This window comes from Thioalkalivibrio sp. ALE28 (genome assembly GCF_000377425.1).
GTDB lineage: Bacteria > Pseudomonadota > Gammaproteobacteria > Ectothiorhodospirales > Ectothiorhodospiraceae > Thioalkalivibrio.
Map to the genome: position 1 here is coordinate 57,672 of NZ_KB898094.1, position 328,674 is coordinate 386,345.

Here is a 328,674-nt window from a genome sequence, read left to right on the forward strand (position 1 = left end):
ACCAAGACCGAGATCTCCGACGTCTCCGGCCGCGGGGTCGGGATGGACGTGGTCAAGACCAAGATCTCGCAGCTCAACGGCACCATCGAGATCGACTCCGAGGTGGGCGTGGGCACCACGCTGCGGGTCAAGCTGCCCCTGACGCTGGCGATCCTGCCCGCGCTGATGGTGATCCTGGATGGCCGGCGCTTCGCCATCCCGCTGGCGTCGGTATCCGAGATCCTGGATCTGGACCTGACGAAGACGCACTACGTGGATGACCAGGAGGTCATCATCGTGCGCAAGCAGGCTCTGCCGATTCATTACCTCAAGCGCTGGCTGAAGCCGGGCCACGAGCCCGAGCCGCGCAAGAACGCCCATGTAGTCGTGGTGCATACCGCCGATCGCAAGGTAGGTCTGGTGGTGGATGACCTGGTCGGTCAGGAAGAGGTGGTCATCAAGCCCCTTGGGCAGAATCTGCAGGGCGTGAAGGGCCTGGCGGGCGCCACGATTACCGGGGATGGCGGGATCGCGTTGATCCTGGATGTCTCGGATCTGGTGACCATCCTGATGCGGCAACTGCAGATGTCCGGCCGTCCCCGCCGCGCATCGCGCACGAGCGAGGGCTGAGGATGCCGATCAGGGTTCTGGTCGTCGACGACTCGGGGTTCTTTCGTCGACGCATTGCGGAGATTCTGGATTCCGACTCGGGCATCGAGGTGGTCGGCTCGGCCGAGAACGGCGAGCAGGCGATCGCAAAGGTGCGCGAGCTCGACCCCGATGTCGTGACCATGGATATCGAGATGCCAGTCATGGACGGCATCACCGCGGTACGCAAGATCATGGCCGAGAGTCCGCGGCCGATCCTGATGTTCTCCAGCCTGACCACCGAAGGCGCCCAGGCCACCCTGGACGCGCTGGAGGCCGGGGCGGTGGACTTCCTCCCCAAGCGGTTCAGCGACATGGCGGGCGACGAGGACAGCGCCCGCATGCTGCTGCGTCGCCGGGTGCGTTCGCTGTCGCGCAGCCGCGCGCGCTCGGCCAGCGCGCCGGGCACCAGCACACCGGCCCGCGAGTCGCGGCCGACCGCGCGGCGGGAAGAGGCCGACCGTCAGGCCGCAGACGCTGCCAAGCAACAGCCGCCGGTCGCGCGCACCCGGCCGCCAACACCCCTGCGGCAACTGCGGGCGGTCCTGATCGGGACTTCCACGGGGGGGCCGGTCGCCCTGCAGGAGGTGCTGAAACCGCTACCGGCCAGTTTCCCGTTGCCGATTGTGCTGGTGCAGCACATGCCGGCCAGCTTCACGCCGGCCTTTGCCGACCGGCTGAACGCGATGTGCAACATCGAGGTGCGCCAGGCGAAGGACGGCGATGCCCTGAAGCCGGGCGTGGCCCTGCTGGCCCCCGGGGGCATGCAGCTGACTCTGGAACGGGGCAGCCAGACCCATGTGCGCATCGCGGAGAGCCCGCTGGGCACAATCTACAAGCCAAGCGTGGACGCCGCATTCAGCTCCGCCGTGGATGCGCTGCGCGGACAGGTCCTCGCGGTCGTGCTGACCGGGATGGGCGCGGACGGGCGCGAGGGTGCGCGGGCGCTGAAAGGGGCCGGGGCGCAGGTCTGGTCGCAGGACGCGGCGACGTGCGTGGTCTACGGGATGCCGGCGGCGGTGGCAGAGGCCGGTTTGTCCGATCACGTCTATCCGCTGCCCGAGATCGGTCCCGCGCTGGTCAAGGGGTTCTGCTGACATGGATATCCTGAGCCTCATCGGGGTGACGCTGGGGCTGGTGGCCGTGCTCGGAGGCAGCATTGCCAAGGGCAGCGGCCTGGGCGCACTGTGGAATGCTGCGGCGTTCGTGATCGTGGTGCTGGGGACGCTGGGGGCGACCCTGGTGCAGGCGCGCCTGACGGTGTTCATGCACGGGATGCGGATCCTGCCGTGGGCCTTCAAGCCGCCGAAGATCGACAACCGGGCCATGGTCGAGCAGATCGTGGAATGGTCGCATGTGGCGCGCAAGGAAGGCCTGCTCGGGCTGGAGACCCTCGCCGACGAGGAGAGCGACGGCTTCGCTCGCAAGGGGCTGCAACTGCTGGTCGACGGCAGCGAGCCGCAGACCATCCGCCAGATCCTCGAGGCCGACCTCGACAACCGCGAGCACTTCGACATGCAGGGTGCGAAGGTGTTCGAGAGCATGGGCATCTATGCGCCGACCCTGGGTATCGTGGGGGCGGTCATGGGCCTGATGGCGGTGATGCAGAACCTGGCGGATCCAAGCAAGCTGGGGGCGGGGATCGCGGCGGCCTTCGTGGCGACCATCTACGGGATCGCCTCGGCCAACCTGCTGTTCCTTCCGCTGGCCAACAAGTTAAAGTCGATTATTCAGAACCGCTCGCAACACCAGCAAATGCTGATGGAAGGTCTGATCGCGATCGCCGAGGGCGAGAACCCGCGAAATATCGAAAGCAAGCTGAGTGGCTTCATCCACGAGTGAGGTCACCATGGCGCGACGCAAGCGGGCGGAGGAACATCAGAATCACGAAGCATGGGCCATTCCTTACGGGGACCTGGTCACTCTGTTACTTGCGTTCTTCGTCGTGATGTACGCGATCTCGTCGGTGGATGATGGCAAGTATCGCGTGCTGTCGGAGTCCCTGGTGGATGCCTTCCGGGCGCCGATGCAGGCGGAGCCCATACAGGTGGGGGATCCCACCGTGGCACGCGAGCGCTCCCCGCAGGATCTGCGCGCACTGGTGCCGATCGAGGTCCAGCCGGGGCTGGTGGAGGACGGTCCGCAGCCCATCGACATGGCCTTGAGCGGGATGCTGGACGACAGCCCCGACGACGCCGGCATGCAGGCCTTTCTCGACGAACTGGCGGAGACCGCCCGCGAGATCGAGCAGGCCATGGCGCAGTGGATCGACCAGGGCGACCTGCGCGTGACCCGGGAGGCCTACTGGCTGGAGATCGAGATCACCAGCCGCCTGCTGTTCCCTTCCGGGTCGGCGACGCTGAACCCGGAGGCCGATGCGTTGTTGCAGGAAGTGGGGGGTATCCTGGCCCCGCGGGTGTCGCGCGTCCACGTGGAGGGGCACACCGACAACGTCCCCATCCAGACGGCGGTCTATCCTTCCAACTGGGAGCTCTCGTCCGGACGCGCCGCGGCCGTCGTCAGCGTGTTCGAGGAGACGGGTGTGGACCCCGAGAATCTGGTGGCCCTGGGGTATGGCGAACACCGACCGGTGGCCAGCAACGAAACGGCGGAGGGCCGTGCCGAGAATCGGCGCGTGTCCATCGTGGTCTTGCCCGGGGCGCGGCCACGCGCCGAGGGGGCGCAGGAACCGGAGCGCCTGCGCGAGGATCTTCCGCCCGCGCCGCTCCCGACGGATGGAGACACACCATGAAGGTCTGGGCGGTGGCAAACCAGAAGGGCGGGGTGGGCAAGACTACGACCACCGTAACGCTGGGCGGCCTGCTCTCCGGTCCGGAGCAGCGTGTGCTGCTGGTGGATGTGGATCCGCATGGTTCGCTGACGGCCTATTTCGGCCACGATCCGGAAACCGCCACGCGCGGGGTGTACGAGCTGTTCAGCCAGTGCGCCGAAGGGACCGACCCGGATCCTAACGGGTTGATCCGCGAGACCCGCTTCCCGGGGCTGGATTTGCTGACCGCGAGCACCGCCCTGGCCACCCTGGACCGCCAGCTGGGGACGCGCAGCGGCATGGGCCTGGTGCTGAGGCATGCGCTGGAGAAGGTCTCCGACCAGTATGACTACGTGCTGCTGGATTGCCCGCCGATGCTGGGTGTGCTGATGGTGAATGCGCTGGCGGCCTGCGACGAGCTGCTGGTGCCCGTACAGACGGAATTCCTCGCCCTTAAGGGGCTTGAACGGATGATCAATACCCTGAAAATGGTACAGAAGTCGCGCAAGGCCGAGCTGCAGTACCGGATCATCCCCACGCTTTTCGATCGCCGGACACGCGCCGCGCACGAGGCCCTGGCCGAGCTGCGCCGGCTGTACGGGGACGACGTGTGGCCCGGGGTGATCCCGGTGGACACGAAGTTTCGCGATGCCTCCAGCGCGGGTCAGCCGCTTTGCTTCATGATCCCCGATGCGCGCGGCGTGCTCGCATACTCGGACCTGCTGGAGGCGATCGGCGGGCAGCTGTCCGAACCCCATGAACGGAGGCGGCGCGGATGAAGCGATCCACAGTCGACAACCTGGCTCTGAAGGCGGAACCAGAGGCGCTGGACGACTATTTCGGCAGCCTGCTCGACGAACCGGAACCGGTGCGGACGCTGTTGCGCCCGGACCTGCTGGAGCCGCCCGCACCGGTGGCGGAAGCCGTTCCGGAGGTCGACACTTCGACGTCGGTTGGGGAGCTGGAGGTAGCGCCTGCCGCGACACCGCCCGCACCGCCCGACGATCCGGCGGAGCGGGACTACCCGCGCCCCGAGGAGTCGTTCTCCGCCCTGGTGATCGAGGCCGGCAACCTGACGCTACTGGCGCCGCTCCACGCGCTGGGCGGTGTGGCCCCGCTGGACAGCCTGGAGGTGCGACCGACCCCGAATCACTCCGTCTGGTACCTTGGGCTGGCCGATACCAAACAGGGCCGGGTGCAGCTGATCGACCTGGCCGCGGTGGTGACGCCGGAGGACCGCGAATACGAGCCGGATACCGCCCGCCAGGTCGTGTTCCTGGCCGGCTCCCGCTTCGCCCTGGCCTGCCGGGCGATCCACGGGACCCGCGTGATCCAGCCGGACTCGCTGCGCTGGCGCAGCCACCGGCGGCGCCTGCCGTGGCTGGCCGGGGTGGAGCGCGAGAAGATGGCGACGCTGCTGGATCTCGAGGCCCTGGACCGGACCCTCGACGAGGGCGGCTGGGACTGATGCACCCCGCGCGGCACTCAAGCCTCGCGGCGAGCGGCCGATAACCCGGTCAGGAAGACACCACAGGGCGAAACCCGCCTGCACGGAACATCGAGGACGACATGAGCAGCGCACAAGACGTAGAAGCCATGGCCAAGGCCGACACCGCTCCGTATGTGACCTTCAGCCTCGCGGAGGAAACCTACGCGATCGATGTCCTGCAGGTTCAGGAGGTCCTCAAGGTCACCGAGATTGCGCCGGTTCCCGGCGTTCCGGATTACATCCTCGGGATCATCAACCTGCGCGGCAATGTCGTGACCGTGATCGACGCGCGGCGGCGCATGGGGCTGGACGATCGCGAATCCGACGAGGCCTCGCGGATCGTGATCATCGACGTGGACAACCAGAACGTCGGGATCCTGGTGGACTCGGTATCCGAGGTCGTGCGGATCGCCCCGGATGCGGTCGAGCCGGCGCCGGAGGTCGGCAACGATGACAGCAGCCGTTTCATCCAGGGGGTCACCAGCACCGAGGAGGGGCTGACCATCCTGGTGGACCTGAACAAGCTGCTGTCCGACGAGGAGTGGGCGCAACTGCGCGAACTGTAGCGCGGGCGTCGGGTCCAACTCCCTGAACAAGCGGGCCATTGGGCGCAAGCCGGGAGGTGAGCCATGGTCGACGAGTTTCAGCCGGATCGCACGGTCCGGCCCGTGCATACCACCGTTCCCGGTCGCCGTCTGAGCGACGATCACGACCGCGACCCGGTCTTTCGGCCCGCGGTGCGTCCGACCCAGCAGCGCCCGCCACGCAAGGAGGAACGCGGCAAGCGGCGGGGTCTGATCGACGATTACGCCTGAGACGTCCGTCCGCGCGCGCCGCTGCGAGAAATCCGCAAACCCGGGCTGATCGCGCTCCGGCAATCGCGCTGCGCTGGTCAGGCGCCCACGATTCACGCGACAATCACCGGGCCCGGTATTCAGGAGAGTGCGCGCAATGGGAGAGGGAATGGTGATCTGGCTGGTCGCGCTGATCGCGCTGCTGGCGACCATCGTGGCCGCATTTTCCGTGGGGCTGGTGATCCTGCTGCGGCGCCAGCTCGCCGCCCTGCGCCAGGACTATCAGCGCCAAGCCACCTCGGTGATGGCGTTGCAGGGGGCCATGAAGGCCCTGTCTGAGGGTGTGGCCACCCATGGCCAGGCCCAGGCCTCCGTGCAGCGGGCCCTGGAACGCCTGCATGACCAGCACAGCGAGTTGCGGGCCCGCGAAGGGGACAGCGGTGCCTACGAGCAGGCCATTCGTCTGATCCAGCAGGGCTTGGGGCGCGAAGAGGTGCGCCGGCGCTGCGGGCTCACATCCACCGAACTCGACCTGCTCTTCAGCCTGCATGGGACCGGCACGGCGGAACCCTCGGGGTCTTCCGGGCGTTCATGATCCCGGCTCGGGTCCGTCGCCGGAGCGTCCCCGGCTGCGCGATGCATCCCGATAGCCACCGGCGCGGTCATCGGGGGTAATGCCCGCCAGGAGAAAGACGAAGGCGAGAATCTCCGCCACCGCCACGTACAGTTCCTCCGGGATCTCGCTCCCGACGGGGATCTGCGCCAGCGCCTCGCTCAGCGCCGGGTCCTGATGCAGCGGGATGCCGTGCTCCTCGGCGATCCGCAGGATGGCCTCGGCGGTGGCTCCCGATCCACTGGCCGTGATCTTCGGCGCCCGGCGCCGATCCCATTCCAGCGCAACCGCCCGCTCGGGCGCCCCGTCGCGCCCGGCCTTTCGCTCTCCGGTGTCCCCGCGTGCCACCGTTCAGGCCTGCTCGTCGAGCATACGGTGGGTGCCCGGCGGCCGCGGCTCGGGGTCCACCTCGCCCTGGCGGACCGACAGCCCGGTGACCGTCAATTCGCGCTCGTCCAGACGTTCGCGCAGCCGGGGCAGTTCCTGCCGCAGGCGCGCGACCGTCTCGGGCTCGCTTGCGGTGAAGTGCACGTTGACCCCTGCTGTGCGGGCGCCCGCTGCCGCGCGCATCGGTCCCAGGTCCCCGATATCCAGGGTCAGCACGATCGACCAGGGAGGATCCGGCTCCTCGTCAGTGGGCGACTCGCGCTGGATCTCGCCGAAGACGCCGTGGACGGCCTGCTCGCTGCGTAGCGGCAGCTCGAAGAACCAGCGGCTGTTCCCGGGTTCGTCGCTGGCGAAGGACTGCAGCGACTGGAGCTGCAGGGAGGTGACGCGCTTCAGCAAGCCTTCCAGCAGCCCCGTCAGGGCTGGCAGGGCGGGTGCGTTCGCAGGCGTCGCGGGGGCCGGCGGGGCCGCCGCGGGGCGGGCTTCGCCTCCCTGGCGGAGCTGATCGGCCGCGCGCAGCAACTGGGCCTTGAGATCGGCGGCCAGGGGATGGGCCGAGCCCTGGCCCCGGGCCGCGAGCCCCAGCATGGCCTCCATCCAGAGCCCGGATTGCTGAACCTGCTGGCGCAGGCTTTCCGGCTGTGACAGCTGTGCCGGCGTCGGGAGGAGATCGACAAGACGCTGGAGCGCCGGCGGTAGCGGCGCCATCGCACCGGTGGCCTGCGTTGGCGCTTCGCCGCGTGGAGCTCCGCCGGCGGGTGGTAGCAGCGCCTGCAGGGTAGGGCCCAATGGACGCGCCCCGGGGAGGTGCTGGCGGAGTTCCTGTCCCAGCCACTGTTGAGCGGGATTGGCCGACGGGCCAAGCCCGGCGGGTCGCGGGCCGGCGCGGTCCAGCGTCAGGGGTAGCAGACGCACCTCCAGGCGCGGCTCGGTCCGGGTGATCTCGGCGAGCATCACCGGCGGGCCCGAGCCACCCGCGGGTCGATTCACCAGTGCATCGGGCAGGGCGCCGGCCAGTTGTGCCGTCACCAGCGCAGGGCTCGCCGTAGGTCGCGCTGCCGCTCCGGCTGTCCCCGCGGTGTTCGCACCGGCGGTATTCGCACTGGGTCCCAGACGCAGGCGCACGCTGCGATCCGGGAGGACATCCAGCACCCGAACCTCGATACGGGCCCCAACCTGGAGGCTTGTGGCTTCACGACTCCCGGCACCCCCAGTCAGAGTGCCGGGGGATGTCCAGCCGGGGATTCGCGGGCCGCCAAAGTCGACCATGACCACTTCCTGAGTTTAAAGGCTCAGCATCGCACACCGCGGGGCCGGGCATGAAACGAATCCGCCGGCGCATTCCGGTTTGGTATCCTGCGTGTTTTGATGATCGGGATGACGATGGAGATGGCGAAGATACGTGTACTGATGGTGTGTCTGGGCAACATCTGCCGTTCGCCCATGGCGCACGGGGTGTTCGCGGCGCGCATCCGCGAACACGGGCTGGAACACGCGATCGAGGTGGACTCGGCCGGGACCGCGGGCTATCACGTGGGTGCCAAGCCCGATCGCCGCGCAAGCCAGGAGGCGCGTTCGCGCGGCTACGACCTGGATGATCTGCGCGCACGCCAGCTGGAGCCGGAGGACTTCCTCGAGTTCGACTACATCCTGACCATGGACGACGCGAACTACCGCAACGCCGAGGCGATTCGTCCGCCCGAGGCGCGGGCCGAGTTGCTGCGGTTTCTGGACTTTGCCCCGCAGTTCGATGAACACGAAGTCCCGGATCCGTACTACGGCGGAGACGAGGGCTTCGTGCACGTCATGGATCTGGTGGAGGCGGCCGCCGACGGGCTTCTGGCCCACATCCGCGAGCGTCACACGCTGAAGGCCTCCTGAGCCGACCCCGGGACCGTAACGCCTGATCGCGATGATGGGAACGGGTCCGGGGATAGCGGAGCCGGACCCACAAAGAAAGGGCCCGCCGAAAGGCGGGCCCTTTTCGATTGGAACCGGCTGGTTCCGTTCAGTCGTTGCCCTTGCGCTCCGTGTCGCCGGCCGTGGTGTCGGCCGGTTCCGGGGCAGGCTTGGGCGTCGAGACGCGTTCGGCCTTTGCCTCGTCGGGCTTCGACGGGGCAGGGGCAGAGGATGCGGCGGCTTCGTCGCCGGACCCTTCCGGGGTCGGTTTCGAGCGCGCGCTCTTCGCCGTGGCCGGTGCCTCGGTCGGCTCCTTCGGCGTGGCTTCGCCCGGGTCCGGGGTCGCTTCGCCGGCTCCCGTCTTCGCGGCACCACGCGGCCGACGCTTGGCCGGGGCCGGGCTGTCGGCCTCCGGTTTCGGTACCGCCTCGGCACTGGGGGCGGGCGCGTTTTCCGACTTTTCCGGTTTCGCTACGCCCTGGCTCTCGCTGGAGGCCGGGCTCACATCCCCGGTCGGGTCGGCATCGGCGCCGGGCTTGCGGCCGCGTCCACCGCGGGTACGACCCTTGGCGGACGGCGCATCCGGCGCACTTTCATCGCTGTCCGCTTTCGCCGGCGCTCGCTCCGGTGCAGCGTCCGGCGAGGCGGGGGTCGATTCGGTTTGCGGCTGCCGACCGCCCCCTGACGTGGCGTCCTGGGGCTTCCCGGAGGCCGGGGCGGAATCGGCAGGCGTGGACGCGTCCCGACCGGACTCGGTGGCGTCTGCATCCCCCGACGCGCTCTGGGCGCCATCGCCTCCGGTATCGCCGGCATTGTCACCGGAGCGGCCACGGCCACCGCGACGACGGCCTCCACGGCGGGAGCGGCGGGACCGCGTACGCCCCTTGCTGCCGTCGTCCTCGTCGGATTTCTCGGGACCCTTGCCCGCGGGAGGACCGCCGGTGTCGCCGGTCGCGGCTTCGTCCTGATCTCGCGCAGGCGGCTTCTCCGCCGGCTTGCCGTTGCCCTTCTTGTCACCGGCGGTCTTGTCAGCAGCCTGGCCCTCGGGGCCCCGGCTCTCGGCCGCGGGTTTGGTCGCATCGCGGCCCGGACCCTTGTCGGCCTCGCTGTCCTTCTTGCCGCCGCGCCGCGAGCGACCCTTGCCGCCATCACCCTTGTCGGCCCTGGCGTTATCGGACTTGGCGCCATCGGCCTTGTCGGGGCCGCCCTTGCGCGCATTGCTGCTGTCGCCGCGCTTGTCGCCGGACTTGCGGCTGCCGCTGTCGGCCTTTTTCCGGGAGCCGCCGCGCGCGCCGCCACCCTTGCCGCCACGGTCGCGGCCGCCTTCCTTGCGACGACCTTCCGATTGTTCCTGGTCCTGGTCGGATGCAGGCGCGGCATTGGGGAACAGCGAGGACCAGATACGGGCAAAGAATCCCGGCTGTGTGACCGGCTCGGACGGTTCGGGGCCCATGGGTGCGGCTTCGCTGACGGGGGCGGGCCCGGTCATCTTGACACCCTGGACCAGCGGCTTCTCGACCTTGCTGCGGCGTTCCTGATGCGGATCGCTGTCGTCCTCGACGATCTCCACGAGTTCGTGCGAGCCGCGGTCGCTGATGGTCTCCTCACGCTCGTCGCCGCGCACGCGACGGACATCGAAACGCGGGGTGAGGTACTGCGGGTTGGGGATGATGCTGATGTCGACCTGGTGGCGACCCTCGATGTCGGTGATCGACTCGCGTTTCTCGTTCAGCAGGAAGGTGCCCACGTCGACGGGAACCTGGGCCATCACGAGCCCGGTCCGGTCCTTCATGGCCTCTTCCTCGATCAGCCGCAGGATCGACAGCGCCAGGGATTCCACGCTGCGGATCTGGCCGTGGCCCTCGCAGCGCGGGCAGGTGTTCTGGCTGGATTCCCCAAGGGAGGAGCGCAGCCGCTGGCGCGACATCTCCAGCAGTCCGAAGCGGCTTATGCGCCCGACCTGAACCCGGGCGCGATCCATCTCCAGCGCCTCGCGCAGGCGGTTCTCGACCTCGCGCTGGTGCTTGTTGGCGTTCATGTCGATGAAATCGATCACGATCAGACCGCCCAGATCGCGGATGCGCAGCTGGCGCGCGACCTCTTCGGCCGCCTCCAGATTGGTGTGGAAGGCGGTCTCCTCGATGTCGCCGCCCTTGGTGGAACGGGCGGAGTTGACGTCGATGGAGATCAGGGCCTCGGTGTGATCGATCACCAGGGCACCGCCGGAGGGCAGGGTGACCTCGCGGTCGAACGCGCTCTCGATCTGGCTCTCGATCTGATAGCGGTTGAACAGCGGGACCGGGTCATCGTAGCGCTTGAGCTTGCGCAGGCTGTTCGGCATCACCAGGCGGACAAAGTCTTCCGCCTGCTGGTAGACGCCGTTGTCATCGATGATGACCTCGCCCACGTCGTTGCGCATGTGGTCGCGCAGGGCGCGGATGATGACGTTGCTTTCCTGATGGATCAGTGCCGGGGCCTTGGCCTTGTCCGCGGCCTCGGTCACGGCGGCCCACAGGGCGGTCATGTAGTCGAGGTCCCATTGCAGCTCCTCGGTGCTGCGCCCGACGCCGGCGGTACGGGCGATTACGCCCATGCCTTCCGGCATGTTGAGCCCGGAGAGGGCATCGCGCAGGGAGGCGCGATCCTCGCCTTCGATGCGGCGGGAGACGCCCCCCGCCTTCGGGTTGTTGGGCATCAGGACCAGGTAGCGGCCCGCGAGGCTGATGTAGGTCGTCAGGGCGGCGCCCTTGTTGCCGCGCTCTTCCTTCTCGACCTGGACCAGCAGTTCCGTGCCTTCCTTCAGGAATTCGCGGATCGGCTTGTCACTGTCGGCGGGGGCGCCAGCGGCGGTATGGGCAATCTCCTTGAACGGGAGGAAGCCGTGGCGATCAGCACCAAAGTTGACGAACGCGGCCTCCAGGCTCGGTTCGACTCGGGTGATCTTGGCCTTGTAGATATTGGCCTTCTTGCGCTCTCGCGAGGGCAGTTCGATATCCAGGTCGTACAGCCGCTGGCCGTCGACCATGGCGACACGCAGCTCTTCCGGCTGCGTGGCATTGATCAGGATGCGTTTCATGCAATGGACTCGGTAGGGCGTCCTGGCGTCCGGCGGGGAACCGCGGGACCCCGGGTGCGGCGATCGAGCGGCGGCACGGCAACGCTTGCGCACGCGTGCTCGCAGCGGCGGCGCGTAGCGAAAGCCAGCGCGCCAGCCAGGTGTTCACCAGCAACCACGGGATCAGTCGCCTGCTGGAGGCGGAGCCGGGGAGACAGGACTGGGTTAGAAGAAATAGCGTCACAGTGTCGCTTTGCGGCGATGGCCCTTCGACCGGGAGCTGTCGAAAGCTCGTGGGTCGAAGTGGCGGGTGATTCGAGGCGCGCTGCCGGCAACTCGCAGCAACGTACCGTGCGCCAATGTAGGGCATAACCCCCCGTATGGGCAAGTTTTTTCGGCCGCGGGAACGCCGCGTGCAGTAGCCCGGGAAGCGCCGCTCCGGTAGCATCCCGCGCCATGAATGCAAGGCGTGAACCCTCCGGCCCGCGCAGCTTCCGGGTCACCGAGCGTGGTGACGGGCAGCGGCTCGACAACTTTCTGCTCCGCGAACTCAAGGGCGTGCCCAAGGGGCTGATCTATCGCCTGGTACGCCAGGGCGCCGTGCGCGTCGACGGCCGCCGGGCCAAGGCCCACAAACGCCTGGCGGCGGGCAACGAGGTTCGCGTGCCGGATCTCGACCGGCCGGAAGCGGCCGCCTCGGAGATCCCGCCGAAGGTGCTGGATCGACTGCGGCGGGCCATCATCCACGAGGATGACGACCTGCTGGTACTGGACAAGCCCTCGGGCCTCGCCGTGCACGGCGGCAGCGGGCTGGCCTTCGGCATTATCGAGGCGATGCGCCAGTTGCGGCCGGATACGGAGCTCGAGCTGGGCCACCGCCTCGACCGCGAGACCAGCGGGTGCCTGTTGCTGGCGAAGAACCGCCCCGCGCTGCAGGACTTCCACGCCGCACTCCGCGAGGGCCGGGTGGAGAAGCGCTACCTGGCGTTGCTGGTGGGCCCGTTCCCGGGTGGCCAGCCCATCGAGTGTGATGCCCCGATCGCCAGCGGCCGGCAGGATGACGGCCGGCGCCGGATGCGCGCCGGCGGGGAGGCCGGGGATGACGGGCCACGGGCTCGTGCCGCCCGGAGTGTCTTTCAGCCGCTGGAAGTGCATGGCGCGTACCAGCTGGCGGAGGTGCGGATCGGGACGGGGCGCACGCACCAGATTCGCGTGCACGGCCAGGCGATTGGCCACCCGGTGGCGGGCGACCACGACTACGGCCTGCCGGATGCCAACCGCCACCTCCGCAAGCAGGGCCTGAAACGGCTGTTCCTGCATGCCCAGGCGCTGGCCTATCAGTCGGCGGACGGCGAGCGGCATGTGTTCTCCGCACCGCTACCGGACGAGCTGTGCGAGGTGCTGGCGCACCTGGATGCCGGCGCTGGGGACGACGCATGAGCATCCCGCTCCTGCCGCCCGGCGACGCGGACCTGCGTCTGATCGTATTCGACTGGGACGGGACCCTGATGGACTCGCCGCGCCGCATCGTCCACTGCCTGCAACGGGCAGCGGTCGCGACCGGCGCCCCGGAGCGCGACGAGGCCAGCCTGCGCAATATCATCGGGCTCGGGGTGCAGGCGGCGGTGCAGGAGCTGTACCCGGGCGCGGACGAGGCATTCGTTCACCAGTTCACCGCCGCCTACCGCGCCTGTTACCTGGAGGCTGAAGATGCCCCGGAGACCCCGCTGTTCGCCGGCGTGCCCGAGCTCCTGAACTGGCTGGATGCGCGCGAGGTACTGCTGGGTGTGGCCACCAGCAAGTCACGCCGCGGCCTGGACCAGGCGCTGGAGGCAACCGGTCTGGCGGGCTACTTTGTGGCGACCGCCACCGGCGACGAACACCCGTCCAAGCCGAACCCGGCCATGCTCCGCTGCGTGATGGAGCGGGCGGGTGTGGAACCGGGGCGCACGCGCATGGTCGGTGATAGCGTTTATGATCTGGAAATGGCACGCCATGCCGGTGTGCCCGCGGTGGGGATAACCCACGGCGTACATCCGCCACAGAGACTGCAGGGCGCGGAGCCGCTGGCCCTGCTGCCGAACCTGGCAGCGCTGCTGGAGGCTTTCCGGCAGGCCGAGCGTACAACCTGAACAAGGAACCACGATGGGCTGGGCAAACGAGAACAAACCGGGCTGGGAACGCGAGACCCTGGAGAAGCTGGTCCAGGCACAGGTGATCGAGCAGCGTCGGGCCCGGCGCTGGGGCATCTTCTTCAAGCTGCTGTTCTTCTTTTACCTGGTCGCGCTGCTGATCCTGGTGCGCGGCGGCGACATGGGCCTTGCCGGCCTGTTCGAGACCGAGCGCGAGCCCTCCGAACACGTGGCGGTGGTGGAGGTCGAGGGTCTGATCGCCTCCAGCGCGGCGGCCAATGCCGAGGATATCGCCAAGGTCCTGAACGAGGCGTTCGAGGCCAAAGGTACCCAGGCGGTGATGCTGCGCATCAACAGCGGGGGCGGCAGCCCGGTGCAGGCCGCGAACGTGCACGACGAGATCCTGCGGCTGAAGGAGAAGCACCCGGATATCCCGGTGTATGCGGTCATCGGGGACGTGGGGGCCTCGGCCGCCTATTACATCGCCGTGGCCGCGGACGAGATCTATGCCAGCCAGGCCAGTATGGTCGGCTCCATCGGGGTCCGCATGGACAGCTTTGGACTGGTGGACCTGATCGACAACATCGGGGTGGAGCGCCGCCTGTTCACCGCGGGCGAGAACAAGGGGTTCCTGGACCCCTTCCTGCCGCTGGACGAGGGCCATGTGAACCACCTTGACGGCGTACTGCAGGGCGTGCACCAGCAGTTCGTGGACGTGGTGCGCACCGGGCGCGGCGATCGCCTCGTGGAGCGGGACGACCTGTTCAATGGCCTGATCTGGACCGGGGACCGGTCGGTGGAGCTGGGCCTGATCGACGGGCTGGGCACTGACCGGAGCGTGGCCCGGGACGTGATCGGCGTGGAGAAGCTGGTGGTGTTCAAGCCGCGCCGCAGCCCGCTGCAGTTGTTGTTCGAGGACCTCGGCATGGCCGCCTTCCAGCAGTGGATGACCTGGGAATCCACGCCGCAGTGGCGCTGACCGGCCTCGGGCGCGTCAGGTCTCGTCGATGCGGGTGACGCGGGCGATCATGCCGATCACCGGGTGATCCAGGTAGAACAGGTCATCGCCGGAGTTCATGCGCTGGCTGCCGCGCACGGTGATTGCGCGTGGGGGGCGGTCATCCAGTGGCTCCTCGACGTGGTAGATGAGGTCGGTCTCCAGGTGGAGGAAGCGTCCCACCCAGATGCGCAGGCGGCCCTCCAGCTCGAAGCGCTCCTCGACGGCTTCGGCCAGCGGGCGGGGTGACAGGCCGCTCGCATCCCCGAGGGCATCGTGCACCCCCAGGCGCCGCCCCTGCTGGACCCGCAGCCAGGGGGCCGACGCATGGTCGCGCCCGGTCTGGTCCCAGGCGAGGCGGGCGATGATACGCCCGGCGCCGGAATCCTCCACGCGCCGCACCACCCGCTGCAGTTCGAAGCCGCGGCGCGAATCCCGGTAGTTCCGCCCACCCAGCTCCGATTCGCCGAACAGCGGCTCGCGCGGAGCCGCGAGCTCCATCTGCAGTCGCCGGCTTTCCTCTGTGCGGTGCTCGAAGATCACCAGTTCGATGCGGTACCGGCGCCCGGCCTGGGCGATTACCGGGCCACTCAGGCCGACCACGGGCAGGGCGGCCAGTCCGGTCAGGATCCGGCGACGCAGGGGATTCGGGGCGAGGAAGGTGTTCTTGGGCATTCAGGCGGCCTGCTGTTCGGGGCTGATGGTATCCAGTAGACGCAGAACGGCCTGCGCCCGGGCCTCCAGTGTCTCCATTGGAGCGAAGAAGCGGAAGGCCTTCTGGCCGTCCAGTTTGTACGCCTGCGGATCGGATTGCACCAGCTGGATCAGGGCCGCGATGTCCAGATTGGGACTCGGCCCAAAGACCAGGCGGCCCCCGGCCGGTCCCAGTTCCAGCTTGCGGATGCCGAGCGGCGTCAGGCGCAGTCGCAGTCGCGCGGCCTCGAAAAGTGCCTTGGCCGGGTCGGGGAGCAGGCCGAAGCGGTCCACCAGTTCGACCTCCAGCTCGCGCAGGGCGTCGGCAGAGGCGGCGCTGCTGATCCGCTTGTAGAGGATCAGCCGAGTATGCACGTCGGGTACGTAGTCGTCGGGGAGCAGGGCCGGCAGGCCCAGCTCGACCTCGGTGCCGGTGGCCTCGGGCCCCTCCAGCTCCGGGATCTTGCCGGAGCGCAGGGCGTTCACCGCGCGGTTGAGCAGGTCGTTGTACATCGAGAAGCCGACCTCGTGGATCTGCCCGCTCTGTTCATCGCCCAGCAGTTCGCCGGCGCCGCGGATCTCCAGGTCGTGGCTGGCGAGGGTGAAACCGACGCCCAGGTCTTCCAGCGAGGCGATGGCCTCCAGGCGCTTCTTCGCGTCGGCGGTCATGGCCTTTTCCGGTGGCGTGATCAGGTAGGCATAGGCGCGGTGGTGCGAACGGCCGACGCGCCCGCGCAGCTGGTGCATCTGCGCCAGGCCCAGCTTGTCGGCACGGTTCATCACGATGGTATTGGCGGTGGGGACGTCGATCCCGGTTTCGATGATCGTGGTGCAGACCAGAATGTTGTAGCGCCGGTGATAGAAGTCGAGCATCACCTGTTCCAGCTCGCGTTCGCGCATCTGGCCGTGCGCGATTCCTACCCGCGCACCGGGCAGCAGCTCCTGCACGCGCTGGGCGGTGCGCTCGATGGTGTTCACCTCGTTGTGCAGGAAGTACACCTGGCCGCCACGGCGGATCTCGCGCAGGCAGGCCTCCTGGATAATGGCGTCGTTCCATTCGTTGACAAAGGTCTTGATCGCCAGGCGCTCGCGCGGCGGGGTGGTGATCACCGACAGGTCGCGCAGGCCGGCCAGGGCCATGTTCAGGGTGCGCGGGATCGGGGTCGCGGTCAGGGTGAGCATGTCCACTTCGGCGCGCAGCTTCTTCAGCGCCTCCTTGTGGCGAACGCCGAAGCGCTGTTCCTCGTCAACGATCACCAGGCCCAGGTTGGAGAAGTCGAGGTTGGCCTGCAGCAGTTTGTGGGTGCCGATCACGATGTCGACCTTGCCGTCCTTCAGGCCTTCCAGCACCGCCGCCTGCTGCTTGGCGCTGCGAAAGCGCGACAGGGACTCGATGCGGACCGGCCAGTCGGCGAAACGGTCGGTGAAATTCTGGTGATGCTGCTGGGCGAGCAGGGTGGTGGGGACCAGCACCACCACCTGCTTCTTGTTCTGCACCGCGACGAACGCGGCGCGCATCGCCACCTCGGTCTTGCCGAAGCCGACATCGCCACAGATCACGCGATCCATGGGCCGGGTATCGGCCATGTCCGCGAGGACTGCGTCGATCGCCTGTTGCTGGTCCAGGGTCTCCTCGAACGGGAATCCCGCGGCGAAGCCGTGATATTCGGGGGTGTCGGTGGCGAAGACGGTGCCCTGTTTCGCCGCGCGCCGGGCGTGGATGTCCAGCAGTTCCGCGGCCACGTCACGCGCCTTTTCCGCGGCCTTGCGGCGCGCCTTGTCCCATTGTTCGCTGCCGAGCCGATGCAGTGGGGCGTGCTCGGCATCGGCACCGGTGTAGCGGCTGATCAGATGCAGCGAGGAGACCGGCACGTAGAGCTTGGCGCCATCGGCGTATTCCAGGGTCAGGAACTCGGAGGGCTGGCCGTTGAAGTCGAGGGTCTGCAGCCCGAGGTAGCGGCCCACGCCCTGTTCCTCATGCACCACCGGCGCACCGATGGTGAGGTCGCTGAGGTTCTGCACCACCGCATCCGCGTCCCGGGTGCTGCGGTTGCGGCCGCGGGTCTGGCGGGCCCGTTCGCCGAGCAGCGCGGCCTCGGGGGCGACCGCGACGCCATCGGGCAGGACGAAACCCTCCCCGAGGGCGGCGACGGTGACGTGCAGGCCCGCCCCGGCATCGAGGAAGGCGTCCCAGTTCTCCACTGGATGGTGCGGGACGGCCTGTTCCCGCAGCAGGGTTAGCAGGGCCTCGCGCCGCCCGGCCGATTCCGCGGTGAGCAGGACTCGCTGCTGCCCCTCGATGAACGCCTTCAGCCGCTGGGCCGGGTCTTCACGGCCTTGCTGCATCCCCAGTTCCGGGAGCGGGTCGCAGGTGAACGCGATCTCGGCGCCACGGTCCGCGGGAAGTGGTGCGGCCGGGTGGCCCATGGCCACGCCGGAGTGCACGCGCAGGGCGTTCCCGAGCTGGTCGATATCCAGGTAAAGCCGCTCCGGCGGCAGCAGCGGGCGATCGTACTGGTGGCTCAACTGCTCGAAGCGATCGCGGATCTCCTGCGCAAACTCCTCCGCGGCGCCGGCGATATTGCCGAGCTGCACCACCTGGGCCTCGGGGCAGTAGTCGAACACCGTGTCCATGCCCTCGAAGAACAGTGGCAGGTAGGCCTCGATACCCGGCGGGACCAGCCCCTCGCTGATGTCGCGGTAGATCGGGTGCCGGGTGGGGTCGCCGGCGAACTGAGCCCGGTAGCGTGTCCGGAATTCGCGGATGGCCGTATCGTTCAGCGGGAACTCGTGGCTGGGGAGGATCTCCAGGCGCTCGACCTTTTCGGTGGAGCGCTGCGATTCCGGATCGAACTGGCGCAGGGAGTCGATCTCGTCATCCAGGAACTCGATACGCACGGGCTCGTCGGCACCCATCGGGAACAGGTCCAGGATCTCCCCGCGGGCCGCGAACTCGCCATGGCTGATGACTTGCTGCACCGCGTTGTAACCGGCCTCGGCGAGATTCTCGCGCAGCGTCATGCGATCCAGCCGCTGGCCGGTCTGCAGGGAGAGCCCCTGACTGGTCAGCCAGTCGCGCGGCGGGAGACGCTGCATCAGGGTGGAGACCGGCATCAGCACAATGCCGCGTTCCAGACCGGGCAGGTGGTACAGCGTGCGCAGGCGTTCCGAAATGATGTCCTCGTGCGGGGAGAACACATCGAACGGCAGGGTTTCCCAGTCCGGCAGGCGCAGCAGCGGAAGGTCGCGGTCGCCGGCGAAGAACTCCCATTCTTCCTGCCAGCGGTCGGCGGCCTCGTTGGATTCCGTGATGACCAGCAGCGGGCGATCGAACGCCGCAGCATTGCGGGAGAGGGCGAGGGTCGCCGCCGTGGCGTTGAGTCCCGACCAGGTCTCGAAACCGGAGCCGGGGAGGCGGCCGGGCTGAAGCGGATTGCGCCGTTTTTCGGACATGGGCCTGCGGATCGGGGCTGCGGAAAGGGTCGCGATTATACGGATTCCGCCGCACGGGTGCGCGAGGTCCTTGTGTCGGTCAAGGGCGATTCACAGGAAGCCTGAAAGGCAAGAAGGGTTTCAGGGTGAAGAAATCATGAGGACGCCGTTGCGTGACACGGCGCCTGTCGTGCCCCTGCGGCCGCTCAAATCATCCCCCTTCCAATCTTCCCTTCTTCCTGTAAACGCTTTTGTTTACGTTCAGGGGAATCAGTCGGGGTCGATGTAGCGCTTGAGGATGGGGGCGTAGGCGTCGATGCGGCGGTCGCGGAGGAAGGGCCATTGGCGGCGCACAGCCTCGGTGCGGATACGATCCAGCTCGACAGCGAGGATCTCCGGCGCGTCCTCGCCGGCGCGGGCCAGGAATTCGCCTTGCGGACCGGCGACGAAGCTCGTGCCCCAGAAGGTTGCGCCGGGCGAATGCCCCGAGGGGTCGGGCTCGTGGCCGGTGCGATTGCAGGCGATCACCGGGAGGTTGTTGGCCACCGCGTGGCCGCGCTGGACAGTGATCCAGGCCTCCTGCTGGCGGCGCTGTTCCTCGGGGGTGTCCTGCGGGTCCCAGCCGATCGCGGTCGGGTAGATCAGCAGCTCGGCGCCGGACAGCGCCATGATACGCGCGGCCTCGGGATACCACTGGTCCCAGCAGACCAGGACGCCAAGCCGGCCGACCGAGGTATCGATGGGCACAAAGCCGGTATCGCCCGGCGTGAAGTAGTACTTCTCGTAGTAACCCGGGTCGTCGGGGATGTGCATCTTGCGGTAGGTGCCGACCTGGCGGCCGTCGGTTTCGAAGACCACGGCGGTGTTGTGATAGAGCCCCGGGGCGCGCCGCTCGAACAGGGAGCCGACGAGGACCACGCCGTGCTCTCGCGCGACCGCCGCCAGGCGTTCGCTGCTGGGACCGGGGATCGGTTCGGCCGCATCGAAGGTGGCGAGATCCTCGGTCTGGCAGAAATAGGGGCCGGTATGCAGTTCGGCCAGGACCACCAGGCGGGCGCCGTTCGCCGCGGCCGTAGCCACGGCCGCAGCGGTGGCGTCGAGGTTGGCCTCGACGCTGCCGGCGTCCTGGTGCTGGATCAGGGCAACGGACAGGGTGTCACGGGACATGATGGGGACTCGGGCTGGCGGTTATTCCTGCGGGATGCCGAGGGCGGCCGCGGGATACTGCATGGTCAGGCAGTGAAGGCTGCCACCCTGACGGATGATGGGGCGGCAGTCGATTTCCACGATCTCGCGTCCCGGAAAGGCCTCGGCGAGCCGGTCCCGGGCGACGGCATCCGCGGCATCGTCATACACCGGCAGCAGGACCGCTCCGTTCAGGATCAGGAAATTCGCATAGGTCGCGGCCAGTCGCCGGCCATCCTCGAAGATCGGGGCGGGCCAGGGCAGAGGGATCAGGCGGTAGGGTCCGCCGGACGGCTGGCGCAGGGCCCGTAGCTCCTGTTCCATTGCCTGCAGTTCCGGGTAGTGCGGATCCTGCGGGTCGTCGCACTGGACATAGGCGATGGTGTGCTGCGCACAGAAGCGCGCCAGCGTGTCGATATGGGCGTCGGTGTCGTCGCCCTCCAGCTGGCCGTGTTCCAGCCAGAGCACGCGCCGGGCCCCCAGCCATCGGGCCAGGCTTTGCTCGATGCCTGCGCGATCCAGCTGCGGGTTCCGGGTGGCGGACAGCAGACAGCGCGCGGTGGTCAGCAGGGTGCCGGCGCCGTCCGATTCGATGGAGCCTCCCTCCAGGACCAGGCCGGTCGGCTCCGGCACGCAGCTCCCGAAGACGCCCTGGCTCGCGAGGGCCCGGGTGATGCCGTCGTCGAGGTCCGCGGGATACTTGCCCCCCCAGCCGTTGAAGGTGAAGTCCAGCAGGCGCGGCTGGTCGCCATCGAATACGGTGATCGCGCCATGATCGCGCGCCCAGGTGTCATTGCTGGGGGCCAGCGCGAACCACAGGCGATCCGGACGGATCGCGGTCTCGGTAAGAAAGCCGGAGATCTCCTCGATGTGTTCGGGGTCGCGCGCGACGATGATGACCGGCTCGAACTGGCTGATGCTCGCCGCGATCAGCGCGAACACCGGATGCACCTGTTCCAGGGCCGGGGCCCAGTCGGTGTCATCATGCGGCCAGGTGAGCTGGATCGCGCCCTGGGGCTCCCATTCGGCCGGGAGCCGGCGTTGCGTGACTGCCGGGGCGGTTTCCCCGGTGCTCATGGACGATCGGCGCTGGATCCGTTGCGCACGGCACTGTGCAGGACGTATTCGCCCTCGAAGACCACGGAGAAGTCGGCGTAGTCCCAGCGCGTAATCGGCGGATCGCCCACCGTGGCATGGCGTCGCTCGGGCTCGCCGTGCTGGCGGATTACCGCGGCCTGGGTCTGGCCACGGGTGGGAACCCCTTCGCGTTCCTTCACGGTGAATCCACCATCGGGACTGCGCAGGATGTCGGCCGATGCAGTCGCCATGGCCCCGGCAAACAATGCCAGGACGAGGGCGCTGGCGACGGTGCGCACAGTGGTCTTCGGGGTGGGGTTAGAGGCGTTGCATTTCCCTGGCATGGCCGACTCTCCGTTTGCTGGACAGTCCCATGGTAGCGTCTAGCGTGACGCCATGCCTCCCCTCCCTCAACGCAGGTCCGCCGGGCTATAGGCGCGAACGGGTATCTCTGGCATGATTTCGCGATGTTTCGCCCCCTGACCCTCGCCATCGGCCTGCGCTACACGCGCGCGAAGCGGCGCAATCACTTCATCTCGTTCATCTCGGTGGTGTCCATCATCGGGCTGGCCCTGGGTGTGATGGCGTTGATTACGGTGCTGTCGGTGATGAACGGGTTCGAACGCGAGTTGCGCGACCGCATCCTGGGCATGGCCTCGCATGCCACGATCCGCGAGGCCAATGGCGGGCTGCGGGACTGGGAACGCCTGCAGCGCGAGGCCCCGGAGATCGACGAGCGCGTGGTCGCGGCCGCGCCATATGTCCAGGGCGAGGCCATGCTGAGTGCGCGCGGGAATATCTCCGGGGCACTGATCCGGGGCGTGGAGCCCGAGGCAGAGGAGCGCGTCGCGCGCATTGCCGAGCACATGCTGCAAGGCGAGCTGGGCAGCCTGGAGGGCGGGCGTTACCGGGTGGTGCTCGGGCGGGAACTGGCGGCCGAACTGCGCGTCCGGGTCGGCGACTCGATCATCCTGATGGCGCCTCAGGCCTCGGTCTCGCCGGCCGGCGTGATGCCGCGCATGCGCCGCTTCGAGGTCTCCGGCCTGTTCGAGGTGGGGATGTACGAGTACGACCGCGGGACAGCGTTCATCCACCTGGAAGACGCCCAGGCGGTGTTCCAGATGGGCGAACAGGTGACCGGGCTGCGGCTGCGCCTGACCGACATGATGGAAGCGGGTGTGGTAGCCCGCGACGTGGCGGCCCAGCTGGACGGGCTTTTTCGGGTGTCCGACTGGACACGCCAGCACGCCAACCTGTTCCGCGCGATCCAGATGGAAAAGATGGTGATGTTCATCATCCTGTCGCTGATCGTCGCGGTCGCGGCCTTCAACATCGTCTCGACCCTGATCATGCTGGTCACCGACAAGCAGGGAGACATTGCCATTCTGCGTACGCTCGGGCTGTCGCCGGCGGGGATCATGGTGATCTTCATGGTCCAGGGGGTGGTGATCGGGGCGATCGGGATCCTGCTGGGCACCATCGCCGGGGTGTCGCTGGCCGCGAACATCGACGTGGTGGTCCCCTTCATCGAGCGGGTCTCCGGCATCGAGTTCCTGTCCGCCGAGGTGTACTACATCAGCGACCTGCCCTCGGAGCTCAAGCTTGCGGATGTGCTCCGGGTCGGGGTGCTCGGCTTCCTGCTGACCGTGGTGGCCACACTGTTCCCGGCCTGGCGTGCCGCCCGCACCCAGCCGGCGGAGGCGCTGCGCTATGACTGATCACGCCACCCCGGTCCTCGAGGCGGTCGGTCTGGAGCGCCGTTTCCGCGACGGCAAGCTGGACGTGGCCGTTCTCAGCGGGGTGGACTTTGCCCTGCAGCCCGGCGACCAGACGGCGATCATCGGGGCCTCCGGGAGCGGCAAGAGCACCTTGCTGCACCTGCTGGGCGGGCTGGACCGCCCGACGGCGGGGTCCGTGCGCCTGCTGGGAACGGACTGGACCCGCATGAGCGAGGCCCGACGTGGCCACCTGCGCAACCAGCACCTCGGCTTCGTCTACCAGTTTCACCACCTGCTGCCCGAGCTGACCGCGGCGGAGAACGTGGCCCTGCCACTGCTCATCCGCGGGGTCTCCAACCGCAAGGCCCGGGCCGAGGCACGCCACTGGCTGGGCCAGGTGGACCTGGAACCCCGCCTGGAACACAAACCCGCGGAGCTCTCCGGTGGCGAACGCCAGCGGGTCGCAATCGCCCGGGCGCTGGTGACGCGCCCCTCGGCCATCCTGGCGGACGAACCCACCGGCAACCTGGATCAGGAACGGGCGGCGCAGGTGTTCGAGTTGCTGCGCGCGATGAACCGTTCCACCGGGACCGCTCTGGCCCTGGTGACCCACGACATCACCCTGGCGCGCGAGCTTGATCGCTCGGTCCAACTGGTCAAGGGCCATCTGGAGCTGGAACCGTTCGACGGTCAGCTCGCCACGCACGAATAGACCGCGTGTCTCTCTCGCTTCAGGCGCCCCGGTCATCCGGCGGGCGGCCATCCCGCCGCGCGGCCGCCTGGCGTTCCGCCATTTCCTTGCGCAGCCGTCGCAGGTAACGCCGGCTGCGCACGCGCTGGACGACGTTCAGCCGCCACAGGAAACGCACCAGCAAGTAGCCCGAGAGGCCGGCTGCCGCGCCGAGCAGGACGCTGCCCAGGAGCAGGGGCTGCCAGATCGTCAGCAGCTCCGTGGAGAACCACTCCCAGCTCCAGTCCAGATGGATGTCGCGGCGCGGTTCGTCGAGTAGCTTGCGCCCGATCGTGTAGGCCAGATACAACATGGGCGGCATGGTGACCGGGTTGGAGATCCAGACCAGGATCACCGAGATCGGCAGATTGACGCGGACCAGCACGGCCACGGCGGCCGCGATCAGCATCTGCATGGGCAGTGGCAGGAAGGCCACGAAGAGCCCGACGGCAAACGCACCAGCCACGGAGCGGCGGTTCAGATGCCACAAATCCGGCGAACCCAGGCGCGGCCCCAGCGGGGCGAGCGCCTTGTGCCCGCGCATGTGTTCCATGCCGGGAAACATCTTCTTGATGATGTGTCTTGCCATGTACCGGGCTGCCGATGGTCCGTCGTGCGTGGGTGCGCCGCCGCGCACCTGCCGTGCATTCTCGCCGCTATTGTACGTGCGGGACCATGGTCGGCGGGGCAAGCCACATCCGGTCCGGCCATGGCGCCTGGTCAACGGGGCCTTTTGTGACCGGCTTTGCCCTCGGGCTGATCGCGGCGGCGTGGGGCCTTCACCGGCTGCCCGAGCCGGTTCCTTTGATGCCCGGACCCATACTGGCCCTGTTCCTGGCCGCCGCGGGCGCCAGCGCCGGCCTGCGGCGCCTCGGCTATGCGGGTCTCTGGCCCTGGACGCTGGCGCTGGGTGCGCTGCTCGCCTGGGGGCTGGTCCAGCAGAACGCCGACATCTGGCTGGAACATGCGCTGCCTCCCGCCCTGGCCGGGGAGGAGGCCACCGTGTTCGCCACGATCATCAGTCTGCCGGAACATGGCGAACGTCGCAGCCGTTTCCGGATACGAGTGGCCGCGACCCGATCGGGACCGGAAGCGTTTCGGGCGCGCGAACTGCTGGTTTCGACGTACCCCGCGCGCCCCGAGCTCGAGGCGGGATCGCATGGCTACATGACCCTGCGCCTGCGGCCGGCCCGGGGGCCGGCGAATCCGGGTGGGTTCGATCGTGCCGGCTGGTACTACCGCGAGGGCCTGCATGGATCCGCGACACTGCTCGACTTCGAGGCGTTAGAGGACGCCCGGGCACCCCGGATTCAGGACGCCCGCTGGCGGGCCGGGTTGCATCGCATGCGCGGTGCGCTGCGCGAGCGCCTGGAACAGGCGGCCCCGGGCCTGCGCCACCCCGGCCTCGTGCAGGCCCTCGTCATCGGCGACCGGCAGGGCATGACCGACGAGGAGTGGCAGGCCTTCCTCCGGACCGGGACCAACCACCTGATGGCGATCTCGGGCCTGCATGTCGGCCTCGTCGCCGGGTTTGTCGGATTGCTCGCGGGGATTGCCTGGTCTGGTCTCGTCCCGGTGCAGGCGCGGATACGCAAGCCGGCCTTCATGGCGCTGGCAGGCCTCGCCGGGGCTGCGCTCTATGCCGCGCTGGCCGGCTTCAGCATTCCGACCCAGCGCGCGCTGATCATGCTGGCGGCTTTTATGGCCGCGCTGTTGTGGCGGCGCGAGGCGTTTGCCTGGCGCGGACTGATCCTGGCGGCCATCGCGGTGGTGCTGTGGCGGCCGACCAGTGTGCTGGCCCCGGGCTTCTGGTTTTCCTTCGGCGCCGTGGCGGTGATTCTTCTGCTGTTGCAGGGCCGTTCGGGCCGTCCGGGCTGGCGCGCGGCCGGCAGCATTCAGGTGATGCTCGCGCTGGCCATGCTTCCCCTCAGCCTGGCCTGGTTCCAGCTGGGGTCCTGGGTGGCGCCCGTCGCCAATCTGGTGGCGGTGCCGGTGATCAGCCTGCTGGTGCTGCCCTTGTTGCTGGTCGGGGCCGGTCTGGCGGCATTGTGGGCACCGCTCGGCCAGCCGTTCCTGCATCTCGGCGACGCGATTCTGATGCTGCTGGTCGGGCTACTGGACGGCCTTTCGCACGTGCCCGTGCTGGTGGACGAGCGGCGGGTGCCGCTGGCGGCCAGCCTCCTGGGCGGGGTCGCGGTGCTGGTCGCCTTGCTGCCGCGCCTGCGCCTCGCCGCTCCGTGGGTGGTGCTGGCCGGAATCGCCCTGGCCCTGCCCATGCGTCCGCAGATCGATGCGGGCAGCGTACGGGCGCTGCTGCTGGATGTAGGGAACGGGCAGTCGCTCTTGCTGCAGACCCGCCACCATGCGTTGTTATGGGATGCCGGCCCCGGGCGCGCCGGGGGCTACAGCGCGGGGGATCAGATCGTGATTCCGAGCCTGCGTGCGGAGGGGGTACGCCGCCTGGACCGCATGATCCTGAGCCACGAGCATGCCGCGCATTCCGGCGGGGCCGCCGCCGTACGCGCGACGCTACCTGTGGGCGAGGTCCTGCGGCGCCGCCCGCAAGGACCCGGGGAACGGCCCTGCGCGGCAGGCGAGGTCTGGGAATGGGATGGCGTCGATTTCGAGATTCTCCATCCACCCGCCGGCTGGGACGGGAGCGCCTCGGCCTCCTGCGTGCTGGCGGTCGAGACGGCTGGGGGTGTTCGGCTGATACTGACCGGCGGGCTCGGCGGCCTGGGCGAGGCCGTGCTGATGCAGGAGGGGGCGGAACAGCGAAGCAGCGACCTGCTGGTCGTGCCCCGCGGGGCCGGCGCCGACAGCCTGAGCCGCGGCTGGCTGCAGGACGCCCGCCCCGGCATGGCCTGGGCCAGCACCGATGCGCAGGGCAGGGGGCTGGCCGGCGCGGCACGCCAGCGCCTGGACAGGGCCTGCGTCCCGCTGCAGGAGACCGGCCGCCAGGGGGCCCTGCGGCTTGAGGCGGACACGGAACTGAAGGTCGGGCCCGGCCACCGGGCGGGTTCCCGGCGGCTGTGGCGGCCCGCGCCAGACGCCGGAGCGCCCCTGCCGCCAAGCTGTCCGCGCGGGCCCGAAACCGCAGGCGGGCTGGTAGAATGACGGGATGAACCGTGAACACTCCGACACCATTCGCCCGATTCGCTTTCACCAGGGCGAACTTCAGTTGCTCGACCAGCGTCGGCTGCCGGGCGAGAACCTCTGGCAGCGTTACCGGGATGCGCCGGCCGTGGCGGCCGCGATCCGCGACATGGTGGTGCGCGGGGCGCCGGCGATCGGGATTACCGCGGGCTTCGGGGTGGTACTGGCCTGCCAGCGGGCGATCGGGCAGGACGACTGGCGTGCGAGCATTGCGGCGGATATCGAGACCCTGCGCGCGGCGCGTCCCACGGCGGTGAACCTGTTCTGGGCGCTGGATCGCATGCAGGCGCTGGTGGACGCGAGCCCGTCCGCGGAGGCAGCGGTCGCGGCGACACAGGTCGAGGCGGAGTGGATGCTCGAGTCGGACATCGCCGGCAACCGGCGGCTGGGCGCGCTCGGCGCGAGGCTAATCGAGCCGGGGCAGGGGGTGCTGACCCACTGCAACACGGGCTCGCTGGCCACCGGGGGCTACGGCACGGCCCTCGGCGTGATCCGCGCCGCCTGGGATGCCGGACGGATCGAGGAGGTCTTCGCCGACGAGACCCGGCCCTGGCTGCAAGGGAGCCGCCTGACCGCCTGGGAGCTGGTACATGACGGGATCCCCGTACAGGTGCTGTGCGAAGGCGCCGCGGCCAGCCTGTTGCGCTCGGGCCGCGTCGGCTGGGTGATTGTCGGGGCGGACCGGATCGCCGCCAATGGCGACACCGCAAACAAGATCGGGACCTACGGCCTGGCCCTCCTGGCGCGTGCCCACGGGGTCCGGTTCATGGTGGCCGCGCCGGTCGCGACCATCGACTTCGAGATGCCGGACGGGACCGGTATCCCCATCGAGCAGCGCGGCGAGGACGAGGTGCTGGCGCTGGCGGGTCAGCGCGTGGCGGCCGAAGGCGCCCGAGGCTACAACCCGGCCTTCGACGTGACCCCGGCGGAGCTGATCGATGCCATCGTCACCGAACGCGGGGTCGTGGAGGCGCCGACGGCGGAGCGGCTCGCGGCGCTGCGCGAGCCCACGGCCCCGGAGACGCTCGCATCCGCTCACTGACGAGCGCTCAAACGCGCCCCCGGTGGACGGTCTTCGGGCCTGAGAGGCCCGGAGAACCGTTTTGAGGCGCGAAAAGCCGAGCCCCAGTGGTTACCCCTGTGGTATGATCGCGAGCTTGTTCAGACGGACGGCGTAACCCTCGATGGCTGAATTTGCCAAGGAAATCTTCCCGGTCAATCTCGAAGACGAGATGCAGCAGTCCTACCTCGATTACGCAATGAGCGTAATCGTGGGCCGGGCCCTCCCCGATGTCCGTGACGGCCTCAAGCCGGTCCATCGCCGCGTGCTCTACGCGATGCGCGAGCTGGGCAACGACTACAACAAGCCCTACAAGAAGTCGGCGCGTGTGGTCGGTGACGTGATCGGTAAGTACCACCCGCATGGCGATTCCGCCGTTTACGACGCCATCGTGCGCATGGCGCAGCCGTTCTCGATGCGCTACATGCTGGCCGACGGGCAGGGCAACTTCGGCTCCATCGACGGCGACTCCCCGGCGGCCATGCGGTACACCGAGGTGCGCATGGCGCGCATCGCGTCGGAACTGCTGGCCGACATCGACAAGGAAACCGTCGACTTCATCGACAACTACGACGGCTCCGAGAGCGAGCCGGCGGTGCTGCCGAGCAAGTTCCCCAACCTGCTGGTCAACGGCTCCGCCGGGATCGCGGTGGGGATGGCGACCAACATCCCGCCGCACAATCTGGGCGAGGTGATCAACGCCTGTGTGGCCCTGATCGACGATCCCGAGATCTCCATCGATGGTCTGATGGAACACCTGCCGGGCCCGGACTTCCCGACGGCCGGCATCATCAACGGCATCGAGGGCGTTCGCGAGGCCTACCGTACCGGTCGCGGCCGGGTCCTGATCCGGGCACGCTCGCATGTCGAGCCGCTGGAGGGTGGCCAGCGCGAGGCGATTGTGGTTACCGAGCTGCCCTACCAGGTGAACAAGGCACGCCTGACCGAGAAGATCGCGGAGCTGGTGAAGGAGAAGCGCATCGAGGGCATCTCCGAGCTGCGCGACGAGTCGGACAAGGACGGCATGCGTCTGGTCATCGAGCTCAAGCGTGGCGAGATGGCCGAGGTGGTCCTGAACCACCTGTACATGCACACCCAGATGCAGAACGTCTTCGGCATCAACATCGTCGCCCTGGTCGACGGACAGCCGAAGGTGCTGGACCTGCGTCAGGTGCTGGAGGCGTTCCTGCGGCATCGTCGCGAGGTGGTCACCCGGCGCACGATCTTCGATCTGCGCAAGGCCCGGGAGCGCGCCCATATTCTGGAAGGCCTGGCGATCGCGCTGGCCAACATCGATCCCGTGATCGAGCTGATCCGTGCCGCCCCCAACCCGGCCGAGGCCAAGGCCGGCCTGCTGGCCCGCGGCTGGCCGCTGGGCGTGGTCAGTGACATGCTGGACCGCGCCGGGGCCAGCGCCTCGCGGCCGGAGGACCTGGCGCCGGAATACGGCGTGGGCGACGACGGCTATCGCCTGTCCGAGGCCCAGGCACAGGCGATCCTGGACCTGCGCCTGCACCGCCTGACCGGGCTGGAACAGGACAAGATCCTGGACGAGTATCGCGAGCTGCTGGAGCTGATCGATGATCTGCTGGACATCCTCGGCTCGGGCGACCGCCTGCAACTGGAGATCCGCAACGAGCTGCTGGCCGTGGCCGAACAGTTCGGCGACGAGCGCCGCAGCGAGATCCGCGAACGTCAGGCGAACCTGACGCTGGAGGATCTGATCGGCGAGGAGGACGTGGTCGTCACGCTCTCGCACGCCGGCTACGTGAAGTATCAGCCGGTGGCGGACTACCGCGCCCAGCGTCGAGGCGGCCGCGGCAAGGCGGCGACCAGCTTCAAGGAAGAGGACTTCATCGACCGTCTGGTGGTGGCCAACACCCACGACACGATCCTGTGCTTCTCCAGCCGGGGCCGGGTGTACTGGCTGAAGGTCTACGAGCTGCCGCAGGGCTCGCGCGCCTCGCGCGGCAAGCCGATCGTGAACCTGCTGCCGCTGGAGTCCGACGAACGCATCAACGCGATCCTGCCGGTGCGCGAATACGACCCGGACCACTATGTGTTCATGGTCACCGCGCAGGGGACAGTCAAGAAGACACCGCTGACGGATTTCTCGCGCCGCCGGGCCTCCGGCATCATCGCCGTGGATCTGCGCGAGGGCGACCACCTGGTGGACGTCTCCCTGACCGACGGCACCCTCGACGTGATGCTGGTGACCACGGCCGGCAAGGCCGTGCGCTTCCACGAGAGCGATGTGCGCGCCATGGGGCGTACCGCCTGTGGCGTGCGCGGGGTGCGTATGGAAGGCGATCACCGGGTGATTGCCCTGCTGAATGTAGACGAGGGATCGGCGCTGCTGGCGACCGAGCATGGCTACGGCAAACGCACCCGCTTCGACGAGTTCCCGGTCCACCGCCGTGGCGGCCAGGGCGTGATCGCGATCCAGACCGAGGGGCGCAACGGCCCGCTGGTCGGGGCTTCGCGGGTCCTGGACGATGACGAGGTGATGCTGATCACCAACGGCGGGACCCTGGTGCGCACGCCGGTGGATCAAATTCCGCTGATCGGGCGCAATACGCAGGGCGTGCGGCTGATTCGGCTTGACGAAGGCGAGAACCTGGTCGAGCTGGCCCGTGTGGCCCAGCTGCAGGGCGAGGCCGGCGACGAAGAATCCGACGAGATGGAAACCGGGGCGGACCCGGAGACGGGTCCCGAATCCAGCGACGATGGAGAACAGGCATGACGCGAGTGATGAACTTCAGCGCGGGGCCGGCGGCCCTGCCGCAGGCGGTACTCGAGCGGGCGCGTGACGAGCTGCTGGACTTCCGCGGGTCCGGGATGTCGGTGATGGAGATGAGTCACCGCGGCAAGCCGTTCATGGCCGTGGCCGAGAAGGCCGAGCAGGACCTGCGCAAGCTGATGAACATCCCCGAGAACTATTCGGTCCTGTTCCTGCAGGGCGGGGCGACCGGACAGTTCGCGGCCATCCCGCTGAACCTGGCCAATGGCCAGAGCACCGACTACATCGATACCGGGGCCTGGTCCGGCAAGGCGATCAAGGAGGCCCAGAAATACGGGCCGGTGAACATCGTGGCGAGTTCGCAGGCAAGCGGCTACGACTCGATCCCGGATCGTGCCTCCTGGAACCTGGACCCCAATGCCGCCTACGTGCACTACACGCCGAACGAGACCATCGGCGGCGTGGAGTTTCCCGATATCCCGGATGTGGGTGACGTGCCGCTGGTCGCGGACATGTCCTCGACCATCCTGTCGCGCCCGATCGATGTCTCGAAGTTTGGCGTGATCTATGCCGGGGCGCAGAAGAATATCGGCCCGGCCGGCCTGACCGTGGTGATCGTGCGCAACGACCTGCTGGAACGCGAGCGCCAGGCACCCGTGCCGGCGGTGCTGGACTGGGCCCTGCAGGCGAAGAATGACTCGATGTACAACACCCCGCCGACCTTTGGCTGGTACCTGGCCGGGCTGGTATTCGAGTGGCTGCTGGAGCAGGGCGGCCTGGAGACGATGGCCGAGATCAACCAGCGCAAGGCGGCCAAGCTGTACCAGTACATCGACAATTCCGCCTTCTACCGGAACCCGGTGGAGCCCGCGGCCCGCTCCTGGATGAACGTGCCGTTCATCCTCGCGGACGACGCCCTGGACGGGTCCTTCCTGAACGAGGCCGATGCGGCCGGCCTGTCCTCGCTGAAGGGCCACCGGTCGGTGGGCGGCATGCGCGCCAGCATCTACAACGCCGTTCCGGAGAGCGCCGTGGATGCGCTGATCGAGTTCATGGCGGACTTCGAGAACCGCCACGCCTGATCCCGTCGAATCGCTGTTGCCGGGGACGCTACCGGACGAGGAGGTCGTGATGTACCGGATTCAGACCTACAACAACATCGCCGTGCGCGGGCTGGATCGTTTCCCGCGTGACCATTACGAGGTCGCCTCGGATATCAATCAGCCGGACGCGCTGATGCTGCGCTCCTTCGATCTGCATTCGGTGGAGATCCCGGATTCGGTCCTGGCGGTGGGGCGCGCCGGGAGCGGGGTCAACAATATCCCGGTGGCGGCCCTGTCCGAGCGCGGCGTGGCCGTGTTCAACGCCCCCGGCGCGAATGCCAATGCGGTGAAGGAACTGGTCATCGCCGGGCTGTTGCTGGGTGCCCGCAACCTGCTGCCGGCGGCTGGCTACGTGCAGGAACTGGACCCCTCGAAGGAAGACTTCATGTCCGCGGTGGAGCAGGGCAAGAAGAAGTTCACCGGCTTCGAACTGCCGGGCCGGCGTCTGGCCGTGCTGGGCTTGGGGGCGATCGGGGTCGGCGTGGCCAATGCCGCTCGTGCGCTGGGCATGGAAGTGGTCGGTTTCGACCCCAAGGTCACGGTGGAAAACGCCTGGCGCCTGGATTCCGGCATCGAGCGGGCGCGCTCGGTAGAGGCGGCTATGGAAGGGGCCGACGCCGTCACCGTACACGTGCCGCTGACCGAGAATACCGCCAATCTGGTGAACGCAAAGACGCTGGCCGGCATGAACCCCGGGGCGATGGTGCTCAACCTGGCCCGCGAGGGGATCGTGGATGACGCCGCGGTGCGCGAAGGGCTGGACGCGGATCGACTGCATGCCTACATCACGGACTTTCCGGTACAGGGCATGGTGGGCCACCCGCGGGTGATTACCCTGCCACATCTGGGCGCCTCGACGACCGAATCCGAGGAGAACTGCGCGGTCATGATCGCCGACCAGCTACGGGACTACCTGGAGAACGGCAACGTGGTGAACTCCGTGAACCTGCCGACCCTGGTGCTGGACCGCAAGGGGGATACCCGCATCGCGATCATCAACCGGAACCTGCCGGACCGGGTCGGCCGCATCTCGCACACGCTGGGCGAATCGAATATCAACATCCTGCACCTGATGAATGACTCCCGTGGCGATCTGGCCTACACCCTGATGGACGTGGACGGCCACCCCGACGCGGAGACCCTGGACGCCCTGCACCGGATCGACGGCGTGCTGCGGGCCCGGGTGCTGTAGGCGATGGCCGGGGATCCGCATTCGTCGCCATCCGCCGAGGACCGCGAAGATCTCGCGGCCCTGCGCGCGCGTATCGACGCGCTGGATGCCGAGCTCCTGGAGCGGTTGAGCGAGCGCGCCCGCTGCGCCGAGGCGGTGGCGCGGGTCAAGCGCAGCCAGGAGAGCGACCCGGTGTTCTACCGTCCGGAGCGCGAGGCCGAGATCCTCCGGCGGGTGCGCAAACGGAATCCCGGCCCGCTGTCCGACGAGGCCATCACGCGGCTGTTCCGCGAGATCATGTCCGAGTGCCTGGCGCTCGAGCATCCGCTCCATGTCGCCTATCTCGGACCGGTGGGGACCTTCACTCACCTGGCGGCGCGCAAGCACTTCGGCCATGCCGTCGAGACCCAGCCGCTGGCCTCGATCGATGCGGTGTTCGGCGCGGTGGAGACCGGGCGCGCGCAGTTCGGCGTGGTTCCCATCGAGAACAGCTCCGAGGGGGTCGTCACCCACACCGTGGACTGCTTCATGGATTCCTCCCTCCAGATCTGTGGCGAGGTCGTGACCCCGATCCACCACCACCTGCTGTCCCGGGCCGAGGATCTCGGGCAGGTGCGGCGGGTCCTCGCGCATGCGCAGGCGCTGGCGCAATGCCGCCAGTGGCTGGATAGCGAACTGCCCCATGCCGAGCGCGAGGCGGTCTCCAGCAACGCCCGGGCGGCCGAGATCGCGGCGCAGGATCCCACCGCGGCGGCGCTGGCCAGCCAGGCGGCTGCCGAACACTACGACGTCCCGGTGCGGGCCCCGCATGTGGAGGATCGCGCCGACAACACGACGCGTTTCCTGATCATCGGCTCGGGGACCACGCAACCCAGCGGGGCGGACCGTACATCGGTGATGCTGAGTACCGCCAACCGGCCGGGGTCGCTGTATTCGCTGCTCAAGCCGATCGCGGAGGCCGGCATCAGCCTGACCCGGATCGAGTCGCGCCCCTCGCGCTGCACGCCGTGGAACTACGTGTTCTTCCTCGATCTGGTCGGGCACCAGCAGGACCCGTTGATCCGCGACTGCCTGGAGCAGCTGCGCGCCAGTGCCGATACCGTCAAGGTCCTGGGGAGCTATCCCCAGGCCGCCACCTGACACGCCCACCCGCTATCCCCGAGGTTTCCCGCATGGCATCCAACCCTTCCGTATCCGCTGCGGCCGGCCCGGACTTTGATCCCGTGGCCCTGGCAGTCGCCGGGGTCCAGGGCCTCAGCCCGTATCAGCCCGGCAAGCCCGTCGCCGCACTGGAGCGCGAACTGGGTATTCGCCAGGCGATCAAGCTGGCCTCCAACGAGAACCCCCTGGGCCCGTCGCCGCTTGCGGTGGAGGCGGGCCGCGCGGCGCTGGCCGAGGCCCATGTCTATCCCGACGGGAACGGCTTCGAGCTGAAGGCTCGACTGGCCAAGCGCCATGGCGTCGCCCCGGAACAGATCACGCTCGGAAACGGCTCCAACGAGGTGCTGGAGCTGGTCGCGCGCACCTGGCTGGCACCGGGCCGGGCAGCCGTGTTCTCCGCGCATGCGTTTGCGGTTTACCCGCTGGTTACCCAGGCGGTCGATGCCGAGGCACGGGTCGCGCCCGCGCTGGGGGCCGACCATCCGGAGCAGCCCTTCGGGCATGATCTCGAGGCCATGCGGGCACGGGTGGATGGCGACGTGCGCGTGGTGTTCGTGGCCAATCCGAACAATCCCACCGGGACCTGGCTGGAGGGTTCGGCGCTGGAGGCCTTCGTGGCGGCGATACCGGCGACCACCGTGGTGGTCGTGGACGAGGCCTATTTCGAATACGTCGAGGCAGCCGGGTATCCGGACACTACGCAGTGGCTGGATCGCTACCCAAACCTGATCGTGACCCGGACCTTCTCCAAGATCCAGGGCCTGGCCGGACTGCGCCTGGGGTACGCGGTCAGTTCCCCGGCGGTCGCCGACCTGCTCAACCGAGTCCGACAGCCGTTCAATGTCAACGCCATTGCCCAGGCCGCGGGCCTTGCGGCGCTGGACGATACCGCGCATGTGGAGAGATCGGTGGCCGTCAACCGCGACGGGTTGCGGCAGGTGACAGCGGCCCTGCGGGATAAGGGGCTGCGTGTGATTCCGTCGGTGGGGAACTTCGTGACCTTTGACACCGGGCGTGATCCGGCCCCGGTATACGAAGGCCTGCTGCGCGAGGGCGTCATCACGCGGCCGGTGGAGAATTACGGCCTGCCCGGTCACCTGCGGGTCACCCTCTCGACCCGGGAAGACAACGACCGCTTCCTCGCGGCACTCGACAAGGTCCTGGCGTGATCGAACGGCTGGTCATCTTTGGCGTCGGCCTGATCGGCGGCTCGCTGGCGCTGGCCCTGCGCGAGGCCGGCGCGGTACGCGAGGTGGTCGGCTGCTCGCGCAATGCCGACAACCTGCGCGAGGCCAAGCGGCTGGGCGTGATCGACCGCTGGACCACGGACGTCGCCGCGGCCGCAGAGGGCGCCGACCTGGGCGTGCTCGCCGTGCCATTGGGCGCGATGGAGCCGCTCGCCCGAGACCTGGCGGCCGCCTGGCCCGAGGACAGCCCGCTGACCGACGTGGGCAGCAGCAAGCAGGCGGTGATCGATGCGGTGGGCGCCGGCTTCGGTGCGGTCCCGCGCGCCTTCGTGCCCGGCCACCCGATCGCCGGGACCGAGAAAAGCGGGGTAGGGGCCGCCTTCCCCAGTCTGTTCCGCGATCGCCTGGTGATCCTGACGCCGGCCGATGCCACCAACCCGCTGGCCACGGACCGCGTGGCGGCCATGTGGCAGGCCGCCGGCGCGCGGGTCGAATACATGACCCCGGCGCATCATGACCGGGTCCTGGCCGCGACCAGCCACCTGCCGCATGTGCTGGCGTTCACGCTGGTCTCGTCGCTGGCGAACATGAGCGAACGCGACGAGATCTTTCACTACGCCGCCGGCGGGTTTCGCGACTTCACGCGCATTGCCTCCAGTGACCCGGTGGTCTGGCGCGATATCTGCCTGGCCAACCGCGACGCCATCCTCGAGGTCATCGGGCAATACCAGAACGACCTCGAGACGCTGCGCGGCGCGATCGAACGCGGCGATGCCGCCACCATCGAACAAAGCTTTGAACATGCCAAGGAAACCCGCGATCGCCTCTGCGACCCCGCGGATGCACAACTGGATACCTGAAACCCCATGAATACCTTTACCGTACAGCCCGGAGGCCAGCTTGCGGGCCACGCCCGCGTGCCGGGCGACAAATCGATTTCCCACCGCGCCATCATGCTCGGGGCGCTGGCCGAGGGCGAGACCCATGTGACCGGCTTTCTCGAAGGGGCGGATTGCATTGCCACGCTGGAGGCCTTCCGCGCAATGGGCGTGGCCATCGAGCGCACCGGACCGGGCTGCGTGCGCATCCAGGGCGCCGGCCTGCGCGGGCTGCAGGCCCCGCCGACTGCGCTGGACATGGGCAACTCGGGGACCGCGATGCGGCTGCTGTGCGGGGTCCTCGCCGGGCAGGCCTTCGACAGTGAACTGGTCGGCGATCGCTCCCTCTCCGGGCGTCCGATGCGCCGGGTGACCAACCCGCTGGCCCGCATGGGGGCCAGGATCGAGACCAGCGATGCCGGGACGCCCCCCTTGCGGGTGCACGGCGGCGCCTCCCTGCGGGGTACCGACCATGTGCTCGAGGTCGCCAGCGCCCAGGTCAAATCCGCCCTGCTACTGGCAGGCCTGTGGGCAGATGGCAAGACCTGCGTGACCGAGCCGGCACCCACGCGGGATCACACCGAACGCATGCTGGCCGGCTTCGGTTACGCAGTCGAACGCGACGGGCCTCGGGCCTGCGTCGAGGGGGGTGGCCGGCTGGTCGCGAGTCCGGTCGATGTGCCGGCGGATATCTCCTCGGCCGCCTTTTTCCTGGTCGGGGCCTCGATCGCGGCCGGTTCGCGCATGCGCCTGGAGCATGTCGGCATCAATCCGACCCGCACCGGTGTGATCGATATCCTGCGCCTGATGGGCGCCGAGATCCGCATCCTCAACGAACGCGAGGCAGGCGGCGAGCCGGTGGCGGATCTGGAGGTCGAGGCCGCCCCGCTCAAGGGGATCCAGATTCCGGAGCACCTGGTGCCGCTGGCGATCGACGAATTCCCCGCGATCTTCGTCGCCGCGGCCTGCGCCGAGGGCGAGACCGTACTGACCGGCGCCGAGGAGCTGCGGGTCAAGGAGAGCGACCGTATCCAGGTGATGGCCGACGGCCTCGCCGCGCTCGGGGTCGACTGCGCCGTGCAGCCGGATGGTATCCGGATCCAGGGCGGCGATGGCTTCACCGGTGGCGAGATCAACAGCCACGGCGATCACCGCATCGCCATGTCGTTCGCGATGGCGGGCCTGCGGGCCACTGCGCCCATCCGGATCCACGATTGCGCGAACGTGGGTACATCCTTCCCCGGCTTTGTGGCGCTTGCACGCGAGGCCGGGCTGCAGCTGGAGGCCGCATGAGTTCGGAAATTCCGGTACTGACCATCGACGGCCCGGGCGGGGCCGGCAAGGGCACGGTCTGCATGCGCGTGGCCGCCGCCATGGGCTGGCATCTGCTGGACAGCGGCGCGCTGTACCGTCTGTTGGGGCTGGCGGCACGCCAGCACGGGGTCGAGCTGACCGACGAGGCCGCGCTCGCTCGACTGGCCGCCGGTCTCGACGTCGACTTCGAGGTGAATCGAGACGCGACGGCGGTGACGACCCTGCTGGAGGGGGCGCCGGTCGATCAGCTGCTGCGCACCGAACAGGCCGGCAGCGATGCCTCCCGGGTGGCCGCCATCCCGGCCGTGCGCGAGGCCCTGCTGGAGCGCCAGCGCGGCTTCGCCAAGCCCCCCGGGCTGGTCGCGGACGGGCGCGATATGGGGACCGTGGTCTTCCCCGCGGCGGACCTGAAGATCTTTCTCACGGCCTCTGCCGGGGAAAGGGCGCGCCGGCGTTACATGCAGTTGAAGGAACAAGGACTTAGTGCTAATCTCTCCGCCCTTCAGGACGAGATGGAGGCCCGCGACCGTCGCGACCGCGAACGCAGCGTGGCCCCCCTCAAGCCCGCCGAAGATGCCTGGGAACTGGATACCACGGACCTCGACATCGTTGGCGTGGTGGACATGATCCTGGAGCGCCTCCGGGACGTACTCCCGGAACAAAGCCCCCGCCCCGCGGAATAAGCCGTCGGAAGCGGGATTATCAACGTCTAGAACTGGTTGCAGGAAGTTTCTGCAAGCATTTGTTAAACCACAGGTTCACAAATCCATGAGTGAAAGTTTCGCGCAACTGCTCGAAGAGAGCATGGCCTACACCCAGATGCAGCCGGGTGCCATCCTCAGTGCCACCGTCATTGAGGTCACCCCGGACGTCGTCGTGGTGAACGCCGGCCTGAAGTCCGAGGGGGTCATCCCCACCGAGCAGTTCATGAACGACGAGGGTGAGCTCGAGGTCAAGGTCGGCGATGTCGTCGAAGTGGCCCTAGAGACCCCGGAAGACGGTTTCGGCGAGACGCGCATGTCGCGCGAAAAGGCCAAGCGGGCCAAGGCCTGGGACCGTCTCGAAGGTGCGATGGAAGAAGAGCAGTACGTCACCGGCAAGATCTCCGGCAAGGTCAAGGGCGGTTACACCGTCGAGCTGGGCGATATCCGGGCGTTCCTGCCGGGTTCACTCGTGGATGTCCGTCCGGTGCGCGATACCGCGTACCTGGAAGGCAAGGAGCTGGAGTTCAAGCTCATCAAGCTGGATCGCCGCCGTAACAACGTGGTCGTGTCGCGCCGCGCCGTGGTCGAGCAGGAATACAGCGCCGAGCGCGAGGAACTGCTGAAGAACCTGCAGGAAGGCGCGCAGGTCAAGGGCATCGTCAAGAACCTGACCGATTACGGTGCGTTCCTGGATCTGGGCGGCATCGACGGCCTGCTGCACATCACCGACATGGCCTGGAAGCGCGTCAAGCATCCGTCCGACGTGGTCGAGATCGGCCAGGAAGTCGAGGTCAAGGTGCTGAAGTTCGACCGCGAGCGCATGCGTGTGTCGCTGGGCCTGAAGCAGCTGGGCGAGGATCCGTGGGAGAACATCACCCGCCGCTACCCGACCGGCACCCGCATCTTCGGCAAGGTCACCAACATCACCGACTACGGCTGCTTCGTCGAGATCGAAGACGGCGTGGAAGGCCTGGTGCACGTGTCCGAGATGGACTGGACCAACAAGAACGTCAACCCGGGCAAGATGGTCGCGATCGGCGACGAGGTCGAGGTGATGATCCTGGACCTGGACGAAGAACGCCGCCGCATCTCGCTGGGCATGAAGCAGTGCCAGTCGAATCCGTGGGACGACTTCGCGGCCAACCACAACCGCGGCGAGAAGGTCAGCGGCCAGATCAAGTCGATCACCGATTTCGGCGTGTTTGTCGGCCTGGAAGGCGGCATCGACGGCCTGATCCACCTGTCCGATCTGTCCTGGCACGAAGCGGGCGAAGAAGCCATTCGCAACTTCAAGAAGGGTGACGAAGTCGAGGCCGTGGTCCTGTCCGTGGATCCCGAGCGCGAGCGTATCTCCCTGGGCCTGAAGCAGCTGGATCGCGATCCGTTCGCCAACTTCGTGGCCGAGCACAGCAAGGGCAGCATTGTCTCCGGCACGGTCAAGGAAGTGGACGCCAAGGCAGCCGTGGTCGAACTGGCTGACGGCATCGACGGCATCCTGCGCGCGGCCGATATCTCCCAGGACCGCGTGGAAGACGCCAGCACCGTGCTGAAGGTGGGCGATACGGTCGAGGCCAAGTTCATGGGCGTCGACAAGAAGACCCGCGCCATCAGCCTGTCGATCAAGGCCAAGGACCGGGCGGAAGAAGCCGAGATGGTCTCCGACTACGGCAGTAATGCCGGCGGCGGTACCACGCTGGGCGATCTGCTGAAGGAACAGATGGACAAGAACGACTAAGTCCGTTCCGTCGTGGCCCGCGGTGCCAAGGGGTGCCGTGGGCCATTTTGTACCGGGAAACCGGATTTCCTTCCTGTCTGTGACGAGTGCCAGATGACCAAATCGGAATTGATCGAGAACCTCGCCCGGAAGTCACCTCATCTGCCAGCCAGGGACGTGGAGATGTCCGTCAAGGCATTGCTCGAACGCATGAGCCACGCGCTGGCGAACGGGCAACGGGTGGAGATTCGCGGCTTTGGCAGCTTTTCGCTGCACTTCCGGCCACCCCGACTGGGCCGGAACCCCAAGACCGGTGAAGGCGTTGCCTTGCCCGGCAAGCATGTCCCTCATTTCAAGCCCGGCAAGGAATTGCGCGAACGGGTAAACGATTCTGTAGCCGAAAACGGCTAGACCGTCCATGGACGAGCGGCGGCGACAGAAGATTCGCAACACCGTGGCGTTTGTCGCGCTGATCCTGATCTCGTCCGCGGTCGGTATTCTTGTTGTTCTGAACGAAGCCCTGGTGACCCTGGTGTTGCCGGGTCTCGAGATCGAGGCCCCCCTGGTGGTGTTCCTCGGGTTGGCCGCCTTGTTTGGAGTGATCCTGGCCTCGCTGGTGCTCTGGCTGCGCCTGCGCCGGCTGCGGCAGAAGATCGCCGACCTGCGCGAGCAGAACCATGCCCTCAAGGTCGAGGTCGAGCAGCTGCGTACCGCACCCATGCGGGATTTCTACTAGCCGCATCGCCATGCGGTCTTCCATACCTTTTGCTTCGCTGTCCGTACCCGGGGAGCGTACTCGCCGATGATCAATGACTGGTTCTGGTTGCTGCTCCCGCTCGCCGCGGCAAGTGGTTGGTGGCTGGCACGCTATGGCGTGCCGGAAGACCAGGAAGAGCGCGAGCCGTCACTGGATCGTTACCTCGAGGGCGTACGCCACCTGCTGGATGATCGCACCGATGATGCGCTGCAGGCCTTCATCGAGATGGTGGAGGTCGATCACGAGACTTTCGAGACGCATGTAATCCTCGGGCGGCTGTTCCGGCGCCGGGGCGAGGTGGATCGCGCCATTCGCATCCACCAGAACCTGGTGGCGCGCCCGACGCTGCCGGCGGCCCAGCGGGCCCAGGCCCTTTGCGAGCTCGGCGAGGACTTCCTGCTGGCGGGAGTGCTGGACCGGGCCGAGGCCGTCTTTCGCGAACTCGCGGACTCGCCGCACCAGGCCGTGCCGGCCCTGGAGGGCCTGCGCCAGGTCTACGAAACCCAGCGGGAATGGGAGCGGGCGATCGAGGTGGGCGACCGGCTGAAGGCGCATGGGGTCGCCCATGAACAGCTGCGGATCGCCCACTACCACTGCGAACTGGCGCGGATCGCGCTGGACCAGGACGACCACGAGGAGGCGAGGGCGCGCGCGAAACAGGCCGAGGAACTGGTTCCCGGTCTGTCGCGGGCTCTGCTGATCCAGTCGGAGATTGCGGCGCGCGCCGGCGAGATCCGCGAGGCGATCCGTTTCGGGCGGGATGCCGTGGCGCGCACCCCGCAACTGGCGCCTCTCCTGGTGCCCCGGATCGAGCGCCTGCATCAGGAACTGCCCGGCGAGAACCGTCTGGGGCAGCTGGAGGAACTCCTGGACGACCTGGCCCGAAGTCGCGGGATCACCATGGCGCGGATTGCCCTGATGCGGCTGTACCGGCGCACGGGACGGCTGGACGCCGCGCTTTCCGAACTGGGGCAGATCCTGGCGCAACGCCCGGTCCCGACCTCGGGCCTGCTGGAGGCGGTTCGCTGGATGAAGATCCTGCCGGCGGTGCAGCAATACAGCACGGAATTCTCGGCGTTCGAGAAGGCCCTGGCCGACCAGCTTGGCAGCCAACACTTGTACCAATGCGGGAACTGCGGCTACCAGGGACGGGCGCATGTATGGCAGTGCCCGAGCTGCCGGCGCTGGGATACCCTGCGCGGGCTTGATTTCGATATCGACCAGACGACGGAAGCCGCCGAGGAGGCGTTGATCCGCGAAGGGAGCCACCACCCATGACCCGACCCACGACAGTGACCCCGGAACCCGCCACGCGCCTGATCGTCGCCCTCGACTTTGCAGAGGCCGATGCGGCGCTGGCATTCGCCCGACAGCTCGACCCGGCGCAGTGCGCCCTGAAGGTCGGCTTCGAACTGTTCGTGGTCGCCGGTCCGGCGCTGCTGCAAAGGCTCCACGACCTCGGCTTTCGGGTGTTTCTGGACCTGAAGTTTCACGACATCCCGAATACCGTGGCGGCTGCCTGCCGGGCCGCGGCGCGTACCGGCGTGTGGCTGATCAACGTACATGCCAGCGGCGGCCTGGAGATGATGCGGGCCGCACACGAAGCGGTACGCGAAACCAACGACACCACGGCGCTGCTGGCCGTCACGGTGCTGACCTCCAGCGACGCCGGCACCCTGCGTGAGATCGGCGTGAGTCGCGAGCCGGCCGATCAGGTGGGCTTGCTGGGGGAACTGGCGATACAAAAGGCGGGGCTGGAGGGCCTGGTGTGCTCGGCGCAGGAGGCCGCCATGCTGCGGCGCCGGCTGGGCGAGCGGCCACTCCTGGTAACACCGGGGATCCGGCTGGAAGACACGGGAGGCGATGACCAGAAGCGTGTCATGACCCCCGAGCGGGCCCTGGAGGCGGGCGCCAGCGCGATCGTGGTCGGCCGGCCGATCACCCGCGCCCCCGACCCGGCCGCGGCGATGGAGGCCTTCGTCACAAGCCTGAACATGCCGAATGACGCCGTGGAATGAGGGGGTTTTCCGGCGGGGCTGTTCTCGCTAGGATGCCCGGGTAGTCTCGGGTTGAAGGTTGGAATCCGGGTCTACCACGCGGTGCACGGATGCACCGATCGTTCAACGAAGATAAGGAGCGTTTTCATGAACAAGCTGTTCCAATGCGCGAAGTGCTGGGCCCTGGCGGGCCTCTGTGTCCTGCCACTGGTCATGGTGACCGCATCGGGTGGCCAGCCGGTCAACCTGAACGGGGCATCGGCCGACGAGCTGGCCGCACTGGAGAACGTGGGACCGGTCAAGGCGCAAGCCATTGTGGAGCACCGCGAGGCACACGGTGACTTCGCCTCGGTCCAGGCCCTGACCGAGGTGTCCGGGATTGGCGAGCGCACCGTGGAGATGAACCTCGAGCGCATCGTCGTCGAGTAGCGAGACGGGTGGCGGCATGGGCCGCCACTCACTACCGGCCCCCGGTCGACGGGTCCGAAAGGATGCGTTGGCCGGGGGTTTGCTGTGAAGTCACCAGGAGAAGGAATGAGCCAGAATCACGCCCCGATTCGTACCGCCGTGTTCCCGGTTGCCGGGATGGGTACGCGCTTTCTGCCGGCGACCAAGGCAAACCCGAAAGAGATGCTTCCGGTCGTGGACAAGCCGTTGATCCAGTACGCGGCGGAGGAGGCCGTTGCCGCCGGCATCGAGACCCTGGTGTTCGTGACCGGGCGAAACAAGCGATCCATTCCGGATCACTTCGACAAGGCCTACGAACTCGAACACGAGCTGGAAGAGCGGGGCAAGACCGAACTGCTCGAGCAGGTTCGGAACATCGTTCCCCCCAATGTGACCTGCGTCTATGTGCGTCAGTCCGACGCACTCGGTCTCGGACATGCGGTGGCCTGCGCGCATCCGATCGTCCGCAACGAACCCTTCGCGGTAATCCTGGCCGATGACCTGATCGAATCGGCCAACGGCGGGGCGACGCGGCAGATGGTCGAGCAGTACGCCGAGCACGGCTGCAGCGTGCTGGGGGTGGAGGAGGTGCCGCCCGATCGCACCCACCAGTACGGCATCATCGACCCGGTGCAGACCGGCCCGCGCAGCTGGGACGTCAAGGGCATCGTGGAAAAGCCCGACCCCGACCATGCGCCGTCCAGTGTCGCGGTGGTCGGGCGCTATGTCCTGACCCCGAAGATCTTCGAAATGCTGGCGACCCAGAAGCCGGGGGCGGGCGGCGAGATCCAGCTGACGGACGCGATCGCACGCCTGCTCGAACTGGAACGGGTGACGGCCTTCAACTTCGAGGGGCGTCGCTTCGACTGTGGGTCGAAGCTGGGTTACCTGGAGGCCACGGTGGAGTTTGCACTCAACCATCCGGAACTGAAGGACGACTTCGCCGCATACCTCCGGGCCCGCTCGGCGGGCTGATCGAGTCCGTCACAACCCGGGCCGCTACCACCAGAAACGGCGCTGGCGCGGCCGGATGGGCAGGCGGCCGCGCCAGTACTGGATCAGCAAGAAGCCGAAGGCCATGCCGCCCAGGTGGGCGAAGTGGGCGATGCCGGCGAGGGTGCCCGAGATGCCCAGGTACAGTTCCAGCGCCCCGTAGCCGATGACGAAATACTTCGCCTTGATCGGAATCGGCAGGAAGATCAGGAACAGGCGCTGGTTGGGGAACATCATCCCGAACGCCAGCAGAACCCCGAATACGCCCCCCGACGCGCCGATGGTCGGATAGATCATGTCGCCGTTGCCGTAGGCGGTCACGAACAGCTGCACCAGCCCGGCCCCGATCACGCAGACCAGGAAATACACGGCGAAAGTGCGCGAGCCCCAGGCATTCTCGATCTGCACCCCCAGCATCCACACGGCAAACAGGTTCACGAACAGATGAATCGGGCCGCCGTGGAGGAAGCCGTAGCTCACCAGCTGCCACAACTGGAAGTCCGGCACCCGCATCCACGAGCCATCCTGGTGGACGGTGGCCGGGGTCCCGACGGGCCAGAGCCCGAAATGGTTGACGAGCCAGTCCCCCAGCCAGGGCATCGCGAGAAACAGAGCGACGTTGGTGATCAGCAGGAAGCCGATCACCGGCGGCAGCATGCTGAAATCGGGGTGCCGCGGATCCGGATGCGTCATGGGCGCGGGCGGGCGTCAGGTGCCGCTGAAGTCGTCGGTCACGGCGCCCCGGCTCGCCGAACCCACCAGCCGGGCATACTTGCCCAGCACCCCGCGATCAAAGCGCGGGGCGGGGGTCGTCCAGCGGGCGCGCCGACGCTCCAGTTCGGTGTCATCGACCTGCAGGGCCAGGCGGTTCTCGCTGGCATCAATCTCGATGATGTCGCCGTCCTGGACCAGCGCGATCGTGCCGCCGACGGCGGCCTCCGGCGCGACATGGCCAACCACCATCCCGTAGGTGCCGCCGGAGAAGCGACCATCGGTAATCAGGCCGACCGCATCGCCCAGACCAGCCCCGATAATGGCTGCGGTGGGGGCCAGCATCTCGCGCATGCCGGGCCCGCCGCGCGGGCCCTCGTAGCGGATGACCAGGATATCCCCCGCCTGGATCCGTCCGGCCAGGATCGCGTCCAGGCATTCTTCCTCGGAATCAAAGCAGCGCGCGGGGCCCGAGATCGCGGTCCGCTTGAGACCAGTGATCTTGGCCACGGCGCCCTCGGCGGCCAGATTCCCCTTGAGGATGGCCAGGTGCCCGTGTGGATACAGCGGCCGGTCGAGGGGGCGAATGATGTCCTGGTCCTCCGGGGGAGTCGCGGGAATATCGCGCAGGGTCTCGGCCAGCGTCGCGCCGGTGATGGTCAGGCAGTCGCCGTGCAACCACCCGGCATCCAGCAGCATCTTCATCACCTGGGGTGTCCCGCCCACTGCATGGAACTGGGTGGTGACATAGCGCCCGGAAGGCTTCAGATCGCACAGGACCGGGACCTTGCGGCGAACCCGCTCGACATCGTCGATGTCCAGCGGCACATCCGCCGCGTGCGCGATCGCCAGCAGATGGAGTACGGCATTGGTGGAACCGCCCAGCGCCATGACCACGGCGAGGGCATTCTCGAAGGCCTCGCGGGTCAGAATGTCGCGTGGCCGGCGGTTGGCGTGGATTGCGTCCAGCAGGACCTCCGCCGAACGCGCCGCGGAATCGCCCTTTTCCGGGTCCTCCGCCGCCTGGGTGGAGGAGCCGGGCAGGCTCATCCCCATGGCCTCGAAGGCGCTGGACATGGTGTTGGCGGTAAACATGCCGCCACAGGAACCGGCGCCGGGGCAGGCGTTCTTTTCCACGCCCAGCAGATCCTCGTCGGATAGCTTGCCAGCCCCATGCTGGCCCACGGCCTCGAAGGCACTGACAATGGTCAGGTCCTGATCCTTGTAGTGCCCCGGCTTGATCGTGCCACCGTAGACGAAGATCCCGGGCACATTGAGCCGGGCCAGCGCGATCATCGCTCCGGGCATGTTCTTGTCGCAGCCACCGGTGGCCAGGATGCCGTCCAGGCTCTGGCCATTGACGACCGTCTCGATGGCATCCGCGATGACCTCGCGCGAGACCAGGGAGTACTTCATCCCGGGGGTGCCCATCGAGATGCCGTCGGAGATGGTGATTGTGCCGAAGGTCTGGGGCATGCCCCCGGCCTGACGCACCGCCTGCTCGGCTCGGGCGGCGAGGGCGCCGATCCCCATATTGCAGGGGGTGATGGTGCTGTGGGCATTGGCGATCCCCACGATCGGGCGCCGGAAATCGTCATCTCCGAAACCGACCGCGCGCAGCATCGCGCGATTCGGCGTCCGGCGCGGGCCTTCGGTGACGACGCGACTGCGCCGGTTGTCCTGTGCCATATGCGTCCCTGTCGTATTGGGTTGAACGGGGTGGCCCCAAGAAGCGGCGGCCGCGATCAATGGGCGCCGGGGTCCCCGTGGCGCGAATAGCGTCCATTCATGAACCGGTCAAAGAACTGCCCGAGGGCCGGATGCTCGATCTGCTCCCCGCGCGGATCCGGTTCCAGGTGGCGTTCGGCCACGTAGGTGCTGTGCGAATAGCCATCCACCAGTACGTGATACCACGGCTGATCCTTCGGCGGACGACTCCTGGCCACCGTCTCGTACCATTCATCGGAACCGGCGTATACCGGGTCCACATCGACGATCACACCGCGGTAATCGAACTTGGTATGGTGAACCAGTTCACCGACGGTAAAGCGTGTGCGTGTGGTCATGATCCCCTCTGTACTGCGTCGGTGCGCCTTTTCTATTGTGGACCGCCACCGGCGTTGCATGTTCAGGGCACGCCGCGCCGGTTTACCTGTTTGCAGCTCCTGACACGCCCTCACGGAACCGCCATGAATCGTAACCCGACCGGCCTGAGTCCACGTTTCCACAACGAAGTCCCGCAGGGCGATGATCGCGAGCGCCGCGTCTGTGACCATTGTGGCTTCGTGGACTACGAGAACCCGCGAATCATCGTCGGGAGCGTGGCCATATGGGAGGATCGCGTCCTGCTATGTCGCCGGGCGATCGAGCCCCGCCGTGGTTACTGGACCCTGCCGGCCGGTTTCATGGAAAAGGGCGAGAGCCCGGGTGAGGGCGCCCGCCGCGAGGCCTGGGAGGAGGCCCGCGCGGAGCTGGAAGTCGATCAGTTGCTGGGGGTGTACAGCGTGCCGCACGTCGGGCATGTGCAGATGATCTACCGGGCGCGCCTGCTGAACGACACGATCGCCCCCGGCCCGGAGTCCGAAGAGGTGAAGCTGTTCCCGTTCGACGCCTTGCCGCCGCTGGAAGAACGTGCGTTCCCGTCCGTGAGCTGGGCGCTGCGTCATTACCTGGAAACCCGCGAGCGGATCGACTTCGCCCCGCGCTCGGCGCCGTTGCCGGAGGCGGACGAAGCGGTGCCGGGGCTCTGAACCATTCTGGCGACTATTGTGGCGCGTCGCGCTGCGGCCCGTAGTGGCGGAACTTCTCCAGCACCCGGTCCATCTCCGCGTCATCCAGCAGCGTGGGCCCGCCGATCTGCAGACTCAGGACATACTGGCGCGCCAGCAGCTCGACTTCCTCGGTGAGCCACAGGGCCCGCTCAAGGTCCGGCCCGGTGGCGATCATGCCGTGGTTGGCGAGTAGACAGGCAGTACGGTCCTCGAGGGCCTCAACCGCCAGGCGCGAAAGCGCCTCCGTACCGAAGGTCGCATACGGCGCGCAGCGAATGGAGCTCCCGCCCGCCGCCGCGATCATGTAGTGCAGGGCAGGGATGTCGCGTCCCTGGATGGCCACCACGCTGGCGTACACGGAGTGCACGTGGACAACCGCGCCCAGCTCCGGGCGGGCCTGCAGGATCGCGCGGTGGAAGTGCCACTCGCTGGAGGGCTTGCGCTGCGGGTCCCAGCGCCCGGCGGCATCCACGTACACCAGGTCTTCCGGACGCAGGGCCTCGTAGGGCACACCGGATGGCGTGATCAGCATACCATCGCCCAGGCGCACACTGATGTTGCCCGACGTGCCCTGATTGAGGCCGCGGCGGTTGGTCTCCAGGCCGGCGTGGATGACGGCCTCGCGCAAGGCGGTCGCGTCGGCGGGTGGGAGGCTGTATTCGTGCATGTGGGTACCAGACGACTGGGTGCCGGGCGATTGTAACGGGCCTCCGGGAACCCCGCGCGCGGAGCAGGGTCAATGGGGCAGGTCTGGCGAGTTTTCGCGGGACCCTTCGCCCCGTGGCAAGGCGGCCGGCGGGTCGTCTACAGTTCTCGGTTAGCGTTCAGGCTTCGGCTCGCCCGCCACGGGCGAGATTCTTTTCGTTACAGGGAGGAAGCACCATGAAGAATGCCGCACGTCTTGTCACCGCTTCGGCCGTGGCCGCCGCACTGACCCTCGGGTTGAGCGCTGGCAGCACTGTCCACGCCTTTGACGAACACGAGGCGACCATCGACTACCGTCAGGGCGTGATGCGCGCGATCGGCGGGAACGTCGGGGCCATCGCCGCCGTGGTCGTGGATGGAGCCGATTTCGGGGACAACCTCGAGATGCACACCAGCCAGCTGGTGGCGCTCAGTCAGGATATCCCCAGCCTGTTCCCCGAGGGCAGCGACTTCCCGGATACCGATGCCAAGGAAGAGATCTGGGATGACTGGGAGCGCTTCGAGGAACTCTCCAACGACACCCGCGAGGCCGCCGAGGCGCTCCATGCCGCCGTGGAGGCGGGCAACGAAGACGAATACGCCATTCGCTTCCGCAACCTCGGGCAGTCCTGTCAGGCCTGCCACGACGACTTCCGCCGCGACTGATCGGTGGCAATGGCGGGTACCAAACGAGGGCCGACAGCCTGGCTGCCGGCCCTCTGTCTTGCCGGCCTGATCGGGTCCGCCCCCATACTGGCGGACACCTCGATCGGTGAGCTGGAGCCCGAGGCGGACGCGGAGGATCGCATCGCCTATGGCGAGTACGTCCTGCGGGCCGGGGGCTGTGTCACCTGCCACACGGCGGAAGACGGCGAATTTCTGGCCGGCGGGCGCCCCATCGAGAGCCCCTTTGGCGTGTTCTACGGTCCCAACATCACGCCGGATCCGGAACACGGCATCGGCGGATGGTCCGAGGACGACTTCAAGCGCGCGCTCCAGCAGGGCCGCGGGCCGGACGGGCGGCATTACTATCCCGCGTTTCCGTTTACCTCCTACACCCGCATGAAGGACGAGGACATCGAGGCCTTGTGGGCCTTCCTGCAGGCCGAGGTCGAGCCTGTGGCGCGGGAGAACACGCCGCACGACCTGGTCTGGTACGCGCGGTTCCGGCCGTCCCTGATGGGCTGGAAGTGGCTGCATTTCGAGCCGGGGGCCTTCGAACCCGACCCGGACGAATCGGAGCAGTGGAACCGCGGCGCCTACCTGACCCTGGCCCTCGGCCACTGCATGGAGTGCCACACCCCGCGCACTCGGACCGGCGGTCTCGACCTGGAGCGTCTGGGCGCCGGGGCCCGCCTGCCGGACGGGGATGTCGCCTCGAACATCACCCCGGATCGCGAGACCGGCATCGGACGCTGGGGCGAACGCCATATCGCCCGCTACCTGGAGATGGGCCTGACCCGCGACGGCGACTTTGCCGGCGGCGCCATGGCCGACGTGATCGACCACGGCACCGCTCATCTGACCGACGAAGACCGCCGCGCGATTGCCGTCTACCTGCAGTCGCTGGAGCCCCTCGAGCACGAGCCGGAGTAGGGTAACGGGACCGTAACCCCCCAAACGAAAAAAGCCAGGTCATGGTGACCTGGCTTTTTCTTTGTCTGGCTCCCCGGGACGGGCTCGAACCGCCGACCTAGTGATTAACAGTCACCCGCTCTACCGACTGAGCTACCGGGGAATTGGGCGCAAATCCTAATCGGGCGGGGCGGGGGCGTCAAGGAAAATCTGGCCGCCCGACGCGTTTCGCCGCCGTACCCGGCGTCAGTGGTGGCGCGCCACGAACTCGCGCAGGCGCTCCAGGGCCTTGTCGAGCTGGTCCACGCTGGTGGCGAACGAGACACGCACATGTCCCGGCGCGCCGAAGGCGCTCCCCGGAACCAGGGCCACGCCCACCTCGTCCAGCAGCTGCTTGGTCAGGGCGACGTCGGTGTCGATATCGGCTGCCGCCATCAGGCCGGTGACGCGAGGGAAGCAGTAGAAGGTGCCGTCCGGCATGAGGCAGTCGATCCCGTCGATGGCATTGAGGCCGTCCACGACGTGGCGAGCGCGCTCGGCGAAGGCCGAACACATGGCCACCACGCAGCCCTGGTCGCCGTTGAGTGCGGCCTCGGCGCCGGCCTGGGCAATGGAGGTCGGATTGGAGGTGCTTTGCGACTGGATCTTCTTCATCGCCGCGATCAGGTTCTTCGGACCACCGGCGTAGCCGATGCGCCAGCCGGTCATCGCATAGGCCTTGGATACGCCATTCAGCACCACGGTGCGCTCGAGCAGATCCGGGGCGACGTTGACGATGTTCACGAACGGGGCCGAGCCAAACCGGATATGTTCGTACATGTCATCCGTGGCAATGACCACACGGGGGTGGCGCCGCAGCACCTCGGCCAGTTCGGTCAACTCGGCGGCCGAATACGCCGCGCCCGTGGGATTGGACGGGCTGTTCAGGAACACCAGGCGGGTGTTCGGGGTGATCGCGGCCTCCAGCTGTTCCCCGGTGATGCGGAAGCCGGCATCCTGCTGGGCGCTGACGATCACCGGGCGCGCCCCGGCCAGCAGGGCGATATCCGGGTAGGACACCCAGTAGGGGGCGGGGATCACGACCTCGTCCCCGGGATTCAGCAGGGCCTGGCAGAGATTGAAGATGCTCTGCTTGCCACCGGAGGACACCAGGATCTGGTCAGGGGTGAACGTCAGGCCGTTGTCGCGATCGAATTTGCGGATGATGGCCGCCTTGAGGCTGGCCGTACCGTCCACCGGAGTGTACTTGGTTTCTCCGCGGGCAAGCGCGTCCACCGCCGCCTGCTTGATATGCTCGGGGGTATCGAAATCCGGTTCTCCGGCCCCCAGCCCGACGATGTCCCGCCCCTCCGCGCGAAGCTGAGCGGCCAGCGCGCTGACGGCCAGAGTAGGGGAGGGCTGGATGCGCTGGACGCGGTCGGAAAGCTCGATATCCAAGGGGTAGGCCTCTGTGTGATCGGGTCGATGGGCCGCGCGAGCGGTCGGGGCGAAATGATACTGAAATCAGGCGCGGAGGATAAGGTGCAGCCAGGCGAAGGCGAACAATTCAAGGTCGTATCGGAGTATCAGCCGGCGGGCGATCAGCCGACGGCGATCCGCGCGCTGACCGAGGGGCTGGAGGCCGGCCTCGCGCACCAGGTGCTGCTCGGCGTAACCGGATCGGGCAAGACCTTCACCATCGCCAACGTGATCGAGCAGGTACAGCGCCCCACCATCATCCTGGCACCCAACAAGACGCTTGCGGCGCAGTTGTACGGGGAATTCAAGGAGTTCTTCCCGCACAACACGGTGGAGTACTTCGTTTCCTACTACGACTACTACCAGCCGGAGGCCTACGTCCCGTCGTCGGACACCTACATCGAGAAGGACGCCTCGATCAACGATCACATCGAGCAGATGCGCCTGTCCGCCACCCGTGCGCTGCTGGAGCGGCGCGACGCAATCATCGTGGCCTCGGTGTCGGCCATCTACGGCCTGGGCGACCCGCGCAAGTATCTGTCGATGGTGCTGCACGTCGAGCGCGGCGACCGGATCGACCAGCGCGACCTGCTGCGGCGTCTGGCGGAACTGCAGTACACCCGCAACGACACCGAACTGCGGCGCGCCACCTACCGCGTACGCGGCGAGGTGATCGACATCCACCCGGCAGAATCCGACAGCGAGGCGGTGCGCATCGAGCTGTTCGACGACGAGGTGGAGCGGCTGTCGTACTTCGACCCGCTCACCGGCGAACAGCTGCGCACGGTGCCGCGTCTGACGATCTACCCCAAGACGCACTACGTAACCCCGCGCGAGACCCTGCTGGAGGCCGTGGACCACATCCGCGACGAACTCAAGGAGCGCCTGGAATTCCTGCGCAAGGAGGATCGTCTGGTCGAGGCTCAGCGTCTGGAACAGCGCACGCTGTTCGACCTGGAGATGATCCTGGAGATCGGGTACTGCAACGGGATCGAAAACTATTCGCGCTACCTCTCCGGACGCGCCCCGGGCGAGCCGCCGCCGACCTTTTTCGACTACCTGCCGAAGGATGCGTTGCTAGTCATCGACGAATCCCATGTCTCGGTGCCCCAGGTCGGCGGGATGTACAAGGGCGACCGCTCGCGCAAGGAGACCCTGGTGGAATACGGCTTCCGCCTGCCATCGGCCCTGGACAACCGTCCGCTGCGCTTCGAGGAGTTCGAGGACCTGATGCCGCAGACCATCTACGTCTCGGCCACCCCGGGTCCGTACGAGCGCGAACATGCCGGGGCGATTGTCGACCAGGTGGTCCGCCCGACCGGGCTGCTGGACCCGGAACTGGAGGTCCGTCAGGCCGGTACGCAGGTGGACGACGTCCTCTCGGAGGTGCGCGATCGCGTCGAACGCGACGAACGGGTGCTGATCACCACCCTGACCAAGCGCATGGCCGAGGACCTGACGGATTACCTCACCGAACACGGCGTGCGCGTGCGCTATCTGCACTCGGATATCGACACGGTGGAACGCATGGAGATCATCCGCGACCTGCGACTGGGGGAGTTCGACGTCCTGGTCGGGATCAACCTGCTGCGCGAGGGGCTGGATATGCCCGAGGTCTCCCTGGTGGCGATCCTGGACGCGGACAAGGAGGGCTTCCTGCGCTCCGACCGCTCGCTGATCCAGACCATTGGCCGCGCCGCGCGCAACGTGAACGGCAAGGCCATCCTTTACGCCGACAAGATCACCGGCTCCATGCAACGTGCGATCGACGAGACCGAGCGCCGCCGGGCCAAGCAGATCGAGCACAATGAGGCCCACGGGATCACCCCCCAGGGCATCCGCAAGAACATCGCGGACATCCTCGAGGCGCGCAACGCCACGCCCGGTTCCGGCGGCCGCCGCGGGCGGAAGGTCGCGGAGGAGGGCGCTGATTATCTGGGGGCGCCGGAGAACGCGGCGAAGGAGATCGAGCGCCTCGAACAGGAGATGTTCGCAAAAGCACGCGACCTCGAATTCGAGGAGGCGGCCCGCATCCGCGATCGCATCGAGAAGCTCAAGGCACTCGCCTTTCTCCCCGAAGCCTCGCTATCCTGAAAAGATGGCTCCCGCGGGAGCGCCGATTCGAGCCTTGAGTGATGCCCCAGAACGACCCCTTGCCCCTGGGTCCGGTGATGCTCGACGTCACCGGAATCGAACTCACCCCGGAAGATCGCGAACGCCTGCGACATCCCGCCACCGGCGGGGTGATCCTGTTTGCCCGCAATGCCGGCACGCCGACGCAGATCCAGGCGCTGGTCGCCGCGATCCGCGCCGAGCGCCCCGGCATCCTGATCGCCGTGGATCAGGAAGGCGGGCGCGTGCAGCGCCTGCGCGAGGGCTTCACCGCGATCCCGCCCATGCGCCAGCTGGGCCACGTCTACGACTACGACCGCAACAAGGCCTGTGAACTGGCGCATGCGACCGGCGAGCTGCTCGCGCGGGAACTGCGCGCACTGGATATCGATTTCAGTTTCACGCCCGTCCTCGACCGCGATCTGGAGATCAGTGACGTCATCGGCGACCGGGCGTTTCATTACGACCCGGACGTGATCGCACGCCTCGCCGGCGAACTGATCCGGGGCCTGGCTGCCGCCGGCATGGCCGCGGTCGGCAAGCACTTCCCGGGGCACGGTGCCGTGAAGGCGGATTCCCATGTCGCGCTGCCGGTGGATGATCGCCCCCTGTCCGAAATCGAGAATCAGGATCTCGAGGCCTTCCGGCCCGTGCTTGGAGATCTCGAGGGGATCATGCCGGCGCACGTCCTGTACCCTCAGGTCGACGGCTATCCCGCCGGATTCTCGCGTGTCTGGCTGCAGGACATCCTCCGCCGCGAGCTGCGCTATCGCGGCGCCATCCTCAGCGATGACCTGGCCATGGCGGGCGCCGAGGGGATCGGCGACCCCGCGGAACGGGCGGCCGCCGCACGCGCCGCCGGCTGCGACATGGTGCTGATCTGCAACGAGCCGAAACAGGCCGACCGGATCCTGGAGGCCCAGGTGGATCAGCCCCTGTCCGCCGAATCGGCGCGCCGCCTGGAACGCCTGCGCGCACGGCCCGTCGATGCCGATCCAAACCGCCTCCCGGCGCTTCGCGCGCAGCTCGATCGCTGGCTCCGCGCAAGCCAGCTCGCCACCGCCTGAACCGGGCGGCGCATTGGCGCCCGCGCGTCGAGGCGCCTATAATGCGCCACCGGTCTGCGATTGAGCAGCTAGTAATATTCACACTCACCACTGAAGTTGGAGATCCAAAATGGCCGACAAGCTCCTGATCGTCATGGTCAACACCGACCCGAGCAACGCTTCCGAACTGGGTGCCCCGTTCTTCCAGGCCACTGTCGCCGCCGCGATGGAATACGACGTTGAAGTCGTGATGACCGGTCGTGCCGGCGAACTCGCCAAGAAGGGCGTGGCCGAAAACCTGTTCGTGCAGGAAGGCTCCAGCAAGAGCGTCTACGACTTCATGAAGGATGCCCACGAGGCCGGCGTCGTGATGAAGGTCTGCACCCCGACCCTGGATCTGTGGGGCAACGACCTGATCCCGGAAATCGAGGAAACCGTGGGCGGCGCCTACGTGATCTCCGAAGCGATGGACGACGACACGGTGACCTTCACCTACTAAGGTCCTCGACCTTCGTCTGCCAGCCGGCCGGCCCTTGTGCCGGCCGGTTGCGTTTCCGGGGTCCGGAATTTGCGAGCTTGCCTCGCTCCGGATGCTCGGACATGATTTCCCGCACCGACACCCCCAGGACATGCCATGAGCCCGGAACAGGCGCGAGCCACGCTGCGTGATGCCGACTGTCTCTTCAGCCGTGACGCCGTCGAGACCGCGATCGACCGTCTGGCCGAACGCACGGCGGTCGCGCTGAAGGACCGCAATCCGCTGGTGATGGGCGTGATGAACGGGGGTGTGGTGCTGATGGGCGGGCTGCTGACGCGCTGGTCGTTCCCGATGCAGGTCGACTACCTGCATGCCACGCGGTATCGCGGCGGCACCCGCGGCGGCGACCAGCTGCACTGGCTTGCGCGTCCCCAGGCGGCCCTGCAGGACCGTACCGTCGTGATCGTCGACGACATCCTCGACGGCGGCATTACGCTGGAAGGCATCAAGACCTTCTGCGAAGAGCAGGGCGCTCGGCAGGTCATCTCCATCGTCCTGGTCGACAAGCACAACCCCGACCGGGATCCGGCGATCACCGTCGACTACGCGGCCCTGGAGGCGCCCAACCGCTACCTGTTCGGGTACGGTATGGACTACCAGGACTACCTGCGCAACGCGCCCGGCATCTTCGCCGTGGCCGACCACCAGGGAAGCACTGATTAATGTCCGCACCCCGCATCGCCGTCATCGGCGGCACCGGTCTGACCCGACTGAAAGACCTGCAGATCACCCGACGCCAGGTGATGCACACGCCCTATGGGGAGCCCTCCGGCCCGCTGGTTTTTGGCCGGCTGAACGACATCGAGATCGTGTTCCTCCCGCGCCACGGGGCGCGCCACACCATCCCGCCACACCAGGTGAACTACCGGGCCAATATCTGGGCACTGCACAACGTCGGTATCGACAACGTGGTCGCCGTCGCCGCGGTCGGCGGGATCACCGAGGAGATGAAGCCGGGGGTGGTCGCGATCCCGGACCAGATCATCGACTACACCTGGTCACGCGCGAACACGTTTTTCGAAGGCGGTGACCTGGAAGAGGTCACCCATATCGACATGACCTGGCCGTACAACGAGGCGGTTCGCCAGACCCTGATCCGGGCGATCGACGAGCTCGGGATCGAGGCGGTGGAGGACGGGACCTACGGCGCGACTCAGGGGCCACGCCTGGAGACGGCCGCGGAGATCGACCGACTGGAACGCGACGGCTGCGACCTGGTCGGCATGACCGGCATGCCCGAGGCGGCCCTGGCGCGCGAAGTGGGCCTCAACTATGCCTGCTGCGCCGTGATCGCCAACTGGGCCGCCGGCCGGGCCGAGGGCGAGATCACCATGGACGACATCGCGGCCAATCTGGATGTGGGCATGACGCGGGTCAAACAGATCCTGACCCACGTGATCAGCAGTCTTTCCTGAGAACCGCCGGAGCCCGGCCAAGGCCGGATTCGGGCATGGACACGCAAGAGAGGGGCAAGACCGGGGGAGATACCGGCGACTGACCTGAAACCCGCCAACCGTCGCTCACCTCGGATTTAACATAATATGTATTATGCGTCGTTTCCGTTGGAGCAGCGGCGTGCCGGAATGGTCTCGACGCCTGGGTATCCCGCGTCGCGGCATGCGAATCGCCCGACACCCAAAACCGCGGACCCGATGCAGCGCTCCGTTCAGGCGCTCACCGCCTTTTCGATGCCCTCGGTCATCACCTCGACCAGAAAGTCGACCTGATCCTCGGTGATCACGTACGGCGGCATCAGATAGCTCACGTTCCCCAGCGGTCGCAGCAAGGCGCCCCGGGTCAGGCCATGGCGATAGATGTGCAGGCCGCGGCGCTCCTGCCATGGGTATGGCGTCCGCTGTTGCTTGTCCTGCGCCAGTTCCACCGCCGCAATCATGCCGTGCTGGCGGACATCGGCGACGTGTGGATGATCTTTCAAGGGTTCAAGCCGTTTCTGGATATGGGATGCAAGCTCCCGGTTTCTCTCGAGAACGGGATCCGATTGAAAGATATCCAGGGTGGCCAGTGCCGCCCTGCACGCCAGCGGATTCCCGGTGTAGGAATGGGAGTGCAGGAACATGTTGAGCTTTTCGTAATCGTCGTAGAACGCCTGGTAGATCGAGTCCGTGGTGAGCACCGCGGCCATGGGCAGATAACCAGCGGTCAGCCCCTTCGACAGGCACAGGAAATCGGGCGTGATCGGCCCCTGTTCGCAGGCGAACAGCGTGCCGGTGCGCCCGAAGCCCACGGCGATCTCGTCGGCGATCAGGTGCACGCCGTGACGGTCACAGGCCTCGCGCAGTAGCCGCAGGTATTCCGGGTCGTACATGCGCATGTGGCCCGCGCACTGGACCAGGGGTTCGACGATGACCGCGGCGACCTCATCGGCATGCGCCGCAAGCGCCTGTTCCATGTGCACGAACTGGCGGCGCGCCACGTCGGCGCAGGTTTCGCCGTCCTCGCGGTCGAAACAGTCCGGGGCCGGCACCGTGATCACATCCAGCATCAGGGGTTCGTAAGTGGCGCTGTAGAGCGGCACATCGCTCACCGAAAGCGCGCCCAGAGTCTCGCCGTGGTAGCTGTTCGACAGCCGAATGAAGCGGGTCTTTTGCGGGCGATCGACGTTGCGCCAGTAGTGAAAACTCATCTTCAGGGCGACTTCCACCCCGGCACTGCCGTTGTCCGCCAGGAACACCCGCTCCAGCCCGTCGGGGGTGATGTCGATCAGGCGTTCGCACAGCTCCACGACCGGTTCGTGGGTGCAGCCCGCGAGGATCACATGCTCCAGCCGGTCCAGCTGATCCTTGACCGCATCGCCGATACGCGGATTGGCGTGGCCAAAGAGGTTGACCCACCAGGAGCTGATCGCGTCCAGGTAGCGGTTGCCGTCGAAATCGTAGAGCCAGACACCCTCCCCGCGCTGGATCGGGAGCAGCGGGAGGGTGCCCTCCTCGCCGTAATCCTTCATCTGGGTGCAGGGATGCCAGAGGGCGCGCAGGTCGCGTTGCTTCAGGGTGTTGTTGTCCATGGAGCGTATTGTGCCAAAGCCGCTCGCATAGAAGGCGGTTACTGACCGGATTCGGCCTTCATCGCGGCCCGTTCGTCCTCGAAGAAGAAGCGCTCCTCGCCAAAGGCCGGCTCCAGCTGATCCAGCCAGGTGGCCTGGTCGTCATAACGCGCGAAGAAGGGCCGCTGTACCCAGTCGGGATTGCGCGCCTGAATAAACCGCAGCACGAATACCTTCTCGCCCTGGATCTCCGCCACGCCCTGGATCTCGACCTTGCCGGGTTCCGCGCTCATCGAGGGGCCCCGGGCGGTGCGACCCAGTCCGGAAACCTGCTGCATGGCCTCGCGATAGATCTCCCAGGCCCGGGCCAGTGGCACCTCGAAATAGCGTCGGGCGCCGGTGTCGCGCTCGACGAACATGTAGTACGGGATGATCCCCAGGCGGACCTCTTCTCGCCACAGATCCGCCCATGCGGATGCATCATCGTTGATGTGCCGCAGCAACGGGCCCTGGGCACGGATCTCGGCACCGGTATCCCGGACGCGGCGGATCGCCTCGCGCGCGATCGGGGTACGCAGCTCGTGGGGATGGTTGTAATGCGCCATCAGCGCCACGTGCTTCCCCGCCTCCGCGAGTCGCTCCAGGAGATGCAGGAGCTCGTCCGCGTCACTGTCCGTGACGAAGCGATAGGGCCAGAACGTTAGGGCCTTGGTGCCGATGCGAATGGTCTGGACATGGGCCAGATCCGACTCCAGCAATCCTTCCAGGTAGGCCTTCAGGTGCTTGGTTTTCATCACCAGCGGGTCGCCGCCCGTCATCAGCAGGTCGCTGATCTCCGTGTGGCTGCGCAGGTAGTCGTGCAGCAATCCGGCATCGGTACTGGCGATCCGCAGTTCCTTGTCTCCGACAAACTGGGCCCAGCGAAAGCAGAAGGTACAATAGCTGTGGCAGGTCTGCCCCTGTCCGGGGAAGAACAGGACCGTCTCGCGGTACTTGTGCTGCAGCCCGTTGATCACTTCGCCCGCCTCCTCGCTTGGGCGATTGAGCTCCATCTGCCCGGCGGGATGCGGGTTCAACGCCTGGCGCAACTCGCGTGCCAGCGCCTGGATCTCGTCACGCCCCGCCCCCCTTCGGTGCAGCTGTGCCATGCGCTCGAAGGCCTCGGGAGCGAGCATGTCCCGTTGCGGAAAGGTCAGCTGGAACATGGGATCGTCGGGGACGCGGTCCCAGTCGATCAGCTCCTCGATCACGTACTCGTTGACCCGGAACGGCAGCACGCTGGCGACCACGCGCATTTCGAACCGCATGGCCTCCGGCAGCGCCGCGACCGCCGGAATACGGTCAAGCGAACGGTCATTGAAGACCCGGAATTCGCGCGGCTCGACCGCCCCGAGCTCGGGGTCCTGATAGAACTGGACAACGGAATTCATCCGTCCCTCCTGTACTGGCAAGGTGCAAAACGGCGCAGCGCCTGCGGGAGGCCGGAAGGCGCGGTGGACGAGGCCATGCGGCCGCTGCGAGGGCCCGTTCACCAAACCCGATGACATGGATTGAGGCGCAGACCCGGGGTATTCAGGGAGCCCGCAAATTAACAACTTGCCCGGGGAATCACAACAAGCGCCTGACACGCGGCACCGGTCACGGCGGCTCTGGCGCGCGCTCGGTGTTCTACGGGCCGCCCGACTGGGTTACCCTTCGGGCCCGGCCCAGGAGGATCGCATGCACCCGGAATTTCCGCAGGAAGGGATTATCCATCTCAACCATGCCGCCGTCGGCCCATGGCCGCGACGCACCGAGGAGGCGGTCTGCCAGTTCGCCCATACGAACGTCGTCCATGGTTCGCGCGACTACCTCCAGTGGCTGCGGCATGTCGATGCAACCCGGGCGCTCGCCCGCACGCTGATCGGCGCCCCGTCGGCCGAGGATATCGCCTTCGTCAAGAACACCTCGGAGGCGCTGTCGATGGTGGCCTTCGGCCTCGACTGGTGCCCGGGCGACAACGTCGTGTTCCCGGCCCACGAGTTTCCGTCCAACCGCGTGGTCTGGCTGGCCGCGGCCGAGCGCTTCGGCATCGAGGCCCGCGAGGTGCCGGTTGGTCCGGAGCCGGAACGCGATCTTCTGGCCGCCTGCGACGGGCATACGCGCCTGGTCGCCACCAGTGCGGTACGCTACGACTCCGGGATGCGCATCGACATCCAGGCGCTGGGCGCTGAACTGCGCGCGCGCAGCATCCTGTTCTGCGTCGACGCGATCCAGCACCTGGGCGCCCTGCCCTTTGATGCGCCCGGTTGTCATGCCGATTTCGTGATGGCGGATGCGCACAAGTGGATGCTGGCGCCGGAGGGGATCGGGGTGTTCTACGTGAACCCGGAGGCGCGCGAGCAGCTGACGCTGCAGGAATACGGCTGGAACATGCTGGCGCATGCCGGTGACTTCTCCAACCCCGGCATCGAACCAGCCACCAGCGCCCGGCGGTTTGAGCCGGGCAGCCCGAATATGCTGGGGATTCACGCCCTGCACGCCAGCCTGTCGCTGCTGCTGGAGACCGGGCTCGAGACCATCGACCACGAAATCCGCGAGCACTGGCTGCACCTGGAGGACGGGTTGCGCAGCCAGGGATGCCGCATCCTGACACCGCGCGGCCGGCGCGCCGGCATCCTCACCTTCCGGCCACCGGTGGACGATCTGGATGCGCTGTATGCCCGGCTTCAGGGGTACGGGGTGCTGTGTGCCCTGCGCGGCGGCGGGATCCGCTTTGCACCCCACTTCTATCTGACGCGGGAGCAGATCGACCGCGCGCTGGAGTGCCTGGCCGAGGCCATCCGCGAGAACGCGGCTGCAGGCGTACGCTGAGGGTGGCGGATGCGGGTCGACAAGGGGACCCGGACGCGGCGAGCTGCGGCGGGTGACGGGCTCGAACGGCAAGCCCGCCCGAACACCCTGGCCTTTGCCCGGCGGCTAGAACGTGTGGGTCTTGCGGTCCGAGTTCAGCATACCGCCCAGGTGCTCCTCGATGCGGCGATGAGTCACGCCCTTGTCGGACTTGTTGAACTGCACGCCGATGCCGCGCAGGCGGTTGCCCTGCGCCCGTGGCGGGGTGATCCAGACTACCGTGCAGGGCGTCGGCAGGCGGTCCGAATCCTCCAGCAGTGACAGCAGCAGGAAGACTTGATCCCCGAGCTTGTAAGCCTTGTCGGTCGGGATGAACAGCCCGCCATTGGTCACGAACGGCATGTACGCCGCATACAGCGCGGGTTTTTCCTTGATTGCCAAGGTGAGCATGCCCTGCCCGGCCATAGACCCTCCCGTGTGACCTGATTACGTGCTGGGCCAAGGAGTATCGCCCATCGATGCGATCGCGCGCCACCCCGTTGCCGCTCGCGGCGTGAGTTATGCAGCTACTTCGCCTGGAAATTCAGGGCGATATCCTCCATGCGCAGCTGCGGGTTCAGCTGACGGCTCGCCTGGCGTTGCCAGACCAGCGCCCGCGCGGACAGCTCGGCCAGGCGTCGCGCGCCGGCACGCCGGGCAAAGCCCTCCAGAAGATCGCGCGGGAATTGCCGGCCAAAGGCATCCGGCTCGCCGTTGACCGCCAGACGCTGGGCCGACACCAGCAGGGCCTGGATCCGCGGAATCAGGGATTCCGGCAGGCTGCGCTGCAGGGTAGCCGCCATTGCGTGCACGCTGGCGCCACGCAACAACGCGGTCAGGGCCTCGCGGTCCTGTTCCCAGCGACCCATGCGTTCGGGGTCGGTCAGGATCTCGCGGGCGGCCAGCGGTCGCCCGAGGCTGGCTGCATAGGCCTCGTCCACCGCTGCCGGATTATCCGAGAACCCGCGCAGCCAGGCCGTCGCGTCCGCCGGGGCCGGATTGGCGATCTCGATGGTCTGACAGCGGCTGCGGATCGTCGCCGGCAGACGCGCGGGCTGCGCCGCCTCGAGGATCAGCATCGCCCCGGTCGGCGGTTCTTCCAGGGTCTTGAGCAAGGCATTTGCGGCATTCGCGTTCAGGGCGTCGGCCGGGCGGATGATCACGGAGCGCAGATCCCCCGACCCGGACAGCGACAGGAAGTCGATCGCCTCGCGGGCCGCGGCGATCAGGATCTCCTTCCCGGCCTCCTCCGGTTCCAGGGCCATCACCTCCGGGTGCACACCGGTACTGAAGCTGCGGCAGGCGTTACACTCGCCGCAGGCCGCTTCCTCGCCGCTGGCGCGCTGGCACAACAGTGCCTGAACCAGCGCGGTGGTCAGCAGGGCCTTGCCCACCCCGGTCGCGCCGTGGATCAGCAGACCGGTGGGCAGGCGGCCGTCACGTCCGCGCCGGACCAGTCCGCTCCACGGCGCCTGCAGCCAGGGCGGCAGCGCCTCCCGGGTGTCGGTTCCCTCCATCCTTCAGCCGCCCCCCAGCGCGTGCAGCGGCAGGCGCTCCCGCACGCCCGCCAGGATCCGCTCGGCCACGGTGTCCGGATCCGCCGCTCCATCCACCACCAGGTATCGGTCGGGGGCCTTTGCCGCGCGCTGGCGATACGCCTCGCGCGCGCGCTCGAAGAAGTCCAGCGCCTCTCGCTCGATCCGGTCACGGCGCCCCCGCTGCACCGCCCGTTCCAGTCCGGTCTCGGGGGCAATATCCAGCAGGATCACCAGATCCGGCCGCAGCTCGCCCTGCAACCAGTCTTCCAGACGGGCCACTCGGTGGTCGCCCAGGCCCCTCCCCGCGCCCTGGTAAGCGAAGGAGGCGTCGGTAAAGCGGTCGCTGAGCACCCAGTCGCCCGCGTCCAGGGCTGGCCGGATGATCTCGGCCAGATGCTGGGCCCGCGCCGCGAACATCAGCAACAATTCCGCCTCCGGGCACATCCCGGGCAGATCCGGATCCAGCAGCAACCCGCGCAGGCGCTCGCCCAGCGCGGTTCCGCCCGGCTCGCGCGTGACGCGCAGGCTGTGGCCGGCGGCGCGCAATCGAGCCTCCAGCCGCTCGATCTGGGTGGTCTTGCCCGAGCCCTCGATACCCTCAAGCACCAGAAAACGACCAGGATGGGGTGAGCGATCCATGCGCAGGGGCTCCCGTTAGCGGTTGCGGATGCCGTAGCGGCTGCCGTCCCCGCCCAGCTGGTAGCGGATCACGGCCTCGCGGTGTTCGCGATAGGTCTGGGAGAAATGATGGCTGCCATCGCCGCGCGAAACAAAGAACAGGTCGTCGGTATCCGCCGGCCGCGCGGCGGCCTCCAGGGCGGCCCGCCCCGGCAGCGCGATCGGCGTCGGGGGCAACCCCGCGCGCGTGTAGGTGTTGTAGGGGTGGTCACGATCCAGCTCGGCCCGCGTCAGCCGCTGCACGCCCGGTTCCTGCACGTACAGCAGGGTCGGGTCGGTCTGCAGTCGCATGCCGCGCTTCAGCCGATTCACGAATACGCCCGCTACCCGGTCCCGCTCGTCCCCACGCCCGGTCTCGCGCTCGATGATCGAGGCCAGGATCAGCAGCTCATAGGGGGAATCCACCGGGTGGTCCTCGATACGGCCTTCCCAGGCCCGCTCCAGGTGCAGGCGCATGGCCTGATGGGCGCGCTCCAGCACCGTCAGGGCCTCGGTGCCGGAGCCGAAGAAATAGGTATCCGGAAGAAACCAGCCTTCCGGATGATCCAGGTCCGACAAGCCCAGGGTCTCGAGGAGGTTGTGAACCCCGACCGACTCCGGCGGACCGACCAGCTCCGGATGTTCGCGCAGCGCGCTCAGTGCCTGGCGGATGGTCCAGCCCTCGGGAAAGGTCAGGCGATGCTGGATGACCTCGCCCCGGGCCATCGCGTGCAGCAGATCGCGCGGCGTCATCCCCGGGGTCACTGCGTACTCGCCGGCCTGTAGCCGCGGCGCAAGCCCCTGGCGCCGCCCGTAGACCTCCGCCACCCAGGCGGACTCGATCCAGCCGCGCTCAGCAAACGAACGGCTGACCGAGCGCAGCCCCTGACCCGATTCAAGCTGGTAGCGTTCCGAGGCGTCCAGCGCCAGGGGCGTGTCCAGTTGTGCCCGGTAGTGTTCGCCCAACCACCAGGCGGTGCCCAGGGCAAGCGCGACCACCAGAGCCAGGACGGCGAGACTAATGCGCTTCATGCAACGCGATTCCCATGCGGTAGAGCGGATCATCCTGCCACGCGCGCCCCGGATTGTCCGCTTCAGCCAGCACCGCCGGGGTCATCCCGAGACGTGCATTCGTTATGTAGATACCGTCGGCCTGCCTGATCCGTTCGGTCTCCGGATATTCCTCGACCACGGAGAATCCAAACCCTGCCGCATGATCGAGGATCCAGGCCCGCCGGGTCCCGGCAATCCCGGCCTGGTCGAGCGGGGGCGTCAGCAGCTGCTGCCCCTCGCGCACCCAGAGATTGCCCTGGGTGGCGCTGATCACCCGCCCCAGTGCATCGCAAACGATCGCTTCCTCCCAGCCAGTTTCCCAGTGGCTGCGTACCATCACCTGTTCCAGGCGGCTGGTGTGCTTGAGCCCCGCGAGCGCCGGGTTCACCCCAACGGGGACGGCCGACCAGCCCAGAACCAGGGGGCTCCGGTCGCCGGGTGGCGTGGCGTCCAGCGCGGGCCCGGCACTGACGATCCGCGTGGGTGCCGGATGGGCGGGTGGCGCGTACCCTCGGGGCCCTCCGCCACGCGTAATCGTCACCCGCACCAGGCATTCGGGCCCGTGCGCCACCCGTGCCACTTCCTCGAGAATCTGCCCTTCCTCGGGCTCCGGGAAGCCCAGCTGGCGCAGGCCCCGCCACAGCCGATCCCGGTGGTACGCCCACAATTGCGGCTGGCTCGAACGCACGCGCAGGGTCTCGAACAGCCCATCCCCGAGCAGCAGCCCGCGATCACCCACCGAGACGTTCTCGTCCGGTTCCCCGTTCACCAGGATCACGAAAGCGCCTCGTTGTGCACGCCCAGCGCCTCCAGAAGACCCCTTGCCTTGTGCCGGGTCTCCTCGAGCTCGCGCTCCGGGTCCGAGTCAGCCACGATGCCGGCACCGGCGCGGAAGCGCAGCTCGTTCCCGTGCGCAACGAGCGTACGGATCAGGATGTTGGTATCCATGCGCCCGTGCCGGCTAACGTAGCCACAGGCGCCGGTATAGGCGCCACGCGGCGCGTACTGCTCCAGTTCCTGGATGATCTGCATGCTGCGAATCTTCGGGCACCCGGTGATGGTGCCCCCGGGGAAGACCGCCCGCAGGACATCAGCGGCCGTGGTCCCGGGGCGCAGGCGCCCGACGATGCTCGAGACAATGTGGTGCACCCGGCGATAGCTCTCGATGGTCATCAGCTCCGCGACCCGCACGCTGCCAATCTCGGCCACCCGCCCGACATCGTTGCGTTCCAGGTCCACCAGCATCACATGTTCGGCCCGCTCTTTAAGATTAAAGTTCAACTCACTGAAAAGACGCCGATCCTTATCGGCGTCCGCATCCCGTCTGCGGGTCCCCGCGATCGGCCGGGTCTCGATTTCGCCCCGCTCTACCGACACCAGGCGTTCCGGCGAGGAGCTGATCACGTGGGCCCCCGGCAACTGCAGCCAGGCGGCAAACGGGGCCGCATTCGCCTGACGCAGGCGCATATACAGCACCGCCGGATCCAGCGGTGCGGCCGCCGTGGCCTGCCATTCCCGCGACAGATTGACCTGGAAGGTGTCGCCGGCCCGAATGTACTCGAGGCCGCGAAGAACCGCCTCGCGGTACCGGGCCGGATCCTCCTCCTGCAACGAAAGATCGGGCAACGGGCTGCACGCCGCGTCCGCATCCTCCTGTACTGCCTCCAGGTCCCGCTCGACCTGCGCCCGGCGCTCGGCATCGTCCGTTTCGTCCACGAACCATGTCCGGCCCGCGTGGTAATCATGGATCAGGGCCGCGGGAAAATAGGTCAGCAGCGCGTCCGGCAGCCAGGGATCCGACCGGCATTCACCCAGCGCCGGCTCCAGGCCCCAGGACAGCTCGTATCCCGCGTAGAGGAACCACCCTCCGAGGAACGGGAGATGGGCATGGGGCGTGTCGTCCGGGGCCAGCTCCGGTACCCCGGACAGGTCCTGGTCCAGCGCCTGCAGGATATCCTCGCCCGCCGCGGTCGAAAGGGTTCGACCGGGAAAGGCAAACAGGATGGAGAAGCGTGCCGGGGCCTGCCCGATGAGGGCCGACTCCAGCAGGTGCGGGTAGCGTTCGGGGAATCGCCGCGCCAGGGCCGCGAAATCGACCCCGGCGGCCAGTGGATGGACCGCCATGGCGGCGCCGCAGCGTCAGATGCTGCGGAACACCAGCGTGCCGTTGGTGCCGCCGAACCCGAAGGAGTTGGACAGGCCGACCTTGGTGCTCATCTCGCGCGCTTCGTTGGCCACATAGTCCAGATCGCAGCCCTCGCTCGGGTTTTCCAGGTTGATGGTCGGCGGCGACACCTGATCGCGCAGGGCCAGCGCCGTGAAAACGCCCTCGATCCCGCCGGCGGCCCCCAGCAGGTGGCCGGTCATCGACTTGGTGGAGTTCACCAGAAGCTTGTAGGCATGGTCGCCGAAGGCCTTCTTCAGCCCCTGGGTCTCCGCCAGGTCGCCCGCCGGCGTCGAGGTCCCGTGCGCATTGATATACCCGACCTCTTCCGGATTCACGCCGGCATCCTTGAGCGCCCGGTGCATGCACTTGGCGGCGCCGGAGCCATCCTGGATGGGCTGCGTCATGTGGTGGGCATCCGCGTTCCAGGCGAACCCCGCGACCTCGCAGTAGATGTTCGCCCCGCGAGCCTTCGCATGCTCGTACTCTTCCAGCATCATCACGCCAGCGCCATCGCTAAGCACGAAGCCGTCACGATCCTGGTCCCAGGGGCGGGACGCGCGTTCCGGATCGTCGTTGCGGGTGGACAGCGCGCGAGCCGCGGCAAAGCCGCCGATGCCCAGCGGCGTGGTCGCCATCTCGGCCCCGCCGGCCACCATCGCATCGGCGTCGCCGTAGGCGATCATGCGCGCCGCGTCGCCGATGTTGTGGGTGCCGGTGGCACAGGCCGAGACGATGGAGATGTTCGGGCCCTGCAGGTTGCGCATGATGGACAGATTGCCAGCCACCATGTTGATGATCGCACTGGGCACGAAGAATGGCGAGATCTTGCGCGCCCCGCCCTTCAGGTATGCCCCGTAGGAACGTTCGATATACGGCAGACCGCCGATGCCGGAGCCGATCGCGACCCCGATGCGTTCGGCGTTCTCCTCGGTCACCTCCAGTCCGGAGTCGTCCAGGGCCTGAAGCCCCGCGGCCAGCCCGTAGAGGACGAAGGTGTCCATCTTTTTCTGATCTTTCGTCGGGACGTAATCATTGGCCTCGAAATCCCGAACGGCGCCGGAGATCTTCACCGGCATGTCCGAGGCATCGAAGACATCGATGGGGGAAATGCCGCTCTTGCCGGCCTTGATGTTGCTCCAGGCCTTGTCGATAGTGGATCCGACCGGGGAAACAATCCCCAGCCCGGTAATCACGACACGTCGCTTAGCCAATGATGTTCTCCTCGAAAGACTGAAATACGCGTTCAGCGAAACGACGAAGGGCCGCCCTGCGCGCAGGAAGGCCCGTTCGCGTCGTCCTGACCGGCGCCCGGAGGCGTCGGATCAGTCCTTCATGTGCTCGTTGATATAGTCGATCGCCTGCTGCACGGTGGTGATCTTTTCCGCCTGCTCGTCGGGGATCTCGGTCTCGAATTCTTCTTCGAGCGCCATCACCAGTTCCACCGTGTCCAGCGAGTCCGCACCCAGGTCGTCAACGAAAGCGGCGGCGTTGGTCACGTCCTCTTCCTTGACTCCCAGTTGCTCGACAACGATCTTCTTGACGCGTTCTTCAATGCTACTCATGGTTCAGAAATCCCCTTCGGTGTGAGGCGGCTTCGTTGAAAGGTCCGCCATTCTAGAGAAAAGCCCCGCCGCGATCTAGCGATCCGTGCAGCGAGCCATGCGGGCGGCACGCGGCCTGCCCGCCGTGATCAATGCATGAACATCCCGCCGTTCACGTGCAGGGTCTCGCCGGTGATGTAACCGGCCTCCTCGGACGCGAGGAAACCCACCGCCGCGGCGATCTCCTCCGGCGCGCCGAGGCGCCCCAGCGGGATCTGGCCCAGCAGGGCCGCTTTCGTGTCATCGCCCAGCTCGCGGGTCATGTCGGTATCGATGAACCCGGGGGCGACCGTGTTCACCGTGATACTGCGGCTGCCGACCTCGCGCGCCAGCGACCGGGCAAACCCGGCCAGGCCCGCCTTGGCCGCCGCATAGTTGGTCTGTCCCGCGTTGCCGGTGGAGCCGACCACCGACCCGATCAGGATGATACGGCCGCGGCGCAGCTTCATCATGCCCTTCAGCAGGCGCTGGGTCAGGCGCACGGCGGCGGAGAGGTTGGTGTCGATGATCGCATCCCACTCCTCGTCCTTCATGCGCATGAAAAGGTTGTCGCGGGTAATGCCGGCGTTGTTCACCAGCACCTCGATCGGGCCTTCCTGCGCCTGGATCGCCTGCAGGCCGGCGGCGACGGAATCGGCGTCGGTGACGTCCATGGCGATGCCGCGGCCGCCCCATTCCTTCAGGGCCTCGGTGATCCGCTCGGCGCCGGCGTCACTGGTGGCGGTGCCTACCACCTGCAGGCCCTGCTCGGCCAGACGCCGGGCGATGGCGGCGCCAATGCCGCGGCTGGCGCCGGTTACCAGGGCTACACGTTTGCTGTCAGACATGGTTGTGCCTTTGCTTCATGTGAGAGGGAGTCGCGAACCGCGGCGGCGCGAGCGCGCTCAGGATGCGTCCGACCCCAGGCGTTCCAGGGTGGCGTTCAGCGTGTCGCGATCGGCGACATCGAACAATTCCAGATCGCGGTCGATGCGCTTAGCCAGTCCGGTCAGCACGCGCCCGGGCCCGCACTCGACCTGCACCGCCACGCCCTGCTCGCGCAGACCGCGAATGTTCTCGACCCAGCGCACGGGCCGGTACAGCTGCGCGGCCAGGTTGTCCTTGATGGTCTCCGCCGAATCCGCCGGCGCGGCCGTCACATTCTGCCAGACCGGGATGCTCGGCGAGCTGAAGCGGGTGCTGTCCAGCGCGGCCTGCAGGCGCTCGGCCGCCGGCTGCATCAGGGCGCAGTGCGAGGGAACCGAGACCGGAAGCTTCAGGGCGCGCTTGGCGCCGGCGTCCTTCGCCGCCCCCACCGCACGGTCCACCGCCGCGGCATTACCCGCGATGACCACCTGGCCCGGGGCGTTCAGATTGACCGCCTCCAGCACCTCGCCACCCGCATGCTCGCTGCAAAGGGCCTGCACCGCGGCATCGTCGAGCCCGAGGATCGCGGCCATCGCGCCCTCGCCTTCCGGGACCGCCGCCTGCATCGCCCGGGCGCGTTCCGCGACCAGCCGTACCGCATCGGGGAAGCGCAGCACGCCCGCGGCCACCAGGGCGCTGTACTCGCCGAGACTGTGACCGGCAACCGCCTGCGGGCGCGCGGTGGTCTGCTCGCTCAGCAGTCGCCAGGCGGCAACCCCCGCGGCCAGCATCACCGGCTGGGTCCATTCGGTCTGGTTCAGCTGCTCGACCGGGCCGTGTTGGCACAGGCTCCAGAGATCGGCGTCGAGGCAGTCCGACGCCTCCTGAAAGGTGTCACGGACAATGGCATGGTCGTCGCCCAGATCGGCCAGCATGCCGGTGGACTGGGACCCCTGGCCGGGAAAAACGGCTGCCCAAGAAGTTGTCATTCGCAATGGTCTCGCGCGTGAAAGCGCGCGTAGTGTAGGCGGTCAGGGAAATCGCGGCAAACGCGGCGGCCGGCTCGTTCCACACGCGCGCCGCGGCCCTCGCCCCGTCGATCCACGCCGTGGACCGGCCCTGCGAGGCGCGCCATGACTTGTGTTCCGCTGGTGCATCCGGATAATGTCGCCACCTTGATTCAATACGAGAGGAACTGTATGGCGAAGGAAGACGAAATCGAGCTGGAGGGTACCGTCGTCGAGACGCTCCCGAACACCACCTTCCGGGTGGAGCTCGAAAATGGGCACACGATCACGGCGCACATCTCCGGCAAGATGCGCAAGCATTACATCCGGATCCTGCGCGGCGACAAGGTGATCGTGCAGATGACGCCCTATGACCTGACCAAGGGTCGCATCGTCTACCGCAACAAGTAAGTTCGCCTCTCCAACGAAGAAGCCCCGGCAGGACCGGGGCTTCTTCATTTGCGGGCCCTTGCGCGGGCCCGGTTATGCCAGCACGCCGCATCAGGACGACACGGCCGTCTCCTGGATATCCAGCTCCAGCCCGGACTCGCCCAGTCGGACCACCACCTCGCCGCCGTGCGCCAGACGGCCGAACAGCAGCTCGTCGGCCAGCGGCTTCTTGATGTGCTCCTGCAGGGTGCGGGCCATCGGTCGCGCACCCATCTTGACGTCGTAGCCATGCTCGGCCAGCCAGGCCCGGGCGTCCGGCTCCACCGTCAGGTGGACCTTCTTCTCGTCGAGCTGGGCCTGCAGCTGAGTCAGGAACTTGTCGACCACATTGAGGATGGTCGCCTCGTCCAGCGGCCCGAACTGGATGGTCGCATCCAGCCGGTTGCGGAACTCCGGCGTAAAGGTCCGCTTGATCGCCTCCATCGCATCGCTGGAGTGGTCCTGCTGGGTAAAGCCCACCGACGGGCGGCTGGCCTGCTCGGCACCGGCGTTGGTGGTCATCACCAGGATCACATTGCGGAAGTCCACCTCGCGTCCGTTGGCATCCGTCAGCGTGCCGTGGTCCATGACCTGCAGGAGCACATTGAAGACGTCCGGGTGAGCCTTCTCGATCTCGTCCAGCAGCAGCACGGAATGCGGATGCTTCAGGATGGCGTCAGTGAGCAGCCCGCCCTCGTCATACCCCACATAGCCGGGCGGTGCCCCGATCAGGCGGGAGACCGTGTGGCGCTCCATATACTCGGACATGTCGAACCGCGCCAGGTGGATGCCCATCTGCTGCGCCAGCTGACGGGTGACCTCGGTCTTGCCGACCCCCGTCGGCCCGGCAAACAGGAACGAGCCGATCGGCTTGTCCATGTCGCCCAGACCGGAGCGTGCCATCTTGATGGCTGTCGCCAGGGTGCCGATCGCCTCGTCCTGGCCAAACACGGTCATCTTCAGGTTGCGGTCGAGGTTGCGCAGGGTCTCCTTGTCGGAGCTGGAAACCGACTTCGGCGGGATGCGCGCGATCTTCGCCACGATACTCTCGATATCCTGCACACCGATGGTCTTCTTGCGCTGGCTGGCCGGCTGCAGCTGGCGGCTGGCCCCGGCCTCGTCGATCAGGTCGATCGCCTTGTCCGGCAGGAAGCGGTCGGTGATGTAACGGTCGGCCAGCTCCGCCGCCGCCCGCAGCGCCGGCTTGGTAAACCGTACGTTGTGGTGCAGCTCGAAGCGGGATTTCAGACCGCGCAGGATCTGCTCGGTCTCGTCGACCGTCGGCTCGGGCACCTCGATCTTCTGGAAACGCCGCGCCAGGGCGCGATCCTTCTCGAAGATGCCGCGGTATTCCTGGTAGGTCGTGGAACCGATGCACTTCAGCTCGCCCGAGGCGAGCATCGGCTTGATCAGGTTGGAGGCATCCATCACCCCGCCGGAGGCCGCGCCGGCCCCGATGATGGTGTGAATCTCGTCGATGAACAGCACCGCCCCCGGCTCCTTCTTGAGCTGGGCCAGAACGCCCTTCAGGCGCTTCTCGAAGTCGCCGCGGTATTTGGTCCCCGCGACCAGCGCCCCCAGGTCCAGGGCATAGACGGTCGCGGATTCGATCGCCTCGGGCACCTGCTCGTCGACGATGCGCCGCGCCAGACCCTCGGCAATGGCGGTCTTGCCGACCCCGGCCTCACCGACCAGCAACGGGTTGTTCTTCCGCCGGCGGCAGAGGATCTGGATGGTGCGTTCGATCTCGTGATCGCGCCCGATCAGCGGGTCGATCTCGTCCTTGCGCGCCTTGTCGTTGAGGTTGGTGGCATAGAGCTGCAGCGCGTTGGTCTTTTCCTCGCGCTCGCCCTCCACCGGCTCGGCCTGGGACTCGTTCGAGTTCGGCTGCGCCCCGAGTTCGTCCTCACCCACCTTGGAGATCCCGTGCGAGATGAAGTTGACGACATCCAGGCGCGAGATGTTCTGCTGCCCCAGCACGTACAGCGCCTGGCTGTCCTGTTCGCCGAACAGGGCCACCAGGACGTTGGCGCCGGAGACCTCCTTGCGTCCGCTGGACTGCACATGAAACACGGCCCGCTGCAGCACGCGCTGGAAGCCCAGCGTCGGCTGCGTCTCGCGCGAATCGTTCGGCGGGATGCGCGGCGTGTTCTCGTCGATATAGGCCTCCAGCTCGTCGCGGATGCGATCGAGATCGCCCCCGCAGGCCCGCAGCACCGTGGCCGCGCTGGGATTCTGCGCCAGCGCCATCAGCAGATGCTCAACGGTCACGAACTCGTGACGTTTTTCGCGGGCCTCCTTGAAGACCATGTTCAGGCTGAATTCGAGTTCCTTGTCGAGCATGGGAGTCAGGCCTCCTCCATCGAGCAAAGCAGTGGGTGCTGATGGCTGCGGGCGTAGTCGTTCACCTGCGCCACCTTGGTCTCGGCCACATCCCGGGTAAAGATGCCGCATACTCCCTTGCCGCGCGTGTGCACGTGCAGCATCACCCGGGTGGCCTTTTCGCGATCCATGCTGAAGAAGGTCTCCAGTACCTCGATCACGAACTCCATGGGCGTGAAATCGTCGTTGAGCAGGACCACCTTGTACTGTCGCGGTGGCTTGAGCTCCGGCCTCGATTCTTCGACCGTTACCGAGTCGTCTCGATCGGGGTTTTGGGGCTTGTCATCACTCATCGGTCGAACTCGCGCCTTCAGCGGTTACTCGTTTGGGTCGTCTCCATCCTCGAATGGTTCCGGGCCGAGGCCAAGTGCCCTTACGGACACTCCGACCACCGACCCGTCCCGTCACATGTGCTTGATCATCGCCTCGCCAAAGGCCGAGCAGGCAATCGGCTCGACGTTATCCATCAGCCGCGCGAAGTCGTAGGTCACCTCGCCGGCGCTGATCGCGCCGCCCATGCCCTTGACCACCAGGTCCGCCGCCTCGGGCCAGCCCAGATGCCGCAGCATCATCTCGGCAGACAGGATCAGCGAGCCGGGGTTCACCTTGTCCTGGCCGGCATACTTCGGCGCCGTGCCGTGGGTGGCCTCGAACATCGCGGTGGTGTCGGACAGGTTCGCACCCGGAGCGATGCCGATGCCACCCACCTGCGCGGCCAGCGCATCCGAGATGTAGTCGCCGTTCAGATTCAGCGTGGCGATCACCGAGTAGTCCTCCGGGCGCAGCAGGATCTGCTGCAGGAAGGCATCCGCGATCACGTCCTTGATCACGATGTCGCGGCCGGTCTTCGGGTTCTTGAAGGTCTGCCACGGGCCGCCGTCCAGGTCCTTCGCACCGAACTCCTCGCGGGCCAGCTCGTAGCCCCAGGCCTTGAAGGAGCCCTCGGTGAATTTCATGATGTTGCCCTTGTGCACCAGCGTCACCGACGGGCGGTCGTTGTCGATCGCGTACTCGATCGCCTTGCGCACCAGGCGCTTGGTGCCCTCGCTGGAAACCGGCTTCACGCCGATGCCGGCGGTATCCGGGAAGCGGATCTGGGTCACGCCCATCTCGTTTTGCAGGAAGTCGATGACCTTCTTCGCCTCCGGCGTGCCGGACTCGAACTCGATACCGGCGTAGATGTCCTCCGAGTTCTCGCGGAAGATCACCATATCGGTCTTCTCCGGCGCCTTCAGCGGGCTCGGGGTGCCGTCGTAGTAGCGCACCGGGCGCAGGCACACGTACAGATCCAGCTTCTGGCGCAGCGCCACGTTCAGGGACCGGAAACCGCCACCAACCGGCGTAGTCAGCGGGCCCTTGATGGACACGCGGTAATCCTTCACCGCCTCCAGGGTCTCGTCCGGAAGGCCCGAATCATCGTCGTAGACCCTGGTCGCCTTCTCGCCGGCATAAACCTCCATCCACTCGATCGCCTTCTTCCCGCCGTAGGCCTTCTCCACGGCCGCATCGGTCACCCGGCGCATCACCGGGGTGATATCGACCCCGATGCCGTCACCCTCGATATAGGGGATCACCGGATGATCCGGCACCTGCAGCTTCCCCTGCTCGTCGACGGTGATGCGTTCGCCCTTCTCCGGGACCTGAATGTGCTGATAGGCCATGCCAACTCCTTGTACGGAAATCGAGATCAATGGATCGGTCAATCGGGTATGCCTCGATTATACATGCCGAAGCGCCATCTCCGGGGGCCCGGAGCGAGTGAAATCGACGTTCCGTCATGGTCGTGTGCGCCACTGCCTGCGTTATCATCCGCCGCATGACCGAACGCCTCCCCTGTCACATCACCGTGGCCGCCGTGATCGAGCGCGAAGGCCGGTTCCTGTTTGTCGAGGAGACCGACGGCGGGCGCCGGGTCCTGAACCAGCCGGCCGGGCACCTGGACGCCCGCGAAGACCTGATCGAGGCGGTAATACGCGAGGTCCGCGAGGAGACCTCCCTCGCGTTCACCCCCGAGGCCACCCTCGGCTGCGATCTCCTGGAACTGGCCAGCGGCGCCGTCATCCTGCGCACCAGCTTCTGTGGCTCGACCACGCCCCTGCCCTCGCCCGGCCCGCGAGACCCGGCGATCCATGCCCTGCACTGGCTGACACCCGAGGCGGCCGAACGCGACTGGCCCCTGCGCAGCCCCCTGGTGATGCGCAGCATCCATCGCTACCAGGCTGGCCCGCGTCTCCCGCTCGCGGCGGTCGGCGGGCTGGTTCGGGCGGTCACGCCATGAGCGGCGGCGAGCGCGTCATCATCGGCCTCTCCGGGGGCGTCGACTCCGCCGTCGCCGCCAGCCGCCTGCTGGAGGCCGGCTATCGCGTCGAAGGCCTGTTCATGAAGAACTGGGAGGATGACGACGACGCCGAATACTGCGCCGCCGAGGCCGACTACGCGATGGCCCGCGAGGTCGCGGATTGTCTCGAGATCCCCCTGCACAAGGCGAACTTCGCCGAGGACTACCGCCAGCGGGTGTTCGCCCAGTTCCTCCACGAATACGAGGCCGGGCGCACCCCCAACCCGGACATCCTCTGCAACCGCGAGATCAAGTTCCGTTCCTTCCTCGACCACGCGCGCGAGCTGGGCGCCCGCTGGATCGCCACCGGTCACTACGCGCGGGTCCGCCATCATGCGGACTTCAGCGAGCTGTGCATGGCGGCCGACTCGAACAAGGACCAGACCTACTTCCTGCATACCCTGACTCAGGAGCAGTTACGCCCGGCCCTGTTCCCGCTGGGGGATATCCCGAAGGACCAGGTCCGGGAGCGGGCCCGCGAACTGGGTCTGCCGAACCACGCCCGCAAGGACTCCACGGGGATCTGCTTTATTGGCGAGCGGCGCTTCCGCGACTTTCTCGCGCAGTACCTGAACGCCGCCGAGGGCGAGATGCGCACCCCGGAGGGTCAGGTCGTCGGCCGCCACCAGGGCCTGATGTTCTACACCCTCGGCCAGCGCCAGGGTCTCGGCATTGGCGGGGTCGACGGTTTCGCCGAGGCCCCGTGGTATGTGGTCGACAAGGATCTCGAGCACAACGCCCTGGTCGTCGCCCAGGAGCCGCAGCATCCGCGACTGATGAGCCCGACGCTTGTCACCGAGCCGGTCCACTGGATCCACGACGTGCCTGCCCCGGACGAGCCGCTCCGGGCCCGCCTGCGCCACCGCCAGCCCCTGCAGGACTGCCGCATCGAGGCGCTTGCGCCGACGGGCGCCACAGTGGTGTTCGACAGCCCGCAGCGCGCCGCCACCCCCGGGCAGTCCATCGCCTTCTACCGCGGTGATGTCTGCCTGGGCGGCGCGGTGATCGCGACCCGGACCACGCTGGACCACCACGCAGGCGCCATTCAATCCGCGTCTCCCTGAGTGAGTCCGCCGGGTCACTTCCGGTATAGTGAGCCCTGCCTGGCGCCCCGCCCTCGACCCACCAAGGAATGAACTGGCTTGGACCGCTCCGATCACAACCGCACGCTGGCGCTTGCCGCCCTCTTCCAGTGCGCCAGCCTGGTCAAGGATCTGGCCTGGCGCGGCAGCTGCGACGAATACGAGTTCGAGGTCCTGATCGGCAGCCTGTTTGCCTTCGATGCCGAGACACCGGAGGCGGTCTACCGCGAAGCCGTCAGCCTGAAGAGCGGCCTGGAACGCATCGAGAGCCAGCTGCAAAACGGCAGCAAGCCGCCGGACATGGAGATCACCCGCTACGCGATCGGCTTGATCTTCCTCGAGCGCAAGCTGCAAAAACGCGACGATATGCTGCAGACGCTGACCGACGGTCTGCAGGGCGCGCAACGCCAGATCGACTACTTTCACATCACCCACGAGAGCGTGATCGCGCGGCTCGCCGAGATCTACAAGGAGACCATCTCCGAACTCGGCCCGCGCATCATCGTGCAGGGGGAACAGAACAACCTCTCCAACCCGGAGACCGCCGCGCGCATTCGTGCGTTGCTGCTGGCCGGAATCCGGGCCGCGGTCCTCTGGCGCCAGGCCGGCGGATCGCGCTGGAAACTGCTTTTTGGCCGCAAGCGGCTGATTCGCGAAGCGAACCACATCCTCAATCGACTCAATACCTGAACGCGGAAGACGCATCATGAGCCACGCCGACCCGAAGAACACCCAGACCCTGTCCGCTGGCGGCCTCGACTGCCGTTACGTGCCGATCACCGATGACGCCCGCGCGAAGGGTCTGCCCTTTGCCCTCAAGGTGCTGCTGGAAAACCTGCTGCGCTTCGAGGACGAACGCACCGTCCGGCGTGCCGACATCGAGGCCCTGCTGGACTGGGACCCGAAGGCCGAGCCGGCCCAGGAGATCGCCTTCCGACCGGCCCGCGTGCTGCTGCAGGACTTCACCGGCGTGCCGGCGGTGGTCGACCTCGCCGCGATGCGCGACGCGATGGAGGCCCTCGGCGGCGATCCGAAAAAGATCACCCCGCTGCAGCCGGCGGAGCTGGTGATCGACCACTCGGTCCAGGTGGATGCCCACGGCAACGCCAACGCGATGAACCTGAACGCGGAGCTGGAATACTCCCGCAACCGCGAGCGCTACAGCTTCCTCAAGTGGGGCCAGCAGGCCTTTGATACCTTCAAGGTGGTGCCACCGGACACCGGCATCGTCCACCAGGTGAACCTCGAATACCTGGCCCGTACGGTGTTCGTGGACGACCAAGCCGAGGGGGGCTGCATGGCCTACCCGGATACCCTGGTCGGCACCGATTCCCACACCACCATGATCAACGGCCTCGGCGTACTCGGCTGGGGCGTGGGCGGCATCGAGGCCGAGGCCGCGATGCTCGGCCAGCCGATCTCCATGCTGATCCCGCAGGTGGTGGGCTTCCGCCTGACCGGCAAGCTGGCCGAGGGCGCCACCGCGACCGACCTGGTGCTGGTGATCGTCGAGATGCTGCGCAAGAAGGGCGTGGTCGGGAAGTTCGTCGAGTTCTTTGGCGACGGCCTCGCCGATCTGCCCCTCGCCGACCGCGCGACCATTGCCAACATGGCACCGGAATACGGCGCCACCTGCGGCATCTTCCCGATCGACGACGAGACCCTGAACTACCTGCGCCTGACCGGGCGTGACGCCGGCCATATCGAATTCATCGAGGCCTATGCCAAGGCCCAGGGGCTGTGGCGTGACGACAGCGCCCCGATCGCCCGCTACAGCGACATGCTGGAGCTGGACCTGTCCACGGTCGAACCCAGCCTCGCCGGGCCCAAGCGCCCGCAGGACCGCATCCCGCTGAGCCAGGCCGGCGCCACCATCAGCCGCCATCTGGACACCATGCTGAAGGAGCGCGAGAGCGGCGCCGACGAACCGGCCGAGGCCGAGCGCTTCGCGGCCGAGGGCGGGCATACCGCCGTGGGCGTGGAACACCAGGCGGAGGAACCCCATCACACCGCCATCGAGATGGACGGCGAGACCTTCACGCTGGATCACGGCGACATCGTGATCGCGGCCATCACCTCCTGCACCAACACCTCCAACCCGTCGGTGATGCTGGGTGCCGGCCTGGTCGCGCGCAAGGCGCGCGAGGCGGGGCTGCAGGTCAAGCCCTGGGTGAAGACCTCGCTGGCCCCCGGCTCGCGCGTGGTCACCGACTACCTGGAGAAGTCCGGCCTGCTGACCGATCTGGAGGCCCTTGGCTTTCACGTGGTCGGCTATGGCTGCACCACCTGCATCGGCAACTCGGGCCCGCTGCCCGAGCCGATCTCCGAGGCCATCATCAAGGACGACCTGATCGTCAGCTCGGTGCTCTCCGGCAACCGCAACTTCGAGGGGCGCATCCATTCCGAGGTGCAGATGAACTTCCTCGCCTCGCCGCCCCTGGTGGTCGCCTACGCCCTGGCCGGGCGCAGCAATATCGACCTGTACAACGATCCCATCGGCGAGAACGCCGAGGGCGCGCCGGTCTACCTGAAGGACATCTGGCCGACCACCGACGAGGTGCGCGAGGCCGTCGCCAGCCACGTCGGCGCCGGCAGCTTTACCAGTGCCTACGGGGATCTCTACTCCGGCGAGGAGCGCTGGCGCAACCTGGAGGCCCCCAAGGGCGAGCGTTTCGAGTGGCAGGAGGACTCCACCTACGTCCGCAATCCGCCCTACTTCAAGGGCATGGGCATGACCCCGATGCCCTGGCACGACATCCAGGGTGCGCGCGTGCTGGCCCTGCTGGGCGACTCGGTCACCACCGACCACATCTCCCCGGCCGGATCGATCGCCAAGGACAGCCCCGCCGGGAAGTACCTGGAATCCAAGGGCGTAAAGCCCGCGGACTTCAATTCCTATGGCTCGCGGCGCGGCAACCACGAGGTGATGATGCGCGGCACCTTCGCCAACGTGCGCCTGCGCAACCTGCTGGCCCCGGGCACCCAGGGCGGCGTCACCCAGCACCTGCCGGATGGCGAGCAGATGTCCATCTACGACGCCGCCATGCGCTACCAGGAAGAGGACACCCCGCTGATCGTGATCGCCGGTCAGGAATACGGGACCGGCTCCTCGCGCGACTGGGCCGCCAAGGGGACCCTGCTACTGGGAGTCAAGGCGGTGATCGTCGAGAGCTTCGAGCGCATCCACCGCTCCAACCTGGTGGGCATGGGTGTCCTCCCACTGCAGTTCCTGCCCGGCGAGAACGCGGCCAGCCACGGACTGACCGGGCGCGAGACCTATAGCATCACCGGCGTGGAGAACGGCGAGGCCCGCGAGGCGACGGTGACCGCGGTGGACGACGACGGTCAGCGCACCACCTTCACCGTGCGTGTACGCCTGGATACCCCGCAGGAGGTGGACTACTTCCGCCACGGCGGCATCCTGCCCTACGTGTTGCGCCAGCTCGCGGGTTCCGCATAAGGTCTCGGCATGGGACGACGGATCTCCACGGAGGCAATACAGTCCGGTCAGACACTGGCGACCGCCGTGCATGACCGCTCCGGCCGTCTCCTGATCCCCGCCGGCATGGTGCTGCAGGACAAGCAGATCCGCGTGCTGCTGTCCTGGGGTATCAGCACGGTCGAGGTGGTCGAGGACGAGCAGGCAGCGGCCAATGATGGTCAGGACGAGCCTGTGGAGCTCCCGCCAGAAACCCGGCCCACGCCGGAGATGGAGGAACAGGCCGATACCATCCTGTCCGAGCGCTTCCGCCACTGTGACGTGAACGCCCACCCCATGGACGGGTTCCACCAGCTCGCCCGTGAGCAGTTGCTGGATGAGCTGATGCGCCGCGGGCACCGGTCCCGGGGTGCATGATGACCGTCGCCGAGTTCCTCGAGCAGGACGACTCGCTGTGCAGCTTTTCCGGCAGTTACAACACGATCTTCACCCGTCTTAGCGATCCCACGGCCAACGTCGCCGGGATCACCGAGGCAGTGGAGCTGGACCCGACCATCGCCGCGAAGACGCTGCGCATGGCGAACTCCTCGCTGTACGGCTTTCCCGAGCCCATCGACACCCTGCACCGCGCGGTCTCCATCATCGGCCTGCAGCAGATGCGCCAGATCGTGCTGTCGACAATCGTCATTGAGCATTTCCGTGGATTGCCGGTCATCGGCGTCGACATGGAGTCGTTCTGGCGCCACAGCATCGCGGTCGGCGTGCTCAGTCGCTCCATCGCACGGTTCCGCCGCGAGGCCAACATCGAACGGCTGTACCTCTACGGCATCATGCACGATCTGGGGCGGCTGCTGCTGTTCCTGCGCCTGGGCACCCGCACCGAGGAGCTGATCAACATCCGCGAACGCGAGCAGTGCCTGCTGTTCGAGGCCGAACGCGAGCTGCTCGGCTTCGATCATGCCGCCATCGGCTCCGCCCTGCTGGAGGAATGGGGCATGACCCCGGCCCAGGTGGAGGCCACGCGCTACCACCATGCCCCGGAGGAGGCACGCGCCTTCCCGGTGGAAACCGCGATCGTGCACGTCGCCGACAGCATCGCGAATTCGCTGCGCCTGGGATCGTCCGGCGAGCGCTTCGTGCCCCCGGTAAGCCCCGAGACCTTCGACCGGATCGGCCTGGAGATGCCGGTCTACGAAGACATCATCGGCCACGCCCGCAAGCATCTGGACCAGATGCAGGCGATCCTCCTCGACTGAGCCCGTATGCAGGCAAAGGACGCTGTTGCATGAGCCCATCGTATCGCACGCCCGAGGAGGTCAATGCCCTCCATGAGCGCATCCGCTTCCTCGAGGAGGCCCTGGAGGCCAACGCCTACGCGATGGACGTGCTCGCCTCGACCACGGCGATCTTTGGCGATACCGACCGCAACCGCAGCCCCGAGCTGATCATCCAGAACAGCATCGAGTCCATTCGTCGGCTTCTGCCGGCACAGGACATGGCGGTCTACGTGCTGGACAACGACTGCTCCTTCAATCTCGCCTACCAGGAGCGCCCGGAGGAGCTGGAGCCGGACCTCGCGGACACCGTGGAACAGCTGATCCGCGACGGGCAGTTCTCCTGGGCGCTGCATCAGAATCACCCGGTCTGCCTCCCCTCGCCGGTCGACGGCGAGAGCGTCATGCTCCACGTGATCTCCACGCGCACCCGGATTCGGGGGATGTTCGTCGCCCGCTTCCGCCAGTCGGAGCTGCAGCGGTACGAGATGATCCTGTCGACCCTGACCATGGTGCTCTTCAATACCGCCTATGCCCTCGAGAGCGCCGACCTGTTCCAGATGATGGATCGGCGCCAGAAGGCCCTGCAGCGGATCACCGAGCGCCAGTCGCGCGAACTGCTGCACCACATGTCGCACGACTCGCTGACCAACCTGCCCAATCGCATGCTGTTCAGCGACCGCCTGTCACAGGCCATGGAGCGCCATGCCGGCGCCGCCGGTCACGTGGCGCTGATCCTGCTGGACCTCGACAATTTCAAGCGCACCAATGACTCCCTCGGCCATCGGGCCGGCGACGAGCTGATCCGCAAGGTCGCGCAGGACCTCTCCGAACTGCTGGACCATGCGCGCGAGCGTTCCGGTCGCCACCTGCGCACCACCCTGTCGCGCCTGGGCGGCGACGAGTTCGGCATCCTCGTGGAGGACAGCCAGGGGCTGGAGGGTATCGTCCGCCTGGTCACCGACGTCGTCCGCAAGACGGCAACCGAGCGCCAGATCTTCGATCAGCCGGTGGTCAGCAGCGTGTCCTGTGGTATCGCGGTGTACCCCTACGACGGCGAGGACGCGGACACCCTGCTGGGCAACGCGGATGCCGCGATGTACGAGGCCAAGCAGCGCGGGCGCAACGGGTTCCGCTTCTATACCCAGGACCTCAACGCCCGCACCTTCCGTCACTTCGAGCTGGAAAACGAGCTGGGCCAGGCCATTGCCAATGAGCAACTGGTGCTGCACTACCAGCCCAAGGTGGAGCTCGCGACCGGCCGGGTCATCGGCGCCGAGGCCCTGATCCGCTGGCAGCACCCGAAGCTGGGCCTGCTGCCGCCCGGCCACTTCATCGAACTGGCCGAGGACATGACCCTGATCGAGGAGATCGGGGAATGGGTGCTGCGTCAGGTCTGCCGCGACCTGCAATCCCTGCGCATGGGGGAGGACGAGCTCCCGCGGGTCGCGATCAATGTCTCCGCCCGCCAGCTGCGCCAGCCGGATCTGGCCGGCGGCTTCCATCGCATCATCCGCGAGGCCGGCATCCCCACCCGCTGCATCGAACTGGAGCTCACCGAGACCAGCATCATGGATGACCCCAAGGGTGCCGCGCGCGTCTTCCAGCGCCTGCGCCAGGTTGGCATGTCCCTGGCCGTCGACGACTTCGGCACCGGCAACGCCTCGCTGATGCAGCTCAAGCAGTTGCCGGCCGATACCCTGAAGATCGACCGCTCCTTCGTGAAGGATCTCGACCACGGCGAGGAGCATGCGCAGATCGTGCGCGCGATCGTGCTGATGGCCCGCACCCTGGGGCTCGACGTGATCGCCGAAGGCGTGGAGACCGAGCGCCAGGCGCAGATCCTGCAGGACCTCGACTGCCACACGGCCCAGGGCTACTTCTACTCGCACCCCGTCCCGTTTGCCGACTTCCGCGGGCTGCTCCAGCCAGGCGTGGCGCTCCCGCTCGCGACCGCCTGACGCCTCGTCCTCCTGCGCCCCGCGACGCTTCTATTCTGACGGGCCGGTCAGGTTCGCGGGGTCCAGGAGGGCCTGCAGGCGCTCGCGCGGGATGTCAGTGTGTTCTGCCGCCACCTCGACGATGGGCCGCCCGGTCGCGTAGGCCTCCTTGGCGATACGCGCACCGGCCTCGTAGCCAATCTCCGCGTTCAGGGCCGTCACCAGGATGGGGTTGCGGTCCAGGGCGGCGCGCACGACCGCCTCGTTCACGGTGAAACCCGCGATGGCGCGGTCCGCCAGATGCCCGGCCGCACGCGCCAGCAGGCCCGTCTGATTCAGCAGATTGTCGGCGATCATCGGCAATCCCACGTTCAACTGGAAATTGCCGCCCTGCCCGGCGGCCGCGATCGCCGCATCCAGACCGATCACCTGCTGCGCGGCCATGATGACGCCCTCCGGGATCACCGGATTCACCTTGCCCGGCATGATCGAGCTGCCCGGTTGCAGGGCCGGCAGCGCGATCTCGCCCAGCCCCGCCAGCGGACCGGAGTTCATCCAGCGCAGGTCGTTGGCGATCTTGATCAGGCTGGTGGCCGTGGTGCGCAGCTGCCCCGACAGTTCCACCGCCGTGTCCTGGCTGGCGAGCCCCGCGAACCCGTTGGATTCGCGCTCGAAGGCAATGCCAGTGCGTTCCGCCAGGCGCTGTGCCACACGCTCGCCGAACGCAGCCGGGGCATTGATCCCCGTACCCACCGCGGTGCCACCGATCGCCAGCCGGTTTACCCGGTCGCGGGTCGCGCGCAGGCGTTCGACATCCAGCTCCAGCTGCGTGCGCCAGCCAGACAACTCCTGGCTCATGCGCACCGGCATCGCGTCCATCAGGTGGGTGCGCCCGGTCTTCACGATCGCGGTCAGTTCGCCCTCGCGCCGCGCGATGGTGGCGATCAGGTGACGCAGCGCCGGGATCAGTTCCTGTTCCAGCTGGGTCGATGCCGCCACGTGCAACGCGGTCGGGATCACGTCGTTCGAGCTCTGGGAACGGTTCACGTGGTCATTGGGGTGGATCGGCAGGGCCTCGCTGGAGGCCAGGCGCGCGATCACCTCGTTCATGTTCATGTTGGTACTGGTGCCCGATCCGGTCTGGTAGACATCCACCGGGAAGGCATCCGCATGTTCGCCACTGGCGATGGTCTCGGCGGCCGCGACAATGACCCCGGCCACCTCCGCCGGCAGCTGCTCCAGCGCCTGATTGGCTTCGGCACAGGCCGCCTTGGTTTGCGCCAGGGCACGAATGAAGGCCGCCGGGAGGGGGCGTCCGGCGATCTGGAAGTTGTCCACCGCACGCTGGGTCTGGGCGCCCCACAGGGCCTGCTCCGGGACCGCCACCGGTCCGAGACTGTCCTGTTCCTGACGCATTGCGGGCTTCGACATGCCGTTCTCCTGGTTGGGTCCGCGCGGGTAGCCGGGGTCTCCCCGGCGCGATGCTGTATTGCAACTGAACGCCTTAGTATACTGCGCCGCCTGACTCGAACCCGACCCCGGAATGCCCATGTCCCCGAGCCCCCTGACTGCGATCAGCCCTGTCGACGGCCGCTACGCGCGCCATACCCGCGACCTGGCGCCCTACTTCTCCGAACAGGGCCTGATGCAGGCCCGCGTGCGCGTGGAGATCGCCTGGCTCAAGGCCCTGGCCGCCGAGCCGGCTATCCCCGAGGTGCCGGCCTTGACCGACGCGGCGGGTGCCTTCCTCGATGAGATCGCCTTCGGCTTCGACGAGGTCGCGGGCGCCCGGGTGAAGGAGATCGAGGCGACCACCAACCACGACGTGAAGGCGATCGAGTACTACATCAAGGAACAGATGGCGGACCGCGCCGACCTGCAGAGCCAGATCGAGTTCGTGCACTTCGCCTGCACCTCCGAGGACATCAACAACCTCGCCTACGGCGTGATGGTCCGCGAGGCCCGCGACCAGGTGATGCTGCCGGCCCTGGACAGCGTGCTCGCCCCCCTGCGCACGCTTGCCGAACGCTTCGCCGAACAACCGATGCTCGCGCGCACCCACGGCCAGCCGGCCTCCCCCACCACCATGGGCAAGGAACTGGCCAACGTGGTCGCGCGTCTGGAGCGCCAGCGCGACGAGATCGCCGCCGTCGCCTGCCGCGGCAAGATCAACGGCGCGGTCGGCAACTTCAATGCCCACAGCGTGGCCTACCCGGAGGTCGACTGGCCGGCCCTGTCGCGGCGAATGATCGAGGGCCTGGGGCTGGAACCGAATACCCACACCACCCAGATCGAGCCGCATGACTTCCTCGCCGAGCTGTTCCATGCCTTCATGCGCGCGAACACCATCCTGCTGGATGCGGCGCGCGACATCTGGGGCTATATCTCGCTGGGCTACTTCAAGCAGAACGTTGTGGCCGGCGAAGTCGGCTCCTCGACCATGCCGCACAAGGTCAACCCGATCGACTTCGAGAACGCCGAGGGCAACCTCGGCCTGGCCAATGCCCTGTTCGATCATCTCGCGGGCAAGCTGCCGGTGTCGCGCTTCCAGCGCGATCTGACCGACTCCACCGTGCTGCGCAACATCGGCCTGGCGTTCGCCTGGTCGCTGATCGCCTACAAGGCCTTCGATCGCGGCCTCGGGAAGCTGGAGATCGAGCCCGGCCGCCTGGCGGAAGACCTGGACCAGAACTGGGAGGTCCTGGGCGAGGCGGTCCAGACCGTGATGCGTCGCTACGGCATCGAGTCGCCCTACGAGAAGCTCAAGGAACTGACCCGCGGGCAGCGCATTACGCCCGAGGCCCTGGCGGCCTTCATCGACGGCCTCGAGATCCCGGAAGAGGCCCGCGCGCGCCTGCGCGAGCTGACGCCGGGCACCTACACCGGCATCGCCGAGAAACTCGCGCGCGACCTCTGATCCCGCACGGCATGGCGGCCCCGGATCCGAACCAACCGCTGGTCCTGCTTGGCGGGCTCACGCCTGCCGAGTTTCTGCGCGACTACTGGCAGCAACGCCCGCTGCTCGTGCGCAATGCGGTCCCGGGTTTCGAGAATCCCATCGAGCCCGACGATCTGGCCGGCCTGGCGACCGATCCGGATGCCGCCAGCCGCATCGTCCGCGGGCATGTCGACCGCCAGGACTGGGACGTGGAGTACGGCCCCTTCGACGCCGAGCACCTGGGGCAGCTGCCCGCGCAAGACTGGACCCTGCTGGTCACCGACGTGGAACGCTTCTGGCCCGGCGGGTCGGACTTCCTCGCCCGTTTCGACTTTATCCCGCGCTGGCGCCGGGACGACCTGATGATCTCCTATGCCCCGCCCGGGGGCTCCGTCGGGCCGCATGTGGATCAATACGACGTGTTCCTGTTCCAGGCGGCAGGACGCCGCCGCTGGCAGATCCAGGACCCACCGGGATCGCTGGATTGCCACGACGACCTGCCGCTCGCCATCCTGCGCGAGTTCCACCCGAGCGAGACCTGGGAGCTGGGCCCCGGCGACCTGCTCTATCTGCCGCCCGGTCTGCCGCATTACGGCCTGTCGCTGGATGCGCAGTGCATGACCTGGTCGGTCGGTTTTCGCGCCCCGACCATCCTCGACGTCCTGACCGGCTTCCTCGAGGAGCGCGCGAACGTGATCGGCGACCAGGCGCGTTTCGAGGATCCGGGGCGTCACCCGGCTGCCTGCCCCGCCGAACTCCCCGCCGCGGATCGCAGGGAACTGCGCGAGGCCCTGCGCGCGCTGCTCGCCGCGGAGGACCAGGACCTGGACGCCTATCTCGGCCGATTCCTGACCCGCCCCGCCGGGAACATCGAGCTCGCTCCGGAAGACCCCGGGATCGCGGCCCGCGCCGGGGCCGCGGAACGCTTCGTCCTCCACCCCGGTATCCGCCGCGCGTGGTTCCAGGGCCCCGACGGCCCGGTCCTGTGCGTCGGTGGCAATGACTATCCCGCACAGCGCGTCACGCCCGAGATCCTGGAGACGTTCTGCCGCGCGGAGACGCTCAGCGTCGCGGAATGGGAGGAGGCGATCCCCGCGATCCGCCAGATCCTGGCGGACGGGCTCGAGGCGGGCTGGATCGCCCCGGAGACGCCCGCCGAGTAGCCGCCTGTACGGTGGTGAGGCGTCAGGCCGCCCGGGGCAGACAGGCCCGGGCGGCGCGCTCGATCAGCTCCGGGCCGGCGCCGGGCTGATGGGCCCCCTCGGTCAGGACACGCCGCCACTGACGGGCCCCGGGCTCCCCGTGGAACAGTCCCAGAATGTGCCGGGTCAGGCGAGCCAGCGGCACGCCATCTCGCCGCATCCCCTCGGCCAGCTCCAGGAGCCCCTCCAGCACCCCCTCGCGTGTCGGATCCTGTTCCGCACCGAAATACACCCGGTCCACCAGGGACAGGCTCCAGGGCTCGTGGTAGGCCTTGCGTCCGAACATCACGCCATCCACCTGCTCCAGATGGGCCCGGGCACCCGATACATCGTCGAGCCCGCCGTTCAATACGATGGTCAGATGCGGAAACTCCGCCTTCAGGCGGTACACGCGGGCGTAGTCCAGCGGCGGGACATCGCGGTTGTCCTTGGGGCTCAACCCCTGCAGCCAGGCCTTGCGCGCGTGCACCACGAACACCCGGCAGCCGGCCGCGGCGACCTGCTCCACGAAGGCATGCAGATCGGCCTCGGAGTCCTGGTCGTCGATGCCGATCCGGTGCTTGACGGTTACCGGGACCTCCACCGCGTCGCGCATCGCCGCCACACAGTCGGCCACCAGCCCCGGATCCGCCATCAGGCAGGCGCCGAACGCCCCGGACTGGACGCGGTCGGAGGGACAACCCACATTCAGGTTAACCTCATCGAAACCGCGCGCAGCGGCGATGCGTGCCGCCTGCGCCAGCGTGGCCGGGTCCGACCCGCCCAGCTGCAGCGCGATCGGGTGTTCCTCCGCGGCAAAGCCAAGCAGGCGGTCGCGATCGCCATGGATCACCGCGTTGGCATGCACCATCTCGGTATACAACAATGCCCGTCGGGTCAGCAGCCGATGGAACCGGCGACACCAGGTGTCCGTCCAGTCCATCATCGGTGCGACCGAGAACCGCGGGTCGGGAAAGTGGCCCGCGTCACCCATCCGCGAAGCCCCCGTGCCGCGCAGGCCGCCTCGCAAAGCCATAAAGGATTGCCGTCATGTCGGAAAGCGAAGTCCCTGAAACCTTTCTTGATAGTGTCTCACACATGGTCGACCGGGCCATGGCCTACCTCGAACTCCCCGAGGGGGCGCGCGAGGCCCTGAAGTCCTGCGACTCGGTGATTCAGGTCAGCTTTCCGATCCGCTTTCGCGACCGCATCGAGGTGTTCAAGGGCTGGCGCGCGGTGCACTCCGCGCATCGCCTGCCATCCAAGGGCGGTCTGCGCTTCTCCCCGACCATGGATCAGCAGCACGCCGAGGCCCTGGCGGCCTTGATGACCTACAAATGCGCCATCGTGGACATCCCCTTCGGGGGTTCCAAGGGCGGGCTTCGGATCGATCCGCAGAAATACGACGAGTGGGAGATGGAGCGCATCACCCGACGCTTCGCCCACGAACTGATCCAGCGTGACTACATCAGCCCCGCGCAAAACGTGCCGGCCCCCGATGTGGGGACCTCCCAGCGCGAGATGGCCTGGATCATGGAGACCTACCGCGAACGGCATCCGGAAGATCTCGATCATGCCGCCTCGGTGACCGGAAAACCCGTCGAACTGGGGGGCATCGTCGGGCGTCTCGAGGCCACCGGACGCGGTGTGCAGTACGCGCTACAGGCGTTCTTTCGCGAGGGCTTGGCCGCCCGCGAGGCCGGGTTCGAGGGTGGCCTGAGCGAACAGCGCATCATCATTCAGGGCTTCGGCAACGTCGGCTACTATGCCGCGCGCTTCCTGCAGCAGGACGATCACGTGAAGATCGTCGGCGTCATCAAGAGCGATGGCGGCGTGTACTGCGAAGACGGTATCGACGTCGAGGCGCTGCACGACTACGTCCGCCGCAGCGGCACCATGGAGGGCTTTGCCGGCGTCGAGTTCGAGCGCGACGGCAACCGCATCCTGGAACGCGAATGCGACATCCTGATCCCGGCGGCGCTGGAAGGCGCGATCCATCGCGGCAACGCCGACCGCATCCAGGCCCGGCTGATCGCCGAGGCCGCCAACGGGCCCTGCACCTGGGAGGCCGACCAGGCACTGCGGGCCCGCGGGATCACGATCCTGCCGGACGTCTACGTCAATGCCGGGGGTGTCGTCGTGTCCTACTTCGAATGGGTGCGCAACCTGTCGCACATGCGCTTCGGGCGCCTGGAGCGGCGCTACGACCAGTCCCAGGGCCAGCACATCGTGACGGCCATCGAGATGATGACCAACGAGAGCATCCCGGAATGGATTCGCGACGCGGTGGTTCGCGGTGCCGAGGAGATCGATCTGGTTCGTTCCGGCCTCGAGGACACCATGCGCGAGGCGTTCCGGGAGATGCACGAGGTCCGCGAGGTGGAAAGCAACGGCGAGGTACTCGACTACCGCACCGCCGCCTATCTGATCGCCCTGCGCAAGATCATCCGCGCCCGCAGCGACCTCAAGCTCATCTGACCCACACGCTCCGCGAACGCAGGGGATCCGGGGAATTCCCTCCCCTGCCCACGCCCCTAACCCGCCGGCCCGTACCGCGACTCCAGCGCGGCGAACAGGGCACGCAGGCCCATCGCCTCGCCGCCCTTGGGTCGGCCCGGGCGGGCCCGATCGTTGAAGGCCATGATGTCGAAGTGCAGCCAGGTCGTGTCCTCGGGGACGAATTCCTTCAGGAACAGCCCCGCAGTGATCGCACCGGCGTAACCGCCGCTGGAACTGTTCACGATGTCGGCCACGTCGCTGTCCAGCATGTAGCGATACGGCGTGTGCAGGGGCAACTGGCACATCGGATCGTCCCATTCCCGTGCCGGCTCGACCAGCGCCCGGGCCCAGCCTTCGTCCTCGGTGAAACAGGCGCTGATCTCGGTCCCCACGGCCACGCGCGCGGCACCGGTCAGCGTGGCGAAATCCACCAGCAGGTCGGGGTGGAACGATCCCGCCCGATCCAGCAGGTCGGCCAGCACCAGGCGCCCCTCGGCATCGGTGTTGTCGATCTCGATGCGCTTGCCGTTGCGCGCGGTCAGGACGTCGCCCGGGCGGAACGCCCCGGCACCAATGGCATTCTCGACCGCGCCGATCAGCACGGTCAGGCGCACCGGCAACGCCTGCGCCATGATCAGGCGGGCCAGACCCAGCGCGATGGCCGCCCCGCCCATGTCCTTTTTCATCTGACGCATGGAATTCCCGGGCTTCAGGTTCAGCCCGCCCGAATCGAAGCACACGCCCTTGCCCACCAGCACCAGCGACGGGGCATCCGGCGGCCCCCAGGTCAGCTCGATCACCCGCGCGCCGTGGTCACTGGCCGCACCCACCGCGTGGATGCAGGGGAAGTCCTGTTCCAGCTTGTCGCTGTCACTCACGACATGCAGGCTGCAACCGAAGGCCTCGGCCAGATCCCGGGCCTGCAGGGCCAGGTTGGCCGGCATCATGTCGGCGGCGGGGGTGTTGATCAGGTCGCGGGTCAGGCCGATCGATTCGACAAAGGCCTGAACCCGGGCCGGGTCGGCGTCTTCCGGCCAGACCAGCCGTGGCGTGCGTTCCTGCGGTTCGCGGTAGCGGTCAAAGCGGTAGCGCCCCAGGCCCCAGCCGATGGCGGCGAGGTTCTGGACGTCGGCGTTGAGAAAGTCCGTCTCCAGACGATAGTCGCCGCTGCCCAGTGTCTCCGCCGCCGCGGCCAGCATCCAGATCGGCGTCTCGGCGTCGAACCCGGCCAGAACTGCCGCCAGCCCGCCGTCCGCGTCGGGAATACGCAGGATCGCGCCCGGCTCCGCCTCGAAGCCGGAGGCCTCGACCCACTTGCGCCAGCTCTCCGGCGCGGCCTCCAGGCGGACCGGGAGTGACTCGCGGCTGACCGGGATCAGCGGGACAGCGGTTTCGGACGACGCAACAAAGACAGAATCCACGCGGCTTTCCTCGAAATCGATCCAAAACGGCCATAATACGCATCTTGTCGATCCCCCGGGATCGTACCCACTCAGCCGGTGCGCGGTTCCGTGTGCCGGGGCCCTACAGGATGTGACGATGACGCCAGCGCTGGAGATTCGCGGGCTCAAGAAGACCTACAAGAACGGATTCGAGGCCCTCAAGGGGATCGACCTCGAGGTGGCGCCCGGCAGCTTCTTTGCCCTGCTGGGCCCCAACGGGGCCGGCAAGTCCACCACCATCGGGATCATCACCTCGCTGATCAACAAGACCGCGGGCACGGTCAAGGTCTTCGGCCACGACCTGGACACCGACCTGCAGGCGGTCAAGCGCTCCATCGGGCTGGTCCCGCAGGAGTTCAACTTCAACAACTTCGAGCCGATCGGCGAGATCGTCGTCAACCAGGCGGGCTACTACGGCATCCCCCGGCGCGAGGCCTGGGAGCGCTGCGAGCACTACCTGAACGAGCTGGGCCTGTGGGAAAAGCGCAAGGACATGGCGCGTACGCTGTCCGGGGGCATGAAGCGCCGGCTGATGATTGCGCGCGCCCTCGTGCACGAACCGCGGCTGCTGATCCTGGACGAACCCACCGCCGGCGTCGATATCGAACTGCGCCGCTCCATGTGGGACTTCCTGACCCGCATCAACACCGACGGACGCAGCATCATCCTGACCACGCACTATCTCGAGGAGGCGGAGACGCTCTGCCGCAACATCGCGATCATCGATGACGGCGGCATCATCGAGAACACCACGATGAAGCAGCTCCTCGCCAAGCTCGAGACGGAGACCATGGTCCTGGATCTCAGCGAACCGCCCCCGGGCCTCCCCGAGGATGCGCCGGTGGCCCTGCGCCAGGTCGACGAGCTCACGCTGGAGGCCGACATCCGCCGCGGCCAGCACCTGAACGATCTGTTCCGGGTCCTGGATCAGGCCGGAATCCGCGTTCAGAGCATGCGCAACAAGGCCAACCGCCTGGAGGAACTGTTCATCCGCATGACCCGCAACGGCCAGAGCCCCAGTCACCTCACGCCGGGTGCCAGCGGCGCCAGCGAGCAGCCGGAGAACCAGGCATGAGTAGTACCCACCTGCGTCACTACTGGACCGCCTTCCGCACCATCGTCACCAAGGAGGTGCTGCGCTTCGCCCGCATCTGGGTGCAGACGGTGCTGCCGCCGGTGATCACCACGGCCCTGTACTTCATCATCTTCGGTGGCCTGATCGGCGAGCGCATCGGCGACATGGAAGGCTATCGCTACATGGACTTCATCGTGCCCGGCCTGATCATGCTGGCCGTGATCACCAACAGCTATTCCAATGTGGTTTCGTCCTTCTTCGGTTCCAAGTTCCAGCGCCATATCGAGGAGTTGCTGGTCTCGCCGATCCCCAACAGCGTGATCATCCTCGGCTTCGTCTTCGGCGGCGTGGCCCGCGGCCTGGCGGTGGGTGTGGCCGTCCTGCTGGTGTCGCTGTTCTTCAGCCCGCTCAGCGTGCACAACGCCCTGGTCATGCTCGTCATCGTGCTGATGACGTCGATCCTGTTCGCCCTGGCCGGGCTGATCAATGGTGTCTTTGCCCGTACCTTCGACGATATCGCGATCGTCCCGACCTTCGTGCTCACGCCGCTGACGTACCTGGGCGGGGTGTTCTACTCGATCAGCCTGCTGCCGGAGTTCTGGCAGGGCGTGTCGATGCTCAACCCCATCCTGTACATGGTGGACGCCTTCCGCTACGGCAGTCTCGGCCACAGCGACTTCCCCGTGGCCATGTCCTTCGCCATCATCGCGGGCTTCATCGCCGTCCTTTACTCCGTGGCACTGATCCTGCTCAATCGCGGCGTCGGTATCCGATCCTGACGCCCAGCCCCGGCGAAACCGCCGGAAAGCGGCTTCCGACGGTGTTTATTGCCCGAAAAAACGTGGTATAAAGCGGAAACTCTCCGGGGCAAGGGCCATATGGGTTACAACAGAAAGACATCGCATTTCTTTCTGGCGGGCACCGCCGGACTCGCCATCCTGGTGGGTACCAGCCTCCTGCTCGCCTCCCAGCCCGCCGAGACCTCCCAGCCGCTCCAGATCGGTGCCGGCAACCCGCTCCCCGTCGCCAAGCTGTCCCTCGCACGCCCGGACCACCCGGCCGGAGGCGCGTCGATCAGCCCGGCACCGTCGGCGTCGTTCGATGCGGGCGCGCAGACCGTCGCGTTTGCCACCGACATACTGGACGACCCGAGCAGCGGCTACCACGACGACCCCATCGACCCGGACGCGGAGGCGCCCACCTCCTACGAAACCTTCGACCTCGACGGTGAGGGCGATACCGCCGCCGAGGCGGACGCGGCCGAGGACGAATGGCACAGCCATACGCTGAAGGATGGCGAGCGCCTGACCGGACTCTGGGAACGCGAATGGGAGCTTCCCCTCGCGACGCTCTATCGCCTGCTGGATGACGAGGAGAACGCCTCCATTCTGAACCGTGTGCGTCCCGGCCAGGAGATCGAGTGGCAGGTGGACGACGAGGGCTATCTGACCCGCATGCGCCTGTGGACCTCCCGCGCCAGCGGGCACGAGTGGATCCGCGAGGCCGAGGGCTGGGATTTCGAACGCGGCGAGGTCGAGAATGGCCGCGAGGTCAGCCACCTGATCATCAGCGCCGAGATCGACGGGAACATCGCGTCCGCGCTGAGCGAACGCGCGGATATCTCCCCGGGGGCGGCCAACGCCCTGGCCGTACTGCTCGACCGCTACCTGCCCGTGCGTACCCATGCCCGTACCGGTGACCAGTTCACCCTGCTGGTGGAACAGGAGACGCTGGTCGGCGACGACACCCCGCACAACCTCCGCCTGCTCGCCTTCGACTATGAAGGCGAACGCATCGAGATCCGCGCCGCCCGCAACGTCAACGGCCGGTTCTACACGCCCGAGGGCGAGAGCCTGCTGCCGCCGTTCGACCGCCGCCCGTTTGCAGGCAATTACCGCATCAGTTCCAGTTTCAACCCCCGCCGCCGCCATCCGGTCACCGGCCGCGTGGCCCCCCACCACGGTACGGACTTCGCCATGCCCGTGGGCACACCCATCCTCGCGCCGGCCGACGGCCGCGTGACCCGCGTGGAGAATCACCCCTACGCCGGGCGTTTCATCGTCATCGAGCACGGCCAGGGATACTCCACGCGCTACCTGCATCTGCAGCGACAGCTGGTACGCCCCGGGCAGACCGTGGAGCGCGGTGACCGTATCGCCCTGTCCGGCAACACCGGCCGCAGCACCGGGCCCCACCTGCATTACGAGATCCACGTGAACAACCGGCCGCAGAACCCGATGCGCGTGGAGCTCCCGGAGAGCGATGCCCTGGAAGGCGACGAACTCGACCGCTTCAAGTCCATCAGCCAGACACTGCTGGCCCAGCTGGACAACGGGGTGCGCAACCAGCAGGTCGCCTTCACCTCGTTCGAAGAGCTGACCCGTTGAGGGATTGATCCGAGGGTCCCGGCGGTGGGCGCCTCGCGTTCATCGCCGGGGTCCTGATTGCGTGGTGGCCTCCTCTCCCTTGTCTCCCCTGCTCGACTGGGCGCGTCTTGACTGGCGCGACGGCATGCCCTTTGCTGTCGACTACGGCGACGGCTATTTTGGATCGCGCCAGCCGCGCGCAGAAGCGCAAGAGGTCTTCCTCGAGGCCAACAGCCTGCCGGAGCGGTTCTCCGGCTGCCGCCACTTCGCGATCGGTGAAACCGGCTTCGGCACCGGGCTGAACCTGCTGCTGGCGCTGGAGCAATGGCGCCGGCACGCCCCGTCGGATGCCTTCCTCTCACTGCTCAGCCTGGAGGCACACCCCCTTTCGCCGGAGGACCTCGCCACCCTGCACCAACACCTCGGGCTCGACGATGCCGACAGCCGCGCCCTGCGCGCGCAGTACCCGCCCCCGGTACCGGGACTGCACCGGATCGAATTCCCCGGGGCGCGCGCCACCCTGACCCTGGGCCTGGGCGACGCCGCGCCAATGCTTGCGGGCGTGCGCGGCCGGATCGATGCCTGGTTCCTGGACGGCTTCGCGCCGCGCAGCAATCCCGCGTTGTGGAACACCGGCGTTTTTCGCCAGATCGCCCGGCTGTCCGCGCCCGGCGCCACGTTCGGCACCTACACCGCCGCGGGCCAGGTCCGGCGCGATCTGGAGGGTGTCGGATTTACGGTCCGGCGCGTCCCGGGCCACGGACGCAAGCGCGAGCGCCTGACCGGGGCCTTCCACGCGCCGTCCGCCGAACCGGCGACGCCGGCACCGCAGGCGCCCCGCCACGTGGCCGTCGTCGGGGCCGGACTGGCCGGGCTGTCCAGCGCGCACGCGCTGGAACGTCGCGGCATCCGCACCACTCTGTTCGACCCCGCCGGGGTCGCCGGCGGTGCGTCCGGCAACCCGGCCGCCGTGCTGCTGCCCAACCTGCACCCGCGCGATGCCGACCTGAACCGCCTGGCCCTGGCCGGGATGCGCAGGACCCGGACCCTGATCAACGAACTGGAGGCCCATACGGGGGAAGTATTGCGGCTGGCCTCCGGCGTCGCCTTCCACGGCATCAGCGCCCACGGGAAGAAACGGGTGACCCGTCTGCTCAAGGCCGGCAGCGAAGCGACCGGGGTGCTCTTTGATCCGGCGGGCCCGGGATGCACCGACGCCCCGCATCTGTACTACCCCGAGGGCCTGGCGGTGGATATGGCCGCTCTTTGTCGTGCCCTTGCCGGCACCCTGCCGGCGCCCCGCGCAGAGGCTGTCACGCACATCCACCTGACTCCCGGCCAAGACGCAGTGCAACTGGAGACGGAGTACGGCCGGGAGTCATTCGATGCCGTCGTGCTGGCCAATGGCGCCGGTCAGGGGGCGCCCCTGAGCCCCGAACACGGGGCGGTCTCGACGGTCACCGGCCAGATGACCCGAGTGGCGGCCACCCTGCCCGACTGGGGCGGGTTCGTCGCCACCGGACAGGGCTACTGCATCCCGTCCCCCGACCAAACAGCATGGATCGGCGCGACCTACCGGCGCACGCAAGGCCCCGGCATCCGTCAGGCCGACACGCTCCTGGCTACGGACGACGCGGCGAACCTTCGCCACCTGGCCTGGGTGCCCGGCCTGGACGATCCCGCCACCCAGGTCCTGGACCACTGGGCCGGCGAACGGGCGGTGGTCCGCGATCGCCTGCCCCTGGTCGGGCCCAGCCGAATGGACGCGCGCGGCCGCGTCCAGCTCAACCTCGCGCATGGCTCACGCGGCCTGCTGTACGCACCCCTGGCCGCCGAGTGGCTGGTCGACCATTGGCTGGGCCTCATCGAACCTCTGGAGACCACTACCGCCGCGCGGCTGGACCCCGCCCGACACGCGGGTCAGGCCCCGGGAGCCTCCGACGAGGCGTAGGCCACATCGTTGCGGCCCGCCGCCTTCACCCGGTACATCGCATGATCCGCGGCCATCATCAGGTCGGCGAGCCGCTGTCCGTCACCCGGATAGAAGGCGACGCCGATGCTGCATGACAGGCTCACCTCCACGGTATCCATATGCCCGGGGTGCAGCTCAAAGGGCTCACGGAAGGCCTCTTGCAGCCGCTCGACCAGCCGCGTTGCCTCCTCCGCGTGGTGCAGCGGGGCACTCAATACGATGAACTCGTCCCCGCCCAGGCGAACCAGCAGGTCATCCGTGCGCAGGCTGCCGGCCAGACGCCTGGCGAGCAGCCGCAGCAACTCGTCGCCCACCGCGTGGCCATACTGATCGTTCACCGGCTTGAAGCGATCCAGGTCGATGAACAGCAGCGCCAGCTGACCCTCCTTGCGGTCGGCCCGGGCTGCCAGGCGGGGAAACGCGCGGTCCAGCGCGGCCCGGTTCGCGGTGCCGGTCAGCGGGTCCTCCCACGCGAGCGCCTGCATGCGCTCCTCCAGCTGCTTGCGCTCGGTCACGTCCAGGGCATGCCAGACCACGGCCGCGGAACCCTCGAACGGCGTGTGAATCGGACGGACCCGCGCCTCGTACCAACGCGTCTCGTCCGCTGCCACCCCCGGCTCGCCCGCATGGAACGCACTGGCCTGCAGGCGGTATTGAATCTCCTGCATCGCCCCTTCGTGCAGGGCCCTTTGCACGATATCGGAGAACCGCTCCGCCACCTCGGGGGGTAACAACTCGGCCAGGGTATGCCCCACGGCCGTGGTGTGCGGGTCGCGGCCATGGCGCGCCTCGCCGAACACCCGCCGCACCAGCCCGGACGTATCGATCACCAGGGCATCGCCGGGCATGGCCTCGAACAGGGCGTCCTGGAGGTCCCGCGCCTCGCTCAGGGCATTGAACAGCATGCGATTCTCGTGCACGTCGACGAAGCTCAGCAGACAGGCCCGTTGCCCGTCCCAGTCGATCGGCACCCAGCGCAACAGATGAAAACGCTGATCCCCGTCCGCGGCCTTCACACGGATCTCGCGCCCCCGGGGCTCCTCCGGCACCGCGGCGCGGGTGAAATCGAGATCGGGGGGCAGACGCGGACGATCCGCCGGATGGATCACATCCAGTGTGGCCAGGGCCTGCCCGGGGTTCGGCGACACCCCGGTCATGCGCGCGAAGGCCGGGTTGGCCCACAGAACGCGTCGCCCGGCCACGACCAGCGTCGCGTCCTCCAGGCGGTTGACCAGGGCCTGGTAGCGGCTCAGGGCCTCGCGGCGCTGCCGCATCCCCTGGCCAATGCGGAAGGTATATCCGCTGACCGCCATCAGGCCGACTGCGCCCAGGACCCACCAGGCGGCGGGGCGGGCCGTGGCGGACGGGCTGGGGACCGGCTTTGCCAGCAGCCGCCACTGCCCCCCGGCAAACGTCACATCGAGCTGCAATGGCGCCGATTCCACATCGAGCGCCTGCGGGTTGTAGAACACCTCGCCCTCAGCACCGGTCCCGTCGCGGCCGCGCAGGGCCAGCTTCAGGCGCTCCGAGCCGGGTACCAACCCGGCCTGCCGCAGCAGGGTGTCGAAATCGAGCGCGATGCTCGACAGGCTCCACGGGTTGGCGGAACCCGACACGTCCTCGTCCTCAGCTTCGGTCAGGACCGGCGCCCGCACCAGCAGCCCGCGGCCGCCCTGGGCCAGCGGCCAGGGACCGGCCACCACGGTCTCTCGGCTCTCCAGGACGCGATGGAAGGACGCGGACTGCTGGGGATGCTCGGCCAGGTTGAGCCCAATCGCGCCCTCGTTGCCGGCCCGTGGGTAAACCAGCTCGAGAATCTCGCCGCGTGCCAGCGTCAGCGACCGGATCAGCTCGGGTTGCCCCCGGTAAAGCCGTTCCGCGGCGCGGGCGAACTCCTCCTCGTTCAACTCCGGATGGACGTAGGCGTAGGCCGCCAACCCGATGGTGGCGTGCACCGACGCATTCAGCACGCTCTCCAGGCGGGAGCGCAGGCTGTTCGCCTCGGTCGCGAGCGACTGCTCATAACGCTCGGCCATCTGCTGCTTCCAGCCCTGATCGATGGCCAGAAAAAGCAGGGCGAACAGCAGCGCCGCGAACAGCGCGGCCACCATCGGGCCCCGCACATACGGTTCGGTGGTGCGGGCCCGCGACGACGAAGCGCTGTCACGGGCGGCGTTTTGGGCGTCGGAAGCTTCCGTGGTGTCCGGTGGTGGGCTCATGCCGGGTCTTTTGCGGGCGCACAGGGTTCTACTATGCGCGATCGCGGGACGAACCGAAACGGCTCCGGAAATGCACCGCTGACGTCCCACTCACACCGGAGACCCGGCACCCCGCATGGAGCGGCCGATCGCGCCCGAACGCGTGCGGGTTGGCCGCCGTACCGGCGACTACCGCCCTCTCGGCACCGTGGCCAAGGGGCCCGCCGAGCGGAACGATCTGGAATTGGTGGGGACGGAGGGAATCGAACCGGCACGGCCTTGCAGCCAGCGGATTTCAAGACCACGACGCGCACGCCTGGACCGATCCAGACGACCTATTCAGTTTCGCGAGTGAGTACGAGAATGTGCGCACATCCATGTGCGGCTGGGGAAATGGTGCCGGGAGCGGGAATCGAACCCGCACGGCCTTTCGGCCTCGGCATTTTAAGTGCCGTGTGTCTACCTAATTCCACCATCCCGGCGTGCTACATAAGTGCTCCATAGCGAGCCGGAGCGTATCGCATAGAATTGTTTTTTCTAACTGTTTTCAAGGAACCCATCGGACTTTTAGGTCCGATGGGTCTACCAGTTCCGCCACGCCCCCGGAGCCGCCGCATCATACCGTGCGTGCCACGATGCCGCACCCGAACCCGGCGGGGCCTACTCCGCTTCCGCGGCCGGCATCTCCGCGACTGGCAACGGCACGTGCAGGGACGCCGCGATCGCCCGGAGGAGCTCGACCTCGGCGATCACCGTCTGCCCGCCATGGGTGATGGTGGCGAGCATTGCCGTGACCAGCCTTTGCTTGTTGGCCGGACGCAGTGCGTCCAGCGCCTCCAGGGCGCGATCGAGCTCATCCGCCCAGGCCGCCGCGTCGGCAGCGGCCTCCAGGGCCGTATCCATCACGTCTTTCGCCGGATCTGCGATGCCCAGGGCGACATGGCCCGCCCGCAGCGCCTCGCGCGCCCCCTCGGAGTCCTCCGGATGACCGTGATGGGCGAGCACGGCCAGCACACTTCGCGCATGGCGTTCGTGGCGTTCCAGGCGATCCCGTCCACCCGGGCGGGCGCGTGCGGGCTGATCGAGGTCGCGCAGCTGGCGCCGCAGGAGCCGGCCGGTGGCGTATTCGAAGGCCGACACCCGGCCGTCGGCCCGGACCAGTTCGTCGATCAGCGCCTCCAGCGCCTGGCGCTCCTCCGACGGACGGTGGCGCACGGCCGGGAAGCTCATCTCCAGCAGCGGGATGCGCAGGTCCGGCCGCAGGTGCGGCGCAGCGTCCAGCAAGGTACGCACACGCGACTCGCTCTCTCCGCCCCGCTTCGCGGCGATCCGCAGCAACTGGTGATCCCGCACCTCGGGGTCGGCGCTGATCAGTAGATAGAGCAGCACCTCCACGGCCCAGGCATCGGAATGCGCGGCGCGCTCCAGTGGTCCCGGCATCGCCGCGACCAACAGTCCGGCGCCCAGGATCTGTGCCAGGCCCGGATCCCCGATGTTCTCCATCAGGCGTTCCGGATTCAGCAGCATATTGCCCGACTCGCGCGGCTGTTCGCGCTCGCGCGCCTCCGCCTCGGCCTGCGCCTCCTGTTCCCTGCGACGGGTTTGCGCATCCCGCTCCATCTGTTCGCGGATGGTCTCCAGTTCTTCCGGCTGGAACCCGGGCTCGATGGCCTGGATGCGCCGCACCAGCGGCGGATGGGTCGCGAACATCTGGCCCAGGGCGCCGGAGGCGAACAGCATGTGCCCCACCTCCTCGGTATCGGCGCGCAACGCAGTGTGTCCGGCCCCGATCTTCTTCAGGGCACCGGCAATGCCGGACGGCTGACGCGTGAACTGCACCGCCGAGGCATCGGCCAGGTACTCCCGCTGGCGCGAGACCGAGGCGCGAATCCAGCGCCCGAAAAACAGCCCGATATATCCCACCACCATCAACGCCAGACCCGCCGCAACAATGCCCCCGGCGTTGCGGTTGTTGCGCGACAGGCGCATGGCCAGCAGCACGCGCTGCCCGATGAGCGCCATCACCAGGATCCCGAACAACATCCCCATCAGGCGGATATTCAGGCGCATATCGCCGTTCAGGACATGCCCGAACTCGTGCGCCACCACCCCCTGCAGTTCGTCGCGATCCAGCTGTTCCAGGGCCCCGCGCGTGACGGCAATGGCCGCGTCGTCCGGCGAGTACCCCGCGGCAAACGCGTTGATACCGGCCTCCTGCTCCAGCACATAGACCTCCGGCACAGGCACGCCGGAGGCAATCGCGATCTCCTCGACCACATTCATCAGGCGCCGCCGCAACGGGTCGCGGGTATCGCCGTCCACCCGGGTGCCACCCAGCTCGCGGGCCACGGCCCCGCCGCCATCGCGCAGCCCCAGGGTGCGATAGAGGCTGCCGACCCCGATCAGCCCGATCGTCAGCACGCTGGTCCAGACCATCACCTCGACGTTGCGCGCCAGAAATTCCCGGGTCAGCCAGGGTTCCCCCGCCGCCACCGGCTCGGCCTGCCCGAAAAGCACGAGCACAATGGCATTCATTACCAGCACAATCGCCAGCACCGCGAGTCCGAACAGGAACAGCAACCAGCGGGTGCGTCGCTGGGCCCGGTCCTGATGCTCGAAGAAGTTCATATCGCCCGGGCCGTCAGGAGAAGTTCACCTGCACCGCCTCGCGCTTCTGCGGATCCTCGATCTCCAGAAGCTGCGCCGGACGGAAGCCCAGATTGTTGGCAATCAGGCTGTTCGGGAACATCTCGCGCAGGATGTTGTACTGCATGACCGCGTCATTGAAGGCCTGACGGGCATAGGCCACTCGGTTCTCGGTACTGGTGAGCTCCTCCGACAGCTGCATCATGTTCTGGTTGGCCTTCAGATCCGGATAGGCCTCCGACAGCGCAAACAGCCGCCCGAGGGCGCCGGACAGCCCCTGCTCCGAACTGGACAGCTTGCGCACGGCCTCCGCGTTGGTCGGGTCGCCGGCCACCTCCTGCAGGCTCTGCTGGGCCTGATTCCGGGCCTGGATGACCGCCTCCAGGGTATCCCGCTCGTGGCTCATGTAGCGCTCGGCGACCTTCACCAGATTGGGGATCAGGTCGTAGCGCCGGGTCAGCTGCACATCGATCTGGGCAAACGCGTTCTTGTACCGGTTGCGCGACGTGACCAGCCGGTTGTACGTCCATACCCCCCAGACCACCAGCAGGACCAGAATCGCCAGCACCACCCACTTCGTATCCATCGTGCAAAGCTCCTTTGCGGTTTACCCGGCCGAGTGTACGCGGCGGACGGGTCCCCCGCGAGAGGATTCTCGGGCGCAGACGGCAACCGCCGCCGTGCTTTATCCTTGCGCCAGGCCATCCTCGGAACCTCGCATGAATCTCTCCACCCTGCTCGGCATCCTCGGCAGCCTGCTGGTGTTCGGCAGTGTCATCGCGTTCTCCTCCCAGGACCTCGACGCCTTCCTGAACCTGCCGGGACTGGGGATCGTGGTGGGCGGCACCATTGCGGCCACCCTGATGAGCTACCCCTTCCACGAGGTCATGCGCGTCTTCCGCGCCGGGGCCAACGCGATCCGCGAGGAACGCTACGACGCCAGCCAGGACCTCGAGGAGATCGTGCAGGTCTCGCGCTACTGGTTCTCCCAGAACCTGCAGCGCATCCAGGACCGCCTGGACCAGATCCGCAACCCATTCCTGCGCACCGGCATCCAGCTGGTCATCGACGACACCCCGATGGACGACGTCTCCGACCTGCTGAACTGGCGCATGGCCCGCCTGCGCGCCCGCGAACAGGCCGACGCCCAGATGTTCCGGACCATGGCCACCTATGCCCCGGCCTTTGGCATGCTCGGCACCCTGATCGGGCTGATCAACCTGCTCCTGACGACCGAGAGCGACGATTTTACCGTGATCGCGGTCAACCTCGGCATCGCGCTGATCACCACCTTCTACGGCATCCTCCTGGCCAACCTGGTGTTTCGCCCCATCGCCATCAAGCTGGAGCGACGGACCGAGGAACGCGTGGTCCTCATGACCATGGTGCTGGAAGGCATCATGCTCATGCGCAAGGGCCGTTCGCCCGGATACATCCGCGAGACCCTGCGCTCGTTCATGGAGAACCACAGCGACGAAATCCGCCAGGCCGCCCCCACCAACGGGGACGAAGAACCCGCCGCGGACCCACGGGACCCGGACCCGTCGAACGAGCGTCGCTGAACCATGCCCGGCCCCGCCTACTCCACCTCGGAGCGCGCCGCGCTGCAGGCCGAAATGGACGCCCACGCGGCGACCCGCCCGGAACAGGCATTTCTCGCCTCCTACCCCGGCGAACGCCAGCGCGACGACGAACACGCCTGGATCCTCACCTACCTCGACGTGCTGACCCTGGTCATCGTCGTCTTCGTCATCCTGCTGACCTTCATGGACCCGCGCGACGACGATCCCCGCGCGGTGTCCGCCAGCCCCGTCGCGCTGGCCCATCCCGACCGCAGCGCGCTGGTCGAGCCCCTGGTCCACCCCACGCTGCTCGGTCTTGCCGACCTCGACGACAGCGTCGCCGAGGACCCGGCGCCCCCCGAAACGTCCGCCGAAACAACCGGAACCGGCGCCGATGCCGATCAACTGCGGGATCGGGCCCCGGAGGGGGTCGATATCGTCGAGCAACCCGGGCGTCTGGAACTGCGCATCCGCGACGAGATCCTGTTCGGCACCGCCCAGGCCGATCTGCGTTCGGACGGCGCAACGCTCCTGGAAGGACTGCTGACCATCCTGGCGGACCACCGGGGCCTCATTACCGTAGAGGGGCATACCGACAACGTCCCCATCGCGACCGAGCGCTTCCCCTCCAACTGGGAACTGTCCGCGGCGCGCGCCAGCAGCGTCGTGCGGCACCTGGTCGCGCAGGGGCTGGAGCCCTCGCGGCTGCGCGCGGTCGGGCGCGCCGACACACTGCCAGTGGCCGGCAACGAGACACCGGGTGGGCGCGCCGAGAATCGTCGCGTGTCACTGATCCTGGAGGCCGAAGCGAACTGATACCCGACGCCCCACCCGCATTCCGCGAGCCCGCAGGGCCACTTGACGCCCGCGCGACCCCCATAGAAGATGCGCAACACTTGCACTTTAAGGAGGCTGGTGTGCGTACCGGACGCGGGTCCCTGCTGGGCGACTTCCTCGACACCACCAATCACTGGGACAAGCTCATTGCCCTGATGGGAGGGATGATCGGCCTTTATCTGTCACTGGAGGTCGCCGCCTCGGTAACCGACAACGGCATCAACGGTCTGATCCTCGCCTCCCTCGGGGCCACCGCCGTACTGCTGTTCGCCGCGCCGCATGCCGCCCTCTCGCAACCCTGGAACGTGCTCGGTGGCCATGGCGTTGCCGCCATCGTAGGGATACTTGTACGCGACCTGCTGCCCCACCCCCTGCTGGCCGCCGCCGTCGCCGTGGGCCTCGCCATCTGGCTGATGCACTACCTGCGCTGCCTGCATCCCCCTGGCGGCGCCACGGCGCTCTATGCGGTCGTGGGCGGCGACTCGGTCACGGCCCTGGGACCGTGGTTCCTGCTGCACCCTGTGCTGACCAGTGTCGGGGTCATGCTGATGGTGGCCGTCATCATCAACTACCCGTTCCCCTGGCGCCGCTATCCCGCGAGCCTGACCCCGTCCCCCGAAAGCCCGGAACAAAGCCCGCTGGCGGCCCTGGAGCGGGCCGGTCTCGGCCGCGAGGATCTCGAGCACGCCATGCGCGAGATGAACCTGTATCTGGATCTGACCGAGGACGATCTGGCACGCCTGTACCTGCTGGCCCGCCGCCATCACCAGCACCCCGACCCGATCACCCCAGAGGCCATCCAGCCCGGGGCCTGCTTCAGCAACGGCGGAACAGACGCCGACTGGGCGGTTCGCCGCGTGCTCCGGCGCGACGGGGCGCAGGTGATCTACCGCCACCTGGCGGGCCCCGAGGCCCCGGGTGAAGACCGCGCCAATCTGGACGACTTCCTCGCCTGGGCCCATCACCGGCTGGAGCCGGAATACGGCCCGGACGAGTAAGTGCGTTTGGGCCTCTACCTACCCGGCGCTTATACTCTCGCGCCAGGCGTAAGTCGGGTTAGGGTGATCGTCACGAGCGTGGCGGGATCGCGAAGCCCAGTCCGACAGGTTGCCAGGTCTCCGTAGCTCAGCTGGACAGAGCAGCCCCCTCCTAAGGGGCAGGTCGCAGGTTCGAATCCTGCCGGGGACACCATTTCTCTCGCAGGCCGTCGGGATTCCCCCTAGCGCCGCGACCGCAACGGTCGTAAGGTAGGCCAATGGCCATGCTGACGACCGAACAGTCCAGCCGCATGATCGATCGCCTCGCCCCGCTGATCGGGATCCAGGGCGAAGTGGATGGCTGCATGGTGGAACTGGTCGAGGTCCTCGACGAAGGCCCGCGCGGGCTGCCCGGCGTGGCCCTGATGAGCATGGGCTCCCGGCGCAGCATCCAGGCCAACCAGTACGGCAATCCGCTCTGCCGGCACTCGGAGGTCCGCACCCTTTCCCTGCTGTCCGAGGTCGAGCGCGACCTGCATCCCGTCCTGCGGCAACTGCTTCCGGACAACGTTGTGGCGGAGTTGCGGGCGCTGCTGGCCGACTGAGGCGAATCGCGGGCTTTACCCGGCCGCGCGGTCACCGCGTGGCGGCTTGCGCGCCTCGGCCTCCTCCACCATGGGTTCCAGGCGTGGCCACACGGCATCCAGCAGGTGCGGCTGCGCCGCCTCGCTGGGGTGAATGCCGTCATCCATCAGCATTCCGTCCTCCAGCAGCACGTCCTCGAGAAAGAATGGCTCGAAGGCCAGATTCCGCGCGGCCGCCAGGTCGGCAAAGACCGCCTCGAAGCGTTCGGTGTAGCGCCGCCCGTAGTTGGGCGGGATGCGAATGCCCAGCAGCAGGGTCTCGCCCCCTGCGGCGTCGATCGCGTCCACCATCGCCTCCAGGTTCTCCCGCATGGCCGACGGTGCCAGGCCCCGCAGGCCGTCATTACCCCCGAGGGCCAGGATCACCAGGGCCGGGTCCATCCGCTCCAGTACCTCTGGCAGCCGCGCCCGGCCGCCGGCTGTCGTGTCACCGCTGATGGAGACGTTTTCCACCACCCATTCCCGCTCGCGCTCGGCCAGGCGCTCTTCCAGAAGGGCCGGCCACCCGGCAGACTCCGGCATGCCATAGGCCGCACTCAACGAATCCCCGAACACCAGGATTCGCAGCGGCTCGGCTGAGCGATTTTCGTCTTCCGGGGAATTCCCGGGCGCAACGGGACTCCATAGCAACGCGATCAAGCCCATCACGACCAACGGAATACGCAACATGGATGCATCCTCGTCTTATGTACTGGAGGCCCGGGACATCGAACAGCGGATCAACGGACCCAGCGGGCCGCTGGACATCCTGCGCGGCATATCGCTGGCGGTCCAGGCCGGCGAGACGGTCGCGGTCCTCGGCGCCTCCGGATCGGGCAAGTCCACCCTGCTCGGGCTCCTTGCAGGTCTGGACGCCCCGAGCGCGGGAGAAGTTCGCCTGCTGGGCCGGACCATCAGCGAACTGGACGAGGATGGCCGCGCCGCGTTGCGCGCCGGCCGGGTCGGGTTCGTGTTCCAGTCCTTCCAGTTGCTCCCGGCGCTGACGGCCCTGGAGAACGCCCTGCTGCCACTGGAGCTGAACCCGGCCCATGCCGGCGAAGATCAGGCCACCCTGAACCGCTGGGCCAGCCAGGCCCTGGAGCGCGTGGGCCTTGGCGAACGCGCCGCGCATTACCCGCACCAGCTTTCGGGGGGCGAGCAGCAACGGGTGGCCATTGCCCGCGCCATTGTCGACCACCCGGCGGTCCTGTTCGCCGACGAGCCTACCGGGAATCTCGACGGCAAGACCGGGCAGCGCATCATCGAACTGCTGTTCGGCCTGGCCCGGCATCCCGACGGCGACGGGCCCGCCACCGCACTGGTGCTGGTGACCCATGATCCGGAACTGGCGGCGCAGTGCGACCGCATCATCTCCATTCAGGATGGCGTGTTGGCATGACGGCAAGCCACATCCATACCCGGGGTCAGGGCCGCAATCCCCTGCGCGCGCTGCTGCGCGGCACCTGGCGGGAATGGCGCTCCGCCGAACTGCGGGTACTGGCCGCGGCGCTGGTCGTCGCGGTCGCCGCGGTCGCCGCCGTCGGCTTCTTTACCGATCGCGTGGATCGCGGGATGGCCCAGCAGGCCACCGCCCTCCTCGGCGGTGATCTTGCGGTGGTCAGTGACAACCCGCTGCCGGCGGGCTGGCCCGACGAAGCCGCGAACCGCGGGCTGGACACGGCGCGCACCGCCTCGTTGCCCAGCGTGGTCTTCGGCAAGGACGACCAGTCGCGCCTGGCGGCCCTGCGCGCGGTCGAGCCCAGCTGGCCGTTGAAAGGCGAGGCCCGCACCCGCTCGGGACCGGACGGCGAGGAACAACCGCGCGAACGCGGGCCGCAACCCGGTACTGCCTGGCTGGAATCCACCCTGCTCGAGGCCCTGGGGCTTCAGGTGGGCGACCGGGTCGAGGTCGGCGACCTGGATCTGGAGGTCACCGGCATCCTCACGCACGAACCCGACCGTGGCAGCAACCTGCTGGACATCGCGCCGCGTCTGATGCTCGCCTTCGACGACCTGGACGCCAGTGGACTGATCGGCCCCGGCAGCCGGGTGCGCTACGAGTTCTTTGCTGCCGGACCGAGTGCGGAGGTTGCCGCCTTCCGCGCCTGGCTGGGGGACGAACTGGAGGCCGGGGAACGCCTCCTGGGCCTGGACGATGCGAACCCGGAGCTGCGCACGGCCATCGAGCGCGCCGAGCGCTTCCTCGGGCTCGCTTCGCTGATGGCGGTGCTACTGGCCGGGGCCGCGATTGCCGTGGCGGCCCATCACTTCGCCCAGCGCCGCGCCGATCCGGCGGCCGTGATGCGCGCCCTGGGCGCCAGCGGCCGCCGGGTCCTGCTGACCTACTTCGGCCGGGTGGTGCTGGTCGCCCTGCTGGCCAGCGCTGTCGGGCTCGCCATCGGCTTCGCCGCGCAGTTCGTCCTCGCGTCCCTGCTCGGCGGCTGGCTTGACGGGGATCTCCCTCCTCCGGGGGCGCGGCCACTGGTCGCCGGCCTGGGCGTGGGACTGATTACCGCCGTTGGCTTCGCCCTCCCCGCGCTGTTGCGCATTGGCCAGGTCTCGCCGCTGCGCGTCCTGCGCCGCGATCTGGGCCTGCCGCCCACCTCGGTATGGCTCTCCGGCGCCCTCGCACTGCTCGCCTTCGGCGGCCTACTCTACTGGCAGGCCGCCGACCCGCAACTCGCCGCCTGGGTCCTGATCGGCACCGCGGTGGCCATCGCGTTGCTGGCCGTCCTCGGGATGGGGCTGGTGCTCGCCCTGAGGCCTCTGCGCAACCGCGGCGGCATGGCCCTGCGCTTCGGGCTGGCCAACCTGTCCCGGCGCGGCGGCCTCAGCGCGGTGCAACTGGTGGCCTTCAGTGTCGGGATCCTGGCCCTGCTGCTGCTGGCGATCGTGCGCGTCGACCTGCTGGAGGCCTGGGATGCCAGCATCCCGGAGGACGCCCCCAACCAGTTCTTCATCAACATCCAGCCGGGCCAGGAGCAGGCCTTCGCCGACCGGGTCGAGGCGGCCGGCCTCGAACGCCCGCAACTCGACCCGATGATCCGCGGCCGCCTGATCGAGATCAACGACGAACGCGTTCATCCGCAGGATTTTGACGATGATCGCGACCGAAGACTGGTGGATCGCGAATTCAACCTGTCGTATGCGCACACCCCGCCGGCGCATAATCGCATCGTCGACGGACACTGGTTCGGCGAGGCCGGGCAGGATCCCGACCGGGGCTGGTCGGTGGAGGCCGGACTCATGGAACGCTTCGACCTGGCACTGGGCGACTACCTGACGTTCCGGGTCGGGGGGCAGCCCATCCGCAGTCCGATCACCAGCGTCCGCGAGGTCGACTGGGACAGCTTCCAGGTGAATTTCTTCGTCATCGGCCCGCCTCCGCTGCTGGACCAGCAGCCCCGGACCTTCATCACGGCCATGCACGTGCCCGAAGACCAGCGCAGCGCCCAGAACCAGTGGTTGCGGGAGTTCCCCGCCGTATCGGCCATCGACGTCAGCGCCATCCTCGCGCAGGTCCGCGATGTGATGGACCAGGCCACGCGGGCGGTCGAATACGTCTTCCTGTTCACCCTGATCGCCGGGCTGACCGTGCTCTACGCCGCGGTCCAGGCCACCCGCGACGTCCGACGACGGGAGGCCGCCCTGCTGCGCACCCTCGGGGCACGTCGCGACCACATTCGCAACGGCTTGCTGGCGGAGTTCGGGACCCTGGGCCTGCTGGCCGGGCTGCTCGCGGCCGTGATCGCCACGGCAGTGGGCGCCCTGCTCGCCTGGCAGGTTTTCGAGTTCGACTACAGCGTCAATCCCCTGACCTTCGTCTACGGGATCGGGGGCGGTACGCTGGGGATCGCCCTGGCCGGCTGGCTGGGGACGCGCCGGGTGCTGGACCAGGCCCCGCTGGCGGTGCTGCGCGGCCCGGAATAAGCCGAGCCGGGGTACTCGCGTGCCCCGATCAGTGGCCGTACATGATGTCCACGTCGAGGAAACCGAACAGGACCAGTAGCGCCAGCGCCCAGAGGTAGAAGGAGAAGACCTTCAGGTTGGCGCGGTACAGGAAGAACAGCACCATCTTCAGCGACACGATCCCGACCAGCGCGGATACCACAAAGCCCACCGCCAGGGCCGTCCAGTTCAGGTCGCCAAGGCCGTTGCCGTTGAGGACGTCCAGCGACTGCACGGCGGTCGCCGCCAGGATCGTGGGGATCGCGAGGAAAAAGCTGTACTCCGCCGCCCAGCGCCGCTTGAGCCCGGTGAACAGCGCGAAGACGATCGTCATTCCGCTGCGCGAGAGCCCGGGAATCAGCGCGAAACCCTGCGCCACGCCGATGATCGCCGCGATCTTCGGGCTCAACTGGCGCAGGCCCAGCGGGCGCCGCTGCAACCGGTCCGTCCACCACAGCAGCACGCCGGTGAGGCTGAGCGTCCCGGCGATCAGCGTCGGGTGGGCAAACACCTGCTCGAACCCGGCCTTCAGGGTAAAACCCACGACGGCGGTCGCGAACACCGACAACCCGCACAGCAGCGCCAGGCGCAGGAACAGCATCTCGCGCCCCGCGGAGCCCCGGGCGGAGGCCCACTGCCAGCTCTCGCGGGCGATCCCGCCACTCAGCCGCAGCAGGCTCTTGCGGAAGACAAAGACGATCGATACCAGCGTGCCGACGTGCACCACCAGATCGAACAGGATCATCTCCGGGCTTTCCGGGGGCGGCAGTGGCTCACCCTGACGAATCAGCCAGTGCTGGGTCAGAACCAAGTGGGCGGTCGAGCTGACCGGAAGAAACATGAAGATGCCCTGCACGATCCCGAGCAGGGTGGCGACCCAGACTGTCATGACAGGTGCGACTCCGTGATCCCGAGGCGGGCCGCAGTATACGCAAACCACCCACCAGGCGTCGGTACCGGCGTCGCACCGCCGGCAAAAGCCCGGCCAGGAGCCAGTCGGATTTGGGTGATCGTCGCGAGCGTGGCGGGAGAGCGAGCCCATTTTTTCGGTCTCTCGAGGCGCATAGTGGGCACTATGTAACGAGAGAGAGCGGAAAAAGGGGCCGTTCTCCTGCGCGCGCAGCAGATCAGTCCCAAATCCAACTGGCTCCTAGACTCGGAACTGCGTCGTCAGACCTCGCAACTGCTCGATGCGCGCCACCAGGGCATCGGTCTCGCTGGCGGTGGCCTCGGCATTGGCCGCTGTCACCTGGGCCCCCTGACTGACCTCCGTGAGGGTGCCATCGACCTCGCGCGCGACCTCCGCCTGCTGTGACACGGCACCGGAGATCTCGTTGTTGAGATGCCGGATCCGCTCGACCGCCGAGCGGATCGACTGCAGGGCCTCGCCGGCACCGGCGGCCTCGTCCACGCCGGTCTCGCCCTTCTCCCGACTGCGCTCCATCGCCCCGGCCGCCGAGCGCGCACCCGCCTGCAGCCGCTCGATCATGGCCTGGATCTCGGTCGTGGACTCCTGCGTCCGGGTCGCGAGCGTCCGGACCTCGTCGGCGACCACGGCAAACCCCCGACCCTGCTCGCCCGCGCGGGCCGCCTCGATGGCCGCATTCAGTGCCAGCAGGTTGGTCTGCTCGGCGATCCCGCGTATCACATCGAGAACCGACCCGATCTGGTCCGACTCGGCCTGAAGACGCGCCACCTGTTCGTTGGCGGTGCCGATCTCGCTCGCCAGCTCGCGCATGGTGCGCACGGTTGTGTCGACCACGCCGGAGCCGGTCCGGGTCTCGGTCTCGGCCTGGTCGGCCGCCTCGGAGGCCGTGCGCGCGTTACGGGCGATCTCCTCGGCGGAGGCCGTCATCTGGTTCATGGCTGTCGCCACCTGGCCCAGCCGCGCCTGTTGCTGCTGCACCTCCTGGTTGGTCTCCTCCGCCACGCGGTGCAGGGTGCCAACCGACTCCCCCAGCTCCCGGGCATGCTCCACCATCTCCGAGACCATGCGCTGCAGACGCTCGATGAAGGCGTTGAACAGGCGGGCCAGGCGGTCGATGCCGTCGTTGCGCGGGGCCTCGATGCGCTGGCGCAGATCCCCCTCACCCTCCGAGACCGCACGGAAGCGCCCGGCCAGTCCAGCCAGGCGGCGACGGATCATGAACACGAACAGGAAGTACACCACCACGATCACGCCAATCGCCACGCCCAGCATCATCGCGTTGACCTGCCAGGCCGCGACATCCAGCAGCCGGTCCACCGCAGCGGCCACTTCGGCCTCCAGGGCCGGCGTGGTCGCGTGCTCCTGCATGACCTGCTCCAGGGTGGCCTCCATCCCGCCCTTCAGCGTGGCCGTATGCCAGAACACCGCCGCGGCGGCGATCAGGAAGAACACCCCAACGATCGCACTCAATGCGAGCGAGAAACGTCCCGCCAGCGAAAGGCGACTCAGCCACCCACTCTCCTGCTCCATTGCTGCCCCCTGATGCCGGTACACTCCGGCTTTTGTTATCGCTGTAACGACCCACCGGCCCGAAGCTGTAGGCCGATGTGCACCTGTGCTTCACGCGAACGCAACGCATGCGCTTGTGACGCAGGTCCGGACCGATTAAGGTTCTCTGAAATATACGTTCAAGCATATCCTCGATCACCGCGAACCGACGAAACCCTCCTATGCAGCTCACCCGCTATACCGATTTTTCCCTTCGCGTCCTGATGTACCTCACCGTGCAGCCGCGCGAGCAGCGCGTAACCGTCAGCGACATCTCCGAGCAGTTCGCCATCCCCCGCAACCACCTGGTCAAGATCGTGCACCAGCTCGGCCAGAAGGGCTACATCATCACCCGGCGCGGCAAGGGGGGCGGGATCTCGCTCGCCTGCGAACCCGCGGAGATCAACGTCGGCAGCGTAATCCGCGACATGGAGCCGAACCTGAACGTGGTGGACTGCGAGAACCCCGTCTGCCCGATCCTGCCCGCCTGCCAGTTGCGCGGTGTTCTCAACGACGCACGCGACGCCTTCCTCGCCGTGCTCGACCGCTACACCATTGCCGATGTGACCCAGGCGCCCGACTACCTCTACGAGCTCCTGCATCCCGGCAAGAGCGCCTGAACGCCGGTATCCTTCGGCCATGGAACGGCCCGACCCGGCACCCCGAAAACGAACCGCCCTGCAAGCGCACACCGGCGCCCGCTGGCTGGCCGTGGCCCTGCCGTGCCTGCTGGCGCTCGCGAGCGCCGACGCACGCCAGGCCTGTCCCGATCCCGGGACCACACCCACCCCCCTCGCCGAACTGCGCGCGGGGACCCTCCCCGAAGGAACGGAGGTGGTCGCGGAAGGCACCGTAACCGGCGTCTTCATGGACACGGACCAGCTGGGGGGCTTCTACCTGCAACAGGACTCGGGCGCCGCGGCCACGGGCCTGTTCGTCTACGCCCCACGAAGGGACCCGGTCGCGGCCGGGCAGCGCCTGCAGGTGCACGGCGCCTTCACCCGCCATCGAGGCCGCCCCCAACTCTCGCAACTGGACGCGGTGGTGACCTGCGCCGACGGCGAACCGCCCGCCCCCGTCGACCTGCGCCTGCCCGACGCGGCCGACCGGCTGGGCGACTTTATCGACCAGCCGGTCCGTTTCCCGCAGCGCCTGACGGTCACGGACAACCGGGACCTCGGCCGCTACGGAAGCATGACGCTGGCCGCCGACGGGCGCCTGACGCACCCGGGCCAGACCGCCCCCGCGGACAGCCCGTGGCGCCAGGACAGGGATCGGCGGATCGAACTGGACGACGGGAGCTATCGCGCGAACCCCGACCCGATCCCGTACCTCGACGACCAGGGGACCCGCCGCGCGGGAAGCTCGGTGGAAGGCCTCACCGGCATCCTCACCCACGCCTTCGGCGCGTACCGGATCCACCCTACCGAGCCCGTTGACTGGACCGGCGGCCAGCGTCCCGACCCGGTGCCAACCGCGGATGCGGGTGACCTGCGCATTGCCACCGCGAACATGGAGAATGACTTCGTCACGCTGGGCGAGCGTGGTGCGCAGACCCCGGCCGAGCGCCAACGCCAGACCGCCAAGCTGGATGCCCTGCTGCAGGGCCTGGATGCGGACCTGCTGGGCGCGGTCGAACTGGAAAATGCCGCGTCCGCGCGCGAGACCCTGGTGGCGCGCCTGAACGCCCGCCCCGGGAAGCGTGGCGAATATGCGGCCATCGTTCACCCGGCACCGGGGGACGACGCGATCAAGGTCGGCCTGCTCTACCGGCCGGAACGGCTGCGTTTGGTCGACACGGCCGCCGACCGCGATTCCGTCCACCACCGCCCCCCGCTGCTGGGCTGGTTCGAAGCGGGCGGTACCGGCGAACATCTCGGTGCCGTGGTCGTACACTTCAAGGCCAAGAGCGGCTGCCCCGACAGCGGCGATATCGACCGTGGCCAGGGCTGCTGGAACCAGCGCCGTACCGCGCAGGCCGAACGCCTCGTCGCCTGGATACGCGAACAGCAAAGCGGCGAGTTCACGGATGCCCCGGTCGTGGTCCTGGGCGATCTCAACGCCTATGCCGCCGAGGACCCCCTGCACGTCCTCCATGCCGCAGGAAAACACGATCTCGTGCACGACGACCCGAGTACCGCCCATACCTACGTCTTTCGCGGCCAGGCCGGGCAGCTGGACTACCTGCTGGGGCCCGACACGCTGCGTGAACGGGTCCGGGACGGCGCCACCTGGGCGGTCAACGCCGACGAACCGGAATTCCTCGGATTTGATGGCCGCGCCCCCGCCGACGGGCCCTGGCGCGCCTCGGACCACGACCCGGTCTGGGCCGACCTGCGCCTGGACTAGGAGCCTCCCCTCAGTCGCGGGTGTCCGGTTCCGCCGGCGTGGCGGCCTCCGCCTCGGCAGCAGACAGGTTGTCGACGATCCGTACCGGCAACGGCCCGCCCAGGCTGCCCAGGGTCCTCTGCGGGAACGGGATTTCGATACCGGCCTCGTCCAGTGCCGCCTTCACCCCCTCGTGCATGGAGTTACGCAGGTCCAGGAATTTCTCCCGCCGCGCCCAGACCGAGAGCTGGATCTTCAGCGCGGAGTCGCCGTACTCGAGGAAGATGAACAACGGCTTGGGCTCCTCCAGACAGACCGGGTTGCCCTCGGCGACCCCCATCAGCACGTCGCGCAACTGCTTGAGATCGGTGTGATAGGCGACCCCGATCTGCATGTCGAGCCGACGGATCGGGAACCGACTGAGGTTGGTCAGCTGGGACTTCACCAGGCTCTCGTTGGGCACCCGGACCATCAGGTTGTCGAAGGTCCGCAGCTTCACTGAGAGCGGATCGATGGACAGTACCTCGCCGGTGGCATCCCCCACCTTGATCACATCCCCGACAGAGAACGGCCGCTCACCGATCAGGAACAACCCGGAGATCAGGTTGGAGGCGGAGGTCTGCGAGGCAAAGCCCAGCGCCACCGTGAGGATCCCGGCCGCACCCAGCAGCACGGTCAGATCGAAGCCCAGCTCGCGCAGGGCCGAGGCCAGCACCAGGAGGACGATCACATAGAAGCTGATACGCCGGGTCAGCATCACCTGCTGGGCATCGAGCTTGTCTTCCAGCACCCGCGCCAGCCCGCGCGACACCAGACGCGCGACCAGCAGACCCACCAGCAGATAAACCGCCGCGCGGACGGCCGCGAGGAACGCCTCGCTGGTGACGAAGGCCTGCGCGGCCTGTAGCCATTCGTTCATCGTGTGCGTCGCCCCCTACTGAAACAGGGCGCTGAACGCCCGCACCATCAAATGCCGTCCGCCGGCCTCGCGGGGCTCGGCGATACGCTGCGCCCCCGTCGCGGCCCCGGGCGGCCCCGGGTCGATCTTCATCGCCGCCATGTCACGGTCCTCCTCGCGCTCCATGCGCACAGCCGGGGTCCACAGCCGATGGTGGCGATCGGCATACACCGGCAGTCGCGGCACCGGCAGGTTCACGCGCTCCAGGAACAGGGCATCGTCCGCCTTGTTGGCGATGGTCAGCGGCGTCACCACACGATGCGGCCGTTCCGGCACATCCGCCAGGTCCAGGCGCGCCTGGGTCCGGGTCGCGTAGCACAGCTCGCCATTCACGGTATTGGGGCCGAACCAGGTATCGGAAGGCGTATACACCGGGAATTCCTGCACCCGCGCCGCCCCCAGGTGCAGCTGCACCCAGGCCGGCGAACTGAGGTACAGGGTGACCTGCCCGTGGGCCGGCACGTAGAACGGATTCTGCGGGCGGCTCACCATCGGACGATCGGCCAGGGCCACGCGCAGCTCCGGCTCGGCATCGGGCGGGGCCCCCGCAAACCGCAGCAGGTCCTTGGCACTAGCGGGAATGGGTTCACTGCAGGGGACGTCGATCGCCAGGGTCGCGTCCGCCGCGTCACGCGGGCGCTCCAGCACCATCTGCCATTCCTGCCCCCCGTGCAGGAGCCACAGGTCCAGCGGACCGATGGACCAGCGACCGTGCGCGCCCGAGGCCAGCGGCCGCCGCCCCCACCAGGTCGCGGGATCGGTTCGCGTTGTCGAGGTCTCCGCCATCATCCCGTCCTTGCCATGCACAGCCTCACTGTAAACCAGAAACGGACGCCCGGGAGCCGGCGCCGCGCGTTCCCCGCTCAGAAAAGGTCCAGCTGCCCCTCCTCGCGTCTCTGCTGCGGGCGCGCTGGCGGCACGAACTGGCTGCAGTCCAGTTCTACCAAGCGGCCACCCAGGCCCGCCCGCCTCCGGGCCAGCCGGAAGCGCTGGCGCAGCAGCTCGGCATACGCCCCCGCCCCGCGCATGCGGTGCCCGAAGGTCGAGTCGTACAACCTGCCGCCATGCGCCTCGCGCAGGCGCTGCAGCACATGGTCCGCCTTGAGCGGATGGTGATGGCGCAACCAGTCCTCGAACAGCGGCGCCACCTCGCGTGGTAGACGCAACAGCACATATCCGGCGGCCACCGCCCCGGCGGTCGCACCCGCCTCCAGCAAAGACTCCACCTCGCCATCCGTCAGCACCGGGATCAGGGGTGCCACCAGAAGGCTCACGGGCACACCCGCCGCGCTCAACCGCTTGATAGTCTGAAAACGCCGTTGCGGAGCCGCGGCGCGCGGCTCCAGGTGCCGCGACAGGTTGCGGTCCAGCGTCGTCACCGATACGGCGACCTGGACCAGCCCGCGCTCGGCCATCGGGCCCAGCAGATCCAGATCGCGCTCCACCAGGGCCGACTTGGTCACGATCGACACCGGATGCCCGGTCTCCGCCAGGACCTCCAGCAGCTGCCGCGTAATCCGCCAATCCCGTTCCACGGGCTGATAGGCATCGGTGTTGATACCCAGCGCAAGTGGCGTCACACGGTGGGACGGGCGGGCCAGCTCGCGCCGCAGGCATTCGGCCGCGCCCACCTTGGCAAACAGCCGGCTCTCGAAGTCGAGGCCAGGGGACAACCCGACGTAGGCATGCGCCGGGCGGGCGAAGCAGTAGGCACAGCCGTGTTCACAGCCCCGATACGGGTTCAGCGAAAGCTCGAAGGGCACATCCGGCGACTGGTTCCACGACAGCACGCGGCGTGGATGCTCGACGGTCACCTCCGTACGCAGGGGCGGCGGCGCCTCGCCATCGCCTTCCCAGCCATCATCGAAGGGTTCTCTCTGGGTGGCCTCGAAGCGGGCATGCGGGTCCAGAGTCGCCCCGCGCCCTCGTGAAAGCCCCCTCGTGGGACCGCAGCGCTCGGTCATCGGGTCAGCCCGTCCATGCGCTCGCACAGCTGGCGAAAATAGCCGGACTCGGACAACATCGCCCGGCCTTCGCCGCTCTGGTTCAGCCGGTCCAGCAGGAGCCGCAGGCGCCGCGCGGCGTGCTGCCGAGAGGCCTCGTCATCCGCCGCCTGCAGCAGGGCCTCCGCCGATGCGATCGCGCCCCGGATCCGCACCGCCTCCGGCACATAGCCGGCATTCTTCAGCACGCGATAGGCCATGCGCAGCTCTTCCGGCACCGCGCGGTCATCGTCCAGCTCCAGCGGCCGGCCAGCCCCCGGGAGGTCGTCGAACGCCCCGCGACGCGCCGCATCCGCCAGTTTCGCCTCGATTTGTGCCTCATTAAGCAGCATCGCTCGCCCCGTCAACCGCATCCGTTATGCCGGCCGAACCCGCCCTGTTGAGGACCGAACGGGTTTACCGTAAGGTCCGCCGCACCCGCACAACACGACCAGCGCACGGACCCCGATGGCAGCCACTTCGCGAGACAACCCGTCGGCGTCCGCCGTGCGTTCCCTCGCGCCGGCCCGCGAGGCCCTGCGCGCGGACCCGCGGTTCGACACCTACCTGACTCGGCAGATCCCGGTGCTGGTGGCATTATCGCTGCTGCCCGGGCTCGGGTATATCCTGCTGGGCGCCCTGCACGATGCGCTTGTCGCGGCCGCCTCCTGGTACGCAGTCATGTTTGCCGCCTCGCTCTGGGGAGTCCAGCTTTTCTGGCGGTACCACCGATCGCCGCTGTCACCGGAGCAGCGCAGCCGCTGGCGCCTGCGGCTGACGCTCTTTCTTTATCTCTACCTGGCGCTGTGGACCTGGATCTTTCTGGTCTTCGTGCGCCTCGACGCCCAGAACCTGCACTACATCGCCATCTTCACGCAGATCGGCGCCACCACGGTCGTCGCGGCCCTGCTCTACCCGGCCCCGTGGGTCTTCCGCCCGTTGATCCCGGCCATGATGGTGCCGCTGGCCGGCTACTTCCTGCTGATCGGTGACTGGTATGGCTACGTGCTGGCCGCCTTCTCCGCGACCCTGGCCCTGGTGCTGTACTACGCCGCCAGCAGCAGCTTCGGGCTTCTGCGCGACAGCCTGTATCAGGCCTCGCACGACGCCCTCACCGGGCTCAACAACCGCGCCGCCTTCATCGAGCACCTCGAGCAGAGCCTCGAGGTGCTGCAGCATCATCGCCAGCATTCGTTTCTGCTGCTGATCGACCTGGATCATTTCAAGACGGTCAACGACCTTCTGGGCCACGACATCGGCGACGAGTTGCTGAAGTCCGTGACCCGCGACTTCGCCAACACCCTGCCGCCGGGCCACCATCTCGCCCGTCTGGGCGGCGACGAGTTCGTGATCGTCGCCCCCGGAAAGGAAGACCGGCATACCTGCGAACGGGCGGCCCGGCGCCTGGCGCACTCGCTGCTGCGGGTGGTCAAGACGCCCTACATCATCCGCAATCATCATCTGCATGTCAGTGCCAGTATTGGCATCCGCCTGATCGAGCCGCACGCGGGGATCGACTCGCACCAGCTGGTCCGCGAGGCCGACATCGCCATGTACGAGGTGAAGGACCGCGGGCGCGACGGCGTGGTGGTGTTCAGCGACGAACTGTCGCGGGCGGTGGAACGGCACCTGCAGATCGAGCGCTGCCTGCATTTCGCGCTGCAGAACCGGGAGATCGAGGTGCTCTTCCAGCCGCAGCTCGACCGCGACGGCCGCATCCGCAGCGCCGAAAGCCTGATCCGCTGGAACAGCGCCGAACTGGGCCCGGTTTCCCCCGCGGAATTCATCCCGATCGCCGAGCAGACCGGCTTCATCAGCGAACTGGGCGACACCGTGATCGCTCGGGCCTTCCAGACCCTGCGCGACTGGGATCGCGCCGGCTTCCACCTGGAACAGCTCGCGATCAACATCAGCCCGCGCCAGCTGGTGCACCTGAATTTCGTGCAGCGCATGCAGGAGCTGATCGCGCGCCACCTGGGCCGTGAACACGCGCATCGCATCACACTGGAGATTACCGAACACGTCGTCGCCGAGGATACCGACCGCGTCGTGTACATCATGCAGGCCCTGCGCGACATGGGCCTGCGTTTCTCGATGGACGACTTCGGCACCGGGTTCTCGTCACTGAGCTACCTGAAGCGCCTGCCCTTCGACGAACTCAAGATCGATCGCAGCTTCGTGCGCCAGGTCGACCACGACCCCGGTGATCAGGCGATGGTGCGGACCATCTGCGACATCGCCCGGCAGTTCGAGCTGGAAGTCGTCGCGGAGGGGGTCGAGACCGAGGCCCAGTACCAGTGGCTGGCCACGCACGGGAACCTGCGCTTCCAGGGCTACCTGTTCGCCCGCCCCATGGAGGCCGGCGCCTTTCTCGACTATTGCCAGGGAATCCCGGCACCGAGCCGTGCGGTGGCGCCGTCGACCGGAGGGTAGCGGCCCGGGATCAGGCGCCGCCGGTCGCGGCCGGCACCACCCAGAGCGTGAGCGACAGCAGGATCGCCGTCAGGCTTACCCCGATGATCGGCAGCATCATCACCCCGGCCAGCGCCTCGCGCCGAAACAGGCGCACGGCCATCCCGCCCAGCGTCAGCGTCCACCCGATCGCGACAAAGAACGCCAGGGCGTTGAGCTCCGCGCGCCACAGCAGGATGAGCGCCACCGGCAGCCCGAGATTCAGGATCACGACCCCCATCTCCTGGCTCCCCGCCGCCCGTCCGGCGGACAGGGCATAGGCGTACGCGGCCCAGACCATCAGCAGGCCGAAGCCGAGCGCACCCGCCGCGGGCGAACTGAGCGGGGCCCGCAGGATGGCCGCCCCGGCCGGTTCCAGCCCGACCCCCAGCGCAATGATCAGCAGCGCCACCCCCAGGCTGATGGCCAGCCAGAACCACAGGGTTCCGCGTTGCACATTCGGTTCCGTCATATCCTGGTCCTCGTCCTGTCGGTGGCTGCCTGACCTGCTGACCGCGCGCGTCCTTCAGGGTTCGCGTTGTCCGATCGCACCCTGGATACAGCCCGGCCCCTGATTACCGGGCCAGCTGCCAGGCAATGGTCTCGCCCGCGCGCAGCGGTACACCCGGGTCATGCCCGAAGAGTACTGCCTCGGGCACGGTCCAGGGTGAGCGTTCCAGCGTCAGGGTGTCGGTGTTGCGCGGCAGTTTGTAGAAATCGGGCCCGAAATGGCTGGCGAATCCCTCCAGACGATCCAGCGCATCCGCGGCGGCAAAGGCCTCCGCATACAGCTCGATGGCCGCATGCGCGGAATAGATTCCCGCGCAGCCACAGGCCGACTCCTTCGCGTGGCGCGGATGCGGCGCGCTGTCCGTGCCCAGGAAAAAGCGCGGATGGCCGCTGGTCGCGGCCTCCACCAGTGCCTTGCGATGGCGCTCGCGCTTGAGGATCGGCAGGCAGAAGTGATGCGGGCGCATCCCGCCGGCAAACAGCGCATTGCGGTTGTAGAGCAGATGCTGGGGCGTGATGGTGGACGCGACATTGGCCGGCCCGTCCTGGATGAACTGCACGGCCGACTCGGTCGTGATGTGTTCCAGCACCACCCGCAGCTCCGGAAAGTCGCGGATCAAGGGCTCCAGGTGGCGCTCGATGAACACCGCCTCGCGATCGAAGATGTCCACGTCCGGATCCGTCACCTCGCCGTGGATCAACAGCGGCAGGTCCACCCGCTGCATGGCCTCGAACACCGGGTAGCAGCGGCGGATATCCGTCACGCCACTGGCCGCGTTGGTCGTGGCGCCGGCCGGGTACAGCTTCACCCCGTGCACAAAGCCGGAGGCCTTTGCCGCGTCGATCATGCCCGGGGTCGTGCCCTCGGTCAGATAGAGCGTCATCAGGGGCTCGAAATCGGCCTCCTCCGGCAACGCCGCCAGGATGCGGTCGCGGTACTCCGCCGCAGCCTCCAGCGTGGTCACCGGCGGCTTCAGGTTGGGCATGATGATCGCGCGCCGGAAGCGGCGCGCGGTATCCGGCAGCACCGACGCCAGCACATCGCCATCCCGCAGGTGCAGGTGCCAGTCGTCCGGTCGGGTCAGGGTCAGGCGGTTCATCCGTAGTTCCCTTCGCAGGGGCCCGCACCGTACGGGCCCGTCACAGTCATCAGTTATCAGGATAGCGCGGAGCGCAAGTCGGTCTCGGACCAGCCCTCCACCAGTAACGTCTTGTTACGCGAGTTCGCGCCTGCCACCACCCGCACAGCCGACTTCGGGCATGGCAGTTTCGCTGCCAGCAGCTCGATCACGGCCGCATTGGCGCGGCCCTTCTCCGGCGGCGCCTGGACCTGCAGCTTGAGGGTCTCCCCCATCCAGCCGGCCACCGCGTTGCGCTTGCTGCCCGGGGCGACCTTCACCTTCAGCCGCGCCATGCGAAACACTGAGCCATGTATACGCTCTACTCGGCGGGCCGCGTCGCCATGTAGGCACTGAACACGCCCAACTGCACATCCCGCTGCACGTCCTCGAACCCGACCGCGCGCAGGGTGTCCTGGATCTCTTCCGGCGGCACGCACTGGTCGATGGTGTCCCAGAAATAGCGCATCAACAGGTGGCCGTCGGGATCGCGGGTCAACACCTTGCCGACGAACGGCACGAAGTCCCGGAAATAGAAACGCGCCAGCGCGAACTGGCGCCGGGTCCGTGGCCGCGAGACCTCCAGGATGGTGCAGCGACCGCCCGGCTTGAGCACGCGGAAATACTCGCTGAACAGTTCATGCAGATCCCGCACATGGCGCAGCCCGTAACCCATGTACAGGCGGTCGAACTGGCGGTCCGGCAGCGGCATCTGCTCGCCGAGGCTCTGGACGAAGGTCGCGTCCATCTTGGTGCGGGCGATGTCCATCATGCCACGGCTCGGATCCACGCAGGTCAGATGGTCGTCGCCCACCACCTTCCGGATCTCCTGCGCGACCGGCCCCGTCCCGGTCGCCACATCCAGGACGTTCATCCCGGCCTTCAGGCCGGACTTCTTCAGCACGAAGCGGCGATAGGCCTGCCCCGTCCCGAAAAAACCGACCCGCAGGATGCGGTCATAGTACGGGGCCGTCCGGTCGAACAGGTCGTCGACGTAGGCGCGGCGGCTGCCCTCGTCCCCGTAGTAGTCCTTCAGGACCGGGTGCGGCTTCTTGGTCGTTGGCTGCATTGCGTATTCTCCCAGGCAGGGGACCAGGGGCCGACCAGACACTGCGGCCGACCCGATCCGGCGTCAGTTCATCATGGCATTGCGAGCGCCTCGCACAGGCGCTCCGAGCACTGTCCCTCGATCTCCACCAGCAATTCCTCGCGACAGATGTCGCCATGCAGCAGAAGCCAGGGGATGTGGTGACCCAGGCGCGCCCGCAGGTGGTTCTCCACGGCGGGCGCATCCTCGGCGTGGCGCAGATAGACCTTGAGCAGCGAGAGCGCCTGCGGCGTTTCCGCTCGCACCGGGTGGTGGGTGGAGGCCTGCTCCAGCAAAGCCCCGATATTGCGCAGGCTCTCGTCAATCTGCGCCTCGAGATCCCCCACATGGCGGCTTTCATGGCCCACGATGCTGGCCGTGCCCGAAATGAACAGCTCGGCGGCCTGCGGGCCCGGCTGCCAGAGGCTGGCGCGGGCAAACGAGGGGCTGCGCGGCCCGTACTGCCGGGGGTAGCGGTAGGCACTGACCTGGCGCGGATTCTCGATGCGCGCCGCGGCCTCGCGCGTCGCAATGAAGTAGATCAGCAGGCCGTCGGAGTGCGTGCCGATCGCCGTGGCCGCCGGCAGGATGCGCTCGTACTCCGGCAAGGCCTCGAAGACCTGCGCCCGCCCGCTGCAGAACCCGCGATAGCGCTCCTGCCCGTCGACCGGATCATTGATGGCCGGGAGGTAGTTCCAGACCCGCACCAGGTGGTCAAAGCCCAGCGCCCGACAACCGGAGAGGATCTCGCGGTAGGCGCGTTCCGTCAGCGGTTCCGGGTCCGCGCGGGCATCCAGCGGCGCATGCCAGCAGCCCACCAGGCAGTCGCGGCCGCGCAGGTAGATCAGCGAGCCGTCTGCCCCTGTCTCCCCGCGTACGCCGTCCGGCAGCGACCAGCACTCCACCCAGTCCGTATCGCGGCCCAGCGGCTCCAGCCCCACGTGGATCTCCAGGCGTCCGGGCTTGCGCTCGACACCACTTGTGCCACCAAAACGAATCACCACGGACGCCGAGGCGCCGTCCGGATCCTGTGCTCGACGGTAGGTGACCGTCAGCGGGGCTTTGTCAGCGGATTCCATCATTCAGTGGGAGCGGGAGGCGCATCGCCTCTCCATCGGCATCCATTCCGGCCAGAACAGCGGCGCAGTCTACCAATCTCCCGCGCTGGAGACACGGTCTCCTGGCGGGCCGGGGCCCGCCAGAATGTCGCTGGGCTTCCGTCAGGGCTCGTCAAGCTCGATACCCGCCTCGGTCAGAAATGCCCGCAGGCCTTCGAGGTAGGCATCCCCGGTGGCCAGAAAGGCCTCGTTATGGCCGCCTTCCATTTCCAGCAGTCGAGCCTGCCCGGCGGCCGCGTACAGCCGTTCGGTGTGGGCAAACGGCACGATCTCGTCGTCCACGCTGTGGGCCAGCAGCAGCGGCGCGGTGATGGCCTCGATGCGGCTCAGGGTGTCGTATTCGTGGCGCAACAGGGCCCGCACCGGCAGCCACGGATAGTGGCGCGCTCCGAGATCCGCGGCCGAGGTAAAGGCCGATTCCAGGATCACCGCGCCCGGCTCCACCCCGGTGGCCAGATCCGCCGCCACCGCCGCCCCCAGGGAACGCCCGAACACCACGACCGAGTCGGGGGCGATCGAGCGCGCTTCCGTCAGGTACTCCCAGGCGGCGCGGGCATCCGCGTAGGTGCCCGCCTCGTCCGGGCGGCCCGCGCTGCGGCCATAGCCGCGGTAGTCGATGATCAGGACGGCAAGCCCCAGTTCATGGAAGAGCTGCAGGGAGTGCAGTCGATGGCTGATATTGCCGGCATTGCCATGCAGAAACAGCAAGACCGGCGACTCCTCGCCCTGCGGCGACGGCACGAACCAGCCATGCAGCCGCACCCCGTCGGCAGTCACCAATTCGACGTCTTCGTAGTCCAGTCCAATGCGTTCCGGCGTGCCGGTCAGGTTGCTGGAAGGCATGTAGACCAGACGGTCCTGGGTCACGAAGATCAACCCGGTCATCAGGGCGTATCCGAGCCCTGCGAGCACCAGGATCTTGAACAGATTGGCCATATCCCGATCCTGACCGTCCAGTCGCCCCTGTGCAAGGCAAACACCGAGTGTGTGAAGCGCTCTCGCCCGTGCGCCCGGACCGGTACAATGCCCGCGAACGATCTGGCTGAAACGACCCTACCCCATGCGCCATTCGCTGCTTACCAATACGGATCTGCAGGGCCTCGACCGCGATGCGCTGCTGCGCCACTTCGCGGGCAGCCAGCCGCTGGACGATTCCACCGGCCAGCAACTGGCCGAGGCACTGGACCTGGCGCTGGAGGCGGTCGAGGCCGCCGGGCTCGAATCCCACCCGCTGGACGTGGCCGAGATCCTGCGCCACCTCAACGTGGACCGCCAGACGCTGATCGCAACCCTGCTGGTACCCGTCTATCTGGCCTCCCGGATCACCCCGGCCCGGATCGAAACGGACTTTAGTGCGGCTATCGCGCGTCTCACCACCAACGTCGCGGCCCTGGTGCGGCGCCGTTTCGAGGCGCCGGCGGGCCGGCCGGAACAGGCCGAGCGCCTGCGCCGCATGCTGATGGCGATGGTCGACGACGTGCGTGCCGTGCTGATCAAACTGGCGTTCCGCGTGCAGCACCTGCGCCTGCTGGTACGCGAGCCGGATGACAGCGCCCGAGCCCTCGCGCAGGAGACCCTGGACGTCATCGCGCCCCTGGCCAACCGCCTGGGCGTCGGCCAGCTCAAGTGGGAGATGGAAGACCTCGCCCTGCGCATCCTGGAACCGGAGACCTATCGCGAGATCGCCAGAGGCCTGGAAGAAAACCGCACGGAAAGAGAGACCTATGTAGAAGCATTTGCGCAGGCTCTTAAGGACCGCTTGCGCGCCGAAGGCATCGAGGCACGGGTCTTCGGGCGGCCCAAGCACATCTACAGCATCTGGAAGAAGATGCAGCGCAAGCGGACCTCGCTGTCCGAGTTGTACGATCTGCGCGCCACCCGCGTGATCGTCGACCAGCTGGCCACCTGCTACACCGTACTTGGCATCGTCCACAACGACTGGCGCCACCTGCCCAGCGAATTCGACGACTACATCGCCAACCCCAAGGACAACGGCTACCAGTCACTGCACACGGCCGTGGTCGGGCCGGAGGGCAAGGTCGTGGAGGTGCAGATCCGCACCCGCGAGATGGACGACTTCGCCGAGCTGGGGGTCGCCGCCCACTGGCGCTACAAGGAGGGCGGGCGCGAAGACCAGGCCCTCAACCGCGCCATCAACAGCCTGCGCCAGCTGCTGGAGGCCGCCGACAACAACGACCAGAACCTGCTCGACGAGATCCAGAGCGAGCCCCTGCACCAGCGCGTGTTCGTGCTTACCCCTCAGGGTGAGGTACTGGACCTGTCCCTGGGCGCAACCCCGCTGGACTTCGCCTACGCCGTCCATACCGAGGTCGGCCACCGCTGCCGGGGCGCCAAGGTGGACGGGCACATCGTCCCGCTCACCTACAGGCTGAAGTCCGGCGAGCGCGTCGAAGTCCTGACCACTCGCGAGGGCGGCCCCAGCCGCGACTGGCTCAACCCCAATCTCGGCTACCTGAACACCGCCCGCGCCCGCTCCAAGGTCCGCACCTGGTTCCGCCAGCAGCACCAGGACGAACACCTGGCCACCGGCAAGCACCTGTTCGATCGCGAATGCCAGCGTCTCGGCTGCGGACAGGACCTCGACCGCGGCGCCCTCGCCGAGGCCATGAAGTACCAGACCTTCGACGAGCTGCTGGTCGCGCTGGGTGCCGGCGACATCACCACGGCCCAGATCGCCGGGCGCATCTCCCAGCAGATGCGCGAGACGCGGGGTCGAGAAAAGCCCGCCGCGCCGCCGGCGCCCCAGCGCCCGCGGCGCCATGACGGCGAGGCAAAAGAGGACGACATCAAGATCCGCGGCGTCGGCGGCCTGCTGACCACCCGGGCGCGCTGCTGCAACCCGCAGCCCGGAGACCCCATCATCGGCTTCATCACCCGCGGTGCCGGCGTCTCCGTCCACCGCAGCGACTGCGTGAACATCCTGCGCATGCCGGAGGAAAAGCGCGGCCGCCTGATCCCGGTCTCCTGGGGCGAAGAACCGGAACGCGAGGCCATCACCCTGGAGGTGGACGCCCATGACCGCCCCGGCCTGCTCGGCGAGGTCGGCAACGCCTTCTCCGAATGCGGCATCAACCTCCTGCGCGTGAACACCCAGACCAACCGCGAGGACCGCAGCGTGCGCATGGAACTGGAAGCCGAATACAGCGACCTCGGCGAACTCAGCAACCTCTTCGACCGCCTCCAGGCCCTCGGCAGCATCCAGACCGTCCGCCGCCTCCCACCCGCGGCCTCCACGTAGACATGTAGGAGCCCAGCCCTCTGGGCGATCCGGGCCTGTCCAGTGCCGAATCGCCCAGAGGGCTGGGCTCCTACAGGACATGCGGAACGGCCTTCGGCCCTAACCCTCGGAACGCCCCCGACCGGTGCGCATGGAATGTCGGCGGGTCGTCTCGTAGGCGCTGGTGCCCTTGCGACCGGATTTCAGTTCGCGGATCTGCTGCGCGACCTCGGTGCGGCGCTGGTCCAGCTCCTGCACCGAGCTTTCGTAGAAGCGGCCAAGCTCCTCGAGCGCGGCGCGCAGTGCCGCCCCGGAGTCATCGCGGAGTGGCACCGGTTCCGGGCCGAAGGCCCGTTCAACCAGGCTGCGCGCCTGCCGATCCAGCTCCTGGAGCTCTTCCCAGTCCTCTTCAGCCACCGCGCGCGCCATGTGGGCGCGGATCGCCTCGACGGCATCTTCGAGCGTGGCTTCCGAACCGGCCCCACTGTTCGAAGTGGCGGGACCGCTCATGGGTAAAGGCCGGACTCAAAAACCGCGCAAAGAGCCATGCAAGGCCTTCCGCTAGCCTGCCCGGCGCTGGTCAGCCGGGATCTCGTCCCAGCCCGCCTTGATCTCGCGCAGCAGCTTGGCCACCTCGTCCAGAGCCGCGGGGTCATTCTGGGCGTTCGCCTCCAGCAGACGACGGCTCATGTATTCGTACAGGGCATCCAGGTTCCCGGCCAGTTCGGCATTGTGCTTGTGGTCCAGCACGGCCCGCAGCGACTCGACGATATCGATCGCCTTGCCGATCTTCTCGCCCTTCAGGCCCACGTTACCCTGCTGCATCGCACCCTTGGCCACGGCAATCCGCTCCAGTGCGCCCTCGAAAAGCATCTGGATCAGCCGGTACGGGTCCGCTACCTGCGCCTCGGCCAGCGCGCCCGACTGCCGGTACTGGTTCACCGCTCGATTCATGCCCGGTCCGTACATGCGTTGCTCTCCGTTATCCGTTCGCCTAGGCGGCGCGACTATCGACGAGAATTGTTCTGGGCCAGCGGCATATTCGCCAGCTGCCCCATCAGGAAATCGCCCGTGCTCTGCATCTGCGCCACGGCGCTGTCCATCCGCGAGAACTGCCCGATCAGGCGTTGTTCCATGCGCTCGAGACGGACCTCGAGGTCCTCGCGCTGCTGCCCAATCCGCTCCAGGTCATTGCGCAGCCCGTCCGTACGCGCATTGATCAAACCTTCCGGCCCAATAAAGCTGTTGGTGACCTCCTGCATCCGGCCACCAACCTCGCGCACGATCTCGGTGACCCGGTCGAAACCGTCCGTCTCCATTGCCCGGTCAAAGCGTGCACCGTCAAACGAGAGCGTCCCATCGCGGTTGGATACGATCCCGAGCTCCGCCAGTGTCTGCGCATTGGCGTCTGGCACTTGGGCCGGGTTCATCAATGCATTACCCAGACGGCTGCGAATCCCTCGTACCGTGCTGTCCCCCGTCAGGACCGATCCCTCTTCCGAGTCCGGATTGAACGAGGTCAGCTCACGGGTCTGGCCAACCAGGGCGTTATACGATTCGACAAAACCCTGCAGGGCCTCGCGCAGCTGGTCCTGGTCTTCGCTCACCGAAACGGTCACCGGCGACGCGGACGTCCCCCGCAGCTCGATGCTCAGGCCCTCGATCGTGTCGTCCAGCGTGTTCGTCGGGCTAGTCACGGTCAGCCCGTTGATCACGGCCACCGCATCGCGGGCCTCTTGCGTGGTTTCCAGGTTGTCGCTGGCCAGGCGGCCGAGACCCTCGTTGGTCGCCGCCGTGTCCCCGTTCACCGCGACCGAGATCGTGTTATCGGCACCCGTCTCCGTCGCGTTCAGGACCAGGCGCGCGCCACTGCCGTCATTCACGATGGAGGCCGTGACACCGCCCCCGGCCTCGTTGATCGCATTGCGCACGTCCCGCAGGGTATCGCCTTCTTCCACGTCGATGGTGATGGCGTTCCCGCCGCCCACGCTGATCTCCAACTGACCGGCACCCACCTCGGCATCCCCGTCGGCGAACTGCCCCGCCGCGGTGGCCACGCTTTGCGCCTGCGCCAGCTGATCCACCTGCAGCGAGAAATTGCCATTCGCCGCCGTGCCGTCGGACGTCACGCTGGCCACACTGGAGTCCGACACCTCTGCGGACTGGGACAACTCGAATCCAGCCAGCTGGCCCAGACTCCCGCCCAACTGCTCCACGCCGTTCGTCAGATTGCCGAATGCCGAGATCTGCGCCTCGATCCGCCCTTCCCGGCGATCGAACCGCTGCTCCTTCGGGACGCGTTCGGCGTTGATCAGGTCGCCCACGATCTGATTCAGATCCAGCCCCGAACCGACACCCAGTGAACTAATGGCCATGGTCTTTCTGCTCCTCGGCGCCCGGCGTCCCGGACCCTTTGCACGTGCGATATATCTATTTACGACAGCCTAGCCCAAAACTTGAGCCCGCCGCAGGAAAACCGCCTCAAAATCGGCATACCGCGCCCCGACTTTATCCCCCGGAAAATCCCGTCATTGCGAGCGAAGCGAAGCAATCTCCAGAACCTGGCACCTAGCCGACACGCACACCTGCCACAATCATCCCCAAGCCCCAGGCCGTAACCCAGGAAACTGCAAAGCAGTTATCCGGGATCTACCACGCCTAGCGAATCCCGCCGCTTGGGATAGCCCCGTCTCCAGAGATACCGGCTCGACGCTCCGCTCCGGCCGGGATGGCATGGAGGGGGTGGTCAAGAAGGGGTAAGCAGCCACGCCCAGACGCCGGAACGAAAAAAGCCGGACCCGTTGCCGGGCCCGGCTTCACAACACATCACGCTTGCAGGTGTAACAACAGCCTTCAGGCCTTGTCCGCCAGCCCCGTGCCGCCGAGCTCCTGCTCGGTCTGGAACTGTTCCACCAGGGCCAGTACGGCCTCCGGCGGGATCTGGCGGATCACCTCTTCGCGTTCTCCGTCCATCACTGTAATCACCGTGCGGCCGCTGCTGTCGTCCACGCTGAACTCCAGCGCCCGCTTCGTGGATTGCAGGTAGGAATTGATCGACTCGACCACCTGGTTGACCTCGTCCATGTCCATGGCCTCGATCGCCGGTCCGGTGGAACCACGAGCCGTTGATTCCGTATTACTGTCCGCACGAACCACGGCCTCCGGCCGCCCTTCGCCACGAACAAGACCCGCGCCGGAACCAGGAGCCTTGGCCCCCTCGCCCCCGCGCGGGTTCACTGCAACCAGCGGTGATGTGATATTGCCGATTCCATCACTCATATCGCTGTCCTCTTCAGAAGGGGAGGATGGCGCCCTCGCCATCCTCCCTCAACCAGAAGCCCGAGTGATCGAGCTTACTGCAGCAGGGCCAGCACGTTCTGCGGAACCGCGTTGGCCTGCGAAAGCACCGAGGTACCCGCCTGCTGCAGCACCTGGGCGCGGGTCAGCTCGGCCGTCTCGGCCGCGAAGTCCGCATCCTGGATCCGCGAACGGGCGGCGGACAGATTCTCCGAGGAGATCTCCAGGTTGGAGATGGTGTTCTCGAAGCGCACCTGAACCGAACCGAGCTCAGCTCGGAGACCATTTACTTGCTGAAGTGCAAGGTCAATTGTCCGAATCGTATCCGTGGCTTCCTGTCGTGTCGCTACGCTAACTCCATTCAGTGTGAAATCCTGACTAGCCACGCCTTCCAGGCCAAGCTCTGTGTCATCGGTTCCCGCGACATCGATATTCGTACCAATTTCCGCTTGGAGCTCGATCCCCCGAGCGAACACATCTGACTCCCCGGAACCGACGCCTGCAATCTCAAGGCCTCCACCGTCAACTACGGAGATTTCGATATCGGCATCTGACTCAAAAACGAGCTCACCGTTATCTACAGAGGCTGTAACACCCGTCTGCGAGGAACGCGCATTGATGCTCTCAGCAATGTCGTCGACGCCATCATCATCAGCAATCGAGATAGATACGCCGTTGATTTCCACCGCGCCAGCTGCCGTCGGCTCAGTGAAACCCAAGTCGTTGGCAGTTTCGACCCCAGAAGTGCGAACCGCCTGCACTCCGGTATCACCGAATTCCTGATTGATGGCGTTCACGACGTCATCAAGGGAGGTGGCCTCAGAAAGGTCAATTTCTACACCGTTGACCGTGATATCAGCCAAGTCACCAGCGCTGATACCATCACCTGCGGTACCGCCAGTAATCGCGTTGAGGGAAACAGCATCACCTTCGATCACTTCCCCACCCAATTGAGAACCACGCGCATCCACACCATCGACGGAGATAGTCTGATTACGATTCGCACCCACTTGGAAGATAAGATCTTCCAGAGATCCGTCCAAAATCCGGGTACCATTGAACTCAGTCGAATTGGCCACTCGATTGATTTCTTGGACCAATTGCTCAACTTCGTTGTTCAGCGCCTGCCGATCCGATGCAGAGTTAGTATCATTCGCAGACTGAACCGCCAGCTCACGAATACGCTGCATTGCATCACCGACAGTACCCAGAGCACCCTCTGCAGTCTGCGCGAAGGAGATCCCGTCATTGGCGTTACGCACGGCCTGGTTCAAGCCGCGGATCTGGGTGGTAAACCGCTCGGCGATGGCCAGACCGGCCGCGTCATCCTTGGCGCTGTTGATACGCAGGCCCGAGGACAGACGCTCCAGGCTCTGAGCCAGCGCGCCCTGGGAGTTGTTCAGGTTGCGCTGCGCGTTCAGGGAAAGAACGTTGGTGTTGATTACTTGGGACATGATCGCTCTCCTGTAGAGTCGTTCGTCACCGCCTCGGGCGGTTCTGGTGAACGGGCCGATCCCCGCTCTCAGGACCCTTAACGACCTGCCCTACAGAACCTTTAGCCCATCGTTGAAATTTTTTTCACCGCGGGTGGCAAATCGTTGCCGCTCGCGCCGCATGCGCCCTCCAACCCGCCACAGCCACGCCATCATCCGCACCACACACCCCGCCGTCACCCCAGCCGCATCGCAGCGGAGAGCCGGGACCTCCAGACGCCGGACCAGCCCCCAACCGACGGGCAGCCCGCACTGCAGAGATCCCAGATAACCGCTGCGCGGTTTGCGGGGTGGCGGTTCTGTGGAAGAAAGTTACGGAAACGGGGACCACGGGCCGGCCACCCCAGGGTGGCGACCACATCCCGTCATTGCGAGGAGCCGCAGGCGACGTGGCAATCGGCTGCATGTGGCAAGCCGTTTGATTCCCGCACACTTGCTCATTCCGAGCGATTGCTTCGTCGCTGCGCTCCTCGCAATGACAGGGGTGTGGTGGATTCGCGGCGGGTTCGCAGGATGACGGTGGTGGTTGGAGGCGAGACGGTTCGGGTATGTGACCCAGGGCCTTGATATACTTGAGCGATGCGCCTGAGCGACGAACAACAGACGGTTATCCGCGAGGAAGTGGCCCGTGCATTCGGGCCGGATGCAAACGTGAAGCTATTCGGCTCGCGCGTGGACGATACCGCGCGCGGTGGCGACATCGACCTCTACATCGAGGCGGACGGCACCCCGGATGACCTGCTGGACCGGGAACTCAACCTGTACGTCGCACTGCAACGCCAGCTGGGCGAACGCCGTGTGGATATCGTCGTACACCCACGCGGCGCGCCGCACCGCCCCATCGATACGCATGCCGACCGCACGGGTGTCGCCCTGTGACCGTCACGACGCCACCGCAGCGGCTCGCGCGGCTGATTAATCTGATGGATCGTGAGGACGAGTACCTGCTCGGCGTTTCAGAGGCTTTGTACACAGGCCCCGGAACTCAACCTTGGCTCCGCACCACCCACGCAACGCGATAGCCCCCACCGCCGGTACCGCTCCTGTAGGAGCCCAGCCCCCTGGGCGATTTCTTTCATCGATGCCAGATGTCCGACCCGATCGCCCAGAGGGCTGGCCTCCTACAAGTGTTGCCCCGACAACGGGGGCTCAGATCAGCCAGGTGGTGCCGATGCGGTGCTCGGGGGTGGCGCCGGGGATCAGGTCCATCAGGGCCCAGCCAAAGATGAGTGTGATGAAGGCGCCGCAGAAGACGGTGGCCACGAACAGGCCGATGCGGTTGCCGCGGCGCAACCCGAGGATGCCGCGCAGCGACCAGTACAGCAGCCACAGCGAATACAGAATCAGCAGCAGTCCGATGCCGTTGCCCCACGGCCAGGGAAAGGCGGCGGCGACCTTGGCGACCCAGGCCGGGAGCAGGCCGATACTGACCGCCAGCATGGCCCGGTCCGGGTCCCCGCGCCCCTGGAAGAGTTCGGCCAGGTAGTGCGCGGACCACGCCAGGCCCAGCACACCGATACTCATGGCGAGCACGCTGTAGACGCCAAACCCCCATACCCCGGGCATCGCCTCCGGCGGCAGCCCGGTGGGGATGAGCTGATACAGCCACTGACTGACGATCACGCTGAGCAGCAGCACCGGGAACGCCAGACGCAGAAAGATCTGCCACCAGGGCGGTGCCGGCTCGATCGCCTGGGCGTCGCGCACGACCGCCAGCGGGTTCACGAGCGAGCGCAGCGTCATGCGAGCCGGATAAAATCTCACGGGAACAGTCATCGGCAAATTATGTGGCAGTTACGTGACCATTCGATGACAGGCTTTCGCTGGTTTCCGAGATGTACCATCTACTCCTGGGCTGGGAGACGCATCAGTGGCTCGGTTGACGATTCGTTTGCCTGACGAAAAGTACGAACGCCTGAAGGCGCTGGCACGCGAACGTGGCACTAGCGTCAATCGGCTCGTGGACGAGATGGCCACGTTGATGATTGCTGAACACGATGCGGAAACTCGTTTCCGAGTGCGCGCCCAGCGTGGTCAGGGCCGGGAACAGGAAGGTCTGGCACTGCTGGACAAGGCGATGGGAGGGCCCTCGCCGGATTGAGGGCTAATAAAGCCCGAGCGCCAGCACGAGGATGACCAGCACGGAGGTCTCCACCAGCTCCAGCGTGGCGCCGGCGGTGTCGCCGGTGAAGCCGCCCAGCCAGTGTTTCAGGAGGCGGGTGGCACCCCACATCAACGCTCCGGCGGCGAGGAGGGCCACGATCACGCCCCACAGTCCGGACACCAGCCCCAGCACCAGTACCAGCAGGGCCGCGACACCGACCGTGCCCTTCGCGGCCCCGCGCGGCAGGTGTTGCGCCATCTCGGCCCCCAACCCCACCGGGTTCACGTAGGGAGTGGTCAGAAACAGCACCGGCGGCACCAGACGCGCCAGCACGATGGCGAGCAGGACGGCCATCCACGCGCCGGCTTCGACCACGGCCACCAGTGCCGTGCCCTTCAGCGCCAGCACCAGGATCATTGCCGCAACGGCCATCGGACCGCAGGCCGGGTCCTTCATGATCCCGCGGGCGCGCTCCGGATGGCGTTGCCCCCCGACCCAGGCATCCACCGTATCTGCCAGCCCGTCCAGGTGCAGGGCGCCCGTCAGGGCCACCCAGAACGTCAGCACCAATGCCGCGACAAGGAGCGTCGGCGCGCCGGGAATGGCGGACAGCCCGATGCCGACGATCACCACGATCAGCCCCAGGATGAGCCCGACCAGCGGATAGGTCAGTACCGAACGCCCCAGATCCTCGGGGCGCGGCTCCAGCGCGGGGGTCGGCAGGCGTGTGAGGAACTGGATGGCCAGCCAGAGGGGCGTCATCACGGGATTCATGAAGGTGTCCGTCCGGTTTCTGGCGCCACAGGTTCGCATCCACAAGGGGGGTGACGACCCGGGATACCCGGGCCTGCCGTAGGAGCGTGCTTGCACGCGAAGCCCCTGCCCGCGCCCGACTGTGGCAGGGGCTTCGCGTGCAAGCACGCTCCCACAAAACCTCCCGCAAGGGCCAGGGGGCGGCCTGTTACCGGGACTAGGTGCATTACGGGACGGAACGTCATCGGTAGGCCTGCCATGGCTCGACAATATGCAGGGACGCGAGCGGGACGTCGATACTCAGGAGTTCTTCCAGCGGCCAGCCCTCGTGCAGGGCGCGGATCAGGCGGATGACACCGCCGTGGGCGATCATGAGGACCTGCTCCCCTTCGTTGGGGGCCAGGTCATTCCAGCCGGCGACCACACGCTCGCGAAACGCTCGAAGCGACTCGCCATTGGGCGGCGCATGATTCAGCGGGTCTTCCCAGAAACGGCCCAGGGCATTGGCCTGCGTCTCCATCAGCGCCGCCGCTGTTCGGCCTTCCCAGTCGCCGAAGTCGAGTTCGGCCAGGCGTTCGTCCACGGCGAGTGGCACGCCTGCCTGCCCGGCGAACGCCTCGGCAGGCCCGAGGCATCGCATCAACGGCGAGCAGACGACGCGATCCCAGTCTGCGTCACGCGCGAGTGTCTCGCGCATTGCGTGCCAGCCTGCTTCCGTCAGCGGGACATCGCTGCCACGCCCACAAAACCCCTGGCCCGTGGTCTCGCCGTGCCGCAGCAGGCCGATGCGTGTGGCGTCCGTGCTCAACTGCCCTCTCCGCTCACACCCGCCTCGGCGAAAGTCGCCATCCCCGAATGCAGCTCGCAGGCCAGGCGCAGCAGGGGCACGGCGGTGGCCGCCCCGCTCCCCTCGCCCAGGCGCATGCCGAGATCGAGCAGTGGCTCGGCTGCCAGCGCCTGCAGCAGTCGCTGGTGGCCCGGCTCCGCCGAACTGTGGGCGTAGAAGAACCACTCCGCGGTGCCCGGGCACAGGCGTTCCGCCATCAGCGCCGCCGAGGTGCTGATGAAGCCGTCCACCAGTACCGGCAACCCGATCTGTGCTGCGGCGATATAGGCGCCGGCCAGGCCCGCGATCTCGAAGCCACCCAGACAACGCAGGCTACCCAGTGCATCGCCGCGCACGTCCACGTGAGTGCTCAACGCCTGTTCGATCACCTCGGCCTTGTGGCGCACGCCATTGGCATCCAGACCCGTGCCGGGCCCGGCCAGATCGGCCGGCGGCAGGTCCAGCAATGAACAGGCAAGTGCGGCGGCCGCCGTGGTATTGCCGATGCCCATCTCGCCACCGATGAACAGTTGCGCCCCGCCTCTTCGGGCGCGCTCGGCGCACTGACGGCCGGCATTCAGCGCGCGTTCCAGCTGCGCTGGCGTCATCGCCGGCTCACGGGCCAGGTTGGCGGTGCCGGGGCCCAGGTTGAGCTGCTGCACGCCGCTGACGGCCGGTGGCTGCGCCACGGTACCCAGGTTAATCACCTCGATGGACGCGCCCAGGTGCCGCGCCAGCACCGAGATCGCCGCGCCGCCGTTCGCGAAGTTCGCGACCATCTGCGCGGTCACCGCCTGGGGGAAACGCGAGATCCCTTCGGCGACCACGCCATGGTCACCGGCGAACACCGCGATGTGCACCTGCTCCAGCGTCGGTTGGCCCACGCCCTGCATGGCGGCCAGGCGTTCGGCGATCGCCTCCAGCTGGCCCAGTGAGCCGGGCGGCTTGGTCAGCTGGGCCTGCCGCTCGGCCGCTGCGCGGCGCGCCTCGGCACTCAGGGGCGCCGGCGGCACCTGCAGCCAGTCACAGTCTTCGGTCACATGTTCTCCCTATTCGATCCGTCTTCGCGGGCAAGCCCGCTCCCACAAACAAACTCGCTCCCACAAAGGCATGTGCGACAGCCCTGTGGGAGCGGGCTTGCCCGCGAACCCTCGTCACCCTGGCTACAGCAAAGCCCGCCCTGGATCACAGAAGTTGACCCTTGAGCACATGCGGGAGGCCGGCGACGGTGAGGACCACGCGGTCCATTCCCGGGGCCAGGCGCTGGTGCAGCCAGCCGGCCTCGTCGGCGAAACGGCGGGACAGTGCATCCATCGGGGTAATGCCCATCCCCGTCTCGTTGGAGACGAACACCAGCGTGCCCGGCAAGCCCGGGATCGTCTCGATCAGGGCCTCGCGCTCGCGTTCGATCCGGGCCTCGTCCTCGGTGCACAGGAGCTGGGTCAGCCACAGGGTCAGGCAATCGACCAGCAGGCACTGGCCCGGGCCAGCGGCCTGTTCCAGTGCCCGCGCCAGCCCCGTGTCGGCCTCGACCAGGCGCCAGTCACCGGGGCGGTCGGCGCGATGACGCTCGATTCGGCGCGCCATCTCGGCGTCGTCGGCCCGTGCCGTGGCGACATAGGTGACCGGCAGGCCGGATTCCGCCGCCAGGCGTTCGGCCAGCCGGCTTTTGCCAGAACGCACGCCACCCAGGACCAGGGTCTTCATGCCACCGGCTCCGTGGATACAGCCCCCAGCAGGGCCAGTACACGCTTCATGTCCAGGTGTTCCTCCAGGGTATCCGCCAGGCGTGCAAGACCGCGTTCGCGCGCCGCGGACAGGTCTTCTCCCTGTCCCGAACCGGGCCGCATACCCGCCCAGTGCAGCAAGGCATCGGCGGCCTCCGAACGGTCGAATACGCCATGCACGTAGGTACCGGCCACGGTGCTGACCTCATTGCACGCGCCATCTGGCCCATGCGCCAGATACAAAAGCGGCCGCTCCAGTCCGGGTCCGGTCGTGATGCCCGCATGAATCTCGTAGCCTTCCACGCCTGCCTCCCGGCCCAGCACACGATCCCCGTGAACACGCTCCAGACGCTTCTCGGGGGCCAGGCGGGTCTCGATATCGAGCCAGCCAAGCCCCGGCGTGGAGCCGGGCCGGCCCTCGACGCCGTCGGGGTCGTGCACGGCGCGCCCCAGCATCTGGAAGCCCCCACAAATGCCCAGCACCTTGCCACCGTAGCGCACATGCCGTTGCAGCGCGGCCTCCCAGCCCTGATCGCGCAGCCAGGCGAGGTCGTCGCGCACCGACTTGGAGCCCGGCAGGATCACCAGATCCGCCGGCTGCAACGACTCGCCGGGCCCGACAAACCGCAGATCCACCGCCGGGTCCAGGCGCAGCGGGTCGAAATCGGTGTGGTTGGAGATACGCGGCAGGGCCGGGACGACCACCTTCAGCGCATCCGTAGCCTTCTCCGGCACTGCCTCGCGCGGCAGGGCGTCCTCGGCATCCAGATAAAGCCCGTGCAGGTACGGGAGCACACCGAGTACCGGCTTGCCGGTCTCCTGCTCCAGCCAGTCCAGACCCGGCTGCAGCAGTCCGACATCACCGCGAAAACGGTTGATCACGAAGCCCTGCACCCGCGCGCGTTCGGTCTCGCTCAACAGCGCCAGCGTGCCCACCAGATGCGCGAACACCCCGCCCCGGTCGATATCCGCGACCAGGATCACCGGGCAGTCCACCGCCTCGGCGAAGCCCATGTTGGCGATATCGCCCGCGCGCAGGTTGATCTCCGCCGGCGAGCCCGCGCCTTCCACCAGCACGTGGTCGTACTGATCGGCCAGGCGCCCGTGCGACGCCAGTACCGCCTCGCGGGCCACCGGCTTGTAGTCGTGATAGGCCCGCGCATCCAGTTCCGCCGCGGGCCGCCCGTGGATGATCACCTGCGCGCCCTGGTCCGAGCTGGGCTTGAGCAGTACGGGATTCATGTCCGTATGCGGTTCCAGGCCGCAGGCGGCGGCCTGCAGGGCCTGGGCCCGGCCAATCTCGCCGCCATCGGCGGTGACGGCGCTGTTCAGCGCCATGTTCTGCGGCTTGAACGGCACCACCGACAGTCCACGGCGGTGCAGCACCCGCGCGAGCCCCGCCACCAGCACGCTCTTGCCGGCATCCGAGGTCGTCCCCTGCACCATCAGCGTCGTGCCCGTCATGCCCGCTGCAGCCCCGCTTCGAGACGCTGCCACTCGGCCGCGTCACCCGGCAGGCCAAACCGAAGACTCCCGGGCGCATCGAATCGACGCACCAGGATGCCCTGCCGGCCCAGATGGTCCTGCCAACCCGCGGGATCATCCACCCGGCACCACTGGAACAGCGCGGTGCCGCCGGTGGGCGCCAGCCCGTGCGCGCGCAGCCGTTCCGCCAGGCGCTGGCCGCGCGCCTGCAGGAGGCTACGTGTCTCGGCCTGCCAGGCGCGGTCGGTCAGCGCCCGGGTAGCAACCCAGCGCGAAGGTCCGGCGAGGCCCCATGGACCCAGACGGGCGGCCAGCTGCGCGCGCATCGCGTCGTCGGCGATCACGAACCCGACCCGCGCGCCCGCCAGCCCGAAGAACTTGCCGAGAGAACGCAGCACCACCAGGCCTTCGCGCGGTGCGTCCTGCGCGAGACTGGCCCCCGGCGTCACATCCATGAAGGCCTCGTCCACGATCAGCCAGCCACCACGCGCGGCCAGTTCCGCATGCCAGGCCAGCAGGTCCGCACGTTCGAAGCACTGACCCGTCGGGTTATTCGGGTTGACCAGCACCAGCACGTCCAGATCGGGCAGCGCGGCGGCGATCGCCTCGCCACTCAGCGGGCGTACCGTGTGCCCGGCCTCGCGCCAGGCCCGGGCGTGCTCGTTGTAGCTGGGTTCGAGGATGCCGACGCGCGCCGTACCCGGGCGCAGCGCCGGCAACAACTGGATCGCCGCCTGCGAGCCCGCGACGGGCAAAAGGGCTGCGGTGCCGTAATAGTCAGCAGCCGCGGCCTCGAGCCCGTCCTCCGGTTCCGGCAGCCGCGCCCAGACCCACTGCGGGACCTCGCCCACGGGATAGCCATGCGGGTTGATGCCGGTGGAAAGATCCAGCCACTCGGTTGCCGGAATGCCGTAGCGCGCAGCCGCCTGGCGCACACCACCCCCGTGCACCTGCACGAGCGCCCGGGATTCGGGCATGGGAGCCTTCTGCGGATCAGAACAGGACAACGACAATCACCCCCATCACGATGAACGCCATCCAGATCGCCAGCGCCCGGTCCACCAGCGCCACCGCCTGGCGAATGCCCGCGGCATCGGCCAGGCGGCCCATGCCCAGGCGCGGGCGCCACTCGCGCTGGCCGCCATAGGGCGCCGGGCCGCCCAGCACCAGGCCCAGCGCACCGGCCCCAGCGGCCATCACCGGCCCGGCATTCGGGCTCTTCCATCCGGCGGCTTGTTCACGCCAGCACTGCAATGCGTCCCGCCCGCGCCCCGCCAGGGCATAGGCCAGGGCCGTCAGACGCGCCGGGATCAGGTTCATGGCGTCATCCAGCCGCGCGGCCGCCCAGCCGAACGTGGCATACCGCTCGTTACGGTACCCCCACATCGCATCCAGGGTGTTGACCAGCCGGTAGGCCACCACGCCCGGTGCCCCGGCGACCAGGAACCAGAAGATCGTGGCAAACAGCGCATCGTTGCCGTTCTCCAGGACCGACTCGATGGTCGCCCCGCTCACCCCGCGCACGTCCAGGGCCTCCGTGTCCCGACTGACCAGCATCCCCACGCCCGTGCGGGCACCGTGCAAATCATCCGTCTCCAGGGCCCGCGCGACCACCTCGGCGTGTTCGTCCAGGCTGCGCCAGCCGATCGCCAGGGTCAGGATCGCCAGCGACAGCAGCCAGCCCCACGCCAGCGACGCCCCCAGAGCGGCCAGCGCCACCCATGGCAGGACCAGCGCCGCGAGCAGCAACGCCCCGCGCAGGCGACTGGGCGCATGCCAGCGGGACTCGGCCCAGGCCGCCAGCCGACCGAACCCGGCCAGCGGGTGGAACCGCCGCGGATCGCCGAACAAGCGATCCAGGATCAGGGCGCCCATCAGGATCAGGAAGGCGCTCATGCGCTGTCGGATCCGGTCCGTTCGTCCGCCCCGTGTCCGGTGCCTGCCGCATCCTGGTCGGCTGCCAGCTCGCCGCGCACGCCCCAGCGATCCTGAAAGACCAGTTCTTCCAGGGGCCGCCGGCGATCCCAGCCCGCGGTCTCCAGCATCGGCCGGTCGTAGAAACGCTCCACATGGCCGAGGCACAGCACCGCGATCGGATAGCCGCCCTCCGGCATGTCCAGCTGCCGCGCCAGCCAGTCCGGATCGAACAGCGAGACCCAGCCCATGCCCAGCCCCTCCGCGCGGGCCGCCAGCCACAGGTTCTGGATCGCGCAGGCCGCCGAGCACAGGTCCATCTCCGGTAGCGTACGGCGCCCCAGCACATAGCGTTCGCGGTCGTCGGTCAGGGCCACGACCAGCAACTCCCCCGCCTCGCGGATCCCTTCCAGCTTCAGGCGGTGCACCTCCGCCGCGCGCTCCCCGCAGGCCTCGGCGGTGCGGGCCTGCTCGTCCGCGGCGTGGGCATGCAGGGCCTCGCGCAGCGCCGGGTCGGTTACCCGCAGGAAGCGCCAGGGCTGCATGTACCCGACGCTGGGGGCGCGGTGGGCGGCCTCCAGCAGCCGGCGCAGCGTAGCGCGATCCACCGGATCCGGGCGGAAATGGCGCATGTCGCGGCGTTCCCCGATCACGCGATAAACCGCCTCGCGCTCGGCCGAGGCGAACGCGTTCGGATGCCCTTCTGTCGGTTTGGGATCTGGGTTCGTCATGCGTTTCCGTCGGGGCGACGGCACGGCGAAACCACGAAGGAACGGGCACCGCAGATAGTGCCCGTGCCCTCGATCGTTGCCCGCCGCACGATCGCAGGATGCGTCATCACCAGGCCGGTCTCCGGGCTTGCGAGCGTCGGCGGGTGCCGATGCCGCAGACGCCTTCCCGTGACCCGTGGGGACACAGTGGCCAAGCCTGCGGTGTGGTTCGCCGCTCACTTACCGTTGCGGGGGCAGCGCCGGATTGGCACCGGCTTCCCGTTTCACCTGCGCATTGCAGGCACCTGATACTAGCCGCCGTATGATACGCGTTCGGCGCGCCCCCGACCAATTTGGGCACCAAACCATCTTGTGCATGCTGCTATGATGAAACGCTTTTGCGGCTTGCGCGCACTACCGCAGACGTCCTCCATTCGACCTCGCAACAGCGCCACAACCACCGGATTTTTATGAATTTCAAGACCCTCGGACACTCCTCCGCCCTGCTCGTCGCGACGTTGCTTTGCACGGCGCCGGCACTGGCCGACCCGGTCTCGGTGACCGACGACGACGGTCACGAGGTCCGGCTGGAACAACCCGCCGAGCGCATCGTCAGCCTCGCCCCGCATATCACCGAGGTCCTGTTCGCCGTCGGGGCTGGCGACAAGCTGGTGGGCGCGACCCAGCACAGTGACTTCCCGCCGGAGGCGGAGATGCTTCCCCGCGTGGGCGGCTACAGCCGCATCGATATGGAGCGCGTCGTGCAGCTCGATCCGGACCTGGTCGTTGCCTGGCGCAGCGGAAACTCGCAATCCCAGATCGAACACCTGCGCGAGCTCGGCTTCCACGTCTACGTGTCGGAGCCCCGCAGCTTCGACGGTGTGTCCGCCAGCATGCGCCGCATGGCACAGCTCGCCGGCACCGAGACGCAGGGCGACGAGGCGGTGCGAAGCTTCGAGGAGGCGATCGACACCCTTCGCCAGGACTACGCCGAGCGCGACCCGGTACGCCTGTTCTATCAGGTGTGGGAACAACCCCTGATGACGGTGAACGACGACCACCTGATCAGCGAGGCGATCCGCCTGTGCGGCGGGGTGAACGTATTCGGCCACCTGGATCGCCTGGTCCCGCGCATGGATCGCGAGGCGGTCATCGAGGCCGATCCGGAGGTTATCATTGGCGGCGGCATGGGCGAGGATCGCCCCGACTGGGTCATCGCCTGGACGCAATGGGAGGACATGACCGCGGTCCAGCGCGACAACCTGTTCTTCATCCCGCCGTCCCTGCTGCAGCGCCATACCCCGCGCATCGCCGAGGGCACCCGCCTGATGTGCGAGGAGCTCGAGCGGGCCCGACTCCGCCGGGTGGACTGACCCCTCGTGACCCGCGCCTTCCTCCTTGCCGCCGCGGTCCTGCTGCCGGCGTCGCTGCTGGCGGTGCTGATCGCGCTGGCCTTCGGCAGTGTCGCGATCGCGCCCGGCGACCTGCTGGCGGTGATGCTCGGCGAGGGCAGCCGCCTGCACGACACGCTGGTGCTGGAGCTGCGCCTGCCGCGCGCCCTGGCGGCCTTTGCCGCAGGCGGGTTGCTGGGTCTGGCCGGCGCGCTGATGCAGGTGCTGCTGCGCAACCCGCTGGCCGATCCCTACGTGCTGGGCCTCTCCGGCGGCGCCTCCGTCGGCGCCCTGCTGGCGATGCTCGCGGGCCTGTCGATGTTTTCCGTCTCCCTGGCCGCGTTCGCCGGTGCCCTGCTGTCCACGGTGATCGTGTTCGGCCTGGCACACGGTACCGGCAGCTGGACCCCCACGCGCCTGCTTCTGACGGGCGTGGTGGTCGCGGCGGGCTGGGGCGCCATGATCAGTTTCCTGCTCGCAGTCAGCCCGACGGCCGAGCTACCGGGCATGCTGTACTGGCTGATGGGCGATGTGTCCCACGCGCGCAACCCCTATCCCGCCTGGATCCTGCTGGTGCTGGTCGTGTTCCTCGCCCTGCCGCTGGGCCGCACGCTGAATGTGCTCGCGCGCGGCCCGATGCAGGCCGCTGCACTCGGCGTGGCGGTTCGCCCGGTGGAATGGAGCATCTATGTCGCCGCCGCGCTGATCACCGCGACCGCAGTCATGCAGGTCGGCGCGGTCGGCTTTGTCGGGCTGATCGTGCCGCACATGCTGCGCCTGGTCTTCGGCAACGACCAGCGCGTGATCCTGCCGGCCTCCGCGCTGGGCGGCGGCATCCTGCTGACGCTGGCCGACACCCTCGCCCGCACCATGATCGCCCCGGAGCAGTTGCCGGTCGGCGTAATCACCGCGATGCTGGGGGTCCCCGTGTTCCTGTTCCTGCTGTACCGGAGCCGCTGATGGCACCCCGTCCACCCATCGCCCCCGCCCACAGCCGGCCGCATGAAGCCCCGGGCCTGGGTGCACGCAGCGTCCACCAGAAGCCGGGCCCGGATACGCTGCTTGCCACCCGCGACCTGGTGATCGACATCCCGGGGCGCGCACCCGGCGCCCCGCTGGAACTGACCGTCGACCCCGGGCAGTGTTGGGGCATCCTGGGCCCCAACGGCGCGGGCAAGAGCACGCTGCTGCAAACGCTCGCCGGCCTGCGGACCGCACGCGCCGGCACCATCGAGGTCCGGGGCCAGGCAATCACCCGCCTGCCCCGCGCGGAACTGGCGCGGCGCATCGGCCTGGTCTTCCAGACCCACCACGACGGCTTCCCCGCGACGGTGCTGGAGACCGCGCTGATCGGTCGGCACCCCTACCTGCGCCCCTGGGACATCGAGACCTCCGAGGATTACGCCCGCGCCCGGGCCGCCCTGGCGGAGATGGACCTCTCCGACCTGGAGCACCGCATGGTGGACACGCTCTCCGGGGGCGAGCGGCAGCGCCTGGCCATCGCCACCGTGCTGACCCAGGACCCCAGCCTGCTCCTGCTGGACGAGCCCACCAGTCAGCTGGACCTGCATCACCAGGTCGCCGTGCTGAACCGCGTGCAGGGCATCGTTGCCCAGGCGCACCGGGCCGCCGTACTGGTCCTGCACGACGTCAACCTGGCCGCGCGCTACTGCGACCATCTGCTCCTGCTGTTCCCCGACGGCCAGGCATGCTGGGGCCCGACCGCCACCATGCTCGTGCCCAGTGCCCTGGAACGCCTCTACAACCAGCGCCTGAGCGTAGGCGAGGTCGACGGCCTGCCCGTGTTCCTGCCGCGCAACGAGTGACCGCCATGGAATTCTTCCGCAACCTGCCCGCGACCCTGGATGCCGAAACCTTGCAGCGGCGGCTGAACGTCCCCGCCCTGCCCGCTCACAGTGATGCCATCGACACGCTGATCCAGGACAACGGTCCCGATGCCGGCGTGGTCTACTGCCTGTGGGGCGAGTTCCGGGTGCACCGCGAGGTCATCAACGGTGGCGTGCGCCTGTCCCTGCCCGACTGCCCCAACGGCCTGGCCTGGACGCTGACCACCGGGCACCCGCCCGACCCGCAGGCCGTCGTCCTGCACCTGACCATCAACCGTCAGGAACACGATCCCGATTTCATCGAGAGCCTGGAGGCGTTTGCCGATTCCTGGGATCTGTCCACCGCCTGACAAAAGGCCCCATGACGGGAAACGATGCAATTTTCTTTTCGTTTCATGGTCGGTATGGTGCAGACCTGTTGCGAAGGAGAACGCCATGAACCCGACACCGCCGGACAGCGTGAAGACCTCCCATCCCACCCAGGACGGGGCCGGGGTGAAGATTCGGCGCATCCATGACTTTCGTGGCGGGCTGGACCCCTTCCTGATGCTGGACGAGCTCAAGGCAAGCGCGCGCGAGGACTACATCGGCGGCTTTCCCGCCCACCCGCATCGCGGCTTCGAGACCCTGACCTATCTGGTCCATGGCGGCCTGACCCATGAGGACTCCATGGGCAACCAGGGCCGCGTGGAGGCCGGCGAGGCCCAGTGGATGAGCGCCGGCCGCGGCGTGATCCACTCCGAGATGCCCCTGCTCGACAGCGAAGGCCTGCACGGTTTCCAGTTGTGGGTGAACCTGCCCGCCCGGCGCAAGATGGACCCGCCGCGTTATCGCGACGTGCACGCCGACGCAATGCGCCACCTGCCGGAAGACGACGATCCGCTGCGCTTCAAGGCCATTGCCGGATCCTGGCAGACCAGTGCCGGGGATACCGAGGGCCCGCTGGCGCAGATTGGCGAAGGCGCCGCGATGGCCGACCTGACGCTGCCCGCCGGCTATCGCCTGTCACTCGCCGTGCAGCTCGAGGACCGCGTGCTGGCCTATGTGTTCGACGGCGAGCTCATCGGCCTGCAAACCGGCCAGATGGGTGTGTGGAGCGGCCAGACCCAGATCCACCTGATCGCCCAGCAGGATGCCCGCGTGCTGCTGTTCAAGGGGCGGCCGCTGGGCGAACCGATCGCGCATTACGGCCCCTTCGTGATGAACACCTCCGACGAGATCGAACAGGCCATCAGCGACTACCAGTCCGGCCAGCTCGCCGCCGAACCGGCCAGCATGGACTGAGCCCCGGGCCCAATCCGGGCCTGGCAGGGGCTTCGCGGACAAGCCCGCTTCCACAGTGATCTGGGCCGGGCTGCCTGTCGAAGCCATCGCTCTACCTGCAGCCCCCTGTGGGAGCCGCCTTGGCGGCGAAGCCCCCGCCCGCGTCGGCGAGGCCCCAGACCATCACCCGCTACGGCGTCGAGTCGCTGTCGTCCTCGCGCGCCCAGCCCATCGTGCGCTTCACGGCCTTCTTCCAGCCGCGGTAGTACTGTTCCCGCGTGGCCGCGTCCATCTGCGGCTCGAACACCCGGTCCAGCCCACCCTTCTGCACCAACTCGTCACGGGTCCAGAAGCCGACCCCCAGCCCCGCGAGCCAGGCGGCCCCCAGCGCGGTCGATTCGGTCACCGCCGGGCGCTCGACCCGCACCCCGAGCATGTCGGCCTGAAACTGCATCATCACGTTGTTGGCCACGGCCCCGCCGTCGACCCGCAGGGCCTTCAGCCCGATCCCGGCGTCCTGCGCCATGGCATCGATCACATCGCGTGTCTGATAGGCCAGCGCATCCAGCGTAGCGCGGGTGATGTGCTCCTTGCGCGTTCCACGGGTCAGGCCGAAGATGGCGCCGCGCGCGTACATGTCCCAGTACGGCGCACCCAGCCCGGCGAACGCGGGCACCACGTAGACCCCGTCGGCGTTCGCCACCTTGCCCGCGTAGTACTCGGAATCCTCGGCCGCGTCGATCAGGTGAAGCTCGTCGCGCAGCCACTGGATCGCGGCCCCGGCGATGAAGATCGAACCCTCCAGCGCGTATTCCACCCGGCCGTCCAGCGACCACGCGAGGGTGGTGAGCAAGCCGGATCGGGACTCCACCGGCGTATCGCCCGTGTTCATCAGCAGAAAACAGCCAGTCCCGTAGGTGTTCTTGGCCATGCCGGGCTCGAAACAGCCCTGGCCGAACAGGGCCGCATGCTGGTCCCCCGCCACGCCGGCGATCGGGACCTCCGCGCCGCCGAACATCTCGGCGCCGGTCACGCCCAGCACGCCACTGGAGTCCACCACCTCGGGCAGCATCGCGCGCGGGACCCCGAACCGCTCCAGCAGCTCGGAATCCCATTCCAGGGTGTGAATGTTGAACAGCTGGGTGCGCGCGGCATTCGTCACATCGGTCACGTGACGTTCCCCGCGGGTGAGGTTCCAGATCAGCCAGCTGTCCACGGTGCCAAAGGCGAGTTCGCCCCGTTCCGCGCGCTCGCGCGCCCCGTCCACGTGATCCAGGAGCCAGCGCAGCTTGCTGGCCGAGAAATAGGCATCCACGACCAGACCGGTACGCTCGCGCAGCAGGCCCTCGAGGCCCTGCGCCTTCAGTCCGTCGCAGAACGCGGCGGTACGCCGGTCCTGCCACACGATCGCATTGGCGATCGGCTCCCCCGTGGCGCGGTCCCATACCACCGTGGTCTCGCGCTGATTGGTGATGCCGATCGCCGCCAGTCGGGAGGGCTTGATGCCGCGCGTCTCCAGTACTTCGCGCGCCACGCCGATCTGGGTACCCCAGATCTCCATCGGGTCGTGTTCCACCCAGCCGGGCTGCGGATAGATCTGGGCGAAATCCTTCTGCGCCACGCCGACGATCGTACCCGCGCGGTCGAACAGGATGGCCCGGCAACTGGTCGTGCCCTGGTCCAGGGCGAGGATGTAGCGCGCGTCGCTCATGAGGGGACTCTCTCTGGCCGATTCAGGCACCGTCCTCGATCAGCTCGATGGCGTTGCCGTCGGGATCCCGTACGAATGCCGCGGGGCGGCCGGAGCGACTGCGTTCCACCGCAAACCCCGCGGCCTCCAGCCGCGCGGCGAAGGTCTCCAGCTCATCCACGCGCAGCGCCAGGTGGCGGTCCTGCCCACACCGTACCGCACGCTCGGTCGGGTCCGGGTTCGGCACCCGCAGCAGGTGCAGGGCCTGGCCGTTGCCGAGGTCGTACCACAGCCCCGGAAATCCGAGTTCGGGCCGCTCCAGCGGCGCCAGCCCAAGGTGGTGCCCGTAGAACTCGCGCGCGGCCTGAACGTCCGCAATGACCAGGCTGGCGTGATGCAGGCCGAGGACTCCCGCATTCCCGCGCCCGGCCCCGGTCATACCCGCAGCATCCCCGAGGCCGGTTCCAGCAGCACGATTGCCTGCGCCGCCACGCCCTCCTTGCGCCCGGTGAACCCGAGATGTTCGGTCGTCGTGGCCTTCACGCTGACGGCCTCGGGCACCAGGCCGGTATCCGCGGCGATATGATCGCGCATGGCGGGGACGTGCGGCGCCAGCTTCGGCGCCTGCGCGATCACGGTGGAGTCAATGTTGACCGGGCGCCAGCCGGCCGCCGCGACGCGCTGGAGGACCTCCCGCAGCAGGGCGCGGCTGTCCGCGCCGCGGAACGCGGGATCGGTATCCGGAAAGTGCTGCCCGATATCGCCCAGCGCAGCGGCGCCGAGCAGGGCATCGCAGACGGCATGGAGCAGCACGTCGCCGTCCGAATGCGCGACGAAGCCACGCTCGAACGGGATATGCACGCCGCCCAGGACCAGGTGATCCCCTTCGCCGAAGGCGTGCACGTCGAAGCCCTGGCCGATGCGCAACCCGCTCATGCGCTGAACCGTCCTTCCAGCCGGCCCTGCTGCATCAGGTAGAGACGGGCAAGCTCCAGATCTTCCGCCCGCGTGATCTTGATATTCATCGCCGAACCCTCGATCAGCCGCGGGGCCTGCCCCAGAAACTCGATCGCGCTGGCCTCGTCAGTCACTGCATGACCCGCATCGCGTGCGCGCGCATTCGCTTCTCGCAGCATCCCCAGCCGGAACATCTGTGGGGTCAGGGCGCGCCAGACCCGCTCCCGGTCCAGCGTCCGCTCCACGCGGCCGCCGCCATCGCTCCACTTGATGGTGTCGTTACTGGGGCTGGCCAGCAACCCGCCCACCGCGTCATCCCGCAACTCACGCAGCAGGCGGTCCACATCCGCCTGCGGCAGACAGGGACGGGCCGCATCATGGACCAGCACCCAGTCGTCCTCGTGCGCCCGGTCGGCCAGGAAATCCAGGCCGTTCTGCACGGAATCCACCCGCTCCGCTCCGCCGGCGGCACGGAACAGCCGCCCGCCCGCCAGCGGCAGATCCAGGGCGTCGGGATCCACGTCGGGTCCCAGCACCAACACCACGCCGCGAATGCGCGGATGCTCGAGGAAGATCGAGAGGGTATGCGACAGGATCGTCCGCGAACCCAGCGTCAGGTACTGCTTGGGACGGTCGGACCCCATGCGCCGGCCAATGCCGGCCGCCGGGATCAGTGCCCAGAAGGCCGGTTCGCGCGCCGCTGCGCCCCCGGTGTCAGCCATCAAAGGGATCCTCGGGTGGCAGGGTGTCGGTGGCCGGCTCGGCCTCCTCGGGCACCCGTGAGTCGGGACCGGGCTCGGTCTGCCCGGCCGATCCGGGGAGCGGCTCGATGTCCAGCGTGGCGGGTTCGTCCTCGCCCACCACGAAGAAGAAGACCTCGTCCTCGCGGATCATCCCCAGGTCGCGCCGCGCCCGTTCTTCCACCGCCTCGGTTCCGCCGCGCAGGTCTCGCACCTCCGCCTCCAGGGCCTGATTGCGCTGCTCCAGTTCGGCGTTCGAGGCCCGCTGGCGCTCGACCTGCTCGCGCAGGTCGCGCACGTCGCGCCAGCTCCCCTCGCCCAGCCACAGGGGCCATTGCAGTGCCAGCAGCACAAGCGCCAGCCCGATCAGCAGGCCGCGCATCACCCGCACTCCATCGACTTGAACCCAAAGAAAAGCCCTCGCCCGCGCACCGCGCCGAGCGCGGGTACAACGGAACGAGGGCTTTTACGAGTGGCCGGCATGCCCGGCATTCTACGAGGCCCGGACGCCCCGGGACAGGAACCGCGCCGCAGGCTGCGGACTGCATCCTCGACACGGCCGCCCCGCAACCGCCTCAGCGCCCGAAGGTGAACGCCGACATACCCGGGTAGCTGGCCCGGCTCCCCAGGTGTTCCTCGATCCGGATCAGCTGGTTGTACTTGGCCACCCGGTCGGAACGCGACAGTGAACCGGTTTTGATCTGGCCGGCTCGCGTGGCAACCGCCAGGTCCGCGATGGTGACGTCCTCGGTCTCGCCCGAGCGGTGCGAGATCACCGCTGTGTAGTTGGCCTTGCGCGCCAGTTCGATCGCTTCCAGCGTCTCGGTGACGGTGCCGATCTGGTTGAGCTTGATCAGGATGGAGTTCGCGATGTCCTTGTCGATGCCTTCCTGCAGGATGCGCGTATTGGTGACGAACAGGTCGTCGCCCACCAGCTGCACGCGCTTGCCCAGGCGCTCGGTCAGGGTCTTCCAGCCATCCCAGTCATCCTCGGCCATCCCGTCCTCGATGGTCAGGATCGGGTACTGGTCCACCCAGTGCGCGAGATAGTCGGAGAATTCGTCCGCCGAGAAGGCCTTGCCCTCGGAGTCCAGGTGGTAGCGGCCGTCGCGGTAGAACTCGGAGCTGGCGCAGTCGAGGCCGATCCAGATGTCCTCGCCCGCCTTGAAGCCGGCATTGTGGATGGCCTCCAGGATCACCTCGATCGCCGCGGAATTGGACGGCAGATCGGGGGCGAAGCCACCCTCGTCGCCCACCGCCGTGGCCAGGCCGCGCTTGGCCAGGACCTTCTTCAGCGCATGGAAGACCTCGGCGCCGTAGCGCACCGCCTCGCGCACCGAGTCCGCGCCCACCGGCAGGATCATGAACTCCTGCATATCCACGCTGTTGTCCGCGTGGGCCCCGCCATTGATGATGTTCATCATCGGCACCGGCAGCAGCGTGGCGTCTTCCCCGCCCAGCGTCTCGAACAGCGGCTGCTCGCGATCGGCCGCGAGGGCATGCGAGGTCGCCATGGAGACGGCCAGCAGGGCGTTCGCCCCCAGGCGCGACTTGTTCTCGGTGCCGTCCAGTTCCAGCATGCGGCGATCCACCGCGGTCTGGTCGAGCTCCATGCCGCGCAGCGCGTCGCGGATCTCGCCGTTCACGTGGCTCACCGCCTTCAGTACGCCCTTGCCCCCGTAGCGCTTCTCGTCATCGCGCAGCTCCAGGGCCTCGCGGGCCCCCGTGGAGGCACCGGACGGGACCGCCGCGCGCCCCATGGCGCCGGAATCCAGGACAACATCGGCCTCGACCGTCGGGTTGCCCCGGGAGTCGATGATCTCGCGGGCGTGAATCTCCGCAATCTGGGACATGCTCTCTCCTTGAAAAGTACCCGCCCGGACGGAGCCGCCCGGGACGCATTATCGAAAAATCGGGGGTCAGCCGAGGCCGTATTCCGCCTCCGCGAACGGCTGCGCCTTGGTCGCGGCGTCCAGCGCCTTCAGCGTCTGCAGCAGCTCGGCCATCTTTGGCAGCGGCCACGCATTGGGCCCATCCGACAGGGCCCTCTCGGGATCCGGGTGGGTCTCCATGAACAGCCCGGAGACCCCGGCCGCCACCGCGGAGCGCGCGAGCACCGGTACGAACTCGCGCTGGCCACCGGAGGACGCGCCCTGCCCACCCGGCTGCTGCACCGAATGGGTCGCGTCGAAGACTACCGGGCAGCCGGTCTGGCGCATCTGGGCCAGGCCGCGCATGTCGGAGATCAGGGTGTTGTAGCCGAACGAAACCCCGCGCTCGCAGACCATGATCTGGTCATTGCCCGCCTCGCGCGCCTTGTCGACGACATTGCCCATGTCCCAGGGTGCGAGGAACTGGCCCTTCTTGATATTCACCGGACGCCCCTGGCGCGCCACATTCTGGATGAAGTTGGTCTGACGGCAGAGGAACGCCGGCGTCTGCAATACATCCACTACGCTGGCGACCTCGTCCAGCGCCGTGTCCTCGTGCACGTCAGTCAGTACCGGCACGCCGATCTCCGATTTCACCTTGTCGAGGATGCGCAGACCCTCGGCCATGCCCAGGCCGCGGAAGCTCCGGGTGGACGACCGGTTGGCCTTGTCGAACGACGACTTGTAGATGAACGGGATGCCCAGGTCATCCGCCATCGCCTTCAGGGCCCCGGCCGTCTCCAGCGCCATGGCCTCGGACTCGATGACGCAGGGTCCGGCAATCAGAAAAAAGGGCCGGTCGAGGCCGACTTCAAAACCACAAAGCTGCATGTCCTGTCCTGTACGGCGGCCGCCACCCTCCGGGCACGGCCGCGAAAAATCGTGTATCGGCGCCCTATTCCGTCAGCGCCGTGGTGGTTTCGGGTTCGCGCGCTTCCTGGTAGTCCCGGGCGGCACGCACAAAACCGGTGAACAGCGGGTGGCCATCGCGCGGCGTGGAGGTGAACTCCGGGTGGAACTGGCAGCCGACAAACCACGGATGCCCCGGGAGTTCCACGGCCTCCACCAGTTCGCCGGATTCCGACACGCCCGAGATGCGCAGCCCGGCCGCCTCCAGCCGTTCGCGGTAGGCGTTGTTGAACTCGAAGCGATGGCGGTGGCGTTCTTCCACCTTTTCGCGACCATAGGCCTCGGCAATGCGCGAACCGGACGACAGCCGCGCACTCTGGGCTCCCAGGCGCATGGTGCCGCCCAGGTCGCTGTCGGCATCGCGCCGCTCGATACGGCCTTCCTGATCCTGCCACTCGGTAATGAGCGCGATCACCGGATGCGGGGTATCGGGCGCGAATTCGGTGCTGTGCGCGCCTTCCAGGCCCGCGACATCGCGCGCGAACTCGATCACCGCGACCTGCATGCCGAGGCAGATCCCGAGATAGGGCACGTCGTGTTCGCGTGCGTAGCGCACCGCGGCGATCTTGCCCTCCACGCCGCGCTCGCCGAAGCCGCCCGGCACCAGGATGGCATCCAGGCCCTCGAGTTCCCGTGCGGCCTCGTTCTCGGCGCCTTCCAGTTTCTCCGAGTCGAGATAGCGGATCCGGACGCGGGTGCCGACCTGTACCCCGGCATGGGTCAGGGCCTCGTTCACGGACTTGTAGGATTCGGTCAGGTCCACGTACTTGCCGATCATGCCGACGGTGATCTCCGACTCCGGGAACTCCATGGCATTGACCACGTGTTTCCAGTCCGAGAGGTCCGCCTGCGGCGCCTCGATATGCAGCTTGCGCAGCACGATCTCGTCGAGCTTCTGCGAATGCAGCCAGAGCGGGATCTTGTAGATGTTGTCCACGTCCACCGCCGAGATGACCGCCTTCTCCTCGACGTTGGTGAACAGCGCGATCTTGCGCCGCTCGCCGTCCGGGATTGCCTGGGTCGAGCGGCACAGCAGGATATCCGGCTGGATCCCGATGGAACGCAGTTCCTTGACCGAGTGCTGGGTTGGCTTGGTCTTGATCTCGCCCGCGGCCTCGATATACGGGACCAGCGTCAGGTGCATGAACAGGGCATTCTCGTGGCCGAGTTCCACGCCCATCTGGCGGATCGCCTCGAGAAACGGCAGGGACTCGATGTCGCCCACGGTGCCGCCAATCTCGATCAGCGCGATGTCGGCATCGCCCGCCCCTTCGTGGATCGAGCGCTTGATCTCGTCGGTGATATGCGGGATCACCTGCACGGTGCCACCGAGGTAGTCCCCGCGGCGTTCCTTGCGGATCACGTTCTCGTAGATCTGGCCGGTGGTGAAGTTGTTGCGCCGCGAGGTACGGATGCGCACGAAGCGCTCGTAATGCCCCAGGTCCAGGTCGGTCTCGGCGCCGTCGTCGGTGACGAAGACCTCGCCGTGCTGAAACGGGCTCATGGTGCCTGGATCGACGTTGATATACGGATCCAGCTTGAGCAGGGTCACCTTGAGCCCGCGGGCCTCGAGGATCGCCCCCAGCGAGGCGGATGCAATACCTTTGCCCAGAGACGAGACCACGCCTCCGGTGATGAAAACAAAACGCGTCATGCGGGAAACCTGGCTGGGAGCTGACAAGCGCCCCGTCCCGGCGCGAACCTGGCACGCGGGGTGGGCGGAAAACGCCTGAAAGAGTACCAGAGCACCCGCCCCTGCTCAATCGGAAGGCGGGGGCAACACCTCGTTTCGGGAACCCCGTGCCAGCGGGCGGAAGGCCACCAGGGTCATGTCGTCGCGCCGGGGTTCTCCGTCGCGATAATCCTCCAGTACACGCACGACAGCGTCGATCTTGGCGGACAAATCGCGGCCACTCTTCTCGGCCAGGACCTGGCGCAGCCGACGGCGCCCGAACAAGCGTGGCGGCTCGCCACCGACATGATCATGCGCACCGTCGGTGATCAGGAAGAATTCGGTTCCCGGCTCCACCGGCACCTCGTGGTCGACCGGCTGCGCGGGCTCCAGGCTGCGGTAGCCGAGCCCCCCGCGCACGCCGCGGATTTCCTCGATCTCGCCACCGCGTTCGATCATCAGGGGCAGCCCGACCCCGGCGAAGGCCAGCATCCGGTCTTCCGGCCGATAGACGCATACCGCGGCCTCAAGCCCGTCATCCGAATCCGAATCCTGACCGTCCTGACGCAGCCGTGAACGCACCAGCCGGTCCATCTCGCGCAGGATCGCGGAGGGTTCCAGCAGACGGTGTTCGTGCAGGATGCGGTCCAGCGCCGACGCCACCACCAGCGTGATGAACGCCCCCGGGACGCCATGCCCGGTACAGTCCGCCACCACCAGGATGCTGTGGCCGTCGATGGCCTCGACCCAGAAATAGTCCCCGCCGACCAGGTGCAGCGGCTCCCAGTAGATCTGCACCTCGTCCAGATGTCCGTCCAGGGCGTGCTTGTCCGGCAGCATCGCGGTCTGGATGCGCCGGGCATAGCGAATGCTCTCCACCACCAGGCGGTTACTGCGCTCCAGTTCCCGGTTGGCCTCGTCCACCTGGGCCATCGCCCGTTCGGTCTCGGCCTTTTCGTCTTCCAGCTGCCGGGTTCGCTCCTCCACACGGCGCTCCAGATCGGCGTTCAGCGCCTTCAGCTCTCCGCGGGCCCCGTCGCGCGCATCCAGCCCCTCCTGGAAGGCGCGCAGCAAGCGGTCCAGCGAGCGCCCCAGGGCCCCCAGCTCGTCATTCTCGTGATGCCCCAGGCGGGGCATGGGCCAATGGGCTGGCTGGTCCGGATCAGTATCCGCCACGGCGCGGGAGATCTTCAGCATCGGACGCAGCATGAGGAAGTAGAACAGCACCACGACGACCAGCGAGACGATCACGGCCTGGGTCACGCTGGTCACGACCCCGGTCTGCAGGCGCGCCACGAAGATCCGCCCCAGGACACCGGGGTCCAGCTCCATGCGCAGCTGCCCCACGCCCTGAACGTTGCCCCGGGTTCCCGGATGCGTTAGTTCAAGCTCGTGTGCCCGCAGGTCGCCAAAAAGCCACTGCGCCCAGTCCCCGGACGCGGCCTCCGCCGCCCGTTCGTCCTCGGCCAGAGTATTGCCAAAATCGTCGAGGATCTCCACCCGCCGGATCTCGTCGAAGACGAGCAGGCCCTGGACCAGCGAGTCGGCCTGATCGGCGCTCAACTGAAAGGCGGCCTCCGCCGCGGGCGGCTCGACCAGACGCTGCAGACGATCGACCTGGGCCTGGGTCTCGGCCCGGAAGGCATTCCAGTCGGAGGCAATGACGTAGGCGCTACTGAGGAGGCTGAGCGCAAGCGCGGCCAGCAGCGTGGCGACCGCCAGCTTGGCAACGAGGCTCCGGTTGCGGCGCCGGGTCTCCGGCATCATCCGTGGTCGCCGTGCGTCTGCACGATGACACGGTTGCGCCCCTCGTTCTTGGCGCGATAAAGCAGGTCGTCGGCGAGCGCGACCAGTTCACCGGCATCCGGCCAGGGATTCGTGGTCACCACCAGCCCGATAGACACCGCCAGGGACAGCGGCTCGTCCTTCCAGTGCAGGCGGGCGTTCTCCACCGCCGAGCGGATCCGTTCGGCCAGGGCCAGGGCGGCCTCGACGTCCAGGTCCGCGGCCACGACGAGGAATTCCTCCCCGCCCATGCGCCCCGCGTATTGTTCCGCCCCCAGTTCGCCGCGCAGGATCTCGGCGAAGCTTTCCAGCGCGAAGTCCCCGGCGGCATGGCCATGGGTATCGTTGAGGGTCTTGAAGTCGTCGAGATCCAGCATCATCACCGCGAGCGAGTGCGACGCGTCTCCCACGCTGTCGGCCATGCCCTCGACACAGTCGATCACACGGCGGCGCGAAAACAGGCCGGTCAGGGCGTCCTCCAGCGCCAGGCGCTCCAGCTCGGCCGTCAGGCGCTCGCGTTCGCGGACCTCGTCGGACAGGGCATTGTTGAGCTGGGCCAGGTGTTCGGCCTGTTCGCGCAGTTGCCGGTTGGCATCCTGGAGATCCGCCTGCATGCGATCGCTCATGCGCATCATGCGCCGCTGCGCGCGGTAGCTCTCGGAATAGGCCTTGGCGAGCACCTTCACCCCGTCGGCCACCGCGTCCAGCGCCTCCAGCATCTGCTCGGAGCGCTCCATGATGGCCTTTTCCTGCTCGAACAGGGAAAAGTCGGCCAGGCCCTCGTCCATCTCCTGCCCGTCGCGGGGCCGGCTGGAGGGTTTCATGGAGTCGTCACGAGAGGGGGCGGTCATGTCAGCGGACACATGCGGTAGTCGGCGTGCTCGAAGTCCTCGGAGAAATCCTCGCCGAACTCCTCCATGGTTTCGTCATCCTCGTGATAGCACCAGTTGATACGGACCTTCAGCCCGGCCTCCGCCCCGTCTTCCAGGATCTGGAACATGTTCATCAGGGCCTTCGCGGTGGACGAATTGAAATAGATCATTTCCACCGTGAATTCCACCTCGTCGCTGGCGCCGTCCTCGATTGCCTGGCGCAGCCCCTGGGTCAGGGGGCCGTAGAAGTTCGCCGCATCTTCCGGATACGACTCCCCCGACAGTCGGTACTGCCCGGCCGCGAAATCGAACTGCACCGCGGGGGTCCGGTCGGTTGCCTCGTGTTCAATGGTCTCGACGACTGCCATCAGATGTAGGCCTTCAGGACAAAATAGGATTGGGCATCGGAAATATGCTGAAAATCGAACTGGATCGGTTCGCTCGCCCGCCGTGCGATCTCGATCAGGCCGATACTGCCGCCCTTGCTGCCCTCGTCCGGCGGCTCGCGCAGTTTTTCCTTGTAGAAGCGGCGCAGCTCGTCGCTGTCCATCGCCGCCAGTTCGCGCAGGCGCGCCGCCAGGGTGTCGGCGTCCTTGCGCCCGATGACATTGCCGCAGATGACGAAGAAGCGGCCGTTCTCCGAGCCGACCGTGATCATCCCGGAGCTCAGCTCGACGGGGGGCTCGTCATCGTGCTCGATGCGTTCGGCCGAATACCGGATGATGTTCTGCACCTGCTCGACAAAGACCGAAAAGACCCGGTTCACGGTCTTCGTGTCGGTGGATTCGAGCCGGATTTTCTGGCGCAGCGCATCCCCCAGGGCCTTCAGGATGCCCTCGGAGATGTAACCGGTGAACGAAAAGATGATGCCGCGCCGGGTCATGTTGCGCTGAAACCCCAGCACCTCTTCGGCAATCAGGGTCGATGACGCCGCCTGCGCCTCGGCTGCCTCACTCATCTCGCTCTCCATTGCTGTTCAGTACGGCCTCGACGATCGCCGCGTAGCGTCCGTCGGCACGCATCGCATCCAGCTCTTCCTGCATGCGGTCCAGCGGCCCGCGCTCGGTCTCCGGGTGGCAGGCGAGCGACATCACCGTATCGTTGAACGCGAACAGGGATTCGAGTTCCCCAATCCCTTCCAGACGCGCGTACCACGGCGCCAGGTGCTCACCGCTCACCCAGACATCGATCCGGTTGGCCGCCAGCTTGCGCGCGTTCAGCCGATCATTGGGGGCGGTATCCACCGGAATCCCCTGACGTTCGACATGCAGGGCCACGGCATCGTCGCGATAGCCGCCCACGCGGTAACGCTCCAGTTCGTCCAGGGACGATGCATTCACGTCCGATCCCTCCAGCACGAATGCATGCCACTGGTTCTCGACCAGAGGCCCGACCCAGGTAAAAAGGTCCTCGCGCTCCTGCGTGCGCGTTGTCGAGAACACGCAGGTACCGGGGACCGACTGGGCCTCGGCATAGGCGCGGCTCCAGGGCAGCAGCCGGATCTCCGCGTCCACTCCGGCGGCCTCCAGGAGCTGATCCATCACGCGGATGGAGATCCCGTCCAGCTCCCCGGATTCGGTCTCGAAATTGAAGGGGGGATAGCTCTCGGTGGTCAGCGTTAACGTGTCGGCTGCCAGCGGCGCCGCCAGAAACGCCGCGGCCGCCAGCAAGGCCGTGCCCGTACGTCGCCCGCACTGTGCCGCGAAACCTGTCACGTGCCGCTCACCCGAAACCCATGAAGACGGCCCAAGAATTGTCCGATTCGGCCGGCTCCGTCAACTCCGCGCGTTAGCTCGGTCCGGCCAGAGGACTGCGACAATTACGCCATCCGCCTGACGCAACAACGGAATCCGCTGACGCGCCCAGGGCGGGATCCCGCGCTCCTGCATCAGCTTCTTCAGCGGGCGGTGGCCGGCCGGCGTCGCGACCCGCTCGCCCCCACGGCGATAGCTAACGGTCAGGGGGGCATCGGGCGCGACGCCGAGCTCCCGCAGGCCCGAACGCGTCAGGCGCCGCCCGTCCGCGAGCCGCAGTTCCGGCTGATCCGCGGGCCAGTCCTGATCAGGCGGAGGCTTCTGCCCTTCGCGCCCCTCCTGCCGCGGCCCGGCCCATAACTGATCGCGGTAGCGGCGCATCCAGCCTTCTTCCCATTCCACCCGCGGGCTGGCGTCGGGATTGTCCGCCACCACCTGACGCAGGAATTCCCCCAGGCGCGCGTGACCCGGCGGCCGCAGCCCCTGCGCCTGCAGCCAGTGCCGCACCAGCCCGCGGGCGGCCGCGCGATCCAGCCTGCGCACGTGCGCGAGGTCCAGGCCACCGGACTCCGGGTCCCATGCCGCCTCCATGTGATCGGCGAAATGCGTGCGCAGCTGACCGGCGACCTCCCGCTGCCAGCCGGCGGCCCGCGCCAGGCCGGTCACACTCCCGAAGCGTTCGCGCAACAGCGGCAGGACCGACTGGCGCAGGAAATTGCGATCAAAGCGCGCATCGCGATTGCTCGGATCGTCGTACCAGTCGAGACCCTCGCGCCGGGCATAGTCGACCAGCGCCTCCCGGGGAAGGTCCAGCAGCGGCCGGCCCAGCCAGGTGGCCCCTTCCCGTCGCAGTGGGCGCATCCCCCGCAACCCGTCGGGTCCACTGCCGCGCAGGGCCGCTAGCAGGAAGGTCTCGGCCTGATCGTCCGCATGCTGCGCGGCGAGGAGGATATCCGTTTCCTCGAGCCCGCCGCGCAATGCCACGTAGCGCGCCTCGCGCGCGGCGGCCTCCAGCCCCGACGGGCGCGGATCAAGGGGTTCCAGCCTGCAGGTCCGGAACGGGCAGTTCAGCGCCCTGGCCACCGCACGGCAATGCTCGGCCTGGCGCCCGGAGTCGGCCCGCAGACCGTGGTCCACGTGCATGGCCTCGAGACCGGGAATGCCCAGACGCACCGCCGCGTGCAGCAGGACGGTGGAGTCCAGGCCGCCACTGAAGGCAATGCGCACCCGCCGACGGGCAGGAGGGGGTTCGAGAAATGCCCGCAGCGCGGTGGCTACGGGATCGGGCGCCGGGGCGCCCCGCTCAGGAAGCGGCTTCTTGGAAGGCACCGTAGTCCATCAGGCGACGATAGCGCCGCTCGAGACGCTTGCCCGGATCCAGTCCCTCGAGGCCGTCCAGGGTCTCCAGGAGCGCGGTACGCAGGCGCGTCGACATCGCCTCCGGGTCGCGATGGGCACCGCCCAGAGGTTCCGGCACGATCCGGTCCACCAGCCCCAGCTCCTTCAGGCGCTCGGAGGTGATTCCCAGCGCCTCGGCCGCTTCCGAGGCCTTCTCCGCGCTCTTCCAGAGGATGGAGGCACAGCCCTCGGGCGAGATGACCGAATACGTCGAATACTGCAGCATCAGCGTGGCGTCCCCGACGCCGATGGCCAGCGCCCCGCCGGATCCACCCTCGCCGATCACCGTGGCGATGATGGGTGTATCCAGGCGCGCCATCACCCGCAGGTTGCGCGCGATGGCCTCGCTCTGCCCGCGCTCTTCCGCACCGACGCCCGGATAGGCGCCGGGGGTATCGATGAAGGTCAGCACCGGCATGCGGAAGCGCTCCGCCATCTCCATCAGACGCAGGGCCTTGCGATACCCCTCCGGCCGCGGCATGCCGAAGTTGCGGTACACCTTGTCCCGCGTCTGGCGCCCCTTCTGATGTCCGATGAGCATCACCGGGCGGCCATCCAGACGCGCCACCCCGCCCACGATCGCCGGGTCGTCGCCAAATGCGCGGTCCCCGTGCAGCTCCTCGAACTCGTCGAACAGATCGGGGATGTAGTCCAGCGTGTAGGGACGCCGCGGATGCCGCGACATCTGCGCGACCTGCCACGGCGTGAGCTTGGCGAAGATGCTCTCGGTCAGCGACCGGCACTTGTCCTCCAGGCGCTGGATCTCTTCCTGGATGTTGACCTCGGCGTCGTCGCCGACATAGCGCAAATCGCCGATCTTCGCCTCCAGTTCGGCAATGGGCTGTTCGAAGTCGAGAAAGTCCGGATTCATGCAGAGTCCCGAAGGCTTGTTGGTGGAGGCCAGCGAAAGACGCGAATTGTAACCAATCGCGGCGCGCGCCGCTCCCCGTGCCGATGCGCAGCGGTCTATCGACCGTACAGCACCTGCGCCTCGCAGTCCGGCCCCAGCGACTGCTGGATGCCGCGCAACAGGCGTTCGTCCGGCCGGATCGTCCAGCCCTCCGGCAGGCTGATATCGGCCTCCAGCCCATCCCGGCGGTAGCACATGTGCACACGGCAGGGCCCCTCGCGATGCGCCTCCATCAGCCCTCGCAGGTGGGCGACCTGTTCCGGCACCACGCCCTCCAGGCACAGGTGCAGCGCCCGCGCCCACTGCGCGCGCGCCTCGTCCAGGCTGTAGACGGCCCGCGCCCGCATGCGGGTACCCCCGGCATAGTCGTCCAGCGTGACGGTGCCTTCCGCGACCAGCAGCGCGTCCGGTTCCAGGCGGTCCTTGTACTGGGTGAAGTCGTCGTTGAACAGCACCACCTCGGCCCGCCCGCTGCGGTCATCCAGGGTAACGATCCCCATGCGCCCGCTCTGCGTGTTGCGCACGCGCACGCCGACAATCAGGCCCGCGATGCGCACGGTCTCCTGCTTACCGCGCCATTTCTGGCCCTGCGTCTCGTCGGGGCGATCCTCCAGTTTGGCCTCCAGGGCCTGCAGGGTGGTCCCGGTCAGGCGCAGCAGCTCCGCCCGATAGCGCTCCACCGGGTGGCCGGTCAGATAGAGCCCCAGGGTGTCCTTCTCGCCCCGCAGGCGTTCGTCATCGTCCATCTCCTCGAGGGTGGCGCTCTCCGGGATAACGGCCGCGGCCGGGTCGCCGAACAGGTCGACTACCCCCAGGCTGGCGTTGCGCTCCGTTTGCTCCGCGGCCGCCACGGCCATGGGGATATCGTTCAGCAGCGTCGCGCGATTCGCGCCCAGACCGTCCATGGCCCCGGCACGCACCAGCGTCTCCAGCGCGCGCTTGTTCAGCTTGCCTAGATCCACCCGCTGACACAGGTCCACCAGCCCGTGGAAGTCGCCGCCCTGCCCGCGCGCCTTCAGCAGCGTATCAATCGCGGACTCGCCCACACCCTTGATCGCCCCCAGGCCGTAGACGACGGTCTGCGCGTCGCGACAGGTAAAGCGGTAGTCGGACTGGTTCACGTCCGGCGGCAGGACTTCCAGCCCCATGTTGCGGCATTCCTCGATCAGCCCGACGACCTTGTCGGTGTTGTCCATGTCCGCGGACAGCACCGCCGCCATGAAGGGCGCCGGATAATGCGCCTTGAGCCACGCCGTCTGGTAGGCGACCAGGGCATACGCCGCCGAGTGCGACTTGTTGAAGCCGTAGCCCGCGAACTTCTCCATCAGATCGAAGATATAGGTCGCGACCCCTTCGTCGACCCCGCGTCCGAGTGCGCCCTCGAGGAAGATCTCGCGCTGCTTGGCCATCTCCTCGGGCTTTTTCTTGCCCATCGCGCGCCGCAGCAGGTCCGCGCCACCCAGGGTGTAGTTGCCCAGCACCTGGGCAATCTGCATCACCTGCTCCTGGTACAGGATGACGCCGTAGGTCGGCTTCAGGATCGGTTCCAGATCCGGATGCGGGTACTCGACCTGGGCACGACCGTGCTTGCGGTCGATGAAGTCGTCCACCATGCCCGACTGCAGCGGCCCCGGCCGGTAGAGCGCCACCAGCGCGATGATCTCCTCGAAGCTGTCGGGCTGCAGACGCTTGATCAGATCCTTCATCCCGCCGGATTCCAGCTGGAACACCGCGGTGGTCTGGTAATCCTTCAGCAGGCGGAAGGTGTCCGGATCATCCAGCGGGATCGCGTCCAGGTCGACCCGCTCCTCGGCATCCATCTTGCGGACGTTCTCGACCGCCCAGTCGATGATGGTGAGCGTGCGCAGGCCGAGGAAGTCGAACTTGACCAGGCCGACCGCCTCGACATCGTCCTTGTCGAAGTGGGTCACCAGCGATCCGCCATCGTCTTCGCAGTACAGCGGCGAAAAATCGGTGAGCGCGGAGGGTGCGATCACCACCCCGCCCGCATGCTTGCCGGCGTTGCGGGTCAGGCCCTCGAGCTTCTGCGCGAGGTCGATGATCGCGCGGACCTCCTCGTCCTCGTCGTACAGCGCCTTCAGGTCCTCGCTCTCGGTCAGGGCCTTTTGCAGGGTCATGCCCAGTTCGAACGGGATCAGCTTGGCGATCCGGTCGACGAAGCCATAGCCATGGCCCAGCACGCGCCCGACATCGCGCACCACGGCCTTCGCGGCCATGGTCCCGTGGGTGATGATCTGCGACACCTTGTCGCGACCGTAGCGTTCGGCGACGTAGTCGATCACGTCGTCGCGCTTCTCCATGCAGAAATCGACATCGAAGTCGGGCATGGAGACGCGTTCGGGATTCAGAAACCGCTCGAAGAGAAGCTCGTAACGCAATGGATCCAGGTCGGTAATACCCAGCGCATAGGCCACCAGCGAGCCGGCGCCCGAGCCACGCCCCGGGCCCACGGGGATGCCGTTGTCCTTGGCCCACTGGATGAAATCCGCCACGATCAGGAAGTACCCGGGGAACCCCATCTGGCAGATCACGTCCAGTTCCCGCTGCAGCCGCGCCTCGTAGTCCTCCTGCGGCGCAAAGCAGAAGCGCTCCAGGCGGGCGGCCAGACCCTTCGCCGAGGTCTCGCGCAGGTGATCCTCCACCGTGTACCCCTCGGGCACCGGGAAGTCCGGCAGCACCGATTCGCCCAGGGTCAGACTGACCGAACAGCGCCGCGCGATCGCGACGCTGTTGGCCAGGGCCTCGGGAATATCCGCGAACCGCTCCGCCATCTCCTCCGGCGAACGCAGGTACTGCGCCTCCGAATAGCGCCGCGGCCGCCGCGGATCATCGAGGGTCACGCCGTCGTGAATGCAGACCCGGGCCTCGTGGGCCTCGAAATCTTCCGGACGCAGGAAGCGGACATCGTTGGTCGCCACCACCGGCAGGTCGAAGGCCTCGGCCGCGGCCAGGGCCTGCTCGATCCAGGCCTCCTCGCCCGGCCGGTCCGAGCGCACCAGCTCGAAATAGAATCGCCCCGGGAAGCGCCGCATCCAGGGTTCCAGATCCTCGGCCAGCAGGGCGCGGGCGGTCCCTGAACCGTTCACGAACAACCCGTCGATGCCCCCCGACAGCGCGATCAGGCCCTCGGCCGCCGCGTCCAGCCAGGCACAGTCCACCCGCGGGATCCCCTTCTCCTGGCCTTCCTGCCAGGCCCGCGAGATCAGCCGCGTCAGGTTGCGGTAGCCGGGATCGTTCTGCGCCAGCAGCGTCATCCGTGCCAGGCTGCCGTCGGCGCGCGCATCGCGTACCAGCACGTCCGCCCCGATAATCGGCTGCACGCCCTGTGCGATCGCGGCGCGGTAGAACTTCACCAGCCCGAACAGGTTGCAATGATCGGTGACCGCGACGGCCGGCATGCCGCCATCGACGACGGCCTTCACCAGCGGCTTCAGCCGCACCAGGCCGTCGACCAGAGAGTACTCCGAATGCACCCGCAGGTGCACGAAGCCGGGATGGGCTTCGCTCATGCCCCGGCCTCCTGCTCCCGCGCGGCGATGGCACGCGCTACGGGCCCGAAGCTGCGCCGGTGCTGGGGACACGGACCCAGGCGCTCCAGGGCCTCGCGATGGGCCACCGTCGGATAGCCCGAGTGCCGGTCAAAGCCGTACTCGGGGTAGTCGCCGTGGAGTTCACGCAACCAGCCGTCGCGGGCCACCTTCGCGATGATCGAGGCTGCACTGATGGCCGCCACCGAACCGTCCCCGCCGACGATGGCCTCGGCCGTCCAGGGCCCCTCGGGGGTAAAGCGCCCGTCGACCAGCAGGTGCGCGGGTGCCAGGGCCAGACCGGCCACGGCTCGCTGCATCGCCAGCAGAGTGGCGCGGTGGATATTCAGTGTGTCGATCTCCGCGGCCTCGGCCCGCCCCAGCGACCACGCCAGCGCGTCCGCGCGGATCTGTACGTCCAGCGCCTCCCGGCGCCGGGCACTCAGCTTTTTGGAGTCGGTCAGGCCGGGACAGGCGTAGTCCTGCGGCAGAATCACGGCCGCCGCGACCACCGGCCCGGCCAGCGGCCCGCGCCCGACCTCGTCCACGCCGGCGACGTGGCGCTGCGCTGCCTCTGTCATGGAGTCTCCACCACGGTGAACTGCGGGCAATCATCCGAACACGACCATGCGCCGCGCCGGGGATCCGTTACAATAGCGCCGAAAATCCTAGCACACCCCCTCCGGATCCGAGCCTACCCATGTCCCAATCCCCGTTACGCTGCGCCGCCATCGGCGTGGGCCACCTCGGCAGATGGCATGCCGCCAAGTACGCTGCGCTGCCGGATACCGAGCTGGTGGCCGTGGTCGACGCCGACCCCGAAACCGCCCAACGCGTGGCGGCCGACAACGACTGCCGCGCGGAGACCGATCATCGCGCCCTGATCGGGCAGGTCGATGCGGTTTCCATCGCCGCCCCCACCACCCTTCACTACGACATCGCCCGCGATTTCCTCGAGGCCGGCTGCCACGTGCTCGTGGAGAAGCCCATCACCGCGACCCTGGAGCAGGCCGAGGCCCTGAACCGGATCGCCGAGAAGCAGGGCGTGGTACTCCAGGTCGGGCATCTGGAACGCTTCAATGCCGCCCTGCGCCGACTGACCGAGAGCCCGCTGCATCCCCGATTCATCGAGTCCCATCGCCTGGCGCCCTACAAGCCTCGCGCCACCGATGTCTCGGTCGTCCTGGACCTGATGATCCACGACATCGACATCATCCTGTCGCTGGTGGACGCGCCGCTGACCGAGATCCGCGCCTCCGGTGCCCGGGTGCTGACCGGCGACATCGACATCGCCAACGCCCGCCTGGAGTTCGCGAACGGCTGCGTCGCCAATGTCACCTCCAGCCGCATCAGCACCAAGTCCGAGCGCCGCATGCGCATCTTCCAGTCGCATGCCTACGCATCCGTCGACTTCCAGAATCGCATCCTGTCGCTGAACCATATCGGTGACCCCGATCCGGAGACCGGCGCCCCGGCCATCCATCGCGAGGAGAGTGTGTTCGACGAGGCCGATGCCCTGCTCGCCGAGATCCAGGCTTTCGTGGCCGCGGTCCGCGGCCAGGGTCCGGTCGTCGTCAGCGGCCGCGACGGCCAGCGCGCGCTGGAGACGGCCAGCCGCATCACCGACCTGGTCTATGAAAACCTGAACATCATGAGCCGGGCCGACGGCCCGCACAGCCACCTCGATGCGAACCCCACAGGAGTCAAGCCGTGATCCCGATGGTCGACCTGCAGCGCCAGTACCAGAGCCTGCGCCCCGAAATCGATGCCGCCCTTCAGGACGTGCTGGCCGGCGCCCGTTTCATCCTGGGCCCCAATGTGCAGACCCTGGAACAGGAACTGGCCGACTACCTCGGCGTCGAGCACGCGATCACCTGCGCGTCGGGCACCGATGCCCTGCATCTGGCCCTGGCCGCGGCCGGGATCGGCCCGGGTGACGAGGTCATCACCACCCCGTTCACCTTCATCGCCACGGCCGAGGCCATCCGCTACGTCGGGGCCGACCCGATCTTTGTGGACATCGACCCGCGCACCTTCAACATCGATCCGGATCAGGTAGAGGCTGCGATCACCGAACGCACCCGGGCGATCCTGCCGGTGCACCTGTTCGGCCAGCCAGCCGACATGCCACGCCTGCAGGCCATCGCCGAGAAGCACAAGGTGATGATCGTGGAGGACTGTGCGCAGTCCTTTGGCGCGACGGTCGACGGCGTGCAGACCGGTGCGGGCAATGCCTTCGGCTGCTTCTCGTTCTTCCCCAGCAAGAACCTCGGGGCCTTCGGCGACGGCGGCCTGGTCACCACCAGCTGCCCGTCGTCCGCCGAGGCCCTGCGCCGTCTGCGCAATCACGGTTCCAGCGAGCGCTACTACCACGACGAGATCGGCTACAACAGCCGGCTGGACGAGATGCAGGCCGCGATCCTTCGGGTGAAGCTGCCGCACATCGATACCTACAACGCGGAGCGCCGCCGGGTCGCCGCGCGCTACCGCGACGGCCTGGCCGGCCTGCCCGTGGAGGTGCCCTTCGAGGACGGTATCGGGACCCACGTCTACCATCAGTACACGCTGCTGACCGATCACCGCGATACCATCATGGAGGCCCTCAAGGCCGCCGAGGTCGCCTGCGCGATCTACTACCCAGTGCCCCTGCACCAGCAGAAGGCCTTCGCCGACCTGAAGAATCGCCCGGAATCGCTGCCCGTCACCGAAGACATCGCCGCGCGCTGCCTGTCGCTGCCCGTGTTCCCGGAACTCGAGGACGCGACCATCGACATGATCTGCGGGAAGATCCGCGAAGCCCTCGCATGACGCCACCCCGCCCCGCGCCGACTGGAGCCCCGCTCCGGCAATGACGCAGCATGTGGTGATCTGCGCCGGCGAAAGCTCGGGAGACGCCCTCGGGGCGGGGCTGGTCCACGAGCTCTCCGCGCTCGAGCCCGGACTGCGCTACTCGGGCATGGGCGGGACACAGATGCGGGCCGCCGGCGTCGACACGCTGATCGACGTCTCCGAGCTCGCGGTGGTCGGCCTGGTCGATGTGCTGGTGAACTACCCGCGCCTGCGCCGGCTGTTCCGGCGCATGAGCCGCCATCTCGAAACCGAGCGTCCGGACCTGCTGGTCCTGGTCGACTACGTGGAGTTCAACCTGCGCCTCGCGGCACATGCCCGCCGCCTCGGGATTCGTGTGCTGTTCTACGTCAGCCCGCAGCTTTGGGCCTGGCGCTCCGGGCGCATCAAGCGCATTCGCCGCTGCGTCGACGCCATGGCGGTCCTGTTCCCGTTCGAGACCGAGGTCTACGAGACCGCCAGCGTACCGGTGCGCTATGTCGGCAACCCGTTGGTGGACCGGGTGCAACCGCCGCAAACACCGATTCGGGAAACGCTGGACCTGCTGCCCGAGACGCGACTGGTCGGCCTGTTGCCCGGCAGCCGGAGCGGCGAACTGAAGCGCCACTGGCCCATGCTCGTAGACACGGTCCGGCGCATCCATGCCGCGCATCCGGATGTACGGTTCGTGGTTTCGATGGCACCCGGGGTAACGACCGATCGCTTGACCGAGCTCGCGGCCTGGGACGACCTGCCCCTGCAGTTCGTGGGAGGTGATACGCAAACCCATTCCCTGATGGCCGGGGCGGATCTCCTGCTGATTGCCTCCGGCACAGCCACGCTCGAGGCCGGACTGCTCCAGGCCCCGATGCTGGTCTTCTACCGGATGGGGGCCGTGAGCCATGCTGTGTTCTCGCGCCTCGTTCGCCTCGAGAACATCGCCCTGGTCAATATCGTCGGGGGCGAGCGCCTGGTACCCGAGTACCTGCAAGAAGATGCCAGCCCCGAGCGCCTCGCGCGGGATGCCATGAGCCTGCTCACACACCCCGAGGAACGGTTGGCCATGCGTGAACGGCTGGCCCGCGTGCGAGAACGCCTGGGGGATGGTGGGGCCGACCGCCGCGTCGCCGAAATGGCGCAGGAACTCCTCCAGCACGGCCATCTGTTGACTAGGGAGACGCTGATTTAATCACAGAGGACACGGAGTGCACGGAGAAGGGAAAGGTCAAAGGCGGTATACAGGAAGCTGGGAAGGCAGGAAGGGGTTACAGGGGTGAGGCGCCGGTGGGCTCGGGGGCATCTGGGAGCTCCTGAGGGAGCGTGGCTGCGAACGTAGCGCGACTATGTTCCGTGAGACGGGGCGCCCTCGCCGTTCGCCACGTCGCTTTGTGACCCAAAATGACGAATGGGTCGCCCCCGGATCACATACCGGTGATGGCCCATTCACTTTGCGGTTACAGCAACGGTCCGCCAGAAAGGCCCGTTTACTGAAACCATCTGAATCGGAATTTCTTCGCCCCTTCCGACCTTCCTGTGAATCGCCTTTGCCCTTCTCCGTGCACTCCGTGTCCTCTGTGGTTCAATGACCGAGGGAGTTGGAGCGCAAAGGTCAGTGGGGGCGGCCGCCGCGCAGGATGCCGCGCCGGCTGCCACGGACAAACCCGATCAGGTTGCGCACCTCGGGGACGTCGGTCTCCTCGAACATCGTGTCGAGGTGGCTCTCGCGGCCGGCCCGGCCGCGCATGCCCTGAATGAATACCCGATGGAGCGCCTGGATGGCCTCGTTGGAAAAGCCATTGCGCTTGAGCCCCACCTTGTTGATCCCGATCAGACGCGCGTAGTTTCCGCTCGCCAGGCAGTACGGCGGCAGGTCGCGGTTCAGGGCGGCCCCCATGCTGGTAAAGGCATAGGTCCCCACCCGGCAGAACTGATGCACCAGGGTGAACCCCCCCAGTGTTGCGTGATCCTGGATCTCCACATGCCCGGCCAGCGAAGTGGCGTTGGAGAAGATGATGCTGTTGCCAATGGTGCAGTCGTGGGCGATGTGCACGTACGCCATGATCAGGTTGTCGTGCCCGATCACCGTTTCGCCCAGCCCCTTCTCGGTGCCCCGGTGCAGCGTCACCGATTCGCGGATCACGTTGCGGTCACCGATCACCAGCCGGGTCGGCTCGCCGCGATAGCTGGTGTCCTGCGGCTCCTCCCCGAGCGAGGAGAACTGGAAGATCCGGTTGTCGCGCCCGATCTCCGTGGGCCCGTTAATCACCACGTGCGGCCCGACCCGGGTCCCGGCGCCGATCTTCACGTTGGCACCGATCACCGAGAACGGTCCGATCTCCACCGAGGAGTCGATCTCGGCACTGGGGTGGACGTCGGCCCGCGGATCAATCACGCCGGAATTTCCTGGCCGGAACACATCAGTTGTGCGGTGGCGCAGACATCCTCGCCGACCTTCGCTACCGCATCGAAGCGCCAGATCCCGCGCACCGTCCGCTTGAGATCGACCCGCAGGTGAAGCTGATCGCCGGGCACCACCTGACGCCGAAAGCGCGCCTCGTCAATGCCGACGAACAGGTAGAGCTGCTGCTTGTCCTGATTCTCGTTGCGCGCCTCTTCCGTCTTGAATGCCAGGAGCCCGGTCGCCTGGGCCAGGGCCTCGAGGATCAGGACCCCCGGCATCACCGGCTTGATCGGGAAATGGCCCTGAAAATACGGCTCGTTGATACTGACATTCTTGATCCCCGTGAGATAGCTGCCCGCCTCCCACTCCAGCACCCGATCCACCATGAGGAACGGGTAGCGATGCGGCAGGTAGCGCATGATTTCCTGGACGTTAAAGTCATCCACGCCGGTGTCCTTTTTCTGATTCTTGAGATGCCGCATACGGACCGCTGCGCGGACGTGCGATACGACGTTCGATCGGTTCTCCGCCCGTACATGGGCCAGAACCGGCTGTTCCCGGGACGGGATCGTCCCCCCTAACGTGCCAGGCGTCGCAGCCGTGCCAGCATGCGATTCCACAGCCGCGCCTCCTGATGCGGCACCCCGGACGCGTAGTGACCCGCCCGGTCGATGGAGCGCGTAACCAGCGTCATCGCGTGGATCGTCACGTGATCCGCAATGGAAAGATGCCCCAGGATCCCGGCGCCGCCCCCGATCGCGCAATGGGCCCCGATACGGGCACTCCCCGCAATGCCCACACAGCCGGCAATGGCAGTATGGTCGCCAATCTCGACGTTATGGGCAACATGAACGAGGTTGTCGATCTTCACACCGGTGCCGATGCGCGTCGCCTGCAACGCCCCGCGATCAATGGTGGTATTGGCCCCGATTTCCACATCCGAACCGATCACGACGCGGCCCAGCTGCTCGATCTTCTCCCAGCCGTTGCCGCCGGCCAATGCGAAGCCGAAGCCGTCGGCGCCGATCACGCAGCCGCTGTGCAGGATGCACCGTTCCCCGACCTCCACCCCATCGAGCAGCGTCGCGCGCGGGTGCAGGAAGGTGCCGGCCCCGATGGTGACGCCCTCACCGACCACACAATGCGCGGACACCACGGCCCCCGCGCCGATCACCGTCCCGGCACCAATCACGGCGCCAACCGCGACGCTTGCATCGGCCGCCACCGAAGCACCGGGATCGACGAACGCACCCGGATGTACGCCCGCGGGCCGCAAGCGGCGGCGGGCACCGAGGCACTGACTCGCACGCGCATAGCCCAGGTAGACATCCTGCAGCACAATCAGGGACCGCCCGGGAATCACAGGCAGGTCCGCGGTTGCAGGCACCAGGATCACCCCCGCGGCACAGTTCTCGATTTCTTCGGCATGCCGGTCGGGGTCGGTGACGAAACTCAGATCCCCGGGTCCGGCTGCGGCCAGCGGGGCCAGCCCCGCAACCCGCCGCTCACCCTCGCCGACGAGCCGCCCGCCCAGGGTTTCCGCCAGCTCGCCGGCGGTATACCCGCCGTCAGTCGCGCTGCATTGCGGCAAGGATGTCGTCCGTAATATCGATGCGATCGCTGGCGTAGAGCACGTTACGCTCGGTGAGGATCAGGTCGATGTCGCGTTCGCGGGCGAGGTCGACAATGGCATCGTTGATACGCCGCTGGAGCTTGGCCAGCTCCTCGTTGCGGCGCACGTTCAGATCCTCGCTGAAGCTCTCCTGGGCCCGCCGGAACTCGCGCGAGCGCTGCGAGAACTCGCGTTCCAGGTCGGCACGTTCCGACGGATTCATCAGGTCCCCGTCGCGCTCCAGCCGGTCCCGCAGGCGCTGCAGCTCCTCGCGTTCCGCCACGAGTTCCGAGTCACGCGGGGAAAATTCGCGCTCCAGTTCGCGCATCGCCTCCTCGGCCTGCGGCGAATCCTCGAGGATCCGGTTCATGGTGACGAAGGCCACGTTCTGCGCGCCCGCCGCCGCCGGCAGCGCCAGCCACCCGCTGACGACCATCATCACGATCACCCACCAGGCTAGCCCGGATCTCATACCGCCTCCCGATGCACTCGCATCGCTTGCATCGACCATCTTCAGAAACTGGCCCCCAGCAGGAACTGGAAGCGCTGCAGATCATCACCCGGCTGGTTGTTGAACGGCTCGGCCACACTGAAGCTCAACGGCCCCACCGGGGAGAACCAGGTGACCGCGACCCCGGCCGATGCGCGCAACTCGCTACTATCGAAATCCGACACCTGATCGAACACGTTCCCGGCATCCACGAAAGTACTCATGCGCACCGCGTCGTTGTCGGCGGCAAACGGCATCGGGAAGAACAGCTCCGCCGACAGCGTGGTCCGGAAGCGACCCCCGTAGGGATCGTCGTTCGAATCACGCGTCGCGGGCTGGCCATCCCGCAGCGGGCGCAGGTCGCCCAGGCGGTTGTCCTCATACCCGCGCACGGAGCGAATGCCGCCGGCGAAGAGGCGTTCGTAGAACGGCACCTCGTCGCCCCCGTAGCCATCCGCATAGGCCAGCCCGGCCGACAGACTGAAGGAATAGCGATCGGACAGCCGGAAGATCTCCTGGCCCGAGTACGTCAGCTTGTAGAACTCGCGGTCACTGCCCGGAATCGCCACTTCCAGTCCGACCCGGTGCCGCCGACCTTCCGAGGCGAAGGTCGTGCTGTCCCGCGTGTCATGGACGTAGCTGGTCTCCAGCTTGTAGAGATTCGCCGAGTCACCGAACTCGTCCAGCTCGTCAATGATCTCGTCCGGTGTGCCGATGCGCGTCGCAGACGCCTCGACCGTCTCGATTTCGATGTTCTCGAAACCGGGCCGGACCTGGATGCGGTCGAATTCCGACAGCGGGATGCCGTAGGTCACGTCGAAGCCAAAGCGATTCGACGAGTACCGCGAGATGTTCGCCTCCTCGGCATCGATCTTCCGGTAAAAGACAGAGAATCCGCGGCTCGCGCCGGACGGCGTGAAGTGCGGATTGGTCACGCTCATCCGGAACAGCTGGTTGACCTTGCTGGTACTGACCTCGGTCGAGAAGCGGTTCCCGGTCCCGAGAAAGTTGTCCTGGGTCAGACTGGCGGTCAGCAACAGGCCCTGGTTCTGCGAGAAGCCGGCCCCCAGGGACAGGGCCCCGGACTGCTGCTCGGTCACGGTGATGTTCAGGTCCACCTCGTCATCCGTACCGGCGACCCGCTCGGTCTCCACGTTCACGCTCTGCACGAACGGCAAGCGCTGGATGCGCACCCGCGAACGCTCAATCAGCGCGCCGTTGTACCAGGCGCTCTCCATCTGGCGCAGTTCGCGGCGATAGACCCGCTCCTCGGTGTTCTGGTTGCCGGTAATGCGGATGTTGCGCACATACACGCGCGGACCCGGGTCAACAAAGAAGGTAATCGCGACCTCACGGTTGTCCTCGTCCACATCGGGGACCGGGTTCACGTTGGCGAAGGCATAACCCTCGCGTGTCAGCCGCTCGCTGATGCGTTCCGCCGACTCGGTGATCTGGCTGCGCGAGAACGGCGCGTCGATATCCACCTCGATCAGGTCTTCCAGCTCCTCGCGCGGGATCACGAACTCGCCAGCCAGATCCACGCCAGTCACCGTGTAGCGCTCGCCCTCGTCCACGTTGATGGTGATGAACAGGTCCTTGCGATCGGGCGTCAGGGTGACCTGCGTGGAGTCGATATCGAACTCCAGGAACCCCTGGTCGAGGTAATGCGAACGCAACTGCTCCAGGTCTCCGGAGAGCTTTTCGCGGGAGTAATTGTCGCGGCGACTGAAGAACGCCCACCAGCGGGGCACCCCGGATTCAAAACCGCGGGTCAGCTCGCGCGTGCTGTAGCTCTCGTTGCCGACCACGTTGACCTGGCGGATCTTCGCCACCGGCCCTTCCGCGATATCGATCTCTACGTCCACGCGGTTGCGCGGCAGCTCGACGATCTCGACGTCAATCTGGACATTGTAGCGGCCACGGGCGAAGTATTGCTGGCGCAGTTCGCTCTCGATACGGTCCAGCATGGTGCGGTTGAACACCCGCCCCGAGCGCAGGCCCGCGGAGTTCAGGGCCTCGCGCAGCCCGTCGTCCGGGATGTCGCGGTTGCCGGAGAAGTTGATCTCGTTGATGGCGGGGCGTTCCGAGACGATCACCACCAGCACGTCACCGCGTCGCGCGATCTCGACGTCGTCAAAGAAACCGGTCTGGAACAGCTCGCGGATCACCTCCGGGCTGCGACTGTCGTCGAAGGTATCGCCCACCTGCACGGGCAGATAGCTGAGCGCGGTGCCGGCGGTGATCCGCTCGAGCCCCTCGATCTCGATGTCCTCGATCTCGTAGGCCTGCCCCCAGGCCGTCCCCGCCAGGCCCAGCAAGCCGATCAGGGCCATTCCTCTCAAGCTGTTTCGCGCCATGCTCTCCGCCAGAAAAAGGCCGCTCGGCAGACCCGTCGAAGACCCTCGATCCGGAGGGGCCCGTCGCCACGCCTAGCCGAACAGTCGTGTCAAATCATTGTACAGGGCCAGTGTCATCAGGCCCGCGATCGCCAGGAGCCCCACCTGCTGTCCGATGATCTGGGTACGCTCCGACACCGGGCTGCCCTTGACCGCCTCGGCGGCGTAATACAGCAGATGTCCGCCATCCAGCATCGGGATCGGCAGCAGGTTGATGATCCCGAGGGAAACACTGACCAGCCCCAGGAAACCCAGGAACGCCGAGACCCCGATCAGCGCCGAGACCCCCGCGAACTCGGCTATGGTAACCGGTCCGCTGATATTTTTAACCGACGCATCCCCGGTGATCATTCGCCACAGGATGCCGAGCGTCAGGACCGAGACATCCCACGTGCGCTGGACACCGGACACAAAGGCCGACACCGGGCCCTGACGCACCAGGACCGCCATCTCCCGCGCCGCCGGCTGATCCGGGTCCACCCCGGCACCGATACGGCCGATGCGCGTGCCCTCATGATCCACAGCCTCCGGCGTCATGCGCAGCTCCAGGGTTCGGCCATCCCGCTCGACCGTCACCTGCAAGTCCGTCTCCGGACGGGCACGCACGCGCTCGACCCAGTCGTTCCAGTCGGTCACGGCGTCGCCATCCACGGCCAGCACGCGATCACCCGGCTCCAGCCCTGCCGCCGCGGCGGGGCTCCCGGCCTCGACCGCGCCGATACGCGGTTCCAGCGCGGGGCGATACGGCTGCAAGCCCAGCTTGTCGAGGAACTGCCCCTCGCCCAGCAGCGCCTGGCGATCGCGCAGATCCACCTCGCGCTCGAACTCGCGACCCTCCACATCCCGCACCAGCAGGGTCACGGCCTCGCCGCGCACGGCATGATCCAGCAGCCGCAGGTTGGCCTGTTCCCAGTCCACGACCGCGCGATCCCCCACCCGCAGGATCTCCTGCCCGCGCTCGAGCCCGGCCTCGGCGGCCGGCGTCTCCGGCGCCACCTCGCCCAGAATCGGCTTGACCCCTCCCACGCCCACCATGAACATCACGGCGTACACCACGATGGCCAGGAGGAAATTCGCCGCGGGTCCCGCCGACACCACGAAGGTACGGGCCCCGAGACCCTTCTGGTTGAAGGCGCGCGGGACCTCCTCCGGCGCGACGGCCCCCTCGCGCTCATCCAGCATCTTCACGTAGCCGCCCAGGGGCAGCGCGGCGATCACGAACTCCGTCCGATCCCGTCCGAAGTAGCGCTTGTACAACGGGCGCCCGAAACCGACCGAAAACCGCAGCACCTTGACACCCATCAGGCGCGCGGCCAGGTAATGTCCATACTCGTGCACGGTCACGAGCACGCCGATGGCCACCGCGAATGCCAGCAGGCTCGTCAGAAAGGTCATGACACCACTTGCCGTGCGTTCGCCACCTGCTCCCCGGCGATCGCGCGTGCCTTCCGGTCAGCGCTCAACACCCGCTCCAGCGAGTCCACCGGCTCGGCCTCGATGGCATCGAGAGTGGCGGCGATCACCACGGGGATCTCGCTGAACGCCAGGCGTTCGGCGAGAAACGCCTCCACCGCCACCTCATTCGCCGCGTTCAGCACCGCCGTCGCCGTCCCCCCGCGCTCCAGGGCCTGATAGGCCAGCCCCAGCGCAGGGAAGCGCGCCGCTTCCGGTTCGGAGAACTCCAGCCGGCCCATGGTCAGAAGGTCCAGGGGCTCGACCCCGGATTCCATGCGCTCGGGCCAGGCCAGGGCATGGGCAATCGGTGTTCGCATATCGGGATTCCCGAGTTGCGCGAGCACAGAGCCGTCGTCATAGGCCACCATCGAGTGCACGATACTCTGCGGATGCAGCACGACCTGGATCGTCGACGGCGGTACCGCAAACAGCCAGCAGGCCTCGATCACCTCCAAGCCCTTGTTCATCATCGTCGCGGAGTCCACCGAGATCTTGCGCCCCATCTCCCAGTTGGGATGAGCACAGGCCTCGTCCGGGGTGATGCCGGCAAAGCTGTCCAGCGGACGATCGCGAAACGGCCCGCCCGACGCGGTCAGCCAGATCCGGCGGGCGCCGTGCGGTGTCACCGGCTCCGCACAGACATACCCGTTCGGCAGGCACTGGAAGATCGCGTTGTGCTCGGAATCGATGGGCAGCAGGCACGCCCCGGAGCGCCGCACGGCATCCATCAGCAAGGCGCCGGACATCACCAGCGCCTCCTTGTTCGCCAGCAACACCCGCTTGCCCGCCTCCGCCGCGGCCAGCGTGGGCAACAGTCCGGCGCCCCCCACGATCGCGGCCATCACCGCATCCACCTGCGGCGCGCGAGCCACCTCGGCCAGGGCCTCCGCGCCCGCGCGCACCTGCGTGCGCGAACCGGACGCCGCCAGGGCCGTGCGCAGGGCATCCGCAGCATCCGCATCGACCATCACCGCGATTTCCGGCGCGTGCCGGAGGCACTGCTCGCGCATGCGTTCCACGTTGCGATGGGCCGTCAGGGCATGGACGCGGAACCGTGCCGGCTGACGCGCCACCACGTCCAGCGTGCTCAGCCCGATACTGCCGGTCGATCCGAGAATGGTGAGCTGCGTCGTCTTCATGAGTACCTGCGCCTGCGCGCGCTATCCCGTCACCGGCGAGGCCGGTATCAGCGCCAGCCACAACAGCCCGGCCAGGAACACCGGGGCGGCTGCAACCATACTGTCGAACCGGTCCAGAATACCCCCGTGACCCGGCAGCAAGGAACCACTGTCCTTGGACCCGGCCTCGCGCTTCAGGATGCTCTCGAACAGGTCCCCGACCACCGACACCAGACCGATCAGTACCGACAGCAGAAGGAAGACCAGCGCGTCCATCGGGGCAAGCCCCCACCCGATCGCCACCACGGTCGCGAAGGCCAGTACCGTGAGCAGGCCGCCGAATAACCCCTCGCGGGTCTTTCCGGGGCTGATATGGGGCGCCAGCGGGTTGCGGCCAAAGGCCTTGCCGGCGAAGTAGGCGCCCGTATCCGCGAGCCCCACCAGCACCACCAGATACACCACCAGCAACGGGGCCAGTGCGTGCAGCCAGACGAGGCCCATTCCGGCCGGCACCAGCGTGAGGATCGCCGCAACCGCAAACAGCGGTCCATGTCGGCCGCGCGCGCCCTCCTCGTGTTCCCGGTAGAACGGCAGCACCAGCAGGATCACCAGCCACCACAGCAGGGCCAGGCCCAGAATCAGGTAGTGCAGCGCCCCTGCAGGGGCAGTTCCAAGCGCCAGCACGGGGGCGCCCACGGCCGCGACCAGCGCGGCGCGGGCACCGTGGCCCACCAGTCCCGCCAGGCCGCCCCATTCCCAGGTGGCCAGCCCGAGCACCAGCACCACCAGGAGCAGCACGGCCCAGTTGGGGCCCCAGGCCACCAGGGCCAGGGCCGGCAGGCCCAGGGCCGACGCCGTCAGGATCCGTTGCCTAAGCACCCGTCGCCTCCCCCGGCGCGGCCGCGTCGCCCGCGGCCGGCACGCGCCCGAAGCGGCGCTGGCGGCTTGCGTACCAGGTCAGCCCTTCCTCCAGCTCCGTATTCGTCACATCCGGCCAGAAGGTCTCGATGAACAGCAGTTCGGCGTAGGCCGCCTGCCACAAGAGGAAATTGCTGACCCGGTGTTCACCCCCGGTGCGGATCAGCAGATCCACGTCCGGCAGGCCGGCCGTACTCAGATATCCGGAGAAGGCGGCTTCGGGGTCCGCTCCGCGGTCGCTGTCGGCCACCCAGCGCCGGGCCGCCTGCAGGATGTCCCAGCGCCCGCCATAGCCCAGCGCCACCACCAGGCACATGCGGTCGTTCCCGGCGGTGGCCTCCTCGGCCTCGGTCATGCGTGCCTGAAGATCGGACGGGAACGTGGCGCGATCCCCGATAAAGCGCAGCACGATACCGCGCTCGACCAGTTCCGGAAGCTCCGCCTCGATGGCGGAGACAAACAGGTCGAACAGGGCCTCGACCTCTTCCCGGGGGCGGCCCCAGTTCTCGCTGCTAAAGGCAAACAGGGTGAGGGTGCCAACGCCCTGTTCGGCAAAGAAGCGCACGGCGTTGCGCGTCGCCTCCAGCCCGGCGCGGTGGCCTTCGGATCGGCTCAGACCGCGCGCCTCGGCCCAGCGGCCGTTGCCATCCATGATGATGGCCACATGCGCGGGAAGCCCATCGCGGGGTTTGGGGATAACCGGCATCGTGCGCGCCGGTCAGACTTCCATCAACTCGGCTTCCTTGTCCGCCAGCATCGCGTCGATCTTGGCGATGTGGTCGTCGGTCAGCTTCTGGACCTGCTCCTGGGCCTTGTGCTCGTCGTCCTCGGACATCTCCTTGTCCTTGACCAGCTGCTTGAAGGCATTGTTGGCGTCACGCCGGATATTGCGCACGGCGACCCGTGCGTGCTCGGCCTCCGCCTTCACCACCTTCACCAGCTCGCGGCGGCGCTCTTCCGTCAGCGCCGGCAGCGGCACCCGGATCACGGTCCCCATGCTCGCCGGGTTCAGCCCCAGATCGGAGGTCATGATGGCCTTCTCGACCTTACCCACCATGTCCTTCTCGTACGGCACCACGGCCAGGGTGCGCGCATCCTCGGCCGTGATGTTCGCGACCTGGTTGATCGGCACTTCCATGCCGTAGTACTCCACGTGCACGTGCTCGAGCAGCGTGGGGTGCGCCCGCCCCGTGCGGATCTTCGACAGTTCGTTGCGCAGCGCTTCCAGGCTCTTGTCCATGCGCTCGCGCGCGTCCTTGATGGTGGCGTCACTCATTGCGGGATCCCTCGACCAGGGTACCCACCGCCTCGCCCATCACGAGCCGCTGCAGGTCGCCCCTGGCAAACATGTTCATTACACGAATCGGCAGGCCGTTGTCGCGGCACATCACCAGGGCCGTGGTATCCATCACGCCCAGGCGCCTTTCCAGCGCATCATCGAACGTCAGGCGTTCAAAGCGTCGGGCATCCTTGCTCTTGACCGGGTCGGCATCGTAGACCCCGTCGACCTTGGTCGCCTTTATCATGATATCGGCGTTGATCTCGATCGCCCGCAGACTGGCCGCGGAGTCCGTCGTAAAGAACGGATTACCGGTCCCGGCCGCGAACACCACGATCCGCCCCTTCTCGAGATGGCGCACCGCACGGCGCCGGATGTAGTCCTCGCAGACCTGGTTGATCCGGATCGCCGACATTACGCGGGAGAAACGCCCGGCCCGCTCGATCGCATCCTGCAGCGCCAGCGCGTTGATCACCGTCGCCAGCATGCCCATGTGATCACCGGTCACCCGGTCCATGCCGCCCTGCGCCAAACCCGCACCGCGGAAGATATTACCGCCACCGATCACGATGCCGACCTCTACCCCCATGCGGGAGAGCTCCGAGACCTCTTCGGCCACCTGCGCCAGGACATCCGGGTCCACCCCGTAGGATTGCTGGCCCATCAGGGCCTCCCCGCTCAACTTCAGAAGGATGCGCCGGTACGCGGGCTGGCTGTCCTGACTCATGGAGTTCCTTATCTCGGGCTCGTTATTCTCGCTTGCCAGTTTTTTCTGGCCCTCTTATCCGGAAACGGCCGCTTCAAGCGGCCGCCCCGGGATCCTGCTGGATCAGGCGCCGCGCGCCTGAGCCATGACCTCTTCGGCGAAGTTCTCGGTCTTCTTCTCGATGCCCTCGCCCACCTCATAGCGGATGAATCCGGACACCGACGCACCCTTGCTCTCCAGCAACTGGCCGACGGTCTGATCGGGGTCCTTCACGAACGGCTGGCCGACCAGGGTAATCTCGCCCAGGTACTTGCGGATCCGGCCCTCGATCATCTTCTCGATGATGTTCTCGGGCTTGCCGGACTCCTCGGCCTGCGCCTTGAAGATCGCGCGCTCCTTGTCGAGCATCTCGGTCGGCACCTGGCTTTCGTCCACGCACACCGGGTGGCTGGCCGCGATATGCATGGCAATGTCCTTAGCCAGCGCCTCGTCTCCGCCGTTCAGGCCGACCAGCACACCGATGCGGGCGCCATGCTGGTAGAAGCCCAGGGCCCCTTCCGCGCTCATTCGTTCGAAGCGACGTACCTGGACGTTCTCGCCCACCTTGGCGATCAGCTGGGTGCGCTGCTCTTCCAGGGTCTGGCCATCCACGGTCTCGGCCATCAGACCCTCGACAGAATCGGCTGCGGTGTTCAGCGCCACCTTGGCGCAGGTGCCGGTGAAGGCACGGAAGTTGTCGTCATTGCCAACGAAGTCGGTTTCGCAGTTGATCTCGACGATCACGGCCTGCGAACCCTCGCAGGCGATCTCGACCCGGCCCTCGGCCGCAACCCGATCCGCCTTCTTGTCGGCCTTGGCCATGCCGGACTTGCGCATGGCTTCCACGGCCGCTTCCAGGTCTCCCCCGGTCTCGGTCAGGGCCTTCTTGCATTCCATCATGCCGGCGCCAGTGCGCTCGCGCAGTTCTTTCACTTGTGCAGCAGTAATCTGCATCGTTGGTGCTCCTGAATCATGCTCGGACCGGCCGCCTCGGGCGGCCGGTCCCGGTTATCAAGCGGGGTTGGCGGGCGACGCGGTGTCGTCGGAACCTTCGGCCGCGGCCGGCTCGGCGAACTCTTCTTCGCTCACGCCACCGGTGCTCACGGCGCCCTTGGCCTCGATGATCGTGTCGGCGATCGCGGCCACGTAGAGCTGGATGGCACGCATCGCGTCATCATTGCCCGGGATCACGTAGTCCACGCCTTCCGGGGAATGGTTGGAATCGACCACTGCCACCACCGGGATGCCGCGCTTCTTCGCCTCGGCCACGGCAATCTTTTCGTAGCCCACGTCGATCACGAACATGGCGTCGGGCATGCGGTTCATGTCCTTGATACCGCCCAGGCTGCGATCCAGCTTTTCCTTCTCGCGGCGACGGCTCAGGGCCTCGCGCTTGTTCAGGACCTGGAAGCTGCCGTCGGCGTCCATCGTCTCGAGATCCTTCAGGCGCTTGATCGACTGCTTGACCGTGTTGAAGTTGGTCAGCATCCCGCCCAGCCAGCGGTGGCTCACGTGCGGCATGCCGCAGCGACGTGCCTCTTCCGCCACCACGTCGCGCGCCGAGCGCTTGGTGCCGACAAACAGGATCTGGCCGCCGTCGGCGGCGAGCTTGCCGAGGAAGTTCAACGCGTCGTTGAACATCGGCAGGGACTTCTCGAGGTTGATGATATGAATCTTGTTGCGTTCCCCGAAGATGTACGGGGCCATCTTGGGATGCCAGTAACGCGTCTGGTGGCCGAAGTGCACGCCGGCCTCCAGCATCTGTCGCATAGTCACGAGGGACATGAGGTTTCTCCTGTAACGGGTTGAGCCTCCACGTATCCCGATCTGAAACCCGAACCGAATCTTCTTTCGCGAGCGGGCACCCGACAGACCGTGCCGATACGTGTGTGGATTAAGGTTCCGAACACCGGCCCCGCAAAGGGCGGCATCCGGCCCCGCCGAATTGCCAGCGAGGCGCGCGCTTTATAGCATAGGACGCTTACCCGAACCAAACGCCGAGCCCCTCCGGGCGCCGCGGCGGGAGCCTCCATGTCCGTTTCCATCAAGACCCCCGAAGAGATCGAACACATGCGCGTCGCCGGCCGCCTGGCCGCCGAAGTCCTCGAGATGGTCGAGCCCCATGTGCAGGCCGGCGTGACCACCGGGGAGCTGGACCGGATCTGCCACGACTACATCGTGAACACCCAGGACGCGATCCCGGCCCCGCTCAACTACCGGGGCTTTCCCAAGTCGATCTGCACCTCGGTGAACCACCAGGTCTGCCACGGCATCCCGGGCGACCGGAAGCTGAAGAACGGCGACATCCTCAACATTGACATCACCGTCATCAAGAACGGCTTTCACGGCGATACCAGCCGCATGTTCGTGATCGGCAAGGCCGGCATCCAGGCCCAGCGGGTGATCGACGTGGCGCGCACCAGCATGTACCTCGGCATCCAGCAGGTCCGCCCCGGGGCCACGCTGGGCGACATCGGACACGCCATCCAGGAATACGCCGAGGCCCGGCGCTGCTCCGTGGTGCGCGAATTCTGCGGTCACGGGATCGGGCGCGGCTTTCACGAGGACCCACAGGTCCTGCACTACGGCAAGCCCGGCACCGGCATGACGCTGGAGGAAGGCATGTGCTTCACCATCGAACCCATGATCAATGCCGGACGCCGGCATACGCGCATCCTCGCCGACGGCTGGACCGCCGTGACCAAGGATCACAGCCCCTCGGCCCAGTGGGAGCACACCATCCTGGTGACCGCGGATGGCTACGAGATCCTGACCCTGCGCAAGGACGAAACCCCGCCCCAGGAGATCGCGGCCTGATCCGGGCTTTTCGCCTCCCTTACCCGCCGATTCGCACCAACAACGCCACGGAGTTGCAATGAATCCTGCGGGCAGCACCCCCGGCGAACTCGATACCCCGGCCTTCACGGCCGACTGGGGCGAGGACTATCAGCGCCTGAGCCGCAACCCGGGGAACATCGCCCTGTTCCGGGACCGCCGCCGCGCCATCCTGGAGCAGCAGTACCAGGGCTTTCGTGACGGCATGCCCATCGCCGAACTGATCCATGGCCATGCCCGGCGCATCGACGAGCTGCTCAAGCTGATCTGGGCGCAGAAGGGCCTGGCCGACGACGACCGGCTGTGCCTGATCGCAGTCGGGGGCTACGGGCGCGGCGAACTGCATCCCGCCTCCGACATCGATATCCAGATCATCCTCGAGGGCGAGCACGACCGTGCCCGCTTCGACCGCATCAGCGATTTCGTCACCTTCCTCTGGGATATCGGCATCGAAGTCGGACACAGCGTGCGCAGCATCGAAGACTGCACCCGCGAGGCGCGCGACGACATCACCGTTGCGACCAACCTGATCGAGGCCCGCTACCTGGCCGGTCATCTGGGTCTGTTCAACGACTTCCGCCAGGCCATCGAACCCGATCGCATCTGGGACTCGCGCAGTTTCTACGCCGCCAAGCTGGCGGAACAGCAGGCCCGGCATCGCCGCTTCGGCGAGACCGCCTACCGCCTGGAGCCAAACGTCAAGGAAGGCCCTGGCGGGCTGCGCGACATCCAGATGATCGGATGGGTCACCAAGCGCCACTACGGCGCCGAGCGCATCGAGGAACTGGTCTCGCTGGGCTTCCTGCGCGAGGGCGAATTCCGCGAGATGATGGAGGGCCAGAACTTCCTCTGGCGCGTGCGCTTCGCCCTGCACATGCTGGCCGGCCGCCGCGAGGACCGCCTGCTGTTCGACCTGCAGCGCCAGCTGGCCAACACCTTCGGCTTCGTCGACCAGAACCACAACCGGGCGGTCGAGCAGTTCATGCAGCGCTACTTCCGCACCATCAACGACCTCGAGCGCCTGAACGAGCTGCTGCTGCAGCACTTCAACGAGGCCATCCTGGACGACCCCGAAAACCTGCAGGAACCGGTGCGCATCCATCAGCGCTTCCAGCTCCGGGGTGGCTATCTCGAGGCCGCGCACGACCAGGTCTTCATGATCTACCCGCCGGCCCTGCTGGAGGTCTTCCGCCTGTTGCAGGAACACCCCGAGATCCAGGGCATACGGGCCTCCACCATCCGCCTGATCCGGGCCCACCGCCACCTGATCGACGGTCACTTCCGGCGCAACCCGGTCTGCCGCGAGCTGTTCATGGACATCCTGCGCGCGCCGCGCGGCATCACCAGCCAGCTCCGCCGGATGAACCGCTATGGCGTGCTGGGCAACTATCTGCCGGCCTTCGGCCGCATCATCGGGCGCATGCAGTATGACCTCTTCCACGCCTACACCGTGGACGAACACACCCTGAACGTGGTGCGCAACGCGCGCCGGCTCGCGCTGCCCGAGTTCGCCCACGAACAACCCCTGGCGCACCGCATCCACGCGAGCCTGGAACGGCCGGAACGCCTGGTCCTGGCCGCGCTGTTTCACGACATCGCCAAGGGTCGCGGCGGCGACCACTCCGAGCTGGGCGCCCACGACGCCCTGCACTTCTGCCAGCAACACGGGCTCTCGGACGCCGATGCCGGGCTGGTCGCCTGGCTGGTGCGCTCGCACCTGCTGATGTCCCTCACGGCCCAGCGCAAGGACATCTCGGACCCCGAGGTGGTCCTCGGCTTCGCACGGGAGGTCGCCACCGGCGAACGCCTGGACTTTCTCTATCTGCTCACGATTGCCGATATCCGCGGCACCAACCCGGAGCTATGGAACAGCTGGAAGGATGCCCTGCTCCAGACCCTCTACCACGCCACGCGCAACGTCCTCGATCGTGGCCTGGACACCCCGCCGGACATGGACGAGCAGATCCGGCAGACGCGCGTCGAGGCGCTCGAGCGGCTACAGCAACAGGGCTTCGATCCGGAACAGGCGCGTCGGCTGTGGGATGAACTCGACGACGAGTATTTCCTCCGCCATTCCGCCGACGAGATCGCCTGGCATGCCCAGGCCCTGCTCCCGCTGGAACCGGACGCGCTCCCGCTGATCCTGGTACGCCCCAAGACCTCGCGCGGCAGCACCGAGATCTTCGTCTATGCCGAGGATCACCCGCAGATCTTCGCCCGCATCACCAGCGCATTGACCCAGCTCGGGCTCGACATCGTGGACGCCCGCATCATCACCACGGCGGGTGGCCGCACCCTGGATACCTTCCTGGTCCTGGAGAGCGGCGGCGGCCAGACCGTCGATGCCGGCTATCGCGCCGACGAGATCCGCCACGCTCTGGAGCACGAACTCGCCCGCCAGGGCCGCACCCCCAACCCCGCCACGCGTCAGCTACCGCGACGCCTCAAGCACTTCGACGTGGACACCCGCATCGAATTCGAGCCGGCGCCCGGGGGCCACGCCACGCGCATGCGCCTGCGGGCCCTGGATCGACCGGGCCTGCTGTCCACCATCGGGCATATCCTTGGCGAGCAGGGTATCGACGTCCGCACCGCCCGCATCGCCACGGCCGGCGAACAGGTCGAAGACAGCTTCCTGCTGAGCCGACCCGGGCGCACCCCGCTGGACGCCGAGGCACAGACCCGACTGCGCGAGGCCCTGCTTCAGGCCCTCTGACGCCGAGGGCAACACTGATTACGTGTTCCCCTTACGATCAGCGCCCGCGCGCCTCCAGCGGCAAGGGGTCCGGCGCCGCCGGCGAGGCCTCGCCCAGCAGGCGCGTTTCAAAGTCCGTCAGCACGCTGAATTCGACCCGTCGGGAGGCGCGGCGGTCCTCCTCGCCCTGTGCATCCAGCACCCGCCGCGAAGATGACAGGCCCACGGCGGCGACCCGCGAGCGAAACCAGTCCGCCTCCTGCAGGGGTTCCAGCTGGTAGGCATATTCCAGCACCGCCCGCGTGCGCCGCTGGCTAAGATCCATGTTGCCGAAATAAGCCTCCAGGGGATCGTCGCTCCCGGCCCACTCACTCGAGGTGTGGCCTTCGATTCGCACCTCCCGGATCACGTCGGCGAACGGGCGCAGCTGTTCGGCATAGCGCGGCATGAAATCCGCCAGAATCGCTTCGAATCGCGGCCGGATGGAGGCCGAACTGCGCTCGAACAGGACCTCCGGCTCACGGAAACGCAGCGTCAGGCTGTCGCGATCCAGCTCCGCGTTCCAGCGCGGCAGATCCTCCCGGAACTCCTCCTCGAGCACCGAATAGATCGCCGCGCGCAGCGCGGCCGCCTCGTTGCGCACCTCCGTGTGCGCGGCACTCTCGCGCTCCACCTGCACCATATGCAGCAGGGCGAGGAACAGAAAGATCATCATCAACGCCGCCATCAGATCCGCCACGGCGAGCCAGTGCGAGCCCTGGTCCGCCTCGCTGCCGGGGCCCTCGGCCCGGCGTCCGCGCCGCGCCATCCACGCAAACATCAGTTACGCCCGCCCGCTGATGCCACCGGCCGGCTCCAGCGCTGCTCGGCCGCGTGTCCGGCCTGAACGGCGTTCTCGATGCTCTCGAGCATCGCCTCCAGGCGGGCATCCATGGCGGGGAAAGCCTCGGTTGCGCGATCGCGCAGGGCGGCGATGCTGCCCAGCAGCGCCTCCAGTTCGACCGTCTCGCGGCGCAGGCTGGAGAGCGTCGACTCCTGATCCTCCACGTGACGCGTGATCTGCAGGGCCTGGCCCGTCATGCGCTCCAGCGTCTGCTCGGTCTGCTCGACCCCGCTGCGCGCCTGATCAAAGGCACGCTGCAGGGTTTCCATCTGCTGACGGTACTGATCCTGCCACTCCAGCAGTCTCGCGACCGAGTCATCCAGGCGGCGGAAGTTCTCCCCGAACTGCTCGCCAAGACGATGGTTGAAATCGTGGATCACCCGCTCCAGCGCCTCGACGAGATGCGTGCTGCTCATTTCGGTGATGCGCTCGGCCATGCCGTCCAGCGCCCCGGTCAATTCCCGGTGCTGCCGCTCCAGCCGGGCATCGAGGCGCTGGTCCAGAGTCCGCACGGCCTCGACCATCGCCAGCGCGGCATCGCGTTGCTGTTCGGCCAGTTGCGCCGGATCTTTGGTGCCGTTTGTCGCCTCGGCGGGAACCTCGCGCTCCGCTAGAGCCGCGGTGGGCGTCAACACCTGCACCATGCGCAGCACCGCCGACAGGAGGATGCCCACGATACTGGTCACAAAGGCCAGCTTGAGCCCCTCCAGCAACGCGGGGATGCTCGCCTCCACACGTCCCGCATCGAAGTCCAGCAGGCCAATCGCCACCCCCAGGAACGTCCCGAGGATCCCGAGCGTGGTCAGCAACGCGGGCGCGGCCCCCTGCAGGGCCTTCGCGCGCCGCAGCGCCGTCGCGCCCAGGGCCACCAGGAACAACGCGAACAACACCAGCGCGAACAGGCCAATCACCGTCAGCGGGCTGAGCCCCTGTAGTGTCGCCAGCAAGGCCTCTGCGATCCTGTCCAATACTCCCATCCTGAATTCTCCTGCCGCACCCCGGGCACGCTTGTGTACTGCCGGTTCAAACAAGCAAGAAAAGCGCCAGTTTCGCCGAAGGCGCGGCAAGGCCGCTTGGACACCCACCAGAACCGACAAGTTATTGACGATTCCCAAGTGCGGCGCCCAACTCGGCACTCAAATCGTCAGCTTGCCGGCACCACGCTCTCCAACGGTTTCCCCGCGGTGACGTTCCGGTCACGCTGGGCTTTACTCAATATTCGGGATGCCGTATGAACTGGGGATGGGCGTAATGACATGACCAGAACACGCACAAACCCCGCACGCCTTGCTGCCGCGAACTGGGTTACGCGGCTGGTCAGTGCGGTGCTCATCCCGGTTCTGCCGATGCTCGGCGGTTTGCCGGCACTGGCAAACGATGCCCAGCCCCGGTCCCTGGGCATCCAGCCCTTTCTCAGCCCCCCAGCCCTCTTCGAGCGGTACGCCCCGTTGCGCGACTGGCTGAGCGAGCAGCTCGAGGTTCCGGTTCGAATCGAATCTGCGCGAACCCGTGACGTCTTCCACCAAAGACTCGCTGCCGAACGCTACGACCTGGTATTCACCTCGCCGCATGTGGTGCCGTTCCTTGAAACGGAGACGCGCTACCAGGCAATCGCGGCCACCCGGGATCGGCTGGCAATCCTGATTGCGGTGCTCCCCGAGTCGCCATTCGACCGTGTCGAGGATCTGGCGAATGCACGCATTGCCGCACCCTTCGAGGAAAGTCTGGCAGCGGCCTATCTGAGTCACGCGCTCTCCAGGCAGTCATGGACAGACGAAGAGTCCCGGCCGATCGTCCGGCACCACCACCATCACAGCGCCGCCGTCACTACCTTCCTGCGCGGCGAAACCGAGGCCCTGGTGCTTGTCACGGATGGTGACCTGGTGGAATCTCTCACCCGTCTGGGTGCTACGACCATGCTGATGTCACTCGGGGATGGGACTCTCGTGCGTGTCATCGAGGCATCACCCACTTTCCCCGGCATGACGCTTCTGGCACGCGACACTGTCGTGGCGAACGCCGGCGATTTGACCCGCTCGCTCATCAGGCTTGAAGACTCCGCCCAGGGGCAGCACCTCCTGCGTGCGATACGCCACCGAGGTTTCGTTGCCGTTCAGGACACCGATTTCCTGCCTTTTCGCCAGGACGCGTTCAAGGATGCGTTTGATTCGTTCGAACCCAAGGCGAAATGAAGTGGGCTCCAGAAACCTGTGGGGCGACATTGCCACGATGGGCATCTACGGAACAGTCCCGTAGAATATGCGCGACAATTTCGGCTTTTGACCAATCATCCCTACTGGCAAGCCCCCGACTCGGAACCCTTCCATGAACCGCTCCGGCCTGGCTCCAACCAGCTTCGGCCCCAGCCTTCTGGTGGCGCCGCGAATATGCGAGCCAAGCCCCGCATGCGCCTGAATTTCGCCTGGCAGATCATCATCGGCACTGTCGCGATCCAGGTCGCGATGGTCGCAGTACTGATGTTCAGTGGCATCTCCCAGGTGCAGCAGAACCAGTCGCAGATGCTGGAGCGCTTTGCCGAGCAGCAGGGGCGCCTCCTGTCCAGCGCGCTGACTCCGGGGCTGGCCTACGCCGATCCGGCGATGCTGCAGGACCTGCTGGACCTGGTCGCGGACGACTCCCACGTGCTCTACGCGGTAGTGCTCGATGCCCAGGACCAGCCCATGGCCTCCGTGGGCATCTCGCCGGAGGCAATCCCCGAATCCGGCGACCGCATTCGCACTGCCCCCGGACAGATCGAGATCCTCCGGGACATCGAACTGGCCGGACAACCCCTGGGCACCCTCGCGGTCGGGTACTCGACGGACGCCATCGATGCCCTGTCCGCCGACCTCCTGCAGCGCAACGTCCTGCTGGCCATGGGGGTTCTGGTACTGTCGATGGTCGCCGCGATTGTGTTCAGTCTGGTGATCACCCGCCGGCTGCGCCTTTTGAATCAGGGCGCGAAGGCCCTGCAGGTCGGCCGCCTGGACCATCGCATCCCGATGCGCTCGAACGACGAATTCGGCGACCTCGCGCGCACCTTCAACGACGTCGCCGCCCATCTCGGCACAACCCAGACCACGCTGGAACAGCAAAACCAGCAACTCAACCGCTCGGTCGCGCGCCTGGAATCCATGCTGGGCGGGGCCAATGCCATCCTGTGGGAGGCCAACCCCGCCACTCACGAATGGGAGTTCGTCGCCGGCGACACCCGCCACCTGCTCGGCTTTCCCGCGCGCAATCTGGGCCGTGGCGAACTGCGGGCCCGCCACATCCATCCAAGCGACCTGCCACGGGTCCAGAACGCCGCCCGCGAGAGCCGCAAGCAGTCGCGCACCGTGGACTACCGCTTCGCCCACCGCGACGGCCAGTGGATCTGGCTGCGCGACATCCTGTCCTGGGCCACGGACGGTGACGGCCGCGAGAGCCTGCGCGGACTGACCCTGGATATCACCGCCCATCGCCGCACCACCGATGCCCTGGCCGAAAGCGAGAATCGCTACCGCGATGTCGTGGACCACATCTCCGAGGTCATCTTCCGGACCGATGCGGACGGACGCTGGACCCTCCTGAATCCCGCCTGGGAACACCTCACCGGCTTCAGCGTGGAGGAGACCCTGGGCCGCCCGATGTGCGACTTCGTGGCCCCGGAGGACACCGAGGACGCCCGCAGCTTCTGCGCCACCCTGCTGGAGGGCGGGTCCCATGCCCAGTCCGAGGAGATCCGCCTGCGCACCCGCGAAGGCGACATCCGCTGGGTCAGCGTCTATGCCAGTGCCCGGTTCAATGAGCGCGGCGAGGTCACGGCGACCTTCGGCACGATGACCGACATCTCCGACCGCAAGCAGGCCGAGGACGAGATCCGCCGTCTCGCCTTCTTCGACGGCCTGACCCATCTGCCCAACCGTACCCTGCTGCACGATCGACTGAGCCAGACGCTCGGGAACACCGAGCGCAGCCATTTGCACGGCGCGCTCCTGTTCATCGACCTCGACAACTTCAAGGACATCAACGACACCCTGGGGCATGCCGTGGGCGACGACCTGCTGCGGCAGGTCGCCGAGCGCATGCAGGACTCGGTCCGCGAGGCCGATACCCTGGCGCGCCTTGGGGGCGACGAGTTCGTGGTCATCCTCAACGACCTCCACCCCGACCCGGCGCGGGCCGCGACCCAGGCGGAAGCCGTGGGACGCAAACTGATCGACCTCCTGCGCGACCCCTTCGAGCTCGCCGGACAGAAACGCCATGTCACCCCGAGCATCGGCGCCACGCTGTTCAGCGGCCGCAGCCTGGGCGTGGAGGAGATCCTGAAACAGGCGGACCTGGCGATGTATCGGGCCAAGAACGCCGGGCGCAACACCGTCCGCTTCTATGACCCCGACCTGCACCGCGCGGTCGAGGCCCGCTTCGAACTCGAGAGCGAGCTGCGCCATGCGCTCGATCAGGACCATTTCAGCGTGCACTACCAGCCGCAGGTGGATGCCTCCGGCGCGGTCATGGGCGCCGAAATCCTGCTGCGCTGGATGCACGAAACCCGTGGCGCGATCTCCCCCGCCGAGTTCATTCCCGTAGCCGAGCAGACCGGCCTGATCGTCCCCATCGGCCGCAAGGTCATGCGCGCGGCCTGCGAGCAACTGGCCGCCTGGCAGCACCAGCCGGCCTTCCGTGACCTGACGCTGTCGGTCAACGTCAGCGCCCGCCAGTTCCGCCACCGCCACTTCGTCCGCGACCTGGCGGCGATCCTGGACGAAACCGGCGCCCCCGGGGAACGCCTGAAACTGGAACTGACCGAAAGCATGTTGCTGGAGAACGTGGAAACGGTCATTGCCCACATCGAGGAACTGCGCACGCTCGGGATCGAATTCTCCCTGGACGACTTCGGCACCGGTTACTCGTCGCTGGCCTACCTCAAGCGCCTGCCGCTGGCCCAACTAAAGATCGATCAATCCTTCGTGCGCGATGTGCTGGATGACCCGAACGATGCCGCGATTGCCCAGATGGTGGTCAATCTGGCCCACACCCTGGACCTCGACGTGATCGCCGAAGGGGTGGAGAACGACGATCAGCGCGCCTTCCTGTTCGGCCTGGGCTGCCGTCATTTCCAGGGCTACCTGTACGGTCACCCCGACACCCTGGCCGTCCTGGAGGCACAGGTCCTCCGCCAGGCGGGAAACCGCCACCCGGCCGCCCACCGATAACCGTTCAATTTAAACGAACGTTAAGGGGCTTTTTTCGGCATTTTCTTTCGTATAAATCGGATCTAGGCTGACGGATATTCGATTCCCGACAAACGGAGGCCCGTCGACCATGAGCACCAAGATCCTGATCCTGTACTACTCCACCTGGGGCCACATCGAGCAGATGGCCGAGGCCGTGGCCCGGGGGGCCCGCGAAGTCCCGGATACCGAGGTTACGATCAAGCGTGTCCCGGAACTGATGCCGGACGAGGTGGCCCGCAACGCCGGCGCCAAGCTTGACCAGGCCGCACCCATCGCGAAGCCGGAGGAACTGGCGGACTACGACGCCATCATCATCGGCACCCCGACCCGCTTCGGCCGCATGGCCGCCCAGATGGCCAACTTCCTCGACCAGACCGGCGCCCTGTGGTTCGGCGACAAGCTGGTCGGCAAGGTCGGCAGCGTGTTCGGCTCCACGGCATCGCAGCATGGCGGCCAGGAGACGACCCTGGTCTCCACCATCGTCAATCTGCTTCACTACGGCATGACCGTGGTTGGTCTACCCTACACCGAGAAGCGCATGCTCGACGTCAGCGAGGTCTGCGGCGGCACGCCCTACGGTGCCACCACGCTGGCCGCCGGCGACGGCTCGCGCCAGCCGAGCGAGAGCGAACTGGGCATGGCCGCCTCCCAGGGCCGGCACGTTGCGGAGGTCGCCCGCGCCCAGCGCCTTGGGCGCGAGGCCGGCTGACCGAACCGGTCCATTTTCCAGGGCCCCCTCGTTCTGGCGGGGGCCCAGCCGAATCGGGCCCGGCGGCATCGCCCCGGGCCCCAACGCGGGCCACTGCCCGCCCTGCTACAAGGAGAGTATCGACATGGACCACACCCTCGACGACAGCGGCAAGCTGATCCTGCGACTGGCCCTCGGCATCATGATCCTGCTGCACGGCATCGCGAAGATCACAGGTGGCATCAGTGGCATCGAAGGCATGCTGGCCGACGCCGGACTCCCGACCATCCTGGCCTACGGGGTGTATATCGGCGAGATCCTGGCGCCGATCCTGGTCATCCTCGGACTCTATGCACGCATCGGCGCCGTACTCATCGCGATCAACATGGTCTTTGCCATCGCTCTGGCGCATGCCCACGAGGTCTTCCAGCTCACCGGCCACGGCGGCTGGGCCCTGGAACTGCAGGGTATGTTCCTGTTCGCGGCCATCGCGCTGGCCCTGACCGGCCCCGGCCGTTTCGCGATCAACCGCCAGTAACCCGTGCCGTCCCCGGGGCGGCGCAACGCCGCCCCTTTCGGGTACCATGCGCGACCCTGTATCCCGCGCAGACCGTGTCCCATGAACCAGACCCAGACGCTGATCCTCGGCGCCCCCCAGATTCTCCCGGTCATCCCCCGCGACACCATCTTGCGGGATCACGCCCTCATCATCCGCGACGGCGTCATCCAGGCGATCGAGCCCACGGAGACCGCCCGCGCCCGATACCCCGATGCGGAGTACCGCGACCATCCCGGGCACGCCCTGATTCCCGGCCTGGTCAATGCCCATACCCACTCGGGGATGAGCCTGCTGCGGGGCATCGGCAGCGACCACACCCTGATGGACTGGCTCAAGCGCTACATCTGGCCGGCCGAAGGCAAGCTGCTCTCGCCCGAGTTCGTGCGCGCCGGCACCCGGCTCTCGGTCGCGGAGATGCTGCGTGGCGGCACCACCTGTTTCAGCGACATGTACCTGTTCGTGGAGGACGCGGCGCGAGTGGTCGACGAGACCGGTATCCGCGCCTCCCTGGGCCTGACCGTGTTCGATTTCCCCACCCCCTGGGCGAGCACGGCCGACGAGTACTTCCAGCGCGGCGCCGACGTGGTGACCGCCTGGGGCCGACACGAACGGATCGCCTTCAATGTGGCCCCGCACGCGCCCTATACCGTTGGCGATGCGAGCCTGGAGCGCGTGGCCGATCGCGCGCGCGAACTCGACGCGCCGATTCACATGCATGTCCACGAGACGGCCAGCGAGGTCGCCGACGCCGTCCGTGACCACGGCGAACGGCCCCTGGCGCGCCTCGCCCGACTCGGCATGCTGGACCAGCCCTTCATCGCTGTGCACATGACCCAGGTGGACGAATCCGACCTGGACCAGCTGCGCGACCGGCCGGTGTCCGTCGCCCACTGCCCGGAATCCAACCTGAAGCTGGCGTCCGGGTTCTGCCCCGTCGCGCGTCTGCAGGAAGCCGGGATCACCGTCGGCCTGGGCACCGATGGCACCGCCTCCAACAACGATCTGGACATGATCGGCGAGATGCGCACCGCCGCCCTGCTGGCCAAGGCCGTCAGCGGCGACGCCGCGGCGCTGCCCGCCGCCTCGGCCCTGGAGATGGCGACCCTCGGCAGCGCCCGCGCCCTGGGGCTGGCCGACCGCATCGGCTCGCTGGAGCCCGGCAAGCAGGCCGACGTGGTCGCGGTGGACCTGCAGGCCCTGGAGCTGCAGCCAGCGCACGACCCCAACGCACAAATCGTGTATGCCGCCACGCGGGATGCCGTACGCGACGTCTACGTGGCCGGACGCCCGTTGCTGCGCGACCGGGAACTGCTTACGCTGAACGTGCAGGACCTCCGCGCCGAAGCCGATGACTGGCGCATCCGGGTGCTGGAAACCCAGCAGCCCACTGCCTGAGCGAGACCGACCCCATGAACCCCCAGTCCCATTCCGAACCGCAATCCCACTCCCGGGCGCACGCAAACGTCGATAGCGCCGAGATCCACAAGTTCACGCACCGGGCCCGCGAATGGTGGGACCCCAACGGCCCCTTCGCCACGCTGCATGCGATCAATCCGCTGCGCCTGGAGTGGATCGACGCCCAGGCCGACCTGACCGGCAAGAAGGTGCTGGACGTCGGCTGCGGTGCCGGCATCCTGTCCGAGGCAATGGCGGTGCGCGGCGCGCACGTCACCGCCCTGGACGCCGGTGCCGAACACCTGGAAGTTGCCCGCGAGCACGCCCACGAAGCGGGGCTGGAGATCCACTACCTGCATACCACCGCCGAGGCCCATGCCGAACACCACGCCGGCGACTACGACGTGGTCACCTGCCTGGAGATGCTGGAACACGTGCCCGACCCCGAAGCGGTCATTGTTGCGCTCGTGAAGCTTGTGCGTCCCGGCGGCTGGCTGTTTCTGTCCACGATCAACCGCACGCCGCGGGCCTTCGCCGAGGCGATCGTCGGGGCCGAATACCTGCTGAACATGCTGCCCGCCGGCACCCACGAGTACGGCCGCTTCATCCGGCCCTCGGAACTGGGCGCCGCGCTGCGCCGCCATGGGTTCGAGGTCACCGCAATGACCGGGCTGACCTATTCGCCGCTCAGCGGTCGCTACCGCCTGGTGGGGCGCACCGACGTGAACTACCTCATGGCCGCCCGCCGGGGCGACGACACCACCGCATGACGCGCGATCTGGGTTCGCTCCTGTTCGACCTCGACGGGACGCTGCTGGATACCGCGCCGGACATGCATGCGGCGCTGGTCACCCTGATGGCCGAATACGACCGCGCGCCACTCCCTTTCCAGGCGGTGCGCAACCATGTCTCCCACGGCTCGCAGGCCCTCGTCGCGCTCGCCTTCCCCGACGCCGATGCCGCCTTCACGGAGCACCTGAAGAAGCGCTACCTGGAGATCTACGCCCGCGACTTGTGCCAGGCCACCACCCTGTTCCCCGGGCTCGCCGAGCTCCTGGACCGCTGCGAGGCCCGGGGCTGGTCCGTCGGCGTGGTCACCAACAAGCCGGGCTGGCTCACCGATCCACTGCTGGAGGCGCTCGGCCTGCGGGCACGCATGGCGGCCGTTGTCAGCGGCGATACCCTGCCCCAGCGCAAGCCTGACCCCGAACCCATGTGGCTGGCGGCGCGGCAAACCGGCCTGCCCCCGGAGCGCCACTGCTACTGGGGCGATGCCGAGCGCGACATCGCGGCCGGACGCGCCGCCGGCATGCCCACCCTGATCGCCAACTGGGGCTACATCGACGCGGACCAGCAGCCGGATCAATGGGGCGCCGACGGCGCCCTGGAGCAACCCGACGATTTCTGGGCCTGGTACAACGGCGCCCCCGCCCCGGAGCGCAGCCTTGCCGGCTGATCACGCCCGCCACCCCGCGGGGGCTGATGGTTGATGGAACCCCGGATCCGCCAGGCCTATCGCCACTGCCGTCAGCGTGCCACGGCGCACTACGAGAACTTCCCTGTGGCCTCCTGGTTGCTGCCCGGCCGCCTGCGCGACCCGGTGGCGGCGATCTACTGCTTTGCCCGCGACGCCGACGACCTGGCCGACGAGGACCCGCGCCCGGTCGAAGAACGCCGCCAGGCACTGCTGGCCATGCAGGAACGCGTGCAGGTCCTGGAGGACCCGGCCGCGGAACACGATCCCGAATGGATCGCCCTGGCGGATGCCCGCGCCCGTTTCCACCTGCCGGCGGCACCGTTCTCCGACCTGATCGATGCCTTCCTGCAGGACCTCGACCAGACGCGCTACGCGACCTTTGGCGAGGTGATGGACTACTGCCGGCGTTCGGCCAACCCGGTCGGGCGGCTGCTGCTGCATCTGAACGGGAACCCGACCGAGGAAATGCTGGGCCATTCCGACGCCATCTGCTCGGCCCTGCAACTGATCAACTTCTACCAGGACCTGCAGCAGGACCTGGAGGAGAACAACCGCATCTACCTGCCGCAGGAGGAGATGGACCAGTACGGCGTCACCGAGGCCATGCTCGCGGCCGGAAAGACCACCTTCCAGCTGCGCAACCTGATGCAGTTCCAGTACGCCCGCGCCGACCGCCTGCTGCGGGCCGGCGCACCCCTGGGCGGGATGCTGCGCGGGCGCCTGGGGCTGGAGATCCGCGCCATCATCAATGGCGGCGCCCGCATCCTCTGGCGCCTGCGCCAGCAGGAGGACGTCTTCGCCCGCCCGCGCCTCCGCACCCGCGACGCCTGGATCATCCTGAGCCACAGCCTGCGCCCGCGTCGGCGCCCCCGAGCCCGCTAAACCACCTTGCTGTACCGCGGCTGGCCTTCGGTCGCCAGATAGGCGTCGAATGCCATGGCCACGTTGCGCAGGAGCAGGCGACCGCGCGGCAGCACATCCAGCCGGCCCTGTTCGATCCGCACCAAGCCGTCGTCCTGCATACCCTCGAGGCGCCCCAGCGCATCCGCGAAGACCTCGCCGAACACGATCCCGTGGCGCGCCTCGATCGCGGCAAACTCGATCCGCGAGTGGCACATCAGCTCGCTGATCACGTCCCGCCGCAGGCGGTCGTCGGCACTCAGTTCCAGCCCCCGAAAGACCGGGAGGCGGCCCGCATCCAGGCGGGCGTAGTAGGCATCCAGCTCGCGCAGGTTCTGGCTGTAGGTCGCGCCGACCTTCCCGATGGCCGTGGGACCCAGCGCCACGAGGTCGTACTCCGCGCGGGTGGAATAGCCCTGGAAGTTGCGCTGCAGCGTCCCGGCTCGCTGCGCCTCGGCCAGCTCGTCGTCCGGCAAGGCAAAGTGATCCATCCCGATGTAGACGTAGCCCGCCGCGGTCAGCCGCTCGATGGTCGTCTCCAGGATCGCGAGCTTTTCCGCCGCATCAGGCAGGTCCGCCTCGCGGATCTGGCGCTGCGTCTTGAACATCTGTGGCAGATGGGCGTAGTTGTAGATCGCCAGGCGTTCCGGGCGCAGTTCGAGGGCACGCTCCAGGGTGCGGGTGTAGGTCTCCACCGTCTGCAGCGGAAGCCCGTAGATCAGGTCGAAGTTGGTGGACTCGAACCCATGGGCCCGGGCCTGCTCGACGGCGCGCGCGGTGACCTCGAAGGGCTGGATGCGGTTGACCGCCCGCTGCACATCCGGATCGAAGTCCTGCACCCCGAGGCTGATGCGGTTGAACCCCAGTTCGCCCAGCAGCGGTATCGTCCCGGGTCGCACCGCGCGCGGGTCGATCTCAATGGAGAATTCGCGCGCGGCACTGGCATCGAGACGGAAGTGGCGCCCGAGCAACGCCATCACCGATCGCAGGTCCTCGTCCCCGAGATAGGTCGGCGTTCCCCCGCCGAAGTGCAACTGCCCCACCGTGCGCTCCGCGTCAAACAGCTCGCCCTGCAGCGCGGCCTCGCGTTCCAGATACGCGAGATAGCGCTGCGCCCGCTGGTAGTTGCCGGTAATGACCTTGTTGCAGGCGCAATAGAAACAGACCGTGTCGCAGAACGGGACATGCACGTAAAGCGACAGCGGACGCGCCGGGTCCGCCCCATTGGTGGCCTGCGCCGCCTCGGCATACGCGCGGTCGTTGAAACCCTCGTGGAACTGGGGTGCCGTGGGATACGACGTGTAGCGAGGTCCGCTCACGTCATAGCGACGCAGGATCTCCGGATCAAATACCAGGCGCTGCTCCATCGGGTCCCCCTCGAGCGTGTACCGCCCATTTTAGGCATCGGATCATCACAGGCTACGACCACGCCCCGGTAGCGGGCTTGATACAGGTCAACAATCCGCCTTCGGGGGCAATCTCCCGCCTCGCGCACTGCCTGTGCTAGCCTTCCCGTCCCTGTTCGACACCCGCCACGCGAGAGCGCATGTCCCCCGACGAGTATTGCGAGGAGAAGGCCGCACAGAGCGGCTCCAGCTTCTACTACGCCTTTCGTTTTCTGGAGCCCGACCGGCGCCGCGCCATCACAGCGCTGTACGCCTTCTGCCGGGAAGTGGACGACATCGTCGACGAGGTCCGCGAGGAGAGCGTCGCCCGGACCAAGCTGGACTGGTGGCGCCAGGAGATCGAACGCCTGTTCGCGGGCGAACCCCGTCATCCTATCTCCCAGGCACTGCAGCCCCACATCGCCGCCTTCGACCTGGGCCGCGAATATTTCGACGAGATCATCGACGGCATGCAGATGGATCTCGACTACGACAGCTACCCGGATTTCACCACCCTTTCGCTGTACTGCTATCGCGTCGCCAGCGTGGTCGGCATCCTCTCCGCCCACATCTTCGGCTACAGCGACCGGCGCACGCTGAAGTACGCCCACGACCTCGGCATGGCCCTGCAGCTCACCAACATCCTGCGCGACGTCCACGAGGACGCCATGCGCGGCCGCGTCTATATCCCGCTCGACGAGCTGCGCAAGCACGAGGTCAAACCCGAGGAGTTCCAGGTCAACATCACCGATGACCGTCATCGCGCCCTGTTCGCGGAACAGGCCGAACGGGCGCGGCGCTACTACGACAGTGCCGAGGAACACCTCCCCGCTGCCGACCGCTATCCCCAGCGCCCGGGCCTGATCATGGCGGCGATCTACCGCACCCTGCTGGACGAGATCGAGGACGACGGCTTCCGTGTTCTGGAACACCGCGTACGTCTGACCCCGATCCGCAAGCTTTGGATCGCCTGGCGCACCGCCCGGCGCCTGAAACGCGAGCATCGCCGCCGCGCGGCCTGACTCCATGGCCTCCAGCCCTCCCGCGAACCCTGTCGCCGTGGTCGGCGCGGGCTGGGCCGGCCTGACCGCAGCCCTCGCCCTGGCTCGCGCCGGACAGCCCGTACACCTGATCGAGGCCGGCCGGATCCCCGGCGGGCGCGCCCGCAGCCTCGAGCTGGACCACACCCCACTGGACAACGGCCAGCACATCCTCGTGGGGGCCTGTCAGCAGACCCTGGAACAGATCCGCGCGGTAGGTATCGACCCCGACTCGGCCTTTCACGCCGTCCCGTTCGGCCTGCGGATGTTCGACCCCGACCGCCGGCCAGCATCCCCGGCCTTCGCGCTCGAGCCCCGCTCGCCCCGGCTGCCGGCCCTGGCCACGGCCCTCTATCGTTCCCTTCCCGGCCACGCCACCGGCATCCGGCTGCGCGCCCTGATCGGCGCGGCGGCCCTGCTGCACCGTCCCCTGCGACACGACCTGCCGGTACTCGACTGGCTGCAGCGCCGCCACCAGCCGGAAGCCCTGATCGAGCGGCTGTGGGACCCCCTGTGCCTGGCGGTGATGAACACTCCGACCCGCCTGGCCTCCGCGCGGATCTTCCAGAACGTGCTGCGACGGGCCCTGAATCACGGGCCGGAGGCCGCCCGCCTGCTGATCCCTGCGCGGCCCCTGGGCGAGGTGTTCCCCGACGCCGCCATCCGCGAGCTTCGGGCCCGGGGTGCGCGCGTGGACCTTGGCCGCCGCATCACGATGATCCAGCGCGACGCGACACGCCCGGATGCCCCTTATCGACTGCACGATCGCCAGGGCGACACCAGCAACGCCCGCGCGCTGATCCTGGCCACCACGCCCACCGCCACCGCCAGCCTGTTGCCAGCGGACGCTCGATGGGGCGCCACGCATCAGGGGCTCAAGGCCATGGGCGCACGCAGCATCTGCACCGTCTACCTGCGCTACCCGCGGCGGTTGACGGACCGGCCCCCTCTCCAGGGGCTGCTCGGCCAGCATGGCCAGTGGCTGATCCCCCGGCACGTCGCGGGCGCCCCGCACTGGCTGGCTGTCGTGATCTCGGCCGCCGACGACCTCGAACCGTTGACGGCGGATGCCCGATGGCGCACCGTCGCCCGCTCGCTGGCACGGACCTTTCCCGAGCTGGGGGAGCCCGCAGCCGGTCACTGCGTCTGCGAGCGCCGCGCGACGGTGGACGCCAGGGTCGATCTGGATCGGCACCGTCCACCGCCCCGCACGCCCTGGCCCGACTGCTACCTGTCAGGGGATTACCTGACCCACGCACTGCCGTCGACGCTCGAAGCGGCCATACAATCTGGACTAGAATCGGCGCACCTGTTCCTGGAGGACCATCCTTGACCGACCTCGATATCCCTCGCCTCCTCGCCTACCGTCCCGAACCGGGCGCCTTTGACCAGCGCGTGATCCTCGTCACCGGCGCCGCCGACGGCATCGGCCGGGCAGTCGCCGAGGCCTGCGCCGCCGCCGGCGCCACGGTGGTCCTGCTGGACAAGGACCTGAAGGGCCTGGAGGCGGTCTACGACCGGATCGAACAGGCCGGCCAGCCCCAGCCCGCGATCTACCCGCTGAATCTCGAGGGGGCTACGGTCAAGGATTACGGCGACCTGGCGGAGAACATCCGTGACTCGCTGGGTCGCCTCGACGGCCTGGTGCTGAACGCCGGCTGGGCCGGGGCCCTGATGCCGATGAAGAGCTACGACCCGGAGCTGTGGTTCAAGGTCATCAACAGCAACCTGCACGGCCCGTTTTTCCTGACCCAGGCTGTGCTGCCCCTGCTGGAGGCCAGCCCGACCGGAAGCCTGGTGGTCTCCACCCAGAACGCGCGCAAAGCCTTCTGGGGGGCCTTCGGGATGGCCAAGGCAGCGCAGGACGCCCTGATCGACATCCTGTCCCATGAGCATCGCAACGAGCCGCGCTTCATCCACGTCAATGGCGTGGACACCGGTCCCGTGCGCACCCGTTTCCGGGCCGGCCACTATCCGGGTGAGAACGCGGAACTGCTGCCCGAACCCGAGGCGGTGGTGGGCCCCTACCTGTACTTCCTGGACCCCGGCGACCGCACCACCACTGGCCTGAACCTCAGCCTGGAAGGCCAGGTACCGACGCCCGACGCGTCGGCCTGAGCCACTGCGCCGTCAGGCGCGCGGCCGCTTGCCGGCCGGGCGCCCCTTCTTGCGGAGCTTCCCGGCACCAGCCCGCGGCTTGCCACCGTGGGGCGCCGGCGAACGGCCGCCCGCCTTGCCCGCCGACGCGGCCCCGGCCTTTGGTTTCGCCCCCGGACGGGCCGCGGCCTCCACCCCGTTGTGCTGGGTCTGGAAGGTCTGGCCACGCTTTTTCAGAGCCTTCCCGCCGCGGGTCATCCGCCCGCCCGTGGATGGGCGCGCCGCGCCCTGCCCCGTCCCGGCCGGCTGCCAGGTCGGCACCAGATGGTGCTTCCCGTTCCCGATCAGATCGGCCCTCCCCATGCGCTGCAGGGCATCGCGCAGCAGCGGCCAGTTGTTCGGGTCGTGGTAGCGCAGAAAGGCCTTGTGCAGGCGGCGGGCGCGGAAGCCCCGGGCGACCGGCACGCGTTCGCTCGCCTTGCGGCGGATGCCACGCAACGGATCCCGGCCCGAGTGCCACATGGCCGTGGCGAGAGCCATCGGGCTGGGCAGGAACGCCTGCACCTGGTCGGCGCGAAAATCATTGCGCTTGAGCCAGAGCGCCAGTTGCAGCATGTCCTGATCGGTGGTCCCCGGGTGCGCGGCAATGAAATACGGGATCAGGTACTGCTCCTTCCCTGCCGCTTTCGAGTATTTCTCGAACATGGCCTTGAACCGGTCATAGGTGCCCATGCCCGGCTTCATCATCCGGGATAATGGGCCCTTTTCCGTATGTTCCGGCGCAATCTTCAGGTAACCACCCACATGGTGGGTGACCAGCTCCTTCACGTACTCCGGGGACTCGATCGCCAGGTCATAGCGCAGCCCCGAGGCGATCAGGATCTTCTTGATCCCCGGTAGCGCGCGCGCCTTGCGGTAGAGACGGATGAGCGGGGCGTGATCGGTATCCAGGTTACTGCAGATACCCGGGTACACACAGGACAGCCGCCGGCAGCTCTGCTCGATCTTCGGGTCCTTGCAGGCCAGGCGGTACATGTTGGCCGTCGGCCCGCCCAGGTCCGAGATCACACCCGTGAACCCGTCCACCTTGTCGCGGATCTCCTCGATCTCGCGCAGCACGCTGTCCTCCGAGCGGCTCTGGATGATCCGCCCCTCGTGTTCGGTGATCGAACAGAAGGTACAGCCACCAAAGCACCCGCGCATGATGTTCACCGAGAAGCGGATCATCTCCCAGGCCGGGATGCGGGCATCACCGTATGCCGGGTGCGGGGCGCGGGCATAGGGCAGGTCGAACACCGCGTCCATCTCGGGGGTGGAAAGCGGGATCGGCGGCGGGTTGAGCCAGACCTCCTTGTCGCCATGGCGCTGCACGATCGCCCGCGCGTTGCCCGGATTGGTCTCCAGATGCAGTACCCGCGAGGCATGGGCATACAGCACCGCATCCCCCTTCACCTGCTCAAACGCAGGGATGCGGATCACCGTCTGGTCGCGCGGCGTGCCCCGCGGGATCTGCCGCTGAAAGCGCACGACCTTCGCGCCCGGTTCGCCCTCTACCGCCGGGCTGTCCTGCCTCTCGGCATCGGCACAGGTCGCGGGCGACACCATCGCGTACGGGTCGGGGTTGGCATCCACCGGACCCGGGGTATCGACCTCGCTGGAATCCAGCTCGACAAAGCCGGCAGGCACCGAATCACGCAGGAGGGCGGTGCCGCGGAGATCCGTGATCTCGCGCGGGTGCTCGCCCGCGGCCACGCGATGCGCGAGCTCCACCAGGGCCCGCTCGGCATTGCCGAACAGCAGGATGTCCGCGCGCGAATCCAGCAGCACGGAGCGGCGCACCTTGTCCTGCCAGTAGTCGTAATGCGCGATCCGGCGCAGGCTGGCCTCGATGCCGCCGGCCACCACCGGCACATCCTTGTACGCCTCGCGGGCCCGCTGGGCGTAGACGATCACCGCCCGGTCGGGGCGCTTGCCGTGCACGTCCCCCGGGGTATAGGCATCGTTGGAGCGCAGCTTCCGCTCCGCGGTGTAGTGATTGACCATCGAGTCCATGTTCCCGGCGGTCACGCCAAAGAACAGGTTGGGTCGCCCCAGGGCGCGGAAGGGCTCGGCCGACGTCCAGTCCGGCTGCGCGAGAATGCCGACCCGGAACCCCTGCGCCTCCAGCAGCCGCCCGATGATCGCCATACCGAAGCTCGGGTGATCGACATAGGCATCGCCGGTGACCAGCACAATGTCACAGCTGTCCCAACCGAGCGCGTCCATCTCCTCGCGCGTGGTCGGCAAGAACGGTGCCGTGCCAAAGCGCTTGGCCCAGTAGGGCTTGCGGGCAAACAGGGTCTCGGGGGCTGCGGACATCACCAGGCTTCTTCCGGCGGGCGCCGGCAACGGGAAAACCCCGCATTACACGCCCGGGAGACACCGAGATCAACAGGGCATGCCCACGGGCGGGGCTTCGTCCTTCAGTCCCCGCCGGGTACGCGCCTGGCGTCAGTAGCGTTCAATGAACAGGTCGATGGCCGGGCTCAGCGCCCCGCGCCAGCGCTGCGCGAGGGATTCGTCCCAGCGCGGGTCCACCTCGCGGGCCGTCTCCACCATGCAGTCCAGCCACACTCCGTACAGCTCCGGCGCGACCGGCACCCGGCCATGGCGGCTGTGCACCTCGGCCATCTTTTCCATGGTCGGCGCCACGAAGGCCTCGCCCTCCGCGTAGCTGATCGCGGTGGAGACCGCCTGCCCCAGGGCCCGCTTCTGCTGCGACCAGTTCGTGGTCGCAAAGGCCTGCGCCACCCGCTCGTCCGCCGCGAGAAAGCGTTCATAGAAGCGATCCACGAAGCTGCCGGCCCGCCGGCAACGCCCGTAGCTCTGGTGCACATCGGAGTAGCTCATCCAGATCCCCCAGTCCCGAAAATGCGCGAGTGTAACGGGATTGCTCCGGCGGTTGCTGATCCAGATCAAGCTCCGGGCAGTACCATCTGCTATCAACTGCCTTCGAGCACACCCGCGTACTGGATACCGGCCAGCCGCGCCAGGTCGCGATCGAACGTGGTCAGGTCATTGGGCCCGAAGTCCTCCAGGCTGGCATGCCCGCAGGCCCGCGCCAGCACCTTCATCAACTCCGTGGAGCCCTCCAGAAACCGACCCAGACGTTCCGCTCCTTCCTGCGGATCCAGCCGGGCGCGCAGGGCGGGATCCTGCGTGGCCACGCCGCTGGGGCACTGATTGGTGTGGCACATCCGCGCGCCCACGCAGCCCACCGCCTGAATCGCCGAATTGGCCAGGGCGATACCGTCGGCCCCCAGCGCGAGGGCCTTCACGAAGTCCGCCGGGGTGCGCAAGCCGCCCGTCACCAGCAGTGTCACGCGACCGGAGACCCCGTTCGCGTCCAGGAATCGACGCGCGCGGGCCAGCGCCGGGATGGTGGGCACGCTGATGTGGTCGCGCAGCAGGGCCGGTGCCGCGCCCGTGCCACCTCCGCGGCCGTCGAGGATCAGGTAATCGGCCCCGGCCTCCAGGGCAAACGCCAGGTCCGCCTCGATGTGGTTGGCCGAGAGCTTGAAGCCCACCGGCACGCCGCCGGTCTTCTCGCGCACCGCGTCGGCAAAGCGACGGAAATCGGCCGGCGTCTGCAGGTCCGCGCTCGCCGCGGGTGAATGGGCATCCTGGCCGGCCTCGATCCCGCGCACCCGCGCGATCTCGTCGCTCACCTTGCTCCCCGGCAGGACACCCCCAACACCGGTCTTCGCCGCCTGCCCGGCCTTGAAGTGAAACGCCTGGACCTTGTCCAGTACCGCTTCGGAATAGCCAAACCCGGCGGGACCCAGCTCGAACAGATAGCGGGAGTTCTCCTCCTGCTCCGCATCCAGCATGCCGCCCTCGCCAGAGCAGATGCCCGTCCCTGCACGCTCGGCCCCGCGCGCCAGGGCGATCTTCGCCTCCCGCGACAGCGCGCCGAAGCTCATATCCGACACCAGTAACGGAATCTTCAGCTCCAGCGGCCGTTTCGCCTCCGGCCCGATCACCAGCGATGTCCCGATCTCGGCCCCCTCGTCCAGCGGCCGCGTGGCCAGTTGTGCCGCCAGCAACTGCATCCCGTCCCAGCTCGGCAGCCGGTCCCGCGGGACCCCCATGGCGACCGTGGTCCCGTGTCGTCCCACACCCTCCAGTCCATCCCGCGCCAGCGCGTGGATCCACTCGACATGCGGCTCCGTCTCACTGTTGCGCGGGCTCGGCGCCCGATCCCCGGGCTCGGCGTCACGTGCTTCGCCCTCGGTGTCAGCATCCGCGGCACTCGCCGGCCCGCCGACTGCATCGGCCTCGAACTGCGCATGGGTCCCGTCACAGTACGGCAGGTTCCCGGACTGCTTGCACTGACACAGGTAGGCCTCGCCATCCTCTTCCGCGGTGAAGACCAGAGGCTCGATGCCCGTCCCCTGGTGCGAACCGTCGCAGAACGGCTGATCCTGCGAACGCCCGCAGCGGCAGAAGGCGTACTCCTCGCCCTTTTTCAGCTCCACACCCCGGGGTTCCACTGCGGCGATAATCGGCTCGGCCATCGTATGCTCCTTGCGTTCTGTGATCGTCCCCCAGTGTGACAGCGAAACCGCGACAAATTTCCGAATCCGGCGCGCCGCCGTATGATGGGCGCCTCTCGCTCAAGCACGAGGCCCCTCATGACGACCGCCGACCACCGCCACACCCGCCGCGACTACACCCGCGCGGAACTGCGTCGCAGCGACCTTCAGGCCAACCCGCTCGGCCTGCTCAACGACTGGCTGGAGGCCGCGCGCGAGGCCGGCAACCCCGACCCGACCGCCATGATCCTCGCCACCGCCGATGCCGATGGCCAGCCGTCCGCACGCACGGTGCTCCTGAAGCATGTGGATGCCGACGGGCTTGCCTGGTACACCGACTCGCGCAGCCGCAAGGGCCAGGACCTCAACGAGAACCCGCGCGCCGCGCTCCTGTTCTACTGGCCGGAAACGGAGCGCCAGATCCGCATCGAGGGACCCGTCGCCGCCCTGCCCGCCGATCTCGCCGACGAGTATTTTCATCAGCGTCCACGCGGCAGCCAGCTCGCCGCCGCCGCCTCCACCCAGAGCCACCCGGTCGCGAACCGCGACGAACTGGAGCAGCGCGTACGCGCGCTGGAACAGCAGTATCCGGATGGCGACATCCCGCGCGACCCCGCCTGGATCGGCTATCGCCTGCAACCGGAGCTGTTCGAGTTCTGGCAGGGGCGCGCCAACCGCCTGCACGACCGGTTCCAGTACCACCGCGTCGGGAGCGACTGGGAAATCACCCGCCTGATGCCATAGGCATCCCCGGCGGCCGCTACCGCTCGCCCGGCCGAATCTGCTAGGATTCGCTCCGCCGTGGCGGCTCGACCCCGCCCGGTTCAGCAAATACGGAGAGGTGCCGGAGCGGTCGAACGGGGCGGTCTCGAAAACCGTTGTACGCGCGAGCGTACCGAGGGTTCGAATCCCTCCCTCTCCGCCAGATCAAAGCAAAGGGGCCCAAGTGGCCCCTTTCGCATGTCTGGCCCCTGAGGTTTCAGGATTCGAACCCGAGGAATCGAAAACGATGGTTCGACTGGCAGCGCGAAGCGATGCCAGAACGTCACCGCAGGTGACGACCCGAAGGGCGAGGCGCACCGCGCCGAGTAATCCCTCCCTCTCCGCCAGATTCAAGCAAGGGGGCCCAAGTGGCCCCTTTTGCATGTTTAGCCCCTGCGATTTCAGGATTCGAAGCCGAGGAATCGAAAACGATGGTTCGACTGGCAGCGCGCAGCGATGCCCGAACGTCACCGCAGGTGATGGTTCAACGCGCCCGGCATGGCAAACCGGGTAACCGTGCCATCCAGGCCGGCGATTCGGCTTCGCCACTTCACAGGCACAAAAAAAGCGGCCCGGTTTCCCGAGGCCGCTTTCCTGTGATCCGAATCTGGTGGGCGGTACTAGGTTCGAACTAGTGACCCCTGCCGTGTGAAGGCAGTGCTCTACCGCTGAGCTAACCGCCCGGAACGCGGACAAGATTAGGGTTCGCGCGCCCGAACGTCAAGCATTACGTGCCGCATTTCCCCGCGATCCTTGGCTCCAGGCGGCGCAGCCGCCGCAGGACGTTGCCGTCAGGCAACGCCCGAAGGGTGAGGCCCACAGGGCCGAATCCATCCCTCCCTCTCGCGGCCGCCAGGCCACGCAGCGCGCCCACCGGTTGTCAGCCCGAGCCCCGTACCAGACAATGCCCGATCTCGGAGAGGTGGCAGAGCGGTTGATTGCACCGGTCTTGAAAACCGGCAGGGGTGAAAGCCCCTCGAGGGTTCGACAAGGCGGCGCAGCAGCCGCAGGACGTTGCCGCCAGGCAACGCCCGAAGGGTGAGGCCCGCAGGGCCGAATCCATCCCTCCCTCTCGTGGCCGCCAGGCCACGTAGCGCGCCCACCGGTTGCCAGCCCGGGCCCCGTACCAGACAATGCCCGACCTCGGAGAGGTGGCAGAGCGGTTGATTGCACCGGTCTTGAAAACCGGCAGGGGTGAAAGCCCCTCGAGGGTTCGAATCCCTCCCTCTCCGCCATTCCCCCCGGCCCCGCCATTCCCCCTCCCCACTCGCCGCACCCTCCCCGCACCCCACACATAGCCCTTCTAACATGTTTCACATAGAACAAGTTAGATAGAAGAAAATGACTGAAGGCACTATAATCGGCGCCGTTTTCCCGCTTACGCCCGCGAACCTCCAGCGGGCCCAGCTCCGGCTGCCAGTTCTGTGACGACGGCCCTGGCACGCCCCGCCCCGGAATACCTTCCGGCGCCCCAGCCCTGGTTTCGGCCGTCGTCGTTTCTCACGAACTGGCCAAGCGAGTGACCCGATGAATCCGATCCTGCTGCGAGTGTTTCCCTTTCTCGGCTGGCGCCCGACCAAGCAAACCCTCAACGCGGATCTCATCGCCGGGATCTCGGTCGCCCTGGTCCTGATCCCGCAGTCCATGGCCTATGCGCAACTGGCGGGGCTCCCGCCGGTCTACGGGCTGTACGCTTCTCTGCTTCCTGTCATGGTGGCCGCCCTGTGGGGCTCTTCGAATCAGCTGGCGACCGGCCCGGTGGCGGTAGTTTCCCTGCTGACAGCCTCGGCACTGATACCGCTGGCGGCCGAAGGGTCTTCCGAATTCATCATGCTCGCCATCGCCCTGGCGTTCATCGTTGGCGTGATCCAGTTGCTGCTGGGGCTGTTCAAGCTGGGGGCGCTGGTCAGCTTCATTTCGCATCCGGTCATCGTCGGATTCACCAATGCGGCCGCGATCATCATCGCCCTGTCTCAGGTGAACAAGATTCTGGGCGTGCCGATCGATACCAGCGGCCATTTCATGCTCGGTCTTTGGGGCGTGCTCATGGAACTGGGCAGCGTGCACTGGCCAACCCTTGCGTTCGGGGTTGGTGCGATCGCCCTGATGGTCGCGATGAAGCGTTTTACGCCCAAGGTCCCCGGCGTGCTGGTCGCGGTGGTCGTGGCAATCCTCGCGAGCTGGGCGATGGGCTATGAACAAAAGGCCGAGACCTCCATCGAGCAGATCGCCCCGGCCGAGGTACTGACGCTTGCCCAGAACATCGAGCGCGAAAGCGCCCGCCTGGCCGACCTGGACGATCAGATCCGACGCCTGGAGGCCGAACTGCAACAACAGGAAGGCGCCGAGGCCGTCCGCCTGCGCCACGAGGCCGACCAGCTGCGCCTGGAGCGCGAGGAACTGCGCCCCGAACTGGCGGCCATGCGCGACGAGATCCGCGACCTCACCCTGCGACGGGTGCCCGGCACCGATGACGAACCCGCCCGCTTCATTGCCGACGAACACCTGACCGACGCCGAACGCGAGCGCGCCGACCGGGCTGCCTGGCGCATCGAGCGTGTGGGCGACGACACCGTGCACCTGAACGGGGGCGGAGCCGTGGTCGGCAATGTGCCTCAGGGCCTTCCCGGCTTCTCGATTCCGGAGATCAGCTTCGGCACGTTCACGACACTCCTGACCACCGCCTTCGTCATTGCCCTGGTGGGCTTTACCGAGGCCATCGCGATTGCCAAGGCCATGGCGGCCCGGACCGGCCAGCGGCTGGACCCCAGCAAGGAACTGATGGGCCAGGGCCTGGCGAATATCGCGGGTGGCTTCACCCAGGGGTACCCGGTCAGCGGCTCGTTCTCCCGCTCGGCCGTGAACCTGAATTCCGGCGCGAAGACCGGACTCTCGTCGGTCTTCACCGCCGTGATCATTGGCCTGGCGCTGCTGTTCCTGACTCCGTTGATCTATCACCTGCCGCAGGCGGTCCTCGCAGCCATTATCATGATGGCGGTGGCCGGCCTGGTGAACTTCAAGGCCATCAAGCACGCATGGGTGGCCAACAAGCACGACGGCGCCGCCGCGATCGTGACCTTCATCGCCACGCTCGCCATGGCCCCGAACCTGGACTACGGCATCCTGACCGGTGCCGGCCTGGCCATCGTGCTCTACCTGTACCGCACCATGCAGCCGCGCGTGTCGGAGCTGGCCCGCTACGAGGACGGCACCCTGCGCGAGGCCCAGCGCTATGGCCTGGAGACCAACGAGAAGGTCGGCATGATGCGCTTCGACGGCTCGCTCTACTTCGCCAACGTGCCGTATTTCGAAGACGCAGTGCTCGACCTCGTGGCACGGCACCCGCAGGCAAAGTACCTGATCGTCGTCGGCAAGGGCATCAACGAGATCGATGCCTCCGGCGAAGAGGTCATCCATCAGCTGGTGCATCGCCTCAAGGCGCGCGGGATCACGCTGGTATTCGCCGGGGTGAAGGCGCAGGTCATGGAGGTGATGCAGCGCACCGGGCTGGACGAGATCATCGGCGAGGACAACATCTTCAAGTCCACCGATCACGCCGTGAAGACGATCTCCGAAAAGGTCGGCGAACCCATCAAGTAGGGGAGGCCAGCGCCCGTTGTCCCACGGCCGGACGGATCTCCCGGACCGGCTGTGGAAACACTGCAACCGGGCGCGCTTGTCGCTACACTGTGGCTCATTCGAATCCATTGAGGAGTTGACCCGTGTCCCGAGACCAGATCGTCCGCTCGAGTCGCAACCCGTCCAGCACTGGCTCCATCAGCGAGACCATCTCCACCAACAAGGTGATCCGGCAGACCTACATGCTGCTGTCGCTCACCCTGGCGTTCAGCGCGGTGACCGCGTTCATCGCCATGGCGGTCAATGCGCCGCCGGTGCACTGGATCATCATGCTCGGCGTGCTGATCGGCGGCCCGTTCGCCATCCACGCCGCCCGCAATTCGGCACTGGGCATCGTCCTGACCTTCGCCTTCACCGGCGTGCTGGGCTTCTTCCTCGGCCCCATCCTGAGCATGTACCTGGGCCTGCCCAACGGCCCGCAGATCGTCGGCAACGCCTTCGCCGCCACGGCCATCGTGTTCGTCACGCTCTCCGGCTACGCCCTCGCCACCAAGAAGGACTTCAGCTTCCTCGGCGGCTTCCTGGTCGTCGGCCTGATCGTGGCCCTGCTGGCCATCGTCGCCAACCTGTTCCTGGCGATCCCGGCACTCTCGCTGGCCATTTCTGCAGCGGTCGTCCTGCTGCTGTCGGCGGCCATCCTGTTCGACACGAGCCGGATGATTCACGACCCCGAGGCCAACTACATCGTGATGACCGTCTCGCTGTACGCCAACCTCTACGTGATGTTCCTGCACCTGCTGAACCTGTTCCACGCCTTCATGGGTGACAACTAAAGGTCCGGCGCCAACCGCAGGAACACGTTCAAGGGCCCCGCATGGCGGGGCCCTTTTCATTGGACACCCTTGTCACAGACTCCCGGGGAATTCGGCCCATGACCCAGCTCCAGCGCGGCGTCTTTCTCGACCTGAACACAGTCGACCGGGACGATCTCGACCTCACCGAACTCCGCACCTGCCTGCCTGACTGGACCTTCCACGACCGCACGCGTCCCGACGAGCGCGCTGAACGCATCGCGGACGCCGAGGTGGTGATCACCAACAAGGTCGAGCTGGATGCCGACCTGCTGGCCGCCGTTCCCCGCCTGCGACTGATCTGCGCCGCCGCGACCGGCTTCAACAATATCGACGTGGCCGCCGCCCGCCGACAGGGCATCGTCGTCAGCAACGCCCGCGACTACGCCACCGACTCCGTGGTGCAGCATGTCTTCGCCCTGCTCCTGACGCTGGTCACCCGCCTGGATGCCTACCGCGCCGATGTCCGCGCCGGTCGCTGGAGTGCCTCGGACCAGTTCTGCCTCCTTGACCACCCCATCGGCACCGTGGCCGGGATGCGTCTCGGGATTATCGGCTGGGGCGTGCTCGGCAGAGCGACCGCCCGGGTCGCCGAGGCCTTCGGCATGGAGGTCCTGGTCGCCGAGAGCCAGGACCCCGCTCGCGAGGCGAACGAAGGTCGCGTACCGCTGGAACGCCTGCTCGGCCAGTGCGACGTCATCAGCCTGCACTGCCCTCTCACGCCCGCGACCCGGCACCTGATCGACGACGCCGCCCTCCAGCGCATGCGCCCCGGCAGCCTGCTGCTGAACACCGCCCGCGGCGGGCTGGTCGAGCCCCACGCGCTGGCCCGCCATCTGCGCAGCGGCCATCTCGGCGGTGCCGGTATCGACGTCCTGGAGCCTGAGCCCCCGCCGCCGGCTCACCCCCTGCTGGCAAACGACCTCCCGAACCTCGTCCTCACACCCCACACCGCCTGGGCCGCCCGTAGCGCCCGACAACGCGTAATTGACGAAGTCACAGCCAATATCCGCGGCTTCGCAAGCGGTGCACCCCGCAACGTGGTGGAATGACACACATGGACACCGAAGCCCTGCAACAGCGAATCGAGGACCTAGAGATCCGCCTGGCCCACCAGGAATACACCCAGGAGGAGCAGGCCCGCATCCAGATGGAACTGCAGCAGGCCAATGCCGACCTGAGCCGGCAGGTCCAGTGGCTGCGCGACCGCCTGCGTGAGCTTGAGGAACGCGGGGGCGGGCCCGAAGGCGCCGAACCACCCCCACCGCACTACTGACCCCATGGTGCTGACCGTACGTGCGGCTCCCGGGCACGACAGCGCTGCCGACACACTGCGCAAGGCCCTCGAGGCGCGCGGCTACCGGCACGGCGGCGAGGCGCGGCTGGTCCTGGAAACGGGCGATCACGGCCTTCAGCTCATCCGCGAGGACGTCCAGCCGGCGCTGCGACTGCACCTCGACTTCGCGGCCGGACGCCAGGGCTATCGACTGGCCCATGCCGGCCATCAGCGCGAAGGCCTGATCCGCGCCTTCGGGAAGCTCCCGCGCGACGGCCACGTACTGGATGCCTCCGCCGGTCTCGGGCGCGACACCCTGCTGCTGGCCGCGCACGGCTTTCGCGTGACCGCCTGGGAACGTCACCCCGTGGTGTATCGCCTGCTGGCCGATGCCCTGGCGCGCGCTGCAACCCACCCGGATCTGGCCCCCGTCATCCAGCGCATCACCCTGCTCGAGGGCGGCGCCGACCCCTCGGCCGTGAGCCCGCCCCCGATGGCCGCGGTCTTCGACCCCATGTTCCCGGAGCGCGCCAAACGCGCCGCGGTCAAGAAGGACATGCAACTGATCCAGGCGCTGATGGCGGATACGGCCGACCCCGACGCCGAACAGACCCTGGCCACCCTGCGCGGCCGCGTGGAGCGCCGCGTGATCGTAAAACGCCCGCTGCACGCCCCGGCACTCGGACCGGACGCGCCACTGGCCAGCGTCAAGGGCAAGAGCGTGCGCTTCGACCTCTATTCAGCCACCGGGCCCGCCGAAGCAACCGCCGCGACCTCCTGATATCGCTCCTCGCTTGTTTCAGGGGCTGCCCAGGATCAGCCGGTCCTCCCCCGCGAACCGGTAGTCCGGGATGGGCAGGTTGCGGCGGGCGTTCTGATCCGCGTAGACCCGCCCGGCCCCGTCATAGCGTCCGCCCCGGCAACGATCGACGAACCCGCCACTCCAGCCATCGGCTTCCTCCGGGTGCACCAGGTCCAGCTCGCAGCCCAGGTCCGTCCCCTCGCCGATCACCACCAGCCATTCGGGGCGGAAGCTGCGCAGCGGCAGGTCCAGCCCGTCCGGCTGCTGGCCCCGGCGCGCCGCCGGGTCCACCAGCTCCTCGTCATCCGCCAGTGCGGCCTGCCAGGCGGCATCACGATGCACCACCAGGACATGCCGGTTCCCGTGGACAAAGCGCCCCGCCTCGCCCGGCGCGATCTCCGCAAGGTCCACCCGAAGGGTGTCGCCGCGGGTATCCACCGACCCGGAAAACGCGTACCGCAGCATAACCCCCACCAGCAGCAAGGCGGCCCCCAGCACCATCAGTTTCATGAGCGCGCGGATCCGCACCCGCGTCAGTGAATCGTTCCCGGTTTGCACCCTGATCTCCGTTTTTCTCGCCCACCGGCGAAAACGCTTTGCCTGAACGCAAGTCACCCCTACACTATGCGGCATGAGAGGACCCAACCGTTCCAACCGCACCTACGTCGGCCTGTACAACGACATGTACGGCGGCATGACCCCCATCGGCAATTTCATCCGTGATGCCTGGGTATTCGGCATCCTCCCGGAAACCGAAACCTGCGACGGCTGGGATGTCTCGCGCATCCAGATGCTGCACGACCAGGTCAATGCCGAATGGGACAAGTACGACCTGCGTATCAGTAATCTCCCGCCGGAACTGCGCGAACGCCATGAACGCATCCACCAGGAAGCGATCGAGCGCGCCCGGGAACACGGCTGGGTCGCCGGACAGGACATCGACAGCGAGATGGGCGACGACGCCTGATGGTCGCCGGCGAGCCCCTGATTCGCCCCCTGATCGTCATCGCCGGCCTGCTGGGCGGCATTGCGGTCGTGCTCGGTGCCTTCGGGGCCCACGCCCTCCAGGAACGCCTCTCGGAGCACGCGCTGGCGACCTGGCACACCGGCGTTCAGTACCATTTCATCCACGCCCTGGCCCTGCTGCTGGTCGCCGCGCTGTGGGCGCATCTGGCCAACGCCTGGGCCGCGGCCAGCGCGGTGGCCTTCGTGATCGGCATCCTCCTGTTCTCGGGCAGCCTGTACGCCCTCGCACTCGGGGCGCCCCGCATCCTCGGGGCCATCGCGCCACTCGGCGGGACGGCCTTTATCCTCGGCTGGGCGGGGTTGGCCATTGCTGCCTGGCGCGGCTGACCTAGGGAGACGCTGATTGAATCGCACGTCCGCGTTGGTGCCCCCTGTTTTCCGAGACAAGGCGCGTCGTGCAGCGGGTAGTGGTTCTACCCGCAAGCGGCGCAACGCAGGATCGGGGAACAGGGGGCTCCAACCCCACAAGCTATTGAAAGCAGGGGCTCGGCCGCTTTTGCGTGGGAACGGCGTTGCGGTTCCCTTGTGCAGAGTGACTGCACGGCAGTCACCGCGCCTTGTTCGCACGCAAAAGCGACTCGAGCGCGGACGTGCGATTCAATCAGCGTCTCCCTATAATCGCGCCCTGCCTGACCCCAACCTTCACCACCGGACCGAGCGCCCCATGAGCCAGACCTCCTTCGCCGTATTCGCCGAGAAAGCCCTGGACGACATCCAGACCCGCCTGAGCGACCAGAGCGCGCTGGACGACCTGGATATCGACCTGATCGACGGCGTGATGACCATCGAATTCGACGACGGCGCCCAGCTCATCCTGAACCGCCAAGAGGCCGCCGAGCAGATCTGGCTGTCCTCCCCCGAGGGTCCGGCCCACTTCGGCTATTCCGAGGAGGAAGGTGCCTGGATCGATGACCGCAACGGCGAAGACCTGCACGCGACCCTGGTGCGCGTGATCGAGCAGAAGCTGGGCGTGCCGGTCGAACTCTGAGGCGCCGCCGCCGGGCGCCCGAACTCGACAGCTCCTAGTCGCCCTTGCCCGACCCCTTGTCCGTATCGTCCTGCCCGGCTGTGGCCCGATCCGTGGGCCGATCAGCGGCGGCGGGCGGCTCGTCTTCCAGCGCGCGCAGGTGCGCCTCGACCTCGGCCAGCACCGGGTGCGGCTTGTCCTGTTCCAGCGCCACGTCGATCGCCCGCAGCGCCTCCACCGCCTGCGGGTCGCCCCGCAGCGGCATGCGTGCCACCCCCAGCGCCAGCATCCGGAACTGGCGGAATACCAGATAGCTGACGGTCGCCACCACCAGGGCACCCCACATGTTGTCCTGGAACCACAGCCACACCGCTATACCGTAGCCCCCGAAGGTCAGCACGAAGATCCCCAGCGCAACGCGGTGGGAACGGGCCACGATGCCTTCCAGCACCTCGCGGTTGCGGATCACGAAATCACGTTCGAAATGCAAGGGGCAGTTTCCTCGGTTCGGGGTGTCGTCAGGGACGCGCCGGCTGCTGCGCCCGCCAGCGTTCGAAGGTCGGGTATTCCTCGTAGCCCCGCGTCAGCACGTAGTCCATCACGTTGCGCAATCGATTCAGGTGAACCACGGAGTCGATGCGGATGATCTCCTCACCCTGTTCGTCGAAGAAGATCAGGGTCGGCGCCCAGTGTATATCCAGCGCCGCTGCCCACTCCTTCGGGTTCGTGCGTTCCCCGCCGGGCGTCAGCACCGGGGTATCGGCATCGTCGGCATCCAGCTGCACCGCATCCATCAGCGCGATGCGTTCCAGCACCTCGTCCTGTTGCAGCGGCTCGGAATGCAGGATATCGCAGGCATGGCAAGCCTCGCGCTCGAAGAACACCACCAGCGGCCGATCCGCAGGGATCCGGCTGCGATCCAGCGCATACGGCGGGTTCGCGAAAAAGTCGCGCTGGTTGATGTCGTCCAGGTCAAATTTCGGCGGCGGGTCGGCCCGGTCCAGGTAGTCGCGGAAGCCCCCCTCCCGGTCGTGGCGGTCAATCACGTACTCCAGCAGCGCGCGAAAACGATACGGCGGGTAGTAGCCACGCATCTGGTGGATGCGCTCGCCCTCCTCGTCGTAGAAGGCAATCGAAGGGGTGAAGTTGAGCCGCTGTTCGGCCGCGTAGCGCCGCTCGATCCAGGTCTCGCCATCGAGATCGGTAACTTCCCGCGTCCCCAGGGCATCAATCGCGACGACATTGAAATGCGCCGACAGATACTCGCGGATGTCGTCCTGCGCGAAATTCTTGTCGAACAGCGCCTCGCAGTAGGGACAGTCGTCCATGCCGAAGTAGACCGCCAGCCCCATCTTGCCCTGCTCGACCGCATCGTCCAGGTCCTCGCGCAGGTCCAGGAAACTCAGTTCGAACCAGTCCGGCGTATGCAGGCCAATCGGCCGCGGCGTGTCGTCGAAGACCAGTCCTTCATCCGCCCCGGCCCCCTCGTCCGCCGGCACGGGCGACGCCACAAGCATCCACGCCAGCATCATCAGCGCGAGACCGGCCAGCAGGCCGGGATGGCAAATTCGGCAAGACGGGCGTTTCACGTGGGCGGTTTTCCAAAAGGGCCTGCTACTCGGACGGCGGCTCCAGCACCGAGGTTCCCCCGAGATACGGACGCAGCTTTTCCGGGATCCGGATGGAGCCATCCGCCTGCTGATGATTCTCCAGCAACGCGACCAGTGCGCGCCCCACCGCGACCCCCGAGCCATTGATGGTGTGAACCAGCTCGGGACGCTCGCCGGCCTTCGGCCGGAAGCGCGCCTGCATACGCCGGGCCTGGAAGGCCTCGAAGTTCGAGCACGACGAGATCTCGCGGTACGCATCCTGCGCCGGCAACCAGACCTCGAGGTCGTAGGTGCGCGCCGCGGCGAAGCCCATGTCACCAGCGCTCAAGAGCATGACGCGATAGGGCAGTTCCAGTGCCTGCAGCACGGCCTCGGCGTGCCCCAGCAGGCTCTCGAGCGCCGCATCGGAGTCTTCGGGCCGAACGATCTGCACCAGCTCCACCTTCTCGAACTGGTGCTGCCGGATCAGGCCGCGCACGTCACGGCCGTAGCTGCCTGCCTCGGAGCGGAAGCACGGGGTATGGGCCACCATCCGCAACGGCAGCTCGTCGGCCTCCAGGATCTGGTCCCGCACCAGGTTGGTCAGCGTGACCTCGGCCGTGGGGATCAGGCGGTAGCGCTGATCACAGTCCACCGAGAACAGATCCGCGTCGAATTTCGGCAACTGGCCGGTGCCCTCCAGCGACTCGGGATTCGCCAGGTAGGGCACATAGGTCTCCTGGTAGCCGTGCGAGCCGGTGTGCAGGTCCAGCATGAACTGGGTCAGCGCCCGGTGCAGCCGGGCCATCTCCCCGCGCATGACCACAAACCGCGACCCGGCAACACGAACGGCCGCCTCGAAATCCAGCCAGCCGCCCGGCAGACCCAGATCCACGTGATCCCGCGGCGTGAAGTCGAAATCCGCCGGCGTACCCTCGCGCCGGATTTCCACGTTGGACTTCTCGTCCAGGCCGTCCGGCACATCCGCCTGCGGCAGGTTGGGGATCCCCATCAACAGCGCGTCCAGTTCCTCCTGCACCCCGTGCAGGTCGGTCTCGCACTGCTTGAGCTCGTCGCCCAGGCGCCCGACCTCGGCCTTCAGCGGTTCGATGTCCTCGCCCCGGGCCTTGGCCTGGCCAATGCCCTTGGAGCGGGTATTGCGCTCGGCCTGCAGCTCCTGGGTGCGCACCTGCAAGGCCTTGCGCCGCGCCTCCAGGGCCTCGAAACGTTCGCGGTCCAGGGTGTACCCCCGACGCTCGAGCGCGGTGGCGGTCGCATCCAGATCCTGACGCAGGCTGCGGATATCAAGCATGACGGCTTTCCAGTACGGGGTTGCGGGAACGACGGGGAAGTCTACGGTCGCGGCCCCGTGGCGTCCACGGGCACCGAGCCCGGAGACGCCCACCCCGCACAGCCCGGCGGCCGCGGCCAGACCGGAAACCCGACCTGTCCACACCACATGCCCGGTTCGCGGAAAAGGCCTACAGTTTATGCGATCACATCGCGTGTACCCAGCAGGTCCCTACCATCGAAGCCATGAGTGCACATCCGTCCATCGACCCGACCGAGACCGCCACGCAGGCACTGGCCACGGTCATCGAGACCCTGGCGAACGCGTTGCCCGCCGACGCCCTGGTCACCGAGACCGCGGAACGCCGCGCCTACGAGTGCGACGGTCTCTCTGCCTACCGCCAGATCCCCGGGGCGGTCGCCCTTCCGCGCACGCGGGAAGAACTCCTGACCTGCCTGCGGGTCTGCCGCGAACACGGGGTGCCGATCATCCCGCGCGGCGCGGGCACGGGGCTGTCCGGCGGCGCACTCCCGAGCGAGACCGGACTGCTGCTCTCCATGGCCCGCTTCAACCGCATTCTCGAGATCGACGCGGACAATCGCTGTGCCGTGGTGCAGCCGGGGGTGCGCAACCTGGCGATCTCCGAAGCCGCCGCACCCCAGGGCCTATACTACGCCCCCGACCCTTCCTCGCAGATCGCCTGCTCCATCGGCGGCAACGTCGCCGAGAACGCGGGGGGCGTGCATTGCCTCAAGTACGGGCTGACCGTGCACAATGTCATCGGGCTGGAGATCGTCACCCTCGACGGCGAGACCATCCGGCTAGGCGGCAAGACCCTGGATACCGCCGGCCTGGACCTCCTCGCCTTCATGGTCGGTTCCGAGGGCATGCTGGGCGTTGTCACCGAGGTCACCGTCCGCCTGCTGCCACGCCCGGAACGCACCCAGGTCCTGCTCGCCAGCTTTGCCGACGTGGAATCGGCCGGGCGTGCCGTGGCCGGGATCATTGCTGCCGGGCTGGTCCCGGCCGGGCTCGAGATGATGGACAACGCCGCCATCCGCGCGGCGGAGGACTTCGTCCATGCCGACTATCCGACCGACGCGGCGGCCATCCTGCTGTGCGAACTCGACGGGACCAATGCCGAGGTCTCGGAGGACATCATGGTCGTGCGCAAGAAACTGCTGGACCTGGGCGCCACCGAGGTGCGCACCGCCCGCGACGATGCCGAGCGTGCCCGCTTCTGGGCCGGGCGCAAGGCGGCGTTCCCCGCCGCCGGCCGCATCTCGCCGGACTACTACTGCATGGACGGCACCATCCCGCGCCACCAGCTCGGTACCGTGCTGGAACGCATCAACGGGCTGTCACAAGAGCACGGCCTGGGGGTGTGCAACGTGTTCCACGCCGGCGACGGCAACCTGCACCCGCTGATCCTGTACGACGCCAATCAGCCCGGACAACTGGAGACCGCGGAGACCTTCGGTCAGCAGATCCTCGAGCTGTGCGTGGAGGTCGGCGGCACCGTCACCGGGGAACACGGCGTCGGTGTGGAAAAGCTGGACGGGATGTGCGTGCAGTTCGCCGCCCCGGAGCTCGAACAGTTTCACCACCTGCGCCGTGCGTTCGACCCGCTGGGCCTGCTCAATCCCGGCAAGGCCGTCCCCACCCTGGCACGCTGTGCCGAGTTCGGGCGCCAGCATGTACACGGCGGCCAGGTGTCGCATCCCGATCTGCCGCGTCTGTAGGATGCCAGCCCCGAACCCACCGCACGCGACCGCTACCATGTCCGACACGACGCTGGCCACCCCGCTGGCCGACGAGTTCTCCGGTGCCGTCGATGCCACCCTGAACGCGCTGCAGGCCCTGGTCCCACTGGACATCTGGATGCTGACGCGAGTCGAGGCCGACGACTGGATCGTCCTGCACACACGCGGGCGGGCCCCACGCTTCCATCCGGGTGCCGCGTTCAGCTGGCAGCACTCCTACTGTGTCCACATGCACGCCGGCGAGGGGCCGAACGTGGCCGCCGATGCGCGCAGCGTGCCCGCCTACGCCAGTGCCCCCATCAATGACATCGCGGCCATCGGCTGCTACGTGGGATTCCCCCTGCACGACGCCGAAGGCCAGCTGTTCGGCACCCTGTGCGGTCTGCACCCCGAGCCCGTGGATCCCGCCATCGAACGCCACGAACCGGTCATCCGCGCCCTGGCCGAATCCCTGAGCCACGTGCTGCGCCTGAGCCAGCGCGCCGAGGTCCTGGACCGCCTGCGCCAGCACACAGCCCTGTCCGTGCACAGCGACCCGCTGACCGGGGTCCTCAATCGGCACGGATGGGAGCTCGCGCTGGAGGCCGAAGAGACCCGATGCCAGCGGCTCGGACAACCCGCCGGGATCATCGCGCTGGATTTCTTTCCGGAGGGCTTGTCCTCCGACGGGGCCGAAGGCCACGACGACACCGAACTGGTGCGGGCGATCCTCGCCCTGCAGGAGCGGGCACACCCCACCGACCGGATCGGACGCCTGGGTGGCGGCCGCTTCGCCCTGCTCGCGAGCGAGATGAAGAACCCGTCGCTCGCGGAACGCGCCCGATCACTGCAACAATATCTGGCGGATCAGGGCATCCCGGCCAGTGTCGGGTACGCAGCACGCGAACCGGGCACCGGCAGCCTCGCAAGCGCCCTGCAAAACGCCGCACGCGGGAAACGCAACGCGCCACAACCCACGTCTCCCTGAACCACCCGTCCCGCCCCAGCGCTCGCTCGACAGGACACACCATGGCCCGGACCTTCGACCCAGCCGACCCTTCGCACACCCCGTTCAATCTCGGGGTCGATCACACCCTGAAGCTGCTCCACCGCCTCGCGCCGCTGGATGTCTGGATGCTGACCCGCATCGAGGACAACGAGCAGATCGTGGTGCGCGCCGACGATCACGGCTACGGGATTGAACCGGGCACCGCCTTTGACTGGGGCAACTCCTTCTGCATCCGCATGCTGGCCGAGCGCGGCCCGCGAATCGCTCCGGACGTGACACAGGTGCCCGCCTACCAGGAAGCACTCGCCGCGCAGACGGATCCACCCGCCATTGGCAGCTACATCGGCTTTCCGGTACACGACCGCGAGTACGGCATGTACGGCGTGCTGTGTGCAATGCATCCCGAGCCCGTCTCCCAGGCGATCGAATCGCGCGCGGGGGAGATCGAGTCCGCGGTTCAGGTGATCGAGGCACTGCTGCGACAACGCCGCCACATCGACGAACTCGAACGCGAAGCGCTGATCCTGGAGGCCTACAACGACAGCCTGACCGGTACCCGCAACCGCCGCGGCTGGCAGATCGCGCTCGATGCCGAGGAACAGCGCTGCCAGGACCACAGCCTTCCGGCGGGCATCATCGCCCTGGATCTCGACCACCTGAAGGCGGTCAACGACCGCGAGGGCCACGACGCCGGTGACCGGATGATCCAGACGGCAGGCCAGGCCCTGCGGGACGCCAGCCGCGAGATCGACGTGGTCGCGCGCCTGGGCGGCGACGAGTTCGGCGTGCTCCTGCCGGAGACCCCGGCGGACTACCTGCCCGAGATCGCCGACCGGCTGCGCGCGGCGCTCCTGGCGGCAGGTGTCGAGGCCTCCATTGGCTACGCCTGCCGCACCGTCAGCGGCTCGCTGGCCGCCGCCCAGAGCAACGCCGACGCCGCCATGTACGCCGACAAGCGCCAGCGCCGCGGCCCATCCGCCCGCTGATCGCCGCAGGCCTGGGAAACACTGATCCATCGGCGGCACCCGCGGTGCACACCGCCTGCACCCCGCAGTCGCGCAAGCGCCGCGCGACGGGTGTCCAGAACCGGCCGCCCGTCCCGCTCCACCCCGCCCGACACCCGCTGCCGCAGGCCCGCCTTTGGTTTACCATTGGGGTCTTCGCATCCGGGCGACCCCAATTCCACGAGGCCGTTTCATGAGCAAAACCGTCACGCTGACCGACAACACCACCGGCAAGAGCATCGAGCTGCCGATCCAGGAGGGCTCGCACGGCCCCAACTGCCTGGATATCCGCGCCCTGTACAAGGAGCTTGGCTACTTCACCTACGACCCGGGCTTCATGTCCACGGCCAGCTGTCGTTCGGACGTCACCTTCATCGACGGCGACGAAGGCACCCTGCTCTATCGCGGCTACCCCATCGAGCAACTCGCCTCCGAGAGCACCTACCTCGAGGTCTGCTACCTGCTGCTGAACGGCGAACTGCCCTCCTCCGACGATCTCCACGACTTCTCGCGCATCATCAAGGAACACTCGATGCTGCACGAGGCGGTGCGCCGCTTCTTCGACGGCTTCCGCCACGATGCGCACCCGATGGCGATCATGGTCGGCGTGGTCGGCGCCCTGTCGGCCTTCTATCACGACAACGTCGACGTCCATAACCCGGAGCACCGCCGCATCGCCGCGCACCGGCTGATCTCCAAGATGCCGACCATCGCCGCCTGGTCGTACAAGTACGCCCACGGCCAGCCATTCATGTACCCGGACAACAACCTGTCCTACACGGCCAACTTCCTGTCGATGATGTTCGGGGTCCCCAGCGAGCCGTACCAGCCGAACCCGGTGTTCGTGCGCGCGCTGGACCTGATCCTGATCCTGCACGCCGACCACGAACAGAACGCCTCGACCTCCACCGTGCGTCTGTCCGGCTCCTCGGAGGCCAACCCGTTCGCGGCCATCTCCGCCGGTATAGCCTCGCTGTGGGGTCCGCTCCACGGCGGTGCGAACGAGAAGGTCATCCGCATGCTCGAGGAGATCGTGAACTCCGACAAGAGCGTCGAGGACTTTGTCGCCCGGGCCAAGGACAAGAACGACTCCTTCCGCCTGATGGGCTTCGGCCATCGCGTCTACAAGAACTACGACCCGCGCGCCAAGATCATCCGCAAGATGTGCCACGAACTGCTCGCGGAAATGGGCGACATGGGCGCCGACAACCAGCCGCTGTTCGACGTGGCCATGGAGCTCGAACGCATCGCGATGGAGGACGACTACTTCATCGAGCGCAAGCTCTACCCGAACGTCGACTTCTATTCCGGCATCATCCTGCGCGCAATGGGCATCCCGCTGAACATGTTCACCGTGATCTTCGCCCTCGCCCGCACCGTCGGCTGGATCTCGCACTGGAACGAGATGATGATGGACCCCGAATCCCGCATCGGCCGTCCGCGCCAGCTTTACACCGGCTACCCCTCCCGCGAATACGTCGCCATCGAGCAGCGCTGAGCCAGAAGACCCGGCAGGCGTACCGATCGGCATGCCCTCCAACCGAAAAAGGGCCAGCCCTCAGGCTGGCCCTTTTTTGTGTGCCGGACATGCCCGGCGGTCAATCAGCGAAAGATGCTCTCGTGCCGGGTTTCCATCATCTGCGGTGCTTCCGGCGGGCACACCGAGTCCGGCTCGATGCGTGCACGCTCGTCGACCAGCCCCAGATCGGCAGCCGTCGGCATATCCCCACGCGAAATCTCCAGATACTCAAGCAACCGGCCAAGGCCGTTCAGCGCCCGTGCCTTCGCGATTTCCATGTCGTGCTGCGCGTTGATATAGGCGCGGCTCGCCTCGAAGTACTCGTTCTCGGTGTCGAGTAGGTCCAGCAGGCTGCGCTGGCCGATACCGAACTGCTGTCGGTATACGGTCCGCACACGGTCCGAGGAATCGCGATGCTGACGGAGGAAACGCAGCTGGCTTTCCAGGGAACGGACGTCGTTGTACGCCACCGATACGGTCTGACGGACGTTACGGCAGACCACTTCCTGTTGGTCACGCGCCTGATTGAACTCCTCCGTGAACTGGCGTACACGCGCCTGATCCGCTCCACCCCGGAAGAGGTTGAACGTCATCATCACCATTGCCGAGGTGTCGTGGACCCGGATGTCCTGCCGCTCCAGAAGATCGTTCTCGTAGGCGTGACGCAATTGCAGGTCGACCCGGGGGTGGAAGGCCGCACGGGCGACGTTGCGTTGCTCCTGCGCCGCCTCCATGTTCCTCAGGGACGCAAACATGGCCGGGTTCATGGTGACCGCCTCGGTCAGTGCCTCCTGCACCGTACCCGGGATGGGCTCTTCGGAGAACGTCCCGACGAGATCCGCCCGGCCATCGGCTGGCATCTGCCCGACCACGCGATAGTAGCGAGCATTGACATCATGCAGGTTCTGTCGCTCGGTCAGAAGATTGGATTCCGCAAGCGCGAGGCGGCCGGCCGCCTGTTCCAGATCCACGCCCCGGCCAACCCCGCGCTCGGTTTGATCGACGATCTGATCGTAGACGTCTTTGTGGGCGTCGTAGTTTTCCTGCGCCAGATCCACCAGCAGCCGCTGACGCTGGACGTCGGCAAACGCCCGAACAGCCTCCAGCGCAATATCCTCGGTCGCCTCCCGCAGCTCGAAGAACCGGACACGCTGGATCTCGCCAAGACGATTCACCTCGCTGGCAGTCTCGAACCCGTCATACAACATCTGCGTCAACGTAATATCCACGCCGCGCGGGTTACGCGAGAAGGTGTCGAAACCGTCGTCACTGTAACGCTGCCGCTGGTAACCCGCGCGCGCGTTGAGATCGATCTCCGGCATGAATCGGCCGCGCGCACCAGTCTGCTCTTCGCCGGCCGCACGAAATGCGTGCCACTGCGACTGGACCTCCGGATTGGACAGTACCGCCTCCATGGCGGCGTCCCGGAGTTCCTCTGGCGGCGCTGCATGCGCAGACACCCCCACCGCCATCGCCACGGCCGCCGTCAGGCCGACGAGAGCCCCCTTGCTGATCACAGTCCCGAATCGCTTCATCGCTCTTGTCCTTTCATTTGGCACGGACACCCCCCAGAACGACCTCTGCCGGGCTTTTTTCTTGCCGGTCAGAAAAGTTCTGGTTATCAAAACTTTTGAATACTAGGGACCACCCCCAGGTGGCACAACTCTCGCTTCCTTCGCCGGCTAACGCTCGCTAAACGGAAAACGAAAAAGAAGTGATATTAAGGATGATTTTCTCTTTGCGAATCTGGCTTTTGCCGTCAGCGTAGCCCATCATCGGGTGTGATGCGTAATCCGCTTTCACCGGAGGGCACGCCCACGTGCTTCTGTCTTGTGCCCGCACCCCCTCACAAGTGACCCGGCTGCTCGGCGTCGTGCTGATGCTGGCGCTGGGCACGTGGACCCTGGGTACTTCCGACGCGGGGCTCGAAGACTTCGCGCAACTGGAGGAGGTCGCCGCCATCCGGTACGGCCCGGAGACCGCGGAGCGGGTCCGTGAATGGCGCGAGTTGCTCGAATCGCTGGCAGACGAAGACGAGCAAACCCAGATCGCACGGGTGAACGAGTTCTTCAACCGTCTATTGCGTTATCAGGACGATCAGGTCACCTGGGGCCAGGAGGACTTCTGGGCGACGCCGCTGGAGGCCATGGACAAGGGTGCCGCCGACTGCGAGGACTACTCGATCGCCAAGTACGTCAGCCTGCGCAAACTGGGCATCCCGGATGAACGTCTGCGGCTCTTTTACGTGCGCGCCCGTATCGGCGGCCCGGGCAGCAACCTGAGCCAGGCCCATATGGTCCTGGGCTACTTCGAAACTCCGCGCGATGAGCCCCTGGTTCTCGACAATCTGATCACCCGTATCGAGCGCGCCGGGGAGCGCGACGATCTGACGCCAATCTTCTCGTTCAACAGTCGGGGCCTCTGGCCCGACGGCGCATCACAATCACAGGCCGACCCGACGGCCCGGCTGTCCCGCTGGCGCCGGGTCCTGGAACAGCTGGCGGAATACGGTCTCGATCTTGAACAACCCATCAACCCGACCCCATAAAGAGGGCGCAGGCATGACGTTGAGAAAACAACTCTGGATCGCAGTGGCCATCATCATGCTGCTCGCGCTGCTGGTGAGCATCGTCGCCAGCACGTTGTCGGCACGCAACTACCTGGCCCAGCAGATCCTGACCAAGAACATCGACAACGCCGCCTCGCTTGCCCTGTCGCTTTCCCAGCTGCCCAAAGACGACACGACCGTCGAACTGCAGATTGCCTCCCAGTTCGATACCGGCCACTACCGCCATATCCGGCTCGAGGATCCCACGGGCGATCTCATGCTGGAACGACGCAATCCCGAAGCGCCGCGGGGTGTCCCGATGTGGTTCATCGACACCCTGGATTTCGATGTCCGCCCCGGGGTGGCACAGGTGTCCGACGGCTGGTCGTCCTTTGGCACGCTGATCGTCGAGAGCCAGACCAATTACGCATACGAAGAACTCTGGGCCGGCACCCTTCGATTGACGGCAATCTTCACGGTGGGGCTCCTGGTCATCGGTTTACTGGGGTCGTTCCTGCTCGGACGACTCATCCAGCCCCTCCGGCAAGTCGTGGACCAGGCCGAAGCGGTCGGTGCACGCCGCTTCATTACCACCCCGGAACCGCGCACATGGGAATTCCGCGCCCTGGTACGTGCCATGAACCAATTGACCGAGCATGTCCGCGCCATGCTCGTTGAAGAGTCGAGACGACTGGAACGCCTGAAGACCCGACTGCAGCACGATGACGTGACGGGCCTGCTGGCTCGGGAGCCCTTTCTCGCCCGCCTGCAGGCCACGCTGGATAACCGACATGCGGGTTCCTCCGGCAGCCTCGTGGTGCTCCGCATCCACGACCTGGCCACGATCAACCAGATCGTCGGCCACCAGAATCTCGATGCGCTGCTCGCGCGAATCGCGAAGGTCGTGGAACAGGCCGTCGCCCATACCGAGTATGGCGCCGCCGGACGGCTCAACGGCTCCGACATCGCGGTCTTTGGTGACAGTATCGCGGACAGTCACCGCTTCGCGCAGTCCCTTCTGGGCGGCGTTCGGGATGCGCTCGGCGACGACGCACCCGACGCCCTGACGCTTCATGTTGCCGCGACCCTCTACCACCCTGAAGACACCACCGGGGAGGTTCTTGCGCGAGCGGATCTCGCGTTGGCACGGGCGGAACTGGAGCCCGGCGATGCAGTCGCCCACGAGCCCCATGCCGCCCTTCCCTATTCGGACCAGCATCAATGGCGGGCGGCCATCACCGACGCGCTAGACCAACACGGGGTCGAGCTGGGCCGGTTTCCGGTGATCGATGCCGACCAACAGCTGATGCATCACGAAGCGCCGATGCGCCTGTTACTCGACGGCGAACGGCGACCCGCGGGCTATTTCATGCCCTGGGCCGTGCGCCTCGATCTGATCCGCCGGCTCGACGACGCCGTCCTGGAAGCGGCCCTGTCTCAGCTGCAATCGCCCGACGAACGCCTGGCCATCAACCTCTCGGTCGACAGCCTGCGTGACACCCACTTCCGTCAGGCCCTCGAGTCCCGGTTGCAACTCGAACCCCAAGCGGCGGGGCGCCTGTGGGTCGAGTTCCCGGCTCGTGGTGCACTCGCACACCCTGCGGAACTTCGCGATCTCTGCCGCATCGCGCGCCTGACGGGGTTCACCGTGGGGCTCGAGCACGCAGGACCGGAAGCCTTTCAGGCGCACGACCTGACCACCTTTGGCCTCCATTATGTCAAACTGCAGGCTTCCCTGGTCCACGGCGTGCATCGCTCCAGCGAGACCCAGGCCCTGATACGCGGGCTTTGCACCCTGGCCCACTCCATCGGGATCCTTGTGATCGCCGAAGGCTGTGACAGCAGCGACGACATCGAACTGCTGATGGACGCCGGCATTGATGCCGTCACGGGGAGCGCCGTCCGGGAACCGACGCGTTAGGGAGACGCCGATTCAATCGCGCCGGATCGCTGGCTTCCGCATCTTCACTCGTGCAGGAGCCAGCTGGCCGCCCTGACCGGGCCAGCGACGGCCCGGTACTCGCCCCGCACGAACCCGCCTTTCTCAGGGATTCCCTTCCGGCACAGAAAAAGGCCCGGGCCGCACCGCGGCGCCGGGCCCTTGATCCCGATGGCAGAGACCGCTACTGATCGATAGAGAGGTGCCCGTTATCGATCAGGGTCTGGATAAAATCGTACGACGAGTCGAAGCCATCCATGCTGATCCCTTCCAGCGTGATGGCGTAATCGGCACCGCCCGCGTCACTCCCCAGCATGCCGCCCGAGCTGATGTGCAGCACGGTATCCTCGCCCTGCGCTTCCGCCATCAGGTACTGGTCGATCGTCTCCTGGCTCGCGCTGGACAGGAGCTCGCCGAGCGTGATCTGGGCACCGGGGTCGTTGCTCTCCAGGCTGAAGCCCTGGATCACGAAGCGCGCCGGATCCTCCATGCTGCCTTCACCACCCTGCGACACGACAAAGATGTCCTGATCCGAATCGACCGTCAGGAAATTCGCACCGAAGGAAAAGGCCTCTTCGCCACCCGCGGGATAGAACTCCGCATCCTCGCCCTGACCCACCTGCACCGAAAGGTCGACTGGCTTCACCGCGAACGCGCTTTCGTCCCCACTGGCTCCAGGACCCGTACTCCCGCCCTGGAATGCAATGAAGGCGAACGTCTCGCCACCAAGCTCCAGGAAGCCATTCTCATCCACATCGCTGGCCAGATCGCGGGCATCACCGATCCGCACACCCTCGGCGTCGTACAGGTGATAGGAACCGCCGTTAATGGCGCCCTGGACCTGGAACACGGCCGTATCGGTCGGGCTGACCAGCGTAAAGAGCAGGGCCTCGCCGAACTCGATCGCGTTGGGGTCATCCGAAGCCCCTTGGTGGTCGATCGCGAAAAAGCCATCCTGATGCGAGACGGCTGCACTCTTCGAACCGGTCTCCTTCAGGTTGTTCGCATTCGCCATCGTCCCCTGAACATCACTGCCGCCAACCGTGTGGGCAGAAGCCATCAGATCCGGCACCAGATCCGGCGGCTCTTCGCCACTCGGCTCGGGCACGGGAGCCACGCCACTACCGGTATCCACGAGATCGTCCATCCCGGACAGGACCACCGTGCCCTCGATCGTTACATTCAGCTGATTGCCATCCACCAGGCCGGCGCGAATCGCTGCGGCCCCGGCCTCGGTCAGGACCACCACCCAGTTGCCCGAGCCGTCCTGGGCCAGCACCAGGTAGGCTGTATCCCCACCCACGATGCTGTAGGCGATCGCCCCGGCCAGTGATGGGTCCAACCCGTCCAGATTCAGGACGTGAGACACATCGAAAACCACGTCACCCGCCGCGGCGTCATTCGCATCTTCGTAGCCGTATCCCGCTGTCACCGACACCGATACTGCAAGGGTCGGGTACGCGACAGGGGGGGGATCCACGGGCGGTGGATCGACAGGCGGCGGTTCGACCGGAGGCTGGTCTACCGATGGATCGGTCGGTGACGTACCGGGCGGAATGCCCGTCTCGATCCCTTCTCCCCCGGGAACCGCTACGGTCTCGCCCAAGGCGTCCGGCCGATCGAAGGCGTTCACCGGGAAGGTGTAGTTAATCGGCTCCATAGGCTCGCTAATGCGCGCGACGCGGACAAACCCGCCCCCTTCGCTCTCACCGCCCTCCAGGCCCGCTGCGGGAGGTGCGATCAGCTCATCCAGCGACTCACCGCGGTCGAGGGCGGCAATCACTTCTTCCGCCGTCGGGATCTCCGGATTATCGGCCCGCCCGCTCTCCGCCAGGGCCTCGCCCATCAGGGCCTGCTGGCCCTCGCCAAGCGAAACGGCGACACCGTCCATCCCTTCCAGTTCCACCGACGCGCCGCGCAGCGGGATCACTTCCTCGCCCGCATACACCGGATCGCCCACGGCAAGCACTCTCGAGTTGCCCTCGGCATCCCGCGCAATCACCGTCCCGGTCAACGCCTGTACGGTGGCCACCACAGCATTCACAGCCATTGTCCCCCTCCTACGCCGATCCTGCAGACCGGCCCATACGAACGCTCTCGCGTCCCGTCTCAATCCAGTTGTTGCGTATCACCCGATTGAGCGACCACAGACACACTCGACCCTATCGCGCCTCGTCTACTTGCCGACGGGCCTAAAGCAGGCCCTCATCGTCTTCCACCAGGGTCAGACGTTGCGCCGAGGCGCGAAGATCCTTGCGCCCCAGCAGCTTCTTCTGTGCGGCCTCCGGCAAATCCGTAAACCGGATCACGCCTTTGTCCGTGAGCACCTCGACCAGGTCCTCCAGCACGCGAATCAGCTCCAGGTCGGAGGCCTGCAACGCCGCCGGCGCTGCCTCCCCACCATCCCCGCCGAGAAACGCCAACATCTCCGGCGCATCCGCTGCCACGAACTCCGTGCAATCGGCATTCGCCTCGCGGCTCACCTGGTCGATCCTGCCTTCCGTATCCCGTCTCACATACATGCGCGGCCCCTCCGGCCGTTTCCGACTCAGCTTCCCAGACTACACCCCCAGACACGAAAAAGCCCCGCCGATTTGCACCGGCGGGGCTTTATCTACGACCGCTTACTGGTCGATCGTCAGCTGCCCGCTATCCAGCATATCCTTGACGATATCGTCGCTGTACTGGACGTCCTTCAACGTGATGACCTGATTGGCATTATCGGTGTCACCATTCAGGCCGCCCTGGGAGTTGACGTAAAGCTTGGTGTCGGCGCCGTCCTGCTCGGCAATGATGTAGTCGGCAATGTTTTCCTCGCTCTCACCCTGAAGAAGATCCTTCAGGTCGAGAACGTTGTCGCCATTTCCAAAGTCGGTCACTACATCATTGGCGGGCGCGTCGCTCGTTCCTTCGTCACCCGCATTCCAGCGGAAAATGTCGTCTCCAGCTCCACCGGTGAGGATGTCGTCGCCACCACCCCCGATGAGGATGTCATCGTCGTCCGTACCGATAATAACGTCACTATCGGAGGAGCCTTCGAATACATTGTTGGGGCTGAAGGTCAGATCAAACGCCCCCGAATCGCTCCCGCCATCACTTCCCAACGGGTCACCGTCACCATCCATTGCTTCGAATTCAAAGGGAATGCTGAATCCGGACCCTTCACCCACGAGGCTACCAAAACCTCCGATACCGAAATTACCGGATCCCGGACCATGCGAGATGTGGATTTCGTCAAATGCGCCTACGCCCGACACTGTCGTGCCCGTTCCGTCTCCAACCAGCTCGCCATCGAGAAACACGCTCCATGCAACGTTCGCACCCGGGCCTTGTTCGCCCCAGGTCTCGAGTTCCAGCGACTGCAGGGTTTCACGGACATCTGTAGTTCCGGCCTGGACGAATTCCGCTTTCAACGTTTCTCCCGAACCGATGCGTGGACCGCTCCCGACACCGAAGGAGTTAGCGGAGAAGTTGACGGAGGTAGGATCCCCCCCGGAGTCCGTAGCAGTAAATCGAATGGCCAGATCGGACCCAGCGCTTTCGATCACTTCTCCCGTATTCCCCCCATTTTGAGGCGCAAAGAACCCTAGATCCTCGGCATTGATTGCATCCAGGTCCTTTTGCAGTGAGACGGTGTACAGTCCAGTCTCAACATCCAGTAATGCCGTGAACACCACGGTATCTTCGCCAATGAAACCCGTTAATGTCCCATCACTGGATTCGAACCATACTTTTTCACCCCCGGACGTCAGGTTCGTGGTTTCGCCTGGTGTCCCTGAATCGACAAGGATGTAGTCTTTGCCGTCGTCATGATCGATGTAGGCTTCGTTTATAGTGAATGAGGTAATCGAAGCGCCATCCACGTCTGCGCCAATTCGCAGCCCGGAGTCACCAGTCAGGGTGGTACCGGCTTCCGTGCTCAGCACGCCAGTGGTTGAATCCTCCACGACCGGAACGTCATCCACAATGGTGACATTGACCGCATCATTCGCGGTACCACCGTTGGTGTCCGTGACCGTGACATTAATAGCATCTTTCTGCAGTTCGTCACGCCCCTGCTCTGGATGGTCGGCTGCATCGGTCAACGTATAGCTATAGGTGACGGTGTAGATTCCGTCATCGTTGCCGGTAAAGCCAGTGATCTCCAGCGTGCCCTTGGAGGTATCGACACTCAGCGGGTTGGCTTCACTCGCGTCATTGAGCTGATCGATATTGAACGTCTGGTTGAAATCGGATCCGGCGAACGTCAGGCTGGCGACGCCCGCGGAAGCCGTAATAGTGAACTGACCGTTCTGCGTCAGCGCATCCTCATCCGGATTCGTACCATTCGCCAGGTTCGCCTCGTCGACCGTCACGTCCGTATCACCAAGCCCTGTGATCTCGGGTCCAGGAACGGGGTCGGAATCCGGCACGGGCACCTCAATCGCCGCCTGCGCATCATCCGTCAGGACGAACGGGTTCACACCACCATCCGCGATGGTCACTGTGCCCTCGACCTCCGCAGCCAGCTCGTTGCCCGATACCTGACCGTTGCGGATCGCCTCAGCACCGGCGTCGGTCAGCACCACATTATTGCCGTCCAGAGCCAGATAACCGCCGCTGTCCTCGTTCAGCGACAGAGCGATCTCGCCCGCCAGGTCGCCGTCGATGCCATCAAGGTCCAGATCGGTCGTGACCTCGAACACCACATCATTCTCGGCCGCCGACTGCGGCCAACCGTCGGTCGTGCCATCCACCAACTCCAGGCCAACCGTCAGCGTCGGTTCCGGTGTCGGTACCTCCTCCAGGCCAGCAACATCCTCGTCCGTTAGCGTGAAGCTATCCACGTCCTGCGTGCCGGTCACCGTCACACTGGCACCCGCCGGGTCAAACTGGCCATTGCGGATCGCCTGGGCACCATCGTCCGTCAAGACGATGGCGTCGCCCGCCTCGTTCAACGCGAAGTAGCCTTCGTCGTTGCCATCGGTGATCTCATAGCTCACCTCTCCGCCCAGATCCGGATCGATTCCGGCGTACTCGGTCGCGCTGCTCAGCGTGAACGCCAGCTGGCCTTCCGCGGCCTGGTCACTGCTCTCCAGTTCCAGCGCCGCCGTCACCGTCACATCCAGACTCGGCTCCGGCATCGGAACCTCGATGCCCGCTTGCGCATCATCCGTCAGGACGAACGGGTTCACACCGTCCTCGGCGATGGTCACCGTGCCCTCGACCGACGCCATCAACCCGTCCAGGCCCACCTGGCCATTACGGATCGCCGCCGCACCGTCGGCTGTCAGCACCACGTTGCTACCTTCAAGCGCCAGATAACCGCCGCTGTCCTCGTTCAGCGACAGAGCGATCTCGCCCGCCAGATCGCCGTCGATGCCATCCAGGTCCAGGTCGGTCGTGACCTCGAACACCACATCGTTCTCGGCCGCCGACTGCGGCCAGTCCTCCGGCGTATCCACCGCCGACATACCCACAGTCAGCTCCGGCTGTGGAGTCGGTACCACCACACCACCTTCGGCGCTGGCTTCGAGCATGAAGGTATTGACGAGGCCTTCACCGATCGTCAGCGAGCCCTCGATGGTCACGTCAAGATCGTTTCCTGAAACCTGTCCGTTCTGGATCGCTCTGGCACCTTCCTCGCTCAGTACGACCGACCACTGGCCCCAGTCATTCTGTGAAAGCTCAAGGTATTCGCTGTCGCCACCAACGATCTCGTACGAGAAATCGCCCAGCGAGGGGTCGATGCCATCAAAGTCAGCCTGAGGGTTGATCCAGAATACCGGCATGCCTGCTTCAACTGCCGACGCGGGGAACCCAAAATCTCCGGCCACGTTATCCGCGCCGACACTGAGTTGCTGCAGATCAGGCTCTTGACCCTCAGGCAGCTGGTCCGCCGGAGGCATATAAAAGACTTCTCCCGGCCAAAGTTCGACATCAAACGTCGGCTGCGGGACCTCCACCGCAACGGCTGAAACTTCCGTCGCCGAAACCGGACCGATTCCCTCGATTTCCACGGTGCCCTGAACTTCGACAGAAAACTCGTTATTGGGTACCTGTCCATTCTGCAAGGCCCATGCGCCCTGCTCGGTCAACACGACGGCTGGATTGCCCTCGGAATCCGTACCAATCGCCAGATAGTCCGAATCGCCCCCAACAATTGCATATCCGATCGGGCCCGCGGCCGTATCCGGCAATCCGTCCAGATCCAACGTGGAATCAAGGCTGAACACCGCCAAACCCGTACCGGGTTGTTCAGAGGGCGACACGTCGGCCTCTTCGACCCGAGCGGACATGACGTCTGGACTTTGGGGACGAATATCCGCTACGACCCGCGAGACCATCTCACTGAGCGGTGTAACGCTGATGACGAGGCTGGGTTCCGGTACCACTTCGTCGGTGGTTGTCCCCGTGTCGTCTGTCGTTGTCCCGATCCCAGTATCCGCGAGCGTCCCTCCATCTTCACCGCCAGCTTCACCGGGGCCGCGCAGGGAATTCGAGTCATAGGCGTAGGTGACCTGGCCTACTTCCTCGGAGCCGCGGGTGACACGGACGAAGCTACCGCCCTCACCGGCGACACCGCCGTCCAGACCGGCGGCCGGGGCCTCGATCAGATCCGTGATGTCTTCTCCCCGATCCAGAGCCGCAATGATCTCCTCAACGGTGGCGTCGGCTACCTCGGCGTCCTGGGATTCGGGTTCGGCGGATTCGGCAAGGTCCGCGGTAATGGTGGCCGATTCGTTGCCGGCCAGCGTCATGGTGGACCCGTCCTCGAAGGCCATTTCGATGAAGGCACCGTCTTCAGCGATCACTTCTTCGCCATGGAAGATTGGGTCGCCCGGCTGCAGGACGCGGGTGTTGCCATCCTCGTCCCGCGCAATGACGGTGCCGACAATGGATTCAACGGTCGCTACGACGACTTCGGACATGACGATCCCCTTGGATACGTTACTAGTTGAAAGTTTTAGCTGGATAGGATCCTAGGGGAGCGGCCGCTGGCGCGACAGCTGTACTGAAGTACAGGTGGGCAGGAGGAACGGCCGTAGGACTCGACCGGGAAAACCAGATGCACTCGTAACGATCTGGGTCTCGATTTCGGGCGAGATGATTGGCCGCATCCACGAATCGAGCGAGTCGAGAGCCGAAGGCGAGCCATCCGTCAGGCGGCGCGGCCCGCAAGATGGTCATGTGGGTCGCGAACCCCATCACCCCCGGACGACGACCAGAAGGATCGCCTGGACCGGATCAGGCCGTGGGCCAGGACTCGCGCAGACGCGTAAGGTGCAGGACGAGCTGAACGCGATCGTCTACGTCGAGCTTCTTGAAGACCGACCCAAGATGCATCTTGACCGTGCGCTCGGTCATGCCGAGCTGGCGTGCGATTTCCTTGTTGTGCGCGCCTGTGGTCACGGCCAGGGCGACCTGGCGTTCGCGCGGGGTCAGCTCCTCGAAGCCCTCGGGCGGCGTTTCCGGATCACGCGGCTGCACGCTGCGCACCGTACGGATCATGCGGGTCATCAAATCGGGGCCCACCCACAGACCGCCCCCGGTGACTGTGGTTGCAATCGTTCGTAGCTGGGCGACGTTCGCCAGGGTGTGGCAGTAACCGTGTGCGCCGGCGTCGAAGGCACGGATCCCTTCTTCGTCGTTCGGGTGGCGGGAGTGCACGATCACGCGGTGCACCCGCGTGCGCTGCCTGACCTGCTGGTCCCAGTCGGCCAGATCCGTCCCCACCCAGCACGCCTCGGCGCCCTCGGGCAGCGCCGCGGGAAACGGCGGCCGGAGCACCTGGGCGTCCGGAAACGCCGCCTCCCAGCGCGGCGACGGCCGCGAATCTTGATCGATCAGGAAGATCTGCATGTCTCTCAGCGCTCCGTAAAGGCCAGATCGCCCGCGCGGAGGATCGGCTTCAGCAGGTACTGCAGGATGGTTCGTCGCCCGGTGATGATGTCCACCTGGGCCACCATCCCGGTCATGATCTGGTGCTCCTCGTCAAAGCCGGTCTCTTCGGTCCGCACGCGGACCTTGTAGAAGGTGTTGCCATCGTCGTCCGTGATCGTGTCCGGGCTGATGTGTTCGACGGTCGCCTCCAGCCCGCCATAGATCGCGAAGTCATACGCCGTGAACTTCACCCGCGCCTGCAGGCCCGGCCGTAGATAGGCGATATCCTGTGGCGATACTCGGGCCTCGATCAGGAGTTCGTCCTCCAACGGGACCACCTCCGCTACCTCGCGTCCCGGGGAGATGACACCGCCCCGAGTGGTCACGAACATCCTCTGCACAATCCCGGTCATCGGGGAGCGCACCTCGGACAGGCGCACACGGTCCTCGAGCCCTTCGGTCCCCTCGGCCAGCTCCTGCAGGCGGCCCAGCGTGTCGGCCAGCTCGGCGCGCCACTGGTTGCGGAAATTGAGCCGCACCTCGCGGATCTTCTCTTCCGCCTCCTCGATGGCGGCATTCAGGCGGGCGATCTGCGCCGTGGCCTGGTCGCGATCCCCACGCGCATTGGACACCTCCCGCTGCAGGCGGAGCACTTCCACCTCCGAAACCGCCCCGCTTTGAACCAGCGGCTCGGTAACGTCCAGTTCCCGGCTGGCCAGTTCCAGTGCCCGCACAGCCTGGGTGCGGCGCGCCCGTACCTCGTTCAACTCCTCCTGGCGCTGGCGCATCTGTTCCTCGGCAATCCGGATGCGCGAGTTCAGCTCCGCCAGGCTTTCTTCATACAGTCGCTGTTCCTGCTCGACGATAGCGGGTGGGCCCTGCTGTAAGTCCGGCGTAACGAGGAAAGGCGTATCCGAAAGTAACGCGATCAGCCGGGCTTGCCGGGCGCGGAGCGAAAATTCGCTCGCGCGCGCTTCGCCCAGATCGGAAAGGAAGCGGGTGGGGTCGATCCGCACCAGGACATCGCCGCGCTCAACGACGTCACCCTCGCGCGCCAGAATCTCCGAGACCACACCCCCATCCATCGATTGCAGCACCTGGAGGTTCTGTGAGGGAATCACGCGCCCATCGCCCCGCGCGACCTCGTCGATCTCCGCCACCGAGGCCCAGTACACTAGCAAGGCCAGGGTCACCAGAATGCCGTACAGCAGCGCACGGGCCCGCAAGGGTTTCTCCTGGATCTGGGTCCAGTCGGCATCCGAAGCCCAGTTCCGGTGGTCCGAGCCCCCCTTGGCCAGCCAGGGCCGAAAGATCCGGTCCACCATGGGCGCGCCAACCTTGCCGGCGCGATCCATCCCGCGCCCGAGGTCTTCGAACCCCTGTCCTTCCTTTCGCTTGCTCACGCCTGCGCCTTCCCAACGCGGCCTTCCCGCAGGGCCTGGACGACCTGGTCCTTCGGCCCATCCGCCACCACGCGGCCCTGATCCAGCACGATGATGCGATCCACCAGTTCGAGCAGCGAGGTGCGATGGGTCACGATCACCGCCGTGCGCCCCTCCATGAATTCGGCCAGGCGACGCTTCATCGCCTGCTCGGTCGAGTTGTCCATGGAGCTGGTGGGTTCGTCCAGCAGAAGCATGTTCGGCTCGTGCAGCACCGCACGCGCCACCCCGACACTCTGTTTCTGACCTCCCGACAGGCGCCCGCCGCGTTCCCCCACCTGCATGTCGATGCCCTGCGGATGGGTGTTGATCAGATCCTCGATACCGGAAATCGCGATCGCCTTGCGGATCGCCTCGTCCGACGCCAGCGGATCACTGGCGACCAGGTTCTCCCGGAGGCTGCCGTAGAAGAGCGTCACCTCCTGCCCCACATACCCGATGGAACGACGCAGCTCTGCCGGGTCGAGCTGACGCACGTCGATGCCGTCGACCATTACCGCGCCGCCAGTCGGCTGGTACAGGCCCATGATCAGCTTGGCCAGTGTGCTCTTGCCGGAGCCCACCCGCCCCAGGATCGCCACATGCTCCCCCGGCTGGATGCGCAGCGAGACGTTGCGCAAGGCCGGGTTGGGCTGCTCGGGGTAGGCAAAGTCCACATTGCGGAACTCGATCGCCCCCTCGAAGCGATCGCGACTGAGGAACGTGGTTTCCGGAGGCCGCTCCACCGGCAGCGTCATGATCTCGTTAAGGGAGCCCAGCGCGGTGGAAGCCTGGTGATATTGCATCAGCAGCCCCGCGGTCTGGCTGATCGGCGCCATGGCCCGGGAGGAAATCAGGTAGGCGGCAATCAGGCCGCCCATCGACAGATCCCCTTCCATCAGCAGGAACACCCCGAGGACGATAATGGCCACCCCGACCGTGTGCTGCGCCCACAGCGCGGTGTGCGTGACGCTCGCCGTGAGCAGGCGATTCTGCGCGCTGGTACGCGCCAGGTGGGCCGTCGAACGCTCCCAGGTCGCCTGGACTCGCCCCTCGGCGCTCAGCGCCTTCAGGGTTTCCGCACCGGCAAGGCTTTCCACCAGCGTGGAGTTGCGCTGCGCAGCGACGCGATAGCTCTCCTCCGCCAGCGCATGCAGCTTGCGGTGGATCGCCGTCGCGTACAGCAACAGCACCAGCGCACCAATCAACACCGGTACCGCTAGCGGCCAGGCAATCAACGCGATGATCGCAATGAACAACAGTGAAAAAGGCAGATCGACAAAGGCGATGATCGTCGCCGAGGAGATGAAGCTGCGCACCGACTCGAACGCGCCGATATTGGACGCGAACGAGCCCACCGAGGCCGGGCGGTTCTCCATGCGCAGGCCCAGCACCCGCTCCATGATGTGCGAGGACAGCTTTACGTCCGCCCGCATCGCGGCCTTGTCGACAAAATGACTGCGCATGGTGCGCAAGACCAGATCGGCGATCAGCACGATCACCACGCCCGCCGCGAACATGAAGAGTGTTTCCGTCGCGTGGTTGGGGACGACGCGATCGTACACGTTCAGCACGAACAGCGGCATCGCCAGGGCAAAAAGGTTGATCATGACCGCCGCCACGAGCACGTCGCGGTAGAGCGGTCGGTTCTCGCGAATCACGCGCCAGAACCAGTGGCCCTTGTCTTCTTTCGAAACGCGCGGCGCCCGCGCATCCATCCGAAACTCGGGACGGACATAAATCGCTCGGCCCAAGTAGCGCGACTTCAGGCGATCGAGCGGAACTTCGATGACTGCGTCACTCACCTCCGGGTCAACCACGTGAGCCACACTCTTGTCCTCGTTCCAGCCCACGAGGACCCACGCTTCGTGGTTATCCAGCAGCAACAAAGCCGGGAGGAGTTCGTCTTTCAGTGCCCGCGCCTCGCGCGTCACCGTTCGCGTGGTCATGCCTGCGCGACGCGCCGCGCGATCCACGAGGGACGGGCTAAGCCGTCCGTCCTCCAATGGGAGGCCCGCACGGGCCGAATCCGCCGTCAGGTTCAGGCCATGGGTTCGCGCGATGAGTATCAGACCGCCCAGAAGGGGATCGGGACGATCGCGGGAATCTAAAACCGGAAGTGGCGCGGTAGCCGCCGACTCTTCGACTGCGGGGCCTGAGTCCGACGCTCGTTCATCGGAATCAGGCCCCGCGGAGTCATCCCGTTCGTCGATGTCTTGGCGGTTGATAGGTATCCCTCGGAAGGCAGCTTCGGTAGGGGGAGATGCGCGCCCGAGCAACCGATGCGGCCTTTACAACGTTAATTACGTCACAACTTTGCCCCGCCCTCACTCGCAGCACAAGGCAGACGCCATCCTTCGCTTCACGACGGATTAACGCGCCTTCGAGCACGAAAGAATCGACGCAGTTGGTCACCGGCCTTTTCGGCCCGAACACCGCATACCACCTCAATTTGGTGGTTGTGAGAGGGATGGTGGATCAGATCCAGCGCGCTCCCTGCGGCGCCGGTTCGCGGGTCGGTCGCGCCATATACCAGGCGGGCTACCCGGCCATGGATCATGGCGCCGGCACACATGCTGCATGGCTCCAGGGTCACGTAGAGGGTGGTGCCCGGCAGCCGATAGTTCTGCAAGCGCTCGCCGGCTTCGCGCAGCGCCCGGATCTCGGCATGCGCCGTCGGGTCGTGCAGCGCGATGGGTGCATTGTGGCAGGCGGCCAGGCAGGTGCCATCGGCGTCCACCAGGACTGCGCCGACCGGGACCTCGCCGGCTGCGGCCGCCCGATCCGCCAGGGACAGGGCGCGCTCCATCCAGTAGTCCGCCGCGCCCGGGGCGTCGGGCGCCGGACCGGTCTCGCCCGGCGCCACGCTACGCGCCACTGGTGGGCCCCGGGGGCGGCTCGTCCAGCGCCGCCTCGATCGCCCGGACCAGCTCCGACGGCTTCTTCTGCGGCGCGAACCGCCGGATCACCCGGCCGTCGCGACCGACCAGGAACTTGGTGAAGTTCCACTTGATGCCCTGTGTGCCCAGGGCCCCCGGCGCCTGTTCCTTGAGGTATCGAAACAGCGGATGGGCCTCGGCACCGTTCACCTCGACCTTCGCGAATACCGGAAACGACACCGCGAAGCGCGTGCCGCAGGCGCGGATCTTCCCGGCGTCCCCCGGTTCCTGACCTCCGAATTGGTTGCACGGAAAACCCAGCACGCGAAACCCCCGTTCACCGTAGCGTTCGGCCAGGGCCTGCAGACCCTCGTACTGCGGCGTGAAACCGCACTCGCTGGCCACATTCACGATCAGCAGGACATCCCCCCGCCAGGCGGCCAGCGGCTGCTCGTCGCCGTCGAGTAGCGGGGCGGAAAAATCGAAGACGTCGGTCATTCGCGCATCCCGTGCCCGGACTCCCGCAGCGCTTCGTCTTCCAGCTCCGCCAGCACGTCGGCAGTGGCTTGTGAGAGTGCGGCCACCAGGCGTGAGGCCGACCGCCGGTCGATCGTGTGGGCCGCCTCCAGGTGCACCAGGCGCGCATGCGTATCCGTGCGCAGCTGGGCCCGCAGTCCGACGCGGCCCGTGCCCTGTACGGCTTCACCGGTGTCCACAGCGCTCAGTGCCTCCAGATTGGCGGCATCCAGATCGCCGTACAACGCCGTGACGAGGACGTGCAACTGCACCGCCGGTCGCCCCTCGGCCCAGGCGTCCGCCGCGTTATCCACCAGTTCGATGGCGGTATCGTTGCGGGTCCACCGTTCCCGCAGCAGCTGCTCGAACTGCTCGGCCGGCCGCAGGAACCACTCGTTGTAGTAGTCCGACTCGTAGCGGTGATCCCCCAGGCGATAGACCAGTCCCTTGCCCGAATAGGCCGGCGCCACGCGCACCGATCCCAGCTCGACCGCCAGGGGCTCGGCGTCTCCGGCCATGCGCGGCGCCGGCTCGGCGGGCAACTCCAGCAGGAACCACGAGCGGTCAACGGCCTCGCGTTCGGGGATCAGCGTGCAGCCGCCCAGTGTCCAGGCGATCAGCAGCAGCAGTGCGGCAACGCTCCATCGGGTCATCCATCTACTCCTTGTCCATGGTGCTGCGGGGCGGCGGGGCACCGAACAGCGCGCCCCCCGGGTTGCGGCGTACGTCATCGGACAGGCTGCGCAGTCCGGCAATCGCGGCCTGCAATTCGTCCAGGGTTTCCAGCAGCTTGGCCTCGCTCACATCCATGCCCCGATCGAGGCGTTCGACCATCGAATCCATCCGGTCGACCAGCCGTCCGACATCCGCCGCTTCGGCCGTCTCGCGCAGTTCCCGCAGCGCGGCCCGCGTCTCGCTGGGCAATGCCTGGGTATCCGGGTGCTCGATCAGGCGCTCGACCGACTCCATCACCCGGGTGGCCGTGCGGGTTGTCGTCTGCAGCTCCTCGATCATTTGATCCGCCTGGTCCGCCAGGCGGGCGGTATCCAGGTCCCGGATCGTGGTCTCCACCGTGACCAGCAGGCTCGTCAGGTTGTCCACCACACCCTCGATGTCCAGCTCGTCGATACGCTTGAGGAGGTTCTCGGCATACTCCAGAAACTGCATGGCGGTACTTGGTGCGGACGGGATGTAGATACCCTCCGGGTCCCAGTCATGTGCCAGTGGCGGATGGGCCTCGGGGTCCGAGAAGTCCGCCTCGAGATAGTTCATACCAGTGATTCCCTGAGCGGCCATGCGGACCCGAAGCCCGGCATCGATCAGGTTTTCGAAGACCTCCACGCGGAACTCGCCCTCCTGCGCACTGGCCGCAAAACGATCCGGGTACAGCCGCGCCCGCACCATCACGTAGCGTTTGCGATCGCGCGGCGGGATATCCGCCTCGTACACCACCGAGGTAAACGTCATGTCGGTCACCTCGCCAATGGTCACCCCGCGGAACTTCACGGGCGCCCCCACCTCCAGGCCCTGGATCGACGCGTCCATGTACGTCTCGATCTGGATCGACGGGCGCAGGAGATTGCCCGCCGTCAGGATCAGGAGCGCCGCGACCAGCGCGGCCAGCCCCCCGAGGATGAACAGCCCCAGCCGGAAATGATGTCGGGCACTCATGCGGGCCTCTCCTCGTCGGAATCCGTCCGCCGCAGGAAACGCTGTACCCACGGGTGGTTCGATGTATCGCGCAGGGTGGCCGGGTCGCCCTCGGCCGCAATCCCCTGACTCTCCTTGTCGAGCATAATCACCCGGTCGGCGATCGCAAAAATACTGGCCAGTTCGTGACTGACGATCACGATCGTCATGTCCAGGGTGCGGGCCAGACGCTGGATTAGCCGGTCCAGATCGGCCGAGGTAATCGGATCGAGCCCGGCCGAGGGCTCGTCCAGGAACAGCACCTCCGGGTCCAGCACCATGGCCCGCGCGATCGCTGCCCGCTTCTGCATCCCCCCGCTGATCTCGGAGGGCATGAAATCGGCAAACGCCCCCAGCCCCACCAATTGCAGACGCGCCCGCGCGATCGCGTCCATCGCCTCGCGCGGCAGATCGGTATGGACCTCCAGCGGCAGGCGCACATTCTCCAGCAAGGTCATCGAGCCGAACAGCGCGCCCATCTGGTACATCACCCCCACGCGCCGCAGGATCGCCTCCCGCTGCGCCTCGTCGGCCTCGGCGATATCCGCGCCGGCCACCCAGATATGCCCGGCCAGCGGCTGGTAGAGCCCGATCATGTGCTTGAGCAGCGTGCTCTTGCCACTGCCGGAGCCGCCCAGGATCACGAAGATCTCGCCCCGACGCACGTCGAAGTTCAGATCACGCATCAGCACCAGATCGTCAAAGCCCATGGTCAGTCCACGGACGCGGATCACCACGTCGCGGTCGTCGTCAGGGTCCGTCGTGTTCGTGTGCGTCTGGTTCATGTGTCAGACCCCGAGATGGTAGAACAGCACGGCAAACACGCCGTCCAGCACCACGATCAGGATGATCGACGTCACCACCGCGCTGGTGGTGGACAGCCCCACCGAGGCCGCCCCGCTCCCGGTCTGCAGCCCGCGCAGGCACCCCACGCCGGCCACCACTAGGCCGAATACCACGGCCTTGACCAGCCCGGAAAACAGATCCGACGGGCTCAATGCGGATGTCACCTGGTTGAAGTACGCCACCCAGGGGATGCCGAAGCCCTGCATCACCACCGCGCCACCAATCAGCCCGATCATGTTGGCGTACAGCGCCAGCAGTGGCGCCACCAGCAAACCGGCCAGCACCTTCGGCAAAACGAGAAAGTGCACCGGATCCAGCCCCATCGTCTTCAGGGCATTGACCTCCTCGTTCACCTTCATGGTCCCGATCTCGGCCGCGAATGCCGCCCCGGAACGGCCGGCGAGCAGGATGGCCATCATCAACGGCCCCAGTTCGCGGAACAGCGAAACCGCCACCAGGTTCGCCACAAAGATCTCGCCGCCGAACTGGCGCATGGCGATCGCCGACTGAAACGCCAGGATCACCCCCAGCAGGAATGCAATCAGCGAGACAATGGGCAATGCCTGAAAGCCCGCGGCCTCCGCCACGCGCAGGGTGTCGCCCCAGCGCACCTGGCGCGGGCGCCGCAGAGAGCTGCCGATGGCCCGGGCCAGCTCGCCCACGAAGGTGAACTGCGAGTGGGCGGCGCGCCCCACGCGGTCGATCCCGTCCAGCAACCCCGGCCACCAGCCACGGCCCCGGGCGGCCCGCGCCGGCTCGACCGTCTCCAGCTCGCGGTATGGCGCCAGCTGGTCCCGGACCATCGACCCCATCCCTTCGAACCGGACCTCGGCCCCTGCCCTCCCGAGGTCCTGCTCCAGCGCATGCAGCAGTGCGGCCCCCGCGCCATCGCAGTATTCGACGCCCTCCATGTCGACGACCACATCCTGCGCCCCCGCCTGCTGCGCCAGATCGCGCACACGCCGCCGCAGTGTGCCCCAGTGACGTTCCACCGCATGCACATCCAGCCGCCCGGTCAGGCGCAGGCGGGGCGCCGGGTCGGCTGTGGCATCATATTCAAACGACTGTCGCCCACCGGCGGCCGTGGAATCCATCGCGCAACTCGCGTAGAACGTGCGGCCATGGTAGCCGCAACACGGCCCCGGGAACCATTCGCCCACCCGGAACATTCCAAGGCCTGTCCGCCATCACCAATCACGAGTCTCGCATGCCATCGGCTCAGGAAGCCCTGCAACAGATTGAACACGCACTCAACGAAGTGCTCCTCGGCAAACCCGAGCCGGTGCGACTGGCCCTGGCCTGTCTGCTGGCCAACGGGCACCTGCTGATCGAGGATCAGCCCGGTGTCGGCAAGACCACTCTGGCCCACGCCCTTGCCCGGGCGATGGCCCTCGACTACCAGCGGGTACAGTTCACCAGCGACCTGCTGCCCGGCGACGTACTGGGCGTCTCCATCTTCGAGCAGGGGAGCGGCGAGTTTCGCTTCCATCCCGGCCCCGTCTTCACCCAGGTGTTCCTGGCGGACGAGATCAACCGTGCGCCCCCCAAGACGCAAAGCGCATTGCTGGAGGCCATGGAGGAGCGCCAGGCCAGTGTCGAGGGCGCGACCCGCGCCTTGCCGGTACCGTTCTTCGTGATCGCCACCCAGAACCCGGAGGAGCAGGTTGGCACGCACCCGCTGCCGGAGTCCCAGCTTGACCGCTTTCTGATGCGCATCCAGCTGGGCTACCCGGATGCCGGAGCCGAACGCGCCCTGCTCGAGCGCAGCGGCCCGGCCCCAACGGCCGCGCCGGTCGCGGAGACCCACCCGACACCCCCGAGCCTGGCGGCCCCGCACCAGCTGCGCGAATGGCAGGACCAGGTGGCTGGCGTCCACGCGGATGCCGCAGTCCTCGATTACCTGCAGGGCCTGTTGAGTGCGAGCCGCGACCGGGCGCGCTTCGCCCACGGACTGTCGCCCCGCGCCGGGCTGGGCCTCCTGCGCGCGGCCCGGGCCCATGCCTTTCTCGACGGCCGCAACTACACCACGCCCGACGACGTCGCCCGTGTACTGCCCTCGGTCGCCGGCCACCGCCTGCGGTCACGCGAGCCGGAGAGCCCCGAACGCACGGTCGCACGCCTGATGGAATGCGTCCCGACTCCATGACCCGTTCCCCCCGCGCGCGAGGCCGCATGGCGCGACTGCGGGACGACGCGATCCGCTGGATCACCCGCCGCCACGCGCACGACGGTCAGGCGGCCCGCCTGGGCCGAGACCGCATCTACATCCTGCCCACGCGGGCCGGCTACACCCTGCTCGGGATCCTCCTGGTGATGCTCCTGGGTTCGATCAACTACTCCAACAACATGGCGTTCCTGCTGACCTTCCTGCTGGTCGGCATCGGCCACAACGCCATGTGGTACACCCACCGCAACCTGCTCGGCCTGCAGGTGGCCACCCTGCCCGTGCCGCCGGTCTTTGCCGGCCAGCCACTCGGTATCCCGCTGCGCCTGAGCGAGACAGACGGGCGCGCCCGCGAGGCTCTGGTGCTGCGTGTCGGCAACCGGGCGACGGGCCCGTTTCCGGTACCGGGCCGGGGCGCCGAAACCGCCCGCCTGGAACTGTCCGGTCAGCCGCGAGGGCTCTACCGTCTGCCGCGCCAGCGGCTCGACACCCGCTACCCGCTGGGCATCCTCGAGGCCTGGACCTGGCTGACGCTGACCCCGGAGATCGTGGTCTATCCGGACCCCATCGACCCGGGCGCCACACTCGGCGGGACCGGAGGAGACGAGGCGCCCGCCTCCACCGGCCACGCGGGGGATGCCCCGGACCAGATTCGCCCCTACCGACCCGGGGACCCGCCCGGACGCATTATCTGGAAGGCCTTTGCCCGCAGCGGAAAACTCCACGTGCGCGAGGCCGCCAGTGGTCAGGGCGATCGCCTGTGGCTGGAGTGGGACGCGATGCCCGCCCCGGATACCGAGACACGCCTGTCCATGCTGTGCCATCAGGTGCTGGCGGCCCATGCCGAGGGTCGTTTCTTCGGCCTGCGCCTGCCCGACCAGACCCTGGAACCGGGCCAGGGTGTCAGCCACCGGGATTCCTGCCTCCGGGCGCTTGCCGGGTTTCGGACCAAGCCCATCGAACTCGACCCGGAGCCCCGCTCATGACACCCGCGCCCACCCCGGCGGACCCGCGGGCCGAGCTGCGCGGCCTGGACCTGGCCCTGGTCGCGTTGCCGGTGGCTGCCCTGCCGCACGTCTGGCATCAGCCCCCGTGGATCACCGCGCTGGTGGTGCTCGCGATCGCCACCCGGGCGTGGCTGCTGGCCACCGGACGCGCTGCCCCCTCGCTGGCCGTCATGAGCGTGCTGGCCGTGATCGCCGGCGGACTGACCTTTGCCCAGTTCGGCACCGTGTTCGGCCAGGAGGCCGGCACCGCCCTGCTGCTCGTCATGATCGCCTTCAAGCTGCTGGAGACCCGCAACCGACGCGACATCGTGATCGCCCTGTTCCTCGGCTATTTTGTGGTCGTCACCACCTATTTCTTCGATCAGTCCATCCTGATCGCCGGCTACTCTCTCCTGGCGACCGCCCTGCTCACCGCCGCGCTGATCCAGGTCCACGCCGGGCGTCCGCTCCCGCGCCAGCAACTGGCGCGACAGGCCGGGACCATGCTGCTGCATGCCCTGCCCTTCATGCTGATCCTGTTCTTCGTCTTCCCGCGCGTGGAAGGTCCGCTCTGGGGAGACCCGCAGCGCGAGGAGAGCGCCCGCACCGGGTTGTCCGGCGAGCTCAATCCCGGTGACATCGCCAGTCTGCTGCAGGACGACTCCACCGCCCTGCGGGTCGAATTCGCCGACGCGGTGCCCCCTCCGCGCGCGCAGTACTGGCGCGCCCTGGTGATGACCGATTTCGACGGTCGGCGCTGGTCCGCCGACGAAAACCGGTCCGTGATCGAGGCCCCCGCACCGGGTGATGACGAGCGTGTTACCCGCTACACCGCCACCCTCGAGCCGACCCGCGCCCGCTATCTACCCGTGCTGGACTACCCCGTCGCCCTGCCAGAGGACGCCGAACTGCGCGCGAACCACCAGGTCCTGCGCGATCGCCGCATCACCAGCCGCATCCAGTACAGCGCCGGGGCGGATCTTGTCACCCCGCCCGGCGCCGGCGAGCCATCACTGGACCCACAGGAACGCGCCCGCGCCCTGCACCTGCCCCCCTCCGCCGCGCCCCGCTCGCGTGCCGAGGTCGCATTGTGGCGCGCGACCCACGGCGACGACGACCGCGCGATCATCCAGGAGGCGCTACGCCGTTTCGCCGGCGAACCCTATCGCTACACCCTCCAGCCCCCGCGCCTGCAGGACGACACCACCGACCAGTTCCTGTTCGAGACCCAGGCCGGCTACTGCGAGCACTACGCCTCCGCATTCGCCGTGCTGATGCGGGCGGCCGGCATCCCCACCCGCGTCGTCACGGGGTATCAGGGGGGTGCCTGGCAAACGCGCGGGGAATACCTGCGCCTGCGCAATGCCGACGCGCATGCCTGGAACGAGGTGTGGCTGGATGGCGAAGGCTGGGTACGCGTGGACCCCACCGCCGCCATCGCGCCCGAGCGGATCGAGCAGGGGCTGACCGGCCTCGCCCGCGACACCGGGGAGGAAATACCGGGCTTTCTCCTGCGCGGAGAGGGACTGTCGTGGCTGCAGCGGGCGCGCTTCGGTCTCGAGGACTGGGGCGATTTCGTGCGCTTTCGCTGGGAGAGCTGGGTGCTGGCGTTCGACCCCGAGCGCCAGCGCGAGCTCTTCGCCCGCCTCGGACTGGATCCGCGGGACTGGCGCTCGGTCCTGATCGCACTGGGCGTCGGATTCGGCAGCCTGGCGCTGATCGCCTTTGTCTGGATCTGGCTGCGCCGACCGCGCCAGCGGCGCTCCCCAGCCGATCGCCTGCTGCAAAGGCTATCCGACCGTATCGCACGGCATGACCGCAGCCTGGCGCGCCAGGCTCACGAACCGGTGGATGCGTGGACCCGGCGCGTCGGCCGGGCGCGTCCGGACCTCGCGCAACCGCTGACAACCTTCGCCCGCGTCTACAACCGCCAGCGCTTCGCGCCGCTGACCCCGGAGCAGCGCAAGGACCAACTTGATCACCTGCGTGACCTGCTGCGACAGGTTCCACGCGGAAAGCCCGCCGCGCCGCCAGCCCGGGAGCACGCATAACCGTCGCGCTCACTCCCAAGGGGGGCGCCAAAAAAACGGGGCCGACCGGTGCAGTTGGACCGGTCAGCCCCGTTGGCCGTTCGCGACCCGTTTCACCGGGTCGCTCCGCGTGGCGCGTTACGCCGCGTCGTTGCGGAAGATGAAGTGGTGCCGTGCACCGCGGCGCTCGTCCTGGCGACGTGCCACCTTCTGCACCTCCGGACGATTGGCGAACTGCGCCAGGGTAATCCCGTCCAGGAAATCGTACAGTTGCTGGCTCAGATCATCCCACAGCTCGTGGGTCAGACAGCGGTCGCCGTCCTGGCAGTCCTTGTGACCCTTGCAACGAGTGACATCCACTGATTCGTCCACCGCGGTAATGATATTCGCGATGCTGATCTGGTCGGCACGCTTGGCCAGGCGATACCCACCGCCCGGGCCACGCACACCTTCCACCAGGTCGGCCTTGCGCAGCTTGGCGAACAGCTGTTCCAGATAGGACAGCGAAATGCCCTGGCACTGCGAGATGTCGGCAAGCGTCACGGGCCCGATCCGGTCGTGAATCGCCAGATCCATCATGGCCGTCACCGCGTAGCGGCCCTTGGTTGAGAGTTTCATGATTTCTGCCTCCGAATAACCTTGAGTATGTGTCCTGCTCGACATCCGTTCGCAGGCTGGCATCCATTCGTATTTCCTGACAACAGCCGTCAGGAATAATTCCCGTCTTAGTTGACACCACTAGTCGGGAATAATTCCCTTATTCTAGCAGGCGAATGAACAAAGATCACGGAATGCTAACGTAGGTATTCAGAACCACCCGGGGCGCGGGAGTTCCCGGCGAGAATGCCGTGGACGAACGTACTTGGGTTGACCGGACGCGGCGGGGTTGCGGAGAGGGGTGCCACGGGCCAGCACAGGACGAGACATGCACGGGCGCGACGCGGCGCGCCGCGAACGCACTACCCGAGGCGAGGAACCTCGGGGCCGTCCAGGATCATGACCAGCGTCCGGTTGGGCAGACGGGGGAACAACTCGATCACTTCGTCGTTGCGCATGCGCACACAGCCTTCCGAGGCCGGCTCGCCAATGCGCCCCTCCTCGTCGGTGCCATGGATGTAGATGTATCGGCGCTGCGAATCGACGTTGCCGCCCCGGTTGATCCCCGGCTCCAGGCCCTCCAGCCAGAGAATGCGCGAGGTGATGTTGTCGCGCGGGCTGCGGGCACCCGGCTCGGTCAGGATATCGGCGATCTGGCCGGTGTTACCCCGGGCCCGGAAGATCGTCCCGCGCGGTGCGTCCTCGCCAAACCGCTCGGCGATCCGATGCAGCCCCAGCGGTGTGGTGTAGGTTCCCTCCTCGAACCCCACCCCGCGCGCGGACGTGGACACGTCGAAGATGTCGGTGACCCGGTCGCCCTCCCAGACGTAAAGGCGTTGCTGGTCCACCCGCACCACCACGACAGGCACATCGCCGGCATCCGGGGCCCGTTCCCGGGCATCCCGCACCACGGGTTCGATCCAGCGGAGACTCGGCACAAGCACCTCGCGTCTACTTCTTGTTGGCGAGATCCAGTACCTCGCCCGCCACCGGCGTGTTCACCAGCCCGTCGCCGCGCAGGGCCGCCAGGTGCTCCAGATAGTCCGGGGGCAGCCCGGTCACGTACTCCCCGGTAAACACCGAACAATCGAACGCCTCGATATTCCGGTTGCCCCGGCGTACGGCCTTTTGCAGATCTTCCAGGTCCTGGTAGATCAGGCGGTCGGCCGCGATCGCCTCGCACACCTGCTCTTCGTCGCGGCCGTGGGCGATCAGTTCCTCGGCCGCCGGCATGTCGATCCCGTACACGTTGGGGTAGCGCACCGGTGGCGCGGCCGAGGCGAAATAGACCTTCTTCGCACCCGCCTCGCGGGCCATCATCACAATCTCGCGCGACGTGGTGCCACGCACGATCGAGTCGTCCACCAGCATCACGTTCTTGCCCCGGAACTCCAGCGAGATCGCGTTCAGCTTCTGGCGCACGGATTTCCGCCGCTTGGTCTGGCCCGGCATGATGAACGTGCGCCCGATGTAGCGGTTCTTGATGAACCCCTCGCGATACTTGATGTTCAGCTCGTGCGCCATCTCCAGCGCAACAGTGCGGCCCGTGTCCGGAATCGGCACGATCACGTCAATGTCATGGTCCGGCCAGATGCGCCGGATCTTCTCGCCGAGAGCGGTGCCCATGCGCATGCGCGCGCGGTGCACGAACACATTGTCGATCACCGAGTCCGGGCGGGCGAAGTACACGTGCTCGAAGATGCAGGGATTCAGACGAGTCTCGGCGGCGCATACCCGCGTGCTGACCTCGCCCTCCGGCGTGATGAACACCGCCTCGCCCGGCGCCAGGTCGCGCTCCAGATCGAAACCCTGGGACTCCAGTGCCGCGCTTTCCGAGGCGACCATCCATTCGCGTCCGCCCTCCTCGGACTCGCGCGAGCCGTAGACAATGGGCCGGATGCCGTGCGGATCGCGAAACGCCAGCAGGCCACGCCCAGCGATCATCGCGACCACCGCATAGGCCCCCTCCGCGCGCTGGTGCACCCGCTCCACCGCATCGAACACCGCATCCGGGGTCAGCCCATTGTCCAGGAAGCGCAGCAGCTCCTGCGCAAAGACATTCAGCAGGATCTCGGAGTCCGAATCCGTATTGATGTGCCGACGATCGGTCGCGAACAGTGCCTGCTTCAGCTCGCGCGCGTTGGTCAGGTTGCCGTTGTGCCCCAGCGTGATCCCGAACGGCGAGTTCACATAAAACGGCTGCGCCTCGGCCGAACTGGACGAGCCCGCGGTCGGATACCGCACATGCCCGATGCCCATGTTCCCGGTCAGGCTCTGCATGTGCTGGTTGTTGAAGACGTCGCGGACCAGCCCGTTGTCCTTGCGCAGGTGCAGGCGGCCGTCATCATCACAGGTCACGATGCCTGCGGCGTCCTGCCCGCGGTGCTGCAGCACCAGAAGGGCATCATAAAGGGGCTGGTTCACCGGGCTGCGCCCGACGATTCCGACAACTCCACACATACGGCTACAGGCTCCAGGTCTACGGCTAGGGAAACACGGAGTAATGGACACGCTCGCGCTCGAGTCGCTTTTGCGTGCGAACAAGGCGCGGTGACTGCCGTGCAGTCATTCTGCACAAGGGAGCCGCAACGCTGTGCGCGCACAAAAGCGGCCGAGCCCCTGCATTGAATGATTTGTGGGGTTGGCACCCCGGGTTCCCCGATCCTGCGTTGCGGCACTTGCCGGTAGAACCACTACCGGCTGCGCACCGCGCCTGGTCTCGGAAAACCTGGGGTGCCAACGCGAGCGTGTCCATTACTCAGTGTTTCCCTGTTTACCGTCGGGGATCACTTCTTCGGCAGGTTCGTCGCTCGCCAGCAGGTCATGGATCTGCTCCTGCCAGCCTTCCGGCAACTGGGCGATCAGCCAGTCCACCACGCGTTCGAACTCGGGGATCAGGCGGCTGTTCTCCCACCAGGGTTCGTCCGGCATCAGCGTCAACGAGGCCAGGAAGACGAGGACCGCCACCAGCAGCACCCCGCGCAGCAGGCCAAAGATCACGCCCAGCGAGCGGTCGGTACCGGTCAGGCCGCTACCCTTGACCAGCCGATTCGCCAGCACACCGAGGATGCCGCCCACGATCAGGACGGCGATAAAGATCAGTGCGAAACCAATGCCCAGGCGCAGCGTCGCGTCGGAGACCGCCTGCGGCAATTGCTCCGCGACCTCCGCCGCATAGCGGATGCCCAGCCACACCCCGATGATCCACGTGGCAAGCGAGAACGACTCGCGCACGAAGCCGCGGAAAAGGCTGATCAGCCCGGATACGACGATCAGGGCGATGATGACGAGGTCGATCCAGTTCACGGGGCCGGCGTCACGTGCTGAAAGGGCGCGTAGTTTACCGCAGCCATCCGTTCCTCGCAGGGACGTCCTGGACTGGCCATCAGGGGTGGGCCACCACGATGCCGGAGAGCTCCAGCTCGTCCTGCAGGCGTTCCCCCAGGCTGACCGCATCCTCGCGCTGCGCCAGAGGTCCAACCTTCACGCGGTAAATGGGACGCCCATCCGCGGTGGAGTCATCGATAAACGCCGGCCAGCCGGCCTCGCGCAGGCGGGCGGCCTGCTCGCGCGCGTTGTCCTCGTCGCGGAAACTCCCGACCTGGACCGCCCAGCCCGCCTGCACCGGCTCGTCCGCTTCCGCCAGGCGGCGCGCGTCCGACGGTTGTGGCTCCGCAGCATCCTCGCGGGCTTCCCCGCCGTTATCCAGGCTGTGCAGTTCCGCCACCGGTCCCTCGCGTTCACCCGTCGGCGCGGCCGGGGCCACCTCCCGACGCGGCGTCGGCCGCTCCGACGGCAGGGCGATGTCCGGTTCGGCAAACGTCGGTGCCGGCGGCACCGGGTCCTCGATCCCGCTCATGTACTCGTAACCGGCCCCGTCGAAAAGCCAGGGCAGAAAGATCACCGCCAGCACGATCAGGATGACCGCGCCCACCAGGCGAAAACGAATGGGATTGTCGCGGGTCATGCGCTCATCCGACGGCGGGGGCTGGAAGACACGGGGATCCGGGAAGCATCACGTTGCAATGACAGTACGCCCGCTGGCGCTGCCGTCGCAAGCCGATGCCAGATGGCGACATGGCCTTCAGACCGCATGCACGGCCTCGCCATCCGGCCAGTCAGGCTCCACCCGACCGGACAACGCCGCCGGGGCCAGCGCCGGCGCGTGTTCCAGGACGGCCGCCACGGTGTGGAAGGATCCGAACACCACCACCCTGCCCCGTGGCCCGGCACGGCGCGCGGCCTCGCTGAGCGCACCATCGACGCCGTCCACGCGACATACCGGCCCCTGCCCGGCCGCTTCCAGCTCGTCGGCGAGCAAGCCAGCCGGCAACGCCCGCGGCAGATCCAGCGGAACCGGGACCCAGGCATCGACAAGGCCTTCCAGCAGGGGCCACATGGCCGTCCGCTCCTTGTCCGCCATCACCGCCACGAGCGCGACCACCGGCCCATCGACCGGGTGTGCCTCCAGCCAGCGCGCCAGTTCCCCGACCGCATGGAGGTTATGGGCCACGTCCAGCAGCCATTCCGGCGTGCCCCGCAGCCGTTGCAGGCGGCCCGGCGCCGAAATCTCCAGCGCCTGGCGGACCACGGCTTCGGTGAGGCCCGCGCCCCGCCCCAGGCTCTCGACCACCGCCAGCGCGGTGGCCGTGTTCAGCAATGCCGCCCCGTCGATCCGGGCGCCCACGCCCGCGAGCCGCCATTCGCGGGACTGCCCCTGCCAGACCCACTGCAGCACCGCCCCGGACCGCGTCAGGGTGAAGTCACGCCCGCTGCGAACGGCCCGCGCCCCCAGGCGGTCGGCATGCGCCAGCACGCTGGCGGGCGGCTCCGGTTCGCCCAGCACCACCGGCCGTCCGGCGCGCATCACGCCGGCCTTCTCGCGCCCGATCGCCTCACGGCTGTCACCCAGCCAGGTCTGATGATCCAGGTCCACCGCGGTGATCGCGGCGACATCGGCATCCCAGATATTGACCGCATCCAGGCGCCCGCCCAGTCCGACCTCCAGCACCTGCACGGTGACCCCGGCATCACGGAACAGCCAGGCCGCCGCCAGCGCGCCAAACTCGAAATAGGTCAGGGAATCATCGCCACGGGCCTGGTCCACGGCCTCGAACGCCCGGCACAGGGCAGTGTCGGAGAGGGGTTCCCCGTCGATGCGGATGCGTTCGTTGTAGCGCAGCAGGTGCGGAGAGGTGAACAGGCCGACCTTCAGCCCCTGGGCCTGCAGCAGGGCCGCGGTGCGCGTGGCGACCGTGCCCTTGCCATTGGTGCCGGCCACGATCACCGTGCGCGGCCCATCGGCATCCCGCAGGCCGAGGCGGTCGGCCACCAGCGCAATACGCTCGAGTGTCAGGTCCATACCCACGGGGTGGAGCTGCTCCTGGAAGGAGAGCCACTCCGCCAGGGTCGCGAAACGCATCGGCCGCCTCAGGAGGAACGCGGCGGGTCGACGCGTTCCACATCCGCCCCGTTCTCGGGGCTGATCACCTCGACGGCCCCCTCGGCATCCTCCTCACCCGCATCGGACCCGGGCGCCGGCCCGTGCGTCAGCATGCCCAGCACCGTCGCCAGACGGCTGCGCATGTCACGGCGGTCCACGATCATGTCGATCGCACCGTGCTCCAACAGGAACTCCGATCGCTGAAAACCTTCCGGCAGGGTCTCGCGCACGGTCTGCTGGATCACGCGCGGTCCGGCAAAGCCGATCAGCGCGTTCGGCTCGGCCACGTTGAGATCGCCCAGCATCGCCAGGCTGGCCGAGACGCCGCCCATGGTCGGATCCGTCATCACCGAGATGAACGGGATGCGCTCTTCCTGCAGGCGCGCCAGCACCGCACTGGTCTTGGCCATCTGCAGCAACGAGAACAGCGCCTCCTGCATACGCGCCCCGCCAGAGGCGCTGAAGCACACCAGCGGGATGCCCTGCTCCAGGGAGCGATTGGCCCCGCGCACGAAGCGCTCGCCCACCGCGGAGCCCATGGAGCCCCCCATGAAGCGGAAATCGAAGGCGGAGGCCACCAGCGGGCGGCCCAGCAACTGCCCCTGCATGACCACCAGGGCGTCACGCTCGCCGGTGGCCTTCTGGGCGGCCACCAGGCGATCCTTGTACTTCTTGGAATCGCGGAATTTCAGCACATCCGAGGATTCGATATCGGCCGCGATCTCCTCGCGGCCCTCGGCATCCAGGAAGGTCTCGAGCCGCCGACGGGCGCTCATCCGGCGGTGATGGCCGCACTTCGGGCAGACGTCGAGATTGCGCTCCACCTCGGGGCGGTACAGCGTCGCGTCACAGCCCTCGCAGCGGACCCACAGGCCCTCCGGGACCCCGCGCTTGGTCGCGTTGTCGGTGCGGATGCGCGAAGGCATCAACTTCTCGAACCAGCTCATGCCGTCTCCCCGTAGTCCGAATCGGCGCCGCGCATTCTACACCGTGGCCGCCGCGCCCGGGGAGCGCGCCGCATCCATGGCACTGCGCATCTCCCGGACGACGGTCGCCGCCGCCCGGGCGAAACCATCGCCGTCTCCGTCGTGCTCCTCGGCCAGGCGCACGATGGCACTGCCCACCACCACGGCATCGGCGACCCGCGCCACCTGTGCGGCGGTCTCGGCATCGCGGATGCCGAAGCCCACTCCCAGCGGCAGCCCGGTGTGCCGTCGCAGACCGTCCAGACGCGCGGACAGGGCCGAGACATCCAGGCTCTGCGAGCCGGTCACGCCCTTCAGAGACACGTAGTACACGAAGCCGCGGGCGGCCCGCGCCACATGGTCGATACGCGTCTCCGAGGTGGTCGGCGCGATCAGGAAGATCGGATCGATCCCGGACTGTTCCAGCAACCCGACCACGTCCTCGCTTTCCTCCGGCGGCAGGTCCACCGTCAGAAGCCCGTCGAGGCCGGCCGCCTGTGCGGTCTCGGCAAAGGCGTCGTAACCCATGCGTTCCACCGGGTTCAGATACCCCATCAGCACCACGGGCGTGGTGGTGTCGGACTTGCGAAACTCGGCCACCATCGCCAGCACGTCGCGCAAGCCGGTGCCGAAGCGCAGCGCGCGTTCGCAGGCCTTCTGGATCACCGGGCCATCGGCCATCGGATCCGAGAACGGCACCCCCAGCTCGATCAGGTCGGCCCCGGCCTCCACCAGCGCGTGCATCAGGGGTACGGTCGCGCCCGGCTCCGGATCGCCAGCCGTAACGTAGGGGATCAACGCGGCGCGGTTCTGTTTGCGCAGTTCGGCAAAGCGCTGCTCGATTCGGCTCATAGCGTAATCCCCTCGCGTTCGGCCACGGTGTTCAGGTCCTTGTCGCCGCGCCCGGACAGATTGATGATGATGCTCTGGTCAGGGCGCATCTCGGGGGCCAGGTCCAGCACATGGGCAATCGCGTGACTGGTCTCCAGCGCCGGGATGATCCCCTCGGTGCGGGTCAGACGGTGGAATCCGGCCAGGGCCTGATCATCGGTCACCGACACGTAATCGACCCGGCCGATGTCCTTGAGCCACGCATGCTCCGGCCCCACGCCCGGGTAGTCGAGCCCCGCTGAGACCGAGTGCGTGCCGATGATCTGGCCGTTCTCGTCCTCCATCAGATAGGTCCGGTTGCCATGCAGCACGCCCGGCTGGCCCGCGCACAATGGCGCGGAATGCCGGCCCGTCTCGACCCCGTCACCGCCGGCCTCGACCCCGATCATCGCCACCGACTCATCGCCCAGGAACGGATGGAACAGCCCGATCGCATTGGATCCCCCGCCCACGCAGGCCACCAGGGTATCCGGCAGCTTGCCGGTCATTGCCAGATGCTGCTCGCGCGCCTCGCGGCCGATCACCGCCTGAAAGTCGCGCACCATCGCCGGGTAGGGGTGTGGACCGGCCACCGTACCGATGATGTAGAAGGTGTCGTCGACGTTGGTCACCCAGTCCCGCATCGCCTCGTTCAGGGCATCCTTCAGCGTGCGCGTGCCGGATTTGACCCCCACCACCTCAGCGCCCAGCAGGCGCATGCGATAGACGTTCTGGGACTGCCGCCGGGTGTCCTCCTCGCCCATGTAGATCACGCATTCCAGCCCCAGACGCGCGGCCACGGTCGCGGTCGCCACCCCGTGCTGACCGGCGCCAGTCTCGGCAATGATCCGCTTCTTGCCCAGCTTCTTCGCCAGCAGCGCCTGCCCGATGGTGTTGTTCACCTTGTGCGCACCGGTGTGGTTCAGGTCCTCGCGCTTCAGGTAGATCTGCGCGCCGCCGAGCTCCCGCGACAGGCGCTCGGCGTGATACAGCGGGTTCGGCCGTCCGACGAACTGCTTCAGGTCGTGGTCCAGTTCCGCCATGAACTCGGGATCCCCGATGTAGCGCTCATACACCTGCTGCAGTTCATCGAGCGCGCCCATCAGCGTCTCGGACACGAAGCGCCCGCCATACGGACCGAAATGCCCGCGGGCATCCGGGAATGCCGCCCAGTCAATCTTGTTCATCAGTCTCCACCTCGCATTGGCGCACGGCCCGCACGAAGGCCCGCATGCGCCGTGCATCCTTGACCCCGGGCGCGGATTCCACCCCGGAACTCACATCGACCCCGTACGGGCGCAGGTGTTCCAGCGCCTCCCGCACCGAGTCTGCATCCAGTCCCCCGGCCAGCAGCCACGGCCGCTCCAGGGCATCGGGCACACGCTGCCAGTCGAAGCGATGCCCCGAGCCGCCGCTGCGCCCGCCACCGTGGCTGTCCAGGAGAAACCCCTGGGCATCGGGATGCGCGTCCATTGCCGAGCGCGGATCGTCCCCGTCCCCCATCGCGATCGCCTTCAGGTAGGGCCGCCCGAAACGCGCGCAGGCCGTCGCGCTCTCGTGCCCGTGAAACTGCAGGCAGTCCAGTCCTGCCATCCGCAGGACCTGTTCCACACGCGCAGGCTCGGGGTCCACGAACAACCCCACCGTGGTCACGAACGGCGGCAGCGCGGCCGCAATCGCCGCCGCCTGCGCCGGCTCCACGGCCCGCCGGCTCGGGGCGTGAAACACCAGCCCGATCGCATCCGCCCCGGCCCGAGCCGCGGCAAGCGCCTGCTCCACCGTGGTGATTCCGCAGATCTTGACCCTGTAGCGCATGCCCGCCATCTCGAAAAACGCAGCCGCAAGCCTACCAGAACCCGAGCGCAGGCCCGGCTTTCCCGTAATCACCCCGCCCCATTCCCCGGAAGGCCATCGACGACCGGTCCGGCGGCCAGCGGCAGCGCAAACTCCGAAGGGTAGTCGACATGCACGAAATAAAGCCCGCCCGCCGGGGCCGTGATACCAGAAGCCCGTCGATCCCGCGCCCCCAGCACCTCCCGGGGCCAGTCCGGATCGGCCCGGCCGTCCCCGACCGCCAGCAGCACACCCGCGATGTTCCGCACCATGTGGTGCAGAAAGGCATTCGCATGAACATCAAGGACCACGTAATGCCCCTGGCGGCGTACCGACAGCGAATGCACGCAACGCACCGGCGATTTCGCCTGGCACGCCGCCGCCCGAAGGCTGCTGAAGTCCTGCTCGCCAACGAAGGCCTGGCCGGCCTGATGCATCCGTTCGGCGTCCAGTGGTCGGCGCCACCAGGACACCCGCCCCGCTTCCAGCGCCGGTCGAATCTCGCGGTTCGCGATCACATAGCGATAGCGCCGCCCGAACGCGCTGAACCGCGCATGGAAGGTCGCGGGCACCGCCTGCGCCCAGGTCACCGCAATCGCGTCCGGGAGGCGGCTGTTGGCCCCGAGAATCCACGCATGGGGCTCGCGCCGGGCCGGCGTATCGAAATGCACCACCTGTGCCGTGGCATGCACCCCCGCATCCGTGCGCCCGGCACAGACCAGTTCCACCGAATGATTCGCCACGAACCCCAGCGCCGCCTCCAGATGCCCCTGGACGCTGGGCCCATCCTTCTGGCGCTGCCAGCCCAGCAGCCCGCGTCCGTCGTATTCCACGCCAAGCGCCCAGCGCTGGGGTGCCATCGCGTCCGCATCGGCCCCGGGCGTCGCGACTCCGCCATGCACGCGTTCTCGCTCGCTATTCAATCCAGCCCCCCAACAAAGCCGCCCAGACCAACATCACGCCCGCCCAGAGCCAGGCCAGGCCCCACCAGGGCACGCCTCCCTCCGCATCTCCCGCGTCTGCCTTCCAGGCCTCCGGTTGCAGCTCCGCCCCCCCCGCCAGCGCCTGGTCCAGCCGCTCAACCAGCCACTCCCGGACCGCCAGCAGCCGTGCGCCGCGGGATCCACGCAGGCCTGCGCGACGCTGCTCGACGGAGGCCTTCTCGTCCTCGAACAAGGCCAGTGCCAGGAACAGCCGCCGAGCGAAACTCTCGCCCCAGCCCCCCAGTACCTGGCGCGGCCCGCCCAGGAGCGCACCAAGCGCGCCCACCAGCGCCGATCGCGAGAACCGCCCCGTCAACCACACGACCAGCACGACCACGAGCATCAGCGCGACAATCCGCCAGCCCGCCTCCTGCAGCCCCTGGAACGCGTCTCCCGTTTGTGCCGGCCACAACCCGTAAAACACGGCAAGCGACAGATAAAACCACTTGAGCCGCAGCATCAGTCGACCCGCGCGCCGCCACTCCACGCCACCCGTCAGCCCCAGCCCGGCGCACAGGCCGGCCACCAGGACGACCACCAGCGGATCCGCCGGCACCAGAGCGGCCGAGGCGGCCACAACACCCAGGATCGCCAACCCGGCGGCTGAAACCTCCCGGGAAGCAGATCGCACGATGTTGGATCGTTCGGCAGGGGTCACACGCCAGCCTCCTCGAAACCAAAAGGCCCCGCCCGGAGCGCCTCCGAGCGGGGCCGTACACTGCAAGCCGGCAGATGCAATCCGTTGCTGGAGGGCCGGCTCTACCCCGAGGATCAGGAGCCCTGGATCTGGCTCCGGATCGCCTCGGCCTCCTGCTTCTGCTCGTCCGTGCCGGAGGCGAGGACCTCGTCGATCAGCTCCTGCGCCCCTTCCGCATCGCCCATATCGGCATAGGCCTGCGCCAGGCTCAGGCGGGTCACGTTTTCGTCGTCTCCGGTCCCTGCCTCATCCCCGGCCGCCGCCGACGGTTCACCCGGAACCTGCAGATCCTCGTCCATCGACAGACCGCTGTCCTCGGTTTCGCCGCTGTCCCCGCCGCTGGCCGGCGCATCCAGATCCGGCAGTTCACTCTCGTCCAGATCAAACGACAGGTCATTCAGGTCGTCACCGGACGCGGCTTCACCGCGATCGGCCTCTGCCGCCGAGGCCAGGTCGTCCTCGAGGTTCTCGTCAATGTCGAACGAGAGGCCCTCATCGTCGCCCGCCGGGGTGCCTTCGGTCGCCTCCGAGGTGTCCGACACCTCGACGTCCGGGAGGTCCAGCCCGGAGAAGTCGATCTCGTTGCTGTCCGCGTCGGCATCGGCAGCGTCCGAATCGTCGCCCGCAACCGCGTCGTCCAGCGAATCCGCCGGAGCATCTCCCGCCGAACCCGCGGAACTCCCGAGACGAGATTCCAGCTCCGAAAGACGATCGCGCATCTCGTCGTCGTCCGGCCCCAGACGCTCGCGCAGGGCATTCGCGGCCTCGCGCGCACCCGCCTCGTCTTCCAGCGCGGCATGGGCCTCGACCAGCTTCAGCCGGTACTGCTTGTTGTCCGGACTGGTTTCGAGCGCCGCGTTCAGCGTCTCGACGGCCTGATCATTCATGCCGTAGGCCAGGCATACATCCACCTCGGCCAGGACGTCGTCCATGCCCGCCGCACCCTCGCTGGTGCTGGCAACCACGACTTCCCCCACCTCTTCCTCCGGTTCGGCCGGCGGATGCGCGGATTCCTCCTGCGTGGTTTCGGTATCGTCGTCGGATCGGGCCGCGGCAGCCCCCATGATGGTCCCGGCCGCGGCGCCGGTCGCCGCACCGGCCATCGCCGAATGCGAACCTTCGGTGTGGTCCACTTCCTTCGCCTCATAGCCGGCCGATTCGACGCCGGACGCCTGAACCTTGCTGTTGTCGGCGCGCGGCTTCAAGCCGGCACCCCGTTCGTCCACCATCACCTCGCGCCGGCCGCCGCGTGCAAAGGCCAGCAGTACCAGCAGCAGCAGGACCACCAGTGCGATCGCCATCATCAGCAACAGCGGGTCATTCATGATGCGCTCGTGCAGCGGTGCGTTCCGCTCCGCATCGGCGCGATCCAGGCGGGTACGCAGCTGTTCGCGCTCGGCGCGAAGCTGGCTCAGCTGCTCCTCGAGTTCGGCCATGTTCTCGCTGGAGATCTCGGCCAGACGACCGCGTTCCCCGAGTTCTTCGCGCAGTTCGGAGAGCTCCTCGCGCATCCCCTCCATCTCGGCGCGCTGGGACAACAGGGCCTCCTGGAGCAGTTCCTCGGAACCCCCCTGCGCCACACCGGCTTCGGCGTCTTCCGGCAGCAGATCGGCCACGATCTCCAGGCGGTCCTCCACCCCTTCGTCGGCGACGGACTCCTCGGCAACCGCCGGATCATCCTCGGCCGCCGCCGTATCGGTGTCAGCGACCGCAGCCGCGTCATCCTCCGCCGCTGCCTCGGACTCTTCGGCCGCGACCGTCTCCTCGTCCTCGACAGCGGCCGCGTCGTCCTCCACCGCTACGTCATCTTCTGCGGCGGCCACGGCGTCATCGGCCGGTGCCGGCTCGGGCTCTTCCCGCGCGGCGCGCGTAGACTCCTGCCACGAGCGGGTCTGGTCGGCCACCTCGGCGCGCGCCGCGGCGGCGCTGCGGGCCTCCAGTTGCTCGCGCGACGGCGTGCGCAGCTCTGCGTCCGCCCGGAGTGCGTTGATATTGTTCCCGATAAAGGCCTGGGGATTGGCATCCAGGAACGCGAGCATGGCCTGCTCGTCGCTGTAACCGGAGATCCCGCTGCGGCGCACGATCGCGTAGAGCGTATCGCCACTGCGAACCTGGAGGGTTTCACCGGCGCGGGGCGTGCGCGGTGCCGCGGCGTCGGCCTGGCTCACAGAAGGTGCCGAGGCCCCGGACGGCATGGTCCCGGGCGGGTCCAGCAGCAGGGAGACCTCTCGCATGGCACGCCCGCCATCCCAGCGCGCCTCCAGCAGAATCCCGACGTACGGTTCGCGCACCGGCCGGCGGGTGGTCAGGATCACGCGATCGCCATCCAGCTGGATGTTCAGGTCACCCGGAACACTCCCGCGGTTGAGACCGGCACGGCGGTACGCATCCTCGGACGCCTGGCGAATGCGGAGGGAGTCCGCGACCCCCGAGGCGCCGCGCAAGGGAATCTCCGCCCGCAAGGGCTGATTCAGGAAGGATTGCAGGTTGACTTCACCAAAGCCCACGGAGCTAGACGACGCCGGGGCCACCAGCAGCAAGAACAAAAACCCAACCAGAAACTTGCGCACGAATTCCCCCTGAAAGTGCCGCGTGGCCTAAACGCCCCTGCCGGTACGGCTGGCGACCCCCTGGCCACGAATGTGCCGGGCCGATGCCCGGCGTTTTCCCGGATTAAATCACAGGTAATCGCGGATCAAAACCTCCGCGATCTGGATTGTGTTCAGCGCGGCCCCCTTGCGCACGTTGTCCGACACCACCCACAGGTCCAGCCCGCGCGGGTGCGAGATGTCCTCGCGGATACGCCCGACGAACACGGCGTCCTTGCCAGAACCCTCAGTCACGGCGGTCGGATAGCCCCCGTCCTCGTGCTTGTCGAGCACCGTGATCCCCGGCGCGGCAGACAGGATCTCGCGCGCCTTCTCCGCGCTGATCTTCTCGCGGGTCTCGATGTGCAGGGCCTCGGAATGGCCGTAGAACACCGGGATGCGCACGGCGGTCGGGTTCACCAGGATGGACTCGTCACCCATGATCTTGCGGGTCTCCCAGACCATCTTCATCTCTTCCTTGGTGTAGCCGTTGTCCTGGAAGACGTCGATGTGCGGCAGCGCGTTGAACGCGATCTGCTTGGGATACACGTTGCACTCAACCGGGCGGCCGTTCAGCAGTGCCGCCGTCTGGTGCGCCAGTTCCTCGATCGCATCCTTGCCGGTGCCGGAGACGGCCTGGTAGGTCGCGACGTTGATGCGCTCGACGCCGACCGCGTCGTGCAGCGGCTTCAGCGCCACCAGCATCTGGATGGTGGAGCAGTTCGGGTTCGCGATGATCCCGTGCTTCTTGTATCCGGAGACGGCCTCAGGGTTGACCTCCGGCACCACCAGCGGGATCTCCGGGTCGTAGCGAAACTGCGAGGTGTTGTCGATCACCACGCAGCCGGCCGCGGCCGCCTTCGGCGCGTATTCCGCGGACACCGAGGCCCCCGGCGAGAACAGCCCGATCTGCACGGTGGAGAAATCGAAGGTGGCCAGATCCTCCACCTCCAGCTCGCGGCGGCCGAAGGCGACCGTCTTGCCGACCGAGCGCGAACTGGCCAGCGCATGCACCCGCCCCAGCGGCAGGTCGCGCTCTGCCAGGATGGAGAGCAGGGTCTCGCCGACGGCGCCGGTTGCGCCCACCACGGCCACGTCAAACTTGCGGTCACTCATCGTTCATTCCCGGTTTAAGTTCTATCTTCAAGATATTGATTATTCGTAATACTCGTAGGATGCGTTGAGCGCAGCGAAACGCATCATTGGCTACAACGCCTAGCTCTCCAGCGCGGCCACCAGGGCATCACCCATCCCCTGGGTGCCCACCAGCGTCATGCCTTCGCCGAAGATGTCCGGCGTGCGCAGGCCCTGATCCAGCACCCGGCCCACGGCCTGCTCGAGACGCTCGGCCAGGTCATTGCGGTTCAGGCTGTGGCGCAGCAGCATCGCGACGGACAGCACGGTCGCCATCGGATTGGCCTTGCCCTGCCCGGCGATATCCGGCGCGGAGCCGTGGATCGGCTCGTACAGACCGACCCCCTCGCTGTTCAGCGAGGCCGAGGGCAGCATGCCGATGGAGCCGGTCAGCATGGCCGCGGCATCGGACAAAATGTCGCCGAACATGTTGCCGGTGACCATCACGTCGAACTGCTTGGGATCGCGCACCAGCTGCATCGCTGCATTGTCCACATACATGTGAGACAGCTCGACCTCGGGGAATTCCTTCCCTACACGCTCGACCACCTCCCTCCACAGCTCGGAGACCTCCAGCACGTTGGCCTTGTCCACCGAGCACAGACGCTTGCCGCGCTTCATCGCGGCCTCGAACCCGACCCGCGCGATGCGTTCGATCTCCGATTCGCTGTAGGCGGCGGTATTGAAGCCGTAGCGCTCGCCGTTGCGCTCCTCGATCCCGCGCGGCTGGCCGAAGTAGATCCCGCCGGTCAGCTCGCGCACGATCAGGATATCCAGCCCGCTGACCACCTCCGGCTTCAGCGTGGAGGCCGAGGCCAGCTGCGGATACAGGATCGCCGGGCGCAGGTTTGCGAACAGGCCCAGGTCAGAACGGATACCCAGCAGGCCACGCTCGGGGCGGAGATCACGTTCCAGCGATTCGTACTGCGGGCCGCCGACCGCGCCCAGCAGGATCGCGTCGGCGCGGCGCGCCGCCTCGCGGGTGGCCTCCGGATAGGGATGCCCGGCCGCATCGTGCGCCGCGCCCCCGATCAGGCCCTGCTCGATCTCCAGATCCAGCCCGCCGATCTCGCCCACACGCTCCAGCACCTTCAGCGCCTCGGCCACGATCTCGGGCCCGATCCCGTCCCCGGGCAATACCAGAATTCGGCTCACAAACCTCTCCTAACCATCAGATCAATCGAATTTCTTCTCTACCTGTAGGAGGCCAGCCCTCTGGCCGATGGGGCGCCAGGACAGGCCCAATCGGCCAGAGGGCTGGCCTCCTACAAGGGGCACCATTCAGCCCTGCGTGTGCTCCGCCATCCACGGCCATTCGCGGCGCTGGCGCTCCTCAAAGGCGCGGATGTCATCGGCGTACTGCAGCGTCAGGGCGATATCATCCAGGCCGTTCAGCAGGCGGTGGCGCCGGTCCTCGTCGAGCGTGAAACGGAACACGGTACCGTCCGGCGCCGTTACGGTCATCTCCTCCAGGTTCACCTCGACCTGCGCGCCCGGGTTCGCCTCGACCTGCTCGAACAGCGCCTGCACCTCGTCCTCGGCCAGCACCACCGGCAACAGGCCGTTCTTGCAGCTGTTGGAGAAGAAGATATCCGCGAACGACGGCGCGATCACCGCGCGAAAACCGAAATCGGTCAGCGCCCATACCGCGTGCTCGCGCGAGGAGCCGCAGCCGAAGTTCTTGCGTGCCAGCAGGATGCTTGCCTGGTCGAACGGCGCCTGGTTGAGCACGAAATCCGGGTTGATACGGCGCTGCGAGCTGTCCATGCCGGGCTCGCCCGGGTCCAGGTAGCGCCAGTCGTCAAAGGCATTGGGCCCGAAGCCCGTACGCTTGACCGATTTCAGGTACTGCTTCGGGATGATCGCGTCGGTGTCGACATTGGATCGATCCAGCGGCGCGACAATCCCCTTGTGTACGGTAAAGGCCTGCATCGCTTACGCCTCCTTCAGTGCCGACGGTTCGACGAAGTGCCCGGCCACGGCGGCCGCGGCGGCCAGCGCCGGGCTGACCAGATGGGTACGCCCGCCCTGCCCCTGACGGCCCTCGAAGTTGCGGTTCGAGGTCGAGGCGCAGCGTTCGCCCGGCTCCAGCCGGTCCGCGTTCATCGCCAGGCACATGGAACACCCCGGCTCGCGCCACTCGAAGCCGGCATCCAGGAAGATCCGGTCCAGCCCTTCCTGCTCCGCCTGCTGCTTCACCAGCCCGGAGCCCGGCACCACCATCGCCAGCTTGATGTTGTCGGCCTTCCTGCGGCCCTTGACCACCTCGGCGGCCGCGCGCAGGTCCTCGATCCGCGAATTCGTGCAGGAGCCAATGAAGACCTTGTCCGGCCGGATCTCGGTCATCGGCGTGTTCGGCTGCAGGTCCATGTACTCCAGCGCGCGCTTCATGCCCTCGGCGCGCACCGGATCGGACTCGGCCGCCGGGTCCGGCACGCGGCCGTCGATCGGCGCGACCATCTCCGGCGAGGTGCCCCAGCTCACCTGCGGGGCGATCTCGGCGGCATCCATCTCCACCACCGCGTCGAATTCGGCATCGGGATCCGAGACCAGCGTGCGCCAGTACTCCGCCGCCTTTTCAAACAGCTCGCCGCTCGGCGCCTGTGGCTTGTTGCGCACATATTCGATGGTCTTCTCGTCCACCGCGACCATGCCCGCGCGGGCCCCGGCCTCGATGGACATGTTGCAGATGCTCATGCGGCCCTCGACCGACAGGCTGCGGATCGCCGAGCCGGCGAACTCGATCGCATAGCCGGTGCCACCGGCGGTACCGATACGGCCGATGATCGCCAGCACCACATCCTTGGCGGTCACGCCCGGGCGCAGCTCGCCCTCCACGCGGATCTGCATGGCCTTGGTCTTCTTCTGCCACAGGCACTGCGTGGCCAGCACATGCTCGACCTCGGAGGTGCCGATGCCGAAGGCCAGCGCGCCCAGCGCGCCGTGGGTGGAGGTATGCGAGTCACCGCAGACGACCGTCATGCCCGGCAGGGTCGCCCCCTGCTCGGGGCCGATCACATGCACGATGCCCTGGCGCACGTCCGCCATCGGGAAGAACTTCAGCCCCAGGCTCGTGACATTGCTCTCCAGCGTCTCCACCTGGGTGCGCGACACCGGATCCTCGATTCCGCGGTCGCGATTGGCAGTGGGCACATTGTGGTCCGGCACCGCCAGCACGGAATCCCCGCGCCAGGGCTTGCGCCCGGCCAGACGCAGACCCTCGAAGGCCTGCGGGCTGGTCACCTCGTGCACCAGGTGGCGGTCGATGTAGAGCAGCGTCGAGCCATCCGGCTCCTCGCGCACCACATGCGCCTCCCACAGCTTGTCATACAGTGTCTTGCCTGCCATTACCTGCTCCCGCGGCCGCGCCGCGATGTTCCAGCCATATTTTCGGTGAGCGGCCGCCAAAGCCCCCTGTAGGAGGCCAGCCCTCTGGCCGATGGGCCGTCGGATCGGCCAGAGGGCTGGCCTCCTACAGACGAGCGGCACCACCGCATTGCCAGTCTGCGGCCGCCCTTACATTCTTTCAAATCCGATTTATTATCTTTATCATTCCATATGGTTATGGATTGGCGATGCGGAGTCGCATCAGTCAGCCGGTCATTATCCCACGGAGGCGATAGATGCGCCCGGAACAGCTAAGCATCGAGTCCCTGCAGGCCTTCGTGGCGGTGGTCGATACCGGCGCCTTCTCCGCCGCGGCCGAGCGGCTGCACCTGACCCAGCCGGCGATCAGCAAGCGCATCCAGTCGCTGGAGGCGACGCTGCAACGCCCCCTGTTCGAGCGTCAGGGGCGCCGCGTGCGGCCCACCGAGGTCGCCGAACGCCTGCTGCCCGAGGCCCGCGAGATCCTGGCCCGCCTGCACGCCATCGAGCAGCAGGTGGCGGACCTCGACCACGTCGTGCGCGGCCGCATCCGCCTCGCCACCTCACACCACATCGCCCTGCACCGCCTGCCCGCCCCGCTGGCCGCTCTGCGCACCCGCTACCCCGGGCTGGAGCTGGAACTCGCGTTCATGGACTCCGAGGCCGGCATCGAGGCCGTCATGCACGGCGACGCCGACCTGACGCTGGCCACCCTGCCCGAGGATCTGCCGAAGGCCGCCGAGGCGCACACCGTCTGGACCGATGAGCTTGTTCCAATGATCGCCCGCGGCCGCGCCCAGGATGCCCCACTCGAGACACTGCAACGGCTGCATGACTGGCCGACGACCCTGCCGCCGGCGGGCTCCACCACCCGCCGCCAGATCGACCAGGCCCTGGCCGCACGGGGCCTGCACCCCGCCGCGGCTCAGGAGAGCCCGTACCTGGAGGTCATCCGCATGATGATCGCCGCCGGCCTCGGCATCGGCTTCCTGCCCCGCACCATGGCCACCGACGACCTGGCCATCCTCGAATGGCCCGCCCCACCCATCACCCGCCACCTCGGCTGGGTCCGCCACGCGGACCGCTACCGCTCCCGGACCCTTGCGGCCGTGATCGAGGGACTACATAACGGAGAGGATCAGGAGCCCCCGGACCTTACCGATCTCCAGGCGTGAGCCTGCTGGGCAGGTCCATTGCATCATGGAGCACACGCAATAGCTCTACACAACGGGGTTTGTCGGACGCGGGCCGGAAAACGAGCACGTGTCGGCCTCTCCGCCCTCCGCGTGCGACATGGAGCGTGCAGATACCCGGACCGATATCCTCGCGGCTGCGCACAGTCGGGATGGCGGTTCCGCCCTGCAATTCCCTGATCGCCGAGGATAGGGTGCCGGCATAGACACGGGCCTGCTGCTCGCCAAAGTGCTCCGCCGTCCACACAACAATCTCCCGCAGATCCTGCTCCGCACGCGCGGCAAGACGGACAGTCCATTGTCCGGATGATTCGTTCACGGGTTATCGCTTCGCGATGGCCTGTTCTGTCAGTTCCTGCAAATGCGCCTCGAGGTCGCGCTCGGTATCCAGTTCGGTGTAGCGGCCTGCCTCCAGGTCCGCGATACCTTCCGCAGTCGCCCGCCGCAAGGCTTCCAGTCGCGCCTCCTGCTCACGCTCGCGAGCCTGTACGAGGCGGAGCCCGTCACGCAGAACCTCGCTGGCATTCTGGTAGCGCCCAGATCGAACCAGCTGCTCCACAAAACCGCTTTGTTCCGGCGTCAGGACAATGTTTCGTGTAGGCATGGTTAACCTCCGTCCATCACTATTGGCAGTTTATGCCAAGACCCACAGGCGATCCAGGCGCCGCCCCGCTGCACGCCCTTTCTCTGCGGGCTGTGCACGCAACAAAACGAGCGCTACACGATTCTCGACAACGGCAACCGAGCCTTGCCGGCATCAGGCGCGCGCCGCCTCGCGGGGGAGCAGGGAGGAGATCATCCAGGTGGCGAAGATGAACAGGGTGGAGGCGATCAGCGCGCCCTCCAGGCCCCAGACCATGAAGATGGCACCGGAGGCGACGGTGCCGACCAGGCGGCCGCCGGCGTTGGCCATGTAGTAGAAGCCGACCTTCATCGCCACCCGGTCGGTCTCCGCATAGTCGAGGATCAGGAAGGAGTGGACGGCGGAGTTGATCGCAAACACCACGCCGAACACGCCCAGCCCGACCATCAGCACCCAGGCCGGGTCCAGCCCCGTCTCCAGGCCGATTACGATGCCGATGGGCAGCAGCATCAGGATGAAGGCCCACAACCGCGCGGTCAGCCCGGTCGGATGCAGCCCGCCACGGCCCAGCAAGCGCGGCACCGAGGCCTGCACGATCCCGTAGCCGATCACCCACAGCGCCAGGAACGCGCCCACCTGCATGTGGTTCCAGCCCAGTGTCGCGCTGAGGAATACCGGCAAGGCGACCACGAACCAGACATCGCGCGCGCCAAACAGGAAGAACCGCGCGGCCGAGAGCACGTTGATCGCGGCGGAGTTGGAGAACATCTGGGTGAATTTCGGCTTGCCGCCGACCCGGCCCAGCCCGCGGGGCAGGCCGACGATGGAGAACAGCATCACCACCGCCAGCATCCCGGCCAGGATCACCAGCGCCATCTGGAACCCGACCGAGTACAGCAGCGCGCCGCCGACGAAGAAGCCCACCCCCTTCAGCGCGTTCTTCGAGCCGGTGAGCACCGCCACCCAGCGAAACAGCCGCCCTTCCCCGTCGCCGGCCACCAGCTTCACCCCGGACTTGGCACTCATCTTGTTCAGGTCCTTGGCGATGCCCGACAGCGCCTGCGCGAACATCACGTAGGCCACGCCCAGCCAGGCCTCGGGCACCGTGAGCATCAGCAGCGCCGCAACCTGCAACAAGGTCCCGCCGATCATCGTCGTGTTCACCCCCAGCCGCGCGGCCAGCCAGCCGCCGGTCAGGTTGGTGATCACCCCGAACAGCTCGTAGAACAGGAACAGGAAGGCGATCTCCAGCGGGCTGTAGCCCAGCTGGTGGAAGAACAGCACGACCAGCATGCGGATCGCGCCGTCGGTGACGGTAAACGCCCAGTAGTTCGCGGTGATGCGCGCGTAGGCGCCCAGGCCCAGGCTGGGCGGTGCGTTCGGCGTTTCGGCCGGGCTGCCCATCCGTCCTACACGCCCTGCTCGGCCACGCGCGCGACCAGTTCGACCAGCCGGTTGGCATAGCCCCATTCGTTGTCGTACCAGGCCAGCACCTTCACCTGCGTACCATCCACCACCATCGTCGACTGCGCATCGACAATGGACGAGCGCGGGTCGGTGCGGAAGTCGCTGGAGACCAGCGGGCGTTCCTCGTAGCCGACGATGCCGTTGAGATCGCCGTTCGCGGCCTCCCGCAGCAGGGCGTTGACCTCTCCCGCGGAGGTCTCGCGCGCCGCCTCGAAGGTGAAGTCTGTCAGCGAGGCATTCATCAGCGGCACGCGCACCGCATGGCCGTTCAGCCGTCCGTTCAGTTCGGGGAAGATGTCACCGATCGCCTTCGCCGAGCCGGTAGTGGTCGGGATCAGGTTCAGCCCGGCCGCACGGGCCCGGCGCAGATTGTCGCGCGGCAGATCCACAGGCGACTGCGTGGCGGTCATGTCGTGTACCGTCAGGATCGTCCCGTGGCGGATCTCCAGGGCCGGGTGCAGCACCTTGACCAGGGGCGCCAGGCAGTTGGTGGTGCAGGAGGCAGCGGTGACCACATGGTGCCGCGCCGGATCGTAGGCCGCATCGTTGACGCCCATCACCACGTTCAGCGCCCGCTCGTCCTTCACCGGAGCCGCGACGACCACACGCCGGGCCCCACGGTCGAAGTGCGGCTGCAGGGTCTCCATGGTGCGGAAGGCGCCGCTGGCATCGATCACGATATCCACACCGGCCTCGGCCCAGGGCACCTGCCCCGGCTCGCCCAGCTGCGTGTGGCGCAGGCTGCGGCCATCGATCTGCAGGGCGTCCGGCTCGGCCTGGATGCCGTGATCCCAGCGCCCATGCACCGAATCGAACTCCAGCAGGTGTCCGGTGACCGTACCGTCCGCCGCGACCTCGTTCAGGTGCACGATCTCGAGATCGTCCCGATCCCAGGCCGCGCGCAGCGCGAGCCGACCGATTCGGCCCATCCCGTTGATGCCAACCCGTACGGCCATGACGCCCTCCCGCGAAAAATCGCGTCAGGATACTCCGCCCACATGACCAACGCATGACACCCGGTGCCTTGAAACGGCTCAACCAACAGCGCACAAATACGCAAAGAGGGTCAAAAGCGATTCACAGGAAGTTTGGAAGACTGGAAGAAGGGCTGGATGGGCAAACAACATTGCACCTCGCCCGGTCCAACCGACAATAACTCTTCCATCCTTCCCTTCTTCCTGTGAATCGCCTTTGACCTTGTTCGTGGTGCCGATCAGTTGAGCCAGACGATGCCGGCGTTGAGGTAGATGGCGAAGCCGACCCACAGCAGGTAGGGCACCAGCAGCGCGCCGGCGATGCGGTCGATGCGCCAGAAGGCGATTAATGTCGCCAGGATCAGCGGCCACAGGATCAGGATCTCGGCGAGCGCCAGATCCGGGCGCTGCAGGCCGAAGAAGAGCACCGACCAGCCCAGGTTCAGGGCGAGTTGCGCCAGGAACAGACCCAGCGCGACCGGCGCCCCGGTCAGGCCCACGCGGCGCCACACATGCCACGCCGCCAGCCCCATCAGCCCGAACAGCACGCTCCAGACCGGGCCGAACACCGCATCCGGCGGGTTCAACGGCGGCCGGGCCAGGGTCGGGTACCAGTCGCCCACCGAAAGACTGGTGGCCCAGCCCCCCAGCCCCGCCACGGCAAACACCAGTACCATCCAGGCCAGCAGCCCGAGCATATCCCCACCGAAAGAGCGCCGTCGCGGACGCGATGCATGGGCCGTATCGCGTGTCATTACAGAATTCTCCTCGAGATTCGCGGTCGCATGGCAGGATGCCCCGAACAAGGCCCGGATTCCGAACCGAATTCATTCAGGATTCAGTGAACCACGCCACACTCCCCCTGACCACCCCGAACAAAAGCGAGCTGCAATGCCCCGCCCCGCCACCCTGATCACCGCGGTTCTCTTCCTCCTGGCCGCCGGCCTGCTGGGCTGGATGCTGCTCGGCCCGGATGACGAGACGGCTCCTTCCGGCCGCCCCGGCGGCGGGGAGACACGGCCGGTGGCCGTGGCGGTGGCCGCCATCGAGACCCGCGACCTGGTCGAGCGCCGGCGCTTCACCGGGAGCATCGAGGGTGCGGACCGTATCGAGATCACTCCCCGTGTCGGCGGCCGGGTCGCCGAGGTCTTCGTCAACCTGGGGGACCGCGTGGAACCGGGCGACCCCTTGCTGCAACTGGACACCGAAGAGTTCGAGCAGGACGTCGCCCAGGCCGCGGCGGAACTGGAAGTGGCCGAGGCCAGCCTGGCGGAGGCCATCGCCAGCCGCGACGCGTCCCGGCGCGAACTGCAGCGCACCCGTGAACTGCGCGATCAGGGGATCGCCTCGCGTTCCGAGCTGGAGGCCGCCGAGACCGAACTGGCCCTGGCGCAGACCCGAGTGGCCCTCGCCGAATCGCAGATCCGGCAGCGACGCTCCGCACTGCGCACCCGCGAGATCCAGCTCGGCTATACCCGCATCGAGGCGGATGCATCCAGCAGCACGCGCTGGGTGGCAGAACGGCATGTGGATCCCGGCACGGTCATCAGCGCCAGCGAGCCGGCGCTGGCGCTGGTCCGGCTCCAGCCGGTCCGGGCGATCCTGGCCGTGACGGAGTCCGACTACGGTCGGCTGTCTCCCGGTAAGGCCACTGAGGTACGCACCGGCGCCTACCCCGACACCGCATTCGCGGGGACCATCGCGCGGATCGCACCGGAGTTCCGCCCCGGCTCGCGCCAGGCGCGGATCGAGGTGGAACTGCCCAACGACGACGTCCGCCTGCGCCCGGGCATGTTCGTCGAGGCCGCGATCACCCTGGGCCAGCGCGACGGCGCGCGGGCCATCCCACGCGACGCGATCATCCAGCGTGAGGCCGGGCCCACCGTATTCAGCGTGGAACGCAGTGGCGAGCGCCCAACGGCCCGGCGCCATCAGGCCATCACCGGTGTCCGTGACGGGAACTGGGTCGAACTGCTGGAACCCGATCTGCCGCCGGGCACCGAGGTCGTGATCCTCGGCCAGCACCTGCTTGCGGACGGTACCCCGCTGCGGCTGAGCGAACCGGGCCGCATCCCCGACCGCGATGACGCGCGCGAGGCACAGACCCCGTGAATCCCGCGCGCCTGACCGTCCACCGCCCCGTGCTGACCAGTATGGTGGCCCTGATCGTGGTCATCCTCGGGCTGACCGCGCTGACGCGCCTGCCGGTGGACCTGCTGCCCGACATCACCTACCCCGTGGTCACCGTGATGACCTCCTACCCCAATGCCGGGGCCGAGGAGGTCGAACAACTGGTCACACGGCCGGTGGAACAGGCAGCGGCCGCGATCACGGGTGCCCAGGAGATCCGTTCCACCTCGGCCGAGGGCAACAGCAACGTCCGCATCAACTTCGCCTGGGGCACGGACATCCGCCAGGCCGTGGACGACCTGCGCGATCGTCTGGCACGCATCGAGGACCGCCTGCCGGATGATGCCGACCGCCCGCTGGTGCGCCAGTTCGACACCCAGGACTCGCCCATCATGCGCCTGGGGGTGGGCTCGCAGCTGGACGCCATCCACCTGCGCACCCTGATCGACAACCGCATCGCCCCGCGCCTGGAGCGCATCCCCGGTGTGGCCGCGGTCGACACCTTCGGCGGGCTGGAGCGCGAGGTCCGCGTGGAGGTGGACCCGGAGCGTCTCGAGGCCATCGACCTGGGCCTGGACGACCTGCGCAACCGCATCCGCGACGCCAACGTGATCACCCCCGGCGGGCCGATCATGGACGGCCGGCGGGAGTACCGCCTGCGCACCCCGGCCGAGTTCCGCTCGGTGGACGAGGTCCGCGACACCATCGTGCAGCGCAGCGAGGATGGCGTGACCCACCTGCACCAGGTCGCGGAGGTACGCGATACCCATCAGCGCGTCACCCGCCGCTTCCGGGTTAACGAGGAAGAAGGCGTCCAGCTCGCGGTGCGCAAGCTGGCCGACGCCAACACGGTCGAGGTCTCCGAGGCGGTGCACGCCGAACTGGTGCGCCTGAACCGCGACTTCCCTCAGATCGACATCCGCGCGGTCACCGACGAGGCGGGGTTCATCCGCAACTCCATTACCAACGTCGGCCAGGCCATCCTCTACGGCAGCGCACTGGCGGTACTGGTGCTGCTCGTGTTCCTGCGCAATATCCGTTACACCCTGGTGGCGGCCACCGCGATCCCGCTGGCCGTGATCGCGACCTTTGGCCTGGTGTACTTCGGGGGCTACTCGCTGAACCTGATGACACTTGGCGGGATCGCGCTAGGGGTGGGGCTGATGGTGGACAACGCCATCGTGGTCATCGAGAGCATCGCCCGCCGACGTGAAGAACACGCCGAGCAGACCGCCGCCGAGGCCGCGATCAGCGGCACCGGACGGGTCGCGCCCGCCATCATCGCCAGCACCCTGACCACGGTCGCGATCTTCCTGCCGCTGTTCTTCGCCGAGGAACTCGCCGGCCAGCTGTTCAAGCCCCTGGCGGCCGTGGTCGCCTTTGCCCTGGCCGGCTCGCTGATCGTTGCCCTCACCCTGGTGCCGATGCTGATGGCCCGCGCTCCGATGCCCAGGCGCGACACCAGCGCCCTCGCGCGCATGGAACATCGCTACCAGGGCCTGCTGCAGCGCACCCTGACCCAGCCGTGGATGGTCATCGGCATCAGCCTGCTGCTGATGATGATCGCCCTCGCCGGCCTGCGCGGCGTGGGCACCGAGTTCCTGCCCGCCACCGACGAGGGCGAGCTGCGCGTGCATGTATCCATGGAACCCGGCACCCCGCTGGAAGAGCTGTACGCCACCATGGCCGGGCTGGAGGCGATCATCCGCGACGAGGTCCCGGAACTGGAAAACCTGGTCTCCAGCTCGGGCGCCTCGGCGTTCCGGGCCTCCTCGCCGGCCTCCGGCAACATGCGCGTAATGGTCGGTTCGCGCGCAAGCCGCAGCCGCTCCTCCGATGCCATCGCCGCCGCGCTGCGCGAGGCGCTGGGCAGCCCGCCCGGGGTCGAGATCCGCGTACGCGCCTCCAGCGGGATCTTCTTCCGTGGCTTCGGCCGTGGCGCGGACGAGGAGAGCCTGTCCATCGAGGTCCGTGGCTTCGAACTGCCCACGATGAACGCGGTGGTCGAGCGGTTCGAGGCCGCGCTGGCCGACATCCCCGGCGTGACCGATACCCGCGTCGGCTCCGACGGCGGTCAGCCCGAGTTCGCCACCCGCATCGACCGCGCCCGCGCCGCCGACCTGGGCGTGGACGTGCGCACCATCGCCCAGACCCTGGAGACCGCGCTGGGCGGCTCCAGCGCCGGGCAGCTGCGCGCCGGGGGCGACGAGACCCGCATCTGGGTCCAGCTGCGCGACGCCGACCAGAGCTCGCTGGACGACCTGCTGAACCTGACGGTGCGCAGCGAGGACGGCGAGCGGGTCGCCCTGCGCAGCCTCGTGTCCTTCGATACCGCGATGGGCCCCGACAGCATCCAGCGCCGCGAGCAGGCGCGCATCAGCACCCTGTTCGTGAATATCGGCGACCGCTCGCTGGGCGAGGTCGCGGCGGACGTGCGTGCCGCCCTGGCGGATATCCCGCTGCCGGAGGAGATCGACTTCTCGGTCACCGGCGATATCGAGGAACAGGAAGCCGCCTTCTCCGAGCTGCTGCTGGGCACTCTGCTGGCCACGCTGCTGGTGTACATGGTCATGGCCAGCCTGTACGAATCCCTGCGCGACCCGCTGATCGTGATGTTCTCCATCCCGCTGGCCCTGATCGGCGTCACCGCGGCGCTGCTGATCACTGACACCACGCTCAACGTGCAGTCGCTGATCGGCATCCTGCTGCTGGTCGGGATCGTGGTGAACAACGCGATCCTGCTGGTGGACCGCATGGCCCGGCGCCACCGCGACGACGGCATGGAGCTGACCGCGGCGATCGTGGCCGCGGCCGGCGAGCGCCTGCGCCCGATCCTGATGACCACGCTGACCACCATCCTCGCGCTGTCGCCGCTGGCGATCGGTATGGGCGACGGCGGCGAGGCCCAGGCCCCGATGGCGCGGGTGGTGATCGGCGGCCTGCTGTCTTCTACCCTGATCACCCTGGTGCTGATCCCGACGCTGTACCTGCTGTTCCACCGCCGGGGCGAACATCCACAACCGGTCTATCGAGTCGCAACGGAACATGCCTAGAAAAACGCTGACCTTCCTCGTCGCGCTCGCCCTGACCCTCCCGGCCCAGGGCGCCGACGCCCAGGACGCCACCGAGGGCCTGCGCCTGTCCCTGCCCGCCGAGGCCCTGCTGGACACCCGCCCGTTCGAGCGCGAGGCGGTGGCGGAGGAGACGCTGTCGCTGGAGGAGGCCGTCGCCCGCGCCCTGGAGAACAACCGCGGCCTGCGCGCCGAGCGCCTGCAAACGGCCATCCAGGGCACCTTCGAGGCCCAGGAGCGCGCGGTGTTCGACCCCGAGCTGTTCGCCGAGCTGGAGATCAGCCGCGACCAGAGCGTGCGCCAGCTGGAACAGATCGGCGAGACCGACACGGTGACAACCACCCGCCGTTTCGGGGAGGCCGGGATCACCCAGGCGCTGCCCACCGGCACCGACCTGACGGTCTCGCTGCGCAGTTCCCGCGCCTCCAGTTCCCGCGTGGACACCCCGCAGTTCACCACCCGCGCGGGGCTCAGCCTGACCCAGGCCCTGCTCCGGGGCGGCCGCATCGAATCGAACCTGGTGCGCCTGCGCCAGGCCAGCCTGGACGTGGAGGCATCGGAATACGAGGTGCGCGGCTTCGTGGAGCAGCTGATCACGGACGTGGAGGGCCGCTACTGGGACCTGGTACTGGCCGACGCACAGATCGCCATCTTCGAGGAGGCCCTGGCGGTCGCCCGCGCCCAGCTGGACCAGACCGAACGCCGCATCCGGGCCGGCGACCGTCCGGAGACCGAGGCCGTATCCGCGCGCGCCGAGGTGGCGCTGCGCCGCCAGGGCCTGATCGACGCGCGGGCCGACCGTGCCCGCGCCCAGGACGCGCTGGCCCGCCTGCTGCAGGCCGACAACGGCGGGCTCTGGGATACCCGGCTAGAGGCCCGTTCGGAGCCGGAGCTGGAGCGCTACGCCCTGGAGCCCCTGGATGCCTACGTGGCGCTGGCCCGCGACCACCGCGCCGACCTCAACGAGACCCGCCTGCGCGTGCAGCGCAACCAGCTGGAAGTCGTGCGCACCCGCAACGGCCTGCTGCCGCGCCTGGACTTCTTCGTGACCCTGGGCCAGTCCGGCTACGCCGACAGCTTCAGCCGCACCTGGCGCGACCGCCAGGGCGACGGCTACGACCTGGCCGCCGGCCTGCGCTTCGAGATGCCCATCGGCAATCGCGCGGCCGAGGCCGAGCACACCCGCGCGCGCCTGACCCGCCAGCAGATCCAGGAGACCCTGGCCAACCTGGAACAGCTGGCCATCGAGGACGTGCGCGCCACCTGGTTCGACGCCGCCCGCGTGCGCGAACAGATCCAGGCGCAGAAGGAGACGGTGGAACTACAGGAAGAACTGCTGCGCGTGGAACAGACCCGCTTTCGGGTCGGGGCCGGGACCGCCCTGGCCGTGGCCCAGGCCCAGCGCGACCTGCTGGAGAGCCGCCTGAACCTGACCGAGACGGTGGTGCGCTTTCGCCAGCTGAGCACCGAACTGCTCAATGCCAGCGGCACCCTGCTGCTGCACCGCGGCATCGACGCCCCGGGTGCCGAACGCGTGGAGATTCGCCTGTAATCCGAATGCTGGAAGGACCGGCGCCCCGCTCAGGACGCCCGCCTATTGTCCCACCGGACGGGCACTGCCATCGGCGTCGATCTCGACGACGAGCATCGCCCCGGCCCCGATGCTGCGCCCGCTGAGCTCCATGATGTTGGCCCGGTGGGTCACGTAGACCGCAGGTCCCTGCGCCTGCCGGTATTCCTCCGCCAGGTGTTCGCGCCACGCCCGCATGCGCCGCTCCCGATGCGGGGCGTTGGTGCGAAACACCGATCCCAGGGCCTCCAGGACCACCGGTTCGCCATAGCCCAGCAGCTCCGCGGTATCGAAATTGCGACACCAGGGACCCGCGAATACCCGGATCGAATCGAGCCCGGCGGCCCGCAGGCGTTCGCCGGTCTCGCGGGCCTGCGCGCGGCCCTCCTCGGATAGATTGCGCTGCGTGGCGCAGTCGTCGACATCAAAGCCCGATGGGTCGCCAATCCCCGGCGCCAGGGCATGACGCATCAGCAGGATGCGCTGCGGCTCCTGCAACTGCGCCACGATCACACGTTCTTCGGCCAGATCGTCCGCCGCCAGCGGCACAGCGAGTGCCAGCACGATCACGGCCCAGACCCCCGGGAATACAGAGCGTTTCATGACGCCGTTTGCCTCGTACGACGACGCCGGCAGGCGTCGGAACAGTAGCGCACCTCGTCCCAGCAGCGCGCCCACTTTCTACGCCAGGCAAACGGCCGACCGCACACGGCGCAGGTCTTTTGCGGCAGATGAGGCTTGGCATGCGCCACGGCGGCCGTTATCCCCCCGGGCGGCAGACCCCGTCGTCGCAGCGGGACCGCCAGCGATAGCGGGCGATCACGTTGTAGACGCGGTCCATCAGCCAGACGACCGGCGGAAGGCGATGCAGCACGCCGCCGAGCCAGCGGTAATACGGCAGATGCCGCCAGACCAGCACGAAGGCCCACGCGCCACTGCGAATGCGGCCCTCGGGACTGACGGCATGCATGCGCTGCATGGCCTGGTCCCAGGTGATGCCCCAGGCGGCGAGCGGCGCCGCATCGGCGTGGATGTCGCGCCAGTCGACCGCGGCAGCGGTATCCAGGCGCTGGTAGTGGCCGATCTCGCGACGGCACAGCGGGCAGCCGCCATCGAAGAACACGATCGGGCGTCCGGGGGCCTTTGGCGGTCGGTTCGCGGCCGGGTCAGGCATGTCCCACCGGCCCGGTCTGCTGGTGCTGCGCCTCGCCCAGCGATTTCAACGCGCGCTCCACCACATCGCGCGCGAGTCCCTGGGTCATCTCGGGGTCGGCCGGGATCATCTCGGTACGCACCGCCAGGGCCATCGCCAGGGCCTGCAGCACATCCCCGTTGCAGGTGTCCCCCAGCACCCCGATCTCGTTATCCAGGGTATCGGTCAACCGGTCCAGCAACTGCTGCACCCGCACCGCCGAACCCGTCTCGGGGTGCAGACGAAACTCGAAGGACACGGCCTCGCCGCTCGGGGTCACATAGCGATAGGGCAATACGTCCATGGCTCTCTCCTTCGCGAACGGTCGGGTTGTCGAGGCGGATTTCGGGGTCGGTCGGGCAGCCCCTCCGCCATTGGGCCACGAAACGGGCAAACAGTTCGACCGGCAGCGGGCCGACACGACCGGATCGCATCGCGAAAACCGCCCCGGCCGGCACGCGCAAGCGTTATCCTTGCGCCTCATGGAGACCCGCATCCGCAACATCGACTTCGCCGGTGCGCCGCGCGCGGCAGGGGTACGGTAATGGCGGCCCGCCGCAAGCGCCGCCCGCTGCGCCGCCTGCTCCTCTGGGTGGCCGGGCTGACCGCATTCCTGCTGGCGCTGGGCATCGGGGTTATGTTCGCGCTGGTGGTGCTGTTCGCTCGCGTCGACCCGCCCTACGGCATGGCCATGGTGGTGGCCACCGACTGGCAGACCGCCTCCAACCGGCGCCCGGACTGGCAGCGTCTGGATGACCTGCCCCGCCACCTGATGCTGGCGGTGATCGCCGCGGAGGACCAGCATTTTCCCAACCATCGCGGCTTTGACTGGGGCTCGGTGCGCCAGGCGCTGGGCGATCATGTGCGCGGCGGGCGACTGCGCGGCGCCAGCACCATCAGCCAGCAGACCGCCAAGAATCTGTTCCTGTGGCACGGCCGGTCCTGGGTGCGCAAGTCGCTGGAGGCCGGGTTCACGCTGGGGATGGAGACCCTGTGGCCGAAACGACGCATCCTCGAGATCTACCTGAACCTGGCGGAATGGGGCCCCGGCATCTACGGCATCGAGAACGCCGCCCAGCATTACTTCGGTGTCTCCGCCACCGAACTGGACCGCCACCAGTCCGCGCGTCTGGCCGCCATCCTGCCCAGCCCCGGGCGCATGAACCCGGTGCAGCCGGGCCCGCAACTGGACCGCCGTATCGCCTGGGTGGAGCAGCAAATGGCCCAGCTCGGGATCGCCTGGCTGGACCCGATGCTGCTGGAGTAAGCCTCGTGCCCGACCGACGCCGAGGTCGGGCACGGAGATCGCCCCGCGCCTTTGGCGCTCGCGATGAGCGTGCTTTCCCCCATCATGGCAAGGCTCCGCCAGGGGCGGCGGCCATCCCCGGACGCACCCCCGGCCCGCATTGTGGCGGGGAACTTCGAGCCTTTAGACTGCTCGCACTAACCGCACGGGCGAACCGCCGCTCAATAGGTCCATCGACATGAACGCCATGAGCGCGGCTCCCATGGATGCCCCCCGAACATTGAGGTTTGCCGTGACCCACCAGCGCTCGCCGTTTCGCTTCTTCTCCCGCCTGCTCGTCCTCGCCGCCCTGCTGTTCTCCGTGCCGCTGGGGGCCGTCTCTGCCCAGGATGCCGGCGCGACGGATTCCGGCAATGACCTGCGGCAGACGCTGATCGACGCGCTGGAAAACGAGGAGGCACGCGAACGCCTGCTGGAAGCCTTGCGCGCCGACAGCGGCGCCAGCGAGAGCGAGACGGCCGAAGATGCCGTCCCGGTGGACACCGGCGAGAGCGAATCCGTCGCGCGCCAGATTGCCCAGCTCACCCAGTCGCTGGCCGAGGGCACCGTGGCCGAGATCCGGGCCCTCAACGACATCGCCGCGGACATCGCCGAACAGGTCCGTGCAATCGAACCGACGGTTTTCGGGATGGCCGTGCTCGATCTGGCGATCATCATTGTATTCACCGTGGTGGTGTTCCTGATCCTGCGCCGCCTGGGTGCCCCGTTGTTTACCGGCATCGACCGCTGGGCCCTGAATGCCGCGGAGCACATGCGCCTGATGCGGGCACTGCCCGCCGTCGTCCTCGCCGCCGCGATCGACTTCCTGATCGTCATCCTCGCCTGGCTGGCCGGCTATGCCCTCGCGCTGTTCGTACTGGGCGAGTCGGGCGAGATGAACACGCGCCACTCGCTGTTCCTGAACGCCTTCCTGCTGATCGAGGTGACCAAAGCGGCGCTGCGCCTGATCTTCGCCACCCGCTACCACGGTCTGCGCCTGCTGCCGATGGCCGGGGACGAGGCCGCCTACTGGAACGCCTGGCTGGCGCGCATCGTGGGCTACATTGGCTACGGCCTCCTGCTGCTGGTGCCGATCGCCAACAACCAGATCTCCTCCGAGGCGGGGCGCTCGCTGGGGCTGATCGTGATGCTGACGGCGTTCCTGTACGCCGCCGTGATCATCCTGCAGAACCGCAGCCGGGTGCATGACCGCCTGATCGCGATGGCCAACCGGGCCGAGTTCGCCTTCACCCGGATCGTGATCTCGCTGCTGGCGAATTTCTGGCACTGGATCGCGCTGCTCTATTTCCTGGCGCTGGCCGTGGTCAGCGTCACGCGCCCGGAAGATGCCCTGCCCTTCATGGCCAAGGCCACCGGTCAGACCTTGCTCGCGGCCTTCGTGGGCGTGTTCGTCGCCAACCTGCTGACGCAGCTGATCGGCCGGCAGATCCGCGTGCCCGACGAGACCCGGGAGAAGTTCCCGTCGCTGGAACTGCGCCTGAACTCGTACATCCCGAAGGCGCTGAAGGTCATGCGCCTGGTGATCCTGCTGATCGTGCTGGCGGTGATCGCGGATGCCTGGGGTGCCTTCAGCCTGACCACCTGGCTCGCCTCCGACACCGGCATGGCGGTACTGGGCACCGCGATCTCGGTCGCCCTGATCCTGCTGGGCGTGCTCGCCATCTGGCTGGTATTCGCCAGCTGGATCGAACACCGCATGAACCCCAACACCGGCGACGGCGGTCCGACGGCCCGCGAGGCCACGCTGCTGACCATCTTCCGCAATGCGGTCGCCATCGTGCTGATCGTGATGACCACCATGATCGTGCTGGCCGAGATCGGCGTGAACATTGGGCCGCTGCTGGCCGGCGCGGGCGTCCTCGGCCTGGCCGTCGGCTTCGGCGCCCAGAAACTGGTCCAGGACGTGATCACCGGGGTCTTCATCCAGCTCGAGAACGCCATCAACGTCGGTGACGTAGTCACCGTCGCCGGAACGACCGGCGTGGTCGAACGCCTGACCATCCGCTCGCTGGGTCTGCGCGACCTGTCCGGGACCTACCACCTGATCCCGTTCTCCTCGGTCGACGCGGTGTCCAACTACATGCGTGAATTCGCCTACCACGTGGGCGAGTACGGCGTCGCCTACCGCGAGGACATCGACGAGGTCATCGTGCGCCTGCGCGAGGCCTTCGAGGAACTCAAGGAAGACCCCGACCAGGGTCCGAACATCCTCGACGAAATGGAGGTGCACGGCGTCACCGCCCTGGCCGACAGCTCGGTCAACGTGCGTATCCGCATCAAGACGCTGCCGGGCACCCAGTTCGGCCTGGGCCGCGCGTTCAACCGCCTGGTCAAGAAGCACTTCGACGCCGCCGGCATCGAGATCCCGTTCCCGCACCAGACCATCTACTTCGGTCAGGAGAAGGACGGGTCGGCCCCCGCAGCCAACCTGCGCATGATCGAGGCCGCGCCGGAGGGCAACGCCGACGACCGGGACTATTCGCGCGACCGCCGCGCCCGCCCGAACCCGAAACACAAGGGCGACTACGACGAGTCCGAGGACTGACGCAACCAGCGGGGCGAACGGCCGGCTGAGGGGCCTGCCGCCACGCGCGGTCATCTCGAGCCGGCTTACCCTTTCCGCCAGGGCGGGATTTGGGTCAATATAGCCGCATGCGACTGTTGATCCTGCTCGCGCCGTTGCTGTTGTTCCTCGCCTGGGCCCCGGGCCTCTGGGTCCGTCACGTCATGAAGAAGTACCACCAGCCGGGGGACCGCTACGACGGCACCGGCGCGGAACTGGCCCGCGATCTGCTGGACCGTCACGGGCTGCACAAGGTCCGGGTGGAGACCACCACGCACGGAGATCACTACGACCCCAACGCCCGCACCGTACGGCTGTCGCCCGAAAACCACGAGGGACACTCCCTCACGGCGGTCACCGTGGCCGCCCACGAGGTCGGACACGCCATCCAGCATGCCGAGGGCTACGCCCCGCTGCGCATGCGCAGCTACCTGGTTTGCGTCGCGGGATACGGACAGCAGATCGGTGCCTGGCTGCTGGTCGCCATTCCCTTTGTCACCCTGCTCGCCCGGCATCCCGCGCCCGCGTTCCTGTTCCTGCTGGCCGGAGTCCTCTCCATGGGGCTCGCCACGCTGGCCCACCTGGTCACCCTCCCCACGGAGTTCGACGCCAGCTTCCGCCGGGCCATGCCGATGCTGCGTGACGGGCGTTACCTGCACCCACCCGACTACCCGCATGCGGAGCGCATCCTGAAGGCCGCCGCCTATACCTACCTCTCGCAATCCCTGATGAGCCTGCTGAATATCGCCTCGTGGTTCCGCTACCTGCGCCGCTGAGCGGCTCCGCTCGGCCTGCCTGCCCGTTGTGCGGCCAGCCGACCCGGCTGTTCCATCACCGCGGTCTCGGCGACCCCTCACCCGGTGACTATCGCCGCTGCCACCACTGCCGCCTGATCCACCTCGACACCGGGTCCTGGCCCGACCAAGAGACGGAACGCGGGTACTACCGCACCCACGAGAATCGGCCGGATGATCCCGGTTACCAGGCGCATCTGCAGCGGCTGATCGAACCGCTGCTCGAGGCCCTGCCGCCACCTGCCCGCGGCCTCGACTGGGGCTGCGGACCCCAACCCGTTCTCGCGGCCCTCCTGCGGGCGGGCGGCTACACCATGGATATATGGGACCCCACCTTTGCACCCGCCTGGCCCGACGCACCCGACTCCGGCTGGGATTTCATCACCTGCACCGAGGTGCTGGAGCACCTGCACAGTCCCCTGCACGCACTGCAAACGCTGCGCACCCACCTGCGCCCGGGCGGCGTTCTTGCCGTAATGACCGAATGGCCGCCCGAGGCGGACGGCTTCCGCCGCTGGCACTATCGCCGCGACCCCACCCACGTCGCGTTCTACGGTCCCGACACCCTGCACTGGATCGCCGACCGGCTGGGTTGCGCCCTCGCGCTGCCCGCGCGCGACATAGCGCTGTTCACGCGCAGCGATCCGCCCTGATCAACCCGAAACCGCGACGGGCATCACACGGATACGCCCGCCACGGGGCCCCGGGGAACTCCTCCATCCGCGGATCGTCTTCGCCAGGTGCCACTCGCCCGATTGGACGCCCCTTGTCGGGCATGAAAGCGCCACGCTTGTTAAGCTGGGGTTAAGTGCGCTTGTCTAGGCTACCGTTACTACTTAAGCAGGAGAGACTCTATGAAGACTCGTTCCCGGTCCGTCGCCGGACTGATCGCCGCGGCCGCCCTTGCGCTGGCCAGCCCGCTCGCCATGGCGCAGGGCATGGGCCAGCAGGGTCAGGGCGGCATGGGCATGCAGGGCGGTCAGGGCGGCAACCCGCAGATGGAGATGCAGCAGCTCCAGCAGACGCTCGCCGAGACCCAGCAGCAGGCCATCCAGAACAATCCGCAGCTGGAACAGAAGGGCGAAGAGCTGGAAAATCTGGTCCTGGACAAGATGGAGTCCGCCGGCTATCAGCCGCGTCGGGACCTGGAAACCCTCGAGTCCGCCGAGGAACGCCTGCGCGATCCGGACCTCAGCGCCGAACAGCGCCAGGAAGTCATCCAGTCCGAAGACGTGCAGCAGGCGCAGATGAACCTGCAGGAGGCCCAGCAGGCGGTCGCTCAGGATGAAGAGATCCGGGAGGCCCAGGAAGCCTTGCGGGAAGACCTGATGGCCGCCATGCGCCAGGAAAACGCCGATATCGACGACGTCATCCAGCGCATGCAGAGCCTGCAGCAGCAGATGCAGCAGCAACAGGGTGGCCAGGGCGGCGGCATGATGCGCTAATCGCGTCACCGTAGACCCGATGAAAAAGCCCGGTCCCCGTCAAGGGGCCGGGCTTTCTTGTGTCGGGCCCATGCCTGCATTGAGGCGCGCGGGCCGAACGGTCCCTCATTCCAGGCGGCCGGTCTCCTGCGCCAGCGCGCGCAGCGCCTCGGTCTGTCCCTCGGGCAGCTGACTCCAGTCAAAGCGCCAGGTCCAGTTGCGTTCGTCCACCGTACCGGGAATGTTCGTGCGCGCCTCCGAACCCAGTTGCAGGGCATCCTGCATCGGCAGAATCGCGAGCTGTGCCGGAGAACGGCAGGCCGCACGGATCAGCGGCCAGGGCATCTCCTCGGCCCCGCCCTCGTCCAGCGTTGCGATCACGTGCTGCTGCAGGGACGGCTCCAGAGAAAGGAACCAGCCCAGCGTGGTGTCGTTGTCGTGGGTGCCGGTATACACCGCGCTCAGTTCGTCATGATTCGCCGGCAGGTACGGGTTGTCCGGCCCACCCTCGAAGGCGAACTGCAGGATGCGCATGCCCGGCAGATCGAAGCGCAGGCGCAGGGCGGTCACCTCCGGCGTGATCACGCCGAGGTCCTCGGCCAGCAACGGCAGCACGCCGAGACGGGTCTGAAGCTGTTCGAAGAAGGCCGCGCCCGGCCCCGGCACCCAGTGCCCCTGCGTGGCATCCGGCTCGCTCGCCGGCACGGCCCAGCTGGCCTCGAAGCCGCGGAAGTGGTCAATGCGCACGGCGTCTACCGTCTCCAGGGTCCAGCGCATCCGCTCCACCCACCAGTCGTAGCCGCGTTCGGCAAGGCGGTCCCAGCGGTAGTGCGGGTTGCCCCAGCGCTGCCCGGTCTCGGAGAAGTAGTCCGGTGGCACGCCGGCCACGGTCAGCGGGTGCCCCGTGTCGTCGAGATCGAATAGATCGCGGTGGGCCCAGACCTCGGCCGAGTCGTGCGCCACGAAGATCGGCATGTCGCCCAGGATCAGGATGTCCCGCGCGCGGGCATGCTCGCGCACGTCCTGCCATTGATCGAACAGCACAAACTGGGCGAAGCGTACCGCCTCCAGCTCCCGGGCCGCATCGACCTCCACAGCCGCCAGGGCATCCGGATCGCGGTCACGCAAGGCGGCCGGCCATTCCCACCAGGGACGGCCGCCTTCACGGGCGCGGATCACCACGAAACGGGCAAAGTCCTCCAGCCACACCGGGCCCTGGGAATCCCGAAAGGCCTGGTAGGCCTGCGCCCAGCCATCGCCGGCCTGCTCCAGCCGCTCCCGCGCTTGTTCCAGCAGTGTGTCGACGGGCAGCGTCGGGTCCGCAAGGCCCGCGAGCGCCGCCAGGCGCTGCGGGTCGATCAGGCGCACATCGCCAGCGAAGGCGGAGATACTGGCATACGGCGAACCGTCCTCCTGCGGCGGGTGCAACGGCAGGATCTGCCACAGGCTGAAGCCAGCATCCCGCGCCCAGTCGAGGAAACGAAAGGCCTCGTCCCCCAGCGTCCCGACCGGACCCAGGCCCGGCAATGACACGGGGTGCAGGAGGACCCCCGCGCGGCGGCGCTGCATCAGGGGGTTGCAGTGTTCTTCGCCCGCCTCCATCCGCTACGGCCCCTCGTACATGGTTACCGGGCACATGGTTACTTGGCACACAGTTACTGGCCCTTGCGCATGGTACCGCCCGCCGCGGGATCACCGCCCCCGACCGAGAGGACCTCGCCCAGCGAGTCGGGCACATCGAGATCCGCCAGCTGGTACAGGCGGGCCAGATGCCGACGGTAGAGCTGTTCGAAGTCGCTGACGGAACCCGCGGGGTTGTATTCCCCGAACCACCAGCACCAGTCGGATCCCTCGCATACCGCGAGCTGCTTGCGCAGCTCCGGCGTATCCAGTGCCGGATGCCGCGCGATGGCCTGGTCCACGGCGGTCCAGGCCTCGATCAGGCGGTCCCAGCCAAGGTTCTTGTCCGGGTCGCCAATCCAGGTGGAAAAGGTCCCGTAGACCCAGGAGCCCGCCACCATGCCCGTGAGTTCGCCGCGATCCGTCCGCGGACCCGTGCGCTGGCAGACGTCCGAGAAGGTGCACAGGTTCAGCCGCGGATTCTCCGCTACCCGCTCGTACAACGCCCGCAGGAAGTAGAAGCCGTTCTCCGGGTAGTACTCCCAGGCGTTCTCGCCATCCAGGATGACCGCCACCACGCCCCCGTCGGGCGAGACGGCGGCAATGTTCTCAAGGTGATGCACGAAGTCCCCGACCGCGTCGTCGGCGTGCCAGTCGGCGTAGCGAAACCCGATCGCATCGGAAAGCCCGTCGTCGCGGAAGAACAGCTCCGTCCGGGCCCCCTTCAGGCAATACGGACGATGCAGCCAGCCCTCCTGCTCCGCCGAACCGGTATGCGACTCGGCGGTCTCCCCGGCCGCCGCCAGGCTGTTGCCGAGTACGGTCTGGCCACTGGCGGTCCAGCAGATGTCGTAGTCATCCAGCAGGCGCACGGTCGCCTCGCTGAGACTGCCCTCCGAAGGCCAGCAGCCGCGTGGCCGGAAGCCGAAGTACTGCTCGAACACCGCCAGGCCGCGTTCGATATGCCAGCGCACCCGGGCCTCGCCGTCCGGGTACGCCGGCGCCTGCGGCAATTCGACATCCGGCATCGCCTCGCGCGCCGACTGCAGGTCCAGCAGCAGCGGCATGATCGGGTGGGCATACGGGGTGAACGAGAGCTCCACACGCCCCTGCTCGGCCAGTTCGCGGTAGCGCGGCAGGATCGCCTTGACCTCGTCGCGGATCAGCTTCAGCAGGCGGCCCCGCACGTCGCGGTTGAAGCCCTGATCCGCCTTCAGCCAGCCCTGCACCTCGGGATAGGCGCGGCGCACGGTCTCCCCCAGCCAGGCCAGGTGATAGCAGGTCGCCAGATCCTGGAAGAAGCGGTTGTCCAGATGCGCCAGCAGCACGGCGTCTTCCAGCGCCTGGCGGGCCAGGGTCGCCAGGCGCTCGAACAGCGGGAACGGCTCGATCATGCGCGGGGCATGCGCGCGCAGGCAGACGCGCAGGATCTCGCGCCGCTGCACCGGATCCACCGGGACGATATCCAGCTGGAGCAGGTCCAGCACCGGGTCGCCGAAGCTCGAGCGATTGCCGATCCCGGCCTCCAGCCGCTCGCCGTAGTCCGCGATCTGCTCCAGCAGGATCGGCGCGAAATTCACCACCGCGCGCGCCTGGGGACAGGCCTCCAGGTGCGCGGCCATGTCGGTGTAGTCCTTCAGCGCGTGCAGGTAGGTCCATGGCAGGACATATTCACCGGCCCCGGAGTCGTAGTACTGCGGCTGGTGCATATGCCAGCACAGCACCACGTCGAGCTGGGGCGGCTGGGTGGCGAGCGCGGTGGTACTGCCGGATTCAGCGGACATGGTGGGTCGCCTGTCCGAGCATCTCCGGCGTCACCACGCGCACCCCGCCCGGGGAGACGAAGTAGTCGCGGGCGTCGGCCTCGTCGTCCACCCCGATCTCGGTCCCGTCCGGGACCTTGCAGCCCTTGTCGATCACCGCATTGCGGATCACACAGTTCTCGCCGACGGTCACACTGGGCAGGATCACCGAGTCCTCCACGCTGGCACAGGCGTTGACCTGCACATTGGAAAACAGCAGGGAGTGGCGCACGGTGCTCCCGGAGATGATGCAGCCCCCGGAGACCATCGAGTCGATTGCCATGCCGCGGCGGTCCTCGTCGTCGAACACGAACTTGGCCGGCGGCAACTGCTCCTGATAGGTCCAGATCGGCCATTCCGAGTCGTACAGGTTCAGCTCCGGCGTCACCCCGATCAGCTCCAGATTCGCCTGCCAGTAGGAGTCGATGGTCCCTACATCGCGCCAGTAGCCCTGGCGCACGCCCTGCTCGTCACGGAACGGATAGGCCATCACCTGGTTTCGCTCGATGATGCCGGGGATGATGTCCTTGCCGAAATCGTGGCTGGAGAAGGTGTCGTCCGCATCCTTGATCAGCTGGTCGAACAGGAACTCGGTGTTGATCACGTAGATCCCCATGGAGGCCAGCGAGTGGGTCTTGCTGCCGGGGATCAGCGCCGGGTCCTCCGGCTTTTCCGCAAACGAGGTAATGCGGCTGGACGCATCCACCCCCATCACGCCGAAGGCCTTCGCCCGCTCCTGCTCCACCTCCAGGCAGCCCACGGTCATGTCTGCGCCGCTCTCCACGTGGAAGGCGATCATCTGGCCGTAGTCCATCTTGTAGATGTGGTCCCCGGCCAGGATCAGCACATAGCGCGGATTGTGCTGCCGGATGATGTCGATGTTCTGGTAGACCGCGTCGGCTGTCCCCGCGTACCAGGAGGTCTCGATGCGCTGCTGCGCCGGCAGCAGCTCGATGAACTCGCCGAATTCCCCGCGCAGGAAGCTCCAGCCCCGCTGCATGTGCTGGATCAGCGAGTGTGCCTTGTACTGCGTCACCACGGCGACCTGACGGATACCCGAGTTGATGCAGTTGGACAGGGGGAAGTCGATGATGCGGAACTTGCCGCCGAAGGGCACGGCCGGCTTGGCGCGCCACAGCGTCAGTTGTTTCAGTCGCGAGCCGCGTCCGCCGGCCAGGATCAGGGCAAGGGTCTCCCGGGGCAGGCGGCTGACGTAACGTTGCGGTTGTGGACTCATGCACCCATCCTTGTCGAGGCAAACACGTCCGCATGTACCCGCTCGCTGGGTCCTCGCTCCCACCCGCGGACAAGGCTCGGTGTGTGCCCTGACCCGCCTCGTGGAACCGCGGTATCCGACAAGCGCGCGTACATCCGTTCGTGTTCTCCAGGGAAACACTGATTAATGTACTCACTCGCGCTCGAGTCGCTTTTGCGTGCGAACAAGGCGCGGTGACTGCCGTGCAGCATTCTGCACAAGGGAACCGCAACGCTGTGCGCGCGCAAAAGCGGCCGAGCCCCTGCTCTCAATAGGTTGTGGGGTTGGCACCCCAGGTTCCCCGATCCTGCGTTGCGCCGCTTGCGGGTAGAACCACTACCCGCTGCACGACGCGCCTTGCCTCGAAAAACCTGGGGTGCCAACGCGAGTGCGTACATTAATCAGTGTTTCCCTAGTATGTTGTACTCACGTGTTCTGCCGACCCGGCCTGAACCGCACTATTCCACGACCCAAACGCGAGCTTGATCCGAGTATGGCAACAGCCCCCGACAAATGCACCCGTTCCGTCGCCGATCCGTTAGCGCGCCTGGCCGAGGCCCGGCTCCATGATCCGCACAGCGTCCTGGGGCGCCATGCGCTGGATCAACAAACCACCTGTTATCGGGCCTGGCTACCGCATGCAACGGAGGCCTCCATCACACTTTGCGACGGGCGCCACATACCCATGGACGCCGCCTCGGGATTCCCCGGGCTGTTCCTGTGGCGTGGGCCGGTGGACGCCCTCCCCGCGCACCCGCAGCTGGACTGGATGCCCGAGGGTGGCACATCCACGTTGCAGGCAATTGACCCCTGGAGCTTTGCCCCGGACATCCCCGAATTCGATCGCCACCTGTTCGCCGAGGGCCGCCACTGGCATGCCCATCGCATGCTGGGCGCCCATCCGATGGCCCGCGACGGCATCCACGGCGTGCGCTTCGCCGTGTGGGCGCCCAACGCCGAACGCGTGTCGGTGGTGGGCGACTTCAACCGCTGGGACGGGCGCTGCCATCCAATGACCGTCCACGCGGGCAGCGGCATCTGGGAGCTGTTCATACCGGGGATGACCGCGGAAACGCTGTACAAGTTCGAGATCCGCAATCGCGAGCACGGCAGCCTGCACCTGAAGACCGACCCGTACGCCCGCGCCTACCAGGTTCGCCCCGAGACCGCCGCCCGCATCCAGGAGGCCAGCACCTATGCCTGGAATGACGAGCACTGGATGCGCAACCGCGATCCGGAGGCCTGGAAGCATCGGCCAATGAGCATCTACGAGGTGCATCTGGGCTCCTGGCAGCGCAGTCCCGAGGGCCACTGGCCCAGCTACCGCGAGCTGGCCGAGCGCCTGGTGCCCTACGCCCGCGACATGGGCTTTACCCATCTCGAATTGCTGCCGGTCACCGAGCACCCGTTCGACGGATCCTGGGGCTACCAGAGCACCGGCTTCTTTGCCCCCACCTCGCGCTTTGGTCAGCCGGACGACTTTCGCCATTTCGTCGACCAGGCCCATCAGGCCGGTCTTGGCGTGATCCTCGACTGGGTCCCCGGCCACTTCCCGCGCGACGAGTTCGCGCTGGCCCGGTTCGATGGCACCGCGCTGTACGAACACGCCGACCCGCGCATCGGCGAGCACCGCGGCTGGGGCACCCTGATCTTCAACTACTCGCGCCCCGAGGTCCGCAACTTCCTGCTCTCCAGCGCCCTGTGCTGGGTCGAGGACTTCCACCTCGACGGCCTGCGCGTGGATGCCGTCGCCTCCATGCTCTATCGCGACTACGACCGCGAAGGCGAGGACTGGCTGCCCAACATCCACGGCGGCAACGAAAACCTGGAGGCCATCGACTTCCTGCGCCACCTGAACGAGACGGTCCAGACCAGTCATCCGGGCGTCGCCATGATCGCCGAGGAATCCACCGCCTGGCCGGGGGTCAGCCGCCCGCCGTCCATGGGCGGGCTGGGCTTCACCATGAAGTGGAACATGGGGTGGATGCACGACACCCTGACCTACTTCGGGATGGACCCGATCTACCGCATGCACCACCACGGCCAGCTCACGTTCGGCCAGCTCTACGCCTATAGCGAGAACTTCGTCCTCCCGTTCTCGCACGACGAGGTGGTACACGGGAAGCGCAGCCTGCGCGGACGCATGCCGGGCAACGAGTGGGAACAGCACGCCAACCTGCGCCTGCTCTACAGCTGGCAGTGGCTCTACCCCGGCAAGAAACTCCTGTTCATGGGCCAGGAATTCGGCCAGGGCCCGGAATGGTCGGAGGATCGCGAACTCGACTGGTACGTGCTGCAGTACCCGCTGCACCAGGGCCTGCAGAACCTGGTGCGGGATCTGAACCGCGCCTACCGCGCCGACCCCGCCCTGCACGCCCGGGAATTCGAACCGGACGGCTTCGACTGGCTGGACTGCGACGATGCCGCGCACTCCACCCTGAGCTTCGTGCGCCGCGACCACCAGGGCCGCCAGGTCGTGGTGGTGCTGAACCTGACGCCGGTGGAGCGCCCGGCCTACCCCGTACCCGCGCCCCACGCCGGGCGCTGGCGGGTCACCCTGAACAGTGACGCCGAGGTCTACGGTGGGGGCTCGCGCGGCCCGGCGGAGGCCTATGCCGAGCCGGTGGAACGCCACGGGCACCCCGCGACACTCTACCTGCATCTGCCGCCACTGGCGGCCCTGTTACTGGAGCCAGCCGGCGACTGACGTCGGGGCGCCTCGGGCCGAAGCCGCTAAGACCGGCTCCTGTTTGCAGGCCCGTGCGGGCCCGGAACTCGCGGCCCCAATGCCGGCCATGGGCTCGGGATCGGGATCGGGCTCATTCCAGGCGATAAAGCCCGCCATCCGAATGGTCCGTCAGCACATAGATGTGCCCCTCCGGTCCCTCGCGGACATCACGAATGCGCCCGATCTTGCCGTGCAGCAGCTCTTCCATGTGCACGACTTCGTCGTCCTCGATCACGATGCGCAGGATCCGTTCGGCACGCAGGCCACCCGCCAGCAGATTGCCTTGCCAGGACTCGAAGCGATCCGCGGTCACCATCGCCAGCCCGGACGGCGCCAGCGTCGGCAGGAACTCGTAGACCGGGTCGATCATATCCGCGTCGTGACGCGCCTCGCCAAAGGGTTCCTCGGACCGATAGTCGCGCCCCCGCGACACCACCGGCCAGCCATAGTTGCCCCCGGCTTCCATACGGTTCAGTTCATCCCCACCCCGGGGCCCGTGGTCCGTCAGCCAGATCGTGCCGTCCGCCGGATCCACCACCAGACCCTGCGAATTGCGCAGGCCATAGGCAAAGATGTGTGGCTGGGCATCATCGCGGTCGACAAACGGGTTGTCCGCCGGGGCCTCGCCATCCTCGGTCAGGCGCAGCAGGGACCCGGTATGTGCAGAAAGGTCCTGGGACGGGTCTTCCTGCCGACGATCGCCGATCGTCATCAACAGGGTGCCATCGGCCTGCCAGGCCAGCCGCGAACCGAAGTGGCCCGGATTGCTGCCGCCCCGGTCCTGACGGAACAGCTCCTCCACCTCGTGCAGGGCCCCGTCCTCCAGACGCCCGCGCCCCAGCGCGGTGTAGGACTGGTCGGAATCCCCGGTGACATAGGTGAAATACACCCGGTGGTTCGCCGCGAAGTCCGGGTGCAGCACAACATCCAGCAAGCCGCCCTGGCCGCGCGCCACGACCTCCGGCACACCCTCGACCGAGCTCACCTCGCCATCGCGCACCTGTTTCAGCGCACCCGTCCGTTCGGTCACCAGATAGCCGCCGTCCGGCAGGAAGGCTACCGACCAGGGATGCTCCAGACCACCGGCTACCCGCACGAGATCGAATTGTTCGTACTCGCTCGAGATGCCTTCCTCGACCACTTCGCCGGCCAGGGCCGAGCCCACCAGCGCCAGCCCCGCGACCAGCGCACCGGTGCGGATGGCGTAGCCTCGTGTCATTGCCTCTCGCATGCCGTACCTCCCGTTATCTGCCATTGCAGAAATGGGACACGACGACCGGGGGATTGTTCACGCGACGGCGTGGTGTGCCGAATCAGGCCTCCGGGCGCAGGTGCGGGAACAGCAGCACGTCACGGATCGACGGGCTGTTCGTCAGCAGCATCACCAGGCGGTCGATGCCGATGCCCTCGCCCGCCGTGGGCGGCAGGCCATACTCCAGGGCGCGGATGTAGTCAGCGTCGTAGTGCATCGCCTCGTCGTCGCCGGCGTCCTTCTCCGCGACCTGGGCCTGGAAGCGTTCGGCCTGGTCCTCGGGGTCGTTGAGCTCGGAGAAGCCGTTGGCGATCTCGCGCCCGCCGACGAACAGCTCGAAGCGATCGGTCACGAACGGGTCGTCGTCGTTGCGCCGCGCCAGCGGCGAGACCTCGGTCGGATAGGCGGTGATGAAGGTCGGGTGGCGCAGCTTGTTCTCGGCGGTGTATTCGAAGATCTCGGTCCACAGCTTGCCGAGCCCAAAGCTCGCCTTGATCGGGATCTCCAGACGCTCGCAGTGGGCGCGCACCTTGTCGATGTCCGCGAGGTCCTCGCTGCTGATCTCCGAATTGTGCTCGAGGATCGCCTCGCGAACCGTCATGCGGGTGAACGGCTGGCCGAAATCGTAGGTCTCGCCCTGGTACTCGATGGTGGTCGTGCCCAGCACGTCCTCGCACAGCCCGCGCAGCAACGTCTCGGTGCGGTCCATCAGCGCATGGTAGTCCACGAACGCCTCGTAGAACTCCAGCATGGTGAACTCGGGGTTGTGCCGGGTGGACAGCCCCTCGTTGCGGAAATTGCGGTTGATCTCGAAGACCTTCTCGAAGCCGCCGACGACCAGACGCTTCAGGTACAGCTCCGGCGCGATGCGCAGGTACAGCGGCATGTCCAGCGCATTGTGGTGCGTGGCGAACGGCCGCGCGGTCGCGCCGCCCGGGATCACCTGCATCATCGGGGTCTCCACCTCGATGAAGTCCTCGCGCTCGAAGTATTCGCGGATGTAGCGCACGATCCGGGTGCGGGTGCGGAACAGCTCGCGGCTGTCCGGGCTGGTGATCAGGTCCACGTAGCGCTGGCGATAGCGCTGTTCCTGATCGGTCAGGCCATGGAACTTCTCCGGCAGCGGGCGCAGGCTCTTGGTCAGCAGACGCAGCTCGTCCAGCTGGACCGTCAGCTCGCCGGTCTTCGTCTTGAACAGCGTACCCTGCCCGCCGACGATATCGCCCAGGTCCCAGTGCTTGAAGGCCGCGTAGACGCCCTCCGGCAGGCTGTCGCGCTGGGCGAACAGCTGGATGTCCCCGGACTGGTCGCGCAGGCGGACAAAGCTCGCCTTGCCCATCACGCGCTTGCCGATCATGCGCCCGGCGACAGTCACGCGGATCCCCTGCCCCTCCAGCGCCTCGCCTTCGGTGTCGTCATGCGCGGCGTGCAGATCGGCCGCCAGGGCATCGCGGCGGAAGTCGTTGGGGAAGGCCGGGCCGGCCTCGCGCAGCTCGTTCAGCTTGGCGCGCCGCTGGGCGATCAGCTTGTTCTCGTCGGTAATCTCGGTCATCGGGAATCCCGGTAAAAGAAAGCGTTACAGCCCGCTCTTCAGGCTGGCTTCAATGAACTGGTCCAGGTCGCCGTCGAGCACGGCCTGGGTGTTGCCGACCTCCACGCCGGTGCGCAGATCCTTGATCCGCGACTGGTCGAGCACGTAGGAGCGGATCTGGCTGCCCCAGCCGATGTCGGACTTGGTGTCCTCCACCGCCTGCTTCTCGGCGTTGCGCTCCTGCAGCTCGCGTTCGTACAGCTTGGCGCGCAACTGATTCATCGCCATCTCGCGGTTCTTGTGCTGCGAACGCCCCGCCTGACAGGCGGTGACCACCCCGGTCGGGACGTGCGTGATGCGGACCGCGGAATCGGTCGTGTTCACGTGCTGCCCGCCGGCGCCGGAGGACCGATAGGTATCCACCCGCAGGTCGGCCGGGTTGATCTCGATCTCGAAGTTCTCGTCGATCTCCGGCGAGGCGAACACGGAGGCGAACGAGGTATGCCGGCGGTTGCCGGAATCGAACGGCGACTTGCGCACCAGACGGTGCACACCGGTCTCGGTGCGCAGCCAGCCGAAGGCGTACTCGCCCTGGATGTGCACGGTGGCACTCTTGATCCCGGCCGTCTCGCCCTCGGAGAGCTCGGTGACCTCGGCCTTGAAGCCCTTGTGCTCGGCCCAGCGCAGGTACATACGCAGCAGCATATTCGCCCAGTCCTGGGCCTCGGTGCCGCCGGAGCCGGCCTGGATGTCGAGGTAGGCGTTGGCCTCGTCCATGTCGCCCGAGAACATGCGGCGGAATTCGAGCCCCTCGACGCGCGCGGTCAGGGCGTCGACATCGGTCTCGACCGACGCCGCCGTCTCCTCGTCGTCATCCGCCTCGGCCATCTCCAGCAGGTCCCGGCTCTCGTCCAGCTGAGTGCCGATCTCGCGGATGTTGATGACCACACCCTCGAGCTGGGCCCGCTCCTTGTTCAGGGCCTGGGCCTGCTCCGGGTCGTTCCAGATGTCGGGGTTTTGCTCCAGCTCCCGCTGGACTTCTTCCAGCCGTTCTTCCTTGGCCGGGTAGTCAAAGATACCCCCTAAGGGCGTCCAGGCGGCCCTTCAGGTCATCGATCCGGGAGTACAGCGCGTTCAGTTCCATGGCAGTTTCCGTCGGGTGTCGTGGCGCGCACGGCACGTTCCATCAGGTGGCGAGAAAAGCCGCGCAGTATAACACCGGCACGCGGCTTCAGGGCCGCCTTGGGCGGCGCCAGAAGGCCAGCGCCTGGCGGCGGTCGAGCCGCAGTACGGGGTGGGTGGACTGCGGGTCCACGAACTCCAGCGCACGCAGTTCCCCGCGGAACACGCCGCGCACCCCGGGCGCGACCACGTCATCGGCGACCGATTCCAGAAGCTCCAGGCGTCGTTCGGGGGACGGCGGCCCCCCCAGCGCGTCGACCACGACCACCGTGTCGCCGGATTCCGTCGGCGTGCAGGCCGGATCCGGGCACCAGTCGATACCGGCGCCCCGTGCCAGCCAGCGGCCGATCGCCCCGCCGCCACAGACGCGGCCCACGCCGCTGGCTCCGCCGGCAAAGCCCGGCGTCCATAGCCACAGCCCATGCACCGCACCACGTCCCTCATGCTCGCGTTCCAGGTTGACGGGGTGCTGGAACCACGCCATCTGCAAGCCGGTCGCCAGGACCTGGAGACGCCGCGCGACATCGCCCTGCAGCGAGTGGGCCACCATGGATCGACCGAGCCCGACAGACGGCGGCGGGCCGGAGGCCTCGCCCTCGGCGTCCATCTGCAGCTCCCACAGGCCGTCTTCGCCCAGGCCCAGGGTGGCGCCGGCCGCCTCCAGTTCCGGCTGCGCGGTCGCCCACAACGCCTCGCGCTCGGCGTCCGCCACGGGCTCCACCGCCGAGGCCACCAGGTCCTTCATCCCGGGCGTCAGCTGGACCGGCTGGGCCAGCCAGGTCCGTGCGCCCTCGCCCTGCGGGCGATAACCCAGCCGTTCGGCGAGCGCCGCCTCCCAGCCCGGCACCGCCCCGGAATCGCCGGTCGCCCGCGCGCGCCCCAGCCAGCGAGCCAGACGCCGCACCGGGCGTGATGGCTCACCCGCGGTGGCCCCCGGTGCCGCCCACAGGCCGGGGAGCAGGTACGTCACCCGCCGGTCGGTCCGGCCTCCCGTCATGAAGCCCCCCCGCAACACGCCGGGGCGAAGAAAAAGGTGGGCAGGAATGCAAGCCTGTACATGGATCGGTGTTTCCTGGGGGACTGTCGGATCTGGATAGTCGCCGCGAGCGTGGCGCAAGCGCGGGCCCGTTGATGCCCGCTGTCTCGAGGCGCAGATCGCGCGTCGGCTAACCAGAGCCGGCGTGAAAAATGGCGCCATTCTACGACGCGCACAGCAGATCCGTCCCCAATCGGACCGACCCCGGGTCCTCGAGCAGTGATCAAGCGGGCATCCTGCCACACCGCCCCGTGCCGAACGCGCAATCCTTCAACTGGTCTATACCAATAGACACAAGCCCGGAAAGTGCCCGCGATGACCGGACCCTTCTACAACCCAGGCCCTTCCGTCGCCAGCGCCCTTCGTGGCGCCGCGCGCGGGCTCCTTGCGGGCGCCGCCCTGCTGGCGCTCGCGCTGCCAGTGGCCGCCGAGGACTATCCGGCCGACTCCAGCATCGACTGGCAAAGCTGGGACAGCGGGCTGTTCGACGAGTCCGAGGCACGCGAACGCCCGATCTTCTTCTATTTCCACGGCCAGTGGTGCACCTGGTGCCGCGACTTCCAGGACGAATCCCTGGAGAACCCGTCGGTGGTGGATGTCATCGACGAGCACTACATCCCCGTCCTCGTCGACCTGGACGAACGCGCCGACCTGTTCCGCCGTTATGGCGGGCGCGGCCTGCCCTTCGTGGTCATCGTGAATCACGAAGACGAGATGCTGACCCGCTTCACCGGCCACGTGAATGCCCGTGACCTCGAGAGCATCCTCCAGGCGCAGCGCGACATGTTCTCGGTCACCGGCCGCGAGATCACACCGGACGACGCGGCGATCGACGGCCTCGAGACCTTCATGGAGATGCTCGACGAGGTCTATGACGAGCGCGCCGACCGCCTGAGCGGCAGCGCCACATTCGGAACGCTCAGCAAGCGCCCGCAACCCTGGACCTACCGCTACCTGCTGGCCAGTGACGACTGGGAGGAACGCATGCCCGGCCTGCTGGACCAGATCGCGGAGGATCTCTACGACGAGGTCGAGGGCGGCTTCTTCTTCTTCCACGATCCCGACCAGCGCGACCCGGTCCTGGCCCTGGAGACCTCCAAGCGCCTGGATCAGAACGCCGCGTTCCTGTGGCTGTTCTCCGAGGCCTACGAGCACATCGGCGACGAACACTACGCGGAGATCGCGCGCGGCATTCGCGACTATCTGCGCGACCACCTGTGGGACGCCCGTCAGCTGCGCTTCGGCAACAGCCAGTACGCCGACCGCGACTACTATCAGCTGGACCCGGAGACCCGCACGCAGACCGATCCACCCCGGGTCGACCGCAACACCTATGCCGACACCTCGGGCCAGGCCATCGCGGCGCTCGCCAACCTGGCGCGGGTACTGGAAGACCGCGACACCCTTGAGTGGGCCCGCGAGGCGCTGGAGGCGCTCGACCGCTATCTGCTCACCCGCAGCGGCTACCTGCACGGCATCACCGCCGGCGGACGGCCGGCGATGGAGGGCTACCTGCCCTCACAGATCTGGCCGGAGATCGCCCGCCAGGAACTGGCGCGCGCCGTGGAGGCACTGGATGGCGAACGTCCGGACCTGCCCGACCCGGTCGCCGCGCTGGATCGACTGGAGCCCTTCTTCGACGCGGAGCTGGGCACGCATGCCGAGCGGATCGGGACGGACCTGGAGCCCTGGTCGGAGACCCGCACCCAGGCCGCGCTCGCCTGGTGGCTGTATCGCCTGCCCGACGACGCGATCGAGGCGTCCCATATTGACCGCGACACCGTGCGTGACCGCCTGCGCATCGAGCCCGGCGCGGATCCCGACGACGTCGCCCTGGGCTTCGACGCCCTGCGCCGGGGCTTCTGACGCCAGGCCGGATCAGCCCTGCTGACGAAAACCCGCAACCTCGTTCTGTAGCTGCTGCGCCAGCCCTTCGAGGGCCTCTACCGCCTGCTGCATCTCGTTGGCCCCGTCGGCGTTGCGCACCGCGATGTCGTTGATGTGGTGGATATTGCGGTTGATCTCCTCCGCCACCTGGCTTTGCTCCTCGGTCGCGCTGGCCACCTGGCGGGTCATGTCGTCGATGGTGGTCACCGAGTCGTGGATGTACTCCAGGGTCTCGCCCGCCTCGCCGGCCTTCTCCACCGACGTCTCGGCGTGCTGCTGGCTCACCTCCATCGCCTGTACCGCGCGGGTCGCTCCGCCCTGCAGGCGCTGGATGATCTCGCGGATCTCCCCGGTCGAGTCGTTGGTTCGCTGAGCCAGATGACGCACCTCGTCGGCCACCACCGCGAAGCCCCGTCCCGCCTCGCCGGCGCGGGCGGCCTCGATCGCCGCATTGAGCGCCAGCAGGTTGGTCTTCTCGGCGATCTCCTCGATCACCTGCAGGATGGTGCCGATGTTGTCGCTGTCACCCTTCAGCTCACTGATCACGTGGCTCGCCTGGCGGATCTCGCCGGCCAGGGTGTTGATCGCGCCCTGCGTGGCCTGCACCACGGTGCGTCCGCCTTCCGCCGCCCGGGTCGCCTGACCGGCACTCTCGGCCGTGCTCTGGGTGTTGTTGGCCACCTCCTGCACAGTGGCGGACATCTGGTTCATCGCGGTGACCACCTGCTCCACGTCGCCGCGCTGCTCGTGGGTCGCCCGGGTCAGTTCGTTGCTGCGACCCTCCAGTTGCCGCGCGGAGGCGGCGATCCCGTCGGCCGCATCCGCCACCTGCCGGATCAGCCCCGAGAGCCGGCCCATCACCGTGTTGAAGGCCTCGCCGGTGCGCCCGATCTCGTCGTCCGTGGTGACCTCCACCCGGTGGCCGAGATCCGCGCGCCCCTCGCCGATCGCCTCCAGCCCCTCGGCCAGGCGCTCCAGAGGCCGCGTCAGCACATTGGCATAGAACCAGCCGATCCCCAGCGCCACCACGAACGCGACCACCCACAGAGCCCACAGCAACCACCACAGCTGCGTCACCAGGGCCTCATCCACCCCCGCGGCAAGATCGCCCTTCATGGTGTGGAACGTCACCCCGCCCATGATCGAAAGCGGCACCGTACTCACCACGATCACCAGGATCACCAGCTTCAGTCGCAGCCCACCCAACGGTCCAATCTTCATCGACACCCTCCTTTGGCTTCGTTAACGACCACCCGCGCCCGGCCTTGAGCCCGCCAGAGTATCGCCCGGCCCATCCCCCGCCGCCCTGATCCAGCTCAACTCCAACGCCTCGCCGCAACTCGAAAACCGTATTCACCACGAAGCACACGAAGGCACGAAGAAGGGCAAGGGCAAAAGCATTTCACAGGACGACGCGAAATTTGGAAGTGTTTACGGGCCCTCGGCAATCACAACACGCTGTGATTAGCCTTGTACTGGGGCCAATCACCTGGCGCACAACACCAGCCCCTTCCTGTCTTCCAGCCTTCCTGTTATCGCTTTTCGCCCTTGACCTGGCCCTTCTTCGTGCCTTCGTGTGCTTCGTGGTGAATAAAGCCCTCCCCGCCAGGCCCGGAACGAAAAAACCCGCGGGCCCGGAGTTCGGGGCCGCGGGTTCGCGGTATGGCGCTGGCGCGTCGGACTAGCGGCTGCGCGCCGCCCGGTTGCCGTTGGAGGACGGGCGGCCGTTGCCGCCGCGACCGCCGCCGGGCTTGCCACCGCGGGCATTGCGCGGGGCGCCATTGCGGGCCCCGCCGCCCGGCTTGCCGCCACGACCGCCGCGGCGGTTGCCGTTGCCGTCATTGGCGGCCGGCTTCGGCGCGGCAAAACCTTCGGTCTCGATGCGGTCGATCGGGCGCTGGATCAGGCGCTCGATGCCCTTCAGCAACTTGATCTCCTCGCCATCCACCAGCGACAGCGCGGCACCGGCGGAGCCGGCACGGCCGGTACGACCGATGCGATGCACGTAATCCTCCGGCACATTCGGCAGCTCGAAGTTGACCACCTGCGGCAGCTGGTCAATGTCCAGGCCGCGCGCGGCGATATCGGTCGCCACCAGCACCGGCACCTGCCCAGACTTGAACTGCTTGAGCGCTTTAGTACGCGCCGCCTGGCTCTTGTTACCGTGGATCGCCTCCGAGCGCACGCCATCCTTGGACAGCTTTTCGGCCAGGCGATTGGCGCCGTGCTTGGTGCGGGTAAACACCAGCACCTGTTCCCAGTTGTTGGTGCGGATCAGGTGGCTCAGCAGTTCGCGCTTCTGGCTGGTCTCGACCAGATGCACACTCTGCTGCACGCTCTCGGCGGCCGTGTTGCGCGGGGCGATGTCGATCTCCGCCGGGCGGGTGAGCAGGCCGTTGGCCAGCGTGCGGATCTCGTCGGAGAAAGTCGCCGAGAACATCAGATTCTGCCGGCTCTTGGGCATCAGCGCGATCAGCTTCTTGATGTCGCGGATAAAGCCCATGTCCAGCATGCGATCGGCCTCGTCGAGGACCAGGATCTCCACACCGGACAGGTCGATGGTCTTCTGGTTGGCGTGATCCAGCAGACGCCCCGGGGTCGCCACCACGATGTCCATGCGGTCGCGCAGGGCCTTGATCTGCGGGTTCATGTTCACGCCACCGAAGATCGTCATCGAGCGCAGCTTCAGGTTGCGCCCGTAGGTCTTCACGGAATCGTGCACCTGGGCGGCCAGCTCGCGGGTCGGGGTCAGCACCAGGCAGCGCGGACGGCCATTGCCGGGCTTGGGCGCATCACTGGTGGAAAGGCGCTGCAGGATCGGCAGGGTAAAGCCGGCGGTCTTGCCGGTGCCGGTCTGGGCCGCGGCCAGCAGGTCGCCGCCCTTCAGGACTTCCGGGATGGCCCGCGCCTGGATCGGAGTCGGGTGCTGGTAGCCGGCGGAATCCAGCGCGCGCAAAAGTGTATCGGCCAACCCGAGGTCGGCAAAGGTCGTATCAGTCATGGAATGCTCCAACGCTACCCGCCACTCGTTCAACAAGAGCACCCATCGGGGGAAACGAAATCAGGGGGATCACTGCGAACCGGAATGGCTCTGGATCAGATGAACGGACGCTGACGGGCGGGGCGTTCGATAGACGCACTATACGCCTTTCGTCAATGAAAAGACACTCCACCCATTACCGCCTGGATATATATTTGTTTTGTGAGGGAATATGGACTAGCTTCCATTCAACAAGAATAACCCGGCGCCCAGGCAGCACCGGTCCGGCCGACGCGACACCAATAACAACGATTCGGCCATCAGGGGAACAACATGAAACGCAACCTGCCCGTGACCGGGAACGAGGTGGATTACCCGGAGAGTGCCAACATCCTTTCCACCACCAACCTCAAGGGGGCCATCACCTACGTCAACCCGGATTTCATCGACATCAGCGGGTTCGATCCGGACGAACTGCTCGACAAAAACCACAACGTGGTCCGCCATCCCGATATGCCGCCGGCGGCGTTCGAGGACCTGTGGAACACCATCCAGGGCGGCCGCTCCTGGATGGGCCTGGTCAAGAACCGCTGCAAGAATGGCGATCACTACTGGGTCAACGCCTATGTGACGCCCGTAACGGAAGACGGGCAAACCGTCGAGTATCAGTCCGTTCGCACCAAGCCGCGGCGCGAACAGGTAGCCAAGGCTGAATCCGTCTACGCGGAACTCCTCCAGGGTCGCAGGCCCCTGGCCCTGCGCCTGCCCCCCATCGGCATCAAGGTCAGGACCGTAGCGGCCCTCGCCGGCGGCGTGCTGGCAGGGCTGATCGCCAGCAGCGTATTGACCGGCCTGCCCTGGTCGAGCGCCCTGATCTTCGCGCTGACCGCGCTAGTGGTGGGCGGCGCCCTGGTATGGATCAGCCTGTCGCCCCTGTGCCGCGCGGTCGCCCACGCCCGCCGCATCGCCAACAACCCGGTCAGCCAGTACATCTATACCGGGCGCACCGACGAGGCCGGCGAGATCGCCTTCGCCCTGCAAATGCTCGAAGCGGAGGCGGGATCCGTCGTCGGGCGCATGGGCGATGCCGCCAACCGCCTGGGTGGCACGGCCGACGCGCTCGTGTCCGCAGTAGGCGACAGCCGCCAGGCCTGCAACCACCAGCAGAACGAGACCGAACAGGTCGCGGGCGCCACCCAGCAGATGGTGAACAGCGTGCAGGAGGTCGCACAGAGCGCACAGCACGCCGCCGACGCGGCGGACCGGACCGACCAGGAGGCCCGCTCGGGAAGCCAGGTAGTGCGCGACAGTTCACGGGCAATCGAGGAGCTGGGACAGCGCATTCGCCAGGGCTCGGGCGTCATGACGGAACTGGACCAGCACAGCCAGGACATCAGCGGCGTACTGGATGTGATCCGCGGGATTGCCGAACAAACCAACCTGCTCGCCCTCAATGCGGCGATCGAGGCGGCCCGCGCCGGCGAACAGGGCCGCGGCTTCGCGGTCGTGGCCGACGAAGTGCGCACCCTGGCCAGTCGAACCCAGGACTCCACCGCCGAGATCCAGCAGATGATCGAGCGGCTTCAAGATCGCGCGCGCGCCGCGGTGGCCACGATGGAACAAAGCCGCGATCAGGCGGAAACCAGCGTGGAGCAGGCCCAGCAGGCCGCCGCGGCACTCGAGAACATCACCTCCGGCGTCAGCCAGATCCACGACATGAGCACCCGTATCGCGGCCGCCGTGGAACAACAAGGCGCGGCCGGGGAAGAGATCCGGCGCGGGGTCGACTCCATCCGTGGCGCGGCCGACACTACCGCCAACCGGGCCGACCAGAGCGATGCCGCCGCCCGCGAGGTCGCGCAACTCGCAACCGGCCTGCAGGGCCTCGCCCGGCAGTTCTGGGCGCGCCACCGCTGAACGCGACCGATCACCATGAACACCCACGCCGAGAAGCTCATGCGCCAGCACACCGTCCCGGCCTCCGGCCTGCTGCTGGCCCTGCTGCTGGTGCCCGTGGTGATCTGGATGCTCGGCATCGATCTCCCGCGGATTGTGCCGGGCCAGCATCTGACGGCGTTCCATACGGGTGCGGAGCTGTTCGCGGTCGTCGTCGCCGTGCTGGTGTTCGCGGTCGGGTATCACGTGATCGACCGGCGGCGGGTGGCGGCCTCCCTGCTGCTCGCCTGTGCCTTCCTGGCGGTCGCGCTCTTCGACTTCCTGCACCTGATGACCTACCCGGCGATGCCGGACTTCATCACCCCCAACTCGACGCAGCAGACGCTGTTCTTCTGGCTCGCCGCGCGGCTGGTCGGGGGCGCGGCCCTGCTGGCCTATGTGGCCTTGCCGATGGTCGCGCGCAGCGATGGCCCGCCGCGCGGGGTCTATCTGGCCGGAAGCCTGCTGCTGGTCGCGGTCCTCGCATGGGTCGGCCTGTGGCATGCCGATATCCTGCCGCCCCTGTTCGACCCGGTCAGCGGCCTCACGCCGTTCAAGCTGGGCCTGGAGGCCATCGTGATCGCCCTGCATCTGGCGACGCTGGCCATCCTGGCCCTGCGCCGCGATCTGCTGCAGCGCCCGGGCATGCCCCTGGTCGCCGCGGCGCTGGTCATCAGCATGGGCAGCGGCATGTTCTTCATGTTCTACGAGGATCTGACCGATACGCCGTTCGTGCTGGGGCATTTGTACAAGCTCGCGGCCTACCTGCTGATCTACCAGGGGCTGTTTCTGGAAAGCGTGCGCTCGCCCCTGGAGCGTCTGCACCAGGCCCACCGCGACATCGAGATGCGCGAGCGGCGCTACCAGCAACTGGTGGAGACGGCCCCCGACGGCGTCCTGGTTACCGATACGGAGGGCCGCATCGTGATGGCCAACCGAAACATCGAGCGCCTGTTCGGCTACCCCCGCCAGCAACTGATCGGCCAGCCGGTGGAGCGCCTGGTCCCCGATCGCCTGCGCGAGCGCCACCGGACCCATCGCCAGACCCAGGCCCGCACCATCAACCGCCGCACCATGGGGCAGGTACCCCATCTGCGCGGCCAGCGTATCGACGGCACCGAGTTCCCGGTGGACATCAGCCTCAACGCCTTCGACGACACCGAAGGCCGGCGGATTACCGCCTTCATCCGCGACATCACCGACCGCCAGCGGCGCGAGGCGCGCATCCAGCATCAGGCCACCCATGACAGTCTGACCGAACTCCCCAACCGCTGGCTGCTGCACGACCGCCTGACGCAGGGCATCGCCCAGGCCGAGCACAACGACCACCCGATCGCGGTGATGCTGCTGGATCTCGACAACTTCAAGATGATCAATGACACCTTCGGCCATGACGAGGGCGACCAGCTGCTGAAGGCCGTGGCCGCCCGACTCCAGGGCGCCCTGGACCAGGAAGCCACCATCGGCCGCTTCGGTGGCGACGAGTTCATGATCCTCCTGACCCACGTGGCGGACGAACAGGCGATCGCTCGGGTCGCCCAGCGCATCCTGGGTATCTTCGACACGCCCTTCCAGACCGAGCACGCCCGCAACCTCGTCTCCAGCGGCAGTCTCGGGATCGCCATGTTCCCGCGCGATGCCCAGGACGATCGCAGCCTGGTGCGTTATGCCGACATGGCCATGTACGAGGCCAAGCACTCCGGCCGCAACACCTGGGCCTTCTTCTCGCAGCACCTGGATGCGCAGGTGCACGAGGAACAGCGCCTGCAGCAGCACCTGCAGCAGGCGCTGGAGAATGCCGAGCTCGAGCTGCACTATCAGCCACTGCTGGAGGTCGCGTCGAACCGCGTGATCGGCGTCGAGGCGCTGGCGCGCTGGACGGATGCCGAACTCGGTCCGGTGGCACCGGCCCGCTTTGTCGCCAGCGCGGAGGCCAACGGCCTGATCCTGCCCCTGGGCGACTGGGTGATCCGCGGGGCCTGTGAACAACTCGCCCAATGGTCACGGTCCGGCGTCGGACTCCGCGTCGCCATCAATATCTCCGCGATGCAGTTCCGCCAGCACGACCTGGTGGAACGCCTGCGTGCGGCCCTCGAGGCGACCGGCGCCCCGCCCGAGCGACTCGAGATCGAGGTAACCGAGACCGTAGCCATGGCGGATGTGGCCCTGACCCACGATCAGCTCCGCGGCCTGAAGGCCCTGGGCATCCGGGTGGCCCTGGACGATTTCGGCACCGGCTATTCCTCGCTCGCCTACCTGAAGTCCCTGCCGATCGACAAACTCAAGATCGACCGCTCCTTCATCGCCGACATCGGCGAGGACCCGGAATCGGAGATGATCCTGCGCTCCATCGTGCACCTCGGCCACAGCCTCGGCCTGACGCTCGTCGCCGAAGGCGTAGAAACGGACGCACAGCGAACCTTCCTGCGGGAAATCGGCTGTGACCTGTACCAGGGCTGGCTGCATTCCCCCGCCATGGGGGTGGAAGCGCTCAAGGAGTGCCTGCAGCGTGAACCGGTATAAACACCCCGAAATCACAACATTCAGCCAATCGCAGGGGCTGTTCGCACCCAGGGCAGCCGTAATCAATCACCGTCAGGTACGTTTGAGCGCGGCGAAACGCTCCACCTCGCCCCTTTTGTGAACACCGGATGCGTTTCGCTACGCTCAACGGCATCCTGCGATCAGGCAACTGGCTGCACCGCATTGCGAGTCAGTAAACAGAAAGGCCGCCCGAAGGCGGCCTTTGCTGCGGCTGTCACGGGAACGCACCGCCAACCTGGCGGTACGCATCGCATCAGTAGCCGGTGCGACCGTGCACGTCCGGCGGCGCCTCACGGGTCAGCATTGCCCAGGTCAGGTGGGCCATCACCTCCGGCGCCACCACCGTATGGCGGTTGCCGGTGTTCTGCATGCCCTCGCGCAGCTCCTGGCGCACCTGCGGCTGGCCGCTCAGGTCAAAGATCACGTCCACCTGGTCGCCACGCGCCACGATATCCGCGACCGACTCCAGCGGGATACCCTTCTCCTCGGCCAGCCGGCGGCCCTCCGTCTCGGCTTTCTCCGAGACCGCGCAAAGCGTCATCCCCGGCAGGCCGGACTCGAGCAACATCTCCAGGAAACGGCCGCCCACCCGGCCAAGCCCCACGACTGCAATGTGAATCGACATAAACACTCCATCCTTTTGGTTTTATTGTTGTCTCCATACACGCACCGCAGGCGCCACCCGCGAAACGTGTCCCCTGACTGTAGGCGATCCGCACCGCGCCTGCACGGCATCCCTCGCCCCGCCCCGCATCCGGCCATTTGGCGCGTATGGCCCCACGCCCTAAAGTGCCCGCAACCCGTCAACGAATGGAGCCACCATGGACAACGTGCACCTGCCGATCCGCGTCGACCGCCGCGAACAGGGCAAGATCATTCAGCGCATCGAACGCCTGGAAGGGGTGGAACTGGAATTCACCGACCTCGATGTCGGCGACTACCTGCTGCCCAACGGCGTCGTGGTCGAGCGCAAGTCCGCCACCGACATGGTGCTGAGCGTGGTCGACAAGACCCTGTGGGAAAACGCCGCCAAGCTGAAGGCCAACCACAGCCAGGTGGTCTATATCGTCGAGGGGGACCTGTACGAACCGCGCTTCCACCAGCAGGCGCTGGATATCCACCGTGCCCTCGCGCACCTGACCATCGCCCTCGGCATTAGCGTGCTGCCCAGCCCGGATGCCGACAACAGCGGCATGCTCATCTACCTGCTGGGCCTGAACGCCCAGATGGAGCCGGACCCGGCCGATCGCCCCACCAAGCCGGACACCCGGCGCAAGGCCGCCGAGTTCATCGTCAGCGGCCTGCCCGGCGTCGAGGCCGACACGGCACGCGACCTGCTGCGCGACCTCGGCAGCGTACGCGACATCATCAACGCCGACGCCGCCACCCTCGCCCAGACCGACGGCCTCGACACCGAACGCGCCGAACGCATCGAATCCGTCGTCACCTACGGCAGCCGCACCACCTGAACGCCCCCAAGCCGCCAACCACACCACCCCCTGTGGGAGCCTGCTTGCAGGCGAAGCCCCTGCCCACGCCCGCCGCCGGCAAGGCCGCCACAGGAAGACACGAAGGCCGGAAGTAAGTGGATGAGTTCGCCCTCGTGCAGGTAACCCTACAGGCTCCGGACCGCCGAACTCACCTCGCCCGCCCACCGCTCCTTGTGCGCCCGCAAAAGCGGCTCGGGCGCGGGCACGCGCGTTCGTCGGTGTCTCACTGGACCAATTGAATGGGACCCGGGTAACGACCCACCTGGGCGTCGCTGGTCAGAAGCGTGTACCCCTCCGTTTCTGCCTGGGCGACCAGAATGCGGTCGAATGGATCCTTGTGAATATCGGGCAAATGGCTGACCGCCAGTGTGTGCTGACCCGTGATCGCCAGCTCCTCGTACCCGTGCTCCAGTAGCTCGCGACGAAGGACATGGGGCTCGACCACGAAATCGCTGCGCCCCAGCCCATTCTTGATCACGATTTCCCACAAGCTCGCCGCACTAAACGCGATTGCGTTATCCGGATTCTGGATGACCTCGCGAGCACTAGCGGGCAACTTTGGGGAACCGGCCGCCGCCCAGAGCAGCAGATGCGTATCAAGAAGCAGGTGCATTCGACTTGTCGCCCTGAAACAGGGCTGCGATCTCCGCCTCGCCCATCCGATCCAGATCGTCCGGAATTTCGAGCTGCCCCTTGAGGAAACCGACCCGGTCCGCAGCGGATTCTGACGAGGCCTCGATACGTGACATACGCGCAATGGGCTTGCCCGCCCGGGCGATCACTACCGGCTCGCCCCGGCTGACCTTCTCCAGCAGCCTGGAGAAGTGTGTCTTTGCCTCATGGATGTTGACCGTCTCGGTCATAATGCCTCCGTCAAGGTTAGTCCGAATGATCAGACTAACTAATCAGGGGCGCACTCGCCATTCCTTGACGGGCACGTCGAACACGAGGAAGTCTCTATGACGCATCATCCAGCCACCGGCGCAAGCCGCCGCTGCGGCGGATCTGGCGTTGACTGGCCGCGGCCAGGGTGCCCGCGCGTGGCTCGAGCAGGCTGAACCAGCGGCTGGCGCGGGTGATCGCGGTATAGACGAGCTCGCGCGTCAGGATGGGGCTGTCGGCCTCCGGCAGCACCAGCGCGACATGCTCGAACTCCGAGCCCTGGGCCTTGTGCACGGTCAGCGCAAAGGCGGTCTCGACGGCCTCCAGCCGGTTGGGCAACACCCAGCGCACGCGATCCCCCGCCGCGAGAAAGGCGACGCGCAACACCGGCGCCGCCGCCTCCGGACACCCATGATCCCCGGTCGCCTCGGGCTCGCCCCGCGCCAGCCAGGCCGGAACGGCCAGGGCAATGCCGATATCACCATTGATCAGCCCCAGGGCATAGTCGTTGCGGGTCACGATCACCGGTCGTCCCTCGAACCATGGCGCATGCCCCTCTGACCCGCCGCCACGGCCGGCATCCACCTCCAGCAGCCCGCGCGCCTGCAGCGCCCCGGCGATACGCCGGTTGAGCGTCTCCAGCCCCCACGGGCCACGCCGCACCGCGCACAGCAGCTGGAAGCGCCCGTGGGCCGCGAGCACGTCCCGCGCCCAGTCCTCCCAGGCCGCCCGCGGCGCGGCCGGGGCCGGGCGGGCCGCACGCAGGCCCTGCAGATACCCGGAATAGCCCACTGCCTCGTTCACGGGCGTATCCGTGCGCCCGTCCACCGCGAGACTCACCAGTGCCGGGTCCTCCGGACCGGCGAGCACGCGCTGCAGGACGGCATCGTCCCCGCCCGCTTCGCTCGACGACTCGCCCGCGTTCACGGCGGCCGCCAGCCGCCCGATCCCGCTGTCCGCGCCGAAGCGATGACTCTCGCGCAGCATCACGATGTGCTGGTCCAGCGCCTGCCCGTGCGCATCCTGCATCGCCGCGGGCATGGCCATCCCGGTCACCGCTTCCAGCCACTGCGCGGTCTCCGGCGTGTAGTGCCCACCGCCGGCGCGGTGACACAGCTCGCCCAGCACCGCGCCGGCCTCCACTGATGCCAACTGGTCGCGATCCCCCAGCAGAATCAGGCGCGCCGTGCGCGGCACCGCGGCGACCAGACTGGCCATCAACTCCAGGTCGATCATCGAGGCCTCGTCCACCACCAGCACGTCCACCGCCAGGGGATTGCGGGCCCCGTGGCGGAAGTGCCGGGTATCCGGCCGCGCGCCCAGCAGCCGGTGTACCGTCACCACCTCCGCCGGCAGGTTTCGCCGCAGCGCATCGCCGTCCGGCAGCGTCTCCAGCCCCAGGCGGTCCAGCGCCCCGCTGACCGAGGCGTTCAGACGGGCCGCCGCCTTGCCGGTGGGCGCGGCCAGGCGAATCCGCAGCGGGTCTTCGGGCCCCTGCAAACCCTGCAGCAGCGCGAGCAACCGCAGCACCGTGGTGGTCTTGCCCGTGCCCGGCCCGCCGGTAATCACGCTGAAGCCGGAACCGGCGGCCAGGGCACAGGCCAGGCGCTGCCAGTCCGGGTCGGCGGTCGCATCGGCCGAAACGCCGAACAGGCGATCCAGCCAGCCATGCGCCGCGTCCACATCCAGCGCGTCCTGCCAGGCGCCCCGGTCTTCAAGCCGCGCGCGGACCGCCTGTCCGATGCGGCGCTCGGCCTCCCAGTAGCGGCGCAGATAGACCTGCCCTCCAGTGAACACCAGCGGCGTCGTGCCCGCCTCGCCCGGTCCGGCCAGGGCACTCCCGTCCAGGGCCTGCGCCACCTGCGCGCCCGACACACCCTGCAGGACCGCCGAGGGCCGCGGCGGTGGCTGCGAACCCGGATCCCCCTCCGGCGGCAAAGCCAGCGTGGCATCGGGCGTCTCCAGCAAGGCCTCCAGCTCCAGACACACATGGCCGCGCCCGACCTGATGGCTGGCCAGCGCCGCCAGCAGCAGGGCCAGCGGCGATGCCTCCGGGGCCTGCTCGTGCAGAAAGCGCACCAGGGCCCGGTCCACGCCGCGCAGCCACCCGGCCGCCTCCCACTCGCCCAGCAGCACCATCAGGGTCTGCACGGACCCCAGCGTCCCGCTATGCGACACCGCGCTCATGCCACCCCCTCCCGGTCGGCGCCGTGCGTCATCCAGCGATCCAGCTGCTCGATCAGCGCACGCGGCGGGCAGTGGTGGAACACCCCGTGGCCCGGCGCATCCACGCCGCGCAGGAACAGGTAGACCCCGCCGCCCATGTGCTGGTCAAAGTCGTAGCCCGGCAGGCGAGCGCCCAGCTGGCGATGCAGTGCCAGCGTGTAGAGCACCAGCTGCAGGTCGTAGCGATGCTCCAGCACCGCCGCGCGCAGGCGCTCGGCGGTGTAGGCCCGAGCCGAGGGCCCCAGCCAGTTGGACTTGTAGTCCGCCACGTAATAGCGCCCGGCGTGCTCGAACACCAGGTCGACGAAGCCCTTCAGCATCCCGTTCAGCGTCACGTCCCCTACCGGCGGGCGCCGCTCGCCCGGCAGGATCTGCGCCCGCACCGCCTGATCCAGATCCCCGGCCCTGAGGCGGCGCGCCGGGTACAGAAACTCCAGCTCCGGCTGATACGTGGCCAAGCCCCCCAGCGAGAACGTCCCGCCCTCCTCCAGCGGGAAGCCGGCCGTCAGCAACTGCTGCATCCAGTCCGTGACCACCGTGGACCACTCGCCCCATCCCCGGCGCTCGCAGCGCGTTTCGATCTCCCGCGCCAGGCGTTCGGGCTGCGCCACCTGCGCGGCGAGGCCCTGCTCCGCCGCCCACTCCAGCAGCCCGTGCAGGAAGGTGCCCGGTCCCGGCCCGCGAGGGAAGGCGTGCAGCCCGCTGGCCGCGCGTGGCCCGGCCTCGGGCTCGAGTTCGGGGAACTCCACGGCCTCGCGACCCGCATCCGCGACGCCCTCGCGCAGCACATCCTCGCGTGCCGAGTCGGGCGCGACCGGTGCCACACCGTCGTCGTGCGCCGCAATCGCGCTGTAGCTGGCCACCCACCAGTGCTCGAAGCGCCGCGCCGGCGCTTGCCGGGCCGGCCCGGTGGTCGGGGCATTGGCGCCGATCTGCACCGCAGCGTCGCGCACTTCCGGCAGCGGGCCCACCCGGATCGCCGGCTCGTCGCCCGCGGCGGTACGCAGTGCCTCCTCCAGCCCGCCGTCCGCAACGCCCTCGGGGCCGGCCAGCAGATACCCGGCTGCGGTCTGGTCGAAATGGTTGGTCTTGCTCCTTCCCGAGACAATCGGTGCAATCCCCAGCCAGCAGGCATGGCGCGCCCGGGTCATGCCCACGTACAACAGGCGCAGGTCCTCGGCCAGGCGTTCGCGCTCCGCCCGCCGGTACACCGCGTCATCCATGTGGAACACCCAGCGCGCCCCGCCCTGCGGCGGATGGTCGCGCCAGGGCACGTCCTTCTTCGCGTCCGTGGGCCGGAAATTGCAGGCAAACGGCAGGAACACCAGCGGATACTCCAGCCCCTTGGACTTGTGCAGCGTCACCACCTTGACCAGGTCCTCGTCGCTCTCCAGGCGCAGGATCTGCTCCTCGCCGGTCTCGCCGTCGCCGTTCCGGTGCTCCATCACATGCCGGATCAGGGCCTGCTCGCCATCCAGCTCCGCGACCGCCTGCTGCAGCAGCTCGCTCAGATGCAGCAGATTGGTCAGCGCGCGCTCGCCCTCCGCCGTGGCACGCAGGCGCCGGGGGACCTCGAAGTCATGCAGCAGCCGCCGCAGCATCGGCAACACCCCGCGGGTCTGCCACAGGCGCCGATAGTCGCGGAACTGTTCCACCCGCGTCTCCCACGCCAGCTCGTCCACCGTCAGCCGGTGCAGCTCGGTCAGCGACTGTCCCAGCGTCGCAGTGGCCAGCGCCGCGCGCAGCAACCGCACGCTGGTGGGCTCGGCACAGGCGCGCAGCCAGCGCAGCAGGTCCCCCGCCTCGTCGCTGGCATACACCGACTCGCGATCCGACAGGTACACGCTGCGCACGCCGCGCCGGCGCAGTTCGGCGCGGATCGCGTCGGCCTCCGCGCGGCCGCGCACCAGCACCGCCATATCACGCGGTCGCACCCCGGTCAGGTCCGCGCCCTTGCGAAAACCGCAGGTCCCGGCGACACCGCCGTTCAGCAGCTCCACCATATGGCTGGCGCAGGCCTGCGCCATGCGCTCGCGGTAGGCGCCCTTGGGCACCGGCTCGCCGGGGTCATGGCACCACAGCGTGACCGCCGGGGCCGCCTCCCCGTGCTGCTCGAAGACCTCCGCGCGGCCATTGGCCGTAACCGGTACGAACGGCAGCGGATTCTCCGCGCCAGTGCGGAACAGGAACGCCCCGTCCGCCCAGCCCTCGGCATGCCCGAACAGCCGGTTCACGCCATCCACCAGGGCCTCGGTGGAGCGGAAGTTGCGCTCCAGGGTGTAGTGGCGCCCGGCGGTGGCCGTACGCGCCGCCAGGTAGGTATGGATATCCGCCCCGCGAAAGCCGTAGATCGACTGCTTGGGATCGCCGATCAGCAGCACGCCGAGATCAAGCGGGTCCTCGTCGATGCAATAGACACGCTGGAAGATCCGGTACTGCACCGGATCGGTGTCCTGGAATTCGTCCACCAGCGCCACCGGGAACTGCGCCCGCAGGGTCGCGGCCAGGTGCTCGCCCCCCGGGCCGTCCAGGGCATCGCGCAGCCGGGTCAGCAGGTCGTGAAAGCCCATCTGCGCGCGCTGGCGCTGGGCCTGACGAAAGCGCGCGTCCACCTGGCGCGCCGCCGCCTGCAACAGGCGCTCGCGGTCATCCACGCAGACCTCGGCGTGATCGTCCAGTCCCGCAAAGGCCGGATGCAGATCCTCCGGCAGCGTCTGACCGCCTTTCAGCCGGTCCTGCATGCCGGCCGCACTGAAACGCAGCAGCGGGGAGTCGCCGGAGACGCCACCGGGCCGCAGCGCGCCCGGATCCGCGGCCCATTCGCGCATCGCCCCCAGCAATTTGTCCGGGTTGCTGTACTTGCCCGGCTGCAGGACCGGGCCGCGCAGCGCGTCAAACTGCTCCTTGATCGCCTCGAAATCCTCGCGCCAAGGGCGCTTCATCGCCTCCAGCCGCGCCAGCTTACCGTCCAGCGCGGCCTCCAGCCCCTCCGGGGTCTCCAGCTCCGCATCCGCCGCATCCGCGGGCAAATGCCCGACCAGTGGCCGGATCTTCTGCAACAGGGTCTCCGGATCGGGCCCGAAGGCATTACGCAGCAGGGCCAGCGGCGCGGGCGGCTGTGGATAGACGAAGCGGCGCCAGTAATCACGCGCCGCCTCGGCCAGCAGCTCCTGCTGGTCGCTTGCCAGGTCCTGGGTGAACAGGCTCCCGCTGTCGAAGGCGTGCTCGCGCAGCATGCGGTAGCACCAACCGTGGATGGTCGACACCGCGGCCTCGTCCATCCACTCCGCCGCCAGTTCCAGCCGGCGTGCCGCGCCCGGCCGTTCCGCCTCGCTGTATTCGCCGCGCAGCTCCCTGTGGATGTCCTGCACGCCCGGCACCGCATCCGGATCCTCCGCGCGGAACACCCGCGCCGCGATCGCCAGGGCGTCGCGGATGCGGCTGCGCAGTTCCTGGGTCGCGGCATCGGTAAAGGTCATCACCAGGATCTGCGGCGGCGTCAGGGCGCTGGTGCCCTCGGGCAGCTCGCCGTGGCCCAGCACCAGGCGCAGATACAGCGCGGCGATGGTGTAGGTCTTGCCGGTGCCGGCGCTGGCCTCGATCAGGCGGCTGCCGTGCAGCGGCAACGTCAGCAGGTCCAGCTTGTGCGCGGTGGCCGTCATTCCGCGACCTCCGACTGGTTCACGACCACAAACACCGGTCGGTACACGCGGTCCCGCCAGAAGCCGAAATCGGGATCGGCCAGCAGGGTCTCGGGATCCGGCCAGGCCCGTGCCAGCGCGGGACTGCGCGACCACTCGCCAGGGCTGTAGTCGTTCCCCCGCAGGGTCTTCAACGCCTCGTCATACGGGTCCTTTTGCCCATCCTCCGCCTCCAGCCAGGCAAAAGCGGCGGCGCAGGCCAGCGGCAGCGGGCGCTCCTGTCCGGCCGCCCAGGCCTCCAGCAGCGTGCCCAGCAGTTCCTCCGCCAGACCCGACTCCAGCCCAGGGAGGGTCAGGCGTGTGTCCAGCGCGACCAGTTCGGAACCCACATCCCCCGCGCCGGCGTTGGCGAGCAGATGCATCACCCACGGCGCCATCAGCTTGTCGTAGCGCCACTTCTTGCCGTTGGCAATACGGCTCGCCGTGTAGTCCAGGCAGACCCGAACCCGACCCTCGCCATCGCCGCGTAGCGCGGGCGGCACCGCCTCCAGGCCCCAGTGCGCGTGTTCCAGGCGCAGCGGACGCCCCGCCTCCAGCCGTTCGGGATACAGCGCAAGGCGCTCGCCGATCCGCTCCAGCAGCCGCGCGGCCTCGTCCACCATCGCACCACGTTCCAGCTCGCCGGCCGCCCCCAGCGGCAGCCAGCCGGCGCGCTGCAGGCGTGCGGATTCGACCTGCAGGATCTCCGGCCAGGCGGCCGCATCCGCGGCGGTTTCCAGCGCGGTCGCCACCAGATTCTGGCGCACCTGCCACTGCTCCAGCCCGCCCAGCCCGAACGGCTCCAGGTCGTCACCGGGGGCCTCTTCTTCGTCGAAGAACACCCCCAGGCGATAACGAAAGAACGCCTCCACCGGGAAGCGCAGAAAGCGCGCAAGGGCCTCCGGCGCCACCGCGCGCGGCTCGCGCTCGGCCTCCAGCAGCAGGATCGGCTCGCAGGCGCCCTCGGCCGGGGCCACATCCGCGGCGTGCACGGCCTCCCATTCCCGGGCATAGGTGAAGTGCCGCTCGTCATCGTCCGCCGGGAAGTTCAGCGGCGAGAAGGGCTGGAGCGGGTGCCAGGTGGTCAGGTGTTCCACCAGGGCCGGTCCCGCCTCGGGCCCGTCAACCCCGGCCAGTCCCCAGCCGGCGGCCAGGTGATCGCGTAACTGCCCAACCAGCACCGAGGGCGGGCGCGGCTCGTTGTCGCGCACATGCCGCCCCACCCAGCTCACATGCAACTGGCGCCGCGCGGAGAGCAGCGCCTCCAGGAACAGATAGCGGTCGTCCTCGCGCCGCGAGCGATCGCCCGGGCGGTAGTCCTGTGCCATCAGATCGAAGTCCATCGGGGTCGGGCTGCGCGGGTAGTCGCCGTCATTCATGCCCAGCAGGCAGACCACCTGGAACGGGATCGCCCGCATCGGCATCAGGGTGCAGAAGTTCACCGAACCCGCCAGAAAGCGCTGCCCCACGCCCGAATCGTCCTGACTGGCCAGCCACTGCTCGCGCACCACGGCCAGCGGCAGCGCCTCCTCCAGACCAGCGGCCGCACAGTCCTCGCGCCACTGCTCCAGGGCCTCGCCCAGACGCTCCAGGGTGAACAGTTCGGCGTCCGTCTCCGGTGCGAAGAACTGTTCCAGCAAGGCGGCAAGCCCCGCCGCCCAGTCCCCCGGGGCATGTGCCCGGCGCAGCCAGCCCCAGGCGTCTTCCAACGCGGAGATCAGGGCCTCCAGCGGGCCCAGCAAGGCGGCGCTCAGCCCACCGATCTCGTCGTAGGGTTCCACCCCCTGCCACGGTCCCTGGTCGCCCAGGGCGTAGCCCAGCAGCATCCGCCGCAGGCCAAAGCGCCAGGTGTTCTGCTCCAGTCCCTCGGGCAGGCCCAGACCGGCGCGCTGCGCCGCATCCAGGCCCCAGCGCACCCCCGCGCCCGCGGCCCAGGCATGCAGCTGCGCCAGGTCCTCCTCGGCAATGCCGAAGCGCCGCCGGACCGCCGGCACATCCAGCAGGTCCAGCAGTTCGCTGACGCCCATCCGGCTCTCCGGCAGGGACAACAACTGCTCCAGCGCGATGAGCACCGGGTCGCGCCCGCGCGGCCCCTGATCCGACAGCGTGTACGGGATGAAACGCGGGTCGTCGGTCTCCGGCTGGCCAAACACCGCCTCGATGTGGGGGGCGTACTGGTCGATATCCGGCACCATCACGATCACGTCGCGCGGGCGCAGCGCGGGATCGTGCGCGAAGTGGTCCAGCAGCCGGTCGTGCAGCAGCTCGACCTCGCGCAGCGGGCTGTGCGCCACATGGAACTGGATGGAGCGGTCCGCGGCCGCAATCGCGGGCCAGGTCTCCCGCGTCTCGGCCAGCGGCCGCAGCGCGCGGATGTCCTCCTGCAACTGGTGCAGCAGGCAGTCCTCCGGCCCGCGCGTGCCGTGCGGCTCGAAGACATCCACCCGCTCCCAATCCAGTGTGCGCAGCACCCGGCCGTAATGTTCGGGGTCATCGTGCTCGTCCAGCAGCCCGATGTAGTCGCGCCCCTGCTTGCCCCAGGCGGCCAGCAGCGGATGCGCGTGGTTGTGCAGCTGGGCCTCGTCCAGGGCCTCCGGCATCCCCGCCTTGCGCGCCTGGCGCCGCCGGGTCGCGCGCAGCAGGTCCTTGTCGGCCACGATGTCGGCCCAGTAGTACTCGCAGGGGTTGTGCACGCAGACCAGCACCTGGCAGAAGCGCGCCAGCCCCTCCAGCGCCTCCAGGATCTGCCCCGGCAGCGAGGAGATCCCGAATACAATGACCCGCCGGGGCAGACCCTCGGGGCGGCGCTCCAGCGTACGCACCGTATCCAGATAGCGCGCGTGTACCGCGGAGCGGCTCACCCCCTCCTGCGCGACACCGATATCCGCCTGCAGCAGCCGCCACAGCTCCGCCTGCCAGCGCTGCCCCGGCGCCAGGTCGCGCGCCTGCCCGCGCGCGTAGCGCAGCACGTCGCGCCCGGCCGCCCAGTCGGTCAGCCAGTCCGCGCGATACACCTGGTACTGATCGAACAGGTCCGCCAGGCGCTCGGCGAGCTGGAAACGCTTGCGCAGGTCGCCGCCCTGGCCCGGGTCGTCGTCCTGCAGGAACTGTCCGAGCGGAGCGAAGGCCTCCTGCCCCAGGCACGTCGGCAGCAGGCGCATCAGCCGCCAGGTCAGCGGGCGCTTGGCATAGGGGGACTCCAGCGGCACGGCATCGGCCCCGAGCACCGCGCGGTAGGCCGACCACACGAAGCGCGACGGCAGCTGCATGTCCAGCGCGGCCGCGATCCCGCAGCCCGGCGGATCGGCATCCGGCGGCGCCGCCAGGGCATGCCGCAGCCACTGCGCCATGCCATTGCTCTGCACCAGAATGGTCTCGTTCTCCAGCGGCGTCAGCGGCGCCCGCCGCATCCACTCCACCGCCAGCGTACGCAGCGACTCCAGGTGGTTGCCGTGCAGTACCACCATCCCGGGTTGCAGTTGACCTGATTTCACGTGATCCCTGTCCTTGCACCGATCGGCCCTACCCTACCACCTGGGCCCGACAATTCCCGCCGCCCGGATCCCCCGAATCGCCTGGCGCGCCTGCCACCACACGCGGGGAGCGGTTATGCTCCCCGATTTTCCGCCAACGAAGGAAGCGTATGGCCATCCTGCAAGCCGCCCTGGGCCTGGTCGCGTTCATCGCGATCGCCTGGGTGCTCAGCGAACACAAGCGACGTTTTCCCTGGCGCGAGGTGCTCGCAGGTGTGACCCTGCAGTTCGCTATCGCCTGGCTGCTGATCGAAGTGCCCGGGACCCAGCGCTTCTTCGTCTGGGCGAACCAGCTGGTGATTGCCCTGACCGATGCCACACGCGCCGGCACGTCCTTCGTGTTCGGCTATCTGGGCGGCGGCGAGGCGCCCTTCGCCGTGGAGGACCCGGCCAGCAGCTTCGTGCTCGCCTTCCAGGCCCTGCCACTGATCCTGGTGCTTTCCGCACTGTCCGCCCTGTTATTTTACTGGCGCATCCTGCCCTGGCTGATCCACGGTGCATCGCGCCTGCTCCAGCGGATCTTCGGCATTGGCGGGGCACTCGGGGTGGGCACGGCGTCCAACGTGTTTCTGTCCATGGTCGAGTCGCCGCTGGTGATCCGGCCCTACCTCAAGCAGATGAACCGCTCCGAACTGTTCGCCCTGATGAGCGTGGGGATGGCCACCCTCGCCGGGACCATGCTGGTCCTGTATGCGACGATCATCGGGACGGTACTGGACGACGCCCTGGGCCACCTGATCGTGGCCTCGCTGATCAGCCTGCCGGCCGCGCTGCTGATCGCCACGGTGATGATCCCGCCCACGGCACCGCCCACCAACGGCCAGCGCATCGAGGGCGAGGAGGGAGCCACCAGTGCCATGGATGCCATCACCCGCGGGACCCTGCGCGGGCTCGAGCTTCTGCTGCAGATTATTGCCCTCCTGATCGTGGTCATCGCCCTGGTCGCGCTGGTCAATACGGTGCTGGGCGCCCTGCCACCGTTCGCGGGCGCGGCGCTCAGCCTGGAGCGCATCCTGGGCTGGGTCTTCGCGCCGCTGGCCTGGCTGATGGGTATCCCGTGGGCCGAGGCCACGGCCGCCGGCTCCCTCCTCGGGATCAAGACGGTGCTCAACGAGATGGTCGCCTTCATGGCCCTGGCGGAACTGGAGGCGCAGGCGCTGTCCGATCGCAGCGAACTGATCCTGATCTACGCCCTGTCGGGCTTCGCCAACCTCGGCAGCCTCGGCATCCTGATCGGCGGGCTGGGAGCCCTGGTACCGGAACGGCGCAGCGAGATCGTCGCCCTGGGACTGCGCGCGATCGTGGCCGGCACGCTGGCCACCCTGATGACCGGGGCGGTGGTCGGGGTGATCCACCCCGCCTGAGGCCTCCGGACGCGGGGAAATCCACACCCCGAGCCGCTGGCTACTTCCGGTCGTCCGCCCCGCCCGGCAGGGCCGAGTTTGCAGCTTCCAGCAGCCGTGCAAACTCGGCCGCCGGCGCGGGGCGGCTGGCGTAGTAGCCCTGGTAGTGGTCGCAGCCCAGTTCGCGCAGAACGGCCAGTTGCTCGGCGGTCTCCACGCCCTCCGCCAGCACGCTCAGTCCAAGGCCATGCCCCAGCCCGACGATGGACCGGGCGATCGAGCGGTCGTCGGCATTGCCCGCGCCCTCTTCTTCGGCCAGGCCATCGACGAAGCTCTTGTCGATCTTCAGCGTATCCACCGGGAAGCGCTTGAGCTGCGCCATGGAGGAATAGCCGGTGCCGAAGTCGTCGATCGCGAAGTGGACCCCGCGCTCGCGCAGGCGCTGCAGGATGCGGCGGGCACGGCTCGGATCCGCCATCAGCGCCGACTCGGTAATTTCCAGCTCCAGCTGATCCGCCGGAAAGTCGAAGTCCTCCAGCAACTGCCCCACCTGCTGGTCGATGGGCACGCGCTGGAACTGCAGCGCCGAGACATTCACCGCCAGCCGCAGAGGCGGGTGCCCGGCGGCGCGCCACTGGTGTCCCTGCTCGATCACCCGGCGCAGTACCCAGCCGCCCAGTTCGACGATCAGCCCGGTCTGCTCCGCCAGCGGGATGAAGCGCCCCGGCGAGATCGGGCCCAGCTCGGGGTCGGTCCAGCGCAGCAGCGCCTCCGCCCCCAGCAGGCGGCCATCCGCGACGTGGTACTGCGGCTGGTAGTGCACCTCCAGCGCATCCTGCTCGATCGCCCGGCGCAGCCGCGCGGACAGGTCGATGCGCTCGCGCGCCGCGCGGGTGAACTCGTCCGAGTAGTAGCGATAGCTGCCGCGCCCGTCCATCTTGGCCTGCGACAGCGCGGTACTGGCCTGCTGCAGGAGGGTATCGGCATCCGCCGCATGCTCCGGGAACACCGCGATGCCCACCGTGGCGGTGACCTCCATCTCCATCCCGTTCCCGAGATCACAGGGGTAGCTCACCTCGCGGATGATGTTCTCCGCGACCAGCGCAGCGTCATCCACGTGGCCCAGGTTCTCCACCAGCACCGCGAACTCGTCGCTGGCCAGGCGCGCCACGGTGTCGGTCCCGCGGCGCCCCACCTGCAGCCGCTCGGCCACCAGGCGCAGCAGGCGATCCCCGGCCGCATGGCCCTGACTGTCGTTGATGTCCTTGAAGCGGTCGATGTCCACGAACAACAGCGCCAGGTGCCCCTGACGCCGCCGCATCAGCGAGATGCCGTGCGTCAGGCGGGCGCGCAGCAGGCGGCGGTTGGGGAGCTCGGTCAGCGGGTCATGGTGGGCGAGGAAGTCGAGCTCCGCCTCGGAGGCCTTGATCCGCGAGATATCCGCGAACACCGACACGTAGTGCGTCAGCCGACCCTGGCTGTCATGCACCGCGGTGATGCTCTGCAGTTCGGGGAAGATCTCGCCGTTCTTGCGCCGGTTCCAGATCTCCCCCTGCCAGTGGCCGTTCACCTGCAGCTCGCGGAACAGGTTCGCGTAGAACGCCTGATCGTGGCGGCCGGACTGGAACATCTTCGGCGTGCGGCCGACCACTTCGTCCTGGGTATATCCCATCAACTGCGTGAAGGCGCGGTTCACCGACAGGATGTGCGCGGTGGCATCGGTGATCACCACCCCCTCGCGGGTGTTTTCGAACACCACCGACGCCAGGCGCTGACGCTCCTCCTGTTCGCGCCGTTCGGTGATGTCCTCGACCGTCGCGACGACGCGGTCCAGCGCACCCTCGGGCGTGCGGCTGCACTTGACGTCGATATCCGCGACCATCACCCGGCCATCGCGCCGCAGCAGGCGTTTCACGACACTGTAGCCGCTGCGTTCGCCGCGCCGCATCTCGGCGTCCAGTTCCGCCTCGCAGCCTCGATCCTCGGGGGTCGCCAGCCGGTTCCAGTCCATCGCCGTCAGTTCGTCCGGGGCATAGCCCAGCATGTCCGCCAGGCAGGCGTTCACGCGCTCCCAGCCCGCGCCACCCGGCCCGGAAATCGCCATGCCAACGAACGGCATGTCGAAGAAGATCCCCAGCATCCGGTCCTGGTCGGCATGCGCCCGCACCAGCGCCAGGTTGCGCCGCAGCCATTGCTGGCGCCACAGCAGCCCGCCGGCCGCCAGCACGACCAGCCAGACCAGCAGCGTGGCCCCGGCCGCCCAGACCGCCTGCTGGCGGGGTGCCAGCTGCACGCCATCGAGATCCCGCTTCAGCACCAGGTCCCAGCCGGCCGGCGCCAGGCCCTGCACACCCGCGAAGAAGCGGCTGTCCGCGTTGTCGAAACGCTCGATCACCACCGCGTCGCGCGGATGGTCCAGGATCCGCTCGCGCAGCCGCGGGAACGCCGCCGGAGCCGGGATGATCACCCCGCCGGCTGCGCTGATCCGGGCAATCGTGGCCCGCTGGTCTCCGCCCCGCACCACGATATGCGCCTGCGCATCCAGCCCGTTGCGGCTCTCCGTCAGCGTCAACAGCGGATGCAGGCTCTCGACCGTGGACGACAGCAACACCAGCCCCACCACCGGATCGTGCGGCCGCGCGCGATCCCGCACCGGCACCGCCCAGCTGATCCGCGGGCGTCCGTCCGGGTCGGCATGCAGGATGGGTTCGCTCGTCTCCGCGCTGCGCCGCACTTCGCGCAGTACGGCATCCATCTGCGATTCATCCAGCGCGCTGCGCCCCAGTTCGATCACCGGCTGCCGATTAGCATCCAGCAGGGCAACACCGTCGTAGTCATAGGCCCGGCGCATCAGCTCCAGGCGATCACGCACCTGCTCCAGCGCCAGCACCGAGCGCCGTTCCAGCGCCGTCACCGCGAACAGATTGAATCCGCGCGCCTCGGCCAGCACCACGGCGTCCCCGGTACGCTCCGCCAGCCAGCGATCAATCACGCCCCCCTTCAGGAACGCCGCGCGTTGCAGGTCCTCGCGGGCCTGCATCTCGGCGGCCGCCACCTGCCACTGCCACGCGCCCAGCCCCACCGCCGCGGTCGACCCGATCACCGCGGCCGCCAGGGCCAACCAGGGCCAGTAGCCGAAGCGCCCGAGTGCCTGACGGGACCCCGCCACCGGTGCCTCCGGGTTCGAGGCCGGCAGCCAGCGCATCGCCGCGTACAGCAATACGCCAGAGACCAGCACAAACCCGATGCCCTTGCCCAGGTTCGCGCGGGTCAATGCGTCGGGCACGTCCGCGCCGGCCCACCACGCCAGCGCCACATCGGACAGGGCAATCCACAACACCCCCACCACGACATAGCCCCCGGCGATCCAGCCGGCCGCGAAGCGACGGGTCCTGCGGCGCGCGTCCGTCATCGACCGCACCCGCCCGCCCATACGGCAGACGCAAAAAGGCGCCGTGCCCCGTTTCCGGTCCGCACGGCGCCCCAAAGGCCTGGTTCAATGGTTGTCACGTCGTCAGTCGACACTGCCAAAGGCATTCGCACCCGCAAAGAGGTCTCTGTCCAAATCCGTTGTCACCGGCATACCGATGTACTGCCCGGCCCGAACAGCATGGGACCCGCCGAAGCGGGCCCCGCTGCATCCGTCGTCCGATCCTCACCGGCCTTTCTACCGGGGTTCAATACCGGACTGTACCGGATTACATTACTCGGCGACGGTCCGCTCGATGATCACCTCGATCTCTTCGGAGGACTTCTCCATCACCTCGGCCACACCTTCCGGCATCATCGGCAGAAAGCCCGGCACGTTCATCCGCGAGATGAACACATCGCCCTGGCTGTCCTGATAGATACTCACGCGGCAGGGCATGAACGCGGACACCGGACGGAAGGCATCCTCCTCCAGGATCTGCGCGCTGTAGCGCCCGCTGCACACATCCAGGATCACCACCGGATCAATCGTGAAACCGCGCTCCGACAGCGTACCGGCCATGTTGTTGCGGTTCAGGATGCTCCAGCCCGCCTCGGACGCCTGCTGTTCAAACGCGGCAAGTGTGGCCGGGAAGGAATGCGGGCTCGGCGTCACCTTTACCATGTCCGGCCGCTCGCCCCCATGACTGCCGGCCTGCACCGCACCGGCAAAGGCCAGCGCAACCAGCATCGCCAGAAGCGCGAGGAACCGCGCACCATGGCGGGTGGTCATCATAGTAGATTGCATCTTGATTTCTCCTTTCCCTACAAGCGGGAATCGTCGTGATGGTCCGCCTCTTCGTTACGTTGGAGACGTCACCTGCACAAACAGACTAGCGACAACGGCCTGCACCCGTATTGATGCAGGTCAACCAGACACGAATCAGACCCGTTCCAGACGGGTCCCACCGGCGCAGCGTCGCCGCAAACGCAAGGAGATCGACATGGAAGCCACACTGAAAAACGGAACGGTCACCCTGAAGATCGACAAGAAGGCCGCCAAGGACATCGCCGAAAACATCACCGAACTCGGCGGCGAAATCAGCAACGGCGCGCGGGCCCTCGGCTCCGTACTGCAGGAAGGCGTCTACGAACTGGAAAACGAATTCCGCCAGCCCCCGCACGCCTTCGACGAGCACGCCCCCAAACAGCCCTCCATCGAGGACTGACGCGCCCGCCACGGCCGCAACAAGCCAAACAAGAATACAAGGAGCACGACATGCACCTGGAAAAAGCCGAGAACGGCGAACTCGTCATCACCATGCCCGAGGCCGAAGCCGCCGACGCCCTGGCCACGCTGAAAAAGCGCGCCGACGAACTCGACGAATGCGAGGACCTCACCGAGGCCCTGGAAAACGCCGGCATCCAGCTCCCCGAACAACCCGACCACATCCGCCACGAATACATGCCCCCGGCGGACCACTAACCCCGCCCCACACTCCTGGGGCGGGCACGCTGTCACACCCCGGGGCGATGATTCGGGCCTATCCAGCACCCCATCGCCGAGAGGCTCGGCCCCTGCAGGCCCGAAAGCCCCGGACAGCGTAGGAGCCCAGCCCCCTGGGCGATCCGACCTGTCCAACACCCCAATCGCCGAGAGGCTCGGCTCCTACGCATCCCGACACCACGGCCCCCGTAGGAGCGTGCTTACACGCGAAGCCCCCGCCAAAGCCGCTCACGGAACACCATTCCGCAGCCCCCCACCGGCTCACAAGCAAGAAGCCCAAATAACCCCATGCCCCAAAAAGAGAAAGAGCCACCCCAGCATCCGTGCCCGGGCGGCTCTTTCAGGGGCATCCCTGTCCCCGCGACAAAAACTAGCACACAAAGTAGAGGATTCCACCCCATCCACGAAAAAAACGCCCAACGGTCGTTTTCGCCCCCTCAGTGGTAGTCCCACTCCCCACCATCGGACCAAATTCGAGCATTACCCGACACCGTCGCATATCCAGCATCCCGGCACCATGCTACAGCCCGCTACTCCCGGCTCCCCCAGATCCCGAATAACCGCAACGCCGTTTCCGCGACAACGCCCCCGATAAGCCCCCTGTAGGAGCGGCCTCGGCCGCGAAGCCCCCGCCAAAGCCCGAAAACCACCCGGTCAGGGCAAACACCAAACCACAACCCTTGCGCCTCTCCAGCCCGGCCCAGCGAAGATGCCGTAAGAACCCAGATCTCTCACGCCGGACCGCACCCAACGCCGGAGCCATTCCGGCGAAACCCCGGATAACCACAACGCGGTTCCCGAGATAACCATCGATGCACACAAATCAGCCCAGCAATGCCTGTGTCTCCGCGTCCAGCGCACTCCAGTGCTGGCGCAACCGCTCGGCCAGGTCCTCCGCCTCCAGCAGCATCACCGGCATCGGCAAGTCCGCTGCACGCTCCCGCGCCGCGGCCGAGAACCCGCCCAGGTTCACGTACATTCCCCGGTCACCGGCGCCGCGTCCGGTGGCAAAGCGCTCCAGCTCGACCAGCCCCGTTTCGACCGTTGAATCATTTGCCACACCCACCACCAGCCGCGGCACATCGTCACCCCCGCCACCGGCCGGAACCGTCACCCGCTCCAGCCACGGCCGGTCTTCGTCCTCCGACGCCTCGACCACCACATACCCCATTCCGCGCAACAGCCCCTGCACCAGCCGCATCCGCTCCGATGCCGCCAGTTGCTCCATCCGCTCAGCCCAGTCATCCATCACCATCTCCCGCATCCACCCCTCGACGCTAAGGGAAAGTCCCCACAGAAGCCAGACCCCCGCCCATCACGCGCCAAACACTGAACCATCCCCCTGTAGGAGCGGCCTCGGCCGCGAAGCCCCCGCCAACGTTCGATAACCACCAACCCCACCTCTTCTATGCCCCGAAGCCCCATCACCCGGCACAGCACCCGCCTCCTGCGCCGATCGGCAGAACCTCGACCGTATCCCGGCAAGACTCGCCCCAGAACACGGAATGGTGTACACTGTACGCTTGGGTGGTACAGACATAAGGACATGTCTCCACGTGCTCCATGCCATTGAATTCATTGAAACCCCAACGTTCACTCGGCAATTCCAGGCGATCGCTACAGATGATGACCTGAAAGAACTCCAGAACACGCTGATCGCCCAACCCGACAAAGGCGACCTGATCCAGGGAACAGGCGGCCTACGGAAAGTCCGCATCGGGTTGGGCCACCAGGGAAAGCGTGGTGGCGGACGCGTCATCTACTTTCTGGCGAGTGCGCAGATCATCTATCTGATTCTGGCCTATCCGAAGAACGTGAAAGACAACCTCACCGCCACCGAAAAAGTGGCCCTGAAAGCACTGACTTCACGGCTAAAAGAGGAAACTCCCCAATGAGCATCTACGACGAACTCCAGAGCTCACTACAGGAAGCCGTCGCCATCAAGCAGGGCAAGAAAGCACCCAGCCGCGCCACACGCCACGAAGTGGCGGACGTGAAGGCCATTCGCGCCCACTTGCACGTTTCGCAAGCCGAATTTGCCAAGGCCATGGGAACGAGCGTCGACACCATCAAGAGCTGGGAAGCCAAACGCCGCAACCCCACCGGACTTGCCGCAAAGGTCCTCGCCACCATCCAGGACAACCCCAGCTTTTACAGCGAAATCGCCGCGCACTGACCCGAGCGAAACGCAAAGAATCTTCGTATCCCCCGTAGGAGGCCAGCCCTCTGGCCGATGGGCTGGCGTGGGTGATCGGCCAGAGGGCTGGCCTCCTACGTCGAATACCGCCCCCGGTGGGGGCGACTCGCCCACGAAGCCCCCAACGCGCTACTACACACACCTGATCAATGCGCCGCCACCCAGTTCTCTACCTGCAGCCCGGATACGCGCTCGAATTCACGTCCGTTATTCGTGACCAGCACGGCCCCAATGGCCCGAGCATGTGCTGCGATCAAAAGGTCGTTTGCACCAATCGGAGTCCCTACGCCCTCTAGCTCGGCACGGATGTCACCGTAATGTTCAGCTGCTTCTTCCGGCCAGTCGCACACCCTCGCGAAAGCCAGAAAGCGCTCCAGTGCGGCCTCGCTGCGTTCCCTCTGATTCGACCGGCGAACCCCGTACCGCAATTCCGCCAGAACGACAGCAGAAAGGCCCACCTCCCCAACTGGGACACCCCGCAGCCGCGCATGCACCTCGGGTGGTCGGCGTTTCATGATGTAGATGCAGATGTTCGTATCCAGCATGTAGCGCATGGCTCACAACGCCTCGCGGTCCTGCGCCACGCGATCCTCGATCGAATCGGGAAAGTCATCCGGAAGGGTCTCTCCAGACCCCTGGAAGTAATCATCCCAGGATCTCGGCTTAGCCCGCAGGATCAACGCATCGCCACGCTTCTCGATAACCACTTCATCCGCATCGAACGCAAAACCCTTGGGCAGCCGAACTGCCTGGCTGCGTCCATTCCGGAACAAACTCGCCGTGCGCCGCTTCATCGCCAACCCCACATCCTTTGCATATGCCTAAAGCATATCCTCCACCCGCTCCCATTCCAAGGCCCCGCTGCCACGCCTGTAGGAGCCCAGCCACCTGGCCGATTGGACGTTGGACACGCCCCATCGGCCAGGAGGCTGGCCTCCTACAACCAATACTACCCCCCTGTGGGAGCGGCCTCGGCCGCGAAGCCCCCGCCAAAGCCCGAAAACCACCAAAGCGACACTGAACTTAACCCCGAATACGATCCCCGGAACCCTTCCCTGTAACGGTCAGCACCAGATACCGAAAATAGTCCCGCAGCGTCAGCGAACCGATCATCGCGGCATCCATCTCCACCAGGCGCTCCGGATCCGACATATCCACCCCGTTCACCTGCGCCAGCCCGGTAATGCCCGGGCGCACCGCAAACACCCCGCGCGCCTCGCGCGCCGCGATCAACTCCACCTGACTTGGCAGGCAGGGCCGCGGCCCCACCAGACTCATCTCGCCGCGCAGCACGTTCCAAAGCTGCGGCAGCTCATCCAGCTTCGTCTTGCGCAGAAAGCCCCCCAGCCGCGTCACCGACGAAGACTCCGCCAGATGCGTCGCCACGGACGCCGTATCCAGCCGCATCGTCCGAAACTTCACCAGCGTAAACACCCGCTGATACCGTCCCACCCGCTCCTGCCGAAACACCGGCGAACGCGACTCCATCCAGCCCAGCACCCACAACACCGCCATCAACGGCGCCGCCACCACCAGCCCCACCAACGCCAGCACCACATCCAGAACCCGAATCAAAACACCTCCTAAATCCCAACCAACAACGCCCCGTAGGAGGTCAGCCCCCTGGCCGATTGGACGTTGGACAGGCCCCATCGGCCAGAGGCTGGCCTCCTACACCGAGTGCCGCCCCTGCGGGCCTGGCCTCAAAGAACCCGCTCCAGCGACTGAATACCCGCTTCCACCGAACGCCGAACGGCGTCATGGATGCCAACCGGGAACCCCGCCGGCAATTCATATTCCACCCGATCCAGTGCGGATGGGGCCTGTAAAACCACAGATGCCAGGACCTCGTGCACCATCGCCGCAGGCAGACGGGCTGAAGCGCCCGTCTCCAGGAAGTGCCGGCCCTGGATGCTATCCACCCGATAGTGGTTGCACCGCCCCACAGCGAGCGCCAGCCGAACCTGCTTGCGCTCGACCTGTCGGCTGGCCACGCTGGGTAAAATCGTCAACACGTCATACAGCGGCGTCAGCCGGTACCCGCCGCCCGGTTGCAGGAACACACTGAAATTCTTGGCGTGCCCATCCGTGGCGCCGATCAGCCAGAACAGGACTTGCGCCTTCAGCACCGTCGCCTGGTCCGCCCCCGGCGTATCACTGCCCCGCAACAGCCCCAGCACATCCACCAGCCCGGGGCCACCTTCGCTCTGATACTTGCGGCTCGGCGGCACGCCCAGTGCCTGGCAGCAGTCTTCCTGCGGCAAGCGCAGCAACCGCCCATCGCGCGCCCAGTGTCGATCAAACCGCTCCACTACCAGCGCCCGCGCGCGCCCAAAGCGCCCGATGTCCGCACGCGCCACCGGCATACCGAACGCCGCCAGCAATCGCAGGCAGTAAAACTCGTTCTCCACACTATCCGACAGATCCAGCCCGTTGGGTAACTGCCCAATAGCGGGCTTCAGGATATGCGTAGTCGGCGTCGAGCCATGCGGCTTGAGCCAGCGACCCTCATGCCAGAGTAGTGCCGTCTTCTCCTGGGCACCAGCAATCGAAATGCGGAAAGCCTCGTCGCTACCCAGACCCAGCGGCGCCTGGGCCAAACCGCCCAGCAGCTGTTCGATGCCCTTATCATCGACCGGCTCCCCACGAATCCCTCCAGCGGGCCCGGATTCCTGCGCATCCGACAGCGAAAACTGCAACGCCCCCACACAGTCATGCCCGATCGCCGCCAGCAGGCTGTAGGCATCGGTGCCGGCCGCGCCCACGCGTTGCGCCACACGCCGCCGCAGGGCATCCGCATCCGGCAACAGGTTCTCGAACACCGCGGCCACGGGCGCACCGTGGTAGGCATCTTCCCGCAACGGAAGCGACAGCGAGACCGGCAGCGCATGCTCCCAGCCCAGCCAGCTGGCGTCATACCGAAACCGGATCGCCCCGGCCGCCGACTTCTCCAGAGACCCCACCAGGCGACCATTCAGCAAGACACGCAGCGGCGGATGGCGGCGCGTGCGCGGCATCAGAAGATTTCTTCAATGGACGCAGTCGACCGCGCACGGGGAGCAATCTGAAACTCCAGATCCAGCGCCGCCAGAACCGCAAGCAACGTCTCCAACCGGGTGGCCGGGTTTCCGTTCTCGATCAGGGAGATCGTCTCCTGACGCAAGCCCGACTTCTCGCCAAGCGCGGCCTGCGTAAGGCCCTGCTTTCGCCGGACCCGGCGCACAATCGTCCCAATCTGCTTAGGTGTTCGCGCAAGCAATGTCATAACGCCCGATTATGCGCCCAACCCGATAACCAATCAATATCGGAATCAACCCATAAAAGTAGTGTGCTGAGTTATGTGCAGAAGCTGGCAGGAGGTGAGCGGCCATGGTATTCGGGTTGGTTAGCGACCACCGGAACCCCTCAAGGAGGGCGAGACCATGACCACTCACAAGAGCCAGGCTACTGCGGATCGCACGTCACTGCGAGCGTTATTGGGGACAGACGAGGAACTGATGCGCACGCTGGTGCGCGAGGCGGTCCAGCAGGTTCTGGAAGCCGAGATGAGCGACCAGCTCCAGGCGGCACCGGGCGAGCGCACCGAGGGCCGCCTGGGCTACCGGGCCGGGTACTACCC

292 protein-coding genes, 7 tRNA genes, 1 other RNA gene and 1 riboswitch (1 of these 301 cut by a window edge) are annotated in these 328,674 nt (G+C 67.4%); of the genes, 133 read left to right on the plus strand and 167 right to left on the minus strand.

Annotated elements, in window-relative coordinates; all coding sequences use genetic code 11:
* The 9 genes from D105_RS0102375 to D105_RS0102415 form a co-directional block, all read left to right on the plus strand.
* Positions 1 to 609 carry the 3' portion of a chemotaxis protein CheA gene (locus D105_RS0102375; RefSeq protein WP_018877365.1) on the plus strand. Its footprint begins 1,509 nt before the window's first position, so the window shows 609 of its 2,118 coding nt (coding positions 1,510-2,118); its start codon lies off the left edge, out of view; its stop codon occupies positions 607 to 609.
* A 2-nt stretch (positions 610 to 611) separates the two neighbouring features.
* The gene (locus D105_RS0102380) at positions 612 to 1,724 is read left to right on the plus strand and encodes a chemotaxis response regulator protein-glutamate methylesterase (RefSeq protein WP_018866265.1); all 1,113 of its coding nucleotides are present in this window, start codon (positions 612 to 614) and stop codon (positions 1,722 to 1,724) included.
* A 1-nt stretch (position 1,725) separates the two neighbouring features.
* Positions 1,726 to 2,469, plus strand: coding sequence for a flagellar motor protein (locus tag D105_RS0102385; RefSeq protein WP_018866266.1), 744 nt, complete (start codon positions 1,726 to 1,728; stop codon positions 2,467 to 2,469).
* A 7-nt stretch (positions 2,470 to 2,476) separates the two neighbouring features.
* Positions 2,477 to 3,379, plus strand: a complete 903-nt coding sequence (motD, locus tag D105_RS0102390; RefSeq protein ID WP_018877366.1) for a flagellar motor protein MotD — start codon at positions 2,477 to 2,479, stop codon at positions 3,377 to 3,379.
* Positions 3,376 to 4,176 (plus strand): ParA family protein, encoded by an 801-nt coding sequence (locus tag D105_RS0102395; RefSeq protein ID WP_018877367.1) that lies wholly within the window; start codon positions 3,376 to 3,378, stop codon positions 4,174 to 4,176. Before motD ends, D105_RS0102395 begins: the two co-directional genes overlap by 4 nt.
* Positions 4,173 to 4,865, plus strand: a complete 693-nt coding sequence (locus D105_RS0102400; protein WP_018877368.1) for a chemotaxis protein CheW — start codon at positions 4,173 to 4,175, stop codon at positions 4,863 to 4,865. Before D105_RS0102395 ends, D105_RS0102400 begins: the two co-directional genes overlap by 4 nt.
* 128 nt (positions 4,866 to 4,993) lie before the next feature.
* Complete coding sequence (locus tag D105_RS0102405; protein ID WP_018866270.1) at positions 4,994 to 5,452, plus strand: chemotaxis protein CheW; 459 nt, start codon at positions 4,994 to 4,996, stop codon at positions 5,450 to 5,452.
* Between the two features lie 63 nt (positions 5,453 to 5,515).
* Positions 5,516 to 5,701: a hypothetical protein gene (locus D105_RS0102410; protein ID WP_018866271.1), complete on the plus strand. Its 186-nt coding sequence runs from the start codon at positions 5,516 to 5,518 to the stop codon at positions 5,699 to 5,701.
* A 148-nt stretch (positions 5,702 to 5,849) separates the two neighbouring features.
* Positions 5,850 to 6,275 carry a DUF2802 domain-containing protein gene (locus tag D105_RS0102415; RefSeq protein WP_018877369.1) on the plus strand — a complete coding sequence of 142 codons (426 nt, stop codon included), beginning with the start codon at positions 5,850 to 5,852 and terminating at the stop codon, positions 6,273 to 6,275.
* Here the strand turns inward: D105_RS0102415 and D105_RS0102420 are convergent.
* Entirely contained in the window at positions 6,270 to 6,641 is a 372-nt protein-coding gene (locus D105_RS0102420) for an EscU/YscU/HrcU family type III secretion system export apparatus switch protein (RefSeq protein WP_018877370.1), read from the minus strand. The two genes, D105_RS0102415 and D105_RS0102420, sit on opposite strands and share 6 nt — an antisense overlap.
* 3 nt (positions 6,642 to 6,644) lie before the next feature.
* Positions 6,645 to 7,709, minus strand: coding sequence for a flagellar hook-length control protein FliK (locus D105_RS0102425; RefSeq protein ID WP_018877371.1), 1,065 nt, complete (start codon positions 7,707 to 7,709; stop codon positions 6,645 to 6,647).
* 360 nt (positions 7,710 to 8,069) lie between these two features.
* Here D105_RS0102425 and D105_RS0102430 point away from each other — a divergent pair, with 360 nt between their 5' ends.
* Positions 8,070 to 8,561, plus strand: coding sequence for a low molecular weight protein-tyrosine-phosphatase (locus D105_RS0102430; protein ID WP_026279202.1), 492 nt, complete (start codon positions 8,070 to 8,072; stop codon positions 8,559 to 8,561).
* 127 nt (positions 8,562 to 8,688) lie between these two features.
* Here D105_RS0102430 and D105_RS0102435 read toward each other — a convergent pair whose 3' ends face one another.
* The gene (locus tag D105_RS0102435) at positions 8,689 to 11,655 is read right to left on the minus strand and encodes an Rne/Rng family ribonuclease (protein ID WP_018877372.1); all 2,967 of its coding nucleotides are present in this window, start codon (positions 11,653 to 11,655) and stop codon (positions 8,689 to 8,691) included.
* Positions 11,656 to 12,090: 435 nt separating this feature from the next.
* Here D105_RS0102435 and D105_RS0102440 point away from each other — a divergent pair, with 435 nt between their 5' ends.
* From D105_RS0102440 to D105_RS0102450, 3 genes are read left to right on the plus strand one after another with little or no spacing between them, the layout of a single operon-like run.
* The gene (locus tag D105_RS0102440) at positions 12,091 to 13,074 is read left to right on the plus strand and encodes an RluA family pseudouridine synthase (RefSeq protein WP_018877373.1); all 984 of its coding nucleotides are present in this window, start codon (positions 12,091 to 12,093) and stop codon (positions 13,072 to 13,074) included.
* Positions 13,071 to 13,766, plus strand: coding sequence for an HAD family hydrolase (locus tag D105_RS0102445; RefSeq protein WP_018877374.1), 696 nt, complete (start codon positions 13,071 to 13,073; stop codon positions 13,764 to 13,766). Before D105_RS0102440 ends, D105_RS0102445 begins: the two co-directional genes overlap by 4 nt.
* 13 nt (positions 13,767 to 13,779) lie before the next feature.
* On the plus strand, positions 13,780 to 14,745 hold the full coding sequence (locus D105_RS0102450) for a S49 family peptidase (RefSeq protein ID WP_018866279.1): 966 nt from the start codon (positions 13,780 to 13,782) through the stop codon (positions 14,743 to 14,745).
* Positions 14,746 to 14,760: 15 nt separating this feature from the next.
* Here D105_RS0102450 and D105_RS0102455 read toward each other — a convergent pair whose 3' ends face one another.
* From D105_RS0102455 to D105_RS0102475, 5 genes are all read right to left on the minus strand, one after another.
* Positions 14,761 to 15,438, minus strand: coding sequence for a CsiV family protein (locus D105_RS0102455; protein WP_018866280.1), 678 nt, complete (start codon positions 15,436 to 15,438; stop codon positions 14,761 to 14,763).
* The gene (gene mfd / locus D105_RS0102460; protein WP_018877375.1) at positions 15,439 to 18,909 is read right to left on the minus strand and encodes a transcription-repair coupling factor; all 3,471 of its coding nucleotides are present in this window, start codon (positions 18,907 to 18,909) and stop codon (positions 15,439 to 15,441) included.
* A gap of 249 nt (positions 18,910 to 19,158) precedes the next feature.
* Complete coding sequence (locus D105_RS0102465; RefSeq protein ID WP_018877376.1) at positions 19,159 to 20,055, minus strand: carbon-nitrogen hydrolase; 897 nt, start codon at positions 20,053 to 20,055, stop codon at positions 19,159 to 19,161.
* Between the two features lie 21 nt (positions 20,056 to 20,076).
* Positions 20,077 to 21,150 carry an agmatine/peptidylarginine deiminase gene (locus D105_RS0102470; RefSeq protein WP_018877377.1) on the minus strand — a complete coding sequence of 358 codons (1,074 nt, stop codon included), beginning with the start codon at positions 21,148 to 21,150 and terminating at the stop codon, positions 20,077 to 20,079.
* Positions 21,147 to 21,494 carry a hypothetical protein gene (locus D105_RS0102475; RefSeq protein WP_051074646.1) on the minus strand — a complete coding sequence of 116 codons (348 nt, stop codon included), beginning with the start codon at positions 21,492 to 21,494 and terminating at the stop codon, positions 21,147 to 21,149. The genes D105_RS0102470 and D105_RS0102475 overlap by 4 nt, the downstream gene beginning before the upstream one ends.
* 123 nt (positions 21,495 to 21,617) lie before the next feature.
* On the opposite strand from D105_RS0102475, the gene D105_RS0102480 reads away from it, so the two are divergent.
* Both D105_RS0102480 and D105_RS0102485 read left to right on the plus strand, forming a co-directional pair.
* On the plus strand, positions 21,618 to 22,868 hold the full coding sequence (locus tag D105_RS0102480) for a lipoprotein-releasing ABC transporter permease subunit (RefSeq protein WP_018877378.1): 1,251 nt from the start codon (positions 21,618 to 21,620) through the stop codon (positions 22,866 to 22,868).
* Positions 22,861 to 23,580: an ABC transporter ATP-binding protein gene (locus D105_RS0102485; RefSeq protein WP_018877379.1), complete on the plus strand. Its 720-nt coding sequence runs from the start codon at positions 22,861 to 22,863 to the stop codon at positions 23,578 to 23,580. Before D105_RS0102480 ends, D105_RS0102485 begins: the two co-directional genes overlap by 8 nt.
* Before the next feature lie 19 nt (positions 23,581 to 23,599).
* On the opposite strand, the gene D105_RS0102490 is transcribed toward D105_RS0102485, so the two are convergent.
* Entirely contained in the window at positions 23,600 to 24,187 is a 588-nt protein-coding gene (locus D105_RS0102490) for a DUF2062 domain-containing protein (RefSeq protein ID WP_018866287.1), read from the minus strand.
* A 215-nt stretch (positions 24,188 to 24,402) separates the two neighbouring features.
* Between D105_RS0102490 and D105_RS0102495 the strand changes: the two genes are divergently transcribed.
* The 17 genes from D105_RS0102495 (at position 24,403) to galU (ending at position 43,962) form a co-directional block, all read left to right on the plus strand.
* Positions 24,403 to 26,715 carry a DNA internalization-related competence protein ComEC/Rec2 gene (locus tag D105_RS0102495; protein WP_051075156.1) on the plus strand — a complete coding sequence of 771 codons (2,313 nt, stop codon included), beginning with the start codon at positions 24,403 to 24,405 and terminating at the stop codon, positions 26,713 to 26,715.
* Between the two features lie 4 nt (positions 26,716 to 26,719).
* Positions 26,720 to 27,796 carry an S-methyl-5-thioribose-1-phosphate isomerase gene (mtnA, locus tag D105_RS0102500; RefSeq protein ID WP_018877381.1) on the plus strand — a complete coding sequence of 359 codons (1,077 nt, stop codon included), beginning with the start codon at positions 26,720 to 26,722 and terminating at the stop codon, positions 27,794 to 27,796.
* A gap of 142 nt (positions 27,797 to 27,938) precedes the next feature.
* On the plus strand, positions 27,939 to 30,557 hold the full coding sequence (gene gyrA, locus D105_RS0102505; protein ID WP_018877382.1) for a DNA gyrase subunit A: 2,619 nt from the start codon (positions 27,939 to 27,941) through the stop codon (positions 30,555 to 30,557).
* Complete coding sequence (serC, locus tag D105_RS0102510) at positions 30,554 to 31,636, plus strand: 3-phosphoserine/phosphohydroxythreonine transaminase (RefSeq protein WP_018877383.1); 1,083 nt, start codon at positions 30,554 to 30,556, stop codon at positions 31,634 to 31,636. The genes gyrA and serC overlap by 4 nt, the downstream gene beginning before the upstream one ends.
* A gap of 49 nt (positions 31,637 to 31,685) precedes the next feature.
* Positions 31,686 to 32,849 (plus strand): phosphoglycerate dehydrogenase, encoded by a 1,164-nt coding sequence (locus D105_RS0102515; RefSeq protein ID WP_018875458.1) that lies wholly within the window; start codon positions 31,686 to 31,688, stop codon positions 32,847 to 32,849.
* A gap of 3 nt (positions 32,850 to 32,852) precedes the next feature.
* A complete protein-coding gene (gene pheA, locus D105_RS0102520) occupies positions 32,853 to 33,968 on the plus strand; it encodes a prephenate dehydratase (RefSeq protein ID WP_018866293.1) in 1,116 nt (371 codons plus the stop codon).
* 32 nt (positions 33,969 to 34,000) lie between these two features.
* Positions 34,001 to 35,158, plus strand: coding sequence for a histidinol-phosphate transaminase (gene hisC / locus D105_RS0102525; RefSeq protein WP_018877384.1), 1,158 nt, complete (start codon positions 34,001 to 34,003; stop codon positions 35,156 to 35,158).
* The gene (locus D105_RS0102530) at positions 35,155 to 36,036 is read left to right on the plus strand and encodes a prephenate dehydrogenase/arogenate dehydrogenase family protein (RefSeq protein ID WP_018875461.1); all 882 of its coding nucleotides are present in this window, start codon (positions 35,155 to 35,157) and stop codon (positions 36,034 to 36,036) included. The genes hisC and D105_RS0102530 overlap by 4 nt, the downstream gene beginning before the upstream one ends.
* Positions 36,037 to 36,042: 6 nt before the next feature.
* Positions 36,043 to 37,347, plus strand: a complete 1,305-nt coding sequence (gene aroA / locus D105_RS0102535) for a 3-phosphoshikimate 1-carboxyvinyltransferase (protein ID WP_018877385.1) — start codon at positions 36,043 to 36,045, stop codon at positions 37,345 to 37,347.
* Entirely contained in the window at positions 37,344 to 38,051 is a 708-nt protein-coding gene (gene cmk / locus D105_RS0102540) for a (d)CMP kinase (RefSeq protein WP_018877386.1), read from the plus strand. Before aroA ends, cmk begins: the two co-directional genes overlap by 4 nt.
* Before the next feature lie 49 nt (positions 38,052 to 38,100).
* The gene (rpsA, locus tag D105_RS0102545; RefSeq protein WP_255349356.1) at positions 38,101 to 39,807 is read left to right on the plus strand and encodes a 30S ribosomal protein S1; all 1,707 of its coding nucleotides are present in this window, start codon (positions 38,101 to 38,103) and stop codon (positions 39,805 to 39,807) included.
* Between the two features lie 93 nt (positions 39,808 to 39,900).
* A complete protein-coding gene (locus tag D105_RS14455; RefSeq protein ID WP_018866299.1) occupies positions 39,901 to 40,197 on the plus strand; it encodes an integration host factor subunit beta in 297 nt (98 codons plus the stop codon).
* Between the two features lie 7 nt (positions 40,198 to 40,204).
* Complete coding sequence (locus D105_RS0102555; RefSeq protein WP_018875465.1) at positions 40,205 to 40,522, plus strand: lipopolysaccharide assembly protein LapA domain-containing protein; 318 nt, start codon at positions 40,205 to 40,207, stop codon at positions 40,520 to 40,522.
* Between the two features lie 66 nt (positions 40,523 to 40,588).
* Positions 40,589 to 41,821 (plus strand): tetratricopeptide repeat protein, encoded by a 1,233-nt coding sequence (locus D105_RS0102560; RefSeq protein WP_018875466.1) that lies wholly within the window; start codon positions 40,589 to 40,591, stop codon positions 41,819 to 41,821.
* Entirely contained in the window at positions 41,818 to 42,561 is a 744-nt protein-coding gene (gene pyrF / locus D105_RS0102565; protein WP_155987100.1) for an orotidine-5'-phosphate decarboxylase, read from the plus strand. Before D105_RS0102560 ends, pyrF begins: the two co-directional genes overlap by 4 nt.
* A gap of 126 nt (positions 42,562 to 42,687) precedes the next feature.
* Complete coding sequence (locus tag D105_RS0102570) at positions 42,688 to 42,969, plus strand: ComEA family DNA-binding protein (protein WP_018875468.1); 282 nt, start codon at positions 42,688 to 42,690, stop codon at positions 42,967 to 42,969.
* 105 nt (positions 42,970 to 43,074) lie between these two features.
* On the plus strand, positions 43,075 to 43,962 hold the full coding sequence (galU, locus tag D105_RS0102575) for a UTP--glucose-1-phosphate uridylyltransferase GalU (protein WP_018866304.1): 888 nt from the start codon (positions 43,075 to 43,077) through the stop codon (positions 43,960 to 43,962).
* 24 nt (positions 43,963 to 43,986) lie between these two features.
* Here galU and D105_RS0102580 read toward each other — a convergent pair whose 3' ends face one another.
* The 3 genes from D105_RS0102580 to hspQ are packed head-to-tail and all read right to left on the minus strand — an operon-like array spanning position 43,987 to position 46,757.
* A complete protein-coding gene (locus D105_RS0102580; protein ID WP_018877388.1) occupies positions 43,987 to 44,673 on the minus strand; it encodes a rhomboid family intramembrane serine protease in 687 nt (228 codons plus the stop codon).
* A gap of 15 nt (positions 44,674 to 44,688) precedes the next feature.
* Positions 44,689 to 46,380, minus strand: a complete 1,692-nt coding sequence (ilvD, locus tag D105_RS0102585; RefSeq protein WP_018877389.1) for a dihydroxy-acid dehydratase — start codon at positions 46,378 to 46,380, stop codon at positions 44,689 to 44,691.
* Positions 46,381 to 46,436: 56 nt separating this feature from the next.
* Positions 46,437 to 46,757 (minus strand): heat shock protein HspQ, encoded by a 321-nt coding sequence (hspQ, locus tag D105_RS0102590; protein WP_018866307.1) that lies wholly within the window; start codon positions 46,755 to 46,757, stop codon positions 46,437 to 46,439.
* A 123-nt stretch (positions 46,758 to 46,880) separates the two neighbouring features.
* On the opposite strand from hspQ, the gene D105_RS0102595 reads away from it, so the two are divergent.
* Positions 46,881 to 47,441 carry an NUDIX domain-containing protein gene (locus D105_RS0102595; protein WP_018877390.1) on the plus strand — a complete coding sequence of 187 codons (561 nt, stop codon included), beginning with the start codon at positions 46,881 to 46,883 and terminating at the stop codon, positions 47,439 to 47,441.
* Positions 47,442 to 47,454: 13 nt separating this feature from the next.
* On the opposite strand, the gene D105_RS0102600 is transcribed toward D105_RS0102595, so the two are convergent.
* Complete coding sequence (locus tag D105_RS0102600; RefSeq protein WP_018877391.1) at positions 47,455 to 48,129, minus strand: class II aldolase/adducin family protein; 675 nt, start codon at positions 48,127 to 48,129, stop codon at positions 47,455 to 47,457.
* Between the two features lie 215 nt (positions 48,130 to 48,344).
* Here D105_RS0102600 and D105_RS0102605 point away from each other — a divergent pair, with 215 nt between their 5' ends.
* On the plus strand, positions 48,345 to 48,812 hold the full coding sequence (locus D105_RS0102605; RefSeq protein WP_018866310.1) for a cytochrome c: 468 nt from the start codon (positions 48,345 to 48,347) through the stop codon (positions 48,810 to 48,812).
* Positions 48,813 to 48,821: 9 nt separating this feature from the next.
* Positions 48,822 to 49,742, plus strand: a complete 921-nt coding sequence (locus tag D105_RS0102610; protein ID WP_018866311.1) for a cytochrome c — start codon at positions 48,822 to 48,824, stop codon at positions 49,740 to 49,742.
* 66 nt (positions 49,743 to 49,808) lie between these two features.
* On the opposite strand, the gene D105_RS0102615 is transcribed toward D105_RS0102610, so the two are convergent.
* Together D105_RS0102615 and D105_RS0102620 are read right to left on the minus strand one after the other, a co-directional pair.
* A tRNA-Asn gene (locus D105_RS0102615) sits at positions 49,809 to 49,884 on the minus strand.
* An 83-nt stretch (positions 49,885 to 49,967) separates the two neighbouring features.
* On the minus strand, positions 49,968 to 51,158 hold the full coding sequence (locus D105_RS0102620; protein WP_018877392.1) for a pyridoxal phosphate-dependent aminotransferase: 1,191 nt from the start codon (positions 51,156 to 51,158) through the stop codon (positions 49,968 to 49,970).
* 84 nt (positions 51,159 to 51,242) lie between these two features.
* On the opposite strand from D105_RS0102620, the gene uvrB reads away from it, so the two are divergent.
* The 5 genes from uvrB to D105_RS0102645 all read left to right on the plus strand — a co-directional run bounded on the left by uvrB (position 51,243) and on the right by D105_RS0102645 (position 56,290).
* Positions 51,243 to 53,273 (plus strand): excinuclease ABC subunit UvrB, encoded by a 2,031-nt coding sequence (gene uvrB / locus D105_RS0102625; protein WP_018877393.1) that lies wholly within the window; start codon positions 51,243 to 51,245, stop codon positions 53,271 to 53,273.
* Between the two features lie 41 nt (positions 53,274 to 53,314).
* Complete coding sequence (nagZ, locus tag D105_RS0102630) at positions 53,315 to 54,358, plus strand: beta-N-acetylhexosaminidase (RefSeq protein ID WP_018877394.1); 1,044 nt, start codon at positions 53,315 to 53,317, stop codon at positions 54,356 to 54,358.
* 109 nt (positions 54,359 to 54,467) lie between these two features.
* Positions 54,468 to 54,836, plus strand: a complete 369-nt coding sequence (locus tag D105_RS0102635; RefSeq protein WP_018866315.1) for a DsrE family protein — start codon at positions 54,468 to 54,470, stop codon at positions 54,834 to 54,836.
* 135 nt (positions 54,837 to 54,971) lie between these two features.
* Positions 54,972 to 55,538, plus strand: coding sequence for a hypoxanthine-guanine phosphoribosyltransferase (locus D105_RS0102640; protein ID WP_018877395.1), 567 nt, complete (start codon positions 54,972 to 54,974; stop codon positions 55,536 to 55,538).
* Positions 55,538 to 56,290 carry an S-methyl-5'-thioinosine phosphorylase gene (locus D105_RS0102645; RefSeq protein ID WP_018877396.1) on the plus strand — a complete coding sequence of 251 codons (753 nt, stop codon included), beginning with the start codon at positions 55,538 to 55,540 and terminating at the stop codon, positions 56,288 to 56,290. Before D105_RS0102640 ends, D105_RS0102645 begins: the two co-directional genes overlap by 1 nt.
* A 251-nt stretch (positions 56,291 to 56,541) precedes the next feature.
* On the opposite strand, the gene D105_RS0102650 is transcribed toward D105_RS0102645, so the two are convergent.
* Both D105_RS0102650 and D105_RS0102655 read right to left on the minus strand, forming a co-directional pair.
* Positions 56,542 to 57,900, minus strand: coding sequence for an adenosylmethionine--8-amino-7-oxononanoate transaminase (locus tag D105_RS0102650; protein WP_018877397.1), 1,359 nt, complete (start codon positions 57,898 to 57,900; stop codon positions 56,542 to 56,544).
* A 38-nt stretch (positions 57,901 to 57,938) separates the two neighbouring features.
* Positions 57,939 to 59,309 (minus strand): KamA family radical SAM protein, encoded by a 1,371-nt coding sequence (locus D105_RS0102655; protein ID WP_018877398.1) that lies wholly within the window; start codon positions 59,307 to 59,309, stop codon positions 57,939 to 57,941.
* Between the two features lie 289 nt (positions 59,310 to 59,598).
* Between D105_RS0102655 and D105_RS0102660 the strand changes: the two genes are divergently transcribed.
* The gene (locus tag D105_RS0102660; protein WP_018877399.1) at positions 59,599 to 60,732 is read left to right on the plus strand and encodes an aminotransferase class V-fold PLP-dependent enzyme; all 1,134 of its coding nucleotides are present in this window, start codon (positions 59,599 to 59,601) and stop codon (positions 60,730 to 60,732) included.
* A 105-nt stretch (positions 60,733 to 60,837) separates the two neighbouring features.
* On the opposite strand, the gene D105_RS0102665 is transcribed toward D105_RS0102660, so the two are convergent.
* The 10 genes from D105_RS0102665 to fabD all read right to left on the minus strand — a co-directional run bounded on the left by D105_RS0102665 (position 60,838) and on the right by fabD (position 69,601).
* Positions 60,838 to 61,176: a PilZ domain-containing protein gene (locus tag D105_RS0102665; protein ID WP_017941553.1), complete on the minus strand. Its 339-nt coding sequence runs from the start codon at positions 61,174 to 61,176 to the stop codon at positions 60,838 to 60,840.
* A gap of 101 nt (positions 61,177 to 61,277) precedes the next feature.
* On the minus strand, positions 61,278 to 62,267 hold the full coding sequence (locus tag D105_RS0102670; protein WP_018877400.1) for a hypothetical protein: 990 nt from the start codon (positions 62,265 to 62,267) through the stop codon (positions 61,278 to 61,280).
* A gap of 3 nt (positions 62,268 to 62,270) precedes the next feature.
* Positions 62,271 to 62,927 (minus strand): dTMP kinase, encoded by a 657-nt coding sequence (gene tmk / locus D105_RS0102675; protein ID WP_018879112.1) that lies wholly within the window; start codon positions 62,925 to 62,927, stop codon positions 62,271 to 62,273.
* 15 nt (positions 62,928 to 62,942) lie between these two features.
* Positions 62,943 to 63,977 carry an endolytic transglycosylase MltG gene (mltG, locus tag D105_RS0102680; protein ID WP_018877402.1) on the minus strand — a complete coding sequence of 345 codons (1,035 nt, stop codon included), beginning with the start codon at positions 63,975 to 63,977 and terminating at the stop codon, positions 62,943 to 62,945.
* Entirely contained in the window at positions 63,964 to 64,776 is an 813-nt protein-coding gene (pabC, locus tag D105_RS0102685; protein WP_018877403.1) for an aminodeoxychorismate lyase, read from the minus strand. Before pabC ends, mltG begins: the two co-directional genes overlap by 14 nt.
* Positions 64,773 to 66,122 carry an aminodeoxychorismate synthase component I gene (locus D105_RS0102690; protein ID WP_018877404.1) on the minus strand — a complete coding sequence of 450 codons (1,350 nt, stop codon included), beginning with the start codon at positions 66,120 to 66,122 and terminating at the stop codon, positions 64,773 to 64,775. Before D105_RS0102690 ends, pabC begins: the two co-directional genes overlap by 4 nt.
* A 15-nt stretch (positions 66,123 to 66,137) precedes the next feature.
* Positions 66,138 to 67,358, minus strand: coding sequence for a beta-ketoacyl-ACP synthase II (fabF, locus tag D105_RS0102695; RefSeq protein ID WP_018877405.1), 1,221 nt, complete (start codon positions 67,356 to 67,358; stop codon positions 66,138 to 66,140).
* Positions 67,359 to 67,487: 129 nt separating this feature from the next.
* Complete coding sequence (acpP, locus tag D105_RS0102700) at positions 67,488 to 67,727, minus strand: acyl carrier protein (protein WP_017941560.1); 240 nt, start codon at positions 67,725 to 67,727, stop codon at positions 67,488 to 67,490.
* A 128-nt stretch (positions 67,728 to 67,855) separates the two neighbouring features.
* Positions 67,856 to 68,593, minus strand: a complete 738-nt coding sequence (gene fabG, locus D105_RS0102705; RefSeq protein ID WP_018866327.1) for a 3-oxoacyl-ACP reductase FabG — start codon at positions 68,591 to 68,593, stop codon at positions 67,856 to 67,858.
* Positions 68,594 to 68,650: 57 nt separating this feature from the next.
* A complete protein-coding gene (gene fabD, locus D105_RS0102710) occupies positions 68,651 to 69,601 on the minus strand; it encodes an ACP S-malonyltransferase (RefSeq protein ID WP_081619267.1) in 951 nt (316 codons plus the stop codon).
* A gap of 210 nt (positions 69,602 to 69,811) precedes the next feature.
* Here fabD and infA point away from each other — a divergent pair, with 210 nt between their 5' ends.
* A complete protein-coding gene (gene infA, locus D105_RS0102715; protein ID WP_012982660.1) occupies positions 69,812 to 70,030 on the plus strand; it encodes a translation initiation factor IF-1 in 219 nt (72 codons plus the stop codon).
* A 90-nt stretch (positions 70,031 to 70,120) separates the two neighbouring features.
* Here the strand turns inward: infA and clpA are convergent, their stop codons facing one another.
* From clpA to icd, 3 genes are all read right to left on the minus strand, one after another.
* On the minus strand, positions 70,121 to 72,391 hold the full coding sequence (gene clpA / locus D105_RS0102720; RefSeq protein WP_018877407.1) for an ATP-dependent Clp protease ATP-binding subunit ClpA: 2,271 nt from the start codon (positions 72,389 to 72,391) through the stop codon (positions 70,121 to 70,123).
* A gap of 5 nt (positions 72,392 to 72,396) precedes the next feature.
* On the minus strand, positions 72,397 to 72,723 hold the full coding sequence (gene clpS / locus D105_RS0102725; RefSeq protein ID WP_018140091.1) for an ATP-dependent Clp protease adapter ClpS: 327 nt from the start codon (positions 72,721 to 72,723) through the stop codon (positions 72,397 to 72,399).
* Positions 72,724 to 72,834: 111 nt separating this feature from the next.
* Positions 72,835 to 74,091, minus strand: coding sequence for an NADP-dependent isocitrate dehydrogenase (icd, locus tag D105_RS0102730; RefSeq protein WP_018877408.1), 1,257 nt, complete (start codon positions 74,089 to 74,091; stop codon positions 72,835 to 72,837).
* A 155-nt stretch (positions 74,092 to 74,246) separates the two neighbouring features.
* On the opposite strand from icd, the gene D105_RS0102735 reads away from it, so the two are divergent.
* The 7 genes from D105_RS0102735 (at position 74,247) to D105_RS0102765 (ending at position 82,524) form a co-directional block, all read left to right on the plus strand.
* Positions 74,247 to 74,708, plus strand: coding sequence for an NUDIX domain-containing protein (locus tag D105_RS0102735; protein ID WP_026280392.1), 462 nt, complete (start codon positions 74,247 to 74,249; stop codon positions 74,706 to 74,708).
* The gene (gene mnmA, locus D105_RS0102740) at positions 74,705 to 75,832 is read left to right on the plus strand and encodes a tRNA 2-thiouridine(34) synthase MnmA (protein ID WP_018866333.1); all 1,128 of its coding nucleotides are present in this window, start codon (positions 74,705 to 74,707) and stop codon (positions 75,830 to 75,832) included. The genes D105_RS0102735 and mnmA overlap by 4 nt, the downstream gene beginning before the upstream one ends.
* Before the next feature lie 78 nt (positions 75,833 to 75,910).
* Positions 75,911 to 76,540, plus strand: coding sequence for a high frequency lysogenization protein HflD (gene hflD, locus D105_RS0102745; protein ID WP_018866334.1), 630 nt, complete (start codon positions 75,911 to 75,913; stop codon positions 76,538 to 76,540).
* 16 nt (positions 76,541 to 76,556) lie between these two features.
* A complete protein-coding gene (acnA, locus tag D105_RS0102750) occupies positions 76,557 to 79,310 on the plus strand; it encodes an aconitate hydratase AcnA (protein ID WP_018877410.1) in 2,754 nt (917 codons plus the stop codon).
* Between the two features lie 66 nt (positions 79,311 to 79,376).
* The gene (locus D105_RS0102755; protein ID WP_018875491.1) at positions 79,377 to 79,706 is read left to right on the plus strand and encodes a hypothetical protein; all 330 of its coding nucleotides are present in this window, start codon (positions 79,377 to 79,379) and stop codon (positions 79,704 to 79,706) included.
* Positions 79,706 to 80,545, plus strand: coding sequence for an HDOD domain-containing protein (locus D105_RS0102760; protein WP_018866337.1), 840 nt, complete (start codon positions 79,706 to 79,708; stop codon positions 80,543 to 80,545). Before D105_RS0102755 ends, D105_RS0102760 begins: the two co-directional genes overlap by 1 nt.
* Positions 80,546 to 80,574: 29 nt before the next feature.
* The gene (locus tag D105_RS0102765) at positions 80,575 to 82,524 is read left to right on the plus strand and encodes a bifunctional diguanylate cyclase/phosphodiesterase (protein ID WP_018877411.1); all 1,950 of its coding nucleotides are present in this window, start codon (positions 80,575 to 80,577) and stop codon (positions 82,522 to 82,524) included.
* Positions 82,525 to 82,554: 30 nt separating this feature from the next.
* Here D105_RS0102765 and D105_RS0102770 read toward each other — a convergent pair whose 3' ends face one another.
* Entirely contained in the window at positions 82,555 to 83,934 is a 1,380-nt protein-coding gene (locus tag D105_RS0102770) for a lyase family protein (protein ID WP_026280393.1), read from the minus strand.
* Positions 83,935 to 84,052: 118 nt separating this feature from the next.
* On the opposite strand from D105_RS0102770, the gene purB reads away from it, so the two are divergent.
* Complete coding sequence (purB, locus tag D105_RS0102775) at positions 84,053 to 85,420, plus strand: adenylosuccinate lyase (protein WP_018877413.1); 1,368 nt, start codon at positions 84,053 to 84,055, stop codon at positions 85,418 to 85,420.
* 11 nt (positions 85,421 to 85,431) lie between these two features.
* Positions 85,432 to 86,604, plus strand: a complete 1,173-nt coding sequence (locus D105_RS0102780) for a cupin domain-containing protein (RefSeq protein WP_018877414.1) — start codon at positions 85,432 to 85,434, stop codon at positions 86,602 to 86,604.
* Positions 86,605 to 86,626: 22 nt separating this feature from the next.
* Here the strand turns inward: D105_RS0102780 and dusA are convergent, their stop codons facing one another.
* Positions 86,627 to 87,616, minus strand: coding sequence for a tRNA dihydrouridine(20/20a) synthase DusA (gene dusA, locus D105_RS0102785; protein WP_018877415.1), 990 nt, complete (start codon positions 87,614 to 87,616; stop codon positions 86,627 to 86,629).
* Between the two features lie 56 nt (positions 87,617 to 87,672).
* On the opposite strand from dusA, the gene D105_RS0102790 reads away from it, so the two are divergent.
* On the plus strand, positions 87,673 to 89,100 hold the full coding sequence (locus D105_RS0102790; protein WP_026280394.1) for a Glu/Leu/Phe/Val dehydrogenase: 1,428 nt from the start codon (positions 87,673 to 87,675) through the stop codon (positions 89,098 to 89,100).
* A 56-nt stretch (positions 89,101 to 89,156) separates the two neighbouring features.
* On the opposite strand, the gene D105_RS0102795 is transcribed toward D105_RS0102790, so the two are convergent.
* A complete protein-coding gene (locus D105_RS0102795) occupies positions 89,157 to 90,542 on the minus strand; it encodes a M17 family metallopeptidase (RefSeq protein ID WP_018877417.1) in 1,386 nt (461 codons plus the stop codon).
* A gap of 118 nt (positions 90,543 to 90,660) precedes the next feature.
* Here D105_RS0102795 and D105_RS0102800 point away from each other — a divergent pair, with 118 nt between their 5' ends.
* The 4 genes from D105_RS0102800 (at position 90,661) to mnmD (ending at position 95,955) form a co-directional block, all read left to right on the plus strand.
* Entirely contained in the window at positions 90,661 to 91,638 is a 978-nt protein-coding gene (locus tag D105_RS0102800) for an ABC transporter ATP-binding protein (protein ID WP_018875500.1), read from the plus strand.
* Entirely contained in the window at positions 91,635 to 92,417 is a 783-nt protein-coding gene (locus D105_RS0102805; RefSeq protein ID WP_018877418.1) for an ABC transporter permease, read from the plus strand. Before D105_RS0102800 ends, D105_RS0102805 begins: the two co-directional genes overlap by 4 nt.
* A 99-nt stretch (positions 92,418 to 92,516) precedes the next feature.
* A complete protein-coding gene (locus D105_RS0102810; protein ID WP_018877419.1) occupies positions 92,517 to 94,025 on the plus strand; it encodes a peptidoglycan DD-metalloendopeptidase family protein in 1,509 nt (502 codons plus the stop codon).
* Positions 94,026 to 94,149: 124 nt separating this feature from the next.
* Entirely contained in the window at positions 94,150 to 95,955 is a 1,806-nt protein-coding gene (mnmD, locus tag D105_RS0102815; RefSeq protein ID WP_018877420.1) for a tRNA (5-methylaminomethyl-2-thiouridine)(34)-methyltransferase MnmD, read from the plus strand.
* Here the strand turns inward: mnmD and D105_RS0102820 are convergent.
* The 4 genes from D105_RS0102820 to D105_RS0102835 form a co-directional block, all read right to left on the minus strand.
* Positions 95,925 to 98,087 (minus strand): diguanylate cyclase, encoded by a 2,163-nt coding sequence (locus tag D105_RS0102820; RefSeq protein ID WP_018877421.1) that lies wholly within the window; start codon positions 98,085 to 98,087, stop codon positions 95,925 to 95,927. The genes mnmD and D105_RS0102820 overlap by 31 nt on opposite strands.
* Before the next feature lie 481 nt (positions 98,088 to 98,568).
* Positions 98,569 to 98,656 (minus strand) — tRNA-Leu (locus D105_RS0102825).
* A 178-nt stretch (positions 98,657 to 98,834) separates the two neighbouring features.
* Positions 98,835 to 100,802 carry a M48 family metallopeptidase gene (locus tag D105_RS0102830; protein WP_018877422.1) on the minus strand — a complete coding sequence of 656 codons (1,968 nt, stop codon included), beginning with the start codon at positions 100,800 to 100,802 and terminating at the stop codon, positions 98,835 to 98,837.
* A gap of 13 nt (positions 100,803 to 100,815) precedes the next feature.
* Positions 100,816 to 101,406, minus strand: coding sequence for a LemA family protein (locus D105_RS0102835; protein ID WP_018875505.1), 591 nt, complete (start codon positions 101,404 to 101,406; stop codon positions 100,816 to 100,818).
* A gap of 133 nt (positions 101,407 to 101,539) precedes the next feature.
* Here D105_RS0102835 and D105_RS0102840 point away from each other — a divergent pair, with 133 nt between their 5' ends.
* The 5 genes from D105_RS0102840 (at position 101,540) to D105_RS0102860 (ending at position 104,801) form a co-directional block, all read left to right on the plus strand.
* The gene (locus tag D105_RS0102840) at positions 101,540 to 102,382 is read left to right on the plus strand and encodes a motility protein A (RefSeq protein WP_018866352.1); all 843 of its coding nucleotides are present in this window, start codon (positions 101,540 to 101,542) and stop codon (positions 102,380 to 102,382) included.
* Between the two features lie 3 nt (positions 102,383 to 102,385).
* Positions 102,386 to 103,198: an OmpA family protein gene (locus D105_RS0102845; protein WP_018877423.1), complete on the plus strand. Its 813-nt coding sequence runs from the start codon at positions 102,386 to 102,388 to the stop codon at positions 103,196 to 103,198.
* Between the two features lie 101 nt (positions 103,199 to 103,299).
* The gene (locus D105_RS0102850; RefSeq protein ID WP_018877424.1) at positions 103,300 to 104,217 is read left to right on the plus strand and encodes an HPP family protein; all 918 of its coding nucleotides are present in this window, start codon (positions 103,300 to 103,302) and stop codon (positions 104,215 to 104,217) included.
* Between the two features lie 116 nt (positions 104,218 to 104,333).
* Positions 104,334 to 104,410, plus strand: a tRNA-Arg gene (locus D105_RS0102855).
* A gap of 64 nt (positions 104,411 to 104,474) precedes the next feature.
* Positions 104,475 to 104,801: a hypothetical protein gene (locus tag D105_RS0102860; protein ID WP_018866355.1), complete on the plus strand. Its 327-nt coding sequence runs from the start codon at positions 104,475 to 104,477 to the stop codon at positions 104,799 to 104,801.
* A 15-nt stretch (positions 104,802 to 104,816) separates the two neighbouring features.
* Here D105_RS0102860 and D105_RS0102865 read toward each other — a convergent pair whose 3' ends face one another.
* On the minus strand, positions 104,817 to 105,509 hold the full coding sequence (locus tag D105_RS0102865; RefSeq protein ID WP_018877425.1) for an arylesterase: 693 nt from the start codon (positions 105,507 to 105,509) through the stop codon (positions 104,817 to 104,819).
* Between D105_RS0102865 and D105_RS0102870 the strand changes: the two genes are divergently transcribed.
* Positions 105,508 to 106,218: an ABC transporter ATP-binding protein gene (locus tag D105_RS0102870; protein ID WP_018877426.1), complete on the plus strand. Its 711-nt coding sequence runs from the start codon at positions 105,508 to 105,510 to the stop codon at positions 106,216 to 106,218. The genes D105_RS0102865 and D105_RS0102870 overlap by 2 nt on opposite strands.
* Positions 106,215 to 108,749, plus strand: coding sequence for an ABC transporter permease (locus D105_RS0102875; RefSeq protein ID WP_018877427.1), 2,535 nt, complete (start codon positions 106,215 to 106,217; stop codon positions 108,747 to 108,749). Before D105_RS0102870 ends, D105_RS0102875 begins: the two co-directional genes overlap by 4 nt.
* Before the next feature lie 28 nt (positions 108,750 to 108,777).
* Here the strand turns inward: D105_RS0102875 and D105_RS0102880 are convergent, their stop codons facing one another.
* Both D105_RS0102880 and D105_RS0102885 read right to left on the minus strand, forming a co-directional pair.
* Complete coding sequence (locus tag D105_RS0102880) at positions 108,778 to 109,656, minus strand: undecaprenyl-diphosphate phosphatase (protein WP_018866359.1); 879 nt, start codon at positions 109,654 to 109,656, stop codon at positions 108,778 to 108,780.
* Positions 109,657 to 109,917: 261 nt separating this feature from the next.
* Positions 109,918 to 111,225, minus strand: coding sequence for a methyl-accepting chemotaxis protein (locus D105_RS0102885; protein WP_018875513.1), 1,308 nt, complete (start codon positions 111,223 to 111,225; stop codon positions 109,918 to 109,920).
* Between the two features lie 200 nt (positions 111,226 to 111,425).
* On the opposite strand from D105_RS0102885, the gene D105_RS0102890 reads away from it, so the two are divergent.
* Positions 111,426 to 111,863, plus strand: coding sequence for an Rrf2 family transcriptional regulator (locus D105_RS0102890; protein ID WP_018875514.1), 438 nt, complete (start codon positions 111,426 to 111,428; stop codon positions 111,861 to 111,863).
* Between the two features lie 19 nt (positions 111,864 to 111,882).
* Positions 111,883 to 113,592 carry an ExeM/NucH family extracellular endonuclease gene (locus D105_RS0102895; RefSeq protein ID WP_018877428.1) on the plus strand — a complete coding sequence of 570 codons (1,710 nt, stop codon included), beginning with the start codon at positions 111,883 to 111,885 and terminating at the stop codon, positions 113,590 to 113,592.
* 10 nt (positions 113,593 to 113,602) lie between these two features.
* Here the strand turns inward: D105_RS0102895 and D105_RS0102900 are convergent, their stop codons facing one another.
* The 4 genes from D105_RS0102900 to D105_RS0102915 all read right to left on the minus strand — a co-directional run bounded on the left by D105_RS0102900 (position 113,603) and on the right by D105_RS0102915 (position 116,864).
* Positions 113,603 to 114,490, minus strand: a complete 888-nt coding sequence (locus D105_RS0102900; RefSeq protein ID WP_018877429.1) for a mechanosensitive ion channel family protein — start codon at positions 114,488 to 114,490, stop codon at positions 113,603 to 113,605.
* A gap of 15 nt (positions 114,491 to 114,505) precedes the next feature.
* Positions 114,506 to 115,315, minus strand: a complete 810-nt coding sequence (locus D105_RS0102905; protein WP_018877430.1) for a hypothetical protein — start codon at positions 115,313 to 115,315, stop codon at positions 114,506 to 114,508.
* Between the two features lie 77 nt (positions 115,316 to 115,392).
* On the minus strand, positions 115,393 to 116,493 hold the full coding sequence (locus D105_RS0102910) for a PA0069 family radical SAM protein (RefSeq protein WP_018877431.1): 1,101 nt from the start codon (positions 116,491 to 116,493) through the stop codon (positions 115,393 to 115,395).
* Complete coding sequence (locus tag D105_RS0102915) at positions 116,490 to 116,864, minus strand: DUF1992 domain-containing protein (protein WP_018877432.1); 375 nt, start codon at positions 116,862 to 116,864, stop codon at positions 116,490 to 116,492. The genes D105_RS0102910 and D105_RS0102915 overlap by 4 nt, the downstream gene beginning before the upstream one ends.
* Positions 116,865 to 116,979: 115 nt before the next feature.
* On the opposite strand from D105_RS0102915, the gene D105_RS0102920 reads away from it, so the two are divergent.
* Positions 116,980 to 118,944: a bifunctional diguanylate cyclase/phosphodiesterase gene (locus tag D105_RS0102920; protein WP_018880607.1), complete on the plus strand. Its 1,965-nt coding sequence runs from the start codon at positions 116,980 to 116,982 to the stop codon at positions 118,942 to 118,944.
* A 10-nt stretch (positions 118,945 to 118,954) separates the two neighbouring features.
* On the opposite strand, the gene D105_RS0102925 is transcribed toward D105_RS0102920, so the two are convergent.
* From D105_RS0102925 to D105_RS0102950, 6 genes are all read right to left on the minus strand, one after another.
* Entirely contained in the window at positions 118,955 to 119,434 is a 480-nt protein-coding gene (locus tag D105_RS0102925) for a hypothetical protein (RefSeq protein ID WP_018866368.1), read from the minus strand.
* A 103-nt stretch (positions 119,435 to 119,537) separates the two neighbouring features.
* Positions 119,538 to 120,572 carry a dihydroorotase gene (gene pyrC / locus D105_RS0102930; RefSeq protein ID WP_018866369.1) on the minus strand — a complete coding sequence of 345 codons (1,035 nt, stop codon included), beginning with the start codon at positions 120,570 to 120,572 and terminating at the stop codon, positions 119,538 to 119,540.
* A gap of 56 nt (positions 120,573 to 120,628) precedes the next feature.
* Positions 120,629 to 120,886, minus strand: coding sequence for a DUF167 domain-containing protein (locus D105_RS0102935; RefSeq protein ID WP_018877434.1), 258 nt, complete (start codon positions 120,884 to 120,886; stop codon positions 120,629 to 120,631).
* 26 nt (positions 120,887 to 120,912) lie between these two features.
* Positions 120,913 to 121,659, minus strand: coding sequence for a class I SAM-dependent methyltransferase (locus tag D105_RS0102940; protein ID WP_018866371.1), 747 nt, complete (start codon positions 121,657 to 121,659; stop codon positions 120,913 to 120,915).
* 71 nt (positions 121,660 to 121,730) lie between these two features.
* On the minus strand, positions 121,731 to 122,759 hold the full coding sequence (locus tag D105_RS0102945; protein ID WP_018877435.1) for a hypothetical protein: 1,029 nt from the start codon (positions 122,757 to 122,759) through the stop codon (positions 121,731 to 121,733).
* A gap of 138 nt (positions 122,760 to 122,897) precedes the next feature.
* A complete protein-coding gene (locus D105_RS0102950) occupies positions 122,898 to 123,731 on the minus strand; it encodes an alpha/beta hydrolase (protein WP_018877436.1) in 834 nt (277 codons plus the stop codon).
* A 124-nt stretch (positions 123,732 to 123,855) separates the two neighbouring features.
* Here D105_RS0102950 and D105_RS0102955 point away from each other — a divergent pair, with 124 nt between their 5' ends.
* Positions 123,856 to 126,054, plus strand: a complete 2,199-nt coding sequence (locus tag D105_RS0102955; protein ID WP_018877437.1) for a bifunctional (p)ppGpp synthetase/guanosine-3',5'-bis(diphosphate) 3'-pyrophosphohydrolase — start codon at positions 123,856 to 123,858, stop codon at positions 126,052 to 126,054.
* A 99-nt stretch (positions 126,055 to 126,153) separates the two neighbouring features.
* On the opposite strand, the gene D105_RS0102960 is transcribed toward D105_RS0102955, so the two are convergent.
* The 5 genes from D105_RS0102960 to D105_RS0102980 all read right to left on the minus strand — a co-directional run bounded on the left by D105_RS0102960 (position 126,154) and on the right by D105_RS0102980 (position 130,784).
* Positions 126,154 to 126,543: a flagellar protein FliT gene (locus tag D105_RS0102960; protein ID WP_018877438.1), complete on the minus strand. Its 390-nt coding sequence runs from the start codon at positions 126,541 to 126,543 to the stop codon at positions 126,154 to 126,156.
* A gap of 51 nt (positions 126,544 to 126,594) precedes the next feature.
* A complete protein-coding gene (gene fliS / locus D105_RS0102965; protein ID WP_018866376.1) occupies positions 126,595 to 127,002 on the minus strand; it encodes a flagellar export chaperone FliS in 408 nt (135 codons plus the stop codon).
* A 38-nt stretch (positions 127,003 to 127,040) separates the two neighbouring features.
* Entirely contained in the window at positions 127,041 to 128,408 is a 1,368-nt protein-coding gene (fliD, locus tag D105_RS0102970; RefSeq protein ID WP_018877439.1) for a flagellar filament capping protein FliD, read from the minus strand.
* A gap of 478 nt (positions 128,409 to 128,886) precedes the next feature.
* The gene (locus D105_RS15335) at positions 128,887 to 129,354 is read right to left on the minus strand and encodes a flagellar protein FlaG (RefSeq protein ID WP_369772636.1); all 468 of its coding nucleotides are present in this window, start codon (positions 129,352 to 129,354) and stop codon (positions 128,887 to 128,889) included.
* Between the two features lie 32 nt (positions 129,355 to 129,386).
* On the minus strand, positions 129,387 to 130,784 hold the full coding sequence (locus D105_RS0102980) for a flagellin (RefSeq protein ID WP_018877440.1): 1,398 nt from the start codon (positions 130,782 to 130,784) through the stop codon (positions 129,387 to 129,389).
* 618 nt (positions 130,785 to 131,402) lie between these two features.
* On the opposite strand from D105_RS0102980, the gene D105_RS0102985 reads away from it, so the two are divergent.
* Positions 131,403 to 131,702, plus strand: a complete 300-nt coding sequence (locus D105_RS0102985) for a nucleotidyltransferase domain-containing protein (RefSeq protein ID WP_018877441.1) — start codon at positions 131,403 to 131,405, stop codon at positions 131,700 to 131,702.
* Between the two features lie 270 nt (positions 131,703 to 131,972).
* Here D105_RS0102985 and D105_RS0102990 read toward each other — a convergent pair whose 3' ends face one another.
* Positions 131,973 to 132,599: a YIP1 family protein gene (locus tag D105_RS0102990; protein ID WP_026280395.1), complete on the minus strand. Its 627-nt coding sequence runs from the start codon at positions 132,597 to 132,599 to the stop codon at positions 131,973 to 131,975.
* 115 nt (positions 132,600 to 132,714) lie between these two features.
* Between D105_RS0102990 and D105_RS0102995 the strand changes: the two genes are divergently transcribed.
* A complete protein-coding gene (locus tag D105_RS0102995; RefSeq protein ID WP_018866950.1) occupies positions 132,715 to 132,924 on the plus strand; it encodes a hypothetical protein in 210 nt (69 codons plus the stop codon).
* A gap of 3 nt (positions 132,925 to 132,927) precedes the next feature.
* Here the strand turns inward: D105_RS0102995 and cobS are convergent, their stop codons facing one another.
* The 8 genes from cobS to bluB form a co-directional block, all read right to left on the minus strand.
* On the minus strand, positions 132,928 to 133,701 hold the full coding sequence (gene cobS / locus D105_RS0103000) for an adenosylcobinamide-GDP ribazoletransferase (RefSeq protein WP_018877443.1): 774 nt from the start codon (positions 133,699 to 133,701) through the stop codon (positions 132,928 to 132,930).
* Positions 133,702 to 133,921: 220 nt separating this feature from the next.
* Complete coding sequence (locus D105_RS0103005) at positions 133,922 to 134,488, minus strand: histidine phosphatase family protein (protein WP_018877444.1); 567 nt, start codon at positions 134,486 to 134,488, stop codon at positions 133,922 to 133,924.
* Positions 134,485 to 135,546 carry a nicotinate-nucleotide--dimethylbenzimidazole phosphoribosyltransferase gene (gene cobT, locus D105_RS0103010; protein WP_018877445.1) on the minus strand — a complete coding sequence of 354 codons (1,062 nt, stop codon included), beginning with the start codon at positions 135,544 to 135,546 and terminating at the stop codon, positions 134,485 to 134,487. Before cobT ends, D105_RS0103005 begins: the two co-directional genes overlap by 4 nt.
* 145 nt (positions 135,547 to 135,691) lie before the next feature.
* Positions 135,692 to 136,213 (minus strand): bifunctional adenosylcobinamide kinase/adenosylcobinamide-phosphate guanylyltransferase, encoded by a 522-nt coding sequence (gene cobU, locus D105_RS0103015; protein WP_018877446.1) that lies wholly within the window; start codon positions 136,211 to 136,213, stop codon positions 135,692 to 135,694.
* Positions 136,210 to 137,697, minus strand: a complete 1,488-nt coding sequence (locus D105_RS0103020; RefSeq protein WP_018877447.1) for a cobyric acid synthase — start codon at positions 137,695 to 137,697, stop codon at positions 136,210 to 136,212. The genes cobU and D105_RS0103020 overlap by 4 nt, the downstream gene beginning before the upstream one ends.
* On the minus strand, positions 137,694 to 138,695 hold the full coding sequence (gene cobD / locus D105_RS0103025) for a threonine-phosphate decarboxylase CobD (protein WP_018877448.1): 1,002 nt from the start codon (positions 138,693 to 138,695) through the stop codon (positions 137,694 to 137,696). The genes D105_RS0103020 and cobD overlap by 4 nt, the downstream gene beginning before the upstream one ends.
* A gap of 16 nt (positions 138,696 to 138,711) precedes the next feature.
* Positions 138,712 to 139,614, minus strand: a complete 903-nt coding sequence (cbiB, locus tag D105_RS0103030) for an adenosylcobinamide-phosphate synthase CbiB (RefSeq protein WP_018877449.1) — start codon at positions 139,612 to 139,614, stop codon at positions 138,712 to 138,714.
* A complete protein-coding gene (bluB, locus tag D105_RS0103035; protein ID WP_018866958.1) occupies positions 139,611 to 140,363 on the minus strand; it encodes a 5,6-dimethylbenzimidazole synthase in 753 nt (250 codons plus the stop codon). The genes cbiB and bluB overlap by 4 nt, the downstream gene beginning before the upstream one ends.
* A 94-nt stretch (positions 140,364 to 140,457) precedes the next feature.
* Positions 140,458 to 140,666: riboswitch (cobalamin riboswitch) on the minus strand.
* Positions 140,667 to 140,812: 146 nt separating this feature from the next.
* Between bluB and D105_RS0103040 the strand changes: the two genes are divergently transcribed.
* The 5 genes from D105_RS0103040 to D105_RS0103060 all read left to right on the plus strand — a co-directional run bounded on the left by D105_RS0103040 (position 140,813) and on the right by D105_RS0103060 (position 144,864).
* Complete coding sequence (locus D105_RS0103040) at positions 140,813 to 141,715, plus strand: cobalamin-binding protein (protein WP_018877450.1); 903 nt, start codon at positions 140,813 to 140,815, stop codon at positions 141,713 to 141,715.
* Between the two features lie 6 nt (positions 141,716 to 141,721).
* A complete protein-coding gene (locus D105_RS0103045; RefSeq protein WP_018866960.1) occupies positions 141,722 to 142,693 on the plus strand; it encodes an iron ABC transporter permease in 972 nt (323 codons plus the stop codon).
* Positions 142,693 to 143,559: an ABC transporter ATP-binding protein gene (locus tag D105_RS0103050; RefSeq protein ID WP_018877451.1), complete on the plus strand. Its 867-nt coding sequence runs from the start codon at positions 142,693 to 142,695 to the stop codon at positions 143,557 to 143,559. The genes D105_RS0103045 and D105_RS0103050 overlap by 1 nt, the downstream gene beginning before the upstream one ends.
* Positions 143,560 to 143,564: 5 nt before the next feature.
* Positions 143,565 to 143,930 (plus strand): hypothetical protein, encoded by a 366-nt coding sequence (locus tag D105_RS0103055; protein WP_018866962.1) that lies wholly within the window; start codon positions 143,565 to 143,567, stop codon positions 143,928 to 143,930.
* Between the two features lie 85 nt (positions 143,931 to 144,015).
* Positions 144,016 to 144,864 (plus strand): pirin family protein, encoded by an 849-nt coding sequence (locus D105_RS0103060; protein ID WP_018866963.1) that lies wholly within the window; start codon positions 144,016 to 144,018, stop codon positions 144,862 to 144,864.
* A gap of 169 nt (positions 144,865 to 145,033) precedes the next feature.
* On the opposite strand, the gene glpK is transcribed toward D105_RS0103060, so the two are convergent.
* The 17 genes from glpK to rnhB form a co-directional block, all read right to left on the minus strand.
* The gene (gene glpK, locus D105_RS0103065; protein ID WP_018877452.1) at positions 145,034 to 146,554 is read right to left on the minus strand and encodes a glycerol kinase GlpK; all 1,521 of its coding nucleotides are present in this window, start codon (positions 146,552 to 146,554) and stop codon (positions 145,034 to 145,036) included.
* Between the two features lie 22 nt (positions 146,555 to 146,576).
* Complete coding sequence (locus D105_RS0103070; protein ID WP_018866965.1) at positions 146,577 to 146,972, minus strand: VOC family protein; 396 nt, start codon at positions 146,970 to 146,972, stop codon at positions 146,577 to 146,579.
* A complete protein-coding gene (ispF, locus tag D105_RS0103075; protein WP_018877453.1) occupies positions 146,969 to 147,469 on the minus strand; it encodes a 2-C-methyl-D-erythritol 2,4-cyclodiphosphate synthase in 501 nt (166 codons plus the stop codon). Before ispF ends, D105_RS0103070 begins: the two co-directional genes overlap by 4 nt.
* Positions 147,466 to 148,212, minus strand: coding sequence for a 2-C-methyl-D-erythritol 4-phosphate cytidylyltransferase (gene ispD / locus D105_RS0103080; protein ID WP_018877454.1), 747 nt, complete (start codon positions 148,210 to 148,212; stop codon positions 147,466 to 147,468). Before ispD ends, ispF begins: the two co-directional genes overlap by 4 nt.
* A complete protein-coding gene (gene ftsB / locus D105_RS0103085) occupies positions 148,205 to 148,612 on the minus strand; it encodes a cell division protein FtsB (protein WP_018866968.1) in 408 nt (135 codons plus the stop codon). The genes ispD and ftsB overlap by 8 nt, the downstream gene beginning before the upstream one ends.
* Positions 148,613 to 148,805: 193 nt before the next feature.
* Positions 148,806 to 150,083 (minus strand): phosphopyruvate hydratase, encoded by a 1,278-nt coding sequence (eno, locus tag D105_RS0103090; RefSeq protein WP_018866969.1) that lies wholly within the window; start codon positions 150,081 to 150,083, stop codon positions 148,806 to 148,808.
* A 66-nt stretch (positions 150,084 to 150,149) separates the two neighbouring features.
* Complete coding sequence (kdsA, locus tag D105_RS0103095; protein WP_018875546.1) at positions 150,150 to 150,992, minus strand: 3-deoxy-8-phosphooctulonate synthase; 843 nt, start codon at positions 150,990 to 150,992, stop codon at positions 150,150 to 150,152.
* Between the two features lie 64 nt (positions 150,993 to 151,056).
* A complete protein-coding gene (locus D105_RS0103100) occupies positions 151,057 to 152,724 on the minus strand; it encodes a CTP synthase (protein WP_018875547.1) in 1,668 nt (555 codons plus the stop codon).
* Positions 152,725 to 152,829: 105 nt separating this feature from the next.
* Positions 152,830 to 154,506 carry a SpoIIE family protein phosphatase gene (locus D105_RS0103105; protein WP_018877455.1) on the minus strand — a complete coding sequence of 559 codons (1,677 nt, stop codon included), beginning with the start codon at positions 154,504 to 154,506 and terminating at the stop codon, positions 152,830 to 152,832.
* Positions 154,506 to 155,315 carry a GGDEF domain-containing protein gene (locus tag D105_RS0103110; RefSeq protein ID WP_018875549.1) on the minus strand — a complete coding sequence of 270 codons (810 nt, stop codon included), beginning with the start codon at positions 155,313 to 155,315 and terminating at the stop codon, positions 154,506 to 154,508. The genes D105_RS0103105 and D105_RS0103110 overlap by 1 nt, the downstream gene beginning before the upstream one ends.
* Positions 155,316 to 155,374: 59 nt before the next feature.
* The gene (locus D105_RS0103115) at positions 155,375 to 155,767 is read right to left on the minus strand and encodes a DUF1987 domain-containing protein (RefSeq protein WP_018877456.1); all 393 of its coding nucleotides are present in this window, start codon (positions 155,765 to 155,767) and stop codon (positions 155,375 to 155,377) included.
* Positions 155,767 to 156,357, minus strand: coding sequence for a SiaB family protein kinase (locus D105_RS0103120; protein ID WP_019583900.1), 591 nt, complete (start codon positions 156,355 to 156,357; stop codon positions 155,767 to 155,769). Before D105_RS0103120 ends, D105_RS0103115 begins: the two co-directional genes overlap by 1 nt.
* Positions 156,350 to 157,069, minus strand: coding sequence for an ABC transporter substrate-binding protein (locus D105_RS0103125; RefSeq protein ID WP_018877457.1), 720 nt, complete (start codon positions 157,067 to 157,069; stop codon positions 156,350 to 156,352). The genes D105_RS0103120 and D105_RS0103125 overlap by 8 nt, the downstream gene beginning before the upstream one ends.
* Before the next feature lie 105 nt (positions 157,070 to 157,174).
* A complete protein-coding gene (gene tilS, locus D105_RS0103130) occupies positions 157,175 to 158,380 on the minus strand; it encodes a tRNA lysidine(34) synthetase TilS (protein WP_018877458.1) in 1,206 nt (401 codons plus the stop codon).
* Positions 158,381 to 158,456: 76 nt separating this feature from the next.
* Complete coding sequence (locus D105_RS0103135; protein WP_018866978.1) at positions 158,457 to 159,422, minus strand: acetyl-CoA carboxylase carboxyltransferase subunit alpha; 966 nt, start codon at positions 159,420 to 159,422, stop codon at positions 158,457 to 158,459.
* Between the two features lie 95 nt (positions 159,423 to 159,517).
* Positions 159,518 to 162,991, minus strand: a complete 3,474-nt coding sequence (dnaE, locus tag D105_RS0103140; RefSeq protein WP_018877459.1) for a DNA polymerase III subunit alpha — start codon at positions 162,989 to 162,991, stop codon at positions 159,518 to 159,520.
* Positions 162,988 to 163,590: a ribonuclease HII gene (gene rnhB, locus D105_RS0103145; protein WP_018866980.1), complete on the minus strand. Its 603-nt coding sequence runs from the start codon at positions 163,588 to 163,590 to the stop codon at positions 162,988 to 162,990. Before rnhB ends, dnaE begins: the two co-directional genes overlap by 4 nt.
* Before the next feature lie 119 nt (positions 163,591 to 163,709).
* Between rnhB and D105_RS0103150 the strand changes: the two genes are divergently transcribed.
* From D105_RS0103150 to lpxB, 3 genes are read left to right on the plus strand one after another with little or no spacing between them, the layout of a single operon-like run.
* On the plus strand, positions 163,710 to 164,723 hold the full coding sequence (locus D105_RS0103150; protein ID WP_018866981.1) for a Gfo/Idh/MocA family protein: 1,014 nt from the start codon (positions 163,710 to 163,712) through the stop codon (positions 164,721 to 164,723).
* Positions 164,720 to 165,817, plus strand: coding sequence for a DegT/DnrJ/EryC1/StrS aminotransferase family protein (locus tag D105_RS0103155; protein ID WP_018866982.1), 1,098 nt, complete (start codon positions 164,720 to 164,722; stop codon positions 165,815 to 165,817). Before D105_RS0103150 ends, D105_RS0103155 begins: the two co-directional genes overlap by 4 nt.
* Positions 165,818 to 165,857: 40 nt before the next feature.
* The gene (gene lpxB / locus D105_RS0103160; protein WP_018877460.1) at positions 165,858 to 167,024 is read left to right on the plus strand and encodes a lipid-A-disaccharide synthase; all 1,167 of its coding nucleotides are present in this window, start codon (positions 165,858 to 165,860) and stop codon (positions 167,022 to 167,024) included.
* A gap of 420 nt (positions 167,025 to 167,444) precedes the next feature.
* On the opposite strand, the gene lpxA is transcribed toward lpxB, so the two are convergent.
* The 13 genes from lpxA to rpsB form a co-directional block, all read right to left on the minus strand.
* On the minus strand, positions 167,445 to 168,227 hold the full coding sequence (gene lpxA, locus D105_RS0103165) for an acyl-ACP--UDP-N-acetylglucosamine O-acyltransferase (RefSeq protein ID WP_018866984.1): 783 nt from the start codon (positions 168,225 to 168,227) through the stop codon (positions 167,445 to 167,447).
* On the minus strand, positions 168,224 to 168,718 hold the full coding sequence (gene fabZ, locus D105_RS0103170; protein ID WP_018866985.1) for a 3-hydroxyacyl-ACP dehydratase FabZ: 495 nt from the start codon (positions 168,716 to 168,718) through the stop codon (positions 168,224 to 168,226). The genes lpxA and fabZ overlap by 4 nt, the downstream gene beginning before the upstream one ends.
* A 95-nt stretch (positions 168,719 to 168,813) precedes the next feature.
* On the minus strand, positions 168,814 to 169,827 hold the full coding sequence (lpxD, locus tag D105_RS0103175) for a UDP-3-O-(3-hydroxymyristoyl)glucosamine N-acyltransferase (protein ID WP_018877461.1): 1,014 nt from the start codon (positions 169,825 to 169,827) through the stop codon (positions 168,814 to 168,816).
* Positions 169,805 to 170,320, minus strand: coding sequence for an OmpH family outer membrane protein (locus tag D105_RS0103180; RefSeq protein WP_026142999.1), 516 nt, complete (start codon positions 170,318 to 170,320; stop codon positions 169,805 to 169,807). Before D105_RS0103180 ends, lpxD begins: the two co-directional genes overlap by 23 nt.
* Positions 170,321 to 170,361: 41 nt before the next feature.
* Positions 170,362 to 172,695: an outer membrane protein assembly factor BamA gene (gene bamA / locus D105_RS0103185; protein WP_369772229.1), complete on the minus strand. Its 2,334-nt coding sequence runs from the start codon at positions 172,693 to 172,695 to the stop codon at positions 170,362 to 170,364.
* Positions 172,696 to 172,767: 72 nt separating this feature from the next.
* A complete protein-coding gene (rseP, locus tag D105_RS0103190) occupies positions 172,768 to 174,129 on the minus strand; it encodes an RIP metalloprotease RseP (RefSeq protein WP_018877462.1) in 1,362 nt (453 codons plus the stop codon).
* A complete protein-coding gene (gene ispC / locus D105_RS0103195) occupies positions 174,126 to 175,328 on the minus strand; it encodes a 1-deoxy-D-xylulose-5-phosphate reductoisomerase (RefSeq protein ID WP_018866990.1) in 1,203 nt (400 codons plus the stop codon). Before ispC ends, rseP begins: the two co-directional genes overlap by 4 nt.
* A 21-nt stretch (positions 175,329 to 175,349) precedes the next feature.
* A complete protein-coding gene (locus D105_RS0103200; RefSeq protein ID WP_018866991.1) occupies positions 175,350 to 176,186 on the minus strand; it encodes a phosphatidate cytidylyltransferase in 837 nt (278 codons plus the stop codon).
* A complete protein-coding gene (gene uppS, locus D105_RS0103205) occupies positions 176,179 to 176,931 on the minus strand; it encodes a polyprenyl diphosphate synthase (protein ID WP_018866992.1) in 753 nt (250 codons plus the stop codon). Before uppS ends, D105_RS0103200 begins: the two co-directional genes overlap by 8 nt.
* 12 nt (positions 176,932 to 176,943) lie before the next feature.
* Positions 176,944 to 177,501 carry a ribosome recycling factor gene (gene frr / locus D105_RS0103210; protein WP_018866993.1) on the minus strand — a complete coding sequence of 186 codons (558 nt, stop codon included), beginning with the start codon at positions 177,499 to 177,501 and terminating at the stop codon, positions 176,944 to 176,946.
* Entirely contained in the window at positions 177,494 to 178,231 is a 738-nt protein-coding gene (pyrH, locus tag D105_RS0103215; protein WP_018866994.1) for a UMP kinase, read from the minus strand. Before pyrH ends, frr begins: the two co-directional genes overlap by 8 nt.
* Before the next feature lie 102 nt (positions 178,232 to 178,333).
* Entirely contained in the window at positions 178,334 to 179,203 is an 870-nt protein-coding gene (gene tsf, locus D105_RS0103225; RefSeq protein WP_018880223.1) for a translation elongation factor Ts, read from the minus strand.
* A 57-nt stretch (positions 179,204 to 179,260) separates the two neighbouring features.
* The gene (gene rpsB, locus D105_RS0103230) at positions 179,261 to 180,034 is read right to left on the minus strand and encodes a 30S ribosomal protein S2 (RefSeq protein WP_018866996.1); all 774 of its coding nucleotides are present in this window, start codon (positions 180,032 to 180,034) and stop codon (positions 179,261 to 179,263) included.
* A gap of 246 nt (positions 180,035 to 180,280) precedes the next feature.
* On the opposite strand from rpsB, the gene map reads away from it, so the two are divergent.
* Positions 180,281 to 181,066, plus strand: coding sequence for a type I methionyl aminopeptidase (map, locus tag D105_RS0103235; RefSeq protein WP_018877465.1), 786 nt, complete (start codon positions 180,281 to 180,283; stop codon positions 181,064 to 181,066).
* Positions 181,067 to 181,124: 58 nt separating this feature from the next.
* Positions 181,125 to 183,800, plus strand: coding sequence for a [protein-PII] uridylyltransferase (gene glnD, locus D105_RS0103240; protein WP_018877466.1), 2,676 nt, complete (start codon positions 181,125 to 181,127; stop codon positions 183,798 to 183,800).
* A 37-nt stretch (positions 183,801 to 183,837) separates the two neighbouring features.
* Here glnD and D105_RS0103245 read toward each other — a convergent pair whose 3' ends face one another.
* Both D105_RS0103245 and D105_RS0103250 read right to left on the minus strand, forming a co-directional pair.
* Positions 183,838 to 184,599 (minus strand): OmpA family protein, encoded by a 762-nt coding sequence (locus D105_RS0103245; RefSeq protein ID WP_018877467.1) that lies wholly within the window; start codon positions 184,597 to 184,599, stop codon positions 183,838 to 183,840.
* On the minus strand, positions 184,599 to 185,639 hold the full coding sequence (locus D105_RS0103250) for a hypothetical protein (RefSeq protein WP_038032684.1): 1,041 nt from the start codon (positions 185,637 to 185,639) through the stop codon (positions 184,599 to 184,601). Before D105_RS0103250 ends, D105_RS0103245 begins: the two co-directional genes overlap by 1 nt.
* A gap of 348 nt (positions 185,640 to 185,987) precedes the next feature.
* Here D105_RS0103250 and D105_RS0103255 point away from each other — a divergent pair, with 348 nt between their 5' ends.
* The 8 genes from D105_RS0103255 (at position 185,988) to hpnC (ending at position 194,882) form a co-directional block, all read left to right on the plus strand.
* Positions 185,988 to 186,854 (plus strand): PhnD/SsuA/transferrin family substrate-binding protein, encoded by an 867-nt coding sequence (locus tag D105_RS0103255; protein WP_026280396.1) that lies wholly within the window; start codon positions 185,988 to 185,990, stop codon positions 186,852 to 186,854.
* Between the two features lie 213 nt (positions 186,855 to 187,067).
* Positions 187,068 to 189,860 carry an EAL domain-containing protein gene (locus tag D105_RS0103260; RefSeq protein WP_018877470.1) on the plus strand — a complete coding sequence of 931 codons (2,793 nt, stop codon included), beginning with the start codon at positions 187,068 to 187,070 and terminating at the stop codon, positions 189,858 to 189,860.
* A 109-nt stretch (positions 189,861 to 189,969) separates the two neighbouring features.
* Complete coding sequence (gene wrbA / locus D105_RS0103265; protein ID WP_018867003.1) at positions 189,970 to 190,590, plus strand: NAD(P)H:quinone oxidoreductase; 621 nt, start codon at positions 189,970 to 189,972, stop codon at positions 190,588 to 190,590.
* A gap of 124 nt (positions 190,591 to 190,714) precedes the next feature.
* A complete protein-coding gene (locus D105_RS0103270; RefSeq protein WP_018877471.1) occupies positions 190,715 to 191,107 on the plus strand; it encodes a DoxX family protein in 393 nt (130 codons plus the stop codon).
* A gap of 81 nt (positions 191,108 to 191,188) precedes the next feature.
* Positions 191,189 to 192,523, plus strand: a complete 1,335-nt coding sequence (locus D105_RS0103275) for a TRZ/ATZ family hydrolase (RefSeq protein ID WP_018877472.1) — start codon at positions 191,189 to 191,191, stop codon at positions 192,521 to 192,523.
* A 14-nt stretch (positions 192,524 to 192,537) separates the two neighbouring features.
* Positions 192,538 to 193,293: a bifunctional 2-polyprenyl-6-hydroxyphenol methylase/3-demethylubiquinol 3-O-methyltransferase UbiG gene (gene ubiG, locus D105_RS0103280; protein WP_018877473.1), complete on the plus strand. Its 756-nt coding sequence runs from the start codon at positions 192,538 to 192,540 to the stop codon at positions 193,291 to 193,293.
* Positions 193,290 to 193,979 carry a phosphoglycolate phosphatase gene (gph, locus tag D105_RS0103285; RefSeq protein ID WP_018877474.1) on the plus strand — a complete coding sequence of 230 codons (690 nt, stop codon included), beginning with the start codon at positions 193,290 to 193,292 and terminating at the stop codon, positions 193,977 to 193,979. Before ubiG ends, gph begins: the two co-directional genes overlap by 4 nt.
* A 33-nt stretch (positions 193,980 to 194,012) precedes the next feature.
* Complete coding sequence (hpnC, locus tag D105_RS0103290) at positions 194,013 to 194,882, plus strand: squalene synthase HpnC (RefSeq protein ID WP_018877475.1); 870 nt, start codon at positions 194,013 to 194,015, stop codon at positions 194,880 to 194,882.
* On the opposite strand, the gene hemN is transcribed toward hpnC, so the two are convergent.
* Positions 194,879 to 196,267 (minus strand): oxygen-independent coproporphyrinogen III oxidase, encoded by a 1,389-nt coding sequence (gene hemN, locus D105_RS0103295; protein WP_018877476.1) that lies wholly within the window; start codon positions 196,265 to 196,267, stop codon positions 194,879 to 194,881. The two genes, hpnC and hemN, sit on opposite strands and share 4 nt — an antisense overlap.
* Positions 196,268 to 196,446: 179 nt before the next feature.
* On the opposite strand from hemN, the gene hpnD reads away from it, so the two are divergent.
* From hpnD to D105_RS0103310, 3 genes are read left to right on the plus strand one after another with little or no spacing between them, the layout of a single operon-like run.
* Complete coding sequence (hpnD, locus tag D105_RS0103300) at positions 196,447 to 197,307, plus strand: presqualene diphosphate synthase HpnD (RefSeq protein WP_018875604.1); 861 nt, start codon at positions 196,447 to 196,449, stop codon at positions 197,305 to 197,307.
* Positions 197,308 to 197,311: 4 nt separating this feature from the next.
* Positions 197,312 to 198,658, plus strand: coding sequence for a hydroxysqualene dehydroxylase HpnE (gene hpnE / locus D105_RS0103305; RefSeq protein ID WP_026280397.1), 1,347 nt, complete (start codon positions 197,312 to 197,314; stop codon positions 198,656 to 198,658).
* Positions 198,655 to 199,443, plus strand: a complete 789-nt coding sequence (locus D105_RS0103310; protein WP_018877478.1) for an SDR family NAD(P)-dependent oxidoreductase — start codon at positions 198,655 to 198,657, stop codon at positions 199,441 to 199,443. Before hpnE ends, D105_RS0103310 begins: the two co-directional genes overlap by 4 nt.
* Positions 199,444 to 199,455: 12 nt before the next feature.
* Here D105_RS0103310 and D105_RS0103315 read toward each other — a convergent pair whose 3' ends face one another.
* The 3 genes from D105_RS0103315 to D105_RS0103325 all read right to left on the minus strand — a co-directional run bounded on the left by D105_RS0103315 (position 199,456) and on the right by D105_RS0103325 (position 203,978).
* Entirely contained in the window at positions 199,456 to 201,780 is a 2,325-nt protein-coding gene (locus D105_RS0103315) for a YgiQ family radical SAM protein (RefSeq protein ID WP_018877479.1), read from the minus strand.
* Positions 201,781 to 201,912: 132 nt separating this feature from the next.
* On the minus strand, positions 201,913 to 202,311 hold the full coding sequence (locus D105_RS0103320) for a globin (RefSeq protein ID WP_018877480.1): 399 nt from the start codon (positions 202,309 to 202,311) through the stop codon (positions 201,913 to 201,915).
* Between the two features lie 92 nt (positions 202,312 to 202,403).
* Positions 202,404 to 203,978, minus strand: a complete 1,575-nt coding sequence (locus tag D105_RS0103325) for a glutamate synthase-related protein (RefSeq protein ID WP_018877481.1) — start codon at positions 203,976 to 203,978, stop codon at positions 202,404 to 202,406.
* Between the two features lie 117 nt (positions 203,979 to 204,095).
* On the opposite strand from D105_RS0103325, the gene pdxH reads away from it, so the two are divergent.
* From pdxH to D105_RS14470, 3 genes are all read left to right on the plus strand, one after another.
* Positions 204,096 to 204,740 (plus strand): pyridoxamine 5'-phosphate oxidase, encoded by a 645-nt coding sequence (gene pdxH, locus D105_RS0103330; protein WP_018867016.1) that lies wholly within the window; start codon positions 204,096 to 204,098, stop codon positions 204,738 to 204,740.
* A 91-nt stretch (positions 204,741 to 204,831) separates the two neighbouring features.
* Positions 204,832 to 204,921: transfer RNA gene (locus D105_RS0103335), tRNA-Ser, on the plus strand.
* Between the two features lie 53 nt (positions 204,922 to 204,974).
* Positions 204,975 to 205,105: non-coding RNA, RtT sRNA (locus D105_RS14470), on the plus strand.
* A 261-nt stretch (positions 205,106 to 205,366) separates the two neighbouring features.
* Here the strand turns inward: D105_RS14470 and D105_RS0103340 are convergent.
* Positions 205,367 to 205,441 (minus strand) — tRNA-Val (locus D105_RS0103340).
* Between the two features lie 233 nt (positions 205,442 to 205,674).
* On the opposite strand from D105_RS0103340, the gene D105_RS15020 reads away from it, so the two are divergent.
* The 7 genes from D105_RS15020 to D105_RS0103370 all read left to right on the plus strand — a co-directional run bounded on the left by D105_RS15020 (position 205,675) and on the right by D105_RS0103370 (position 211,245).
* Positions 205,675 to 205,834, plus strand: a tRNA-Ser gene (locus D105_RS15020).
* A 69-nt stretch (positions 205,835 to 205,903) separates the two neighbouring features.
* Positions 205,904 to 205,993, plus strand: a tRNA-Ser gene (locus D105_RS0103345).
* A gap of 292 nt (positions 205,994 to 206,285) precedes the next feature.
* Entirely contained in the window at positions 206,286 to 208,358 is a 2,073-nt protein-coding gene (locus tag D105_RS0103350) for a SulP family inorganic anion transporter (protein ID WP_018877482.1), read from the plus strand.
* 122 nt (positions 208,359 to 208,480) lie between these two features.
* Positions 208,481 to 209,170 (plus strand): Bax inhibitor-1/YccA family protein, encoded by a 690-nt coding sequence (locus D105_RS0103355; protein WP_018877483.1) that lies wholly within the window; start codon positions 208,481 to 208,483, stop codon positions 209,168 to 209,170.
* Between the two features lie 98 nt (positions 209,171 to 209,268).
* Complete coding sequence (locus D105_RS0103360; RefSeq protein ID WP_018877484.1) at positions 209,269 to 210,240, plus strand: D-2-hydroxyacid dehydrogenase; 972 nt, start codon at positions 209,269 to 209,271, stop codon at positions 210,238 to 210,240.
* Positions 210,241 to 210,245: 5 nt separating this feature from the next.
* The gene (locus tag D105_RS0103365; RefSeq protein ID WP_018877485.1) at positions 210,246 to 210,464 is read left to right on the plus strand and encodes a SlyX family protein; all 219 of its coding nucleotides are present in this window, start codon (positions 210,246 to 210,248) and stop codon (positions 210,462 to 210,464) included.
* 4 nt (positions 210,465 to 210,468) lie between these two features.
* Positions 210,469 to 211,245 (plus strand): class I SAM-dependent methyltransferase, encoded by a 777-nt coding sequence (locus tag D105_RS0103370; protein WP_018877486.1) that lies wholly within the window; start codon positions 210,469 to 210,471, stop codon positions 211,243 to 211,245.
* 18 nt (positions 211,246 to 211,263) lie between these two features.
* On the opposite strand, the gene D105_RS0103375 is transcribed toward D105_RS0103370, so the two are convergent.
* Positions 211,264 to 211,824, minus strand: coding sequence for a hypothetical protein (locus tag D105_RS0103375; RefSeq protein ID WP_018877487.1), 561 nt, complete (start codon positions 211,822 to 211,824; stop codon positions 211,264 to 211,266).
* A gap of 73 nt (positions 211,825 to 211,897) precedes the next feature.
* On the opposite strand from D105_RS0103375, the gene D105_RS0103380 reads away from it, so the two are divergent.
* From D105_RS0103380 to cyaY, 3 genes are all read left to right on the plus strand, one after another.
* The gene (locus D105_RS0103380; protein WP_018867022.1) at positions 211,898 to 212,233 is read left to right on the plus strand and encodes a hypothetical protein; all 336 of its coding nucleotides are present in this window, start codon (positions 211,898 to 211,900) and stop codon (positions 212,231 to 212,233) included.
* Positions 212,233 to 212,619 carry a DUF423 domain-containing protein gene (locus tag D105_RS0103385; RefSeq protein ID WP_018877488.1) on the plus strand — a complete coding sequence of 129 codons (387 nt, stop codon included), beginning with the start codon at positions 212,233 to 212,235 and terminating at the stop codon, positions 212,617 to 212,619. The genes D105_RS0103380 and D105_RS0103385 overlap by 1 nt, the downstream gene beginning before the upstream one ends.
* Positions 212,620 to 212,956: 337 nt before the next feature.
* Complete coding sequence (gene cyaY / locus D105_RS0103390) at positions 212,957 to 213,280, plus strand: iron donor protein CyaY (RefSeq protein ID WP_018867024.1); 324 nt, start codon at positions 212,957 to 212,959, stop codon at positions 213,278 to 213,280.
* A gap of 34 nt (positions 213,281 to 213,314) precedes the next feature.
* Here cyaY and D105_RS0103395 read toward each other — a convergent pair whose 3' ends face one another.
* From D105_RS0103395 to serS, 3 genes are all read right to left on the minus strand, one after another.
* Entirely contained in the window at positions 213,315 to 213,749 is a 435-nt protein-coding gene (locus D105_RS0103395; protein WP_018877489.1) for a hypothetical protein, read from the minus strand.
* Positions 213,750 to 213,777: 28 nt separating this feature from the next.
* Positions 213,778 to 214,791, minus strand: a complete 1,014-nt coding sequence (locus tag D105_RS0103400; RefSeq protein WP_018877490.1) for a thioredoxin fold domain-containing protein — start codon at positions 214,789 to 214,791, stop codon at positions 213,778 to 213,780.
* Positions 214,792 to 214,873: 82 nt separating this feature from the next.
* On the minus strand, positions 214,874 to 216,160 hold the full coding sequence (serS, locus tag D105_RS0103405) for a serine--tRNA ligase (RefSeq protein WP_018867027.1): 1,287 nt from the start codon (positions 216,158 to 216,160) through the stop codon (positions 214,874 to 214,876).
* Between the two features lie 224 nt (positions 216,161 to 216,384).
* Here serS and D105_RS0103410 point away from each other — a divergent pair, with 224 nt between their 5' ends.
* The 4 genes from D105_RS0103410 (at position 216,385) to D105_RS0103425 (ending at position 221,392) form a co-directional block, all read left to right on the plus strand.
* The gene (locus D105_RS0103410; protein WP_018877491.1) at positions 216,385 to 217,881 is read left to right on the plus strand and encodes an FAD-linked oxidase C-terminal domain-containing protein; all 1,497 of its coding nucleotides are present in this window, start codon (positions 216,385 to 216,387) and stop codon (positions 217,879 to 217,881) included.
* A gap of 37 nt (positions 217,882 to 217,918) precedes the next feature.
* On the plus strand, positions 217,919 to 218,869 hold the full coding sequence (locus D105_RS0103415; protein WP_018877492.1) for a diguanylate cyclase domain-containing protein: 951 nt from the start codon (positions 217,919 to 217,921) through the stop codon (positions 218,867 to 218,869).
* Positions 218,870 to 218,910: 41 nt separating this feature from the next.
* A complete protein-coding gene (locus D105_RS0103420) occupies positions 218,911 to 219,876 on the plus strand; it encodes a sensor domain-containing diguanylate cyclase (RefSeq protein WP_018877493.1) in 966 nt (321 codons plus the stop codon).
* 211 nt (positions 219,877 to 220,087) lie between these two features.
* Positions 220,088 to 221,392 carry a citrate synthase gene (locus D105_RS0103425; protein WP_018877494.1) on the plus strand — a complete coding sequence of 435 codons (1,305 nt, stop codon included), beginning with the start codon at positions 220,088 to 220,090 and terminating at the stop codon, positions 221,390 to 221,392.
* Between the two features lie 104 nt (positions 221,393 to 221,496).
* Here D105_RS0103425 and D105_RS0103430 read toward each other — a convergent pair whose 3' ends face one another.
* Entirely contained in the window at positions 221,497 to 222,885 is a 1,389-nt protein-coding gene (locus D105_RS0103430) for a TolC family outer membrane protein (protein ID WP_026280398.1), read from the minus strand.
* Positions 222,886 to 223,286: 401 nt separating this feature from the next.
* On the opposite strand from D105_RS0103430, the gene D105_RS0103435 reads away from it, so the two are divergent.
* Both D105_RS0103435 and D105_RS0103440 read left to right on the plus strand, forming a co-directional pair.
* The gene (locus D105_RS0103435) at positions 223,287 to 223,961 is read left to right on the plus strand and encodes a transglutaminase-like cysteine peptidase (protein WP_038032697.1); all 675 of its coding nucleotides are present in this window, start codon (positions 223,287 to 223,289) and stop codon (positions 223,959 to 223,961) included.
* 13 nt (positions 223,962 to 223,974) lie between these two features.
* A complete protein-coding gene (locus D105_RS0103440; RefSeq protein ID WP_026280399.1) occupies positions 223,975 to 225,882 on the plus strand; it encodes a LapD/MoxY N-terminal periplasmic domain-containing protein in 1,908 nt (635 codons plus the stop codon).
* A 202-nt stretch (positions 225,883 to 226,084) separates the two neighbouring features.
* On the opposite strand, the gene D105_RS0103445 is transcribed toward D105_RS0103440, so the two are convergent.
* From D105_RS0103445 to D105_RS0103500, 12 genes are all read right to left on the minus strand, one after another.
* Positions 226,085 to 227,950 (minus strand): retention module-containing protein, encoded by a 1,866-nt coding sequence (locus D105_RS0103445; protein WP_018867035.1) that lies wholly within the window; start codon positions 227,948 to 227,950, stop codon positions 226,085 to 226,087.
* A 142-nt stretch (positions 227,951 to 228,092) separates the two neighbouring features.
* Positions 228,093 to 228,422, minus strand: a complete 330-nt coding sequence (locus D105_RS0103450) for a hypothetical protein (protein WP_018877497.1) — start codon at positions 228,420 to 228,422, stop codon at positions 228,093 to 228,095.
* Between the two features lie 102 nt (positions 228,423 to 228,524).
* On the minus strand, positions 228,525 to 232,811 hold the full coding sequence (locus D105_RS0103455; RefSeq protein ID WP_018877498.1) for a retention module-containing protein: 4,287 nt from the start codon (positions 232,809 to 232,811) through the stop codon (positions 228,525 to 228,527).
* Positions 232,812 to 233,127: 316 nt separating this feature from the next.
* Positions 233,128 to 233,742 (minus strand): response regulator transcription factor, encoded by a 615-nt coding sequence (locus D105_RS0103460; RefSeq protein ID WP_018867037.1) that lies wholly within the window; start codon positions 233,740 to 233,742, stop codon positions 233,128 to 233,130.
* A 5-nt stretch (positions 233,743 to 233,747) separates the two neighbouring features.
* Positions 233,748 to 235,166, minus strand: coding sequence for an HlyD family type I secretion periplasmic adaptor subunit (locus tag D105_RS0103465; RefSeq protein WP_026279257.1), 1,419 nt, complete (start codon positions 235,164 to 235,166; stop codon positions 233,748 to 233,750).
* Positions 235,163 to 237,256, minus strand: coding sequence for a type I secretion system permease/ATPase (locus D105_RS0103470; protein ID WP_231366528.1), 2,094 nt, complete (start codon positions 237,254 to 237,256; stop codon positions 235,163 to 235,165). Before D105_RS0103470 ends, D105_RS0103465 begins: the two co-directional genes overlap by 4 nt.
* 290 nt (positions 237,257 to 237,546) lie before the next feature.
* Positions 237,547 to 238,062: a tRNA adenosine(34) deaminase TadA gene (gene tadA / locus D105_RS0103475; RefSeq protein WP_018867041.1), complete on the minus strand. Its 516-nt coding sequence runs from the start codon at positions 238,060 to 238,062 to the stop codon at positions 237,547 to 237,549.
* Positions 238,052 to 238,561, minus strand: coding sequence for a glutathione peroxidase (locus D105_RS0103480; protein WP_018867042.1), 510 nt, complete (start codon positions 238,559 to 238,561; stop codon positions 238,052 to 238,054). Before D105_RS0103480 ends, tadA begins: the two co-directional genes overlap by 11 nt.
* Positions 238,558 to 239,232: a membrane integrity-associated transporter subunit PqiC gene (locus D105_RS0103485; protein WP_018877500.1), complete on the minus strand. Its 675-nt coding sequence runs from the start codon at positions 239,230 to 239,232 to the stop codon at positions 238,558 to 238,560. The genes D105_RS0103480 and D105_RS0103485 overlap by 4 nt, the downstream gene beginning before the upstream one ends.
* A 4-nt stretch (positions 239,233 to 239,236) precedes the next feature.
* Positions 239,237 to 240,250 carry an MlaD family protein gene (locus D105_RS0103490; protein WP_018875626.1) on the minus strand — a complete coding sequence of 338 codons (1,014 nt, stop codon included), beginning with the start codon at positions 240,248 to 240,250 and terminating at the stop codon, positions 239,237 to 239,239.
* Positions 240,247 to 241,053 (minus strand): ABC transporter ATP-binding protein, encoded by an 807-nt coding sequence (locus D105_RS0103495; RefSeq protein WP_018877501.1) that lies wholly within the window; start codon positions 241,051 to 241,053, stop codon positions 240,247 to 240,249. Before D105_RS0103495 ends, D105_RS0103490 begins: the two co-directional genes overlap by 4 nt.
* Positions 241,054 to 241,056: 3 nt before the next feature.
* Complete coding sequence (locus D105_RS0103500) at positions 241,057 to 242,208, minus strand: MlaE family lipid ABC transporter permease subunit (protein WP_018877502.1); 1,152 nt, start codon at positions 242,206 to 242,208, stop codon at positions 241,057 to 241,059.
* Between the two features lie 113 nt (positions 242,209 to 242,321).
* Between D105_RS0103500 and D105_RS0103505 the strand changes: the two genes are divergently transcribed.
* From D105_RS0103505 to D105_RS0103515, 3 genes are read left to right on the plus strand one after another with little or no spacing between them, the layout of a single operon-like run.
* Positions 242,322 to 243,260: a MoxR family ATPase gene (locus tag D105_RS0103505; protein WP_018877503.1), complete on the plus strand. Its 939-nt coding sequence runs from the start codon at positions 242,322 to 242,324 to the stop codon at positions 243,258 to 243,260.
* 26 nt (positions 243,261 to 243,286) lie between these two features.
* Positions 243,287 to 244,264: a DUF58 domain-containing protein gene (locus D105_RS0103510; protein WP_231366836.1), complete on the plus strand. Its 978-nt coding sequence runs from the start codon at positions 243,287 to 243,289 to the stop codon at positions 244,262 to 244,264.
* Positions 244,261 to 246,315 (plus strand): DUF3488 and transglutaminase-like domain-containing protein, encoded by a 2,055-nt coding sequence (locus D105_RS0103515; RefSeq protein WP_018877505.1) that lies wholly within the window; start codon positions 244,261 to 244,263, stop codon positions 246,313 to 246,315. Before D105_RS0103510 ends, D105_RS0103515 begins: the two co-directional genes overlap by 4 nt.
* A 117-nt stretch (positions 246,316 to 246,432) precedes the next feature.
* Here D105_RS0103515 and iscR read toward each other — a convergent pair whose 3' ends face one another.
* The 17 genes from iscR to leuC form a co-directional block, all read right to left on the minus strand.
* Entirely contained in the window at positions 246,433 to 246,912 is a 480-nt protein-coding gene (iscR, locus tag D105_RS0103520; protein WP_018145846.1) for a Fe-S cluster assembly transcriptional regulator IscR, read from the minus strand.
* A gap of 341 nt (positions 246,913 to 247,253) precedes the next feature.
* The gene (locus D105_RS0103525; RefSeq protein ID WP_018877506.1) at positions 247,254 to 247,829 is read right to left on the minus strand and encodes a L,D-transpeptidase; all 576 of its coding nucleotides are present in this window, start codon (positions 247,827 to 247,829) and stop codon (positions 247,254 to 247,256) included.
* Positions 247,830 to 247,842: 13 nt separating this feature from the next.
* Positions 247,843 to 249,351 (minus strand): amidophosphoribosyltransferase, encoded by a 1,509-nt coding sequence (gene purF / locus D105_RS0103530; protein WP_018867051.1) that lies wholly within the window; start codon positions 249,349 to 249,351, stop codon positions 247,843 to 247,845.
* A gap of 294 nt (positions 249,352 to 249,645) precedes the next feature.
* Positions 249,646 to 250,197 carry a CvpA family protein gene (locus tag D105_RS0103535; RefSeq protein ID WP_018877507.1) on the minus strand — a complete coding sequence of 184 codons (552 nt, stop codon included), beginning with the start codon at positions 250,195 to 250,197 and terminating at the stop codon, positions 249,646 to 249,648.
* A 79-nt stretch (positions 250,198 to 250,276) separates the two neighbouring features.
* The gene (locus tag D105_RS0103540) at positions 250,277 to 250,858 is read right to left on the minus strand and encodes an SPOR domain-containing protein (RefSeq protein WP_018877508.1); all 582 of its coding nucleotides are present in this window, start codon (positions 250,856 to 250,858) and stop codon (positions 250,277 to 250,279) included.
* Positions 250,859 to 250,975: 117 nt separating this feature from the next.
* On the minus strand, positions 250,976 to 252,313 hold the full coding sequence (folC, locus tag D105_RS0103545; RefSeq protein WP_018877509.1) for a bifunctional tetrahydrofolate synthase/dihydrofolate synthase: 1,338 nt from the start codon (positions 252,311 to 252,313) through the stop codon (positions 250,976 to 250,978).
* A gap of 8 nt (positions 252,314 to 252,321) precedes the next feature.
* Positions 252,322 to 253,281 carry an acetyl-CoA carboxylase, carboxyltransferase subunit beta gene (gene accD / locus D105_RS0103550; protein WP_018877510.1) on the minus strand — a complete coding sequence of 320 codons (960 nt, stop codon included), beginning with the start codon at positions 253,279 to 253,281 and terminating at the stop codon, positions 252,322 to 252,324.
* Between the two features lie 36 nt (positions 253,282 to 253,317).
* Complete coding sequence (trpA, locus tag D105_RS0103555; RefSeq protein WP_018877511.1) at positions 253,318 to 254,151, minus strand: tryptophan synthase subunit alpha; 834 nt, start codon at positions 254,149 to 254,151, stop codon at positions 253,318 to 253,320.
* Complete coding sequence (trpB, locus tag D105_RS0103560; RefSeq protein WP_018875636.1) at positions 254,148 to 255,356, minus strand: tryptophan synthase subunit beta; 1,209 nt, start codon at positions 255,354 to 255,356, stop codon at positions 254,148 to 254,150. The genes trpA and trpB overlap by 4 nt, the downstream gene beginning before the upstream one ends.
* On the minus strand, positions 255,343 to 255,984 hold the full coding sequence (locus D105_RS0103565) for a phosphoribosylanthranilate isomerase (RefSeq protein ID WP_026280401.1): 642 nt from the start codon (positions 255,982 to 255,984) through the stop codon (positions 255,343 to 255,345). The genes trpB and D105_RS0103565 overlap by 14 nt, the downstream gene beginning before the upstream one ends.
* A gap of 68 nt (positions 255,985 to 256,052) precedes the next feature.
* Positions 256,053 to 256,862 (minus strand): tRNA pseudouridine(38-40) synthase TruA, encoded by an 810-nt coding sequence (gene truA / locus D105_RS0103570; RefSeq protein ID WP_018877513.1) that lies wholly within the window; start codon positions 256,860 to 256,862, stop codon positions 256,053 to 256,055.
* A 55-nt stretch (positions 256,863 to 256,917) separates the two neighbouring features.
* Entirely contained in the window at positions 256,918 to 257,580 is a 663-nt protein-coding gene (locus tag D105_RS0103575; RefSeq protein WP_018877514.1) for a hypothetical protein, read from the minus strand.
* Positions 257,581 to 257,756: 176 nt separating this feature from the next.
* The gene (locus D105_RS0103580; RefSeq protein WP_018877515.1) at positions 257,757 to 260,252 is read right to left on the minus strand and encodes a FimV/HubP family polar landmark protein; all 2,496 of its coding nucleotides are present in this window, start codon (positions 260,250 to 260,252) and stop codon (positions 257,757 to 257,759) included.
* 108 nt (positions 260,253 to 260,360) lie between these two features.
* Positions 260,361 to 261,386: an aspartate-semialdehyde dehydrogenase gene (locus D105_RS0103585; RefSeq protein ID WP_018875642.1), complete on the minus strand. Its 1,026-nt coding sequence runs from the start codon at positions 261,384 to 261,386 to the stop codon at positions 260,361 to 260,363.
* Between the two features lie 99 nt (positions 261,387 to 261,485).
* Positions 261,486 to 262,559: a 3-isopropylmalate dehydrogenase gene (gene leuB, locus D105_RS0103590; RefSeq protein ID WP_196800196.1), complete on the minus strand. Its 1,074-nt coding sequence runs from the start codon at positions 262,557 to 262,559 to the stop codon at positions 261,486 to 261,488.
* Between the two features lie 126 nt (positions 262,560 to 262,685).
* A complete protein-coding gene (leuD, locus tag D105_RS0103595) occupies positions 262,686 to 263,336 on the minus strand; it encodes a 3-isopropylmalate dehydratase small subunit (RefSeq protein ID WP_018877516.1) in 651 nt (216 codons plus the stop codon).
* 3 nt (positions 263,337 to 263,339) lie between these two features.
* On the minus strand, positions 263,340 to 264,752 hold the full coding sequence (leuC, locus tag D105_RS0103600) for a 3-isopropylmalate dehydratase large subunit (protein WP_018877517.1): 1,413 nt from the start codon (positions 264,750 to 264,752) through the stop codon (positions 263,340 to 263,342).
* 275 nt (positions 264,753 to 265,027) lie between these two features.
* Between leuC and D105_RS0103605 the strand changes: the two genes are divergently transcribed.
* Complete coding sequence (locus D105_RS0103605) at positions 265,028 to 265,945, plus strand: LysR family transcriptional regulator (RefSeq protein WP_018877518.1); 918 nt, start codon at positions 265,028 to 265,030, stop codon at positions 265,943 to 265,945.
* On the opposite strand, the gene D105_RS15365 is transcribed toward D105_RS0103605, so the two are convergent.
* The 5 genes from D105_RS15365 to D105_RS0103625 all read right to left on the minus strand — a co-directional run bounded on the left by D105_RS15365 (position 265,926) and on the right by D105_RS0103625 (position 269,742).
* Entirely contained in the window at positions 265,926 to 266,282 is a 357-nt protein-coding gene (locus D105_RS15365) for a type II toxin-antitoxin system RelE/ParE family toxin (RefSeq protein WP_081619270.1), read from the minus strand. The two genes, D105_RS0103605 and D105_RS15365, sit on opposite strands and share 20 nt — an antisense overlap.
* 3 nt (positions 266,283 to 266,285) lie before the next feature.
* Positions 266,286 to 266,567, minus strand: a complete 282-nt coding sequence (locus D105_RS0103610) for a type II toxin-antitoxin system ParD family antitoxin (RefSeq protein ID WP_018877519.1) — start codon at positions 266,565 to 266,567, stop codon at positions 266,286 to 266,288.
* Between the two features lie 153 nt (positions 266,568 to 266,720).
* Positions 266,721 to 267,950 (minus strand): organoarsenical effux MFS transporter ArsJ, encoded by a 1,230-nt coding sequence (gene arsJ, locus D105_RS0103615; RefSeq protein WP_018877520.1) that lies wholly within the window; start codon positions 267,948 to 267,950, stop codon positions 266,721 to 266,723.
* Positions 267,951 to 267,955: 5 nt separating this feature from the next.
* Positions 267,956 to 268,969: an ArsJ-associated glyceraldehyde-3-phosphate dehydrogenase gene (locus D105_RS0103620; protein ID WP_018877521.1), complete on the minus strand. Its 1,014-nt coding sequence runs from the start codon at positions 268,967 to 268,969 to the stop codon at positions 267,956 to 267,958.
* Positions 268,970 to 269,226: 257 nt separating this feature from the next.
* Positions 269,227 to 269,742, minus strand: coding sequence for a TspO/MBR family protein (locus D105_RS0103625; RefSeq protein WP_196801055.1), 516 nt, complete (start codon positions 269,740 to 269,742; stop codon positions 269,227 to 269,229).
* 136 nt (positions 269,743 to 269,878) lie between these two features.
* On the opposite strand from D105_RS0103625, the gene D105_RS0103630 reads away from it, so the two are divergent.
* The 3 genes from D105_RS0103630 to D105_RS0103640 are packed head-to-tail and all read left to right on the plus strand — an operon-like array spanning position 269,879 to position 275,740.
* Positions 269,879 to 271,099 (plus strand): efflux RND transporter periplasmic adaptor subunit, encoded by a 1,221-nt coding sequence (locus tag D105_RS0103630; RefSeq protein ID WP_018877523.1) that lies wholly within the window; start codon positions 269,879 to 269,881, stop codon positions 271,097 to 271,099.
* The gene (locus D105_RS0103635) at positions 271,096 to 274,170 is read left to right on the plus strand and encodes an efflux RND transporter permease subunit (RefSeq protein ID WP_018877524.1); all 3,075 of its coding nucleotides are present in this window, start codon (positions 271,096 to 271,098) and stop codon (positions 274,168 to 274,170) included. The genes D105_RS0103630 and D105_RS0103635 overlap by 4 nt, the downstream gene beginning before the upstream one ends.
* Positions 274,163 to 275,740 carry a TolC family protein gene (locus D105_RS0103640; protein WP_018867073.1) on the plus strand — a complete coding sequence of 526 codons (1,578 nt, stop codon included), beginning with the start codon at positions 274,163 to 274,165 and terminating at the stop codon, positions 275,738 to 275,740. Before D105_RS0103635 ends, D105_RS0103640 begins: the two co-directional genes overlap by 8 nt.
* Positions 275,741 to 275,782: 42 nt before the next feature.
* On the opposite strand, the gene D105_RS0103645 is transcribed toward D105_RS0103640, so the two are convergent.
* From D105_RS0103645 to D105_RS0103655, 4 genes are read right to left on the minus strand one after another with little or no spacing between them, the layout of a single operon-like run.
* Entirely contained in the window at positions 275,783 to 276,361 is a 579-nt protein-coding gene (locus D105_RS0103645) for a histidine phosphatase family protein (RefSeq protein WP_026280402.1), read from the minus strand.
* Positions 276,358 to 276,510, minus strand: coding sequence for a DUF2256 domain-containing protein (locus D105_RS14485; RefSeq protein ID WP_081618676.1), 153 nt, complete (start codon positions 276,508 to 276,510; stop codon positions 276,358 to 276,360). The genes D105_RS0103645 and D105_RS14485 overlap by 4 nt, the downstream gene beginning before the upstream one ends.
* An 8-nt stretch (positions 276,511 to 276,518) precedes the next feature.
* Positions 276,519 to 276,932, minus strand: coding sequence for a thiol-disulfide oxidoreductase DCC family protein (locus D105_RS0103650; protein WP_038032689.1), 414 nt, complete (start codon positions 276,930 to 276,932; stop codon positions 276,519 to 276,521).
* Positions 276,925 to 277,254, minus strand: coding sequence for a hypothetical protein (locus tag D105_RS0103655; RefSeq protein WP_018867076.1), 330 nt, complete (start codon positions 277,252 to 277,254; stop codon positions 276,925 to 276,927). The genes D105_RS0103650 and D105_RS0103655 overlap by 8 nt, the downstream gene beginning before the upstream one ends.
* Between D105_RS0103655 and D105_RS0103660 the strand changes: the two genes are divergently transcribed.
* From D105_RS0103660 to D105_RS0103685, 6 genes are all read left to right on the plus strand, one after another.
* Positions 277,253 to 277,495, plus strand: a complete 243-nt coding sequence (locus D105_RS0103660; protein ID WP_018867077.1) for a hypothetical protein — start codon at positions 277,253 to 277,255, stop codon at positions 277,493 to 277,495. The two genes, D105_RS0103655 and D105_RS0103660, sit on opposite strands and share 2 nt — an antisense overlap.
* Positions 277,495 to 278,217 carry a monofunctional biosynthetic peptidoglycan transglycosylase gene (gene mtgA / locus D105_RS0103665; RefSeq protein ID WP_018867078.1) on the plus strand — a complete coding sequence of 241 codons (723 nt, stop codon included), beginning with the start codon at positions 277,495 to 277,497 and terminating at the stop codon, positions 278,215 to 278,217. Before D105_RS0103660 ends, mtgA begins: the two co-directional genes overlap by 1 nt.
* A gap of 271 nt (positions 278,218 to 278,488) precedes the next feature.
* Positions 278,489 to 280,801: a mechanosensitive ion channel domain-containing protein gene (locus tag D105_RS0103670; RefSeq protein ID WP_018877526.1), complete on the plus strand. Its 2,313-nt coding sequence runs from the start codon at positions 278,489 to 278,491 to the stop codon at positions 280,799 to 280,801.
* A 107-nt stretch (positions 280,802 to 280,908) separates the two neighbouring features.
* Positions 280,909 to 281,595 carry a zinc metallopeptidase gene (locus D105_RS0103675; protein WP_018867080.1) on the plus strand — a complete coding sequence of 229 codons (687 nt, stop codon included), beginning with the start codon at positions 280,909 to 280,911 and terminating at the stop codon, positions 281,593 to 281,595.
* A gap of 26 nt (positions 281,596 to 281,621) precedes the next feature.
* Positions 281,622 to 282,266, plus strand: a complete 645-nt coding sequence (locus D105_RS0103680; RefSeq protein WP_018877527.1) for a class I SAM-dependent methyltransferase — start codon at positions 281,622 to 281,624, stop codon at positions 282,264 to 282,266.
* A gap of 201 nt (positions 282,267 to 282,467) precedes the next feature.
* The gene (locus D105_RS0103685) at positions 282,468 to 283,058 is read left to right on the plus strand and encodes a hypothetical protein (protein ID WP_018877528.1); all 591 of its coding nucleotides are present in this window, start codon (positions 282,468 to 282,470) and stop codon (positions 283,056 to 283,058) included.
* 105 nt (positions 283,059 to 283,163) lie between these two features.
* Here D105_RS0103685 and malQ read toward each other — a convergent pair whose 3' ends face one another.
* From malQ to glgC, 3 genes are read right to left on the minus strand one after another with little or no spacing between them, the layout of a single operon-like run.
* Positions 283,164 to 284,639, minus strand: a complete 1,476-nt coding sequence (malQ, locus tag D105_RS0103690) for a 4-alpha-glucanotransferase (RefSeq protein WP_018877529.1) — start codon at positions 284,637 to 284,639, stop codon at positions 283,164 to 283,166.
* 53 nt (positions 284,640 to 284,692) lie between these two features.
* Positions 284,693 to 286,441 (minus strand): glycoside hydrolase family 57 protein, encoded by a 1,749-nt coding sequence (locus D105_RS0103695; RefSeq protein WP_018877530.1) that lies wholly within the window; start codon positions 286,439 to 286,441, stop codon positions 284,693 to 284,695.
* Positions 286,431 to 287,696 carry a glucose-1-phosphate adenylyltransferase gene (gene glgC, locus D105_RS0103700; RefSeq protein ID WP_018877531.1) on the minus strand — a complete coding sequence of 422 codons (1,266 nt, stop codon included), beginning with the start codon at positions 287,694 to 287,696 and terminating at the stop codon, positions 286,431 to 286,433. Before glgC ends, D105_RS0103695 begins: the two co-directional genes overlap by 11 nt.
* Positions 287,697 to 288,207: 511 nt before the next feature.
* On the opposite strand from glgC, the gene glgB reads away from it, so the two are divergent.
* The gene (glgB, locus tag D105_RS0103705; RefSeq protein ID WP_081619271.1) at positions 288,208 to 290,421 is read left to right on the plus strand and encodes a 1,4-alpha-glucan branching protein GlgB; all 2,214 of its coding nucleotides are present in this window, start codon (positions 288,208 to 288,210) and stop codon (positions 290,419 to 290,421) included.
* Positions 290,422 to 290,533: 112 nt separating this feature from the next.
* Here glgB and D105_RS0103710 read toward each other — a convergent pair whose 3' ends face one another.
* The 4 genes from D105_RS0103710 to D105_RS0103725 form a co-directional block, all read right to left on the minus strand.
* A complete protein-coding gene (locus D105_RS0103710; RefSeq protein WP_017942141.1) occupies positions 290,534 to 291,661 on the minus strand; it encodes a PQQ-dependent sugar dehydrogenase in 1,128 nt (375 codons plus the stop codon).
* A gap of 94 nt (positions 291,662 to 291,755) precedes the next feature.
* Entirely contained in the window at positions 291,756 to 293,246 is a 1,491-nt protein-coding gene (gene lysS, locus D105_RS0103715; RefSeq protein ID WP_018877533.1) for a lysine--tRNA ligase, read from the minus strand.
* A 24-nt stretch (positions 293,247 to 293,270) separates the two neighbouring features.
* A protein-coding gene (gene prfB / locus D105_RS0103720; protein ID WP_155984731.1) for a peptide chain release factor 2 occupies positions 293,271 to 294,369 on the minus strand; the annotation gives its coding sequence in 2 pieces (ribosomal slippage) (positions 293,271 to 294,296 and positions 294,298 to 294,369; 1,098 coding nt in all).
* A gap of 87 nt (positions 294,370 to 294,456) precedes the next feature.
* Positions 294,457 to 295,377 (minus strand): hypothetical protein, encoded by a 921-nt coding sequence (locus tag D105_RS0103725; RefSeq protein ID WP_018877534.1) that lies wholly within the window; start codon positions 295,375 to 295,377, stop codon positions 294,457 to 294,459.
* A gap of 381 nt (positions 295,378 to 295,758) precedes the next feature.
* On the opposite strand from D105_RS0103725, the gene D105_RS0103730 reads away from it, so the two are divergent.
* On the plus strand, positions 295,759 to 297,309 hold the full coding sequence (locus tag D105_RS0103730) for a DUF255 domain-containing protein (RefSeq protein ID WP_018877535.1): 1,551 nt from the start codon (positions 295,759 to 295,761) through the stop codon (positions 297,307 to 297,309).
* Positions 297,310 to 297,321: 12 nt separating this feature from the next.
* On the opposite strand, the gene D105_RS0103735 is transcribed toward D105_RS0103730, so the two are convergent.
* Both D105_RS0103735 and D105_RS0103740 read right to left on the minus strand, forming a co-directional pair.
* Positions 297,322 to 298,551, minus strand: a complete 1,230-nt coding sequence (locus tag D105_RS0103735) for a methyl-accepting chemotaxis protein (RefSeq protein WP_018877536.1) — start codon at positions 298,549 to 298,551, stop codon at positions 297,322 to 297,324.
* A gap of 460 nt (positions 298,552 to 299,011) precedes the next feature.
* Positions 299,012 to 300,331, minus strand: coding sequence for a DEAD/DEAH box helicase (locus tag D105_RS0103740; protein ID WP_018877537.1), 1,320 nt, complete (start codon positions 300,329 to 300,331; stop codon positions 299,012 to 299,014).
* A 312-nt stretch (positions 300,332 to 300,643) separates the two neighbouring features.
* Here D105_RS0103740 and D105_RS0103745 point away from each other — a divergent pair, with 312 nt between their 5' ends.
* A complete protein-coding gene (locus tag D105_RS0103745) occupies positions 300,644 to 302,227 on the plus strand; it encodes a PAS domain-containing methyl-accepting chemotaxis protein (protein WP_018877538.1) in 1,584 nt (527 codons plus the stop codon).
* 15 nt (positions 302,228 to 302,242) lie between these two features.
* Positions 302,243 to 304,768 (plus strand): EAL domain-containing protein, encoded by a 2,526-nt coding sequence (locus tag D105_RS0103750; protein ID WP_018877539.1) that lies wholly within the window; start codon positions 302,243 to 302,245, stop codon positions 304,766 to 304,768.
* Between the two features lie 274 nt (positions 304,769 to 305,042).
* Here D105_RS0103750 and D105_RS0103755 read toward each other — a convergent pair whose 3' ends face one another.
* Positions 305,043 to 305,414, minus strand: coding sequence for a hypothetical protein (locus tag D105_RS0103755; protein ID WP_018867095.1), 372 nt, complete (start codon positions 305,412 to 305,414; stop codon positions 305,043 to 305,045).
* Positions 305,415 to 305,610: 196 nt separating this feature from the next.
* Here D105_RS0103755 and D105_RS0103760 point away from each other — a divergent pair, with 196 nt between their 5' ends.
* Positions 305,611 to 306,258, plus strand: coding sequence for an ERCC4 domain-containing protein (locus tag D105_RS0103760; protein ID WP_018877540.1), 648 nt, complete (start codon positions 305,611 to 305,613; stop codon positions 306,256 to 306,258).
* Positions 306,259 to 306,502: 244 nt separating this feature from the next.
* On the opposite strand, the gene D105_RS0103765 is transcribed toward D105_RS0103760, so the two are convergent.
* The 5 genes from D105_RS0103765 to recC form a co-directional block, all read right to left on the minus strand.
* Positions 306,503 to 306,892, minus strand: a complete 390-nt coding sequence (locus D105_RS0103765; RefSeq protein ID WP_018877541.1) for a type II toxin-antitoxin system VapC family toxin — start codon at positions 306,890 to 306,892, stop codon at positions 306,503 to 306,505.
* Entirely contained in the window at positions 306,876 to 307,142 is a 267-nt protein-coding gene (locus tag D105_RS0103770; RefSeq protein ID WP_018877542.1) for a type II toxin-antitoxin system Phd/YefM family antitoxin, read from the minus strand. The genes D105_RS0103765 and D105_RS0103770 overlap by 17 nt, the downstream gene beginning before the upstream one ends.
* A gap of 94 nt (positions 307,143 to 307,236) precedes the next feature.
* Positions 307,237 to 309,348: an exodeoxyribonuclease V subunit alpha gene (recD, locus tag D105_RS0103775; protein ID WP_018877543.1), complete on the minus strand. Its 2,112-nt coding sequence runs from the start codon at positions 309,346 to 309,348 to the stop codon at positions 307,237 to 307,239.
* Positions 309,345 to 313,049, minus strand: coding sequence for an exodeoxyribonuclease V subunit beta (recB, locus tag D105_RS0103780; RefSeq protein ID WP_018877544.1), 3,705 nt, complete (start codon positions 313,047 to 313,049; stop codon positions 309,345 to 309,347). The genes recD and recB overlap by 4 nt, the downstream gene beginning before the upstream one ends.
* Complete coding sequence (gene recC, locus D105_RS0103785; RefSeq protein ID WP_018877545.1) at positions 313,046 to 316,534, minus strand: exodeoxyribonuclease V subunit gamma; 3,489 nt, start codon at positions 316,532 to 316,534, stop codon at positions 313,046 to 313,048. Before recC ends, recB begins: the two co-directional genes overlap by 4 nt.
* A 176-nt stretch (positions 316,535 to 316,710) precedes the next feature.
* Between recC and D105_RS0103790 the strand changes: the two genes are divergently transcribed.
* The gene (locus tag D105_RS0103790) at positions 316,711 to 317,964 is read left to right on the plus strand and encodes a NupC/NupG family nucleoside CNT transporter (RefSeq protein ID WP_018877546.1); all 1,254 of its coding nucleotides are present in this window, start codon (positions 316,711 to 316,713) and stop codon (positions 317,962 to 317,964) included.
* Between the two features lie 40 nt (positions 317,965 to 318,004).
* On the opposite strand, the gene D105_RS0103795 is transcribed toward D105_RS0103790, so the two are convergent.
* Together D105_RS0103795 and D105_RS0103800 are read right to left on the minus strand one after the other, a co-directional pair.
* The gene (locus D105_RS0103795; protein ID WP_018877547.1) at positions 318,005 to 321,376 is read right to left on the minus strand and encodes a bifunctional diguanylate cyclase/phosphodiesterase; all 3,372 of its coding nucleotides are present in this window, start codon (positions 321,374 to 321,376) and stop codon (positions 318,005 to 318,007) included.
* A 270-nt stretch (positions 321,377 to 321,646) separates the two neighbouring features.
* A complete protein-coding gene (locus D105_RS0103800) occupies positions 321,647 to 322,144 on the minus strand; it encodes a DUF302 domain-containing protein (protein ID WP_019558144.1) in 498 nt (165 codons plus the stop codon).
* Positions 322,145 to 322,355: 211 nt separating this feature from the next.
* Here D105_RS0103800 and D105_RS0103805 point away from each other — a divergent pair, with 211 nt between their 5' ends.
* Together D105_RS0103805 and D105_RS0103810 are read left to right on the plus strand one after the other, a co-directional pair.
* The gene (locus tag D105_RS0103805) at positions 322,356 to 322,580 is read left to right on the plus strand and encodes a hypothetical protein (protein WP_018875679.1); all 225 of its coding nucleotides are present in this window, start codon (positions 322,356 to 322,358) and stop codon (positions 322,578 to 322,580) included.
* A gap of 50 nt (positions 322,581 to 322,630) precedes the next feature.
* The gene (locus D105_RS0103810) at positions 322,631 to 322,837 is read left to right on the plus strand and encodes a hypothetical protein (protein WP_018875680.1); all 207 of its coding nucleotides are present in this window, start codon (positions 322,631 to 322,633) and stop codon (positions 322,835 to 322,837) included.
* Positions 322,838 to 323,681: 844 nt separating this feature from the next.
* Here the strand turns inward: D105_RS0103810 and D105_RS0103815 are convergent.
* Entirely contained in the window at positions 323,682 to 324,107 is a 426-nt protein-coding gene (locus tag D105_RS0103815; protein WP_026280403.1) for a restriction endonuclease, read from the minus strand.
* Positions 324,108 to 324,414: 307 nt separating this feature from the next.
* Between D105_RS0103815 and D105_RS0103820 the strand changes: the two genes are divergently transcribed.
* Positions 324,415 to 324,753, plus strand: coding sequence for a type II toxin-antitoxin system RelE/ParE family toxin (locus D105_RS0103820; RefSeq protein WP_018875682.1), 339 nt, complete (start codon positions 324,415 to 324,417; stop codon positions 324,751 to 324,753).
* On the plus strand, positions 324,750 to 325,034 hold the full coding sequence (gene nadS / locus D105_RS0103825; protein ID WP_018877550.1) for a NadS family protein: 285 nt from the start codon (positions 324,750 to 324,752) through the stop codon (positions 325,032 to 325,034). Before D105_RS0103820 ends, nadS begins: the two co-directional genes overlap by 4 nt.
* 167 nt (positions 325,035 to 325,201) lie before the next feature.
* Here the strand turns inward: nadS and D105_RS0103830 are convergent, their stop codons facing one another.
* The 5 genes from D105_RS0103830 to D105_RS0103850 form a co-directional block, all read right to left on the minus strand.
* A complete protein-coding gene (locus D105_RS0103830) occupies positions 325,202 to 325,609 on the minus strand; it encodes a type II toxin-antitoxin system VapC family toxin (RefSeq protein ID WP_018867110.1) in 408 nt (135 codons plus the stop codon).
* Between the two features lie 3 nt (positions 325,610 to 325,612).
* Positions 325,613 to 325,849 carry an AbrB/MazE/SpoVT family DNA-binding domain-containing protein gene (locus D105_RS0103835; RefSeq protein WP_018867111.1) on the minus strand — a complete coding sequence of 79 codons (237 nt, stop codon included), beginning with the start codon at positions 325,847 to 325,849 and terminating at the stop codon, positions 325,613 to 325,615.
* A gap of 229 nt (positions 325,850 to 326,078) precedes the next feature.
* The gene (locus D105_RS0103840) at positions 326,079 to 326,630 is read right to left on the minus strand and encodes a sugar transferase (protein WP_018877551.1); all 552 of its coding nucleotides are present in this window, start codon (positions 326,628 to 326,630) and stop codon (positions 326,079 to 326,081) included.
* Positions 326,631 to 326,758: 128 nt separating this feature from the next.
* Positions 326,759 to 328,072 (minus strand): type II toxin-antitoxin system HipA family toxin, encoded by a 1,314-nt coding sequence (locus D105_RS0103845; protein ID WP_018877552.1) that lies wholly within the window; start codon positions 328,070 to 328,072, stop codon positions 326,759 to 326,761.
* Complete coding sequence (locus tag D105_RS0103850) at positions 328,072 to 328,320, minus strand: helix-turn-helix domain-containing protein (protein ID WP_018877553.1); 249 nt, start codon at positions 328,318 to 328,320, stop codon at positions 328,072 to 328,074. Before D105_RS0103850 ends, D105_RS0103845 begins: the two co-directional genes overlap by 1 nt.
* 157 nt (positions 328,321 to 328,477) lie before the next feature.
* Here D105_RS0103850 and D105_RS15025 point away from each other — a divergent pair.
* A partial coding sequence (locus D105_RS15025; RefSeq protein WP_038032703.1) for a transposase occupies positions 328,478 to 328,674 on the plus strand: 197 nt, incomplete at its 3' end.

Excerpts from the sequence above, each read along its gene's own strand:
- D105_RS0102380 (WP_018866265.1), top strand. The coding sequence starts at position 612 with ATGCCGATCAGGGTTCTGGTCGTCGACGACTCGGGGTTCTTTCGTCGA.
- D105_RS0102385 (WP_018866266.1), top strand. The coding sequence starts at position 1,726 with ATGGATATCCTGAGCCTCATCGGGGTGACGCTGGGGCTGGTGGCCGTG.
- motD (WP_018877366.1), top strand. The coding sequence starts at position 2,477 with ATGGCGCGACGCAAGCGGGCGGAGGAACATCAGAATCACGAAGCATGG.
- D105_RS0102395 (WP_018877367.1), top strand. The coding sequence starts at position 3,376 with ATGAAGGTCTGGGCGGTGGCAAACCAGAAGGGCGGGGTGGGCAAGACT.
- D105_RS0102400 (WP_018877368.1), top strand. The coding sequence starts at position 4,173 with ATGAAGCGATCCACAGTCGACAACCTGGCTCTGAAGGCGGAACCAGAG.
- D105_RS0102405 (WP_018866270.1), top strand. The coding sequence starts at position 4,994 with ATGGCCAAGGCCGACACCGCTCCGTATGTGACCTTCAGCCTCGCGGAG.
- D105_RS0102410 (WP_018866271.1), top strand. The coding sequence starts at position 5,516 with ATGGTCGACGAGTTTCAGCCGGATCGCACGGTCCGGCCCGTGCATACC.
- D105_RS0102415 (WP_018877369.1), top strand. The coding sequence starts at position 5,850 with ATGGTGATCTGGCTGGTCGCGCTGATCGCGCTGCTGGCGACCATCGTG.
- D105_RS0102430 (WP_026279202.1), top strand. The coding sequence starts at position 8,070 with ATGGCGAAGATACGTGTACTGATGGTGTGTCTGGGCAACATCTGCCGT.
- D105_RS0102435 (WP_018877372.1), bottom strand. The coding sequence starts at position 11,655 with ATGAAACGCATCCTGATCAATGCCACGCAGCCGGAAGAGCTGCGTGTC.
- D105_RS0102440 (WP_018877373.1), top strand. The coding sequence starts at position 12,091 with ATGAATGCAAGGCGTGAACCCTCCGGCCCGCGCAGCTTCCGGGTCACC.
- D105_RS0102445 (WP_018877374.1), top strand. The coding sequence starts at position 13,071 with ATGAGCATCCCGCTCCTGCCGCCCGGCGACGCGGACCTGCGTCTGATC.
- D105_RS0102450 (WP_018866279.1), top strand. The coding sequence starts at position 13,780 with ATGGGCTGGGCAAACGAGAACAAACCGGGCTGGGAACGCGAGACCCTG.
- D105_RS0102455 (WP_018866280.1), bottom strand. The coding sequence starts at position 15,438 with ATGCCCAAGAACACCTTCCTCGCCCCGAATCCCCTGCGTCGCCGGATC.
- mfd (WP_018877375.1), bottom strand. The coding sequence starts at position 18,909 with ATGTCCGAAAAACGGCGCAATCCGCTTCAGCCCGGCCGCCTCCCCGGC.
- D105_RS0102465 (WP_018877376.1), bottom strand. The coding sequence starts at position 20,055 with ATGTCCCGTGACACCCTGTCCGTTGCCCTGATCCAGCACCAGGACGCC.
- D105_RS0102470 (WP_018877377.1), bottom strand. The coding sequence starts at position 21,150 with ATGAGCACCGGGGAAACCGCCCCGGCAGTCACGCAACGCCGGCTCCCG.
- D105_RS0102475 (WP_051074646.1), bottom strand. The coding sequence starts at position 21,494 with ATGCCAGGGAAATGCAACGCCTCTAACCCCACCCCGAAGACCACTGTG.
- D105_RS0102480 (WP_018877378.1), top strand. The coding sequence starts at position 21,618 with ATGTTTCGCCCCCTGACCCTCGCCATCGGCCTGCGCTACACGCGCGCG.
- D105_RS0102485 (WP_018877379.1), top strand. The coding sequence starts at position 22,861 with ATGACTGATCACGCCACCCCGGTCCTCGAGGCGGTCGGTCTGGAGCGC.
- D105_RS0102490 (WP_018866287.1), bottom strand. The coding sequence starts at position 24,187 with ATGGCAAGACACATCATCAAGAAGATGTTTCCCGGCATGGAACACATG.
- mtnA (WP_018877381.1), top strand. The coding sequence starts at position 26,720 with ATGAACCGTGAACACTCCGACACCATTCGCCCGATTCGCTTTCACCAG.
- gyrA (WP_018877382.1), top strand. The coding sequence starts at position 27,939 with ATGGCTGAATTTGCCAAGGAAATCTTCCCGGTCAATCTCGAAGACGAG.
- serC (WP_018877383.1), top strand. The coding sequence starts at position 30,554 with ATGACGCGAGTGATGAACTTCAGCGCGGGGCCGGCGGCCCTGCCGCAG.
- D105_RS0102515 (WP_018875458.1), top strand. The coding sequence starts at position 31,686 with ATGTACCGGATTCAGACCTACAACAACATCGCCGTGCGCGGGCTGGAT.
- pheA (WP_018866293.1), top strand. The coding sequence starts at position 32,853 with ATGGCCGGGGATCCGCATTCGTCGCCATCCGCCGAGGACCGCGAAGAT.
- hisC (WP_018877384.1), top strand. The coding sequence starts at position 34,001 with ATGGCATCCAACCCTTCCGTATCCGCTGCGGCCGGCCCGGACTTTGAT.
- aroA (WP_018877385.1), top strand. The coding sequence starts at position 36,043 with ATGAATACCTTTACCGTACAGCCCGGAGGCCAGCTTGCGGGCCACGCC.
- cmk (WP_018877386.1), top strand. The coding sequence starts at position 37,344 with ATGAGTTCGGAAATTCCGGTACTGACCATCGACGGCCCGGGCGGGGCC.
- D105_RS14455 (WP_018866299.1), top strand. The coding sequence starts at position 39,901 with ATGACCAAATCGGAATTGATCGAGAACCTCGCCCGGAAGTCACCTCAT.
- D105_RS0102555 (WP_018875465.1), top strand. The coding sequence starts at position 40,205 with ATGGACGAGCGGCGGCGACAGAAGATTCGCAACACCGTGGCGTTTGTC.
- D105_RS0102560 (WP_018875466.1), top strand. The coding sequence starts at position 40,589 with ATGATCAATGACTGGTTCTGGTTGCTGCTCCCGCTCGCCGCGGCAAGT.
- pyrF (WP_155987100.1), top strand. The coding sequence starts at position 41,818 with ATGACCCGACCCACGACAGTGACCCCGGAACCCGCCACGCGCCTGATC.
- D105_RS0102570 (WP_018875468.1), top strand. The coding sequence starts at position 42,688 with ATGAACAAGCTGTTCCAATGCGCGAAGTGCTGGGCCCTGGCGGGCCTC.
- galU (WP_018866304.1), top strand. The coding sequence starts at position 43,075 with ATGAGCCAGAATCACGCCCCGATTCGTACCGCCGTGTTCCCGGTTGCC.
- D105_RS0102580 (WP_018877388.1), bottom strand. The coding sequence starts at position 44,673 with ATGACGCATCCGGATCCGCGGCACCCCGATTTCAGCATGCTGCCGCCG.
- ilvD (WP_018877389.1), bottom strand. The coding sequence starts at position 46,380 with ATGGCACAGGACAACCGGCGCAGTCGCGTCGTCACCGAAGGCCCGCGC.
- hspQ (WP_018866307.1), bottom strand. The coding sequence starts at position 46,757 with ATGACCACACGCACACGCTTTACCGTCGGTGAACTGGTTCACCATACC.
- D105_RS0102595 (WP_018877390.1), top strand. The coding sequence starts at position 46,881 with ATGAATCGTAACCCGACCGGCCTGAGTCCACGTTTCCACAACGAAGTC.
- D105_RS0102600 (WP_018877391.1), bottom strand. The coding sequence starts at position 48,129 with ATGCACGAATACAGCCTCCCACCCGCCGACGCGACCGCCTTGCGCGAG.
- D105_RS0102605 (WP_018866310.1), top strand. The coding sequence starts at position 48,345 with ATGAAGAATGCCGCACGTCTTGTCACCGCTTCGGCCGTGGCCGCCGCA.
- D105_RS0102610 (WP_018866311.1), top strand. The coding sequence starts at position 48,822 with ATGGCGGGTACCAAACGAGGGCCGACAGCCTGGCTGCCGGCCCTCTGT.
- nagZ (WP_018877394.1), top strand. The coding sequence starts at position 53,315 with ATGCCCCAGAACGACCCCTTGCCCCTGGGTCCGGTGATGCTCGACGTC.
- D105_RS0102635 (WP_018866315.1), top strand. The coding sequence starts at position 54,468 with ATGGCCGACAAGCTCCTGATCGTCATGGTCAACACCGACCCGAGCAAC.
- D105_RS0102640 (WP_018877395.1), top strand. The coding sequence starts at position 54,972 with ATGAGCCCGGAACAGGCGCGAGCCACGCTGCGTGATGCCGACTGTCTC.
- D105_RS0102645 (WP_018877396.1), top strand. The coding sequence starts at position 55,538 with ATGTCCGCACCCCGCATCGCCGTCATCGGCGGCACCGGTCTGACCCGA.
- D105_RS0102650 (WP_018877397.1), bottom strand. The coding sequence starts at position 57,900 with ATGGACAACAACACCCTGAAGCAACGCGACCTGCGCGCCCTCTGGCAT.
- D105_RS0102655 (WP_018877398.1), bottom strand. The coding sequence starts at position 59,309 with ATGAATTCCGTTGTCCAGTTCTATCAGGACCCCGAGCTCGGGGCGGTC.
- D105_RS0102660 (WP_018877399.1), top strand. The coding sequence starts at position 59,599 with ATGCACCCGGAATTTCCGCAGGAAGGGATTATCCATCTCAACCATGCC.
- D105_RS0102665 (WP_017941553.1), bottom strand. The coding sequence starts at position 61,176 with ATGGCCGGGCAGGGCATGCTCACCTTGGCAATCAAGGAAAAACCCGCG.
- D105_RS0102670 (WP_018877400.1), bottom strand. The coding sequence starts at position 62,267 with ATGGAGGGAACCGACACCCGGGAGGCGCTGCCGCCCTGGCTGCAGGCG.
- tmk (WP_018879112.1), bottom strand. The coding sequence starts at position 62,927 with ATGGATCGCTCACCCCATCCTGGTCGTTTTCTGGTGCTTGAGGGTATC.
- mltG (WP_018877402.1), bottom strand. The coding sequence starts at position 63,977 with ATGAAGCGCATTAGTCTCGCCGTCCTGGCTCTGGTGGTCGCGCTTGCC.
- D105_RS0102690 (WP_018877404.1), bottom strand. The coding sequence starts at position 66,122 with ATGGCGGTCCATCCACTGGCCGCCGGGGTCGATTTCGCGGCCCTGGCG.
- acpP (WP_017941560.1), bottom strand. The coding sequence starts at position 67,727 with ATGAGTAGCATTGAAGAACGCGTCAAGAAGATCGTTGTCGAGCAACTG.
- fabG (WP_018866327.1), bottom strand. The coding sequence starts at position 68,593 with ATGTCTGACAGCAAACGTGTAGCCCTGGTAACCGGCGCCAGCCGCGGC.
- fabD (WP_081619267.1), bottom strand. The coding sequence starts at position 69,601 with ATGACAACTTCTTGGGCAGCCGTTTTTCCCGGCCAGGGGTCCCAGTCC.
- infA (WP_012982660.1), top strand. The coding sequence starts at position 69,812 with ATGGCGAAGGAAGACGAAATCGAGCTGGAGGGTACCGTCGTCGAGACG.
- clpA (WP_018877407.1), bottom strand. The coding sequence starts at position 72,391 with ATGCTCGACAAGGAACTCGAATTCAGCCTGAACATGGTCTTCAAGGAG.
- clpS (WP_018140091.1), bottom strand. The coding sequence starts at position 72,723 with ATGAGTGATGACAAGCCCCAAAACCCCGATCGAGACGACTCGGTAACG.
- icd (WP_018877408.1), bottom strand. The coding sequence starts at position 74,091 with ATGGCCTATCAGCACATTCAGGTCCCGGAGAAGGGCGAACGCATCACC.
- D105_RS0102735 (WP_026280392.1), top strand. The coding sequence starts at position 74,247 with ATGACCGAACGCCTCCCCTGTCACATCACCGTGGCCGCCGTGATCGAG.
- mnmA (WP_018866333.1), top strand. The coding sequence starts at position 74,705 with ATGAGCGGCGGCGAGCGCGTCATCATCGGCCTCTCCGGGGGCGTCGAC.
- acnA (WP_018877410.1), top strand. The coding sequence starts at position 76,557 with ATGAGCCACGCCGACCCGAAGAACACCCAGACCCTGTCCGCTGGCGGC.
- D105_RS0102760 (WP_018866337.1), top strand. The coding sequence starts at position 79,706 with ATGACCGTCGCCGAGTTCCTCGAGCAGGACGACTCGCTGTGCAGCTTT.
- D105_RS0102765 (WP_018877411.1), top strand. The coding sequence starts at position 80,575 with ATGAGCCCATCGTATCGCACGCCCGAGGAGGTCAATGCCCTCCATGAG.
- D105_RS0102770 (WP_026280393.1), bottom strand. The coding sequence starts at position 83,934 with ATGTCGAAGCCCGCAATGCGTCAGGAACAGGACAGTCTCGGACCGGTG.
- purB (WP_018877413.1), top strand. The coding sequence starts at position 84,053 with ATGTCCCCGAGCCCCCTGACTGCGATCAGCCCTGTCGACGGCCGCTAC.
- D105_RS0102780 (WP_018877414.1), top strand. The coding sequence starts at position 85,432 with ATGGCGGCCCCGGATCCGAACCAACCGCTGGTCCTGCTTGGCGGGCTC.
- dusA (WP_018877415.1), bottom strand. The coding sequence starts at position 87,616 with ATGGGTGACGCGGGCCACTTTCCCGACCCGCGGTTCTCGGTCGCACCG.
- D105_RS0102790 (WP_026280394.1), top strand. The coding sequence starts at position 87,673 with ATGTCGGAAAGCGAAGTCCCTGAAACCTTTCTTGATAGTGTCTCACAC.
- D105_RS0102800 (WP_018875500.1), top strand. The coding sequence starts at position 90,661 with ATGACGCCAGCGCTGGAGATTCGCGGGCTCAAGAAGACCTACAAGAAC.
- D105_RS0102805 (WP_018877418.1), top strand. The coding sequence starts at position 91,635 with ATGAGTAGTACCCACCTGCGTCACTACTGGACCGCCTTCCGCACCATC.
- D105_RS0102810 (WP_018877419.1), top strand. The coding sequence starts at position 92,517 with ATGGGTTACAACAGAAAGACATCGCATTTCTTTCTGGCGGGCACCGCC.
- mnmD (WP_018877420.1), top strand. The coding sequence starts at position 94,150 with ATGCCCTTTGCTGTCGACTACGGCGACGGCTATTTTGGATCGCGCCAG.
- D105_RS0102820 (WP_018877421.1), bottom strand. The coding sequence starts at position 98,087 with ATGGTGGCCGCGCTGTTCGCGGCGCTGCTGTTCGCCCTGCTTTTTCTG.
- D105_RS0102830 (WP_018877422.1), bottom strand. The coding sequence starts at position 100,802 with ATGAACTTCTTCGAGCATCAGGACCGGGCCCAGCGACGCACCCGCTGG.
- D105_RS0102835 (WP_018875505.1), bottom strand. The coding sequence starts at position 101,406 with ATGGATACGAAGTGGGTGGTGCTGGCGATTCTGGTCCTGCTGGTGGTC.
- D105_RS0102840 (WP_018866352.1), top strand. The coding sequence starts at position 101,540 with ATGAATCTCTCCACCCTGCTCGGCATCCTCGGCAGCCTGCTGGTGTTC.
- D105_RS0102845 (WP_018877423.1), top strand. The coding sequence starts at position 102,386 with ATGCCCGGCCCCGCCTACTCCACCTCGGAGCGCGCCGCGCTGCAGGCC.
- D105_RS0102860 (WP_018866355.1), top strand. The coding sequence starts at position 104,475 with ATGGCCATGCTGACGACCGAACAGTCCAGCCGCATGATCGATCGCCTC.
- D105_RS0102870 (WP_018877426.1), top strand. The coding sequence starts at position 105,508 with ATGGATGCATCCTCGTCTTATGTACTGGAGGCCCGGGACATCGAACAG.
- D105_RS0102865 (WP_018877425.1), bottom strand. The coding sequence starts at position 105,509 with ATGTTGCGTATTCCGTTGGTCGTGATGGGCTTGATCGCGTTGCTATGG.
- D105_RS0102875 (WP_018877427.1), top strand. The coding sequence starts at position 106,215 with ATGACGGCAAGCCACATCCATACCCGGGGTCAGGGCCGCAATCCCCTG.
- D105_RS0102880 (WP_018866359.1), bottom strand. The coding sequence starts at position 109,656 with ATGACAGTCTGGGTCGCCACCCTGCTCGGGATCGTGCAGGGCATCTTC.
- D105_RS0102885 (WP_018875513.1), bottom strand. The coding sequence starts at position 111,225 with ATGGAGCAGGAGAGTGGGTGGCTGAGTCGCCTTTCGCTGGCGGGACGT.
- D105_RS0102890 (WP_018875514.1), top strand. The coding sequence starts at position 111,426 with ATGCAGCTCACCCGCTATACCGATTTTTCCCTTCGCGTCCTGATGTAC.
- D105_RS0102895 (WP_018877428.1), top strand. The coding sequence starts at position 111,883 with ATGGAACGGCCCGACCCGGCACCCCGAAAACGAACCGCCCTGCAAGCG.
- D105_RS0102900 (WP_018877429.1), bottom strand. The coding sequence starts at position 114,490 with ATGAACGAATGGCTACAGGCCGCGCAGGCCTTCGTCACCAGCGAGGCG.
- D105_RS0102905 (WP_018877430.1), bottom strand. The coding sequence starts at position 115,315 with ATGGCGGAGACCTCGACAACGCGAACCGATCCCGCGACCTGGTGGGGG.
- D105_RS0102910 (WP_018877431.1), bottom strand. The coding sequence starts at position 116,493 with ATGACCGAGCGCTGCGGTCCCACGAGGGGGCTTTCACGAGGGCGCGGG.
- D105_RS0102915 (WP_018877432.1), bottom strand. The coding sequence starts at position 116,864 with ATGCTGCTTAATGAGGCACAAATCGAGGCGAAACTGGCGGATGCGGCG.
- D105_RS0102920 (WP_018880607.1), top strand. The coding sequence starts at position 116,980 with ATGGCAGCCACTTCGCGAGACAACCCGTCGGCGTCCGCCGTGCGTTCC.
- D105_RS0102925 (WP_018866368.1), bottom strand. The coding sequence starts at position 119,434 with ATGACGGAACCGAATGTGCAACGCGGAACCCTGTGGTTCTGGCTGGCC.
- pyrC (WP_018866369.1), bottom strand. The coding sequence starts at position 120,572 with ATGAACCGCCTGACCCTGACCCGACCGGACGACTGGCACCTGCACCTG.
- D105_RS0102935 (WP_018877434.1), bottom strand. The coding sequence starts at position 120,886 with ATGGCGCGGCTGAAGGTGAAGGTCGCCCCGGGCAGCAAGCGCAACGCG.
- D105_RS0102940 (WP_018866371.1), bottom strand. The coding sequence starts at position 121,659 with ATGCAGCCAACGACCAAGAAGCCGCACCCGGTCCTGAAGGACTACTAC.
- D105_RS0102945 (WP_018877435.1), bottom strand. The coding sequence starts at position 122,759 with ATGATGGAATCCGCTGACAAAGCCCCGCTGACGGTCACCTACCGTCGA.
- D105_RS0102950 (WP_018877436.1), bottom strand. The coding sequence starts at position 123,731 with ATGGCCAATCTGTTCAAGATCCTGGTGCTCGCAGGGCTCGGATACGCC.
- D105_RS0102955 (WP_018877437.1), top strand. The coding sequence starts at position 123,856 with ATGCGCCATTCGCTGCTTACCAATACGGATCTGCAGGGCCTCGACCGC.
- D105_RS0102960 (WP_018877438.1), bottom strand. The coding sequence starts at position 126,543 with ATGAGCGGTCCCGCCACTTCGAACAGTGGGGCCGGTTCGGAAGCCACG.
- fliS (WP_018866376.1), bottom strand. The coding sequence starts at position 127,002 with ATGTACGGACCGGGCATGAATCGAGCGGTGAACCAGTACCGGCAGTCG.
- fliD (WP_018877439.1), bottom strand. The coding sequence starts at position 128,408 with ATGGCCATTAGTTCACTGGGTGTCGGTTCGGGGCTGGATCTGAATCAG.
- D105_RS15335 (WP_369772636.1), bottom strand. The coding sequence starts at position 129,354 with ATGGCGAGGGCGCCATCCTCCCCTTCTGAAGAGGACAGCGATATGAGT.
- D105_RS0102980 (WP_018877440.1), bottom strand. The coding sequence starts at position 130,784 with ATGTCCCAAGTAATCAACACCAACGTTCTTTCCCTGAACGCGCAGCGC.
- D105_RS0102985 (WP_018877441.1), top strand. The coding sequence starts at position 131,403 with ATGCGCCTGAGCGACGAACAACAGACGGTTATCCGCGAGGAAGTGGCC.
- D105_RS0102990 (WP_026280395.1), bottom strand. The coding sequence starts at position 132,599 with ATGACTGTTCCCGTGAGATTTTATCCGGCTCGCATGACGCTGCGCTCG.
- cobS (WP_018877443.1), bottom strand. The coding sequence starts at position 133,701 with ATGAATCCCGTGATGACGCCCCTCTGGCTGGCCATCCAGTTCCTCACA.
- cobU (WP_018877446.1), bottom strand. The coding sequence starts at position 136,213 with ATGAAGACCCTGGTCCTGGGTGGCGTGCGTTCTGGCAAAAGCCGGCTG.
- D105_RS0103020 (WP_018877447.1), bottom strand. The coding sequence starts at position 137,697 with ATGACGGGCACGACGCTGATGGTGCAGGGGACGACCTCGGATGCCGGC.
- cobD (WP_018877448.1), bottom strand. The coding sequence starts at position 138,695 with ATGCCCGAATCCCGGGCGCTCGTGCAGGTGCACGGGGGTGGTGTGCGC.
- cbiB (WP_018877449.1), bottom strand. The coding sequence starts at position 139,614 with ATGAGCGCCTTCCTGATCCTGATGGGCGCCCTGATCCTGGATCGCTTG.
- bluB (WP_018866958.1), bottom strand. The coding sequence starts at position 140,363 with ATGACGAACCCAGATCCCAAACCGACAGAAGGGCATCCGAACGCGTTC.
- D105_RS0103040 (WP_018877450.1), top strand. The coding sequence starts at position 140,813 with ATGAATTTCAAGACCCTCGGACACTCCTCCGCCCTGCTCGTCGCGACG.
- D105_RS0103050 (WP_018877451.1), top strand. The coding sequence starts at position 142,693 with ATGGCACCCCGTCCACCCATCGCCCCCGCCCACAGCCGGCCGCATGAA.
- D105_RS0103055 (WP_018866962.1), top strand. The coding sequence starts at position 143,565 with ATGGAATTCTTCCGCAACCTGCCCGCGACCCTGGATGCCGAAACCTTG.
- D105_RS0103060 (WP_018866963.1), top strand. The coding sequence starts at position 144,016 with ATGAACCCGACACCGCCGGACAGCGTGAAGACCTCCCATCCCACCCAG.
- glpK (WP_018877452.1), bottom strand. The coding sequence starts at position 146,554 with ATGAGCGACGCGCGCTACATCCTCGCCCTGGACCAGGGCACGACCAGT.
- D105_RS0103070 (WP_018866965.1), bottom strand. The coding sequence starts at position 146,972 with ATGACCGGGGCCGGGCGCGGGAATGCGGGAGTCCTCGGCCTGCATCAC.
- ispF (WP_018877453.1), bottom strand. The coding sequence starts at position 147,469 with ATGAGCGGGTTGCGCATCGGCCAGGGCTTCGACGTGCACGCCTTCGGC.
- ispD (WP_018877454.1), bottom strand. The coding sequence starts at position 148,212 with ATGGCTGACACCGGGGGCGCAGCGGCGCGCGAACCGGCCTTCTGGGCA.
- ftsB (WP_018866968.1), bottom strand. The coding sequence starts at position 148,612 with ATGCGCGGCCTGCTGATCGGGCTGGCGCTTGTGCTGCTGGCACTGCAA.
- eno (WP_018866969.1), bottom strand. The coding sequence starts at position 150,083 with ATGTCCCAGATTGCGGAGATTCACGCCCGCGAGATCATCGACTCCCGG.
- kdsA (WP_018875546.1), bottom strand. The coding sequence starts at position 150,992 with ATGCAGCTTTGTGGTTTTGAAGTCGGCCTCGACCGGCCCTTTTTTCTG.
- D105_RS0103100 (WP_018875547.1), bottom strand. The coding sequence starts at position 152,724 with ATGACGCGTTTTGTTTTCATCACCGGAGGCGTGGTCTCGTCTCTGGGC.
- D105_RS0103105 (WP_018877455.1), bottom strand. The coding sequence starts at position 154,506 with ATGCCGGAGACCCGGCGCCGCAACCGGAGCCTCGTTGCCAAGCTGGCG.
- D105_RS0103110 (WP_018875549.1), bottom strand. The coding sequence starts at position 155,315 with ATGGACGAGGGCCTGGCCGACTTTTCCCTGTTCGAGCAGGAAAAGGCC.
- D105_RS0103115 (WP_018877456.1), bottom strand. The coding sequence starts at position 155,767 with ATGGCAGTCGTCGAGACCATTGAACACGAGGCAACCGACCGGACCCCC.
- D105_RS0103120 (WP_019583900.1), bottom strand. The coding sequence starts at position 156,357 with ATGAGTGAGGCAGCCGAGGCGCAGGCGGCGTCATCGACCCTGATTGCC.
- D105_RS0103135 (WP_018866978.1), bottom strand. The coding sequence starts at position 159,422 with ATGAATCCGGACTTTCTCGACTTCGAACAGCCCATTGCCGAACTGGAG.
- dnaE (WP_018877459.1), bottom strand. The coding sequence starts at position 162,991 with ATGAGCGAAGCCCATCCCGGCTTCGTGCACCTGCGGGTGCATTCGGAG.
- rnhB (WP_018866980.1), bottom strand. The coding sequence starts at position 163,590 with ATGACAGAGGCAGCGCAGCGCCACGTCGCCGGCGTGGACGAGGTCGGG.
- D105_RS0103150 (WP_018866981.1), top strand. The coding sequence starts at position 163,710 with ATGTCCCAATCCCCGTTACGCTGCGCCGCCATCGGCGTGGGCCACCTC.
- lpxB (WP_018877460.1), top strand. The coding sequence starts at position 165,858 with ATGACGCAGCATGTGGTGATCTGCGCCGGCGAAAGCTCGGGAGACGCC.
- fabZ (WP_018866985.1), bottom strand. The coding sequence starts at position 168,718 with ATGCGGCATCTCAAGAATCAGAAAAAGGACACCGGCGTGGATGACTTT.
- D105_RS0103180 (WP_026142999.1), bottom strand. The coding sequence starts at position 170,320 with ATGAGATCCGGGCTAGCCTGGTGGGTGATCGTGATGATGGTCGTCAGC.
- bamA (WP_369772229.1), bottom strand. The coding sequence starts at position 172,695 with ATGGCGCGAAACAGCTTGAGAGGAATGGCCCTGATCGGCTTGCTGGGC.
- rseP (WP_018877462.1), bottom strand. The coding sequence starts at position 174,129 with ATGACCTTTCTGACGAGCCTGCTGGCATTCGCGGTGGCCATCGGCGTG.
- ispC (WP_018866990.1), bottom strand. The coding sequence starts at position 175,328 with ATGAAGACGACGCAGCTCACCATTCTCGGATCGACCGGCAGTATCGGG.
- uppS (WP_018866992.1), bottom strand. The coding sequence starts at position 176,931 with ATGCCGGTTATCCCCAAACCCCGCGATGGGCTTCCCGCGCATGTGGCC.
- frr (WP_018866993.1), bottom strand. The coding sequence starts at position 177,501 with ATGAGTGACGCCACCATCAAGGACGCGCGCGAGCGCATGGACAAGAGC.
- pyrH (WP_018866994.1), bottom strand. The coding sequence starts at position 178,231 with ATGAGTCAGGACAGCCAGCCCGCGTACCGGCGCATCCTTCTGAAGTTG.
- tsf (WP_018880223.1), bottom strand. The coding sequence starts at position 179,203 with ATGCAGATTACTGCTGCACAAGTGAAAGAACTGCGCGAGCGCACTGGC.
- rpsB (WP_018866996.1), bottom strand. The coding sequence starts at position 180,034 with ATGTCCCTCGTGACTATGCGACAGATGCTGGAGGCCGGCGTGCACTTC.
- map (WP_018877465.1), top strand. The coding sequence starts at position 180,281 with ATGTCCGTTTCCATCAAGACCCCCGAAGAGATCGAACACATGCGCGTC.
- glnD (WP_018877466.1), top strand. The coding sequence starts at position 181,125 with ATGAATCCTGCGGGCAGCACCCCCGGCGAACTCGATACCCCGGCCTTC.
- D105_RS0103245 (WP_018877467.1), bottom strand. The coding sequence starts at position 184,599 with ATGTTTGCGTGGATGGCGCGGCGCGGACGCCGGGCCGAGGGCCCCGGC.
- D105_RS0103250 (WP_038032684.1), bottom strand. The coding sequence starts at position 185,639 with ATGGGAGTATTGGACAGGATCGCAGAGGCCTTGCTGGCGACACTACAG.
- D105_RS0103260 (WP_018877470.1), top strand. The coding sequence starts at position 187,068 with ATGCGCCTGAATTTCGCCTGGCAGATCATCATCGGCACTGTCGCGATC.
- wrbA (WP_018867003.1), top strand. The coding sequence starts at position 189,970 with ATGAGCACCAAGATCCTGATCCTGTACTACTCCACCTGGGGCCACATC.
- D105_RS0103270 (WP_018877471.1), top strand. The coding sequence starts at position 190,715 with ATGGACCACACCCTCGACGACAGCGGCAAGCTGATCCTGCGACTGGCC.
- D105_RS0103275 (WP_018877472.1), top strand. The coding sequence starts at position 191,189 with ATGAACCAGACCCAGACGCTGATCCTCGGCGCCCCCCAGATTCTCCCG.
- ubiG (WP_018877473.1), top strand. The coding sequence starts at position 192,538 with ATGAACCCCCAGTCCCATTCCGAACCGCAATCCCACTCCCGGGCGCAC.
- gph (WP_018877474.1), top strand. The coding sequence starts at position 193,290 with ATGACGCGCGATCTGGGTTCGCTCCTGTTCGACCTCGACGGGACGCTG.
- hpnC (WP_018877475.1), top strand. The coding sequence starts at position 194,013 with ATGGAACCCCGGATCCGCCAGGCCTATCGCCACTGCCGTCAGCGTGCC.
- hemN (WP_018877476.1), bottom strand. The coding sequence starts at position 196,267 with ATGGAGCAGCGCCTGGTATTTGATCCGGAGATCCTGCGTCGCTATGAC.
- hpnD (WP_018875604.1), top strand. The coding sequence starts at position 196,447 with ATGTCCCCCGACGAGTATTGCGAGGAGAAGGCCGCACAGAGCGGCTCC.
- hpnE (WP_026280397.1), top strand. The coding sequence starts at position 197,312 with ATGGCCTCCAGCCCTCCCGCGAACCCTGTCGCCGTGGTCGGCGCGGGC.
- D105_RS0103315 (WP_018877479.1), bottom strand. The coding sequence starts at position 201,780 with ATGTCCGCAGCCCCCGAGACCCTGTTTGCCCGCAAGCCCTACTGGGCC.
- D105_RS0103320 (WP_018877480.1), bottom strand. The coding sequence starts at position 202,311 with ATGAGCTACTCCGATGTGCACCAGAGCTACGGGCGTTGCCGGCGGGCC.
- D105_RS0103325 (WP_018877481.1), bottom strand. The coding sequence starts at position 203,978 with ATGGCCGAGCCGATTATCGCCGCAGTGGAACCCCGGGGTGTGGAGCTG.
- pdxH (WP_018867016.1), top strand. The coding sequence starts at position 204,096 with ATGACGACCGCCGACCACCGCCACACCCGCCGCGACTACACCCGCGCG.
- D105_RS0103350 (WP_018877482.1), top strand. The coding sequence starts at position 206,286 with ATGAATCCGATCCTGCTGCGAGTGTTTCCCTTTCTCGGCTGGCGCCCG.
- D105_RS0103360 (WP_018877484.1), top strand. The coding sequence starts at position 209,269 with ATGACCCAGCTCCAGCGCGGCGTCTTTCTCGACCTGAACACAGTCGAC.
- D105_RS0103365 (WP_018877485.1), top strand. The coding sequence starts at position 210,246 with ATGGACACCGAAGCCCTGCAACAGCGAATCGAGGACCTAGAGATCCGC.
- D105_RS0103370 (WP_018877486.1), top strand. The coding sequence starts at position 210,469 with ATGGTGCTGACCGTACGTGCGGCTCCCGGGCACGACAGCGCTGCCGAC.
- D105_RS0103380 (WP_018867022.1), top strand. The coding sequence starts at position 211,898 with ATGAGAGGACCCAACCGTTCCAACCGCACCTACGTCGGCCTGTACAAC.
- D105_RS0103385 (WP_018877488.1), top strand. The coding sequence starts at position 212,233 with ATGGTCGCCGGCGAGCCCCTGATTCGCCCCCTGATCGTCATCGCCGGC.
- cyaY (WP_018867024.1), top strand. The coding sequence starts at position 212,957 with ATGAGCCAGACCTCCTTCGCCGTATTCGCCGAGAAAGCCCTGGACGAC.
- D105_RS0103400 (WP_018877490.1), bottom strand. The coding sequence starts at position 214,791 with ATGATGCTGGCGTGGATGCTTGTGGCGTCGCCCGTGCCGGCGGACGAG.
- serS (WP_018867027.1), bottom strand. The coding sequence starts at position 216,160 with ATGCTTGATATCCGCAGCCTGCGTCAGGATCTGGATGCGACCGCCACC.
- D105_RS0103410 (WP_018877491.1), top strand. The coding sequence starts at position 216,385 with ATGAGTGCACATCCGTCCATCGACCCGACCGAGACCGCCACGCAGGCA.
- D105_RS0103415 (WP_018877492.1), top strand. The coding sequence starts at position 217,919 with ATGTCCGACACGACGCTGGCCACCCCGCTGGCCGACGAGTTCTCCGGT.
- D105_RS0103420 (WP_018877493.1), top strand. The coding sequence starts at position 218,911 with ATGGCCCGGACCTTCGACCCAGCCGACCCTTCGCACACCCCGTTCAAT.
- D105_RS0103425 (WP_018877494.1), top strand. The coding sequence starts at position 220,088 with ATGAGCAAAACCGTCACGCTGACCGACAACACCACCGGCAAGAGCATC.
- D105_RS0103430 (WP_026280398.1), bottom strand. The coding sequence starts at position 222,885 with ATGGCGGTGGGGGTGTCTGCGCATGCAGCGCCGCCAGAGGAACTCCGG.
- D105_RS0103440 (WP_026280399.1), top strand. The coding sequence starts at position 223,975 with ATGACGTTGAGAAAACAACTCTGGATCGCAGTGGCCATCATCATGCTG.
- D105_RS0103445 (WP_018867035.1), bottom strand. The coding sequence starts at position 227,950 with ATGGCTGTGAATGCTGTGGTGGCCACCGTACAGGCGTTGACCGGGACG.
- D105_RS0103450 (WP_018877497.1), bottom strand. The coding sequence starts at position 228,422 with ATGTATGTGAGACGGGATACGGAAGGCAGGATCGACCAGGTGAGCCGC.
- D105_RS0103455 (WP_018877498.1), bottom strand. The coding sequence starts at position 232,811 with ATGTCCGAAGTCGTCGTAGCGACCGTTGAATCCATTGTCGGCACCGTC.
- D105_RS0103460 (WP_018867037.1), bottom strand. The coding sequence starts at position 233,742 with ATGCAGATCTTCCTGATCGATCAAGATTCGCGGCCGTCGCCGCGCTGG.
- D105_RS0103480 (WP_018867042.1), bottom strand. The coding sequence starts at position 238,561 with ATGACCGACGTCTTCGATTTTTCCGCCCCGCTACTCGACGGCGACGAG.
- D105_RS0103485 (WP_018877500.1), bottom strand. The coding sequence starts at position 239,232 with ATGACCCGATGGAGCGTTGCCGCACTGCTGCTGCTGATCGCCTGGACA.
- D105_RS0103490 (WP_018875626.1), bottom strand. The coding sequence starts at position 240,250 with ATGAGTGCCCGACATCATTTCCGGCTGGGGCTGTTCATCCTCGGGGGG.
- D105_RS0103495 (WP_018877501.1), bottom strand. The coding sequence starts at position 241,053 with ATGAACCAGACGCACACGAACACGACGGACCCTGACGACGACCGCGAC.
- D105_RS0103500 (WP_018877502.1), bottom strand. The coding sequence starts at position 242,208 with ATGGATTCCACGGCCGCCGGTGGGCGACAGTCGTTTGAATATGATGCC.
- D105_RS0103505 (WP_018877503.1), top strand. The coding sequence starts at position 242,322 with ATGCCATCGGCTCAGGAAGCCCTGCAACAGATTGAACACGCACTCAAC.
- D105_RS0103510 (WP_231366836.1), top strand. The coding sequence starts at position 243,287 with ATGGCGCGACTGCGGGACGACGCGATCCGCTGGATCACCCGCCGCCAC.
- D105_RS0103515 (WP_018877505.1), top strand. The coding sequence starts at position 244,261 with ATGACACCCGCGCCCACCCCGGCGGACCCGCGGGCCGAGCTGCGCGGC.
- iscR (WP_018145846.1), bottom strand. The coding sequence starts at position 246,912 with ATGAAACTCTCAACCAAGGGCCGCTACGCGGTGACGGCCATGATGGAT.
- purF (WP_018867051.1), bottom strand. The coding sequence starts at position 249,351 with ATGTGTGGAGTTGTCGGAATCGTCGGGCGCAGCCCGGTGAACCAGCCC.
- D105_RS0103540 (WP_018877508.1), bottom strand. The coding sequence starts at position 250,858 with ATGACCCGCGACAATCCCATTCGTTTTCGCCTGGTGGGCGCGGTCATC.
- folC (WP_018877509.1), bottom strand. The coding sequence starts at position 252,313 with ATGCGTTTCGCGACCCTGGCGGAGTGGCTCTCCTTCCAGGAGCAGCTC.
- accD (WP_018877510.1), bottom strand. The coding sequence starts at position 253,281 with ATGAGCTGGTTCGAGAAGTTGATGCCTTCGCGCATCCGCACCGACAAC.
- trpA (WP_018877511.1), bottom strand. The coding sequence starts at position 254,151 with ATGAGCCGAATCGAGCAGCGCTTTGCCGAACTGCGCAAACAGAACCGC.
- trpB (WP_018875636.1), bottom strand. The coding sequence starts at position 255,356 with ATGAACAAGATTGACTGGGCGGCATTCCCGGATGCCCGCGGGCATTTC.
- D105_RS0103565 (WP_026280401.1), bottom strand. The coding sequence starts at position 255,984 with ATGCGCTACAGGGTCAAGATCTGCGGAATCACCACGGTGGAGCAGGCG.
- truA (WP_018877513.1), bottom strand. The coding sequence starts at position 256,862 with ATGGCACCCCAGCGCTGGGCGCTTGGCGTGGAATACGACGGACGCGGG.
- D105_RS0103585 (WP_018875642.1), bottom strand. The coding sequence starts at position 261,386 with ATGAGTGACCGCAAGTTTGACGTGGCCGTGGTGGGCGCAACCGGCGCC.
- leuD (WP_018877516.1), bottom strand. The coding sequence starts at position 263,336 with ATGCAGGCCTTTACCGTACACAAGGGGATTGTCGCGCCGCTGGATCGA.
- leuC (WP_018877517.1), bottom strand. The coding sequence starts at position 264,752 with ATGGCAGGCAAGACACTGTATGACAAGCTGTGGGAGGCGCATGTGGTG.
- D105_RS0103605 (WP_018877518.1), top strand. The coding sequence starts at position 265,028 with ATGCGCCCGGAACAGCTAAGCATCGAGTCCCTGCAGGCCTTCGTGGCG.
- D105_RS0103610 (WP_018877519.1), bottom strand. The coding sequence starts at position 266,567 with ATGCCTACACGAAACATTGTCCTGACGCCGGAACAAAGCGGTTTTGTG.
- arsJ (WP_018877520.1), bottom strand. The coding sequence starts at position 267,950 with ATGGGCAGCCCGGCCGAAACGCCGAACGCACCGCCCAGCCTGGGCCTG.
- D105_RS0103620 (WP_018877521.1), bottom strand. The coding sequence starts at position 268,969 with ATGGCCGTACGGGTTGGCATCAACGGGATGGGCCGAATCGGTCGGCTC.
- D105_RS0103625 (WP_196801055.1), bottom strand. The coding sequence starts at position 269,742 with ATGACACGCGATACGGCCCATGCATCGCGTCCGCGACGGCGCTCTTTC.
- D105_RS0103630 (WP_018877523.1), top strand. The coding sequence starts at position 269,879 with ATGCCCCGCCCCGCCACCCTGATCACCGCGGTTCTCTTCCTCCTGGCC.
- D105_RS0103640 (WP_018867073.1), top strand. The coding sequence starts at position 274,163 with ATGCCTAGAAAAACGCTGACCTTCCTCGTCGCGCTCGCCCTGACCCTC.
- D105_RS0103645 (WP_026280402.1), bottom strand. The coding sequence starts at position 276,361 with ATGAAACGCTCTGTATTCCCGGGGGTCTGGGCCGTGATCGTGCTGGCA.
- D105_RS0103650 (WP_038032689.1), bottom strand. The coding sequence starts at position 276,932 with ATGCCTGACCCGGCCGCGAACCGACCGCCAAAGGCCCCCGGACGCCCG.
- D105_RS0103660 (WP_018867077.1), top strand. The coding sequence starts at position 277,253 with ATGGCTCTCTCCTTCGCGAACGGTCGGGTTGTCGAGGCGGATTTCGGG.
- D105_RS0103655 (WP_018867076.1), bottom strand. The coding sequence starts at position 277,254 with ATGGACGTATTGCCCTATCGCTATGTGACCCCGAGCGGCGAGGCCGTG.
- mtgA (WP_018867078.1), top strand. The coding sequence starts at position 277,495 with ATGGCGGCCCGCCGCAAGCGCCGCCCGCTGCGCCGCCTGCTCCTCTGG.
- D105_RS0103675 (WP_018867080.1), top strand. The coding sequence starts at position 280,909 with ATGCGACTGTTGATCCTGCTCGCGCCGTTGCTGTTGTTCCTCGCCTGG.
- D105_RS0103685 (WP_018877528.1), top strand. The coding sequence starts at position 282,468 with ATGAAGACTCGTTCCCGGTCCGTCGCCGGACTGATCGCCGCGGCCGCC.
- malQ (WP_018877529.1), bottom strand. The coding sequence starts at position 284,639 with ATGGAGGCGGGCGAAGAACACTGCAACCCCCTGATGCAGCGCCGCCGC.
- D105_RS0103695 (WP_018877530.1), bottom strand. The coding sequence starts at position 286,441 with ATGTCCGCTGAATCCGGCAGTACCACCGCGCTCGCCACCCAGCCGCCC.
- glgC (WP_018877531.1), bottom strand. The coding sequence starts at position 287,696 with ATGAGTCCACAACCGCAACGTTACGTCAGCCGCCTGCCCCGGGAGACC.
- glgB (WP_081619271.1), top strand. The coding sequence starts at position 288,208 with ATGGCAACAGCCCCCGACAAATGCACCCGTTCCGTCGCCGATCCGTTA.
- D105_RS0103710 (WP_017942141.1), bottom strand. The coding sequence starts at position 291,661 with ATGACACGAGGCTACGCCATCCGCACCGGTGCGCTGGTCGCGGGGCTG.
- lysS (WP_018877533.1), bottom strand. The coding sequence starts at position 293,246 with ATGACCGAGATTACCGACGAGAACAAGCTGATCGCCCAGCGGCGCGCC.
- D105_RS0103730 (WP_018877535.1), top strand. The coding sequence starts at position 295,759 with ATGACCGGACCCTTCTACAACCCAGGCCCTTCCGTCGCCAGCGCCCTT.
- D105_RS0103735 (WP_018877536.1), bottom strand. The coding sequence starts at position 298,551 with ATGAAGATTGGACCGTTGGGTGGGCTGCGACTGAAGCTGGTGATCCTG.
- D105_RS0103740 (WP_018877537.1), bottom strand. The coding sequence starts at position 300,331 with ATGACTGATACGACCTTTGCCGACCTCGGGTTGGCCGATACACTTTTG.
- D105_RS0103745 (WP_018877538.1), top strand. The coding sequence starts at position 300,644 with ATGAAACGCAACCTGCCCGTGACCGGGAACGAGGTGGATTACCCGGAG.
- D105_RS0103750 (WP_018877539.1), top strand. The coding sequence starts at position 302,243 with ATGAACACCCACGCCGAGAAGCTCATGCGCCAGCACACCGTCCCGGCC.
- D105_RS0103755 (WP_018867095.1), bottom strand. The coding sequence starts at position 305,414 with ATGTCGATTCACATTGCAGTCGTGGGGCTTGGCCGGGTGGGCGGCCGT.
- D105_RS0103760 (WP_018877540.1), top strand. The coding sequence starts at position 305,611 with ATGGACAACGTGCACCTGCCGATCCGCGTCGACCGCCGCGAACAGGGC.
- D105_RS0103765 (WP_018877541.1), bottom strand. The coding sequence starts at position 306,892 with ATGCACCTGCTTCTTGATACGCATCTGCTGCTCTGGGCGGCGGCCGGT.
- D105_RS0103770 (WP_018877542.1), bottom strand. The coding sequence starts at position 307,142 with ATGACCGAGACGGTCAACATCCATGAGGCAAAGACACACTTCTCCAGG.
- recD (WP_018877543.1), bottom strand. The coding sequence starts at position 309,348 with ATGAGCGCGGTGTCGCATAGCGGGACGCTGGGGTCCGTGCAGACCCTG.
- recB (WP_018877544.1), bottom strand. The coding sequence starts at position 313,049 with ATGACGGCCACCGCGCACAAGCTGGACCTGCTGACGTTGCCGCTGCAC.
- recC (WP_018877545.1), bottom strand. The coding sequence starts at position 316,534 with ATGGTGGTACTGCACGGCAACCACCTGGAGTCGCTGCGTACGCTGGCG.
- D105_RS0103790 (WP_018877546.1), top strand. The coding sequence starts at position 316,711 with ATGGCCATCCTGCAAGCCGCCCTGGGCCTGGTCGCGTTCATCGCGATC.
- D105_RS0103795 (WP_018877547.1), bottom strand. The coding sequence starts at position 321,376 with ATGGGCGGGCGGGTGCGGTCGATGACGGACGCGCGCCGCAGGACCCGT.
- D105_RS0103800 (WP_019558144.1), bottom strand. The coding sequence starts at position 322,144 with ATGACCACCCGCCATGGTGCGCGGTTCCTCGCGCTTCTGGCGATGCTG.
- D105_RS0103805 (WP_018875679.1), top strand. The coding sequence starts at position 322,356 with ATGGAAGCCACACTGAAAAACGGAACGGTCACCCTGAAGATCGACAAG.
- D105_RS0103810 (WP_018875680.1), top strand. The coding sequence starts at position 322,631 with ATGCACCTGGAAAAAGCCGAGAACGGCGAACTCGTCATCACCATGCCC.
- D105_RS0103815 (WP_026280403.1), bottom strand. The coding sequence starts at position 324,107 with ATGGATGACTGGGCTGAGCGGATGGAGCAACTGGCGGCATCGGAGCGG.
- nadS (WP_018877550.1), top strand. The coding sequence starts at position 324,750 with ATGAGCATCTACGACGAACTCCAGAGCTCACTACAGGAAGCCGTCGCC.
- D105_RS0103830 (WP_018867110.1), bottom strand. The coding sequence starts at position 325,609 with ATGCGCTACATGCTGGATACGAACATCTGCATCTACATCATGAAACGC.
- D105_RS0103835 (WP_018867111.1), bottom strand. The coding sequence starts at position 325,849 with ATGAAGCGGCGCACGGCGAGTTTGTTCCGGAATGGACGCAGCCAGGCA.
- D105_RS0103845 (WP_018877552.1), bottom strand. The coding sequence starts at position 328,072 with ATGCCGCGCACGCGCCGCCATCCGCCGCTGCGTGTCTTGCTGAATGGT.
- D105_RS0103850 (WP_018877553.1), bottom strand. The coding sequence starts at position 328,320 with ATGACATTGCTTGCGCGAACACCTAAGCAGATTGGGACGATTGTGCGC.